Raw genomic sequence first — 458,609 nt, 5'->3', positions numbered from 1 at the left:
AAAGAGAAGCGTGCGCCTGGAAATTGACCTACGACGAACGTTAGCAATGGGAAGTGCCACAAAGGGTTTGTGGTAAATAGCGAGGAACCAGTTGTGCTCCAGAAGCCGGTTCCTAAGCTGCTTTCTTTGGTGACTTTCTTTGCAGCAGGAAAGAAAATTACCCCTCCGCCGGGAAGGCGGCTACTGAAACAAACCGCGAGACAACGGCTCAACTTCCCAGGAAGCTAAACAAAAACCCCTAAGCCGCCAAAGACTTCCTCAAAGCAGTCCTTGAAGAAGGAAACCGAACAACAAACGTACTTCCCTTCCCGACTTCACTTTTGACATCGAGCTCCGCATGATGCCGCTGCAGCACATGCTTGACGATAGCAAGCCCGAGCCCGGTGCCACCCGTATCCCGCGACCGACTCCGATCCACGCGATAAAACCGCTCGGTAAGCCGCGGAATATGCTCTGCGGGAATCCCATACCCGCTATCACGCACCGTGAAAACCGCCCGATCCGCCACACGTTGCCAAGAGACTTCAATCGCCCCGCCATCCGGCGTATAACGCACCGCATTGGTAACGAGATTCCCCAGCGCACTGACGACCTCGGTCTCCGCGCCTGCGATAGTCAACGAATCATCGATATGAAAGGCAATCCGATGACGCCCGCCAGAAAGATTCACCGCGTCGTCTTCGAGATGCCGCATCACCGCGCGCATATCCAGCAACTCGTCGCCAGGCGGACGCACATCGCCTTCCAGATTCGCAAGCACCAAAAGATCACGCACGATGTTCTGCATGCGCGAAGCCTGCTGTTCCATCATGTCCAGATAACGCATGCGGTCCGCCTCGCTGAGCGGCAACTCACGCATGGTCTCAAGAAAGCCCGATAACACCGTCAGCGGCGTCTTCAATTCATGCGAGACGTTGGCGACGAAATCGCGTCGCATCGAATCGGTACGCTCGAGTTCGGTAATGTCCTGCGTGAGTATCAGCTTGCGATGATCGCCATAAGGAAATACCTGCACCGATACCGTGTGCTGCCGGTTCACGCCCATTCCGCGCATCACGAGCATTTCCTCATAATGATGCGAGTTCAGATAGCGAATGAAGTCCGGGTGCCGCACGAGATGCGTGATGTGCTGGCGCAAATCGCGTTTGGCATCGAGCCCGAAATGCTTCTCGGCGATAGCGTTGCACCACTCGATCTGATCGTGATCGTCGAGCATCGCCACGCCATTGGGCGAAGCCTGGATCGCCTGAATGAAGCGCGAATGCTGTTGCTCGACCTGCCGCACTTGCGCATGCCAGCGCTTCGCCAGCTTGTGCAAGCGGTAATAGATTTCGCCCCAGATGCCGAGCGCGCTAGGCACTTCGCCATACACCGGCGCTTCGAGCAGACGCCAAAGACGCTGCGTGTGATAGGTGGCGAAAAAGCCCTGCAGAACCAGCATGACGACGGCGACAGCCAGCGCCACGCGCACGCCGGCAAACGCGCCGATCGCCGCACACAGCGCGGCGAGCAGTACGAGGGACACGACTGACCGCGTCCAGATGATATTCATGTTGTCGGCGAGTCCAAGCGACGAACGCGCGGTTCGTCATAAACATGCGGCAGAGACTAGAGCACGCTTATCAGGCGCTCTTCGCGAGCCGATATCCGCTGCCGCGCACCGTTTCGATCATAGCATCGCAGCCCGCGGGCTTGAGCGCGGCGCGCAGGCGCTTGATGTGAACATCGACCGTGCGCTCTTCGACGAATACGTGATCGCCCCACACCTGATCCAGCAACTGCGTGCGGCTATGCACGCGCTCCGGATGCGTCATGAAAAAATGCAGCAAGCGGAATTCGGTCGGGCCGAGATCGAGCTTGATGTCGTTGCCGGAATGGCTCGCCGCCACGCGATGCGTCGCCGGATCGAGCCGCAAACCATTGATGGCAACCACATCTTCCGTCAGCTGCGGGGCACGCCGGCGCAACACCGCCTTGATGCGCGCCATCAGTTCTTTCGGCGAAAACGGCTTGGTGACGTAGTCGTCCGCGCCGATCTCGAGCCCGAGCACCTTGTCCTGCTCGTCGCCGCGCGCGGTCAGCATGATGATCGGAATATGCTTCGTGCGCTCGTTGTTGCGCAAGTCGCGCGCGAACGCAATGCCGGACTTGCCGGGCAGCATCCAGTCGAGCAGCACGAGATCGGGCAGCACGTCGCTGATCAGGTTTTGCGCCTGCTCAGCGTTATACGCGCGAATCGGGCAATGTCCCGCGTGTTGCAGATTCACCGAGATCAGTTCGGAGATCGCGGGTTCGTCTTCGATGACGAGGATACTGCTGGGCATCGGCACCTCTTGACCTTTTGCTTTGAGAGAAGATTAACTGAGCGCTTCGCGTTCGAGCTGGTCGCGCGAGATATGCCGCACGTCCGTACCCTTCACGATGTAGATGATGAACTCGGCGATGTTCTTAGCGTGATCGCCGATACGCTCCACCGCCTTCGCAATGAACAGATAGTCGAGGCCGGCGGAAATGGTGCGCGGGTCTTCCATCATGTAGGTGACGAGCTTGCGCACGAAGGCGCGGAATTCGTCGTCGATGGCTTTGTCGTCGCGCACGATCTGCGCGGCGGCCACGGTGTCCAGACGCGCGAACGCGTCGAGCGCGCGGCGCAGAATCGACACGGCCATCTCGCCCGAGAGCTTGATCTCCGCGATATTCACCGCGCGGCCCGCGCCGTCTTCGTTGATGCGTTTCACGCGCTTCGCAATCTTTTCCGCTTCGTCGCCGGCGCGTTCGAGGTTCGTGATGGTCTTCGAGATCGCCATGAGCAGACGCAGGTCGCGCGCGGCCGGCTGGCGGCGCGCGATGATGTTGCTGCACTCTTCGTCGATCTCGACTTCCATCGTGTTCAGACGCACTTCGGCGGCAATCACCTGATCGGCGATCGCCATGTCGAATTCGTTGAGTGCCTGCATGGCCGCGATGATCTGCGACTCCACGAGACCGCCCATTTGCAGCACTTTCGACGACACCGCGTTGAGATCGGCGTCGAACTGGCTCGACAGGTGTTTATCGGACATATGTGCTCCTTAAGTCCTTTTATGTTTCAGTTCGCCTCATCTGGCCGGATCAGCCGAAACGGCCCGTGATGTAGTCTTCCGTTTCCTTGCGCGTGGGCTTGATGAAGATCTTCTCCGTATCGCCGAATTCGATCAGCTCGCCAAGGTACATGTATGCAGTGTAGTCCGAGCAACGGGCTGCCTGCTGCATGTTGTGCGTGACGATCACAACCGTATAGTCACTTTTCAGTTCCGCGATAAGTTCCTCGATACGGCCCGTGGAAATCGGGTCGAGCGCCGAGCAGGGCTCGTCGAGCAACAGCACTTCCGGACGAATGGCGATGCCGCGCGCAATGCAAAGGCGCTGCTGCTGGCCGCCCGACAATCCGTAGCCGCTTTGCTGCAGCTTGTCCTTCACTTCGTTCCAGAGCGCGGCCTTGGTAAGCGCCCATTCGACGCGGTCGTCCATCTCCGAGCGCGACAGTTGTTCGAACATCTTCACGCCGAACGCGATGTTGTCGTAGATCGACATGGGAAACGGCGTAGGCTTCTGGAACACCATGCCCACGCGCGCGCGTAAAAGCGAGATGTCGCGCGTCGTGTCGAGCAGGTTGACGCCGTCCATCAGAATCTCACCTTCGCCGCGCTGCTCGGGATAAAGCGCGTACATTTTGTTGAAGGTGCGCAGGAGCGTGGACTTGCCGCAGCCCGAAGGTCCGATGAACGCCGTCACCTTCTTCTCGGGAATGCGCAGGTTGATGTTCTTCAGCGCGTGATACTTGTTGTAGAAGAAATTGAGGTTCTTCACTTCGATCTTCGGCTTGATCGAATCGGCGGCTTGCGAGCCGTGCTTCGGACGCACGCTGCCAGGAATGGGACCACGCTCGACGGGCGCCGCATCCGCTTTCGAATCAAGGTGGTTGACACCACTTTCGACCATGTTCATGGAATCACTCCGCCTTTATTTCTTCGAGATAATCGTGCGCGCGAGGATATTCAAACCCAGCACGCCGAGCGTAATAAGGAACACACCGGCCCACGCGAGCGTCTGCCATTGCGGGAACGGGCTCATCGCGAACTTGTAGATCGTGACCGGAAGGTTCGCCACCGGCTGATTCATGTCCCACGAGAAAAACTGATTCGACAGCGACGTGAAGAGCAGCGGCGCGGTTTCGCCGGCAATCCGCGCGACCGCCAGCAACACGCCCGTGACGATGCCGCCAATCGACGCCTTCAGCGTGATCGACATCACCATCTTCCACTTGGGCGTGCCGAGCGCGAAAGCCGCTTCGCGCAGCGCGTTCGGCACGAGCTTCAGCATGTTTTCAGTGGTGCGGATGACGATCGGAATCTGCAGCAAGGCGAGCGCGATCACGCCGGCCCATCCCGAGAAGCGACCCATCTTCGCGACGACGAGCGCATACACGAACAAGCCCACGACGATGGAAGGCGCCGACAACAGAATGTCGTTGATGAAGCGCGTGACGCTCGCGAGCCAACGCTTCTGGCCATATTCCGCGAGATAGACGCCCGCCAGAATGCCGAGCGGCGTGCCGATGAACGTGGCGATGATGACGAGCATCAGACTGCCGACGATAGCGTTGGCAAGACCGCCGCCATCGGTGTTCGGCGGCGGCGTCGACTGCGTGAAGAGTTCGAGCGACAGGCCAGCGACGCCGAGCTTAAGCGTCGTGAAGAGAATCCACACGAGCCACAGAAGGCCGAAAGCCATCGCGGCCAGCGAGAGCGTCAGCGCGATCGCATTGGTGCCGCGTCGACGGCTCTGCAGCTTCTTGCGCGTGGCGTCCACGCGGTCGGGGTCCTGATTGAAGGTGGCGGGACGGCTCACTTGACTCCCTCCCCGCGTTCCATGCGCAGCAGCATCAGCTTGGACAACGCGAGCACGACGAACGTGATCACGAACAGGATGAGCCCGAGTTCCATCAGCGCCGACGTATGCAGGCCGGGGCTTGCTTCGGCGAATTCGTTGGCGAGCGCCGAGGTGATGCTGTTGCCCGGCGAAAACAGCGACACGTTGTCGAGCAGATTGGTGTTGCCGATCACGAACGTCACCGCCATGGTCTCGCCGAGCGCGCGGCCGAGGCCGAGCATCACGCCGCCGATCACACCGGCGCGCGTGTACGGCAACACGATCTTCCACATCACTTCCCAGGTCGTGCAGCCGATGCCGTATGCCGATTCCTTGAGAAGCACGGGCGTGACTTCGAAGACGTCGCGCATCACCGAGGCAATGTACGGAATGATCATGATGGCGAGGATCACGCCCGCGCACAGAATGCCGATGCCGATAGGCGCGCCCTTGAAGAACATGCCGATGACGGGCACGTCGCCGAGCAGATGGCCGAGCGGCTTTTCGAAGTATTCCGCGAAGATCGGCGCGAACACGAGCAGACCCCACATGCCATAGACGATCGAGGGAATCGCCGCGAGCAATTCGATGGCGACACCGAGCGGCCGGCGCAGCCACGCTGGCGAGAGTTCCGTGAGGAAGAGCGCGATGCCGAAGCTCACCGGCACGGCGATGATGAGCGCGATGATCGACGTGGCAATGGTGCCGTAGATCGGCACGAGCGCGCCGAAGCTATCGGTCTGTGGGTCCCACTCCGCGCGCCAGAGAAAGCTGAGTCCGAACTTTTCGATGGTCGGCATCGACGCAATGACGAGCGAAACGATGATGCCGCCAAGCAGAAGCAACGTCACCACGGCCGCGAGCCGCGTGATGCCGCCGAATATGATGTCGCCGAAACGGCTCGGCGCGCGCTGGGTATGCGCGGCCGGCGGCGCCGACGCTAAGTTGATGTCCGACATGGGAGCCTTGGTTGTGCTGCTTGTCAGAGCGCGCGGCACGTCATTCGACGTGCCGCGCGGCATTGCCTGCACTGCATTTCCGTCCTGACTTCAAGAGCTTAGGACAGTTTCAGACCATGGTACCGCTTACTGCGCAACCGCCTTGCCCGACGCGTCCTTGACCTTCGCCTTCCATTGCGTGCGGATTTCGGCGACGACCGAATCCGGCAGCGAGATATAGTCGAGATCGTTCGCGGCTTGGTTGCCGTTCTTGAACGCCCAGTCGAAGAACTTCAGCGTTTCCGTGCCTTGCGGCGCCTTGTCCTGCGTGGCGTGCAGCAGAACGAACGTTGCACCGACGATCGGCCATGCGTTCTGGCCCGACTCGTTCGTGAGGATCTGGTAGAACGACTTCGACCAGTCCGCGCCGGCAGCCGCCGCCTTGAAGGTCTCCGTCTTCGGCTCGACGACCGTGCCAGCCGCGTTCTTGAGACCCACGTAGGTCATCTTGTTCTGCTTGGCATACGCCCACTCCACGTAGCCGATCGCGCCCGGCAGACGCTGCACGAACGCCGCGACGCCGTCGTTACCCTTGCCGCCCGTGCCCGTCGGCCAGTTGACCGTCGAACCTTCGCCGACCTTCGACTTCCACTCGGAATTCACTTTCGACAGATAGTTCGTCCAGATGAAGCTCGTGCCCGATCCGTCGGCGCGGCGCACCACGGCGATGTCGGTATCCGGCAGCTTGACCTTCGGGTTCAGCGCGGCGATAGCCGGGTCGTTCCACTTCTTGATCTTGCCCAGGTAGATGTCGCCGAGCACTTCGCCCGACAGCGTCACTTCACCGGCCTTCACGCCCGGCACGTTGATGACCGGCACCACGCCGCCGACGACCGTCGGGAACTGGAACAGGCCTTCCTTCGTGAGTTCTTCATCTTTCAGCGGTGCGTCCGAGCCTGCGAAATCCACCGTCTTCGCGATGATCTGTTTGACGCCGCCCGACGAGCCGATGCCTTGATAGTTCACCTTGCCGCCGCCCGTTTTTTGGTAGGCGTCAGCCCACTTGGTGTAGATGGGAGCTGCGAAGGTGCTGCCCGCGCCGGTGATATCCGTGGCGAATGCGGAGACGGCGAACATTGCGCCGATGACGCCGGCCAGCGCGGATTGCATCAATTTCATGAGACCTCCAGAGTGTGTGAGCGTGTAGCGAGAGAACCGACACGGCGAAATATAGGCACTCTTCGTGACAGTACCGTGACGTTTGATGAACGCCGCGTGTCATTGCGCTTACGCACTGAAAGTCGAACGTGCGTTGGCTTGTAACCAAAGAAAAAGCGGACCGTAGTCCGCTTTTGGTGAGACGTGACGCGCTTTAGGGACCGTCTAGGAAGTCGCGTCCTTCACGACCTGAGCAATCGTTTCCGCGTGTCTAACCGCATCCTGATGTGCCGCCGCTTCCACCATGACCCGCAGTACCGGTTCGGTTCCCGAGGCGCGAATCAGTACCCGCCCGTGCGATTCGAGGGCCCGCTCGGCATCTTCGATCGCGCGGCGAATGGCCGCGTTATTTTTCCAGTCCGCGTTCGGACTCATGCGCACGTTGATCAGTTTCTGCGGAAACAGGCTGACGCCGTCGAGCATGTCCGCGAGGGATTTGCCACCGCGCTTGATGGCGGCGAGCACAAGCAGCGCGGACACGATGCCGTCGCCCGTGGAATGCCGGTCGAGCGAAAGAATGTGGCCCGAGCCTTCCGCACCGAGTTGCCAGCCGTTTTCGCGCAGCTTTTCGAGCACGTAACGGTCGCCGACGGCCGCGCGCACGAACTTCACGCCCGCCTCTTTCAACGCCACTTCCACGGCCATGTTGGTCATCAGCGTGCCGACCGCGCCATCCACCTTGCCGTCCGTCGCAATGCGGTCCTTGACCAGCACGTAGAGCAGTTCGTCGCCGTTGAAAAGCCGGCCGGTGGAATCGACGACTTGCAGGCGGTCAGCGTCGCCATCGAGCGCGATGCCGATATCCGCCTTGTGTTCGAGCACCGTGCGCACGAGCGCATCGGGCGCGGTGGCGCCGACTTTATCGTTGATATTGAAGCCGTTCGGCGACACGCCAATAGGCACGACTTCCGCGCCCAGTTCGTGGAACACGTGCGGCGCGACGTCATAGGCGGCGCCGTGCGCGCAATCGAGCACGATCTTGAGGCCGCGCAGATCGAAGCTCGCCGGGAAAGTGCTCTTGCAGAACTCGATATAGCGCCCGCCCGCGTCGTCAAGACGCTTCGCCTTGCCAAGACGCTCGGAGGGCGCGCAGGCCATCGGCTGGTCGAGCTGCGCTTCGATTTGCAGTTCGACTTCGTCCGGCAGCTTGTTGCCGTCGGCGGAGAAGAATTTGATGCCGTTGTCGTCGTACGGATTGTGCGATGCGCTGATCACCACGCCCGCCGAAAGCCGCAGCGCGCGCGTGAGATACGCGACGCCGGGCGTGGGCATCGGGCCGGCGAGCATCACGTCGACGCCCGCGGCGGAAAAGCCCGACTCCAGCGCGGCTTCGAGCATGTAGCCGGAAACCCGCGTGTCCTTGCCGATAAGCACCGTCGGACGGTTGCCCTTTTGCGGCGAACGGTCCGCTCCCGCGAGCACCTTGCCGGCCGCGTACCCCAGCCTGAGAACGAAATCCGGTGTGATCGGCGCCTCGCCGACGCGCCCGCGAATTCCATCAGTTCCAAAATATCGACGTGCCATTGTTGCTGACCCTCCTCGCGGACATATGGCGCCTGTTCTTGGCCCGCGACATGTGTTGATCGATTCGGCGCGTGCGCCTTCGCCGAAGTTCTTTCAATGCTTTTCGTGATGCGTGGCGTCTCTCGTGGCTCGCCAGACTTTCAGCGCATCCACGGTTTCCGCGACGTCGTGCACGCGGATGATCGCCGCACCGCGCTCCGCCGCGCAAACCGCCCCGCTCACGCTCGCCGCAAGCCGTTCGTTCGCCGCGCGCCCGGTGACTGCGCCGAGCATCGACTTGCGCGACATTCCCGCGAGCAGCGGATACCGCTTGCCTGCCGGCAGCGTCGCGGCGAGGTTCGCCAGCAGCGCGTAATTATGCTCGACGGTCTTGCCGAAGCCGAAGCCCGGATCGAGACTTACGCGCTCCAGCGCGATCCCCGCCTGCGCCAGCGCCGCGATTCGTTCGGCGAAAAACGCACGGACGTCCGCGATGACGTCGGCGTACACCGGCTCGCGAAGTTGCATCGTGCGCGGTTCGCCGAGCATATGCATCACGCACAAGCCGCAGTTACTGTCTTTAACGGCATCGAGCGCGCTTTCCTGACGTAAACCCCAAATGTCGTTGATCATGTCCGCGCCTGCATCGAGCGCGGCGCGCATCACGGCGGGCTTGTAGGTATCGACCGAAAGCGGGACGTTCATGTCCCGTAACGCTTCGACGATCGGCACCACGCGCTCCAGTTCTTCAGCCAGCGGAACCGGCGGCGCGCCCGGACGAGTCGATTCGCCGCCAATATCGATGATGTCCGCGCCGTCGGCAAGCATGCGCTCGGCGCGCGCCAGAGCGGCATCGCGCAGAAGGAAGCGGCCGCCATCGGAGAACGAGTCAGGCGTGACGTTGAGAATGCCCATCACGAGCGGACGTTCGAACGTCAGCGTGAACCGACCGCATTGCAGCGGCTGCGCTGAAAACTGGGAGGGAGATGGAGTGATCAAGCGTGTCGGAAAAAAGCTGGATTGCTGCAAGGGGCGTAACGCACGGGCGAAGTGTGATCCGATGTGTGCGCCGTCGTGAGCCATAAAGCAAAAATGGGCCGGAGTGCGATGCACACCGGCCCATGATCGGACTAGAAGAGCTTAGGCCGGCGCGGTTGCGCTGCCCGGCTTGACTTCCGTACCGCTGTTGCCGCCCGGAGGCGTATCACCCGAAGGCGGCGGCAGGTTCTTCGGCGGACGCGGCGGACGATCCTCCATGATGTCCGTGATCTGGTCTGCGTCTATGGTTTCCCATTCGAGCAGCGCCTTCGTCATGGCTTCCACGCGCGCGCGGTTGTCTTCCAGCAGCTTGCGGGCGAGCTGATACTGCTCGTCCAGGATGCGGCGGATTTCCGAATCGACCTTTTGCAGCGTGGCTTCCGAAACCGTCTTCGCGCCCAGCTTGCCGAACATGCCTTCAGGTTCGGTGTCGACGTAGACCATCGTACCAAGCGTGTCCGACATACCATAACGCGTCACCATGTCGCGGGCCATCTTGGTCGCGCGCTCAAAGTCGTTGGACGCGCCGGTGGACATGGAATTCAGGAACACTTCTTCCGCTGCACGGCCGCCAAACAGAATCGCGATTTCTTCCAGCATCTTGTCGCGATACAAATTCACGCGGTCGTGTTCAGGCAATTGCCAGGTGACACCCAATGCCCATCCGCGCGGCATGATCGTAACCTTGTGCACCGGATCGGCATGCGGCAACAACTTCGCCACGACGGCGTGACCGGACTCGTGGAAGGCCGTGTTGCGACGTTCTTCCTCGCGCATGACAGCCGACTTGCGCTCCGGACCCATGAAAATCTTGTCTTTCGCGTCTTCAAAGTCCTGCATCTCGACGATCCGCTTGCCGCGACGCGCCGCAAAAAGCGCAGCTTCATTGACGAGGTTTGCGAGATCGGCACCCGAGAAGCCCGGCGTACCACGCGCGATGACCGAAGCGTCGACGTCGTTCGCAATCGGCACCTTGCGCAGATGCACCTTCATGATGTGTTCGCGACCGCGAATGTCCGGCAGACCGACATATACCTGACGGTCGAAACGACCCGGACGCAGGAGCGCCTTGTCGAGCACGTCGGAACGGTTCGTCGCAGCGATCACGATAACGCCGGAATTCGCTTCGAAGCCGTCCATTTCCACGAGCATCTGATTGAGTGTCTGCTCGCGTTCGTCGTTACCGCCGCCCATGCCGGCGCCGCGATGACGACCGACCGCGTCGATTTCGTCGATGAACACGATGCAAGGCGCGTGCTTCTTTGCTTGCTCGAACATGTCGCGAACGCGAGCCGCGCCCACGCCGACGAACATTTCCACGAAGTCGGAACCCGAGATGCTGAAGAACGGCACCTTCGCTTCACCCGCGATAGCGCGAGCCAGCAGCGTCTTACCCGTGCCAGGAGGTCCGACCAGCAACACTCCTCGTGGAATGCGGCCGCCCAGCTTCTGGAATTTCTGCGGGTCGCGCAGGAAGTCGACGAGCTCGGACACTTCTTCTTTCGCTTCGTCGCAACCCGCGACATCGGTGAAATTGATAGCGTTATTGTTTTCGTCGATCAGCCGCGCTCGCGACTTGCCGAACGAGAAGGCCCCGCCTTTGCCGCCCCCCTGCATCTGCCGCATCATGTAGAACCAGAAACCGATGATGAGAATGGTCGGTCCAAGGTAGTACAGCGCGGAAACCAGCGCGTTGGGTTCATCGTCAGCCTTGCCGCTAACCTGAACGCCGTATTTCATCAGATCGCCGACCATCCAGATGTCGCCAGGCGACACGATTTGGTATTTCTGGCCGTCTGCCGGAGTGACCGTCAGATTCCGCCCTTGAACGGTGACATTCTTCACCTTGCCGTTCTTCGCGTCGTCCATGAACTGCGAATAGGACACACCTTCCTGGACGCGGGGCTTATCGAACTGCTTGAACACCGTAAACAGCACCAGTGCGATCACGAGCCACACTGCCGCTTTAGAGAACATATTGTTGTTCAAAGCACCACTCCTCACTCATAGACGGGCGCCTACATAAACCTTGCGGCGCCACCAAAGCATTCTAATCCAGACCGCAAACCCCTGCCATAAGGTTTATCTACCGCGCAAATAGCGGAAGACAGGGGTTTTTCGACATATTCGGCGAAAATATCGCTATTTTTCGCCGAAATGATTTACTCGTGTTCCACAGTCGGATGTTTGAGCCGCCGCCCGAGTACAAAAGTCTCCGACGATTTGTCGCGAGACGCCTTGGGCTTGCGCGGCGCCACCACTTTGAACTGGTGCTTAAACTTCTCGACGATTTGGCTGTAACCGCTGCCGTGAAAACATTTGACCAGCAACGCACCATCCGGTTTCAGATGGTTCTGCGAGAACTCCAGCGCCAGATCGCAAAGATGTTCGATACGCGCTGCATCCGCGCTCGCCACGCCAGACAGGTTTGGGGCCATGTCGGAAATAACAAGGTCTACCTGACGCTCGCCAACAATTTCCGCGAGTTGCGCAAGCACGGCGTCTTCGCGGAAGTCGCCCTGAATGAAGGTGACATCGGCAATGGGGTCCATCGGCAGAAGATCGAGCGCGATGATCGTGCCGTCTATACCGCCTTCGCGCTGCGCATCGCGCTTCGCGCCCTGAGCGAGTTTGTTACGCGCGTACTGACTCCACGAGCCGGGCGTCGAGCCGAGGTCGACGATCACCTGCCCTGGCTTGATGAGCTTGTCCTGCTCGTCGATCTCCTTGAGCTTGTACGCCGCGCGCGCGCGATAGCCCTCGCGCTGCGCCATCTTCACGTAAGGGTCGTTGATGTGGTCATGCAACCACGAATGATTAAACCGGTTCTTTGCCATTCAAACTGAGCCCATGCTGCGCGCCGGGGACTAACCTCTTGCGCGCGTGCTTATTCTTGCTGTATCGCGCAATGCTTTTAGCGGATAATACGCGTCTTGTCGGCCGGACCGGTTCCCGTGCGCTGCAAAGCGCTCGAAATTTGCGTTTCCGGCCTATTTGTTTATTCGGGCGGCTTGCCCAGCACTTCAGGTGCTTTTCATCTGATCGGTCCATGACGGCGCCGCGTGTCCATACCGCCCGCGCTTCGTGCGTCCGACAGCGCTGCAACGCCCAGCCGACGCCAAACCCGCCGCCCACATTTTAGTCGAGTCCCTTATTCCACATGCCAGCTCTTAAACTTTCCCCGGCCCAGCGCGCCGATCTGCGCTCCCAGGCTCACGCCCTCAATCCGGTCGTGCTCGTCGGCGCCGAAGGCCTGACCGAGGCCGTGCTGAAAGAAATCGGCGTGCACCTCGAAGCGCATCAGCTCATCAAGATTCGCGTGTTCGGCGACGAGCGTGAAGCACGCGTTGGCATCTACGACGAAATCTGCGATCGCCTGGATGCCGCACCTGTTCAGCATATCGGCAAGCTGCTCGTGATCTGGAGACCGGAAGGCGCCGCGCCCGCCAAGACCCGCACCGCCCGCACCCGCAGCACCATGCCGCCGAGCGCTGGTGAAATTGCCGAGGAGCGTTCGACCAAGGGTCGCGCGCCGCGCATCGTCAAGGCCGTCAAGATCACGCGCGATGCACCCGCCGTCAAGAAGCCGCGCAAACAAACGCTCAAAGTGCTAGGTAACGAACGCGTCACCGCGGGCGGCAACGTCAAGCGCGCGAAGAAGCGTCAGGCTGGCTCGAAGCGTCAACATCAGGCCGTCAAATGATGAAACGGCGCGGACGATGATTCAAAACGTCCGCGCCGTCTCTCGCAGCATCTTCTTCAGCTACGCGCGCGCTTGGCCGCGACCTTCGCGGACTTGCCCTTCGGCACGATCTTGACAGGCGCCGCACCGGGCAAACGCCACACGAGCGCAATACCGCACAGGCATTCGATCAAATAAATCGCGCTCGAAATGCCATGCAGAACGCCGAACTCCTTCGCATAAGGCGAATTCGCGAGTTCCATCCCTGCTTCCTGCGCCGAGATGCGCAGCGAATTCATGAACGGCTGCAACGCGAAGTATCCGACGAGCACGCACACCAGCATGACCGCGACAAGCCACCGCACGCGCTTGTAGTCGACGATGCCGCTCTTCACGAAGCGATTGCCGATCAGGATCAGAATCAGCGCGCTGACCACGCCGATATACGCTTCGATGCGAAAGAGCTGCGCCGCCACCGAACCCGCCGACGTACGGTCGAGCACCGAAAAGAGCACGGGCGCGGCGACGAGACCGAGGGTCAGCAAGCTGCCGACCCAAATCATCGTTACCGTGCGAAAGAGTCGATGCTCCATCAGACGTATCGAACAGCGATGATTTCGTACTCACGCGCGCCGCTCGGGGCCTGCACCGAGGCGACGTCGCCCTGCGTCTTGCCGATCAGCGCGCGCGCAATGGGCGAGCTGACGGAGATGAGACCGTGGTCGATGTCGGCTTCGTCGTCGCCGACGATCTGATACGTCACCTTATGACTCGACTCGAGATCTTCCAGTTCGACCGTCGCGCCGAACACCACGCGGCCTTCCGCTTCGACCGTTTTCGGGTCGATCACTTGCGCGGCGGCAAGCTTCGATTCGAGATCCGCAATGCGGCCCTCGATAAAGCCCTGCTTTTCTTTCGCGGCATCGTACTCCGCGTTTTCCGACAGATCGCCCTGCGCGCGTGCTTCCGCGATCGAGTTGATGACCGCGGGACGCTCGACAGCCTTCAGGCGTTGCAATTCGTCGCGCAGCAACTCCGCGCCGCGCTTCGTCAAGGGAATCGTGCTCATAGACAATCCACAAACAAAAACAGCCGTAAAAAAATTACCGCGGTTAAGCGCATCTCCCCAGAACGAGAAGACGCCGCTTAACCGCGGCTCGTGATACTTGGACCGGTAATCGAAGCCTTAGTTTAGGCGAGCGTGGAGGCCTTGTAAATCATAGACTTCCAAATCGCGCAGATAACGCAGACCTTCGACCGCCGCGCGCGCGCCGGACATCGTCGTGTAGTACGTGACCTTGTTGGCCTGCGCGCTCATACGGATGGAACGCGAATCGGCGATGGCCGCGCGCGTTTCATCGACGGTGGTGAAGACCAGCGCGATTTCGCCGTTCTTGATCATGTCGACGATATGCGGACGCCCGTCCTTCACCTTGTTCACGACCTTCACGGGCACACCCGCCGCCGCGATGGCCGCGGCCGTCCCCTTGGTCGCGACGATCGGGTAGCCGAGTTCGTGCAGCATGCGCGCGACTTCGACGGCCTTTGGCTTGTCGGCATCCATCACGGTGAGAAGCACGGTGCCGGATTCCGGCAGACGCGAACCCGCCGCGAGTTGCGACTTGAAAAGCGCTTCGCCGAAGGTACGGCCCACGCCCATCACCTCGCCCGTCGAACGCATCTCGGGCCCGAGCACGGGATCGACCGCCGGGAACTTGACGAACGGGAACACCGCTTCCTTCACGCTGAAGTACGGCGGAATCACTTCCTTCGTCACGCCTTGTTGCTTGAGCTTCTGCCCGACCATTGCGCGCGCCGCGATTTTCGCGAGCGGCAGGCCCGTCGCCTTCGACACATACGGCACCGTGCGCGATGCACGCGGGTTCACTTCCAGCACGTAGATGACATCCTTCTTCGAGCCATCTTCTTGCGGAACTTGCTGGATGGCGAACTGCACGTTCATCAGGCCGACCACGTTCAGCGCCTTCGCCATGGCGGCGGTTTGCCGCTTCAGTTCGTCGATGGTGTCTTGCGCGAGCGAATAAGGCGGCAGCGAGCAAGCCGAGTCGCCGGAATGCACGCCCGCCTGTTCGATATGCTCCATCACGCCGCCAATGAAGACGTCGTCGCCATCGGAGATACAGTCCACATCGCATTCGATCGCGTCGTTCAGGAAGCGGTCGAGCAACACCGGCGAGTCGTTCGATACCTTCACGGCCTCGCGCATGTAGCGTTCGAGATCGCGCGGCTCGTGGACGATCTCCATTGCGCGGCCACCCAGCACATAAGACGGACGCACGACCAGCGGGTAACCGATTTCTTCCGCGAGCCTGAGTGCTTCGTCTTCGGCGCGCGCGGTGCGATTCGGCGGCTGGCGCAGATTCAGATCTTTCAGCAATTGCTGGAACCGCTCGCGATCCTCGGCGGCATCGATCATGTCCGGCGACGTACCGATGATCGGCACGCCGTTCGCTTCGAGGTCGAGCGCGAGTTTGAGCGGCGTCTGGCCGCCATACTGCACGATCACGCCGACCGGCTTTTCCAGCTCGACGATTTCGAGCACGTCTTCGAGCGTCAGCGATTCGAAGTACAGACGATCCGACGTGTCGTAGTCGGTCGAAACCGTTTCAGGATTGCAGTTGACCATGATGGTTTCGTAACCATCTTCGCGCATGGCGAGCGCGGCGTGCACGCAGCAATAGTCGAATTCGATGCCCTGCCCGATCCGGTTCGGGCCGCCGCCGAGAACCATGATCTTCTTCTTGTCGGTCGGATTCGCTTCGCACTCGTCCTCATAGGTCGAATACATGTACGCCGTCTTGGTCGCGAACTCGGCCGCGCAAGTATCGACGCGCTTATAAACCGGCCGCACCTTCAACTCGTGACGACGGCGGCGCACGTCTTCCTGCTTCGAACCGGTGAGCTTCGCAAGCCGCCGGTCGGAAAAACCGCTCTTCTTCAGATACAGCAGTTCGTCCTTGCCGAGGCTTTCGATCGTGCGGCCTTCGAGCGCCTTCTCCTTCAGGATGATCTGCTCGATCTGCGCAAGGAACCACGGGTCGATCGACGTTTCCTCGAAGATTTCCCGAGCCGTCAGACCAAGGCGGAACGCGTCGCCGAGATACCAGATACGGTCCGGTCCCGGCTCGCCGATTTCGCGGATGGCTTCGTCGCGGCTCGTGGTCTTTTCGTCCAGACCGTCGACGCCCACTTCGAGACCGCGCAGCGCTTTCTGGAACGATTCCTGAAACGTGCGGCCCATTGCCATGACTTCGCCGACGGACTTCATCTGCGTGGTCAGGCGCGAGTCGGCTTCGCGGAATTTCTCGAACGCGAAACGCGGCACCTTCGTCACGACATAGTCGATGGTCGGCTCGAACGACGCCGGCGTCTGACCGCCTGTGATCTCGTTCTTCAACTCGTCGAGCGTATAGCCGCACGCGAGCTTGGCCGCGACCTTGGCGATAGGAAAGCCCGTTGCCTTCGATGCCAGCGCGGACGAGCGCGACACGCGCGGGTTCATCTCGATCACGACCATGCGGCCGTCGTCGGGGTTGATCGCGAACTGCACGTTCGAGCCGCCTGTGTCGACGCCGATTTCGCGCAACACGGCAAGCGACGCGTTACGCAGAACCTGATACTCCTTGTCGGTCAGCGTCTGCGCGGGCGCGACGGTGATCGAGTCGCCGGTATGCACGCCCATGGGATCGAGGTTTTCGATCGAACACACGATGATGCAGTTGTCCTTCTTGTCGCGGACAACTTCCATCTCGTACTCTTTCCAGCCGAGAAGCGATTCTTCGATCAGCAGTTCGCGCGTCGGCGAGAGATCGAGACCGCGCCGGCAAATTTCCTCGAACTCTTCCTTGTTATACGCGATGCCGCCGCCCGAACCGCCCAGCGTGAACGACGGGCGAATCACGGTCGGATAGCCGCCGCTGCCAGTGGCCTCGGCGATTTGCGCCTGCACGGTCAGCGCTTCTTCCATGGAATGCGCAATTCCAGACTTGGCTGAACCGAGACCGATCTTGGTCATCGCGTCCTTGAACTTCTGGCGGTCTTCGGCCTTGTCGATGGCTTCCGGCGATGCGCCGATCAGCTCGACGTCGTACTTTTCCAGCACGCCGTGATGGAAAAGATCGAGCGCGCAATTGAGCGCGGTCTGTCCGCCCATGGTCGGCAAGATCGCATCCGGCCGCTCCTTCGCGATGATGCGCTCGACCACTTCCCACGAGATCGGCTCGATGTAAGTGACGTCGGCCGTGTTCGGGTCGGTCATGATCGTCGCGGGATTGCTGTTGACGAGGATGACCTTGTAGCCTTCCTCACGCAACGCCTTGCAAGCCTGCGCGCCCGAATAATCGAACTCGCACGCCTGGCCGATGATGATCGGACCCGCGCCGATAATGAGGATGCTCTTGATGTCTGTGCGCTTCGGCATAACTGCTCTCGATGTTTTGTGTTGCGGTGTTCCGTTCTGTGCTCTCGACTGTCAGGCAGTGACCTTCTGCGTTTCCATCAGCTTGATGAAGCGGTCGAACAGATATGCAATGTCGTGCGGGCCGGGCGACGCTTCCGGATGACCCTGGAAGCAGAACGCGGGCTTGTCGGTGAGCGCGAAGCCCTGCAGCGTGCCGTCGAAAAGCGATACGTGCGTGACCTTTGCGTTGGCGGGCAGCGTGTCGGCATCGACCGCGAAACCGTGGTTCTGCGACGTGATGACCACGCGGCCGTCTTCCAGGTCTTTCACCGGATGATTCGCGCCGTGGTGGCCGGTCTTCATCTTCATGGTTTTCGCGCCGACCGCGAGGCCCATGATCTGGTGTCCTAGACAGATGCCGAAGGTCGGGATGCCGCGCGCGATGAATTCACGCGTGGCCGCGATGGCGTAGTCGCACGGTTCCGGGTCGCCGGGGCCGTTCGAGAGGAAGACGCCATCCGGATTGAGCGCGAGTGCGTCAGCCGCGCTCGCTTGCGCCGGCAGCACGGTGACCTGGCAACCGCGCTCGGCGAGCATGCGCAGAATGTTGTACTTCACGCCGTAATCGAACGCGACGACGCGAAACTTCGGGGCTTCCTGCGTGCCGTAGCCGCTGCCGAGGCGCCATTCGGTCTGCGTCCAATCATAGGACTTGTCGGTCGACACGACTTTTGCCAGATCCATGCCCGCGAGGCCGGGAAACGAGCGCGCGAGTTCGAGCGCCTTTGCTTCGTCGTCGCTGCCCGCGAGAATGCAGCCGTTCTGCGCACCCTTGTCGCGCAGAATTCGCGTGAGCTTGCGCGTGTCGATGTCCGAAATCGCGACGACGCCTTGCGCCTTCAAATAGTCGGAAAGCGACTGCTCAGAACGGAAGTTGGATGCGAGCACCGGCAGGTCGCGAATGATGAGACCGGCGGCATGGACTTTGGTGGCTTCGACATCTTCGGCGTTCACGCCGACGTTGCCGATGTGCGGATAGGTCAGCGTGACGATCTGGCGGGCGTAGCTCGGATCGGTCAGGATTTCCTGATAACCGGTGATGGCGGTGTTGAATACGACTTCGCCGATCGTCGAACCGGTTGCACCGATCGATTGACCACGAAAGACCGTGCCGTCGGCAAGTGCGAGTAGTGCTGGGGAGAATGACGGCAACACGGAAGGCTCCTTGGGGGACACCCTGTTACCGACCTGTCTGTCCGAAATTCAGGCTTGGTTCCCGGCGTTCATTGCGATGAACGGGGATATCCTTTGCGCTTTTGTCAGCGGCGGCTCGTCAGGCGCGCGTCGCGGCTTGGATCAACGCGCTGGGTGGACCCAACGGGATAACGAAGCAGGCGATCGGCGGCGTGCGGCGCGCACTGCAAGGCGCAGCGAACGACGGTGAATGGGGGTAGGCGCTAGGGTGCGGGTTGATATGCTCAAACCTTCGAATTATAGCTTGAAAGCGGTCTTTTAGCCAAATTTGGGAATGGTCTGCTTGTTGTCACGTGCCTTTCGCACGCCGCGGCGCGCCCGACTTCAGTGCACGGCCTGCTTGCCCTTATCGAGCGCGGCGCTCGGCCACGCATACCATACGGCGCTTGCCACCTGCAGCGCGATGAGCGAAATCCATACGGTGAGATGCGCCGACACGGGATAACGCCCGCCCACGGACGGCCAAAACGACAGCGCGGCGCCGACCCCGACCTGAAAACCAAAGATGAGCAAGAAAATGACGAGCGTGAGAGTCGTATTGGTGCGGCCAATCATGTGCGACGGGAAGTATTCCGCCATGATCGCGTAACTCAGAATGCCCGTGCCGCCGAAAATGCCATACGCCGCGAGCAGCACCGCCGGCGGCAGCGGCGCGCGCAGCACCATGAGGATTTGCGTGATGACGAACAACACCATGCCGCCGCCGCAGAACGCATAAACCGATATGCCGCGCCGCTCGATACCGCGCGCCGCCGCGCCGAAGCCGACGCTGCCGAACATCATCGCGAGGCCGAGCACCGAGACGAGCGCGGAGGCGTGGGCAGGCGTGAGGTCCATCACGTCGAGGAGATAGGGCTTGATCCACAGGGATTGCATCGCGTAAAACACGCCCTGCGTGACGACGGAAAACGACGCGATCTTCCAGAACGCGCCGCTCTTCAAGATGTGCCAGGTGCCTTTGAACTGCGTGACGATGTCGGCCTGATGGCGCGCGTCGCTCTTGCGCGGTGCAAACAGCAGGATGGTCGCGGACACGATCAGCGTGAACACGCCGAGTCCGACGCAAACTTGCCGCCAGTTGGCAACCTGCAGAAGCGATGCGAGCGGCGAGCCGACCGCGACGCCGCCGAGACCGCCAACGGCCATCGTGAAGCCATTGACGAGCGGCAGTCGCGCGACAGGGAAATGCTGCGCCGACGCCTTGAACGCTGCGCTCAGACAGACCGAAACACCGACGCCGATCAAAAGCCGCCCCACCATCAGCCCGGCCAATCCTTGCGACGCCCCGAAAACCCAGATTCCAACCGCCGCGAAAACCAGCATGCCGGCCGTCACCGTGCGCGGCCCGAAGTGATCGAGCAGCACGCCGACCGGAATCTGCGCGAGCGCAAAGCCTATGAAGTAAAGCGAAGTCAGCAGACCCAGGTCTGCCGCCGACAAACCGAGGTCGTGCGTGATCAGCGGCGCGAAGCCGAGATTCACGCCCCGGAATAAGTACGAGACGAAATAGCCGGCGGCGAACAGGAAAAAGACGCGAAGACGAACTGAGGACGACATGCGATGCGAGCGCTTCATTGTTTTTTTGAAATGCCAGTTTAACTGGCGCACCAAAAGAAAACGCCGTCACCTTGGTGACGGCGTGGAATAAACCAAGAAGCACGATGCTTAGTGTTTCGTGGTCTTCTTCGTGGTAGCCCGTTTGGCGGGTGTGGCCGTTTTGGCGACGGCCGGCTTCGCTGCGTAGGACTTGCTGGAACTCGAAACCTTCGTGTATTTCGTCGCCGAATGCGTCGTGGCCTTCGCCGATGCGCTCTTGGCAACCGGAGCGCGCGTACCGATCTTCGTTACGCCGCCCGACGAACGGCTCGACGCCGAAACGGTTTCCAGACGAACCGGACCCGGCTCGGCCGGCACTGCCTTGCCGTACGGCACGTGTAGAACAACGACTTGCCCCGGCATGAAGACTTCGCGATGCGTGCGGTTCCAGGCCCTGATCTGCCCGACCGACACGTTGTAGCGATCCGCCAGCGTCTCGATGGACTGTTTGCGGCGCACGCGGATGGCCATCTTGCGCGTGTCGGGCACGTCGCGTTCGACGGCCAGCATGGCGTTCGAGGCGACATCGGCGCTGATGTCCTCGTCGTCGTCATCATTACGCGGCACGACGATGGTCGAGCCCGGCTTCAGACGCATGCCAGCCGGAATATGGTTCACCGACATGAGCGTGTCCGCATCCACGCCGATCTTCTCGGCAATAGCGGCCGGACGCGCACGCTCGGACACCGTGTAGGTCGTCCAGGACGACAGCGCGCCCGTGTACGAACTCAGATTGCGCTGGAACGTCGCTGCGTTGTCGAACGGCAGCAAGATCTGCGGATTGGTCGCGCCGAGAATGACCGGCTTCGAGAACGACGGATTCAGCGAGCGGAATTCCTCGACACTCATGCTGGCCAACTTCGCGGCCATGGTCACGTCGATGTCGCGCGCGGTCGTGACCGTCACGAAATACGGGTGATTCGGAATGTCGGGCAGCGCAAGGCCATATTGCTGCGGGTTGCTGACGATATTCTTGACCGCCTGCAGCTTCGGCACGTAATTGCGCGTCTCGTTGGGCATGCGCAGGCTTTCGTAGTCCGTCGGTAAACCTGCGGCTTCGTTGCGCGCGATGGCGCGCTGCACATTGCCCTCACCCCAGTTGTATGCGGCGAGCGCGAGATGCCAGTCGCCGAACATGTCATGCAAACGCGAGAGATAGTCGAGCGCGGCGCTGGTCGATGCCAGCACGTCACGGCGCTCGTCCTGCCACATGTTTTGCTTGAGGTTGTAGTCGCGGCCAGTACCCGGCACGAACTGCCACATGCCAGCGGCCTTCGCGACCGACAGCGCCTGCGGGTTATACGCCGACTCGATGAACGGCAGAAGCGCCAGTTCCGTCGGCATATGACGTGCTTCGAGTTCTTCGACGATGTGATACAGGTACTTCTGCGAACGCGCAGTCATGCGCTCCACATACTCTGGGCGCTGCGCGTACCAGTTGACCTGCATGTCGACCAGGTCCGTTTGCAGATCCGGAATCTGGAAGCCCGCGCGAATGCGGTTCCACAGGTCCGACGACCCGACGAGCGAAGTGACAGGCGTCTTGTCGACGTCAATGGTTTCCTTGGCTGCGGCAGTGCGGCGAATGGTGTCCGCGACCTTTTGCTGCGAGGCTTCGGTGGGTGTTGCTGTGGTATTGGAGGTGAGCGCTGTCGGACCTTGACTGGCACACGCGGCCAGTGTCAGGACGGATAGCGCACTAAGTGTTAGTCGCATGAACGTTCCGGCTTCCAAAGAAGACGCTTGGAAATTTGAAGCCGATGGTACGGAACCGCACTTGCAACGTCAATAAGAATGCACGTAATTCCCCTGCAAAATCCTGCATCTATCGGCGTTTCCAAAGTTTCGGATTAAGTTCGCCCTAATTATGAGACATCAGCGGAACTTATCTTTCCAGCCGCGCATCACGCGAAATGCGTCGAGGCGGTCGGAAATCGGCTGTCCGAACTGAGTGGAAAGTGTTGCCTGAATGGCCTTGTCGTCCACGCGCAGAAAGGGGTTGACGCACTTCTCGTGGCCGATGGTCGTCGGCAGCGTGGGCTTGCCGGCCGCTCGCAACGCGACGGCGTCGTCATTCCAGCGCGCGAGCGCCGCGTTATCCGGTTCGCATGCGCGCGCAAAGCGGATGTTCGAAAGCGTGTATTCGTGGGCGCAGTGCACTAGCGTATCGTCAGGCAGCGAGGCGAGCGAATCGAGCGAGGCAAGCATCTGCTGCGGCGTGCCCTCGAAAAGCCGGCCACAGCCGCTTGCAAAAAGCGTGTCGCCGCAAAAGAGATGCGGTGTGCCGCGCGGGTCATGTGCCTGAAAGTACGCGATGTGACCGGCCGTATGGCCAGGTACATCGAGGACGCGAAACTCCAGGGCAGGCTGGTCCACGCGCACGATATCGCCTTCGGATAAGCGCGCAGTCAAATGCTCGATGCGCTCGCCGGCCGGTCCGTAGACCGGCACGCCACCCTCTGCCGTTCGGCTATCGAGCAGTGCTTTGACGCCGCCGACGTGGTCTTGATGATGGTGCGTGAGTAAAATAGCGGTCAGCCGCCAACCGCGTTCGGCGAGATACGCCTCGACGGGCGCGGCGTCGCCCGGATCGATCACGACCGCGTCGCGCGAGTCCGACACGAGCCAGATGTAGTTGTCCTCGAACGCCGGAACCGGAACGTATTCGAGCGAACCCTTAGCATGCGAATCCATAGCGATCATCTAGCGGCAACCCGAACATGTCAGACCGAGTGATTATAGACTGGCCCGCCTGGACAAGCTCCGCACCCGGACGCTATGTGCTCGAGTGGGAACAAGCGCAGCTCGATCGCGTGGTATCCGACATCTTCGGCTATCACGCGCTTCAGCTTGGCATGCCGCAACTCGACGCGCTGCGCGAAAATCGCATGACCGGCCGCGGGCTCGTGCTCGACGCGGAAAGCGGCGCGAGCGCGCCCTACACGATGCCGCAAGCGGCCTCGCGCAGCGTGAGTCCGTTGCCTGCCGCGAGCGCGCCGGAAGGCCGCGCCACGGTCTGGTGCGATTTGCTCGACTTGCCTTTCGAAGCGCAGAGCGTCGATTTGCTCGTGCTGCCGCATACGCTCGAATTTTCGCGCGATCCGCACAGGCTTCTGCGTGAAGCCGAGCGCGTGCTCGTGCCTGAAGGCCAGCTCATCATCCTTGGCTTCAACTCCTTGAGTCTGTGGGGCGCGCGCCAGTCGTTCGGCAAGGTCACGGGACGGCCGTTCGTGCCGGCGGCGCACGAGATGATCGCGTTCACGCGCATCAAGGACTGGATCAAATTGCTTGGATTCGACCTTGAACGCGGACGCTTCGGCTGCTATCGTCCCCCGCTCGTCACGGACAAGTGGCTGCAACGCTATCAATTCATGGAACCCGCCGGCGACCGCTGGTGGCCCATCTTCGGCGCGGCGTACATGATCACGGCGGTGAAACGCGTGCGCGGCATGCGGCTCATCGGCCCGCGCAAATTGAAGAAACCCGCGCTCGCGCCTGGCCTTGCACCAGTCGCCGCACCGCACACTCGCAACGAGCATTGATGACTGACGAATCCGCATCGACGAACGCATCGAACAAAATCATCGACATTTACACGGACGGCGCGTGCAAGGGCAATCCGGGCCCCGGCGGCTGGGGCGCCCTGCTCCGCTTCGGCTCGCTCGAAAAGGAACTGTTCGGCGGCGAAGCCGCGACCACCAACAACCGCATGGAACTGATGGCGGTGATCGCCGCGCTCGAAGCCTTGAAGCGGCCCTGTCAGGCCGTGATCCATACCGACTCGCAATACGTGCAGAAAGGCATCAGCGAATGGATTCACGGCTGGAAGAAGAAGAACTGGATGACGGCAGCGAAGACGCCCGTCAAGAACGCCGATTTGTGGAAGCGGCTGGATGCCCTCGTCGCGCAACATCAGATTGAATGGCGCTGGGTCAAGGGGCACGCCGGGCATCCCGAAAACGAACGCGCCGATGCGCTCGCCAATCGCGGCGTGAGCTCGCTCGCCGATAGCTGAAACATGCACGAACCAACGACACACATCTCATGCGCCAACTGATACTGGACACTGAAACCACCGGCCTGAACGCTCGCACAGGCGACCGGATCATCGAAATCGGCTGCGTCGAACTGGTCAATCGCAGGCTTACGGGTAACAACCTGCATTTGTACGTGAACCCCGAACGTGACAGCGACCCGGGCGCGCTCGCGGTGCACGGCCTGACGACGGAGTTCCTGCGCGACAAGCCGAAGTTCACTGAGATTGCCGCGCAGTTGCGCGACTTCATTAGCGGCGCGGAGTTGATCATTCATAACGCGCCGTTCGACGTCGGCTTTCTCGACATGGAGTTCGCGCTACTCGGCTTGCCAAAAGTGTCGACGATGTGCGCCGGCGTGATCGACTCGCTCGCGCAAGCAAAGCAGATGTTCCCCGGCAAACGGAACTCGCTCGATGCGCTCTGCGACCGCTTCGGCATCAGCAACGCGCACCGCACGCTGCATGGCGCGTTGCTCGACTCGGAGTTGCTCGCGGAAGTCTATTTAGCGATGACGCGCGGTCAGGAAAGCCTCGTCATCGACATGCTCGGCGACCAGCCCGCGCAAGGCACGACAGGCACACCGCGTATCGCGCTCGACGACCTCGATCTCACGGTCATCGCGGCAAGCGCGGACGAGCTCGCGGCGCATGAAGCCGTGCTCTCCGATCTCGACCGAGCGATCAAAGGCACGAGCGTGTGGCGCACGGAACCCGCGCCCGCGGTTAGCGATACGCTCGCCGCGTGACTTTTTCGAATTTGTTCAAAGAAGAGCTTTACGAATCGAGAACGTCCTGACATAATCTCAATCTCTTTGGGTGGTTAGCTCAGCGGTAGAGCACTGCCTTCACACGGCAGGGGTCACTGGTTCGATCCCAGTACTACCCACCAGCATCTAGGGTCCGTCGTCGTTGTCTTCGAGACGTTTTGGAGACACTGACGATGGGCACTATCCAAGTCCGACCCAACGGCGCATACACGGCCAAGGTCAGGCGCAAGGGCTACCCGGCCCAATCCCGAACGTTCATTACCAAGACCGACGCGCAACGGTGGATTACTGAAACCGAGGCGGCAATGTCGCGGTCCTGTTTCGTTGATACATCCGCCGCACGCCAGATGTTGCTTGGCGATGCGTTCGCCCGTTATGCCGCTGAGGTATCCCCGACGAAGCGCGGGGCAGCAGAGGAGCGCGTGCGGCTCGCAGCAATGCAGCGCGACCCACTGGCCGCGTACTCGCTCGCTACACTCAAGCCGTCCGTTATCTCGGCGTGGCGCGACCGGAGACTCCTGACTGTCTCAGGGTCCACGGTCAACCGGGAAATGAACCTCATCCACCATGTGATCGAGGTAGCGCGCAAGGATTGGGACGTTGCACTCCCCTCGAATCCTGTATCAGACGTGCGCCGCCCACGGTCAAACCCCGGTCGCACGCGGCGGCTATCGCCCGCCGAGCAATCGCTTCTGCTGCACGCATGCCGACAGGCCCGCTCATGGTGGCTCGCGCCCCTCGTGGAGTTAGCAATCCATACCGGGATGCGCCAGTCCGAAGTGCGTACGCTGATGTGGGAGAACATAGACCTGCAAAAGCGAGTAGCGATCCTACCCGCTGCGGCAACCAAGACATTAACGATGCGGGGCGTGCCGCTGTCGAGTCGATGCGTTGTCGTCTTCGAATCACTGAAAGGGGCGCGGATCGGGCCGCTGTCCGGGCCAGTGTTTCTCGGCGTGACTCGCGAAGCCGTCAAGCTGGCATTCAAGCGGGCGAGGAACCGGGCCGGGTTATCCGACTTCCGGTTCCACGATACGCGGCATGAGGCCACGTCACGTCTATTCGAACTCGGACTCAATCCTGTAGAGGTGGCGTCCGTGACCGGGCACAAAACGCAGGCCATGCTCGCACGATACACCCACCTACAAGCATCCGAACTGGCAAAGAAACTAGGCTGAGGCGAGGGCGCGGGCCTCGTCAATGTCGGCGTCCGCGCTCAACACCTGCAACGCACGAGCCAATGCCGAAATCCAGCGCGCCCGGTCACGATGCGGGGGCGCGCATACCAAGCGCAAGGTCCGCTCGATCCCGGCCCCATGCGCAAGCTCCGAGACTTCGGCGGAAATGCACCGAAAGCCGCGCTCTACAATCGTGGCAATCACATAGAGCGCGCCGTTATCAGGCTTGCCGTCGATGCGGGAAAGGGGAATAGTGAGGGCGATACGCTGCGTCATGGTGCGGTCCTTAGTGGTTCTGCTCTCGCCGACAATCGGCCAAGCTCGCGTCGCGGTTGTTTGCGCGACATGGGAAGTTTACGAGCGGCTGTATACGCGGGTCAACAAATTTCGCTGTACCCAAAACGGCAGTGATCGCACCTTAGCGGAGTTGATAGTCCGCGATCTTGCTGCTCGATCCCGTCGAGAAGAACCCGTTGGTGCCGCCGCCGAGGCCAGTGGTAAAGCCGTAGGTATTTCCGCCTCCGCTGTAGCCGGTCGGTGCCTTGTACTGGAAAGTGCTCGGGCCGAACAGCGTTGCAGCCGACGAGTAACCCGGCGTGTTGCCGATGCCGCCCGTGATCCCCGTGCCGGTATCCGACTTCGGGCCGGTATTCGATGCGAGGTTCAACTGCCCCATCGCACCGTTCGCAGCGCCGAGCCACGCCTGCGACATGACGCTGAGACTGAACTGCCCTGCACGCAGCGGCGACTGCACGAGCGGCGCGACGTTGATGTTGTAGTCGATGGGTGCGAAGGTCTGCCCTTCGTCCAGCGACATGATCTTGTTCGACACGAGACCCGCACGTTGCTGAAGCATGTCGTACGTCTGGTACTGCGTGTTCTGGTCCGTCGTCGTCTGCGCACGCGCCGCCGTGAGTTGCATGGCGTTTTGAAGCATCCGCGCCGTCGAGCCGCCCACGCCCGCCGCAGCGGCCTGTGCGCGCACTGCGCCAAGCTGCTCGGCAGAGCGAAGCTGGTTCTCCAACGTGCCGTGTACGGCCTGATCCTGAAGCCGCAGGATGTTCGTCGTGATCGCGTCCTCGGCCTTGCCACCCGCTTCCAGCTTCGACTGGTTGCTGATGCTGCGAGTGAGGTTCGACAACGACGCCTGCGCGACAGCAAAGCCGTTGTTGGCTGCGCGCACCGCATTGGCTGCGTCGGCGTTCGCTTGGTTGATCGTGTTCTGCGAATACGTGTTCGCGTTGTCGATCATCCCCTGCGCGTCGTCCGCAGCCTTCTGCGCATACGCAGACAGCCACGTATTCATGAAGCCAGCGATACCGCCAGCCAGTGCTGCCCAACCATTAGCACCCATCTTTCCTCCTTACCTCCTTGTGCTTCAGGGTCAACAGGTCAGCGGACACGGCCATCGCGTTCATCCGGCGCGGGGCTTCGTAGGCCATCGCCTCGGCCAGTGCGAGAATCGTCTCGCTCGGCGGCGTTTCAACCTGATGCCCCTCACGTTGCAGACACCATTCAAGCCGCAGCACGGGATCGACGCGCAGCGCGTGGATTGCGACCAATTTCCGCTGCCACGGCTCAAGCGGGCCGTCCCACGCCTCCATGACTCCCTCGCATGTCATACCCTTGATGGCGTCCGCGTATGCGATCCTGCTGCGCATGAGCGCGTCAGCGTCGCGCAGGTCAGCACGAAGCTCCCGCAGGGCGCGGGCCTTAGCTAGGCGATCCATCAAAGCACCTTGATAGCGGATGCGTCCGTGGACAGGAAGCCACGGCGGCGAGCGAGACACCACCTCTCGAATGCCGCCTGCGGCGTGTCGGCCAATGCGAGGATGTACGCGGGCAGTTTCTCCGGTGCGCGCAGGATAGCTTGCTCCAGCGAGCGGTCGCAATTGTCGAGGGGCTGGATAACCTCGCGGCTATCACGCCGATTCCATGCCGTCACCCGATGCGCCGCCGTCACCTTGCTTCCCTGCTCCCGTCCGCCGTGCGTCAGTCCGATGCTGCGCACTTCCCACTGGGCTATGGCGGCCTCGGCTGCTGCCGCCCCTGCCTGCGCAGCGGCAGCGGCGCGGGCCTGCTGCTCGATCTGCAATTCGGCCAGCCGGTTCTTTGCTGCCTTCAATCGCTCGTACACTGCCACATCCTGCTCCGCTTGTCGGATGGCGTCGCGCAGTTGATCTCCGTTCATGCTCTTTACGTTCGTGCTCATAGCTGTTCCTTTGAATTGGTGATGCCGCTGCGGCCTGCGTAGAGGCTCTACAGCGGTTTGCGTTGGTCGAGGCTAACGAGCCGTTATCGCTCGATTACGTTGCCCGTGGTGGCGTTCTCTGCTGCTCGCTCACGGCCCCATGCCTGCGCGGCGGCGTCACGCTGCTGTAATTCCGCCTTGGCCGCTGCCAGCCCGCCAAAGCCCCGCGACATGCCGGTAACGCCATAGCCCCGCCCCGCGTCGTGAATGTGGTCCTGCCCGTAGCCGAGGTGTACTGCGCCCGCATTGAACGCGTCACTGTTCCCCTGCCCGGTTGCGTCGATACCGACCCGCGCCCCGTCCGTCACGATGTCCGTGAAGCCGCCAAGCGGCGACAGGTCGCCCGTGGCGTTCGCGTACCGGATGGACGGGTCAATGTGGGTCATGGTGATTCGTACCGTACGAGAGGCGGGCGGCGCGTTCCCGTCCGTCACGCTGAATGACGACGCCGTGTTGTATTGCGCCGAGGGGCTGTTAGCCCGAGACATGGCCGAGATCATTTCATGCACGGCCAAGCGTGCCTGCTCAACGGTCACGGGACCGGATGCACGCAGACCGATGGTTGCGAGGTACGCGTTAGGATCGGCGTACAGGTTCACCACCGTCCCGTCCGTTTTGATTGCATACGGCGGCACGTCACGCGTTGCGCCACTGGCGACTCGGAAATTGCGATTCATAGTTTGTAGTCCTTTATTTATTGGTTGTGATTGCACCGGATCGGGTACTGCCTCAGTCAGTCCATCCCGCCCACCGCATAATCTCTAGCACCTCGGGGTACTGCTCGCACAGGCGGTATACCTGCGAGCCATCCAGACGGCTTAGGTCGGGTTGGTTGATGTGATGGGCTACCGAGACAAGGGCAAGCCTGCCCGAGGGGAACTGCGAGGCTGTGAACGCGCCGCAGGTATACGTCTCGCACTCGCCTGCCCGCTCCCGCTTCGCTCGCTCCAGCCGGTCGAGATAGCCAGCCCGCGAGTGTTTCGCAGGAGGGCCGATACCGGAGAGGATCAGGGACCAATCATTGCGATTGGTGGACAGCAGGCAGTCGTAACAATCGTTGCTGCGGACGCGCCGCCGCTGACTACCGCACCGGGCACAGACGCGGCCCATGTACCACGCCCGCCGAGCAATGAACGCTTCCCACCGGTCGGGGTTCGCGACACGCTGGCGAAGTGCCTCGGCAAAGGCTGGATCGCGCTCGCATAGGTCGCGCTGCTGTCGCGTCAGATACTTACCTCGGGGTTGCCTGCCGTGCAAGGTGAAACGGGGATCGTAGTGCGGACCGAGGTGCCGCTCAGTCATACTTGGTCCCCCACTCGCGCAGGTTCTCATCATGTACGGCCTCGGCTTCCCGCCGTCGCTTATACGCCGCCTCGGCATTCTTCTCCCATAGGTCGAGCGTAGCCCGAGTAACGCCAGCGCGCTCCAAAGCCTTAACGATGTTGACGAGCTTCCCACCAGCCTTGACGTACCGCGTCCCGCTTGCGCCCTTGCGTTGAATCGTTAGCTCGTTACCGAACCAGCACACCGTGCCGTCGCCATTGAAATGAAACCGGCCCATCGGGAGATCGTCCCCGGTTACAGCGTCGGCATTGCCTTTCGGCTTCCGGCCTGCTCGAATCAGGGCTCGCACCTTGGAAAGGCTGCTGCACTCGTCTGTAGCACCGTACTCGTCAAGTAGCTTGTTGATTCTCTTCTGTAGGGACGGGCTGAACTCGTTATACCAAGCACTATCCGGGATGTGTTCCTTATAGCCAGCACGTCGCGCAGCCTCGGGGAATAGTTCAGCTATCGTGCCCTTGACCGTCCTGTCGAGTAGGTACGAATCATTCTTCATGAGCGCCGCCGCCTCGAAGATCGCGTCGTAGTATGCCTTCGGCTTCTTCAACGCAACGAACACCTTGGACGGCTGGAGATCGGCACCGTACCGGTCCCGAAGGTACTGGCAGTGTTCCTTGGCAAAGGCATTGATGGCCTTCGCAGCCATGCGCCGACACTCCTCCGTCATTGCGGCTTTCGCTCGCGCTTCGCGCTCGGCGGCCGCTGCGGAAATTTTCTTTAGCTGCTCGGGGGACAGCAGAGAATTCTGGTTCGTATCGGTCAATGAAAAGTTCCCCTCGCTCGATTCCGCGAAACCCTTGTCAGTATTGGGTTCCAGCGATTTGTTATGGAAATTGTTCCCCTTTCCTTGCTTACTCTTTAGAGGAAGTAGAGTAAGCCGAATGTTCCCGAAAGGGTGCCTACGAGTGTGCCGTGCAGGGACGCAGGGCGAACGCGTGGGCATACGCTCGCCTGCAATCGCAGGCCGTTGCCAGAAGCTGACGGCTGTTACAGGTCGAGTGCTCCGGCCTCCAGCGCCGCGTCCTCGTTGAATCGCTTCTTGCGGCCCGCCCTGCTGCGCTTGGCCCATGTGGGAAGGTGGCCCGTGGTTGCCTCGACGGCACGGCGGTACGCCGCTGCGCCGTTGCTGCTCTGCCGCGCAAGGTATTCCGCCTCGGCTGTGTTGTGCTCCAGTGGGTGAACTGCGTTCCGCATGCGTCCTCCGTTCGATGGTTGTGTCGGTAAGGCAACCGAAATAGCTATGTGCCTCATCGGCTTACTCTCCGATAGCCAGACGGGCGCGGCTGAAATAGCTACATGGTTGTGTCAGCTAGTGTCTAAAAGGGCCAGCCGGATCGCTCCAGACTGGCCCCGCGTGCTGACGTGTTACCTGCGGACTACGCCGCCTGTGCCGCCTTCAAGATGGTTACGTGCGTGGTGCCGTACTCCTTGGCTAGACCCCGCGCCGTAGCCCCGGCCTCCAGCCGTGCCCGTATCTCCTGCTTTTGCGCGGGCGTGAATCGCTCGGGTCTGCCGCCGACCCGGCCCTCGGCGCGTGCCCGCTCCAGCCCCGCGTGCGTCCGCTCTACCAACAGATCACGCTCTAACTGCGAGACGGCTGCCAGCACGGTAAGCGTGAACTTCCCCGCAGGACTCGTCAGGTCGGTTCCCGGAATGGCGAGGCAATGCAAGCGCACACCTTTGGCATGCAGGCGCTCGACCGTCGCCAGCACGTCCGCCGTATTCCGGCCCAGACGGTCGAGCTTCGTCACCACCAGCGTGTCACCCTCCTCTAGCTTGTGCTCGACCAGCGCAGCGAAGCCTGCGCGCCCCATCGCGGGCACGGTGCCGCTCACGGTCTCCTCGACAATGCGTCCCTTGGCAATAGCGAACCCGGCCCGCTCTGCTTCTAGTACCTGATTCGTGGTGTCCTGATCCTGCGTGGATACTCGGCTGTAAAGGAAGATGCGTGACATGATCGCCCCGGATAGATAACGTGGTAAGAATAATGACATGGATAGAAACCCGATGCAAGGTGTTTCTTACCGCGTATGCGGCCCCGTTGAGCGTGGGTGTATAACGAACGTTTTCTATCCGCCTGCTAGATAGCCCTGCGGCTCGCGCACAGCTTTGCTGAGGGCCTTGTGCTGCTCGCCGCAACCAAGCGACCAGCAATGCACCCTGCCCGTCATAGCGCCTCTCAGCGCGCTCGCCTCCCACTCCCCGCACTTCCTGGTGAGCAATCGAAGGAGGGCCACACGGGGGAATCCGGGGCGGCACGCGGCGGCGCGCACCTCACGGATTAGCAGGGCAAAATTCGGTCCGGTCTGTTATCCTGCGGCTTCGCGGCGTCAAGCCGTAACCGTCCCGATTGGGGACACTCCGGAGACACGGAGACAGATTCAAGCTGGTTAGCTCAGCGGTAGAGCACTGGAAGGGACGCGCAGCAAAGCGAAGCGGCCCGCCAAGACCCCTTCACACGGCAGGGGTCACTGGTTCGATCCCAGTACTACCCACCACGACAGAGGCAAGCAGTTGCAGTCTGAACTGAATGCCATAAAAAACGGCGCCTTCGGGCGCCGTTTTTTCTTCGTCCACGCGCTTCTCCAGCCGAAGCTAAGACGCCCACACGCCGCGCGCCATTCCGCTTGCGGCAATCGCCATCACGATCACTAGCGCCGCTTCCAGATCGCTCATCCACGCAAAGCGCCGGGCGCGCGTGAGATCGATCGGTCCGCCCTGCGCGAGCGTCACGCGCCAGCGAATCAACGCGAGCATCGGTGAAACTTCGATCAGCAAGATCAGCACGAGCGCGGTCATCTTCAGATGAAAAAGCGGCTCGTGCAAATAGTACGAGCCGCCTTTCTCGAAGCCGCCAAACGCGCGCATCAGCCCGGTGACGATCAGCACAATTGCAGTGATGCCCCACACGGAATCGGAGCGGAACACATCGCGCAGACGCACATCGTTCGCCTGCACCGACTGCGCGACATCAAGCCGCCGCAAGGCGCGCGCACGCGCAAGCACGGCGCCCAAGGCGAAACCGAAACCAAGCAAGTGAAGCGCAGCGAGCAACCAGCGTATCAGCATCCTTCCCTCCATCGAAAACGAGAAGCAAATTCTGCGTTGCCGGCGACCTCGTCAGACTTGCCGCAAGGTCGTGTCGAGTGCGCGCGCCGCGTTGCGGTCGCCGACGCTCGCCAACGGCGCGCGAAATACCGTCTTGCGATTGTGCCCCGCCGCTGCCGGCGAATCCCACAACAGCTCGACCTTCGGACGGCGCGCGAACCAACCCTTCCTGAGTGCGCCATTGCGATGGATCGTCGATGCCGGCGCGGCCGGTTCCGTCGATGGCGCAAGAATCGAGATTTGCGCGGCTTCGTCGGCGACGGGCGCGGGCCACTTCACCGACAACTCCCGCGCATCGTACTGACCGAGCTTGCGGCTTTCCGCCCAGACCATTGCGGTGCGCGTGACGGGATCGAGTGAGATTGCAAAGCGGCCGATGGCAAAGCGCCGCGCCGCGATATTGGTACGCCAGAGCGCACGCGGACGGCATATCCACATCACGACTGCGTAGAGCGCCGGGCCGACCGCTAGCCAGCCGTTGGTCTCGGCGAGCGTGTGTACGAAACGGCGCCAGCCCGAAGCCCAGACGAACGCGCCCACGGAGAACATCGCGAAGGCAAACGCGAGGAGCGCAAGGAAGCGCAGCGCCTGCCGCAGCCATTGTGGCAGCGGATGCAGCGGCCGCTCGATGCGCGCCTTCGCACCCGGCAGCGCGATCAGCAAAAAGATCAGCACGAGATTCAGACACGCCCACGGCGACGATGTCATGGCGCGCAGCGAGGACAGATAGCCCATTTGCGACATCGACAACGCCCAGCGCGCCGCGAGTATGAGTCCGATGGCCCGCAGCGCGAATACCGTGCCGGCGCCGGGCGCCGGGCTCGCGCTGATTTGCTTGGGTATCGCCAAAAGTTGCGCTCCTGTCTTTCATTCGATGCACGCCGTCGCGCACTATCCACGCTAACGGCAATTTCGCTTCGCACTTGACGAAGCCCGGACATTATAGGGAGATTACGATTTTCCTCAGAGGTTTCGCGGACGAAAGCGGCTTAGCGCTCAGATGCGCCATTCAAGTGTGCCATTGCGACAACGCCCCGCGAGCTTGCGGCGCGCGGGGCGTTGTTCGATACGAAAACAGCGTGCGAAAACTTAGCCTGCGTTCACTTCGCGCAGCACCGTGCGACGCTTTTGACGCAGCAGTTCCTCGTAGTTTTCGACATAGCGCGCGGCCATGACCTTCGACGAGAAGCGCGTTTCGAACGCCTCACGCACCTTCGCGCGCGACAGCGTGTCGAGACGCTTCACTGCGGCGATCGCCGAGAGTTCGTCTTCGACAACGAAGCCCGACACACCGTTCTCGATCACTTCCGGCACCGAGCCGCGGTTGAACGCGATCACCGGCGTGCCACACGCCATGGCCTCGATCATGACGAGACCGAAGGGCTCCGGCCAGTCGATCGGGAACAGCAGCGCGTGCGCATTGCCGAGGAACTCGGTCTTTTCCGCTTCGCTGATTTCACCGATGTATTCGACATGCGGCAGCGCGAAGAGCGGCTTGATTTCTTCCTCGTAGTAAGCGCGGTCGGCCTTGTCCAGCTTCGCGGCGATCTTGATCTTCATGCCGGCGGCCTGTGCGATACGGATTGCACGGTCCACGCGCTTTTCCGGCGAGATGCGGCCGAGAAACGCCAGGTAGCCGGGCTTGACGTTCGGGATCGGCGTGAGCAGATTTTCCGGCAGGCCGTGATACACCGTCGACAGCCAGTTCGCTTGCGGCAGCGGCTGACGCTGATTGTCGGAAATCGAGACAACCGGCACGTCGTTGAACGTCGAGAAGATCGGCTGCAGTTCCGGCAGATCGAGTCGACCGTGCATGGTCGTCACGAACGGCACCGGCTGACGTGCGAACAGCGAGAACGGGTAATAATCGATATGGAAATGCAGCACGTCGAATTCGTCAGCGCGGCGGCGAACTTCTTCGAGCAGCAGCATGTGCGGCGCCATCGTGTCGCGAATGGTCGGGTCCAGACGCAGCGCTTGCGGCCAGAACGCTTCGAGCTTCGCGGACGTTTGCGAATCACCGCTCGCGAAGAGCGTGACGTCGTGTCCGGCCTCGACGAGAGCCTCGGTCAGATAAGACACCACGCGTTCCGTGCCACCGTAGAGCTTCGGCGGAACAGCCTCGTGGAGGGGCGCGATTTGAGCGATTCGCATGTCGGAAACTCCAAATAAAAAATCAGGCTAAGTACTTCAGTCGTGGACAAGGGGCGAATCGCTCGGCTCGGGCGGGAGCTGCTGCGGTGGATTCACCGCGTTGCAAAGCTGATGCACGAGAAAGAAAAGCGTGGTCGCCGGTCACTTGGGTTTTGCGCGAGACCTTCGAACGGATCGCATCAAAGCAAAAGCGATTCCATGTCTCAAAATAATCCGCACACCAGCAATAAACGCGTAACGGCTTTCGAGGTTGACGACATCCTACAAAAAGCTGTCAAAAAAACTTAGTGAAAACCCGGAGCGAATTATGGAGCTTTTTACAGAGCACGCAGGCAGGCATTTCAACTTATTTACCTTGTTACACGGGGGAAACATTTTGCAAACCCCTGTTTATTAAGGCTGTTCTACATTGGACCCACGCGCTTGAACGATGCACGGGCGACGCCACGCTCTCGATGCTGCGAAGTCGATTTCGACCACCCATCAACCTACGCTGGCGCGACACGTGCTTTGGCATGGCGGTGCCACCGGTCTGAAATCGAACCCGTATAGCGTGGCTGCGGCAGGCGAGCTTAATTTGAGCGCTTGCTCCATCGCAAAAAGTTTCGCAAAGTGCTTACAATGCGCGCCGATGCCGCAAGGCGCTCGGATCGCGGTGGCGCTCGGCCTAGGGTTCGGTCCACTGCGGACGATGTCGAGGCGGCAAAACTGCCGCGCAGCATTAAACGCCCGATTGACGCCTGAGGCTTGAGCGATAGTGGCTACAATTCAGGCAATGGAGACGGCGCCGCGTCGCCGAAACGCTTTTCGCCCGCAAATCCGAAAGCGCAACACACGCTCAACCGCTCTACGACGAAAAAAGACCATTGGACCAACTTACCGTCTCTCAACGTAACGCACACAACGCCAAGCTCGCGAGCTATGCACATCGCCCGCTGGCGTTCCTTCTGCGTTACATACGCCGGCATCCGGTAGCGCATGCCATCGTCCTCTTCAGCGTGTTTGCCGCAGTTGGCTGCGCGCTCGCTTCCCAGTACGCGATCAAACATCTGATCGATGTGCTCGGTCAGGGCCGGGGTCATCCCGGTCCGCTCTGGGGCGCGTTCATGATCCTGGTGGGACTGATCGCCGCCGACAACCTGCTTTGGCGGGTCGGCGGCTGGGCCGGCGCGCACGTGTTCGTGATCGTGACGGGCGACCTGCGCAAGGACTTGTTCTCGTACTTGAGCGGCCATTCGCCGACTTACTTCTCCGAGAAACAGCCCGGCATGCTCGCGAGCCGGATCACGGCGACCTCGAACGCGATCTACACCTCCGAAAACGTGATGGCCTGGAACGTCCTGCCGCCGTGCATCGCGGTGCTGGGCGCGATCATCATGATCGTCGCGGTGAATCCGTTGATGGCGTGCTGCCTCATGGGCGCGTCGCTGATCCTCGCGTTCATTTTGTATCGGCTGGCCAAGCGCGGTTCGGCGCGGCATCACAGCTTCGCGTCGAAGGCCGCTTCGGTGGATGGCGAACTGGTCGACGTGATCGGCAACATGGCGCTCGTGCGCGCGTTCGGCATGACCTTCAACGAGCAAAAGCGTTTCGGCTCGACGGTGAAGGCCGAGATGGTCGCGCGTCAGCAAAGCCTCTTGTACCTGGAAAAGCTGCGCCTCTTCCACGCGGTCGTGACGGCGATTCTCTCCGCCGGGCTGCTCGGCTGGGCACTATGGCTTTGGTCGAAAGGCCAGGCGACGTCGGGCGATATCGTGCTCGTCAGCTCGCTCGGTTTCACGATCCTGCACGGCACGCGCGACCTCGCCGTGGCGCTCGTGGATGTCACGCAGCACGTCGCGCGTCTGGCCGAAGCCGTGCAGACGCTGCTCGAACCGCATGGCATGCCCGACCGTTCCGACGCCACCGAACTCGTGCCACAGGGCGGCCGCGTCGATTTCGATGGCGTCACGTTCGCGTATCCGCGCCGTCGTCCGATTCTCGACAATTTCCATCTGCATATCGAACCGGGCCAGCGAGTCGGTCTGATCGGCAAGTCGGGCGCGGGCAAGTCAACCGTGCTCGCGCTTCTGCAGCGCTTCTACGAGACGCAGAAGGGCAGCATCAAGGTCGATGGCCAGGATATCAACGGCATCACGCAGGACAGCCTGCGACATTCGATTGCGCTCGTGCCGCAGGATATTTCGCTGTTCCATCGCACGGTGTTCGAGAACATTGCGTATGGCCGGCCCGAAGCGACGCGTGAGGAAGTCATGGCGGCCGCACGCGAAGCCCGCTGCACGGACTTCATCGAAGCGATGCCAGAAGGCTTCGATACCATCGTCGGCGATCGCGGCGTGAAGCTGTCGGGCGGTCAGCGTCAACGCATCGCGATCGCGCGCGCGATCCTTAAAAACGCGCCAATTCTCTTGCTCGATGAGGCGACGTCCGCGCTCGACAGTTCATCGGAAGAAGCCATTCAGCAGGCGCTCGACCGGTTGATGGTCGGCCGCACGGTGGTTGCCATTGCGCACCGTTTGTCGACGTTGCAGAACTTCGACCGCATCATCGTGATGAGCGCCGGCAAGGTGATCGACGATGGCTCGCCGCAAGAACTGCGCGACCGGCCGGGGTTGTATCGCGAGTTGCTGTCGAAGCAGCACGGCAAGTTGCCATCCATCGTTGCCACGCCGCATAAGCAGCCGGCCTAAGTTTCGACGACGACGTAAAAAAGCCGCGCTTCCCGGAAGGGAACGCGGCTTATTTCATCTGCTTTGCTTTGGCGTAATCGGTCGCCGCTCTACCCCGCCTTCAAATCCCGCAAAAAGTTATCCCGCCACACGGAAACGTTGTTGTCGCGCAGTTGCGCCATCATCTCCGTATAACGCGCCCGGCGCTCGTCGAGCGGCATTGCAAGCGCGGTGGCGAGTGAATCGGCCATATCGTCGATATCGAGCGGATTCACGATTAGCGCGGCAGTCAGCTCACGCGCAGCGCCAGCGAATTGCGACAACACAAGCACGCCGGGATCGTCCGGGTCTTGCGCCGATACATATTCCTTTGCCACCAGATTCATGCCGTCGCGCAATGGCGTGACGAGGCCGACATGCGCCTCGCGGAACAGCGCCGCGAGCACCGGCCGTTCGTATTGCCGATGGATATAGCGAATGGGCGTCCAGTCCAGCTCGGCGTAACGCCCGTTGATGCGCCCCGACTCCGCTTCGAGTTGCAGGCGAATGTCGCGATAAGCATCGACGTCCGAGCGCGTCGGCGGCGCGATCTGCAAAAACGAAACGTTGTTTCGCTGCTGCGGCCGATGCTCGATCAGACGCTCGAAAGCCCGAAATCGCTCGACCAGACCCTTCGAATAATCGAGCCGATCCACGCTCATCACGAGCTTGCGCTGATGCAGCGTCGCTTTGACGATCTGCACGTCGCGGCCGCTCTCGCCGTGTTTCGCGAGCGCCGCGACTTCGTCGGGATAGACGCCAATCGGATAAGCCGCCGCGCGCGCCGTCTTGCCAAACGCGCTGACCACGACCGGCTTCGCGCCGTCTTTCGCGAGCGTGCCGCCCGCCTCGGTTTCGATGTAATCGCAAAACGCGCGCAGATCGGGCTCAGTTTGGAAACCCAGCAGATCGAAGTCGCACAACGCTTCCACCAGGTTCCGATGACGCGGCACGCTCAATAGAATCTGCGACGCTGGAAACGGTATATGCAGAAAGAACCCGATGCGATTTCGAACGCCCTGCCCCCGCAACGCCTGCGCAAACGGAATGAGGTGATAGTCGTGCACCCAGATCACGTCGTCGGGCTTGAGCAGCGGCGCGAGTTGCGTGGCCAGCCAGCGATTGACGCGGCAATAGCCTTCGTATTCGTTGCGGTCGAACTCGATCAGATCCGGCCGATAGTGAAACGCCGGCCACAACGTCGCGTTGGAAAACCCGCGATAGTACTGATCGTAGTCTTGCCGCGAAAGTCCGATGGTCGCGAACGTCACCGGCCCGTGCTCTTCCAGCTTGATGCTTTCCGGCGGCGCGTCCAGCACGTCGCCGCTCCAGCCGAACCACATGCCGCCGGTTTCCTTGAGTGCGTCGTAGACGCCGACCGCGAGGCCACCCGCGGCCGGGCCGCCTTCGGAGATCGGCGCCACCCGGTTCGAAACGATGATCAGCCGGCTCACGCGTGCTTCCCCGCCGTGCCCGCGATCACTTGCAGCCAGTCGAGCAGCAGTTCGACGGATTCGATTCGCGCGCGCGCCACGGTGTCGCCGGGACCGACTTTGATCGACAGACCGTCGAATTCGTTAACGACCGCGAAGCCTTTCTCGTCCGTAAGATCGTCGCCGATGAAGACGGGCTTGCGTCCCGGGAACGGCGGCTCGCTCATGTACGCGCGCACGGCGCGGCCCTTGTCGACGTCCTTCGGCTTGATCTCGTAGACCATCTTGCCGGGCTGAAGCACGTAGGCATCGGCGTATTGTGCGACGAGCCGCTCGGTGGCCGCACGCGCGGCCGGTTCGCGATCCGGCGCATTGCGATAATGCAGCGCGAGCGCGGCGCCCTTGATTTCGAGCAGCATGCCGGGATTCGCGCTGACGACGCCTTCGAGCGCGTGCTCCATGCGCAAAAGCCGCTCGTCGTTGAAACCAATGCGCTGCACGTCGCCATTCGAATCGCGCCGCTCGGCGCCGTGCATGCCGGCGACGGGCAGATCGGGCATCTGCAAGAACGAATCGATGTTGTCGATACCGCGCCCCGACACAACCGCGACCGCGTTATTGGTGGCGCGTCGCAAGGCGGCGAGAATGTCGGGCACCGAACGCGGCACGAAAATACCATCCGGCGTGGAGGCGAGTTCGACCAGCGTGCCGTCGAAGTCGAAGAAGAAAGCGGTCTCGGCAAGAGACAGGGAATCGGGAAGAATTTGCATCGATCGTTGACCTGTGGTTTGCCTGTGATGGGCGCGTGCGTATCGCATGTTACTGCCGCAGGCTTTCCGTCTGGAAAGGAGCGGATTGACGATCGCATGGCGTCTTGCTTACGGAAGAGCAGGCGCGCGCGGCAAATTGTCTCAAAAATGTGCTTGAAGCTAAATCATGCGCCTCACGCCCATGAAAAGGCGTGTATTTTGCGGGCTTGATACAGCCGTTACAGTCCAAAGCAACCTTTCGATGCCCGCACCCTTCCGCCGCCTGCTTGTGTCCGTTCTGCTCACCGCGCTTGCTGCCTGCTCGCGTCCCGCCGAGCCGTGGCATCTGACCGATGTTTCCGGCCATCTGCCCGATCTCGATTTTTCACTCGTCGATGACAGCGGCGCGCATGTGTCGGGCCAATCGTTGAAAGGCCGCGCGACGCTCGTCTATTTCGGCTATACGCATTGTCCGGATGTGTGCCCGGAAACCATGGCGCGTCTCATGCAGGTTCTGGCGCGCGTGGGGCCTGACGCGGACCAGACGCGCATCGTATTCGTTTCGGTTGATCCCGCGCGCGACACGCCCGCGTTGCTGCGGACTTACGTGCGCGCTTTCGACGGCAAACACGCCGTGGGCATGACGGGCTCGGATCGGCAAATCGAAGCCATCGCGCAGCGGTACCGCGTGGCGTATCAGATGGAGAAGCGCGATCCGAGCGGCGCTTACGAGGTCACGCACAGCTCGGCCGTGTACATCTTCGATCGCGATGGTCACGCGCGCCTGCTTGCCACCGACCGCGATTCCATCGACGCCATTGCAGCCGATCTCAAGCGCGTGATCCACGGGAAGAGTACGTAGGAACGCGCTCGCAGGCGTTATGCGCCGAAGCCGGGACGGCGCATCCACACGTGCGGAATGCCGTCTTCGTCATGTACGCCCGACGACGCGACGAAACCGAACGCGCCATAAAACTTCTGCAGATGGGCTTGCGCGTGCAGACTGATCGGCTGATCCGGCCATTGCGCGATGATGTGATCGAGCGCGCGTTCGAGCATCGCGTTACCGAGTTTGAAGCCGCGAAATTTGACGGTCGTCAGCACGCGGCCAATGCGGACATCGGTTTCGCTTTCTTTCGGGAACCCTGGCAGCAACACACGGAGATAGCCTGCGAGTTGCTCGTCTTCGCCGTAGGCGAGCAAATGCCAGGCATCGACATCGTAGCCGTCGATATCGCCATAAACGCAGTTTTGCTCGACGACGAAGACCGCGCTGCGTGCCGCGAGCATGTCGTAGACCTCGGTCGTCGTGAGATCGTCGAAGCGCTTCCAGCGCCACTGAATGTCGGAGAGTCTGTCGGTCATGGATTTGGCATGCGGCGCGGCGGATGCCGCGCCAATGGAAAGTGCCGCAATTATGCCGCGCCGGCGCCACCCGGCGTATCGGGAGCTTCCTTGCGGCAATCGAGAATCGGCAGAAGCGCCGAAGATCCGACGTTGTAAAAAGAAAAAGCCCTGACGAATCAGGGCTTTTTTTTGGAGGCGCGAACCGGAGTCGAACCGGTCTAAACGGCTTTGCAGGCCGCTGCATAACCGCTTTGCTATCGCGCCATAAGCGGTGTGGTGGTCCCGGCCGAAACGCCGGCAAGTCCACCAAACAAAAAGGGAAGCGTTGCTTCCCCTTTGATTGGAGCGGGAGACGAGGCTCGAACTCGCGACCTCAACCTTGGCAAGGTTGCGCTCTACCAACTGAGCTACTCCCGCATTGATCTTTCCGTGCTGCGTTACTGCTTACACTTGCTTGCTGCTTTTTTCGTTGCCGCTTCGCTTGATACCGCTGCGCTGCATGCCTCGAAACTTGAATCTGGAGCGGGAGACGAGGCTCGAACTCGCGACCTCAACCTTGGCAAGGTTGCGCTCTACCAACTGAGCTACTCCCGCGTTGCTGATGCTTTCTGCCGTCTTCGCGGTGCCTTCAGCTCTTTACTTCCTTGCTGCTGGCGCTGCGTGTTCGACAGAAACGAGATTATGTAGAAGCGAAGAAAAGGTGTCAACTGTTTTTGCGCGCCCTTTTCGTGTTTCGACGCAATTTTTAGCAAACTGAGGAACGGCTGCAAGGAAGGCTCAACTCACAGCATGCCGCCCCGCTCACGAATCTGCGGCCACGCGAGTTTCATGTAGTACAGCATCGACCAAACGGTGAGGAACGCGGCGACATCGATGAGCCACAAGCCCCACACGCGCGTATCGATCACCCATTGCACGCCGGGGATGCGCAACTGCCCATAGAACAGCAGCATAGGAATGGCGACCATCTGACATACGGTCTTGAACTTGCCCAGCGAATTCACCGCGACGCTCTTCGATGCGCCGATCTGCGCCATCCATTCGCGCAGCGCCGAGATCGTGATCTCCCGCCCGACGATCACGAGCGCGATCACCGCGTTCAAGCGCATGAGCTGCACGAGCACGAGCAAAGCGGCCGTCACCATGAGTTTGTCCGCGACCGGGTCGAGAAACGCGCCGAACGCGGACGTCTGATTAAGCTTGCGCGCAAGAAAGCCGTCGAACCAGTCGGTGAGCGCGGCCAGAACGAAGATGACCATGGCGAGCAGATTGCGATGCTCGAGGCTCAACATCATGTCCGGCAAATAGAACACGCCCACGACGAGCGGAATCAGCACGATTCGCAGCCACGTCAGGAAAATTGGTAAGTTGAACGGCATGGACGAGAGCGAGAGCCACATGAAAGGGAGGTGCCATTGTGCCGCGTCGACCCGCCGCTCACAAGGCGGCGGGCCACGCGGCGCGGCCATTGCGAGCCGCGCCGCGCCATGCGTCCGGCTCAATGCAACTGTCGATAAATCTGCTGCGCGAGTGCCAGCGAAATGCCTTCGACGCTCGCCAGATCTTCCACGCTCGCCGCCTGCACGCCGCGCAAACCGCCGAAACGCGACAAGAGCCGCTGACGCCGTTTCGCGCCGACGCCTTCGAGTTCTTCCAGGCGCGACGTTTGCCGCGTCTTGGCCCGCTTGGCGCGCATGCCGGTGATCGCGAAGCGATGCGCTTCGTCGCGAATCTGCGCGACGAGCATCAGCGCGGCGCTTTCCTTGCCGAGTTCGAGCGCGGAACGGCCATCGGCGAAGATCAGCGTTTCGAGCCCGACCTTGCGCCCTTCGCCCTTCGCGACACCCACCAGCATGCCATGATCGAGCCCGAGCTCCGAAAACACCTGGCGCGCGATCTCGACTTGTCCCTTGCCGCCATCGATCAGCACGATATTCGGCAGCGTCCCGCCAGCGGATACGGGCGATGCGGCATCCGGCGTGACGTTGGGATCGGCGGCGTCTTCGGTTTGCAGCGTCGCGGCTTCGTCGCTGGCGTTGGCGGCGGCAAGCGCGACCATTTTCTCGTAGCGGCGCGTGAGCACTTGACGCATGGCGGCGTAATCGTCGCCGGGCGTGATGCCGGTGATGTTGTAGCGCCGATACTCGCCCGACTGCATCTTGTGATGGTGATACACCACGCACGATGCCTGCGTCGCCTCGCCCATGGTGTGACTGATGTCGAAGCACTCGATGCGCAGTTGCGCCAGGTCTTCCATGTCGAGGCTGAGCGTCTCGGCGAGCGAGCGCGTGCGCGCTTGCTGCGAACCTTGTTCCGATAGCAGACGCGCGAGCGCGAGCTTCGCGTTTTGCTCGGCCATGGAGAGCCACACGCGTTTCTGGCCTTGCGGCTGACGCAGTAGCGTGACTTTGTGTCCCGCCTGTTCGTTGAGCAGATCGATGAGCTCGCGGCTCGCGGGCGCGTGGCTCACGACCAGCACCGGCGGGATGCGATTGCCGATGTAGTGCTGTGCCATGAACGCTTCGAGCACTTCGGCTTCGAGGGCGCCTTCGCGGGATGTTGCGGTGGCTTCGATGGCGTCTTCCGAGTCGAGCTCTTCGTTGGCATCGAGTGCGTCGTTGGCTTGCGTTTCGTCGTTGGCCTCGGTTGCATCGGCGGCGGGCGTCATGTTGTCGGCTGTGCGCGCGTCGTTGGCTTCGAGCACACCGCCGCCGTCCATTGCATCGTCCGCTCCGGCGACACGCGCAAGCACCGCGACACTCGCACGAGCGGCACCCGATTCGCTCAATGCTTCCGTCGCTCCGACCGCGTCCGGCGCCTGCTCTTCCAGGTCATCCCCAAGCGCATCCTCATCGCCCAGCGCGATCGCGCTTTCGACATGCGCCGGAAAATACGCCTTGTCGCCGAGATGCCGGCCGCCGCGCACCATCGCCAGATTCACGCACACCTTGCCGCCGAGCGCCACGACCGCGAGGATATCGACGTCGCTCTCGCCGCCGACTTCGATCGCCTGCTGATGCAGCACCGTCGACAGCGAACTCATCTGATTGCGCACGGCCGCCGCCTGCTCGAAGCGCAGATCGGCGGCGAAGGCGTGCATCTTCTGCTCGAGTTCCTTCATCACTTCGCCCTGCCGGCCGAGCAAAAAACGCGACGCGTTCGATACATCGCGCGCGTAGTCCTCTTCGTTGATGAGTCCCGTGCACGGCGCCGTGCAGCGCCCGATCTGATGCAACAGACACGGCCGCGTGCGATTGCTGAAGACCGAGTCTTCGCACGTGCGCAGCTGAAAGACGCGCTGCAGAATCTGGATGCTCTCGCGCACGGCCCACGCGCTCGGGAACGGCCCGAAATACTGGTTCTTCTTGTCAACCGAGCCGCGGTAGTACGCCATGCGCGGAAACTTGTGCCCGGTCAGCTTGAGGAACGGATAGGACTTGTCGTCGCGAAAAAGAATGTTGTAGCGCGGCGCCAGCGCCTTGATCAGATTGTTTTCGAGCAGCAACGCTTCCGCTTCCGAGCGCGTCACGGTTGTCTCGATCTTGCGGATGCGCGTCACCATCATCGCGATGCGCGGCGAGTGCAGCGTCTTCGTGAAGTAGCTCGACACGCGCTTCTTCAGATTGCGCGCCTTGCCGACGTAGAGCACCTTGCCGTCGCCGTCGTAATAGCGGTAGACGCCCGGCAGATTCGGCAATTGCCTGAGCGTTTTCTTCGGGTCGAAATCAGGTGCGGGAGCGTCGTTGTCAGTCATGCAGCGAGTAAGCGTGGAGCGCGAGGAGGCATCGGCACGGCGCGAGGACGCTTTACGTCCGGGCGCGACCGGTATCTTAGAATCGCCAGTTTAGAACATTACGCCGCCGTCCCGCCGGCCGCCTTCAACGCCCATGTCAACGACACATCATCGGCAGCAAGCCGGCCACGAGCCCCACGGCCAGCTCGCTTGCGACATCTTCTGCGCGGTCGTCGACAATTTCGGCGACGTCGGCGTGTGCTGGCGGCTCGCGCGCCAGTTGCGCCGCGAGCACGGCTGGCGTGTGCGGCTGCTGGTCGATGATCTCAAGGTTTTCCACGCACTGTGCCCGGAAATCGATGTCGCGCTCGCGCGGCAGGAAGCGGCGGGCGTCGTCGTCGAACACTGGCGCGATCCGGCGCACGCGGGCGATACGCTTCAGATCGCCGATGTCGTGATCGAAGCGTTCGCCTGCGAAATCCCGCACGCGTATATCGCCGCGATGGCGCGTCGCGCGCGCAAACCCGTGTGGATCAACCTCGAATACCTGAGCGGCGAAGACTGGGTCGCGGACTTTCATATGCGGCCGTCGCCTCATCCGCGCTATCCGCTCGACAAGAGCTTCTTCTTTCCCGGACTCGGCGCGGGAACCGGCGGCGTCATCAAGGAACGCGATCTGGACCAAGCGCGCCAGCGTTTCGACGCGTCCGCCTGGTGGCGCGAGCGCGTGGGCATCGAAAAGCCCGCGCCCGATCGGACGGTCGTCTCGCTCTTCGCCTACGAAAATCCCGCCGTCGATACCCTCCTCGCTCAATGGCGCGACGGCGACGCGCCCGTCACCTTGCTCGTGCCCGAGGGCCGCATCTCCGGCGCGCTTGCGCGTTTTTTTGGACTGACGGGCTTTGCGGCGGGCGCATCGGCGCGGGCGGGCGCGCTGGAAGCACACGCGCTCGGCTTCGTCGAACAACCGCGCTTCGACGAGCTTTTATGGGCCGCGGACATCAACTTCGTGCGCGGCGAAGACTCGTTCGTGCGCGCGCAATGGGCGCAAAAGCCGTTCGTATGGCACATCTATCCGCAATCCGACGACGCCCATCTGCCCAAACTCGACGCGGCGCTCGACCATTACACGCAGCAGCTTTGCGCCGACGCGCGCGGCGCGGCGCATCGCTTCTGGCATGCCTGGAACGGCGTTGGCACGGTGGACTGGGCGGACTTCTGGGCGCATCGGCGCGAATTCGAGGCGCGCGCGCGGCAATGGGCGGCCGAACTCGCTCAAGTCGGCGATCTCGCCAGCAATCTCGTCGCGCACGCCACTGAGCGGATGGCGAAATAACGTCTACCGAAGGCGTCGCGCTGCCTCCAATCCAGTGGCCAAATCGGCAAAAACTCAGTTAAAATAAGCGGTTATCCGAGGGACGGCATTGTTCAGCCAAAAGATTTCGCACCCTACGCCTTACGCTTGGGTTCGGAAACCGAAGCCCTGAACGCCGATCAGAAAAAAGCCGGAACCTCGTAGCACAGAATTCTCGCGCGGTGGCCCGCGTTCGGACCTTACGGTCGAACACGCGACGCAACACAAAGACACCGCTGCCGATTTATTCATTCCGCAGCAATTCAAGCCAAACATTCGTACAGGACTAGTTTTTTATGAAGACCGCACAAGAACTCCGCGTCGGCAACGTCGTCATGATCGGCAGCGATGCCATGGTCGTTCAACGCGCCGAGTACAACAAATCGGGCCGTAACTCCGCGGTCGTGAAGATGAAGTTCAAGAACCTGCTGACGGCCGCAGGCATGGAAACCGTCTACAAGGCGGACGACAAGTTCGACGTCGTCGTGCTGGATCGCAAGGAAGTGACGTACTCGTACTTCGCTGATCCCATGTACGTTTTCATGGACGCCGACTACAACCAGTTCGAAGTCGAAGCCGAAATGATGGGCGACGCGCTCAACTACCTCGAAGACGGCATGACTTGCGAAGTCGTGTTCTACAACGAGAAGGCCATCTCGGTTGAACTGCCGACCACGCTGGTTCGTGAAATCATCTACACGGAACCGGCCGTCAAGGGCGACACGTCGTCGGGCAAGGTGCTCAAGACCGCCAAGCTCAACACCGGATTCGAACTGCAAGTGCCGCTCTTCTGCAACATCGGCGACAAGATCGAAATCGACACCCGCACCAATGAATACCGCAGCCGCGCGTAAGCCACGCCCGGAACTGCTCGCGGCAATGACGTTTTAAGCGTCGTTTTACACCGCACAAGAAAGCGCCCCTTCGCGGGCGCTTTTTCTTTTGCGTGAAGTTTTTGACAAATTCAGGCAAACTTTACCGGTCGCGACCTAATTAAGCGATTAGCGACCGGCCGCAGAGGCTCATCGGCGCTTGATTCGTAAGGATGTAGTCCAAAACTTACGTGGTGGCACGCTTTCTGCTCCGTCCGCTTAATACGGACTTAACAATAACGACATGCGTAAAAAGCCCATCATCAGCAGTCATCTGCTGCTCGCCGCGATGCTCGCGCTGCCCGTTTTCGCACTCACGGCGGGTTGCCAGTCGACATCGTCGCGCGAAGCGGCAGGCGACTATGCATCCGACGCTTCGGTGACGGCTCGCGTGAAGGCCGCATTGATCGCGGAGCCGGGGTTCAGATCGCTCGTGGTAAGCGTGGCGACGTATCGCGGCGTCGTGCTGTTGTCCGGGTATGTCAATTCGGAGGATCAGATCCAGAAGGCAATCTCGATCACCCGCAGCGTGTCGGGCGTGCAATCCGTCAATAACGATCTGCGCGTCAAGACGCAACAGTCGCAATAGCCGCAACAGTCGCAATAACGAGAACCAAGAAGAAAGCGCAGGACGAACAAACGCAGCGGGACCTGTACGCAGCACGCCGGAAAAGGGCGCGCATATCCCGCCCATGACGTGCCGGAGCCCTCGCATCGCTTCGAAGGCCATGCTTGCGGCGACGGCGAATCACAGTCCATTTAATACGTTGTGTCCGCCATGCCACACGCACTGATTGTCGAAGACGATCCCAATAGCTTGTCCGGCCTGTCCGCGATCCTGACGGCCGACGACTTCACCGTCGACACCGCGACGACGCTTGCAGAAGCGCGCGCTGCCTTGTCGCGTTCCATTCCCGATGTCGTGCTCATCGACTTGAATCTGCCGGACGGAAGCGGTCTCGACCTGCTGCCGAGCCTGCCTTCTCATGCGCCCGACGGCGCGCTGCCCGTGATCGTGATGACCGGCAACGCAACCGTCGAAAGCGCGATCGAAGGCCTGCGCCACGGCATCTGGGACTATCTGCTCAAGCCGGTCAACATTCCACGCTTGCGCAGCCTTCTCGCGCGCATTCCGCGTCCATACGAGCTGACCGAGGAAGTGCAGGCCCTGCGTTCGACACTGCGCGAACTCGGCCACTTCGGCGAGATGCTCGGGCGCAGCGCGGCCATGCAGCATGTCTACGATCTCATCGAACATACCGCGCCAACCGAAGCCGCCGTGCTGATTTGCGGCGAAGCGGGCACGGGCAAGAAGATCGCGGCGCGCACGATTCACGAACTGAGCCGCCGTCGCAAGGGGCCGTTCGTCACGTTCGATTGCTCGGCGGCGCGCGATGGCGCGCATCGTTCGATGGAAAGCGTGCTGTTCGGCCACGAGCGCAACGCGTTCGCGGGCGCGGAGAATCGCGAGCCGGGGCTGCTCGAGCAATCGGGTGGCGGCACGCTGTTCCTCGATCAGATCGATTCCCTTCCCGCCGCCCAACAAGAAGCGCTGTTACGCGCGCTCGACTCGCAGACCTTCATGCGCGTGGGCGGCAGCAACCGCATCATGACGGACTTCCGCTTGATCGCGGCGTCGCGCACGCCGATCCGCGATGCCGTTGCGAACGGCGCGTTGCGCGAAGATCTGTTCCAGCGTCTTGCGGGTTCGTCGATCAATCTGCCGCCGCTGCGCGAACGCGACGACGACATCGCGCTGGTCGCCGAGCAATTCGTCGACGAGCTGAATCGCGAGAACCATATCGCGGGCATCACGAGCGGGTCGCCTAAACGCATCAGCCCTGCGTTCCTGCGGGAATGTATCGCGAACGAATGGCCGGGCAACGTGCGCGAGTTGCGCGAACGCGTGCGCCGGGCATATCACGCGTCGGGCGAAACGATCGAAACCTTGCGCGCCGATGAACAAGGCGGCAGCGGTCGCGGTCTGAACGGCAGCAGCGTGCAGGTGACGGTTGGCACCGCGCTCGCCGATGTCGAAGACATGCTGATTCGCGCGACGCTCGAAGCGGTTGGTGGCACGCGGCATCGGGCAGCGACGCTGCTTGGCATCAGCCCGAAGACGCTTTACAACAAGTTGCAAAGGATGAAGCTGGAATCGTCCTAATGGTGGGCGCCGCCGGGCAACGCTCGGCGCGCTCCAATCACACAACCAAAAGGCCACGGTTTGTCTGCCGTGGCCTTTTGCTTGGCGCTCCGCCGTGGCGGACGTTCATCTTGCTTTCGCCGATCGCCTCAACCCAACGCGCTCTTCACCAACTCCCGTGCCGCCCGATATTCCGCCTGCCCCTGCAACTTGCTCCAGCGCGGCGCCTTGCCACGCGGACGCATCTGCTTGAGACGCTGCTCGGATGCTTTCGTAGGCGTATAGCGCAACTGGTTCAGCACCTTGCCCGCCTCTTTTGGCTGATTGCAGATGAGCACCATGTCGCAGCCCGCGGTGAGCGCGGCGCTCGCCGCTTCGGTGAGCGTGCCGCCCGCGCGCGCGGCTTCCATCGAAAGATCGTCGCTGAAGATCGCGCCATTGAAGCCCAGCTTGCCGCGCAAAATGTCCTGCAGCCAAATACGCGAGAAGCCCGCGGGTTTGTCGTCGACTTGCGTGTAGATCACGTGCGCCGGAATGACAGACGCCAGCGACAAGCCGAGCCAGTCGTAAGGACGGATATCGGCGGCAAGGATCTCTTCGAGCGAGCGATCGTCCGTGGGCAACGCGACGTGAGAATCCGCCGAGGCGAACCCGTGTCCAGGAAAGTGCTTGCCGCAATTGGCCATGCCGGCAAGCGCAAGCCCATGATTCAGGCTCTTGGCAAGCAGCGTCACCACACGCGGATCGCCATGCAACGCACGGTCGCCAATGACCTGCGACTGACCGTAGTTCAGGTCGAGCACCGGCGTAAAACTCATGTCGATGCCGCACGCGCGCAACTCCGAAGCGAGCACGTAGCCGAACGCCGTCGCCACCTTGGTGGCCGCGAGCACGTCCTTGTCCCACAGCGCGCCGAGCTTGCCAGGCGCGGGCAGCACCGTGAAGCCATCGGTGCGAAAGCGCTGCACGCGTCCGCCTTCGTGATCGACTGCGATAAGAATGTCTTCGCGTACCGCGCGAATCGCATCGGTCAATGCGACGAGTTGCGCGCGATCCTTGAAGTGCCGCGCAAACAGAATGATGCCGCCCGTCATCGGATTCGAGATGCGCTCGATATCCGCGTCGTTGAGCGTCGTGCCCTCGACATCGAGCATGACTGGGCCGGGAGTGCGTTTCATCGAATTCAATTGGATCGTTACCGTCGTTGTTGGAGTGATGCCCTGCCCTGAAGCGCGCATGTCCCCGCGCTATCACGCATCCGGCGTTTCGGCGATGACGAACGACACCGCGTAATCGCGCTCGTCGCTGACCGTCACCTGCGCCGTGATATTGCGCTCGGCAAGCCATGTGGCCAGTTCGCCCGATGCCTTGACGACCGGTTTGCCGCTCGCCTCGTTGAGCGTCTGAAGCGCGCGCCAGGTCATCGGCCAGCGCATGCCGAGGCCGATCGCCTTCGAGAATGCTTCCTTGGCGGAAAAGCGCGTCGCGAGAAACGCGAGGCCGCGCACTTCGGACCGCGCGCGCCGCGCATGATAGATGCGCAACTCGTCCGGCCCGAGCACTTTTTCGGCAAAGCGCCCCTTGGTGCGCTCCATCACCGCCGCCACGCGGCTCACCTGCACGATGTCCGTGCCGATTCCGTAGATCGCCATGATGTGCTCAGCGCTTCGTCTGCGCGGCGAGGCGCGACGCGACCATGATCGCTTTCATCTCGCGCACCGCGTTGTCCCAGCCCGCGAAGATCGCGTGCGCGACGATCGCGTGGCCGATGTTCAATTCGACGATGCCATCGAGCGCGGCGATTGGCTGGACGTTGGTGTAATGCAGACCGTGGCCCGCGTTCACCTTGAGCCCGAGCGAGTTGCCGAAATCGACGCTCGTCGCGACGCGCTCGAATTCGCGGCGCTGTGCGGCTTCATCGTGCGCTTCGGCATAGCTGCCCGTGTGCAGTTCGATGACTGGCGCGAGCGCTTCCTTGGCCGCGCGAATCTGCGTCTCGTCAGGATCGATGAATAGCGATACGCGGATGCCCGCATCGGCCAACTGCCTGCACGCGGCCTTCACGGCTTCGAACTGGCCGGCGACATCGAGACCGCCTTCGGTCGTCAGTTCCGAGCGCTTTTCGGGCACGAGGCAAACGTCTTGCGGCTTGATCTCGCACGCGATGTCGAGCATCTCGCGCGTCACGGCGCATTCGAGATTCATGCGCGTGCCGAGCAGCGGTCGAAGCGTGCGCACGTCGGCATCGACGATATGACGGCGATCTTCGCGCAGATGCAGCGTAATGCCGTCCGCGCCCGCTTCTTCGGCGGCGAGCGCGGCGCGGATAGGATCGGGATAGGTCGTGCCGCGCGCCTGGCGCAGCGTGGCCACGTGATCGATGTTCACGCCGAGATCGATCACGCTGGCAGGCGATGTGAGAAAGAAGCTCATAGATTTTGCAGGTCTAACAGGATCTGACGAGTGGCGAGCGGCGTGCCGCCCAGATAGACGTTGAGCAAAAAGCGCATCAGCGTCTTGCTTTGCGCGGCGGTTTGCGCGCTGGTGTAATCGTCGCGCTCCATGTCGATGAGTGTCTGACCGAAGATGACCGGCCATTGCGCGGGCAAGTCGTCGGAGGCTTCGCGTACGCCACGCTCGGGATCGAACATGTAGCGGCCTTCGGGCACGACGCTCTGACGCGTCACGGTGCGCGTGAGCGCCATGGCGTAGCCGGTTTCCTTGAGCAAGACGCGCTCGAAGGAACGCAGCACCTGCACGGCGGGTTCGTCGTGCGCGAGGCGCGAAAGCGTGAGCACATAATGATTGAAAAGCGCCGGATGCGCGTCTTCACGCGCGCAGAATTTGACCAGCAACTCGTTGACGTAGAAGCCGCAGAGAAGCGCGTCGCCGGTCAGGGGCAGCATGCCGCCGACCCATTCCGCCGTGGTCAGCGTGCGGACTTCGCCCTTGCCCGTCCATGAAAGACCAAGCGGCTGGAAGGTTTGCAGCACACCGCGCAGCGCGGAATGCGGACGCTTTGCGCCCTTCGCGACCAGCGCAATACGGCCATGATCGCGCGAGAAGACATCGATGATGAGACTGGTCTCGCGATACGGATAGCTATGCAGCACGAAGCCCGGCTGCTCACTGACGCGAAAGTCGGAACGCGGACGCGGCGACGGCTTGTCTTGCGAGGAGTTAGACGAAGAAGAAGCGGGCGCGCGTTTGCGTTTGGGCGCGGCGCGCGTCGGGCGTTCGGTTGCGTCGAAATCATCCTCGCGTGCCGGACGGCTGCTTGCTTCGGATTGGCTCGCGCGCGCGGGACGCTCGCTCGCCTCGAACTCGTCCCTGGCGGGATCATCGGCGGGCGCGGATATCCGGGCGTCGTTCGTGCCGTCGTCCATGGATCATTCGCAAAAGGTCATTCGTAGCCGTAAGCGCGCAGGCCCGCTTCGTTGTCGGCCCAGCCGCTCTTGACCTTGACGAAGGTTTCCAGATACACGGGTCCGTCGAAGAGCTTTTCCATGTCGAGCCGCGCCTCGGTGCTGATCGTTTTGAGCTTCGCGCCCTTCTGGCCGATGATCATTGCCTTGTGGCCGTCGCGATCGACGAGAATGGTCGCGAAGATACGGCGCAGGCGCCCTTCCGTCTCGAACTTGTCGATCAGCACCGTGCTCGTGTAGGGCAACTCGTCGCCGGTCCAGCGGAACACTTTCTCGCGCAGAATTTCCGCCGCAAGAAAGCGCTCGCTGCGATCCGTCAGATCGTCTTCGCCGTAGATAGGCTCGCCTTCAGGCAGATACGGCTTGATGACCGCCATGAGTCGCGTGATGTCGTCGGTATTCTTCGCCGACAACGGCACGATCTCGCGGAAGTCGCGCAGCGCGGACATCTGCTGCATGAACGGGAACAACGACGCCTTGTCGCCCACGCGGTCGAGCTTGTTCGCAATCAGAATGGTGGGCGTGCCGGTCGGGATCAGGTCGAGCACGCGCTGGTCGTCCGGGCCGAAGCGGCCTGCCTCGATCACGAAGAGAATGGCATCGACCGAGGAAAGGGTGGACGTCACCGCGCGATTCAGCGAGCGGTTGAGCGCGCCGCTATGGCGCGTCTGGAAGCCGGGGGTATCGACGAAAATATACTGCGCGTCGTCGAGCGTGTGAATGCCGGTGATTCGGTGCCGCGTCGTCTGCGCCTTGCGCGAGGTGATGCTCACCTTCTGGCCGACGAGCGCGTTCATCAGCGTGGATTTGCCGACGTTGGGGCGGCCGACGATCGCGACCATGCCGCAGCGGAAACCGGAAGATGTGGGAGCGTTCATAAGATGTGTTCGTTATGCGCAGATGCGCGTGGCGCCTGGTGATGCGCTTTAGTGACCGGCGTCGGCGGCGCGCACGACGCGGGGCGCGGGCGCTTCCGGGCTCGCGCTGCTACGGCTTTCGTTGCTGCTTTTGTCCGCGGGCGAATCTGCCTCGCTCGTGACCGCGTGACTGCCCTCGGCAACCGGCGGCGCTTCGCTCTTGCTCGAACGTTCCGGCCGATGGATCACCACGCGCTCCGGCTTGTCCGACGCCGCGAACGACGCCGCCGATGGCTCGACATGCGTTGCGCGGATCACGGCGAGTGGCGCGGTGGACGGCTTGTCTTCAGCGTGTGCATGCGAGCCGTGATGTACTCGGTCGCGATCCCGCTCGCGCCGGTCCGGCGAGCGCAGATCGAGCGCAGCCTGCACGCCTGTCACGCCCGGAACGACTTCGGCTTCCGCCAGCTTCGCGGCCCGCGCGCCCTTGCGTTTAGGCTTGACGGCGAGCGTCGGAGCGGCGGCCATGACGTCGTCGAGCGCTTTCTTCGCCGCGGCCTGCTCCGCCGCACGACGGCTCGCGCCCGAACCGGACACTTTCACGTCCAGTTTCGGCACCGAGCATTCCACTTCGAATTGCTGATTGTGGGCCGCGCCGTGCGTGGCGACGACGGTGTAAGTCGGCAGCGCGATCTTGTGGCCCTGAAGATATTCCTGCAGCAGCGTTTTTGCGTCCTTGCCGATGGTGCGCGGATCGATGTGATCCAGCACCGCCGTATAAAGCCGCTTGATGACGGTGTACGCGGCGTCGAAACCGCCGTCGAGAAAGATCGCCCCGAAGATGGCTTCGAGCGTATCCGCGAGAATCGACGGCCGGCGAAAACCGCCGCTGCGCAATTCGCCTTCGCCGAGACGAAGACATTCGGACACGTTCAGCGCCTGCGCGATTTCATACAACGACTGCTGTTTGACGAGATTCGCTCGCACGCGCGAAAGATCGCCTTCGTCGAGCTTGCCGAATCGCTGGAACAAAAGCGCGGCCACCACGCAATTTAGAACGGAATCGCCGAGAAATTCGAGCCGTTCATTGTGCGTGGCGCTGTGACTACGGTGTGTCATGGCCTGGCGCAGCAATTCCGCATTGCGAAATTCGTACCGCAACCGGCTTTCCAACGGAGAAGAGGGCATGGACAGAGTATAACGCGCCCGCGCGGACGGTCGATTCCGCCCGGCGGGCCAGGAAAACACGTGGCGAGACGGTGTTAGCCGCGCTTCTTCACGCCGTTTCGAAGCATTGTCGGGGCGCGTTGCGCGCGAACTCGCGCCCGATCAATCGAACGAACCGATACGCTTCAGATTGCTGAAGTTCATCCAGATGAAAAAGGCGCGACCGACGATATTCGCGTCTGGCACGAAGCCCCAGTAGCGGCTGTCGGCACTGTTGTCGCGGTTGTCGCCCATCATGAAGTAATGGCCCGGCGGCACCTTGCACGTCACGCCTTGCGCGTTGTAGTTGCAGTTGTCGCGAAACGGGTAGTCGTCTGCGCCCATGACGAACGGCGGCACTTGCGGATTGTTCAGGATGGCGTTCTTGCGGCCGTCGAGGTCTTCGACGAACTGCTTCGCGTAACCAACCCGCTCTTCGTCGAAGTAATCGGGCAGCGGCGTTTCGGGCACCGGTTTGCCGTTGATCGTGAGCTTCTTGTCTTCATACGCGATGGTGTCGCCCGGCAGGCCGATCACGCGCTTGATGTAGTCGACCGACTCGTCCTTCGGATAGCGGAACACGACCACATCGCCGCGCGACAGCGGCTTGCCGCTGGTCAGCTTGGTATTGCTGATCGGCAGACGCAGGCCGTATTCGTACTTGTTCACGAGGATGAAGTCGCCGACGAGCAAGGTTGGCACCATGGAGCCCGACGGAATCTTGAACGGCTCGACGACGAACGAGCGCACCACGAACACCGCAAGGATCACGGGGAAAAAGCTCGCCGTGTATTCGAGCCACCACGGCTGACGCAGCTTGTCGTCATGCAGACGGGCGCGCGTCTGCGCGGCATTTTCATCGGCGAAACGCTCGCCCACGCGTTCCTGTTGACGGTCGAACTTGGCGACCGCGGCATCCGCCGAACGGCGGCGCTGCGGCTGGAACACCAGCTTGTCCAGCACCCATGCAATGCCCGTCAACACGACGAGAATCAGGAGAATCAGTGCGAAATTCATTCAATCGCTTCCGGTTGTTATCTTCAGTTCTTGTTATTGGCGTTCAGGCGCACCAGGCGGGACTTAGTCGTCCACACGCAGGATCGCGAGGAAAGCCTCCTGCGGGATTTCGACCGAGCCGACCTGCTTCATGCGCTTCTTGCCCGCCTTCTGCTTTTCAAGCAGCTTCTTCTTACGTGAAATGTCGCCGCCGTAACACTTGGCGAGCACGTTCTTGCGCAAGGCCTTGATGTTCTCGCGCGCGATGATATTCGAGCCGATGGTCGCTTGAATTGCCACGTCGTACATCTGGCGCGGGATGAGTTCGCGCATCTTCGACGCCACTTCGCGCCCGCGATGCTGGCTTTGCGAACGATGCACGATGACCGAGAGCGCATCGACCTTGTCGCCGTTGATGAGCATGTCGACCTTCACGACATCCGCCGCGCGATATTCCTTGAACTCGTAATCCATCGACGCATAGCCGCGCGAAGTGGACTTCAGCCGGTCGAAAAAGTCGAGCACGATTTCGGCCATGGGAATTTCATAGGTGAGCTGCACCTGCCGGCCGTGATACTGCATGTTGGTTTGCTGGCCGCGCTTGTTCGTACAGAGCGTGATGACCGAGCCGACATATTCCTGCGGCATATAGAGGTTCACGGTGACGATAGGCTCGCGCACTTCCTCGATCTTCGGCGGCTCAGGCATCTTGGCCGGATTCTCGACCGAGATGGTGGTGCCGTCGCGTTGCAGAACCTGATAAATCACCGTGGGCGCGGTGGTGATGAGGTCCATGTCGAATTCGCGCTCGAGCCGCTCCTGCACGATTTCCATGTGCAGAAGGCCGAGAAAGCCGCAACGAAAACCGAAGCCCAGCGCTTGCGAGACTTCCGGCTCGTACTGCAACGACGCGTCGTTCAGCTTCAACTTTTCGAGCGATTCGCGCAGCGCGTCGTACTGGTTCGCTTCGACCGGATAAAGACCCGCGAACACCTGCGGCTTCACTTCCTTGAAGCCCGGCAGCGGCTCGGCGGCGGGACGGTTCGTGAGCGTGACGGTATCGCCCACTTTTGCCGCCGTCAGTTCCTTGATGCCCGCGATGACGAAGCCCACCTGCCCCGCCGACAACTGCGAGAGGTTGGTCGACTTCGGCGCGAACACGCCGAGATGCTCGACCGGATACTGCGCGCCGGTCGCCATCATCTTGATCTTGTCACGCGGACGCAGCGTGCCGTTGACGATACGCACCAGCATGACCACGCCGACGTAATTGTCGAACCACGAGTCGATGATGAGCGCCTGCAACGGTGCTTCCGTGTCGCCCTTCGGCGGCGGCACTTTGAGAATGAGCGATTCGAGCACGTCTTCCACGCCCAGACCGGTCTTCGCGCTGCAATGCACGGCGTCCGTCGCGTCGATACCGATCACGTCTTCGATCTCGGTGATTGCGTTCTCGGGGTTGGCGGCCGGCAAGTCGATCTTGTTCAGCACCGGCACGACTTCGACGCCGAGCTCGATGGCGGTGTAGCAGTTCGCGACTGTCTGCGCCTCGACGCCCTGGCTGGCATCGACGACGAGGAGCGCGCCTTCGCATGCGGAAAGCGAGCGGCTGACTTCATAGGAGAAGTCGACGTGTCCGGGGGTATCGATCAGATTGAGGTTGTAGACCTTACCGTCGCGCGCCTTGTAGGTCAGCGCGGCCGTCTGCGCCTTGATGGTAATGCCACGCTCGCGTTCCAGGTCCATTGAATCGAGCACCTGCGCTTCCATCTCCCGGTCGGACAGACCGCCGCACAACTGGATGATGCGGTCAGCGAGCGTGGACTTGCCGTGATCGATGTGCGCAATGATCGAAAAGTTACGAATATGATTCATTCAGTGCCGATCAAGCGAAAAAGGCGCGCCCTCGAATAACGCGGAGCACGCCTTGAAAATTTGGGGAAAACTTCAGCATTTTAGCCGAAATAGGGATGGGCCGGCGCTTTTCGCCTTTAGCCCTGATCGAGCGCCGCCCTGACCGCGTTTGCGTCGAGCCGATACTGGCATAGTTCGACGCCTGCCAGCATCAGCACCGGCACGCGCTCGTCGTAACGCGCTTCGAGCGCCGGATCCTCGTCGATATCGATCCAAAGAATTGCTCGGCCAAACTGCTCTGCGATGGGTTCGAGCTCGGCGCGCATGTCCTCGCAGAGATGACACCAGGCGCGACCATACAGGATAAATGGCGCGCCCGGTGACTGGCTCATGTCGATTACTTTTGCGCCGGCACGCGCGGGCGCAACGGCACGAACTGTGTGTTGTCGCCGCGCCGCACGAGCACCGCGATCATCTTGCTGGCGTCGAGATTCTGCGCCACGGCCTCGAACTGCTTGGAGCTCGTGATGTCGGTATCGCCGACGCGCAGGATGATGTCGCCCTTCTGGAAGCCCGCGCGCGCGGCCGGACCTTCCACTGCATCGACCTGCACGCCGCTCGTCAGCTTGAGCGACTTCTTCTGATCAGCCGTGAGGTCGCTGACCGCGAGTCCCAGGGAATTGCTGGCGCGTTCCTTCGGCTGCGTCGGCTTCTTCTGCTCGGTCTTCGCAACCTTGTCCGGCTGCATCTCGGCAATCGTAATAGGCAAATCGCGCGACTGGCCTTTGCGCCAGACCGTGATGGTGGCCTTGGCGCCCGGCTTCGTGTCGCCCACCATGCGCGGCAGATCGGTGGCCGTCTCCACGTTCACGCCATTGAACTTGAGAATGATGTCGCCCGGCTGCACGCCCGCCTTGTCCGCGGGACCGCCCGATTCCACGCTCGACACGAGCGCACCCTGCGCCTTCGGCAGACCGAGCGAGTCGGCGACGTCCTTCGTCACTTCGCCGATCGCCACCGCGATACGTCCGCGCGTGACCTTGCCCGTCGTCTTCAACTGGTCCGCGACGCGGATGGCTTCGTCGATCGGAATGGCGAACGAGATGCCCATGAAGCCGCCGGTGCGGCTGTAGATCTGCGAATTGATGCCGATCACCTCGCCCGCCATGTTGATGAGCGGACCGCCCGAGTTGCCCGGATTGACCGCCACATCGGTCTGGATGAACGGCAGATAGTCGCCGGTGTCGCGGCCCTTCGCGCTGACGATGCCCGCCGTCACCGTGTTGTCGAGGCCGAACGGCGAGCCGATGGCGAGTACCCATTCGCCTACGCGCACCTTGTTCGAGTCGCCGATGGTGATCGCCGGCAGATTCGCCGCGCTGATCTTCACGACGGCCACATCCGTGCGCTCGTCCACGCCCACGAGACGCGCCTTGAACTCGCGCTTGTCGGTGAGCGTGACGTAGATGGTGTCCGCGTCGTCCACGACGTGGGCATTGGTCATCACATAGCCGTCCGTGGACAGGATGAAGCCCGAGCCTACGCCGCTGCTTTGTTCCGAGTTGTCCTGGCTGTCGTCGGGGGTGCGGCTGCCGCCCTTGCCCTGATCGCCGCCGCTGCCGCCACCGCCTTGTCCGCCGCCACCCTGGCCACCGCCACCGCCGCCACCGTTTCCGCGCGGCGAGCCGGGCTGACCGGGCATCGGGATACCGAAAAAGCGCCGGAAGAATTCGGACATGTCGCCTTCATCGAGGCCAGGCGGCAAACCGCGCAGGTCGCTGCTCGACCCGACACGCGACGTCGTGCGGATATTGACGACCGAAGGCCCCACCTTGTCGACCAGCGTGGTGAAGTCGGGCAGATTCACCGTTGGCACTGCCGCTGCTGTCTGCGAGAGGAACGGCAGGCACACGGCGAGCGCCGCGGCCGCGAAGAACTTGCGCAGCGAGTAGTTGCTCATATGTCTAAGGCCGAGGGATTACTTGGAAGGCTTGTATTCTATGGCAGAAGCAAATTGCTGCAACGTGGATTGCGGCACCTCACCTAGCAAGGTAATCCAGAAATCGCCGCGGCGCTTGACGAGTACATGAGTCGCGCCGCTATTACCGGCGCCTTCCTTGCGCGCGCTTTTCTCCACCGGTTCGATAAAAACCGAGATGGCGGCGAGGCCGTCGGAGAACACGGCCTGATCGACCGGGATGGCCGGCTGGCCTGGCTGGCTCGACGCCATCGGACGGCGCAACTCGCGAATCTTGCGAAAGCCCGCGATATTCGGCGTGAGTTGCCAGCCTTGCGCTTCGATATCCACCGGCTGCACGGGAGGCCGCACCGTGGTCCAGCCCGCCGTGCTGCGCATGCCGCTTGCAATCGACGCCTTGTCGATCGCCCCGCCTATACGCACCTGAGAGAACGAAAGCTGTTCCAGCACCTGGCCGTCCGGATCGAGCGTCTGGGCGCGCAATAGCAAACCAGTCTTGGCATCTGCCCAAAGCTTGTACGCGAACCGGTAAGAATCTTTTGGATCGAGTTCGAGCACTTGGCTTTCGAGCCCCGCCACGCGGTCGGTGCCCAAGAGCTTGGGTTCGTAGACGGACAGAACCTGATCGCCGCTCGTCGATAACAAAGCGGGAAAAGAATCCTTGCTCTGCCGATGTTCGACCACGAGCAGATGGCGCTCCGGGACGAACGTGTACATGTCGTCGTCGTGACGAAGCATGCGGCGCGGGGCGCCGTCGAGACTTTCGAGCGATTCGTATTCGCCGTCGCCGCGCGTGGCGACATGCGTGATGCGCGACGACTGCACCGTCGCACCGCGCTGATAAACGAAAGTACCCTCGTAATTCTGCTGCTGGGCCGCTTCGTGAATGCGGTTGAGCAGAGTGGCGGCTGTCTTGCGCTGGGCGGCGGGGTTGTCCCCCTGAGCGAAACTGCTCGATGCCGCCGCGAACAACGCGGCTGCGCAAAGCATCAACGCCGGCAGCCGCCCCCAATATCTAGTTTTATTCAACCGCACACTCGCCATCAGGTTATTGGCCCTGCGTCGTCACCGCCGCGCGAATCAAAGGCATGGAGCCGGGCATGGCCGGCTGCTGAGAGAACTGTTGATGCGCTTCGAGGTATTGATCGAGGCTCGCGTCGCGGATGATGTTCGCCTCCACCACCGGCGCGCGCGTGCTGACCGCCGGCACGGACGCCATGGCGACGCGCTGAACCGAGTCGCCCTGCGTGCTTGCCACTGGCGCGCCCAGACGGCTGTCGACGCCCTGCAACTGCGGCACGACGATCCACGTGAGCGTGGCAGCCGCCGCGGCAACGGCGAAAGCCGGCACGACACGACGGCGCAACATGCCGCCACGCGCCTTCTGTGTCTGTGCCACCGCAGCTGGCGCCAGCACATGCGCCTCGGCCTCGAAACGCGCTGCAAACGCTGTCATGAACGCGCTGCTCTTCGCCGGGCTTTCTGCCAGATCGTCGGAACGCAGCGCGTCGCCGATCAGGTGATAGTCCGACCATGACGCGCGGTCACGGTTATTGAGTTCAGCAAGAAACTGGCTGATATTTCCGAGTTCGTCGAGCGACTCGCCGTCCACGAACGCGGAAAGGCGCTCACCGCGCGAACTGTTATTCGATTGCACCGGAACCGACCCCATGATGCTCCCCATCTCTGACACCACCCCGTAGTGACACCACCTAACCCAGATATTGCGTCCCTGCCCCGGGGCGACGCGCTGCCTACCAGCGCTTGCCTTCAGGAGTGTCCAACAACGGACGCAATTTTGCCGCAATGGCTTCGCGAGCACGGAAAATTCTTGATCTGACGGTGCCGATAGGGCATGCCATCATTTCGGCGATTTCTTCGTAACTTAAACCCTCGATTTCCCGGAGCGTGATGGCGGTGCGTAATTCCTCGGGCAGCAGCGCCATCGCAGCATTGACCGTCTGGGCAATCTGCTTGCTCATCAACATCGACTCGGGCGTGTTGATATCCCTTAGTTGGTCTGCATCGGAGAAAGTTTCCGCTTCTTCTGCATCGGCTTCGGTAGAAGTTGGAGCGCGGCGTCCTTGAGTGGCAAGGTAATTCTTTGCCGTGTTGACCGCAATCCGGTAGAGCCAGGTGTAGAACGCCGATTCGCCGCGAAACTGCGGCAGCGCACGATAAGCCTTGATGAAGGCGTCCTGGGCGACGTCCTCGACCTCGGCGGGGTCGCGCACGAGGCGCGAGATCAGTCGAATGATCTTGCGGTGGTATTTGGCGACCAGCAGTTCGAACGCGGCCTTGTCACCTTTTTGGACACGCTCGACCAGCAATTGGTCGATTTCTTTTTCGCTCACCTGGGAAATCCGTTTCACTTTGGGGAGTTGCGCGGACGGCTATTGTAGCCTCCCGGCCTTCGCGTTATCCCGGATGCTCATCGACCGTTACAGTCTTTACAGGAAAGAGCTGGCCGCGCGGCGGGCGCTGACTGAAAGCTGGCGGAAAGTATCGGCGTCGAGGGAATCGGCGGCGATGAGCAGTGCTTCGCGGCGTTTTTCTTCCGTCGACACGTCGAGCGCGAGCAAGCGCCCGCTCCACTGCGCGCAGCCGATGATGCGCCAGTAGCGCGCGTTCCCGGCACGGTCCCAGACGGTCAAGCCCTCCGCATGCAGACCGACGGCCGCCGGTTGCCGACGCGCCCAGCGCCGCGCAGTCAAACAGAGCGTAGCGACGCATACCGCAGAGGCGGCGAAGGCATCGAACACGCCGGCGTGCCCGTGTACGCACTGGAACACCGCGAAACCGGCGACGACGATGAACCCGAGCAGCGCGGCCTGCAGAAAACGCGACGGCCGCAGCGCGATGCGCGGCGGCGTGCCGGCATCCCGTTGCGGCCGATCGACAGACGCGTTCGTCATTCCGTTCCCGTCCCGACGAGCGCGCGTGCTCAGTGACGCTTGAAGACGAGCGAACCGTTCGTTCCGCCGAAGCCGAACGAATTCTTCACCGCGACGTCGATCTTCATTTCCCGCGCGGTGTTCGCACAGTAGTCCAGGTCGCACTGCGGGTCCTGGTTGGAGATGTTGATGGTCGGCGGCGAAATCTGGTTATGGATCGCGAGCACGGTGAAGACCGACTCCAGCCCGCCCGCGCCGCCCAGCAAGTGGCCGGTCATCGACTTAGTGGAATTGACGACGACGCTCTTCGCGTGATCGCCGAGCGCGCGCTTGATGCCCGTGGTTTCCGCGATATCGCCGAGCGGCGTGGACGTGCCGTGCGCGTTCACGTAGTTCACTTCGTCGACATTGACCTTCGCGTTCTTCAACGCGTTGACCATGGCGCGGCGGCCGCCGTCGCCGTCTTCGGGCGGCGCGGTCATGTGATAGGCGTCGCCGCTCATTCCGTAGCCGAGCACTTCCGCATAGATCTTCGCGCCGCGCGCCTTCGCGTGTTCGTACTCTTCGAGCACCATCACGCCCGCGCCTTCGCCAAGCACGAAGCCGTCGCGGTCGGTGTCCCACGGGCGGCTGGCCGTGGCGGGGTCGTCGTTACGCTGCGAGAGCGCGCGCGCCGCCGCAAAGCCGCCGATACCGAGCGGAGAAACCGTGGCTTCCGCGCCGCCCGCGATCATCACGTCCGCGTCGCCGTATTCGATCAAACGCGATGCTTCGCCGATGCAGTGCAAACCGGTCGTGCAAGCCGTGACGATGGCCAGATTCGGACCCTTGAGACCGAAGCGGATGGACAGATGACCGGAGATCATGTTGATGATCGACGCCGGCACGAAGAACGGCGAAATACGGCGCGGACCGCGGTTGAGCAGCTCGGTCTGGGTGACTTCGATCATCGGCAAGCCGCCGATGCCCGAACCCACCACCACGCCCACGCGCTCCGCGTTTTCCTCGGTGATTTCGAGGCCGCTGTCCTGCATGGCCTGCACGCCGGCCGCAAAGCCGTAATGGATGAAGGTATCCATGTGGCGCGCTTCCTTGGCGGGCATGTAGTCTTCGATGTTGAAGCCCTTCACTTCGCCCGCGAAACGCGTGGAGAAGTTCGTGGCATCGAACTTGGTGATGTTGGCGATGCCCGACTTGCCCGCGACCAGATTCGCCCAGCCGTCGGCAACGGTATTGCCGACAGGCGAAACGAGCCCAAGGCCTGTAACAACAACTCGACGACGGCTCACGATAACCCCTTATCCATAGAATGACGAAAAACAAAAGCCACAGCGGCCACAGGAAACCGCCCTGTGTGCCCTGTGGCTGTTAAATCGGTCTGAGCAGCGACAAAACATCTGGCTCGATGAGCGATGAGTCGCTGGCGCGTCCGGCCTTAGGCCTTGACGTTGGCGCGAGCGTAGTCGATTGCTTGCTGAACCGTGGTGATCTTTTCTGCCTCTTCATCGGGAATTTCCATGCCGAACTCGTCTTCCAGTGCCATCACCAGTTCGACGGTATCGAGCGAGTCAGCGCCGAGATCGTTGACGAACGAAGCTTCGTTCTTGATTTCAGCTTCGGCCACGCCAAGTTGTTCGGCGACGATCTTCTTCACGCGCTGTTCGATGTTGTCCATGCAGCCCTCCGAGGGATAAAAAGTTCAAAAATACGAGTGCGCGCATTTTATCAGGTTTGGACCCGCAAAATACGGCGCGTCAGTTCCATGCTGCGCTGCCCGACGCGCTCCTACAAGAGGGCTTGCCGGGCTTCACAGCGATTTTTTCTGCCACCGAGTCCGGCGGTGCGCGCCATGCCTTGAGCATTTTGCGCGCCCGTCTCGGCGCGGATATTAAGCGAAAAACGGCGAAATGCCTATTGCGCCCTTTCCTCGCCTTTACAGCTTCACATGTACATGCCGCCGTTCACGTGCAAGGTCGTGCCGGTGATGTATCCAGCGAACGGCGACGCCAGGAACGACACAGCATGCGCGATATCTTCCGGGCTGCCCAGTCGGCCAAGTGGTATCTGCGCGGTGAGCGCGGTGCGCTGCTCTTCGGGCAAAACCTTGGTCATGTCGGTATCGATGAAACCCGGCGCGATGCAGTTCACCGTAATGCCGCGGCTGCCGATCTCGCGTGCGAGCGCCCGCGTCATGCCCGCCACGCCCGCCTTCGCCGCCGCATAGTTGGCCTGGCCGGGATTGCCCGACGAGCCGACCACCGACGTGATGTTGATGATGCGCCCGCCACGCGCCTTCATCATCGGGCGCAGGACGGCGCGTGATAGACGAAACACGGCGCGCAGATTGGTGTCGATGACGGCGTCGAATTCGTCATCTTTCATGCGCATGGCGAGCTGATCTTTGGTGATGCCCGCGTTGTTCACGAGAATGTTCAGGCCACCGAACTCCTTGACCGTGGACTCGATGAACGAGTCCGCGGCGGCTGCGTCGTTGACGTCGAGCACCGCGCCGCGACCCTTGCCGCCCGCTTGCTGCAACGCTTCGCCGATGCCGGCCGCGCCGCTTTCGCTCGTCGCCGTGCCGATGACCGTCGCGCCCTGCCGCGCGAGTTCCAGCGCGATTGCCCGGCCAATGCCGCGCGACGCGCCCGTGACGATAGCTACCTGATTGTCCAGATTCATTGTTCCACTCCGACTATGCAGCGATCAGTTTGCGCGTTTCTTCGAGCGATGCCGGATCGAAAATCGATCCGCCGACGAGGTTGCCGTCGATCCGCTTCGTGAGACCCGCGAGCACCTTGCCCGGACCGCATTCAATCACGTGCGTGACGCCTTCGCGCGCAATCGCCTGCACGCATTCGACCCAGCGCACCGGGCCTGCTGCCTGACGCACGAGCGCGTCCTTGATAGCGGCGGGATCGGAGACGTTTGCCACGTCGATGTTATTGATCAGCGGAATCCGCGGCGCCTCGATGTCGACCTTCGCGAGGTAATCGCGCAACTGGTTCGAAGCGGGCTTGAGCAGCGACGAATGAAACGGCGCGGAAACCGGCAGCGGCAGCGCGCGCTTCGCGCCCTTCGCCTTCGCGACTTCGCATGCCTTTTCGACGGCCGCCTTGGAGCCCGCGATCACGACTTGCGCCGGCGCGTTGAAGTTGACGGCTTCGACCACGCCCGCCGACGACGCTTCGGCGCAGACGGCGCGCACGGTGTCGTCGTCGAGACCCAGGATCGCGGCCATGCCGCCGACGCCCACCGGAACCGCGCTCTGCATTGCTTGCGCGCGGAATCGCACGAGCGGCACGGCATCCGCGAAAGCCAGCGCGCCGGCCGCGACGAGCGCGGTGTATTCGCCGAGGCTATGGCCTGCAACGATCGCCGGCTTCAGACCGGTTTGTGCTTCCCACACGCGGTAAATGGCATAAGCCGCCGTCAGCATGACGGGCTGTGTGTTGGTCGTGAGATTCAGCTCTTCGGCCGGACCTTCGGCGATCAGCTTGCCTAGATCCTGGCCGAGCGCATCGGATGCCTGCTGCACGGTGTCGCGCACGACGGCGTGATCGGCGAATGCATTGAGCATGCCGATCGACTGCGAACCCTGGCCGGGGAAAACGAACGCAAATTTCATATCGTCCTCGTTGGATTGGAACGATCCGCCTCTCTGCGCCGGCTGGCAAATGGCCGACGCCGGCTGTGCTTGCGCCGCGCGCGCATGGTGTGGTCGCGGCGGCCTTTTCAGCGGATCGAATTCAGATTGATGGGATCGAGAAGATTGAGAAAGCAAGCGAGTGGCTTGAGCGATCAATGGCGGAAGACCGACGCGCCCCACGTGAAGCCGCCGCCCACGCCTTCGATCAGCACGTTCTGGCCACGCTTGATACGCCCGTCGCGCACGGCGACATCGAGCGCAAGCGGAATCGACGCCGCCGACGTATTGCCATGCTCGCCCACCGTCACGACCATGCGCTCCTGCGGCAGATGCAGCTTGCGGCAAGTGCTCTGCATGATGCGGATATTGGCTTGATGGGGGATCAGCCAGTCGATGTCGTTCGGCGTGAGCTTCGCTTTCTCCAGCGCTTCGATAGCCACTTTTTCGAGCACGTTGACGGCGAGCTTGAACACCGCCTGGCCATCCATGTGCAGGAACGCGCTGCCTGAAATCACGCCGCCGTTCACGTTGCCCGGCGTGCAGAGAATGTCGGAATAGCTGCCGTCCGCATGCAGCGCGCTCGACAGCACGCCCGCTTCCTCGGACGCCTGCAGCACGACCGCGCCCGCGCCGTCGCCGAACAGCACGCAGGTCGTGCGGTCCTTGAAGTCGAGAATGCGCGAGAACGTTTCCGCGCCGACGACGAGCGCCGTGCGATTCAGACCGCTGCGAATGAAACTGTCCGCCGTCGCGACGCCATAAGCGAAACCGGAACAGACGGCCTGCACGTCGAACGCCGCGCCGTTGTTTTTGATGCCGAGCTTGTTCTGCAAGAGACACGCCGTGCTCGGAAACACGAAGTCCGGCGTGGAGGTTGCCACGATGATGAGATCGATGGATTGCGGGTCGATGCCCGCCGCCTCGATGGCTCGTTGCGATGCGACCAGCGCGAGATCGCTCGTGGTTTGATCGGGAGCCGCAAAGTGCCGTGCGTGAATGCCGGTACGCGCGACGATCCATTCGTCGCTCGTCTCGACGCCTTCTTTAGCGAGACGGTCCGCCAATGCCTGATTCGTAACGCGCTCGGCCGGCAGATAGCTGCCTGTGCCGAGCACTCGAGCGTAAAGATTGGATTGAGCCATTATGCCTTCGAGTGTAGCGCAGTCCCCGAGGCGTCCGGCGGATTCGGACGCGAGTTCGGCTGCGGGTTCAGTTCCGTCGCGACGCCGCTTGCGGCATCGGTGGCGGAAGTGCTCGCGGCGCCTTCGCGCGCGGCAGGCGCATTCTCCTCCATTGCGCGCACGAGACGTTCGAGCACACCATTTTTGACGGCATCATACCCGCGTTTGATGGCCCACTCAAACCCGAAGGCTTCGGCCGATCCGTGGCTCTTGATCACGAGGCCGCGCAATCCCAGCAAGGCGGCGCCGTTATATTGCGCGGGATCGACGCGCTTCTTGAAACGCTTGAGAACGGGCAGCGCCACGAGCGCCATCAGCTTGCTCGGCAGGTTGCGGCTGAACTCTTCCTTGATGATGTCGGCGAGCATTTTCGCGAGACCTTCGGAAGTCTTCAACGCGACATTGCCGACGAAGCCGTCGCAGACCACGACATCGGTCGTGCCTTTATAGATGTCGTTGCCTTCCACGTTGCCGTAGAAGTTGAGCGTGCTCGCACGCAGCAGTTCGCCCGCGCGCTTGATCGTTTCGTTGCCCTTGATGACTTCTTCGCCGATATTGAGCAAGCCGATGGTCGGCCGCTCGCGCCCTTCGATCGCCGAAACGAGCGCATGGCCCATTTCCGCGAACTGCAGCAGATGCTCGGGTTCGCAGTCGACATTGGCGCCGAGATCGAGCACGGTGGTGTAGCCCTTCTGGCTCGGCATGGCGAACGCGATGGCCGGCCGCTCGATACCGGCGAGCGTTTTCAACACATAGCGGGAGACCGCCATGAGCGCGCCGGTGTTGCCGGCGGAGATGCAGGTTTGCGCCTCGCCCTCTTTGACGAGGTTGAGCGCGACGCGCATCGACGAATCTTTCTTCTTGCGCAGCGCGACTTCGACGGGGTCGTCCATGGCGACGACTTCGGTCGCGGGAACGACGGTCAGGCGTGGTTCGTCCAGCGCCTTCAATTTTTTCAATTGCGCGCGAATGGACTGCTCGATGCCGACGAGCATCAGATGCGCGTCGGGATGCGCGCGCACGAAATTGACGGCAGCGGGAACGGTCACGGCCGGACCGTGATCGCCTCCCATGCAGTCAATGGTTATCTTTACGGTCATGGGAAGCGACGAATTTCAGGCACAAAAAAGCGGCAGTGAAATGCCGCCTTCTTGTCGTACCGGGAAAGTGTCAAAAGCGTAGCAGGCGCGAGCGTCCGCTGTGCGGTGACGCATCAGGCCAAGCGCGAAACGCTTAGTCGTTCTTCGTCTTGACGACTTTCTTGCCACGATAGTAGCCATTCGGGCTCACGTGGTGACGCAGATGCACTTCACCCGTGCTCGGCTCAACTGCCAGCGGCGCTGCGTTGAGGAAGTCGTGGGAACGGTGCATGCCGCGCTTCGACGGCGACTTCTTGTTTTGCTGAACTGCCATGATTACTCCAGAAAAATTTTGCGAATTCTAACACAGCCCGAACCGCCGACAGCCCTCGACCTGCAGGCCATCGGGTTGATCGTGAGCGCTTCGCGCCACCAGTTTGTTGCGTGCTGCCGATGCTGCTAGAGCTTTGCCCCGGCTCATTGCCAACATTGCCAAGGCTCAAGCTTCGAGTCCGTTCAATGCTTCTTGTCGTCCTTGAGCTTCTGCAGAACGGCAAACGGATTGGGCTTGTCCGATTTTCCGGAAGCGCCCGGTTCGCCGTCCGCTTCGCCTGCTTCGTCACCGTCTTCGCCCTGGAGCAGACTTTCATGCACCTTCGGGCAGACGTTGTGCTTCGGCACGAGCGGCAAGGCCAACAACAACTCTTCTTCGATCAAGTCGATCAGATCGAACTGATGCGAGCCTACGATCACATCGACTTCATCGTCATCGAGCGGATACTCGTCCGCTTCTTCTTCCGTCGCCACGATCCGATCAGTCGCATCGACATCGAGATGCTGCGAATACGGCAAAAGACAGCGCTGGCACATTAGATAGACCGAGCCGTGCACCGCAAGGCGCAAATAAGGCTGCGGCGCTTCCGTGCCGTTGTCCTGCAATTCCGGCTGGGTCGATCCCTCGGCCTGCCAGGTGAACACCGTGTCGCGGTCTGGCGCATCTGCCGGCACTTCGGCTAACATGCGCGGCAGTTGCGAAACGCGGACCGCGCCCGCTGCCTGCCTGCCGCTCTTGGCAAAATCGTAAAGATCGAGCGCGCGCGGATTGGCGGGGCTCGCAGGTTTGCCAGGATTCTGAGTCATGTGCGCTCCTGCTATGTGCCGTGCGTTGTTCGTACGTGTTTCGTTCGGGTGCGGTCGGCGCTTCGGTTAGCGCTTGAGTCTGCACTAGGCTACGCGCCCGCTGCTACAGTCCGGTACTGCTACGAGTCAGTATGCACCGCCCGGTGCCAAAAGGCAGGCGTGGCTTGCCCGGATTTGCAGCACGACGTCAAACGTGCTTTGTTTGCGTCACCTTGGTTTGCGTCACCGCTGTTAATTCCGCGGTACTAGTTATCTCTTCCCTATTGACCGGCTAGAGCGCCCAAGCACCATACCGATGAAAAGCCCAAAACTATAACGGATTTGTTCTTTCGAGTCAAACACTTAAGGACTCGTTCGCAACCCGTCGTTTTTCACCCATTTTTGCTGATTTCCGTTTATGTCCGACGTTTTTGCTTCGTCTTCGCCCACGCGGCGCCTGGTTCTGGCGTCGGGTTCGCCATATCGGCGCGAGTTATTGGCGCGTTTGCGCATACCTTTCGATGTCATCGTGTCCGATGTCGATGAAACGCCGCTTGCCGGCGAATCGCCCGAGGCAACGGCCGTGCGTCTTTCCATCGCCAAGGCGCGCGCGGCGGCAGTCGAGGCGCCGGGCGCGCTCATAATCGGCTCCGATCAGGTCGCGACCTTCGACGGACGTCAGATCGGCAAGCCCGGCACGCACGACAACGCCGTCGCGCAACTGCGCGCGATGCGCGGCCGCGGCGTCGACTTCCACAGCGCGCTGTGCGTGTTCGACAGCACCACGGAAAACGTGCAATCGGCCGATATCGTCACCCGCGTGCAGTTTCGCGATTACACAAACGCCGAAATCGAAGCCTACCTTCGCGCCGAAACGCCCTACGACTGCGCGGGCAGCGCCAAGTCCGAAGGGCTCGGCATTGCATTGCTCGATGCGATCGACTCCGACGATCCCACCGCGCTCATCGGCCTGCCGCTCATCGCGCTGAGCAAGATGTTGCGCGCGGCCGGTTTCCCCCTTCTCGGAGCGGCAGCATGAGCGGCGTCCTTTATCTGATCCCCAATACGCTTGGCGAAGGCGATGCCGAAGCACTCGCGCAAGTGCTGCCCGAGCCGGTGCGCGCGCAGGCAGCCGCGCTGGGCTATTACATCGGCGAGAACGCCAAGACGACGCGCGCATTCCTCAAGAAAGTAGGCACGACGCGGCCGATTCAGGAAATCGAGGTTCGGGAGCTGAACGTCAATACGCCGCCCGGCGAAATCGACAAACTGCTCGCGCCGATTCTCGCCGGCGCCGACGCGGGACTCGTCTCGGAAGCCGGCTGCCCCGCCGTCGCCGATCCGGGCGCGCTGCTCGTGCGGCGCGCGCATCAGCGAGGCGTGAAGGTCGTGCCGTTCGTCGGACCGAGTTCAATTCTGCTCGCGCTCATGGCGTCGGGCATGAACGGCCAGAGCTTCGCGTTCAACGGCTATCTTCCCGTGGATGCCGCCGAGCGCGGCAAGCGCCTGCGCGAGCTGGAACAACTGTCGCGCAAGGCGAACCAGACGCAGATTTTCATTGAGACACCGTATCGCAATCGGGCGATGCTGGACACGCTCATCGCGACCTGCGCGCCATCGACGCTGATCTGCGTCGCGGTGGATTTGACGCTGCCGGGCGAAACCATCGTGACGCGCACGGCAGCGGACTGGAAGAAGCAAGCCGCGCCGGAATTGCACAAACGGCCGGCGATTTTTCTGTTGCTGGGGGCTTGAGGTCGGTGCGGTCAGGCGTGGGTTTGTGCGCTGCTCGCCCTCACGCCCTCACCGCACCTGCACCTTCCCGCCAAGCGTCAACGCCCGCACCGCCGCATCGCCGACAGAAGCGCCAAAGCGCTTCACCACCTTCTCGCCGATGCTTTCCTTCTGCGTGTAATCGACGATATCCGGCTGCTTGATGATCTCGCGCGCGACGTAGCTGGCGTCGCCGAAACCATCCGCGAGTCCAAGCTGGACGCTCTTCTCGCCTGTCCAGAACTCTCCCGAAAACAAGTCAGGATCGTCCTTCAGACGCGTGCCGCGCCCCTGTTTCACCGCGTCGATGAACTGCGCGTGGATCTGATCGAGCATGTCCTGGGCGTGCGCGGTCATCTGCGGCGTCTCGGGCGAAAACGGATCGAACGAACCCTTGTTCGCGCCCGCCGTATGCATGCGGCGCTGGATGCCGAGCTTGTCCATCAGCCCGGTGAAGCCGAAACCGTCCATCAGCACGCCAATCGAGCCGACGATGCTCGCCTTGTCCACGTAGATCTTGTCCGCCGCCGCCGCGACGTAATAGCCGCCCGACGCGCACATGTCATCGACGACGACGTAAAGCGGCGTCTTCGGATACTTCGCCCGCAAACGCTTGATTTCGCGATAAATAATGCCCGCCTGCACCGGCGAGCCGCCCGGACTGTTGATGCGCAAAATCACGCCCGCCGTGCCGTCGTCCTCGAACGCGCTTTCGAGCGCGCCGCCGATGTTGTCGGCGCTGGCATCGCCATTACTCGAAATCTCGCCCTGCAAGTCGATGAGCGCGGTATGGCGCGTACTCTTGGCGACGTGGTCGCCGGTCAGATCGAACACGCGCCAGGCGATCACGGCAATCACCGCGAGAAATACGAAGCGAAAGAAAATGCGCCAGCGCCGCGCCGCACGCTGCTCGCGAACGGATGCCAGCGCGATGCGTTCGAGCGCCTCGCGCTCCCAATTGTCATTGCCGCGATCGTTACCGCGCGGGTTTCGAGGAAAGTTGTCGGACATGCGTTTGCCTTCTGGTCGTCAAACCAGCTCAAGGAAAAATGGGGATTCAGGCCGGGCGCAGCGTGTCGTCGGGCAGCCAGAAGACCGCGCGGCCTTCGGGCGTGTCGCGTTCCTCGACGGCGAGTGCGCGCAGACGCGCCCCGCGGCACGGACCGCCGACGCACTTGCCCGTGTCGGGCTCGTAGATCGCGCCGTGCGTTGCGCACATCAAGTATAGGCCCGAGCTTTCGAAGAACTGGCCTTCGACCCAGTCCAGTTCCATCGGGACATGCGCGCAGCGGTTGAGGTAGCCGAAAGGTTTGCCGTCGTAGCGCACGAAGAACACCACCGCTTCGCCGCTCGCGTCCGCCGCGTTCAGGCGCCGGCCCGCGCCGCCGTCGACGAGTTCATCGGCGGCGCACACGCGCACGGCGTTCGCGGCTTGCGTCGGCTCGCTCATGCGTGCTCCCGCAGCCAGCCCGCCAGAGACGCGATGCTATCCGCGCAGAACTTCGGTTCCAGCTTCGTCAGCGAATCTGCCGGATGCGCGCCGTAGCCCACGCCGATGCCCGCCGCGCCCGCGTTGATCGCCATCTGCAGGTCGTGCGTGGTGTCGCCGATCATCACCGTGCGCGACAAATCCTGGCCGAGTTCGCGCGTGAGTTCGTGGAGCATGGCCGGATGCGGCTTCGAAAAGGTTTCGTCGGCGCAGCGCGTGGCGTCGAAATGGCTCGTGAGGCGCGACTCGTCGAGCGCGCGGTTCAGTCCGACACGGCTCTTGCCCGTCGCCACCGCGAGAAAATAGCCCTCTTCGCGCAGTTCCCGAAGCAACTCGCGCACGCCAGTGAAAAGTTCGGTCGTCTGGCCGGTCGTCAAAAAGTGATAGCGATAACGCTCGGCCAGACGCGGATACTCGGAAGGATCGAGCGTGGGCGCGCAAATCTGCAGCGCGTCCCTGAGGCCGAGGCCGATCACGTAGCTCGCGGATTCATCGGCCGGAACTGGCAGCCCGAGATCGCGGCATGCCGCCTGAATGCTGCGCGTGATGTCCGCGGTCGAATCCATCAAGGTGCCGTCCCAGTCGAAGACGATCAAATCGAATTGCTGCCGCGCCATGTAACGTGTCTCACTGTTGATCTTGGTTTAAGAGCTTGAGCTGGTCGATGCAGCGCCGGCATTCCGCCGGCAGCGGCGCTTCGAGCTGCAGCGGCTCGCCGGTCGCCGGATGCGTGATTTTCATTCGATAAGCGTGCAAAAACATGCGTTTGAGCGACGGTTTCGCGTTCGGACGCGCGAGCTCCTTGTTGAGCGCGAAATCGCCGTATTTGGCATCGCCCGCAATAGGCAGGCCGAGACTCGCCATATGCACGCGAATCTGGTGCGTGCGGCCCGTTTTAAGTTCGGCCTCGACCCAAGCGTAGTCGTCCCAGCGCTCGATCAGATTGAAAACCGTATGCGACGGCAGACCGTTCTCCTGAATCCGCACGCGCCGCTCGCCGTCCGCCGCCACGTACTTGTGCAGCGGCTCCTTGACGATACGCCGCCGTCCCCAGTCGCTTGGCCAGTCGCCATGTCCGAGCGCGTAGTAACGTTTGTCGACGCGATTCTCACGAATCTGCTCGTGCAGATTGACGAGCGCCGCACGCTTTTTGGCAAGCATGAGCACACCGGACGTCTCGCGATCCAGCCGATGCACGAGTTCGAGAAATTTCGCGTGCGGGCGCGCGTTGCGCAATTGTTCGATGACGCCGAACGCCACGCCGCTTCCGCCGTGTACCGCGACGCCCGACGGTTTGTCGATGACGATCAAATGGTCGTCCTCGAAAATGATGGGGAATTCAGCGGCCGGCGCGTTCGACGACAGCGGTTTTTCATCTGGCTGCGCGACACGAATGGGCGGCACGCGCACGAGATCGCCGATTTCGAGCCGGTACGCGGAATCGATTCGGCCTTTGTTCACGCGCACTTCGCCGCTGCGCAGAATTCGGTAAATATGGCTTTTGGGCACGCCCTTGCAGACGCGCAAGAGAAAATTGTCGATGCGCTGACCGGCAGCGGTTTCGTCGATTTCGATCATCGACACCTGCTCGCTTGCGACCTGTTTATGGGATGTTTTGCCTAACTCATTCATTCTGAATATAATTTGCGAGCAGTCTGAAAAACAGCGTGGCACGAAAACCGTGGCTGCGAACTATCAGACTGTACAGGTGCAAGCAATAAACCATCATTTTACTTGCGCCCAGGGCCGGTTGCTCGCCCGGAAAATCGAGCAACAAGTTGCACGCACGGCGATATCACCGGCAGGGACGGGGCCCACAGGCGCGTTCGGTCGAGTGATCGTCGATCGGTAACGGATTTTTGGTCAAAAAGAATTTTTATCGGCGAGAAGCGATGGCGCCCGGTCGTTGAAGCCGGTCGCCCGCCCAGATTTTCCCCTGCCATCGAGCAACGGGACGAACGGCAAATCGAAGCTCGCCGATTGCGAACAACTCGCGACGACATCGCGGCTGCGCTGATTCCGGCGAAGCGCGATAGCAGTTAAAAAACGTCGCAGTGAGGCGAGACATGCGGCACGCCAGCGGAGCTTTCGGGTCTGCGGCCGTGCCAGCGCGGTCAGGCAAGGGTCGAGGTCGGCGAAGAAGCATCGCGCGAAATTACGCGAGGCCGCCCTCCTGCATTGCCGCCGTCGGAGGAGAAGGCTCTGTTCGAAGAGCGCAGCGGGTTTGGCGCGTCTAATTTGAGACGCGAAACCCCCGGCGCCGCCGTTTTTCCTCGACGCGTTTTACCGCGCAGCGCACCGTATCGGCGCGCCTCCCAGTTGTCGCAAGGTGCCCCACGGCCCGGCCCGCTCATGCGCCCGTGCCCGCTTTCGGCAATTCTCCCGCCAGAAGTCCCGCTCCAGCGTGCTTTGTGACAACACACAAAAAGCGCGGCACGCTCGCCCTCCCGCTTCGCCCGCCGATGTTCGACCACGGGTTCGAACTCCGCGCCGATTCGCAAGATGAGGGACGGCAGAGCCGCTCTGGAGCCGTTCAATGAAACGCATGCTGTTTAATGCGACGCAGCAGGAAGAACTCCGCGTCGCCATCGTCGATGGGCAGAAGCTCATCGATATCGACATCGAAACCGCCGGGCGCGAACAGCGCAAAGGCAACATCTACAAGGGAGTCGTCACCCGCATCGAGCCGTCGCTCGAAGCCTGTTTCGTCAACTACGGCGAGGACCGCCACGGTTTTCTGCCGTTCAAGGAAGTCGCCCGCCAATATTTTCGCGACGGCATCGAGATGCGCTCCGCGCGCATTCAGGACGCGCTGCGCGAAGGCCAGGAACTGATCGTTCAGGTCGAAAAGGAAGAGCGCGGCAACAAGGGCGCGGCGCTGACCACGTTCATTTCGCTCGCCGGACGCTATCTCGTCCTGATGCCGAACAACCCGCGCGGCGGCGGCGTGTCGCGCCGGATCGAAGGCGACGAGCGGCAGGAACTGCGCGAAACCATGGCGCAGCTCGAACTGCCGGAAGGCATGAGCATCATCGCGCGCACAGCGGGGATCGGACGCTCGGCCGAAGAACTCCAGTGGGACCTGAATTACCTGATGCAACTGTGGCGGGCGATCGAAGCCGCGTCGCAGAGCGGCGTCGCCGGCCAGCCCATGCTGATTTATCTCGAATCGAGCCTCGTCATTCGCGCGATTCGCGACTATTTCCAGCCGGATATCGGCGAAATTCTCATCGACACGACCGAAATTCATGATCAGGCGCGCGCCTTCATGGACATCGTGATGCCCGACAACCTGCAAAAGGTGAAGCGCTATCACGACGACGTGCCGCTGTTCTCGCGTTTCCAGATCGAGCATCAGATTGAAACCGCGTACTCGCGCACGGTGCCGCTGCCTTCGGGCGGCGCGATCGTGATCGATCACACCGAGGCGCTCGTCGCCATCGACGTGAACTCGGCGCGCGCGACCAAGGGCGCCGACATCGAGGAAACCGCCACGCGCACCAATCTGGAAGCCGCCGACGAAGTCGCGCGCCAGTTGCGTCTGCGCGATCTGGGTGGGCTGATCGTGATCGACTTCATCGACATGGAGTCGGCAAAAAGCCAGCGCGAGGTCGAACAGCGCCTGAAAGACGCGCTCAAGCACGACCGTGCGCGCGTACAAATGGGCAAGATTTCGCGCTTCGGGTTGATGGAACTGTCGCGTCAGCGGCTGCGTCCGGCACTCTCCGAAGGCAGCCACGTCACCTGCCCGCGTTGTAACGGCACGGGCCATATCCGCGATACCGAGTCGTCCGCGCTGCAAGTGCTGCGGATCATTCAGGAAGAAGCGATGAAGGAAAACACCGCGGCGATTCATTGCCAGGTGCCGGTCGAAGTGACCGCTTTCTTGTTGAACGAAAAGCGCTCGGAAATCAACAAGATCGAGTCGCGCTTCAAGGTCAACGTCGTTCTGATTCCGAACAAGCATCTGGAGACGCCGCATTACAAGCTGGAGCGTCTGCGTCACGACGATGCCCGTCTCGACGAACCGCGCGCCTCGTGGAAGATGGCAGTGGAAGCGGCAACCGAGATGGAATCGGAAACCGGCTACAGCAAACGCACCGAGGAAGTAAAGCCGAAGCAGGAAGCGGCGGTCAAGGGCATCACGCCCGAGAAGCCCGCGCCGAGCGCGCCGGTCAAACCGGCGCCGGTCGAGGCCGCGCCCGTTGCAGCGACGCCGGAGCCGGCGAGCGGCGGGTTCATCGCGTGGATCAAGAACCTGTTCGGCATTCAGCCTGAAGTCAAACCGGCGCCCGCGCCGGTCGAAGCGCAACCCGCCACGCGCGCGCCACGCGAGCGCCCGGAGCGCGGCGAACGCACGGGCGGCGGCGATCGCAACCGTAATCGCCGTGGCGGTGCGAATCGCGATGGCGCGGCCGTGGGTGCCGCTGCCGGCGCAAACGGCGTGAATGGCGCGGTTGGCGGCGGCAATGGCACGGGCCGTCAAGGCGCGCGCCGTGAAGACCGCGAGGCGCGTCCGGGTCGCGAAGGCCGTGAATTGCGCGAAGTTCGCGAGCCGCGTGAAGCACGCGAAGGACGTGAAGGACGCGAACCCCGCGAGGCGCGCGAGCCCCGCGAGCCGCGTGAGGCACGTGAGCCGCGCGAACGCAATCAGGACCGAAACGCCGAACGCGCACCGCGCGCCGAGGCTGCGGAGCGTCCGGAACGACGCGAGCGTGCGGATCGCGGCGAGCGTGGTGAACGTGGCGATCGTCCGGAACGCACCGAGCGTCCGGAACGTGGCGAGCGTCGCAAGCCGCAGGTCGAAACCGTCGTCGAAGCACTGACGCCAAGCGAAGCGGTGCCGTCGGAGATCGTCGAAACGGCGCAAACCGACGACGACTTCGCGCAGCAAAACGGTCTCGACGCGGTGTCGGCGGAACAAGCCGCGCGTGATGGCGAAGAGCGTCGTCGCCGCCGTCGCGGTCGTCGTGGCGGTCGTCGCGAACGTGAAGATGACGGCACGACGGTGAATCACGCCGCCGATGTCGCCGAAGCGGAAGGCGCAGCCGAAAGCATGTCGGCGCAAGCTGGCGTATTCGATGCCGAAGCCGCGCAAGAAGCCGCCGCGCGTCGCGAACCGCGTCCGGCCGTTGCCGCGCCGCAGCCTGTCGCCGAACGCAGCGTGGAGAAGGCGCCCGAGCAAGCCGTCGCTGCACCGGTGCAAGCGCCTGTGCGCGTCGAGCAGCCGTCGCAGACCGAGGCTATCGAAGCGAACGCGCAGTTGAAGGCGACGACGCCCGAACCGGCGCCGGAGTTTTTCGCGAAGCCGGATGCGTCGCTCGCGGTCGATAACCCGTTCGGCCCGACGCCGAAACTCGCGGAAACGAAGCCCGCCGATCCTTTCGCGCCTGCCACGTCTGCTGCTCCCGCAGCCGTGGAAGAAGCGAAGCCTGTCGAAGTGGCCGCGCCTGTCGAAACCGCGAAGCCAGTCGAAACGGCCAAGCCGGCCGAAGCTCCGGCTGAGGCAATCGCGGAAACGCCGTCCGCCGAAGCCGCGCCGGTACGGGCCGAACCCGCCGAACCCGTCAAGGTCGCCGCGGTTGCAGCGACGCCTGAGGCGACTTCGGTTCCGCCCGTGCAGGTCCAGGCCGTGGAAACGGTGACGACTGAAAGCGTGATCGAAACGGCAGTGGCTTCGCAGCCCGTCGCAGTGGAAGCAGAGCCGGTGAAAGCCGCCGCGCCCGCGGCTGCACCGGCCGCGACGCCGGTATCGACGGAAGCGTTGCAGCCGATGCTCGAATCCGCCGGCCTCGTCTGGGTCAACACGGACGCCAGCAAGCTGCGCGACGCCAACGCCGCAGCCGAGCGCGAAGCCGCGCCGGCACGCGTGCCGCGCGAGCGCAAGCCGCTGCCGCCTGTGAGCGCCGCGCCGATGCAGCAAGTGGAAACCGGCAAAGACGCGCAGTAAGCGTAGTGCCGCCGCCGGGCGTTCCACGGAACGCCCGGTTGCGCAGGAAAAACGCCATCGGCTAACGTCGATGGCGTTTTTTTTTGACGCCTAGGTATGGAAAGCCTGTACCAAAGGGTAAGACGACTGGTTCGCCGCGTTCCGCTAAAATGACTGCGTGCTTCTACTATTCGAACAAGCCTCCGAGCCGAGCAAGACCGCCGCCATGTCCCGACGCATCATCCCCTTAGCCGATGTCAGCGCCATTCCGGATTTTTCCGGCGCGGTGGCATTGCCATCCGGGTTGCTGACGGACACGCTCGCGCGTCCGCTGCGCGATCTGCGCATCTCGGTCACGGATCGCTGCAACTTCCGCTGCGTCTACTGCATGCCGCGCGACGTGTTCGACAAGGACTACCCGTTTCTGCCGCATTCCGCCCTGCTCTCGTTCGAGGAAATCGAGCGGCTGGCGCGCGTCTTCGTGGCCCACGGCGTCGAAAAAATCCGTTTGACGGGCGGTGAGCCGCTACTGCGCAAGAACATCGAATTTCTGATCGAACGACTCGCGCTTCTGCGCACGCCCGAAGGCCGTCCGCTCGATCTCACGCTGACCACCAACGGATCGCTGCTCGCGCGCAAGGCACGTTCGCTCAAGGATGCGGGGCTGTCGCGCGTCACGGTCAGTCTGGATGCGCTCGACGACACGCTCTTTCGCCGCATGAACGACGCCGATTTCGCCGTGGCCGACGTGCTCGACGGCATCGAAGCCGCGCAGTCGGCGGGCCTTTTGCCGATCAAGGTCAACATGGTCGTCAAGCGCGGCACGAACGATCAGGAAGTCGTGCCGATGGCGCGTCACTTCAAGGGCAGCGGCGTGGTGCTGCGCTTCATCGAATACATGGATGTCGGTGCGTCGAACGGCTGGAACATGAGCGAGGTGTTGCCGTCCGCGCAAGTCGTCGAGCGGATCGCCGAGCACTTCGCGCTCGCGCCGCTCGAAGCGCATACGGCCGCCGAAACCGCGCAACGCTGGGGCTATCTCGACGGCAGCGGAGAGATCGGCGTGATTTCGAGCGTCACGCGCGCGTTCTGCGGCACTTGCACGCGCGCGCGGCTCTCGACCGAAGGCAAGCTGTACCTCTGCCTTTTCGCCACGTCCGGCCACGATCTGCGCGCGCTCATTCGCGGCGGCGCGAGCGATGCCGACGTCGCCAACGCCGTTGCGCACATCTGGCACGCGCGCGGCGATCGCTACTCGCAATTGCGCGGCAGCGCGGCGGGAAACGCGCGCCGTGAAGCGCCGCGCGTCGAGATGTCGTACATCGGCGGTTGATGCCCGTGGCTCCGGAAAATCAGACTACCGGACTCGTGCTCGCGGGCGGACGCGGCTCGCGCATGGGCGGCGTCGACAAGGGACTACAGCTCCTGCGCGACGAACCGCTCGCGTTGCATGTGCTGCGCCGCCTCGCGCCGCAGACGGACGCCATGCTCATCAGCGCGAATCGTTCGGGCGACGACTACGCTCGGCTCGCTATGCGTTTCGATGCACGCGTCATCGCCGATTCGCTCGCCGATTATCCCGGCCCGCTTGCCGGCATCGCCACTGCATTGCGCGCGGCGCACACCGAGTTCGTGCTGACCGCGCCTTGCGACGCGCCTTTCGTCGATCCGCAACTCGGCACCACGTTGCGACGCGCGCTCGACGAACATGGCGCGGACATCGCTTATGCCGCGACCGTCGATACGGACGAAACGCGCATCGCGCATCCGGTATTCGCGCTGATTCGAACCTCGCTCGCCGACGATCTCGACGCCTGGCTCGCCGCCGGCGAACGCAAGGTCCGTGCGTGGTACGCGCGCCACAAGGCGGTGCAAGTGCCATTTCACGATGATCGCGCGTTTTACAATATCAATGATTTGTATCAGCTAGCTGAACTGGCGCGTCGTTAGCCACGCGCATTCGTTCAGGTTCAGCCGGTTCCAGCATCGCTGTCCTTCCCGACTTCGGTCGCGACCATTCCGATTCATGACCACGTCCAGGCCCTTCTCCGCTTGCGTCACTTACTACGATCCGAACGCGCTGCCGGTTGCGGCCGCGCAGGAAATCGTTCGTCAGTGGGCCATGCCGCGTGGAAATGCCGGGCGTGTCGGACGCGTAAGTCTTTATGAAGCGCTCGGCCGCGTGCTCGCCGAAGACGTGATCTCGCCCATCGATGTCCCGGCATTCGACAACTCCGCAATGGACGGCTACGCGTTCAAAAGCGCCGCGCTCAATGCCGCGCGCGATGCCGTCGAACTGAACGTCGCGGGTATCGCGCTCGCCGGACGTCCTTTCAGCGCCGAACCCAACTCGGCTCAATGCGTGCGCATCATGACGGGCGCGCTGATTCCGCCGGGCTGCGACACCGTCGTGCCGCAAGAACTCGTCACGCGCGATGACGACGTCATTCGCTTCCCATCAACCGTCGTAAGCGAAGGCCAGAACCGGCGGCTCGCTGGCGAAGACTTGGCTCGCGGCAAGGCCGCTTTGCAAGCAGGCCGTATCGTGCGGGCGTCCGACCTCGGTTTGCTCGCGTCGCTCGGAATCGCCGAAGTCGCGGTGCGGAAGCGTCTCGTCGTCGCGTTCTTTTCCACGGGCGACGAATTGCGCTCCGTCGGCGAACCGCTTGCGCCCGGCAGCCTTTACGACAGCAACCGCTACACCCTTTTCGCGATGCTGCGCCGCCTCGACGTCGAGACGGTCGATCTGGGCATCGTGCGCGACGACCGGGCATCGCTGGAGAAGGCGTTGCGCGAAGCGGCGCAAGCAGCGGATGTCGTCATCAGCTCGGGAGGCGTTTCCGTTGGCGACGCCGATTTCACGCGCGAACTGATGAACTCGCTCGGCGACGTCGCGTTCTGGAAGATCGCCATGCGTCCCGGCCGCCCGCTCGCATTCGGCCGCTTGTGGTCGGGACCGCGCGCGGGCACGGGCGAATCGGCGCTCTTCTTCGGCTTGCCGGGGAACCCCGTTGCCGTGATGGCCACGTTCTACTTCATCGTCCGTGAAGCCTTGCTGGCCATGTCGGGCGCCGCACGTCAGCCGCTCATCGAGATTCGCGCGACCTGCGCCGAGCCGATCAAAAAGCGCGCGGGCCGCACGGAATTTCAGCGCGGCATTGCAAGCCGCCGCGCCGACGGACAATGGAGCGTCGTGACCACCGGGCCGCAAGGTTCAGGCGTGCTGAGTTCCATGAGCCGGGCCAATTGCTTCATCGTGCTCGAACACGATCGCGGCAATGTCGAAACGGGCGATTCCGTAAATATCGTGCCGTTCGACGGCCTCGTTTGAGCGCGCCAAAAAGCACGGCGACGCGATCACCACCATTTTTTATCGATAGACGGGTTTTTAGTCCATGAAAAAGCAGATCTCATCCATTGCACCCGGACAGACGGCCAAGGCCCTGATCCTCGTGTATCTGACTTTCAGCGTGCCGATCGTGCTGCTTGGCGTGGTGGTCGCGTTCGTGCGATACGGCTCGGTGGAAGTGAGCACGGTCACGAGCGCGCTGCTGCTCAACGCAATCCTTGGCTTCGTGCTGTTGTGGATTGCGTGCCATGCTTATAACTGGGTGGCGTCGCGTTTCGGCGGCATAGAAATCGTGTTGTCCGACGCACCGGAGGAAGCGTGAGCGGCGCGTCGATTCGCCCCGCCACGCCCGCCGATATCGGCGCGATCCACGCGCTGATGTACGAACTCGCGGAATTCGAGAAGCTCACGCATTTGTTTATCGCGACCGAAGACGGCGTGCGCGATGCGCTCTTCGGCGCGCGTCCGTCAGCCGAAGCGCTGGTCGCGGAACAGGCGGGCGAAGTGGTCGGCTATGCGCTCTTCTTCCATAACTTCTCCACGTTTCTCGGCAAGCGCGGGCTGTATCTGGAAGATCTCTACGTGCGCCCGACGTTGCGCGGCAGCGGCCTCGGCACGCAGATGCTCAAGCGGCTTGCGGCACTTGCGGTCGAGCGTCAGTGCGGCCGCTTCGAATGGTCGGTGCTGGACTGGAATCAGAACGCCATCGACTTCTATGAAAAGATGGGCGCAACCGTATTGCCGGACTGGCGCATCGTGCGTATCACCGGTGAGTCGCTGGAGCGGTTGGCTTCGTAGACGCGGTTGCATCGCTGACGCGCAGGCCGCTTTTCATCTGAAGCTCGTCAAAGCTCGTCGTCCCCATCTCGCGGCAGCGCGGCCTCGTCATCCCCGAGCAGACCGCGCGCTTCCTCACCCGGAAGCGCTTCCACGTCGCGCAGGCGCTTGCCCATTTGACGCGTGCGCGTCTGCGCCGCTTCAATCGAGCGCGTGACGGTTTCGAGCTGCGACTTCGTCTTCGCGAGTACATCGCCGAACTTGTTGAACTCGGTTTTCACCGCGCCGAGCACCTGCCACACCTCGCTCGACCGCTTTTCGATAGCGAGCGTCCTGAAGCCCATTTGCAGACTGTTGAGCAGCGCCGTGAGTGTAGTCGGACCGGCCACGCTCACGCGATGCTCGCGCTGTAGATAGTCGGTCAGACCCGGACGCCGCAGCACTTCGGCATACAAACCCTCGGTCGGCAAAAACAGCAACGCGAAGTCGGTCGTATGCGGCGGCGACACGTACTTCTGCGCGATGGAACGCGCCTCCGCGCGCAAGCGTCCTTCGAGCGCACGCGCGGCCTCTTCCACACCGACGGGATCTGCGCGATCTTGCGCATCGACGAGACGCTCGTAGTCCTCGCGCGGAAACTTGGCGTCGATAGGCAGCCACACCGGCGTCGCGGCATCGCCCGGCGCGCCCGGCGTGTCGTGACGGCCCGGCAATTTGACTGCAAACTCCACGCGTTCGTTGCTCTTGGGCACGGTCGCGACGTTCTTCGCGTATTGATCCGGCGTGAGCAACTGTTCAAGCAACGACTCCAGTTGCACTTCGCCCCAAATGCCGCGCGTCTTGACGTTGGTCAGCACCTTCTTCAGATCGCCGACGCCCGCCGCGAGCGTCTGCATCTCGCCCAAGCCCCGATGCACTTGTTCGAGCCGGTCCGACACCAGCTTGAACGATTCGCCGAGCCGCTGCTCCAGCGTGGAATGCAGCTTTTCATCGACGGTGCGGCGCATTTCATCGAGCTTCGCCGAGTTGTTCGCCTCGATGTCCTTGAGGCGCGCTTCGAGCGTCGCGCGCACTTCGCCGAGCCGCCGTTCGTTCGCTTCCGATAGCTGGCCGAGATGCAAAGTCATGGAGTCGGCGAAGCGCTTGAGCGCGTTGCCCTGATCGTCGCGCGCCTGCTGACTCTGCTGCGCGAGTTGCTGCGCAAGCGCGTCGAACTGCGCGTTCTGCACGCTCGACGTGCTCGCCAACTGCGTCGCGAGCGTCTGATGAAACTGCGTGAAGCCGCTTTGCGATTCCATGCGCGAGACGCGCGCGCTCTCCGCGATATCGCCACGCAAGCCGCGTTCGAGCCGCTCCTGCGCGCGCGCCTGCGCCTCGCCCATGTCGTTCACGCGGTCGGTGAGCGCGACGAATTCCTCTTCGATATCGACGCGGGACGTGCGCCGCATCGTCGCAAACAGGACGACGAGCGCAACCAGAAGCGCAATCGCCAGGAGCGCGATCGCGCCGTACAACAGTTCGATCATTTTTTCAGCACGTCCGGGTTGATCGGATTCGGCGGATTGCCGGCGCGCGGTCCCTCACCCAAACCGGCGATGAGATTGTCCGCGGCGAGATTCGCCATCGCGCGGCGCGTCGACTCGGTGGCGCTCGCGATATGCGGCGTCAACGCGACGTTGTCGAGCAACAGGAAATCGGGATTGAAGTCGGGTTCGCCTTCGAACACGTCGATCCCCGCAGCCGCGATACGCTTCTCGCGCAGCGCGGCGATCAACGCCGAATCGTCGACGATTCCGCCGCGCGCGATGTTGGTAAGCGTGGCCGTCGGCTTCATCAACGCGAGTTCGGCCGCGCCGATGGTGTGATGGTTCTCCTTGGTGTAAGGCAGCACGAGCACGACGTGATCCGCGCGCTTCAACAAGTCTTCCTTCGACGCGTACTCCGCGTTGAGTTGCGACTCGATCTCCGGCGCGACGCGCGAACGGTTGTGATAGATCACGCGCATGTCGAAGCCCACCGCGCGGCGCGCCAGCGCTTGCCCGATCCGGCCCATGCCGATCACGCCGAGCGTCGAGCCGTACACGTCGGTGCCGAGGAACGAATCGAAACTCCACTTCTGCCATTTGCCCGCGCGCAGAAAGTGCTCGGATTCGGTCACGCGCCGGGCCGCTGCCATCATGAGCGCCCAGCCGAAGTCGGCAGTGGTTTCGTTCAGCACGTTGGGCGTGTTGGTGCCGAGCACCTTGTGCGCGTCGAATGCGTGCATGTCGAAGTTGTTGTAGCCGACCGCCATGTTCGCGACGACTTTCAGGTTCGGCGAGCCCGCCAGTTCCGTTTCGCCGACCATCTCGCCGGCAGTGAACGCGCCGTCCTTGTCGGCCAGACGCGCGCGAAACTCCTCCTGGCCAAGCACGTCGCCCGGATTCAGATCGACTTCGAAATACTGTTTCAGACGTTCGACCACATCGGGAAAAGTGGGACGCGCAACAAGCACCTTCTTCATCGAATTGCTCCTAGAAAAATAGCCAGCCCAAGACGGCGAATAACGGCAACAGGACGATGCCAGACCATCCCATATAACCGAAGAAGCCCGGCATGCGAATGCCGCGCGATTCGGCGATTGCCTTCACCATGAAATTCGGCGCATTGCCGATATACGTGTTCGCGCCCATGAAGACCGCGCCCGCCGAGATTGCCGCGAGTGTGGACGCGCCCGTGGTCATGAGCGTGGGAGCGTCGCCGCCCGCGAGATTGAAGAACACGAGATACGTCGGCGCGTTATCGAGGAACGAAGACAGGATGCCCGTGGCCCAGAAATAGGCGAGATCGTGCGGCTTGCCTTGGTCGGACACCGCGTGCACGATGCCCGCGAACGCGCCCGACTCGCCCGCGCGCAGAATCGTGATGACCGGCGCGATGGTGATGAAAATGGCCGCGAAAAGCTTCGCCACTTCTTCGATAGGCGCCCAGCCGAACGCGTTGCCCTCGCGCGCGCTTTTCGGCGTGAGGACGAGCGATGCGAGCAGCACGATCACCAAAGCCGCGTCGCGCACGACGTTCTGCAAATGCAGATGCGTGCCGTACACATCGAACACGACGCCCGGCTTCCAGATGCCGCTCATCAGCACCAACGCGACGACCGCCGCGAGCAGCAAAAAGTTGATCCTGCCGTCGATGCGAACTGCAATCGTCCCGACCAAGCCGGGTTGCGTTTTTTCTTCCTTGCGCCAGAAATACGTATCCAGCGCGTAGAAGAGCGCGAGGAGAACGACGGAGACGAGGAGCATCGGCAGAAAGAGATGCGTGGTCGTCCAGAAGAAACCGACGCCGTTCAGAAAGCCGAGGAACAAAGGTGGATCGCCGAGCGGCGACAACGAGCCGCCCACGTTTGCCACGAGAAAGATGAAGAACACGACCACATGCACGACATGCCTGCGGTTTTCGTTGGCGCGCAAGAGCGGGCGGATCAGCAGCATGGCCGCGCCGGTCGTGCCCATGAGGCTTGCCAGCACGGTTCCCAGTGCGAGCAACGAGGCATTCAGACGCGGCGAGCCGCGAAGATCGCCGTGCACGCAAATGCCGCCCGCGACCGTGTACAAGGAAGCCAGCAAAACGATGAACGGTATGTACTCTTCGAGCATCGCGTGAACGAATACGCCGAGCGCCGTGCCGCCGCCGAACGCAGCCGCGAAGGGTACGAGAAACGCGAGCGCCCAGAGCAACGCGATCTTGCCGAAGTGGTGATGCCAGAGCTTCGCCGCGACGAGCGGAAACACCGCGATGGAAAGCAGCATGCCGAAGAACGGAACGCCCCACGCCGCCGACAAGCTCGCGCCATCGACCGTGGCCGCCGACGCGTTCGACATCGCGCCGAGCAATGCCATGCAGCCGAGGAGAAGAGACCGCACTGCGCTCACGCTTCGGTCACGACGATTACATGCACGCGATACGGCCCATGCGCGCCCAGCACGATGGTCTGCTCGATATCGCCGGTGCGCGACGGCCCGGAAACGAAGTTCACCGCACGCGGCAGTTCGCCCCGTTCGGCGCGAATCAGTGCGAAGGCGTCTTCATGCGCCGCGACGATGCGCGAAGCCGGCACGACCGCGATATGCGTCTGCGGCAAGAGCGCGCCGGACGCGGGCGTATCCGGGCCGGACAGCAACACGAGCGACCCGGTTTCAGCCGTCGCGCAAAAGCAGCCCGTGATGCCGACGAGATCCGCGTCTTCCGGCTTGCGTAACGACGCCTGAATGCCCGCCTGGGCCCACGGCAACTCAGCCAACGCAGGCCATGCGACGGCATCGGTGGCAAGATTCAACGAGCGGAGGTAGCGCGCGGCTTCGGCGGGAGCATCGCCGAGCGCGGCGACTTCGGCGACGGTGGTCGAGAGCCGTTCGGCTTCGAGCCGGAACCGCGCGATGAGCGCGTCGCGGGTGTCGGGCAACGGCGGGCGCGGACCTTCGGGATGACGCGTCAGATAGTCGTTCGCGGTGGCACGCTCGGCTTCGGTCGGCTCATCGCGTCTGCCCTGCGCGCTGCGTATGCGCGCGAGAATATTGCGGCGCGCCGCCGATGTGTCCATGGTGCCGTCCTTACGAGTGCGAGAGTGTTCCGGATGCGTGCGCACCACGAGTCCTGGCGGCACGATCGAATTATATCGAGCGGTCTTGAGCGCGCGCACCTCGGCCGAAAGGCATAGGCCGCGCGCGGGAACAAAGCACGAACCAAGCGTCAGTCGGTCTCGCCCGCTTGCTTCTCGATGCCGAACACTTGCCTCAGATAAGCCAGATAGGCCTTGTCGTCGCACATGTTCTTGCCGGGGGAATCGGAGAGTTTCGCCACCGGCTGACCATTGCAGCGAACCATCTTGATGACGATCTGCAACGGCTGATAGCCCAGGTCATTCGTGAGATTCGTGCCGACGCCGAACGCGAGCTGACAGCGCCCGCGGAAACGCTCATACAGTTGCAGCACCTTCGGAATATCCAGCGCGTCCGAGAACACGAGCACCTTGGTGCGCGGATCGCAGCGGTTTTCCTCGTAATGCCGGATGAGGCGTTCGCCCCAGTCGAAGGGATCGCCGGAATCGTGGCGCGCGCCGTCGAAGAGCTTGCAGAAGTACATGTCGAAGTCGCGCAGGAACGCCTTCATGCCGTAGACATCCGACAGCGCGATACCCAGGTCGCCGCGATATTCCTTCGCCCACATCTCGAAGCCGAAGATCTGCGAGTCGCGCAGACGCGGGCCGAGCGCCTGACACGCTTGCAGGTACTCATGCGCCATGGTGCCGAGCGGACGCAAACCATGCTTCATCGCGTAGAACACGTTGCTCGTGCCCGCGAACTGTTCGCCGAGCCGCTCCTTGAGCGTTAGCACGACTTCCTCGTGCCATTGGCCCGAAAAGCGGCGGCGCGTGCCGTAATCGGCAATCTTGCAGTCCGAATATTCGGGCGGTGTGGCGAGCAGTTTGATCTTGTCGCGCAGACGTTCGCGCCCGGTTTCGTACTCGGGCTTTTTCTGCGTATTGCGGAAATACACTTCGTTGACAATGGCCAGCACCGGAATCTCGAAGAGAATGGTGTGCAGCCAAGGCCCTTCTATTTCGATGTCGATCTCGCCGTTGCCCTTCTTCGACGGCGCGATGCGAATGGACTTCTCGTTCAGATGAAAGAGCGCGAGAAAGTCGATGAAGTCGCTCTTGATGAAGCGCATTCGCCGCAGATAGTCGAGCTCTTCTTCCTTGAAGCGCAGGTTGCAGAGTTGACGCACCTCGTCCCGAATCTCGTCGATGAACGGCACCAGATCCACTTCCGGCGTGCGGCAGCGAAAGCGATACTCGACGTGCGCCGCCGGGAAATGATGCAGGACCACCTGCATCATGGTGAATTTGTAGAGATCGGTATCGAGCAGCGAATTGATGATCATGGTTCTGGCTTGTACATCGATGCAAGGATGCCCGCGCGCTGTATCGGCCGCTACCGACCGCTATTGACGAGACGCGCCGCGCGCTGTCCGTTCATGTTACCCGAATGCGTGCACGGCATCCTGCCGCCCCGGCCCTTTTAGGAAAGCCGCATACATTAATCACGAATCGATATAAGGCGCATGGCGCGGCGCTCGCGTCGCCTTTTACCGTTACGCTACAATATGCGTTTTGGCGAGCGAGCCGCGCACGGCCCTGTGCCGCTGCCCATATGGTCATCTAAAAACGCCGCCCTCCCCCGAATTGCGCATGCAGGAGCCTGAATGACTCACGTTGTGACCGAAAGCTGCATCAAGTGCCGCTACACCGATTGTGTGGACGTGTGCCCGGTGGATTGCTTCCGCGAAGGTCCCAACTTTCTCGCGATCGATCCGGACGAATGCATCGACTGCGCCGTGTGCGTGGCCGAATGCCCGGTGAATGCAATCTATGCCGAAGAAGACGTTCCCGGCGACCAGCAGCACTTCACCGAACTGAACGCGGAACTCGCGCGCAACTGGCCGAGCATCACGAAGACCAAGGCGCCGCTGCCGGAAGCCGACGAATTCAAGGACGTGAAGGAAAAGCTGGATTTGCTGGAGCGCTAACCGGCTGTATTTGCCGCCCTGTCATTTGTCGGACGCGCAGGATCAATCAATTTCGATGCAAAAAACCGTTATTGAATGAAGATTGAGCGTTGACAGCGCAGAAAGCGCTCCCTATAATTTCGTTTCTCTGCAGTAGATGTTCCCCGATAGCTCAGTTGGTAGAGCGCCGGACTGTTAATCCGTAGGTCCCTGGTTCGAGCCCAGGTCGGGGAGCCACTCAGTATCGAGCAGGTTCCAGACAGAATCAAAGGAAAACCCAGCCGAGTTGTGAGCTGGGTTTTTTGTCTCATCAGAGACTCGTTTCAAGCGTAGTAGCTGTTCCCCGATAGCTCAGTCGGTAGAGCGCCGGACTGTTAATCCGTAGGTCCCTGGTTCGAGCCCAGGTCGGGGAGCCACCCAGTTTCATACAAAAAGCCCAGTCATTCGACTGGGCTTTTTTGCTTGCGCAAATAGCAGTAACGCTCTTCTAAAGCATCTAAGCAGCAAGCCAGACAACCGTCAGCGATCGCACGCCCTGTGCGCCGCGAATCAGCACGCCCTCGATATCCGCCGTGGCCGAAGGCCCCGTTACCAGCACCGCATAACGGGCCGACTGAAAATCGGGTCGTCGATAAACCTGCTGCAAGCCTTCGAGGAGTTGCGAAGGATCGAGCAGCACGACGAGATGCTGCACGATATAGCCGATTGAATTGACGACGTACTCCTTTTCGCTGAACCACACGGAGCCAGTCTCCGCCACGCCGAAGCGCCCTCTCACGACGCCCACATCGACATCCTGAAGCGACGACGGAACGGTATCGACCGTAATCGGCCGCGTGCCTTCGATTCCCGCCACCGCCGACGCCACTGCTGCGCCATCGCCGAAACGTTGCGCGATCATCGCGCCGACTTCGTCGAGGCTCTGCGCTTCCACGCATGTTCCACCCATGGCGATGAGCGCGGTTTCGAAGCGCGTGCGCAGATCGCCCTCGGGCGTCGCGAAAACGGGCACATCGGGAAGCGGGCGTGAAGCGGGCTGCGCCGCGCGGATCTTCGACAGAAAAGCTTCGCGAGTCGTCATTTGGCGATCTTCCGGTTTTTCTTGTACCACTCGTGGAAGGTCTCGGCGGGCGCTTCGGGCAAGTCACGCTGCCGGCCCCAGATGTTGAGCGGGTTGTACAGCACGAAGTTCGGCAGCCGCTTGAGCGCGCCGCCAAGCGATGCCACCGTCGCGCGATAAAGCGTCGGACTCGCGAGCAGCCGTCCCGCCATCTTCAGCACTTCCTGTTTCACGAACGGCACTTCGTGGCGTTCGGCGATTACCTCGCGCCACTTGTAAATCTGTTCATGAATATTCACCTTTACCGGGCAGACGTTGGTGCAACTGCCGTTCATCGTCGAGGCAAACGGCAGGCTGCTGTAGCGCTTGAGATCGTGCGTCGGATTGATGATCGCGCCGATCGGCCCCGAATACGTGCCGCCGTACGATAGCCCGCCGCTTCGCCGATACACCGGACACGTATTCATGCACGCGCCGCAGCGAATGCACTTGAGCGAGAACCAGAAGTCGTCGAGCGCGAGGCGTTCGGAACGGCCGTTATCGACGAGGATGTAATGCATCTCCGTGCCCGGCCGAGGCGCGCGAAAGTGCGACGTGTACTGCGTGATCGGCGAGCCGAGCGCGCTGCGCGAAAGCATGCGCACGAACACGCCGAGATCGGCAATACGCGGAATGATCTTCTCGATGCCGATGGACGCGATATGCAGCGGCGGCACGTTCGCCGAGAGATCCGCGTTGCCTTCGTTCGTGCAGACGACGACCGTGCCCGTTTCCGCCACCGCGAAATTGCAGCCCGTCATGCCGGCCGTCTTCTCGCGCACGAAGTACGGCCGCGTGTCCATGCGCTGGCTTTCGGCGAGATAGTGGATGTCGCTGTTGTCAGGATCGGTGCCGATCGTGCGTCCAAAAAGCTCCGCCACATCCGCGCGCAGCTTGTGCACGGCTGGTACGACCATATGGCTCGGGTCCTGGTGATCCAACTGCTGAATGCGTTCGCCAAGATCGGTTTCCATCACCGTGATGCCGCGCGGTTCGAGATAGTCGCGCATGTAGCATTCGTCGGTGAGCATGGATTTGCTCTTGACGAGCGTGGTCATGCCGCGTTCGCTCATCAGCTTGTGGACGAGCGCGTTGTGCTCTTCCGCGTTGGCCGCGAAGTGCACCACGACGCCGTTCTTCTCCGCCTGATCCGCGAACTGCGCGAGGTATTCGGAGAGATTGGACAGCGTATGTTCCTTGATGCCCGACGCGAGATTGCGCATCTCCTCCCATTCGGGAATACCGTGCGCCTGCGCGTCGCGCTTGCTGCGCAAGTCCCACAGCCGCTTGTCGTGGAACGCGACGTGATCCGACTTCTGCAGAAACGCGCCCGCCGCCTTCGCGTGATCGATTCTCACCGACTTGCCCGAGGTCTTGCTCATGCGCGCGCTCCGTTGAGAACCTGCGCGATATGGATGAAACGCGCATCGAGTTTGAGACGCTCGGCGCATCCCTGCTGATGCATGAGACACGACATGTCGCCCGACACGATGTACTGCGCGCCCGCGCCGACGTGATCGCGTACTTTGTCCTGACCCATGCGCACGGACACGGCTTCCTCGGTCACGGAGAACGTGCCGCCGAAGCCGCAGCATTCGTCGGGTCGCGCGGGCGTGACGAATTCGATGCCCTTCACGCCTTCGAGCAGCGCGCGCGGCTTGGAAAACGGCGCCGCCGCCACTTCCGAATTCGAGGTTTCGCGCAAGTGCCGCACCGCGCTGCAACTGTTGTGCAGCCCGACGCGATGCGGGAATTCGGCCCACGGAAACTCGCGCACCTGCAAGACGTCGTGCAGGAATTCGACGAGCTCGTAGGTGTTTTTTCTGACCTTCGATACCGCGCTCGTCTGTTCGATGGCCGTGAAGTGCTCGCGCACGTGATGCACGCAACTCGCCGACGGTCCGACGACGTAGTCGTAATCCGCGAAGTTGCGCGTAAACACGCGCTCGGCGCCTGCGGCTTCCTTGTGAGCGCCGCTATTGGCCATCGGCTGGCCGCAGCAGGTTTGATCCTGCGGGTAATCGACATCGAGTCCGAGGCGTTCGAGCAGTTCCAGCGTGGCGACGCCGATCTGCGGATAGAAGGCGTCGATGAAACAGGGCACAAACAGGGCGACTTTCATGGGATCCGAAACGGCGACTTGAGGATTGGGGGCCGGATTTTGGTAAGCTTGGTCTGACCAAGACTTTAAAGAGATGGCCCTTTCGTGTCAAACTCCGAAAGTCCCGATTTACCTCCACTGCTCGAACGATGCCTTTTCAGCCCGTCCACTCGCATTCCTACGCCCGCGTGCGCTTGTCGGACGTGGTGTCGGGGCAGATACGCGAGTTGATCTCGAACGGCACGCTCCTGCCTGGCCAGCGCCTCCCCGCCGAGCGCGATCTGGCGGAACAACTCAACGTTTCGCGGCCGTCGCTGCGCGAGGCGCTTATTCGGCTGGAGTCGGACGGCTTCATCCGCGCGGTGGCGCGCGGCGGCTTCGTCGTGTCGGATGTGACGGCGCCGCTCGTGTCGCATCCACTCGCCGCACTCCTCGAACAGCAACCCAACGCCAGCGCCGATGTCCTCGAATTGCGTCATGGCCTTGAAACGCTGTCCGCTGCCTACGCCGCCGAGCGCGCCTCCGAGGCGGATCTGACGCGCATCGCCGATGCATTCCAGGCGCTCGAAGCCGCGGTGGCCGACAAGAGCACGCGCATTGCCGAAAAAGACGCCGCGTTTCATCTGGCTATCGCCGACGCCACGCACAACGTCGCGCTGGCGCACGTCATGCACGGTCTCAACGAATTGGTGCGCGAGTCCATGCTGACATCGCACCGTCTGGTCGATTACGACGATGGAGTCGAAGCGAACCTGCTCGCCCAGCATCGCGCCATGTTCGATGCCATCGCCGCCCGCGACCCCGCCCGCGCCCGCGAATGCGCCGGAGCGCATCTCGATTACGTGCGCACGCTGTATCGGGATCAGCCAGCGCGCAGGATTCGCGTGATGGAATGACCAATCGTAACGTGCCGGTAAGAGAGCATAGGACTGCGCCTACACGTATTTAGGACACACGCGGCTAACGCCGCGCGCGCTTCCTCGCGATACTGGAATCGTCAAAAACAACACGCGAAGGAGGACGACATGCCTTACCTACTCGGATGGCTGCTCGGTGTGCCGGTCGTGGTTCTGGTGATCCTGTATTTGATCTTCCATTGAATCGCCGATTGGCCGAATGCTTGCGGGAAAACAGCAAGGGCGTCGATACAATACGACGCCCTTTCTCTTTTTCCGAAGGATCACGATGAACCGCACTCTCCTCACCGCTACCGCTGCGGCGCTCGTTACCTCGTTCGGCGCGGCCACAGCGCAGGCCGAGGAAATCGCGAGCGTCAACACCAATTTCCGTTTCACCGGTTCCGACCGCGTGACCGTCGAAGCCTATGACGATCCGCTCGTCGCGGGCGTCACCTGCTACGTGTCGCGGGCGCGCACGGGCGGCGTGAAAGGCACGCTCGGCATCGCGGAAGATCCGACGGAATCGTCTATCGCCTGCCGTCAGGTCGGGCCGATCAAATTCACTCAGCCGCTCAAGCAGAAGACCGATGTCTTCTCCGACCGCATGTCGTTCATCTTCAAGACGCTGCACGTGGTGCGCGTGGTCGACGCCAAACGCAATACGCTCGTCTACTTGACCTACAGCGACCGCATTGCGACCGGCAGCCCGAAGAACAGCGTGACGGCGGTGCCGGTTCCCGAAGGCACGACCATTCCCGTGAAGTGAAGGAAGTGAAGCGATGCGCGCGCCCCGCCGCGCCCACAATGAAGTTGTAAACTGTACGACTTGCCGGCAGGCTGGTTGAAACCATCACGCGAGCCACGAGCGCCGCACGATCGTACAAGCCCGATGCTTACTGCATGCCTTATCCTCCCGGCGACCGATATGAATGCCCAAGCGCTCATATTGGCTTATAACGGAGGCACGATTTGAAAGCAGTATCCAGCCCCGCGCTGCGGGAATTCGCCGCCGGCGCGCGCGACACCATTCCAATGATGGTCGGCGCCGCGCCCTTCGGCGTCATCTTCGGCACGCTCGTCACGGCGAGCCCGCTCACGCTCTGGCACGGCCAGCTGATGTCGCTCGCGGTGTTCGCGGGCTCGGCGCAGTTCATCGCCATCGGCATGATCGCGGGACACGCGAGCTTCATCGTGATCTGGGCGACGACCTTCGTCATCAACTTGCGGCACGTCCTTTATTCGGCGACGCTCGCGCCTTATGTCGCGCATCTGCCCGCGCGCTGGCGCTGGACGCTGTCGGGTCTGCTCACCGACGAAGTGTTCGCCGTCGCTTACGCGCATTACCAGAAGCGCGCGCCGGGCGAAATCGGCCCGCACTACTTCTTCGGCTCCGGCCTCTCGATGTATCTGAACTGGCAACTGTGGACGCTCGTCGGCTTGCTCTTCGGCGCCGCATTCCCAGGGCTCAAGTCGCTCGGGCTGGACTTCGCGATGGTCGCGACGTTCATCGCCATCATCGTGCCGCAACTGGTGGCCGTGCGCTTTGTCGCGGCGGCGATGGCATCGGGCGTGCTGTCGTTCGCGTGGCAGGACTGGCCGTACAAGCTCGGCCTGCTTGCGGCGGTGCTGGTGGGAATCGGAGTCGGCATGGCGATCACGCTGATGGAACGACGCGAGCGTGAATCGAACGGCGATAACCGCAAGGAGCGCGCACGATGACCACATCGAACTATGTGCTGCTGATTCTCGGCATGGCGCTCGTCACGTATCTGATCCGCGCGGCCGTCTTCGTGCTGGGCGAGCGGTTGCCGTTTCCGCCCATCGTGCGCACGGCGCTCGGCTTCGTGCCGGTGACGGTGCTGACCGCGATCATCGTGCCGATGACCGTCTCGCCGCATGGCAACGGCGCGGAAATCACGTGGCGCAACCCGCAACTCGTGGCCGCCGTGGTTGCGGTGGCCGTGTGCGCGTGGACCAGGCGGCCCTTACTTACCATCGGGGTGTCGCTCGCGGTTTTCTTCGTTTGGCAGTTCGTCGTCTTGCGTTAAAGGCTTCTTCGCGCAACGGCTTTCAGAACACCCTCAAGTTCCCGGCTGTAACGCCGTTATCAGAAACGAATGGACTCCGCCGTCGAAGCGGACGCCAAAGGCATTTCCCGCCATCGGGCCATCCGAGCGCGGAACCGGGAACCAACATGCGTCAAATAACCCTATCGTTTCGCGACGAGACCATCGCTTCATTGCATCGCGACTATGAGGCGTTCATGCGCCTGTCGCTCAAGCTCGACCCGCAGTTCGTCACGCCGACGTTCGAGGACTTTCTGCGCGCCAAGCTGCTCGACAATCCGACGCCGCTGACCGAGCAGGCGGTGCAGCGCATGCTGTCGCAAGGCCAGTACGCGTGGGCCAAGCGCGCGCTCGACAAGGAATTTCCGGATGTCGTCGAGATTTTGATCCGACAGGCGGCCGAACACGGTTTCGCGTTCGCGATCCGCTCGGACTGGAACGCCGAGGATCTCGTGAAGGCATCGCGCGAATGGGCGACGGCCATCGTCACCGAGGCGAAGGGCGATGCTTCGCAAGTCGATGTGCTCGCCTCGCAGATCAAGTCAGCCGCGATGGATATCCGCGAAGTCGAGGAGAAGATGCAGACGCCCGCATGGCGCCTCGCCGATTCGCTGCGTCAGCGCACCTATGAGACGAAGATCGCGGTGGAAAACAGCGTTGGCTCGAATGCGCGCGAGAAGCTCGGTGAATTGCGCTGTCTGCTGCGGCTCGGCATTTTTTATGGGTCGATTCAGAAGCAGGAAGCGCAGCAGGTACTCGAATACATTCGCTCGCTGCGGCCGGAGTTGTTTGTCGATGAACCTTATGATGGGTTCACGCGGTTTGCCGCATGGCTACGGAGCATCTTTGCGCCGGCGCCGCGCGTGCCGAAGACTTCGCGGGCGCAGCGTTAGGCGTGGACCGGGCGCCGCTTACCGCTAATCCCACATCCCCTTCAAGCGCGCCGCGATATCGATCTTCGCCTTAGCCGCGGCCGCGAGTCCCGCCGCCGTCGGCGCGGCGGCGACCGGAACCGGCGGCCACGCGGTGGCTTCGAAGTTCTGCATCAGATGCTGCGGAATGAAGCGCGTGCGTTGCGCCCACACGTGCCGGTCGCCCAGATGCGTCTGGTTGTGCACGTAAAAGCGCTGCGGCGTGACGATATGCAGATCTTCCTTCGCGCGCGTCATCGCTACATAAAGCAGCCGCCGCTCTTCGTCGATTTCCTCGTCGCTACCCGTGCCCAGATCGGATGGAATGCAGCCGTCCACGCCGTTCAGCACGAAAACATTGCGCCATTCCTGCCCCTTCGCCGAATGGATTGTCGAGAGAATCAAATAATCTTCGTCGATGAGAGGCACGCCGGACTCGTCGCTGGTCGCATCGGGCGGATCGAGCGTGAGTTCGGTGAGAAACCGCTCGCGCGTGGGATAGGTCGACGCGATGCTCTCCATCTGCAATACGTCGCCAATACGAATGGCCGCGTCTTCGTGATTGCGTTCGAGATGCGGCTCGTACCATCGGCGGATCATTTCGAACTCCGCCGGCCAGCCGCTCTCGCGGCCGCAGAGTTTCGCCATCAGGCCGACGAAACGCGGCCAGTCTTCGCTGGCGCGGGCGGGCGCATGGAAGGCGGCAATCGCATTCGATGAACGTTCGGCTTGCGCCACGCTGTCCAGCAGCCGCCCGGCGATGGCCGGCCCGACGCCCGGCAGCAATTGCGCCACGCGAAAGCCGGCGACACGATCGCGCGGATTTTCCGCCCAGCGCAATACGGCGAGCACGTCCTTGACGTGCACGGAGTCGAGAAACTTGAGCCCGCCGAACTTCACGAACGGAATGTTCTTGCGCGTGAGTTCGATTTCGAGCGTCGCGCTGTGATGCGCCGCGCGAAACAGCACGGCCTGCGACTTGAGCTTCATGCCGCCCTCGCGCGCCTCCAGCACTTGCTCGACGATATAGCGCGCCTGATCGGCTTCATCGGCGACACTCACCACGCGCGGTTTTTGCGCGGATGCCTTGTCGGTCCAGAGGTTCTTCGTATAGCGCTCGGTGGCCATGCCGATCACCGCGTTGGACGCTTCGAGAATGGGCTGCGTCGAACGATAGTTGCGATCGAGCGTGACGGTCGCGGCGGGCGGGTCGAAGTGCCGCGGAAAATCGAGGATATTGCGCACCGTCGCGCCGCGAAACGAGTAGATGGACTGCGCATCGTCGCCGACGACGGTAAGGCCGCGGCCGTCCGGTTTCATCGCCAGAAGAATGGTGGCCTGAAGGCGGTTGGTGTCCTGATATTCGTCGACGAGCACGTGATCGAAGCGGCTCGACAGATCGGCGGCGATCGTCGGCTCGGCCGCGAGATGCGACCAGTAAAGCAAGAGGTCGTCGTAATCGAGCACGCTTTGCGTCTGTTTGGCCGCGACGTAGGCGGCGAAGAGACGCTTCAAGTCCGCCTCCCACTCGCGGCACCACGGATACGACTGATCCAGCACGGCGGCAAGCGAGGCGCCCGTGTTGACCACCCGCGAATAAATGCTGAAGCACGTGGACTTGGCGGGAAAGCGCTTCTCTTTCGACGATAACCCGAGTTCGTGGCGCACGAGGTTCATGAGATCGGCGGAGTCTTCGCGGTCGTTGATGGTGAACGACGGCGCGAGCCCGACGAGATCGGCGTAATCGCGCAGCAAACGCGCGCCAACGCTATGGAACGTGCCCGACCACGTGAGACCTTGCGCGATGGCGGCCTTGGTGCCCAGCGCGTTCATGGCGATGCGCGTGACGCGACGCGTCATCTCGACGGCGGCGCGGCGCGAGAAAGTAAGCAAAAGGATGCGATGCGGGTCGGCGCCTTTCACCAGCAGATGCGCGACGCGGTGCGCCAGCGTGTTGGTCTTGCCAGACCCCGCGCCCGCGATGACGAGAAGCGGCCCGCCGCAGCGGTTGGGTTCATCGACGCCGAATTCGACGGCGTGGCGCTGCGCCTCGTTGAGCTTGGCGAGATAGGCGGCGACCTGGGCTTCGGCTGCGTCGGCGGTGGCGGTTTCTTCAGGGAGCGTCAGCACGGGAAGTGGCGCAAAAAAGTGTGACGTGTACTGTATATCCATACAGACTGGAGACGCAAGGGTTTGCGCTCACCGGTTGGTTGGGCAAAAAAAACGGCCCAGCGGGTTGCACCCGAATGGACCATTCGCACTACCCGAACAACCGTCCTGCTAATCCGCCTTCTTCGCGTTCTTGAGCTTCGCATCCGCAGCCGCTTCGTTCGCTTCCGACTGCGCTTCGGTTTTCTTCTTGTCGGCCTTGGCCTGAGCGACGGCCGCGTCCTTGTTGGCCTCGGCCTGCTTCTTCAATGCCTTCTTGTCCGCGCTGCTCGGCTGCTGATCGCTCGTCGTCTGCGCGAACGAAACCACTGAGACACTCGCAAGCGTCCCGGCAATCACGGCGGCCAACACTGCATTCTTCGATCGAGTCATGGTGTGTCCTCCCTTTCTCAAGCCTCATGAAGCGCGCGCCACGGCACTGCGGCGCGCGTCCAACGCATCGAAATCAATGCTGCAAGCCCGTGTCCTTCGGCGTGTTGGATTCCGTCGCGTTCAACTCATCCTTGGCGGCGTCCTTATCCGCCTTGCGATTGATCTTCGCGTTACGCACCTGCTCCTTGTACTGCGCCTTCGCCTGCTTGTTCGCGGCCTTCAGGTCGGCCTGCGAAGCCTTCTTCGATGCCTTGTACTCCGCGTTCGCCTCGGCGTTCGCGTTGCGGCGCTGGACCAGCGGATCGGTCGGCGCGGGCGCGACGAGATTTTGCGGCGCAGGTGTCGCCGGTTGTGCCGGCACGGCGTCCGTAGTTTGGGCGAAAGCGCCCGAAGCGGCGGTCAGGGCGGCGAATGCGGTGCCGATCATCAGATTTCGAGTCTTAATCATGAGCGAGGTCCTCTCTTGGTTTAAGCGTCGGCGGCCATGAACTGCGATGACGCACGACTTTTGTCGATTGGAAAGATGACCGAAGCTGTATCGATCAAACTATCGGACTCAGCGATGCGCGTCCAAGTTCGACGAACCGAGTCGTTGTTACCGACCGTTTCATCTGGCTACAATTGCCATCGCGCCTGCTTTCAATACGATGACAGCGCACGCCGAAGTCCGTCATGCACCAGCACGGCGCGTGCCCAGCTATTGAGGGCGGCCACTGGTTTATCATTGACGCCTTCGCCCCGAATCCATCTCGAATCCACCTCGAATCAACCCGAGTAATCTCCGCGCCCGTCATGCCACCGCTTCAATTCACCCTTACGGGCGACTACGTCGAACTTCATAACTTGCTCAAGCTGATGGGGCTCGCCGACAGCGGCGGCTCCGCGAAAGCGCGCGTTGCCATGGGCGATGTCCGCGTCGACGGCAAAGTCGAGATGCGCAAGACCTGCAAGATTCGCGCGGGTCAGGTCGTCGCGCTCGATGGTCAGAAGATCCAAGTCCGCGCGCCGGAATAAACCGTCGCCACGAATGGCCGCTCAAGACATGCAATCCCATTTCACGCGCGCGGCGGCGCATCCGCCGAGTTTTTCGCGCCATGCCGTCGATACGGCGCGGCTCGCGGCGCCGCTCGCCATCGCGCAACTCTCGCAAATGGCGATGGGCGTCACCGACACCATCCTGCTCGGCTCGTTAGGCCCCGATGCGCTCGCCGCCGGCGGCCTGGGCGCGAACGTGTTCTTCGTGATCGTGACGCTGCTGCAGGGCGTGCTTACGTCCGTCAGCGTATCGGTGGCGCATGCGCGTGGCGCGAACGCCGAACATCAAGTGCCGGGCATCTACTGGACGGGGCTCGTGTTGTCGGTGCTGCTTGCGGTGCCCGCGTTCGTGCTCCTGAGCTACGCCGAGCCGATTCTGCTCGCGTTCCATGAACCGGCTACGCTCGCCCGGAATGTCGGTGAGTATTGCGCCGTGCTGCGCTGGGGCACGCCGGGCAGCCTCATCGGCATTGGATTGATGCGCGCGTTTCTGCCTGCTATCGGCGCGGCGCGCAGGCTTTTGTGGGTGTCGATCGGCGGTGTGTTCGTCAACGGTTTCCTCAACTACGGGTTGATTCACGGCGCCTGGGGCCTGCCGCGCGAAGGGTTTCTCGGCTCGGCTGCGGCGACCACGATCACCATTTGGGGCATTGCGCTCGCGCTCGTCGCGCTGTTGCATCTGCGGCCGCGCTATCGACATTTCGTCGTCGCGGCGCGGCCGCGCATGCCGCTCATGGGCGAACTCTTCGGCATCGGCTGGCCGGTCGCCATCACGTATGGCGTCGAATCCACGCTGTTTCTCGCCACCGGCCTCATGGTCGGCTTGCTTGGCGAAGCACCGCTCGCCGCGCACCAAATCGCGATCAACGTGGCGTCGGTGGCCTTCATGGTGCCGCTTGCCATCGGACAGGCGGCGAATGTGCGCGTGAGCTATTGGGTCGGCGCGGGCGCGCCGCTCGCGGCGCGCCATGCGGGCTTCGTCGCGCTCGCCCTCGGCGTCGGCTTCATGGTGCTGTCGGGACTCGTGCTGATTACCGTGCCGCGCGCGATCGTCGGGCTGTATCTGCATCTCGGCGATCCGAAAAACGCGCAGACGGTTGCGCTCGCGGCCTCGCTGCTAGGTGTCGCCGCCGTGTTCCAGATCGTCGATGGCATGCAGACGGTCGGTTCCGGCTGCCTGCGCGGCCTCAAGGACACTCGCGTGCCGATGCTCGCCGCCGCGTTCGGTTACTGGGGCGTCGGTTTTCCGACGGGTTATGTGCTCGCGTTCCACTTCGAACTGGGCGCGAAGGGCTTGTGGTGGGGCCTCGCGGCGGGGCTCGCGAGCGTCGCCATGCTGATGACGCTGCGTTTTCATCGAATCAGCCGGCGGATGGTCGAGACGGGAAGCGTGAAGGTTGCGGATGGCGCGACCGCGCCGGTTCACGGCCCGACGTGAGCGCGTAGTTCGAGCAAATAAGCATCACAACCGCTTTCCCACATACAAAGCACGAATCCTTGGTTGGCCAGACCAGCAGGCATTGTTAGGATGAACCCGTCTCCTCCTTGAGACTCCAGTGACAGGGGTTCAAGCCCGCTCCACCCGAGCGGGCTTTTTTTCGTCCGCGCTCCGGCGCCGATACGCGGGTCGCGTACTGCCTTTTCGGGCGAATCGTCCAATTTCCCATAGAATATTTTCGAGACCAGCACCGGCGAGAACGGTAATTGCTACGTCGCGAAACCGAGCATCGGCATCGTCATGAATGCCGGGCCGTATCGAGACCACGAAAAAGAGGAATGACAGTGTCGCGAAACCGGGGAATGGATGAAGCTGCCATCGGTGCAAGTGCAAGTGCAAGTGCAAGTGCAAGAACGAGCAGCACGAGGAAGATTTCGAGTCGCACCGCGCGCCTCTTCGCAACGCTCGCGCTGACGGCACTTTGCGCCGCTTGCGCGACGCGCCCGCCCGCCACGGCGTTCGATCGCCCGGTGAGCCAGGCATTGCCGGCCAGCGAAAGCACGCCGCTCGGCGACGCGCTCGCGCCGCTCGAACGCAAGCACCCGGACCAGTCCGCCGTGCGTCTCCTGCCAAGCGGCACTGAAGCGCTGCAGGCGCGCATTGCGCTCGCGCGCGCGGCGACGAAAACGCTCGACATGCAGTACTACATCGCCGAGGAAGACAACACCGGCAAGCTGCTGCTCGCCGCCGCGCTCTACGTGGCGGACCACGGCGTGCGCGTGCGCATGCTCGTCGACGACCTGAACTTCAAGGACATCGACCGCATCATGGCGGCGCTGAACACGCATCAGAACATCGAGATTCGCGTGTTCAACCCATACGGCAGCGCGCGCGAGAGCTTCACCGAACGCACGCAGAACTTCTTCTCCAATGTCGATGGCTTCACGCGCCGCATGCATAACAAGGCGATGATCGCGGATAACCAGATCGCCATCGTCGGCGGCCGCAATCTCGGCGACGAATACTTCAGCGCGAGTCCGACGCTGCAGTTCCGCGATCTCGATGTCTTCACCGCCGGACCCATCGCGCAAAAAGTCTCCGCGAGTTTCGACGACTACTGGAACAGCGCGCTGTCGTATCCGCTGCGCGTGTTGAACAAGCAGAAATTCGACGCGTCCGAGCTAGACAAGACGCGCGACGATCTGCGCGCACACTGGCGCGCGCAAGCCGAACCGCTCAATGCCAAGCCGCTGAACGCGACGCCGCTCGCGCAGCAGATCGCGCAGGAAGATCTGGAACTCGTGTGGGCAGAGACCGAGTTCTGGGCCGATTCGCCGTCGAAGATCGAGAACCCGAGCGAGGACTACAAGAGTCCGCCGATGGCGCGTCTCGCCGATCTGCTGAAGAGCGCGCAAAGCGAATTCCTGATTCTGTCGCCCTACTTCGTGCCGCACGATGCAGGCGTGAAGGCGCTCGCCGATGTCACGCGGCGCCACGTGCGCGTCGCCGTGCTGACCAACTCCCTCGCCGCCACCGATGCCGTCGCGGTCCAGGCGGGCTACGCGCCGTATCGCATTCCTCTGCTGCAAAACGGCGTGGAACTGTACGAATTCAAGCCGATTCAGATCCAGGGCGAAGGCCGTCCGCGCGCCGGGCTCTTCGGCTCGCAATCGCGCGCGAGTCTGCATGCAAAGGCGTATGTCATCGATCGGAGTATCCTCGTGATCGGCTCGATGAATCTCGATCCGCGCTCGGCGCTGCTCAACACCGAACTCGCGCTCGTGATTCATAGCCAGCCTATCGCCGATCAGACCGCGAAGCTGTTCGATCGAGGCATCACGCCCGAGGTGAGCTATCGCGTGGAACTGGCGAGCGCGGCGGTCATTGCGAGTCTGCAGCGCACCGGTTCGCCGCAATCCGGCCTCGTCTGGACGACGAAGGGCAAGGACGGCATGGTCACCTATAACTTCGATCCCGAAGCGGGCTTGTATCGAAACGTGATGACGGGCCTCTTCATGCTGCTGCCAGTCGACAAGCAGTTGTGAAGCGGGCGGCTCGCATCGGCACCGAATCTGACTCTCGTAAGGAGCTTCAAGCAATGACACAGAACGCAAAGGGCGATGTACGCATGGAGAAGGACACGTTCGGCGAGATTGCCGTGCCGAACGACAAGCTTTGGGGCGCGCAAACGCAGCGCTCCTTGCAGAACTTCAAGATATCGACTGAAAAGCAGTCGCCCGAGCTGATCACGGCGCTCGCTATCGTCAAGCACGCAGCCGCCGACGTGAACGAAGAGCTGAAGGTGCTCGACGCCAAGAAAGCCAAGGCGATCAAGGAAGCCGCGCAGGAGATCATCGACGGCAAGCATCCGGACGAGTTTCCGCTCGCCGTGTGGCAGACGGGCTCCGGCACGCAGACCAACATGAATCTCAACGAGGTGATCGCGAATCGCGCAAGCGAGCTGCTCGGCGGTGAGCGCGGCGAAGAGCGCCTCGTGCATCCGAACGACGACGTGAATCGCGGACAGTCGTCCAACGACGTATTTCCGACGGCCATGCATGTCGCCGCCGCATTTGCCATCGTCAAGCATCTCGTGCCGGCGCTCAAGACGCTGCGGGACACGCTCGACAAAAAATCGAAGGCCTTCGCGGATATCGTGAAAATTGGCCGCACGCACTTGCAGGACGCAACGCCGCTCACGCTCGGCCAGGAATTCTCAGGCTATGTCGCGCAACTCGATCAGGGCATTCGTCACGTCGAGGCAACCCTGCCGCATCTGTATCAGCTCGCGCAAGGCGGCACGGCCGTCGGCACGGGGCTCAATGCGCATCCGCAGTTCGCGGTGAAAGTCGCGGCGGCCATCGGCAAGCTGACCGGCCTGCCGTTCGAAACCGCGCCCAACAAATTCGAAGTGATGGCCGCCGCCGACGCGCTCGTCGCCGCGCACGGTGCGTTGAAGACAGTCGCCGCCGGGCTCATGAAGATTGCCAACGACATCCGCTGGCTCGCGAGCGGTCCGCGCTGCGGCCTGGGCGAACTTTCGATTCCGGAAAACGAGCCGGGCAGTTCGATCATGCCGGGCAAGGTCAATCCCACGCAGTCCGAAGCCGTGACCATGCTCTGTTGTCAGGTTTTCGGCAACGACGTGGCGGTGAACTTCGGCGGCGCGAGCGGCAACTTCGAACTGAACGTGTTCCGGCCGATGATCGCGCATAACGTGCTGCAGTCCGTGCGTCTGCTCGCGGATGGCGCGCTCAGTTTCAACGACAACTGCGCGGTCGGTATCGAGCCGAACGAGAAGCGTATCGAGAGTCTCCTGAACGAATCGCTGATGCTCGTGACGGCGCTCAATCCGCATATCGGCTACGACAAAGCCGCGCAGATCGCAAAGAAGGCGCACAAGGAAGGCACGACGCTGAAGGAATCGGCGTTGGCGCTCGGACACGTGACCGAGCAGCAGTTCGATGAATGGGTCAAGCCGCAGGACATGGTCGGCAACAAGTAGCTTGTCGATCGATCACGAAGCCCGCGTGCGCATGCGCGGGCTTCACCGGTCAATGCGCTTCAAACCTTCCCCGCCGCGACCTCTTCCGGCTTCAGTTCGACGATAGCGTCGAGCGCATCTTTCACGTCCATCGCGTAGCGCGCGAGACGCTTCTCTTCGTCCGATTCCGGCACGAACGCGGGCACGGGCGTCGGTTGACCTTTTTCATCGACGGCGACGAAAACCATCAGGCAATCGGTGGTCTGTTCGAGCTCGCCGACTTTCGGATCGCCCGCGTGCACGGAGATGTGGATATGCATGCTGGTGCGCCCGGTCGCCACCACGCGCGCGCGTAGCTCCACGAGATTGCCGACGAGAATCGGCCTGCGAAAGCGGATATTGCCGACGCTCACCGTTACGGCATACCGCCCGGACCACATCGCCGCGCATGCGTACGCGGTTTCGTCGATCCACTTCATCAACGCGCCGCCGTGCACTTTGCCGCCGAAGTTCACCGAAGTCGGTTCGGCGAGAAAACGAAACGTGGTTTCGGCGCGGCCCGCGCGAAGGGCGCCGGGTTCGGCGGGAGCGAAAGTGGAAATGGGCGTATTCATGGGCGTTCCGTTTTATCGAAGTTGCACGCGCTCTTCAAGGCGCATACGCCCAATTATAGGGTCGGCAAAAAGCTCGGCTAATTGTGCACGGTCACGCCTTCATCGATGGTGCCGTACATCGTGATGCTGCCGCCGCCCGCGCCCGCCGAAGACGGCCCGCCCGCGCATCCGGCGACAAGCGCGATCAACCCGGCGACGACGGTGACTGTGATAAATCTGATCATGCGAACTCCTTGCTGCCGCGAATACCGATACGAAGGGCCATTCTAGCGCCGGCTGCGGATGCATCGACGTTTCACCGTGCAGTGAAACATCGCGTGCGATTGCGCGCTAGAGTATCTGAAACGGTTCCGGAGAAGCGCCATGAACTCAAGCCCCGAAGACTCTCGTTCCCGCCACTTTCCCGGCCTTTCGCGCATTGGGGCGTTGCTCGCCGATCCGGGCCGCGCGGCCATGCTCTGGTCGCTGATGGACGGCACCGCGCGCCCCGCCGGCGAACTCACGATGATCGCGGGACTCTCGCCTTCCGCGGCGAGCGGACATCTCGCGCGTCTGACCGAAGGCGGGTTGCTGGCGCTGGAAGTGAGCGGGCGGCATCGCTATTACCGGATCGCAACCGCTGATATCGCCGCCGCGATCGAAGCGCTCGCCAATCTCGCGCGCGCGAGCGCGCCGGAGCGCGAGCCGCAGCGGCCGCCGAGCGCGGTGCCACTCGACATGCGCTACGCGCGCACGTGCTACGACCATCTGGCGGGCGAACTGGCGGTGCGTGTCTTCGATACGATGATCGCTCGCGACTGGCTCGCCGCAGACGGCGCCACCGAACTCGAAGCCACGAAAGACGGCGCGCAGGCCTTCGCGCAGCTGGGTATCGACCTGACGGCACAGCGGGCGGGCCGCAGACGTTTTGCGTGTACGTGCATCGACTGGAGCGAGCGGCGGCCGCACTTAGGCGGCGCGCTTGGCGCGGCGTTTCTCGACACTTGCGAAGCGCATGGCTGGATCGAACCGACATCGAAACGCCGTGTGCTGCGCGTAACGCCCTCAGGACAGCAACACTTCCAGCAATTTCTGTCGATGCGCTGAGCCAAACAAAAACGCACGGTTTTGAGCCGTGCGTCTTTGCGTCCTGCATGAGAAAGCGATAATCAAACCGCCATCGGCGCCTTCAAAGCTTCATGGTGTTTATAACCTTCGAGCGCAAAGTCTTTCGGCTCGATTTGTTCCAGCCATTCCGGTTCATAGCGTTTCGTGACAGCGTAATCCGGCACGCGATCCGAAATGATGAGCTGGGGACTCGGAAAAGGCTCGCGCTTCAATTGCTCGTTCAGCATATCGAGTTGATTCTCGTAAATATGCGCGTCACCGATGAAATACGTGAACCAGCGCGGCTTGAAACCGGTCAGCCGTCCGACGAGATGCAGCAGCGCCGCGCCTTCGGTCAGATTGAACGGCGTGCCGAGCCCGACATCGTTACTGCGGATATAAAGACACAGCGAAATCTCGCGCGTCGTTACGTTCGGGATGAATTGATACAGCAGATGACACGCGGGCAAAGCAATCTCGTCGAGCTTGGCCGGATTCCACGCATGAAAAAGAATGCGCCGGTCGGTGGGACGCTCGATAATCGTATCGAGACATTGCCTCAACTGGTCGATCGCCTTATACAGCAGCACCTGCTCGCGGCCGTTTTCGACGAAGCTCGTCACCAATTGATAGCCGCGATTGGTGGCGTCGGCGATCTGGTCGCCCGCGCAGGCATCCACGAGCTTGTAGGCGGGCCATTTACGCCATTGCACGCCATACACGTCGCCGAGATCGTCCTCGCCCTGGCGATACGGATTCTCGAGCCACTGCGGATTTTCATTGGCGTTCGCGTCCCAGACCTTGCAACCGAGCGCGCGGAAGTCAGCGGCGCTCTTCGAGGCACGCAGAAAGCCGACCATTTCGCCGATCGCCGACTTGAACGCGAGCTTCTTCGTCGTAACGGCAGGGAAGCCTTGTTGCAAGTCGAAGCGCAACATCGCGCCCGGAATGCCGATGGTGCGGATGCCCGTGCGGTTTTCCTGCCACGTGCCGGTATCGAGAATCGTCTGGACGAGCTCGAGATACTGTTTCATTCGATGATCCTTGGAGGCGCGACGCGCCTGAGCGAATGCCGGCGCAAAGAAGCAATTTTACCAAGCGCAGCGCGCGGACGCTCTTCGTGACGCAAAAGAAACGGGCGCTTGAAGCGCCCGTTCGAATGTCCTGCCAAGCCTGAGCCTTAGCCGCGCGTGGCGTGCTCCGGCGGCGCATCCACCTCGATATGGCGCATGCCATGCGCACTCAGCAACCGATACAGCGTCACGCGCGAGATGCCGAGTTCGTGCGCGGCATCGCCAAGACGCCCGCGATGACGCAGCAATGCGAGTTCGATGGCCTGACGCTCCGCCGCCTCGCGCGCTTGCGCAAGCGACACCGGCGCCACTTCGACGTATTCGCCCAATTCGAGATCGCGCGCGGTGATCTGCCGCCCTTCCGACATGACGATGGCACGCCGCACGCGGTTGATGAGTTCGCGCACGTTGCCCGGCCAGCCGTAGTTGTGGATCGCGGCGATGGCGCACGGCGAAAAGCCGCGCAGACGCCGGCTTGCGTCCTTCTTGAAGCGATCGAGCATGTGCTTCGCGAGCAATTCGATATCTTTACCGCGCGCGCGCAGCGGCGGCTCGTCGATCTGCAACACGCACAGGCGGTGATACAAGTCGGCGCGAAAACGCCCTTCGATCATCGCGGTTTGCATATCGACGTGAGTCGCCGAGATGATGCGGACATCGACGGGCGTCGAACCGTGACCGCCCAGACGCTCCACCTTGCGCTCCTGCAGGAAGCGCAACAGGCTGGCCTGGCTTTCGAGCGGCAGATCGCCGATTTCATCGAGGAACAGCGTGCCGCCGTTGGCCGCTTCAACGCGCCCGATCTTGCGCTGATTTGCGCCCGTGAACGCACCGCGCTCGTAGCCGAACAGCTCCGATTGCAGGAGATGCGCCGGAATCGCGCCGCAGTTGATGGCCACAAACGGTTGATCGCGACGCGCGGAGCGCTCGTGAATGGCAACCGCCGTCAGTTCCTTGCCTGTGCCCGATTCGCCCGAGATGAACACGGGCGCGTCCGTCATGGCGACTTTGCGAATGGAGCGAAACAGCGCCAGCATGGCGTCGCACGATCCGACCATTTCGCCTTCGGCGCGGCCTTCGCTGCGCGAATCGTTCGTTGCCGCGTCATGCAGCGCGACCATGCCGTAGGCGTGTCCCACGGAATCGACGATGCGATCGTTCGAAGTCGGCATCGTGACGTAGTCGAAACAATAGTCGCGAATCAGCCGGCGCACGGCGGCGTCTTCCAGTTGTCCGGAAACGGTGGCGGCGACCCAGCCGACGTTCGTCATGGTCAACGACGACTCGAACGCCGCCAATTCGTGAGACTCGAAGTGACTCGACAAGTCCAGCAGACCACCGATTGCCATATCGCTACGCAGGGCTTTCTTCGTGTCGCGCGCGCTCGCCACGATTTCGATCTGCCAGCCGCGTTCTTCGAAGCGCGCGCATAGCATCTCGCTGGGATCGCGAGTCACATAGATAAGTTGCCGCCGAGCGACGTCCATTATTCAGATCCTTTCTTCAACATTCGTTGAAAAGGTCGCGTAGTTCAGGCTCTCGCTGCATGCAGAAATCAATGTCCTCGCGCTGTGTGGCGAGCGGACTCGCGTTTCGATTCGTTGCCTCCGGGAACGACGCATCTGGCGCCGTGAACCCTTCCACGAATCCCTATTGACCGATTCTGCGCCATTTTCGAGAGACTACTATAACCCATAAACCCCGCAAACAAATATCGTCAAGGCCCATTGGACTGGTCACAAAACCCTGACAGGACGGGGCTGGCAAGAATTTCTCAATGAATTATTAAAAGCAAATGAGACGTTTTAATAAGACAAAATCTTATACCTGATTCACAGGAAATTCATGTTTTTCTCCCTTCGCGTTTCACGTGTGAAACGTTTTCGTCCATTCGGCCACGATGATTTTCTGCCGTTTTCATCATGATCTTTGCACGGTAACGGATTGCGACTGTTGGCATGTATCTGGCTATATTCGACGCATGCGGACAGGTAAGAAATGCAAGCCGCATTTCGTTTCGTCAGCAGATTTTTAGCCTGGTCGCATCTCAACTCGATATACCAGCCGCCTGACTGTTTTATTCCCGAAACACTTCCGGGAATACTTACTCGGATATGTCGCCACGATGGCTTTCGATCATTCTTTACCGGATTGCGCGCCGACTTCCCGTTCGTCGGACGTCGAGGAGCGACGCGCCTTGTCGTGGACAAATGCGCGGGACGCAGCGAACACGAGCGACGCCGAATCGCACCAAGGGCAGTCTTCGAACTACGGCGTGAGCGTCACGCTATGGGACGAGTTCACGCCCGAGCGGCCGGGCTTCGATCGGACCAAAGGCTGAGTCGAGGCAAGACAGCGGCGGGCGTCGGTTAAAATCGCGGCACGGTCGCGCCTCCTGCGCGCCTCACTCCTGCACGACTTTCCGACTACATGACGACGCTGACCCTGATCGTCGCCCGCGCGCGCAATGGCGTGATCGGACGCGACAACGACCTGCCCTGGCGCCTCCCCGAGGATCTCGCTTTCTTCAAGCGCACGACGATGGGCGCGCCGATCATCATGGGACGCAAGACGCATGAATCGATTGGCCGACCGCTGCCCGGGCGGCGGAATATCGTCGTGTCGCGCGACGCCACGCGTCGCTATACCGGCTGCGATACCGTCACGAGCTTGGCCGATGCCCTCTCGCTCGCCATCGCCGACCACGCAAGCGAGGCCTTCGTGATCGGCGGCGCGCAGTTGTACGGCGACGCCATCGCGCAGGCGGACAAGCTGATCGTCACCGAGATCGATGCCGATTTCGAAGGCAACACGCATTTTCCGGCGCCGGACGCCGCGCACTGGCAGGAAGTCGCGCGCGATTCGCGCCGCGCCGCGCCGCCGAACGCGTTCGACTTCGCGTTCGTCACGTATCGACGCCGGGCGGACGCATGAACGAAGGCCCCGGATAGCTCGCGCCATCCGGGGCCTTTTTCTTGAACCACGTCTGAGTTTTACTGCCCCGCGATGGTCATCCGTTCGATCAGCACCGAGCCGATTTCCTTCGTGCCGCGCACGACCGTATCCGCGCCGATCGCCTCGATGTGGCGGAACATTTCCTGAAGCGTGCTCGCGACCGTGATTTCCTCGACCGCGTGCTGAATCTTGCCGTTCTCCACCCAAAAGCCCGACGCACCGCGCGAATAGTCGCCCGTCACGTAGTTCACGCCCTGCCCCATCAGTTCGGTAAGCAAAAGGCCGGTGTCGAGCTTCTTCAGCATGGCCTCGAAGTCGTCTTCCGGCTTCGTATTCGAGCTTGTCATCGTCAAATTATGCGAGCCGCCCGCGTTGCCGGTGGTCTTCATGCCGAGCTTGCGCGCCGAATACGTGGACAGGAAATAGCCCTGCACGACGCCGTCATCCACCACATTACGACGCTCGGTACGCACGCCTTCCTCGTCGAACGGCGCGCTGCCCATGCCGCCCTTCACGTGCGGATCTTCGACGATCTGAACGTGCGGCGCGAACACCGGCTTGCCGAGGCTGTCGACGAGAAACGTCGTCTTGCGATACAACGCCCCGCCACTCACCGCTTGCACGAACGAGCCGAGGATGCCAGCAGCCAGCGGCGCTTCGAACAACACGCGGCACTTGCGCGTGTCGAGGCTCTTCGCGTTCAGACGCGCGAGCGCGCGTTCGGCGGCGTAGCGTCCGACGGCTTCCGGCGCGGCGAGTTCGGTGGCATTGCGGCGCGATGTGTACCAGTCGTCGCGCTGCATGTCGCGTCCGCTCGCGGCAATGGGCGCGCACGCGATGTAATGCCGCGAGTACGGATAGCCCGCGAGGAAGCCGCGCGAGGTCGCGAGCACGAACTGCGAATGCTGCGCCGATACGCTCGCACCCTCGGAATTGGTCACGCGCTTATCCACCGCGAACGCGGCGGCTTCGGCGCGGCGTGCGAGCTCGGCGGCCTCTTCGGCGTCGATGACCCACGGATGATAAAGATCGAGGTCCTGAGGCGACTTCTCCAGCAAGTCTTCTTCCGCGAGCCCGGCGGCGCTGTCTTCCGCCGTGAAACGCGCGATGTTGTAGGCGGCCGCAACCGTATCGCGCAGTGCTTCGCGCGTGAAGTCCGCGGTGCTCGCATTGCCGCGCTTCTTGCCGATGAAGACGGTCACGCCCACCATCTTGTCCCGGTTGTGCTCGATGGTCTCCACTTCGCCGCGCCGCACGCTTACCGAAAGGCCATCGCCTTCGGAGATTTCGGTGGCGGCATCGGTCGCGCCGAGTTCCTTCGCGTGACGCAGGATGTCGGAGGCAATCTCCTTGAGTTCGTCTTGCGTATGCGGGAAAAAGCGTTGCTTGACGTCCATGTCTGCTGCCATTTTGTGTGTGCCTTAGGAGGTCGGGGGCGCCGCGCGCCCGCGCGTGTCGTTGCAAGAGGATTCCCGCTTTCGTCCGGCCTTTCGATGAAGCAGACGGCGGGGTCGATTCGATCGACGCATGCTGCGATCATAGCAAGGACCGCGCACCCGCACCGCATGCACGATGCATCGCTTGGCGGGCGCGAGCCGAGCGCTGCGACGCGCAAGCTACAATATCGCCATGAACCGTAAAACCCGCATTCAACCGATCGAAGCCGAGCCGGAAGTCGACGAAAACGGCTACGATCGCCCGAGCAAATCCCAGCTCAAGCGCGACATGCACGCGCTGCAGGAACTGGGCGAGGCGCTGATCGCGCTGCCGAAAGACGCGCTCAAGCGCATGCCCATGCCTGAGAAGCTGAACGACGCCGTGCGCGAAGCGCGTCGTATCACCGATCACGAAGGCAAGCGCCGTCAGGTGCAATACGTCGGGCGCGTCATGCGCACGCTGCTCGAAGACGAAGTCGCCGCGCTGCGCACCGCGCTCGACACGCATCGTGGCGTGAACAAGGCGGAGACCGCGCGCCTGCACTGGATCGAACGCTCGCGCGACAAGCTGCTCGCAAATGACGCCGCGCTGACCGATTTCATCCGCGAGCATCCAGGTGTGGACGCGCAGGAAGGCCGCACGCTGATCCGCAATACGCGCAAGGAGCGCGAGCTGCAAAAGCCGCCGCGCTATTACCGCGAATTGTTCCAGTGGATCAAGAACGCAGCGGGCGTGGAGCAGGAAGACGAGAGCGACAGCGACGAGGAAAACCGTGACGACGACGAAGCGTAATCATCCGGACGAGTTGCTCGTCGGACTCGTTTCGATCAGCGATCGCGCCTCGCAAGGCGTGTACGAGGACAAAGGCGTGCCGTCGCTCGAAGCATGGCTCGGAGAAGCGCTGAGCTCACCCTGGCGCGCGCAAACGCGGCTGATTCACGACGATGCCGCCACCATCTCGGCCACGCTCATCGAACTGGTCGACACACACGGTTGCGATCTCGTGCTGACCACGGGCGGCACCGGCCCCTCGCGCCGCGACGTGACGCCGGAAGCGACGCTCGCCGTCGCCACCAAGCCGATGCCAGGCTTTGGCGAACAGATGCGCCAGATCAGCCTGAACTTCGTGCCGACCGCCATTCTCTCGCGTCAGGTTGCCGTGATTCGTGAGACGGAGGATCACGCCGCGCTCATCATCAATTTGCCGGGGCAGCCGAAGTCGATCAGGGAAACGCTCGAAGGCCTGAAGGACGCCGACGGCAAGACGCGCGTGCCGGGTATCTTCGCGGCAGTGCCGTATTGCATCGATCTGATCGGCGGGCCTTACATCGAAACTAAACCGGAAGCGGTTGCCGCGTTCCGGCCTAAGAGCGCCATTCGAAAGTCAGGCGCTTCCAAACCTCAAACCTGAGCCGACGATGCCGACGCCGCGGGAATCAGGAAGTGCTCGCGGTAGTACTTGAGTTCGTCGATGGACTCGTGGATATCGGCGAGCGCCGTGTGCATCGCGCGCTTCTGAAAGCCCTTGTAGATGGCTGGCTGCCAGCGGCGGCACAGTTCCTTGAGCGTGCTCACGTCCAGATTGCGATAGTGAAAGAACGTCTCCAGTTCCGGCATCCAGCGCGCCATGAAGCGGCGGTCCTGGCAAATGGAATTGCCGCACATCGGCGACTTGCCGGGCGGCACGTACTGACCGAGGAATTCACGAATCTGACGGGTGGCTTCCGCTTCATCCACCGTCGATGCCTTCACGCGTTCCGTCAGCCCCGAGCGGCCATGCGTATTGCGATTCCACTCGTCCATGCGGCCAAGTGCTTCTTCCGACTGATGGATCGCGAACACCGGCCCCTCCACCAGCTTGTCGAGCGTCGAATTCGTCACGACCACCGCGATCTCGATGATGCGATCATTGTCGGGATCGAGCCCGGTCATCTCCATGTCGAGCCACACGAGATTCATGTCGCTGCGCGCGAGGACGGGTTCGGGTTGGTCGAGAGAATCGGTCATGGAAAGTACCTGGAAGAGGTTCGAGTAACGCTGATGTTAGTGTCTTGAGGCGCATGAAGCCCAGTCGCCGCGCGGGCTTTTCGGCAACCACGCGTTGTGGCAACGCGAGCACGGCCTGGAACCTATAATTCTCGCATAGTTCAATCGGAAGCCCTGCATGGCCAACCTCACACTCGCTTTTTCGACGATCTTCGTCGTCGCCCTCGTTGCGATGGTTTCAACGAAGCTCTGGCTGGCCTCGCGCCAGATTCGCTACGTCGCGGCGCATCGCAACGGCGTGCCGCCGCAGTTCACCGGCACGATCCCGTTGACGGCGCACCAGCGCGCGGCGGACTACACCGTTGAGCGCACGCGCCTCACGATGATCGAAGTCGTCACCAGCGCCATCGTGCTGGTCGCGCTGACCTTGCTCGGTGGCTTGCAGGCACTCGATATCGCCATTACGGAGTCGCTCGGGCGCGGCTATCTCGGACAGATCGCGCTGGTCGCGGCGGTCATCGCAATCACGAGTCTCATCGACCTGCCGTTCGACTATATCCGCCATTTCGTGATCGAGGAAAAGTTCGGCTTCAATCGTATGTCGAAGAAACTGTTTTTTCTCGATCTCGTGAAGGGCACGGTGCTGGGCGCGATCATCGGTGCGCCGCTTCTGCTGCTCGTGCTCTGGATGATGGATCGCGCCGGCACCTACTGGTGGCTCTACACGTGGATCGTCTGGGTTGCGTTCCAATTGCTCGCGATGATCATCTATCCCACTTTCATCGCGCCGCTTTTCAACAAGTTCGAGCCGCTCAAGGATGAGGCGCTGCGGGCTCGTATCGAGAATCTGATGTCGCGCACCGGCTTTGCGGCAAAGGGCTTGTTCGTCATGGACGGCAGCCGCCGTTCCGCGCACGGCAACGCGTATTTCACGGGCTTCGGCGCGGCGAAGCGCATCGTCTTCTTCGATACCCTGCTTGCGCGCCTTTCCGGCAGCGAGATCGAAGCCGTGCTTGCGCACGAACTCGGCCACTTCAAGCGCCGTCACGTGCTCAAGCTGTTGGTCGTGATGTTCGCCATCAGCCTCGCCATGCTCGCGCTCCTCGGCTGGCTCGTGCAGACCGTGTGGTTTTACGAAGGCCTCGGCGTGCATCCGTCGCTCGTCGGCGGCAACAACGGACTTGCGCTCGTCCTGTTCATGCTCGTGCTGCCGGTGTTCATGTTCTTCATCACGCCGCTCGGCAGCCTGAGCTCGCGCAAACACGAATTCGAGGCCGATGCCTTCGCGGCCAGCCAGACCGATCCGAAGGATCTCGTCAACGCGCTCGTCAAACTGTACGAAGACAACGCGTCCACGCTCACGCCCGATCCGCTCTACACCGCGTTTTATTACTCGCATCCGCCCGCTTCGCAGCGCATCGACCGCTTGATGCAACACGCCGCATGACGGCGCGTGGCGTGTCATCGGGCCGCGGCGCGCGTCAAGGCGGCGCGGCTTCCGCGGAGGCCCGACTGGAAGGCACCGTGATCGCCGCGCACGGCCGGCACTATCTCGTCGCGCCGCACGACGGCGGCGCGAAGCTGCAATGCTTCCCGCGCGGCAAAAAGAGCGAAGTCGCCGTTGGCGATCGCGTGATCTACGAGCAGTCTTCGGCGGATCAGGGCGTGATCGTCGAAATCGGCGAGCGGCGCAACCTGCTTTACCGGTCCGATCAGTTCAAGTCGAAGCTCTTCGCGGCGAACCTCGATCAACTGCTGATCGTGCTCGCCACCGAGCCGCATTTCAGCGAAGACCTGCTCGGGCGCGCGCTGATCGCCGCCGAGGCGCACGGGCTCGAAGCGCTCATCGTGCTCAACAAGATCGACGTGGAAAGCGCGTTGCCCCTGGCGCGCGAGCGACTTGCGCCCTATCGCGCGCTGGGCTACACGCTGATCGAACTGTCCGCGAAGATGGCGCCCGGCGAAGTGCATCCGCAACTGGATGAGCGCCTGAAAGATCGCTCGACGATCTTGCTCGGCCAGTCGGGCATGGGCAAATCGACGCTCGTGAATCTGCTCATCCCCGACGCCGACGCCGCCACGCGCGAGATTTCGTCGGCGCTCAACAGCGGCCGGCATACCACCACCTTCACGCGTCTGTACGAATTGCCAGGCGGCGGCTCGCTCATCGATTCGCCTGGCTTCCAGGAGTTCGGCCTGCATCACTTGTCCGAAGGTCAACTGGAACGCGCCTTCGCTGACTTTCGGCCGTATCTAGGGCATTGCCGCTTCTACAACTGCCATCACCTGCAGGAGCCGGGCTGCGCTGTACTCGAAGCGGTCGAAACCGGCAAAATTCGGCCGGCGCGGCATGCGCTTTATGCGCAGCTCGTCCACGAAGCAAGCCAGATCGTTCGATGAAACGGCTCACGCGCGCACCGAACCTCATCACGGCGCAACACTGGATGAACGTGCTCGCGACCGCAGGTGTGCCTTGCGAGTTACACAATCGGTATTTAAACGGCGCGCTGGGTGACATTCCGGCGGATCAATGCGCGCCGGAAATCTGGATCGTCGATGAACGCGACGAAGCGCTGGCCACTCGCCTTCTGGAGCGTGCAAAGCGCGGACCGGAAGCGAATGCCCGGCCCTGGCGATGCCGTCAGTGCGGCGAATGGCTCGAAGCGCAGTTCACCGTGTGCTGGCAGTGCCAGACGGACCGCGATCCGCTGGACGATTGATGCCTTGCTATGCCAGCCAGACGGCAATGGTCAGCATGAGCAGGATCAACATCCACAAGATCACCGCGCGCCACACCAAGCCAACCGCCGATTGGAGCGTGCGTGGCGTGCAGTCGTCACCGACGGGCAGCGGGCTTGCATCGCCCACGGCGAGCGCCTCGACGCTCAGCGGTTCGGCGAGCGGTCCTGCGAGACGCGCGCCCAACGCGCCGCTGCCGGCCGCGAGCAACACGCCTTCGTTCGGGTCCGGCCACTGACGCGCGTGATTGCGCCACGCGTAGATTGCATCCTCGAAATTGCCGACGATTGCGAAGCCGAGCGCGGTAAGCCGCGTAGGAATCCAGTCGATCACGAAAAACGCACGCTGCGCGAACGATGAGAACGCTGCGGTCCGCTCGGGATTCGGCTCCGTCCACGCACGCGCCAGATACTCAGCGATCCGATAAAACACCGCGCCAGCCGGCCCGATGGGAATCAGAAACCAGAAGAACACGCCGAACACATGCCGATGCGACGCGATCACCGCATGTACGAGCGTGTGGCGCACGATCTCGCTTACCGGCATGTCGACGGTATCGAGACCGGTCCACTCCGTGAGCACCTCGCGGGCGCGCGGCACGTCGTCGTTATTGAGCGCGAGATGGATATCGGTGAAATAGTGGCTGAACTGACGAAAGCCGAGCGTGAAGTACACGATCACCACGTTCCAGAAAAACGCCAGAACGAAGTTGATCCGATACAGCACGTAATAGATGAGCCCGACCACGAGCGTCCACGGCAACACAACCACCAGCCACGCGACGATGCCGTGCTTTTCCTTGCCCGCGTCGAAACCATGGGCGGTGCTTTCCGCATGATACTGAAGCAACGCCGAGATCGGATTGTGCGGCGATAACGCACGCACCTGCTCGAGGATAAGAGCCAGCAATACAGAGAAAAAAGTCATGCGGTGCGCCGAAACGGTCGGAGTAGTTCGAGTTTCGCGTAACGATAGCACAGCGTTCGATGCGTTTAGACGCGCTGACCAATCGCAAGGTCGCGTAACGTCGCACGTCGACGCGTCAGGCGGCGAGGAAGCGGTAGAAATTGCGCAACATGCCAGCCGTTGCACCCCAGATGAAATACGGAGCCGTCTTTTCATCGGGTTTGTAAGGCATGGCAAAAAAACGACGCTCGCCACCTTCCCATTGGAAAACGCGCACTTCGTGGTTTGCCGAGTCCATCAGAAACGCGAGCGGCACTTCGAAGATATCGGCGACTTCGCTCGTATCGGCTTTGAGCGCAAACGGCGGATAGACCAAGGCAACGACAGGCGTCACGCGAAATCCGGTTCCCGTTAGATAGTCCGGCAGCGCGCCGACCACTTCGCAATGCTCCGCGCCCAAGCCGACTTCCTCGCGTGCTTCGCGTAGCGCGGTGGCGGCGGCATCGGCGTCCTCGGGTTCCTGACGGCCGCCGGGAAAGCTGATTTGTCCCGCGTGGTCGGAAAGATGGTCGGCCCGCTGAGTCAGGAGCACGGTCAGACCGCCTTCACGCACGACGAGCGGCACGAGAACAGAAGCCACGCGCGGATCGCCGCCGATGGCCTTGATGCGCTGTTCGGGCGCTTCCTGCGTCCATTCGAGCGTCTGTGCGAAACGCGCTCGCAGTCCTTCGGGCGTGAGGCGCTCGGGTGGTATGGCGGGAAGCGCGGCGCCCGTCGAGAGGACGGGCATTCGTTCAGGTTCGAGAATGCGGGGAGTCGAGGTCTTGCCGGTGGACACGGGTCGAAAGCCAGGATGTCGAAGATTCAATTTGAACACACCAAAGAAAAAAGCACCCGCGAGGGTGCTTTTTCAGTACGGCGCCTGGACGCTGAGTCTTTACTCTGCAGCGGCTGCGGCGGTACGGTCCTTCGTAAACAGCTTTTCCTTGATACGTGCCGACTTCCCCGAGCGCTCGCGCAGGTAGTACAGCTTCGCACGACGGACGTCGCCGCGACGCTTCACGACGATGCTCGCCAGCAGCGGCGAGTAGGTCTGGAACGTACGCTCAACGCCTTCGCCCGAGGAAATCTTGCGGACGATGAAGTTCGAGTTCAGGCCACGATTACGCTTGGCGATCACGACGCCTTCGTAAGCCTGCACGCGCTTGCGCGTACCTTCGACGACGTTCACGTTGACGATGACCGTGTCGCCCGGACCGAAGTCGGGGATCGATTTCTCGCCCAAAACGCGCGCGATCTCTTCCTTCTCGAGTTGCTCAATCAGATTCATTACTGACTCCTTGTGCCATCTTGCCGGAGTTGTGTGCCTAGATTTCGCTTGCGCGATTTCGTTGATAAGGCCCCGGTAGAGGATGGGTTCACTTCTGGCGCCGAGGTTGAATTCAGCGCCCCCATTTGCCCCGCTCGTCGGCTCGAAGTCTATTCGGACTTCGACGCCGTCTTCGCGAGATCTGCGAGCCATGCCTCGTCGGCACGGCTCAACATCTTGCTTTTGCGCGCCCGGTGAATCAGATCGGGCCGCTTCGTGAATGTGTTGCGTAATGCTTCGCGCCTGCGCCAGGCGTCGATTTCCTTGTGATGGCCGCCGAGCAGCACATCGGGAACGCGCGCGCCTTCGTATTCTTCCGGACGCGTGTAATGCGGACAATCCAGAAGTACGTCGACGAAACTGTCTTGCACCGCCGATTGCGCGTCGTTCAGCACGCCGGGCAACTGGCGCACGACAGCGTCCATCAACGCCATGGCGGGCAATTCGCCGCCTGACAGCACGAAGTCGCCGAGGCTTATTTCTTCGTCTACTTCACGATCGATCAGACGCTGGTCGATTGCTTCGTAACGACCGCACAACAGCACGAGGCCCGGCTCGGCGGCCATGCGCATCACGCGTTCGTGATCGAGCTTGGCGCCTTGCGGCGACATCATCACGACGCGCGTCGTCGCGATGCCTTGCTCGCGCTGCGCGGTTTTCGCGGCCGCGATCGCGTCTTCTAGCGGACGTGCCAGCATGACCATGCCGGGGCCGCCGCCGTACGGGCGATCGTCGACGGTGCGGTAATTGTCCGTGGTGAAGTCGCGCGGATTCCACGTACGCAAATCGAACCGCTCCTGCTTCACTGCCCGGCTGGTAATGCCCCAGTCGGTCAGCGCGCGGAACATTTCGGGAAAGAGCGTTACGACATCGAACTGCATCGCTCTCTCCGTAACTTGCCGATGACGAGCACCGGGTTAATAGTCGGCGTCCCAGTCGACGATGATGCGTTTCGCCGCCCGATCCACCGTCTTCACATACACACCGACGAACGGAATGAGCCGCTCTTCGGTGACGGGCTTGCCATCCTTGTCGGTACTCGGATACTCGATCCGCAGAATGGAATGCGCGCCGTTGTCGATCATGTCGGCGACACGGCCAAGCGCCACGCCCGCTTCGTTTTCGACATCGAGGCCGATCAGATCGACCCAGTAGAACTCGTCTTCGTCGTCGAGCTTCGGGAAGTCGCTGCGAGCGATGTAGACCGCGTGACCCTTCAGCAACAACGCGGCGTCGCGATCGTCACAGCCCGACAGGCGCGCGACGATGGTATCCGCGTGCACTTTAGACTGAACACAACGTGCGGACTTGAGCTCGCGGCCTTTGACGAGCCACCAGTTCTTCGCACCGAGCAGCGCGTCGCCGCCCAGCTTGCCGTTGGCGTGCGGAACGATCTTTATCCAGCCCTTCAGACCGTAGGCATCGGCGATAAAACCGATTTCCACCGCGTCTTCCGGAAGACCATCTACCGACTCGACCCCCGCCGATGCTTCCTGCGCTTTGCCTTCGCCCGAAGCGTCCGCCGTCACGCGACGCGCGCCGGGTTTCCGGACGAACGCGCCAAACGTGCTGGCATTTTCTTCTTGCTTCGGCTTCGGCCGACTGACATTGCCAGCGACGTTGCCGGATTCGGAATTACGCGCGGGCATCAGCAGACCTTGAAGCGGAATACCTTGAACGACTGAACTTCAGTCGACAAACTAACCAGCACTTAAGCAGCCGGTTGAGCTTGCTGAGCTTGCTTGACCAGACGCTCGACGGTCGGCGACAGTTGCGCGCCAACGCCTTGCCAGTAGGTCAGACGATCTTGAGCGATACGCAGCGATTCGCCCTTGGTCGCGACCGGGTTGTAGAAACCAACGCGCTCGATGAAGCGGCCGTCACGGCGGCTACGCGAATCGGTTGCGACGATGTTGTAAAACGGGCGCTTCTTCGAGCCGCCACGAGCCAAGCGGATGATGACCATGCTGAAATCCTTGAAAACCGGGGTTCGGAACTACCAGAACACGCGATTATAGCGGAAACCGACGCTCCAACAAACACTTAACGTGATTATCGCGCGCAGTTCGGGTTTGGAACGCTTCAAACGGCGCGCCGCAAGGACAAAAGCCCCGCGGCGGCCAGTGCAGCATTGTGCCAGTGTGTGACCGCCGAAGCGAGCAGCGTAAGATGTCGGATTCTCGCCTGGCGCAATCAGAGCAATCCGCGATAAGACGGCGCGCGCGCCACTATTTTCACCACCGATATCACCGCTTTCGCTGATGACTTCTTCGTCCGTCGCTACCGAGACCGGCCCGAAACCGGCCGGCAACCAGAACTGCCCGTACTTCCGCTCGAAGACGCTCACGGCGGCGCTCGCGTTTTTCTTTGGCAGTATCGGACTGCACCGTTTCTATCTGTATGGAATGCGCGACAAATGGGGCTGGGCGCATATCGTCGGCATCGTGTTGGGCGCGGTGGGTTATCTGTTGCTCGCGGCGACGGAGCGGACTTCGATTCTAGGCTGGGTGCTGGCGTTTCCCGGCGCGGTGTCGCTGCTGGCGGCGTTTCTTTCCGCGATCGTCTATGGTCTTCGACCCGACGCCAAGTGGGACGCGCAATTCAACGCGCATACCAACCGGCAAAGCAATTCGGGCTGGACGGTCATCTTCATCGTCATTTTTTCATTGCTGTTCGGCGCGTTCTTGCTGATGACCGGCCTCGCGCTGACGTTCCAGACTTATTTCGAAAGCCAGGTGGAAGCTGCGAAGACACTGTCGCAGTAGGCGATAGACGACGATCGCAGGCGTTAGAACAAGTCGAGCTGGCCTTTGTCTGGCACCGGTTTGACGAACGCCGGCGGCTTGAAGTCCGACATGTCGAGAATGCCGCGCTGCCGGGCGTTCAATCCCAGACGCTTGGTTGCTTGTTGAAAGCGCTGCTTCAGCATGTCCGCCCATAATCCTTCGCCCTTCATGCGTTTGGCAAAGTCCGCGTCGTAGTCCTTGCCGCCGCGCATGTCGCGTACGCGGCTCATCACGCGGTCGGCACGATCGGGAAAATGCGCCGCGAGCCAATCCTTGAAAAGCGGCGCCACTTCCCATGGCAGGCGCAACACGATGTAGCTGGCGGTCTTCGCGCCCGCTTCCGCACACGCTTCGAGCACCCGCTCCAGATCCGGCTCCGTGACGAACGGAATTACCGGCGCGATACTCACACCCACCGGAATGCCCGCCTCGGCGAGCGTGCGGATCGTGCGCAGACGCCGCGCGGGGGTGGCCGCGCGCGGTTCGAGCGTGCGGGCGATGTCTGCATCGAGCGTAGTCACGGTGATGGCCGCCATGACCTGCCCGCGCTCCGCCATGGGCGCCAGCAAATCGATATCGCGTTCGATCAGCGACGACTTCGTGATCGCCGCGAACGGATGACCGCAATCGTGCAGCACCTGGATGACGCTGCGCGTGATCTTGAGATCGCGCTCGACGGGCTGATAGGCGTCCGTATTCACGCCGAGCGCAATGGATTCCGGCTCGTACTTCGGCTTGCCGATCTCGCGCCTGAGAAGTTCGGCGGCGTTGATCTTGGCGTAAATGCGGCTTTCGAAATCGAGTCCCGGCGACAGGCCAAGGTAACTATGCGTCGGACGTGCGAAGCAATAGATACAGCCGTGCTCGCACCCGCGATACGGATTGAGCGACACGCTAAACGGTATGTCGGGCGAATTGTTGTTCGTCAAAATGCTCTTTGCGCGTTCTTCGAACACTTGTGTGCGAAGCGGCGGCGCGCCCTCGTCGTCACCGTCCGTTTCGTGTAGCCAGCCGTCGTCCACGCGTTCGCGCGCGTCTTTCTCGTAGCGTCCCTGCATGTTCGTCACCGCGCCGCGCCCTTTCAGCGGCGCGGGCGGCGCGACAGGAAATTCACGGTCGGGTGTCGGCATTACGATGAGCGCAGCAGAAAATGTACTGTACAAATATACAGTATCGACACGTCATCGCAAGCAAAAAATCACACGTCCACCGGGATCATCAGCGTTTCCTTGATCTCCTCCATTACCACATAACTTTTCGACTGCACCGCGCCCGGCAGTTGTAGAAGGATGTCGCCAAGAAGCTTGCGGTAGTCGGCTATTTCGCCGATCCGCGCCTTGATCAGATAGTCGAAATCGCCGGAAACGAGGTGGCATTCGAGCACTTCCGGAATGCGCTGCACCTCGCGGCGAAACTGCTCGAACATATTGCCGCTCTTGTGATCCAGCGTGATCTCGACGAACACCAGCAGCGCCGCACCGAGCTGAGTCGGATTAACACGCGCGTAATAGCCCGTGATCACGGCGTCCCGTTCCATGCGCTTCACCCTTTCGATACAAGGCGTGACGGACAGCCCGACACGCTCCGCAAGGTCCTTCATCGCGATGCGGCCATCCGCTTGAAGAATATTCAGGATCTTGTGATCGAGCTTATCGAGCGCACGCACCGGATTTCGCTGTGTTCTCATGCGTTTTTCCTGAAAATCCGCCAAATACATTAACTAAAACTATATCGACATCAATAGTATAGGCGATAACACTACACAAACTTCCGTCCGCGGCTCAGTTCCACTTCTTGCGCGCAAACGGGCAGTTTCATCGAATCCTGATGGAGAACTCATGCGTATCGTTATTCTCGGAAGCGGCGTCGTCGGCGTGACCAGTGCTTATTATCTGGCGCGGGCGGGTCACGAAGTCACGGTCATCGACCGCGAAGCCGGCCCCGCGCTCGAAACGAGTTTCGCCAACGCCGGGCAAATTTCGCCGGGCTACGCGTCGCCGTGGGCCGCGCCGGGCGTGCCGCTCAAGGCCGTCAAATGGATGTTCGAAAAGCACGCGCCGCTTGCCATTCGTCTCGACGGCACGATGACTCAACTTCAATGGATGTGGCAAATGCTGCGTAACTGCACGCAAGATCGCTACATGGTCAACAAGGGCCGCATGGTGCGCCTTGCCGAATACAGCCGCGATTGCCTGCAAGCCTTGCGCGCGGATACAGGCATTCACTACGAAGGCCGCACCGGCGGCACGCTGCAACTCTTCCGCACGCAGGCGCAACTGGACGGCGCGGCGAAAGACATCGCGGTGTTGAAAGACGCGAACGTTCCGTTCGAATTGCTCTCGTCGGCCGAACTCGCGAAGGCAGAACCGGCGCTCGCAGCGGTATCGCACAAACTGACGGGCGGCTTGCGCCTGCCGAACGACGAAACCGGCGATTGCCAGATGTTCACCACGCGCCTCGCCGCCATGGCTGAAGCGTTGGGCGTCAAGTTCCGCTACAACACGCCAATCGACGCACTTGCAATGAGCCAGGGCCGGATTGCCGGCGTGCAATGCGGCAAGGAACTCGTGACAGGTGACTCCTACGTCGTCGCGCTCGGTTCATATTCGCCGAAGTTGCTCGGCGATCTCGTCAAGATTCCGGTTTATCCGCTCAAGGGTTATTCGCTCACCGCGCCTATCGTCGATGCGGCCCGCGCGCCCATTTCGACCGTGCTCGACGAGACGTACAAGATCGCGATCACGCGTTTCGACGACCGCATTCGCGTGGGCGGCATGGCGGAGATCGTCGGCTACGACAAGTCGTTGAAGCAGGCGCGCCGCGAGACGCTGGAAATGTGCGTGAACGACCTGTTCCCCGGCGGTGGCGATACGGCCAGCGCCAAGTTCTGGACTGGCCTGCGCCCGATGACGCCGGACGGCACGCCGATCGTTGGCCGCACGCCGGTGCCGAATTTGTATCTGAATACCGGACACGGCACGCTCGGCTGGACGATGTCGTGCGGTTCCGGCCAACTGCTCGCCGACCTGATGTCCGGCAAGCAACCCGCGATTCGGGCCGACGATTTGTCGGTGCATCGTTATATGGGCGAAGTCGGTGTGAAGACGCGTCCCGCTTATGCTTGAGAAGGCGCCCGCGCACGAAGAAAACCCCACGTTGCGAACGACGTGGGGTTTTTTCATGCGCGGGCGTCGGCTCGCGTTCGATGAGCTTCGTCGCTCACATCAAAACTGATCCTCGCTCAACGCGAGCACGCCTTCGCTCCCATTCGCGCTGACAATCGATGCCTCGATGCCCGGCGCCTGCGACAGAATGTGTTCCGCGAAAAACTGAGCCGTCGCGATTTTCGCCGCATAAAAGCGCTCGTCCTCGCCGCGCTTTTTTTGCGCGGTAAGCATTGCGCGCGCCATCTGCCAGCCGCACAGCACGATTCCCGCGAGCCGCAAATACGGCACGCTGCCCGCGAAAACCGCGTTCGGATCGCTTCTGAACTTCGCGACGATAAACTCGACCGAGCGCGCGAGCGACAAGCTCCCCGCGCTCAAGTGCCGATGCATCGACACGAACGCCTGGCCCTCCGTATCCGCAAGAGCAGCGATGGTCTGATCGATCTGCGCGAGCAACGCCTGCGCCGTCGCGCCGCCGTCGCGCACCGTCTTGCGGCCGATCAGGTCGTTGGCCTGAATGGCCGTCGTGCCTTCGTAAATCGGCAGAATGCGTGCATCGCGATAATGCTGCGCGGCGCCCGTTTCCTCGATGAATCCCATGCCGCCATGCACCTGCACGCCGAGGCTCGCCACGTCCACCGACATCTCCGTGCTGAATCCCTTGATGATCGGCACGAGATATTCGTAGATCGACTGATGGCTCTTGCGCGTTTTTTCATCGGGATGACCATGCGCGAGATCGCTGTGCGACGCGGCGACATACGCCAGCGCGCGGGCGCCTTCGGTATAAGCGCGCATGGTGGAGAGCATGCGGCGCACGTCGGGATGATGAATGATGGTCACTGGCTCTTTCGATGAGCCATCGACCGGACGGCTTTGCACGCGGTCCTTCGCATACGCGACCGCCTGCTGATACGCCCGCTCCGCAACCGCGATGCCCTGCATGCCAACGGCAAAGCGCGCGGCGTTCATCATGATGAACATGTATTCGAGCCCGCGATTCTCTTCGCCGATCAGATGCCCGACCGCGCCGCCGTGATCGCCGAATTGCAGCACGGCCGTGGGACTCGCCTTGATGCCGAGCTTGTGCTCGATCGACACGCAATGCACGTCGTTGCGCGCGCCCGTCGAGCCGTCCTCGTTGACGAGGAACTTCGGCACGATGAATAGCGAGATGCCCTTCACGCCTTCGGGCGCGTCAGGCGTGCGCGCCAACACGAGATGGACGATGTTCTTCGCCATGTCGTGCTCGCCGTAGGTGATGAAAATCTTCGTGCCGAACAGCTTGAAGGAACCGTCGCCCTGCGGCTCGGCGCGCGTGCGTACCAGCGCGAGATCGGAGCCGGCTTGCGGCTCGGTGAGGTTCATCGTGCCGGTCCATTCTCCGGAAATGAACTTCGGCAGATAGCGGGCTTTTTGTGCGTCGTTGCCTGCGGTGAGCAGCGCTTCGATTGCGCCATCGGTCAGCAAGGGACACAGCGCGAACGAAAGGCTCGCTGAGTTGAGCATCTCGATGCACGGCGTGGCGATGAGCTTCGGCAGGTTCTGTCCGCCGAACTCCTCGGGATGCACGACGCCTTGCCAGCCGCCCTCGCCGAATTGACGGAACGCTTCCTTGAAACCGGGCGTGGTCGTGACTTCGCCATTTGCCCACGCGCTCGGATTGCGGTCGCCTTCGACGTTGAGCGGCGCGACGACCTCGCCGCAAAAGCGCGCGGCTTCATCGACGACGGCTTGCGCGGTATCGAAGCTGCCGTCTTCGTGGCCTGGCAAAGCGGCGATGCCGTCGATACCGGCCAGTTCCTTGATGACGAACAGCATGTCCTTGACGGGGGCGTGATAGCTCATCGTTCTTGTCTCCTCATTCATCCGATACAAAAAGGGCGCAACAATTGTCGCGCCCTTTCGGTTCTAAGTCGGCGAGCGACGCGCGCTCAGCCGATTTCCTTCACCAGTTCCGGCACGAGCGAAAACAGGTCGCCGACGACGCCGTAATCCGCGACGCTGAAAATAGGCGCTTCCGGATCTTTGTTGATGGCGACGATGACCTTACTGTCCTTCATCCCGGCCAGATGCTGAATGGCGCCCGAAATACCAACGGCCACGTACAACTGCGGCGCGACGATCTTGCCCGTCTGACCCACTTGATAGTCGTTCGGCACGTAACCGGCATCCACCGCCGCGCGTGATGCGCCCATTGCCGCGCCAAGCTTGTCGGCCAACGGTTCGAGCACCTTCGTGTAGTTCTCGCCGCTGCCGAGACCACGTCCACCCGACACGATGATCGAAGCCGAAGTCAGTTCCGGCCGATCCAGCTTCGTGACTTCGCGGCTGACGAATGACGAGATGCCAGCGTCGGCTGCCGCTTCGATCTTCTCGATCGATGCACTGCCGCCTTCCACAGCCACCGGATCGAAGCCCGTTGCACGCACCGTGATGACCTTGATCGGATCGCTCGATTGCACCGTCGCGATGGCGTTGCCCGCGTAGATCGGACGCTCGAAGGTATCGGCGCTGTCGACGGCGGTGATGTCGCTGATCTGTGCGACATCCAGATGCGCTGCGATACGCGGGGCGATGTTCTTGCCGTAGGCAGTAGCAGGCGCGAGGATGTGCGAATAGTCCTTCGCGATATTCAGCACCGTGCCCTCGACATTCTCGGCCAGACCTTCGGCGAGTTGAGGCGCATCCGCAAGCAGCACTTTCGAAACGCCTGCGATCTTGGCTGCCGCATCGGCCGCGCCCTGCGCGTTCGCACCCGCGACCAGCACGTGGATATCGCCGCCGATTTTCGATGCCGCCGCTACCGTGTTCAACGTCGCGGCCTTGATGGACGCGTTGTCGTGTTCCGCAATTACCAGAATCGTCATTTCGTGCGTCTCCGTTACAGGACCTTGGCTTCGGTCTTGAGCTTCTCGACCAGCGTCTTCACGTCCGGCACCGTAATGCCTGCGCTGCGCTTAGGCGGCTCGACGACCTTCAGCGTCTTCAGTCGCGGCGCGACATCCACGCCAAGGTCGGCCGGCTTCACGACCGTCAGCGGCTTCTTCTTTGCCTTCATGATGTTGGGCAGCGTCACATAACGCGGCTCGTTCAGGCGCAGGTCGGTGGTGATGACAGCGGGCAGCTTCAACGACAGCGTTTCCGCGCCCCCATCGACTTCGCGCGACACGGTGGCTTTGCCGTCGGCCACGACGACCTTCGATGCAAACGTCGCTTGCGGCAAGCCTGCCAGCGCGGCGAGCATCTGTCCGGTCTGGTTCGAGTCGTCGTCGATTGCTTGTTTGCCGAGGATGACGAGTTCGGGCTTTTCCTGATCGACCAATGCCTTGAGCAGTTTGGCGACGGCAAGCGGCTGCAACTCATCCGCGGACTCGACGAGAATGGCGCGATCCGCGCCGATTGCAAGCGCCGTGCGTAGCGTTTCCTGGCATTGCGTGACGCCGCACGACACGGCGATCACTTCGGTTGCCACGCCCGCTTCCTTCAGACGCACCGCCTCTTCCACGGCGATCTCGTCGAACGGGTTCATGGACATCTTCACGTTGGCGATATCGACACCCGTGTTGTCCGACTTCACCCGGACCTTCACGTTGTAGTCGACCACGCGCTTGACTGGCACCAGAATTTTCATCCACACGCTCCAAAAGGGTCTCTCCGCGCTAACGGAGGAAGCTTGTTCTTCCGATTCCTTGCGGATTCGGCGATCGATTGAGTCAACCCAGTCTCACATTATACGAGCGCTGCGTGTGCGCTTCCCCCGCCGAAACGGGTGGGCGAGGCGACGCACGATCGGCATACGCCGAATAATATCGAACGACCGTTCTATTCACTATCCCAAAAAACCCGCAGTCCGCTTTTCGCTGGATTACCAGGCGGCAATCACCGCGCCCGAGTATTTGCCGGCGATGAACTGCTTCACTTCCGGCGAGTGATACGCGGCCACCAGCTTCGCGACCCAAGGCTTGTCCTTGTCCACCGCGCGAATGGCGATGATGTTGGCGTACGGACCATGCGGATCTTCGATCGCGATGGCATCCGCGTTCGGCTTGAGACCCGCTTCCATCGCGAAGTTCGTGTTGATCGCGGCGGCGTCCACGTCGGCGAGCGAGCGCGGAATCTGCGCGGCATCGAGTTCGACGATCTTCAGCTTCTTCGGATTTTCGACGATATCGATAGGCGTCGCCTTCAATCCGGCATCGGCGCGCAGCTTGAGCAAGCCTTGCTTTTGCAGCAGCAGCAATGCGCGGCCGCCGTTGGTAGGATCGTTCGGAACCGCAACGCGCGCGCCGTTCTGCAACTCGCCAAGCGACTTGATCTTCTTCGAATAGATGCCCATGGGGAACGTCACCGTGTCGGCGACCTTGATGAGCTTGTAGCCGCGATCCTTCACCTGTGCATCGAGATACGGCAAGTGTTGATAGCTGTTCGCGTCGAGGTCGCCCGCGGACAACGCGGCGTTCGGCTGCACATAGTCCGAGAATTCGATGACCGTGATCTTCAGGCCGTTCTTCGCCGCGACCTGCTTCACGACATCCAAGATCTGCGCGTGCGGCCCGCCCGTCACACCGACCTTGATCGCGTCTTCGGCATGCGCGACGCCGCTGACCAGCATGACCGCGGACAACGCGGCGGCGAACTTCAGAATGAATCGACGTTGCATGAACTGACCTTTCGTTATGAGGTTGATGCGAACTTCACTTGTGACTGAGACGGCGCACGAGCCAGTCGCCGAACGACTGCACGAGCTGCACGAACACGATGAGGATGATGACCACCGTGAGCATCACTTCGGGCAAGAAGCGCTGATAACCGTAGCGGATGCCGAGGTCGCCGAGCCCGCCGCCGCCGATTGCACCGGCCATCGCCGAATAACCGACAAGCGAAACGAACGTGATGGTCAGCCCCGCCACCACGCCCGGCAACGATTCCGGCAGCAGCACCTTGAAGACGATCTGTCGCGTGGTCGCGCCCATGGCCTGAGCGGCTTCGATGAGCCCGCGATCTACCTCGCGCAACGCGGTTTCGACGAGCCGCGCGATGAACGGCGCGGCCGCGATGGTCAGCGGCACGACAGCCGCCGCCGTACCGATGGACGAGCCCACGACGAGCCGCGTAAAGGGAATGACCGCGACGAGCAGAATGATGAACGGCGTCGAGCGCACGGCATTGACGAAGCCGCCGAGCACGCGATTCACGGCGAGATTGGGCAGCACGCCGTCGCGATCCGTCAGATACAGGAGCACGCCGAGCGGAAGCCCAAGCGCCGCGCCGATCAGCCCGGAGATGCCGACCATGATCAGCGTCTCCCAGAACGACTGCACGAACATGTCGAACATTTCACTCAACATGGGAAAGCTCCTCCACCACGACGCCTTGCGAGCGCAAATAAGTAATCGCCTCGGCGACCTTCACCGGCTGACCGCCCGCGAGCACCGCGAGCGAGCCGAACGCCTGGCCCTGAATCTCGTCGATCTGGCCATGCAGGATATTGAAGTCGAGCTCGTAGCGGCGGATGGTCTCGGAGAGAATCGGCTGATCGACGCCCGAGCCCGTGAACGCGAGCCGCAGCAAATGGCCGCTGCCGGTCTTGAGACGCTCGGCCACGCGCACCTTGAGCGCGGGCGGCAACTCGTGCGCGATGACATCGCCGATCAGCGCGCGCGTGACTTCGTGATGCGGTTGCATGAAGACATCGACCACCTTGCCCTCTTCGACCACGCGCCCGGCATCGAGCACGGCGACGCGATCGCACACTTGCTTGATGACGTCCATCTGATGCGTGATAAGCACGATCGTGAGCCCGAGCTCGCGATTGATTTTGCGCAGCAGGTCGAGAATGGAACGCGTGGTTTCGGGATCGAGCGCGGAGGTGGCTTCATCGGAGAGCAGCACTTTCGGCTTGCTCGCAAGCGCGCGCGCGATGCCCACGCGCTGCTTCTGCCCGCCGCTGATCTGCGCGGGATATTTGTCCTTGTGCGTGGTGAGGCCGACGAGTTCGAGCAGCGGCAACACCACGGCCTCGATCTCCGCGCGCTTGTTGCCCGCGAGTTCGAGCGGCAGCGCGACGTTGTCGAACACCGTGCGCGACGACAGCAGGTTGAAATGCTGAAAGATCATGCCGATGTCACGGCGCGCGGCGCGCAAGTCGTGCTTGCCGAGCGTCATGAGATCGCGGCCATCGACCACGACGCTGCCTTCGCTCGGTCGCGTCAGCAGGTTGATGGTGCGCACCAGCGTGCTCTTACCCGCGCCGCTGCGCCCGATGATGCCGAACACTTCGCCGGCGGGAATCGTCAGATTGACGTTGTGTAGCGCTTCGACCCAGCCTCGTGGGCTCGCGAAACGCTGTGAGAGATTGCGGATTTCGATCATTCGACCAGGACGTGATTCATGCGTGGTCCGGAAAATACAAACGGCGGGAGGCTTTCGCGGACACTGTAGCGTCCGCGCAGCCAGCCGCCGCTCGTTCTAACTTCGTTGCTGTTCAGCCGCAGGATTTTACCGGAGCATCAACATTCTGTTTAATAATGAATTTCGATGATTTAATTACTGAATCGAATTTGCTTGATGCCTGGCCGCAGCCGATCACTTCGAAGCTCACCGCATGCCAACCAACGTCTACTCGACCAGCACCGTCACCACACGCCAGGGCGTCGAACTCTTTCTGCACCGCTGGCAGCCGAAGCCTCCACTAGAGCCGACAGCGCGCATCGCGCTCGTGCATGGCCTTGCCGAACACGCCGGCCGCTACGACGCGCTGGCGCTAGCGCTCAACGCGGCGGGCATCGAACTGTTCGCAATCGATCTGCGAGGTCACGGCAAGTCGTCGGGCGAGCGTGCGTGGGTGCGCGTCTTCACCGACTATCTGCTCGATGCCCAAGTTCTTCTCGAAGCCTGCGCCACGACACCGCCCGCCGACACGCCGCTCTTTCTGATGGGCCACAGCATGGGCGGTGCGATTGCCGCGCTCCATGCCGCCGAGCGCGGGAGCGAGAAGAAGCTGGCTGGATTGATTTTGTCGAGCCCGGCATTGCGCATTGGCAGCGGCACGCCGCGCTGGAAGACGACGCTCAACCGCATCGTCGGCACGCTGATGCCGCGCTGGCCCGCGTTCTCGATCGATCCCGCGCTGCTCTCGCGCGCGCCCGGCGTCGTCGAGGCGAACCGGCGCGATCCGCTCGTGCATCACGGTCCGGTTCCAGCTCGCACGGGCGCGCAGATTCTCGCGGCGATGGAGCGCATCGCGGCAAAGCGCGATCTCATCAAGTTGCCGCTTCTGGTGTTTCATGGCACGGCGGATGTCATCTGCGATCCGGCCGGCAGCCGTGAATTCGAAGCCAATGCGGGCTCGACCGACAGCACGCTCGAAATGGTCGACGGCAGCTATCACGAGACGCTCAACGACCTGGACCGCGATCGCGTGATTCGCGCGCTCATCGACTGGACGCTCGTGCGCGCCGACTATGCGCGCACGCATCCGTGACAGGCTAGATTTCGGCCAGCGCTCGAAGATGCGCGACGACGCTGCGCCCGAGCGCCGAGAGGTTGTAGCCGCCTTCGAGACAACTGACGATGCGCCCTTGTGCATGACGCTCGGCCACCGCGCGAATCTTTTCGGTGATCCACGCGTAATCGTCCTCGACGAGTCCCATGTTGCCGAGATCGTCTTCGCGGTGCGCATCGAAGCCCGCCGAGACGAACAGCATCTGCGGCTTGAATTCCTCGAGGCGCGGCAGCCACATCAGGTCGACCACTTCGCGTACTGCCATGCCCTTGGTGCGCGCGGGCAGCGGCACGTTGACCATGTTCGACGCGTGATTGTCCGCGCCTGTGAACGGATAGAACGGATGCTGGAAGAAGCTGCACATCATGACGCGCGAGTCGCCCGTGAACGCAGCTTCGGTGCCGTTGCCGTGATGCACGTCGAAATCGATCACGGCGACGCGCTGCAGACCGTGCACTTCGAGCGCGTGCCGCGCCGCAATGGCCACGTTATTGAAGAGACAAAAGCCCATCGCGCGCGCGGGCTCGGCATGATGACCCGGCGGACGCACGCTGCAAAACGCGTTTTCGTATCGGCCCTCGATGACGGCATCGGTCGCCGCGATCGCCGCGCCCGCCGCACGCAAGGCCGCGCGATACGACTGCGGACACATCGACGTATCCGGGTCGAGTTCGCTTCTGCCATGCTCGGGCGTGCGGCTCTTGATGTAATCGATATGCGACTGCGTGTGCACGCGCGCTAGGTCGGCTTCCCCGGCGAGCGGTGCTTCCTCGCGCTCGACGAGCATGTCGATGCGGCTTGCGATCAGTTGATCTTCAATCGCCTGCAAACGCGCCGCGCATTCGGGATGCCACTCGCCGTTGTCATGCTTGAGGCAGTCGGGGTGGGAGTAAAAGCCGGTGGCCATGATGTCTCGCAGTGCCGTCGGGGTCGGCTCTCGTCTCGTGTTTTTTCGTCATACGCGTATCCCGCGCCGCGCATTTGACGTTAAGTTACCACACCGTTCGAAACGGCCGCCTTCTCGCTCTCCACGGCAGTCCGGGCTCCATGCGTCGGTTATACTGCCCCGAGCCGAAGGCAGCCTTGCATGCGTGCACGGCATGTCGCCGGCCGCTGCGTTCCGTTGAGAAACGTTGCGGATCGTTGCACCGTTCAGCAGGCGTCTGACCGTTCGAACATCCGGCTACGCCCCTTATCGCACAACCACGCAGACTATGACTTTTCAGTTCGCCCCGTTCGTCTCTCCTGTCTCGCTCAAGCGCGCCCTTCTCGCCTCGTTCGTTTGCGCGATCGCCACGTTTGGCGGCAACAGCGCGTGGGCGCAGTCGCAGCAACCGCAAACCGCAACGCCGCAAGGACAGGATTTCGAGGAAGAGATCGTTCCGCAGCGCTACGCGAACAACCCGAATGTCGATGCGTTCATCAACGACATGGTCGCGCGCTACGATTTCGACTCCGCCGCGCTGCACGACCTCTTCAATCACGTCAGTTATTCGGCGACGGCAGTCAAGCTAGTGCTGCCTTCGCCCACGCCGTCCGCCAAGAACTGGCGCGCGTATCAGGCGCGCTTCATCGAGCCGGTGCGCATCAACGCGGGCGTGAAATTCTGGCGCGCGAATCAGGCGACGCTGCAGCGCGCCTCCGAGCAGTTCGGAGTGCCGCCGGAAGTGATCGTCGGGATCATCGGCGTGGAGACGATCTACGGCAAATACATGGGCAACTTCCGCGCGCTGGACGCGCTGACCACGCTCACGTTCGACTACCCCAATGTGCCGAATCGCGTGGACCGTCAGGCGACCTTCCGCAAGAATCTCGAAGACCTGCTGGTCTGGACGCGCGACGCGCAAATCGACCCGACCACCGTGCTCGGCTCGTACACGGGCGCGATCGGCATTCCGCAGTTTCTGCCAAGCAGCATCGTGCAATATGCGGTGGATTACGACGGCAACAGCCGTATCGATCTGCGCACGAGTCCGGCGGATGCCATCGGCAGTGTCGCGAATTATCTGAAGCAGAACGGTTGGGAACCCGGGCGACCGGTGGTGTGGAAAATCGCGGGCGATGTCGGCAGTCAGGGTATCGCGGAAGCGGCCGCGAACGGTCAGCCGGAGCCGCGCTGGTCGCTCGCGCAACTGACGAAAGCGGGCATGATAATCGACCAGCCGGGCCTTAATGTCGATGCCGAAGCCGGCACGCCGCTTACGGTTGTCGATCTGCCCACGCCGGGCCGCGCCACCGAATACACGCTCGGGCTCAGGAACTTCTATGCATTGACGCGCTATAACCGCAGCTTCTTTTATGCGCTCGCGGTGTATCAGCTTGGCGAGGCCGTGAAGGCGCGCATGGCAACAGGCGCGCAGTAAGCGCTTCTTTGGCACCAAGCAAAAACCCCGGCGCGCCGGGGTTTTTTTCATTGCAGCCGCGGAAGGACTCACGCGGGAAACACGCCTGTAGACAAATAGCGGTCGCCGCGATCGCACACCACGAACACGATGGTCGCGTTCTCGACCTGACGCGCCACGCGCAGCGCAACTTCGCACGCGCCGCCCGACGAAATGCCCGCGAAGATGCCTTCGACCGATGCCAGCCGGCGCGCCATCGCTTCCGACGCTGCCTGACTCACGTTCTCGACGCGATCCACGCGGCTACGATCGAAAATTTTCGGCAGATACGCTTCCGGCCATTTGCGGATGCCCGGAATGCGCGAGCCTTCCTCCGGCTGCGCTCCGACGATCTCGATCTGCTCGTTCTTCTCTTTCAGAAACTGCGACACGCCCATGATCGTGCCCGTGGTGCCCATCGACGAGACGAAGTGCGTGATGCGTCCTTCCGTCTGCTTCCACAGTTCCGGCCCAGTGGTTTCGTAGTGCGCGAGCGGATTGTCCGGATTGGCGAATTGATCGAGGATGATGCCGCGGCCATCGCGCTGCATCTGGTCGGCCAAATCGCGTGCGTATTCCATGCCGCCCGTGACCGGCGTGAGGATGATCTGCGCGCCATACGCGCCCATGCTCTGCCGGCGCTCGATGGATAAGTCCTCCGGCATGATCAGCACCATCTTGTAGCCGCGCACTGCCGCAGCCATGGCAAGCGCGATACCAGTGTTGCCGCTCGTCGATTCGATCAGCGTGTCGCCGGGCTTGATGCGGCCGCGTTCCTCAGCTTTCCTGATCATCGACAGTGCCGGACGGTCTTTCACCGATCCCGCCGGGTTATTGCCTTCCAGCTTGCCGAGAACGACGTTGTTGCGGCTGCGGATTTCATCGTCCACGACGCGGACGAGTTGCACGAGCGGCGTGTTGCCGATCGTGTCTTCGATAGTCATGTAAGCCATAAGCGGACCGGATTCATATCCCGCCGAAAAGGTCACACCGCGTGCGATCTTCGTGGGGATTTGGTATGGGAATCCGTCGATTGTAGCCCAGCGGTCCTTTCCATGTTCTTCACCCCTCTTGCACGGATGGAATGCCGGGCGCATCGGCGTTCATGCAAAAACCCCGCGACGAGACAGACCGCGGGGAGCCCAAACCATCCGAGGCTGAAGGAGCTTTTTTGATGCGAGGAAAGAGCCGCCGGCTGATTTCTTGACGACCACGGGCTTCGCCGCCGTCGATGCCGAGACCGGCGTCGCGTTCACGGAATTGGGCGCTGCCGCTTTCGGCGCCGCGCCGATGCTCAGTCCTTCGGCCTCCAGGCGCGATACGGTCTTGCCGCCCATGCCCTTCACGCGCGAGCCGAGATCGGACGCGTCCTTGAAGGGGCCGTGCGCCTGACGTTCATCGAGGATGGCTTTCGCCATGGCCGGGCCGATGCCCTTGATGCCGCGCAGGGCGTCGGCGTTGGCGGTGTTGACATCGACCGCCGCGAGCGCGGAACCGATGGAAAAGGTGAGCGCGAGCGCGACGATCGTTGAGAATGCTTGCTTGAACATGACTGAGTCTCCAGAAGAACCGGCCGGCGAACAGTGCCGACCGCGAGACCCAGTGTAGAGAGACTTCGATTGCCTTTATAGCTGGCCGAATAGCCAACGCACGTAGCGATCGACACCCTCTTGCACCGTCAGAAACGGCGCGTCGTAACCGGCCGCGCGCAGATGCGACTGGTCCGCCTGCGTGAAGCATTGATACTTGCCGCGCAGCGCATCCGGGAACGGTACGTATTCGATCAAGCCGCGCTGCACGAGCTCCGCCAGCGAGAGCGCGGCCTCGCCATTCAGTGCGCGCAACGAGTTGACGACCGTCGAGGCGATGTCGTTGAACGGCTGCGCGCGGCCCGTGCCGAGATTGAAGATGCCCGACTTCTCCGGATGATCGAGAAAGTACAGATTCACCTTGACCACGTCCTCGACGGAGACGAAATCGCGCGTCTGCTCGCCTGCGGCATAACCGTTGTATTCGCCGAAGAGCTTGACCTTGCCTTCCGAGCGGAACTGATTGAAATTGTGGAACGCCACGGACGCCATGCGCCCCTTATGCGTTTCGCGCTGACCGTAGACGTTGAAGTAGCGAAAGCCGACGATCTGGCTGCCCGCCTTCGGCAACACCTGACGCACGATCTGGTCGAACAGCAGCTTCGAATAACCGTAGACGTTGAGCGGCTTTTCGTATTCGCGCTCTTCGACGAAGCGGCTCGAACCGCCATACGTCGCAGCCGAGGACGCGTAGAGAAACTGCGCGCCCTGTGCGAGACAGATATCCATCACGTCGCGGCTGTAACGGAAGTTGTTCTCCATCATGTAGCGGCCGTCGGTTTCCATCGTGTCCGAACAGGCGCCTTGATGAAACACCGCGCGCACCTGACCGAAGTCGCCGCGCCTGAAGCGCTCGACGAATTCGGTCTTGTCGAGGTAATCGTCTATCTCGCAATCGACGAGATTCTTGAACTTGTCGGCACGCGTGAGGTTGTCCACTGCGATCACGCGATGCTCGCCGCGCTCGTTGAGCGCCTTGACGATATTGCTGCCGATGAAGCCAGCCGCTCCGGTAACGATAAAGGTCATGATGGAGTTGCCCGAGTTGCCCGAAGAGTCAGGCGAAGAGTTCGTTGTAATCGACGGTCGCGGTGCCGAGCTTGCCAACCACGATACCCGCCGCGCGGTTCGCATAAGCCACGGAATCGACGAGCGGCACACCCGCGCCGAGCATGGTCGCGACGGTCGCGATGACGGTGTCGCCCGCGCCCGAGACATCATACACTTCGCGTGCTTCGGCCGAAGTGTGCAGCACCTGGTTCTCGGTGAAGAGTGTCATGCCCTCTTCCGAACGCGTGAGCAAGAGCGCGCTCAGGTCGAGTTCCGCGCGCAGCTTGCTCACGCGCTCGTGCAAATCTTCTTCCGACTTCCACTGCCCGATCACCTCGCGCAACTCCGCGCGATTCGGCGTGATGAGTGTCGCGCCGCGATAGCGGTCCCAGTCGTCGCCTTTTGGGTCGACCAGCACCGGCTTGCCTGCTTGCCGCGCTTCGCTGATCATCTGCGTGACGTGCGTGAGCCCGCCCTTCGCATAGTCCGACATGAGGATGACGTCGTGCTGCGGCAGCAGTTCCGCGAAGCGCGCGAGGCACGCGGCCAGCACTTCGTGATTCGGCGTGTTTTCGAAATCGACACGCAGCAGTTGCTGCTGCCGCGACAGCACGCGCAGCTTGATGGTCGTCAGCAGTTCGGGATCGCGTTCGAGATGGCCCGCGACCCGGCTCTCGCCCAGCAATTCGACGATGCGCTCGCCCGGTTCGTCATGCCCGACCACACACAAGAGGCCAGCCTGCGCGCCGAGCGCCGCCGCATTGCGCGCGACGTTGGCCGCGCCGCCCAAGCGGTCTTCCTTGCGCTGCACGTGCACGACAGGCACGGGCGCTTCCGGCGAGATGCGATTCACGTCGCCGAACCAGTAGCGGTCGAGCATCACGTCGCCCACTACGAGCACGCGCGCCGCCGAAATGCGCGCGCGCGGCACCACCGGAATGTCGGCGGAATCAGCTGCGCTTGCCGTTACTGTCGAGAGCGACATGAGGACGTCCTATTGCGTAGTAATCGATGCCCATCTCGGACATCGCTTCCGGTTCATACAGATTGCGGCCGTCGAAGATCACCGGCATTTTCAACGCGCTCTTCAGATGCGCGAAGTCCGGGCTCTTGAACTCCTTCCATTCGGTCACGATGACGAGCGCATCCGCATCCGTCAGCGCTTCCTGCTGCGAGCGCACGAAGTGCAGACGCTTGATGTCGTCGGGCCGCTCGGCCAGATCGAGCGCGAGTACGCGTTCGGCTTCCTGCAATGCGACGGGATCGTAAGCGCGCACGGTCGCGCCGCGCGAGAGCAGCGCCTCGACGATGCGCCGGCTCGACGCCTCGCGCATGTCGTCGGTATTGGGCTTGAACGCGAGCCCCCACACGGCGAACGTGCGCCCGCGCAGATCCTCGCCCATGCGCCTGACGATCTTGTTGACGAGCACTTCCTTTTGCGCGTCGTTGACTTCCTCGACCGCTTCGAGAATGCGCAGCCGATGGCCGTTTTCACGCGCGGTCTGAACGAGCGCCTGCACATCCTTCGGGAAACACGAGCCGCCGTAGCCGCAGCCCGCATACAAAAAGTGATAGCCGATGCGCGGGTCCGAACCGATCCCGCGTCGCACCGCTTCGATATCCGCGCCGACCATGTCCGCGAGATTCGACAGGTCGTTCATGAACGAGATGCGCGTGGCCAGCATGGCGTTGGCCGCGTACTTGGTGAACTCGGCGGAATGCACGTCCATGTAAAGCGTGCGCTCGTGATTCCGGTTGAACGGCGCGTAGAGCCGCTTCATCTTCTCGCGCGCAAGCTTGCCGTTCTCGTCGTCGTCGATCCCGATCACGATGCGATCCGGCCGCATGAAGTCGTCCACGGCGGCGCCTTCCTTGAGGAACTCCGGATTCGACACGACCGAGAAGCCGTGTTCGTCCGAACCTTCCAGTCCGCGCGCCTTTAGTTCGGCTTCGACCACGTTGCTGACCTGCAGCGCCGTGCCGACTGGCACCGTGGATTTATCGACGATCACCTTGAAGCCGTTCGAATAGCGGCCGATATTGCGCGCCGCCGCGAGCACGTACTGCAAGTCGGCGGAACCATCCTCGTCGGGCGGCGTGCCGACCGCGATGAACTGGATCTCGCCATGCTCGACGCTTGCCTGCACGTCGGTGGAGAACTGAATACGACCCGCCGCGCGCGTGCGCCGGAGCATTTCCTGCAAGCCCGGCTCGTGGATCGGCACGCCGCCGTTGTTGAGAATATCGATCTTGCGCGGATCGACATCCACGCAAAACACGTCATTGCCGATTTCGGCGAGACACGCGCCGGTAACCAGACCGACGTAACCCGTGCCGACGATGGTGATTTTCATACGCTTTTAACTGATTCCTGAAATGCCGGTGGCGGAGACGACGCCTCGCGCTCTCGAGCGCGTCCGCCCTCAGGCGGAACTGGTGATCGGCTCCACGCGGCGCGGCGCGTAGGTTTCCCAGCCGCTGCAGCCGGGGCATTGCCAATAGAATAGACGCGCGCGGAAGCCGCAGGTCTGACATGTATAGCGCGGCAGATTCTTCGTGCGCTGTTTGACGAGCGTGCGCATGAGTTCGAGCTCGCCGCGGCGCGGCTCCTCGGCGGTCGCTTCCTGCGCTTCGAGCAGACGCGTCATGCCCGCGAGGTTCGGCGCGCTTTCCATTTGCTTCCTCGCAAGCGCGTGCGCCGCGTCGAGTCCGCGCAACTCCTGGACGTGCTTGTACGCGACATCGAGCAAATCGTTCGATGGATAACGGCTCGCGTAATCGATCAACAAATCGACGCCCTCTTCCTTGCGGCCAAGCGTGCTGTACGCCTTCATCAGCTTCTCGGCGACGAGCGGCAGATACGCTTCGTTCTGCGCCTCCACGCGCTTCCAGCTTTCGATCGCCGTTTCGACATTGCCGGCGGCGGCTTCGACATCGCCCGAGAGAATGGTTGCGCGCACGTTATCCGGATTCGACGCCAGCGCGAGCTTCAACTCGTCGCGCGCGCCTTCCGGATTCTTGCGCTGCAAAGCCTCCTGCGCAAGCTCGCAATGGAAATGCGCGATCTCCATATGCAGCGACGGCGCGCCCATCTTTTCGATGCGCTCGGCGGTCGAGATCGACTTCGGCCAATCTTTTTCGATTTCGTAGATGGTCAGAAGCGCACGTTGCGCGCCGAGCGAGTATTCGCCGGCTTCGAGCGAGCGGAAAGTTTCCTCGGCGCGATCGAGCAGCCCAGCCTTCAGAAAGTCCTGACCGAGTTCATAGAGCGCGTGATCGCGCTCGGCTACGGGAAGATCGGCACGGCTCAAGAGGTTCTGATGCACGCGGATCGCGCGATCGGTTTCGCCGCGCCGCCGAAAAAGGTTGCCGAGCGCAAAGTGCAGTTCGATGGTTTCGGGATCGAGCTTGGCCACCTCGATGAACGCGTCGATCGCCTTGTCGTGTTGCTCGTTGAGCAGGAAATTCAGGCCGCGAAAATACGAGCGCGGCAGGTTCGCATTTTCGGATAGCAGCGTTTTCAGGTCATAGCGGGACGCCATCCAGCCGAGAGCGAAGGCAACGGGAATGACGAGCAGCCACCAGAAGTCTAGATCCATGCGCTTTTGTCGAAGAGTCGGTTAGGTGTCTGCTTTTTAACAACCCTCACGGCGCTCGCCGGGACAGTTGCGAATGATTTCTTTAGATGAGCGGCGGCATGGGCGGCTCTTCCTTCACCACCGGCGTCTCGCGTGCGACACGCAACTCGCGCTTGAGGCGCCCGTTTTCCATGCGCAAACGCAGCATCTTCGGCACAGCCGAAACCAGTCCCGCCAGCAAGCCCACGAGGAAGAATGCAAGGCCGATCAGGATCAACGGCGCTTGCCATTGAAATCCTCCGGGCGCGTTCAGCGTGACGGGGTCGCGATTCGCGAGCGCCAGCACGAGCAGAAGCACGAATACCAGGACACGGATCAGCCAGACGATGAATTTCATGTACGGTTTTCCAGGAGCGGTCGCGCGTGTCAGTGGTTGGCATGATGCCAAGCCCGCGCGGATGATAACCAGGTCAAAGTGACCGGTATTGTAATGGATGCCTTCGCGCGCCAGCACCTGCGGCGCGCCGACCTCAATTGGAACGCATCGGGCGCGAAAGGGCTATCACCAATCGTTGAAATTGATCAGCAGGCGATGGCTGAGCAAATGCCGCACCCGTAACGTGCCGCTTTAAGGCCGCGCAACTTGGGCCGGCAATAAAAAAAGCACCCCGCAGGGTGCTTTTCTGGTCGATTGCCTCGTGGCCGGACGCCGCGAACCTGAGATCAAGTTGATCACGGGGACGATGGGCGCCGATCAGAGATCGTCCGCATCGTCGTCATTCGACTCCTTCAGCGGCTCACCCGCACGACCATCCACGCGTTCACGCAACTCCTTGCCCGGCTTGAAGTGCGGCACGAATTTCTCCGGTACCAGCACTTTCTCACCCGACTTTGGATTGCGCCCGACGCGCGACGGACGGCGATTGAGCCCGAAGCTGCCGAAGCCGCGAATCTCGATACGATGACCGTTGGCCAAAGCCTCCGACATCGCATCGAGCATCGTCTTCACCGCGAAATCCGCATCCTTAAGGACAAGTTGCGGAAATCGCGACGCCAACTGGGCGACCAATTCCGATTTGGTCATACTGCAGCAGTACCGTTAAGGCTTAGCTGTTCTGGCCGTCAAGCTTGGCCTTGAGCAGCGCGCCGAGGTTGGTCGTGCCGGTGGCGGCGGCGTTCGAGTCCGAAGTCTGCAGACCACGAATGGCTTCCTGCTGTTCGGCCGAATCCTTCGCCTTGATCGACAGGTTGATGCCACGCGACTTGCGATCGATGTTGATGATCATCGCGTTGACCTTGTCGCCTTCCTTCAGCACGTTGCGAGCATCTTCCACGCGATCTTGCGCGATTTCCGAAGCACGCAAATAACCTTCGACGTCCGCCGTCAGGGTGATAACCGCACCCTTCGCGTCCACCGACTTCACCGTACCGTCGACGATAGCGCCCTTGTCGTTGATCGCGACGAAGTTGTTGAACGGATCGCCTTCGAGCTGCTTGATGCCGAGCGAAATGCGTTCCTTGTCCACGTCGATGCCCAGAACAACGGCTTCGACTTCGTCGCCCTTCTTGTACTTGCGCACGGCTTCTTCGCCGGTTTCGCTCCACGACAAGTCGGAGAGGTGAACCAGGCCGTCGATGCCGCCCGGCAAACCGATGAACACGCCGAAGTCGGTGATCGACTTGATGGCGCCGCTGATCTTGTCGCCCTTCTTGAAGTTGCGGCTGAAGTCATCCCACGGATTCGGCTTGCATTGCTTCATGCCGAGCGAGATACGGCGGCGGTCTTCGTCGATTTCCAGAACCATGACTTCGACTTCGTCGCCCAGCTGCACGACCTTCGACGGTGCAACGTTCTTGTTCGTCCAGTCCATTTCCGACACGTGAACCAGGCCTTCGATGCCCGATTCCACTTCGACGAATGCGCCGTAGTCGGTGATGTTGGTGACCTTGCCGAACAGGCGCGTGCCCGACGGGTAACGGCGCGAGATGCCTTCCCACGGATCGTCGCCCAGTTGCTTGATGCCGAGCGAAACGCGGTTCTTCTCTTGGTCGAACTTGAGGATCTTGGCGGTGACTTCCTGGCCAACCGACAGAACTTCGCTCGGGTGACGCACACGACGCCATGCGATGTCGGTGATGTGCAGCAGGCCGTCGATACCGCCGAGGTCAACGAACGCGCCGTAGTCGGTGATGTTCTTGACCACGCCTTCCACGATCGCGCCTTCCTTCAGCGTTTCGAGCAGCTTTGCGCGCTCTTCGCCTTGCGTCGCTTCGATGACAGCGCGGCGCGACAGCACGACGTTGTTACGCTTGCGGTCGAGCTTAATGACGCGGAATTCGAGCGTCTTGCCTTCGTACGGCGTCGTGTCCTTGACCGGACGCGTGTCGACCAGCGAACCCGGCAGGAATGCGCGGATGCCGTTGACCATCACGGTCATGCCGCCCTTGACCTTGCCCGTGATCGTGCCGGTCACGAGTTCGTTGTTGTCGAGGGCCTTTTCCAGCGACAGCCACGAAGCCAGACGCTTCGCCTTGTCGCGCGACAGGATGGTGTCGCCATAGCCGTTTTCCAGCGCGTCGATTGCGACGGAAACGAAGTCGCCCGCCTGCACTTCAACCTCGCCCGCGTCGTTCAGGAATTCTTCGAGCGGAATGTAGGCTTCGGACTTGAGACCAGCGTTCACGACCACGAAGTTGTGGTCGACGCGCACGACTTCGGCGGAGATCACTTCGCCGGCGCGCATGTCCTGCTTGGTCAGCGACTCTTCGAACAGAGCCGCGAAAGATTCGGTATTCGGGGTAGAGGTTTGCAGGTCGGACATAAAAATCGATATTTGCACGGCTTTTGCGCGATGGCCTTTGAAGTTTCCGAAGAGCCGGAATATGGCCGGGTAAGTGCGCGAGGCGATGCGGGGTTAAGGGGTTGAAACACGCTCCGCCACATGGAAGAGCACCTTGCGTCTACAACTGACTACTGTTCTTCACAACTCGCTAAAAACGAACCGCTATACACGAACCGCGCTGTACCAACCGATGATTTGTTCCACCGTCTGATCGACCGACAAACCGGAGGTGTCCAGCGTCTTCGCGTCCACCGCGGCTTTGAGCGGTGCGGTGGCCCGGTTGGAGTCCCGGGCGTCGCGCTCACGCAAATCTCGCAGCAAGTCATCCATATTAGCAGAAAAACCTTTTTGCATCAATTGCTTATGCCGGCGCGTCGCGCGTGCTTCGACGCTTGCGGTCAGAAACACTTTCAACGTGGCATCGGGAAAGATGACGGTGCCCATGTCGCGGCCATCGGCGACCAAACCCGGACGCTTGCGGAACGCCCGCTGCCGCGCGACGAGCGCCTGCCGCACTTGCGGATGCACGGCGATCGCCGACGCGCGGTTGCCGACTTCCTCGGCGCGAATCTCGCTCGATACATCCACGCCGTCGAGCTGCGCGCAGCCCTCGCGGAAGGTGATGTGAAGCGCGCCGATGAGCTTTGCGAGCGCGGCTGCGTCGTCCGTGTCGATGTCGTAGCTCAGGCTTGCCAAGGCCGTTAGCCGATAAAGCGCGCCGCTGTCGAGCAGGTGGAAGCCGAGCGTGGCCGCGACGAGCGCCGCGACCGTGCCCTTGCCCGAAGCGGTCGGCCCGTCGATGGTGATTACTGGTGTGGGGTCGAATGGACGGGTCGGTTTCATTGCTCTCGGCCTTTCTGGCCCGTTATTACTGCTTTCGTTGAAGTCGAAATGGTCGCGTTTCATGTTGCGGCGTTCGTTGGCGTTTGAGTCTTGAGCGTCTCTTTCAGGCGTGGGCGAGCGTCGCAAAGCGATCGAAATAATCGGGGAACGTCTTGTTCACGCACTTCGGATCGTTGATGCGCACCGGCACGCCGCCCAGACTCACGAGCGAAAAACACATGGCCATGCGGTGATCGTCGTAAGTATCGATCGCGGCGTTCGGCGTGAGTTCGGCGCGTGGCGTGACGACGAGATAATCCGCGCCCTCTTCCACCGTCGCGCCGACCTTGCGCAACTCGGTTGCCATCGCGGCGATGCGGTCCGTTTCCTTCACGCGCCAGCTAGCGATATTGCGCAGCGTGGTCGTGCCGTTGGCAAAGAGCGCGGCCACGGCGATGGTCATCGCCGCGTCGGGAATCAGGTTGAAGTCCATGTCGATGGGCGCGAGTTTGCCGTCGTCGGACTCGACGCCGCGCACTTCGATCCAGTCTTCGCCCATCATCACGTTCGCGCCCATGCGATTGAGCGCGTCGGCGAAACCGACATCGCCCTGGATGCTCGCCCGGCCCACGCCTTCCACGCGCACCGGACCGCCGCCGATCGCGCCCGCCGCTAGGAAATACGACGCGGACGATGCATCGCCTTCGACCATGATCGCGCCTGGCGACCGGTAGCCCGCGCCGGCCGGCACGGTAAAGCGCGCCCAGCCGTCGCGCTCGACCTGCACGCCGAAACGCTCCATCAGCCGGATGGTGATGTCGATGTACGGCTTCGAAATCAGCTCGCCTTCGACTTCGATGGTCACCGGCGCGTCACGCCCCTCGATCACCGGAAGGCTCATCAAAAGCGCGGTCAGAAACTGACTCGATACATCGCCGCGTACGCGGATGGGTTTGTCGATGGCGATTTTCGCCGCATGAATCTTGAGCGGCGGGAAGCCGTCGTTGAGCTCGTAGTCGATTTTCGCGCCGATCTGACGCAAGCCATCGACCAGATCGCCGATTGGCCGTTCGTGCATGCGCGGCACGCCATGCACGCGATATTCGCCGCCGTTGACCGCGAGCGCCGCCGTGAGCGGCCGCACCGCCGTGCCCGCGTTGCCGAGAAACAGCTCCGCCTTCTTCGACGGAAACGCGCCGCCCGTGCCGTTCACGATGACGCGTTCGCCGTCGTTTAGAAGCGTAACGCCGAGCGTTTGCAGCGCGGCGAGCATCACGCGTGTGTCGTCGGAATCGAGCAGATTCGTGATCTGCGTTTCGCCGCTCGCGAGCGCGGCGAGCAAAAGCACGCGGTTCGAGATGCTCTTCGAGCCGGGCAGCCGCACCGTGCCGGACGCGCGGGAGAAGGGTCCGAGATCGAGATGTTCCATGGTCTTTCCTTATTTCGCGGCGGGATCGCCGGACGTCTTGATGCTGCCGCGTTCCTGCCATTCTTTTCTGGCGACACGCGAACGCGCGAACGCCGCTTCGAGCGCCGCGCCGTCCGACGCATCGATGGCCGCGCGAAACCGTGCGAGCACGGCGGCGTAATCGTCGAGTTCGGCGAGCAGCGCGGCGCGATTCGCCACGCAGATGTCGCGCCACATTTCCGGACTCGATGCCGCGATGCGCGTGAAATCGCGAAATCCGCCCGCGGCGAAAGAAAACTTCAGCTCGGCGTCGGGCGCTTCCAAAATCTGCTCGACGAGCGCGAACGAGAGCACGTGCGGCAGATGGCTCACCGACGCGAACACGCGATCATGCTGCGTCTCGCTCATGCGATGCACCGCCGCGCCGGTCGCGCGCCACATCGCGGCGATGCGGTCGACATCGGCCGGCGCGTTTTCGGCGAGCGGACAAAGCACGACGTTGCGATCCACGTAAAGGTCGGGCAAGGCGGCATCGACGCCGCTCGATTCGCGCCCGGCGATCGGATGCCCGGGCACGAACTGCGCAAGCTTTACGCCGAGCGCCGCGCGCGCCGCCGCGACGACGTCGCTCTTGGTGCTGCCTGCGTCCGTAACGATGGTCCGCGCTTCGAGCAAGGGCGCGATGCGCGCGAGCAGCGGTTCGGTCTGCGCGACGGGCGCCGCGATCAAGACGAGATCCGCGCCGTGCAACGCGCGCGCGAGCGCCGCGTCGTCGTCGAGCGCGACGGCTTCGTCGATCACGCCGAGTTCGAGCGCGCGTTCGACCGAGCGCAGCGAGCGTCCGACGCCGACCACGCGCCCTTCGATTCCCGCGCGCTCGCGCAACGCGCGCGCAAGCGATCCGCCGATCAGGCCGACGCCGAAAATAATCAGTTTATTGAAAGAGAATGCGTCCACGGAACATCGATAAGTGCGCGCCGTTCGACGCTGGAAAAATCGGCCGCTGCCCGAATCGAGCGGCGGCCCGCGAAAACTCGGGTCAACGCGCGCGCGGATAGGACCCAAGAATCTTCAGAAACGCGGCCTTGCGCCCAAGTTCATCGAGCGCGGCGGCGACGAACGCATCGTCGCGATGCCCTTCGATATCGATATAGAAGTAATACTCCCACGTGCCGGCGCGCGCGGGCCGCGATTCGAAGCGCGTCATGGAAACGCCGTGCTTTGCGAGCGGCTCCAGGAGCTTGAACATTGCGCCCGATTCATTGGTCACCGTCACGATGAGCGAAGTTTGATCGTGACCGCTCGGCCCCGTCGGTTCGCGACCGATTATCACGAAGCGCGTGCGGTTGTGCGGGTCGTCCTGAATCTGCGAATAAACGACGCCCAAGCCGTAATGCGTGGCCGCGCGGTCGCCAGCGATGGCCGCGACGGCCGGGTCGCCCACCGCGATACGCGCCGCTTCCGCGTTGCTCGACACCGCCTGCCGTTCGAGCTGCGGCGCGTTCGCGGTCAGCCAGTGCTGGCACTGCGCGAGCGCTTGCGGATGCGCATAGACGCGCTTCACGCCTTCGAGCGTGCCGGACGCGGTCAAAAGATTGTGGTGAATCGGCAGCGCGAGTTCGCCGCCAATCAAGAGCGACGTTTCCAGCAGCAAGTCCAGCGTGCGCGACACCGCGCCTTCCGCCGAATTCTCGACCGGCACGACGCCATATTGCGCGGCGCCCGCTTCGACCGAGCGAAACACTTCGTCGATGGACGGACACGCGAGGCCCTCGATCGAATGACCGAAGTATTCGAACATCGCCTGTTCGCTATACGTGCCGACCGGGCCCAGGAACGCTGAACGGATAGTCTGTTCGAGCGCGCGGCTCGCGGCCATGATCTCGCGCCAGATCGCGGCGATGTGCGCGTCGGCGAGCGGGCCGTCGCTCATTTCCTGCAGACGCGCGATGACTTGCAGTTCGCGCTCCGGCCGAAACACGGGCGCGTTGAAATGCTTCTTCACTTCGCCGACTTCGAGCGCGACGGAAGCGCGCTGATTCAAAAGCGCGATGAGTTGCGCGTCGAGCGCGTCGATGCGTTCACGCAGCGGTTTGAGTCTTGAATTGAGATCGTCGTCCATGCGGTGCTTGGGGCAGAGGCAGTTAAAGGAGCGATGAGGCTTACGCGCTGGTCCGCTCGAATTCCTTCATGTACTCGACGAGCGCTTTCACGCCCTCGACCGGCACCGCGTTGTAGATCGATGCCCGCATGCCGCCGACGGACTTGTGGCCCTTCAGTTGCAACAGACCGCGCGCCTTGGCGCCGGTCAGGAAATCGGTATTGCGCGATTCGTCGGCGAGGAAGAACGGCACGTTCATGCGCGAGCGCGCGTTCCGGTCGACCTTGTTGACGTAGAAATCGCTGGAATCGATGGTGTCGTAAAGCAACGTCGCCTTTTCGAGATTGCGCGCTTCCATGGCTTCCAGGCCGCCCTGTTTCTTCAGCCACTTGAAGACGAGGCCAGCGACGTAAATCGCGTAAGTGGGCGGCGTGTTGTACATCGAATTGTTCTCCGCGACGATCTTCCACTCAAATGCGGATGGGCAGATAGACAGCGCGCGGTCGAGCAGATCCTCGCGCACGATCACGACCGTCACGCCCGCCATGCCGATGTTCTTCTGCGCGCCGCCGAAGAGCACGCCGTATTTGGCGACGTCCATGGGACGCGAAAGAATGTGCGACGACGCGTCCGCCACGAGCGGAATGTCGCCGAGATCGGGAATTTCGAAGGCCTCGACGCCGTCGATGGTTTCGTTCGTGCACAGATGCACGTAAGCGGGATCGTCCGAAAGCTGCCACTCGCTCAACGCAGGCACGCGCGTGAAGCCCTGCTCGGTCTTGCCAGTCGCCGCGAGATGCGGCGTGCAGTACTTCTGCGCTTCCTTGAACGACTTGGTCGACCATGAACCGGTGACGACGAAATCGGCGGTCTTCTTCGTACCGAGCATGTTCATCGGCACGATGGCGTTTTCGCCAATGCCACCGCCCTGCAGAAACAATATGCGATGCGACGCCGGCACCTTAAGCAATTCTCGCAGATCGGTCAGCGCCGCTTCATGGATCGACGTGAACTCCGCGCCGCGGTGACTCATCTCCATCACGCTCATGCCGCTGCCTTGCCAATCGAGCATTTCATCGGCGGCTTGCTTCAACACTTCTTCTGGCAAGGCGGCCGGGCCGGCGGAGAAATTGAACACGCGCATCTGGAGATCCCGATTTGTCTCGTTCGACAGACGCGGAGCCTGAAACGATGAGCTGAAAAGCTCGTTGTCCGCGCCTAAAAAAGAAATGGCTGCTTGCGCTTGCGCGCAAACAGCCATTATCGCACTGTCCTGAAAACCCGCCAATGCGCGAGCCTTCCAGACTATGCCACCGTGCTTACTTGCCCGGCTTGACGCTTGCCACTTCCTGGTCGGCTTGCGTGCGCGTTGCCTTGATGGCTTGCGGCATGTACTTCTGCATCAAACCATTGACCACGTCGCGACCAACTTGGTCTTGAACCTGAATGAACTTGCGGCCCGTCGTGCTCTTGTAGAACGAGGTCAGGTCCTTGATTTCATCGGTCGTGTAGTACTTCGCGTATGCGTCGTACTGAGCTTTCATTGCGTCCTGACGGAAGCTGTCAGTTGCGAACACCTGACCTGCCGAGTCAACCAGCTTCGGCACTGCATTCTTTTGCAGCGTCGGAACGGCAGCTTGCTTCTGCTTGTCGTTCAGCGACTTGTTTTCCGACAGCGCGTCCGACAGGATTGCCGGGACGAGTTGCTTCGACTGCATTTGCGCGCTGTTGCCGATCGCGCCGACCAGCTTCTGCGCGTCGATCGCGTCGAGCAGGTCCTTGATCGCGGCTTGCTTGGCCGGATCAACCGGGGCTGCTGCGGCCGGTGCCGGAGCTGCCGCCTGGTTCGGCGCCTGGTTCTGAAGCGACTGAGCCATCGCGAAAGTCGGCACGAAAGCGGCCAGCAACATCCACTGCTTGAAACGTCCTTGCATCATTACTCCCTGTAAAAAATATCCAGTTCTGCACCGGCGACGAGCCTTCAGATTTTCGACGCTGGCTTCGCACATAACGAAGCACAGCGCCGACAACAGGCCCGAGTCGCGCAGCTTAACCAATTCAGGCTTTCAAAAGCGAATACGAGAAGCTTGCGTCACAAAAAATATCAGGCGTCTTCGCCGTTTTCATCATTTTCTGAGTCGCCCGGCGCGGCGGCGAAGCCGTTCGTGCCGGTGTCGCCCTCGTCGAGTGCTTCAGCTTCTGCTTCCACTTCGGCTTCCGCCTCCGCGATATGCTGCAGTCCCGACAACTTGGTGCCCTCGTCAAGGCTGATGAGTGTAACACCTTGAGTTGCACGCCCCATTTCGCGGATTTCGGACACGCGCGTGCGGATGAGCACGCCCGATGTCGTAATGAGCATGATCTCGCTTTCCGGCTCGACGAGCGTCGCGGCGACCACGCGGCCGTTGCGCTCGGAAGTCTGGATCGCGATCATGCCCTTCGTGCCGCGGCCATGGCGTGTGTATTCGTTGATCGGCGTGCGCTTGCCGTAGCCGTTTTCCGTCGCGGTGAGCACCGACTGGATTTCGTCGCCGGCCACGAGCATGGCGATGACCTGCTGACCGTCTTCCAGTTGCATGCCACGCACGCCGCGCGCTTCGCGGCCCATGGCGCGCACGTCGTTCTCGTCGAAACGTACCGCCTTGCCTGAATCGGAGAACAGCATGACGTCATGCGCGCCGTCGGTAATGGCCGCGCCGATGAGAAAGTCGCCGTCATCCAGACCGACCGCGATGATGCCCTTCTTGAGCGGACGGCTGAACGCTTCGAGCGGCGTCTTCTTGACGGTGCCGAGCGAAGTGGCCATGAAGACGAACTTGTCGGCCGAGAAGTCCTTGATAGGCAGCACGACGTTGATCTTCTCGCCTTCCTGCAGCGGGAACATGTTGACGATTGGCCGGCCGCGCGAATTGCGCGAGCCTTGCGGCACTTCGTAGACCTTGATCCAGTACACGCGACCGCGGTTCGAGAAGCACAGCATGTGATCGTGCGTGTTCGCGATGAAAAGCGTGTCGATCCAGTCGTCTTCCTTCATTTGCGTGGCCTGCTTGCCACGCCCGCCACGCTTTTGCGCGCGGTACTCGGAAAGCGGCTGCGACTTCACGTAGCCGGTATGCGACATGGTCACGACCATTTCCTGCGGCGTGATCAGGTCTTCGGTGTTCAGCTCGGTTGCATTCAACTCGATACGCGAACGACGCTCGTCACCGAACTCGGCGCGTACCTGGCCCAGTTCTTCGACGATGATCTGACGGATACGGTCCGGCCGCGCAAGGATGTCGAGCAAGTCGGCGATCTGCGCCATCACGTCACGATACTCGGCGACGATCTTGTCTTGTTCGAGACCCGTCAGGCGTTGCAGGCGCATCTGCAGAATTTCCTGCGCCTGAACGTCCGACAGCTTGTAGAGCCCATCTTCCTGCAGCCCGTAGGCCGGATTCAGTCCTTCCGGACGATACGCAATACGCCCGCCCGTCGCCTCAGTCTCGGTGCGCGTGAGCATTTCGCGCACGAGCGACGAATCCCACGGACGGTTCATCAACTCTTGCTTCGCCACAGGCGGAGTCGGCGCGGCCTTGATGATCGCGATGAATTCGTCGATATTCGCGAGCGCCACCGCGAGGCCTTCGAGCACGTGTCCGCGATCGCGCGCCTTGCGCAGTTCGTAGACCGTGCGCCGCGTGAGCACTTCCCGCCGATGCGACAGGAAGCATTCCAGCATTTCCTTCAGGTTCAGCAGCTTGGGCTGGCCGTCGACGAGCGCGACCAGATTCATGCCGAAAGTGTCCTGAAGCTGCGTCTGCTTATACAGATTGTTCAGAATGACTTCCGGCACTTCTCCGCGCTTGAGTTCGATCACGACACGCATGCCGCTCTTGTCGGACTCGTCGCGAATGTCGGAGATGCCCTCGATCTTTTTCTCGTTGACGAGTTCGGCGATGCGCTCGAGCAGCGTGCGCTTGTTCACCTGATACGGAATCTCGTCGACGATGATGGCCATGCGCTGGCCGCGATCGATCTCTTCGAAGTGCGTGGTCGCACGCATGACGACGCGACCGCGCCCCGTGCGATAACCGTCGCGCACGCCCGCGACGCCGTAGATGATGCCGGCCGTCGGGAAATCCGGCGCCGGCACGATCTCGATGAGTTCGTCGACCGTCGCCTCAGGCGTGGTGAGCAGATGCAGACAGGCGTCGACGATTTCGCGCAAATTGTGCGGCGGAATGTTCGTCGCCATGCCGACCGCGATACCGGCCGAGCCGTTGATCAGCAGATTCGGGATGCGCGCCGGAAGTACGAGCGGCTCGCTTTCGCTGCCGTCGTAGTTCGGGCCAAAGTCGACGGTTTCCTTGTCGATGTCGGCCAGCAGTTCGTGACCGATCTTCGCCATGCGGATTTCGGTGTAACGCATGGCGGCGGCGTTGTCGCCGTCGACCGAACCGAAGTTGCCCTGGCCGTCCACCAGCATGTAGCGCAGCGAAAACGGCTGAGCCATGCGAACGATCGTCTCGTACACCGATGCGTCGCCGTGCGGATGGTACTTACCGATCACGTCGCCGACGATACGCGCCGACTTTTTATACGCGCGATTCCAGTCGTTGTTCAGCTCGTGCATGGAATACAGCGCGCGACGGTGTACGGGCTTCAGTCCATCGCGGACATCGGGAAGCGCTCGCCCGACGATCACGCTCATCGCGTAATCGAGATATGAGCGGCGCATTTCCTCCTCTAGGGAGATTGGCAGAGTCTCTTTGGCGAATTGATCCATTATCCGTGTCTTGAACTGTGCAGCAGCGACACAGCAGCGCGATCCGACGATTCGAAAACATTACCTCGAGTTTCGCCCTCGCCCGCCGGCCGCGCGACCCGCGCCGGCCAGGCGCGTAAGCCATACGCTGCGGCGCTGCGAACGCAGCGCATCCAAAGATTCTAACATGCGCGACATCCGCGTCCGGAGGCTCGGCGTATACATAGTGTATGGGACGCTCAACCGCCGTTCCCGACCTTGAGGAACGAGGGATAGATGCACTTGTTCCAATTACTTACAAAAACCAGGGAACGTTTCACTGATTTCGTCACTTAGGCGGGCTATGATGCCGCCTCGTCGTTTTGCCAAAGCAGTACAAACCCGACGATAAAGATACGCAGATATTGGCTCGCGGGCACATAAAGTGCGCACGTTTCGCGCCTTCCGCGGCCAAGACCGGCTCCTGTCCCTTTCTTGTTGCGCATGCACCACATAAGGTTGCGGGCGCAGAGGGTGCGGGGATATTTTTATCGTTGCAAGGGAACGATATGGCAAAATGCCAACGCACAAAGTTAGACACTGCTCGAAGTCTACACAGCCGCGTTTTGTTCCGTAGGGAATGTTATACTCCGAGCAATGTATGACTTGTCTTTGTCTACAGGCTCGCAGTAAACCTGCGGTAATCTCAATTTCGAGAGGAGAAATATGAATAAACTTTCAAAGCTCGCGTTCATTGCAGCTACCGCAGTTATGGCTGCATCGGCCTCGGCGCAATCGGTGCCGGCCTCGCGACAAGCCGTGAACGACAACTGGGTGAACGGCACGGGCGAGTATGTGTGGATGAACGGCACGAACGAACTCTGCTGGCGCGACGCATTCTGGACCCCGGCCACGGCCAACGCGAAGTGCGATGGCGCTCTGGTCGCAGTCGCGCCGACGCCGCCCGCACCGGTCGCTCCGCCGCCCCCGGTTATCCAAAGCCAGAAGGTCACCTATCAAGCTGACGCTCTGTTCGACTTCGACAAGGCAGTTTTGAAGCCGGCTGGCAAGACCGCGCTTGACGATCTCGCATCGAAGATCGGCGCGCTGAACCTGGAAGTCGTGGTCGCTACCGGCTACACCGACCGCATTGGTTCGGACAAGTACAACGACCGTCTGTCGCTGCGCCGTGCGCAAGCTGTCAAGGCTTACCTGGTCAGCAAGGGCATCGAAGCCAACCGTATCTATACGGAAGGCAAGGGCAAGCGCAACCCGGTCACCACGGGCTGCAACCAGAAGAACCGCAAGCAACTCATCGCCTGCCTCGCACCGGATCGTCGCGTGGAAGTCGAAGTTGTCGGCACGACGCGTCAGCCGCAGTAATTGCGCTGATTGCCGCAGGATCGAACCCCCGCTTCGGCGGGGGTTTTTTTATGCCTGCGATTTTCGTGAATCTCCGTGAGATGCGCGCATCGAATAAAGCGCAATGACCGTGGCCCCGGCGCAGGCGGCCTCGAAGGCTGTGGCACGGAACGAGCGAGTTGTCGGCGACGCGTCACTTCAGCTTTTTGCCGCCCTTTTCCCGCGCCTATATACTCGATCCTTAACGATTCACGACTTAGAAGGGCAATTGAGAATATGACCAACGTCGATCCCCACGAACTGCAGAAATTTAGCGAGCTTGCGCATCGCTGGTGGGACCCGAACGCCGAGTTCAAACCGCTTCACGAATTGAACCCGGTGCGGCTCGACTGGATCGATGCGCACGCGCATCTGATGAGCAAGCAGGTGCTCGACATCGGCTGCGGCGGCGGCATTTTGTCGGAATCGATGGCGGCGCGTGGCGCGAAGGTCAAGGGCATCGACTTGTCGTCGAGTGCGCTTGGCGTCGCGGATCTGCATAGTCTGGAAAGCGGCGTGGAGGTGGCGTACGAGGAGATCGCAGCCGAAGCGCTGGCCGCGCGCGAACCCGCTTCCTACGACGTCGTGACCTGCATGGAAATGCTCGAGCACGTGCCGAATCCGGCGGGCACCGTTGCCGCGTGCGCCGCGCTGGTCAAGCCAGGCGGCTGGGTCTTCTTCTCTACGCTGAATCGCAACGCGAAGGCGTATATGTTCGCCGTGATCGGCGCGGAGTACATCGCGCGCATGTTGCCACGCGGCACGCATGACTACGCGCGCTTCATCAAGCCGTCCGAACTCGCTACCTTCGCGCGCACGGCGTCGCTCTTGCCGGTCGACATCAAAGGCATCACCTACCGTCCGTTCTCGCGCCACTTCGGGCTGTCTACTGACACGAGCATCAACTACATGATGGCCTGCCGCCGGGAAGCCTGACGCCATGACCCAAGAAGACCAGAACGGTGTTGTCCAGACGACGCCCCTGCCTGACGATCCCACCCCGCTGCCCCAGCGCGCCGCCGAGGGCGATTCGCTCGGGCTTTGCCAGGCCGTACTGTTCGATCTCGACGGCACCATCGCCGATACTGCGCCCGATCTCGTCGCGGCCGTCAACAAGATGCGGCACGATCGCGGACTCGAAATGCGCCCCCTCGAAACCCTGCGGCCTTACGCATCGGCGGGTGCGCGCGGGTTGTTGGGCGGCGCGTTCGAGATCAGCCCCGAGCATCCCGATTTCGCGGCGATGCGCGATGAGTTTCTCGCCAACTACGAAGCGGATTTGTGTATCGAAACGACGCTGTTTCCCGGCATCACCGAGTTGCTCGATCAGCTCGATGCACGCGGCGTGCGCTGGGGCATCGTGACAAACAAGGTGACGCGCTTCGCCGAACCGCTCGTCGCCCTGCTCGGACTGGATAAGCGGGCCGGTTGTCTCGTTTGTGGCGATACGACGGCGCATTCGAAGCCGCATCCCGCGCCGCTTCTGCACGCGGCCGAATTACTGGATGTGGCGCCGGAGCGAATCGTCTATGTCGGCGACGACTTGCGCGACGTTCAGGCAGGCTTTGCAGCCGGCATGATCACCGTGGCGGCGGCCTATGGCTATTGCGGCGACGACATTCCGCCGCACCGCTGGCACGCGACTCACGTAGTGGACACGCCAGAAGAACTGCAGCAATTGCTGCGCGATATCGCTTGAAAGTGGCCGCGGTTCGCCTCACATGGCTTTTCATGGGATAATCCCCGTTCTGCTTGGGGGCGACCTGGTTTCGACAGGGGTTGCGAAGCGGTCAGGGCATACCGAGGACCCGTCACCTCGTTAATCAATGGGAAAAACGTAACTGCAAACGACGAAACGTTCGCACTGGCAGCCTAAGGGCCGCCGTCCTCTCACTAACTTACTGACGGGTTAGGGTAGCAATACCACGAGAGGTCATATACGTCAGTTAAGCTTTGTCGGCGTCACGACGCCAAAGTCGAAAATTTAGTGAATCGCTGTAGCGAAGCGTGTTCGTCCGCGTTGCTACGGTTAAATCAAAAGATAGAACTAAGTATGTAGAACTGTTCGTAGAGTGCTTCTGGACGCGGGTTCGATTCCCGCCGCCTCCACCACCCCATTTGAAACCCGCGCATGCGAAAGCACCGCGGGTTTTTTCTTGCCACGGCTCGCCAACCCGCGCGAATAAGCGCATCCGCGAAACCAGTAGCCAAAAAAAAGCCCCGCGCGGGGCGGGGCAAACATCCTTGAGAGACGTAGCTCTGGCAGAGACAACCTCGGCTACGGACGAGAGAATAGTCGGCGGCCAGTACTGTTCGAATCAGAGCGGTCCTAAAACGCTGCCTTACGGCAGTTATCTTGATGCACGTAAGCCCGGCGCAAGGCGATGCCCTTCTGTGCCGCGAGATTGGACGCGTCAGCCCCATTCATGTTCGCTCGGCCACTGACCGATTTCTCGTTCGCACGGCAATCTTCTGCTTTATTCTGTCGACGATCGGCGCGTCGATAAGCGCTTACGGGGAAAGCATGCGCAGAAGCATAGCGAGACGGTGGATCGGCAATCTGATTCTTTCTTTGATGTGGGCGCTATGCGGCGCGCTCCTCCCGGCTGGCGCCCGCGCGGCCCCGCCCGTCGCCGATTGCCACGCGGGCACTCTCATTACGGTAGTCGCCCACCTGGACGACGATCTCCTCTTCGTGAATCCCGGCATCAGCGACAAGCTCGACGCCGGCTGGTGCGTGACGACGGTTCACCTGATCGGCGGCGCAAACGGTGCGAAGTTCGATTACGTCGTGCTTCGCGAGACCGGCACGAAGCTCGCCTATGCGCGCATGGCAGGCGTGCCGGACAAATGGCAAGAATCGACAGTGATGCTCGCGGGGAAGCCCGTGCATCAGCTCGTGCTTACGCAGCAGCCGCGCGTGAAGCTGCTCGAATTGCGGTTGCCCGGCGGCGGTGTGCGCGGCGGCAAGGTGCCGCTCGGTCTGCTGTGGGATCGCGGGCAGACGCTCAATACCTATCCGCTGCAAGCGGACGGCACCGGTTCGACCACTTACGACCGCGCCGCCCTTTCCGCGACGTTGCGCGCGATCCTCTCGCAAGCTACGGAAATCTACACGCTCAATCCGGATACGGTCGCCTTCATGGAGCATCCGGATCACATTCTCGCGGCGCGCATCACGCGTGTGGTTGCGCAGAGCCTGAAGCGCGATGTGCCGATCGGCTATCACGTCACCTATCCGACGGGCGGCTTGCCGAAGAATCTCGACGCCGCGCAGACGCTGCGAAAGCGCGATGTCGTCGGCAGCTATTTCGCGATCGATGGCAACGACGCCGGTCACGTCTTCGGCGAGTACATGTGGGACGGCAACTGGGTCGCGCGCCGCTACTGGAGCATGGCCCATGCGAACGACGCCGGTCCGGAGTTCCAGTTGCGCCCGTTCCAGCTCGTCAACGAATACTCGAGCCGCTGCCTGACATCGGCCGGTGCGGGTAAGGCACCGACGCTCGCCGCATGCACAGGCGCCGCGACGCAAAACTGGTTCTGGCAACAGTTGCCCGCCGCGCCGGGCGCTAAAAACGATGCGCTCTTCGTGAGCGCGGCGACGCGCGGGTGTATCGCGGAACGGGAAAACGGGCTTGTCGAGGAAAGCTGCAAGCCGGAAAGCGCGGTACAGCACTGGACGCCGTGGGACTTCGGCTTCGTGTACACACCGCTCGATCACTGTCTCGGCGAGAAAAACGACTTACTGACGGCAAGCCGCTGTTCGATGCTGACGGCGCAGTATCGTTGGTCGCCGTCATCGCAAACGGTGTGGACGGACACGCGGCAGGAAGGCGCCCTCTTCGGCGACGTTCGTGGCGAAGGCCGCGACAGCACCGTGTATGTGCAGCGGCGCAAGGACGGGCCCGGCTTCAACGTCTGGGTGGCGGAAATGTCGCGCTTCGACCGGGCGTCGCCGTGGTTTCTGAACGCCGTGCCGTTCGACCCGCAAGCCACCGCGCCGACCTGCAATGCCGATTCGCTTTGCTTCGACAGCGCGCGCTTTCTGTTGGGCGATTTCGATGGCGACGGCCGCGCCGATCTGATGGCGATCACGCCGCGCAACGGCGGCACCGCGTTCTGGCTTTTAAAAAGCGCCGGCACGCATTTCGAGGCGCCCCGTTTGTGGTTTCAGACGAGCGCGGCATGGACGCCCGAAATCGCGCAGCAATACGTGGCAGGCGATTTCAACGGCGACGGCCGCGCCGACGTGATGATCGCGCAGAAAAGCAAGGACGCGGGGCTCGACCTCTGGGTGCTGACGTCGGGCGGCGCGACGGCGAACGCGCCTGCGCTGTGGTTAAAGGCGAGCCAGTTGAGTCAGAGCGCGCGTTTCATGCCGGCTCGCGTCGCGCAATCGAAGCACGTGGGGCTTCTCGCGATCGAGAATATCGACGGCGCGCTCGCGCTCTCGCAATTCGCGAGTGACGGAAGCGCCTTCGCGCCGAGCTATCGCACGAACGTCTATGCGCAGTTGCGCGCGCCGTTCGCCAAGGTCGTGGCGGGCGATATCGATGGCGACGGCATCGACGATCTGGCCGTGCTCGAACCGCGTGGGGACAGCGCGAGCACGCGCGTCTTCACGATGAAAGGCGGCAAGGCGTTCGGCCCGGCCATCGAGACGACGACGCTCGCCGATACGTCCTACGCGGATTCAATGCCCGCAATCGCGCGCGTCGCCGAACACGACGATCACGCCACGCTGGTGCTGTTCAAGCGCGCGAACGCGTTGCTCGGCGAGTTCTATTACACGGGCGGCGCGCCGAGTCTCTACGGCTACGAATTCGATACGGCGTTCAAGCTCGGGCCGGTGAAAATTTGGGGCGAATTGCCAGGGCTGTTTTCCGAGTCGCTGTGGCTCAAGACGCTGGCTTACTGGGGGCAGTGAAAGCGCGTTCGTCGTCACCAAATCAAACGCGCCGACCGGGCAACCGATGCGGCGCGTACTTGTTCAACAAGCCGACGCTCAACTAAGGCCCACGCGCAAGTTCAGAACGTCCCGCGCGATCGCCAGATACTTGTCCGCCGTGCTCTGCAGGGTCAGGCCGTTGAGCGGGCGCGTCGCGCGCGGCTGATTGAGCGCATCGAGCAAGGCGTGGCCGTAGGCGTCGCTGTCGGCGGTATCGAGTAATTGCACGCCGGGAAAACCACCCGCGAAGGCGAACGATGCAATCGCGCTCGCGACCACCGGAATGCCCGACGCCAGCGCCTCCAGAAAGCCGATGCTATGCGCCTCGAAGCTCGAGGGCATGGCGAACACGCTCGACGCCTTCAGAATCTGCGCGACGTTCATCTGCGGCCCTTCGATCTTCACGCGATCGCCAAGCCCGAGTTTCGCGACCAGATCGACGACCGCCTTGTGATAGTCGAGATTTTCGATGACACCGCACAGCAGCAGTCGCGCATCCGGCTCGGCGCGCGCGACGCGCGCGAACGCTTCGACCGTCTGCAACTGATTCTTCTCGGGAATGTAGCGGCCCACCTGCACGATCTGCTTGGCGGCCACGGGAATGGACGGTTGCGCGTCGTCGGCGAAACGGGAGACATCGACGCCGTTGGGCACGACGATCATCGAAGGATGCAGCCCGATTTCTTGCACGTAGTTGTCGATATTCTTCTGCGACACGCCAATCACCGCCTTCGCCCGGCTCGACAGCAATCGCTCGGCGCGCAAAAGCGCCCGGTTCGCGAAATCGTTCGCGCCGGAGTGCATGACCCAGACGATCGGCACCCGCGTCGGCAAGGCGCGAACGTAGAGCGCGGGAATGGTGGCGTGCGCGAAGATGATGTCGGGCTTGAACTGACGGATCGCGCGATGCAAGAACAGCAAGCGTCCGAGCTTGCCGGGGTTTTTCGTCGGGAAAAGGCAGATCACGCCGTGCGAACCGAGTTCCGCGCTGATGTGTTTGAAGTCGTCGTGTTCCGGCATCAGCGATGCGATGCAGACGTCGTGGCCCGATCGCTGATGCCCGATCGCGACGCCTTTGGCAAGCACTTCGGCCCCGGATAGTCGGGGCGCCAGTATGACCTGGAGAATACGCATTTTGCAGTCCCTCGGCTGATCCGAAGTGCGCTCAGTGGCCACACGCTTTGCCCAAAGTATCGTGGTCCCCGTCGCCGCCCGCCGGTTCGCATCATCCGGCGGCCAGCGCACTTCCTGTTTTTTGTGTTTTATGACTAATGAGCCATGCCCACGCAAAACAGCACACGGGAGCACGCCGTCATAAGGTACTCCGGAGGTCATACCAAACGCCCGCCATCACATAGCGTTTTTCAGTCGATGCGTAAGACGTTGAAAGTGCATGTGTGACTGCGCGCACACGTCCTGCCGCGTCGCGTCAGTGCAAAGCGGTTATGGCACGAAGGTAAGGGGAAGATTTTGCTGCAACCGCACACGCTGTCCGGCATTCGGCAATGCGGTCGCAGAAGTGAGAATGGCGATCAGTTGGTGCCGTCCTTCGGGCACTTCAGATTGCAGCCGTCCGGGTCGCCGAGGTCGCCGCGACGGCGCATGGGCGAGCTGCCCTTTTGATACTTATCGGTTGGCGCGGAAGCCGCAAACTGCATTTGCGGATGCTCGTTGAGGCGGAATTGGTCTTGCAGCACGCCGCCCGGCACGCCAGGCGAATTCTGGGCAAACGCAACGGGAATCAGATAGAACGCACCGGCGACGAGCGCAGCGGTGGTGGAAGCGAGCAACGTAAGTTTCATGGCGGAATTTCGCGCGGGACAGCCGCGTCTGGAACAGGGTTGAGTCGACAGCAAAGCGTTAGGTTAACCCAATTCACCGCCGCCAGCAGTTTCTTCCGAGCCGGCTTCTTCTTACCGTTCGTTTCTCCCGCGCGCGGCGGCGAGTGTCTCAGCCGCGCAAACCTTCTTCGATATCGACGAGCGAGCCGCAACGCGCCGGGTCGTAACCTTCCAGATGCGCCACGCTGTCGTTGAACGCGTCGCTGCGTAGCACGCGCAATACGGTGGCAAGCCGCGCCTCGTTGAGCCGCGCGCGTTCGCATGCGAAGAAGTAGTCCTCGTCGATGATCGGAATGAAGTCGAGCGCGAAGTGCTGCGCGGCGGGCTGCACGCCAAAGCCCAAGTCGGCCATGCCGCTTGCGACGAACGCGGCGATGGCCGAATGCGTGAGTTCGGTGGTCGCGTAACCGTTGATCTGATCGGGATCGACACCGACGCCGCGCAAGGACAAATCGAGCAGCATGCGCGTGCCCGAGCCCGGCTGACGATTCACGAAGCGCACGTCGCTGCGCGCGAGATCGCGCAGTCCCGTCACCCGCTTTGGGTTGCCCTTCGGCACGAAGAGGCCCTGCGTGCGCCGCGTGAGCCGAATGAGTTGATGCTTGCCCGCATCGAGATAAGGACGATAGCTCTCCGCACACGTCGCGCGAAACGGGCCGATCGGCAGATGAAATCCCGCCAGTTCGCACTCGCCGCGAGCCAGCGCACTCACGGCTTCGTAACTTTCGCGGTATTTGATGTCCACCGGCACGCGCTGTTCGCCGAGCGCGTGCACGAGCGTCGCGACCGCGTAGCCGTGCGATGCATGAATGCGCACTTGCGCGAGACCACTGGCGAGTTTGCGATTGAGTTCATTGGCGACATCGCTTGCGACGGACTGCAACGGCGTTTCGAGCCGGTCGCCGCAAACGCGCTGCGCACGCAACACGGACTCGCCAAGTTCCGACAAGACCGACCCGCGTCCGCGCGATTTTTGGATCAGCGCGCCGCCCAGCCGCGCCTCGATTTCGCGCAACAAACCCCACGCATGCCGATAGGACAAACCCTTAGCGCTCGCGGCATTCGCGATGCTGCCAGTCTGAGAGACGAGCTTCAAAAGCGGCACAACCGCGCTCAGGCTGGTCTCCCGGCCATCGGCGTCGCGGAGGATGAGTTCGGCGCGGCATTCGACATCGACCATATGCATTGCCCCTTCCTATTGCCAAGATATATCACGACGCCTATTGTTCTTTTACCTGCTCGGTGCTTACGATTATATGATCGAAATATGCACTAATAAAACATATACCGAGCGTTGGAGGAGCCCCATGACACACACGCAGCCGTTGTCCGCCGCTGCCGCTGAAGACCTCGTGCGCCGCCATGCGGTACACGACGCCACCTTGATGACCATCCTGCATGCCATCCAGGACGAAACCGGCTTCGTGCCGGAAGAAGTCGTCGCGCCGCTGGCGCGCGTCCTGTCGCTGTCGCGTGCGGAGGTTCACGGCACGATCACGTACTACCATCACTTTCGAAGCGCGCCGCCCGCGCGCGTGACCGTGCAGTTGTGCCGCGCGGAAGCCTGCCGCAGCATGGGCACCGAAGCGCTGAAGGATCACATCGAAGGGCATACCGGATGCCGCTTCGACAGCGGTCATGCCGAAGGCACCGAGCTCGAATCGGTGTATTGCCTCGGCCAATGCGCGCTGTCGCCGTCGATGATGATCAACGGCGAGATTCACGCGCGCGTCACGCCGCAGAAGTTCGACCGCCTATACAAGGCCGCGAGCGAACAAAGCCAGAAGACAGAGGTGACGGCATGACGCGCATCTACGTTCCCTGCGATTCCGCCGCGCTGGCATTGGGCGCGGAAGGTATTGCGAAGGCCATCGAAAGCGAAGCGGACAAGCGCGGCATCGACGTGCAGATCGTGCGCAACGGTTCGCGCGGCCTCTTCTATCTCGAACCGCTCGTCGAAGTGGAAACGCCGCAAGGGCGCATCGGTTATTCGAATGTCGAAGAAGACGGTATCGCCGCCCTCTTCGATGCCTCTTTCCACGAAGGCGGCGTCCACGCGAAGAACGTCGGCCTGGTCGACGACATTCCGTACCTCAAGAAGCAGCAGCGGCTGACGTTCGCGCGCATCGGTATCACGGACCCGCTTTCCATCGACGATTACACCGCGCTCGGCGGACTTGCGGGCCTGCGCCAAGTGCTCGACATGAACGGCGACGCGGTGTGCGAAGCGCTCGTCGATTCCGGCCTGCGCGGACGCGGCGGCGCGGCATTCCCCGCCGGCATCAAATGGAAAACCGTGCGCGGCGCGTATGCGGACCAGAAGTACATCGTCTGCAATGCGGATGAAGGCGACTCCGGCACCTTCTCCGACCGCCTCGTCATGGAGAGCGATCCGTTCATGCTGATCGAAGGCATGATCATCGCGGGCGTGGCGACGGGCGCGACCAAGGGCTACATCTACGTGCGCAGCGAGTATCCGCATGCCATCGCCACCCTGAATCGGGCGATCGAGCGCGCGCGCGATGCCGGCTGGCTGAGGCGCGAGCGTGCTCGGCACCTCGCATGCGTTCGACCTGTACGTGGCGAAAGGCGCGGGCGCGTATGTCTGCGGCGAGGAAACGGCGTTGCTCGAATCGCTCGAAGGCAAGCGCGGCATCGTGCGCGCGAAGCCGCCGGTGCCCGCGCTCGTCGGTTTGTACGGCAGGCCAACTGTCATCAACAACGTCATCACGCTCGCCACCGTGCCGATCATCTTTGCGAAAGGCGCGGCGTTTTATCGCGACTTCGGCATGGGACGCTCGCGCGGCACGCTACCCTTCCAGCTCGCGGGCAACGTCAAGCAAGGCGGACTCGTCGAACTCGCGTTCGGTGTGAGCCTGCGCGAACTGATACATGAATACGGCGGCGGCACGGCGAGCGGCCGTCCGGCGCGCGCGGTGCAGGTGGGCGGTCCGCTCGGCACGTATCTGCCGGAAAGCCAGTGGGATATTCCGCTCGACTACGAGGAATACGCAAAGGTCGGCGCAGTGGTTGGCCACGGCGGTCTCGTGATCCACGACGACACCTCGAACCTCGCCGAACTGGCGCAATACGCGATGCACTTCTGCGCGCTCGAATCGTGCGGCAAGTGCACGCCGTGCCGCATCGGCTCGACGCGCGGTGAAGAGGTCATCGGCAAGATTCGCGACGGCGATACGTCGGTGAAACAGATCACGCTGCTGCGCGAACTGTGCGACACCATGGTCGCCGGGCTCGCTCTGCGCAATGGGCGGCATGACGCCGTTCCCGGTGCTGTCCGCGCTCGATCACTTTCCCGAAGATTTCGGGCTGCCCCGCACGCCCGCCCGAAAAGCGGCCTAAAGCAAGGGAGACAAGAACATGTCCAACACCATCAACGGCTGCGGCTCGGGCAATTGCGCATGCAAGAGCGCGGCCTCGGTTCAGCGCCGCGACCCGTTCGACGAAACCGATTACGGCACGCCGCTGCGTCACGCGGATATCGACGTGACGCTGGAAATCGATGGCCAGGCGGTCACGGTGCCGGCGGGAACGTCGGTGATGCGCGCGTCCATCGAAGCGGGCATCAACGTGCCCAAGCTCTGCGCCACGGATTCGCTCGAACCGTGGGGTTCGTGCCGCCTGTGTCTCGTCGAGATCGAGGGCAAGCGAGGCTATCCGGCTTCGTGCACGACGCCCGTGGAAGCGGGCATGAAGGTCCGCACGCAGACCGACCGGCTACAGTCGCTGCGCCGCAACGTGATGGAACTCTACATTTCCGATCACCCGCTCGATTGCCTCACCTGTCCCGCCAACGGCGATTGCGAACTGCAGGACATGGCGGGCGTGGTCGGCTTGCGCGAAGTGCGTTATGGCTACGAAGGCGCGAACCATCTGAAGGACAAGAAGGACGAATCGAATCCGTACTTCACTTACGATCCGTCGAAGTGCATTGTCTGCAATCGCTGCGTGCGCGCGTGCGAGGAAACGCAAGGGACGTTCGCGCTGACCATCGCCGGGCGCGGTTTCGAATCGCGCGTGGCGGCAAGCGAAAACGTGCCGTTCATGGAGTCGGAGTGCGTGTCGTGCGGCGCATGCGTCGCCGCGTGCCCGACCGCGACCTTGCAGGAAAAGACCGTCGTCATGCTCGGTCAGGCGGAGCATTCGGCCATCACGACGTGTGCGTATTGCGGCGTCGGCTGCTCGCTCAAGGCCGAGATGAAAGGCAACACCGTCGTGCGCATGACGCCGAATAAGAACGGCCAGGCCAACGAAGGCCACGCGTGCGTGAAGGGCCGCTTCGCGTGGGGTTACGCCACGCACAAGGATCGCATCAAGAAGCCGATGATCCGCGCGAAGATCACCGACCCGTGGCGTGAAGTGTCGTGGGACGAAGCGATCAACTACGCGGCAAGCGAATTCCGCCGCATTCAGGACAAGTACGGGCGCGATTCCATCGGCGGCATCACCTCGTCGCGCTGTACCAACGAGGAAACCTATCTCGTGCAGAAGCTCGTGCGCGCGGCGTTCGGCAACAACAACGTCGATACCTGCGCGCGCGTCTGCCATTCGCCGACCGGCTACGGCCTCAAGTCCACGCTCGGCGAATCGGCGGGTACGCAGACGTTCGCGTCGGTCGAGAAATCCGATGTCATCATCGTGATCGGCGCGAATCCCACGGACGGCCATCCGGTCTTCGGCTCGCGGCTGAAGCGGCGCGTGCGTGAAGGCGCGCAACTCATCGTGATCGACCCGCGCCGCATCGATATCGTCGATACGCCGCACGTGAAGGCATCGCATCATCTGCAATTGCGGCCGGGCACCAACGTCGCGATGGTCAACTCGCTCGCACATACCATCGTGACCGAAGGACTGGTCGATGAACCCTTCGTCGCCGCACGCTGCGAAACGCGCGCGTTCCAGCAATGGCGCGATTTCGTCTCGCTCGAAGAGAACTCGCCCGAAGCGATGGAAGCCGTCACGGGCGTGCCCGCGAAGCTCGTGCGCGAAGCCGCGCGCGCCTACGCGAACTGCGGCAACGGCGCGATCTATTACGGTCTCGGCGTGACCGAACACGCGCAAGGCTCGACCACGGTCATGGGCATCGCCAACTTGGCGATGGTCACGGGCAACGTGGGCCGCGAAGGCGTCGGCGTGAATCCGTTGCGCGGACAGAACAACGTGCAGGGTTCGTGCGACATGGGCTCGTTCCCGCACGAGTTGCCGGGCTATCGGCATATCAGCGATGCCGCGACGCGCGCCCTCTTCGAGGAAGCCTGGGATGTGAAGCTGCAGCCGGAACCGGGTCTGCGCATTCCGAACATGTTCGATGCCGCCGCGCACGGCACCTTCATGGGCCTCTATTGTCAGGGCGAGGATATCGTCCAGTCGGACCCGAACACGCAGCACGTCGCCGACGCGCTCTCGGCGATGGAATGCATCGTCGTGCAGGACATCTTCCTGAACGAAACCGCGAAGTACGCGCACGTTCTGCTGCCAGGCTCGACCTTCCTCGAAAAGGACGGCACGTTCACCAACGCCGAACGCCGCATCTCGCGCGTGCGCAAGGTCATGCCGCCGTTGCCCGGCCTTGGCGATTGGGAAGTGACCATCAAGCTCGCGCGCGCACTTGGCTACGAGATGAACTACACGCATCCGTCCGAGATCATGGACGAGATCGCGCGACTCACGCCCACGTTTCACGGCGTGTCCTACGAGAAGCTCGACGAGCTCGGCAGCATTCAGTGGCCGTGCAACGAGCGTGCGCCGGAAGGCACGCCGACCATGCATATCGACGAATTCGTGCGCGGCAAGGGACGCTTCGTCATCACCAAGTTCGTGGCGACGCCGGAAAAGGTCACGCGCAGATATCCGTTGCTGCTGACGACCGGGCGCATTTTGTCGCAGTACAACGTCGGCGCGCAGACGCGTCGCACCGAAAACTCGCAGTGGCACGACGAGGACCGTCTGGAGATTCATCCGGTCGATGCGGAAGATCGCGGCATCAAGACGGGCGACTGGGTTGGTATCGAGTCGCGTGCGGGACAAACCGTGCTGCGCGCGAAGATCACCGAGCGCATGCAGCCGGGCGTCGTCTACACGACCTTCCACTTCCCGGAATCCGGCGCGAACGTGATCACCACGGACTCGTCGGACTGGGCCACCAACTGTCCTGAATACAAGGTCACGGCGGTGCAGGTCATGCCGGTGGAACAACCGTCGCAATGGCAAAAGGAATATTCGCGCTTCAACACGCAGCAGCTCGAACTGCTCAACATGCGCGATGTCGCGGCGACTACGGGGAAATGACGCATGGACGTGGATAACCTGATCGACATGGCGAACCGCATCGGCGAGTTTTTCGATTCGATGCCGGATCGCCCCGAGGCCGTCGATGGCGTGGCGGATCACATACGCCGCTTCTGGGAACCGCGCATGCGGCTCGCGATTCTTGCCGCACTCGACAATCCGGAGGCGAGCGCGTCGATGCTGCCAATTTTGCGCGAGGCATTGACCGCGCATAAGGACGATCTTCAGCCGAAGGTGGCGGCTTAACCTTAGCGATGGCGTCGGGCCGACGCCCTGCCCGCTTTCACGAGCGGCAGGGCGTTTTTCGTTTTACTCGCGTTACTCGTGCGCGGGCGGCTCGTTGTTATCCGCGCCCTGTGCGCTGAACCACGTCTCGCAGTGGCGCAGCAACGAGTGGACGTCCGAAGGCGCCCGCCCGCGCGCCGCGATATAACCATCCGGCCGCACGAGATAGAACGCGGGACGCGTGCGCCCGTAATTGTCGGTGAGCGAAGTCGCACCTTCGCCTTGCGTATCGGTGATACGCCATACGCGCACGGCATTCGGCATGAGCGCTTCGATGGAGCGCACGAGGCCGTCGAGGTCGGGATCGCGCATCGCGTGCGCCACGGTGATGGTCGCCGGCGCCAGCGCGATGTCGTCCTCGCCCGACGGGTTCAGCAGCAGGAACAGCGAGAAGCAGCCCGGATCGTGCAGGTCGTAGAGACAGCCGACGGCCGGCAAGCGGCCGAGCGGGCCATCGACGACATGCACGCGTGCATCGGGCGCGCGTTCGCCGGCGCGCGGACCGCCATCGAGTAGACGTTCCAGCGTGAGCGGGCTCTTGCGATAGTTGATCGAAAGCTCGCTCACCGTGCGCCGCATGGCATCGCGCAACGGGCCGATAGCGGCGAGCATCGGCATGACGTGATCGCGCATGAGCTTCATCGGGCCGTGTTCCGCGCCCGCCATCTGCAACAGCATGTTCGACTGACGCAGCACGTCGCGCTCGATCGGATGCCGTTCCGCGTGATAGCTGTCAAGCAGGCGTTCGGGTGCACCGCCCGCGAGCATGCGCGCGAGTTTCCAGCCGAGATTGAACGCTTCCTGAATGCCCGTGTTCATGCCTTGCGCGCCTGCGGGGCTATGAGCGTGAGCGGCGTCGCCCGCGAGGAAAATGCGCTCCACGCGCAGACGATCCACCATGCGGCTATTGACATGAAAGTACGCCGACCACGTGAGATCCGACAGCGTGACGCGATGATGCACGCGCCGCTCGACGATCGCGCGGCATTCCTCGATGGTGGGCCCTGCCTTCTCCTTGTCGTCGACGGGCGCGGGCAAGTCGGCGATGAGACGCGCGCGGCCATCGCTCATCGGAAAGAGCGCGGCGAGGCCTTCGCCCGACGCGAAGATATGGAGTTCGTCGTCGGGCCAGTCGGAATCGGCCTGCAGGTCGGCGAGCAGGAAGGTCTGGTCGAACGTCTTGCCGTCGAAACCGATATCCAGCCGATGCCTCACGAAGCTATGCGAGCCATCGGCAGCGATCATGTAGGACGGGCGCAGGATCTCATCGCGGCCATTGGCGTGTCGCAAGGTGGCTTGCACGCCCGCCGCGCCCTGATTGAAATCGACGAGTTCGACGCCGCGCTCGATCGTCACGCCCTGGCTTTCGAGATGCCCGGCAAGCAGGCGTTCGGTTTCGGATTGATCGAGAAACAGCAGATAGGGATAGCGCGTCTGCAGCGGATCGAAGTCGAGCCGCGCGAGGCGCTGACCGTTCGAATAGAGGTTCGCCACCCGCGAGCGGTGCCCGAGTTCGAGAAACGGCTCGACGACGCGATGCTGTTCCAGCAGTTCGAGCGTGCGCGCCTGAATGCCGATGGCGCGTGAATACGGCGAGCGCTCGTGCGCGCGGTCGATGAGCCGCACGGGGATATGCGCGCGCGAAAGGCTCATGGCGGCGGCGAGTCCCGTGGGACCGGCGCCGACGATCAGAACGGGCGCGACATCCAGCTTGTCGTTCGGATTCAGCTTTGGCGCAAACATGCGGTCCTCCCTGAAACGTCACGTTGTCGAGTGTACGCCGTGGCCGCGCCTCGGTGGACCTGGGCGCCGACCTCGGCGCACGCGCGCGGCCGTGCCTTCAATGCGCGTGCGCGCGTTCCTGCTGCAGTACGCACTCGTGGCAGCTCATGCCGAGTTCCACTTGCAAGGTCGAATGATGCATCGAGTAGTCGCTTCGCAAGGTGGTCACGACGCCCTGCACGAAGGCATCGCCGGGATGGCCTTGCGGCATCACGAGATGCACGGTGAGCGCGTTCTCCGTGGTGGACAGCGCCCACACGTGCAGGTCGTGCACGTTACGCACGCCGGGCAAGCGCGTCAGATAGCCTTCGATACGCGCCAGATCCACGCTCGGCGGCACGGCTGCCATGGCAAGGCGCATCGCGTCGCGCCCGAGGCCCCACGTGCCATAGACGATCACCGCGACCACGACGATGCTCATCACCGGATCGAGCCAGCTCATGCCCGTGAAGAGGATGACGAGGCCGCTCACGGCGACGGCGGCGGAGATCGCGGCATCGGCGGCCATGTGCAGGAAGGCGCCGCGCACGTTGAGGTCCTCCTTGCTGCCGCGCATGAAGAGCCACGCCGAGAAGCCGTTGACGACCATGCCGAGCGTCGCGACGATGAATACGTCGAGTCCCGCGACGGGCGCCGGATTCAACAGACGCTGGACGGCTTCGAGCACGATCGCGCCGCACGCGAAAAGCAGAAGCGCGGCATTGGCAAGCGAGGCAAGTATCGACGAACTTCCGAGGCCGAAGGTATAGCGCGCGCTCGGCCGGCGCGTGCCGAGCCATACCGCGCCCCACGCAAGCAAGAGACCGAGCACGTCGGAGAGATTGTGACCGGCGTCGGCGAGCAGCGCGGTGGAATGCGCGAGAAAGCCGTAGACGGCCTGCACGATCACGATCAGCACGTTCAGGCCGACTGCCAGCGCGAACGTGCGCCCTTGTCCGGCCTGCGGCGCGTGATGGTGATGATGTCCTCCCGCGCCGTGGTCGTGACCTTTGTGGTCGTGACCTTTGTGGTCGTGACCGGCGTGGTCGTCGCCGGCATGCTCGTGACCGGCGTGGTCATGTCCCGCGTGATCGTGGTCTTCGTGGTCGTGCTGCATTTGCTTGTTCATCGTGGTGCCCGTGATTCGTTCGATCAGTCGATATCCGTCGCGTCCTGCGGCTGCGGCTCGGCAATGTGTTCCAGCAATTCGCCGAGCATCCCGCTGATATGGCGATCCGCCGCCACGTAAAAAACCTGCTTGCCCTGCCGCTCGGCCCGCACGATCCGCGCCGCGCGCAGGAGCCGCAAGTGATGGCTCACGAGCGAACCCGACAACCCGAGCCCCTCCGCGATCGCGCCCACCGCGCGCCTTTCAGCGACACACGCGAGCACGATGCGCAAGCGCGTCGGGTCGCCAAGCAAGCGAAACAGGTCGGCAAGCGGTACGACGCGGTCATCCGAAGTGATGCCGCCAGCAGGATTCAGTGGAGTCGAAGCCACGACTTGATCGTCAACATATGAATAGGTGTTCACATGTTAAGGACCATCGACGCGACATGTCAACCGTACAGGCGGAAATCGCTCGGGCCAGTGTGGGAAAATACGTGTGTTTTGCACAAACTTCCCGTCATGGACACCGTATTTGCCCGCGGCTTCGCGGCCCATCGTGACGGCCGCCTGACCGAGGCGGAGCGCGACTATCAGGCCGCGCTCGCCGCCGAACCCCTTCACGTCGACGCGCTCCACTACCTCGGCGTGCTGCGCCATCAACAAGGCCAGCACGAGGAAGCGGCTTCTCTCGTGCGCCGCGCGGTAGACCTGCGTCCGACCGATGCCGGTCTGCAACTCAACTTGGGCAACGCGCTCAAGGCGCTCGGCCGTATCGACGACGCCATCGAGCGTTTTCGTAACGCGCTCACGCTCGAACCGGGCTTTCCACTCGCGCAGTACAACCTCGGCAACGCGTACACGGCGGTCGGCCGCCATGAAGACGCCGCCGATGCCTTCGAGAAAGCGCTGCGTCTGCAGCCACGAGACGCCGCCGCGTGGAACAACTTCGGCAACGCGCTGGCGTCGCTTGATCGTCATGCGGATGCCGCGCGCGCGTTTCGCCGCGCGCTCGATTTACGGCCGCGCCACGCGGGCGCGCACAACAATCTCGGCATGGCGCTCAACGCACTCGGCGACTCGGTCGGCGCGGTCGCGCATTTTCGCGCGGCCATCGACGCGGAGCCGAATTATGTCGCCGCGCATTTCAACCTGGGCAATCTGCTCGACAAGACCGGGCACCCAGAAGAAGCGCTTCCCGCGCTGCACAAGACGCTCAGCTTGCAGCCGCGCTTTGCCCCGGCGCACTTCGGACTTGGCCACGTGCTTGCCAAGCTCAATCGCCACCACGAAGCGGTCGTGAGCTATGAGCGCGCGGTCGGGCTGGACCCGAAGTACGGCGTGGCGTGGCTGTGTCTCGGTAATTCGCAGCTCGCGCTCGCATCGCCCGCCGCGGCGATCCGCGCATTCGATCAGGCGTTGCGGCTCGACCCGCACATGCCCGCCGCGCATCTGAACCGTGGTCTCGCGCTACTCGCGCTCGGCGATTACGAGCGCGGCCTGCCCGCTTACGAATGGCGGCTCAAGACGCCGGGCGCCGACGACGCCCCGCCGCTGCCGCGCTGGAACGGCGAGCCGCTGCCGCAGCAGACCCTGCTCGTGCGCTCCGAACAAGGCTTCGGCGACACCCTGCAATTCGTGCGCCTCGCGGCGTTTGCGGCCAAGCGCGTCGGCAAGCTCGTGCTCGAAGTACAAGCGTCGCTGGTGCCGCTGATCGCGCCGGCGGCACACGCGGCGCGCATCGAGCTCGTCGGCAGGACGGAAGGCGTGCGCATCGTCGCCGATGCATTCTGTCCGCTCCTCAGCCTGCCGCTCGCGCTCGGCATGACGACGCCCGAGGCGATCCCGGCGCGCACGCCCTATCTCGTGATTCCGGCCGACTATCGCCGGAAGTGGCGCGGGTCGATCGGCGGGCAGGCGAAGCGCAAGATCGGCATCGCGTGGTCGGGACGGCTGCAGCCGGGCGAAACGCGCTCCATGCCGGTCGAAGCGCTCGCGCCGCTGTTGGCGCTCGAAGGCATCGACTGGGTCGTGCTGCAGCCGTTTCTCACCGAACACGAGCGCGACACATTGCAAAAGCATCCGAACGCAAAGTCGGCGCATCGCTTCGAAGGCAAGCTGGAAAATTTCGCGGATACCGCCGCCATCGTCGACCGACTCGACGCCGTGGTGTCGATCGATACCTCGATCGCGCATCTGGCCGGCGCACTGGGCAAACCGGTCATCGTCATGCTGCCGTTCGCGGCCGACTGGCGCTGGGGTATCAGCGGCGCGACATGCGTGTGGTATCCGCGCGCGCGGCTCGTGCGGCAGCACGTGCCCGGCGACTGGCACGGCGTGGTCGAAAAGGTCGTGGCGGCACTGCGCGAGTGATGCCCGCAGGTATCGTCGATGCAAAAAAATCCCTCGCCGCGACGAGGGATTTTTATTTCAGCCAGCTACGGACGTCAGGCTGTCTTGTACTGATTGCGCGCTTCCGGCGAGCGATACAGCACGAGCGTGGCGATCAGACCGCAGATGGCCGCGAGACCCATCCACAAGCCCGGCGCGGCCTTGTTGCCGGTCGAGTGAATCAGATAGGTCGAGATGGCAGGCGTAAAGCCGCCGATGGTCGTCGCGAGACTGTAGGCCATCGAGAAGCCGGTGGTGCGCACGTCGACCGGCATGACTTCCGTGAGCGCCACGACCATCGCGCCGTTGTAGCTACCGTAGAGGAACGACAACCACAGTTCGACGATCAGAAGCCGCCCGAACGATGGATCGGCGACGAGCCATTGCACGGCCGGATACGACGTGAGAATGGTCAGAATGGTGAAGAACAGCAACACCGGACGACGCCCGATGCGGTCCGACAACGCGCCCATGACAGGCAGCCAGACGAGGTTGGAGAGCCCGACGCATACGGTGACGACGAGTGCATCGATGGAAGACAGCTTCAGCACTTCCTTGCCGAAGGTCGGCGTGTAGGCGGTGATCATGTAAAACGACACGGTCGTCATGATGACCATGCCCATGCCCGCGAGCACGATCGGCCAGCTTGTTGCGATCGAGCGCGCGATCTCGGCCATGCCGGGACGATGCTTGCGCGCCAGGAACTCGTCCGTCTCACGCAGCGAACGGCGGATGATGAAGAGGAACGGCACGATCAGGCAGCCGATCAAAAACGGCACGCGCCAGCCCCACGCGGTCATCTGGTCGGCCGGCAGCAACTGGTTCATGACCACGCCGATGAGCGCGGCGAACACGACGGCCACTTGCTGGCTGCCCGACTGCCATGAACAATAGAAGCCCTTGTTGCCCTTGGTCGCGATCTCGGACAGATACACCGACACGCCGCCGAGCTCGACGCCCGCCGAGAAGCCCTGCAGAAGCCGCCCGAGAAGCACGATGATCGGTGCGATCGCGCCGATGGTGGCGTAGCCCGGCACGAGCGCGACGCAGGCGGTGCCGATAGCCATCAGCATCAGCGTGAGGATGAGGCCCTTGCGCCGCCCGTGATGGTCGATGTACGCGCCGAGTACGATCGCCCCGACCGGACGCATGAGGAAGCCTGCGCCGAATACGGACAGCGCGAGCATCAGCGAGGCGAGCTCGTTGCCGCTCGGGAAGTAGGTTTTGGCGATGGCGGAGGCGTAATAGCCGTAAACCATGAAGTCGTACATTTCAAGGAAGTTGCCGCTGACGACGCGGAAAACCGTCTTGAACTTCGATTCATTGGCGGGTGCAACGTGAGTCGTGGACATGGACTTTCTCGAATCAGGCTGAACGACGCATCGCGGTTCGCGAACCGCTTCTGGCCGGTGGCGAAGGGTTTTCGCTTGATTAGGGTTTACCCGTAATTCTTTTGTAAATTCACGAGTGCCTCAATCTTAACGCCTGCGGACGTTTCTCTGCACGCAACTTCGGTCAACATCACTCAAAAGAAGATTAACAATAGCTTACATATGCCTATCTCCAAGCCTACAAATTCAGCTATCGTTTTCAGGACCGCAACGCCGGCCGACACCGCTCTGATCGTGTCGATGCACACGCGCAGTTGGGTGGCCACCTATCGCGGCATCGTGCCGGATGTCTATCTCGATCGGGATATTCACGCCGAGCGCGCCGCGCACTGGCAAACCCGTATGCGGGAAATCGAGGCCGGCGCGGGTCGCGTGCTGATCGCCGAACATGCGGGTGAGCCGGTGGGTTTCGTATGTCTCGTCGAACCGGACGACACGGGCAGCGTGCTCGTCGACAATCTGCATGCGCTGCCGGGGCACAAAGGCCTTGGCGCCGGGACCGCGATGCTCGCCGAAGCCGCACGCTGGGCGCGCACACGTGGCGCGCGCGAACTGCATCTTTACGTGCTGGAAGACAACGCGGCGGCTATCGGCTTTTACGAGTCGCGCGGATGGAGGCTCACTTCGCGTCAAGCCGACAACATGGCGGGCCTCGATTTGTTCTCGTTGCGCTACACGCTCTCTCTAGATTAAATGCGGCTCGCAAGCAATGCTTCCGACATAGAAGCGGCCTTCTGTCAATAAGCATTCCTTTTAAGATCGAATCATTAGGATAAGTCTGGTCGTTTAGTTCAGTGCTGTTTCGTATGATCGCGAGTCAATCTAGCTGACCTCGGGCCGATGCCCGCACGTCCCAATCGTGCGCGCATCGGCGCATCCACCTGGAACACTCATGAACGAGCCTCTGATCGTCGTGGAAGGCAATCTACGCCTGCCAACGGTGCGCCCGCTCGCCGATCCATCGCTGAAATTCGGCCGCGAGTGGTCGCCCGCGCGCGCTCGGCCGAGTACGTCGCGCTCCGAGATTCCGCTCTACGGCGCACGGTTCAATACCAAGTACTCGCGCATGTCCGACTCGTCGGACTCGTTGCATGCGCGTTCTCCGTATCAAGCAACGAGTATCTGGGGAAAGCTCGCCAAGGGCGCCACGCGTCCTTCTACGTCGCGTATGAAAGAGCCTGCCGCACCGGTCGATGCGGCTGCGGAAAGAAAGCCCATGCGTATCGATCTGCGCAGTCCGTCGCCGTTACGCAAGCGGCCTTACCGCATCGGCAGCTTTGAAAAATCCGCTATTGCCATCGCGGTTTCGGCGTTGTTCGTCTGGGTGCTGTTCGCGCATGAACAGTGGCTGGAACGAAGCGGGTCGAAGCCTGCGGTTGATGACGCAGAACAGATGCAGATTGGACAAGCGGTGTCGCGCGACAGACCGGCGGATGCGACACGCGTGCCCACGGTAAGTCAACCGGCGGACCCGCGTCCGGTCGACCCAACGCAGCCTGTCGCGGCGCGCGTTCTCATGGCAAGTCGGCCCGCGCATGCGCGTGAGACAAAACCAGCGCCAGTTTCCGTACATGCCGAAGCGTCCCACACACGAACTCCTCGATACGTGAACGCGGGCGCACATCGCGCGAAGCGGGCAGCCACGAAACCGGTTATTCGATACGCGGCATCGACACATCGCGGCGCGAGCACGAAGCCCACGCAACTCACTGCGGCGCCGCGCACCACTGAGCCGCTGAACGTCGCCGCCCTCTACTCCATGCTCCAGCATTCGCCCACGCTCGACAGCAATGTCGCTTCACGTCCCGACAATGCATCGGCCAATCAGGCCCGGTGATGAATCGCTTAACTTTATCGGCATGAAGCCAACATGATGCACTTACGTTTCATTCGTCACGCAGTACTTGTCCTCGCTTTGTTCTTCTCCGGATTGCTAGCTTTTTTCGCCGATGCATCGGCTGTCACGAGCCCGGCTCCGGCTTCAAAAGCCGATCGAACAAACAGCGCACCGGCGCTATCGCCTGAAGACCTCTCCGATCTTCAGAGCGATGGCGCGTCGCCCTCCGCGAGCAACCTCGCCGAACTGCAGGACATGGTGCAGGCGGGCCGACTGACCGAGCTGCGCGTCACGCGCAATGGCAGCTACGGCGCGAGGCTCTATTTTCTGCCGCAAGAGATGCTCTATTACGTGGCGTTGTCGCAGGACTCGCATTCGTGGCGCGTCGTGAAGACGCAAGAGGAGAATCGCGCCGAATCGGTCTACGCGCAGTTCGCGCGCAAGACACATGATCTTGCCGATGGCGAGATTCGCCGTGTGCAGTTGCAGGCGCAAAAAGCGCTGCTCGACCGCGTGATCGCCGTGTCGGCGAATCGCGCGAACCGGTTATCCGCCGATCTCGCGCTCGCGCAGCAGCAGGACACGCAGGTGTCGGAACGTCAGCAGCAATTGCAGGCGGAATCGGCGGCGCTGCAGAGCGACAAGCTCGAATCGGAACGCAAGCTGCGCGCATTGCAGATGCAGGTCGATCAGTTGCAGCGTGCGAGCGAAGCCGGGCTGGCTCCGGTGGGTTCGGCGCGGTGACTTTTGATTCGGTGAGTTTGCGCGCGTGAGCGTATTTCACGGCCGCGGTACATCATCCCGACGTGCATTCTCGGTTTCGCTTAGAACCAAAGCCGGCTCGTCGACGACTATCACCCAAATCCGCGCTTCAACCCCAATCATGCAAAACAAAAAGGCCCGCTCATTACGAAGCGGGCCTCGATGCCAACGCACGTCCAAACCAACGCCCTAGAACCGCGTTTCCCGCGCCACGCGCAAAAACGTATCGAGCAGCGGCGTGCAATCGAGCAATTCCGATCCGCCCGCGCGATGAAACTCCGGGTGCCACTGCACGCCCACCACGAACGGCGCCTTGCGATACCGCACCGCTTCGATGATCCCATCCTGCGCCGAGACCGCCTCGACGTTGAGATCCCGCCCAAGCGACTTCACCGCTTGATGGTGAATCGAGTTGACGATTGCATCGCGCTGATTCGGAAACATGTTGGCGAGCGTCGAGCCATCGGGAAAGCGCAGCGAGTGCCGATGCTGATCGTAGTGCTCGTTCACGTGGATGCCCGCAGTCGGCACTTCGGTGGCGATATCGCCGTAGAGCGTGCCGCCGAATGCCACGTTGATGAGCTGACAGCCGCGACACACGCCGAGCACCGGCTTGCCTGACTCGATGAATTCGTGCAGCAGTTCCAACTCATACATGTCGCGCACGCGATCGCCCGGCCACTCGGGGCGCGTCACGACCTCCTCGTAAGATTGCGGCGACACGTCCGCGCCACCCTGAAGCAGCAGCCCGTCGAGATTCTTCGCATAGTCGCGCAGGCGGATATTGCTTGGATGCAGCATGCCTTGCGTGCCGACCGTCGGAATCATGAACACGAGCACATCGCGCGACATGACCCAATGCGCGATGGATTCCTCCAGATATTGCAGCGTCTTGCCACGCAAACCCTTCGCGCCCGGCTCCGGATGAAAAATGCGCGCCGACACGCCGATCCTCAACGTGCGCTGCGTGATGCGCTGCCCTGCCCGGTCGAAAATTTGTCGCGCACGCGCGGCGATCACGCGCCCGAACACGGACCACGCCGAATCCGATTGCTTGAGATACGCAGGCGGCGCTTGCGTCGCGCTCGCTGTCTGCTGAGCGGGCGGCGGCAAGGGCGGCGGATTGAGCGTGCCGAAATCCGGCGCGGCGGTGAACTCGGGCGGCAGAACGCTGGCCTTCACCGGTTGAGGTTCGGGTTCGGGTTCGGCTTCCGTGCCCGCGATGATGCTTTCGATATCGCTGCCCGCTTGCGCCTCGGTCGCGGCTTCGAGACTCTCGGCCAAGTTCGCTTTTGCATCAAGAGGCTTCGCGCGCACGACTGGTTCCGGCGCGACCTTGGCGTTTGCTTCGAGTGCCTCGGCCCGTCGCGCCGCTGCCTTATCGACGGGCTCAACGGTCGAAGCGCTCGAAGGCGCATCCGTCGATGCCCGCTCGGTCGCGCTCGGGTCCGAACCCGGCGTGGTTGACGTTTGAGGTGCCTGAGGTGCCTGAGGTGCCTGAGGTGCTTGCGGTGCGTGAGGTGCGCCATCTCGCGCCACGCCCGCCGCCGATGCATCCGCCCCACTTCGGCGGGCGTCGGGCGCCGCGCCGTTTGCGATGGAGCCTGAGTCGTTCGAGGTTTTGTTTTCGCTCATTCCGTTGTCCGGCGCGCGAACGCCAGGGAAAGAATCAACACGTTTCGATTATCCGCCTCTCGAACAGACGGGGCAAACCAGCACACATTTGCTCACATTATCGCGGCAATCGTAATGAATGGATGATTCCTTCAGTGATCGCGCGGCTCCTCGAAGGTTTCGCGCAACGCGATCTGCATGGTCGCGTGAATCTTCACGCACCAGCGCCAGAGTACCGTCAAGAGCAACGCCGCGCAGACGAGCACGGCCACCATCAATCCGAAAGGCGGCAAGATGCCGCCCGAAAGCGCGGCCACGAGCAGAAAGACGCCGAACATGGCGACGATGGGAATCAGCCCCGAGATGGCCGAACGAATCGCGCTCGTGAAGCGTCCGGCCTTCGCGGGTTGCACGCTGACTTCGGCGAGCAGGAGCGCAAGCGAATCCAGCTTGCGATACACCGCCACCAGAAACGGCAGCGCGATCAACAACGCCGCGCTCCACAACACGACGCGCTGCGCATTGTCCGATTCGAGCCAGCGCGCGAGGTAGCCGGAAGCGAACGGCGCCGAATAAGACGCGCCCAGAAAAATCGCAGCCACGAGCGCCAGGTTCACCGCGATCTGCAGAACGATGCGCCGGGTCATCGAAAAGAGCGTCGGGCCGCCGGTCGCGGGCGTGAGACTCGCGAGCCACTGCGAGTAGAGGCCGAAGGTGTTGGCGAGCGGCGCGGGCATCGCGCGGGCAAGACGCATGGTGATGGGATCGGCGGCGCGAATCAGATACGGCGTGAAGAGCGTGGTGAGCGCGGAGACGGCGACCGCGATCGGATAGAGAAACGCGCTCGTCACCTTGAGCGACAACCCGAGCGACGCGATGATGAACGAGAACTCGCCGATCTGCGCGACGCTCATGCCGACGCGCATCGCCGTGCGCCCGTCCTTACCGGCGAGAAAAGTGCCGAGCCCGCACGATACGATCTTGCCGAACACGACCGCCACGGTGATGACCGCGATCGGCCACGCGTAATCGACGAGCACGGACGGATTCAGCAGCAAGCCGATGGTCACGAAGAAGATGGCCGAAAACATGTCGCGTACCGGCGCGATGAGATGCTCGATGCGCGCGAGATTCTTCGACTCCGCCATGATCGCGCCGATCAGAAAGGCACCGAGCGCGATGCTGTAATCGAGCTTCACGACCAGCAGACAAAAGCCGAAGCAGAAGCCGAGCACGGTGACGAGCAGCATCTCGTCGCTTTTCGCGCGCGCCACGTAATCCAGCGCGCGCGGCACGATGAGAATGCCGACCACGAGCGACACAGTCATGAAAAGCAGCAACTTGCCGAGCGTGATGGCCGCGACGCCCGCCGTGACGGAACCTGTCTGCGCGATGCCGGAAAGCAGCACGAGCATTGCGATGGCGAGAATGTCCTCGACAATCAAGATGCCGAACACGAGTTGCGCGAACGGCTCGCCTTTCATCTTGAGCTCGGACAGCGCCTTCACGATGATCGTCGTCGACGAAATCGCCAGCACCGCGCCGAGAAAGAGCGAATCCATCGAATTCCAGCCGAACCAGCGGCCTATCTCGTAGCCGATCCAGATCATCAGCACGATCTCGGACAGCGCCGCGACGAACGCCGTCGCGCCCACCTTGAAGAGTTTGCGCAGACTGAATTCGAGGCCGAGCGAGAACATCAGGAAGACCACGCCTAGTTCGCCGAGCGTCTGGATGGTGGCTTCGTCGTGAATCAGCTGAAACGGCGGCGTGTATGGCCCGATGATGACGCCCGCAACGATATAACCGAGCACGACCGGCTGACGCATGCGATGAAACAACACCGTCACGACGCCCGCGATGGCCATGATTACCGCGAGATCCTGAATAAAGCCGATCGCGTGATGCATCCAAAAAATCCTTACAAATTGGTAAGCGGGATTCGATGTTACCGCACGGCAACGAAATCGCGCCGAGTTCGGCACTCAGTCAGGCGGATTGGAGATCAAGCAGGAGTCAAGCGGACGAGCGACGCGCATCGTGCTGGTGCATGCGATGCGGAAAAGACGAGCCCGCGTGAGAAACGCAGGCTCGATGGGACAGGGAAAACCTCGAAGCGCTCAGACCGCCGCTTCGTTTTCCTCGCCGGTACGAATGCGGATGACGCGCTCGACTTCGGCCACGAAGATTTTTCCGTCGCCGATCTTGCCGGTGCGCGCCGCACCGATGATCGCGTCGATGACCTGATCGGTTTGATCGTTGGCGACGACTACTTCGATCTTCACCTTCGGCAGAAAATCGACGACGTACTCTGCACCACGATAGAGCTCGGTATGTCCTTTCTGACGGCCGAAGCCTTTGACTTCAGTAACCGTCAGCCCGGTCAGGCCTACTTCGGCGAGCGCCTCACGGACTTCATCGAGCTTGAACGGTTTGATGATGGCGGTGATACGTTTCATGGCGTGCCTCGCTTGAGTTCAAGAATCTTCGGAATGGGTCGTGTCCGCGAAGGACAGATGCTTTTGATTCTAGCAGGCTGCCGGTTATCGATTCAGCGCTTATGCGGCTGTTTTTCAGGCGTTTTTGGTGCATTCAACGCGAAGGGCTGCGTCGTGGCCGATACGTTGGCGATATCGCAAGTCCGCATTGCAGGCGCGCCGGTTGATTTTATGATGTGGATCTACCCGACGGCGCTTCGGAACGCGAGCAACGTCGAACAAAAACCAAGGAGGAGGCACAGCATGACCCGAACTCGAATCGCCGTGGCCGGAGCCGGATATATCGGACAGGCGCATATCGGCGTCCTGGAGAACAGCGCGACGTGCATGCTGTCGGCCATTGTCGATCCGTCGCCGGCTGCGCGCGCCATCGCGGAACGGGCGGACGTGCCGATCTACGCGACGCTCGACGAGCTCTTCGCACAGGACAAACCGGACGGCGTGGTGCTCGCAACGCCGAATCAGCTACATGTGCCGCAAGCACTGCAATGCCTCGACGCGCGCGTACCGACGCTGCTCGAAAAGCCGATTGCGCCGACCGTCGCCGAAGCCGAAGCGCTCGTGCGCTCAGCGGATGAAGCGGGCGTGCCGATTCTCATCGGCCATCATCGCGCGCATAGTCCGATCATGGCGAAGGCCCGTGAGGTAATCGAATCCGGCGTGCTGGGGCGCCTTGTCGCCGTGACCGGCAGCGCGATGTTTCTGAAGCCCGATCATTACTTCACGGATGCGCCCTGGCGTCGCGAGCCTGGCGGCGGCCCGATCCTGCTCAACATGATCCACGAGGTTCACAACCTGCGCATGCTTTGCGGCGAGATCGTCGCGGTGCAGGCGTTTCTATCGCATGCGGCGCGCGGCTTTGCCGTCGAGGATACGGTCGCGATTAATCTGCGCTTCGAAAGCGGCGCGCTCGGCACGTTCCTGCTTTCGGATTCGGCGGCGAGCGCGCGCAGTTGGGAGCAGACCTCCGAAGAGAACAAGGCTTACGCGAGTTACGCCGACGAGGATTGCTATCTCGTCGCGGGAACGAACGGCAGCCTCGCCATTCCGACCATGCGTCTGAAAACCTATCCGCGCGATGAAGACCGTTCGTGGTGGAAGCCGTTCGAAGCGGGTGTCGTCGGCATGGTGCGGGACGACCCCATCAAGCATCAGATGGAGCACTTCGGCGCGGTTGCGCGCGGCGAGGCGGCGCCGCTGGTATCGGCCCGCGACGGGCTCAGGAACCTGCGCGTGACGGAAGCTATCGTGGCCGCGGCGAAGTCGGGCGCGGTGATCGAGTTGCCACAGGATTGAAGGTTTCGAAGGCGTCGTGTGCATTCATCGCGCATACGACGCCCTTTCTGCGTGCAACGAACGTCACGACGCGTCCGGAATATTCTCCAGATCATCGAGCCAGACCGTAGCTTCCGAATCGCTCGGCGCGCGCCAGTCTCCACGCGGCGAGAGCGAACCGCCCGTTCCCACCTTCGGCGCATTCGGAATACACGACCGCTTGAACTGACTCAGCTTGAAGAAGCGATACAGGAAGATGCGCAGGTTCTTCTTGATCTGCGTGAGGTCGTATTCGTGATGAACGAGGTCGACATCGGCAGGCCACGCGCCCGCGTCCTTGTCGCCCCACGCCGTCGATGAAAGAAATGCCACCTTCGACGGCCGGAAACCGAAGCGAAGAATGTAGTAAAGGTTGAAGTCCTGAAGCTCGTACGGCCCGATCACGCTCTCGGTTTTCTGTTCGAGCGCGCCCTTCACCTTGCCCGGAATGAGTTCGGGGCTGATCTCGGTGGCGAGAATATCGTTGAGCACATCGGCGCCGTCGTTGCCGATCTGCGCCGTCTCGGCCACCCATCGCACGAGATGCGTGATGAGCGTCTTCGGCACGCTGGCGTTCACGCTGTAGTGCGACATGTGATCGCCGACGCCGTAGGTGCACCAGCCGAGTGCCAGTTCGCTCAAGTCGCCCGTGCCGATCACAATGCCATTGCTGTAGTTCGCGAGCCTGAACAGATGGTTCGTGCGCTCGCCCGCCTGCACGTTCTCGAAGGTGATGTCGTACTGTTCTTCGCCCGTCGAATACGGATGACCGAGGTCCTTCAGCATCTGGATGCAGCTCGGCCGGATATCCACTTCGGATGCCGAACAACCAACCACGTCCATCAGCCGGCGCGCCTGGGTGAGCGTGCGCTCGCTAGTCGCAAAACCGGGCATGGTCACGCCGAGAATATTGGTGCGCGGCAGGCCGAGCCGGTCCATGGCCTTGGCGCAGACGAGCAAGGCATGAGTCGAATCGAGCCCCCCGGAGACGCCGATCACGACCTTCGAAATATTGCTCGAAGCGAGCCGTTGCACCAGCGCCTGAACCTGAATGTTGTGGACCTCCATGCAGCGCTCGTCGCGTCTGCTTGCGTCGATCGGCACGTAAGGGAAGCGCGGCACCGCACGTTGCAAGGGCAACACGGACGCCGCGGGCACGGCCACTTCACATCGCACGATACGGAACTTGCGCGCCTCTTCCTGATGTCTGCGCGCCGACTGAGCGAAGGTCGTCTGATGCATGCGTTCGCGCGACAGCCGCTCGACATCGACATCGCCGAAAATGACGTGCGATGCGTCGCTGAAGCGCTCCGACTCGGCGAGCTGCTCGCCGTTCTCGTAGATGAGCGCCTGCCCGTCCCACGCGAGATCCGTCGTGGATTCGCCCTTGCCCGCCGACGAATAGAGATACGCCGCGATGCATCGCGCCGATTGCTGCCCGACCAGTTGATGCCGGTACGACGATTTCCCGACGACGATATTCGATGCCGACAGATTGATGAGCACCGTCGCACCCGCGAGCGCGGCGAACGACGATGGCGGAATGGGCACCCAGACGTCCTCGCAGATTTCCACGTGAAAGCGGAAATACGGAATCGACGGGATATCGAACAGCAGCGCTGAACCGAAGGGAACCTCCGCGCCGAGCAAATGGATCTCGTCGACCAACGCGCAATCGGCGGCACTGAATTGGCGCGCTTCGTAAAACTCCGCGTAATTCGGCAGGAAGCTCTTGGGAACCACGCCCTGCACGCGCCCGGACGACACCACGGCCGCGCAGTTGTACAACGCGTGATCGACGCGCAACGGCAAGCCAACCACCATGACGATATCGAGCGAGCGGGATTCTTCGACCAGCGCGGCCAGCGCGCGCTCGCACGCGACGAGCAACGCGTCCTGATGGAACAGGTCTTCGCACGAATAAGCGGACAACCCCAGCTCGGGAAACGCGACCAGCACGGCGCCGTTTTGCGCGGCCTGCCGGGCGAGCGCGATGGTCTCTCCGGCATTGAACGATGGATCGGCCACCTTGCATTCCGGCACCGCGACGGCAACCCGCGCGAAACCATGGCTGTAGAGGTTCAGGAATTCGGTTTTCATTGTTTGCGTATCCTTTGGATACTCGTCATCATGCCGCACGCTTCAATCCGTCGCCATCTTCCTGAATGGCGTATGCGCTTCGAGTTCCTCGATATGCTGCGTCATCGCGGCGGTTTCTTCATCGAGAAACTCGCTGATCGCATGAGCAAAGCGCTGGTCGGCGATCCAGTGCGCGGACCATGTCGGCGTGGGCAACATGCCGCGCGACATCTTGTGCACGCCCTGCGCGCCGCCTTCGAAGCGCGCCAGCCCGTGCTCGATGCAATACGCGATGCCCTGCATGTAGCAGGTTTCGAAATGCAGCCCCGAAACGAACTCGCGCGTGCCCCAGTAGCGGCCATACATGGTGTCGCCGCCGATCATGTTGAGCGCGCAGGCGAGCCGCTCGCCGTCCGCTTCGGCGATGACGAGCAGCATGTTGTCGGGCGCATCGGCGTGAATTTGACCGAAGAACTCGCGCGTCAGATACGGCGCGTTCCAGTGCTCCTTGTACGTGTTCTCGTAGCAGCCATAGAAGAAATCGAGCGCGCTTTTGTCGATCTGACGGCCGCGCAGCCACTTGTAAGTCACGCCCGCTTCGGTCACGCGGCGGCGATCCTGCTTCACCTTCTTGCGCTTGTCGTGGCTCATGGTGGCGAGAAACGCGTCGAAGTGCTCGTAGCCCGCGCCCGGCAGATTCTCCCAATGAAACTGCACGCCTTCTCTCAACATGTAGCCCGCGTCCTTCAGCGCCTCGATGTCCTGTGCGTGCGGAAACAGCACGTGCAGCGACGAGATGTCGAGTTGCCGCGTAAGCTCGATCGCACCGCGCGCGAGCAGCACGCGATCCGCGTGTTCGGCCGCGATGAGACGCGGACCCGTCACCGGCGAGAACGGCACGGCCGAGAGCGCCTTGGGGTAATAGCGCACGCCGTGGCGTTCGAAGGCATCGGCCCAGGCGTGGTCGAAGACATATTCGCCGCGCGAGTGCGACTTGAGATAAAGCGGCATGGCGCCGGCGAAGACGCCGTTGCGCTTCAGAATGAGGTGATGCGCCCGCCAGCCGGTGCGCTTGACCGCGCAATGCGTGTCCTGCAACGCCGACAGGAAGCCGTGACTGACGAAGGGATTCGCGCCCGCGAGGCGGTTCCACTCCTCGGGCGAAATGTCCTCTAGCGTGTCGACTACCTGGATTTCGACTTCGCGATTCAACGGAAGACCTCGAATGATGAGTTTTGCCCTTGCGGGCATGAACGGCTATTCTCGCGCAAGTTTTAATTCGTCGTTTAGTCGGGCGTGGCCGCTCTCGAAGGTTGCGCCGATTCGGCGATAATCCCGGCCATGCCCTGGTTCCTCTATCTCATCGAATGCGCCGATGGCAGCCTGTACACGGGCATCGCCACGGATGTGGAAGCGCGCTTCGTCGCGCATGCCGCCGGCAAGGGCGCGCGCTATACCCGCGCGCGCAAGCCGCTGCGCGTCGTGGCGTCGTTCGAACTGCAGGGAAGATCGGAGGCGTTGCGCGCCGAATATTGGGTGAAGCAGCTCACCGCGCGGCAAAAGCGCGCGTTGATCGCGGGCGAGCGCACGCTCGATTCCGTGCTGCCGCCGCCCGCTGTCGCCGTCGTGGATGACAACCTGGACGAAGCCCACGACGCGCCCGCAAATTGAAACGGCCGCGCATCGAGCGCGGCCGTGCGGACCACTCGCATCTCGTCTACGCAACGCGACGCGCGAAAGCCAGGCTTACTTCTTGAAGTTAGCCGCGCCTTCCGAGATTTCCTTGTGCGCGGCTTCGATGCCGTCCCAGCCTTCGACCTTCACCCACTTGCCCTTCTCCAGCGCCTTGTATTGCTCGAAGAAATGCTTGATCTGGTCTTTGAGGTATTCGGGCACGTCGTCGATCGACTTGAGATTTGCCGTCATCGGGCAGATCTTGTCGTGTGCAACGGCGATCAGCTTCGCGTCGACGCCGGATTCGTCGGTCATCTTCAGCATGCCGAGCGCGCGCGAGCGGACTACCGAGCCTGCGAGCAGCGGGAACGGCGTGATGACCAGCACGTCGACCGGGTCGCCGTCGCCCGACAGCGTCTGCGGGATGAAGCCGTAATTGGCCGGATAGCGCATGCCGGTGCCGATGAAGCGGTCGACGACGAGCAGGCCCATGTCCTTGTCCGCTTCGTATTTCACCGGATCGCTCTGCGCGGGAATCTCGATGATGACGTTGAAGTCTTGCGGAAGATCCTTGCCGGAAGGTACGTTGTTGAAGCTCATGAGCGCTCTCTGATGAAGTTGAGTTCGGAAATCTGTCAGCGCCGCGCGCGCGAGGCATTCTCTTCGGCGCGGTGGCCGCGTTTCTGCGCATTCGCGCGGTCGCGCGAGGCGGCGTGGATGCAGCGAAGTGCAACCCGGGCATTATAGCCAAACGCGCCTGCGCGCCCTTTCGCTTGCCTTGGCGGGAGGATCGCCGGACGTTGCACGCCACACGTTCATCCGTGTTTTCCCCGATCCGAAACCCTCGCCTCGGCTTGCCGCCTGGCAGCTAGAATCCTTACGCGTCTGTAATCATCGAACGAACCCGAACGCGCAAGAGAAAGAGGAGACGACATGGCCCGCACCGCCGATTCAGTGCAAAGCCCCGCCACGGGCACGCCTTCCGCATTCGAGGAGGCAACCTACAAGAAGGTCGCATGGCGGCTCTCGCCGCTTCTGCTCATTTGTTATGTGGTCGCGTATCTCGACCGCGTGAACGTCGGCTTCGCCAAGTTGCAGATGGCCGCCGATTTGAACCTCTCCGATGCCGTCTATGGCTTCGGCGCGGGCATTTTCTTTTTCGGCTATTTCATCTTCGAGATACCGAGCAACGTGATTCTTCATCGCGTCGGCGCGCGCGTGTGGATCGCGCGGATCATGATCTCGTGGGGCGTCATTTCCGCGCTCACCATGTTCATCACCACGCCGACCATGTTCTACGTCATGCGCTTTCTGCTGGGCGTGGCCGAAGCGGGCTTCTTTCCCGGCATCATTCTTTATTTGACGTACTGGTTTCCGGCGCAACGGCGCGGGCGCATGACGACGCTGTTCATGACGGCGATCGCGCTGTCGGGGTTGATCGGCGGGCCGGTGTCGGGCTGGATCATGAAGCGTTTCGATGGCACGAACGACTGGCATGGCTGGCAGTGGCTGCTATTGCTGGAAGGCATTCCGTCGATCGTCGTCGGACTCGTCGTGTTCTTCAAACTCGACGACCGCATCTCGAAAGCGAAGTGGCTCACGGCCGACGAGCGAGCGTTGCTCGAACGCAATATCGCCGCCGATAACGTCGCGAAAGAGGACATGCCCATCGGCAAGATTCTGTCGAGCCCGAAAGTCTGGCTGATGAGCCTGATCTACTTTTGCTTCGTGATGGGTCTTTATGGCGTGAGCTTCTGGCTGCCGACGATCATCAAGGCCACCGGCGTCTCCGATGCGCTCACGGTCGGCCTCCTCTCCGCGATTCCCTACGGCGCGGCGGTGATCGGCATGCTGCTGGTCGCGCGCAGCGCGGACAAGCGCGGCGAGCGGCGCTGGCATATCGCCATTCCGGCGTTCATCGGCGCATTGGGGCTGGTGCTCTCGGTCGTGTGGTCGGCGAACACGCCGCTTGCCATGCTCGGACTCACGCTTGCGACCATGGGCATTCTCACGACCTTGCCGTTGTTCTGGAGTCTGCCGACTGCGTTCCTTGCAGGCACGGGCGCGGCCGCCGGCATCGCGATGATCAATTCGCTAGGCAATCTCGCGGGCTTTCTAAGCCCGTATCTCGTGGGATGGCTCAAGCAAGCCACGGCATCGAACGCAAGCGGCATGTATATGCTGGCCGGCTGTCTGATCGTGGGCGCGCTGCTCGTGCTGAGCGTGCCTGCGCGAATGGTCAATCGGTGAATCGAAGGAGAGCCGCCGTGGAAACGAGGCGGCGGCTTTATCCGCACACCAATCCGTCTGAAGCACCCGCGCACCACGACGACGCACACCTCGCCACCATGCACCAAAAGCAACCGCGCTAGACGCCTCCGCCACGCTGTAATTCCTTCCCAAAAACTCCGCAAACCCATAGCCATCGGTCAAAAGCCCCCGATTGGCATAGCACTTGCAGAACCCCCTTGCTGGTCGCGGGCGTCGACGCTCACACCACGTCAAGCAAATACACATCGGCAAGGGGAACACACAAATGAAACGACGCAGTCTGCTGAAGTTCGGCTCCATGTCGGGCGCGCTCGCCCTCGCGGGTCAGCTTCCGATCACCAAGGCGCAAGCCGCCGATACGGGTCCGATCAAAGTCGGCATCCTGCATTCGCTGTCGGGCACCATGGCCATCTCCGAGACGTCGCTCAAAGACACGGCGCTCATGACCATTGCCGATATCAACAAGAGCGGCGGTGTGAACGGCCGCCAGCTCGAACCGGTGGTCGTGGACCCGGCATCCAACTGGCCGCTCTTCGCCGAAAAAGCCCGTCAGCTTCTGACGCAGGACAAGGTCGCCGTCGTGTTCGGCTGCTGGACGTCCGTGTCGCGCAAGTCGGTGCTGCCGGTCTTCGAGGAACTCAACGGCCTGCTCTTCTACCCCGTGCAGTACGAAGGCGAAGAGATGTCGCGCAACGTGTTCTACACGGGCGCGGCGCCGAACCAGCAAGCAATTCCCGCCGTCGAATATCTGATGGGCGCGGAAGGCGGCAGTGCCAAGCGCTTCTTCCTGCTCGGCACGGACTATGTGTATCCGCGCACGACCAACAAGATCCTGCGCGCCTTCCTTCATTCGAAAGGAGTCAAGGATGAGGACATTCAAGAGGTCTACACACCGTTCGGACATAGCGACTATCAAACCATCGTCGCGAACATCAAGACCTTTTCCCAAGGGGGAAAGACAACTGTCGTCTCTACGATCAACGGCGACTCGAACGTACCGTTCTACAAGGAACTCGGCAATCAAGGCCTGAAGGCGACGGACGTGCCCGTGGTCGCGTTCTCGGTCGGTGAAGAAGAACTGCGCGGTATCGATACGAAGCCGCTCGTCGGCCACCTCGCCGCATGGAACTACTTCATGTCGGTGAAGAACCCGAACAACACGAAGTTCGAGAAGGAGTTCTTCGCGTACGCCAAGGCGCAGAATCTGCCGGGCGGCGACAAGCGCGTGACCAACGATCCGATGGAAGCGACCTTCGTCGGCATCCACATGTGGAAGCAGGCGGTCGAGAAAGCGAAGAGCGCCGATGTGGACAAGGTGCGCGTCGCGATGATCGGTCAGAGCTTCGCCGCGCCCTCGGGCTTCACCTTGACGATGGATGGCAACCACCATCTGCACAAGCCCGTGATGATCGGCGAAATTCGCGGCGACGGTCAGTTCAACGTCGTGTGGAAGACGAAGACCGCCATCCGCGCGCAGCCGTGGAGTCCGTATATCGCCGGCAATCAGGGCAAGCCGGACGTGGTCAGCTCGATTCCCTCGTTCCTGCGCCGCGCGCGCACGCGCACGGCCTGACGTATCGAGTCGAGGAAAGGGCCGCGCGTGTCATCGCGCGCGGCCAGTCACCATCAGAAAGGCCACCATGACCGGTTCGTTCGCCCGCCTCTTCCCGCGTATGCTGCTTGCGCTTTTCATCGCGCTCGCGCCGTTCTCCGCGCATGCGCTCACCAGCGACGATCTCGCGCCGCTCGCCGCCGACGACTTCGAGGCGAAGTCCGCGGCCATCGACAAGCTGATCGCCAACGCGGATGCGCCTTCGGTCGCCGTGCTCTCCGCGCTCGCGGACGGCTCGCTCGTCGCCACCGACAATGGCCACGTTTATCTGCAGACCGACGACGGCAACAAGGACCCGCTTACCGGCAAGGTCGTCGAAGCGCCCGACGCGCAGGCGATCACGCTCAACAACATCCTGCGCACGAAAGTGAACGGCGCATTGTCGGGCTTGCAGCTCGCTTCGCCGGATATCGCCAAGCGTCGCGATGCTGTGGCCGCGCTCCTGAAGAATCCCGATCCGTCGATGAAGCCGCTGATCGACCGCGCGCGCGCCGGCGAAACCGATCCCGAGCTCAAGAAGCGTCTCGACACGCTCTGGGCGATGACCGCCCTGCACGACGCCGACGTCGTCAAGCGACTGGACGCGGTCAAGCTCGTCGCCGCGCGGCACGATCTCGACATGTACGAATTGCTGCGTCCGCTCGTCGCGAAGAAAGCGGACGGCACCTTCAACGAACCCGACGACCGCGTGCGGGCCGCGGCGCAAGCGGGCATCGAAGACCTCGATTCGATTCAGCATCGCGGCGAAATCTTCGGCACGCTGTTCGCGGGCCTTTCGCTCGGCAGCGTGCTGTTGCTCGCGGCGCTCGGTCTTGCCATCACGTACGGTCTGATCGGCGTCATCAACATGGCGCACGGCGAGTTTTTGATGATCGGCGCCTACGCGACATATGTCGTGCAGAACCTCGTGCAGCATTACGCGCCTGCCGCGTTCAACTGGTATCCGCTCTTTGCCGTACCCTCGTCGTTTGCCGCGGCGGCGCTCGTCGGCATCGTGCTGGAGCGCCTCGTATTGAAGCATCTCTATGGACGTCCGCTCGAAACGCTGCTGACGACCTTTGGTATCAGCCTCATCCTCATTCAGGCGACGCGCACGCTCTTCGGTGCGCAGAACGTGCAGGTGACCAATCCTTCGTGGATGAGCGGCGGGATTGCCGTCATGCCGAATCTGATCCTGCCGTATAACCGGCTCACCATTCTCGCCTTCTCGCTCGCCGTCGTGGCGATTGCATGGGGCGTGCTCACGCGCACGCGGCTCGGGCTTTTCGTGCGCGCGGTCACGCAGAACCGCCGCATGGCCGCGTGCGTCGGCGTGAAGACTTCGCGTGTCGATTCGTATGCGTTCGCGTTCGGCGCGGGCATCGCGGGACTCGGCGGCTGCGCGCTTTCGCAGATCGGCAACGTCGGACCGGATCTCGGGCAGAGCTACATCATCGATTCCTTCATGGCCGTGGTGCTCGGCGGCGTTGGTCAACTTGCAGGCACGGTGATCGGCGGCTTCGGACTGGGTCTCGTCAACAAGGCGATCGAGCCGTTCTGGGGCGCGGTGCTCGCGAAGATCGCGGTGCTCGTGCTGATCGTGCTGTTCATTCAGAAGCGTCCTCAAGGCATGTTCGCCCTGAAGGGCCGCAGCGCGGAGGCCTGATCCCATGACTGCCTCGACCAATCTCTCAGCCAATCTCGACGTCGCGCCGCAACCCGACGAGAACGCCGCGCGCGCGGGCTTCGCGCTCGGCCTGCCGCCGCGCGCCGCGCTCTTGCCGCGCAACGGCTGGATCGCGCTGATCGCGCTCATCATCGCGATGGGCATCGTCGTGCCGGTCTCCGCGCTCGTGCTGCCGGAAACGAGCACGTTCCATCTGTCCGCGTATGCGATGACGCTCATCGGCAAGCTGATGTGCTATGCCATCGGCGCGCTCGCGCTCGATCTCGTGTGGGGCTACTGCGGCATTCTGAGCCTGGGTCACGCGCTGTTCTTCGCGCTCGGCGGCTACGCAATGGGCATGTACCTGATGCGCTCGATCGGTCGCGAAGGCACGTATCAGAGTGACCTGCCCGACTTCATGGTGTTTCTCGACTGGCACAAGCTGCCGTGGTTTTGGGAAGGCACGGAGCATCTCTGGTATGCGCTTTTGCTCGTCGTGCTCGTGCCGGGCGTGCTCGCGTGGGTGTTCGGCTTCTTCACGTTCCGTTCGCGCGTGAAGGGCGTGTATCTGTCGATCATCACGCAAGCCATGACCTTCGCCGCGATGCTGCTTTTCTATCGCAATGAAACGGGCTTCGGCGGCAATAACGGCTTCACCGACTTCAAGCGCATCGCGGGCTTTCCGATCACGCATCCGGGCACACGCACCGGCCTCTTTCTCATCACGTTCGCGGTGCTGGTGCTCGCGTTTCTCGCGGCGCGCTGGATCGTCACCTCGAAGCTCGGACGTGTGGTGACCGGCGTGCGCGACGGCGAGACGCGGCTCATGTTCCTGGGCTACAGCCCGCTCGCATACAAGCTCTTCATCTGGACCGTGTCGGCGGTGCTGTGCGGCATTGCCGGCGCGCTCTATGTGCCGCAAGTCGGCATCATCAATCCGAGCGAGATGTCGCCCGCCAATTCCATTGAAATGGCGATCTGGGTTGCGGTAGGCGGACGCGGAACGCTCATCGGCCCGATCATCGGCGCGTTCGCCGTGAATGGCGCGAAGAGCTTCTTCACCGCTTATTTCGCGGAATACTGGCTGTTCTTCCTCGGCCTCATCTTCACGCTCGTGCCGCTGCTTCTGCCGAACGGCATCATGGGACTCATCGACATGGCGCGCCGCAAGAAGGCTCACGCAGGAGACGCCGCAGAATGACCGCACATAACGCACTGATCGTCGATCTGCCGCCGTTGCCGCAATCGGAGGAATCGAACGAACGCAACATGAACGGCATCACCGGGCTCGGCCATGTGCTCGCGCCCGGCGAGATCGACGTATCGCACGGCACCATTCTCTACCTCGAAGACGTGACCAAAAGTTTCGACGGTTTTAGGGCGCTCAACAAACTGACCTTGTCGATCGACGTGGGCGAACTGCGCTGCGTCATCGGCCCGAATGGCGCGGGCAAGACCACGATGATGGATGTCGTCACCGGCAAGACGCGTCCCGATACGGGCAAGGTCTTTCTCGGACAGACACTCGACCTCACGCGCATGTCGGAGCCGGTGATCGCGCGTACTGGAATCGGCCGGAAGTTTCAGAAGCCCACGGTGTTCGAGAATCATCCCGTGTGGGAGAACCTCGAACTCGCGATGAAAACGGACAAGCGCTGGTTCGCGTCGCTGCGTTCGCGGCTCGACCGCGCGGCGCAGGCACGTATCGAAGAGACGCTGGAGCTGATTCGCCTTCATCATCAGGCCACGCGGCTCGCGGGCGAGTTGTCGCACGGGCAAAAGCAGCGGCTCGAAATCGGCATGTTGCTGATGCAGCAGCCTGCCCTCTTGCTGCTCGACGAACCCGCTGCCGGCATGACCGATCACGAGACCATGGAACTTGCCGAGCTGCTCAACAAACTGCGCGGCTCCTGTTCGATGATGGTCGTCGAACACGACATGGAGTTCGTCGCCGCGCTCGCGGGCGCCGATGGCAAGGTCACGGTCATGGCCGAAGGCAGCGTGCTCGCCGAGGGCACGCTGGAAGACGTTCAGCGCGATGAAGCGGTGATCGAGTCCTACCTCGGACGCTGATCTCACCGCCCGCACAGATCACCAGAGCGAAGCCCAAGGCACCCATGCTAGAAGTCGAATCCCTGAATCAGTACTACGGCGGCAGCCACATTCTTCGCGATGTGAAGATGACCGTCCCCGATGGCAAGCTGACCGTGCTGCTCGGCCGCAACGGCGTCGGCAAGACGACGCTCCTGCGCTGTTTGATGGGCGTCGTGCCGACGCGCAGCGGCACCATCACCTGGCGCGACAAGAAGATTTCGTCGATGCCCACGCATGCGCGCGTGACGAGTGGCCTCGCCTATGTTCCGCAAGGCCGAGACATCTTCGGCCGCCTCACCGTGGAAGAGAACCTGCTGGTCGGCGCGGCGAGCCGCAAGTCGCCATCGAAGATTCCCGATCACATCTATCAGCTCTTTCCGGTGCTGAAGGACATGAAAAACCGGCGCGGCGGCGACCTTTCGGGCGGTCAGCAACAGCAACTGGCTATTGGCCGCGCGCTGATGAGCGAACCGCAGCTGCTGATTCTCGACGAACCGACCGAAGGCATCCAGCCGTCCATCATTCGCGACATCGGCAGGACGCTGCGCCAACTCGTCGATGAAATGGGCATGACGGTCTTGCTCGTCGAACAGTACTACGACTTCGCGCGCGAACTCGCCGACCGCTACTGGGTGATGAGCCGCGGCGAGATCATCGCGGGCGGCGCGGGCTCCGAGATGGATGAACAAGGTGTGCGAGAGTTGATCGCCGTCTGACTTTTCGGCTTAACATGGCGGCTCACCTCGTCTGCTCAGTTCACTAGTCACTGCTCGCTCATGCATCATGAATCGCACGCGGCGCTCGCTGCCGCGCAAATCGACGCCGATCCGAACGTCTGGCGCGGCCGGGCTCGAACTCGGTTTTGAGCAGAAGCATGGGCGCACGGTCTTTTCGCATCGCAAACACGAAGGGCCGCTCAGGCTGCAACGTCCGCTCTATCCGGAAGACGGCATCTGCCACGCGGTGATCGTGCATCCGCCGGGCGGCGTCGCGGGCGGCGACCGGCTCTCCATCGACGTGAAGCTCGGCGAAGACACGCATGCCGTCGTCACGACGCCCGGTTCGACCAAGTGGTACAAGGCCAACGGCAAGCTCGCGACGCAGCGTATAGATATCGCGCTCGCCGCGCATGCGAAGCTCGACTGGCTGCCGCAGAACAACATCGTGTTCGAATCGTCGAACGTGAAGCTCGACTTCAGTCTGACGCTCGCCGAAGGCGCGAGCGCCATTGGCTGGGACGCAATGCTGCTCGGCCGCGCGGCGGCGGGCGAGCGCTGGACGCATGGACATATCGAAGCGGTATCGCGCATTGCGCATGCCGATGGCAAGCCGCTCTGGTTCGAACGCAGCCTGCTCGATGCGACCGATCCTCTTTGCGATGCGGCGCAAGGACTCGCGCGCTTTCCCGCTTACGGCACGCTATGGGCGATAGGCCCGGCTTGCGACGATGCGCTCGCCGAAGCCCTCACCGCCGAACTGCCCTTCGACGATACGTTACGCGCGGCTGCATCGTGCATTACGCCCGGCGTGTTGATCGTGCGCGCCATCAGCCACTCGATGGAGCCGCTGCAACGCGCGATGACCGAATGCTGGTTGCGGCTGCGGCCTCTCGTGCATGGCGTGAAGGCGCAGCCGTTGCGGCTCTGGACGACGTGAGGACGCAAGCGGCCGCTTCGTTGAAACACTGACTTAGCGCACTCGACGCCGAGCTCTTACGATCAGCACGACGGCAAATAGCGCGGCGAGAATCAATACGCCAAGCCCGATACGCGCAGCGCTCGCCATGGGCGAGACCGGACCACCGGCACGCAACGTCGCCACATCCTGCGCCGTCACCTGCACATTCTGGCGCCCGAACTGCTGCATCAGATAGCTCGATAACGTGGCGATCTGCGTATCGGACAGCCGGTCTGCAAAGGCGGGCATGTCGACGCTATCAGACGCGCGGTTTGCGGACTCCGGATGCGACACGCCCTGCAGAATCGACATCACGACATTGTTCGGCTGGCCGTTGCGAAACACAGAGTTATGCGACAACGGCGGCAGCTGGCCATCGGCCGTACCTTGACCGCTCGCCTGATGGCAACTCGCGCAATTCGAATCGTAGAGTTGCGGGCCGTTCAACCGTTCGGGGTCGGCGGGCCACGGCGTCTGACGCACAGCATCCGGATCTTCGATAAGGCCGGACGACACGTCGAGCGCGAGCGTATCGGCGTCGTCGTGGACGGCGGGAACCGTCTTCAGGTACGTGGCGATCGCTCCGAGGTCCGCATCGGTCAGATACTGCAGGCTGTGATTCACGGCCTCCGCCATCGGGCCGGCTGCCTGCGCCTTGCCCCGCACGACGCCCGTTTTCAGGTACGCGACGATATCCTGCTCGCTCCATCCGCCGATACCGCTCGTCGTGTCGGACGTGATATTGGGCGCGTACCACGCGCCGACCGCACCGCCCGCCAAGCCACGCGAGGTCTGCTCCGCCATCAGCAGATTGCGTGGCGTGTGACAGACGCTGCAATGCGCAAGGCCTTCGACGAGATAAGCGCCGCGATTCCACTCCACGCTCTTTTGCGGGTCGGGCTTGAAGCGATCCTTGTCGACGAAGAGCAGATTCCACGGAATGAGCGATGCCCGAATGCTGAACGGGAACGGCAGATCGGTGTGCGGCACGGCGCTATCCACAGCGGGCACGGCCTTCATGAAGTACGTGTAAAGCGCGTGTACGTCGGGATCGGTGAGCTTCGCGAACGAGGTGTACGGCATCGCCGGATAAAGCTGCGCGCCGTCGGCACGCTTGCCGGCGCGCAGGGCATCGGCGAACTGCGCCTCGGTGTAGGAACCGATACCGTGCGTCTTCGATGCCGTGATGTTGGTCGACCAGATGGTGCCCATGGGAGAGGCAATCGCCAGTCCGCCCGCGAACGGCTTGCCGCCGGTCGCCGTGTGGCAGGCCACGCAATCGCCCGCGCGCGCGAGATACTCGCCACGCTGAATCAACGCGGATTCATCGACGGCGGCTTCCGCGTGAGCGCTCGCCGGCATCCACCCGATGGCAAGCGAGGCGACAGCCACGCCAGCCGCCATTGCACGCTTGATGAAACTTCCGATGACGAACGCATGGCGTTCGACTGCGCTTGTTCGCGACATGATGTGTTCGTGCTTCATCGCGCTTCCTTCACGATGTGAGCGACAGTGCGCAGCGCGAGCGCGGCACCCGTGAGCGTCGAGTTGACGGTGGCGGCAGTCGGCATGACGCCGGTACTCGCGAGGAAGAGGTTTTCGTGATCGTGCGTGCGGCCCCAGGCGTCGCACACGGAATCGGCCGGGTCCGCGCCCATCGAGAGCGTGCCGGTGATGTGCTGATTGTTGCTGTAGACGCCATCGGGACTGTGACGCAGGTTGGTGCCGCTCATGAGGTCGGCGACCTTCAGGTAGAAGGCTTTCGACGCCTGCATGCCCTTCTCGACGTAATCGCTCATGCGATATTCGACCGCCGGACGCGGCAGCCCGAGCGCGTCTTTCTGATCACTGAGATAGATCCTGTTGCGCCGGTCGGGCAAGATTTCGAGCACGTTCTTCAGGCTGACCTGATGCGCCGCGCGCTCGCGCAATTGCTTCTCGAGTTCCGGACCATAGACACCCTTGCCAATCAGGTCCTGCGTAATGGACAACACCTGCGACGAATTGCCGATGTCGACGCGAAACGCCGCGTGTTCACTGCGGAACGCGCCATCGCGCATCAACTGGATCGACGACGGGCTCATCGGCCCGCGACCGGCCCAGACCTCGTCTTGCGCGTCGAAGGTCAACGAGTTGCTCGGATGATCCATCAGGTTCTGGCCCAAGGTGCCCGAACTGTTCGCGAGACCATTCTTGAACTTGTCGCTTGCCGACATCAGCAAGAGGCGCGGACTTTCAACGCCGTTCGCCGCCAGAATGAAGGTCTTCGCCGTCACTCGAACCGATGCCTTCTCGGGCGTGTAGTAATGCACGGCGACGATCTTGCCGCTGGCATCGTGCTCGATCTTGTAGACCACCGCGTTCGGCAGCAGCTTCACGCCCGAGGCTTCGGCGGCATCGGCTGCAAGGCCACCGTGGTATTGCGCATCGATCGGGCAAATCGGCATGCAGTTGTTGTTGCCGCAGCAGGCTGGCCGGCCATCGTATGTGCGGCTGTTGCGTGCAGTCGTGTTCGTGATGACCGCGATGCCCGCCGGTGCAAGCCGCTCGCGAAAGCGCTGCTCCAGATACGATTCGGTCACGGGTTGCATCGGGAACGGCTTGCTGCGCGGCGAACCGTTGTCGGGTGCGCCGGAGACGCCCATCTTCACTTCCGCTTCGAAATAGAACGGCTCCAGGTCTTCATAGGCAATCGGCCAGTCGCGGCCCACGCCATACAGCGTCTTCAGACGCATGTCGTTGGGCAGGACGCGCCAAGCCTGGGCCGCCCAGTGCCACGTCGTGCCGCCCACGGCGCGGATATATTCCGGCTCGTACGGATACGGACCGTTCTGCACGATGTAGTTGTTCTTGGTCGGCTTGTAGACCGGATGCGGCGACCACGACGAGAACGGATACGGCGACATGAAGTCGTTCTTGCGAGGCGAGTTGCGAAAGCCCGCCACGATCTGTTCGCGCGTGATGCGTGGACCCGACTCGAGGATCAAGACGGATACGCCGTGCTGCGCCATTTTTTGCGCGGCAAGCGAACCGATGATCCCCGAACCGATCACGACGACATCGGCGCTGTTCGGCACGTTGGTTTGAGAGGACATGTTCGAGGCAATGAAAAGTGCCGGCGCGCGTGCGCTGCGGGCCGGGGCATGGATGGGAAACGTTTGGAGTGTGTTTGGCGCCGGAAAACCGGCAGTGCGGGTTCTGCTGGCTATACGCGCGCGGCAGCGGGAGCCACGAGCGGCGGCAGGCTCACCGTGCGGGGATCGACTCGCCAAGCGCCATAACCGCCGTAGGCATAACTCGGCGGACGCAGGCGGTCTTCGACGACGCGGTTCATCAGGCTGGTCGTGTAGGTGATGGCGCGCGCACGTTCGCCATCGCCGACCACGCCGACATACCAGGCCGTCACGATACGACGCGGCAAGGAGGCATAAGAAGCCTTGGCCGCGTCCAGGTCCGCTTGCAGATGCAGCGGGTCGGGCTTGTTTGCCGTGAGATACGCCGCCAGTTGCTGGCACGCGGCGCCGAAGCCGGCATCGTCGTCGAGCAGCGCTTGCAGGAGTCGAGATGTCTGCGTCGGGTCGAGCGAGCGCTCGCCGATCAGATAGCGCGAGACATCGGCGAATGCACGAGTGGTCGCGGCGTCCGCACCCGAGCTTGCGCCCGCGGCAAAGACAGGGCGCATGAACGTGACCGCGGGAACCAGGGTCAATGAAGCGACGACACCACCGACGATCAACCTGCGCAACGGGTTTGGCGTATCGGGAAAGAGCGAGGCGGAAGTGTGCGGGAAGGATACGACGCTAGAGTCGTGCAGCGACTCCAGGCGTTTTTTATCGGCAGACATAGAGGTCAAACATGAGGCTTCGTTGAGCGGACACATGGCCGGCATTCGGCCTGTGGCGATACATTGAACGAGGCGCTTTGCGGCCATGACAGGCGAAGCTTCAAGCGCGGGTCGGCACGTTCGACGGGTGGCTCATTTTGCCAGACAGGTACTTACGATTAGTGCATCGAGGCGTCGGCACGACGTAAATTCACATTTTCAGCAAGCGGACACGTCCGAGTTTACGATCCAGCCGCATGAGTCATTTCGCGCGACTTTCACCTGGATGGCATGGCAGCGGAAACGAATCCGCATGTCGTTCAATAAGACAGTGCCGCCGCCCGAACTTTGCGCACCAAGAACAGGCACCCGCACGCCCCGTAATTGTGCAAGCACATACAGCCGCCACGCCGGATCCTCCTGCCCACAAGCCGCGGGCCGTAATGGCATGACTTTCGCTTGAGACATCCTTCAGAAGCCGCGCTCTCCAACGCGGTCGATTCAAGAACGAAGGATCTTCGATGCACATCAAGCTTGCTCTCGCCCGCCGCCGCACGGCGCTCGCCGCGCTTCTCGCCGCCCCGCTCCTCGCACTGACACCGCTCGCCGCACATGCCGATGCACTCGACAACATCGCGAAGAGCGGCACGCTGCGCGTCGCGGTGCCCGAGGACTATCCGCCTTTCGGTTTCGTGGGTGCCGACATGAAGCCGCAAGGCTACGACGTCGATACCGCCGCGCTGCTCGCCAAGGCGTTGAACGTGAAGCTCGAACTCGTGCCGGTGAACAGCGCGAACCGCATCCCTTATCTCACCACCAACAAGGTCGATCTCGTGATCTCGTCGCTCGGCAAGACGCCGGAGCGCGAGAAGGTCCTCGATTTTTCCGCGCCTTATGCGCCGTACTACCAGGGCGTGTTCGGCCCCGCCGACATCAAGGTGACCGGTCCCGCCGATCTCACCGGCAAGACCGTCGGCGCCACGCGCGGCGCGCTGGAAGAAATCGCGCTCTCGCAGATGGCGCCCAACGCCACCATCAAGCGCTTCGAGGACAACAACGCCACCATCTCCGCATTCCTCTCGGGTCAAGTGCAGTTGATCGCCGCGGGCAACATCGTGGCTGCCGCGATCATCGCGAAGAATCCGCCGCGCCGTCCGGAACCGAAGTTCGTCATTAAGGACTCGCCGTGCTTCGTCGGCCTGAACAAGAACGAGCCGAAGCTGCTCGCAAAGGTCAACGACGCCATCGCGCAGGCGAAGAAGGACGGCACGCTCGGCGCGATGTCGAAGAAATGGTTCGGCCAGCCGCTGCCCGCAAGCCTCTGATCGAGGACTGCCCAAGCGATGGCCTATGAACTCCAATTCGGCGATCTCACGAACTATGCGGGCATGTTCGCGAGCGGCGCGGCGACGACGCTTGCGCTCACGGCCGTCTCGACGGTGCTCGGCGTAACCGTCGGCGTGCTCGGCGCGGCCGGTCGCAACAGCACGCGTGCGTGGTTGCGCGCATCCGTCGGCGGCTATGTCGAAGCCATCCGCAACACGCCGTTCATCGTGCAACTGTTCTTCGTGTTCTTCGGCTTGCCGGCGCTCGGCATCCACTTGAGCGAATACGTCGCCGCGATTCTCGCGATGACCCTCAATCTCGGCGCGTACAGCATCGAGATCATTCGGTCGGGGATTGCCGCCGTGCCGAAGGGTCATCACGAAGCGGCCGCTTCGCTTGCCATGTCGCGCGGCGAGATCTTTCGTCACGTCGTGCTGCCGCAAGCGATCGCCAAGGTGTTCCCGGCGCTCACGAGTCAGATCGTCATAACCATGCTCGGCTCGGCGGTGGTGTCGCAAATCTCCGTGCCGGATTTGACCTACGCGGCGAGCTATATCCAGTCGCGCAACTTCCGCGCGTTCGAGACGTGCTTCCTGATCACGGCGGCTTATCTCGCGCTCGCGCTGATACTGCGCGCGGCGTTGAACGCGGCAGGCAAGCGCTTTTTCGTCAACAGCCGGAGTCCCGCGCGATGATCGAATTCACTTTCGCTCAGATCGTCGAGAACCTGTTGCTGGCCGCGCGCTGGACTATCGTGCTGTCGATCGTCTCGTTCGTGCTCGGCGGTGTCGTCGGCTTCGCGCTGCTCGTGATGCGCGTGTCGAAGTCGGAGTTTTTGCGCACCATCGTGAAGGGCTACATCCAGATTTTCCAGGGCACGCCCTTGCTGATGCAGCTTTTTCTCGTGTTCTTCGGCTTGCCGCTGATTGGTGTGGAAGTCTCGCCGTGGCTCGCGGCGACCGTGGGTCTCACGTTCTTCACGAGCGCCTATCTCGCGGAGATCTGGCGCGGCGCGGTGGAAGCCGTGCCGAAAGGTCAGTGGGAAGCGTCGTCCAGCCTGGCGATGAACTACTTCGAGCAATTGCGTCATGTGATCCTGCCGCAGGCGCTGCGTATCGCCATTGGACCGACGGTCGGCTTCGCGGTGCAGGCGGTGAAGGATACGGCGCTCGTTTCGATCATCGGCTTCACCGAACTCACGAAAGCCGGCACGATGATCTCGAACGCGACGTTCCGGCCGTTCCTCGTGTACGGCCTCGTTGCGATCATCTACTTCGTGCTTTGCTATCCGCTCACGCGCTATGCGCGGACGCTCGAAAGGAAATGGAATGCCGCTCGTTGAAACCCGCAATCTGCAAAAACAGTTCGGCTCGAATCAGGTTCTGAAGGGCATCGACTTTTCGGTCGAGCAAGGGCAAGTGGTGGCCATCATCGGGCGAAGCGGCTCGGGCAAGAGCACGCTCTTGCGGACCTTGAACGGACTGGAAAGTATCGACGAAGGTTCGATCGAGATCGATGGCGAACATATCGATGCGCGCCGCGCCGACCTCCGCGCGTTGCGTCTGAAGGTCGGCATGGTGTTTCAGCAGTACAACCTCTTTCCGCATCTGACGGCGGGACAAAACGTGATGCTCGCGCAGACGGTCGTCAAAAAGATCCACAAGGCGAAGGCGCGCGCCACGGCCCATAGCGTGCTCGAACGCGTGGGACTCGGCGACAAGTTCGACGCCTATCCCGAGCAGCTATCCGGAGGACAACAGCAGCGCGTGGCCATTGCACGCGCGCTTGCCATGAAGCCGACCGTGCTGCTGTGCGACGAAATCACCTCGGCGCTCGACCCCGAACTCGTCGGCGAAGTGCTGGCGGTCGTCGAAAGCCTGGCTCGCGACGGGATGACGCTCATCATGGTCACGCATGAGATGCGCTTCGCGCGCAAGGTTTCCGACAAGGTCGTCTTCATGCATCAGGGGCGAGTCTGGGAATCGGGCGCGCCCGAAGAGATTTTCGAGCGGCCTTCGACGGTGGAGCTGCAAAGGTTCATTCAGTGAGGCTCGTTTGCCGCGATGCATGGGCTCGATTTCCCATTCCACCCTTGAACCAGTGCTAGCATAGATCACCCGCCCCCAAGCGAAGTCAACGTCCCTGACCGATGAAACTCACCCCTCGCGAAAAAGACAAACTGCTGATTTTCACCGCGGCGCTCTTAGCCGAACGCCGCCGCGCTCGCGGCCTCAAGCTGAACTATCCGGAAGCCATCGCCTTCATTTCGGCGGCGCTCATGGAAGCGGCGCGCGACGGTCAGACCGTCGCCGAGGTCATGCATTACGGCACCACGCTGCTGAGCCGTGACGACGTCATGGAAGGCGTGCCCGAAATGATCCCCGACATCCAGATCGAAGCCACCTTCCCCGATGGCACGAAGCTGGTCACGGTCCACCATCCGATCCCCTAAGCACATGATTCCCGGCGAATACTTTATCGACGACGGCGAGCACGAACTCAACGTGGGCCGCGAAACCGTTACGGTCACCGTCGCGAATCACGGCGACCGCCCCGTGCAGGTCGGCTCGCATTATCACTTCTACGAAGTCAACACGGCACTCAAGTTCGAACGGGAGAAGGCGCGCGGCTTTCGTCTCAACATCGCGGCCGGCACCGCCGTACGCTTCGAACCGGGACAGGAGCGCACCGTCGAACTCGTCGCGCTCGCGGGCGATCGCCATGTCTATGGCTTCAATGGCCTCGTGATGGGCCCTCTCTGACCAGGATACCTACGATATGACGTTACGCATCGGCCGCCGCGCTTACGCGGAAATGTTCGGCCCGACCACCGGCGACCGTGTGCGGCTCGCCGACACCGACCTCATCATCGAAGTCGAACGCGACTTCACCACGTACGGCGAGGAAGTGAAGTTCGGCGGCGGCAAGGTCATTCGCGACGGCATGGGCCAGTCGCAGCGCCCATCCGCCGAAGTGGTCGATACCGTCGTCACCAACGCGCTGATCCTCGATCACTGGGGCATCGTGAAAGCCGACATCGGCATCAAGGGCGGACGCGTCTTCGCTATCGGCAAGGCGGGCAATCCCGACATTCAGCCGAACGTGAACATCGCGATCGGCGCGGCCACCGAAGTCATTGCGGGCGAAGGCATGATCGTGACCGCGGGCGGCATCGACTCGCATATCCACTTCATCAGCCCGCAGCAGATCGACGAAGCGCTCGCAAGCGGCGTGACCACCATGCTCGGCGGCGGCACCGGTCCCGCGACCGGCACCAACGCCACGACCTGCACGCCCGGCCCGTGGCATCTCGAACGCATGCTGCAAGCCGCCGATGGCTGGCCGGTCAACCTGGGCTTTCTCGGCAAGGGCAACACGAGCTTGGCGGAACCGCTCGTCGAACAGATCAAGGCGGGCGCGATCGGCCTCAAGCTGCACGAAGACTGGGGCACGACGCCCGCGGCTATCGACAATTGCCTTTCCGTCGCCGACGACACCGACACGCAAGTCGCCATCCACACGGACACGCTGAACGAAGCCGGCTTCGTCGAAACCACCGTCGCCGCGTTCAAGGGCCGCACGATTCATACGTATCACACCGAAGGCGCGGGCGGCGGTCACGCACCCGACATCATCAAGGTGTGCGGCGAGTCCAACGTGCTGCCCTCTTCCACCAATCCCACGCGCCCTTACACCATCAACACGCTCGACGAGCATCTCGACATGCTGATGGTGTGCCATCACCTCGACCCGTCGATTGCGGAAGACATTGCATTCGCCGAATCGCGCATTCGCCGCGAGACCATTGCCGCCGAGGATATCCTCCACGATCTGGGCGCGCTTTCCATGCTTTCGTCGGATTCACAAGCGATGGGCCGTGTCGGCGAAGTGATCATTCGCACCTGGCAGACGGCGCACAAGATGAAGGTGCAACGCGGCGCGCTGCCCGAGGACACCGGACGCAACGACAACTTCCGCGCGAAGCGTTATGTCGCGAAGTACACGATCAACCCGGCGATCACGCATGGCATCGCGCATGAAGTGGGCTCCATCGAGCCGGGCAAGTGGGCCGACCTCGTCTTCTGGGAACCGGCGTTCTTCGGCGTGAAGCCCGCGATGATCGTCAAGGGCGGGATGATCGCGGTGGCGCAGATGGGCGATCCGAACGCATCGATTCCTACGCCGCAACCGGTACATTATCGCGAGATGTTCGCCACGCGCGGCGGCGCGCTCGGCAAGACGTCGCTGACGTTCGTCTCGCAGATGGCGGCGGAAGCGCGCATTGCGGATCGCTACGGTTTGAAGAAGCAGGTCGTCGCCGTGAAAAACTGCCGCAATGTCACGAAGGCCGACATGATTCACAATGCATGGCAACCGTCCATCAGCGTCGATCCGCAGACCTATCAGGTGATCGCCGACGGACAACTGCTCACTTGCGACCCCGCCACCGTTCTGCCGATGGCGCAACGCTACTTCCTGTTCTGACGCACGCCATGCGCACTATCGATAAACGCCTTACCGCCAAGCTCGCACCTGTACTCGTCAAACGCGCGCCCACGCTCACGCTCGCCTTCGATGCGCGCTGCAAGAGCCGCCTTGCCGCCACGCTGGACCACGGCGAGGAAGTCGCGCTCGTGATGCCGCGCGGCACGTCGCTCGCGGACGGCGACATGCTCGTCGCGGACGATGGCGGTTTCGTGCGCGTGGTGGCCGCGCCGGAGGACGTGCTGATCGTGCGGGCGCCGAGCGTGCGTCTCTTGACACGCGCGGCTTATCACCTTGGCAACCGGCATACGCCGGTCGAAGTCGGCGCGGAGTATTTGAAGCTCGAAGCCGATCCGGTGCTCGAAGACATGCTCAGGCGTCTCGGTTGTATCGTCGGGCATGAGTCGCAGCCGTTTCAGCCTGAGACCGGCGCTTATGGCGGCGGGCACAAGCACGGCCACGATGAAACCTTCGGCGAGGACTATGCGCTCGCGCAGAAGGTTTATAGCGAGCATCACGGGCATTCGCACGACCATGACCATGACCACGAACACGAGCACGCTCACGATGCCCATGATCACGATCACTCCCAATGCGGCCACGATCACTCGCATGATCATGGCCACGACCACAAGCACAAGCACGATCACTGATGCAAACCGCTGAGCTCACCGCGCTGCTGCATCTGGCGTCGCCTGCGCTGCCTATCGGCGCGTTCAGCTATTCGCAAGGACTCGAAGCGGCCATCGAACACGGTTTCATCCACGATGCCGACAGTGCCCGCGACTGGATTGCAAGCGGGCTCGTCAACGTGCTCGCACGCGGCGAACTGCCGTTTCTCGCGCATCAGCTGCAACGCTGGCACGCGCACGACGAAGCCGCCTTGACCGCAGCGAACGACGAATACATCGCGAGCCGCGAGTCGTCGGAGTTGCGCCGCGAGACCGAACAAATGGGCTGGTCGCTTGCGCAGTTGTGCGCGTCGCTCGAATGGGGCGATGCCGCGCGCCGCGCCACGCTTGCCGCGATCAAGCCGATTGCGCAACCGACGGCGTTTGCCTTTGCCGCCTTCGCGCACGATGCCGCGCCCGACGCGATGCTCGCCGCCTACGCGTTCAGTTGGGTCGAGAATCAGGCGGCCGCGGCGCTCAAGGCCGTGCCGCTCGGGCAACTTGCGGGGCAGCGCATCATCGTGGCGTTACGCGCGCCGATAGACGACGCCGTGCGCCGCGCGCTGGCGACATCGCCGAACCAGGTCAATACTTTCGCGCCGCAACTCGGCATTTTGTCGGCGCGGCACGAGTCGCAATATTCGCGGCTTTTCCGCTCCTGATCGCAGAAACCGAAGCACTTCAAACAACGCCCATGAACGCCCCTGCTTATTCTTCCGCCGCCCGTCGAACCAAGAAGCTGCCGCCGTTGCGCGTCGGCGTGGGCGGGCCGGTCGGCTCCGGCAAGACCACGCTGCTCGAAATGCTCTGCAAGGCGATGCGCGAGAAATACGATCTCGTCGCCATCACCAATGACATCTACACGAAGGAAGATCAGCGCCTCCTGACCGTTGCGGGCGCGCTGCCCGCCGAGCGCATCATGGGCGTGGAGACGGGCGGTTGCCCGCACACGGCCATTCGCGAGGATGCGTCGATCAACCTCGAAGCCGTCGATCGCATGGTGTCGCGCTTTCCTGATGCGGACATCGTCTTCATCGAATCGGGCGGCGACAATCTCGCGGCGACCTTCAGCCCCGAGCTGTCGGACCTGACCATCTATGTGATCGATGTCGCGGGCGGCGAGAAGATCCCGCGTAAAGGCGGACCGGGCATCACGAAGTCGGATCTGCTCGTCATCAATAAAACGGATCTCGCGCCTTATGTCGGCGCGAATCTCGACGTGATGGCAAGCGACGCAAAGAAGATGCGCGGTGAACGTCCGTTCGTGATGTGCAACCTCAAGGCGCTCGATGGCGTGGATACGGTAATCGGCTTCATCGAGAAGAAGGGCTTGCTGGTTTAGGCGCTTCGAGCGCCGTCAATGACGGTGCCGATGATGAATATCCGGAAAATGTGCATGCGTGTGCGTGATCGGCAGATGCCGATGCTCATGCACATGCGGCTCGACGCCATCCCATTCGAAATCGTGTTCATGCCGATGATGCTCGTCATGTCGATGCCGGTGCGTATGCGCGAGCGGCTCGTGGGTATGGACATGCTCGTGACGTTCCCGCAGATGCAGCCATACGCCGAGCGTCATTAGGGCGGCGGCGCACCAGAAGAGCATCGAGGGCGATTCCGGCCATAGAAGCAGCGACAGTGCGACGCCGAAAACCGGCGCAACCGAAAAATACGCGCCGGTGCGCGCCGTGCCCAGATTGCGCAGCGCGACCACGAAGAGAACGAGGCTCACACCGTATCCGGCAAATCCCGTAAGCATGGCCATGAGCATATGCGACGCATCGGGAAGCCGCGCGCCGAGCATGCAGGCTATGCCGAGATTGACCGTCCCCGCGACGAGCCCTTCCCGCACGCGATGACGAAGGCATCGTTCGTCGATACCTTGCGCGTCAGATTGTTGTCGATGGCCCAGCAAAAGCACGCGCCCGCGACCAACAGTGCACCGGACGTCATGCCGCCCGCGCCCGGCTGCCACGAAAGCACCGCGCCTCCGGCGACGATCGCGACCATGCCGAGGAACACCTGAAGGTCGACGTTTTCCCGAAAGACGACCCACGCGATGACGGCGGTGAACACGCCTTCGAGATTCAACAGCAGCGAACTGGTCGCGGCAGGCGTGGCGGCGAGTCCCAGCATGAGCAGCGCGGGGCCCGCGACGCCGCCGGCCGCGATGGCGCCGACGAGCCAAGGCGTTTCGTTTCGCGGGATGCGGATGTCGCCACGCTCGACGCGTGTGGCGGAAAGCGTCTGCCGCACGACCAACACGATGGCAAGCCCGATGCCGCTGCCGAGATAGAACAATCCGGCAACCATGAAGGGTGCAAGCGTGCCTAGGAGCGCCTTGGCTATGGGGGTGGTCGCGCCGAATAACGCGGCGGCGAGCAAGGCGGTGAAGGCGGCGTTCGGGCGAGTGGTCATCGATTTCTTGGTCCGGCAACATGTTTCCAAACCGCCCGTATCCGCCGCCCGCGATCCTCGAACAAATACCACCCGACGAGCGCCAGCACACCGGAAGTCAGCCCCGTCATCAAAGGTTCGAGAAACGGAACACCGTAGTGATTCGCATGCGAATATGCGTCGCCGATCATGGTGAGAACACCAACGACGAGCGCATTGCCATATCGATTCAAAAACAGCCTGCGCGCCGGCGTGAACGTGATCAGCACAGCGAGAATGCCCGTGGCGAGCCCTGTCTTGAAAGCCAGCGTCCAGTGCGCGAGGCTCATGACGTTCATCCAGCTTCCCGGCATGCAGGTCATGCACGCGCTCGTCGGTTGCCAGAAGCGTTTCACGAACACGATGATGCGCCGCTTCCATTCGCTCGCCATGACGTGCCTTCTTCGTCCGATGATGATCTTCAACGACGCGCGGCCAGTAACTTTGCCGCATTTTCCGGCGGCTTTCTGCATCGCCACACCCCGTGCGGTAGCATACCGGCTTCCTCGATCCTCACGTTCGCCTGCGCCGAAATTGCGAGCGTGATACATGATGCCCACTGCTGCTTTGTCCGAACAACCGTCCACGAACCCTTTTCCAGGCCAAACCGGAATCGATTCCACGCCCGTCCCCGTCCTCTTCCACATCGTGGACTTCGGCGATGGCGGTATCGAGTCCTCGCTGATTCAATGGCTGCGCGTCTTCGACCGCACGCGCTTCGCCGTCACGTTGTCCGTCATGCACCCGTCGCCCGCGTTCGAAAACCGCTTTCGCGCGCTGGTGCCGCCGGACGTGAAGATCGAAATCCTCGCGGAAAAGCCGTGGCTCAACACCTTTCAGGCGCGGCGCTACGCGAAGCGCCTGGGCAAGCTCGGGCGCATCGGCCGCGATGTCTTCAATACGCTCGTCGTGCGGCCCTATGTGAAGCGTCGTGTAGAAACGCTCGCGCGCCAGCATGCGCTGATCGTCGATTACGACATGTCGCTGCGCCGGCTTGCGGGTCAGTTCGACATAGCGTGGCTCGGCGTGAATCATTTCAGCTTCGACGCGAGGCTTGCCAGCCGTCCGCGCCGACAACGCCGGCTTGCCGAGCAGTTCGCGCGCTACGACGGCGTCGCGGCGCTCAACGATCACATGGCGGCGGAAGCGCGCGCCATGTTCGGCAGCGGGCTGAAGCGGATCTTCGTGTTGCCGAACGCCATCGATATCGAGCGCATCCGGCAGAACGGACAGATCAGCGAAGCAGCGCCGTGCGACGCGCCGTATATCGTCTCCGTCGCGCGGCTCGACGAAATTCAAAAGGACCATCGCACGCTGTTGCGCGCTTATGCCGAACTCGTGCGCGACGGGCAGATCGTCGAACATCTCGTGATCGTCGGCGACGGCGCGTTTCGCCGCGAACTCGAAGGTCTAGCCAACGAACTGGGAATCGCGGCGCGCGTGCATTTCATGGGGTATCGAAACAATCCGCATGCGCTCGTCGCCCGCGCGCGCCTGCAGGTGCTGAGTTCGCGCTACGAAGGCATGCCGATGGTGCTGCTCGAAGCGCTCGCGCTCGGTAAGCCAGTGGTCGCGAGCGATTGCCCGACCGGCCCGCGCGAGATTCTCGGCGATGGGCGCTTCGGTCTGCTGGTTCCGGTGGAATCCGTGGATGAATTGGCCAATGCGCTGCGCCGCGTCTTGACCGACGACACGTTATGCGCCGACATGCAGGCGCGCGCGCTGGAACGCGCGGAGGAATACGGCATCGCGGCGAGCAACGAACGCTTCGCGCGATGCGTTGCGGCCTTGCTGGCGCGCTGAGTCGTCGCCGCTGGCTCAACGCTCCGCGTCGCTCTCCTCGTCCAGCAACGCACCCAGAATAGACACCGTGCGCTCCGTCGCCCCGCGATGCCGCGCCGCGAACGCCGCGGCCGCCGCGCTCATCGCGAGACGCTGCGGCTTGTCGGTGAACAACTCGCGCAGGCCGCGCGCGAGTTCCTGCGGGTCTTGCACGCGCAACGCCGCGCCCGCCGCGATGGCATCGTTGGTCGCCTGCGTGAAGTTGAAGGTATGCGGTCCGATCAGCACCGGCACGCCCGCCGCGCACGCCTCGATCAGATTCTGCCCGCCAAGCGGCAACAAACTCCCACCGATAAACGCCAGATCCGACGCCGCGTAGTACGCGCCGAGTTCGCCCATGGAATCGCCGAGCAGAACCTGCACATTCGATGGCAACGGCTCTGGCACGTCCGCGCCCGATCCCGCCGCCACGGCCTTCGGCGCCCACACCGAACGGCGCGCGCTCTTCATGCCGGCGGCCGCGATCATCGCCGATACTTCATCGAACCGTTGCGGATGGCGCGGCACGAGAATCAGCAACGCATCGTGCACGTTCAGCGCGGCGAACGCGCGCAGCACCAAAGTTTCCTCGCCTTCGCGCGTGCTTGCCGCCACCCACACCGGCCGATTGCCGATGGCCGCGCGCCAAGCCTGTCCGCGTGCGACGAGTTCAGGCGGCGCGCTCATGTCGAACTTCAGGTTGCCGAGCACCGCGACATTGCGCGCGCCGAGCGCGATGAGCCGCTCGGCATCCGAAGGCGTCTGCGCCAGCACGCGAGAAAAGCCGCCGAACACTTCGCGCACCGCGCGGCCGAAACGCGCCGCGCGCTTGAACGAACGCTCCGACATGCGCGCGTTCGTCAGCACGAGCGGCACGTCCGCGTGCTTGCATTCGTCGATGAGCGTCGGCCACACTTCCGTCTCCATCACGATGCCGAGCGACGGCCGCCAAGCACGCAGAAAACGCCGCACGAAACGCGGCGAGTCGTAGGGAAGATAAGCGCGCATGACGCGATCGCCATAAAGCTGCTCGCCGGTCGCGCGGCCGCTCGGCGTCATGTGCGTAATGAGCAGCCGCGCTTCGGGATGCGTCTTGAGCAACGCTTCGATGAGCGGTTGCGCCGCGCGCGTCTCGCCCACGGACACCGCATGCACCCAGACGAGCGGCGCGAGATCGTCGGCGCGGCGCGCGGGACCGCGACCGAAGCGCTCGGCAATATGCTCGCGATAACCGCGCTCCTTGCGCGAACGAATCAACAGGCGCAGCACGGCAAGCGGCGCGACGAGCCACCACGCCGCGCGATACACGAGCCTCATCAGCACCGCCGAGGCAGGCGGCGCGCCGGCTCCGATAGCTGCGCCGTTCAAACGAGCGCCCTGCCCTTGAGACGTTCGAGAATGCCGAGCGGCGCGCGCTCAGGCCGCGCCATCGACTTGACGGGCAAAAAGAACGTCTGCTCCATCATGAACTGACCGGACATCACCGCGTGCGACGTCTGGTCGGAGAAACAGACCCATACCGAGCCGGGCGGAAACGGCATCGTCACTTGCGGCGAAACCTTTTGATAATCGAGATCGGCTTTCATCGCGTCGTGCAGATGCAGCATCAGGTGGTCGTATTCGCTGCGCTTCGACTTCGTGATGTGCAGCAGCTTCATGAGCCACGCCGCGCCCGGCGTCTGCGCCTTGATGTTCGGCAGGAAGCGCTTCGCCATGTCCTCGAACGGCTCGCCCACGCGCCACACACGCGGCGCGCCTTGCGGGTTCACGTTGGTGAAGACGCGCAGAATGCGTTCGCCGTAATTCGGCCGCGACGGAAAGGCATCGACGTGAAGACGGCTGTCGTCCTTGCGCCAGGAAGTCTCGCGCGTTTCCACCTGATGCAGCCGCAAGCTGGTTGGCGCGACGCGCAACTTGCCGTCGTATTCGGGGAAGAGGCCATCCACCAGGGAGCGCGCGTTCGTCTGATAGCGCGCGATGAGCGAGCGGACCGCCGACTGCATCACGTTGTCGCCGAGCACGCCAGCAAGCGCGCCGCCGTTGGGCGCGAGGCTGATGTTCTTGCGCTTCGGGTCTGCAATGCGCGGGTCGAGCAGCGCCTGTTCGCCGCCCGCAATCTCGAACCGCAGATTGGGAAAATAGAGGACTTTGCCGTTTTCGACGCCGGCGAGCAGCGTTTCGCGCGGTACGCAAAGATTTTTGCCGTGCCAATCGCACGAAGCGACTTCGATGATTTGAGATTCCGTCATGTGCCTTCGACCTTGAGTTGCTTGGCGCCTGGAAACGTAATGCGCGACGGGCACGCTATCACGGCACGCTACAAGAGACCGAAGCCCGCGAGCGCTGCCTTGACTTCGGACAACGTGGGATGCCGGCTCGCGTCGCCAAGATTGACGACCTTCGGCGACCAGTAGCCGCCGGTGCGCCAGGCGGTCGAGAAATTGTACAACTCGACGGTCGGACGCTTCAGCGCCGCCGCGATATGAACCAGCCCGGTATCGACGCCAACGGTCGCGGCCGCGCCATCGATCAGTCCGACGACCGCGGGCAGCGAGAGCTTCGGCGGCACGATGGCAGCCGCGCCGAATTCCTTCGCGAGTTTCTCGCTCGTCGCGCGTTCGGCTTCGTTGCCCCACGGCAGCACGATCGATGCACCGCGCGTGACGAGCGCCTGTCCGAGCTCGATCCACGCGGCTTCGGGCCATTGTTTGTCGGCGCGCGAGGTGGCGTGCACGAACACGACATAAGGCACCGGCAGATTCAGCCCGAGCTCTGAAATGGCGAGCGTTGCACGGCGCGTATCGATGCCGAAGTCGATATCGTCGGTGGGCTGCGGGCGCGGCAGATCGAGCGCGGCGGCCACGAGCTGGCGCGTGCGTTCGACCACATGCGTGCGCGGCTCGATCGGCACGCGGCGGTCATAGAAAAAGCGCACGGGCCATTCGAAGCCCGCGCCTTCCGTGCGATTCGCCAGGCCGACGAGCGGCCCGCGCGCCCAGCTCGCGACCCACGCGGTCTTGATGAGCCCTTGACAGTCGATCACGAGATCGTACTTCTCGGCGGCGAGCTGGCGCTTGAACTTGCCGATCTCGCGCCAGTTCGCGGGCGACGCGAAACTCTTGCGCCAGCGCCGCAGCGAAAACGGGATCGCGCGATGCACGCCATCGACGAGTTCGACGAGACTCGCGAAACTTTCCTCGACGAGCCAGTCGATCCGCGCATCGGGATAACGGCGGCGAATGTCGGCGACGACCGGCATGTTGTGAACGACGTCGCCAAGCGACGACACGCGAACGATCAGGATCTTTTGCACGCTGATTGGGACAGGCGCGGATTCGCGTTCAGGCGATTCTCGCGGTGAATTGGAGATGGGAAACGGGATTTTAGCGCGGGTTGCGCGCGCGGCGGCGCTCGCTGTCTCCTGAAGCGATTTAAGGGCGCAAAAAAGCCGGTAGCATGACGATCACCGGGCAAGCCGTACCGGATATCCGACCACAAAGGGAGTTGCGATGGGAACGCGTTACGAACAGGACGTGGTGGCGTGGGCGCGGGAACAAGCCGAGCTGCTGCGGGCTGGTAAGTTCTCGGCCATCGATGTGGAACCTATCGCGGAGGAAATCGAGGACGTCGGCAAGAGCGAACAACGCGAGCTTTCCAGCCGTATGGCCGTGCTGCTTGCGCATCTTCTCAAGTGGCAATACCAACCGGGACGTCGTGGCTCGAGTTGGCAGCGTACGATCAAGGAACAGCGCCGCGCCGTCGGCGTCGGCGTCGCGCTGCAAAAAACGCCGAGTCTGAACACTTCGTTGCGCGACTCGGGCTGGCTCACCGGAACGTGGGCCGATGCCGTTTCGAAAGCCGCCGAAGAACAAGGACTAGATGCGTTCCCGGAAGAACTGCCCTGGTCGACCGAGCAAATTATTTCGGCAGAGTTTTATCCCCAATGAAAAAACGGCGCGGTTTGCCCAACCGCGCCGCTTCCCAACCATCTAGACTCACTCCGTCCAAATCAGAACGGCAGCTTCGCGTCCGGCTTTTCCGCCAGGATCACGCGGCGGAAATCTTCCTGAATGCGCTTCAACGCCTCTTCGGTGTCCGCCTCGAAACGCATCACCACGACCGGCGTCGTGTTCGACGAACGCGCGAGACCGAAACCATCCGGATATTCGACACGCAATCCGTCGATGGTCAGCACATCGTCCGCGCCTTCGAACTTCGCCGACTTCTGCAAGCGTCCGATCAGTTCGAAGTTTTCGCCTTCTTCCAGTTTGATCTGCAATTCAGGCGTCGACAGCGAGTTCGGCAGGTCGTTGAGCAGCTTGCTCGGGTCGTCCACGCGCGAAAGGATTTCGAGGAGTCGCGCGCCCGTGTAAAGGCCGTCGTCGAAGCCGTACCAGCGGTCCTTGAAGAACACGTGACCGCTCATTTCGCCCGCAAGCGGCGCGCCAGTTTCGCGCAGCTTCGCCTTCACGAGCGAGTGGCCCGTCTTCCACATGACCGGCTCGCCGCCCTGCTCGCGCACCCATTTTGCGAGATTGCGCGTGCACTTCACGTCATAAATGATCTGGCCGCCCTTGTTGCGCGACAGCACTTCCTGCGCAAACAACATCAGCTGGCGATCCGGATAGATCATCTGGCCGTCCTTCGTCACCACGCCGAGACGGTCGCCGTCGCCATCGAATGCGAAGCCGATCTCGGCGTCCGTTTCCTTCAGCGCCTTCATGACGTCCTGCAGATTCTCGGCATGCGCCGGGTCCGGGTGATGGTTCGGGAAGTTGCCGTCGATGTCCGTAAAGAGTTCGACCAGCTCGCAACCGAGCGCCTTGAACAGACGCGGCGCGAGACCGCCCGCGACGCCGTTGCCTGCATCGATGACGATCTTCATGCCGCGCACCGGCTTCGCATCGGACAGGATTCGGTCGAGGTAGATCTGCTGGACGTCGAACTCGGTGTAGCTGCCTTCGCCCGTTTCGAAGTCGTCGTTGACGATCCGCTGATACAGGCTCTGAATCTGCTCGCCGTAGATGGCCGCGCCGCGCAGCACCATCTTGAAGCCGTTGTAGTCGGGCGGATTGTGGCTGCCCGTCACGACGATGCACGAATCCACGCGCCGCTCGCCCTCGGGCAAGGGCAGCGGCACGCTCGCGGCGAAGTAGCCGACGGGCGTCGGCACCATGCCGATATCGATGACATCGACGCCCGCCGCGCGCAGGCCGTCCGCGAGCGCGCCGACGAGTTCCGGGCCGGACAGACGGCCATCGCGCGCAACGACGACGGAATCGCCGCCCTGCTTGCGGATCTCGCTGCCGAACGCTTGGCCGATGTTCTTCGCCACGTCCTTGTCGACCGTCTTGCCGACGATGCCGCGGATGTCGTAGGCCTTGAAAATGGATTGGGATACCTGGGTCATAAGATGGCTACCTCTTCTCGTTTGATTGATGGATTCTCGGCGATGCAGCCATGAGGGCGTGCAGGTCGAAACGTGATCGATGTAAAACGCGCCGGCATGCAAGCGCATGCCAGATGACGGTTCGAATTTTGCCTGCAAGTGTGCTTGCGCATCGCGACCGCGGCTTCGAGGATCGAGCTTCGGTTCGCACTTATAATCGCTGTCTTTCAGCGCTTTCCACGTTTTCATGCTGCGCGTCGCGGTAAAGCCTCGCGCGCTCATTCTAATCCAATGCCTAATCGCTCTTTCGCCTCGATGCCCGGGAATGAGGCGCCTTCGCGCGCCACCACACAAAACTATTTTCCGTTGCGGCGAACGTTTGTCACGAAGCTGGCGAAAATCGCGAAAGCGTCGGACCGTCAGGTTTTGCTAGCACACGGCATGCCCGACCACACCTCGGTACGCGCGGCATGAAGGCGTTGACGCGCTCGGGCAATCCGGACGTCGCGCGGGCGCTCGCCAACATCGTTTGGCTCGGGCTCGAAAGGCTGACGCAGATTGCGGTGGCCATCGTCATTTCGGGGCTGCTCGCGCGCTATCTCGGCCCGGACGCGTTCGGCAAATGGCAGTACGCGAATACGCTCTTGCTCGTCATCGCGCCGATCACGTGGGTCTGCGGCGCGGAAATTCTGGTGCCGACCATCGTGAAGGAACCGCCCGCGCGCACGGGCGTCGTGCTCGGCAGCGCCTTCGTGCTGCGCATCGCGGTATCGGCGATTGCGCTCGTCATGACCTGGACATGGATCGCGGCGGGCTTCACCGACCCGCTCGTCGGCGCCATGCTCGCCGGTCTTGCGTTCACCATGTTGTTTCGCGAGCCGTTCATCGGCGTGATCAACGCGTGGCTGCAGAGCATGACCTACAGCAAGCCGCAATTGATTGCGAGCATGTTCACGGCCATCGTCAAGGCGGCGCTCGTCTATGCCTTCGTGCGCATGGCGATGAGCGCGGCGAGTTTCGGCTGGCTGTGGGCGCTGGAAGCGGCGGCAATAGGCGGCGTGCTCGTCGTGTATTACATGCGGCGGCACGGCGGCAGGCTCGGCTGGCACTTCGACCGCGCACTTTTCAGGCACTTCGCGAGCGCGGGTACGGTGTTCTGGATCGGCCTCATCTGCATGTATCTGTTCCTTAAACTCGACCGGCTGATGCTCGCGCATCGCGTATCGTTCGCGGAACTCGGGCTTTATTCCGCCGCGCAGCAATTGAACGAGAACTGGATCGCGCTTGCGCTGATGCTGGCGCAGACCATCGCGCCGGCGTTCGTTTATCGCGTGACGGACACCGCGCAACTAAAGCGCAATCTGTGGCGCCTCTTCGCGCTGACCGCCGTTTTGATGGTCGCCGGCGCCGCCGTGCTCGACGCCCTCGCGGGCTTCATCATCACGCGAGTCTTCGGGCCGAACTATGCGGGCGCCACGGAAATTTTCCGCTGGGCGGTGTGGCTTTCGGTGCCGGCGGGCATCGAGGCGATCGGCAATCTCGTGGTCCTGAAATATCAGGCGAAGTACGTGCTGCTCGCGAAATGGCTGCTCGCGCTCGGCGTCGCGTTCGCGGTGAATGCGTTCGCCATTCCGCGCTTCGAAGGCTACGGCGCGTTGATCGGACTGGCTGCGGGTTATCTGGCGGCGGCGTCGGTGAATTTCTATTACATACGCTTGCGCCTGTCAGCATGAACGCTCTCTCCGATGTTGCCGTCCTCATTCCCGCGTACAACGGTCAGGCCGACCTGGAACGCACGCTCGCCTCGTTCGATGAAACGTCGCCCGTGCAAGTGCTGATCGTCGATGACGGCAGCACGCCACCCATCGTCGCGCCGATCATCGACGGCATGCGGATCGCGATTCTGCGACTGCCCGAAAACGGCGGGATCGAGCGCGCGTTGCAGGCCGGCATCGAAGCGCTTGCCGCGCGCGGTTTGCGCTACGCGGCGCGTATCGACAGCGGCGATCTCGCGACGCCCGGGCGGCTCGCGATGCAGCGTGCGTATCTCGAGGCGCATCCGCGTGTAGCCGCGCTCGGCATGTGGACGCACGTGGTAGCCACCGGCGGCGCGCCGCTCTTCGATCTCACGCCGCCGACCGAACCGGACACGATCCGCCGCATGATGCTCGCCCGCTCGTGCTTCGCGCATCCCTCGCTGATGCTGCGTGTCGAGGCGGTGCGCGAGGTCGGCAACTATCGCGCGGACTATCGCGCGGCGGAAGACCTGGATCTGCTGCTGCGTCTGCTTGCACGCTACGACGGCGCGAATCTGCCGGCGTTCGGTCTTTACTACGAGTTGAACGAGAACGGCATCAGCGCCACGAAACGCCGCACGCAGACGCTGTCAACGCTGCGCCTGCAATGGCGTTACTTGCGGGCGGGCAACGTGTTCGACTGGGCGGGCATCGGCAAGAGCATTGCGCATCTGCTGCTGCCGTATCGCGCGCTCAAGGCGTTGAAGGCGAAACTGCTGCGGCCTTCCACGCCCACGAAATAGTTGCACCCTGAACTTATTGTCGAATTGCTTTCGATTGATTTTGCGCTACGGTTGGCCGTGCACAAGCGCAAGCGCGCGGCGTGTTCCGCCTCGCACGGCGAACCGTAAAAAAACGACTCCCGGATGACGAAACCACCGCAGCGCCTTCGCATCGCCCTCGTGTGCAACACGGCATGGGCCATTTATACCTACCGGCGCGGCGTGCTGCGCATGCTGACGGACAACGGAGCCGAAGTGACGATCATCGCGCCGCGCGACCGCACGTTCGAGCCGCTGGAGGCAATGGGCTGCCGCTGCGTCGAATTGCCGGTGGCGTCCAAAGGCACGGACCCGCGTCAGGACCTGAAGACGCTCGTCGCGCTGTATCGCGAATATCGCGCGACGCGTCCGCATCTCGTTTTCCACTACACGATCAAGCCGAATATCTACGGCTCGCTTGCGGCCATGCTGGCGCGCGTGCCTTCGATTGCGGTGACGACGGGACTCGGCTACGTGTTCATCCAGAAAAGCCGCACGGCGCAGATCGCCAAGCGGCTTTATCGCTTTGCGTTTCGTTTTCCGCGCGAGATCTGGTTTCTGAATCAGGACGATCTCGCCGCCTTCAACGATGAAAAACTGCTTGTGCACCCGGATCGCGCGCGCCGTCTGCATGGCGAAGGCGTCGATCTCGACGAGTTCGCCTTCGAGCCGTTGCCCGAACGCGAAGACTTCGTGTTCATCCTGATCGGGCGGCTCTTGTGGGACAAGGGCGTGGCCGAATACGTGGAAGCGGCGCGACGGCTCAAGCGCCGCTATCCGCATGCGCGTTTCCAGTTGCTGGGGCCCGTTGGCGTCGATAATCCCAGCGCGATCGGCCGCACGGACGTAGAAGCGTGGGAGCGTGAGAATATCGTCGAATATCTGGGCGAAGCGAACGACGTTCGGCCGCTCGTCGCGGCGGCGGATTGCGTCGTGCTGCCTTCGTATCGCGAAGGCGTGCCGCGCACCTTGATGGAAGCCTCCGCGATGGGCCGTCCGATCGTCGCGACCGACGTGCCCGGCTGCCGCGAAGTGGTCGCGCACGGCGAAAACGGCCTGCTTTGCGAAGTCAAGAGCGCGGACAGCCTCACCGCGCAACTCGAAAGCATGCTGACGCTGCCACGTAGCGCGCGCGAAGCAATGGCGCAACGCGGCCGCGAGAAAGTCACCCGCGAATTCGACGAAAAAAATGTCGTCGAACGATACAAGGGCACAATACACGCCATAACCGGCATTTCACTCTGAATTTCGATTTCTGGGGAGCACACGATGAATGGCAACGGGGCGCATGAGAACGCGGCGCAGGACACGGCACAAACCACCTCGCGAGGCACGATTCTGGTGACAGGCGGCGCGGGCTTCATCGGCTCGCATACCTGCGTCGAACTGCTCGGCGCGGGCTACGGCGTGGTGGTCATCGACAATCTCGTCAACAGCCGCGCGGAGTCGCTCAAGCGCGTGGAGCGCATTGCGGGCAAGCCGGTGGCGTTTTATCAGGAAGACGCGCGCGACGAAGCCGCGCTTCGCCGGATTTTCGATGCGCACGAGATCACCGGCGCGATCCACTTCGCCGCGTTGAAGGCGGTGGGCGAATCGGTCGCGAAGCCGATCGAGTACTACAGCAACAACATCGGCAGCCTGCTTGCCGTGCTCAACGTGATGCGCGAGCGCAACGTGCGCAACTTCGTGTTCAGTTCGTCGGCAACGGTGTACGGCGTGCCGCAAAGCGTGCCGATCGACGAGAGTTTTCCGCTGTCCGCGACCAATCCGTACGGGCAATCGAAGCTCATCGCCGAGCAAATTTTGCGCGATCTCGAAGTGTCCGATCCGTCGTGGCGTATCGCGACGCTGCGCTATTTCAACCCGGTCGGCGCGCATGAAAGCGGGCTCATCGGCGAAGATCCGGCGGGCGTGCCGAACAATCTGATGCCTTACGTGGCGCAAGTGGCGGTCGGCAAGCTGGAACGCCTGCGCGTGTTCGGCAGCGACTACGAGACGCCCGACGGCACCGGCGTGCGCGATTACATTCACGTGGTCGATCTGGCGCGCGGGCATATTGCCGCAATCGATGCGCTGAAGTCGCTCGACCGAAGTTTCGTCGTCAATCTCGGCACGGGACAAGGCTATAGCGTGCTGGATGTGGTCAAGGCATTCGAAACGGCGTCGGGCAAGCCCGTGCCTTACGAACTCGTGCCGCGCCGTCCGGGCGACGTCGCCGCTTGCTACGCCGACCCGGCCGCGGCGCTCGCGCTGATCGGCTGGCGCGCGGAACATGGCATCGAGCGCATGTGCGCGGATCACTGGCGCTGGCAGTCGCAAAATCCGCGAGGCTTTGCCTGAGGCGTCGCGGCGCCTTGCTTCACTCGTATCAACCGGTCCTATTTCATGCTTAGTTTCGCGCTTGCTTTTCTGGTGTCGCTGCTGGTGACGTTGTTGATCGTGCGGTTCGCGCACCTGCATGAAGGCGTGCTGGGCGACACCGATCTTGCCGGCGTGCAGAAGTTTCATGCGCGACCGGTGCCGCGCATCGGCGGCGTCGGCATTTTGTGCGGACTGACGGTATCGGCCGTGCAATTGCGATGGAGTTACCCGCTCGTTTCGGGCGGGATACTCGGCATCATCGCGTGCGGCATGCCGGCGTTTCTCTCCGGCTTGATCGAAGACATGACCAAGCGCGTGACGCCGCTCATCCGGCTTGTCTGTACCATGGCGGCGGCCGGGCTCGCGTATGCGGTTCTGAATATCGCGGTGACGCGCATCAGCGTGCCGCCGCTCGACTTTCTGCTTTCCTACGCGGTCATTTCCTGCGCGGTCACGGTGATCGCGGTGGCGGCGCTCGCCAACGCGGTGAATATCATCGACGGCTTCAACGGCCTCGCTTCGATGGTCACGTTCATGATGTTCGCCTCGCTCGCCTACGTGGCGTTTCAGGTGCACGATCCGGTCGTGCTGTCGGGCTCGCTCATCATGATGGGCGCGGTGATGGGCTTCTTCATCTGGAATTTTCCGGCGGGACTGATCTTTCTCGGCGATGGCGGCGCGTACTTCGTCGGTTTCATGCTCGGCGAACTGTCAATCCTGCTCGTGATGCGCAACCGCGATGTTTCGGCATGGTATCCCGTGCTGCTTTTCATGTACCCGATCTTCGAGACGTGTTTCTCGATCTACCGCAAGAAGTTCATTCGCGGCATGTCGCCGGGCATTCCGGATGGCGTGCATCTGCATATGCTGGTTTACAAACGGCTGATGCGCTGGGCGGTCGGCGTGCAGAATGCGCGTGAACTCACGCGACGCAATTCGCTGACTTCGCCCTATCTCTGGCTGCTATGCCTGATTGCGGTGATTCCCGCGACGTTGTTCTGGCGGCACACGCTGCATTTGTTCTGTTTCGTGATGGTGTTTGCGGCGACTTACGTGTGGCTGTACATCAGCATCGTGCGATTCAAGGTTCCGCGATGGATGGTGTTTCGACGGCCGCACGTGGTGCGCAAGTGAATCATGTTTTCTAAACCGCCCGTGTCTTGCCCGGGCGGTTTTGGTTTCAGGCGGGGGATTTGGGGCTGCGACCCAGATACTCCTTTAGAGCATCGCCGATTTCGCTGATGACCGTTTGCCAAATGGTGACGCTGCTCTTGTTGTCGTCTTTGTCTCCGAGTTGCCGGAATACCAGGCGGACGATGGGCAGCATGGACACGGCGACCAGTGAAGCCAGCACCACAAGCGGCGCCAGCAACAACTCGACATGCGATGAATAGTTTCGGGCTGAAGAACCGAAAATGCGCCAGCCGAACGTGATAATCCACGCGGCTAGCATGACGAGAAGAACTGCGATCAATCCGGCCATACCGATGAATGTGTAATGCCTGAACCTTCGATATTGCCGTCGGTCGGCAACCTGCTCTCTCAGTAAATACGGATGCACTATCGTTGTCACTAATAGCTCCTCAGCGTCGGTATCCAGATAGACCCGTTCGTCTCGCACTTTCGCCGACCCAGCTTCTGCGTTCATGAAACCCATCCCATTTGCCCCAACTTGATCGTCATTGCGCCTTGGCCGACATGAAACTGTTCGCTCAATTTTTTTATGCTCGTGATATTCCTTTTGTCGATAAGAATGTCGACCGCAAAACCCGGGATGAGCAGCTCCAGCGCGAAAGTATTGGCTTGTAACTCGACCAATCTTCGCGGCACTTCCACGAACTGCTTCGCCGTATCGACGAAGGAATTGCCATGTCTGAGAGCGAAGTGCCCAAGTTCATGCGCAATTGAAAATCGCTGCCGCCGTTTCCCCTCGCGCGAATTGATGTAGATATGCGGTTTGCCGTCCACTCTCTCGAAGCGCCCGAAAACCTCGCCCATATCAGGATCGAAGTTGACCGTTACGCCTGCCGCCCGCGCGATGGCCTCCGGATCGACCGGCAACCGACCATCCCAGTACTTCGAATATAGATACTCCGCCGTTCTTATCGGCATAATTCCTGCCCTCCATCAACAAAATAACCCTCGCGTCAATTACTTCGTCATCCTTCGCGATCCTGTCGTCTGGAGTCTATCATCCACGATACATCTATCCTGCGCACCTCATCCGAATGGCCAACGCGTAACGCGTGACTCGCCTGCAAGAACGAGTCACGCAAAGCCTGTTTAACTCTCGATGAAAGCCAGCAAGTCCGCATTCACCTTATCCGCCTCGACCGTGCACATGCCGTGCGCGCCGCCCGGATACACCTTCAACGTCGCATTCTTCACGATCTTCGACGCCTTCTCCGCCGCCGCGCCGATGGGCACGATCTGGTCGTCGTCGCCATGCAGAAAGAGCGTGGGCACGTCGAACTTTTCGAGGTCGGCCGTGTAGTCCACTTCCGAGAACTGCTTGATGCACTCGTAATGCCCCTTGATGCCGCCGCGCATACCCTGCAGCCAGAACAGGTCGCGCACGCCCTGCGAAATCTTCGCGCCCTCGCGGTTATAGCCGTAGAACGGCATCGTCAGATCCTGATAGAACTGCGAGCGATCCGCCGCCACACCCTGGCGTATGCCGTCGAAAACGTCGATCGGCAAGCCGTCCGGATTTGCCTCGGTCTTGAGCATGAGCGGCGGCACCGCACCGATCAGCACGGCCTTGGCCACGCGCTTCGTGCCATGTCGGCCGATGTAATGCGCGACCTCCCCGCCGCCCGTCGAGTGGCCGACGAGCGTGGCGCCCGTGATATCGAGCGTGTCGAGCAGCGCGGCGAGATCGTCGGCATAAGTGTCCATGTCGTTGCCTTCCGACGGTTGATCCGAACGACCGTGTCCACGACGGTCGTGCGCGATCACGCGGTATCCCTTGCCCGCGAGGAAAAGCATTTGAGCGTCCCAGGCATCGGCGTCGAGCGGCCAGCCGTGCGAGAACACCACCGGCTTGCCGCTGCCCCAGTCCTTGTAATAGATGGAGGTGCCGTCTTTCGTCTTGATCGTGCTCATCGTGTGGAACTCCTCGAAAATCCAACAATTGGGAGAAGCGCGGTTTCCGCGCTGCAGCCTGCGCCAATGGCGATGCCTATCACGCACGCGCGCGATGTCTGCAGTGAAGTGTGAAGCGATTGTGTGACCGGCGAACGTGATGCGAACGGCAAAGCGCCGCATCCGAAGCGCGTGCTTGCCGAAGCCTGGAAAGGAATCGAGGCGATGGCGGTCCGGACAGCGACCGTGGCGCAAGCCCTCAATTGATACGCGAAAAATTATGAGTGCGCCAGTGTTGAATCGACGGGAGTGGATATGAACCGGCTTTACGCCATCGCGCGCGCCCACAAGCCGCGCGCGATCGAAGACGCGGCGCAGGCGTTCGGTTCGAGCTTAAACGGCAAGCGGTCGCGTCTTCCGGATTCGGGAGGGAAGGACAGCGGCGCAATGGCCGCTTGCACGCAGAAGATGTGAAAAAACCTCGGCGCGGCGCCAGGTCGAACATCACGCCGGCGCAAAGCCTCGACGAACGCCCGCTGCGTCAAGCCATCAACGATGAAACCTCAAGCCGGCGCGGCCCCACGCGGCAGCGCCTGCGTGACCTGACGCGCCACCGCGAGATATCGCGCGGCGGTATCGGCGAGCGTGAGCCCACCAAGCGGACGATGCGAGCGAGGCTCGGTCAGCGCACGCACGAGCGCGTCCGCATAAGCGTCGATATCGTCGGGATCGCAGAGATGCACGCCCGGAAAATCCGCCGCGAAGCTGAACGGCCGAATGGTGCTCGCCACCACCGGCACGCCGGACGCGAGCGCCTCCAGAAACGCGATGCTATGCCCTTCCGAACGCGACGGCATGGCGAACACGTTCGACGAGAACAGCAGTTCCGCGACATCCGAACGCGGACCTTGCAGACTCACGCGATCCGACAATCCGAGCTTGGCGATGAGATCGCCGACCGCCGCGTGATACGCCGGATCTTCGATCACGCCGCACAACAAGAGCCGCGCGGACGGCACTTTCTCGACGACGCGCTGAAACGCATGCACCGTGGAAAGCTGGTTCTTCACCGACGTATAGCGGCCGATCTGCACGATCTGCGCTTCCTTCGTCACGCTGCCGGCCGGGCGCTTGCCGAAGCGCGCCATGTCGACGCCATTCGGAATCAGCGTCATCGAAGGATGACGGCCCACCGCGTCCACATAATCGTCGATATTGGTCGGCGACACCGCGATCACCGCGCGCGCCCGCCGCGACAACAGACGTTCGACGCGCCTGAAGGCTTCGCTCTCGAAGTCGTTGGTGGCCGAGTGCATCACATAGACGATCGGCACGTTGAGCGGCAGCATGCGCGCGTAGAACGCGGGAATGGTTGCGTGCGCGAAGAGCACGTCGGCGCGCGCGTCCTTGATCGTGCGATACAGATTCCATAGCTTGCCGAAGCGCCCGTACATGCGCTCCGGGAACAGACACTCCACGCCATTCGCGACGAGTTCCGCCTTGAGCGCCGTGAAATCGTCGTGCGCCGGCACGAGTGAGGCCACCGCCACCGACTCGCCGCCCTTCTGCTGATGAATCGCCAGATCTTTCGCGAGCACTTCGGCGCCGGACAGACGCGGTGCAAGTACGAGGTGAACTATGCGCATTCAAGCCTCCCTGACGATACGAAACAGCATCCATGACGCCGCGGCGCCGAGACCGAGCGTCATGGCCCAGGCGATGCCCGTCACGCCCCACAGGTGCGTCGCGATGGGCACGGTCACGCACAGCACGATGGCCTGCACGATCGACGCGTGCGTCGCCACCTTGGGCATGCCGACCGCGCGCAGCCACGACACCAGCACCGCGATGATCGCGCCGATCGCCATGTTGATCACGAAAATACGGAAGAGCGGCACGGCCGAAAGCCATGCCGGTCCGAGCACGAGATTGAAGAGCGGCTCGGCGGCCAAACGCAGCACGATCACGAGCACCGTGAGCCCGACGCCCGCGATCAGCAGATAACGCGTGAAGAGCTTGCGCGCGCCTTGCGTATCGCGCCGGTGATGCTCGGAGAATGTCGGAAACAGATACTGCGACATGGCGATGGCGGCATCGGCGAGGAGCATCTGCGCGAGCTTCGACGACATCTGATACGCGCCCAGTTGCATCGGCCCGAGCAGCTTGGCGACGACCACCTTGTCGAACTGATTGAGCAGCAGATTGACCACGCTGCCCGCCCAGATCCAGCGGCTGAAACCCACGTAATGCGAGATGCCCGCAACCGAGAAACGCAGCGGCGGACGCGGCGACATGCTGCTCCAGGTGAGCGTGGTCTTGAGTATCTCGCCGGAGACGAGGCCGATCAGCACCGAGTAGGCGCCCGCGCCCGAGAGCGCGCAAATGAGGCCGACGGCGCAATCCGTGAAACTCGCGGAACACTCGACGCCCGCGAGCTTCTGGAAGCCGCGCTGCCGCGTCACGATGAAATACGCGGGCGATGCCACGCCACGCACGATCGGCAACACGGCTGCAAGCAGGATCAACCCGATCGAGCCGCTCATATGAAACTGGCTGCTCATGAACGGCGCGAGCACCGCGAGCAAGAGACCGATGAGCACGCCGCGCATCGCGAGCGTGGACCACACCGCGCCGAGTTCGTTATGCGTGGGCGCATCGCGGCCTTGCACGACGGCTTGCGCGAGCCCGGTATCGGACAAGGATTCGGCGATAGCCACCGCGAGCAGCGCGATGCTGACCGCGCCGATCGCCTCGGGTCCGAGAATCCGGCCGATGGCGAGAAACTTGACGGCGACGAAGCCGCGCACGACCACTTGCTGCAGAAGCACCCAGAATGCGGCGTCCTGCTGGAAACGCCCGCGCGCCGGTATGAAAGGTAGCCGGACAGATCTCACTCGAATTCCCCGCGCTGCTGTTATTTCGTTGGCGTGGCGTTCGCGCTTGAGGCCTGGCGCGCTCGACCACCTTGCGCGTCGCGCAACGCTCCCATTCCGGACGACGGGTGCGCGCGTGACGCCGCTTCTTCTTCAGGCGACTGTGCCAAAAGTATCGTGGCAGCGGTTGCGGCGGACGACAACGCGTAGTCGAAATCGGCCCGAAATGGGTGTCAATGCGGGTTGACGAATTTCAAAGCGTGTCCCCGCACACAGGGCGTACGCGGAAAAACGCTGAAATTTGGCCGTTGCGTACGCAGTGGCGATGCTAACGTCGGTTTCGTCGGCGTTATGGCGTGGCGCGAGCCATTTCGCGCTAAATGTGCGTTCACATCTGCCGGATGCAACGGTGAAATCAATGGCGAAAGATCAAGTCCTCATCATCGAGCCCAATTTCAGCGGGCATCGCTGGCGTTATGCCGAATGGGCCGCGAACGCTTACATGGAAGCGGGGTATCGCTGCATCATCGTGACCGAGCCTGGCAACGCGGCGCATCCGCTCGTGAAGAAGATTCAGGAGCAAGGCGGCGACGCGCTCGAAGTCATGATGGTCGCGCCGCCCGTGCGTCATGGGCGCGGCCTGCACTCGGTCAGCTACGTGCGCGCGCATCAGGACTTCAAGCATTTCTTCGATACCGCGAGCCGTGGGCGTTCCATCGCGCTCGTCGTGGTGCCTTACGTCGATTACTTCCTGCTCGCTTTGCCGTTCCTGCGCTCGCCGTTCGCAAAGACGCCGTGGGTCGGCATCACGATGCGTTCGAATTTTCATCATCATCTCGTGGGTGTGCGCGCGCCGCGCCGGCCGCTCGTGAATGCGGTGAAGGGAAGACTCTTTGCGCGCGCCATTCGCGTGGGCGGCATGAAGACGCTGCTGACCATCGACCCGACCTTGCCGGACTGGTGGAAGCGCAACGTATCCGCCGCTCGCGACACGACCTCGATCGAATATCTCGCCGATCCGTTTCCCGACGCACGCGCCGCCGAGCCTTCAGCGGCTCGCGAGCGCCTCGGCTTGTCCGATGGGCTGCATGTGCTCGTCTACGGTGCGATCAACGAACGCAAGGGCCTTTTCGAACTCATCGAAGCGCTCGCGCAACGCCCGAGTGCGCAGTCGCCGACGCTCGTCATTGCCGGCGCTCAGGACGAAGACGTGCGCGCTCGGCTCGCAACGGCAATCGCAAAGTTGAAGGCGCCCGTGCCCGTGGTGTTCGACCGCTTCATTCCCGCCGAGATGGAGCTTGATCTCTTCTCGGCCTGCGATGCCGTCTGGCTCGGATACAAAGGGCACTACGGCATGAGCGGCGTGCTCGTGCAGGCGTTCCGCTTCGGCAAGCCGGTGATTGCCACGGCGGATGGCTTGATCGGATGGTTCTGCCGCACGGGAGAGCTTGGGCCTGTGGTCGACGAGCTTTCGCCCGCTGCGATCAATCAGGCGCTCGACGATGTGCTCGCACGACGCGTGGCGCCGTTCGCTTCGGGGCATCTGCTGGAGCGCAATACGCTTCTGCAATTCAAGGAGACGTTGCGGCAGGCGGTTTGATGGCGTTTTGCGGTGCATCAACGAGAGAAGCCGCCTTTCCTCACGAAAGGCGGCTTCTTTTTTCTTGCTCCCGTAAGCCAATCAAGCCTGCGGCTCAACCGCCGAAACCGGCACCTCCGCCTTCCGCTTCGCCGGAAAGAGCGCGTCCCGAATCTTCAAGAACGGAAACTCGACAGCGCGCGTGGTCACGTATCCCACGACGATGGCAATAGCGAACTGCGCGCCCATGATTGCGAACCAAGCGGGAATGGCCGGCACATGCAGCGCCGCGGCCCGGCGAATGAGCATGTCGCCCGGAGCCAGCGCCAGCGAATGCCAAAGATAGATGCCGTACGAATACACCCCGATCCATCCGATCACGCGATAAATCTTGCTCTGCCTGGTCGACTTCGAATATTCGAGCGTCAGCACGATGAGCGCGCAGAATCCGATCGCCTGGAACGTATAGCCGATGCTCTGATCGAGCGCCACGTTGCGCGTTCCGAAGACGAGCCACAACACGACGCCGACGACCATCGCGATCAGCAAGTGCTTTTGCGCCGCAATCGAACGATAGATATTCGGCTTGAGCCAACGAACGGTCGCGAGCATCACGCCAAACAGCAAGCTGTCGATGCGGTACTGCGTATAGAAGAAGGTCTCCTCGAGATGCCCGTTATAAACCGCGATACTTCGTGCAACCAACACCACCACGCAGATCGATCCCAGTACGGCAAGAATCGTCTTGAAATCCGCACGCCACCGCGCCAGCACGATCAGAAGCAACGGCAGGAATAGATAGAAATGCTCTTCGACGGCAAGACTCCAGGTCTGTGCAATCGACGAACCAAAGAAGTTCTGCATGTGCGTGAGATTCTGCACGAGGAAGGTATCGGTCGGATGCCGTCCCGCCACCACATGAAACAGAATCAGCGCGTAATAAGCAGGCCAGATCTTGAAGATCCGACGCACGATGAAGCGCCCCGCATCGATACGTTCCTCTTGCGCGTATTGCCTGAGCAGCAATCCGCCGACGAGATAGCCGCTCAGCGTGAAGAACAAATTCACGCCTTCGTGCCCGAAGCTCTTGAGCGGATACTCGATCGCCGCGATAAACGCGCTACCCGTGGGATACGAATGGAAGTGATATCCCATCACCGCGATGATCGCGAGACCCCGGATGAAGTCGAGCTCGATCGAGCGACTCGCTCCCTGAATGCGCGGCACGCCGAACAGGCTCATGTCTTCCCCCTTCTGCGAAGGTCTTTCTGTTGTAGTTGACGCCGCATTTGACTGTCCCGTCGACGGCGCGCGCACGCACGCTCGTGCACGAAGAACGAGCATCGCGGCTTTCCAATAATCGGTCCAGACTATCGTTGCGATCCGCCAGAATCGCGCAGTTAGCCGACATCGGCGAATCTCGTATGCGCGCTCGGCAACAATGTCTTTAAGCGCTCACGGCGAGCGTGGTGCGGCGCACATGGGTGTCCGTCGTTTCGCGCCTAACGCTAGTCGCAAAACGCCGCCGCGACGGCATGCTCGAAAACCCGCTGATATATTCGACCCACAAATACGGGGCTCCCGGAACCGTCGCATCCATCAACAGCATCACGAAACGAAACGCGACTCAGGCTTTCCGGGTATGCAGCGGCAGACGCCGCGAGGATATGAAGCTCGAAGAGCTTTGCGATCTAAAGAGAACGCCATGCGCAACAAGTTCGCCGTCGTCTGGATCTGGCTCTTCCTGCTGCCGCTCGCTTTCGACTTCAAGGCCGCCGAGACAGCCAGCAAGGCCATCCAGATTCTGCTCACCGTGCCTTCCATCGGCGCCGCCATCGCGCTTATGCTGATCGGACCGCGCTTTGCTTATCGCTCGCGGCTGCGCACGGTCATCACGTCGCTCTTCATGCTCACCATGGTCGGCAGTATCGCCACGCAGGTGTTGCAGGGCAACGACTCCGGCAACTACATGCGCGTGATTCTGCCGTTCCTCCTGATGCTGCTCGGCTATTTCGTCGCATGCCGTCCGTGGGACTCTCAGCGTCTCGAACAGATCGAACGCGCAATGTACTGGTCGATGATCGCCTCGCTCGTCTTCAGCTTCGCCTACGGCATGGCAACCGGCGGCGGCCTCGACAGCGTGCGCTTTCGCATCGTCTCCGTGACGTTCCTCTGCTTGCAAGGACTGTTGCTGCATGAGTTCGTCATCGCGCGGCGCGTCACCAAGTTCACCGCGCTGCTGTTTCTCGGCACCGTGGTGATCGAACTGCTCAGCGTGACGCGCAGTCTGCTCGTCGGCACCATCCTGCTGTTCATTTATGCGACCTGGCTTGCCGCGCCGTCCATCCGCCATCTCTTCACGGCCGGCTTGCGCGCGGTCATGATCGCGGCGCTTCTCGGCGCGATGGTGGCCGCGTCTGCCGCGTTCTTCCCGAGTGTTGCCGAGCACTGGGCGCAGCGCATGTCGTTCTCGAAAGACACGGAGTCCGGCCGCGATCCGACCACCATCACGCGCCTTGCCGAGATGAAGGATCAATACGATCAGACGATGGCCTCGCCACTCTCCGTCGCGGTCGGTCTCGGTTACGGTCACGACTATCGCTATTCGCCGACGTATCTGCCGGACCTCGCCGGTCAAATGACCAAGAAGGATTTCTACGCGATCAAGGAATGGGCGGCCGGCCACAACTTCTGGGTCTATCAGTTCTTCGCGGGCGGCATCATGTTCGGCATTGCGTTGCCGATCGCGTTGCTGTGGGCGCTCTATCGCGGCTCCATGGCGTATCGCGCATGGAAGCATCGCGCGCCGGATGTGATGTATCTGCCGGTGCTCGGACGCGCGTTGCTCGTGGTCGCCTCGCTGCCCGCGACGTCGGTGGGTGGCAATCCACTCGGCAACCGTTTCTCGGGCATCGTGTTCGGCGTCGCGCTCGGTCTGCTGGTCGCCGCCTATGCGCGCATCGCTCATGCATTGCGCACGCGTGCGGCTGAGACGGCGGCGCCGCGGCCATCGTTCAGAAGTCCCTTCGGTCCCGTGCATCCCGACATGCAGCCGTTTTTCGAGCCCACGCCCGATGCCTTGCCGACGCACGCATCGCACGCACCGGGCCTCACGCATGGTCATCATGACGACGGCCGGCGCGATTCGCCGCCGGGCGCGAGCACCTTCGCGCCGTCCGCCTGACACGAGCCAGTTCATACGCCATGAAGATTCTGCATCTGCTTTCCACTGTAGATCCACGCGCGGGCGGTCCCATCGAAGGCGTGCTGCAAAGCGGCATCAGCATGCAGACGATGGGCCATGAGATCGAAGTGGTCTCACTCGACGCACCCGATGCACCGTGGCTCGCGAGTTTTCCCCTGCGTCTTCATGCGTTGGGGCCGGCGCGCGGCTTCTACGGACTCACGCCGAAGCTCGTGCCGTGGCTCAAGGAACACGCAACGCGCTTCGATGCCGTGATCGTCAACGGTCTCTGGCAGTATCACGGCTACGGCACGTGGAAGGCTCTGCGCGACAGCAGCGTGCCCTATTACGTGTTTCCGCACGGCATGCTCGATCCGTGGTTCAAGCGCACGTATCCGCTCAAGCATCTGAAGAAAAGCCTCTATTGGCCGTGGGCCGAATATCGCGTCCTGCGCGATGCGCGCCGCGTGCTGTTCACGACGCAGGAAGAGCGACTGCTTGCACGCGAGTCGTTCAAACTGTATCGCGCGAATGAGGAAGTGGTCGCGTTCGGCACGCGTCCGCCGCCCGCCGATTCCACCGCGTTGCGCGAAGCGTTCCTGGCGAAGTTTCCGCAACTCGCGGGCAAGCGCACCATTCTGTTTCTCGGCCGTATTCACGAGAAAAAAGGCTGCGACGTGCTGCTGAAGGCGTTCGCCAACGTGCGTGATATCGACACGAACGCGCATCTCGTGATGGCCGGTCCCGACGACGGCGAGTTCGCCGCGAATCTGCGTACGCTCGCCAAGGAACTCGGCATCGAGACTCGCATGACGTGGACCGGCATGCTAAGTGGTGATTTGAAGTGGGGTGCGTTTCGCACGAGCGATGTCTTCGCGCTGCCTTCGCATCAGGAGAACTTCGGCATTGCGGTTGCGGAAGCGCTGGGTTCGCGCTTGCCGGTGCTGATCTCCGACAAGGTCAACATCTGGCGCGAAGTGAAGGAAGACGGCGCGGGAATCGTGACGACCGATACCGTCGAGGGCGCCGCCGATGCGTTATCGACCTGGCTGCGCATGGATACCCCCAAGGTCGAAGCCATGCGCGAGCAAGCGCTCAAGACCTTCATGCAACGCTTTCATGTCGACGCCATGTCGAAGGATCTCGTCCGCGTGCTGCGCGAAACGGCGGGACCGCGCGGCGGCAGGACCGATGCCTTGCGTTTGAAGCGGCAAGCCGGTTGATGCGTGCTTATTTCGCGACCAGATTGGCCTTCAGGTAATCGACGAAGCCGTTCTGCGTGGCGATGATCTTTTCCGCGCAGCCGTTGTAGTCCGAGCCGACGGTGCGCTCTTCGCCGTACATGTCGCGGCATTGTGCATATAGCACGATGGTTGCGCCACTGCCCTTCGCCGTGCGCGTCGCCGAATAGACCGGCTTGCCTGAGCCTGAAGGCATGTCGGTGTCGATCGCGACATCGTCCGCGCGCAACAGACGTTCCTTCGAACTTTTTTCCACATACGTCTTCGTCAGCTTCCAGGCCGCGTCGCATTGCGCGGCGTCGTTGCATTCGACGGTCGCGTTGCGCTGCGCCTCTTCGAGCGATTGCTCGGTGCGCGTGAAGCGGCCAGCCTTCTGCGCCTCGGTTTCGGAGAACGAGCAGGCTACGAGCAAGAGCTGGGCAAGTGTCAGGGCGATAAGCAGTTTCACGAGCGATATACCTAAAAAGCCGGGTGTGGACGGCGATTATAGCGATGCCCGCTCGCACGCATCAAAACGAAACGCCGCCGGTCCTCGACGACCGGCGGCGTTTTGCGCTTCAGGTGCTGCTGCCCTGCCTCACGCCTTGCTCAGATCACCCGGCATATGCATGGCCGATGCGGCCATCGGCATTTCCTCGGTGACGATACCCTTGAGCGGCGTGCCGGACGAAGAGACGAGCGTCGCTGCCGGCGTGCTTTCATCGTTCTTCAGCATGCGGCCGAGATGGCTACCGAGACGCAGGGTCATCGCGGCGATCGTGATGGTCGGGAAGTTTGCGCCAACCGTCGGGAACACCGAGCTGCCCGCCACATACAGGTTGCTCATGCCGTGAATCTTCAGGTTGCGATCGACCACGCCTTCCTTCTCCGAGTCGTGCATGCGCGTCGTGCCCATGTGATGCCATGTGCCTTCGAGCTGCGCGGGCCACGGCTTGCCTTCGAGCGGCTCGTCGAGCTCCACGTCGGCCACGCCGCCGCGCTTCAGTTCCTCGGCAAGAAGCGTCACCGTGCGATCGAAGGTGCGCTTCACGAGCTCGGTCACTTGCCAGTCCACCGACACGCGATTCATTCCGAGCGCGTCTTTCTGCGCCGAGAGCGTCACGCGGCTGTCGCGATTCGGCTCCGCTTCCACGATCGTCTGAATCTTCACTTCGGTGATGAGCGAACGCGGTTGCAACAGACGCGCAAGACCGAAGCACGCGGTATCGACGGGATGCGCCATCATGGTCATGAGGTCGCCCGCCATGCTGTAGCCCGGCTGATCCTTCTTGAGCATGGCCTGTTTCGCGCGGATCAACGCTTCGGAACCCTCGGTGTTCTCACCACGAAACACCGAATAGAACCACGAGCGCGCGTTCAGGAGCTTCTCGCGTTCCAGCACGGACTGCGTGAGCGCGAATTGCGAAGAGATGAACGTACCGTGCGCCGAGACCGCCTTGTTCTGATAGTGATACTTGATGTCGTAGAGCTTGTTGCGCGCCCATTCCTTCTTGAAGTTCACCTTCGCCGACATGATGCGCGGATGGTCCATGAAGTAACGGCCCACCAGATCGTTGCCGTTGCCGAGACCCGCCTTCTGCACCTTGTTCGACGACAACAACAGACGCGCGTTTTCGATACCGCCTGTCGCGAGCACGAAGACCTTCGCGCGAATCGCAAAGCGCCGGCCGCTGATGGTGCCGATATCGATCTTCGTGACGGTGCGTGCGTCGGTGTCGGTGTCGATGTTCATTGCGTTCGCGTACAGCATCACGCGCACGTTCTTCGCATCGAGCAGATGCTTGCGATACACCTTGCCGAAGCGCACCGGCGGGCTGAACTGCGAGATCGTGTCGCGCACCTTGCCCGTCGGGAATGGATGACGCTTGACATCCGAACGATGAATCGCCGCTTCCCAGTAGGCCGGATCGAAATTATTCTCGCCGAGCTGCAGCAGTTGATGCGTGCGCGCATAGTAAGGGCGCAACTCGTCCAGGCCGAAAGGCCAGCCGCTGTCTTTCACCCAGTCGCGCTTTTCGAAATCCCACGGATCGAGCGGACGGCACCAGCCGCCCCAGCAATTGCTGCTGCCGCCGAGAAAGCGGCTGCGGCAACCGTCGGCGAACTCGTACGGCACGCCGACGTTCTCGCCGCGATACAGATCGCGCGTTTCGTCGTCCGCTTTGTACCCGCCGCTTTCCAGGAGGCACGCGTCGATGCCCTGCCTTTCGAGTTCGAGCGCCAGCGTGATGCCGGCCACCCCCGCCCCGACGATGCAGACCGTGGTATCGATTACCGCGCCTTGCTCTACGCTTCGGCTGTCAATGAACATGCCCCGTGCTCCTTCTTACTCGTGCTTAAGCGGTGTGCCATGTTGCCGGCAATGCACCGCGCCCCTGACCCGTTGTCCAAACGCCGCATCCGGTTGCGAGTCGTCGCTCGTCTTGGCGACGCATCTTCTTGCCGGATTCGAACGATCCCGACGGCGCCCTGTACGCCATATACGCGCTATTCGCGCTTGTTCGCGTGTGCTGCCGCAGGGCTCCGCATGAGCTTGCAAGTCTCCTTCGCTGTCGGTTCACGAAAGCCCGCCGTGATACGCGGCATCGAATGCCCGCATCACGCCGCGCGCGCTTTGTCTCCGTGCCTCAGATGTCTTGTGCTTTCAAAAACGACCGGGCCGCGTCGATCACGAAGCGCGCGACCGCGATAAAACTCATGCAGGGAAGCGTTTTTTGATGAAGCGCACTGGGTTGCCGCCATACACGCCTTCCGCATCGAGCGAACGATGCACGACGGAAAGCGGTGTGACGACTGCCGAGCGCCCGATGGTCACGCCCATCTGCACCACGCATTTCGAAGTGATCCAGACGCCGTCTTCGATCACGATCGGTGCGACCTGCAAGTCCATGTTGCCGCCCACGTCGTGCGAGCCGGTAGTCAGAAACGCGCCCTGCGAGATGCAGACGTTGGAGCCGATGCGAATCGTGGTCTGGTTGTAGATCCAGGCATCGACGCCGAACCAGCAGTTGTCGCCGACCTCGAGATTCCACGGCGCCTTCACGCGAATGGGATGCGGCATGCGGCAGTTGCTGCCGATACGCGCGCCGAATGCGCGCAGAAGCGCCACGCGCACACACGAGACCGGGATGAGCTTGTTATTGATGAAGCATGCTTCGATGAAGAACCACACGAGCTCGGTCAGAAAGCCGCGCTTCGCAACGAAGTTGCCGGGACCCGCGAGCGACAGGTCGATGACCTTGCCCGACGCCGTCGCGCGCCGTGTGGCAGTCTCGCCAGCGTTGCCATTTCTGGCCGCGCCGATGCCACGCTCTTCGATCGCTCTGTCCATTAGGAACCCCCGCCCCAGTCACTCCGCTTCACTACTCGCCCAGCTGCCCGCATACTGCCGATTCATTGCTGTGCAGCGCTTGTCGCACGGTGCCTGTCATCGAGCGCGCTTTTGTTTTCTGGCGACTCGTGTTTGGCCTTGTCCTTAAGTACGCTTCAAGGCGTACTCGTCTTACCTTTTCTGATACGCATGATCGCTTGAGATGCCTTGCATGCCGCCCGCCCGTTGCCAGGGAAAGCATGCCTATGCAGCGCGGCTCAGGCGCATACGGTAGGTTGATTATCGGCGAAGGGTGCACGAGCCCGCGTGCGCTAATACACGAATGGCCGCATCTGCAGGGCTTTTGGCGGTAGTGATCGGTTCCGCGCCATATCCTGTTTTAATGTCCGATTTATTCGTTGCATGCGTTGTATCCGGGTTCACCGAATCGATGCAGGAAGCGCACCGAATGAGGTCTTGCGACCAGACAATCACCTGCCGACTTGCGGAAACTTCGCACTACCGTTTTGGAGATTTCGATGAAAAACGCGCTACGTGTAGTGCTTTTACCGCTCATCGCCGCGACCGCGTTCGCCGCGGCGCCCTTTGCGCATGCAGGCAATTTCGCCGATGCCGCCATGAGCAACGGTCAGGCCGCGGGCGGCGCGGGTGAGATGGACTTGCTAGGAAGTCCATCGACGTATTCGGACCCGTATGGCGCGCCGACCAACGGCAAAGGTGGTAAGCGCGGACCCATCACGAACGGGCAGACCACTGAGGGCATCTCGCCCACCGACAAGTTGCTGGCCCAGCAGAACGGCTATGTCGGCAATCCCGGTGCCGGTGCGCAGTTGCGGGCAACGGGTCGAAGAAACGATGCAGCCACCGCCAAGGCCATGTTGATGCCGCAAGGCGCGGCGGCCACGCTCTATCCCACGCCGGCGGGACTCAAGCCTCCGGCCAATGCCGCGCGCGCCAGAGACATCTACAAGTCGCCCTACTAAAAACACAAGGGTTCGTCTTCGATGAAAGACGAACCCTTGCAAGTCACGTGAAACAGCCGGCGCGATGCTCTGCTATTCGATCTTCTCGACGACAGGCGCACGCTCGATAAACATATCCGTCTCCGCCGGCCGCGCAGCCGCTTCCTTGATCCGCACCGGCGCCGCATGCGGAACCGGCTTGCCGATGAGCGATATCAAGCGGTCTTCGAGGCGTGCAAACACGGAAGCCGGCGACAGACGTTCTTGTGCGAAGAGCCGTCCTTGCTCGCCATGCGAAGCCCGCAACTCCGGGTCGCCGATCAGCATTTCTATCGCATCGGTCAGGTCCTTCGCGCTCTCCGGCTTGATCACGACACCACGTCCATTGACGGCTTCGTAGAGTTCCGTGCCGCCATGCGCCATGGCAATCACGGCGCGTGAACTGGCGAACATGCCGGTGAGCTTCGAAGGCATCACCAGATCGGCGACATCGCCGCGTTGCGGAAGCACGTGGACATCGGCGAGATTGAGCAGTTCGTTCAGACGCTCAACCGGCTGAAGGCACATGAAGCGCGTGTTCTTGAGACCTGCGCAACGCTTCTGCAATTCCGCCTTGGTCGCGCCGTTACCGCAAAACACGAAGACGATGTCATCGCGCGATGCGAGTGCGGCGGCGGCATCGGCCAATACTTCGAGGCCTTGCTTCGCGCCCATGTTGCCCGAATAGAGCACGACGCCCGTATGTTCTCCGATCCCGAGTTCACGACGAAACTCGCTCGGACGATCGAGCGGAAAGATCGCGCCGGTATCGACCCAGTTGGGCAGATGGAACACGCGCGTCAGCTCCACGCCCTTCTTCACCGCGCGATCGACCATCTTGTCGGAAATCGACGAGACCACGTCGAAGTGCTTCATCAGCCAGCGTTCGAAGCCGAGCGCCATGCGGCTGGCGCGCGCGTTCTTGAGCAGGCCGAGATCGAAGGCGGCATCGACCTCGAAATCCTGAATATGCAGCCATGAACGCGCGCCGGTCAGACGTGCCAACGCAAGTGCGCCAGGCGCGTTGGCGAGGCTCGGTGCAATGCTCATCACGATATGCGGACGCCACGCCACATGCGCCGCGAGCGCGGGCATGGACGCCAGCGCGAACGACGCAAGATGCAACATGCGCTTTGCGCCGCTCGGCTTCTTAGGCACCCATAGCGGCGCGCGCCATACACGCACGCCCTTGCGCGACTCGATACGATGAAGCCAGCTTCGATACCCCTCGCCGACCTTCCACTCCGGGTAGTATGGCGGCGCGCAGACGACGCGCACTTCGTGGCCGCCCGCGGCCAGTGCTTCTGCCATCTCTGCCGTGTACTTGCCGGTTCCCGTCAGCTCGGGCGCGTAATTCAGCCCGTAGATCAGTATTCTCATTTGGTCCCTCGCCCGACTAACGCGCCTTTCGCTCCGAACGGCTTTCGCGTCCGGCAAGGCGCCAGCTACCAGGCGCGCAGGACCGCGCGTCTGGCAGCGTCTCTTCACTACCTGTGTGCGTCTTCCTCCATCTACCGTCCCGCCTTCGCCACCCGTTTAGTTGGTCAGCAAGAGCGCGCAGCCTCGCGCGATATTGGCAGCCGCCGTGGGCGGATCGAAGCGCTGAATCACATCGGTGCAACGGCTCGCCGTGCCCGCCGTATCGGCGAACGCTTCCAACGACTTGAGCATCGTGCGATGCAAGGCCGCCACATCGCCCGCAGGGAAGGAGTAACCCGATACCCCTTCCACCACGAGTTCCGGAACGCAGCCGCAGCTTTCGCTGACGATGACCGGACAACCATGACTCAATGCTTCGTTCGTGACGAGACCCCACGGTTCACGCCGGCTCGGCAACACCATGCACGTCGCGCTGAAATACTCGCGCGACAGGGGCGCGTCTTGCAGACTGCCGAGAAACTGCACGGATTCCTCGAGACCAGCCTCTTTCACTTGCTGCTTCAACGCGTCGCCGAGCGGGCCCGTACCTACGATACGCAGCTGGGCATCCGGCACGCTCTTCTTCAGCGTACTGAACGCTTCGACCAACGTATCAATACCCTTCTCGGCGGACAGACGTCCGACATACAGGAACACCGGCTTGTTGCCTTGCCGATGTAGAAGCCGGTCATCACCCACCGTCTTCGGTGAAAACGAACGCGGCAGCGCGGCAGCCTGACAAGGGATGAAGATGTTCTCCTGCTTCGCACCGAGCGACATCAGATACTCGCGGCTGCGCGTACCGAAAGCGAAGTAACCATCGCACAGCGCGAAGAACACGCGCTTCGGAATGGAGGTCAACATGCGGCGCGGATTGTCACGTGCAGTTGAATCGCAGAACACAGCGCGGCGCTTTCCGGTGAGAATGCACGCGGCCATCATCGCCCAATATTCCGGACGGTGATACCCCGGCAAAACCACGAGATCGGACTTCGCCTTGAGCACTTCCCAAGTGAGACGCATGGTCATGCGCCAGGTCGGCACGTCTTCATAGCAGCCGCTGTATAGCTTTCTCATCGGGTAGCGGTGGAACGAATAGTCGACATCGGAAAAGCCGATGCGATCGTGCTCCGTATCCGCGATCTGCACCATTGAATAACGAATAGAGCCGGACCCCGAGATGTTATGCAACGCGGACAAAACTTCGCCTTTATGCCGCGACCACACGACGTTATGAAAAATGGTCACTGATGCTGACATTTCTTTTGCGTCCTTTGGAAAGGATTCGATATGTTCGCGGCTGGCTATGCGGCGACCGGCGTTTGCATCGATTCGTCACGCGAGAGGAAGTCCCCGTACGTCGCGCGGATGCCTTCTTCCAGTGCGATCGACGCCTTCCATCCCATGCCTTCGAGCTTTGAAACATCGAGCAGCTTGCGCGGCGTGCCGTCGGGCTTGCTGGCATCGAACTCGAGTTGACCGTCGAAGCCGACCACTCGACAAATCATATGCGCGAGTTCGCGGATGGTCAGGTCTTCACCTGTCCCGACGTTAAATACGCCTTCGCTGATGTCGCTTTCCATGAGGAAGGTCGCGGCATCGGCGAGATCGTCGACATGCAGGAACTCGCGACGCGGCGTGCCCGATCCCCAGACCGGCAATGTCGCATCCCCTCGTTGCTTCGCTTCGTGCGCCTTGCGAATCAGCGCGGGCAGCACGTGACTGCTCTTCAGGTCGTAGTTGTCGTTCGGGCCGTAGAGATTCGTCGGCATGACCGAGACGAACTTCGTGCCGTACTGACGGTTGTACGCCTCGCACATCTTGAGGCCCGCGATCTTCGCAATCGCATAGGCTTCGTTGGTCGGCTCAAGCGCCGATTGCAGGAGATATTCTTCCTTGATCGGCTGCGGGCAGGCCTTCGGGTAGATGCACGACGAACCGAAGAACACGAGCTTGCTCACGTTCCAGCGGCAGGCCGCGTGGATCACGTTGGTCTGGATCGCTAGGTTCTCGTAGATGAACGAGGCGGGCATCGTCGAATTCGCGAGGATGCCCCCTACGCGCGCCGCCGCGAGAAACACCACGTCGATATGCTCTTCCTCGAAGAACAGGTTCACCGCGCCCTGGTCGGTGAGATCGAGATGCGCCTTCGTGCGCGTCACGATGTTGCGGTAGCCGGCCTTATTGAGCCGGCGCACCAGCGCCGAGCCCACCATGCCGCGATGTCCCGCCACGAAAATGCGTGCGTGCTTGTCCATGCGCTTTACTCGTGATGTTCCAGGGCCTTGAAACCGGCGAGCGTGACGAGTGCGTCGCGTCGGGCAATCTGATAGTCCGCGCGCACCATCTCCTTGACGAGCGTCTGGAAGGTGGTCTGCGGACGCCAGCCGAGCTTGGCATGCGCCTTCGACGGATCGCCGAGCAGCGTTTCAACTTCGGTCGGACGGAAGTAGCGCGGATCGACGCGCACGATCACCTGACCCGGCTTCAGCTTCGTCTCGCGGCCTTCCACTCGATCGACGATACCCACTTCATCCACGCCCTCGCCTTCGAAGCGCACGTGTACGCCGAGTTCGGCCGCTGCCTGTTGCACGAATTCACGCACGCTGTATTGCACGCCCGTTGCAATCACGAAGTCTTCCGGCTGCTCTTGCTGCAGCATCATCCATTGCATCTCGACGTAGTCGCGCGCATGGCCCCAGTCGCGCAGCGCGGACATGTTGCCGAGGTACAGATCGTCCTGCATGCCGACCGCGATACGCGCGATGGCGCGCGTGATCTTGCGCGTGACGAAAGTCTCGCCGCGCACCGGCGATTCGTGGTTGAACAGAATGCCGTTGCATGCATACATGCCATACGCTTCGCGGTAGTTCACCGTGATCCAGTAGGCGTAGAGCTTCGCGACCGCATAGGGGCTGCGCGGATAGAAAGGCGTGGTTTCGCGCTGGGGAATTTCCTGCACGAGACCATAGAGTTCGGAGGTCGATGCCTGATAGAAACGCGTCTTCTTTTCGAGGCCGAGAATGCGGATCGCTTCGAGAATACGCAGCGCCCCGAGACCGTCGGCGTTGGCCGTGTATTCCGGTTCCTCGAACGACACCGCAACGTGGCTTTGTGCCGCGAGGTTATAGATTTCGTCGGGCATCACGCGCTGGATGATACGCACGAGGCTCGTCGAATCCGTAAGGTCGCCGTGATGCAGAAACAGACGCTGGTCCGGATCGTGCGGATCACGATACAGGTGATCGATGCGGTCAGTGTTGAAGAGCGAACTACGGCGCTTGATGCCGTGCACCTCATAGCCTTTTTCGAGCAGCAATTCGGCCAGGTACGACCCGTCTTGCCCCGTGATGCCCGTGATCAAAGCGACTTTGCGGTCCATGCTTAACCTCTCGTATGCGGTCTGAGTGTTGGCGCGCCCATGCACATGGTGCGCGCCGGTCATTGTTCTTACAGGCGGCGTCCGGTTTTTATTCTGCGATGCTTTCGTAGCCGTAATAGCCAGCGTAGGTGCTGCTCATCAACATCTTCGATTGCGGTACATCCGTGAGCAGTACGCCCTTCATGTTCACGCCGCCGTGATGCAGGCGCTTCATCGTTTCCCCGATTTCCTGCACCTGATTCTTGCCATGCCGCACGACGAGAAGACTCGTGCCCGCATGCTTGCCGATCACCGTTGCGTCGGTCACCGCCAGCACCGGCGGGGTATCGACGATCACGAGGTCATACAGTTGCTTCAAATGCTCGAGCACTTCGCCCAGGCGATCGCTTGCCAGCAGTTCCGACGGATGCGAAGGCAGCGAGCCCTTGGTGATCAGGTCCACGCCCGGCAGGACATCGTGCAGAATCGCGCTCGTCACGTCCGCGCCCATCAGCACATCCGACAGACCCGGCGAATGACGCACGCCGAAATGCGAGTGAATGTCGCCACGGCGCATGTCGCCGTCGATCAGAAGCACGCGCTTTCTCGTCGATGCAACCAGCGTCGCCAGATTCACCGAAAGGAACGACTTACCCGCTTCAGGACGCGAACCGGTGAGCATCACCACGTTGTTGCGCGCATCGGCCAGTTGCAGGTTGAGCGACGTGCGCAGGCCGCGAATGCCTTCGACAGCGGCATCTTCCGGCGCTTGCGCGGCAAGCACGTGCAGTCCTTCGCGGCGCATGCCCACCTTGCGTTGCAGACGCAGTTGCTGCGTGCTGCGCGGCACGATGGCGAACACACGCACGCCGAGTTGCTTTTCGATCTCTTCCGGACGTTCGACACCGCCGTACAGGGACTTGCGCACGAAGGCGATCAGGATGCCGAGCACGAGGCCGATACCGGCTGCGATCAGGATCACGATCACGCGCTTCGGACGGACAGGATCATCCGGCGCTTGCGCATAGTCGACCACGCGCACGTTGCCAATCTGCCCGGCCTTCGCAATGCGCAGTTGCTGCGCGCTGTTCAAGAGGTTCGTGTAGAGCTCGGTGTTGACACGCACGTCACGCAGATAACGCAGCGCGGTCTGCTCGGTATCCGGCAGCGTCGAGACGTTCTTGCCGAGACGCGTTTGCGCGCCGGTGAGCGATGCGATCTGCGCATCGAGCGCCTGCACCGACGGATGGTTGGCCGTAAAGCGCAGCGACAGTTCGGCGCGTTGCTGTTGCAGGTCCGTGAGCTTGGTCTTGTTATCGACGATCTGTTGCAGCAGCAGGCGGCTTTCCTCGGAAAGGTCGACCGTGCCTTGCTTGTTGCGGAACGTGTTGTACTTCTGCTCGGCTTCGTCCAGTTGCTTCTTCAGAATGGGCAACTGCTGATCGAGGAACGACAGCGTGTTCTCGGCTTCGGCGGAACGCTTGTTGGCGTCCTGCGCGACGTAGCGATTAGCGATGTTGTTGACGATCTGCGCGATTTCCTTCGGGTTGCCGCCTTCGAGGCTCAAACCGATGATGCCCGATTGCAGCGCCGTTTCCGCCACCGTCAGACGCTTCTGGAGATTGTCGATGGTCGTGAGCGTCGAGAAGCGTTGCAGTTCAAACTGCACGCCTGCCGGGCTTTCGAGCTTGTCCACCTTGAGCTTGACCGGACCGAACGCGGTCACGCCCGCGGCTTCCTGGCCGACCTTGCCCGTGAGAATGGAAACGCCGTCCGGGTCGTTCAGCACGTAGGTGCCGTTTTCTCCGGCGACCAGCGTGAACTTCTTTTCGTAGAGTTCCTTCGGCGTGTCGAAGAGCGGCACGTCGATCTGTTCATTGCCCCACGCAAAGCGCGAGAGGTAGCCCGAGGGAATGGGCATGTTGAACATGTTGAACACGCTGCCAACCACACCGCCCACGAAGGGCATGGTGTGCGGAAGCGCGCTGATGTCGAGGTGCAGACGGCGCACCGTGTCGTCGACGACGAGGCGCGAGCGCAGCAGTTCGATCTGCGCGGCCGTGGTCGACTTCGCGTCGAACATCTGCGAGACGGCCTGCAATGCGTTGGGGTTCGCCTGAGCGTTGCCCGCGTTATTCGACTCTTCCACCTGGATCAGCGCGTCGGCCTTGTAGGTCGGCGGCGCGATGAAAGCGTACGCGGCACCCAGTGCGACCACCGCGAGCATCACGGTCATCACGAGCTTCCAGTTGCCCAGTACAGCGGCCAGGTAGTCGGATAATCGCAACTCGTCGCCGGTCGAGACGTCCGAGTATCGTGTATCAAAGTTCATGGCCATGGTCTCGCTCGCTCTTTCTTTAAGTCGCACAAGGTGGACCGGCGCGCCCCTGCGCACCGGTCTTGACGCTTACTTTGTAATCACGGCCGCGGTCAGGCCTGCATTGATCGCCGGCAGCAACAGGTTAAGCACGCGGCTGAAACGGACGAGTCCGTTGTTATCCACGTAGACGACATCCTTCGGTTGCAATTCGAAACTGTTCGCAAGCAGCATGGACACAGGCGAACGCGCGTCCAGCTTGTAGACTTCAGGCGTATCGGTCTGGCCATTGCGGATCACATACAGCTCCTTCGGATCCGAAGTCTCGGCGTTGAAGCTGCCGGCTTGCGAGATCGCGTCGGACAAGGTCAGCTTGCCGTTGCGCATCGGGATCACGGTGGCGGGCTTGGTCACTTCGCCCATCACGTAGACGCCGTTCTCGTCGCGCGAATCGATACGCAGCGCATCGCCCGGCTTGAGCATGATGTCCGACGGGCTGCGGCCCTTCGAGGTCATGCTGGCCATGTTGATGTGATACGTGACGCCATCGCGGATCAACGTGACGCGGCTCTGGTCCGCCGTCGTCGCGAAACCGCCCGCGCGTCCGATCGCCTCGGTCAACGTCATCGGAATGTCGTTGATCTGTTGCGAGCCGGGCGTACGCACGTCGCCGTCGATATACACCTGCGAAGCGCGGAACGAAGCCACGCGCACCGTCACCTGCGGCTTCACGAAAACCTTCGACAACTCCGAGTACAGCTCGCGCTGCACTTGCGATTCCGTCTTGCCCGCGACGTGCAGCGTGCGGTTCACATACGGGAACTGCAAGTTGCCGTCCGCATCGACGATAAAGCCGGGAGCGGCATCCGCGATACGCGTCTGCTGGGCCGGCTGGCCGAGCGCCGCCACGAGTTCCGGGTGATCCCATACCGTGATCTGCAGCACGTCGCCCACGCCGAGCTTGTACGGCGTCGCCTTGCCGTAGAGGCTCGCATTCGGATCGTCGGTGGCCGACGGTTGCGCGGCCTTCAACTTGCGCACGAGCGAGAGATCGATCGGCGTGATCGGAATGTTGACCGTGGTTGCCGGGTCGCCCTGGTCCGTCGAAGTTTCGACGAGAGCCGCGGGCTTCTCCATCTTCATACCCGGTGCGAGACCGCAGCCTGCCATCACGACGCAAAGCGTGGCTGCCGCCGCAAGGCTGCTGAGCCGGAAGCCCGACGACTTCGACATTTGGATATTGGCGGCCATGGAGATGCTGCCTGGTTGTTGTTGGTTGTGCATGTAGGTCGTCCCCTGCATCAGTAAGCGTTGGTGTGGCGTAGTCCCTTGAAGATCGTAGCGGCGATGATTCTCATATCGAGTCCGAACGACCAATTACCGAGGTAGTACAAGTCATGAGCGACGCGTCCTTCCATTTTTTCGATGCGGTCGGTTTCCCCGCGAAAGCCGTTGACCTGAGCCCAGCCGGTGATGCCCGGCTTGATCCGGTAACGATGGATGTACCCCGACACGACCTTTTGATAAAGGTCGTCATGTTCGAGTGCGTGCGGACGCGGGCCCACGACCGACATGTCGCCGCGCAGAACGTTGAAGAACTGCGGCAGCTCATCGAGGCTGGTACGGCGCAGGAACGCTCCGACACGAGTCACGCGCGGATCATTGCGCGTGGCCTGACGAAGCACTCCGGCCTGTTCCGTGTGCATGCGCATCGAACGGAACTTGTAGATGTTGAAGACGCGGCCATCCGCGCCTTTACGGCGTTGCGTGAAGAGCACCGGACCGCGCGAAGACAGCTTCACGGCGATGGCGCAGGCAATCAGCAAGGGAGCGACGGCGATGATCGCGGCAAGCGCGAAGGCGCGGTCGAAGAGTTCTTTCTGCAGAAGCGCGCTGGGCGACAACGGCGAGGCGACGAGATTGATGGCGGGTTCGCCGAGCAGATCCGTCACACCGCTTTCGAAGAGCGCGAGGCTGCGCACGTCGGGAATGAAACGCACGTTGACGAGGTCGTTGCGGAACTCGTTCACGAAACGAAGGATGGTGCGTTCTTCCGAGAGCGGCAAGGCGAGCCAGACTTCATGCACGTTCTGGGTACGCACGTAGTCGACGAACGCGTCGAAGTCTTCGTACACCGGAACGCGCGTGTTGAGACGGCCCTGACCGGGCGTTGCGTTGAACGCGGCGCTGGCGCGAAAGCCGGCGTCGGTCGTGCGGTCGATCTTTCTAACGATGGAATCGCAATGCTTGCCGCAACCGACGATCGCCACCTGGTGCAGGTTGAGACCGGCGTTGCGTACATTGGCGAGGACCGCATGGGTGAGCAGACGGCCGGCGATCAGAAGCGCGCCGGACATCGCGGTCCAGTAGGCGAACCAGAGGCGCGAGACGTAGTCGAGGCGATGCAGCGAGAACATCAGCGCAAGTGCGCAGCCCTGCACGACGAGCCAGCCCAGTGAGACCTGGCACGCGAGCATGAGCTTGCTGCGGCCGCGCCACGATTCGTAGACGCCGAAGCCGGGAAACAGCGCGAGCGAGAAAGCCGCCGCAAAGGCGACGAACGCCACCGAATAGGCGTGTGCCTCTATGTACTCGAACCGGATCTGCGACGCCACAGCGGCGCCGCCGACGATCATGGCCACGTCAAAAAGACGCGCCAGCAATCCTTGTAAATCGCGCATGTCATTCCCCCGAACGCAATCGCTTGTTGCCTGACACCACCTGCCTCTTTTGTCCTCCCTTCGCGTAACGGTCTTTATGTCGTTGGTTACCGCTGCAAAGAAGACTGCCTTGTTCGTATGCGCCGTCGATCAGCTGCGGCCATACGTATCGTCGAAGCGCACGATGTCGTCTTCGCCGAGATAACTGCCGGACTGCACTTCGATCATTTCGAGCGGTACCTTGCCCGGGTTTTCCAGACGGTGACGCACGCCGAGCGGAATGAAGGTCGATTCGTTTTCCGAGAGCAGGAACTGCTCTTCGCCACGCGTGACGAGCGCCGTGCCGCTCACGACGATCCAGTGCTCCGCGCGATGGTGATGCATCTGCAACGAGAGCTGTGCGCCCGGCGTCACGACGATGCGCTTCACCTGGAACCGCTCGCCATGTTCGATGGAGTCGTAGAAGCCCCACGGACGGCGCACCTTGCGATGGGTGTCGGCTTCCGGCGCATGCTGCTCGCGGATACGCGCGACGAGACCCTTGATGTCCTGCACGCGGGAACGGTCGGCCACGAGCACGGCGTCATCCGTTTCCACGACGATGATGTTGGTCGTGCCGACGCAGGCCACGAGACGGCCGCCCTCGGAGCGCGCGTAGCTCGAGGTCGCGCCTTCGAACACCACGCGGCCGCTTGCCACGTTGCCCGAGTCGTCCTTGTCCATCGCGTCCCACACGGCGTCCCACGAACCGAGATCCGACCAGCCCGCGACGAGCGGCACCACCACGCCTTCGCACGGCGCGCTCGGCGTGCCGATGTGTTCCATGACCGCGTAGTCGATCGAATCGGACGGCGCGCGGCCGAATTGCGCGGCCTGCGGACGGATGAACTTGCCGTCGTCCTTGCCTTCCGAAATCGCGGCGCAGCAGGCCGAGTGCATGTCGATGTTGAGCTTCTCGAGCGCGGCGAGCCAGACGCTGGCGCGCACGACGAAGATGCCGCTGTTCCACCAGTACGTGCCCGCGGCGACGTATTGCGCGGCGAGTTCGGCGGCGGGCTTTTCGACGAAGCGGTCGATCTGATGCGCGCCGTCTTCGAGCGCCTGACCGATACGGATATAACCGAAGCCCGTATCCGGGCGCGTCGGCGGAATACCGAGCGTGGCGATCACGCCGCGCTCAGCGTGTTCGGCGGCAATCGCGATTGCGCGATGCAGCGCCGGCAAATCGGCGATGGAGTGATCGGCGGGCATCGCCACCATGATCGCGTCCTGACCGCCCTTCACGGCTTGCAGCGCGGCGAGCGTGAGCGCGGGCGCCGTGTCGCGGCGTGCCGGTTCGACGATGATGCGTGCGTTCACGCCGCTTTCGCGGGTCTGCTCTTCCGTCGTGAAGCGATGCTCTTCACCGCACACGATGATCGGATCGGTTTCGACCTTGAAGTTGCCGGAGAAGCCCTTGAGGCGTCCGACCGTGGCTTGCAAAAGCGAATCGCGGCCAACGATGCCGATCAGTTGCTTCGGGAATTGCTCGCGGGACATCGGCCACAGGCGCGTGCCCGAGCCGCCGGCGAGAATGACGGGCACCAGGCGCCGGCATGCCTCGGCCGTCGTGGCCGAAGACGCTTCTGCGTTCGCTGCGTTCACCGTCACTTCGCTTTCCGTGCGTGCATCATTGCTCATATCAGGACTCCTGCCTGCAAGTTCGAACGCGCAGCATCTGCCGCCCGAGAATGATTGAGTCCCGGACCAATCTGGTCCGGCCAAATGTTCGACGCTAAACGCCATCCTTGTCCGCTACCCGCAGAAGGCGGGGTCTGTCGAACCGGCGTCCAGTCCGAGTGGATCAACCGTTAGCTTCGCGCCGGCTCTGCATCCGATATTCGGTCGGAGAGATCAGAAGGCGCTTGCGAAAAATCTTGGCGAGCCGGTCGCCGTTGCCCATGCCGCTTCTGCGCGCGATCTTGTCCACCGGCAGTTCCGAGTCGGTGAGCAGCGCGCAGGTCACGGCGAGGCGTGCCTGCAACAGATAATCGGACGGCGTGATGCCCATCTCGATCTTGAAGCGGCGCAGAAAGTTGCGCTCGCTCATGGCGGCGACCTGAGCCGCATCGACGACGGAGATCGGCCGCTCGCAGTTGTCCTGGAGCCAGCGCGCCGCCGCGCGAATCTTGTCGCCCGCGGATGCCGCGCCGCTGTCGCCCAGGATGGACACGAGCTTGGCGGCGGACCCCGGCATCAGGCGTTCGGCCACGTTGCGCGAGATGTCCAGCCCGAGGTCGCGCTTGACGAGCAGGAGCGCGCCCTTCATCGATTCGTAGCGATCGCCGCCATCGGCGGACGGTTCGTCGCGCACGAGGTGGATCATGCTGTTGCCGTAGCGCGCCTGCGGGTCGTTGAGGCCCGGATGCACGCTGCCGATACCCGCGGCTTCCAGCACCTTGCGGCCTTCGGAGATCGCCTTGACGACAGTGGTCTTCGAATTCACGCGGCGCACCCATTCGATGATGCGGTCGTCGCGGGCCGCTTCATCCGCGCCGCGACCGCCGGCCACGAAGAGCGCATCGAAACCGCCGTAGTGACGAGCATCGAGACCGTCGGTCCAGACGCGCACCGACGACGAGCACGCGACGTTGCCGCCCTCCACCGAGAGAAAGCGCACGTCGTACTTGCAGTCGGCCTTCGCTTTCACCGACGACAGTTCGTTCGCCATGTGAAAAACTTCCGCGACGATTCCCGCGCCGAGGAGCGAAAATCCGTCGAACAGCAAAATCGCGATGCGTTTCACCTCGGTCTGAGACGGTCTCGTCGCGGGCGGCATCCAACCCATCACTGCGGGTTCGAGAGTGGCGTAAGGCATGGTCATCCTCTGCTGCTTTTTTGTTCCAGGAGTACGGCTTGCGTTCTCGGCCATTGCATTGCATCAAGGACTTTCCCGAACTGCGCCGGGTTGTCGTGACCGATGGGAACGAGAGGTTGGCGGAATCGATCCGTTGGTGTGAATAATAAGCAGACAAAGTTTTTTGTGGTGCGGATTTTCGCTCTTAAACCACAAAATCTGTTCGGTTGTGAGGGTGACCGCACATTGATATCTATCCCCAAATTCTTTTAGCGCAATCGTCCAAAGACTGATGAAACAAATACCGCGATTCATCATACAAACTTTATGCAAAGCGCCGGCTTGAAAAGAATTCGCGTTTCGTAGAAACCGCTTTAGAAACTCCCGCCAAGCCCTAGCGCACGGCCCTGTGCGGCTCACAGACGATTGCGCCCTCGTGGGGGAAGCGTCGAAACTGATTCATCCGTGCAACATCGCATGCTTGGCGACTGTTCAGACGTTTCATCGGAATCGGAAATTTTTGGTTAATCCTCGATCCGGCGCCTACCCTCCAATTGATTAATTAGCTGTCTCGAATTAGATAAGTTTTGGAACGCTAATAATATTTCCTGGATTATATGAGCGCGCCAATCCGGATTATCAAAAACGTTTTGGACGTGGGAATCAAAAGCCGAATTTAATTAATTTTTGAAAGATTTCCTAAGACCTATCCTGCTGCATTGCAAGGCTGCGTTTCGCCGCAAACCACCGTGCACGTTAGACGTGCGCAGCGTGCTTATCCGCCAATGATTAGTCATTTGCGGCGGTTTCTGTTCTGAGCCCCTTTTTTGAATGACCGATTGAAAGAATCTGTAATCTGCAATCTTCGATTCACGATTAATAGGCCTAATCGCGTATTTGACTGATCAGCGAATTCTTCGCACCGAGTCCCGCGCCGGCGGTCAACTTTTCCGCGCCCGCCGAGACCTTCGTTACGATTTGGAACGCCTTGGGTGTTTCACTCCTGATAAGCGCGCGGTCGTGCTCGAAGATCGGTCTTTTCGACACGATGAAGCTGCTATCGCACGCCGGCGGCCTGTATTCATCGGACGAAGCAGGCTTTCACGTGCGCACGCGCACGCAGCGGATGAAGAAGTGGACGGCATCATCGCTTGCGAGCGGCACCACGCGCGCGCAAGAAACGTTTCAGTTTCGTAGCATCGGCGGCGCTTGGCGTCACGGCTTGCTCCTCATATCTCCCATACGGCCAAGGTCACGCGAACGATGAACGGATTACTCGCACCCCGCTTCACCGCCCTTCGCGTTGGCTGCCTCGCGTTTGCGCTCGCCTTCCTTGCTTCGATGACCGGCTGCGACGACGCCGCGTCCGAGGAAGCGGCGCCTGCCGCCAGCGCGGTGATCATCGACGGCGCCGCGTGGATTCCCTGCGCCGCCGAATACGGCGTCTGCACATTCGAAGGCGCCACGCGCGTGCTGTACGGCACGCCCGCGCAACACGCGATCAAGACCTTCACGGGCAGCGCACGCTGCGACAACAGCGCCTTCGACGACCCCGCTCCCGGCGTCGAAAAACATTGCTGGTATGCGAGCACGACCAAGACGGCAGCGCCCCGCGCGCAGTCCGCCGCGGCCGAACAACAAACCGCTCTTGCCGATACCCCGCCGCTTCGCTGCAGCGCGCCGACACCGCCCGTAACGGCGTCAGTGAGCGGCGATAAGCTCGAAGCGGACACGCCCGGCAGCGACGGCACGCGCATGTTCGCGCTGAAGACGCCGGTGCGCGTGGCCATCACCACGCGCGCCAAGGGCGCCGATACCGTCACATGGCAGATCCGCGACGCATGGAACACGGTCAAGGCGAGCGGCCAGTTTGCCGTCGATGCGCGCCCCGCGACTATTACGATCGTCTGCACGTCGGAGGCGGCGGGTTACTTCGCGGTGAGCGCATCGCTCAAGTCGGGCAAGAGCGCGTTGCCAACGCGCGGCACGCGGCCCACCGGCATCGCCACGTTCGGTGTGCTGCCGGTGGTGGCTCCGGCCTTGCCGCCCGTGGCGTTCGAGCATCCGGATCAGCATCGCTTCGGCGGACAAGGCGCGGCGTATCTCAAGCCGGGTCAAAGCTGCTGTTCCGGCGACGGTTATCGTCCGCTCTATCCCGAGCTAGGTCTCACCTGGGTCAACGACAACCGCAACTGGTACATGACCGAGGAAAAAGGCCCGAACACCTTCAACGCGGCAGCGGACAACCTCGCGCCCTACTTCAAGCCGGGCGATCTGCTGCGCCTCATCCAGCTCGATGGCATTCCCGCATGGGCGAGCCCCACGCACGAGCGCACGCACAGCTACGCGCCTTCCTCGCTCGATGCATACAGCGCCTACATGAAACGTGTCGGCGTGGAATCGAATGCGGTGAGAAAGCGCTGGTTCCCGCAGCAAGCGCACAACTACTACCAGGTCACTTGGGAACCGGACTACGAAGGCGGCCTGCCCTGGCGCGACACGGACGCCAATCTCGTCGCGATGTACAAGGCCACCGCCGAGGCCATTCACGCGGGCGACCCCAACGCCGTCGTAATGGGCCTGACGCTGTCGAATCTGGCTTCAAACACGACGTGGCTCAAGCGTCTGGCGCCGCTTGGCATCGGCAAGTATCTGGATGGCGTGAGCGCGCATGGTTATTACGACGTGGGCACGTCGCCGTCGCACCCGCCGGAACGTTTCGATGCCGACGCTTCCACCGCATCGAAAGCGATGCCCGCCGCGATGCGCGAACTGCGCCGCACGATGACCGAAGTCGTGAAGCCGGGCGCGAAGCTCTTCGTCACCGAGACAGGTATCAGCTACGACCTGAACACGAAGTACGGCCCGGCGACGCCGAACTGGAACGTGCTCTATGCACAAGGCGCGGTGACGGCGCGCGCGCATCTGATATTGCTTGGCGAAGGCGCGGACGTGAGCTTCGTGTTCTATTCCGCCGATCCGCCCGAGGTGGGCTATGGCGTGTTCTTCGATCTCGTGAATGCGCAAGGCGGCTACGGGCAGACGCAGATCAGCCCGAAGCCCGCCGCGATGGCCGTGGCCGCCATGACGCGTCTGATCGACGGCACGACCACGCTCGGCTATGTGAACGGCACGCCCAAAGGCGTCTATGCCTACGCGTTCCAGCGGCTGAACGGCGGCAAGGTGGTCACCGCGCTCTGGACCCATAGCAATGCGGTATGGCCGGGACCGAAGGGCTTCGATGCGTCGCATGGAGCGAACTACAGCCTCATCGTCGATGCGCCCGCGAAGTCCGGCACTGTGACGGTATTCGACATGATGGGCAATGCATCGGCCATGAAGTACAGCGACGGGCGCCTGCCGCTCGTGCTGACCGAGGCGCCCATATACGTCGTCTCCGATAACGCCGATGCCATGCGCGCCAACGTCACGAAGCCCGCCGGATACACGGGTCAATGAGCCCTTGGCGAGCGAAAAAACGCGTGGCACACGTGGACGATCTTTCGGCGCTTTTCGCCAGTGTCGTGCATGCCTGTCGCGAGAATTCGCGCGCTACACTGAACGCGCGCCGTGCATATCGCGCGAGCAGCATCCATAACGATTAAAAGCAAAGACCAATGGAGCAGCAATGCTGAACGTGGACGATTTCATGACGGTGGTCCGGCTCACGCCGCTCATTTCGATCGACCTGATCGTGACCGACGGCAACCGCCGGGTTCTGGTCGGTCATCGCCGCAATCGACCCGCACAGGGCACGTGGTTCGTGCCGGGCGGGCGCGTGGACAAGGACGAATCGCTCGATGCCGCGTTCAAGCGCGTCGTCAATAACGAACTGGGCGTGGCGAGCGTCGAGCGTTCGTCCTCGCGCTTTTATGGCGTGTTCGAGCATCGCTACGACGATAACTTCGCCGGCGAGCCCGGCTTCGGCACGCACTACATCGTGCTTGCCTACGCGATGAACCTGAGCGGCACGGTGCCCATCGGCCGCTTCGATCAGCACAGCGATTATCGATGGCTGCTGCCCGATGAACTGCTCGCACGCGAAGACGTGCACGAGAACACGAAGGCTTACTTCCGCTAAGCCGTGCAACAATAAAAACGGCGCGCATTGCTGCGCGCCGTTCTCATCGAACCGAAACAGATGATGCTTCAGGCGATGACCGTGGAGTCTTCGCTCGTGTCGTCGACATCCACATCGGTGCGGACTTCTTCTGCTTGCGCCGCTTCCAGCTTGCCGAAATGCGCGTTCAGGTAAGCGGCGAACTCATCGCGCACTTCCGGATGACGCAGGGCGAATTCGACCGTCGCCTTCAGATAGCCGAGCTTGCTGCCGCAGTCGAAACGCTTGCCGTGATAGCGATACGCGAGCACCTGTTCCTGTTCGAGCAACGCGGCAATGGCGTCCGTCAGTTGAATCTCGCCGCCTGCGCCCGGCTTCTGCTGACGCAGGAAGTCGAACACGCGCGGCATCAGCACATAGCGGCCGACCACGCCGAAGTTCGAAGGCGCGAGCGCCGGTTCCGGCTTTTCGACCACGCGCGAGAGCTTGAAGAGACCGTCGTCCCAGGGCTTGCCCTCGATCACGCCATACGAGCGCGAATCCTTGCGGTCGATCTCCTCGACGCCGATCACCGACGAATGATAGTGGTCGAACACATCGACCATTTGCGAGAGCACGGGCGGCTTGCCGTCGAGCAGGTCGTCCGCGAGCACGACCGCGAACGGTTCGCCGCCGACGAGCTTTTCCGCGCACAACACGGCGTGACCGAGACCGAGCGCTTCGGCCTGACGCACGTACATGCAGGTGACATGGCTCGGCAAGATGCCGCGCACGAGTTCGAGCAGCTTGTCCTTGCCGCGCGCTTCGAGTTCGGCTTCGACTTCATAGGACTTGTCGAAGTGGTCTTCGATTGCGCGCTTGCTGCGCCCGGTCACGAAGATCATCTCCGTGATGCCAGCGGCCATCGCTTCTTCGACCGCGTACTGAATCAGCGGCTTGTCCACGACGGGCAGCATTTCCTTCGGACTCGCCTTCGTTGCGGGCAGGAAGCGCGTGCCGAGACCGGCTACTGGGAATACCGCCTTGCGTACCTTGAGCATCGGCTCACCTCGGTTGTCGGTTGCACGAGGCGTTGCGACGCGTCTTGGAGCGTTCGCGGCCGCCTCTTGTTGTGGGATATATAGTGGAATCAATCGCCGGATTTCATCAGACGACATGAGTGATGCCAGCTTATCGTCCGAATATCGAAATCATCTGCCAACAGTTCGCCATTATCCGACGATGGCGACGGCGTTTGCTGCCTGCCGCGTATAGTGCCACGCATATAGCTTGGTTTTCCCTCTGCTTTTCGCTCCACCAGGGAGATTACGACACAGGGGATGAACAGGAGAAAGTCGATGGTATATGCCAACGGTATGGGCCGGCTGCAGGTCGTGCGCTCGCCCGAAACCGACGCGCCGCCCGCCGATGTGGCCAGCATGGCGAAGCGAATCGGCATTCTGATCTTCGAGGACTTCTCGCTCGTCGAAGTCAGTTCTATTTCCGAAGTCTTTTCGCTTGCCAACCAGGTTCGCCTGCCCGCTCATGCGGGCTCGAACGCTGCGGCGCCGAACTATTCGCTGATGTTCGTGTCCAGTGAAGGCGGGAGCGTGGCGAGCAGTTGTTCCATGCGCATCTGGAGCGAAAGCCTCGAAAACCGCTGGATGAACGAGTGCGATGCCCTTTTCATCGCGGGCGGCGAAGGCGCGCGGCACGCGCGGCACGACGTCATGTTGCGCAAACGCCTTGGGCGTATCGCACCGAAGATCCCGTTCATCAAGGCTATCGGCGAAGGCGCGCACATTCTGGCGGCGGCGAATCTCACGCTGCAGAACCGTTCGCTCGATTTCGGCGATGAACCCGCGCAGGACGCGTTGTCCTCGGCCTTGTCGCCTGCGTTGTCGAACGCACTTTTCATCGCGGAACAAACGCTTACGCTGGACGATCCTAAAGGCCCGATCGCGGCGGCGTTGTCCATCATCAAGCGCGATCACGGCGCGGCGGTGGCGCGCGAAGTGTCGGAGCGCACGCTGCCGGGCGCGTGGCACAAGCTTGCAACCGTGCTGGAAGACACCGACAGCGGCGGCGTGCGCCAGAAGATCGACGCAGCCGCGCGCTGGATGCGCGAGAACTACGTGAAGCCGATTTCGATCACCGATGCGGCGCGCGTCGCGGCCATGAGCGAACGCAACTTCCTGCGCCGCTTCAAGGCGCAAATCGGGCTCACGCCTTCGGTATATCTCTTGCGCGCGCGACTGGACGCGAGTTGCATGCTTCTTGCGGGAACGGACTTACCGGTGGACAAGATTGCGCGCCGATGCGGCGCGGGCAGTGGCGACGGCCTCGCCAAGATCTTCCGCAAGCGGCTGTCGATCTCGCCGACGGAATACCGCATGGCGGGACGGCGCAAGCAAGCGGCCGACACGACATAGACTTTATGGCGACATAAGCTTAAACAGCGCATGGACCGATGCGCGCCAGGACGGGGTAACGAAAAAAGCATGGAAACGAAAATACTCTGGATTTTTTCCAATCTCGGCGACGCGGCGCTTCTTTTGCCGCTCGCACTCGTTTGCGCACTGTGGTTGCGCTCGGTGGACATGCGGCTCGCCATTCGCTGGGCCGTGCTGCTGACGGCCGGCATGGGATTGGTCGGCCTTTCGAAGATTCTCTATGCAGGCTGCGGCCTCGAAGTGCCGGCCATCGAATTTCGTATGATCAGCGGGCACACCATGCTCGCGGCATCGATCTATACGGTCGCCGCAGGCTTGCTCGCGGGCGGGCTCGGAAGAGCGTGGTATCTGCTGGGCGCGGCAGCGGGACTCGTGCTCGCGGCGCTGATCGGCGCAAGTCGTATTCTGCAGGACGCGCACACGCCCGCCGAAGTCGTGGCTGGCTGGCTGCTCGGCGGCCTCATCGCCTTCCTGTTGTTGCGCCATGTGTTTGCCGTGCCGCGCAAGATGCCGCGCGCGCTCGTGGCGGGCCTCGGGCTGCTCGCCGTCTCTTCGATCGCTTACGGTCATCACGCGCCGTTCCAGCGGATGATCGAACATTACTCGTGGTGGCTGTGCCGCGGACTCGGACTGTCGTGATCGTGCGCGCTGGCCACGGTTGCTGCGCGGCTGGCGGGTTCCAAAGTATGATCCCCGCTTGATCAACAGTTCGACCGCCGTGCATGCCTGCATCTTTGCGCGCGCGGCCGTGATTGCAGACGAGTATGGATCGCTTTCTCGCCATGAAGGTCTTTGCGCGCGTCGTCGAGGCGGGCAGCTTCTCCAAGGCCGCCGATGCGCTGCGCCTGCCGCCCGCGAGCGTATCGCGCACGCTGCAAGCGCTCGAAGCGCATCTCGGCGCACGCCTCATCAATCGCACCACACGCAGCATCAGCATCACCGAAGACGGCGAGGCTTACTACGATCGCTGCGTGCGCGTGCTGGGCGAGATCGACGACATGGAAGCGTCGCTCTCGCATTCGAAGCTCAGTCCCAAGGGCAACGTCAAGGTCAGCCTGCCGCAGGTCATGGCGAAAAGCACCATCATTCCCGCCTTGCCGGAATTCTTCGCGGCTTATCCGGATATCGGCGTCGAATTGCTTTTGACGGACCGCTCGGTCGATCTCGTCGAGGAAGCCGTGGATTGCGTGGTGCGCGTGGGCGCGGTCGGCGACGTCGGCCTCGTGGCCAAGCGCATCGGCGCGTATTCGCAGATCACGTGCGCGTCGCCCGGCTATCTCGAGAAGTACGGCACGCCGCGCACGCTCGACGATCTCGAACAGCATCTCGCGGTCGGCTACGTGCTCAACAAGTCGGGGCGCGTGCGCAACTGGGAATTCGTCGTCGATAACGAAACGCGCACCATCGCGATGAAGCACAAGATCGCGGTGAACGACGGCGATTCGTACATTGCGTGCGGCGTCTCGGGCCTCGGACTCATCCAGAGTTCGAGCTACACGCTCGACCCTTATGTGAAAAGCGGCGCGCTCGTGGAAGTGCTGAACGAGTATCCGTCGTATGCGCGCGTGGTGTCGGTGCTGTATGCGGCGAACCGGCATCAGCCACGGCGCGTGCGCGTATTCATCGACTGGGTGGCGGAGCTCTATGGACGCTTGCCCGCGTTTCAGGCGAGCGGCAAAACGGTCTCGCCGTCGTGACGATCGGCATGGTGCGCCAGTCGTAGGCGCCATACACACGTTCGAGCGCGCGAAGGTCCTGCGCTCGGGCACTCGCGTGAATCCCTTGCAGCTCGCTCAGTTCGAACTCCACTGCATGACAGTTGGCGTAGTCGCGCGAGCGTAACGCTGCGCCGATGGTCGTGAAGAAAGCCGTCGTCGGCACGTCGAAGCCCGCTGCGATATGCAGCGCGGCGGTATCGGGCGTTGCCAGATAACAGGCGTGTCCGATCCACGCGATGAATTCCGCCGTATCCCTGGAACGCGCCGCGATGTCGCGATAGTGCGGATGATCGATCGCGCCGAAGCCATACACGGGCAAGCCGAATTCGTCCCACAGACGCGCGACGATGCGCCCACGCGCCGCCTGCGGCACGCTGCGCACTGGCGTGCTCGCGTTGGGACAGAACAGCACATACGCCGCGTCGTCTGCGTGAAGCGCGGGCAAGGGCAAGGCCAGATCACGCAGCCAGCGATTGCGCTTGTCTTCCGGCGCTACGCTTAGCGGATTTACGCCTAACGCGCGGATGAAGAAATCGATCATCGGCATCGAGGCGAAGCTCGGCCAGAAGAGATGATTACCGAGGTCGATCTTCGGTTCATCGGCGGGCAGGCTTGCGAGCGGCACCGGCAGATCGATCACATCGCCACCGACGAGCGGCGCGGCCAGTTCATACAAGCGCTTCACGTAGCCTGGCGCATGAGCCGGCCGATAAATCGTAAACCTGAGATGCGGCCAGCGTCGCTTGATCGCGAAGAGCGCGGACAGGCCGATGATCGAATCGCCCAGCGTCACACCGAACGCGTTGAGGAGATGAACGCGGCGCGCGGCTGCATAGTTCGCCGTGAAGGGCGTGGAGACGGCGCAGAGAATGTCGCGCCGCGCGTCATGTAATGACGTGAAGCCGGAGGCATCGCTACCGGTGGCTTCGAGATCGTAGGACGCGACGATCTCGCCGTGCCTCGATAACAACGAACCCGCATGGGTCAGCGCATGGACTTCGTCGAAAGTCGTCATGCGCTGTTGGCTCCGTCAGAGCGACGCGCCGCGCTCGTTGGCCACTTTCGCCACTTTCGCAACCGGCACGCTCTGCAGCGTGGGGTTGATCACCGTCTGATACTCCGGCACCCAGCGACGCAGATCGCGCCGCACTTCGTCATCCGCGAGCACGCGATGCTGCATGAGCCACGGCAACAACTCGTCGATGAAGTTTTCTGGCACACCTCGCGCCTGCGCGATCCGCAGTTTGGGATGCGGCGTGCGCGTGGTGGTTTCGTCGTCGGCGAGTAGTTCCTCGTAAAGCTTCTCGCCCGGTCGCAAGCCGGTGAACACGATGCGAATCTGTTCTTCGCTGTAACCGTAGAGCCGGATCAGATCGCGCGCCAGATCGACGATCTTCACGGGCTGACCCATATCCAGAATAAAAATCTCGCCGCCACGTCCCATGCTCGATGCCTGCAACACGAGTTGCGCGGCTTCGGGAATGGTCATGAAGAAGCGCGTGATTTCCGGATGCGTCACCGTGACCGGGCCGCCCTTCGCAATCTGCTGCTGGAACTTGGGGATCACGCTGCCCGCGCTGCCGAGCACATTGCCGAAGCGCACCGTCTCGAACTGCGTGTGCGGCGCGGCCTGTTGCAAGGCCTGACACGCCATCTCGGCGAGCCGCTTGCTGGCGCCCATCACGTTGGTCGGGTTGACGGCCTTGTCGGTGGAAATCAAAACGAAGTGGCGCACGTCATGGCGAATCGCCGCGCGCGCGACGCGCAGCGTGCCGAGCACGTTATTGCGCACGGCTTGCCAGGCGTTCTGCTCTTCCATCAGCGGCACGTGCTTGTAGGCGGCCGCATGAAACACGATATGCGGCGCAAAGCGCGCCATGGTCTGATCGAGCAGCAGCGAATCCTTGGCGTCGCCGACGACCGGAATCACCGAGCAATCCGTGAATTTCTCGTGCAACTCCTCTATCAGGCGATACATCGCGTATTCGCTCAGATCGTAGGCGACGAGTTGCGCCGGCGAGAAACGCAGAATCTGCCGGCAGAGTTCGGAGCCGATGGAACCGCCCGCGCCCGTCACCATCACCACACGACCGTGCAGCAACTGTTCAACGTGCGGCATGTCGATTTTGACGGGCTCGCGGCCGAGCAAATCCTCGAGATCGATCTGCCGCACGCGCGACAGGAAACCGCCCTCGCCTTGCGTCAATTGACTGAGCGCGGGCAGCACCATGACCTTCACGCCCGCGCGCACGCACAGCGTGGCGACGCGACGCTGCTCTTCCGCCGATGCCGAGGGAATCGCGATGATGGCGTAATCGGTCTTGTATTGCTCCGCGACCTGCTGCAAGTCGCCGAAACTTCCGAGCACCTTGTGGCCGAGCACTTCGCGGCCTTGCTTCGAGCGATCGTCATCGAGCAGGCCGACCAGACGCCATTCGCTCGAACGCGCAAGTTCACGCGCCAGCATGGCGCCCGCAGTGCCCGCGCCGAGTACGATCACAGGCTTGCCCTGCCCGACGAGCCCGCCATAGAGATAGAACTCCTTGGTCGCACGATAGAGCGCGCGCGCGCCGCCCATTGCGAGAAACAGCAACAGCGGCTCGACGATCAGCACCGAGCGAGGAATGACCGGCGTTGGTTGCGCCATGACCGCGCCGATCATGACGACGAGCGCGCCGACGGCGACCGACTTCGAGATGCGCATCAGATCGGGCAGACTCGCGAACACCCACATGCCGCGATAGAGACCGAAGACGCGGAACATGACGCCGTAGACAGGCAGCACCCAGATGAGCGCCATGAATGCGCCGTGCTGAAACTCGGGTGGCACCGCGCCGTTGAAGCGGATCATGTAGGCGACGAGCCATGTCGCGGCAACCGCGCACAGATCGAACGCGAAGGCTCCGGCGGAAAGCCAAGGAGCTTTGTATCGAATCATCCGCGTGTACCTCTAGGTTGTCCGGAGTGAAGCGCTTGATGACGGCGCCAGCAAACATCGACGATTGAGCCTGCCGCCACGACAACGACCACCCATACTGCGACCGCCAGCCACTGGCTCGCGGGAGACCACGCGAGCGCCGAGATGGCGAGCACGACGCCCGCGAGCATCAGCACATACCACGCAAGCGCCGTCCGCGCGTGGCCGGCGCCGGCTTGAACCATGCGTTGATAGTAATGCTCCCGGTGTGCCTGCCAAAACCTTTCTCCGCGCGCGAGACGCTTGAGCAGCGTCACCGACGCGTCGCCGATGAACGGAGAAAACACCAGCGCCGGAAACCAAACGGGCCACGTGCCCTTGAGCCAGCCCCAATATCCGAGTGCTCCAGCCAAGAATCCTAAGGGAATCGACCCCGAATCTCCCAGAAAAATCCTAGCCGGATGAAAATTGAATAGCAAGAAGCCCGCTGCGGCGCCGGCGAGCGCCGCGCTCGCGACGCCTAGATCGATCTGCGGCACGGGCCCGGAGAGCGCCGCGACGGCGTAACCGCCGAAACCGAATAGCGCCATGCCGCCTGCAAGGCCGTCGGAGCCATCCATGAAGTTGTAGAGGTTGACGAGCCAGACCATGAGGAAGCCGACGGCAACCAGCGCCCACCAAGGCACCGGCGTGGGATTCAGCGCGATGAGCAGCGCAACGGCGGCCACGTGCGCGCCGAAGCGCACGCGGGCGGGCAAGCCGCGACGATCGTCGATTTGCGATACAGCCGCGAGCACTACGGTCAAGAGCGCGGCAAGCCACAGCGTGGGCGTGGCGACCAGCATGGCGATGACGGCAACCGGAACGATTCCCCATCCGCCGACACGCGGCGTCGGACGGCTATGAAGCGAACGTTCGTTCGGAATATCGGTGGCGAGGCGCCAGGCCAAGCCCGTGCGAAGCAAGGCTGAGAGGATCGCGGCGCATGCTGCGAGCGATCCCGCTGCGACTAAAGCAGCGGCAATCCATGGAGAACTGACGACAAAAGGTGACAGCGGCTGGGTCATTTCCCGGAAGTTGCAAGGTGAGGTTCTTTCGACTGTGACAAATCATGCCCTCTGCGACGCGGCGCGCGTGTTACCGGGGCTTATCCGTTGTTACCGGACGTTAACTCGACATAATTAGCTCGGAATTATGTTTTCCGCAGACGATACGCGCGATACCAGTCCGCCGTTGCGGCGAGGCCTTCGTCGAGCGTGTACGGCGGGCGCCAGCCTAGCACATCGCGGATGTGAGTCGAGTCGATCTGGAGGCTGCCGGTCAGGCGAGCGATTTGAGGAGATTTGCCGGTGAGTCTGCCTGCCAGTTTCAAGGCGCCGACCGGCACGGACACCAGCCGCGCGGGCTTATGCAGATGATGCCCTAGACGCCGGGCGAGGTCTGCGACACCGGGATCTTCGCCATCCGTGACATGGAATAGCTGATTCGCGGCGCGCGGATGCGTGGCGCAGGTGACGAGCGCATCGGCGAGATTCATCACGTAGCAAAGGCTTCTGCGTGCTTCCACCGCGCCGATAGGCAACGGCATGCCCTTGGCGATGGCGTCCATCAGGCTCAGGAAATTGGCGCGCACATCGGGTCCATAGACCAGCGGCGGGCGCGCGATCACGATTTCCAGGCCGGTGCGCGCGCCGAACTCCTTCAGCCTGATCTCCGCTTCGAGCTTGGAGACGCCGTATGGATCGGGTGGATGCGGCGTATCGGTTTCCTTGAGCGGACGGCCATCGTCCAGTTCGGCGAGCGCCTTGATGCTGCTCACGAAGACGAAGCGCCGCGCGCCTGCACGATGTGCCGCGTCGGCGACGCTGAGGGTGCCATCGACGTTGATTGCGCGAAAGGCGGCGAGCGGGTCGGTGGCCGCGTCGCTCATGACGTGGACGCGCGCGGCCAGATGAATCACCGACGCGCACTTTTCGAAGGCTACGGGCGTGATTGCATCGAGCGAGCCGATGTGCACGGGCGTGACGCCCGGCTCGACCGCTGCACCCTCGCGCACGATTCCTACAGGCTCTTTGCCCGCATCGAGCAGCAAGCGCGACACGGCCCGCCCGACGAACCCGTTTGCTCCGGTCACGCCGATGCGCGCGCTCATAGCCATTTCCAGCCGAAGCGGTTGAAGAACCTGCACGCCGATGTGACGAAGAGCTTGATGTGTTTGAAGCCCTTGCGCGCCGCGTCGCCGCCATGATGCAGCACGCGTACCGAGGGCACGTAGGCCACGCGGGCGATTTCGTGGGTACGCAGGCTCAGGTCGTAGTCTTCGAAGTAGAGGAAATAGCGCGGGTCGAAGCCGCCGAGTTTTTTGAGAACCTCGGTGCGGAATAGCATGAAGCAGCCGCTGACGATGGGCGGGTCCCAGAGGATGTTTTCGTCGTTGATGACGTCGCGCATTTCGTAACGGGCCAGGCGGTTTTCAAAGGGCGCGCGAAGGCGTGCTGGGAGAAAGCCGCGCACGAAAAGATCGAGGACGGTTGGGAAGCGGCGGCAAAGGAATTGTTGGTGGCCGGTGTCGTCGATGATGAACGGGGAAAGCAGGCCGACTTCCGGATGCGCGTCCATGAAGTCGATGGCGTGGATGAGCGCGCTACTTTCCAGTTCGATGTCTGGGTTCAAAATTAGATGGTAACGGCTCGCAGTTAGCTCGATCACAAGGTTGTGGCCGCGGCCGTAGCCGACGTTGCCGTGTCCTTCGACGACGTTCGTTTGCAACTGGGCTCCGTTGGTAAGCTGCGCCCAATCGATGCGCTCATCCGTTCCGTTGTTTATGAGGTACAGCGGCGCGGACTTGGCCTGACTCTGCTTCAGGAAGCAATCTAGCGCAGTGTCGAGTGTTTGCAAGGTACGCTCTAGCATTGCACGATGCGGCCGGTAGACGACGAGAGATACGCTTATTGGTTGGGGCGAGCTTGCGTTGGCGGGATTGGGGTTCAACTGCTTCCTTGGAGACGGGATATCTAAAGTTGCCGCGGTTGTAGTTTGGATAACGTGAGGCGATATTTTCGCTGAAATGAACCACTCGTAGCAAATAATCAAAGGATTCATGCTGCCGGAATACTTCGACGCTGCAAAAGACACCGTGAGAATCGGCGTGATCTTCCATTTTGCGCCTCTGCTCAGTCGTTTAATAAGATAGTTGTGTGGCTGTGGTAAACAACCGCCACGCGCCACCATCACGTCGTTAGGATTACTACAATCATAGACTGCGGATGGACTGTTCGGCATCGTGAAAAGCGCCGAAAGGATGATGAGCAGAGCACAATAACAATCCTCGCCTTCGCCTGCCGATATGGAGCTATAACAGCAGGCATTGAGCGGGGATGCGACGAATTGTCAGGCGACACACCGATCCCGCCAACGATTCGAACGCAATCCAAGATGGACGAACATTCGAGACTGAACGCCTGCCAGCCATACCTGTCGCGTGCCGAGGCAGCCCTTGCTGCGGTTATCATGCTCTTCATTCTGTCCCTCGGCCTTCGCTGGCATGACTTCCGTCAGGAAATCGGCACGGAAAATCTCGACGCCGCTTATCACTCGCTGTTGACTGTGACGGCGTTGACGCATGTGCCCCTCGCCGAAAGCAGGCTGCTGCCGCTCGTGACGCTCGCGAATCCGCGCGACAAGCGCATCCGCTGGGGAGCGACCGTGCCTAATAAGGATGGCGACTACTACATCTATACGTCGTTTCCGCCGCTGGCTTCTTCGTTCCGGCACTGCCGTCCAAGACGCAGCTTCTGCTGACGGGGCAGCCGACGACGCTCGCGTCGATGATCGTGTTCAACTGCATGCTCGGCCTGATCGCCGCCTTACTGCTGTTTCGGCTAACGTGCCGCGTCGCTCTTGCAAGCGGCGTCGATGCGAAGGGACTCACCATCGCCGGGACGGCCGCCGTCTCCGTTTGCTGTTTTCGCGCCAGGGCTTGCTCTCGTTCGGCCTTGTGTACTGGAATCAGCCGCTCGATGAACTGCTTCTGATCGCGCAGTTGCTCGTCATGTTCGACTTGCTCCGGGCCGACGGCGAACCGCGACGCAAACTGCTCGCCACGCCGTGCGCGATGTCGTTCCTCACCGCGTTCGTCGAGTGGACGGGCTTTGTCGTCAATGCGTTGTTCGTCGTGTGTCTGGTGTGCGCGCGCCGCGTGCGTCCGGAGTTCGGACGGCATGCACTCAGCATCGCGCTCGCCACGGCGCTCGCGGGCGCCTTGATCGTCGCGCACTTCGCGTTGTCGCTTGATATGCTCGATACTGCAAAGGTGATGGTCGCGCGCATCAAGGTGCGCAGTTTTCAGGACTCGGTGTCGTAGACAGATCTGTTTAGAGGGTACGCGACATCGTTCGGCGCGCTCTTGCCGATGGCGCTGGCGGGCGGTTTCATCGCGCTCGCCGCGCTTCGGTCGCTCGGTCCGACCGGTTCGCAGCGCGTGCCGGCAGCCGCCTCCGGCGTGCGTCTGACGCTAATCGTGCTGGCGCTGTCCGCCGTGCCGTTCGCAGAAAACTTGCTGTTCATGCCGCACGCGGTCAAGTATTCGTTCGACCGCCTGAAGTTCACCGTGCCGCTCAGCCTCTGTCTCACCTTCGTCTGGACTCGCTTCGAGCCGCCGGCCGCCGTACGCTCGCGGCGGTCTGGTTACTCCTCGCCGTGGCGGCCGCATGGCAGAACGTGCAGGCGTATCGCGGGGCCAACGCGCAATACGGCGACTGGAGCGGATCAACGCGCAAAATCGGGCGCTCGTCGCGCAGGCAACGGCGCGGGTCGACCTGCGATGCGCGCTTCTCGGCAGCGAAGGCCCCGTGCGCGACTACACCGAGATTGCGTTCGGCCGCTCGGTGTTCGAGAGTGCGGAGAAGGCGGCGTACGTCGGCGCGGCGCGTGCGGCGAACGCTTGCGCGACCGTCTTCGTGAATCAGGAGGCCTTGTTCCACGACAGCCCCCGCTTCGGGCAAATTACGATCGTCCGCGACGGTGCACCCAAGGTCGTTATGCGTCTGTGACGCGCCGGGCCGTCCGCGCTCGTGCGACCTCCGCCACGCTTTGACGACGCGGTGGCCCGGAGGAGACGCGTCGCTTACAATACGTTTTTTTGCGAACATTGCCCGATAATGGTGCCCTTTCCCATTTTGCTGTCGGTGGTCTTGCTCGTCCGCAATCGCGGCCCGGAACTCGGGGCTATCGTCGACGAAGTCGCGAAAACGGTCAGCGGCCTCGTCAGCGACTACGAACTGATCATTGTCGATAACGCTTCCGAAGACGACAGCGTCGCCGTGCTGCGTAAGCTCACCGCCGAATCGGGACAGCCGAATCTTCAAGTGTATGCGCTAACCAAGGAAGTCGATGCGGACACCGCGTTCTGGGCCGGCCTCGAGAATGGTCTGGGCGACTTCGTCGCCGTGCTCGATCCGATGCTCGACGACATCTCCATGCTCGCAGTCATGCTGGGAAAGGCTACCGACGGCACCGACATTGTGCTCGCGAATAATCAGCGCAAACCCGCGCAAAGTGCGCCGTATCGGTTCGCGCACGGCGCATTTAATTTGCTCTACCGCTACTTCAGCGGGGCGAGTCTCGCAAGCGATGCACCGCAGTTCCGCGTTATCAGCAAGCGAATCGTCAACTTCATCCTGCAGCATCCGCAGCCGGCCATCACGTACCGGCATCTGCCGATCACCGGCGGTTTCTCGCGCCAGACGCTGCAATACAGCGCGCCACCAAAGACGCACGGCACCAAGCGGCTCGGCGAAAGCATCGACCGGGGCGTGCGGCTGCTCGTCTCCACGACGCGCGCGCCCATGCGTATGGTCACCACGCTGTCGCTGTTCGGCGCGGGCGCGAACCTGCTGTATTCGGTCTATGTGGTGTTTATCGCGCTGTTCAAGCCGCATGTCGCGGAGGGCTGGGTCAGCCTGTCGCTGCAACAGTCGGGCATGTTCTTCCTGCTGTCGCTCGTACTGCTTGTGCTTGCCGAATACATCCTACACATGGCAAGCCTCTCGACCGACGGTCCGCTTTATCATGTCGGCCAGGAATTCACAAGCGCGCGGATGACGCGGCGCGAAAAGCTGAATATCGAGGACGTGTCGCTTGCGCCCGAACATCGGCCGAAGTCCAGCGCGGCCCGAATCTCCTGATGGCGAACGCTTCGCAGCCGCTGGATGCGGTCATCATCGGCGGCGGTTTCTACGGTTCGGCCATCGCCGTCTATCTGGCTCGGCAACGCGGGCTCCGGCGCATCTGTCTCGTCGAACGGGGCGACGACCTGCTGCAACGCGCGTCCTACAACAATCAGGCCCGCGTCCATAACGGCTATCACTATCCGCGCAGCTTCACCACCGCGTACCGTAGCCGCATCAATCTGCCGAAGTTCGTGCGCGACTGGCCGCAGGCCGTCAAGGCGGATTTCGTGAAGCTGTACGCCATTGCGCGCCGCAATTCGAAAGTCACTGCAAAGCAGTTCCAGCGCTTTTGCCGCGAAACCGGCGCGCGACTGGAACCGGCGGATGCGTCGCTGAAGGCGCTGTTCGAGCCGCGGCTGATTGAAAACGTGTTCGTCGTCCAAGAATACGCGTTCGACTCACGCGAACTCGCCTGCTGGGCGCGACGCGAATTGTTCGAAGCGGCGGTCGACGTCCGGCTGAACATGCGCGCCGAATCCGTCACGCGCACCGGCGACAGCGGCCTGAATGTCGTCGTGCGCGACGCGAACGGCGACGCCGCGACGCTCACCGGGCACTACGTCTTCAACTGCACGTACAGCGGACTGAATCAGTTGACCGGCGAATTTCCGGGCACACGCACGCGGCTCAAGCAGGAAATCACCGAGATGGCGCTCGTGCAGGCGCCGCCGAAGCTCGTGGATATCGGCGTGACGGTCATGGACGGTCCGTTTTTCTCGATGATGCCGTTCCCATCGCGTGGACTGCACACGCTGTCGCACGTGCGTTACACGCCGCATCTGCACTGGGACGACGCCCCTGGCGTCGATCCATACGCGCGTCTCGCGGACTATCCGCGCGAGTCCCGCGTGGACCGCATGATTCGTGACGTCGCGCGCTACATGCCGGCGGTCCGCGACGCGAAGTACGTAGAATCGCTGTTCGAAGTCAAGACCGTGCTCGGCAAGAACGAGGTGGACGACGGTCGCCCCATTCTCTTCGAAAAACACGCCGATCTTCCCGGCTGCTATTCGATTCTCGGCGGGAAGATCGACAACATTTACGATGTGCTCGAAAAGCTGGACGCCGAGTCGTTCGCCGCGGCACCAGTTCAAACCACTTGCTCGTGAAAGGCACCATGACCAACGCGCTTATTGGATTCTCCGGCTTCGTCGGACAGACGTTGCTCAAACAGGGCACTTTCGATTCGCTCTACCGCTCCACTAACATCGGCACGATCGACGGCCAGCGCTTCGACAGCGTCATATGCACCGCCGCGCCGGCGCAGAAATGGATCGCCAATCGCGAACCGGAAGCCGACCTTGGCAACATCGAGGCGCTGATTGCACATCTGAAGACCATCGAGTGCAGGCGTTTCACGCTCATCAGCACGGTGGACGTGTTCAAGACGCCGGTGGGCGTCGATGAAGACACCTTCGTCGACGAAACCGATCTGCACGCTTACGGCAAGAACCGCCGTCATCTTGAGAAGTTCGTCGAGGCGCATTTTCCGGAGCATCTGATCGTGCGGCTGCCGGGTCTCGTCGGGCCGGGTTTGCGCAAGAACGTGATCTTCGACTTCCTGAACGACAACAACGTCGGCATGATCGACAGCCGCGGCGTGTTCCAGTTCTATCCGATGGTCAACCTGGCCTACGACATCGCCATTGCGCGCGACGCGGGACTGAAGCTCGTGCATCTGACGGCCGAACCGATCCGTGTCGCCGACGTGTCGAAGGAAGGCTTCGGCAAGCCGTTCGAACAGGCGATTGGCAACGCTCCGGCCACTTACGACCTGCGCACGAAGCACGGCGCGGTCTTCGGCACGGCGGGCCCGTGGCAATATCAGCCGGCGCGAAACGGTTCAGGCGGTGCGCGCCTACGCGCAGTCCGAGCCGCTGACAATCAAAGCGGGAGCATGACCGGCAATGCGAATTTCTGTATCGAATATCGCCTGGGACGTCGCTGAAGACGAAACGCTGGCCGCGCTCTACGCGCGTCACGGCGTGGACGCCATCGACATTGCGCCGGGCAAATACTTTCCCGAGCCGGCGAAGGCCACCGCCGACGACATGGCGCGCGTCAAGGACTGGTGGGCGAGGCGCGGTGTCGAACTTGTCGGCATGCAGTCGCTCTTGTTTGGCACCTCGGGACTCAATCTTTTCGGCAATACCGCCAGCCAGGAAGCGATGCTCGCGCATCTCGCCGCAGTGTGCCGGATTGGCAGCGGCGTCGGGGCCACGCGCCTCGTGTTCGGCTCGCCGAAGAATCGTGACCGCGCGGGTATCGACGATGCGGAAGTGCTCGACATCGCCGTGCCCTTTTTTCGTCGTCTTGGCGACATTGCTGCCGATCAGGGCGTCATCGTCTGTCTTGAGCCGAATCCGCCGCGTTACGGCGCAAACTTCATGACGACGAGCCTGGAGACGCTGGGCGTTGTGAAACAGGTCGCGCATCCGGCCATCGGGATGCAGCTCGACACCGGCGCGATCACGATCAACGGGGAAGACCCGGAGACGATTGTGCGCGAGTGCGCCCCGGCGATCGGCCATGTACACGTGAGCGAGCCGGATCTGGTTCCCGTCGGCGACGGCGAAGGCGACCACGACGCCTTCGCGCGCGCCGTTCGTGACCATTTGCCAGATCACATTGTCACCATCGAAATGGTCGCGACGAAAAACGAGCCGCACGACATTTCGATCGAGCGCGCGCTCAGAACGACGATTTCGCATTACCGCGGCATACGAGCCGGAGCGCGCTGATGAAGTGGATCATTCTTGCGTTGGGCATCGGTTCCAACGCGGCGGCCAGCGTGCTCGTCAAGTTCGCTATGCTTCCGCCGCGGAAATTTCCGTCGCCGGCCGACCCGATGGCCGCGTTGACCAATTGGCCGTTCTGGCTTGGCCTCGGGCTCTATGGCGCGGCGTTTCTGCTGTACGCGGCGGCGCTTGCGCGGCTGCCGCTGAACGTCGCTCACCCGGTTCTGACCTCGGGCGCGATTGCCACCGTCGCACTGAGTTCGGTGCTGGTTTTCCGCGAGCCGTTTCACTGGACGACCGGCGCAGGCATTTGCTTCATCGTAACTGGCGTTGTCCTGCTGACCTTGCGCGTATCTTGAGTACATCATGAACACAACTTCCCATTCGCCCTTGCGCGACGACCGCTCCGTCTGGCAGGTTCCGGCCTCCAATACACTCATGTGGCTCGGACGCCGCTACAAGGCGTGCGTCGTCATTCCGGTGATCAATGAGGGCGAACGCATTCGCAACCTGCTGGTGCGCATGCATGCGCTGAAGATTGCCGACCGCGCCGATATTATCATCGTCGACGGCGGCAGCACGGACGGCTCGCTGGCCGAAGATTTCCTGCGCAGCCAGGACGTGCGGGGGCTGCTGTTGAAGACCGCGCCCGGCAAACTGAGCGCGCAGTTGCGCTGCGCGTATGCCTTCGTGCTCGATCAGGGTTACGAGGATATCGTCACGATCGACGGAAACGATAAGGACGATCCTGAAGCGATTCCGCGCTTCATCGACGCGCTGGGGAAAGGCTACGACTTCGTGCAGGCGTCGCGTTTTCTGGCGGGCGGCATCGCCGAGAACACGCCGAAGTCGCGCGACTTCGCCATTCGCTTCATTCACGCGCCGATGCTGAGTGTTTTTTCGGGCTTTAAATGGACGGACACGACACAAGGCTTTCGCGGCTACAGCCGGCGCATGTTGCTGGACCCGAAGATGGCGATTTTCCGCGACGTCTTCACGACCTACGAGTTGCTCGTGTATCTGTCATATCGCGCGCCGAAACTCGGTTACCGATGCATCGAACTGGCGACGACCCGACGCTACCCGAAGGGCGAAGTGCCGACGAAGATTAGCGCGGTGAGAGGCAATTTCTCGGTGTTGAAGGTCTTGTTCAAGGCTTGTTTCGGCGCGTATAACGCGTGATCGCCGCGGGCAAAACGGTGCACTGCGGCCCATTTCGCTTCCTTGCCGTGTGTACAGTGCGCCACGGAGCGTTGCAGCGAAGTGACGGGTGGCTCACCAACGTGATGATTGAAACAGGAACTCCTCGCGAATGATCTCGTCGACAAGAAGATACGGCACCGAATGGCTTGCTTTCGGCCTTGTCTTCATGGCTGTCTTTTCTGAACTGCGATTTGCAACCACTTCAGGTTCAACGGGCAACGTGGAGCAGTGGGTAAATCTGACAAACTCGGTCTTCTACGGAACGCAGGATTTCCTGTTTAGTTACGGCCCCCTTTACTGGCTAGTGGGCGGTGCGACGTCGATGCACGACGTCTATTCGTACTGGGCGAGCATCGCATTCAGCTGCTTGGTTCAAGCCTTCTTTTGGGCAGTGTTGTTCGCACTTTGCTTTAAGGCACGCAATTACATATTGTTTGGGATCGCGTACATTTTATTCTTCAACGGTCTGGTTTTCTCGTCGGCATTCTTTCTTTGGCCGCTAACTGTGGTCGCGTTCCTTGAGTACTCACAGAATGCGCCTCTGAAGCTAAAAGGAAGGTGGCTCTTTAGCTTGGGAGTTGTCGCGGGATTTTTTTTCTACGTTCGCTTTTTCTATGGCACGTTCGCGGTTGTGACCTTCGGGACGTACTTCGCGACGCGTGCTTGGTTAGATCGCCAAATCCGGGATTTATTGTTTCTATTCGCTGGCGGCGTAATCGCTTACGTCGCGGTTGGAACGTCGATTTTCCACCAAAGCGCGAGTCTGGTTGATTATCTGTTGATCAACAATCAGTTGAACTTCGGCAACTCGGTGGACATGACCATCGATGTTGATAACGTTTGGCGCACGTATGTTGCCGCAGCACTCGTATTCCTGTGTCTGAACGTTTACGCTCTTTGGCGGCGTCCTCGGCTGCTCCTCACCGTCAATGCGTTGTTCGTGGTACTGTTTAAAATCGGGTTCAGCAGGACAGATCATTACCTCTCCTACTTCGTGGCCCCTGGCGCCGTCGTAATCTGCGTCATGCTTTTCGATTCCAGCCGGCAAGGCAGACTGCTGTTCGTGGTGGCTGCGAGTGCGCTGTATTACATTGGAGTCTATCCGAGCTTCCCGGGCGCACCGACCCGGAATGCATTGAAAGCCGGAATTGACTTTTCCGTGCCGTATGACATGCGCATGGCGCAAGCCTATGCGCAATACAAGCTTCCGGACCCGTTTCTGCAGAAGATAGGTCGCTCGCCCATTGATGTTTATCCCTACAACAACGAATACATATACGCGAACAGGCTGAACTACAGTCACCGGCCATTGTTTCAGAGTTACATGACGCTAACGCCGCGCCTCGACGCCATGAATCAGCAGTTCTTTGAGTCTCCCCAACGCCCAAAGTACGTTCTTTGGACTGCAGGGATCATGTGTCCGGGCCCCGAATGCAACCCGTTCGAGGCCTTCGACGCGAAACTTGCGTTGAATGAAGATCCCCTCACGTCGGCAACCCTGTTACTCAACTATCGTATCGTCGATCGGTTTAACGTACACGACGGCAAGCCCGCGGCATTGTTCGAGGCGAATACTTCCACGACGCGTTATTCCGAGCGCCTCATTGCCTCCAACACGATGCAACTCGGTGTCTGGTATGCCGTGCCCCGGGCAACGGGCGGCGTCATCAGGTTGAAGCCGGCGCTTAAGTTCACCTTCCTCGGAAGACTGCGAAATCTCCTGTTCCGAGGCGCACCCCTGAAGATCAAATACAAACTGACATCGGGGAAAGTGCTTGAATTCCGTACAAATGTACTGAACGCGCCGAGTGGGATCTGGATCACGCCCTTGCCCACCAGTTTCAGTCTTGAAGGCCAGACGGTCGAAGCAGTCATGCTGGAAACTCGCGCATCGAACTATCTTCAGCCTTCGTGGAATGCGGATTGGGTTCTTGTGCCAATCACGGCAGTGCAGGCAACGCCTTCGAGGCCCAACGCAAATTAAAGCCGGCTGCTTGCAAGGAACAGTCGAATGCAAATGGGGCGATGACTTCTTCGCCGCCCTATTTGCCCTTTCGAAAGACCGGCCGTCGCTTAGCTGGCAACTTTCGCGCCGTCCGCTGGCCTAGACCTGATCCGCGGCAACAGTATGGACAGGCAAGTCCCAACGCAGATGAGCCCGAGCGGAACTGTTGGCAAATCCCAGAGTACGGGGTTCAGAAAGTAGTGAACAAAGGAGTGCCCCTTCGCCAGAACGAACCATGACATCGGCGCAGCGGTACTAAAGAAGAAACAGATGCCCAGTGCCCTATGACGGAGATTCTTCGAAAGTACAAGGCAAGCAGCTGCGGCGCACAGCGCGACGAGCACGACATAGAAAGACACGTCAATGCCCACAAGTATCGGCTGCAGGAGTTCGCCGAAATATTTCGACAGAACATCCAGGAGGGGCGCATTCGTGCCTAACGCCGGATCGGTTCCTGCCGAATACGTGCGGCGCGCCATGTCTTCATGAATACCCGTCAGTCCGCCCGCCACCGTACCGCCTAGAATTTTCGCGTGCACGAGCAGGACCCCGAAAAACGCGATCATGCCCGCGCCTCCAAGCTTGCATATGGAGATGAAAATCTGCCGGATGGATGCCGAATCCCTGAATCCGACATAAACGACGGGGACCATCGACGAGAGCATCACTGTCGACAAGTATTCGTACCCACAGGCGGCCTTGATTGCGATGCAGATGGCGTAGCCCAGACATGCCGTAAAGCCAGACCGTCGGTCAAACGGTTTGGACGCTCCCATGACCAGACAAGTGAAGGCCAAAGGCAAAAACCATGTCCACTCCATCCAGTACATATTGCCCGCAAAACCCATGAACCACGGTGAAAGTATCAATCCCGCACCAGCAAAGAGCGCTGGAAGAAAGCCGAACTCGACGAATGCACACACGACGATGATAGCCGCCAGCGCAGCCAACGCCGTGGTATTGAGTGCGCGATAGGCATTTAAATCACGACTTCTGAAATGCTCATAAAGGTTCGAGAATAAAAATCCCGCAATTCCGATCTGGCTTCCATATCCGTGAAACGGCGCATCAATTTTTTGTAGCGGAGTGTAGGCGGCTGGCGAAAACATCGCATCCGTGAGAATCGGCCCGTCGAGCCGCACGTTTATGTAAAGCGGATTGACGCTTAAATCCAGAATGTTGACAAGCGTGCCATTAGGCAAACGAATCTTGGAGCCGGGAGCGTAATGGGTGAAGTTGACCACATTGCGCTTAACCATGAATCCGCTGAAGGCGCGCGCGATGCCCGCATCCCAGTTCGGATCGGAGTAATTGAAGGGCTCGTGACGAGTCAATATCTTGAACGAGCTATCGTCGAACTGTTTATAGCAACTCGGCTTGTCCGGATAGACACCGAGCCCGAGCCGCGGCCGCTTAGGGTCCGGATCCGTGGCGTCGCGGACGATCGTGCATACGACGTAGCCTTCAGAGTAGCGGTCGAAGAGCGCCTGATTGACTATCGAAAGTGGGTCTTTGTGGAACACCAAAGCAAAGACAATAAACACGAGTGCCGTAGCGATGACGGTCGACAGTTTGAATCGATGCAAGATGTTCCTCTCTACGGGCTTGTAATCTGCAGCTTTGGAGCAAGGTGGCACAACGTCAGCGCCGACCTGTTTCTCATCAGGATGTAAATATCGTAGATCCCGTCGGGGACGGCCGACAACGCGAGATCGCCGTCATATCCAGAGCCGACCAACGTCGGAATTCCAAAGTACTTCGCAACGTCTGGCCGCGGTGTTTGCCTGATAACAGGCGCTCGGTACTGCGTTTTAGACGATGCAAGAACGAACATTGTCTCGTCCGGCATCTGCACATCGTTGAAGGCCCAGCCGGATACCGCAAGGCGCTCGCGTCGACTAACGACTAGCGTATTAGGGGAGACGGGCCTACCGTTCAAGATATCTAACGAACAGTGGCCGCCCCATCTGTAAGGGTCCGCCATGCGAAACGGTACGCTCGCAGGCAACGTGAGCCTGCCCACGTTGAAAGCTGCCTGTGGCTGGCAAGCCGGGGCGTTCGCATCGGGACAAGCAAATACGCCCGCAACTGTTTCACCGACTGTGACAGCCGGAGTTATTGCGGTAAAAGCCGCTGAGGGCAAAGATTGCGCCGCACTAAGCCCGCAGCACAACGAGGCGGCGACCAAGACGATAATCGACGACCGGTTCACTGACCTAAGCCTCGACCGGTCGAATGCTCGGACGCTTGCCGAGGATCAATCGACGCATCGGCGTTTCCACGAGAACGAAAAGCAGCGAAGCGAGGATAAGGCATGCGGCCCAATACAAGTATGGCCCTATAGGCGCGTTAGCGATGGCAGGACGCGCCTGGAACCATAGAAGTACTGTCGTATGAGTTAGATAGAGAGAGAAGCTCGCCTCGCCCAGAAACACCAACGCACGCGAGGTAAGTGCCCTGGAAACGGCGCCGCGACCGAGCGCGAACACCACGATTGCAGCGGCAAAAACGATTGCTGACCCGCTTTTGACGGAATAATACTGGAACGCTGCCGCCCAATTCCCCGGGAGCACCTGAACCCAGGGCAAGCGTGGCGTGATATGCATTGAAATAGCAATGACCGCGAGCATCACGAACTCGTCAATTGTCGCGCCCTCGGTGCTGATGGCGCGCTGCTTTTCGCTGATTCTCTTGTATGCAGCGCAGGCTGTCATACCGAGAACGAATTCGAAGAGACGCGCGAGCGGGTTGACATATAAGAGGCCCATCGAGTTAATGCCGGTGTCGGTCTCACTAATTGGGATCTGAAAATGGACAACCATCCAGATGAAGAAGAGTGTCACTACAGCCGCCACCCCGAGTACTAATACGTAAGATCGTCGTAGCCCGAGAACCGCCAGGGGAAACGCAAGGTAGAAGAAGGCTTCGGTGGAGATGCTCCATGCAACGCCATTTAGCGTCAAATAGACGTTGCGGAAAGGTATCCAGGATTGAACGAGAAAGAGGTTTGCGACGAAGACGCAAAATGCTCTTGGCGAAGAAAGATCTGCCGTATTCCACGTATGCGCGATCAATGGAAGCAACAGGATGGCAACAATGTGGAGAGGCCACAGACGGGCGAACCGGGCACGATAGAACCGCCGCAGTTCGTTTTCGACATGGGGATAGTTGTAGGCGAGGATGAAGCCGGACAAGACGAAGAAAAACGAGACGCCCTGTGCCAACGAGAAATTAGTTGCAATGCCGAACGATCCCCACAGACCATGGGCATGTCCGAGAACGATCATTCCGGCCGCGAAAAAACGCAAGGACGTTAACGCGTCGAGATGTCTACCTCGTGCGTCGGCCGGCGCACCACTTCTGACCATGTTCTTCGAACTCCTAGAAAATGAAGATGTTACCGACGATTCTCATTGAATAAAAATCGTCGATGTCATGCAAGCGCAAGGGTGTACCGCAGCACGAAGAAATGCGTCAGTCAATTTGCGGGCCTTTGCCGAATGCTTGAACCAACAGCTTCCAAGACGGCCTGCTACGCTTGTCAAACGACGGTTCCATAGACGCGAAGCGTATCGTCCACCATGTCGCTCACAGTACGCGGATACGCGGTCTTTGCGATCATCGCACTGAGCAGATCACGGTCATCGACCAGCCGCTGCATTGCGACCGCCAGCGCGTCCACCGAACCTCGCTCGAACGACAACCCCGTCTCACCTTCGCTGATGAATTCGGTCAGACCCTCGACGTTAGAGACGATCACCGGCGTATTCGTCGCCAACGCATCGAGCAGCACCAAGGGACTGTTCTCGTACCACACCGACGGAATCACCAGCACGTCCATGCCCGATAGCACACGCGCCATGCCGGTCGAAGGGAACGTTCCGCGGAATTGCACGCCTTCGCCCGCAATCTTCTCAAGCTCCGCGAAGTAACGCGGATCCTGTTGCGCAGGCCCGTAGATATCCAGCGTCGCGCGCCCTTTCGGCAACCGGTTGAACGCATTGATCAGCAGGTCCGTTCCCTTATGCGGAGCGATTTGCCCGATAAAGCCGAACCGGACCGGGCCATTTGCAGGTCGTGTATCGGACAACTGATTACGATCGATATCCGTTCCGAACCAGATGGCATGCATCGGGTTCTTGAATCCGTTGTCTTTATAAGCGTGCTGCAGGAAAGCCGTGGGCGTGATGAGCGCCGCATATTGGGCGTAAAGATTTCTGAGAGCATCCGGGCGCAGACGAAGATCTTCGATCACCGGGCCAATCGAACTTTGTCTGATGCGGTCCAGTCCACGTGCGCGCATGATCAGCGAAGCCGCAGGTTCTGCGAACTTCTCCTTCGCGAAAATCCTATATCGGGGGCTTGCACCCGGCTGTGCCGAGACGGCCTTTCCGTAACACGCCAGACAATTGGAACGTGACGCGTTGGGGCCGGCACATAGGTCGCCCGCAGCATTCTCAAGCTTGTTGTTGAAGCACACGCCATAGAAATCCGTAAGCGTGCCGACAGTGGGAATGCCCTTCGCGCACAACACTTCGAGCAGCACTGCAGTGTGATTGACGAGATGCGTCACATGCACCAGATCAGGATGAATCTCGTCGAGGATGCCTTCCAGCACCTCACGAACTTCGGGCTGGTGATAGGTATCCCGCACCCGCCTGTTTGGCATGTAATTCTTGTCGAAGCACACCACCGGAATGCCTCGATACTCGTATCTAGTCACAACGGCGGCCTGCCGCTCTTCACCTGGAAAAATCGCCGTCACCACTACGGGGTCGTGCCCCAGCTCTTTGAGCCGAAGCGCCAAATTCAACGTGTATGTTTCTGTCCCGTAGAAATGTCCCGGAAAGAAGCAGTGAACAAAAAACGCGATTTTCATGAAAAAGCTGAACTTGAGTTCCGTGAGACGACCGTTGCATGCACGTTGTCGTAAAGCGCGCAATAGGCCGACACCATTGCCTGAAGCGAAAAGTGCTGTTGCGCTCGGTTCTTGTGGGCGAGCGCCAATCTAGAACGTTCCGGAATATCCTGCAACAACTGGTTAACTATTTTTGCGAGTTCCTCTGCATCACCGGCCGGCGCAAGGTAATTTTCGTCATCTACAATTTCTCCGATCGCGCCGACGTCGTATCCGACCACCGGGACTTGCATGTTCATTGCAAACGGACTTACCTGTCCGAAGCTTTCCTTCCAGACCGGCGCGACGAACACCGCCATCTGACGGTAAAGGTTCGGAAGTTCGTCGTAGCCGACATATCCAGTGAAGTCAAACTGCTCGCTGACACCCGCTTGAGCAACCGAAGCCTTGAAAGGCTCGAGAAGGCTTCCTCCGCCTACGATCAGGATCCGGGCCTTCGAATTCATCTGCGCCACGCGAATAAATGGAACGATGGCGCTTTCGTTCAGCTTGTCGCGTTCGAGGCGATACACCATCCCGACGCGCGTCCCGCTCGGCTTTTCGTTCTCTCTCAGCGAAAACAACGAAAAGTCGGAGCCGGGATAGATCACGCAACTCGGAGCGTCCTGCACGCCGAATTCGTGCTCGACATATTGACTCACATAGACATTGCGCACGATGGAAGGCGAAAGAAACGGCGCTACCGGCGTATTAATGTTCTGCACGACGGGAATGTTAAGCGCCTCTGCGGCGGCGAAGGCTTTCGCGTACCAAGGCTCATCGCAGTCGCCCCAATAGTGAACGTGAATGAAGTCGGGAGCCTGCGCCTTGAAGAATGCAAGAAACTCGGCTGCTTCGCCTGGCTGGCGAATTTCGTGGATATCGACACCCGTGTAAGCCTCGGGCGTGGGAATGAAGCTCGTGAGAATCGTTTGCTGATAACGATGCCCGATACCCTCGATCAGATCGACCACGAGCTTCGAAGAACCGCCCGTCATGAAATTGGCGATGACATGCAGCACGCGAGGCCGCTGCGCCAGGTCCGGTTTGTTCTGTCGCACGATGTAGCTGTTGGCGCTGGAACCTCTGCGCGCAACCGGTACAGCCGGCAATTGCGGCACAACGGGATCGGGAGGCGGCGAGATTAGTGCCCGCGCTTGCGACACGAAACGTGACAGCGGACGCTTTGCGAGCCGGGGAGTCGACATGGCCCCGATCAGATAAGCCGCGCGTGCGAACTGCCTTGCCGAGAGCGGCCGGCGCGTCAGCGCATCGCGCAGCCGGAACCACTTTGTGCGCGCCAGCGCGTCCCGTGCCTCGTATGAACGATCGAGTTGGGCCCGAAGGTGTTCGCTCTCGGCCGAAACTTGCTCGAGTAGTGCATCCGACCGTGCTGCCTGCTCCAGTTCGCGTATGCGGTTGCCCTGCATCTCCAGGAGATTTCTCGACGCCTCGAGATCTCTGGAAGCCGTGGCAAGCGCCTCTTCGCTGCTCGCCATAAGTTCGCTGTGCCGCGCAACCTCCGCATCTTTCTGCTCGATACGCGCGCGCAGTTGCGCCAACTCGCCGTTGATGCCTTCGCTTGTTTGCATGGCGATCTGACTATCCTTCGCTTGCAAGACTCCGTTGAGGCGACGAATCTCTTCACTCAGTTGAACGATAATTCGGTCCTTCTCGCCCACCTCATCGATGATGCGTTCGTTCAGTTGCCGGATCTGCGAACTCATTTCCTCGAAAATCGGCGCTTTCTCTTCCCGAAGCCGATTCAGCCGATGAATTTCTGTGCGCTGGACTTTCAGCGCATCGTCCTTGAGAAGAATTTGCTCGTTCAGATGCGTCATTTCGGTCGCGGTGGTCGGCGCGACGATCAGTTCAGCATGAAAAACTTTATCGCGGTCAACGCTCGACCTGCCAGCAGTGCTTTGCTGGAAATCGCGCTCCGTGCGAGCGAAACGTTCCAGCGCGTCGTCGCCGACCGTAACCGATGTGCGCGCGAGTGCCGCCTCGAACAATGCCCGGAAATGCAGCGACGTTCCCTCCGCCGGTGCGGCGACGGACCGCAGCTCCCAGAGCGAGCAATATGCGCCCCGAAACAGCAGATAGCCGAGCTCAATCGACTCGCCCAGCTTCCATTCGAGATCGAAGAAACGCGCCTGTTCACCACTGACGATCAGATTGCGCGGCAGTCCGTCGACGAGACGGCCGTCGATCGGCGTGTCGAGGGCGGGCAGCGGGTCCTTCGCACCCAGTCCGAGTTCAATCTTCAGCGCCTGCAGCCACCGTTCGTACCATTCAGTGAACGTTTCCACCGACCACCCCGGCACAGATAACAATTGCGAGAGCCGATGCTGCCAATGCTCGCCCGCGAAGAACGGCGCATCGTCGACCGGAAGCGCCTGGACATTGGATGGTGGGAAGGGCCGGTCGGGAAACACTCGCGAGTGACGAACGACTAGCCTGCCCTCATCGGCCTGGCGAATCTGAAGCGCCTTCGCGAATTCCGGGAGCCGCTCCACGGAGTAATGACAAGCCACCACCGCTGGGTCAGAAACGGCGACTTGTTTTCGCGAGGCAATCACCAGAAACGAGTTCGCGAGCGCCGATGCCAGGCCGTTGCGGAAAACCGGCATCCACGCGCGTTCAGGAGAAAATACCTGATAGAAAGGTCGCTGAGGATCGGCAGACGAAGCGCTCGCGATCATCGGTCCGAAGTCCGCGCCCAGCCGGCCCGAAGCGGCGTCTTCGTTGAACAGGGAAAGCGGCAGCTTGTAGTCCGGGAACGGATACCACCACTGCTGAGAGTCGAGACCGACAGCGGCGATATGCCGGCCAAGTTCTTCTTGCCCGAATGTCGCCACGCCTACCGGCGAATAACGTTCCTCAATGCCAAGCATTGGTACGCCGGTGTGATCTTCCGCGGCGCCAGCGAAATATTTGAGGCCAAGCTGATTCTCGATCGCGACGAAGAGATTGCCGCCCTCGCCCAGCCGCGCCGCGCAGTCAGCCAGCAGCCGGCGCGTTCCGTCCTCGCCCAGAAATTTGCGCGCGTACTCGAGCACGCCGATCAACATGACCCCGTCGAACTCGCCCAGCAGATCGATTTTCTCGCTTGTCGCGCAAATGATCTCGACGTTGTCCAGATCGCGGCAACGCTCCCGCGCAATGGTCGCGCGCATCAGGCTGCCTTCCACCGAGACGACAGTCGCGCCGGCCTCACCGAGAAAGCGTGTCATCGCGCCGCAACCGCAGCCAATTTCGAGAATGCGCTTACCCGCAAACCACGACTTGAACGGACGCAGCAGATTCCCCCTGCGCGGCGTCAGATGATACGTTGAAGGCCAGTCCACCATGCGGCCGAACAGTTCGACCGAACTGGTACTGACATCGGCGCTGCCGCGAAGCGCGTCGAGAATGTACTTCTCCTGCTCTTCGCCGTCAGAGTAGTCGAACGGTTGGTGCGCCTTCTCGACCCAGACGCGGATCGATTCATCAAATTGAAAGAAACGGGATAAGTCCATGTTATGGGACAACTCTGCCTAACTGTATCGGGTCCGCCAAAGCGGCATTAGCTGACGCGGCGATGTATCGCGGCGCATCAGGACGGAGAAACGGGAGTCACGGCCATGGTCATGTCGAGATCGGTCAGCCCATAGAAATGCAAGGCCGGCGCAACCGAGAAATGGACCGCGTCATATCGGCGGTCATGCGGCACCACTGCTTCCTCCGCGCGAGAAGCGACACCGATGGAGATAAAGTAATCGCCCGTCGCGAGCAGGCACTTGAAGTCCATCTTCACGACGACCCCTGTTCCCGCGACGCCAAGTCCATGTGTATGCACTTCGGATGACAACAGTTCGCTATTCGTTCCGGCAACCGTCACTCCTTCCTTCGTCTTGATCGTGACACCGAAGATGGGCCGCACCACATTGCGATTGAAACGGACCGAGACGGCCAGCCGCATCAATTGGCCGGAGGTCACGAAACGCGGATCGAGATGCCCGTCTGCTTCCAGAGAGAAATCGAGGATGGACGCGGCGCCGTCGCCCCAGCGGTACTCGTGATGGTTGTACGCTGATTTCTCGGAAAACACGTCTTTCGAGAGGCTGAGCGGATTGAGGTCCGTGCCGTGATCGGTAGTGCCGGAAACGATGAGTTCGGGGGAGCTCTTCTCGGCCGCTTCGCGATCACGGCCGAACAACAGATCCATGTACCGGTTCACGACGGCACGCGGTTCGTCTTCGAGTACGAGTCTGCCCGAGTCGAGAAGAATCGCACGCGAGCAGTGATTCACGATCTGATCACTCGAGTGTGTGACCAGCAGGATGCTCGTCCCGTTTTCTTTCAGCCGCTTGAGCCGGTCAAAACATTTGGCCTGGAAGCGCGCGTCCCCGACGGCGAGCGCTTCGTCCACGATCAAAATATCCGGGTCGATCTGTGACTGGACGGCGAACGCCAGCCTTACGGCCATGCCGCTGGAATATGTCTTGACAGGCTGATCGATGAAGTTCGCGAGATCCGCGAACGCGACGATGTCGTCGAACCGGTGCTCCGTCTCCTCGCGCGACAAACCGAGAATCGCCGCGCTCAGGAAGACGTTCTCGCGCCCGGTGAACTCCGGATTGAATCCCGAGCCGAGTTCGAGCAGCGCGCCCACGCGTCCCTTGACCTGGATGTTGCCGGATGTCACCGCGAGCGTGCCGCAGATCATCTGCAGCAAGGTGGACTTGCCGGAGCCGTTGCGTCCGACAATACCGACCGTCTCGCCCGGCGCGACGCGGAAAGAAATGTCGCGCAACGCCCAAAATTCCCGTGAGAAACTGCGCCGGCGATAGATCATTTGCTTCAGCCGGTCGCCCGGCCTGTCGAAGATATGAAAGCACTTGCTGACGTCCTCGACGACGATAGAAGAATCAGAGAACGTCACTGAAGCCTCCCCGAGTCTTCTGGAAACAGGCGAAACCGAGCCATGCCACGGCCACGCTGCTGGCGATGAGATAGCTACACATGAACGGATCGGGCGACTTGCCCCAGATGAGCGCGTTGCGCGCAAGTTCGATGATCGAAGCTAACGGATTGATCAGAAAAAGTATTTGAAACTGCTCCGGCACCGCCGAGGCGGGAAAGAATATCGGTGTGAGAAACATGAGCGTGGTCGTGATGACGCCCGTTATCTGCGCGACATCCCGCAGATAGACGCCGAGCGCCGCGAGAAACCACGTGACGCCCAAAGTGATCAGCACGAGCGGCAGCGCGATGAGCGGCAACCACAGCGCCGTGACCGGCGGAACGCCGAACACGGCAACGTAAAACACTAGCCAGACGACGAGACTGACGAGCATTTGAAAGATCGATGCCGCCACGGCGACGACGGACAGGATCTCGAGTGGGAACACCACTTTCTTGACGAGATTCACGTTCGAGACGATCTGCAGAGGCGCGCGATTAACGCAGTCCGCGAACATGTTGAACAGCATCAGTCCGGCGAAGAGCACGAGGGCGAACTCGGTCTTGGAATCGTTGCCAACGCGCCATCTGGCCTTGAACACGAAGCTGAAGACGAACGTGTAGATGGCGAGCATCAGCACAGGAATGAAAAACGACCAGACGATCCCGAGAGCCGAGCCGCGGTAACGCGACGCGATCTCCCGCACGACCATCTGTCGCACGAGATGCCGGTTGCCGATCATCGATCGGAAAAAACTTGCCGGCGCAATGGAGTTTCTTTGCATTGGATTTCTGACGCGCTCAAGCGCGATTTCGACGACAACTAAGCTTTGAACGATTCCCAGAACATGCGGCAGCCCTGTTCGAGATCGATAGTCGGCCGCCAGCTCGTTTCACTGGTGATCCGGGTGATGTCGAGATAGGTCGCCTTCACATCGAATGAACGTGGCGGATGGAACACGACGTCCGGATCCATTCCGGAAACGTTTTTTATCGTGTTCAGGATGTCGAGGAGCGAATGCCCTGCTCCGCTGCCGACATTATAGAGACGGAACCCCGGCCACTCCGACGCAAGCACTAGCGCCTTCACTGCGTCGTCCACGTGTAGATAATCGCGCACTACAGTGCCGTCTCCCCAGACTTCGATGGGTTCACGCGCGAGCGTCTTCGTGAAGAAAGTGGGAATGACGCCATGCACGCCAATGCGCGTCTCGCCGAGTCCATAAGGATTGGAGAGCCGCAACACGGCCGCATCGAACTGGTGAAGGGTTGCATGGAGGCGAAGGTACTGTTCGATCGCGACCTTCACGATACCGTAAGAAGAGATCGGTTCAAGCGGCGCGTCTTCCGGCACCGGAACCTGACGCGGATTGCCGTAGACGGTGCCGCCCGATGACGTGAACACGATCTTCCGGACACCTGCGGCTTTCATCTTGTCGAGCAGGCCCAGCGTGCCCAGCAAATTGCTCTCGACATCGAACGCCGGGTTGGCGTTCGATGTGCTCGGAATCGTCGTGCTAATCAGATGGTAGACGACATCGACGCCCTCCAACGCTTCGTCGAGCCCCTGGCCAGATGCGAGATCGCCTTGGCAATAAACGATATTGCCGCTTGCGTGCTGTTGAAGCCCGCGGTCGAAAACGCGTACGTCGGCGCCGCGCATGCACAACGCCCGCACGAGGTGACGTCCGAGAAAGCCGTTTCCGCCCAGAACGAGCACGCGAGGCGCTGAGCCTCCGCGTTGAACCTCTTGTGGTACCAACTTCGTATCTCCTATTGGCCGACGCCACGGCTCGCTACGCAAGTCGCATCGGCAAATCTGTCAATCAGTCCTCAGCGCGCCACAGCAGGCCGACCAGCGCTGCCACGTACGACTGCATGTCGAACATCTGGCGCGCCAGACGTCGGTTCGCTTCACGGACCTGTTCGCCCTTTTCACTTTCCTGGAGAACGGCTCGGATACGAGCCGCCGCTTCCGAGATGTTCGCGAACACTACGACGTTCGACTCTTGCGGCAAGACCTCCCGCTGAATTTCTGCCATCCCGCCCGCGCCGTCGAAGCAGATGACGGGCAAGCCCGCCGTCATGGCATCAATGGCGACGTTGGGCAGTGGATCCATCCTCGACGACAGGAAGAACACGTCCGCGAGTCCATAGAGTTCCTCGAGACGGTCCGTCGGTTGCATCAGGAAGGCCTGTCCGCCTTGCCGCCGGGTGCGGTCGAGCAACATGTCGAGGCAGGCCGTGTATGAAAGATCGCTTTCATCGTCAGCCCCGATCCAGACGAACACTAAATCCTGCTCCGGCATTGTGCGCGCGTACTCCGCTGCGGTAGCAAAGAACAGATCGACGCCCTTGCGAAACTGCACTGTTCCTGCACCAAGCACGAGTCGCCGACCAGGGTTCGCGTCGCCGAGTAGCGCTTTTACGGCATCGGCCGTATCAGGCTTGGCTACGCCCGTTTCGTAGCGATCAGGTTGCCCGATTGCAGGGTCCACGCTGTGGGGCAATCGCAGCGGAATCACCGACTTGCCCTGCCGCAACACCACCGAGGACGCGAGTGCATCGCGCGTATCGGCGTCCATCGCGTCGTCGCGCACGGATTCCGCCGAGAACACGACTTTCGTCGCGCGATTGATCGCGTCGACCGTCGCGGAGCGCGAATGCATATAACTCACATACTCGTGAATGAGAAACACAACGCGGTAACCGTGAGCCGCCAGCGGCTCGACAATCATTCGCGATTCGCTGCTATTGACGATGGCGTGCCGCACCGCCACCCGAGCGTCAATGTCCCGCACCAGTTTGTCCATGACGAGCGGATGACGCAACGCCGGCTCGTCCACCACCAGCGTCTGGCTGCTCACACGCTGGAAGTGCTCGACGAGCTGGCCGCCCGCGAGCAGCACGGTAATCACATTCAGACGCTTCGCGAGTTCCTCGCAGACGTTGAGGGTGAGAATCGGCGCGCCCGTCCGGGACGCGTCGTGAGCCACGACAAGCACACTTTCGCGTTCAGGATCGCATCCATTCGGACGCCACTGCGCAGCGACATCCAGTGCGTGGGTGACGCGGTGTTCGTATCGCCCATACTTGAGAAAGTGATCGAGCGCGGTCATGCCGCTAGCCGCGATGTCCGGAAAAGCCTCGAAGTAGAAAGCGGCGTCGAAATCCGGATAGCCGGCCTCGGCAGCCAGCCGGCGCGCCGCCTCCACATCACGCGGAGACGCCACATTCTCAGGGCGTGTGGCCCGACGCCCCTCGGCCTTGCCGAACTGCACATAGTGCTCGTACGGGTTGACGGCTGCGGCTGCGACATCAGGATTCGCCTCCAGGTAGTACGCCGCGTCGAACGGCTCGGTTCGCGCGAAGTGCAGCTCCGCCGCGTTCGCAGCACGGCCTTCGCCGCGGCCGCATCGGATGTAGTGCTCGCGGGCATCGACTCCGCTCGCAGCCACGTCTGCGTAGGTCGCGAGATAGAAAGCGGCGTCGAAACCACCGCCCAGCTCTTTTTTCAATTCCATCGTCATAGTTATCGGAACCCCTCGCCCACTCCGCAAACCCAAATCCCGCCCGAGTGTCACTGCAAAATCGCTGGTACCGCGACTCATTCTAGACTGCGTCCATCCCGAATCGCGTGCAAACGGCCGTCCTCACGCCCGATCGCTGCGCCCGCCGCCAGTCACACGAGATAACTCTCAACCAAGATATTCAGTCAAGCTGACATCCCGGTTCCGGCTACTGGCCCAGGCATCGAAATTCGAAACCGACTGAAGCAGACGCATCGCCTGCGCCGGCATATTTTCAACGAATGCGAGCAACGGCTTCACTACCTCCTCCGGCGCGGGATCGACGTGAACACGCCGGAACAGTTCGCTCGCGTAAGCGCCATACTCCTCGACGCCGCGGGAAATGGCGTCCGAAATGTCGCTCAATTCGTGCGTCGCGCCGCGGCCCTGGTCTTCCACTGCCAGCACCCGGCCTTCGGCATCGAACTTGTAGCCGATCACCGCGTGATGAGGCGCGGAAAAAAATAGCTCCACCGCGACGCGGTTCGCGTAAACACGCTCGAGCAGGCGATGGCCGATGGAGCGCGCCGTCAGCAGCGCGTCCATGCGCAATTTCTTCCTGCGCCGGACGCATTCCGGATGCTCGGTCAGACACAGGTAGTAGCCATATAACTCGATGTCAAACATGCCCTGCAGCGCGCAGTGAAATGCTTCCTGCGTGGTGCCGTTCCATCCGACATCGACCATGGCGATACGCATGCCCGGCTTTACGCCCAATTCGATGAGGTAGTTGAAGAGTGCGGCGCGCGTCTCACGGCACGTCTTTAGGATTTCCCACCGGATTGCCCAAAGGAAAGACTTGAAAAGCTCTATGGTCGTCGGATCGAGCCGTATCTCAGGGCCGAGTCCGAGGTCGCGCATGACGTTGTCTGCCGGAGCGACCACGCCGATGCGCTCCAGCAACTCAAACGGCGACAGTTCTTCGGCGCCTGACAGGAGAAGCGGAATGTGCTGCTCAAAATTGGTTTCGTCGATGGCGGCAAGCGTAAGGGCAGTACGCGAGCTTTTGAAGTACTCACAGCGTCCGAATTGCCCGCCGTGGCCGCGCTTCTCCATTCGGTCCAGCACGTAGCCGTCGCGTGCTGTGAACAGGATCAGCTCGATGTCATCCTGCACGGCTTTTCGGTTGATCCAGTGCAAGAAGGCCAGAGCCGCCGGACCGCCGACCGCGAACCCGAGCGCGCCGAACGAGTCAGGGTTCAGTTTGCCCGGATAGGCGCGGAACATGCCAGCGGCGAGCGAGGCAGCGGGCGTCGAGACGGCAGGCAGGGAACTGCGCCGTGCATCCACGTAGTGAAACGCGGCCAGCCGCTTCTCTCGCGCCCGGCGTACGTCCGACAGTTCATTGTCGCCGATGTGCAAAACGCGCTCGGGCGCCACGCCACACTCCGCCGCAACGATATCGAACAACTCGCCGAAATCGCGCTTCGTGGCGTTGCGGTGAGACGAGATGAACAGTGGCACGCGCGGCAGCCCATACTTATGGAACAGCGCCTCGAAGAAGTCGAGCTGAAGATACATGTCGGATGTAATGACCACGCGACGAGCGTTCGCCAGTTCAAGGAAAAGGTCGATCAGCTCCGGATTCGGGCGCGTGAGCTCGAGTTCCAGATCCAATTCGATCTTGCGGACTTCGTCGCGCGCCACCGGCAATCCATCGAACACTGCATAGATGCCATCGAGTGTGATTTCCTTTAAACCGTTGGCGTGCATGACCTGAAAAGCCTTGGACTGCGCGGCGCGACGGCGCTCACGAAAATCACGCATGCCGATACGGTCGCCGACAATATCGAAAAGATCCTCGGGATCGCACAAAGGGCGCACGAAGAGCGTGTCGAATATATCGAACGAAATGACCTCGGCGGCCGCCGTGGCTTTCAGGATGTCAAGTTGGACCTTGTCTTTCGTGTTCATATGATCGAGTGCTGGGACGAGCCGGCCGAAGTCGGCGCTCGCCTGGCCGTCGGCGGTGGCTCAGCCGGCGGGAATACGGAACTGGACGTCGCTGGGAGACAGATTCGGGTTGTGAAACGGATCTCGCATATAGAATCGCGGATGCTTGGCATATAAGCGCTGGCGCTCGCGTACGAGCCGCGCGAGCTTTTCCGGGTCGAGACTGTCGTCGCCGCGCGTCAGCGACTCGTGATGAATCAATTCGACCGATGGACACAGCACGTTGTAGAAGCCCGCATCAACGAGAGCGAAGCCGAGGTCTACGTCGTTGTAGGCAATGGGAAACGTCTCATCGAAACCGCCGACGACATCGAACTTGCTTCGCTGGATCAGCAGGCACGCGCCGGTTATTGCAATCCAGTCGTATTCGAGCATGTTGCGGGCAAACGCGACCGGCGTGTCCGCGTCGGCAGCGAAAAAGGCGTGGCCTGGTCCAGCCGCGAGATTGACGATTCCGCAGTGCTGCATCGATCGCGTGCCGGGGAAAATCAGTTTCGCCCCGACGGCTCCGACGTGCGGAAGCTGCGCGTAACCGAGCATCCGCTCCATCCAGTCGGGCGAGATCACCTCGGTGTCGTCGTTGAGAAAGAGTAGGAACTCGCCGCGCGCGCGCAGTGCCCCTACGTTATTAATCTCGGAATAATTAAACGGGAAGTCGTGCCGGACGACAGTGACGCGTTCCATTGCAGCCAGCGCGTCGAGTTGCGCCAGCGTCTGTGGCTTGCGCGAACCGTTATCCATCACGATGATTTCAAACTCGCGCCACGTCGTGCGCGCGAAAATAGACTCGACGCATCGCGTGAGCACCGTCCCGTTGTCGCGGCTCGGAATGACGATCGAGACGAGCGGCAAACCCGATACTTCGTATTTGACGCGAGCATGTCCCGGCAGAAACGGCAAAGGCTCGACGACACCCTTCAAACCGCGACGTTCGAGCGCCGCCTCGCGAGCGCGCACGCTCGCATCGACCGCATAGGGTTTCTCGGCGAGATCCGCGGCGACCGAACCGGGGATGACGCGCCAGTGATAAAGCACTTTCGGAATATGCGCGATGCGCGACGTCCGTTCGGCGATCCGCAGCACAAAATCCCAGTCCTGCGCGCCGTCGTATTCGGAACGCAGGCCGCCCAGTTCACTTACGAGCGCACGCTTCGCTGCGCTGACGTGACAGGTGAACATGGTGCTCATGACGGTGTCAGGCGACCAGTCCGGCTTGAAGAACGGCTCGGAAAACTCTCCTGTAGAAAGAATTTTGTCTTCGTCGCTATAGATGAAATCGGCATCCGTGGCATTAGCGGCGATCGCAAGTTCCCACAGGCAATCGGGCGTCAGTTCATCGTCATGATCGAGGAAGACAACGTAGTCGCCCCGCGCTTCGCGAATCCCCGCGTTCGTCGCTTCCGAGATGCCGGCGTTCCGCTCCAATCGAAGGACCTTCACCCGATTTCCCGCCGCCGCGTGCAGCGCCTCACGCGCCGTCTCGCTGGGACTGTGGTCGTCGACGATGATCAGTTCATAATCGCCGTACCATTGCGCTTCTACCGACGCGAGCAGCTTCTGTAGCAGATCGACCGGCGTGTTGTACGCGGGCGTCACGATGCTGAAGAACGGACGGCTCTTCAGCGCGGCAATCCGTCGCGCAATGTCGTCGGGGCGGCGCGGGGGCAGATAGGCGTAGCGATATTGCTTCCAGTCCGTGTCGAGCGAGTAGCGGCCGGCCTCATGTACCGGAGCCCAGACGCCCGTCGACGAACGCGTTTTCTGCGGAGCGAAAGAGAAGTACGATGGCGTGATCGACACCGAGGCCGCCGTCACGTTGACCGCCGCCACGCCACCGAGCTGTCTACGCATCCGCAGAAACTTCAGCCGCTGCGGCAGCAAATGCGGAGTCGCCATCCAGTAAGTCGCTTTGAGCGCGCGCCTCAGCGCATGGCGCGACCGGGTCGGCAGGCGCTGCAGCGTGGCGCGCACGGCACGCGACGTGGCAATCCTCTTGAACTTCTCTTTCATAGAACTCTCTACATGCGCACGATGCGCGACCGCGGGTATGTTTGTTACCGTTCTTGCCGCTCGGTGAAACCTTGGCGCAACGGACCCAACCTGTTTCTGATGCCATCGAACACCCCCCGCGCGATCATTCGGATCTGCTCGCCCGGCCGCTTTGAAGCTATCGGGTAGATCACTAGACGCACGGGCAGCTTCTTGAGTTCGGACAGCTTCCAGCCCAACGGCATGTTGCGGCGATAAAGAATCAATGCGAGCGCATTCCGAAACAAAAAGTAATGCCGGAAGGCAGAATGCATTGCGAATCGGCGCCCGAGAACGACCGCCGGTTCCTCGCCGAGTCTGTGACGCATGACGAGCCACGGCAGACCGAACACACCGAACCCTGCTCGCTTGGCCCGCACGCACCACTCCAGATCGACGAAGTCAATGAACAGCGCGGCGTCCATCGGGCCGATGGCCCGCCAGGCCGACAAGTCGATGCACGAGCCCGACGCGATCAAAAAATCGACTTCCAGCGGCGTTTGCCCTTCAGCAAGCACGCGCTCGATCCCGAACGCACCGAACCTGACGAACGGCGTGATGCCGCCGAGACGCGGGTCGTCGTACGCAGGACCGACAACAGCGACCTTGCAGATCTGCCTCAACCGCTTAAGCGTCCCGACCAGCCCTTCGACAAGCTCGAGCGACACATCGCTGTCTTGATCGAACAGCAGCGCGCAGTCGAAGCCTCGTCGCAACAGATCGTCGACACCCCGGTTCTGCGCCGCGGCAATGCCGACATTGGCGGCATTGGCGAGATACACAACGGCGGCGTGGAGCCCCGCCGGAGCATTGAACGCAATTTGGCCCGCGCTCGCTGGCGTATTGTCGACCACCACCACAGGCAGGATGCCAGACAGCCGGTTCGCCCTCGCAACGGCTTCACTGTCCGGATAAAAGAAGACGACGACCGCACCGGCTCGCGAATGGGCGTCGCTGCGCTCGCCTATGGTGGGTCTCATCCCCGGCGAGCCGGAGCTTCGCGAGCCGCCAGGCAGAGCGCCAGCGCCTCTCGCCAATGAGGTTGCCGAACACCAAAGCGCCTCGCCAGCGCCTCATTCGACAGTTGCGAATTCAGCGGCAGGCGCGCGGGTGTCGGATATTCCTTCGCTTCAATGGGAACGACGCGCGGCGCCGCGTCGCCCATCGCGATTTCGAACGTGGCACGCGCCAGGTCATACCACGACGCCGCGCCCGACGCTGTCAGGTGATAGACGCCGGAACGCTCGGCCCAGTAGTCCGTTCCCGAAGCGTTTAGGCCCGAGGCCACTACGTGGGCCGTCGACGTTGCGATGGTGTTCGACCAAGTTGGCGCGCCGATCTGGTCGGCGACCACGCGAAGTTCGTCGCGCTCGGCCCCGAGGCGCAGCATGGTCTGTACGAAGTTCGTGCCGCGTGCTCCGTACACCCAACTCGTACGAAAAATGAGATGCGCGCCGCCTGAAGCGATAACCGCTTTCTCCCCGGCCAGCTTGCTCGCGCCGTACACGTTCTGCGGATCCGTCGCGTCGCTTTCCTGGTACGGACCCGCTTTTTTGCCGTCGAAAACGTAATCCGTCGAGTAGTGAATGAAGAGTGCGTCCAGCTTTGCGCACGCGTCGGCGAGCACTCCAGGCGCTTCCGCGTTGAGACGAAACGCCGCGTCCCGGTCGGACTCGGCCCGATCGACCGCAGTATAAGCCGCCGCGTTGATGACGATCGCCGGCTTCATGTCGCGCACTGTAGCACGTAATGCGTCGAGATTCGCCAGATCGAGCGCCGCGCGGTCCAGCGCAACGACGCGCCCAAGACCCTGCATGGTTCGGGCGAGTTCGTAACCGACCTGGCCGTTGGCGCCTGTGATCAGAATCGTGCGCTCGCTCATGCAAACACCTCGGCTTCCGCCAACCGCTTGCCCGCCGCATCCTTCGCCGCGAGCATCGGCTCGAAGTCGATCGGCCATTCGATGCCAACATCAGCATCGTTCCAAAGCAAGCTCCGCTCGAACTCCGGATACCAATAATCCGTAGTCTTATAAAGAAATTGCGCCGTCTCCGACAACACGACAAAGCCATGCGCAAACCCCGGCGGCACCCACAACTGCCGATGATTTTCTTCCGACAGATTCACGCCCACCCACTTGCCGAAGTTCGGCGAACTCTTGCGAATGTCCACCGCCACATCGAACACTTCGCCTTCTACCACGCGCACGAGTTTGCCTTGCGGGTGCTGAATCTGATAATGCAAGCCCCGCAGCACGCCCTTTGCCGAACGCGAATGATTGTCCTGCACGAACTCGACGCCCGCTTCGACTTGTTCCGCGAACTCACGGCCATTGAAGCTTTCGTAGAAGAAGCCACGTGCATCGCCGAATACCTTCGGTTCAATGATCTTGACTTCGGGCAGCGCCGTAGCAGTTACTTGGATGGCCATGCGACTTGGTCCTTCGGAAGATTGAGCAGATATTGACCGTAAGCGTTTTTCGAGAGCGGCTTGGCAAGCGCCAGCAACTGCTCTTCGCCAATCCATTCCTTGCGATATGCGATCTCTTCAGGACAAGCCACCACGAGTCCCTGCCGCTTTTGCAGCGTCGCGATGAACGTGGCAGCTTCGATCAGCGAATCGTGCGTTCCGGTGTCGAGCCACGCATAGCCACGTCCCATGATCTCGACATCGAGCTTTTTGTCCGCGAGATAACGCGAATTTACGTCTGTGATTTCGTACTCGCCACGCGGCGACGGCTTGATGTCGGCTGCAATATCGCACACCGTGTTGTCGTAGAAGTAAAGACCCGTCACCGCGTAATTCGAACGCGGCTTCGCGGGCTTTTCCTCGATCGACAGCGCGCGGAACTTTTGGTCGAACTCAACCACGCCATAACGCTCGGGATCATGCACGTGATAGGCAAACACAGTCGCGCCCTCGGTGCGCGCGTCCGCACTTTCGAGCTGCTTCGCGAGATCGTGACCGTAGAAAATGTTGTCGCCGAGAATAAGCGCGGACGGATCGTTGCCAACAAAGTCGCGGCCTATGACGAACGCCTGCGCGAGGCCATCCGGCGACGGTTGCACCGCGTACTGGATATTCATGCCCCACTGACTGCCGTCGCCGAGCATTGACTCGAAACGCGGCGTATCTTGCGGCGTCGAGATCACGAGCACGTCACGAATGCCTGCGATCATGAGCGTGGACAGCGGATAGTAGATCATCGGCTTGTCGTACACGGGCAGGAGCTGCTTCGACACCGCATGCGTAATCGGATAAAGCCGCGTGCCGGAGCCGCCAGCGAGAATGATGCCCTTGCGCGCCATTGTCAGTTCCTCACGCGCGCTGCGCGTAGTTCGTCTCGACCCACTTCCGATACTCACCGGAAGCCACTTCGTCAGCCCACGCCTGATTGTCCAGATACCACTGAACCGTCTTCTCGAGCCCCGTTTCGAACGTCTCCGCAGGCTTCCAGCCGAGCTCGCGCTCGAGCTTGCGCGCGTCGATAGCATAGCGGCGGTCATGGCCCGGACGATCCTTCACATACGTTATCTGATCGCGATACGAACCGCTCGCCTTAGGCTTCAACTTGTCGAGCAAATCGCACAGCGTATGCACGACTTCGAGGTTCTTTTTCTCGTTCCAGCCGCCGACGTTATACGTCTCGCCAAGCGCACCGCGCGCCAGCACTTCGCGAATAGCCGAGCAATGGTCGCCCACGTAGAGCCAGTCGCGCACGTTCTGACCATCGCCATAAACGGGCAGCGGCTTGCCGCCGAGCGCATTCGCGATCATCAGCGGGATCAGCTTTTCCGGGAACTGGTACGGGCCGTAGTTGTTCGAGCAGTTGGTCGTGACAACCGGCAAGCCGTATGTGTGATGATATGCGCGCACCAGATGATCCGAACCGGCCTTCGTAGCCGAGTACGGGCTGTTCGGTGCGTACGGCGTGGTCTCGGAGAACTGCGGATCAGTTGCAGACAGCGAGCCGAACACTTCGTCGGTCGAAACATGCAGGAAGCGGAAGGCTTGCTTCTCGGCTTCAGGCAGCGCGCTCCAGTACTGGCGCGTGGCTTCGAGCAGAACGAAAGTACCGACCACATTGGTCTGAACAAAATCTGCCGGGCCGTGGATGGAGCGGTCTACGTGACTCTCGGCGGCGAAGTGCAAAATGGCGCGGGGCTTGTGCTTCGCGAGCAGTTCGTCCATGGCCGCGCGGTCGCAAATGTCGGCACGCGCAAACACATGACGGGCGTCGCCCTTGAGCGACTGAAGCGTTCCGAGGTTCCCCGCATACGTCAGCTTATCGACGTTCAAAACGGGTTCGTCAGAGCCATTGAGCCAATCCAACACAAAGTTGGCGCCGATAAAACCAGCACCGCCCGTCACGAGAATCATAGAAGCCCTCTTCACCGCTCACAGCTTTGCTCGACTGAAAGCGCGCTCGAATTATGGAAAAAATTGCGCATTTCGCGCGATGTGCGCCTTCCAGCGAAAACATTGACCGATTGTCACCGATCTCGATTCGCCGGATGCCCCACTTTGGTAAGCCGTCAATTATAAGGCCACCAAGTGCAAAAACTACACGGCTAACAACTTGATACAGCTAGCGATTATCGATTACAAGCCTATCCCGCCGCGTCGTCACGCGCTTAGTAGAAGGTTCGCGGAATGCTTAATGAAGCGGCAGCCAAGTCGTTATCGCGTGTTTCATAATGCTCGCTATCCGACGCCGCGCGTCCACCGTCTCACTTTTTTCCATCGATGACCGACGTCACCAACGCCACCGTAATTCACGCTAGCTCCGCCCCGCTCGTCTTCGGCGACCTGCAAGGTTGCTGCGATCCCTACCATCGACTGCTGAAAAAAGCCGCGCCCGATGCCGATACGCCTCTCTGGTTCGCAGGCGACCTCATCAATCGCGGACCGAAGTCGCTGGAAACGCTGCGCGAAATCATCGCGCTCGGTTCGCGCGCCACCGTCGTGCTCGGCAATCACGATCTGAATCTGCTGTCGGTCGCGGCCGGCCTGCGCAAGCCGAAGAAAGGCGACACGCTCGACGACATCCTCAACGCACCCGACGTGGCTGACCTGATCGAATGGGTACGCCACAAGCCCGTCGCGCACTTCGAGGACGGTGCGCTCATGGTTCACGCCGGCGTGCTGCCGCAATGGGACGCGACGATGACGCTCGAACTCGCGCACGAACTCGAAAAAGCGTTGCGCGCGCCCGACTGGAAAGCGACGCTCGCCACGCTGTATGGCAACGAGCCGCATCGATGGGATGAGTCGCTCACCGGCGCCGACCGCCTGCGCGTGACTTATAACGCACTGACACGCATCCGTTTCTGCACCGCCGACGGCGCGATGGAATTCGCCAACAATGGCGGCCCGGATGCCGCGCCGCCCGGCTATCTGCCGTGGTTCGACGTGCCCGGCCGCAAGACGCAGGACGTGACGGTGGTGTTCGGACACTGGGCCGCGCTCGGTCTGATGGTCCGCAACGACGTGCTGTGTCTCGATTCAGGCTGCGTCTGGGGCAACAAGCTCTCAGCGGTGCGGCTGACCAAAGACCCGGCTCAGCGCGTGATCACGCAGGTGAGTTGCGCGATGAAGCCGAAACAGCGTTGAGCGATTCGGCGAGCGGCATGGGATCAGCCGCCGTTGCCGCGCCGCTACGCATGGTGTCGAGCGCGGTGAGAATCGCGGCTTGGGCTTCGCTCGCAAGCAGACGGCGGTCAGCGCCCGGCGCGAGCGGATTGCACACATAGAGATGCGCCGTGAGCGGCGTCGCGTTCAGAAGCGCGTCGAGGGAGTCGCTCAGCGTCATGTCGCCGATATACGCCGGCGCGAGCGACTGCTTGCCGTGCGCATCCTCGTACATGATGCACACCGGCTGCACCGGACACGATGCCGATACCGCCGCCTGGAACATGTTCGCGTGGAACGGCAGGAGCGCCTGACCATCGCTGGTGGTGCCTTCGGGGAACACGCACATCATCTCGCCCGCGAGCAGGCGGTTCGAGAGTTCATGCATGATGCGCTTTGCGTCGCTACGCTTCTCGCGCTGTACGAACACCGTGCCCAACTGATGCGCAAGCCATCCAACAACCGGCCAGTTGCGAATCTCCGCCTTCGAGACGAACGGCGTCGGCCGCCATGCATTGATGACATAAATGTCCATCCACGAAACGTGATTGCCGACCACCAGCACGCCGCGATCGAGCCGCGCTTCGTCGTTGTGCACGACGAGTTTCATGCCGGACAGACGCAGCATCTCAAGCGACCACGCGCGGTACATCGCGCTCCGCTCATCCACCGATGCGCGCGGAAAACGCCGCGCGACGACCCACATGCCATACAGCAGATGGACCAGAAGCCGCAGCTTGCGTAATGCCTGGTTCATGCGCGACTCGTGTGCTTAACGGCTTTCGTAAGCCAGATGACCGCCGACGATCGTCGCGCGCACACGCGCCGGCAACTCGTAGCCGAGGAACGGCGAGTTGTGGCCCTGGCTCTTGAGCTTCTTCGGATCGACGCGCCACTCGGCGGCGGCATCGAACACGCACAGGTCGGCGAGTGCGCCCACGGTAATGCGTCCGGCCGGCAGCTTCAGCACGTCGGCGGGCGCGGACGTGATGCGCGCCAGCGCCTTCGCGAGCGGCAAGTTGGCTTCGTGCGCCCACTTCACCGTCAGCGAGAGCAGCAGTTCGAGGCCGGTCGCGCCCGGCGTGGCTTCGGCGAAAGGCAGGAGCTTTTCGTCGTCGTCGAGCGGCGTGTGATCGGAACAGATCGCGTCGACGGTGCCGTCCGCGAGACCCGCGCGTATTGCTTCGCGGTCGCGTTGCTGACGCAGCGGCGGATCGAGGCGGAACTGGGAATCGAAGTAGCCGATATCCACGTCCGTCAGATGCACATGGTTGATCGTGACATCGCACGAGACCGCGATGCCTTCGGCCTTCGCCGCGCGCACGAGCGCGACGCCCGCCGCCGACGACAGATGCGACAGATGCACGCGCGCGCCCGTCACGCGCATGAGTTCGAAGATGGTATGCAGCGCGATGGTCTCCGCCGACACCGGCACGCCCGACAGCCCGAGCCGCGACGCCACCGCGCCGCTTGCCGCCACGCCGCCCTTCGCCATGAACGCGTCTTGCGGACGCAGCCACACGGTATAGCCGTAAGTGGTCGCGTATTGCAACGCGCGCAGCATCGTGCGCGTATCGACGATAGGGTTATCCGCCTGCGAAAAGCCGATGCAACCCGCCTCGGTCAACTCGACCATCTCGGTAATCGCCTCGCCCTTCAAGCCGACAGTCAGCGCGCCCAGCGGATAGACATGCGCCTGATGCAGCTTCTGCGCGCGAAACTTGAGCATTTCGACGAGCCCGGGTTCGTCGAGCGTGGGATCGGTGTCGGGCGGGCAGACGAGGCTCGTCACGCCGCCCGCCATTGCCGCGGCCATTTCGGATTCGAGCGTTGCCTTGTGCTCGAAGCCCGGTTCGCGCAGACGCGCCGCGAGATCGACGAAACCCGGCGCGATATGCAACCCGTTGGCCGCGATGACCTTGGCCGCGTGAAAGTCGGCCGGCGCGTCGCCAATCGAAACGATGCGGCCCGCCGCGATGAACACGTCCTTGCGCGCTTCCGTGCCCGCAACCGGGTCGATGATCGTGCCGCCTTGAATCTGGATCTTCATGTCGCGTTCTTAGTCACTGTTGCCGGCCACGATGCCCATGACCGCCATGCGCACGGCGATGCCGAAGGTCACCTGATTGAGAATCACCGACTGCGGGCCGTCGGCCACTTGCGAGTCGATTTCCACGCCGCGATTCATCGGCCCCGGATGCATCACGATGGCATCGGGCGCGGCGAGCGCCAGACGCTCGGGCGTCAGTCCCCAGCTCTTGAAATACTCCTGCGCGGAAGGCAAGAGCGCGCCGCTCATGCGCTCGTTCTGCAGGCGCAGCATGATGATGACGTCGACGCCCTTCAAGCCTTCGTCGAGGTTGTGGTAGACGTGCACGCCCATCTGGTCGAGATTGCCGGGCAAAAGCGTGCGCGGCCCGATGGCCCGCACTTCCGGCACGCCGAGCGTGGTCAGCGCGTGAATGTCCGAACGCGCGACGCGCGAATGCAGAATGTCGCCGACGATCGCCACGCGCAGCTTGGTGAAGTCGCGCTTGTAGTGGCGAATGGTGTACATGTCGAGCAGGCCTTGCGTCGGATGCGCGTGACGGCCATCGCCCGCATTGATCACGTGCACGTGCGGCGCGCAATGCTCGGCGATCAGATACGGCGCGCCGCTCGACGCATGACGCACGACGAACATGTCGGCATGCATGGCGGAGAGATTGTTGATGGTGTCGAGCAGGGATTCGCCCTTGCTCGTCGACGACGCGTTGATGTTCAGGTTCAGCACGTCCGCCGACAAGCGCTTGGCCGCGATCTCGAAGGTCGTGCGGGTACGCGTCGAGTTCTCGAAGAAGAGGTTGAACACCGACTTGCCGCGCAAAAGCGGCACCTTCTTCACTTCGCGATCCGTGACGCTCACGAACTGCTCGGCGGTATCGAGAATATGCGTGACGACGGCGCGCGGCAGTCCTTCGATGGTCAGCAAGTGCTTCAGCTCGCCATTCTTCGTGAGCTGCGGATTGCCGCGTAGAAAGCCGTAGCGGAATTTGTCGGCGGCAGCGGGCGCGCCTGCATCGGCGGAACCCTGAGTGGCGGTGTTCATGATGATCCCGGTGTTGCCTTGAATGGGTTACTGAGCGCGCGATTCAGTGGTGAAGTCGAAGCCGCCGTCCGCGCGTCGCGCGAGCACGAGGCCTTCGTTCGCGGGTACGTCCACCGTGCCGCCGACGAAGCGCGCCGCAATGGGCAACTCGCGTCCGCCGCGATCGGCGAGCACGGCGAGATCGACCGAAGCGGGACGCCCGTAATCGTAGAGTTCGTTGATGGCCGCGCGCACCGTGCGTCCCGTGGACAGCACGTCGTCGATCAGCACGATACGGCGGCCGTCGACCGCGAACGGCAACGAAGTCGGGCTTGCCTGGCTATGCAGGCCCTTCTTCGCGTAGTCGTCGCGATGCAGCGCCACGTTCACCACGCCGAAGTGCGGCGCGTTGAACTCCTTGGCGAGACGCTCGGCAAGCCACACGCCGCCGCTATAGATGCCGACGAGCGCGACACCCTCTTCTTCGGCGAGCGCGTTTTCATACGCGGCATGAATCGATTCGACGAGCGCGCGATACAGCGCTTCGGCGTCAATGGAACTCATGATCGTCGGGAAGTCCGTCGAGGTATTGTTGAAGAATGACGCGGGCGGCTTCGGCGTCGATGTCGTCGAAACGGCCGCGCGCGTTCGGACGCACGCCGCGCGCACGAAGGTCGGCTTTGGCATCGACGGAACTGTAACGTTCGTCGACCCATTGCACGGGCACGTTGAAACGCCCGTTCACCTGATTGCCGAAGCGCTTGGCCTGCGCGCTCATTTCGTGCGGCGTGCCGTCCGGGTGCAGCGGCATGCCGACGACCACCGTTTGCGGCTTCCACTCGTCGAGCAGTTTGCCGACTTCATCGAAACGATAGTCGCGGTTGCGGTTTTCGAGCACGGCGAGCGCGCGTGCCTGCTTCGTCAATGTATTGCCAACGGCGACACCAATACGCTTCTCGCCGTAATCGAATGCCAGCAGCGTGGCTGCCCCGCTCATGCGTGCCCTGCTTCGCCGGAAAGCATGGAACGCGATACGCCGAGCAGCGAGAGCGCCGCTTCGAGGCGATCTTCGGCGGGCACGTCGAAGATGATGCGCGAGTCCGCTTCCACCGTGAGCCAGCCGTTCTTGGAGATTTCTTCTTCGAGCTGACCGGCGCCCCAGCCTGCGTGACCGAGCGTGAGCAAGAAGCGCTCTGGGCCCTTGCCGCTAGCGACTGCTTCGAGTACATCTTTCGAAGTGGTCATGGCGAGGCCGCCGGGTACACTCATGGACGAGCTATACGGTTCGCCGTCGCGTTCTTCGTGCAGCACGAAGCCGCGCTCAGTCTGAACGGGACCGCCGAAGTACACGGGCAAGTGAACGAGAGGTTCGATCTCGAGTTTGAGATCGATACGATTGAACAGCGACTGGAGGTCGATATCGGTCGGCCTGTTGATGACGAGACCCAGCGCACCGCGATCGGTGTGATCGCAAAGGTAGACCACGGTTCCTGAAAACGTCGGATCGGCCATGGACGGCATGGCGATCAGGAACTGATTCGTCAAATTGATGCGATCGGAAGTCTTGGACATAATTCAGGATTTTAACAAAGGCGCTGACAGATGGCCGACTTTGATGTGGGTCTGGTGTGGATTCGGCGGGACCTGCGCGCAGCCGACAATGCTGCACTCTATCACGCGCTTACAAGGTGCCGTCGGGTGCTGTGCGCGTTCGTTTTCGACCGCGACATCCTCTCGCCGCTTGCGCGAAACGACCGGCGCGTGCCGTTCATTCATGCGAGCGTGGTGGAACTGGATCGCACGTTGCGCGACGCTGGCGGGACGCTGATGGTTCGACATGGCGTGCCTTTGCATGAGATATCCGAGCTTGCGGTCGAATGCGGCGCGAACGCGGTGTTTGCAAATCGCGATTACGAACCGAGTGCGAAGGCGCGTGACGAGGCAGTGGCGCAGAAACTGGCGAGCAAGGACATCGCGTTTTTCACGTTCAAGGATCAGTCGATCTTCGATCATGACGATGTGCTCACAGGCAGCAGCAAACCCTATACCGTCTTCACGCCGTACAAGCGCAAGTGGCTCGCGACACTCACGCCGGACGCGCTCAAGCCGTACGCATCCGAAGATCATTTGAACGTGCTCGCGAAGCCGCCGGGTAACGTCAGGCACGCCATTCCCTCGCTTGACGCGCTCGGTTTCGGCGCGGAGCACGCGCCCGCCTTCCCCGCTGGCACGAGCGGCGCGTATGAGCTCTTCGATGACTTCATCGACCGCATGGCCGACTACGATCACGCCCGCGACTTCCCCGCGCTGAAGGGCCCGAGCTATCTCGGCGTTCATCTGCGACACGGCACGGTTTCGATTCGCGCACTCGCTCGCACCGCGCACGATGCGCAGCGTCACGGCAACAAGGGCGCGGAAACCTGGTTGTCGGAGCTTATCTGGCGAGACTTTTATTTCTCCGTGCTGCACCATTTTCCGCATGTCGGCGTGCCGGGCGATCATCGTGCATTCAAGCCGGAATACGACCGCATCCAGTGGGAGACGGACGACGCCGCCGACGCGAACTTCGCCGCATGGTGCGCGGGACAAACAGGTTATCCGCTCGTCGATGCCGCGATGCGGCAAATCAACCAGTCAGGCTATATGCACAACCGCCTGCGCATGGTCGTGGCGAGTTTTCTGACCAAGGACCTCGGCCTTGACTGGCGGCGCGGCGAAGCCTATTTCGAAGCGCTGCTGAACGATTTCGAACTGTCGTCGAATAACGGCGGATGGCAATGGGCATCATCGAGCGGCTGCGATGCCCAGCCGTATTTCCGCATCTTCAATCCGACGACGCAGTCGAAGAAATTCGACGCGGCGGGCAAGTTCATCCGCCACTACGTGCCGGAAATCGCGGGCTTGTCGGACCGGGACATTCACGCGCCGTGGCTCGCCAAGCCCGACGCACTCTCGAAGGCGGGGATTTCGCTTGGCGCGGACTATCCGCAGCCGGTAGTCGATCACGACGCCGCGCGCAAACGCACGCTCGCGCGATACGACGTGGTGCGCGGACCCGCGAAACGCGCCGACGATTCACGCAGCAGCAGCGCGGACGCTGCCGACGAACCGCACGCCGAAGCTAGCGATTGACCGCGGCGGGCCGCTCGATCATGGCGGTGAGCGCGGCAATCGACGCGCGGCCTTCCGACGGCGCAATGCCGGCCGCGGCCTGGTGCAGCATGGACCGCAGCATCTGAGCCGCGCGTTCGGGAACGGTGGCATCGAGTTCGCGCGCGACGCCATCCGCCGATTCATGCGCGCCCTGATGCGCGACGCGCCGCCATGCGAGACCGAGTGTATCGGCGAGCAACGCGACATGGCCCAAGCCGAGCGCGCAAGCCGCCGCGCCCAGCCGGTGCGACGCGTTCGCCGAGTGCAGCGCCGCGTCCGCGTCCACCGTGCCTGTTTCGCTTGCTTGCGAACCGCGCTCGACCAGTCCCTCGATGGAGGCTTCCGCGCTCTGGAGAAAGTCTTCGTAAGCCGTGGCGTTCACGCGCAGCGCACCCAGATCGCGCGATGAACCGTCGCGGGCGTTTTCCTCGATCGCCTGCGCCGCGCCCTGCTCCCACGCGGCCTCCGACGCGGGATTCGCCGCGACATGCCACGCCACCGTCAAACCGTAGTCCCGCAAGACGTCGACCCGTTCCGCGTCTTCCGGCATCGCGCCGTAGAGTGCGAAGTCGCGCCAGAGGAGCGCAAGCGTCGCGCGCACGAGCGAGCGCGGCGCATAGGTCGAAGCGTGCGCCTGATCCGCCAACACGAGATTGAAGCGCGCGTAAAGGCGCTTGGCGTCGGCGTTTGCGGCGAAATCGGCGTCGCCGCGACGCTCCGCGCGCTCGCGCAGCGCCCAAATAGTGTTGAGCGCGAGCCGCCAGAAGTCGTAAGGATCGGGGCCGCCGAGCTCGCCCAGGCACTCGTCGAGGCGCGCGAAGGCATCGGCGGATTCCTGCTCGGGCCCGCGCAAGAGCTTGAGCAGGGCCTGTTCGTAGTGCGCCCGAACGCGCGCAAGCCGCTCGGGCGCGATGCCGCGCAACGTCGCGGGCGCGATGGCGCGGCCCGCGAGCGCGAGGTCATCGTAGGAAACCGGCGCGACGCGCGTATGCATGGCGAGCAACGCATGCAGCCCGCGATAGTGATCGAACAACACGGTCGAGCACGACAACTCGCGCAGATTGTGGCGCTCCACCGCCGCGCCGAAGTCCGCGAGCGCAGCCGCGATGCGTGCACGCGTCGGCTCCGATTCCTCGCCGAGCGGCGCGACGAGCGCGAGCGCTTCCGCGAAACGCTGCGCAGGCAGCCAACCCGCCGAATGCAGCGCGGAGATCGCGCGCTTCAACGCGGGCGCGGTTTCGCCCTGCCGCTGGAACGCGTGATGGGCGTCGGTCAGCGCCATTTCGGCGAGCCGCACCGAGCCGCCGCGCGGATTGGGCAGAGCTTCGAACGTAACTGGAAGATCGGGACGAGATGTCATATCTGGCGCTCACAAACCGGTTCGCAGGCGCCGTGAGTCGAACATGGGCGCGCGCGGTGAAATAGCATCATCGATGAAAGCGTCGGTACTTGACCGCGCTCACGATTTTCTCGACCGACGGACCGCTTACTGCCTGCGCCCGTCTCGCCGAACCACGGACCAGCCTCAAGCGTATGCCTTCAGGCGCCGGTTCGCATTGGCATCGGCACGCGTCGTGGCGCCCATGCAGCTTGCAGCGGCCAAACATGCGACCGGCTCGCGCATCGATTTCGATGCACGACGCAACACCGGCAGCGCTGCCGGACAAAAACAGCAACGAAAGCAGCGAACGAAAGCAGCGAACAAAAAAGCGGTCCGCAAAAAACGCGCGCCGCATGACGCGAGTCATGCGGCGCGGTAGAGCGTGCGGATCAGATCTGGACCATCTCAAAATCTTCCTTGCGGGCTCCGCATTCGGGACAAGTCCAGTTGATTGGAACGTCCTCCCAGCGCGTACCCGGCGCGATGCCCTCTTCGGGCAATCCCGCCTCCTCGTCATAGATCCAGCCGCAGATCAGGCACATCCAGCTTCTATATTCCATACTTATGCCGCGTCGAAATGGTCGATTGAAATTAGGACATGATGGTACCGTGTTGGCGTGTCAATGCCTAGCGAGATGCCCGTTCACGCGTGGCCAAGCCTTTGACCGCCGTACTGGCTCTCTCAAGCGCCGCCGTACCGGAAAAAAGTGCGCAAAGACTGTAGCCTGACGGCGTTAGGCCGCATAATCGAAACATTGAACCATAGTCGAACCACGGTCGAACCATGACCGAGCTGGCCGCCGCCAGTGCACTTCGAGGCGCGGGCGTTCGCGGCCCTTCCGTTCCATTCGTGCAATCAAGAAAACAATGTCCGCTTTTACCATGACCGGCGACTCCCCACCGATCGTTCTCACCTTCGGCCTGACGGACCCCACAGGCGGTTCGGGGCTTCAAGCCGACGTGCTGACGCTCGCAAGCATGGGCTGCCACGGCGTGACGGTGCTGACGGGCTACGCGGTGCGCGACTCCGCGAGCTGCGACGAAGTTACCGGCATCGACCCCGACGTCGTCGCCACGCAGGCGCGCATGTTGCTGGAGGACATGCCGATCGCCGCGTTCAAGATCGGCGCGGCAACGCGCGCGGAAGTAGTTTCCGCTATCGCCGAAGTGGTGTCCGACTACGACGACGTACCGCTGATCCTCGCGCCGGACTTCACACTAGACGATGAACATGTTTTGTCCGCCGACGAGCTGCGTGAGTCGCTTGCCGACCTGCTCGTGCCGCAATCGACCATGTTGATCGCCGATCACGCCACGTTGTTGCAGCTCGCGCAACCCGACAGCGACGCCGAGGCGCCAACGCTGGATGCCGCGATCTCGCATATCCTGGCGCAAGGTTGCGAATATGTGCTCGCAATGGAAACCGGCACGCATCGGCATGTGAATACGCTGTACAGCGAAGAAGGCCAGGTGCGGCAAGATACGTGGGATCGCGGTGTGCATCGCATCATGGGGCTGACGGATACGCTCGGCGCCGCGGTCGCGGCCTTGCTTGCCAACGGACAGGAACCCGCCGAGGCCGCACGCGAGGCTCAAGAGTATGTGTTCCAGGCGGCGCGCGCCGCGTTCCGTCCGGGCATGGGCGCCTATTTGCCGGACCGGTTTTTCTGGGCGCGCTCGAACGATGCAGACGAAGAAGGCGAGACGTCGTCCCTCCCCGACGAGTCGGCGGGACTGCCTGGGGAAGTACGCCATTAGCCCAAAACACTGACCAATCGAGTCGCCGGGAGAACGCATGCCGTACCGACTGCCCCATCTGCACAAGCCCGGCCCGCAAGGCGCGATCCGTATCGGCTGCGCGGGTTGGGGTTTGTCGAGCGCCGTGTCGTCGAGCTTTCCGCATGAAGGCACGCATCTCGAACGCTACGCACACGTGCTGACTTGCGTCGAGATCAATTCGAGCTTCTACAAACCGCATCGCGAATCGACTTACGCGAACTGGGCGCAGAGCGTGCCCGAGTCGTTTCGCTTCTCGGTGAAATTGCCCAAGTCCATTACGCACGACGCGCGGCTCGTCGGCACCGAGGCGCTCCTTGACGAATTCTTGCAAAGCGCGGGGCAACTCGGCGACAAGCTCGGTTGCTGGCTCGTGCAACTGCCGCCCAGTCTGCCCTTCGATCAGGCCACGGCCGAAGCCTTCATCAAGGCGTTGCGTGAGCGCACTAAGTTGCCGATTGCAATCGAGGCGCGGCATCCGTCCTGGTTCACCACCTACACGGCCGCGCTCCTGAAGGCGCATCACATGGCTTATGTCGATGCGGACCCGATCCCCGACGAGTGCGAGATCAAGCATCGTGCGGACACTTCGCTCGTGTATGTGCGGCTGCATGGCTCGCCCGAGCTCTACAAGTCTTCCTACAACTACACCTATCTCGACGACCTCGCGCGCACGCTGCACACGCGCGCGAAGAAAACGCCCGAGGTCTGGTGCATCTTCGACAACACCGCCGAAGGCAATGCGCAACCCAACGCGCTGCATATGATCGAGCGTCTGCGCACCCACCATCGTTAAACCGATTCGTTCACGAGGAGCATTCCCGATGCATCGATCAGCAAGACGAATTGCACGCCTTTTTCAAGCCACGATGTTCGCCTCGCTGATTCACATCGCCCTGCCCGCAAACGCGCAGCAAAGCACGGCGCCGCCCGTCACACCGGCTGGCGACGGCACCTTCCTGCTGACCATCTTCCTCAAGCACGATCAAAGCAAACCGCTTCCGAAGATCAACGAGCAGTTGAAGGAGCAAGGCTTCTTCAAGACGTTTCCGCCGCCGGGAATCGAAGTGGTGTCATGGTACGTGATGATGGGCGTCGGGCAGGTCGTGACGCTACGCGTGCCGGCCGATCGCCTGCGCGAAGTGAATCGCGCAATCGAAACCACCGCGTGGGGCGGCTATACGACGGAGTTTTATCCGACCTACGACTACAAGGCCGCCGCGCAAAACTTGCGCGATCAGATGAACAAGTAACGGTCCGCGTTTGCCACGGACGAAAAAAAACCCGCATTGCTGCGGGTTTTTCTTTGCGGCGTGAGCTTCTTTCGGAACCCACGCCCTGAGGATGAAGCAAGTAACCGGTCGAAACCGAATTACATGTCCATGCCCATGCCGCCCATGCCGCCGGGCATGCCACCAGGCATGGCCGAGTCTTCCTTCGGCAGTTCCGCGACGGCTGCGTCGGTCGTCAGCAGCAGGCCTGCCACCGATGCCGCGTTTTGCAATGCCGTGCGCGTCACCTTGGTCGGGTCGACGACACCGGCTTCCACCAGGTCACCGTACTCGCCCGTTGCCGCGTTGTAGCCGTAGTTGCCCGTGCCCGCAGCAACAGCCGCCACCACGACGGAAGCTTCTTCGCCGCCGTTCGTGACGATCTGGCGCAGCGGCTCTTCCATCGCACGCAGAACGATGCGGATGCCCGCGTCCTGGTCCGAGTTCAGGCCCTTCACGCCTTCGACAGCCTTGCGAGCGCGGATCAGCGCGACGCCACCGCCGGCCACGATGCCTTCTTCCACAGCCGCACGAGTTGCGTGCAGTGCGTCTTCGACACGTGCCTTCTTTTCCTTCATTTCGACTTCGGTCGCAGCGCCGACCTTGATCACTGCCACGCCGCCAGCCAGCTTGGCCACGCGCTCTTGCAGCTTTTCACGGTCGTAGTCCGACGTTGCTTCCTCGATCTGCGTGCGCACTTGCTTCACGCGCGCTTCGATGCTTGCTGCTTCGCCAGCGCCGTCGATGATCGTCGTGTTTTCCTTGCCCACTTCGATGCGCTTTGCTTGACCCAGTTCAGCCAGCGTAGCCTTTTCGAGCGTCAGGCCGGTTTCTTCCGCGATCACTTGACCACCGGTCAGGATAGCGATGTCTTCCAGCATGGCCTTGCGACGGTCGCCAAAGCCCGGAGCCTTGACGGCAACGGTCTTCAGAATGCCGCGGATGTTGTTCACGACCAGCGTAGCCAGCGCTTCGCCTTCGACGTCTTCAGCGATGATCAGCAGCGGACGGCCAGCCTTCGCGACTTGTTCCAGTACCGGCAGCAGATCGCGGATGTTCGAAACCTTCTTGTCGTGCAGCAGCACGAACGGGTTTTCGAGCAGGGCGACTTGCTTGTCCGGGTTGTTGATGAAGTACGGCGACAGGTAGCCGCGGTCGAACTGCATGCCTTCCACGACGTCCAGCTCGTCTTCCAGCGACTTGCCGTCTTCAACCGTGATCACGCCTTCCTTACCGACCTTGTCCATTGCTTCAGCGATACGGTCGCCAATGGACGTGTCGCTGTTCGCCGAAATCGCGCCGACTTGAGCGATTTCCTTGTTCGTCGTGCAGGGCTTGCTGATCTTGCGCAGTTCTTCGATAGCTGCAGCCACTGCCTTGTCGATACCACGCTTCAGGTCCATCGGGTTCATGCCCGATGCAACGTACTTCATGCCTTCGCGAACGATGGATTGCGCCAGAACCGTAGCGGTCGTGGTGCCGTCACCGGCGTTGTCGCTGGTCCGGGAAGCCACTTCCTTGACCATTTGCGCGCCCATGTTCTGGAGCTTGTCCTTCAGTTCGATTTCCTTCGCGACCGAGACACCGTCCTTGGTGACCGTCGGGCCGCCGAAGCTGCGCTCGAGCACGACATTGCGGCCCTTCGGACCCAGCGTGACCTTGACCGCGTTGGCCAGAATGTTCACGCCTTCGACCATCTTGGCGCGTGCGGTATCGCCAAAAGTGACTTCTTTAGCTGCCATATTCAAACTCCTTGAGTCGATTCAGTTTGGAGGCTTCGGGCGGCAGGCTCCAATGGAGCGGCTCTGCGGCGAAGCCGAAGTGCAGGAAGGTGCTTACTTGACCAGAACGGCCATGATGTCTTCTTCGCGCATCACGAGCAGTTCTTGCCCGTCGACCTTGACGGTCTGGCCGGCGTACTTGCCGAACAACACGCGGTCGCCCACCTTCACGTCGAGGGCGTTCTGCACACCCTTGTCATCGCGCTTACCCGGGCCGACGGCCAGGATTTCGCCTTGATCCGGCTTTTCGGCTGCAGCTTCGGGGATGATGAGGCCCGAGGCAGTCTTGGTTTCCTGATCCAGACGTTTAACGATGACGCGATCGTGCAAAGGACGAAGATTCATACACACTCCTCTCTTGATTGAGACTGAAAACGCGGGGGAAACCCGCCCGGTAAGCAAAGCTGCCCGAGCGGCAATTTGTTAGCACTCTCGTGCAGTGAGTGCTAATTATATGGACCGAGTTTGACAATTTCAAGGACGGGGACAGACGGGCATTCCCTATTTCGCGTACTTTTGTCTAAACACGGGGAAATTTATGGATTTCGTAAGGTCGATTGGCTAGATTAATGTCAATTCGTCAATTCTGATTTTGCTTAATTAGGGTTTCTACTAGGGCCGGCGAGGCCTAGACTGCATTTCAACGACGAAGCAGTGAAGAGACAAACTCTCCACCCGCAACGTTCCCGAGATCAGTACATAGGAGGTTCATCATGTTCAAGTCGATCATCCCTGCAATCGCCGTTGCTGCCGTCCTTGCAGTCCCCGCTTTCGCCCAGGCGCAAGAAAACGCGCCGGTGACGCGTGCTGAAGTGAAGGCTCAACTGGTTCAACTGGAACGCGCAGGCTACAACCCGGCCAGCGATCAAACCCAATACCCCGCCAACATTCAGGCCGCGCAAGCACGCCTGAACGCGCAACAGGGCACGGCTGCATCGTCGTTTGGCGGTGTCGGCGAAGGCGCTGCCGCTTCGGGTGCTACCCGTCGCGCGGCTATCGACCCGAATCCGGTCGACTTCAATCGTCCGTAATCGTCAATTCGCCTAACGAAGCCCGGCACGCACGCCGGGCTTTTGCTTTTTGCGCATCCTGAAGGAAAAGTTTCTGTAAGCCACGGATTCGACGATGTTTTTGGACTACGTTTTTTTCTCGCGCAGTCGGAGGGCACTACAATTTGTGTTTGTTGCATCACAAATTTCGTCTTCGCTGCCTCTCATGCCTATGTCGTCGTCGCTGCGCCTTGCCTTTCTCTCCCTCGGAATTCTCGCCCTTGCCGCCTGTGGCGGACGCGCGGCGACCACGCCGAGCTATCAGCAGGAACTTTTCGACTCCGGTGCAAGCCCGTTCGCGCGCAACTTTGACGCCACCGTGAACGAAACCTGCGAGGCGGCCCGCCGCGCGCTGCTCTCGCAAGGCTTTCTCACGACGATGGCGCAAGCCGATACCGTCGACGCCACCAAGAACTTCCAGCCGTCCACCGAAACGCACGTGGTCGTCTCATTCCATGTGGTCTGCACGCCCGGCGAAAACACGACTAATACGAGCATCGCTTATGTGAACGCGGTGCAGGACGGCTATGCGCTCAAGAAGAGCGATACCTCCGCAAGCGTGGGCTTGAGCGTCTTGGGCTCGCTTTCGCTGCCGATCCGTTCGAACAGCGATGCAATGGTCAAGATTTCCAGTGAAACCGTGCCCGCCGGCAAGTTCTATGACCGATTCTTCGGGCTGATGGGGCACTATCTGAGCACGGTGCCGCGCAGTTCGCCCATCGCATCGGATGAGGTCAAGAGCAAGCCGCTCGCACCGTCGCTGATCGTGAGTTCACCGGATCTCACGCCAACGCCTATCGTCGTACAGGCGCCCGCCGCGGCGGCGACGGCCATCCAGTCATCCGACGCGAAACACGCCGCGTCCGAGGGCGTCGCGGCATCGGCGCCGGTTCAGTGAGATCGAGCGCACGCGTCGTTCCGGGAAACGCTTCGTCGATGCAAGCATCAAGCACGCGGGCAACGGCGGCTGCAGCTGCGTGATCAGCTCACCGCAAATCTCATTCAGCACCCGTCGCCGTTCGCAAAATGTACCCGCGTGACCTGTGACGCCCCGCTCATCGCGCAGCTAGCCCACCCGGACGCATCGAGGCGGCGCGCTCATCACGCGCCGCCTAAAGCTGAAGCTCCGCCTGCCGCCGACGGCGACGCCAATCCGCACGCCACTCCCATCACCCCTCAATTCGGCACATTCACCACGCCGCCATTCACCGAAATCGCATTCGCGCCGGGGCTCGCCGCGATCGCCGGGAGATTCGCCACCGTCAATTGAGGCGCCGCGCCCGGCGTGCCGCCGCGCGCCACCGTATGCACGACTTGCGACGGCGGCAACGGCGCGTTGTTCTTCAGGTGAGCCCACATCAAATTGAGCGCCTGAAGGTTGTAGTAGTGCACGGGCACGAAGCGCGTATCGAAGCCAGCCACGCTCAGGAACGCATCGAAGTGCTGACCGTTCGTGATTTCGTACAGTGAGAGCTGGCTATTGTTGCCTTCCACCACCTTGTTCGCGCCGAGATACGGCCGCGAGGCATGGTTGATCGGCACGAGCGCATCCGACCTTCCCTGCACGATGATCGCCGGCTTGCCACGCAGATTCGCGTTGACGCGAATCGCGTTCACGCTCGCCGTCATCGTCGGATTGCCGTTCGCCCAGAGCGCGCGCAGGCAGGCCGCGCCCGCGAAGCTCGCATCGGGCGTCGCAAGCCGATGATCCGCCGCGCCCGACGTCCCCGCGTTATAGACGAGGTTGATGCCGTTGGTCGGCGGCACGCCATTGCCGTTGCCGAAGACCGTGGGCATCGGCGAAACGAGCGGGTTCACGCCCGCCGCGCCGGTCAGCGCGTTGGTCGTGCCGAAGCTGAAGTTGCACAGGTTGTCAGCGACGCTCGCCAGCATGTAGGCATCGGCGTAAGTCACGGCGACGGCCGGCACGGCCTGCGAGTCCCACATCGGCGCATGTAGCGTGTCGGAGTCGGCTTCGTAGCCCGCCTGATGCAGCTTCGCGAGCGCGTCGTTGGCTTGCGAGAGCGTATCGCCGCCGGCAATCGCGCCGCTCGCCGCGAGCGTGGTGCAGCGTGCGGTGCGAATCGCCACGGTGGTCGCGAGCGGCAGTGCCGTCAGATACGGCGCGCCGACCGCCGCCGTCGCTAGCGCCGCGCACGGCTGAAGCAGGTTCGCGTAGGTCATGTAATCGGCAAGCGGACGCCCGAACGAACCGACGGCCTGGCCGCCTTCGCGCACCGCAACCTGCGCCGGCAGATTCATGTTGATCTGCGGTTCGCCGACGACGACCGCGCTTATCCAGCCATCGGTGTCCTGTTCGGCGGCTGCAAGCGCCGCGCCGCCGCCATTGCTCACCGAAGCCGCGATCGTCGTAATGCTGCCCTTCGAGTAGCGCGCGGAATGCGTCGAGCCGTTGACCACGCCATAGGTATCGTTGAGCGCCCAGTACGCGAACTGAATCGCCTGTAACGTATTCTTGCCCCAGTCCCTTTCGGGATTCTGCTGCGAGTGCGCGTGTTTGAAAGCGTAGCGATTCGGATACGCCGAGTTGTAAGCCGAAAGCGCCGATTGGCTCAGGTTCGCCTTGAAGATTGCCGAATTGCCCGCGAAGGTCGCATTGGAAAGCGTGCCGTCGATCAGCGTGACGAGATTGGTCGACAACTCGTGCGCGCCGTTGCCGCTGCCTTTGTCCGTGTACGCAACCGCGCAGCCGCGCTTCAAGCCCCACTCGCCCGCTGCCGAAATCGCGCCATATATGCCGCGCGATCCCGACGATGTCGCCGTCACGATGCAAGGCTGGTCCGGATTGAAACTCGTCGGAATCTGCACGAGCAGGCTGACGTTCTTCGTGCCCGAACCGTCGTCCGAGAAGGCCAGATACTCCTTGCCCGCGATCTTGCCTTCGCCGAGCGTGTCGCCGCCGTTCAGATCGACATTCGGGCCCCAGAAGCGCCCGTAGCCGCCGTTCGCCGACATATCGACGAGCGCACGATAGTTCGAATAGATAGCCAGGCGCCGCAGTTCCGCCGCTGTCGGCGCGGCCGCATTGGCAATTGAAGGCGGCGTCGCCGACGCAAGTCCTGTCTTGCCGAGTCCGGCGGTCAGCAGGTCGTCGGTATTGCCGTCGTAAGTCTGCGTCTTCACCGTTCCCGAGACGAAACTCGGCAAGGTGTTGGACGGGAACTGCGGGCCGTCGTCATCGCCGCCGTGACACGCGACGAGCGTGGTCGCCGCAAATGCCGCCAGCACGGCGAGCGTCGCCGCGCGTGACAACCCGTGGACTCGTGCGAATCTTTTCATTGTGTGTCTCCGCCATCCGGTCGCTTGTTGTTGATCGACTTCTGCACCGTGCCGCACGCACGGCCTTGCCGACAACAAGTATTACGCGCAAACAGCCATCGCGTAATTGCTGAACTTCCCTTAGAGCAAAGAGAAGTCAGAGGATGTCAGAACGACAACGGGCCCCGGCGTGATGCCGGAGCCCGTCGAGTGACCCGCATGAAGCGCCGCCGATGACAGCGCTAAACCGCGCCGCCAAAAACGGCGCAAACGGCCTGCTTAGCCTCCGCCGTTCTGAACGCCGAGCGAAATCTTGTTGGAAACCGACTTCACGCCCGGAACGCCCTTGGCCACTTCTTCTGCCTGGGCGATCTGGCCGCCCTCCGGCACGGTGCCCGAGAGCACGACAGCGCCGGAGCGCGCGCGTACGAATACGTTGGACACGTCGAAGCCTTGCGCCTTCGACAACGCACGGCGCACGTCGTAGCCGAGCTTGCGGTCGGTCTTCTTGGTCGCCGATTTCTGAGCCTTGGTCGGCGCGGCCGACGTGGCGTCCGCATCGCTCGCTTGAGCATAAGCGCTCGACGCCACGGCCACGCACACCACCACGCCCAGCGCCTTCAACAGATCGACAGCTTTCATGATTTCTCCTTTTGTTTCGCTTATTGACTTCGCACAGTTACTACTTCACTCGTTGGCACATCAAACAAACCGAACCGCTTTCGTGCAACAGCCCGGCGGCGGCCCCGAAGGACACGCCGCAGCCTCGAATGCGCCTTCCACCGAGGATGGCTCGATGACAAGACGCTCGATGCGGCCTGCTGCTGCAATGCGGTGCTGCGAGAGACTGGCGAAATTAACAAACTGACTACGGCCGGTTACTTGGGGCAAGTGCCCGTCGGCTCGAATATGTGGCCTGCCGTATGGCGGATGCGGAACAGGAAACCGTCGCGCGACACTCCGAAGAGCATGGCGTTCGCCCAATTTACCCACATGCCGGGAAACTGTCCGGCGCATGAGCGGGCTACGACGCGCATGGTTCCCGCCAACTGGCGGCGAACGTCAATTTAGCCCAGCGCGGCCTTAAGCGCAAAACATTTAACGTTGCAAGGAACTGGATGCGGCGTGGCGCAACATCGGCGGCACGAGTGCTGCGGCGTGCACACACGCGTGTCACACTCGTGGTTTGCACGGCCGCCGAGCTAACGACTCGCACGCGTGGCATGGCGCAACTCAACGGCATCTTGAATGCGGATGGCTTCAGGTAAGCTCGCGGAAACCTCGAAACTTCCATGCTTATTCAAGTTTGCCGCCGCGATGATTCAACCTCCAGGACACCAACCCGAAGACCCCGCTCACAAAGCCACGGGACGCAAGCCGCAGAGGATCGTCGCGCGCTTCGTCGCGATCTCCTGGCGCGATCTCGCGCTGACCTTCGGTCCGATTCTGCTCGTCAGTATCGCGGCGCTCTATCTTGCTGTGCGGCTGATCCAGCCGGCGCCGCCAAGCACGCTGACGATAGCGGCAGGCCCCAAGGGCAGCTCGTTCTGGAACAGCGCGCAGAAGTACAAGGCAATCCTCGCGCGCAACCGCGTCACGCTCAACGTGCTGGAAACGCAAGGCTCGCTCGACAACCTCACGCGTCTCGAAGATCCGAAATCCGACGTGGATGTCGGTTTCGTGCAAGGCGGCATGACGCCGGACGCGGCGAGCGATCAGCACGCGAACCTGGAATCGCTCGGCAGCGTGTCGTATGTGCCGCTCGCCGTGTTTTATCGTGGCGCGACTGTCACGCGCTTGTCCGAACTGAATGGCAAGCGGCTCGCCATCGGCGCGGAAGGCAGCGGCACGCGCGCGCTTGCGCTCACGCTTCTGAAGGCGAATGGCATCGAGCCGGGCGGCGATACCGAACTGTTGCCGCTCGCCGGCGACAAGGCCGCGGCCGCGCTCGAAGACGGCACGATCGACGCCGTGTTCCTGACGGGCGATTCCGCGCAACCGCCGACGATGGCCAAGCTCCTGCGCACATCCGGCATCCGTTTCATGGACTTTACTCAAGCCGATGCCTATGCGCGCCGCTTCCCCTATCTCACCGAAATCGAACTGCCGATGGGTGCATTCGATTTCGCCCGCAATCTGCCGCCGCGCGCCGTCCACACCATCGCGCCGACGGCCGAACTGGTGGCGCGCGACAGTCTGCATCCCGCGCTCTCGGATCTTTTGATCGAAGCGGCGCGCGAAGTGCACAGCCGCGCCAACCTGCTGCAGCGCGCAAACGAATTTCCCGCGCCGCTCGTCCACGAATTTCGCATCAGCGACAACGCCGAGCGCTATTACAAGTCGGGCAAGAGCTTTATCTACCGGACGCTGCCGTTCTGGATGGCGAGTCTCGCGGATCGCGTGCTAGTCGTGCTGGTGCCGTTGATCGTCGTGCTCATTCCGGGCTTGCGGCTGGTGCCGGGGCTTTATCGCTGGCGCGTGAAATCGCGTATCTACAAGTGGTATGGCGCGCTCATTGCAATCGAACGGGAAGCGATCAGCGGCCCGGACACCGCGCAGCGCGACGCCCTGATCGACCGGATAGACGCGATCGAATCGGCGGTCAATCGCATGAAAATGCCGCTTGCCTTCGCCGATCAGTTCTACGTGCTGCGCGAACATATCGGCTTCGTGCGCGAACGGCTCGCGCATGCGCCCGTCGCCGAAACGGAACCGCGCCGTGAACCGGCGCAGGCAGACAGCGAGCCGAGCAGCACGTAATATCGCCAGGTAGGATCGAAAGATGCGAGCGGAATAAAGGCGCGGGTCCACGTACCAGCCTGCGCGACGCGGTCGGACAACGAATAAGCCCGAAAAGCCGGGCGCGGCAGGATCAAGGGAGAAATCTAGATGAGCGCAGCGCATGCCAACGGCCCTGGCCAGCCGTACTTTTTCTTCGATTTCATATCGCCGTTCTCGTATCTGCTGCTGGAGCAACACGAAAAGTGGCCCGACATGCCGTTCGAGTTCGTGCCGGTGCAGTTGTTGAAGCTGCTCGACCGCTGGGGACAGCCGCACGCGGCGACCATTCCGTCGAAACGCGTGTTTACGTATCGGCATGCGCTCTTTCGCGCCGAGCAGCTTGGCATTCCGTTCAAAATGCCGCCCGCGCATCCGTTCGATCCGCTCAAGGCGCTGCGGCTCGCGGTAATCGCAAAGGGCGATCTCGTCTGCGTGCGCGAAATCTTCCGCTATATCTGGCGCGAAGGACGCGATCCGTCGACGCCAGAAGGCTTTCGCGGCTTGTGCGAGCGGGTCGGCATGCCCGAAGCGGAAACGCGCGTCGAAGACGAAGACATCAAGGCGAAGCTGCGCGAGAACACCGACCGCGCCGTCGCGATGGGCGTCTTTGGCGTGCCGACGTTCGTCGTCAACGACCAGCTCTTCTGGGGCGAAGACACCTTGCCGATGGTGCTTTATGTCGCGCGCTCGCCGAACTGGCTCGATGGCGCCGAAGTGAAACGCATCAGCGCGCTGCCGGTCGCGCCGCGAGACGCGGACTTCAGCTGACGCTTCGCGGCTCGGCGGCTGATGCCACGCATAGCGCATGCGCTATGGCGTTAAAAAGCGGAAAGCGTTTAACCTCGGGTTAAGCTGCGTGACTACTTTGTGAACGGTGATGCATCGGGGCGCGCAAACGCACGCTTCGGCATTCCGCGTTCGTTGCGATCAGCCGCCGTGTCCGTCTTCAAACCGCAGCTTCGCCCATGAACGATCCCGCCGACTCACTCGATATCTGGCTCATCCGCGTCTTGCGCACGCTGCTTCTGGAGCGCAGCGTGACGCAGACCGCGCAGCGGCTGAACCAGACGCAGCCGGCCATCAGCACCGCGCTGCGGCGGCTCCGCGAGATCCTCAACGACCCTATTCTCGTGCGCGGGAAGCAGGGCATGGTGCCGACCGAGTACGGCGAATCGCTGCTTGCGCCGGCGCAGCGCGCTTTGCGCGAAGTCGAATTCGTCGCGACACCGCACGGCGAATTCGATCCCGCGAGTTCGCGTCGCACTTTTCGCCTTGCCGCGCCGGATTATCTGAACGATTTCTTCATGCCGACGCTCGTCGCCGCCTTCCGCGATGCAGCGCCCAACGCGCGGCTCGAAATCGAATCGCTCAATCCGATGCGCGATCACGAACGCGCGCTCGACGAAGGCGAGATCGACGTGATGATGGCCAACTGGACCAAGCCCGAGCCGCGCTTCGAAAAGCAGGACCTTTTCGCCGACGTATTCGTCTGCCTGATGCGCGCGAACCATCCGCTCGCGCGCGAGCCGCTCACAGTCGAGCGCTACGCACTCGCCGCGCATCTCGCGCCGACGCCTTATAGCGGAGCGAAGCGGCATCCGATCGATATCGGCCTGGCGCGCGCGGGCGTGAAGCGGCGCATCGTCGCGACCATTCCGTACTTCGGACTCGTGCCGCAAGTGCTGCTGCAATCCGATCTGATCTTTACCGCACCGCGCCGTTTCGCGCAGCATTACGCGTCCATGCTGCCGCTTGCGGTGCTCGATTCGCCGGTGCCGTTTCCGCGCATCAAGTGCTATCAGCTCTCGCTGCCGCAACCCGATCAGCCGACAGACGTCGCATGGCTGCGCGAAATGATCGCGAGCGTCTCCGAGACGCTTACCGGGCGCAAGAAAAATGCAAGCATCGACGAACTGCTGAGCCTCGCCGCCAAGTAGTGACGGCGCGGGCGCATCTCCGCTACCATCGGCGAAACAAGAACTATTCTTTCGCGCATGGACGCCCTCGATCGACTCATTCAGCTTGCGCGCCTTTCCGGTGCGCTCGATCTCCGCTGCCTGCTTGCCGGGCCGCTCGAACTCGACCACGCGCCGGGTGCGCCCGGCGAGGCGCTCTATCACGTCGTGCTGGAAGGCGCGTGCACGGTAGAGCGCAAGGGGCATGCGAGCGTCGCGTTGAACGCGGGCGATATCTTCATGCTGCCGCGCGCCGATGCACACGTGGTGAGCGTCGGTCCCGTCGATGCCAGCGAGAAAATCGGCGCCATGACTTCGCGCGATAACGGCGCCATCACGGTGCGGACCAATGTGGACGGTCGGGAAGCGGCGCTGGATTTGTTGTGCGGACGCTTTCTGTATGCGCCGCGCGCCCTTCTCATCGACGTGTTGCCCGACTTCGTGCACGTGTCGTTCACGAATGCATCGGCGCCCTATCTCGGGCCGCTCGTCGCGGCCATGCGGCGCGAGGCGGAGGAAGCGCAGCCCGGTGCGCCGTCGATCGTCACGGCGCTCTCCACCGCGCTTTTCACGATGGTGCTGCGTGCATGGCTCACCGAGCAGCCGTCACTCGCGGGCGTGCTGGGCTTGTTGGCGAACCGGCGTCTGGGCGCGGCGGTGATCGCCATGCTCGAACGGCCTGCCGATCCGTGGACGCTCGAAATGCTGGCGAAGGAAGCGGCGATGTCGCGCGCCACCTTCATGCGCGCGTTCTCGGCGCATTCGGACAGTTCGCCGCTCGCGTTGCTGAGCCACGTTCGCATGCAGCTTGCGAGCACCATGCTCATGCACACGAGGAAAAGCGTCGCGGATGTCGCCGCGGACGTGGGCTATCAGTCCGAGGCGGCTTTCTCGAAGCGATTCAAGGAGTTGTACGGCGTGGCGCCGGGTCGTTTCCGGCAGACGAACGGCCTGAGCTGAATCCGCGTTTCAGGCGGCCAACCGCGCCGCCTTGAGCGCCGACAAACCGAGCCGCGCCGTCATTTCCCTCACGCGCAGCAACTGCGCCGCCACCGCCAGCGCGATCGAACCCGGCGCTTTATCGACGATTCCCTCGACGCCGATCGGACACGTGATTTCCGGCAGACGCTCCGCCAAAAGCCCGCGCTCCATCAGGCGCCGCTCGAACTTCACGCGCTTGGTCTTCGAGCCGATGAGACCGAAGTACGCAAAGTCCTCGCGGCGCATGATCCGCTGCGTCAACGAAAAGTCGAGCGAGTGATCGTGCGTCATCACGATGAAATACGCGCCCGCCGGCGCTTCATCGACGATGGCGTCGGGCAGATCCGTGGCTTCGACCTGTACGTTCGCGGGAACTTCGTCGGGGAAAAGTTCGTCGCGCGCGTCGACCCATTGGACGACGCACGGCAGCGTGCCGAGCACTTTCACGAGCGCGTGGCCGACGTGACCCGCGCCGAACAGAACGATATGCATCATGTCCGTGCGCTCCTCACCGCGTTCACTGCCTTAAGAATTTCTTCGGCGGTCGCGGGCGCGTTCAGCGGCGGATTCACCTTGTGATCGCCCACGGCGGATACGGCGTCGCGAATCGCGAAGAACACCGAAAACGGCAGCAGCAACGGCGGCTCGCCCACCGCCTTCGAGCGATGGATGCTGTCTTCCGCGTTGCGGTTCTTGAAGAGCGACACGCGAAAATCAGGCGGCATGTCGTTGATCGTCGGAATCTTGTAGGTGGACGGCGCGTGCGTCATCAGCTTGCCGTTCTGATTCCACCAGAGTTCCTCGGTCGTGAGCCAGCCCATGCCCTGCACGAACGCGCCTTCGACCTGGCCAATATCGAGCGCCGGATTCAGCGATGCGCCCACGTCGTGCAAGGCATCCGCGCGCAGCACGCGCATTTCGCCCGTGAGCGTGTCGATCACCACTTCCGCGACCGCCGCGCCATACGAGTAGTAGAAGAACGGACGGCCCTGCATGGTCGCCTGATCCCAGTAGAGCTTGGGCGTGGCGTAAAAGCCGTCGGACCACAACTGCACGCGCGCGAGGTAGGCCTTCTGCACGATCTCGCCGAACGGAATGACGTCTTCCCCGACGATCACGCGGTCGTTCGCAAAGCGCACTTGCGACGCTTCCACCTTGCCGCCGCCGAACTTCTCCGCCGCGAATTTCGCGAGCCGCTCGCGCAGTTGACGCGCGGCGTCCTGCGCGGCCTTGCCGTTCAGATCGGTGCCGGTGGAAGCCGCCGTCGCCGATGTATTCGCCACCTTGCTCGTGTCGGTCGCCGTCACGCGCACGCGGCCGAAATCCACGCCGAGTTCATGCGCGACCACCTGCGCGACTTTCGTGTTCAAACCTTGGCCCATCTCGGTGCCGCCGTGGTTCACGAGCATCGAGCCATCGGTATAGATATGAACCAGCGCGCCGGCCTGATTGAAGTGCGTCACGTTGAACGCGATGCCGAACTTCACCGGCGTCAGCGCCAGCCCTTTCTTCAGGATCTCGTTGTTCGCATTGAACTCGCGCACGGCTTCGCGGCGACGCCGATACTCGCTCGACTCGGCCAGTTCACCAATCAACTCCTGCAGCACGTTGTCTTCCACGGTTTGTCCGTAAGGCGTCTTGTTGTTTTCCGTTTTGCCGTACAGATTGTCGAAGCGCACATCCAGCGAATCACGACCGACCGACCGTGCGATGTTGTCCATGATGTACTCGATGGCGAACGCGCCCTGCGGCCCGCCGAAGCCGCGAAACGCGGTGTTCGACTGCGTGTTGGTCTTGCCGCAATAGCCTTCGATCTTCACATCCGCGAGCCAGTACGCATTGTCGAAGTGGCAGACCGCGCGCGTCATCACCGGGCCGGAAAGGTCCGCCGAGAAACCGCAACGCGATGTCATGTCGAGCGCGACGCCGTCGATCACGCCGCGATCGTCGTAGCCGACTTCGAAGTCGTACTGGAAGTCATGGCGCTTGCCGGTGATCATCATGTCGTCGTCGCGGTCCGGACGCAGCTTCACCGGGCACAAGAGCTTCCACGCGGCAAGCGAGGCGCAGCACGCGAAAATGCCCGACTGCGATTCCTTGCCGCCGAAGCCGCCGCCCATGCGCCGGCATTCGACCAGCACGTTGTGCGAATGCACGCCGAGCACGTGCGCCACCAGATGCTGCATTTCGGTCGGATGCTGCGTCGAGCAGTACACGTGCATGCCGTCGTCGTCCTTCGGCACGGCATACGCGATCTGTCCTTCGAGATAGAACTGTTCCTGACCGCCGAGCTTCATCGCGCCGCGTTCGTGATGCGCGGCCTTTTGCAGACGGCTCGCTGCATCGCCGCGCGAGAGCTTGAGCGGATTCAGCACGTAGGATTCGGCTTTGCGCGCGTCTTCGGCGGTCAGCACGGCCGGCAATTCCTCGTACTCGATGTTCGCGCGACGCGCCGCGAGCCGCGCCGTATCGTGCGACGTCGCGACGACGATGAACATCGGCTGCCCGACGTATTGCACGATACCCGGCGCGAGCACCGGATCGTCGTGGATGATCGGGCCGCAGTCGTTCACGCCCGGGATGTCCTCGGCGGTGAAGACGGCGACGACGCCGGGCGTGGCGCGCACGGCGTCGAAGTTCATCGACACGATCTTCGCGTGCGCCTTCGGACTCATGCCGAGCGCGGCGTGCAGCGTGCCCGCGACGACGGGGATGTCGTCCGTATAGCTCGCGCGCCCGCTCACATGCAGATGCGCCGACTCGTGCGGACGCGAAACGTGGACCTGCTTGAAATCGTCGGCTTCGTTGGCGAGCGACTGGGCTTCGGCGAGAAAGGCTTCGGCTTGTTGGTTCATGTTCTTATCGGCTCCTTACTTCACTTCGACGAGTTCGATTGCACGCACATCCAGCTTCGACTTGGGCATCGGATTGTGCGGGCGCGTCTCCAGCCAGAATCGATACAGCACGCTCTTCGCGGTATCCAGCCGATAGTCGCTGCTCGCGCGCATGTCGGTGAGCGGCGCGTAGTCCTTGCCGAGCGCTAGCATCGCGGCCTGCGCGGTGGCTTCGTGCCAGTGCGCGTCGGCGAGCACGCTTTCGGCGTGCGTGGCGCGCTTGGGCGTCGCGGCCATGCCGCCGAAGACGAGACGCGGCTCGCGGATCGTGTCGCCATCCGCGATAAACGAGAACGCGGCGTACACGGCGGAAATGTCCGAATCGAAGCGCTTCGAGAGCTTATAGGCGCGAAATTGCAGCTTCGCGCGCTGGCCGCCGCGCGTCGGCACGCGGATGGCGGCGACGAACTCGTTCTCCGCCATGTCCTTCTTTTGATATGCAATGTAGAGATCTTCGAGCGGCATCTCGCGCGGGCCATCGACGCTCATCAACACGACGCGTGCGTTCAACGCGATGAGACCGGGCATCGAATCGCCGATGGGCGAGCCGTTGGCGACGTTGCCGCCGAGCGTGCCCGCATTGCGGATCGGCAGCGAGGCGAAGCGCTGACGCGTCTCTTCGAGTTCGGGATATGTCTTCACGAGTTCGGCATACGCGCGCTCGACCGACACACCCGCGCCGATCTCGATCCACTCCTCGGTCGTCTCGACATGCTTGAGCGCCTCGATCTGTCCGACATAGACGATGTCGCCGAGATCGCGCAACTGCTTCGTCACCCACAAGCCGACGTCCGTGCTGCCCGCGAGAATGCGCGCCGTTGGCTTTTCGGCTCTGAGTTGCGCGAGCGCGTCGACGGTGCGCGGGGCGTCGAACTGGCGGCCCGCGTGCTCGTAGTGGAAAGTGTCGTCACGCGCGATGCCGTCGAGCGAACGCGCCAGCGCCTCGACGTTCAACGGCGCGAGCGGCGCGTGATCGAACATCTGCTCGGCAGCCTCGATGATCGGCCGATACCCCGTGCAGCGGCACAGATTGCCGGTCAGCGCGTTGCTGATCTCCTGGCGCGACGGCCGCGTTTTGTCGCAAGCCTGCGCACAGCCTTGCGTTGCATGACCATGCTTTTCGTAGAGCGCGAACATCGACATGGCAAAGCCGGGCGTGCAGAACCCGCACTGCGAACCGTGACAATCGACGAGCGCCTGCTGCACCGGATGCAGCGAACCATCCGGCTGGCGCAGGTCTTCGACAGTGAAGAGCGCGCGGCCGTCGAGCGTCGGCAGAAACTGCACGCACGCGTTGACCGCCTTGAACGCGACGCCGCCCGCGCCGTCCGGCTCACCGATGACGACCGTGCACGCGCCGCAATCCCCTTCGGCGCAACCTTCCTTGGTGCCGGTGCAGCGCGCGTCTTCGCGCAGGTATTGCAGGACGGTGCGCGTGGTCGACGCGCCGCTTACTTCGCGGATCGCATTGCGATGGTAAAAGCGGATCGGCTGGGTCATGAAATTCTGTCTCGCGGGGCTTCGATGATTCTTTTTGCTGGTTGCGCGGAGTGCGCAGCCGGTGGCTTCGGATGGTTCCGGCGCTTTCTCGGATTACTCCTAGCGCTTCGATGATTCGAAAGCTATCACCGCCAAAATCCGGAACCCATAGGCGACATTGCATGTACGACATACTCCCATCGCGATAAGTCGTGAAACCCTTAAGCAGCGCGGCTTCCCGACATGCCGCCCGACCGTTCGGACAGGCAATTTGGACCACGTGGTTACAAAACTGGCGCGACATCGGGTCGCAAGCTATGTGACAATCACGCTTTAGCGTCGAAATCAACCCCGTAGTAACCCGCGCCTTTCTATGTCCACCCAACCCGCCACCGCGCCGCAAGGCGACTTCGCCGTCACGCTTCGAATCGTGTCGGTCGTCGTGTACACGTTCCTTTGCTATCTGACCATCGGCATCCCGCTGGCGGTCTTGCCCGGCTTCGTGCATACGGATCTCGGCTACGGCTCGGTGATGGCGGGCGCCGCGATCAGCGTTCAGTACTTCGCCACCCTATTGTCGCGGCCGCTCGCCGGTCGTTCAGCCGATACCGCCGGCCCCAAGCAAACCGTGCTCTACGGTCTCGTGGCCTGCGCGATCAGCGGCGCAATGCTCCTGACCTCCGCGCTCGCGACGCAGTGGCATGCGGTGAGTCTCGTGCTGCTGGTGATCGCGCGGCTCGTGCTCGGAGTCGGCGAAAGTCTCGTCGGCACGGGATCGATCACGTGGGGAATCGGCCGCGTGGGCGTCTCGCACAACGCAAAAGTGATTTCGTGGAACGGTATTGCGACATACGGCGCGCTGGCTATCGGCGCGCCGCTCGGCGTGGCGATCGACAATTCGCTGGGCTTTTCCGCGCTTGCGCTCATCGTGATCGCGCTGGGCGGCCTCGGTTACTGGCTCGCGAAGCGCATGGAAAGCGTGCCGGTGGTGCATGGCGAGCGCATGTCGTACCGCAGCGTGTTCTTCCGCGTGCTGCCGCACGGGATCGGGCTTGCGCTGGGTTCGGCGGGCTTCGGTTCCATTGCGACTTTCATAACCCTCTTCTATGCCGCGCACAACTGGCCGCACGCGGCGCTGTCGCTCACGGTGTTCGGCACGACGTTCGTCGGCGCGAGGCTTTTGTTCGCCAACACGATCAAGGTGTATGGCGGCTTCCGCGTGGCGATTGTCTCGTTCTGTTTCGAATGCGCGGGCTTGCTGATGCTATGGCTCGCAGCCGAGCCGACATTCGCGCTGGCAGGCGCTGCGTTGACCGGCTTCGGCTTCGCGCTCGTGTTTCCGGCGCTGGGCGTCGAGGCGGTGGGACTCGTGCCGCCGGCTTCGCGCGGCGCGGCGTTGTCGGCCTACTCGGTGTTTCTGGACTTGTCGCTGGGATTGACCGGGCCGTTGGCGGGTTATGTCGCTGGCGAGTTTGGATACGGGTCGGTGTTCTTGTTTGCCGCGCTGGCTGCGGCGTTGGCGGTGGGCTTGTCGGTGGCGCTTTATATGCGTGGCGGGCGCGGTCTAGGTGGGCCCGCAACGGCGTGAGTTGATCAGGCGCCGGCTTTCGAGCCATGCAATTGCAGGCCGAGGGCTTTGACTACTTTGAGGATGGTTGCGAAGCTGGGGTTGCCGTCTTCCGAGAGCGCTTTGTAAAGCCCTTCGCGGCTGATGCCTGTATCGCGCGCCACCTGCGCCATGCCGCGCGCTCGCGCAATCACGCCAAGCGCGTGTGCGATAAACGCGGAATCGTCGCCGCCTTCTTGAAGACATGCATCGAAATACTCAGCAAGGTCCTCCTCGGTCTTAAGGTGCTCGACCGAGTCCCAGGGACGAGTTTTGATCTTGGTTGGGGTCATTGATTACTCCATGTCAAGGTGAGGCAGCATGGCGTGTGCGGACTTGATGTCTCTGTCTTGAGTCGACTTATCGCCCCCACATAGCAGGATCACCAACACGTCTCCACGATTAACGTAATAAACACGATAGCCTGGTCCATGATCGATCCGCATTTCAATCACCGGTGAGCCGGCCGAGTTAGTGTCGCCTGGATTGCCCGACGCGAGTCGGTCGATACGAGCTTGAATTCGGCGTTTTGCGATGCGGTCCTTCAATGCAACGAACCAGTCGTCAAAAAGCTCCGTGGTCCGAATGTTAAGCCTGGAAGTCATCGTAATCCATGGTTCACAAACCGTCAACCACAGTTGACAGGTCAGTCTATCTAATAAGAAGTTCACGGCAAGGATTTGCCTCTGTCTATTTTTCGCAGGGACACCGTAAAAGTCGCCACCCGCGTCAGGGAGTAAGTCTCGAATCGATCGCCGCTAGAGGCCAGCCGCCGAGCCATCGCGCCGCTCATCAAAAACCCCCGAACGATCCGCACACCTTTGCCTTAAAATCACCGCTCGGCCCACAAGCGTCCGCTTTATGAACCAGACCTCGGAAGACCGCTGGCGTGACCTGCGCCCGGACCCGGACAGCGACACTCCGCTCTATCTGCAACTCGCACGCAAGCTCGCCAACGCCATCCACGACAATCGCTGGAACGCAGGCGAAGCCCTGCCCTCCGAGCGTGTGCTGTCCGAAGCGCTGGGTGTCTCGCGGATCACATCGAGGAAAGCCATCGCGTTGCTCGTCGAACAAGGGCTGATTCGCCGTGAACAAGGCGCGGGCAGCTTCATCACGCCGCGCTACGAAGACCCGCTCTCGCGTCTGTCGAGCTTCTCGGAGATGCTACGCCGCCGAGGTTTTACGCCGAGCTCGCAATGGCTCTCGCGCAAGATCGAGCCCGCCAATCGCGACGAAGTCATTCAACTCGGCCTCTCGCCCGCCGCCGCCGTCACGCGCCTGAAGCGCCTGCGTCTCGCCGACGACATCGTCATGGCGGTCGAAAACTCCACGTTTCCCGCCTCGCTCATTCCCGATCCGTTGGTCATCGGCGACTCGCTCTACAGTTATCTCGACACGCGCGGCCTCTCGATCGTGCGCGCGTTGCAGCACTTTCGCGCGGTGAACGCGAGCGCGGAGATCGCGCAGCAAATGGGCATCGCGCCGCACGACGCGCTTTTGCTCATCACGCGCGTAGGCTATACCGCCGATCAACGCGCGATCGAACTCACCGATACCTACTGCCGCAACGACTACTACGACTTCGTCGCCGAGTTGCGCAAGTGACTCACGCGCCGACGCGCCCATGACCGACATCGCCGCCACGCCGCCTTCGGAACGCTCACTCACCGTCATGCTGTGGCTCGTCGCCACGGGCTTCTTCATGCAGACGCTCGACTCGACCATCGTCAACACGGCCTTGCCCGCGATGGCGAAAAGTCTCGGCGAAGCGCCGCTGCGCATGCAAGGCGTCGTGATCGGCTATTCGCTCACGATGGCGATGATGATCCCCGTGTCCGGCTGGCTCGCCGACAAGCTCGGCACGAAGCGCGTGTTCTTCAGCGCGATTCTCGTGTTCACCATCGGCTCGCTCTTGTGCGCCAACGCGCAGTCGCTGACGGCGCTGGTCGCGTTCCGCGTCGTGCAAGGCATCGGCGGCGCGATGCTGTTGCCAGTCGGACGTCTGGCCGTGTTGCGCGTGTTTCCCGCCGAACGCTACTTGTCGGCGCTCGCGTTCGTCGCCATTCCAGGGCTTATCGGGCCACTCATCGGGCCAACGCTCGGCGGCTGGCTCGTGCAGATCGCGTCGTGGCACTGGATTTTCCTCATCAACGTGCCGGTGGGTGTGGTGGGCTGCATCGCGACCAAGATGTTTTTGCCCGATAGCCGCAATCCCGCCACCGCGCCCTTCGATCTTGCCGGCTATCTGCTGCTCGCAGTCGGCATGGTCGCGCTGACGATCTCGCTCGATGGCCTGGCCGATCTCGGTCTGCCGCATGCCATCGTCATCGTGTTGCTGGTGTTGAGCCTCGGATGCTTCGTCGCCTATGGTTTGCATGCAACGCGCGCCGCGCAACCCATCTTCTCGCTCGATCTATTCAAGATCCACACGTTCAGCGTCGGCCTGCTCGGCAATCTCTTCGCGCGCATCGGCAGCGGCGCGATGCCTTATCTGATCCCGCTGCTCTTGCAGGTGAGCCTCGGCTACACGCCGTTTCAGGCGGGCATGATGATGCTGCCGGTCGCCGCGGCCGGCATGCTGTGCAAGCGGCTCGTGACGCGGCTGATCGAAAAGCATGGTTATCGGCGCGTGCTGGTCGTGAACACCGTGCTCGTCGGGCTGATGATGGCGAGCTTCGGACTCACGAGCGAACATCAGCCGCTTTGGCTGCGTCTCGTGCAACTGGCGATCTTCGGCGGCGTCAACTCGATGCAGTTCACCGCCATGAACACGCTCACGCTGAAAGACCTCGGCACCGGCGGCGCGAGCAGCGGCAATAGTCTGTTTTCGCTCGTGCAGATGCTGTCGATGAGCCTTGGCGTGACCATCGCCGGCGCGATCCTCGCCACCTTCACCGGCATCCTCACGCGCGTGACGGAAACCAATTCGCTGCCCGCGTTCCACGCAACCTTCCTTTGCGTGGGCATCATCACGGCGGCAACGGCGTGGATTTTCGGACAGCTTGCGCCGGAAGTGCGCTCGACGAAGCGAAAGACAGATCCTTCTGAGGCGAACTAAAGCGGGGTTTCGTCGGCTCGGCCGAAAATTTCCGCCGCGCCATCCGATTGTGCGTTTCGCACCGACAGAGTGCGGACAGCACCGCTACACAACCTTCAAGCGGCATGCCGCCGCATCGTGCATTACCGTCCGGCCGTGCGCCGAGCCAATGTACACACAAAAGCGCGCCGATTAATCGCGCTCCCCCGCTTGCACATTGAATTCGCACGCTTTTTGCTCGAACGTGATGTGCCCGATCTTGTAAACTGTCTCATTAAGTAAATTGCCCGGCCCTCGACACCATGAGCATGGTTGACATCGATCCACCCCGCTTCCAGTCTCCGCGTCCCGTCGCGGGCGATGACGGCTCGCGTCGCACCGTGCTGTACGGCGAGTACACCGTGTTCAGCGTGTTTCAGCCGGTGTTCTCGGTGTCGCATCGGCGTGCGATCGGCTATCACGCGTCCTTGCGTGCACGGGACGAGACACATCGTCATGTACCGTCACACGAAGTGTTCACCCAGGCGGCACGGCGCGGCGATCTTCTGGAACTGGGACGATTGGCCGAGTCCCTTCATCTGGGCAACTTCAACGCGTTCGACAGCCACGACGAATGGCTCTTTCTGAGCCTCCACCCCGCCGCGCTGATGGACACGAGCTACGGCGACGCGCTCCTCGCCGCGTTGAAGGACATCGGCTTGCCGCCGCAACGCGTGGTGCTGGAAGTGCCCGAACAGGCGGGCGGCGAGACGACGCGCTTCACCGAAATCATCGACTCCATGCGCAAGTCGGGGTTTCTGATCGCGCTGGATGGCTTCGGCGTGAAGCATTCGAATATCGATCGCGTGTGGCAGTTGCGGCCTGACATCGTGACGCTCGACCGCTGCATTCTCCAGCAGGCGACCGAGCATTCGCATATCGAGCGTGTGTTGCCCCGGCTCGTATCGCTGCTGCATGAATCCGGGCAACTCGTGTTGATGGGCGGCCTCGCGACCGAGCGCGACGCGCTGATCGCGCTCGAATGCAATGTCGATTTCGTGCAGGGCGCGTACTTCGCGCAGCCGAGCGTCGATGCCGTGCATCCGCAAGTCGCCGCGGGCGTGATGGATGCGTTGTCGGCTGCGTCGCGCGAACGCGTGGGCGCGCGCGACCGGGCGCAAGCCGCGCGTCTCGAACCCTACGTGAGCGGCCTCGAACGCGCGGCAGTCAAGCTCATGGAAGGCGAAACGCTGGCCGCCGCGACGAGCGAGCTGCTGCAACTGGTCGATACGGCGCGCTGTTTTCTGCTCGATCAGGAAGGCCGGCAGATCGGCGATAACGTCGTGCCGGTCGTGCGTACATCGCAGCGCGCGAAGCGTTTCAGTCCGCTGCTGCATTCGGAAGGCGCGAGCTGGGAGCGTCGGCCGTATTTCATCGAGGCGTTGCGCGCGCCAGGACGCGTGCAGTTGACCGCGCCGTATCTGTCCATCAACGAGGCGCATCTTTGCGTGACGGCATCCATCGCCGCGCAGACGCCGTATGGCTTGCAGGTGCTATGCGTCGATATCAACTGGGAAGCGGTGCCGCGGCGGCGCTGAATCGCGGGATTACGACCGGCGCTCGGCGTCGGGCTTGACGATATCGAACCCTGCAAGCGCGAGCACGCCGGACAGCACGATCAACGCGGTGGAATGGCGTCCGAAATATAAAAGCGCCGCAGCGGACCATGCGGCGAGACAGAGGGCGAGAAAGCGTTTCATCGTGATATCACGCGTGAGGGCCGACCCAAGCGATGCGGCACGGCCGATCAAAGCGACATTCTAGATTTCCCGGCGGCAAGACGCAGAAACCGCCGACGCGCGAACGTTCCTCGCCATGCAAAAAGCCCTCCGTAGAGGGCTTTTCGTTCGATCCGACATCGCGAACGACGATGCGGGATTGGCGCAAACCGTAAGCCTTAAGCCTTAAGCCCCGAAATTCTTCGAAGCGAAGTCCCAATTCACGATGTTCCAATACGCTTCGATGAACTTCGGACGCGCGTTGCGGTAATCGATGTAATAAGCATGTTCCCACACGTCGATGGTCACGAGCGGCTTGGCATCCGTCGTGAGCGGCGTGGCGGCGTTGCTGGTGGAGACGATATCGAGCGAGCCGTCCGTCTTCTTCACGAGCCACGTCCAGCCCGAACCGAACGTGCCGGTCGCGACCTTGGCGAACTCTTCCTTGAACTTGTCGAACGAGCCGTACTTGGCGTTGATCGCATCAGCCAGCGCGCCCGTCGGTGCGCCGCCGCCGTTCGGCGACAGGCTGTTCCAGAAGAACGTGTGATTCCAGACTTGCGCCGAGTTGTTGAACACGCCGCCCGACGACTTCTTCACGATCTCTTCGAGCGGAAGGTTCTCGAATTCGGTGCCCGGAATCAGCTTGTTGAGGTTCGTCACATAGGTCTGGTGATGCTTGCCATAGTGATACTCGAGCGTTTCTTCCGACATGTGCGGAGCAAGCGCGTTCTTGTCGAACGGCAACGGCGGGAGGGTATGTTCCATGATTGCAGCTTCCTTTTCTATGTGATTTGTAGGGACTGTGGGGAGTGAAGCGCTGGAGCAATGGATTGTAGGCGACTTGGGATAACCCCGCAAACCGCCTGCCTTTATGAGCAAGATTGCTTTCCAAAGCTTGAATGCAGCGTCAAAAGTGCTCCTGCGGCACTTGGCGGCTTCGTCAAAAGGCCGGTGTCGAGGCCATCAGAATTCGTCGGACAAACGCGGCTGGACATCGGCGAGAAGGACATCGGCAGAGCCTTCCGCGAGATGCACGGTCATCGGACGCTTCGGTTTGAGTGCGTTCGGCGCGCGCAGCGCACGGCCGGTTTGGGTATCGATCAGGGCGGCGTAACCGCGCTCGAACGTGCGCTGCGGACTCAGCACCTGCAAGCGCGCCGCAAGCTCGGACACACGCGCGTTCGCACGCTCATGACGACGCTCGCGCGCACGCTGCATGCGCTCGGCCAAACGGCCGAGATGCTCGATCTGCGTCGCGACATCCGGCCTTCTGCGTTGCCATCGATACTGCACCAGCGCGAAATGCGCGCGTGCATCGCGAACCGGGCGGGCGCCCGCCGCGGCGAGCCGGCTCGCCAGTTGCCGCAGATGCACGTGTTGCCTTGCCAGACGCTCGGCGGGACTCACGAGGCGGCGCGCGAGCCAGTCGAGTTCTTGGGCGCGACGCTCCATCGTCCGGCCAAAACTTCGTGCGAGCGCCGCGTGACGCTGATCCAATTCCTGCAGCAACACCACGCGCTGCGGACTGACGAGTTCGGCAGCGGCGGTCGGCGTCGGCGCGCGCATGTCGGCGGCGAAATCGGCGATCGTGAAGTCGGTCTCATGGCCGACGCCGCTCACCACCGGCACGCTGCTCGCCGCGATCGCGCGCGCGAGCACTTCCTCGTTGAACGCCCATAAATCTTCGATGGACCCGCCGCCCCGGCACACGATCAGCACATCGACTTCGCGCCGCGCGCTCGCCGCTTCGACCATGGCCGCGAGCTTCGCGCCGACGCCCGTTCCTTGCACCGGCGCGGGATAAACGACGACCGGCACATGTGGCGCGCGGCGCGCGAGTGTCGTCAACACGTCGCGCAACGCCGCCGCCTGCAGCGACGTCACGATGCCTATGCCACGCGGATGCGTCGGCAGCGCGCGCTTGCGTTCCGCCGCGAACAAGCCTTCGCTTTCGAGCTGCGCCTTCAGCCGCAGAAATGCCTCGAAAAGCCGCCCCTGCCCCGTGCGCCGCACCGCTTCCACGTTGAGTTGCAGTTCGCCGCGCGGCTCGTACATGGTGACGAGCGCGCGCACCTCGATCTTGTCGCCTTCGCGCGGCGTGAATTCGGCGTATTGCGCGCGGCCGCGAAACATCACGCAGCGCATCTGCGCGCCCGCATCCTTGATCGAGAAGTACCAGTGTCCGCTCGCGGCGCGCGTGAAGTTCGAGACTTCGCCCGATACCCACACGAGCGGAAACGACCGTTCGAGCATCGTGTTGATCGCACGATTGAGCACGGAAACGGGGATGACGGCATCGCTGCCTTGCGGCATCAAAGAATCGGGAGTCATGGGCGAGAAAGCGAGAGATCGGGCCGGAAGAACCATCTGACTGATGGACAAAATCCGCCGGATAAGGTACGCCAGTGTAGCAAGTGTCCACACAGAAAGACTTACCGCTTGCTGATCGCAAGCACCCGGCGAGCCTTTGAGTACGTTGCAACTCGTTGATTTAACTCGCTTATATTCGTCTTATGTCTGCATTATCCGAAGCAACTCTTTCCTGACGCGGAATCGCTGCTCTTCGGCCGCGAGTTTTTCACAGAGTTATCCACAGGCGCGTGCCCTCGGCCGTTTGGCTAACCGGCTGGCGTCGAGGCCGTCCGCGCGATAGAGTCCGGGGTTCGAGCACCGGCCTGACCCTGCGTAGCAAACATCGCCGGCCATGCATTCCGTTCAACGCTGACCGTATAGAAGGAGTTGCCGTTGCGCGCCAAGCTTCACCCGTTGACCGGCTCAAACGCCATCGTCGCGAAGGCGGACCATGTCTGACTTCAAACCGCCCATCGAAAACTTTTTCGCACGCGAATGGCGCAAGCGCGGTCCCGTTGCGTGGGCGCTCACGCCCTTCGCCTGCATCTTCGGCGCGATTGCCGCGGCGCGCCGAGCGTTCTTCGAACTCGGCTGGATCAAGCGCGTCGATGTCGGCGTGCCGGTGGTCGTCGTCGGCAACGTGACGGTCGGTGGCACGGGCAAGACGCCGACAGTCATCGCGCTCGTCGAGGCTCTGCGCGCGGCAGGGCATCAGCCGGGCGTCGTTTCGCGCGGATACGGCGCGAAGATCGCGAAGCCGACGAGCGTCGCGCCGACCTCGGCCGCCGCGCAAGTCGGCGACGAGCCGCTGCTGATCGCGCGCCGCACTCACGCGCCGGTCTTCGTATGCCCGGATCGCGTGGCGGCGGCGCGTGCGCTGGTCGAGGCGCATCCCGAAGTCGATGTCATCGTGTCCGACGACGGCCTGCAGCACTATCGGCTCGCGCGTGTGTTCGAGCTCGTCGTATTCGACGACCGCCTCGGCGGCAACGGCTTCCTGCTGCCCGCCGGCCCGTTGCGCGAACCGATGTCGCGCCATCGCGACGCGACGCTCATCAACAGCCCCTACGACCGCACCTTGCCGCCGTGGCCCAACACCTTTGCGCTCGAACTCGAATCGGGCGATGCCTGGCTGCTCGACGATCCATCGGTGCGCCGTCCGCTCGCGCAGTTCGCAGGCGAGAAAGTGGTCGCCGCCGCGGGCATCGGTTCGCCCGAGCGTTTCTTCGCGACCTTGCGCGCCGCCGGCATCACGCCAGGCACGCGCGCGTTCCCCGATCACTATTCGTATCGCGAGAATCCTTTCGAGGACGTGAAAGCCGACGCCATCCTGATCACCGAGAAGGATGCAGTAAAATTTGGGGCCTGGCGTGATGCGCGCATCTGGGTCGTTCCCGTGCAAGCCGTGCTCAGGCCTCGCCTCATCGCTCTAGTTGTGGAGAAACTCCGTGGACGCACGTCTGCTTGAAATCCTCGTCTGCCCGATCTGCAAGGGTCCGCTCACCTATGACCGCGCGGCGCAGGAACTCGTCTGCAGCGCGGACAAACTTGCTTATCCCATTCGCGACGGCATTCCCGTGATGCTCGTCGACGAAGCGCGTCAAACGGTGGAAGGCACGCCGGTCGAGCCGTTGAAGCCGGTTGGCGGCGCGTAAGGTCCGATCATGTCCGTGCCGTTCATCGCCGTCGTTCCGGCGCGTCTTGCTTCCACGCGGCTGCCGAACAAACCACTCGCCGATATCGGCGGCAAGCCGATGGTCGTGCGCGTCGCCGAACGCGCGCGCGAGTCCGGCGCGAGCCAGGTGATCGTCGCAACCGACTCCGACCGCGTGGTCGAGGCTTCACGCGATCACGGCATCGAAGTGATGCTCACGCGCTCGGATCACCCCACCGGCACCGACCGTCTCGCCGAAGTGGCGACGCGTCTGAACTGGCCCGACGACGCCATCGTCGTGAACGTTCAGGGCGACGAGCCGCTCATCGACCCGCAACTCGTGCGCGATGTCGCCGCGCATCTCGCGGCGCATCCCGAATGCGCAATCGCCACGGCCGCGCATCCCATTCACGATGCCGCCGACGTGTTCAATCCGAATGTCGTGAAAGTCGTGCTCGATGCGAAGAGCGTCGCGCTCTACTTCTCGCGTGCGCCCATTCCCTGGACGCGCGACGCGTGGCAATCGCATTGGCCGGACGTCGCCGCGCTTTCGGCGCTGCCCGCGGTGCCCGAAAACGTGCTGCGGCATATTGGCCTGTATGCGTATCGCGCGAAGTTTCTGCGCGAGTTTCCAAACCTCGCGCAAGCGCCCATCGAAGCCGCCGAGGCGCTCGAACAACTGCGCGCGTTGTGGCATGGCGAGCGCATCGCGGTGCGCGTCACGCATGAAACACCTGCACCGGGCGTCGATACACCCGCCGATCTCGCGCGCGTCCAGGCGCTCTTTTCCAGCGCCGGCTGAAAGCTCGCACAACCCGTGTATACCCCCGCCAAACGCTTGCGCGGCGGGAATCACAGCGATTTCTATCGCCGTTATTACGGCCGCGTTCGTAATGAGCCGTGGCATAATCAAGCGATTGCGCGAGCCTTCCGGTCAGCGCCACGCTCAACGTTGCGCCGCTGTCCGCGGGTGCCGCGCCGACTTTCGAATCGGCTGCGCGCTCTGTCGTCGACGCCGCGCGAGCCTGGCCACCGGATGCAGATTCAGACTCGCCGCGCGGTTTCTAGACGATTCGGAGATATCACCATGCGTTTGATCCTGTTGGGCGCACCCGGCGCGGGCAAGGGCACCCAGGCAAACTTCATCAAGGAAAAGTTCGGCATTCCGCAGATCTCGACCGGCGACATGTTGCGCGCGGCCGTGAAGGCGGGCTCGCCGCTCGGCGTCGAGGCCAAGGGCTATATGGACGCGGGCGAGCTCGTGCCGGACACGCTCATCATCAATCTCGTAAAGGAGCGGCTGCTCGCGGACGACTGCAAGAACGGCTATCTGTTCGACGGTTTCCCGCGCACCATTCCGCAAGCGGAAGCCATGAAGAACGCGGCTGTCGTAATCGACTACGTGCTGGAAATCGACGTGCCGTTCGACGAGATCATCACGCGTATGAGCGGGCGTCGCGTCCACGCGGCGTCGGGCCGCACGTATCACGTCAAGTTCAATCCGCCGAAGAACGACATGACGGACGACGTCACCGGCGAGCCGCTGATCCAGCGCGACGACGACAAGGAAGAAACCGTGAAGAAGCGGCTCGACGTGTATGAAGCGCAGACCAAGCCGCTCATCGCGTACTACAACGACTGGGCGAAGCGCGGTGAAACGAACGGGCTGAAGGCGCCGGAGTATCGCAAGATTTCCGGGCTCGGCGCGGTCGATGAAATTCGCACGCGCGTGTTCGATGCTTTGAAGTAACTTGCCCGCGTCACGGAAAACCCGCTCTTCGCCGAGCGGGTTTTTTTACGCCTTCAAACTTTCTCGCCAAGCTAAAACGGCGAGCCATAAAATCGAGCGGCCTCACGAGGGCCGCGAATGCAGCACTTCCTCATATCAAGGAGAAGAGACATGGAGATACAAGGCAACGTTTTTCTGATCACCGGCGGCGCGTCCGGCCTGGGTGAGGCCACCGCGCGGCTCGTCGCCGGGTTAGGCGGAACGGTCGTCATCGCGGACATGAACGAAGCGGCGGGCGCCGCGCTCGCGAAGGAGCTATCCGGCGAGTTCGTCAAATGCGATGTCAGTCAGGAGAGCGACGGCCAGCGCGCCATCGAAGCCGCCACGCAACGCGGCACTCTGCGTGGACTGGTGAACTGCGCGGGCATCGCGCCGGCATCGAAGACGGTGGGCCGCGACGGGCCGCATCCGCTCGATCTGTTCAGCAAGGTCATCGCGGTTAATCTCATCGGCACGTTCAACATGGTCCGGCTCGCGGCCGAGGTCATGTCGAAGAACGCGCCCAACGAAACGGGCGAACGCGGGGTGATCGTGAATACGGCGTCGGTCGCGGCGTTCGACGGGCAAATGGGTCAGGCGGCCTATGCCGCGTCCAAGAGCGGCGTGGCCGGCATGACGTTGCCCATCGCGCGCGATTTGTCGAGAAACGGTATCCGCGTGATGACCATCGCGCCTGGTCTCTTCGAAACGCCGATGCTGCTCGGCATGCCGCAAGACGTACAGGACGCGCTCGGCGCCATGGTTCCGTTCCCGCCGCGTCTTGGCAAGCCGAACGAATACGCGCTGCTCGTCAAACAGATTTTCGATAACCCGATGCTCAACGGCGAAGTCATCCGTCTCGACGGCGCAATTCGCATGCAGCCGAAGTAAGCAAAAAAACGGCGGATCGCTCCGCCGTTCTTAGTCGCCGTCGTGCTGCGTGCGCTGCCTCAGTTCATGCAGCTCGGTTTCGACGACGGTTGCATCTTCCGCATCGGGACGATCTTCCAGATAACGCTGCAGATCTTCGAGCGCCGGACGCAGATAATCGAGCCGCGCGTAGGCAAAACCACGGTCGCGCACTTCCTCGATACTTCCCGGCAACACGATGACGAGCCGCTGCTGCACGGCGAGCAAGCGCTGCCAGCGCTCCGTCTGCAAGTAGATGCTTTTCAGATTGCGCAGCATGCGCGCGACGATCTCGCGGCGCGTCGCAGGCTGCAACAACACGCGCAACGCGCTGCCAATGGATTCGCCCACGCGCTGCACGTACGGCTCCAGCATTTCGACCATCTGCGCTTCGGAAAGCGTCTGGCCGGTGGTCGGATCGAGCATGAGATCGTGATCGGGCGTCGAGACACGCAGCAGGAAATGCCCGGGAAACGACACGCCGCGCACGGGCAGACCGAGCTGATCGGCCATTTCCAGATAGATCACCGCAAGCGAAATCGGAATGCCGCGACGCCGGCGCAACACCACGTTCAGATGGCTGTTGTCCGGATCGTAGTAATCGTTGAGGTTGCTCGAGAAACCCAGCTCGCGGAAGAAATAACGATTGAGCGCCTCGACCTTTTGCTTCATGTCCGCGTCGTCGGGCATGCGGCGGCGCGCCCGCACGACGAGTTCGTCGATCTCCGCGAGCACCGCTTGCATGTCGAGATCGGGATACGCGTCCTGCGCAAGCGACAAAGCCGCTTCCGTGAGCGGAAGACTCTCGTCGTCCGCCACGAGCGAAGTGAAGTAATCGAGGATACGCGTTGTCGTCATCAAAGCGTTCGTCTCTTGAAATAGGCGTATTTGAAGCCCATCGCCGCCAGAATACCGAAATATAACGCGGCGAACACGACAAGGCTCGCACCCAGCAACGCGATCCGGGTGAACGGCGTTGCGCGCATGGCGATCCAGTCGAAGTTGCCAGCGACCCAGTGCATGGTTCCAGCCAGCACGAGGCATGCCCCGATCATCTGCACGAAGAATAGCAGCCAGCCGGGCGACGGCTTATAGATCTGCCGGCGCCGCAAGCCGATGAACAACAGCAGTGCGTTCGCGAGCGCGCCGAGGCCGATAGAGAGCGTAAGACCCGCGTGCGAGAAGATCGGCACGAAGATGTAGTTGCTCACCTGCGTCATGATGAGCACGCCAATGGCGATCTTCACCGGCGTCTTGATGTCCTGCTTCGCGTAGAAGCCCGGCGCCAGAATCTTGATGAGGATCAGCCCGATCAGCCCAATGCCATACGCCGACAACGCGCGGCCGACCATCACGACGGAATGGCTGTCGAACTTGCCGTAGTGAAAGAGCGTCGCGGTGAGCGGTTCGGCGAAGAAGAACAATGCGACCGCGCTCGGCGCCGCGAGCAGAAAGGTGATGCGCAAACCCCAGTCGAGCAGCGCGGAATACTCGTCGTTGTTGGCATCGACGTGGGCTTTCGAGAGACTCGGCAGCAGGATCGTGCCGAGCGCCGCGCCGAGGAGCGCGGTGGGAAACTCCATCAGCCGGTCGGCGTAGTTGATCCATGACACCGCGCCCTGCCCGATATTCGACGCGATATTCGTGTTGATGATGAGGCTCAGTTGTCCGACCGACACCGCGAACGTGGCGGGCACCATCTTCAGCAGCACGCGCTTCACGCCCGGATGCCGCAGCGCCTGCAAGAAGTTGAGTCCGATGCGGGGCGCCATGTCGATCTTCCGCAGCCCCGGAAACTGCACGAGGAACTGCAACGCGCCACCCGCGATCACCGCGTAGGCCAGCGCGTACACCGGCACTTTCAAATGCGGCGCGACGAACACCGCCGCGAAAATGAACGACACGTTCAGGAGCACCGGCGCGAACGCGGGCAACGAAAACTGCTTGTACGTATTGAGCACGCCCGAGGCGAGCGTCGTCAGCGAGATAAAGATGATGTACGGGAACATGATCCGCGTCATCTCAACGGCAAGGACGTACGCCTGGCCATCGTGCTTCAGGCCGGACGCGACCGCGAAGACGACCCAGCTCGCGCCGGCCATGCCGACGAGCGACAGCACGACGAGGCCCCAGGTGAGCACGGTGGACATGGCATCGACGAGCGCCTTGGTCGGATCGTGACCTTGACTGTTCTTGAACTCGGCGAGGATAGGAACGAACGCCTGCGCGAACGCGCCTTCCGCGGACAGACGCCGCAGCAGGTTCGGTATGCGGAACGCGACATAGAACGCGTCGGTGTAGAGACTGGCGCCGAAGGCACGGGCGATCAGCGTTTCGCGGATCAGGCCGGTCACGCGCGACAAAAGCGTGAAGCCGCTGACCGTCAGGAGGGCTCGGAATAGATTCATGGGGCGCTTATTATACGGGGCGTGCGCGATGCGCTTCGGATCGCGGCGGCGGCATCGGCGTTCGCGCACGTCACTTTGACGCATTGCATCGAATTTGCGGCGCAATGGCGTCAGAGCGAGGCTTTTCTTGTCACATCTCGTATTTGCTTGCTATAATCGCGGGTTTCGAAGCTCGGCTTTCGCGCACTGCTACAATCCACGCAGTCGTGACACACTTACAGTTCGCACAGTTCGGCGCTTCATGTCATTTCTTGCCTAACAGGCAAGGGAGACAAGGGAGACACGTGGAAATGGCATAGAGTCGACAGCAAGATTCACGCTGTCAGGCCAAGTTTCAAGGCTCTCGGGCAATCGTTCCCGGGAATTCCGATCATAGGCAGTGCGTTAAGAATCGCCCTCTCGTGCTCATTTCGGGCGCTCCTGGCAAGACGCCGGAGTCATCGAGACAAGGGTAACGCGCTCCAGACAAGTAACAGCAGAAACAGGATAAGGAACCGTCATGGCAAATACCGCACAAGCTCGCAAGCGCGCCCGTCAGGGTGCCAAAGCCAACTCGCACAACTCGGCGCTGCGCTCGAAGTTCCGCACGGCCATCAAGGCAGTTCGCAAGGCGATCGACGCCGGCGACCAAGCCAAGGCAGCCGAATTGTTCAAGTCGTCGGTCAAGACGATCGACATCATCGCGGACAAGAAGATCGTCCACAAGAACAAGGCTGCTCGTCATAAGAGCCGCCTGGCCGCAGCCATCAAGGGCTTGCAGGCCCCCGCTGCCCAGTAATTCCGGCTTGCTTCCGGAAAACGCGCGCATGCAATGCATTGCCGCAGTTGACTGGAGGCAGCTTCCTGTTTCCGCTGCGCAGTAAAGAAAAAGCCCGCAAACGCGGGCTTTTTTTCGTCGGTCCACAAGCGCTGATTAACGCTTCTGCTGCGTCTGCGTGCCGTGATGCGGCGGCAGTTCGCACGCCTCGGTCACGACCAGATCGTTGTCCTTCGCGAAGTTCAGCACGAAGTCGAAAGCCATTGGCTCGATGTCGCGCAGGCGCGAGTCGAGAATGACGACCTTGATGTCCCCGATGATGGTCGGCCGCACATAGATGGAATATTGCAGGCGCGCGTTCGGCCCTTTCTTCCCCGGCCCAAAAGCCGACATCACTCCGCACAGGCGCTCGGACCAGTCGCTTGGCCGAAACGTGCGCCCGCTCTTGGTGATGCCTTGTATGAAGTACTCGGTAGGGGATGATTCAGCCATGTAGCATTACCTTTTGACAGCCGGTGATGCACACCGGCGAACGCGCCGACCGGACGCGGAAACCACGAGCCCTGCATTGGCAGGCACTAGCGGCTCTGAACGCGGCAGTCACAGAAAATTTCCGACTTGGCCACGCCCGCACCCTGAAGACGGACTCGACTGCACTGTTGAATCCAGACACGCAAGGGGTAACACGAGCGGCTCTTGCGAGCCTTCGTACACATACGCGTGAAACGGTGCTGAATGTTGCAGAGCGGTTGAAACGAGCGAGCGCAATTATACAGCAGCGACCCTTCTTCCGCAGCGCACCAATGCTTGCAAGCGCCCTGCAAGGCCGTCCAGAAGCCTTCTGGAGAAAGCGATCAGCTCCTCGGTAGCCTCGTCAAACATCGCAAAATCCTTTATGCTCGAACGCGATACCACTCCCGACGGCGGCGCCGTCCGGTCTTTTCGATGCCGCTTCGCGCATCGGCGGGCACCGGGTCGAAGCCGCCGCTTGCGTTTCATGACCGCCAAAAAAATTCGCCACTATCTTCAGTTCAAGGATTTTTCACTCGACGACTACGAGTACGTGCTCGAACGCGCGCGCATTCTGAAGCGCAAATTCAAGAACTACGAGACTTATCATCCGCTGCACGACCGCACGCTCGCGATGATCTTCGAGAAGAATTCGACGCGCACTCGCCTTTCCTTCGAGGCGGGCATCTTCCAGCTAGGCGGCCACGCGGTGTTCCTCAATACGCGCGACACGCAGCTCGGGCGCGGCGAACCGGTCGAGGACGCGGCGCAGGTCATCTCGCGCATGGTGGACATCATCATGATCCGCACGTTCGGGCAGGAGATCATCGAGCGCTTTGCGGAAAATTCGCGCGTGCCGGTCATCAACGGGCTGACCAACGAGTATCACCCGTGTCAGGTGCTCGCGGACATTTTCACGTACTACGAACAACGCGGGCCGATTCACGGCAAGACGGTCGCGTGGGTCGGCGACGCGAACAACATGCTCTACACGTGGATAGAAGCCGCGCAGATTCTGGGCTTCAAATTGCGCCTCTCGACGCCGCCCGGCTACACGCTCGATCACGCACTGGTTTCTGAAGACAGCAAGCCGTTCTACGAAGCATTCGAAGACCCTAACGAAGCGTGCGCGGGCGCCGATCTCGTCACCACCGATGTCTGGACCAGCATGGGCTTCGAGGCGGAAAACGAAGCGCGCAAGGCGGCCTTCGCGGACTGGTGCGTCGATAGCGAGATGATGTCGCGCGCCAACCCGGATGCGCTCTTCATGCACTGCTTGCCGGCGCATCGCGGTGAGGAAGTGAGCGCCGAAGTGATCGACGGCCCGCAAAGCGTCGTGTGGGACGAAGCGGAAAACCGTCTGCATGTGCAGAAAGCGTTGATGGAGTTTTTGCTGCTGGGCAAGCTCAATCACTGAGTTGCTGTCCGGAAGGGCGGGGTTCGAATCGAAGTGCCGCCCTTCTTTGCGGCGTTTGTCAGGGTCTGGTCACGCGCGCGTGGCTGACCTCATCGCGGTCAACGCGACCGCATGCCGCCAACGTCGGCCCTCGACGCACGAACCCGCGCTCATCGGTTTCACAAGCAAACCGGCTCCATCTCCAGTTCGACGTCGAAGCGCGCGAGCACGTCGCGCTTGATCGCTTCGGCGAGTTCGAGCACTTGCGCGCCGGTCGCATCGCCACGATTCACGAGCACGAGCGCCTGCCGGTCATGCACCGCCGCGCCACCGACGCCACGCCCCTTCCACCCGCACTGGTCGATCAGCCAACCCGCGGCCAGCTTCACCGCTCCGTCCGGCTGACGATACGACACGACGCCGGGTTCGCGCACGTGCAATGCATCGAACGCTTCCGCGCTCACCACCGGATTCTTGAAAAAGCTGCCCGCGTTGCCGAGCACGGTCCAGTCCGGCAATTTGGCGCGGCGCACGGCGACGACGGCATCGAAGATGGCTCGTGCATCGTGGCTGGATGCGCCTTCCAGCGCCCGCGCGACATCCGCGTAGTCTGCGCGCGGCTGCCACGCCTTCGGCAGCCGGAACACCACCGACGTGATCAGAAAACGCCCGCGCCCTGCCCGCTTGAAGAAACTGTCGCGATAGCCGAACGCGCATTCAGCCCGGTCGAAACGGGCGTGCGCGCCAGTCGCGAGTTCCACCGCGTGCAGCCGTTCGAAGCGCTCGCCCATTTCCAGGCCATACGCGCCGATGTTCTGGATAGGCGCCGCGCCGACCGTTCCGGGAATGAGCGCGAGGTTTTCAAGGCCCGGCATGCCTTGCGCAAGCGTCCACGCGACGAACTCGTGCCAGCTCTCGCCCGCGCCCGCTTCGACGAGCCAGGCGTCGTCATCTTCGTGGATCACGCGCTTGCCACGAATGCCGACGATCAGCGCGACGCCATCGAATTCACGCGTCAGCACGACATTGCTGCCGCCGCCGAGCACGAACTGCTGCATGTTGGCGATGCGCGCATCGGCGGCGAGCGAGATCGCGGCATCGACGCTATCGACGTGCATGGCGTGACGCGCTCGCACGTCGAAGCCGAACGTGTTGTGCGCTCGCAGCGAATAGTCGTCGAGCAGCGGTGGCGGCGTGAAGGAAGCGTGGGACATGACAGGGAAAAACCGCGTGGCGAACCGGGAGAATCGGCGCAACCTTGGGGAACCGCAGGCGCGTCGGTAGAATGACGTCAGGTCTGTGATTATAGCGATTGCGCGAGCCGCGCCCGCTGCGCGCTCGCCTCATTGAAGGGGAAAACAAGATGCCATCGTTTGACGTTGTCAGCGAAGCAAACATGATCGAAGTGAAGAACGCGATCGAACAATCGAACAAGGAAATCTCGACGCGTTTCGACTTCAAGGGTTCGGATTCACGCGTCGAACAGAAGGAGCGCGACCTCACGCTCTACGCCGACGACGATTTCAAGCTCGGCCAGGTCAAGGACGTGCTGGTCGGCAAGCTGGCCAAGCGCGGCGTCGACGTGCGTTTTCTCGACTACGGCAAGCAGGAAAAGATCGGCGGCGACAAACTCAAGCAGGTCGTGACCATCAAGAAAGGCGTGTCGGGCGATCTGGCGAAAAAGGTCGTGAAAATCGTGAAGGACAGCAAGATCAAGGTGCAGGCGAGCATTCAGGGCGACGCGGTGCGCATACAAGGCACGAAGCGCGACGACCTGCAAAGCACCATCGCGCTGCTCAAAAAGGAAGTCACGGACACGCCGCTCGACTTCAACAACTTCCGCGACTGAGGTTTTCACCTTTAGCAAGCGGGCCAACGGCGCACTGCAGGACTTTCCCGCAGCGCCATGCAGCGCACGCAAAAACGCCGTTCCGCATGCCTGTGGAACGGCGTTTTGTTTGGTAGGCCGAGCGTTGCGCCGGTCCGCGCTCAGTCCGCCTCGCTCGCCGCCTGCGCCGCTTTTTTCTTGTCGCCGATACGGCTCTCCTGCCCCGCCAGCAACTTCGAAATATTGGCCCGATGCCGCCAGATGAGCAGCGCGCTCATTGCCAGCACGGCGAGCGAGATGCGGCTCGGCCCGAACAGGAACACCTGAAAAAACGGTGCGAAGACCGCCGCGACGAGCGCCGCGAGCGACGAATAGCGAAAGAAGAACGCGATGATCAGCCAGGTCAGCAAGGTAGCCGCCCCGAGCGCCGGATGAATGGCGAGCAGCACGCCCGCCGCCGTCGCGACGCCCTTGCCGCCCTGAAACTTGAAGAAGATCGGGTACAAATGCCCGAGAAAAACCGCGATGGCCGACAGCGCGATCGCGCTCGCGAGCCCGGCCGGATCGAGCCCCCAGCCCGCGCCGAAGTGCACGACGACCCACACGGGCAGCCAGCCTTTGAACGCATCGCCGATCAGCGTGAGGATGGCCGCTTTCTTGTTGCCGGTGCGCAGCACGTTGGTCGCGCCGGGATTGCCCGAGCCGTACGAACGGGGATCGGCGAGTCCCATCGACTTGCTGACGACGACGGCGAATGAAATCGAGCCGATCAGATAGGACACGACGGCGACGATCAGAGGAATCATGTTGGCTCTTTCTTTGACGTGGCGAATGCGGTCAGCATTCTAATCGACGCTCGCGCACTGCACGGGCTTCGCGTTGAGCAAGCCGGTGAGCACCGCCGGATCGAGACTGACGAGATAGCCGCGCCGGCCGCCGTTCAGATAGATGATGTCCAGTTCGAGAATGCTCGATTCGACAAACACGGGCATTGCCTTCTTCGTGCCGAACGGCGACGTGCCGCCCACGAGATAGCCCGAATGCCGGTTCGCCACTTCGGGCTTGCATGGCTCGATGCGCTTCGCGCCCGTCTGCCGCGCGAGGTTCTTGGTCGACACCGTGCGGTCGCCATGCATGAGCACGATGAGCGGCTTCGCGTTCTCGTCTTCCATCACGAGTGTCTTGACGACGCGATGCTCGTCCACGCCGAGTTGCCGCGCGGACTCCTCCGTGCCGCCGTGCTCGACATAATCGTAGGGATGCTCGCCGAACTCGACCTTGTTACGGCGCAGAAACTGCGTCGCCGGGGTTTCGGAGACATGTTTGGTTTTCGACATGGAGGCATTGTAGCGGCGCGGCTTCATGCTCACCATCGGCTGAACGGCCAATGCAGCGGCACGATCGTTCTGGCGAACAAGTCAACCGCGCGGATGATGCTCCCGATGCAGCTTTTGCAAGCGCTCGCGCGCGACATGCGTATAAATCTGCGTGGTCGAGATATCGGAGTGACCGAGCAGAAGCTGCACGACGCGCAAATCCGCGCCGTGATTGAGCAGATGCGTCGCGAACGCGTGACGCAGCGTGTGCGGCGAAAGCGGCGCCTGCACGCCGCCGTTCAGCGCATGACGCTTGATGATGTTCCAGAACTGCTGCCGCGTCATGCCCTCGCCGCGCGAGGTGACGAAGAGCGCATCCGCGGCGCGCGCGCCTAGCAACGCGGGACGCGATTCACGCAGATAACGCATCAGCCACTCATGCGCTTGTTCGCCGAAGGGCACGAGGCGTTCCTTCGAGCCCTTGCCCATCACGCGCACCACGCCTTCGTTCAGGCCGACGGCCACCGTCTTCAAGGTGACGAGTTCGGTGACGCGCAGGCCGCTCGCATACATCAGTTCGAGCATGGTGCGGTCGCGCAGACCGAGTGGCGTTTCGATGTCCGGCGCGCCGAGCAGCGCTTCGACTTGCGCTTCGTTGAGCGTCGATGGAAAGCGCGGCGGCTGCTTCGCCGAGCGCAGCTTCAAGGTTGGATCGACCGTCGCGCGATGCTCGCGCAACGCCCAGCCGTAATATCGGCGGAACACGGACAGACGCCGGTTCGCGGAGGTCGCCTTGTCGCCACGGCGCGCAGCCATGTAGCCGTTCAGGTCGCTTTCACTCGCCGTGTCGATGGACCCGCCGCGCGTCTTCGCGAGCCATTCGGCGAAGAGCTTCAGGTCGCGGCGATACGCTTCGAGCGAATTCTTGGCGAGCCCGTGTTCGAGCCAGAGCGCGTCGCAAAAGAGATCGATCGAGTCCGAACTCGCGATCAGTTCCGGCGTCGGCAGTTCCTCGGCGATTGCGCTCATGCGATCGATACACCCTCATGCGCCAGCAACCAGCGCTTCACGTCACGAAAAAAGCCATCACCGGGCGTATGCGCGAAGCCGCCTATCCCGCTCGATGAAACCACCCGGTGGCACGGTATCACGATCGGCAGCGGATTGGAGCCGCACGCTTGCCCGACCGCGCGCGGCACGCTGCCGACTTCGCGCGCGAGCTGGCCGTAGGTCCACACTTGTCCCGCCGCGATGCCAGAAATGCCCTTCCACACGCGCTCTTGAAACGCCGTGCCGCCGGTGCCGAGCGGCAGATCGAAACGCATGGCGGGTTGCTCGAAATATTGGCGAATCTGTGCGATGGCTTGTTGCACGAGCGGCTTGTCCGACTCGATGCTTTCGACCTCGGCCGAAAGATAGACGATCTCGCGCACGGCGCGCTCGTCGGCGCGAATGCCGACTTTGCCGAAGGGCGCGTCGATCACTGCATCGAAATGCTTCATGCCGGCCTCGCTATTTCGTCTGGCGCCGCGCGCTGCGCGAGCGCCCATTGCACATGCTCGCGAACCAGCGCGGAAGGATCGTCCATGCGCGCCTGCAACGCTTGCACGATACGCTCGCGCTCCACGCTTTCGAGCGACGCGCGCAGTGCATTGCCCATCGCCACCGCGATATTGCGTAGCCATCGCTCGTGTCCGATACGCCGGATCGCGCTGCCCTGCATGCGCGTGTCGAAGTCCTCGGCGCTCCACGCAAACAACTCGACGAGCGTGGAACGATCGAGCCCATGCCGCACATCGAAGTCCACGACCGGCGTGGCCTGCGCGAACTTGTTCCAAGGACACACGAGCTGACAATCGTCGCACCCGTACACGCGGTTGCCGATCAAAGGCCGCATCTCCTCGGGAATACTGCCTTGAAGTTCTATCGTCAGATACGAGATGCAGCGCCGCGCATCCACGCGATACGGCGCCACGATCGCGCCAGTCGGACATGCGCCGATACAGCGCGTGCACTGCCCGCAATGCGCGCCGTCCGTCTCGGGATGCGGGTCGACGGGCAATGCAATATCGACGTAAATCTCGCCGATGAAAAAGAGTGAACCGGCATCGCGATCGAGCAGCAACGTATGCTTGCCACGCCAGCCGACGCTTGCTTTTTGCGCCAGCGCGACTTCGAGAACCGGCGCGGAGTCCGTGAACGCGCGATGCCCGAACGGCCCGATGGCAGCTTCGATGCGCTCGGCCAGTTGCTGCAGCCGGTTGCGCATGACCTTGTGATAATCGCGGCCACGCGCGTAGATCGAGACCATCGCCTGCGATGGATCGCTCAAGCGCGACCATTCGACGGCGCGCCAGTCGTTCTTCTGACCATCGGCTGTCGCGACACTTTCAGCGCCCTTGTGCTCGAGCGTCGCGCCAGGCAGATAAGCCATGCGCGCCGTGATGACCCGTCGCGTGCCGGCCACAAGCTCGGTGGGCCTTGCGCGTTTCATCCCATGTTTGGCCATATAATCCATCTCGCCGTGATAGCCTGCTTCAAGCCAACTGGCAAGGCCTTCCTCGGCATCCGTCAGGTCGGTATCGCCGATACCAACCGCACCGAATCCCAACTCGCGCCCCCACGTCTTGATGCGTAGCGCGAGTTCCGCCAGCGCGGCCTCATCGCCTAGTTCGACGTGATGCAAGGCGCGCGACTCATCGGCGGCGTCGCTGGACGCGGTCGTGATTTCAACGGAATGTTCCGGCAATCGGTTCATCACGACATTTTACGAGCAATGCCCGAAAGCCCTGTACGAACGACGCCTGATTTTCCTTCCGCGCTCCTCGAACGCCGCTTCGATCTGCGCGACGAAGCGGCAACGCTCGCCTTCGGGGAACGCTTTGCACGCGCCATCGACGAGACGCGCAAGCAAACTTCGGCCGAACGTTTTTCGGGCTTGCAGGTCCAGTTGATCGGTGACTTGGGCGCGGGCAAGACCACGCTCGTGCGCGCGACCTTGCGCGCGCTCGGTCATGCGGGCCGCGTGAAGAGTCCGACTTACACGCTCGTCGAGCCCTATTCGCTCGACACGCCAGGCGGGCCGCTCGATGTCTATCACTTCGATCTCTACCGATTCGCCGATCCCGCCGAATGGGCCGATGCCGGCTTTCGCGAGTATTTCGATCGCGGCGCGGTGTGCCTCATCGAATGGCCGCAGCAAGCAGGCGGACTGCTCGGCGTGCCGGACCTCGTGTTCGAACTTGCCTTGCCCGACGAGAGCCGTGAAGTCGAAGAAGGCCGCGTGCTGAATGCGCGGGCGTTTAGCGAAACAGGAAAGACATGTCTCGAAAGATGCTGATCAAGCCGTTTCATTCGATCGAATCGGGTGCGAGCGCGCCGCACAACTGGCGGCGGCGTCAGGTGCTGCGCGCGGGCGCATCGACGCTTGCGCTTGCGCTCGTCGCACCGAAGCTCGCGCACGCGAGTTCCGTGCTCGGCGTGCGCGTTTGGCCCGCGCGCGATTACACGCGCGTGACCATCGAATCCGACCAGCCGCTCACGAACAGCAATCAGACGCTGCAAGGCCCGGACAGACTCGTCGTGGATCTGAACGGCATCGATCTGGATCAGTCGCTGCGCGATCTCGTCTCGAAGATCACGCCGAACGATCCGCAGATTCAATCGGTGCGCGTCGGTCAGTACCAGCCGCATGTCGTGCGCATGGTGTTCGACCTCAAGGGTTCGGTGAAGCCGCAGGTCTTCACGCTAGGGCCAATTGGCAGCTACAAGTATCGGCTCGTGTTCGATCTTTACCCGGCCGTCGCGCCCGATCCGCTGATGGAACTGCTCGCGCAGTCCGAGCACAAGCAGGAGGCCTTCGACCGCGCCAATCCGAATCCTTCCGCGCCGCCGCCCGCCACGCTTTCGGGGCAGGCCACGCCGCAGAAATCGCTCTCGCAGGATTCGACCGACGAGTTTTTCCAGAAGTACGCTCAGGGCGATGCCCCGGACAACACTGCGTCGGTGGCGCCGAAGCCCGTGCCTATGCCTGCGCCATCCGTGCCGAAGCCGTCGCGCGTCGTGCCGCCCGTGATCGCGAAGAAGGATGACGACGACAGCGACCAATACACGTTCTCGCAGCCCAAGCAGGATCGCTCGGGGACGACGCGCCTTCTGACTGTGGCCATCGATCCGGGTCACGGTGGCGAAGATCCCGGCGCTATCGGCGGCGCGGGGACGTATGAGAAGCACATTGCGCTCGATATCGCGAAGAAGCTGCGCGCGAAGATCGACGCGCAACCCAACATGCGCGCCATGATGACGCGTGATGCCGATTTCTTCGTGCCACTCAATGTGCGTGTGCAGAAGGCGCAGCGTGTCGGCGCCGATCTATTCGTGTCGATTCATGCGGACGCGTTTACCGAGTCTTCGGCGCGTGGTTCTTCCGTTTTCGCGTTGTCGGAACATGGTGCGTCGAGCGCGGCGGCGCGGTGGATGGCCGCCAAGGAGAATTCGTCGGATCAGGTCGGTGGCATCAACGTGAAATCGCAAGACGCTAGCGTGAATCGCGCGCTTTTCGACATGTCCACTACGGCGCAGATTCGCGATTCCATGCGGTATGGGAGTTTCGTGCTGAATGAAATCGGGGGCATTAACAAACTGCACAAGGGGTCGGTCGAACAAGCAGGGTTTGCCGTGCTCAAGGCACCGGATATTCCCTCGATTCTCGTCGAAACCGCGTTTATCAGTAACCCGGATGAGGAGACTCGCCTCAACGATGATGCCTATCGGGACAAGATGGCTAGCGCCATTATGAAAGGCATCAGGCGGTATTTTGCTGCTAATCCGCCTTTGGCTAAGAGTCGCATGACTTGAAGACGTTGGTTTGCGGTTCTTTTGCGGTTCTCGGGCAGTCTCGTTCAGTAGCCGCCTCCCCGGCGGGGGGGTCCCTTTCTTTGCTGCTGCAAAGAAAGGAACCAAAGAAAGCAGCTTTGGAACCGGCATCTGAAGCACAACTGGTTCCCCGCTATTTACCACAAACCCCTTGTGCACTCCCCCTCCACTCACGCTCTCGGTAAAACTCACAAGATCAAAGCTTTTTTCGGAGTCGCTGTTCGATTTTTTTCGCTGGCACTTTCAAGGAAGTCGGCCGTTGTATTGCTTTTTTCTTTAGCGTCTTCCCTTTAAGGGTCCGTTTTTTTGCGGTTTTTTTTATCGCGGGACGGGGAATAGTCTCTGTTTCAAGCGTGCGCCGAATACATTGACCGCCAATCCCGCCATTACCAGCGCCGCACCCGCTACTTCCGCCGGTGTCAGCGCCTCGCCCAGAAACACCGCCGCCGATGCAATACCTATCACCGGCACTAATAACGAGAACGGTGCGACCTGCGCCGCCGGATAGCGCGCAAGCAATTTGCCCCACAAGCTGTAGCCAATGATGGTCGCGATGAACGAGAGATAAACGATCGCGAAAATCGATATCGACGGGATCGCCGCAAGGCTCGCTTCAATGCGCGCCGGGCCCTCGAAAATCAACGACAACGCAAGAAACGGCAGCGGCGGTATCAGGCTCGCCCACACTACGAGCGACAGCAAGTCGACCTTGCCCATGCGCTTCGTGACGACATTGCCAAGCGCCCACATCGACGCCGCGCCAAGCGTGAACAAGAACCCTGTGAGGGTCATCGCGTGGCCGCCCTGCATGCCGATCAGCGCTAGCCCGGCCGCCGCGATCAAGAGTCCAGCTATGTTCATCGCGCGTATGCGCTCGCCAAGCATGAAGGCGGCGAAGATCAAGGTGAAGAACGCCTGCGCCTGCAAGACGAGCGAAGCAAGTCCCGCCGGCATGCCGACCGACATGCCATAGAACAACAACGCAAACTGACCGAACGAAATGGAAAGGCCATAAGCGAAAAGCCAGCGCAGCGGAATTCGCGGGCGCTTGACGAAGAAGACCGGCACCGCGGCCAGCGCGAATCGCAAGGCGCCCAGCAAGAACGGCGGCACGCCGTGCAAACCCAGTTTGATGACGACGAAATTCACGCCCCACGCGAGAATCACCACCGACGCAATCAACAAGTCCCTTGGCGACATCGCCGCTCCTTCGTGCACTTCGATTGAAAGTCACACGAGTTTAGCGGGGCGCACTCTGCGGTGGCTTGTGAAAAACTGCGCTCACAACGCCTTGCCGTCTTGGCGCATGCAGACAAAAAAACGCCCGCGCCTCCCAAGGGAAGCGCGGGCGCTTCACAGCAATCCGGACCGCTTACTTGCTTTGGCCGGATTCCGCTGCCGCATTGTTGCCGGTTTCGACGTCAGGCGTCTTCTTGCCTGCCGACGGATGCGCACTGTGCTTGCGCATCTTGTGCTTGGTCGTGCCCGACGACGACGTGCCATCGGTCGACGCGCCAGTGTCGGTCTGGCCCATGGCCGCCGACGAGTTGCCCGACGAGGTCTGGGCCATTGCGCCGGTTGCAGCCGTGGCGCTCAAAAGACCTGCGGTAATGGCGATCAACAGTTTATTCTTGCTCATGGTTTCCTCTCCTATCAATTGACGTTTGCGCAAATTCTGCACGCATGCTGCAAAAAGCGCGGTCCCTTCGTAAAAAACACGTGAAGCACGCGTAATTCCGCACGAAGTCGATGAAGCGTTTTCCACATCCCCGATGAGAGCGCATCGCCGCAGCGGCCGGTAGAATCGGCGGTTCCAGGCGCGCAACCGGCGCGTCAGCTACCGGAACCGCCAATGTCCACGTCGATCCGCGTCCTGCTCAAACCACATCAACACGATGTCGGCGGCCTCACGGTGAGGCGCGTGCTCCCCGCACTGGCGGCACGCACTGTCGGACCCTTCATCTTCTTCGACCACATCGGTCCCGCAACCCTCGTGCCCGGACAGGGACTGGATGTACGGCCGCATCCGCATATCGGGCTCGCAACGGTTACCTATCTCTTCGAAGGCGCGATCATTCATCGCGACAGCGTCGGCTCCGTGCAGAAGATCGTGCCCGGCGACGTCAACTGGATGACCGCCGGGCGCGGCATCGTCCATTCGGAACGTACACCCGACGAGGAACGCGAGCGAGGCCAGACGATGCACGGCATCCAGACCTGGGTCGCGCTGCCGGTGGCAAGCGAGGAAGTCGAGCCTTCGTTCGAGCATCATGCGGCGTCCGCCTTGCCGCAAATCGAGCGCGACGGCGTGACTTTGCGCGTAATCGCGGGCACCGCGTTCGGCGCCCAAGCGCCCACGCGCACGTTCTCGCCAACGCTTTACGTCGCCGCCGATTTCGCTCGCGGCAGCTCGCTCACGGTCGATACCGAACACGAGGAACGCGGCGTGTATCTCGTCGAAGGCGATCTGTCCATCGACGGCCAAGCGCTGCCCGAACAGCAAATGGCCGTGCTCGAACCGGGCGCGCCGGTGCGTTTCGAGAGCACGAACGGCGCGCGCGTGATGATTCTCGGTGGCGCGCCGCTCGACGGCGCACGCATCATCGAATGGAATTTCGTCGCCAGTTCGCGCGACAAGATCGAGGCCGCGAAACAGGCATGGAGCGAGCAGCGCATGGGGCACGTTCCCGGCGAGACGGAGTTCATTCCGCTGCCGCCCGCGCGCCGCGAGAATCGCGCGCCCGAGGCATGAGACGTGCATCGGCGTGAATCAACGCCGTGGCCGTTGAGAGTTATGCAAGCGTCCCCATCTAATTTCAAGACACATTGCAGGCATTAGGAGAGAACGCATGGAAACGACCCTCGCTACGTTTGAAAACGACGTCATTAACGCGTCGATGCTCGCGCCCGTTCTCGTCGATTTCTGGGCTCCGTGGTGCGGCCCGTGCAAGACGCTCGGTCCGATGTTGGAACGGCTCGAAGCCGAAGCCGCCGGTAACTGGAAGCTCGTCAAGGTGAATGTCGACGAGAATCAGGAACTCGCGCAGCACTTCCAGGTGCGCAGCATTCCGCACGTGATCGCGTTCGCGGAAGGCCGGCCAGTGGACCAGTTCATCGGCGTGTTGCCGGAGGGCCAATTGCGCGAGTTTCTCGACCGGCTCGTGCCTGCTGGCGCCGAGGCCGAGCGCCGCGCCGCGCACGACGCGTGGGCGAGCGGTAACCGCAAGGACGCGATCGATCGCATCAAGGCCACGATCGCGCTCGATCCGAGTTATGAAGATGCGCGCCTCGATTTGATCGAATGGCTGATCGCGGAACGGCGGATCGACGAAGCGAAGGAAGAAGACAAGCTGCTTTCGCCTAAGACGACGCAGGGCATCGACGCGCGCTACAACGCGCTCAAGACCGAACTCGACGCCGCCGATGCAGCCGCCGGACTGCCGCCCGCCGACGATCTCATCGCGGCGGTGAACGCGAAACCGGACGATCTCGAAGCGCGCTTTGCGCTTGCGAACCGTTTGATCGCCGGCCGCGATTACGGTGGTGCGCTGGAACATCTGCTCGAAATCGTCGTGCGCGATCGCGCGTTCATGGACGACGTCGGCCGCAAGACGATGCTATCGGTGTTCGAACTCGCGGCGAATCAGCCGGATGTCGTGGCGTACTGGCGGCGCAGGCTGAGTGCCGCGATGAATTGAGCATGCATGATCGGCTCGTGGATGCAGAAACGGCCAGCTCGTGGAAGCTGGCCGTTTTTTTGTTGGCTGCGGTTGGCCGCGTGACGTCAAACAGCGCATGTTCGCCGTGCGGCCACGTCGACTCGCGTGCATGCAAGCAACTGGCGGATTTGCCGCGACGCCCGCTCGTCATATTCGTGCGAAAACCGACCTGCCATCGACGCAAGCCACCACCATTCATGCTTCTGTGACTATATGGCACGCCGTTGTTACGTCCTCGTAAGAACCTGCCGCCCTAAGCCGCCTTCTTCGCCAACGCCCGAAGCACGAACGCCGCCGCCGCGAACCCAAAGCTCGCCGTTACACACACGCTGGACCCGAAACCCGCGCAATTCAGCCCGACCGGGCCCGCGTATCCCGCGCCGGTTTCCAGATGCTCCGCGCCCTCGCTGATATCGCAAGCGGCCGCTTCCGGGTAAATGAGCGGCTCGTCCGAATATACCGCGCTGACCTTGAAACGCGCCTTCGGTCCGCGCGGAAAGCCATGCAATTTGCGCAACTGGCCGCGCACTTTCGAAAGCAGCGGGTCCTGAATGGTCAGCGCCAGGTCGTCGATGCGAATACGCGTCGGATCGAGCTGCCCGCCCGCGCCGCCCACCGTGATCAGCGGCTGCTTGTTTGCAACACACCACGCAATGAGCGCGGTTTTCGTGCGCACGCTGTCGATGGCATCGACGATGAAGTCGAAACCGCCGCCGAGCATCGCATCGAAATTACCCGGCTCCACGAAGTCCTCGATCTGCCGCACGTCGCAGGCGGGATCGATCAAACGGATGCGCTCGGCCATCGCCGTGACCTTGGCCTTGCCGTAGTTGCCGTCGAGCGCGTGAATCTGCCGGTTGGTGTTGCTTTCGGCGACGTTGTCGAGATCGATCAACGTGAGCTTGCCGATTGCGCTGCGCGCCAGCGCTTCAGCCACCCACGATCCCACGCCGCCTATGCCGATCACCGCGACATGCGCGCCTTCGAACGCCGCGAGCGCAGGCGCGCCATACAGACGCGCGATGCCGCCGAAGCGTCGGTCGCGGTCGGCGATCTCGTCGGCGGAAGGTGACTCGTTGGGAGCGATGGTGGCAGTCATAGGTGGAAGCAGAAACCGAAAAAGCGCGGGAGGGCTTCGCGGAGCATGGGCAAAAACAAGCCAAACGCCGCTGCGGCCCGTCAGGCATAGCTTACAAGCGCCTGTCTAATTGACAAAGTTGGTAGACCATTCATGCAGAAAGCGCGCGAATTGCGTATTCTGCCTTATCGAAACCCAAGGGGTGATAGCCGGACCGGATTCACCACGGCAAGGGCAAGAAAGAACCACCTTGGCTATACTGACGCCGACTGTAGCGTTTGCATAAAAATGACCACCCTCGCAGACCTTCGCAAAAATTATTCTCGCGGCTCACTCGACGCCGCCGACGTCGCGCCGGACCCGGTGCGCCAGTTCGACACCTGGTTCGCCCAGGCGCTCGACGCGAAACTGCCCGAACCCAACGCCATGACCCTGGCCACCGTCGACGAGAACGGCCGGCCCTCCGCGCGCATCGTGCTGATCAAGGGGTTCGACGAACGTGGCTTCGTTTTTTTTACCAATTACGATAGCCGCAAAGGCCGCGAAATCGCCGCCAATCCCGCGGCAAGTCTGCTGTTCCACTGGATCGAGCTCGAACGTCAGGTGCGTGTCGAAGGCGTGATCGTCAAGACGAGCGCCGAGGAAAGCGATGCCTATTTTCAGTCCCGGCCGCTCGGATCGCGCATTGGCGCGTGGGCGTCGGAACAGAGTCAGCCGCTCGAAAGCCGCGAGGCGCTCGAAGCGCGCGAGCGCGAAATGATCGAAAAATTCGGCGACGCACCGCCGCGCCCGCCACATTGGGGCGGCTACCGGCTCGTGCCGGACACCATCGAATTCTGGCAGGGACGTCCGTCGCGGCTGCATGACCGCATCGTCTATGAGCGCGAGCGCGCGGACGGCCCGTGGGATATCAAGAGGCTCGCACCCTAAGACGGGTCCGGTAGCAGGCAGTACGTCGTCATAAAACGCAGCACCACGGCAACGAACATGAAGGCGCGTCGATGCACGGGCATCCAGAACCGGCACGGCGGGCCTTCCCCTTGATTTTCTTTAGCGCGGAGAAGCAAGCATGTTCTGGGAGAAGAAGCTGACGCAATGGGTCGAGGAAGTGCGGGCCAGGGCCAACCTGCCTGCGCGCCTCGTGCTTTGGGATGGACAGCAGCACGACTTCGGGCAGTTCGCCGCGCCGCAAGTCACGTTGCATGTAAAGAGCGCGACGGCGCTGCCTTATCTGCTGGAACCGAGTCTCGACAATCTCGGTGAAGCGTACGTGAAAGGCAAGATCGATATCGAGGGCAAGCTCTCGGACATCATCAACGTCGGTTATTCGCTCGCGAAGAACACCGTCACGAGCGCGGGCAAGCTGGCTCGTGTGCGGCGCTACTTCAATCATTCGAAGGCGTCGGACAAGAAGGCCATTCAGTACCACTACGATGTGTCGAACGAGTTCTATCAGCTCTGGCTCGACAAGAACATGGTGTACTCGTGCGCGTACTTCGAAAACGGCGACGAAGATTTGGCCACCGCGCAGATCAAGAAGATCGATCACATCCTGACCAAGATTCAAGTGCAGCCGGGCCATCGTTTGCTCGACATTGGCTGCGGCTGGGGCGCGCTCGTGATCCGCGCCGCGCAGAAGTTCGGCGCGAAGTGCGTGGGCGTGACGCTCTCGGAAAACCAGTTCAAGCTCGCGACGCAGCGCGTGAAAGATGCCGGCCTCGAAGATCAGATCGAAATTCGTCTGCAAGATTATCGCGACGTGCCGGGGCAATTCGACCGCATCACGAGCGTGGGCATGTTCGAGCACGTCGGACGCAAGAATCTGCCGGGCTACTTTGCGAAGATTCGCGATCTGCTGGTCGATGACGGCGTCGCGATGAATCACGGCATCACGTCATCCGACGCCGACAGCGGCGAGACCGCGCTCGGCGGCGGCGAGTTTATCGACCGCTACGTGTTTCCGGATGGCGAGTTGCCGCATATCGGTCTCGCGCTCGAAAGCATGCAGCGCGGCGGGCTGGAAGCGATCGACATCGAAAGCTTGCGCCGGCATTACGCACGCACGCTCGACATCTGGGCAGAGAGCTTCGAGGCAAATGCCGAGCAAGCCAAGAAGCTCGTCGATGACGAAAAATTCCGCATCTGGCGCGTGTATCTCGCGGGTTGCGCGTACGCGTTCGAGAACGACGACGTGTCGATCTATCAAGTGGTGTGCCGCAAGGCGGGCCGCAGCGCGACGACCTTGCCGTGGTCGCGGAAATATATCTACGAGAAAGCGCTCTGAAGCAGGGATCGAAGTTTTCGGAAGAGGACGCTGCGCGTGACGGCGACGCGCAGGGCTCCCTGCTCGACGACACGGCGCCGAGTGAGATTGCGCCAGCCGGTGAGCCAGAGTGCCTGCCGGCGTCGGCGGAAAACGGGCAAGCAACAGAACCCGGCCTGTTCGACGAACCCGCGCCGCGCAAGCCCGCGAGCCAGCCGAAGGCACGCGGCGTCCTGCCCGCGCCATTGAACGCCGATCTCGACGCGCTCGCGAAACAACTGCCCGAAGCCATTCATCTCGGCACATCGACGTGGTCGTTTCCGGGCTGGCGCGGAATTGTCTACGGCGACGCGTATTCGAACACGAAGCTCTCGCGCGACGGCCTCACCGCCTACAGCGCGCATCCGTTGTTGCGCTGCGTGTCCATCGACCGCTCGTTCTACGCACCGCTTTCGCTCGCCGACTACGCGCGGTATGCGAGCCAGGTGCCGGAGCACTTTCGCTTCATCGTGAAGGCGCCTGCCGCCGTCACCGACGCCTTCATCCGCGGCCAGCGCGGCGCGCCCGATGCGGAGAACCCCGCGTTTCTGAACGCGCGGATTGCCATCGACGAATTCGTGACGCCGTGCATCGGCGGGCTTGGGACGAAAGCCGGCGCGCTCGTGTTCCAGTTCTCGCCGCTGCCGGATGCGATGATCGTCGAGCCATCGCGCTTCATCGACCGGTTGGCGGCGTTTCTCGGCGCGCTTCCGCCGCTCGAAGGCGAGACGCGTTACGCCGTCGAATTGCGCGACGCCGTCATGCTGACACCGCGCTTCATACGCGCGCTGCGGGACGCGAACGTGCGCTATTGCATCGGCGTGCACGCGCGCATGCCGGACGTGCGTCGCCAGGCGAAGGCGCTCGAGTTGCTGGACGAAGAAACGCTAGGGCCGCTCGTCGTGCGCTGGAGTTTGCACAGCGGCTTTCGCTACGAACAGGCAAAGGCGAAGTACGAGCCGTTCGACCAAATAGTCGATGAAGACCGCGACACGCGCGAGGCGCTGGCCGAACTGGCCGCGCGATATGCGATCGCGGGCCAGCCGGTGGTCATCGCGGCGAACAACAAGGCGGAGGGTTCCGCGCCGCTTACGTGCTTCGAGCTTGCGCGTGGGATTGCGCGGGAATGCGAGCGCGTACAACGCGGCTAGCGGTTGGGTTATAACGTGCGACGGCTGAACTCGACCGGGCTCCCCGGCGTACTGGCTGAACGCTTTGTCCATCGCTATCAAGCCGCACTTCAGGCACCGCTCGCATGCCGTCACGTCTTTTCTTCAAGCGTGACTTGCACGCTAAGATGCCTTGCCTTATGGCATGGACTGAACGCGGCGACTTCTAGGCTCCGACACGGTATGCAGACCGCCCTCGAGCGCGGCCTCCACACCGCCCCGCCCTTCACTTCTTCAACCGATGCGCAAACTTCTTGCGGAACTTCGCGACCTTCGGGCCGACAACCGCCGCGCAATACCCCTGGTTCGGATGCTGCTCGAAGTAGTTCTGGTGATACGCTTCGGCCGGATAGTAGTCGTTGTCGAGCGCGGTGACCTGCGTGACGATCTTGCCGCCGAAGACATCCTCGCGCTGCAGTTCATCGATCACTTCGAGCGCGACCTTGCGTTGCTCGTCCGAATGCGTGAACACCGCCGAGCGATACTGTGTGCCCACGTCATTACCCTGGCGATTGAGCTGCGTCGGATCGTGCGTCGCGAAGAAAATCTCAAGCACTTCGCGGTAGCTGATGATCGCCGGATCGAACACGACCTTCACCACTTCCGCGTGGCCAGTTTCGCCATCGCAGACCTGTTCGTACGACGGATCGACCACCTTGCCGCCCGCATAGCCGGATTCGACCGACACCACGCCTTCGACCGCCAGAAACACCGCTTCCGTGCACCAGAAGCAACCGCCGCCGAGCGTCGCGGTTTCGGTTCTCGCCTGCTCATTCTGCTGGGTCATGCGCAACTCCTCGTCAAGTGCATGCGGCCATGCCGCGGATCACCCATATGGATGCGCCTCGCCGCTTCTTCAACATTCCCCACGGTTTCTTCGATGTTTCGATGCGCGCAAAGGGCTTGCTCCGAGCTTACCGGCTTTTACAAAGCGGCGTTGGCCACACTGCCGACGCTGGCTTATGGCGGTTCCGGACGGCTGATTCCGCTAGAATCGAGCCAATCTCCAGCTTTTAGACAACACGAGAACAGGCCCTTCCGATTCGAATGCAACACGTATCCGGTTCGGCAAGACGAGATTCCACCACCTGATGACAAGCCCTTTCGCCCCGAGGAAACGCGCGTCCGGATCGGCATAAAACAAGACACTTCTAACCGATGACAAGTCCTCTCGCTCCAAGCGAAACTCGTCAGGTCGGCGAAAAAACAAGACGACTTTGCCCGATGACAAGCGCCAAAACCCCGAACTTCGATCCGAAAGAATTCCGCGCCGCGCTCGGCCAGTTTGCGACGGGTGTGACCGTCATCACCACGCGCACCGAATCCGGGCAGTTGATCGGCATCACGGCCAGTTCGTTTAACTCGGTATCGCTCGACCCGCCGCTCGTGCTGTGGAGTCTCGCCACCAAGTCGGCTTCGATGCCGGTGTTTCGCGCCAATAGTCACTACGTGGTGAACGTGCTCGCGGCATCGCAACTGGAGCTTTGCCGGCGCTTCGCCACGGTCAAGGGCGACCGCTTCGCGGGCGTCTCGCACGCGGCGGGCGACACCGGCATGCCAGTGCTCGACGGCGCGATTGCCTGGTTCGAATGCCACAATCGCAGCCGCTACGACGAAGGCGACCACGTGATCTTTGTCGGCGAAGTGGAGCGCTGTGGCGTGCGCGCGAAAGACGACAGCGCGCCTCCGCTGGTGTTTCACGCCGGCGGATTCCACACGTTGGGATCGATCGAATAAGCGCCTCGACGCTTGAGTATCAACGCCTGAGACTCAAGGCGGGCTGCTTGGCCGCGCCGGTTGTTCGATCAGCGCGACGGGCACGCCTGCATCGTCCTTCATGGTTTGCAAGACGATATTCGAGCGAATGTCGATAACGCCCGGCGCCTTATACAGCTTGCTCAGAATGAAATCCGAGTAGTGCTTGAGGTTGTGCGCGAGCACGCGCAACACGTAATGCGTGTCGCCCGTGACGACGAACGCGCCCACCACTTCCGGCCATTCGCGCACGGCCGCCGCGAATTTCTCGTGCCAGTTTTCCTGGTCGTTGCGCATGGAGACGTGCACGAAGGCTTCGAGCTCGATGCCCAGCCGCTCACGGTCCAGACACGCGCGATAGCTCGCAATCACGCCCTCTTCTTCGAGCAGGCGCATGCGGCGCAAACACGCCGAAGGCGAGAGCGCGATGCGCTCCGCAAGGTCCAGGTTACTGATCCGTCCATCTTCCTGCAGTACCGCCAGAATTCGGCAATCTGTTGCATCGAGCGTGAATCCGGTCATTTTTTAGTCCCCTAGCCCGTTTCATCGAATTATGTTCTAGCCACAACGTTTTTGGGTAGTTTTTTTGCAATCACATTTCGAGATAGCACGGCTATGATTTGACGCATCCCAGCGCTTTCTGTTAGCCGACATGACGCTTCTCGATATTTCTCCGCCGATTTCCACCGACACGCCGGTCTGGCCGGGCGATACGCCCGTTGGTATCGAACGCGTCTGGCGCATGGAAGCGGGCTCGCCCGTGAACGTGGCGCGTCTCACGCTTTCGCCGCACACCGGCGCTCATGCCGATGCCCCGCTGCATTACGACGAACACGGCGCGGCTATTGGCGAGGTGCCGCTCGACACGTATCTCGGCGCTTGCCGGGTCGTGCATTGCATTGGCGCGGCGCCGCTCGTTTTGCCAGAACATATCGCCGATTTTCTCGACGATGACAACGCCCCGCCGCGCATCCTCCTGCGTACCTACGCGAGTGCGCCGCTCGACACTTGGGACAGCGCATTTTGTGCCGTCGCGCCCGCGACCATCGATCTATTGGCGGCGCGTGGCGTGAAGCTCATCGGTATCGACACGCCATCGCTCGATCCGCAGGAATCGAAGACGATGGACGCGCATCGCCGGATTCGCGCGCACGGCATGGCGATTCTCGAAGGCCTCGTGCTCGATGCCGTCGCGCCCGGCGACTACGAACTCATCGCGCTGCCGCTCAAATTTTCGACGCTCGATGCGAGCCCGGTGCGCGCCGTCCTGCGCCCGCTTTCCTGATCGCCCGATCTTCCCTGAACAATTGGACTTTTCGATGAAAAACCGTGACGACGCCGCCGCACTCGACCGCGACGACCCGCTGAATGCCCTGCGCGATCAATTCGTGCTTGCGAACGACGTGATCTATCTGGATGGCAACTCGCTCGGCGTGCCGCCCAAAGCGGCTGCCGCGCGCGCGGCCGGCGTGATCGCCGAAGAATGGGGCGAAGGGCTGATCCGCAGTTGGAACACCGCCGGCTGGTACGCGCTGCCGCGACGGCTCGGCAACAAGCTGGCTCCGCTCATCGGCGCGGGCGAGGATGAAGTCGTCGTGAACGACACGATCTCGGCCAATCTCTTCAAGATCCTCTCCGCGGCGCTCAAGCTCGCGAACGAGCGCGATCCGAAACGTCGCGTGATCGTCTCCGAACGTTCGAACTTTCCGAGCGACCTGTATATCGCGCAGGGTTTGATCGAGCAGCTCGATCGCGGCTATGAACTGCGTCTCGTCGATGACGCGTCCGAACTGCCTGCCGCCATCGACGAACACACCGCCATCGCGATGATCACGCACGTGAACTACCGCACCGGCTACATGCACGACATGGCCGCGCTCACCGAGACGATTCAACGCGCGGGCGCAATCGCGGTCTGGGACCTGGCGCATTCGGCAGGCGCGGTGCCGGTCGATCTGAACGGCGTCGGCGCGGACTATGCCGTCGGCTGCACGTATAAGTACCTGAACGGCGGACCGGGTTCGCCTGCGTTCGTGTGGGTGCCCAAGCGCCATCAGAACACATTCTCGCAGCCGCTCTCGGGCTGGTGGGGGCACAAGAAACCGTTCGCGATGGACCCGGTGTATCGCCCGGACGATGGTATCGGTCGATATCTGTGCGGCACGCAGCCTATCGTCTCGATGTCGCTCGTCGAGTGCGGGCTCGATGTATTCCTGCAAACGGATATGCAGACCTTGCGGCGCAAGTCGCTTGCGCTTGGCGATCTGTTCATCGAGCTGGTGGAAGCGCGTTGCGGCGAGTTTCCGCTGACGCTCGCGACGCCGCGCGAACATGCGCGACGCGGCTCGCAAGTGAGCTTCGAGCATCCGAACGGCTATGAGGTGATGCAGGCGCTGATCGCGCGTGGCGTGATCGGCGATTATCGCGAGCCGCGTATTTTGCGCTTCGGCTTCACGCCGCTTTACACGCGTTTCGTCGATGTCTGGGACGCGGTTGAAACCTTGCGCGATGTGCTCGCGGCCGAAAGCTGGCGTGCGCCGGAGTTTGGCGAACGCGCTTCGGTGACTTGAGAGGTGACGGCCATGAATGAGGTTAAAGGCGGCGGATGTCCGTTCGGCCACGGCGCCGCCGATGCCGCACGGGCGGTGCATCCGGCAGAATCAGGCTGGCACGAAGCCAAGCTCGATTTCTCCGATTCGATGAGCTACGGCGACTATCTCGGCCTCGATTCGATTCTGACCGCGCAGCATCCGCGCTCGCCGGACCACAACGAGATGCTGTTCATCGTGCAGCACCAGACGAGCGAACTCTGGATGAAGCTCGCGCTCTACGAACTGCATGCTGCCCTCGAAGCGGTTCATACCGACGCCCTGCCATCCGCCTTCAAGATGCTCGCGCGCGTGTCGCGCATCTTCGAGCAACTGGTGCAGGCGTGGAACGTCCTCGCGACCATGACGCCTTCCGAATACACCGCGATGCGGCCGTATCTCGGTGCGTCATCCGGGTTTCAGTCGCATCAGTATCGGCAGATCGAGTTCATGCTCGGCAACAAGAATGAGCAGATGCTGAAGCCGCATGCGCATCGGCCGGAGATTCTCGCGCAGGTGCGACAGACGCTCGAAACGCCTTCGTTCTACGACGAAGTGATCCGACTGCTCGCGCGACGTGGCTTCCAGATCGCGCCCGAAAGACTGCAGCGCGACTGGACCCAGCCCACGACGCACGACGCGTCGGTCGAAGCGGCGTGGCTCGCGGTGTATCGCGATCCGTCACGCTACTGGGAGCTCTATGAGATGGCGGAGGAACTCGTCGATCTGGAAGACGCCTTCCGGCAATGGCGCTTCCGGCATGTGACGACGGTGGAGCGCATCATCGGCTTCAAGCAGGGAACGGGCGGCACGGCGGGCGCTTCGTATCTGCGCAAGATGCTGGATGTGGTGCTGTTTCCGGAGCTTTGGCATGTGCGCACGATGCTCTGAGGTTGCGTGCGGTCGATGAACTCAAGCTGCGGCGACTGCGCAATCGCGCGCGACGCTCGCCGCCCGGCGACGCTTCGAGCACGGCTGCTTCACGATGCCGCGAGCAGCCCAATCGAGCGGTCCTTCAGGCGAGCCGTCCCGCCAACGTCCTTAATTTCGGCGCAATCGACTCGCGGAAATAACCCTCATCCATCGACGACGCCGGCCCGCTGCTGCTCAACACCAGCCAGCGCCCATTGCGCACGTCGCGAAACGGCGCGGCAATCGCGTTGACGTCGTCGTGCCATTCACGGAATGAATAGCAGCAGCCGTCGCGCGCGAAATCTTCGATCGCGCGCTGCGCCGAAGCCACTCGTTCGGCGCCTTCCCGTTCCCGCAATTCTTCTAGCAAGGCCGCGCGCTCATCGGCGTCGAGCACGGCGAGATAGGCGCGTCCCATGGAACTCGTGAGCATCGACAGACGCGATCCGGGCGCGAGGCCGAGCGTGAGCGCGGTTTCGCTACGAATGGTTTCCAGATAGATCATGTCGAGGCCATCGCGACAGCCGAGCGATACCGCCGCGCCGATCTCACGCGCCAGCGCGCGCATATGTGGCCGGGCGAGTTCCAGTGTGTCCGCGCCCGCCAATAGCGAGAAGCCGAGCGAGAGCACGCCCGTGTCGAGCGCGTACTTGCTGGCGGCATCGTCGAAACGCAGGTAACCGAGCGTGGTCAGCGTATAGGCCAGACGATTGACCGTCGCCTTGGGCAATCCCGTGCGCACGACGAAATCGCGATTGCCGAGAAGCGTCTCGCCAGGGCGAAATGCGCGCAACATATCGAGACCGCGTGCGAGGGCGACGACGAACTTGCGATCGTCGGATGCGTTGGGCGACAGATGAGAGTGGCGGCCGGACTCGTGATCTGAAGCGCGGTCGGACGCGTGTCCGGGATTACGCTCATGCACACGCCCGAATTCGTGGATGGATTCACGGCCGGACTCGCGGCTCGATTCACGGCCTGAAGCGCGGACAGATTCGCGGCTAGAAGCGCCTTTGGAGTCGCCGGCTAATGCGTCTTCGGTTCTGCCATAAGGTGCACGTTCGGCTTTCCGGCGAGATCCGCCGTCGGTTTCACGCCCAGAACCACGTTTGAAAGCAGCAGACATCGGGTGCTAAACTCGAAGGTAATTTGCAAAACATTGTTCCGCTAAGCGGAACGTAAGTCAAGCGCCGGAGCGAGGCGCTTTTCAATCGACACTGCATGGGAGGAGACGCATATGGCCGACGCCGCTCGCTTCAACTGGGAAGACCCGCTCTTGCTGGATCAGCAACTCAACGAAGAAGAACGCATGGTCCGCGACGCCGCGCGCGCCTACGCGCAGGACAAGCTGCTGCCGCGCGTGACGCAGGCGTTTCGCGAGGAAACGACCGATCCGTCGATCTTTTGCGAAATGGGCGAGCTCGGTCTGCTCGGCCCGACCATCCCCGAACAATACGGCGGACCGGGCCTCAATTACGTGAGCTACGGCCTGATCGCGCGCGAAGTGGAACGCGTGGATTCCGGCTATCGCTCGATGATGTCGGTGCAATCGTCGCTCGTAATGGTGCCGATTCACGCTTTCGGCAGCGACGCGCAAAAGGAAAAGTATCTGCCGAAGCTCGCGCGCGGCGAGTGGATCGGCTGCTTCGGGCTCACCGAGCCGAACGCCGGTTCCGATCCTGCCAGCATGACGACGCGTGCGAAGAAAGTGCAGAACGGCTACTCGCTTTCGGGCTCGAAGATGTGGATCTCGAACTCGCCTATCGCGGATGTGTTCGTCGTCTGGGCGAAGCTGGAGGAAAACGGACGCGATGAGATTCGCGGCTTCGTCCTCGAAAAGGGCTGGAAAGGACTGTCCGCGCCAGCCATTCACGGCAAGGTTGGATTGCGCGCGTCGATCACCGGCGAGATCGTGATGGACGAAGTGTTCGTGCCGGAAGAAAACCTGTTTCCGGAAGTTCGCGGTCTCAAAGGGCCGTTCACCTGTCTGAACTCGGCGCGCTACGGCATCTCGTGGGGCGCGCTCGGCGCCGCCGAAGCCTGCTGGCATATGGCGCGGCAATACGCGCTGGATCGCAAGCAGTTCGGTCGTCCGCTTGCGGCAAACCAGTTGATCCAAAAGAAACTTGCCGATATGCAGACAGAAATCACGCTAGGTCTGCAAGGCGTGCTGCGACTCGGGCGCATGAAGGACGAAGGCACGGCAGCGGTCGAGATCACCTCGATCATGAAGCGCAACTCGTGCGGCAAGGCGCTCGACATCGCCCGGCTCGCGCGCGACATGCTGGGCGGCAACGGCATTTCGGACGAATTCGGCGTGGCGCGTCACCTCGTCAATCTCGAAGTGGTGAATACCTACGAAGGCACCCACGATATCCACGCGCTTATTCTCGGACGCGCGCAAACCGGGATTCAGGCTTTTTTCTGAAAGGCGTATGGTGCGACTCGAACTGATCGATCCTCTTTGTAACTTTCGATCAGTTTGCTGAAACTTTTACGGGTCAGATCGGCTCCCACCGTCAGTGATGTCGAGAGTTTGACAAGGCTGCGGCGATTTCCTTTGATTAGCATCGAGTGGAATGAAACCTGCAAGGAGTCTGTGTTGCAGGTTCCAGCCTGCTCGTCAGCAATCGCATCTCTGGCTGCGAATCAGGTAGCCTCACCGATTGGAGCCTTTAATGTCAGAAATCAATAAGGAGCGATTCATGTCGGACATCAAAACCGTTCTCGCTGACGCCGAAGATCTTCTCAAGCAAGCCGCCAGCGCCACGGGCGAACGCGCTTCCGAACTGCGCGAGAGCGCGCTCGCTCGACTGAAGCAAGCGAAGGAGAAAGCCGCCGATGCACAAGTCGTCGTGATCGAACGAGGCAGAAAAGCCGCGCGCGCCACGGACGATTACGTCCACGAACACCCGTGGGCATCCATTGGTATTGCGGCAGGCCTCGGCACGGTGATCGGGCTTCTCATCAACCGCAAATAAGCAGCACTTCCTCACGCTCCTCGACAATGGCCCGGTGATTGCTACGTTCGTAACAGTCACGGTCCATCATCAAGAAAGGACCGAACCGCCAACGCCCGCTCGGGGCGCGCGGATCGACTCTCGCGCCGGAACGCCGCCTCGTGCGGCGACCGGGACAATATCAAAGCGGCACCCAACGCGCTTCTCGCACCCAAGCCATGACGACCGAACGGCCACCGCAGCAATCGTCCCCCGGACCGTTGCGACGAATCATCAGTTCTGCCTTCGCCATCTTCGAGACGCGCCTTGAACTCATCGGTATCGAGCTTCAGGAAGAGAAGGAGCGGCTTATCGGCGTACTGTTTCTTGGTCTCGCCGCCATGATGCTGGCAATGATGGCGCTGATCTCCCTCACCGTGCTCATCGCCATATTCTTCTGGGACACGTATCGCTGGCAGGCGCTTGGCGGCATCACGCTCGTTTATGCGCTGATTGCAATCGCCTGCGGACTGCGTGCTCGCAGCACGCTGCTCGACGCGCCGAACATGTTTGACGACACGCTCGCCGAATTCCGCAAGGACCGCGACACGTTCCACTGAACTCACACGGGCAGTCCGACCATGAGCAAAAAAGACGATACCTTCAAGCCGCCCAAGCGTGACAACGCCAAGGCGCTGCGCACGCCGCACATGCGCGCGCTGCGCAAGGAACTGCTGATTGCGCGCGCCGATGTCGAACGCATGGAGCTTCAACAGGCCACGCACGATCTGCGCACGTCGATCACGCACTTCAGTTTCCTGCGTTTTCTGATGCCTGGCGGCGGCACCCGGCGCACGCCGAAGCGCGGTGCATCGGGTGGCGGCATCGGCGGCATTCTGGCATCGGTCAGCTCGATGCTTGGCGGCAAGGGCAGCAATCTCGGCCTGCTCTTCAAGCAGTATCCGATCATCGGCTCGGTGGCGTCGCTCGTGCTGACCAAGCCTGTGCGGACCGCCGTGGTGCGTGGTGCCAAGCCCGCGCTGAAGTGGGGCGGTCTTGGTTTGGTCGCCTGGGAAGGCTGGCGCATCTGGCAACAGATGAAAGCCCCGCATGCCGAAGCCACCACCGAAGCCGTCGATCCGACGGTCTTCTGAACGTTTAATTTTTCCCTCCCCAGCAAGCGGTGGACTGCGCGTTATTCAGTGCAGTCGCCGCTGATCCCGTCGTGCGGTTCGACCGCACGCCCGTCGCGTCGACGATGAATACGCCGCAAGAATCGTCCTGCATCGGACCATTTGCGACTGGCGTCGCCTCGATGCTGTATCCGCCATTCGTCGCCGATTCCGGCAGCACCGCAAGCCGATAAACCGGCGCACCGCTCGACGGCGCCTGATCCATGCCGGCGGAAAGCGTCATTGCATCCGTCGCCGCCTGCGCGAGCCGCGTACTTTCGAGGAATTGCACGGCGCGCATCGACGCCGCCGCCGCATCGAGCCGATGCGCCTTCGCCACGTGCTGCCGATACGCAGGCACCGCGAACGTCGCGATGATCGCCACGATGCAGAGCGCGATGATCAATTCCAGCAGCGTAAAGCCCTTGTCCTTCATGGTTCGTCCTCAAAACGGCTTCGCCACGACGCGCCGCCAATGTCGGGTCGCGCCATCGATTCTTGATTGCAGCCACGCCTCTGTCTCGGGCGATGCTCCGAAACCACGCGCCGTCACGAGATACGACGTCACCGCCACCGCCTGGTCGGTATGCGACCAAGCCTCGATCAGACATTGCGGCGCGCGGCGCGCATACGGCCAGTCGCCAAACGGCTCGATGGCGACGGCCGACGCTCCTTCGAACGACGCCTTGCTGCGCCAGCCCACGGGCTCCTGCGCGCCCGAACTCGTCACGACGGGCGCATCGGCAATCATGCGAACGCAGCGGACCAACGCGCTGTCGGCCGCATGGAACGCCTGCATCCGCTCGCGCGCCGACACGGCCGTGCGCGTCGCGACGAGCGAGGCTTGCAGCCAGGCGCTGGCGGTCACGAGCATCATCGCGGCGAGCGAGAGGACGATAGGCAGCACCGTGCCGCGCGAACGCGCGCGCCGCCTCACGAGGCGCCTCGCGCGTTGCGTATGCCAACCGTGCGCCAGAAGGCCATGCGTGTGCGTCCGTCATCGCTGACGGCTGGTGCGCCATCGCAATCGACATAGTTCGCCCGACGTTTCGCCTGAATCGCCGCGCCACGCACGAGCACGCAAACCTCGGCGGCGTAGACATCCGGCCAGCGTTCGCGCGCGATGGCCGACGCGTCGATCGCGGCCGGCGCACCCGCGATCCAGTAGACGACGCGCATCCGTTCGACGCCCTCCACCAGCGGTTGCGCCTGACGACCCCCGCCCTCGCAATAAAGCTCCGGCTCGCCGCTCGACGTGCTGGGCTTTGCGTAATAGCGGTTGAAGACGAACGCATCCGAAACCGTCTGGCCGATGCAGTCGGTAGGCGTGCCGCTCGTCGATGGCCACGTCGAAACCGTGTCGGCCGCGTAGCGGACCTGCAGACCGTCCGAGTGACTCGCGAGCGACTCGCACGACGCCGACGTCTCCGCGCCAGTCACACGCCCCTGCGAACAGCCGAAGAGCGGCGCGTCGGTCGCGCCCGCGGCCGAAAATCCGGCCATCTGCACTTGTTGAGCGACGAGATCGAGCGCGCCGACGCCGGCATCGTGAATGTGCGCGGCATCGGCGGCACGTTCGAAGCCCGCACGCTGAGCGCGATAAACCGACAGCGACGCGGCCAGGATCAACAGCCCGAGCGCAAGCGCAATCGAAAGTTCGAGCAGCGTGTGGCCGCGTGAATGAATGAGCCGCGTGTTCATCGTGCAAAGGACATCGCGATGCATGACGTGTGCGGTCGCGCCTGCGGTTCGGGACAAGGCTCCGCGCCTTCCGCGACATGCCAACTGACGGTTGCGACCTGCACGCCGTTGCCGCGATCCGAGATGGCGATGTCTCCATCGGGCAGCAACGCAGCCGCCCTCGCCCGCCACCTCGACAACATGGCCGAGCTATCCGCGCTGCCACGCGTTGCCTCGCCGATGGAGTCGGCAATCAGTGCCGCGCGTTCGCTCAACAGCGCCGTTCGTTCGGCTTTTGCCAGCGCGCTTTGCATGGCGACGAGTCCGAGCGTCGTGACCGCCGCGATCGACAGGGCGATCATCACCTCGATCAGCGAATCGCCGCGCGGGCGAACGGAACGAGTGCGCCCGCCGCGCCTGATGCTCGGCATGACCGATCGCGCGTTCATGCCGATGCTCCGCAAGCGCCTTGAGTCATGCGCGCACGCCCGCCCGCAGCCAATCGAATGCAGCGCCGCGACGACGCATTCGCGTTGGCATCCGCGCTGCGCGGGCCGAAATCGAAGCTACGGAAGCCGCCGATCACTTGGCCCATCGGCGGCGTGAACGAAAGATCCGTCGATGCGCCCGCAATGGCGACCGATGTCATCGCCGGCTGCAAGCGCAAGAGCGTCAGCGCGCCGTCTTTATCGACGAACAGACCCCAGCCGCACGACCAGTCCGCGATACCCGCGTCGCAAGCCTTGCCCGCCGCGAGGCAATGCCGGCTCGCATCGACGCGGCATAGCGTGACGCGCGCGCCGCGTTTGAGCGATTCGGCCCGCGCGAGCGAAAGCGTCGAGAAAAGCGAGCGCGCGCGGGCATCGATCTGATCGCGTGCCTGCCAGGAGAGAAACGAAGGCGTGGCGAAAGTCGCGAGGATCGCCATCACGGCAAGCACCACGCAAAGTTCGACGAGTGTGAAACCGGAATTCGAGAAGCGGCTCATCTGCATGCCTTATTGACGAGTTGAACGAATGCTCAATCTAGCGATAAGGAACGCGCGCCGCCATTAGCCGAATGGACGAGTGTTCACGCGCGTTCGCACGGGGCACACTGCCCGAGGGCAAAAGATCGACTGGGGGAAAGATGCTCGGTACAGACGCGCGATCAGCGCTTGCGGGAAGTGGTCTTTTTGGGCGCGGCGCGGCGGAATTCCTCGAGCACGTCCTCGAACTCGGACACGTCTTCGAAACGCTTGTAGACCGACGCGAACCGTACATAAGCGATGGTGTCGAGCTGCCGCAACTCGTTCATCACGAGTTCGCCGAGACGTTCGCTCTGCACTTCGCGCTCGCCGCTGCCAAGCAATTGATATTCGATACGCGCGACGGCTGCCTCGATGGCGTCCGCCGCAACCGGCCGCTTGCGCAGCGCCAGCTTCATGCTCGCGACGATCTTGCGGCGATCGAACTCGGTGCGGCTGCCGTCTTTCTTCACGACCGACGGCAGCGCCAGTTCGACGCGCTCATACGTGGTGAAACGCTTGTCGCAGGATGGACAGCGTCGCCGCCGCCGGATGGCTGCGCCGTCCTCCGACACGCGAGAATCCACGACCTGGGTGTCTTCGTGTCGGCAGAAGGGGCAGCGCATCGGGGCTTGGTTCCTGGCTCGGTTCGAATATCAGCGATAGACCGGGAAACGCTTGGTCAGCTCGGTCACTTGAGCGCGCACGCGCTCGAGGTTCGCCTGGTCTTCCGGTGCGTCGAGCACGTCCGCAATCAAATTGCCAACCTGCTCCGCTTCCTTCACGCCGAAACCGCGCGTGGTCATGGCGGGCGAACCGAGACGCACGCCGCTCGTGACGAACGGCTTCTCCGGATCGTTCGGAATGGCGTTCTTGTTGACTGTGATGTGCGCGGCGCCGAGCGCGGCTTCGGCCGCCTTGCCGGTGATCTTCTTCGCGCGCAGATCGACCAGCATGACGTGGCTTTCCGTGCGGCCCGAGACGATACGCAGACCGCGCTTGACGAGCGTTTCGGCCAGCACGCGCGCGTTATCGACCACTTGCTGCTGGTACGTCTTGAACTCCGGCGTCAGCGCTTCCTTGAACGCGACGGCCTTCGCCGCGATCACGTGCATGAGCGGACCGCCCTGAATGCCCGGGAAAATGGCCGAGTTGATCTGCTTCTCGAATTCGGCCTTCATGAGGATCACGCCGCCGCGCGGGCCGCGCAGGCTCTTGTGCGTGGTCGTGGTCACGAAGTCCGCGTGCGGAACGGGATTCGGATAGACGCCTGCCGCGACGAGACCCGCGTAATGCGCCGTGTCGACCATGAAGTAAGCGCCGACACTCTTGGCGATTTGCGACAGGCGCTCGAAGTCGATACGCAGCGCGAACGCCGACGCGCCCGCGACGATCAGCTTCGGCTTGTGCTCCTTGGCGAGCGCTTCGGTCTTTTCGTAGTCGATGTCTTCGGCTTCGTTCAGGCCGTAGCTCACGACGTTGAACCACTTGCCCGACATGTTGACGGGCGAACCGTGCGTCAGGTGGCCGCCTTCGGCGAGGCTCATGCCCATGATCGTGTCGCCCGGCTTCAGCACGGCGAAGAACACGCCCTGGTTGGCCTGCGAACCGGAGTTCGGCTGCACGTTCGCGGCTTCGGCGCCGAACAGTTGCTTGACGCGGTCGATTGCGAGTTGCTCGACGATATCCACGTATTCGCAACCGCCGTAGTAGCGCTTGCCGGGATAGCCTTCGGCGTATTTGTTGGTGAGTTGCGAGCCTTGCGCGGCCATGACGGCCGGGCTCGTGTAGTTTTCCGAGGCGATCAGCTCGATGTGATCTTCCTGACGGCGATTTTCCTGCTCGATCGCTTTGAGCAGTTCGGGATCGACCTTGGCGAGGGTACTTTCGGCTCTGTCAAACATACGTTTTCCGTGAGATCAAAACAGGTTGACCGGATCGCGCGTGACGATGCGTTCGAAGCACGAACGCAAAACGCAAGGAAGACGCAGGACGCCAGACGGGTCCACACGCGACGGATGAGGGAAGAATCCGGGTTCGCGGAACGGACAGCCACCGGCAACGCAGCGACGGCGCGCGGATCTCAGCTGCCCAGGCGAACGGCAAAACGACACTCCGCGCTTCCTAGTGGTCGTTCCACCTTGAATCCGAAGATTCTATCGCCAGTCACGCGGGGTTTGAGCGTTGTAGTGTAATGGTGCGGCCGGGTTTAGGCAACTTGGCGAGCGTCTGCGAAACGCTTGAAACGCACGATCGTTCTGGTTTGCAGTTGCTTGCCGCATCGCATCATTGGAAGTACTCTGTGCGCCGTTGCCGGTCGTGTGTCCGCGCGCGCTCCGGCATAGCCCAACCCCCACTTTCCGGAGCCCGCTCATGATCGTATTCGTCACCGGCGCCTCTGCCGGCTTCGGCGCAGCCATTGCCCGCACTTTCGTCAAGGGCGGCCATCGCGTCGTCGCGGCCGCGCGCCGTAAAGACCGGCTCGCCGCGCTATCGAAGGAACTCGGCGACTCGCTCTTGCCAGTCGAACTCGACGTGCGCGACAGCAACGCCATCAAGAGCGCCATCGCCTCGCTGCCCGAATCGTTCGCCCAGATCGACGTGCTGGTCAATAACGCGGGCCTCGCGCTCGGTCTCGAACCGGCACAACGCGCGAATCTCGACGACTGGAAGAACATGATCGACACCAACTGCATGGGACTCGTCGATGTCACGCATGCCGTCCTCCCCGGCATGGTTGCGCGCAATCGCGGTCACGTGTTCAACCTGGGTTCGGTCGCGGCGTCGTACCCGTATCCGGGCGGCAACGTGTACGGCGCGACCAAGGCGTTCGTGCGGCAGTTCAGCCTGAACCTGCGCGCCGACCTCGCCGGAACCGCGTTGCGCGTGACGGATATCGAGCCGGGCCTGTGCGGCGGCACCGAGTTCTCCAACGTGCGCTTCAAGGGCGACGACGACAAGGCCAGCGCCGTCTACAAGGACGTGCAGCCGCTCACCGCCGAGGATATCGCCGACGCCATCTACTGGATTGCGACGCGCCCCGCGCACGTGAATATCAACGCGATCGAACTCATGCCCGTGGCCCAAACCTTCGGACCGTTGCAAATACACCGCGGCTCGTAAGAGGAATCGACTGTATTTGGTGGCCCAACTTCCGCTTCCGGTAAAATGCCGCGGATGTTTATTTGTCAAAAAGCGAGCCGGAGCGGGTCCAAAAGCCTCCGCGCGAGCGGGGCGGCGCAAAGGTGAGTGATTCGTTGAATTTCGAATGGCCGATTCGGGTGTACTACGAGGACACCGACGCGGGCGGCATTGTCTTCTACGCGAACTACCTGAAGTTCTTCGAGCGTGCGCGCACCGAATGGCTGCGCGCGTGCGGTATCGACCAGCAGCGGCTGGCCGAATCGGCCGGCATCGTGTTCGTCGTGAGAAGAACATCCGTCGATTATTCGGCTCCCGCGCGCCTGGACGACTCCATTCGCATTGTGAGCCGTATCGCGCGGCTCGGGCGCGCATCGGTGGATTTTCATCAGGAAGCGTGGCGTGACGCGGTTCTTCTTGCAAGCGGCGATATTCGCGTCGCTTCGGTGGATCGCGCAACGATTCGCCCCGCCGGTATTCCCGAACGAGTTCTCGAAGGATTGAGGCGCGGGCCTCATGCCGGGCAGGTCGTGCTTGCCGCGGACGAGCATCGCGCGCACCCGGTTTGAACGCTTCACGAGCAAGAGCCGGCCACGAGGCGGCTTTCGTTTTATTAATGTCGCGGTCACGAAAGCCTGACGCGCCTTTGACCGGAAGCCCCTTTTCCGGACGTAAATAGCAGCTAATAGCGGGTGGAAGCAGCGGACTTTTATGAACAACACACAAGACTTGTCGATCGTATCTCTCGTCATTCATGCGAGCCTGCTCGCGCAGGCCGTCATGGCCCTGCTGCTTCTGCTCTCGCTGCTGTCGTGGACTTTCATCTTCCGCAAGTGGTTCGCCATTCGGCGCGCGCGCGCGCAAACCGAGCGTTTCGAACGCGATTTCTGGTCCGGCGGCGACCTGCAGGCGCTGTATCAAAGCGCGGCGAACAACCGTCACACCATCGGCGCGCTCGAGCGTATCTTCGAATCGGGCATGCGCGAGTTCTTGAAGGGCAAGGAGCGCCGCATCACCGATCCGGGCGCGATTCTCGACGGTTCGCGCCGCGCCATGCGGGCTGCCTTTCAGCGTGAAATGGACGTGCTCGAAGCGAATCTCGCGTTTCTCGCATCGGTCGGCTCGGTCAGTCCGTATATCGGTTTGTTCGGCACGGTCTGGGGCATCATGAATTCGTTCCGCGGCCTCGCAAACGTACAGCAGGCAACGCTCGCCAACGTGGCGCCCGGCATTGCCGAAGCGCTCGTCGCGACCGCGATCGGCCTCTTCGCCGCGATTCCCGCCGTGGTCGCTTACAACCGCTACGCTCACGATATCGACCGTCTGGCGATCCGCTTCGAGACCTTCATCGAAGAGTTCTCGAACATCTTGCAGCGTCAGGCGCACTAAGGAGTCACGATGGCAGGCTCGTCCCGTTCCAGCATGCGCGGCAGTTCGCGCCGCGCCATGGCCGACATCAATGTCGTGCCGTATATCGACGTGATGCTCGTGTTGCTCGTCATCTTCATGGTGACGGCGCCGCTCGTGTCGCCTTCGATCATCAACTTGCCGACCGTCGGCAACGCGCAGCCGCAGGAACAGCAGCCGCCGCTCGTCATCAATATTAAAGCCGACGGCAGCATGAACGTGCGCTACAAGGAAGAAGGCGGCGCGACGCAAGAGCAGAGAATGACCAAGGACGACCTGAACACGTTCGTGCTCAATCGTCAGGAGTCGCATCCGGATCAACCCGTCGTCATCGCGGCGGACAAGACCGTGAAGTATGAAGTCGTCATGAACGTGATGTCCGATATGAAGGCGCGCGGCGTGAAGCGCGTCGGATTGCTCGTCAAATCGCAATGACCCTTTTGCAGAACCGGCAGACGCGCGGCTCATCAGCGCGACCCATCCGCCCGCCGCGCGAACGCGGTACGGGCCGCGCTTTCGCACTCGCCGCCGTCATGCACTTGCTGCTTGGCTGGCTGCTGTATCACGGCATCAACTGGCAGAACAACACTCCCGCCGGAGCCGAGGCGGAACTGTGGACCGAGATTCCCGACACGCCTGCTCCCGCGCCGCGCGTCGCGCCCCCGCCGCCCGTGGCCGTGAAGCCGCAGCCTGCGCCGCCGCCCGCGAAGGACGAGGACGCGGACATCGCGCTGCAGGAAAAGAAGCGTAAGCAGGAAGCCGCCGCACGCGATGCACAATTGGCCGAGCAGCGCCGCCAGCAGGAATTGGCGCAGCAGGAAGCCGAAGCGAAGCGCCAGCAGCAAGTCGCCGCTCAAGCCGCCGCGGCAGCCGCCGCGCAGAAGGCCATGCAGGACAAGCAGAAGCAGATCGAACAGCAACGTCAGGCCGACCTGCAAAAGCAACAGCAGGCGAAGCTGCAACAGGACAAGGCGCGTCAGCAGCAACAAGCCGAAGCGCAAAAGGCCGAGCAGCTTCAGGAACAGAAGGAAGCCAAGGCGAAAACCGATGCCGAAGCCAAGGCAAAAGCCGATGCGCAAGCCAAGGCCAAGGCCGCGGCGCAGGCAAAAGCCAAGGCGGATGCGGAAGCGAAGGCGAAGGTCGATGCCGAACGCAAGTCGCGCCTCGCGCAGCTGCAAGGGCAGCTCGGCGGCGGCACGAATTCGAGCGGCGAAGGGCTGGCCAAGGGTGGCACCGGCAAGGGCGCGGGCGGCAACGCGGCGTCGGCGGGTTATGCCGAGAAGGTGCAGCGTCGCGTGCGGCCGAATATCATCTGGTCGGGCGAAACGTCCGGGCTGGAAACGGTCGTGTCGGTGCGCTGCGCGCCTTCGGGCACGCTGCTTTCGGCGACCATTACGCGGTCGAGCGGCAACGAGCAGTGGGACGCTGCCGCGTTGCGCGCGGTGCAGCGCTCCGATCCCATGCCGAAGGACATTAACGACCAGGCGCCGGGGTCATTTACGATCACGCTGCGCCCGGCTGGCAGTTGATTGCGCGGGATCACTGCAAAGCGCAAGACCGTTGCCGCACGGGAACGAATCGTGCAATCGGGGGTCTGTTTGTGCAGTCTCGGGTCACTTGAAAACGCATTTTTCTGGAACGAATACAGCATGAGTTTGATGAAGAAGCTTGGCTTGAAAACGCTGGTCGCATCCTGTCTGATCGCCGCCGGTACCGCCGCACATGCCCAGTTGAACGTGCTCGTGACTGGCGTCGGTTCTACCCAGTTTCCGATCGCCACGGCCAACTTCGCCAATGAGGGCAGCTCACCGCAACAGGTCAGCGCGATCATTCGTCAGGACCTGCAGAGAAGCGGCAAATTCACGAACATCGACGCGGGCGGCACGCCGGTTTCCGAGACTGATTCCGTCGATCTCGGCGCATGGAAAGCCAAGGGCGCGGACGCGTTCGTATCGGGTAGCGTGAACAAGCTGCCGAACGGCCAGTACGAAGTGCGCTTCCGTCTCTACGACACGGTCAAGCAGCAGAATCTCGGCGGTTTGTCGCTCGTTTCCGCCGAAAGCGGCCTGCGCATGAGCGCACACAAGATCGCGGACTACATCTACGCCAAGTTGCTCGGTGGCCGCGGCGTGTTCGCAACCCGTCTGTCGTACGTCATTCAGACGGGCGGACGCTACCAATTGCAGATTTCGGACTCGGACGGTCAGGACGCGAAGATCGCCCTTTCCAGCCCGGAGCCAATCATTTCGCCGGCATGGTCGCCGGACGGCACGAAGGTCGCCTACGTGTCGTTCGAAAAGAAGAAGCCGGTGGTCTACATCCACGATCTGCCGACCGGGCGGCGCGTGGTCGTATCGAATCAGAAGGGCAACAACAGTGCGCCGGCGTGGTCGCCTGACGGCAGCAAGCTGGCCGTGGCTTTGTCGCGCACCGGCAATACGCAGGTTTTCGAAGTCAACGCGGACGGCTCTGGCCTGCGTCGTCTGACACAAGGCAGTTCCATCGATACCGAGCCGGCCTTCTCGCCCGATGGCAACTCCATTTACTTTACGAGCGATCGCGGTGGCCAACCGCAGATCTACAAGATGCCGGCGGCGGGTGAAAACGCCGGCGCGGCCCAGCGGGTCACGTTTACGGGCAGCTACAACACAAGCCCGCGCGTGAGTCCGGACGGCAAGCAACTCGCGTACATTTCGCGCACCGGTGGCGGCTTCAAGCTGTATTTGCAGGACCTCGGGTCCGGCACGGCGACGGGGCTGACCGACACGACGCATGACGAATCGCCGAGCTTCGCGGCGAATGGTCAGTACATCCTCTACGCCACCCAAGTGAACGGACGTGGCGTGTTGGCAGCCGTATCGACCGATGGTCGTACGCGGCAAGTCTTGTCCGTACAGGGCGGTGTGGTGCGCGAGCCGTCCTGGGGTCCGTTCATGCAGTAAGTTCAGCAAACACGTTCAAATACAACGTTCAGCTACAACACAAGGAGAGGTACCATGATGTCGAAACTTCGTATCGGCCTGGCAGTTGCGATGGTCGGCGCATTGGCAGCTTGTCACTCGGGCGTGAAGCTCGATGAAGGCGCGAACAAGGGCTCGGTCGGCACGCAGCCGAACCCGACGGACGTCAAGCAGGTCAACATCGACCCGCTGAACGACCCGAACAGCCCGCTCGCCAAGCGCAGCATCTTCTTCGACTTCGACAGCTACGCCGTGAAGGACGACTATCAGCCGCTGCTGCAACAACACTCGACGTACCTGAAGAGCCACCCGGAACGTCACGTCCTGATTCAAGGCAACACCGACGAGCGCGGCACGAGCGAGTACAACCTGGCGCTTGGTCAGAAGCGTGCGGAAGCCGTGCGTCGCGCCATGTCGTTGATGGGCGTTGCCGATTCGCAAATGGAAGCCGTGAGCCTCGGTAAGGAAAAGCCGATGGCGACGGGTCACGACGATTCGTCGTACGCCCAGAACCGCCGTGCGGATCTCGCCTACCAGCAATAACAGCAGCAATAGCAGTAGTCCACGTAACGTAACTTAGTCACGGGTGAGTTGCCCTATGTTGTATCGCTTTTCCTTGCTGCGCCTTGCCGCAGCCGCGTGCGTCGCAGGTTCGACGATGCTTGCCGTGCCCGCGCACGCTGGCGTCTTCGACGACAACGAAGCGCGCAAGGCCGTACTCGATCTGCGCACGAAAACGGACAGTCTGGGCAACCAGTTGTCCGCCGCGCAGCGCACGATCCTCGATCAGTCGAATCGTATCGATCAGCTTAATCAGCAGGTCGCGACGCTTCGAGGGCAGAACGAGGATCTGGGCAATCAGGTTGCCACGCTGCAGAAGCAGCAGAAAGACTATTACGCCGACCTCGATACGCGCTTGAAGAAGTTCGAGCCGCAGCAGCAGACTATCGACGGCGTATCGGGCGCCGTGCAACCTGGCGAGACGGAAGCGTTCAACGCGGCATCGACCGAGTTCCGCAACGGTGACTACAAGAATGCCGCGACTTCGTTCAAGGCATTCGTCTCGAAGTATCCGCAGAGCCCGTATCAGCCGACCGCGCAGTACTGGCTCGGCAACGCGCTGTATGCGCAGCGCGACTACAAGGGATCGACTGCGGTCTGGCAGAATCTGGTGAAGACGTACCCAACGCATCCGCGAGCGCCTGAGGCGTTGCTCGCAATCGCGAATAACCAGATCGAACAGGGTCAGAAAGCGGCTGCTAAACAGACGCTGCAGCAGATCATCTCGCAGTATTCCGGCACTGAAGTCGCACAGTCGGCGCAGAGCAAGATGTCGCAGGTGAAGTGACAAGAAGCATCGAAGCATCGAGCGAAGCTTTCGGGTTTCGCGCCTCTCGAGACGAATGCCCGCGGGCCGTTGCGCCGCGGGCGTTTTTCTTTGTTTCGTCGATGCGCGCGCAGCCCGCGCTGCCTTGACAGAATCCGAAACGGCCGATTATAATTTCGCCTCTTTGGGTCGTTAGCTCAGCTGGTAGAGCAGCGGACTTTTAATCCGTTGGTCACAGGTTCGAATCCCGTACGGCCTACCAAAGAAATCGAAGGGCCGCGCTTAGCGCGGCCCTTTCCTTTTTCTTCGCTGGCTTCGCACCAGCACCAGTCTTCATCGTTCGAGCAATTCGACCCTTGGCGTCAACTCAAGCGCCGCTACCGATTCAAAGTTCGCGTTGGCCTCGCTCACAGCGCGATCCGCGTCTGCACGGCGCCGCTTGTACTTCAAGTGCTTGCCAAGTCCGGCGCCGAACACGATCAGTCCGGCGAGCGCGAATGGCCACTCGATGTAAGCCATCGTCAGCAATAACAGGCCCCACGCCGCATGAGGCCAGAGCTTTGGCTGGGCTGGCACCGAACGCATGGCCACATCGAGTCGCGCGAGCGCCGCATCCAATCCGTCGACGGCGCCGTGCCGCTCTTGCAACCGCGCTTCGATCTCGTACACCGCGCGCATCGACTTTTCCTTCGACGGAAGCGACAACGATCCGATATCGCCCAGCAAACCGATCGCTTCGTTGACCTGCGCAAACGAAGGTCTCAGCGCGAGAAAAGTCGGTTCGTGTTCCGGCAGCCGCATCGCGCGATGAATGTCCAACCGGCTCACGCACACGCCGTGCGAGAAGAAATACCGCTGGATGGCATGTGTTGTCCGGCCCTTGAGCTTCTGTAAAAGCTCCTCGTTGGCTTGCTCTCGTTTGCTCATGCTTCTGAATGCTCCTCGACGCTCGTTTAACCGTGGGCATTCTTTCCGCTCGCCGCGCGAAACGTCACTAGAACAATCCTAAACAGCGCTCGACCGTTCGAGACATCCTCTGTCCCAATGCTGCCTATAATCAAACCTCTCCGCTTCCAACCCAACGCACCGTCATGACCTCGAGCCTCGACGAAGCCATTCTCCGCGTGCTGCCAACCGAACGCGACGCGCTCGCGTGGCTCTCCACACCCGAAATTCGCCGTCGTCTCGAAGAGCGCGGGCATCGCGTTGGATACACGAAAAAAGTGCAGCGGCATCTCACCGCGCTCGAAGCCGAATCGCGCGTCATGTCGATGCAAAACGGCCGTGAACTGCTCTGGCAACGCAAACCGTGGCTGCATGGTCTGCAGGAAGGCGTCGGCTTGATGAGCGCATCGGAAGCGGTGGCGTTTCACATCCTGCAGCGCTTTGCCGGCAACAAGCTACCGAACGCGGTCACGCGCGACATCGACCCGCTCTTCAAGGCAGCCGAAGCGCGGCTCTCGCAGGAAAAGGCGGACAGCCGCATCTACCGCGCGTGGGCGGACAAGATCGATTCCGTCGATGGCGCCTTCACGCTGATTCGTCCAAAGCTGCGTCCGGACATCTTTCAGGCCGTGGCGACAGCGACTTTCTTCGAGCGCGAACTGCTCGTGCAGTACCGCGCCGCGTACAAAGGCGAGCAAGGCGACGCGCCAAAAACCAGGACGCTCTGGCCGCTCGCGCTCGTCGAATCCGCTGGCGTGATGTACATGGTCGCGCAGGACCCGGGCCGTGCGCCGCGCCCGGAAAAAGGCGAAAAGGAATGGGTGCGCGCGCTGTACAGGCTGGACCGCATTCGTTCGGTGTCCGAGTCGGGCGAGTCCTTCACGTATCCCGAAGACTTCAAGCTGCGCAAGTACATCGAGACGCAGCAGGTCTTCGACTTTCTGCCCGAGCCCCCCGTGCGCCTCGAACTCGCGTTCGAAGGCAGTTCGGGCAACCAGCTACGCGAGTCGCCGATGTCGAAAGATCAGCACATCGACATGCTGCCCGACGGCCGCATGAAGGTGACCGGCACGGTGACGCCGAGCCTCAAGCTGCGCTGGTGGCTGCGCGCGCTCGGCGCGGGCGTCGAGATTCTCGCGCCGCAAACGCTGCGCGACGAATTCGCGGACGACTTCCGCAAGCTCGCGGCTCGGTATGCACGTGCGAGTGAAACCGCCTAGCGCATGAAGTGCACGTTGACCTTCGGTCCGAACACTTCGCGCACCATGTCCACGAGATGATCGTGATGGCTCAAAAAAATCACCTGCGTGTGCATCGCGATTGCGCTCAAGACGCGCAGGCCGGCGCGCGCGCGGCCGTCGTCGAAATTGATGAAGAGATCGTCGGCCACGAACGGTAGCGGCGACGCCTTCTCGGCATGCTCCTCCAACGCAGCCAGACGCAGCGCGAGATAAAGCTGATCGCGCGTGCCTTCGCTCATGCCGGTGATCTCGACGTGTTCGCCGCTCTCGCGAATGGCGGCGAGCGCCATCGGCTGGCGGTCGTAATCCACGGCGAGCCGCGAGAACGCGCCGAGCGTGAGCTCCGAGAAAATCGTGCTTGCGCGCGTGAGCATCGGGCCTTGACGGCGTTCGCGGTATCGGTCGATCGCCCACTTCAGGAGCGTAGATGCCGTCTCCACCTTGACGAAGCGCTCGGCGGCATCGGCCATGACGGATAGCGCTTCCTGCCGCTTCGCTTCGGCGCGCGCGGCGTTGCCTTCGCCCGAGATCGCGTTGAGTTCGCGGCGCGCGGCATCGAGCTCCGTCGCCAGTTCGCTCGATGCCTTCACGGAATCGCCGAGCGCCGCGCCGATCAGCGACAGTTCGCCGTGCAGACCGGACAGGTCCGCGCCCTCCACTTCCGCGATCAGAACGTCGAGCGCGAGGCCGTCGCCACCTTTGATCAGCGCATCGCGCGCGGCATCGATCGCGGCGAGCAACGCGCGCTTCTTCTGCGACTTGCCGATGAGCGGCGCGAGCAACTCCGCGCTGTCCACGCGGGCCCGCTCGTAAAGCGGACGCAGCGCCGACTTCGCTTCCTCGACGCCCGCCTCGGCCCGGCTCACCTGCTCGCTCGCCGATGCCAGTTCCTTCTTCAGACGCTCGGCATCGGCACGCGCCGCGCACGCGGTATCGAGCCGCGCCGAGAGTTCGGCCGCGATTGCGCCGGGCTCACGCACATGGTTCGTGCCATCGAGTTCAAGCGCGAGCTGCCTTGCATCGGACTCGAACGAGGCGAGCGCCGCGCGCATGGCGTCGATCTGTCCGTGGCGAATGGCGTCGATCTGCACGAGCTGTTCGCCGATCTTGTGGACGATACCAATGGCCAATTCGGCCGCCGCCTGCGAGTCCACCGCAGCCGCCACGCCCGCTTTCGCCGCGGCTTGCGACCATTCGGCTTGCCATCGCTCGAAGGCAAGCGCAGCGGCCTTGGCCGTGTTCTGCCGCGTGACCAGTTCCGCTTGCGCTTCGTCGAGTTGCCCGACGATATGACGCCGCTCGATCACCGCTTCGTCGATGGCGCCGATATGCGCTTCGGCGGCGTCGCAGAGCGCGTCAAAGTCGGCGGTGGCTTCCGCCAACGGCAAATGCCGCGCGAGGTCTTCATGGCGCGTGGCCGCTTCGGCGCTTTCGCGCTCGAACTCTTCCGCGCGCCGGGCAAGCGTGCGCGCCGCCTCGATTACGTGCTCGCGACGCGTGAGCCATGAAGGGACGTCGTCGAGCGCCATCTCCGCGATCTGACTTTGTGATGCGAGCGCGTGCCACGCCGCATCGACGTCCGCGAGCGCTTTTGCGGCTTCGTCCGCGCTGCGTTGCCTTCGTGCGAGCGTTTCCTGATCGACCGCCACGCGCCGCTGCAACGCGCTGAACTGCGTGGCTTGTCCGATGGAATCGAGTCTGCGGTCCGCAAGGTCATCGGCGGTGTGCATCGCCGTCTCGAAAAGCGGCGCGCCCGAATCGAGCGGCGTCGCGCCACTCTTGAGCGCGTGCCACGCGGTATCGCGCGTCTTGCGAGCACCGCGAACCTGATCGCCCGTGACGACATCATGCGTCTGCGTGAAATCGGCGAGTTCGGCTTGCGTGGCGTGCAGCGCGTCGTGCGCTTCGTTCATGCGATCGGCGGCGCGCGTCAGCCGAAGCGCGAACTCCTGCCGCTCGTTGCGCAAGATGGCGATACGCTCGATCGACGGCAAGTTCATCGCTTGCAGTTCGGCAATTGGCCGCGACCATTGGCCAAGCGATGCAAGGCCCGCTTCGAGCGCATGCGCGGCTTCGCGGCGCGCGTCGCCGAGACGGTCTTGCGCCGCGCCCGTTTCGCGATACTTCTGCGCCTGCCGCAGCGCGCGACGCAACTCCTGCGAGACCTCGCCCTCGGCGATGCCGCCAAGTCGCGCCTTCAATGTCCCGATCTGGGCGAGCGTTTCATCGACCGAGCGCGCCGCATTGCGCGCCGCCGTCTCCAACGTGCCGCGTTCGCGCATCAGGCTCGTGACCGTCTGCAACGCAAGCTGTCCGGGCAGCGCCTGACGCGCGCCCGCTTCGTTTTGCGGCCAGCCGAGTTCCGCGCAATCCTGCGCGACTTGGCGCAGACGCGCGGCGACATCGTGTTCGAGTCGCGCGATGTCGGTCGCGTGATGCGCGCACCGATGACGCGTGGTGTCGAGCGCGCGTATCCGGGTTTCCAGCGCGAGCAACGCGTGGTCGATACGGATTTCGTTCAGCTCCGCCTGACGTTGCGCCGTCGCCTTCGCGTGCAGCTCGTGCGCGGTTTGCGCCGATGCAAGCCGTGTCAGCGCGCTTTGCAAGACAGCTTCGGCGTCGGCGGGAAGCTCGGTGACTTCGCCGAGTTCCGCAAGCTCGGCCGCCTTCTCGCGCCACACGTTCAAATACGGGGCGACGCGGCGAATCCGCTCCAGCTTGCCGCGTTTCGCTTCGAGTTCCGCGCGACGCGTTTCGAGCGCGCGGCCGCGCTCCTCGGCTTCGTCGACCGCCGTATATGTCTTGCGCCATTGCGTCGTGCGCACGCTTGCCATCTTTAGTTCGCTCGTGGCTTCCTCGAATTGCTTGAGGCCGATGTAATACGCGCGGTCGCCTGACTTGCGCTTGGCCCAGAGCGCGTCCGCTTCCTCGGCCAGGCGTTGCCGCACGGCGCCAAGACTCGCAATGCCCGCAGCCGATTGAAACAGCACCTGCCCGACATCGCTCGATGCATCGAGAATGCTTCGTCCGCCCGCAATCAATCCTTCGTGGCCGAGACAGTACATCTGCTCGAAGAAGCTCTTGTCCGCCGTGCCGATGAAGGGCGCGAGCGCATCGGCGGCGAGCGCGTCGCCATTGGGTTTGGCAAGCGACGCCTTGCGGCTCTTGGTGCGATGAAACGCGAGCGTCTCGTCGTTCAGTTGCAGCGTTGCGCCGAGTTGCAGATCGCTCTGCGGATGCACGAACGCGAGCGGCGAGCGCTGCGGAATGCCGAACAGCAATTCGGCAATCGCCGTCTTGATGGTCGACTTGCCCGCCTCGTTCGGTCCGACGATGAAGTGAAAATCCTGGGGCGCCGCCGGAAATTCGATGACGCGATCCGTGAACTTGCCAAAGCGAATCAGTTCTAGCTTGCCGATGCGCATGAGCCTATTCCGCATCCGCGAGTTGGGCGATCAGACCGGAGCGCACTTCGGCGACGATCCGCGCGAGATCGTCGTTGCGCACGTATTCGAGTTCAGGCACCGACTTTTGTAATTCGCTCGGCGCCTGCGACGCCAGACCGATCAAACGCTCTTTCAACATGCTTAGAAATTCCGGGTCGGACTCGGCTTCGACCAACAAGGCGTGCAGGTCGGCGAGCGCATCGGCGCCGCCGGCGAACGGTTCGCCCGCCGCGCTCGAATGCACGATCGGCTGCGTCGCGATCTTCACTTTTTCCAGCCACAGACGGTCGTGGCTGATCGCCGCGATCTGCGCCAGCACTTCGGCGCGCAGTTGCGCTTCGAGACCGAATAGCGCGCCATGCGCTTCGGTCGCGCCGGTGATCGTCACCCGCACCGCGAGCGGCACGGGTTGCGCGGCGGATTCGACGAGCGCATCGAGCGCGCGTCCGACCGCGAGCGCGACGTCATCGAGCGTGACGGCTTCGCTGGCATCGACGATAACGGACTCCCAGCGCAAGACATCGATGAAAAGCCGCTCGACGCTCACCTCTTCCGTCTCCGAAACGTGGACGATCACCGCACCGCGCCGGCCCGTTTCGCGGATATTGCGGCCCTGCAAGTTGCCAGGAAACACGATCGTGGAGGCCTCTTGCCAGATGGCGAAATCGTGCACGTGGCCAAGCGCCCAGTAGTGATATTGCCGCGCGTGCAACTCGGCGATCGAGCACGGCGCGTAACTCGCGTGCGCCGCGCTGCCTTCGAGCGCGGTATGCAACACGCCAATGTTGAAGTAGCCCTCGACCGGCTGCGGATACGCGGTGACGAGATTCGTCGTGACCGCTTTTTCCTTGAAGCTGTGGCCGTGCAGCGCCACCTTCAGGGCGTCGAGTCGAAAGGTCTGCGGCTTTCTGCTCGAAAACGTGTGCACGTTGTCGGGCAGCTGCAACTGGCTCGTCATCTCGCTCTCGGCGTCGTGATTGCCGAAGAGCACATAAACCGGAATGCCCGCGCGTCGCAAGCGCCCCATCTCGCGGCAAAAGAAGATGCCCGTGTTGTAGTCGCGCCAGGTGCCGTCGTAGAGATCGCCCGCGATGACCATGAAGTCCACCGCCTCTTCGAGCGCGACATCGACGAGTTTCGTGAATGCGTCGCGCGTGGCGTTGCGCAAGAGATCGGCGGGCGCGTCCGCATAAGCGGCGAGACCGTGCAACGGGCTGTCCAGATGGATATCCGCCGCGTGAACGAACCGCATGGCGTTGCCTCCTTTTTGATGTACTCGATGACCGCGCGGAGCGACGATGATAGCAGCCGCAATGAACGAATCGCGTCGCGTTGGAACGTGTTTCTTCGGGACGCGATGTGTCCCTGCGGGCTTGCACAATGACTCACTCGCATCCGCCGAAGAACGAACAGAACGAGGAGAACAAGTGAGCGCAACGAGCCCTTACACCACGCAGACAGTCGATGCCGCCATCGTGCATCTGGAACGCGTCCTGTCGAAGGAAGGCGCGAATTCGCTGTTCGGCCAGACGTACTGGCGCAGTCGCGTGCAGCAGGTCAGCGCGACGCGCGGCCTGCATCGCGACCAGCGCATGCGGCTCGAACGTCTCATGCGGCTGCTTTCGGACGTTTCGAGCGCCGCGCTATGTCTATGACACTCAAGCCCGCACGAGCGCTTGTGCCAGCGCAACGAACTCCGCCACCGGCACTTCTTCGGCGCGACGCGCGAGATCGAAGCCGAGCGCGTCGAAGTCGATTCGGTCGCGATACGCGCCGAGATTGTTGCGCAGGACCTTGCGACGCTGCGCGAAAGCAGCCTTGACGACTTCACTCAAGGTCGCCTCATCCACCACGGGCAGTTCGTGCGGCGCGAACGGAATCATCCGCACGATCGCGGAATTCACTTTCGGCGGCGGCTGGAAAGATTCGGGCGGCACGTCGATCAGCTTGTCCATCACGTAGCGGTATTGCAGCATCACGGACAGGCGGCCGTAGTCCTTGCTGGCGGGCTCGGCAATCATGCGATCGACCACTTCGTCCTGCAGCATGAAGTGCTGGTCGATCACCTTGGGCGCGAAGCTCGTCAGGTGAAACAAGAGCGGACTCGAAATGTTGTACGGCAGATTCCCGACGATACGCAGCGTCGGCTTGTCGCCTTCCAGCGCGAGCGAGCCGAAGTCGAATTCGAGCGCATCGGCGGAATGCACGACGAGACGCTCGCCAAAGCGCTTTTCCAACCGGCCGATCAGATCGCGGTCGAGTTCCACTGCGTGCAGCGGCGACTCGGGCGTGGCCACCCGTTCGATCAGCGGCTCGGTCAGCGCGGCAAGACCCGGTCCAATTTCGACCATGCGTTCGCCGCGTTTCGGCGCGATCGTATCGACGATCGAATCGATCACGCCCTGATCGACGAGAAAGTTCTGCCCGAAGCGCTTGCGCGCGAAATGGCCCTGGTGTCTGGTGGACATCGGTCTGACGCCTTTGAAACTGATGTGGATGAAGAACCGCGCGACGCTCAGACGCCGCGCTTGTCTCGGTGCTTGTGGCGCGCCATCGTGACGGCGGCGTCGATGGCCGCGATCATGCTGCCCGCATCGGCGCGGCCCGTGCCCGCGAGATCGAGCGCCGTGCCGTGATCGACGGAAGTGCGGATGATCGGCAAACCCAGCGTGACATTGATGCCTTCGCCAAAGGTTGCGAATTTCAGTACCGGCAAGCCCTGGTCGTGGAACATCGCGAGCACGCAATCGGCGTCTTTCAGATAGCGCGGCTGAAACAGAGTATCCGCCGGATACGGACCCGGCGCGTCGATACCGAGCGCGCGAGCACATTCGAGCGCGGGCGCGATGACATCGATTTCCTCGCGGCCGAGATAACCGTTCTCGCCCGCATGCGGGTTCAGCCCGGTCACGAGAATACGCGGCGCGGCGAGGCCGAAATGCGCGCGCAGATCGTGATCGATGATGCGCAGCGTCTCGACCAATCCGTCGATGGTCAGTGCCGCGGACACGTCCTTCAGCGGCAGATGCGTGGTGGCAAGCGCAACGCGCAATGGCCGCTCGCCCGTGCCCGCCAGCATCATCACGACTTGCGGCGTATGCGTGCGCTCGGCGAGATATTCGGTGTGGCCGGTGAAAGGCACGCCGGCGTCGTTGATCGTGCTCTTTTGCAGCGGTGCGGTAACGATGGCGTCGAACCGGCCTGCGAGCGCGCCGTCGATGGCTGCATCGAGCAGATTCAGCACGTAACGGCCGTTGGCCGCGTTCAGCTTGCCGGCCTCGGCGGGCGCGGCAAGCGCATGATGCTCGATCTCGATTCCACCATGCGCGGCAGGCCAGGACGCGGCGCGTGCCTTGAGCAACTCGCGGTCGCCCAGCACGACGAAGCGTGCTAACGGCCAGCGCGCGTGCGCTTCCTGCAAGGCGGCCGCCGTCAATTCCGGACCGACGCCCGCCGGTTCGCCCGTGGTGATCGCGATGGTGATCGCCGGGGCGAGCGGATGGGTGTCGGCGTTCATGCTTTTTTACTGCTGGGCTTGCGCCGCAATGCCCTTGTACTGCACGTAGGCGGTGTCACGCAGTTCGCGCAGCCAGTCGGAGTACGCCTGTTCCGCCTTGCGCTGACCAATGGCCTGACGCGCGATATCGAGCTGCTGCGTGGCCGACCCTTCCGCGTCGCGCCGACCCAGCACCTGGATCAGGTGATAGCCGTATTCGCTGCGCACCGGGTCGCTCACGGCGTCGTCCTGCAGACTGTTCATCGCGCGTTCGAACTCGGGCACGGTTTCGCCCGGGCTGATCCAGCCGAGATCGCCGCCTTGCGAGGCCGAACCGTCTTGCGAATACGTGCGCGCGAAGTTCGCGAAATCGCCGCCCGAGAGCACTTGCTGCTTGATGTCGAGCAGCTTCTGGCGCGCCGACTGTTCCGACATGCCATCCGACACGCGCAGCAGAATGTGACGCACGTGCGTCTGCACGAGCTTCGGCGCATCGGCCGCGGTGCCCTGGCTCGCGCGGCGTTCGACCAGCTTGACGATCTCGAAGCCGCCGTCGGTGCGCAGAAGCGTCGGCACGACCTGACCGGGACGCAACGTGGCCACCGCCGACACGATGCCCGCCGGCAACGTGCCCGGCGTGCGAAAGCCGAGGTCGCCGCCCTTGCCTGCGTCCGTGTCCTGCGAATTCTGCTTGGCAAGTTTGGCGAAGTCGTCGCCGTTTTGCGCTTGCTTAAGCACCGCGTCGGCTTGCGCCTGCACCTTCGCGACATCGGCGGAAGATGCGTCGGAAGGCAGCTTGAACATGATGTGCTGCAGGTGCAGATCGCTCGAGTTGCGCGCGCCGGGACCGCGCTGGCTGGCGATGTAGTTCGCCACTTCGCCGTCGGACACGGTGATCTTGCTGTCCACTTCCTTTTCGCGCAGCTTGGAGAGCGTGAGTTCGGTGCGGGCGTCGCGCGTGAAGGTGGCCCAGGGCACGCCTTGCGCCTCGATGCGCGAGCGGTAGACGTCGAGCGTCATCTGGTTTTGCTGCGCAAGACGCTCGAGCGTGCGGTTCACGGTGGCGTCGTCGACGACGATGTTGTCTTCCTTCGCGCGCTGCAACTGAATGCGCTCGAGCACCATCTGATCGAGCACCTGCTGCTGCAATTGTTCAGCGGGCGGCACCGGCGCGTTCTGTTGTTGCAGACGCTGCGCGATGAGGCGCGAGCGGTCTTCGAGTTCGCGCCGCGTAATGACGCCGTCGTTGACGATCGCGACGACCGAATCGGTGACTTGGGCACTGCTGCCATTCGACAACGCCTGCGCACGGGCCGGCGAACTCAGGATCAGAGCGGCAGCGATCACGCTTGTTGCAACTACCGTCGATCGAAACATATTCACGTTTGCCACAGATACTCCATCAAATACGGGTCGTGCCCGTTCGTATGCTGCTTCTCGTGCGGTTCTGGCGAGCCGCCTTACTGCTTCTTAGCTGCGTGTTAGAGGATGCCTTGTCCGCCTGCGTTCCCCGAGGCTTACTCGTAGTTGCTGTAGCGGGCGAGCGGCGGCGCTGCTGGCGGCGGAGGCTGGTAGCCCTGGACGCTCGCGCGGAACGCGCTGACGAGGCCGTTGTCGACGTTCGACAGGCCCTTGAACGTAAGCTGCGCGAGCACGCGCGTGCCGGACGAGGGCTGACCGCTGGTGTTGACGCCATTAGCATAACGTTGCGCGCCGAAACCAAGCGCCCAGCAGTCGGCATCGTACTGGAAGCCCACGAGGCCGTCGACGAGCCGATGACTCGCAAGATCATAATTGACACGAGCGACCGCATAGAGACGATTCGTGAGCGGCCACTCGCCGGACACCAGGATCTGGTTGATCGGCTCGTTCACGAGCGTGGTCTGGTTGGAACGCGTGTAGCGGTAGCCGACGTTGATCACCTTGCGGTCGGCCGGGCTGAACGCGAAGCCGATGCTCGAGCGCACGAGCTGATTGTTGTCGACATTATATTGGAACGCGGTTTCCGAGGCGAAACCAGCTCCCAGCTTGATCGCCGCGCCCGCGATGAGGTCCGAGTGCTTGGCCTCGTTGATCGGCTGATCCTCGGAGATCGTGACGCGCTGGCTCGTGAAATAGTACTGCTGCGCGATGACGAAACGCGCACGTTCATCGCCCGTCGCCGGGTTGATGAAGCGCGTCGTGAGGCCCGCCGTGATGCGGTTTGCGTCCGCGATCCGGTCGTTGCCGACGAACGTGTTCGGCGTGTAGATCTCGGCGAGACCGAAGTCGGCTTCGGCGGTATCGAAGATCGGCGCGAAATTCTGGTTGTGATACGGCGTGTAGACGTAGTAAAGCCGCGGTTCCAGCGTCTGGATGTAGTCCTGGCCGAAAAGCCGCACCGAGCGGTCGAACACGAGACCCGAGTCGAAACTGAGCGTCGGGATCGATTCGGTGAAGTTCTTCGGCTGACCTGCCGGCGTCAGCGGTTGACCCACTACCGGCCCGGTCGCGATATGGCTCAGGTCGTAAGACGCGAAGTGCCACTGAATCTTCGGCGTGACAAAGTAGCCCGGCGCGTTGACCCCGTAACTCACGTACGGGTTGAAGTACATGCGCTGACCGTCGGTCGCGCCTTCCTCGGTGATCGTGAAGCGCGTGAAATCCGCTTCGGCGCCGTAATCGAAACCGCCGACGTTGAACTTGCTGTACTGCACGTTCAACTGCGGTTCGCGCGCATACGGCGGGACCGACGGCTGCAACGTCTGCCAGCGCTGTTCGCGCGCAAGCACGGACCACGGTCCGTTGCTGTATGTCAGACCCGCTTCCTGCTGGTAGAGCAACTGCGTGCCGTTCAGGAACTGGTTCGACGCGTTGCCCAGGTCTTCCGGATACTGATCGTCGGAAACCTTGTTGTAATTGACGTAACCCGCAAGGCCGCCGCCGAAGTTCTGAAAGTGTTTCCAGAAGATGGCATAACGGTTCGTGTGCGTTTCGCGGTCGTTTGGCAGAAAATCGCCAGTGAATGAGCCCGAATATGTAGGCGACAGATAGCGGTACGTCGCTTCCATCAGAACGCCACGCTGAGTCATGATGCGCGGCGTCAGTGTCAAATCGCGATCGGGCGCGATGTTGAAATAGTACGGCGCCGTCAGTTCGAAGCCCGTGTTCGAACTCACCGAAAAAGTCGGCGGCAGAAAGCCACTGCGGCGGTCGCCCGTCAACGGAAACGACAGCCACGGACTTGCGAATACCGGCACGCCCTGGAAGAACAGCACGCCGTTATGCGCGACGCCGTCTTCGGCGCCGGTATCGAAATCGAACGAACTGCCCTTGATGTACCAGGCCGGATTGGTTTCGCACGCGCAGGCCGTGTAGGTGCCGTGATCGACACGCGCCCGCTCGTTATCGATGATATCGATGCGCTCCGCGCTGCCCGAGCCGCCCGTCAGCAGGAAGTGGTACTTCGGGTTCGTCATGAACCCTTCGTTCGCCTCCACCTTCAAATGCGCTTCGGGACCCACGAACGACACGCCGTTGTTGATGAGCCTGACATTGCCGAAAGCATCGGCCATGTCGGTGTCCTGGTCGTAATGGAGCGCATCGCCCTTGATGACCGTCACCGTGCGCCGGATTTCCGCCGAACCTTTCGCCGCCATGTCCTCGTCGGACGTGCCAGTGGTCTTGTCGCCGAGAAGAAAGCTCGTTGGCTGCTGGCCGCTCTTCAGCGGGCGCTCTTCCAGTTGGGGCGCGAGACGCAGGCTGCCGGGACCGTCGATTGGCTGCGGTTCGGCTGCGGGTCCTGCAAGCTGAGCGTGCGCGAAAGCGGGCATCAGGCCCGGAACGGATAAAAGCGCGGCGACGAGCCGCCGCCGGCGTGGCTGAGCGTCGCCTGGAATCTTCGATGCGGGAAACTGTCGTGGCGGCATGTATGGGTGGCGGTTCGATCCCGTTCGCGTCCTGAGCGCGATGCCGACAAGTCTGCGGCCGCGCTTTTGGCCGCGCTGTGACCGCACATGCGTCGAGGTCGAAACTGGACGGTCCGTTGCCAGGCAGGGACGACACTCGATCGAACGGTGACGCGGACAGTCGTCGGGCCTGGCGCCAGGCTTGAAACGGATCGCTTAAAAAAGTCGTGGGGTATTATATGGCAAGATGTTTTGCCTCTCGAATTTATGACGCACATTCCCCCCGATTCCCGCTTCGAACAACTTCGTTCGTGGCTGCAAACCCTCACCGATCGTTACCGGCTCGATGTCGCGACGCTCGCGCCCGCGTCGGCCGACGCCAGCTTTCGCCGCTACTTCAGGCTGGAGAGCGCATCGGAGCATGGCAGCACGCTCATCGCCGTCGATGCCCCGCCGCCCGAGAAATGCCGCGAGTTCGTGCAAATGGCAGGCTTGCTCGAAACCGCCAACGTGCATGTGCCGAAGATTCTCGAAGCCGACTTCGAGGCCGGCTTCATGCTCGTGACCGATCTCGGCACGACCACCTACATCTCCGTCCTCGACGAAAAGAACGCGCGCGGGCTCATGCGCGACGCCATCGACGCGCTGATCCGCTTTCAGCAGACTTCGCGCGAAGGCGTGCTCCCGCCGTTCGACGAAGCGTTCCTGCGTCGCGAGATGGAGTTGATGCCCGAGTGGTTCATCGGCCGTCACCTTGGCCGCGAGGTCACACAAGCCGAGCGCAAGACGCTCGACAAGACCTTCGATCTGCTCGTCAAAAGCGCGCTCGCGCAACCGCGGACTTTCATGCTGCGCGACTTCATGCCGCGCAATCTGATGGTCGCGGAGCCGAACCCCGGCGTGCTGGATTTTCAGGACGCGGTGTACGGGCCGATTGCGTACGACATCGCATCGCTCATGCGCGACGCGTTCATCAGCTGGGACGAAGAGTTTCAGCTCGATTGTATCGTGTACTACTGGGAACGCGCGCGAAAGGCCGGCCTTCCGGTCGATGCGGACTTCGGCGAGTTCTATCGTCAGGTCGAGTGGATGGGCCTGCAGCGGCACATCAAGGTGCTCGGGCTGTTCGCGCGCGTTCATTATCGCGATGGCAAGTCGCACTATCTGGCGGACTTGCCGCGCTTCATCGGCTACGCGCGCAAGGTGGCCGAACGCTACGCGCCGCTCTTCCCCTTCGCGCGGCTGCTCGATCAGTGGGAAGGCCGCGCGATCGAAGTCGGCTATACGTTCTGAGCAGCCATGAGTCAAACCCTCAACACGGCGATGATCTTCGCCGCCGGCCGCGGCGAACGCATGCGCCCGCTCACCGATTCCTGCCCGAAGCCGCTGCTTGAAGTTGGCGGCAAGCCGTTGATCGTCTGGCAGATCGAGCGGCTCGCGGCGGCGGGCATCCAAACCATCGTCATCAATCACGCGTGGCTCGGCGAGCAGATCGAAGACGCGCTCGGCGACGGTTCGCGCTGGGGCGTCGAGTTGCGCTATTCCGCCGAGACCGACGCGCTGGAAACGGCGGGCGGAATCGCGCAGGCGCTGCATCTGATCGGGCGCGGCGTTTTTATCGCGGTGAGCGGCGATGTGTTCTGCGAGTTCGACTATGCGTCGCTCGGCGAACGCGCCGACAAGCTCGCATCGCGCGATACGCCCGGCATGCATCTCGTGATGGTGCCCAATCCGCCCTTCCATCCAAACGGCGACTTTGCGTTGCGCGAAGACGGACTGCTCGCCATCGACGGCGCGCCGCGCCATACGTTCGGCAACATCGGTCTCTACGACACGCGCATGTTCCATGACCTGACTCCGGGTACGCGCCGCGCGCTGACGCCGTATTACCGCGAGACCATCGTGGGCAGACGCGCCACCGGCGAGTTGTACGTAGGCCGCTGGGAGAACGTCGGCACGCCCGCGCAACTCGACGCGCTAGACCGGGAATTGCGCGCCCAAGGCTGAGGCGCGCCGGGATTGGGACGCATCCGATGGTAAAATGCGCAGTTCTGCCGTCTTTTCCTTCCAGCCGCAAGCAGAAGCTGACACGCCAAGCCATCATGTCCGATACTCGTCCCGATACCCTCTTCGCGCTCACCGCGCTTTCGCCGCTCGACGGTCGCTACGCCTCCAAGACCGAAGCCCTGCGCGAATGGCTCTCCGAGGCCGCATTCATGCGTCACCGCGTGACGGTCGAAATTCATTGGCTGATCGCGCTGTCGCGTGCGGGCTTCGCCGAAGTGCCGCGCTTTTCCGAGGCATCCGAGCAATTTCTGCTGAGCTTGGCCGAGCGCTTCACGGCGCACGACGCGGCGCGCATCAAGGACATCGAGCGCGTCACGAATCATGATGTGAAGGCAGTCGAATACTGGCTGAAGGAATCGGTCAAGGGTCAGCCGGAACTGGAACGCGCGAGCGAGTTCATTCACTTCGCGTGTACGTCGGAAGATATCAACAACACGTCGCACGGGCTCATGCTCGCCGGCGCGCGCGAACATGTGATCGTGCCCGCGCTGCGCTCGGTGCACGAGCGCCTGGTGAAGCTCGCGCACGCACACGCCGAACAGCCAATGCTCTCGCGCACGCACGGCCAGCCCGCGAGCCCGACGACGCTCGGCAAGGAAATCGCCAACGTGGCGGCGCGTCTGTCGCGCGCCATCGAACGTATCGTCGAGGTGCCGCTGCTTGGCAAGATGAACGGCGCGGTCGGCAATTACAACGCGCATCTGTCGGCGTATCCGGAGTTCGACTGGGAAGCGTTTTCGAAGGATGTCGTCGAAAACCGTTTGAAGCTCACGTTCAATCCGTACACGATCCAGATCGAGCCGCACGACTACATGGCCGAACTGTTCGATGCCGTCGCGCGCGCGAACACGATTCTGCTCGACCTCGATCGCGACGTGTGGGGATACATCTCGATTGGCTACTTCAAGCAGCGCACGAAAGCAGGCGAGATTGGTTCATCGACGATGCCGCACAAGGTCAACCCAATCGACTTCGAAAACTCGGAAGGCAATCTCGGCCTCGCGAACGCGACGCTGCGCCATCTTTCCGACAAGCTGCCGATTTCGCGCTGGCAGCGCGACCTCACCGATTCGACGGTGCTGCGCAATATCGGCGTGGCATTCGGCTACTCGCTGCTCTCCTACGACGCGCTGATCCGCGGTCTGGACAAGCTCGAGGTGAACGCGGCGCGCCTGAACGAAGATCTCGACAATTGCTGGGAAGTGCTCGCCGAGCCCGTGCAAACGGTGATGCGCCGTTTCGGCATCGAGAATCCGTATGAGCAACTGAAGGAACTGACGCGCGGCAAAGGCATCACGCGCGAAGGCTTGCAGACGTTCATCAATGGTCTCGCGATTCCCGCGGATGCGAAGCAGTTGCTGCTCGACATGACGCCGGGTTCGTATATCGGCAAGGCGGTCGAGCTGGCGAAGCGAATCGCTTGACGTTCGATCGGGCCGCTTGAGCCGGCCCTTCCGCACTTGCTCGCTTCATAAAAGAAGGCCCCGCGCTTGAACACGCGGGGCCTTTTTTGATGCCTATCGCTCCAGACTCAGCGCGTCTTGAGCTTCTCGATCACGTTATCCACGATCTGCTCAGGCGTGAGTTCAATACTCTCGATGATCGCCTCGTCTTCGCCCGGCTCTTCGAGCGTATCAAGCTGGCTTTGCAACAGCGACGGCTCGAAGAAGTGGCCTGTACGCGTCTGCAGGCGCTCCTTCAACACGTCGAACGTGCCTTGCAGATAGACGAAAACGACGTCCTTGTCGCCATCGCGCAAGATGTCGCGATACGAGCGCTTCAACGACGAGCACGTGAACACCGCCGTTTCGCCCGCGCGCTTTTTCTCTTCGATCGCCGCGCGGATCGTCTTGAGCCACGGCCAGCGGTCGTCGTCCGTCAGCGGGATGCCCTTGTGCATCTTTTCCTTGTTGGCGGCGCTGTGGAACGCGTCGCCGTCAGTGAACGGGCACTGCAGGCGTTCCGCCAGCATTTCGCCGATGCGGGTTTTGCCGGCGCCCGAGACGCCCATCGCGATGAGAATCATCAAAATCTCCTTACACGACCGCCGCGAGCGCGAAGGTCAAACCTAAACCCATCAGGGAAATCAGCGTTTCGAGCAACGACCAGGTCTTGAACGTCTGTCCGACCGTCATCCCGAAATACTCTTTGATCAGCCAGAAGCCGCCATCGTTCACGTGCGAGAAGATCAGCGAGCCAGAGCCGGTAGCAAGTACCAGCAACTCGGGACTGACGTGACCGCCTGCCGCCGCTGCAATCGGCGCCACGATACCGCATGCGGTCGTCATGGCGACAGTCGCCGAGCCGGTGGCCAGGCGAATCAGCGCGGCGACGAACCAGCCGAGCAGCAAGGGCGAGAGATTCGCTTGCGAAGCGGTGGCGACGATCTGCTGAGAAATGCCGCTCTCACGCAGGATATTGCCGAAACCGCCGCCCGCGCCCACGATCAGCGTGATGCCCGCGATCGGCGCAAGACATTCGCCGCAGAACTTCTGGATCTGATCGCGATTGAAGCCGCGCGCCGCACCGAAAGTCCAGAAACTGACCAGCACGGCAATCAGAAGCGCCATGTCGGACTGACCGACGAAGCGTAGCAGGTCGTTGGGCAGCGTCTTCGGCGTGAAGACCAAGTCAGCCCAACTGCCGACGAGCATGAGAATCACCGGCAACAGAATGGTGAAGAGCGTAATGCCGAAGCTCGGCAGATCGCGCTTTTTTTCCGTGTCGCCATGCTTGCTGATGAACTGGTCGGCCAGCGCGTTGGCATCCGGCAGCTTGATGTACTTGTGGATCATGAGCGCGAAAAGCGGCCCGGCAACAATTGCGGTCGGAATCCCGACGATCAGACCATATGCAATCGTCCTGCCGATATCTGCGTGATACGCCTGCACCGCGAGCAACGCGGCCGGGTGCGGCGGAATCAGACCGTGCACGACCGAAAGGCCGGCGACCATCGGCAGACCGATCAGCAGCAAGGATTTGCCCGTGCGTTTGGCGACATTGAACGCGATCGGAATCAGCAGCACGAAACCCACCTCGAAGAACACCGGCAAGCCCACGATGATCGCCACGACCATCATCGCCCAGTGAATGTTCTTTTCGCCGAAGACATTGATCAGCGTATTGGCGACGCGCTCGGCGCCGCCGGATTCCGCCATCATTTTGCCGAGCATCGTACCGAGACCCACGACGATGGCGATATGCCCGAGCGTATTGCCGTTGCCGGTCTCGAACGCCTTGACGATCTTGTCCATCGGCATGCCGACCGCAAGCGCGAGCAGCACGGACACGATGATCAGAACGAGAAACGGGTAAACCTTAAAACGCGCGATCATCAGGATCAGAACCGCGATCGCGATTACCGCATAGAGCAGGAGCATGCTCCCGTGGACGGCCGGCATGACGCCTCCTTTGATTTTGTTGAGGTTTTTGGCGCTATGCGTGCGTTTGCCGTCGCTGCAAAGAAGCAACAGGCAAGCGCGTGCACCGCGCCGAAGAATCGGGATTTTACTGGTAAGCGGGAAAGTCGTCCGTAAAGCGGTCGAAGGACAACATAAAGCTGAATTTGGATGCGCGCGCCGTCGCTTGAATGTGAAAAAAGCCGACTCTTGTTGAGAGTCGGCTCTTTCGTGCAAATTGCTTCGCGCTGATTCGAACAGCTTGAATCAGGACGCCGGATTCGCGGTCGATGCGGCAGAACCGCAGGTGAAGGTGATCTCGCGCGGATTGTTACGGCCTTGATTGCCTTGCAGACCGTCGACTGCCTGCACCAAAACCACTTGGCGATCCTGGCAAATCTTTGTCGCCGCGCTCATGCACGACTTCTGCGACTCGAACAGACCGGAGCATGTGGCACGATAGGCTTCGCCCTGATTTGCGATGTTCACCTTTCGAGCCGTATAGGCCATGCCTGTGTCGGTGGTGCATGCAGACAACATTGCCGCTGCGGAGATGATGGAAATAAGATACTTGAACATCTTTCAACTGCCGGGTAATTGATGGTTGCTTGAATCGAGCGCCTGGGCAAACGCGCGACTACGCGAATGCCCAGGCTTTGCTTCCTGACTGTCACGTCAGGAAGCTTGCTTTACCACCGGTACGAAGCGTTGGCGCTGTACACGGTGCCATTGCGGCTCGTACCCGCACCCGCCTGCAACACGAGGTTCTGCGTGACACGCAGGTTCATCGCGACGGCAGCCGCCGCATAACCCTGATACGCGGCGCCGCCCACACCGACGGACATATCCTTGTCCTGATCGATGTGCGGGACCATGGCCAGAGCCGTAGCCGCTGCAATACCCGAGTAGGCAGTGCGACCGATGTTAGTGACCTGGCTTTGCATCCCGGCAACCGCACCGTCCGTGTAGCCGTTGGATTGCGCGACCGCGTCGTTCAACTGGTTCACGTTGACCATATCCGTGTCTTGCGTACCAGCCGCGACGTTGGTGATCTGACGCTCACTTCCTACCGCACCAACCGACACCGTCTGAGCACGATCCGCCACGGAACTTGCACCCAAGGCAACGGAGTTGTCCGCCGTAGCCTGGCTGCCTGCGCCGATCGCCGTTGCGTAGTTCCCGCTCGCAAGGGCATTCGTGCCCATTGCGGTGGTGCTCATGCCCGTGGCTTGTGCGTTCGCGCCGCTTGCTACAGCGTGCGGACCGCTAGCCACGGCCGCTTCGGTCGTGCGGTCGCCATCAGCCGCAAAGAGCGGATTCGCACTCGCGGTGACGTTCTGGATGGAACTGGCCAGCGCGTCGAGCTGCGCCTTATTGGCCAAGTCGGTCGGAGCGACACCTGCTTGAACGCCATGGATCTGCGTGCCTTGGGCGCCGCTCAGCGTGATGTTGCTGTAGTCGGTGTTGCCGTTGGCATCCGTGTCGAACGTTGCGGCCGTCTTCGCGGTTTGATTGCCGTAGAGGCCAGAATCCTTCAACTGACCAACCGTTGCGACGTCACTGTCAGCAATACCGTTCGCGATGTTGGTAATACGCAGCTTGTCCGTGCTGTTGCCGAACGACACGGTGTTCGCCTGGTCGGCGACAGCGTTGGTAGCCAAAGCCACCGCGTTGTCGGCCGTCGCCACGGCGTTGCCGCCGATTGCGATCGAGTTCTTGCCCGTTGCCGACGAGTCGATCAGGACGGAGTTGGCATGGAAGTACTTGATGCCACCCCCGTTCGCGGCAGTGCTCATGGCCGTCGAGATGCTCGTGACGTCGGTCATCGCAGTGCTCACGGTCGTCGACATCGAGTCGATGCCCGTCGACAGTGAGTTCACAGTGGTCGACATCGAGTTGACGGTCGTCGAGATCGACGTGGAGAGCGAACTGAAGCCCGTCGAGAGCGAGGACACACCTGTCGAGAGCGAGGACATGCCCGTCGACAAGGAATCCACGCCCGTGGACATCGAATTGATCGTCGTTGAAGACGACGTCGACAGCGAATTGACACCCGTCGAGAGCGAGTCAACACCGGTCGACAGCGAGGTGATGGCCGTTGACGAAGACGTCGAAATGGAGTCGATACCCGTGGACAACGAACTCATCGCCGTCGAAGACGACGTGGACAACGAGCTGACGCCTGTTGAGAGCGAATCAACACCCGTGGACAGCGAGCTGACCGCCGTCGAAGACGACGTGGACATCGAGCTGATGCCTGTGGACAGCGAGCTAACACCGGTCGAGAGCGAACTGATCGCCGTCGAAGACGACGTCGACAGCGAGCTGATACCTGTGGACAGCGAGCTGATGCCCGTGGACAGCGAACTCACTCCCGTGGACAGCGAGCTGACGGCCGTCGAAGACGACGTGGACAGTGAGCTCACACCCGTGGACAGCGAATCCACACCGGTGGACAGCGAGCTGATCGCCGTCGAGGACGACGTGGACAGCGAACTGATACCGGTCGACAACGAATCCACACCGGTCGACAGCGAACTGATCGCCGTCGAGGACGACGTGGACAGCGAGCTCACACCCGTGGACAGCGAACTGATACCCGTCGAGGTCGACGTGGACAGCGAGCTGACACCCGTGGACAGCGAATCCACACCCGTGGACAGCGAACTGATGGCCGTCGAGGTCGAAGTGGACAGCGAGCTGATACCCGTGGACAACGAACTGACACCCGTCGAGAGCGAATCAACACCCGTGGACAGCGAACTGATCGCGGTCGAAGTCGAGGTGGACAGCGAGCTGACGCCCGTCGAAAGCGAACTCACACCCGTGGACAGCGAATCGATGCCCGTCGAGAGCGAATCCACACCCGTGGACAGCGAACTGATCGCCGTCGAGGTCGAGGTGGACAGCGAACTGACACCCGTCGAGAGCGAACTCACACCCGTGGACAGCGAACTGATGCCCGTGGAGAGCGAATCCACACCCGTTGACAGCGAGCTGATCGCCGTCGAGGTCGAGGTGGACAGCGAGCTGATACCCGTGGACAGCGAACTCACGCCTGTGGACAGCGAGCTGATCGCCGTCGAGGTCGACGTGGACAGGGAACTCACGCCCGTGGACAGGGAGTTCACCGCCGTCGAGCTCGAGGTGGACAGCGAGCTGATACCCGTGGACAGCGAGTTGATCGCGGCCGAGTTCGAGCTCGACAGCGAGCTCAACTGACCGAAGTTCACCGCGTCGGACTGGTTCGTGCCGTCAGCCACGTTCGTGAGCGTCGCCGCCGTGCCACCCTTGTTCAGCGTGACCTTCGTGTGCGTCGAGTCATCGTACTGCACCGAGTTGGCCACACCCGTGGACAACGAGTTGATCGCCGTCGAGGTCGACGTGGACAGCGAGCTCACACCGGTCGACAACGAGTTGACTGCCGTGGAGGTCGAGCTCGACAGCGTGCTCATGCCCGTGGACAACGAGCTAATACCGGTAGACAGCGAGTTGATGCCCGTCGAGGTCGACGAGGACAGCGAGTTGATCGCCGTCGAGGTCGAGCTCGACAGCGAGCTCATGCCCGTGGACAGCGAGTTGATGCCCGTCGAAGTCGAAGCCGACAGCGAGTTCATGCCCGTCGACAACGAGCTGATGCCCGTGGAGGTCGAAGCCGACAACGAGCTCATGCCCGTGGAGAGCGAGCTGAGGCCCGTGGAGGTGGACGTCGACAGCGAGTTCACACCCGTGGACAGCGAACTGATGCCCGTGGAGGTGGATGCCGACAGCGAGTTCACGCCCGTGGACAGCGAACTGATGCCCGTGGAGGTGGAGGTCGACGACGACAGCGAATTCATGCCCGTGGACAGCGAACTCACGCCGGTGGACAACGAGCTCACGCCCGAGGACAGCGAACTCACGCCCGAGGACAAGGAACTGACACCCGTCGACAGCGAACTGATACCCGTGGACAGCGAGTTGATGCCTGTGGACAGCGAGCTCACGCCTGTGGACAGCGAGCTCACGCCGGCGGACAGCGAACTCACGCCCGTGGACAGCGAGCTGACACCCGTGGACAGCGAACTCACGCCCGTGGACAGCGAACTCACGCCGGTAGACAGCGAATTAATGGAGCTCGAGGTCGAGGACGACAGCGAGTTCAAGCCCGTTGACAGTGAGCTCATGCCCGTGGAGAGCGAGCTGATACCCGTCGAGAGCGAGCTCACGCCGGTGGACAGCGAGTTGATCGCGGTCGAAGTCGAGGCCGACAGCGAGCTCATGCCCGTCGAGATCGAACTCACGCCGGTGGACAGCGAGTTGATTGCAGTCGAGGTCGACGACGACAGCGAGTTCATCCCCGTCGAGAGCGAACTGACGCCCGTGGACAGCGAGTTGATTGCAGTCGAGGTCGACGACGACAGCGAGTTCATCCCCGTCGAGAGCGAGCTCACGCCGGTGGACAGCGAGTTGATCGACGTCGAGGTCGACGACGACAGCGAATTCATGCCCGTCGAGAGCGAGCTCACGCGGCTGCCCGTCGTACTGACTCCGCTAGATAGCGAATTTACAGCGATGGACAATGAAGACGCCGATGTCGAAATCGAACTCACGCTGGTCGAAGTGCTCGACGAAACAGACGACCAAGCGCTCGAGATTGAACTCATTCCCGTGGACAAACTCGTGGAAGCGGAGGTCCACGCCGTAGAAACCGAGCTCATGCCGGTAGACAGACTGGTCGAAGCACTGCCCCATGCTGTCGACAGCGCGCTCATCCCCGTCGACATGGAGCTAATGTTAGTAGAGAGCGAGAGGGACGTGGAGCTGACAGCGGTAGAGAGCGAATTGGAAATCGTAAACAGCTGCCCGCCGTTCACTGCATCCATGCTGGAGCTGGTTATCGCACCATTTGCCAAATTGCCAATGCTGTGCGCGGTCATATCCAGGTATTGATTCATCTGAATCTTCGTGGCCGCACCCAAGGTCACGACGCCAGCTCCGGCTGCCACAAAAGCCGACGTGTTGGCGTTATCGTCCTCCATGATTGCGCCGCTCCATGCGCTGCCCAAGTTCATGAAAGTATTATTGCCACAGCTGTTGCCACTAATGTTACCGACAGTGTTGACCCACATTCCATAGCCCGTGCCATTCACACACGTGCCCACAACGGCAACGGCCCAAGCGGCAGAGTTTCCAAATAGGAAAGCGGTCGCAATGCCAATTCCCGAGGCGACTCTCAAAATATTAGAAGGACCTCGCTCTCGCGGAGAAATTAGCACCTCCCCACCGGTTTCCGGACCGCATACCGCGCCGGAGCTTTTCTTGCCACGCGCCGCCGCAGTCTCTGCGACCGCGACGAAAGTACCCACTTTTTCATTCCAAATACTGCGGTATGACTTGTTCATAAACCGTATTGATCCACAAAAAACGACCGTCTTTCACAAAAAACCTAAGAAGGAAAACCTTCTAACTACGACACAGAATATTCATGTGTTCGCCGTGCTAGAAGCGGACACGTCCTAAAATCGATAAAATCCAAATCAACGGGCGACACTCAACGCTGCGCTTTGCGTATTTAGGAAAATTCGCATTGAATACAGCAGAACACAGCTGATGGAAGCTAGGCGGAAAGCGCACTAGCCCAGCTAAAAGCTTTTGTGATAATCCGTTGATTACTGAACAACCTCGGAGACCGGCGCACGGCCCAATTTACTGAAGGGAAGGGATTCGATATCAATAAAAAAGGTTTCCTAAGCCTCAGGAAACCATGGCGCTCTAGCCAAGCGGTTTTGAGACCGCTGGCGGATTACAGTTGCGACTTAAGTAACGCTGAACCTCAACGTGCAGGTCTTTCCATTAACGAATCTAACAACTGTGTGTATGTTTTTGACAGTGCTTCATTTTCAGGCATGAAACGATTGATCGCTGATCTCTGAGCGTCTCGGTAAGCCATGTATTGGGCGTCGTGCACCTCGATGGCCTTAATTACTTGTTTTGCCCCCTCTTGCACGTTGTTGGCGTGGTAGTAGTAACCAATATCTGTGCACAGAGTGGCGTTGTGAACGAGCGGATATCCCTGCCAGCACACTTCGAGATAAAAATAATTCAGAGGGTTTTCCCACTGATGAGAGATTACGATATCCGTGCGCTCGGCAAGAAACGTAGGAGTTTCGAAACGGCCCAGGAACACAGCCTTGGACTGTCTTACGATGTCGAGCTGATTCATCAACGAGATAAATTCTTTGCAATTTACTGCAAGATGCTGGGCGTTCGTGACCTGCAGCAGTTCAATACGGTCTGGCTGTTCGCGATAGGCAAGCTCACCAATCATCGTTGGATAGAGACAGAATTTGACAACGTTGATGTTCGGTTCCATCACGCTAAGTCGGCGCGGTCCGGTGCGAGGCCGGTATTCACCCGAGTTCGGCACTTTAGCGGTCCGCTCATTCAAAAAAATCGGACTCCATATAAACGGCACGACCTGAGCGCTTTGTCTTCGCAAAACTTCGAAATACGCCTGACTGATATTGGCAACCTGCGGAATCATCCAGATATCGTCGTAGCGCTGATTGACGAACAGATTTTCACCAAAGCTCGGCTTGCCAAATATGACGGACTCCATTGCGTGGACGTATTCAAAGCCGCAGCAATACGAGACCAGCCGTGCACCGCGCCGCTTGAGATAGTCCGTTGCGGCCGGATCGATTTGGCCGCCGAGTTCTATCAATACGTCGACGTTGTCTTTCGCATCGTTGAAGGTGACAGTAGGCCAGCGTTTTAAATCCCAAGGCAATCTGTCCGTGATCGCCACATGCGTCGTATTGACCAGCACGACGCTTTCAACGTTCGGACAATTTTTCAGCGCTTCCGCGAGGAAAACAGCATTCTGTTTAATGCCGTTATTCCACAGCGTCTCGGCTTCATGATGCAATCCGATCGTGATTCCAATACGCAACTTCTTCATCGCTCACTACTCCGCATCACAGTCACAGGCTTGCAGCCCGTAGTTGTCAGGTCCTTGCATAAACTGCTTCTATAGCTTGGGTATAAAGCCGTACGTTTTCTTCGTTTTCCGGATCTAGCGTCTTCAAAAACGTTTTCGCGCTAGCCTGGTAGCTGGCGAGGTTTTCGTCATGTACGGCGAACGCGCGACGCAATGCCCTGCCGCCTTCTTCGCAGTCGAAGTCTTGATAGCGATAACCGCAATCACCGATCAAATGCGAGTTATGAATTAGCGGATACCCACCGTACAAAGCTTCGTAATAGACATAGTTCTGTGGGTTCTCCCACTGGTGGCTGACAACTGCATCAACCGATACTGGTACGATCTGCGCGAACGGATAACGCCCCTCAAAGAAGCCGAGCCCATGTTTGACAATGTTCAGGCTCTGCGCGAATCCTGCGAATCCTGGATGATCTTTGAGTTTGAACGTGTTGTATGCGTACATACGTTCAATCATGTCCGGATTCTCCCGATGCGCCATTTCACAGCAGAGCATGGGGATATAACTCGTTTTCACCATGCAGACATTCGGCTCAAAGATTCCGATACGCCAGCGGCCACGGCCACGCTGATATCCAAACGTCTGGCCTTCCGGCAATTTCGCAACCTCGCGGTCGAGAACCACAGGACTCCAAAGGTGCGGCATCAGCTTCACGGGCGCACGGAAGAGCGTCTCGAAGTATGGCGCACAACTGCGCTCGTATTCCGGGAGCGTCCAAACCTCGTCATACGGTGCACCCGAAATAAGCAGCGCGTGTTGCAGGTTGAAGACCATTCGCTCGATGTCAATGACGTAGTCATTACCCACGCGCATCGTAATGATCTTTCCGCCGCCGTCTCGAAACTTGATCGACCATTCCTTATTGAGCTGGGCGCTCATCTCAATCATTACGTCGAGCTTCGTCATGGCTGTTTCCATGTCGATGAGCGGTGCCGGCGAATCGACCAAGAAACGCTTGGCGTCCTCCGGGCCACCATCGCCGCCGCCCGTCACCAAATAAGTGGCTTTTACGCGCGGAGAACGCTTAAGCAGCATGACGAGATACAGGCAGTTCTGGAAAATGCCGTTCTCCCAGAGCGATTGCTCGCCTTTTCGGATAAAAATGGAAACGCCGACATTCAACCGCTCCGGCATGCGGGGTTTTGTTTGCTTGTTCATACGCCGAGCTTCACAGTGCTGTGGTTGCAGAGGTGCAGCAACCGATTGGCAAAACTATCGAGATTTGCTTGTTGAAACGGATTGACCGAGTCGATTACACGCTGGGCTCGTGCGCGATAGTCAGCTAGCGATGCGTCGTGTTCGCGAGCAGCCAATAAGAGTTGCCGGCCGCCCTCTTGCGCGTTGAAATCCGGGTAGTAGTAGCCCGCGTCGAGCCAAGGCGAGTTGTGCACCAGCGGATAGCCGCCATACAAGACGTCAAGATAAAGATAATTCTGGTCGTTTCCCCATTGATGAGAGACGACGGCATCTGCGTACTGCGCCATGAAGCCTGCAATGTCATTTCGACCGTGAAATGTTGCCTTGCTGTCTTTCACAATGTTGAGCGAATTCGCCATTTGCACGAGCGTCGGATGATCCTTCATGTGCAGCGAGTTGAGCACATGCATGTGCGACACGCTCGAAGGTATGGCTCGATAAGCTTCTTCGCATACCAACATCGGAATGCTCGACGTCTTCACAACTGAAATGTTCGGCTCGAACATTGCGACACGAAAGCCCTGCGCATGTGGTGGATCTTCCAATGAAGTTCCGCTCCGACGCTGATATCCGAAATGGAGTCCGTGTTCGCTTACTTCGGCAATGCGTTGTTCGAGAAACTGCGGATGCCAGATGAATGGCACGAGATGAACGTCGCAACGGTGGAGCGTACGCATCATGGGGATTGACAACCGATCTTTCGGCATCAACCAGATTTCGTCATAGCGGTCCGGCCGCATGACGTGAACCGGTTTATCGAAAACAGGCGCCTCGATCAGACCAACGTAGGGCTGCCCGCAGCAGTAATAAACCACCTTCTTGCCGCGTGCGCGCATTAGATCAAGCCACTGGGTATCCAGCGCACCACCCATCTCGAAAATCACATCGACATGATTGGTTGCGTCCGCTGCGCGCATGATGCGCACCTTTCTAGACGACAGATCGACTTGCGGCGGCATCGCGTTTTGATCGCCAACATCAATCAATGAAACGCTTTCTACGAACGGTAACCGTTGGAGAGCTTCCGCCAAGAAGATGACATTTTGCCCAAGCCCGTTCTGCCAGATGTTCTGTCCTTGATGCGTTACGACAGAAATTCCGATTCGGATTGTCATTAGTTGTTATCCCAGAAAAGACGAAGCGCATTTTCAGAAATTGAAACGCTGCGCTGTTGGCTTTGCGTTTGAGAGACTGCTGTGCCCAAAGACGCACGCGTTGCCATTTGCCAAACGCTGATGGGAAGCAGGAGAGACCGTAATCAAGCGTTTTTGCCGGGGGACAAAAAGCGGATTCCTTGGTCAAATATATAGAAGAACACCTGAAATTCCCAGTGAACCTGACGGTTTATGAGAGTCGTCCTATGACGGTGCCAGGGTTCTAATCTGCCAACGCTGAAAGGCAGTCCGGCAGGCTAAAACGTCCGACCGCTTTCGGTGGAAAAGCTAAAAAGTGTCGGGCCGATTAGCTCGAAAGAGCGTGCGGGAGATCGGCGCAAGAAAGCGTCGCCACAGTTCGTAACGATGTCTCGCTTTGTATCACCGAGGCTCGTCTTGACGGCACGATCCCATGCCACGCCGCACTGCCTCGATGTCCGTGTCCACCATGTCGGCACGATTCGCCAACTCGCTCATGAACAAGATACGCGTCGCAAGCATTGCATTAGCAGCGTTTTGGTTGCGACGAATGAAAATGCACGAATGCGCGCACCGACGCCAGCACAGTGCAATTCGGTGGCCTCTGTTACTCTGCTATAGCGTCGAGGTACGGTTCGAACCAATACATCGAGCCATGTGTACTTGTTCCACTTAGGAAGAAGCGAAGGCGCACTAAGTGTCGAATCGGGCCTATTTCGCTTCGCGTCGCACGTCGCTTGTTGCTTGCTGATCGCTGCTCGCTCGCAAGCGTCAGCAAATGTCGAGTCTTTCAGAAGCAGTTACTTCTGGTTCAGCATTCCGCGGTCAAGTTCGTTTCTCTGTCACCTGCTTTCAGCCATCCCAGTGCGGATACCAATGATTATCTTCGTCTTAGCTCGCTCTTTTCATACTACTAAAATCGTTCGTGTCCGTGGATCACGAACTCAATTATCCGACGGCGTATAGCGGAGAAAAATTCGCAGAATCTGTTTATTCAAAATCCACACCTGTCTCAGCCTGTTTTAATAAATTGGCGAACAGTATTGGTTCGAACCAAATCGCTCAACAAACGAAACCATCGGGGCGTTTCGCACGTTGAGTAGATTTCAATTTTTAAGATGCTCAAATTCAACTTAGAAGCATCGATTGAATTGTAATTCACACATCGTCTGCATCTTGCCGTGATGCAGCCAGTGGTGCGGAGCCACTCAGCGACGGCTTGCTCGAGCCGTTGGTCTGACGGATAAGACTAAAAACGTCGACGACCAAGTGCTGAACTCTTACTCAACACGACACAACGCTTAACTCGTCAGTGTCAGCCGAAATTTGTTGAAGAACCCCCAAGCATTTTGAAGGATGAGCTCTTGGGTCCTACGTCACCGCCATCAAGGGTGTGTGCAGCGCGGGCGTGACGCACAAAAAGCAGAAGTCGATATTTCAAGCGTCACGTCGAAGATGCGGGCCAACAAGAACCGGCTAGATCGAAAGAGGGCTCGATAAGCGAGTTCCACCACGAAACGCGAGCTCGGCTCAGGGCACGTCACCTTCGTACAAAGGACGCGCCTCCAAGGACAAGCTCATGCGCGAGAGAAATCACACCTCTTTAGCCCAGCAACTCACCCCTGCGCCGCCAACTCCGTAGCCGCCCGCGCCAGCCTCGTAACCTCCTCCCAATTCTGCGCAGCCAGCGCAGCCTTCGGCGTCAACCAAGACCCGCCCACGCAAACCACATTCGGCTGCGCCAAGAAGCTCGTCGCCGTCTCGGCAGTAATCCCGCCCGTCGGACAGAACTTCAAGTTGGGAAACGGCCCATGGAAAGCCTGCAGCATCGGAATTCCACCCGCCTGCTGCGCCGGGAAAAACTTCACGATTTCATATCCAAGTTCCATCGCCGTAATGATGTCGCTCGGGGTCATCACGCCAGGCAGCAATGGCAAGCCCGCATCTTGCGCAGCCTTATGCATGTCTTTCGTCAAGCCGGGTGACACACCAAATTGCGCACCCGCCTTCTTTGCCTGTGCGCAATGCTCGGGTTTCGTGATCGTGCCGACGCCCACGACGATATCGTCCGCAAGCTGACTCGCGCGTTCGATTGCCGCGATACCCGCGGCCGTGCGCAACGTAATCTCCAACACCTTCACGCCGCCAGCGTGCAGCGCGCGCGAGACGTGCTCGCCCTGCTCGACCGAATCGAAGGCAAGAACAGGAATGACAGGACCCAGACGGACGATTTCGCTTACCGTTTTCATGTGATACGACTCCTGGTGTTTGATGCGGCGCCGTTGTCTAACGGCCAAGCCGCGAGGTTTGTTTCAGGCAGCAACGGCCTATGACTCAATGTGTCGCATGCGCCTTCACGACATCGGGCGAGCGGTGCGACGGAGCAGACGCGGCGTCAAGCAGCGCGCCAAACACCGACGCGCCCTCTTCCGCCGGCAACGCCGCGTGACGGAACACGCCGAACAGCTCACGCCCGAAGCCCGCCTGGTTTTGCGCCTGATGCAGCGGCGCCTCCACTTCGCGCGCCGCCCATTCATCGGCATCGATATCGACGTCTAGCACACCCGACGGCGCATCGATCACGATCATATCGCCCGTGCGCACCTTGCCGATCGGACCATGCAACAACGCTTCAGGCGATATGTGGATTACCGCGGGCACCTTGCCCGATGCGCCCGACATGCGCCCATCGGTCACGAGCGCCACATGGAAGCCCTGATCCTGCAACACGCCGAGCAACGGCGTCAATCGATGCAACTCCGGCATGCCATTCGCACGCGCGCCCTGAAAGCGCACGACCGCCACGAAATCGCGCTTGAGCTCGCCCCTGTCGAACGCCTCCTGCACTTCTTCCTGCGAATTGAACACGATAGCCGGCGCCTTCACCACGCGATGTTCAGGCGCAACCGCCGAGATCTTGATCACGCCCCGCCCGAGTTTGCCTTGCATGAGCCGCAAACCGCCATCCGGCTGAAACGGCTCGCCAATGCTACGCAGCACCTTGCTGTCATGACTTTCTTTCGCGCCGTCGACCCATTGGAGCCTGCCGTCGATGAGCTTCGGCTCCTTCGTGTAATGCGACAGCCCATGACCGACGACCGTCTGCACGTCCTCATGCAGCAAGCCGCCTTCGAGCAGATTGCGCACGAGGAACGCAACGCCGCCCGCCGCGTGAAAATGGTTCACATCGGCCTTGCCGTTCGGATAGATCTTCGCGAGCAGCGGCACGACCTGCGACAGTTGATCGAAGTCGTTCCAGTCGATGATGATCCCCGCCGCGCGCGCGATCGCCACCAGATGCAGCGTGTGATTCGTGGAGCCGCCCGTCGCCAGCAACGCGACGATGCCGTTGATGATCGCTTTCTCATCGACGACGTGGCCAATCGGCGTGTAGTGGCCGCGTTCGAGCGTGATATCCAGTACGCGACGCGCGGCCTCGGCGGTAAGTGCATCGCGCAACGGCGTATGCGGATGCACGAACGCAGCGCTCGGCAGATGCAGGCCCATCACTTCCATCAGCATCTGATTGCTGTTCGCCGTGCCGTAAAACGTGCATGTGCCGTGACCGTGATAAGCCGCCGCTTCCGCTTCGAGCAATGCGTCGCGGTTGCATTTGCCCGTCGCGAACTCCTGACGAACCTTCGCTTTGTCGTCGTTGGTGAGGCCGCTCGTCATCGGACCGGCGGGCACGAAGATGGTCGGCAGATGTCCGAACTGCAGCGCGCCGATGGCGAGACCCGGCACGATCTTGTCGCATACGCCGAGGCACAAGGCGGCATCGAACATGTTGTGCGTGAGCGCCACGGCCGTGCTCATGGCGATGACTTCGCGCGAGAACAGCGACAACTCCATGCCAGCGTTGCCCTGCGTGATGCCGTCGCACATGGCCGGCACGCCGCCCGCGAATTGCGCAATACCGCCGTGCTGCTGCGCCGCCTGCTTGATGATGTCGGGGAAGCTCTTGTACGGCGCATGCGCCGACAGCATTTCGTTATAAGAAGACACGATGCCGATGTTCGGCTCGCGCACCGCCTTGATCGCGAACTTTTCCTGCCCTTCGAGACCCGCGAAGCCGTGCGCGAGATTGGCGCACGACAACGCGCCGCGCGCCGGAAACTTGCCGCGCGCGGCGTCGATGCGCGTCAGATAAGCCGAACGGGTGGACTTGCTGCGTTCGATCACGCGGTCGGTGACCTTCTTGAGTTGCGAATGCGGGGAAACCATCGGAGCTCCTTTGTCTCACTCCCGGCGTGCTTGCCGTCGAGGTATTGGGTTGGACGTCGCGAGGACTGGCAGCTATCTGATTATTTTGCGTCGTGCCGTGAAACGAAATGTTAGTAGAAAAACTACAAGCAGACAACTTGCGATCCGCCCTTTATTTGTTAAGCGTTCGCGTATCTGGAGCTTTTACTGGCAGCGAACTCAGGGAAATCCCCTAAATCTACACATCAGATCGCGTAGTAAATGTACAAAGCAGCGATCAGCTATAGTCGCAGGCAATTTTCCAGCATAGGCGAGATTCCCGATGTTGCTGTCCCAAGTCGAGGCGATGCGAGAACAATTGCGCCCTTCGGAGCGCAAGCTGGCCGACTACGTGCTCGAAGCGCCGCGCGAGGTACTCGACTTGTCGATGACCGATTTTGCGGCGCGGGCAGGCGTCAGTCAGCCGACGATCGCGCGCTTCTGTCAGGCGTTGGGCTTTTCCGGCTTTCGCGAGTTCAAGATTCGTCTTGCTCAAAGCGTGGCAGGGGACGTTCCCACGGTTTATCGCGATGTCCGCAGCGACGAGCCGCCTGCGGGCGTTGCCGCGAAGGTTCTGGACCGCACCATCGGCGCGCTGATCCAGGTGCGCAACAGCTTGTCATCGGACAGCGTCGCCGCCGCGATTGGCGTGCTGGCCAACGCGCGTCGCATCGAGTTCTATGGCGCGGGCGGATCGGGCATCGCGGCGCTGGATATGCAGCACAAGTTCTTCCGCCTCGGCGTGCCGTCGGTTGCGTATTCGGACCCGCACACCTATACGACTTCGGCGGCGCTGCTCGGACCCGGCGATGTCGTCGTCGCCATTTCCAATACTGGCCGCACAAAAGACATTCTCGACGCGTGCAAATCGGCAATGGATCGCGGCGCGAGCGTGATCGCTATCACGCATGGCAATTCGCCGCTCGCGCGCATGGCGAATATCGGGCTTTTCGCGAATGTCGACGAAGACACGGATATTTTCTCGCCGATGACTTCCCGCGTATCGCACTTGGCCATCGGCGATATTCTCGCGGTCGGCATGGCGTTGGCACGTGGCCCTGAGTTGGCTGCGCGTCTTGCCGAGGCCAAGGATGTGCTGGAACGAAGACGCGTCGACCTTTGATCGACGCAGCACACCGGCCGCGAATGTGATAGTTGGTTCAATCGGCTTACTTTGCCAGTACGATCATTTAGTATGAGCTTCAGCGATTAAGTGATCAGTAGAGCAAATGGAAACCAGCGGCGTATTTTCACTTGAACGTTTCGAGTCCTGTATCAATGGCGAAGACTTCGATGAAGCTCTCGCCCTGTTCGGCAAGTTCTCGGAACGGTTGGCAAGATTTCCGTATATGAATCTGGCCGACCTCATGTCCCACGGCGACGCCCGAGCGTTCGCCAATAGATCCGAGTCGGACGAGCATTTCGCCAGCCGCGTTTGTCATGCTTTAGGAAGCATGCTCGTGAATCCGCAATTCACCTGGACCGACGTTCGTTTGCAATCGTTGCAAGCGCAGCGTTCGCTCATCTGGAGCATCGCGGCTGCCACGTCGCCCGGTCATACCGACCATTTCGTGCGTGAGTTGCTTGCTCGTCGTCAAAGCAACGCCGACGCATCCACTCTTTCTGCCGACACCGCTCGACGCCTGAGCATTCTATACAGCCCGGAATCACGCATCGACCTCGATATCGCGCAACTTTGGAACGCCGACCGCGCTTCGGCGTTGAGTCTTGCCATCGGTATCGGAGGAGAACAATTCGGCGGCAGCGCGGTTGCGTGTGCACGACGCATCCGCTTGCTCGACTGGCTGACCGGCTCCATCGACAAACTGAATGAGTCGCCGCCGCTCGATCTGACGAGTCTCTGGGCGCTGTATATGCATTGCACTTATACCGAGGGAAACCGCCATGCCGTGAAACAAGGCATCAACGGTCTCGTGCGCCTGGGTCTTGCGAATTTCGGACTGACCGATCTCGATACGACCAAGCCACCACCCGAGCGCGAACGGAACGCACGTCCGCTCATGCTGGTTGTCGCGGAAAGTTTCAACAGCGGGCATTCGATCGTGCGAACGCATTCCGCAACGCTCGCTGCGGCAAGACGTTGCTTCGAAACCGTCGCGTTCTGCGCACCTCGCTCTATCGACGATGCGGGTCGTCGGGTCTTCGATCGAACTATCGATCTCCCGGAAGGCGCCAACGTGCTCGACCAAGTCCGCCTCATTCGCGACTTCGCGCAAACGGAGCACCCAAGCGTGCTGTACATGCCGAGCGTGGGCATGTCGGTTCTGACCATATTCTTGTCGAACATTCGCGTCGCGCCGCTGCAAATTGCGGCGCTCGGGCACCCGGCGACGACGCATTCGGACCGCATCGACTACGTCAGTGTCGAAGATGATTATGTCGGCGACCCGGCTTGCTTCAGCGAAAAACTCATGCGGCTGCCGAAGGACGGACAGCCTTATATCGCATCGAGTTTATTGAGCGCGGTTCCGGCCCGCACGCCGGTTGGCAAGAACCACACTGACATTGCCATCGCCGCGACGCCGATGAAGCTCAATCCGTCCTTCTTCACTGCCTGCAGGGCAATCGTGCAGCGGGCAGAGCCGCAAGTGCATCTGCATTTCATTGCGAGCGGCAGCAACGTGTTCACCTTGATGCACCTGAATCGCGTGCTGAGCGAGTATCTTCCTTCCGGCTCATTCACGATTCACGGATTCTTGCCCTACGAGGAATACGCCGAACAGCTCGCCAACATGGACATGTTTCTGAGCCCCTTTCCCTTCGGCAATACAAACGGAATCGTGGATGCCTTCACCGTCGGCTTGCCCGGTATCTGCAAAACGGGACCGGAAGTGTTCGAGCATATCGACGGCGCGATGTTCGCACGCGCGTCGATGCCGGAATGGATGGTCGCAACGACTGTGGACGACTACGTTGAGGCTGCTGTCCGGTTGGCGAATAACCGGGATGAGAGAGAAGCGCTACGCGCGTGGATGCTTGAAACGAAAGTCGTGCAACGCTTCTTCGAGGGACGGCCGGAAGTATTCGGCGAAATGGCGCTAGCGCTACTTGAACAGCGCGACGCGTGAAAAAGGCAAGCTAAAAAGGCTTGACCACGACAAGCAACGTCGCGCCTAAAAGACCCAGCACCGGCAATTCATTGAACATCCGATACCACTTATCCGACCGCTTATTCTCGCCACGTTGAAACGTGTGCAGCAAGCGCCCGCAATAAGCGTGATAAACGATGATCAGCGCAACGACGGTGAGCTTCGCATGCAGCCAGCCCTGCCCCGCGCCAATGCCTACCACGAGCCACAACCAAAGCCCGCACGCCAGGGCGGGCACCGCGATGAACGTCATGAAGCGAAACAGCTTGCGCGCCATGAGCAGCAAGCGAGCGGTTGCAGCCGCGTCCTTTTCCATCGCGAGATTCACGAAAATGCGCGGCAGATAGAAAAGCCCGGCGAACCACGACGCGACCAGCACGATATGCAGTGATTTGATCCAGAGCATCGCGTGACCTTACTGACGCACTTCGCCGCGCCCGAGCACGACGTATTTCAGTGAGGTCAGCCCTTCCAGCCCGACAGGTCCGCGCGCGTGCAGCTTGTCGTTCGAGATGCCGATTTCCGCGCCGAGACCGAATTCGAAGCCATCGGCGAAACGGGTCGATGCGTTGACCATCACGCTCGCCGAATCGACCTCGCGCAAAAAGCGCATGGCGCGATCGTGGTCTTCGGTGACGATGGCATCCGTATGATGCGAGCCATAGATGTTGATGTGCTCGATCGCTTCATCGAGGTCCTCGACGACCTTGATCGCCAGAACCGGCGCGAGGTATTCGGTGGTCCAGTCGACCTCGGTGGCATCGACGAGCGAACCCACATTCGCCGCTTCGAGCACGGCGCGCGCAAGTCCGTCCACACGCAGTTCGACATCCTTTGCCTGAAACGCGCGCGCGAGCGCTGGCAGTGCCTCATGCGCGATGCCTCGCGCAACAAGCAGCGTTTCCATCGTGTTGCAGGTGCCGTAGCGATGCGTCTTCGCGTTGTCGCAGATCACCGCGGCCTTGGCGAGATCCGCGCGGTCGTCGACATAAACGTGGCAGATGCCGTCGAGATGCTTGATCATGGGCACGCGCGCTTCTTCCATGAGCCGCGCGATCAGGCTCTTGCCGCCGCGCGGCACGATCACGTCGACGAACTCCGTCATGGTGATGAGCTTGCCGACCGCCGCGCGATCCGCCGTCTCGACGACCTGCACCGCATCTTGCGGTAAGCCGGCCGTTTCGAGGCCTTTGGCGATGAGCTTTGCAAGCGCCGTGTTGCATTCCAGCGCCTCGGAACCGCCGCGCAAAATGGTGGCGTTGCCCGACTTGAGGCACAGCGCGGCCGCGTCGATCGTCACGTTCGGCCGCGATTCATAAATGATGCCGATCACGCCAAGCGGCACGCGCATCTGCCCGACCTGAATGCCGCTCGGCCGATACTTGAGCCCGCTGATTTCACCGATGGGATCGGCCAGCGCCGCGACCTGTCGCAAGCCTTCGACCATCGTGTCGAGCGCCTTGTCCGACAGCGTCAGACGGTCGATGAACGCCGCGTCGTGACCCTTCTCGCGCGCGCGGGCGAGATCGCGGGCATTCGCCGCTTTGAGTGCTTCGCGTTCCTCGGCAATAGCGAGCGCCACCGCATGCAGCGCCGCGTTTCTGGCCGCCGTCGATGCCCGCGCCATGGCACGCGACGCCTTGCGCGCGCGCCGGCCAAGGTCGGCCATGTAGTGATCGATGTTCATCATGTGTCTCTTTGCGGGCCGCAGGCGTCCGCAATGTCTGAATATCGCGCTCCGCCCGAACAACGGCGAGCACTCAAAAAATCATTCTAAGCGGTTAAGCGTATTGCAACAGCGCCGGCTCAAGCGTCTAGCGACGAACTCGCGCCGGTGGCACAACGGCGGCGGCATGCGCGGCCTTGCTGGACTGCGCGACAGCCATGGCTAGCTCGAACATGCCGGCCCAGGGATCGGGCGGCGGTTCGCTGCCGCGCTTGCCCGTGCTCCCGGACAGTCCCTTCACCTGCCGATCCAGCCGCGCCGCCAGCGAAAGCGCCTTCTCCAGCGCTTCCTCGGTCACGCGCGAGAGCGCCGGGCCGATCAACCGTTCGCGCGGACCCCAGACGCGGTTCTCGCGCATGAGCGTGGCGAGCGGTTTGCCCGATGCCACGCCGCGCTTGATACGCAGCAGCGTACGCACCTCTTCGACCAGCGCCCACAGCACGAGCACGGCGGCTTCGCCTTCGCCCTTCAGACCGTCGAGCATGCGCGCGAGCCGGCCGATATCGCCGGTCAACATGGCCTCGTTGAGCTTGAAGACGTCGTAGCGCGCGACGTTCAGCACGGCATCGTGAATCTGCTCGAAACTCAATACGCCTTGCGGATACAACAGCCCGAGCTTCTGGATTTCCTGATGCGCCGCGAGCAGATTGCCCTCCACGCGTTCGGCGATGAACAGAAGCGCTCGCCGCCCTTCTTCGCCTGGCGCCACACGCTGGCCTTGCAACGAAAGCCGCTGACCGACCCACATGGGCAATTGCGCGCGTTCCACTGGATCGATTTTCAGCGCGACGCCCGCGCCGATCAGCGCCGTGAACCACGCGGACTTCTGCGTCGCGCCATCGAGACGCGGCAAGGTGACGAGCGCGAGGATGTCGGGGTTATTGGCGGCGGCGAGCGTCTTCAACGCTTCCGCGCCTTCCTTGCCCGGCTTGCCCGTGGGAATGCGCAACTCGATCAGTTGCCGGTCGCCGAAGAGCGACATCGACTGCGTCGCGCCGATCAACCCGCTCCAGTCGAAACCGCGCTCGACGGTAAACACCGTTCGGTCCGTGAAACCCGCCGCGCGCGCCGCGGCTCGGATGCGGTCGCACGCTTCCTGCGCGAGCAGGTGCTCGTCGCCATAAACGACGTACAGACCCTTCGGACCTTTCGCGAGGTGCGCTTCGAGCGCGTCGAGCTTCAACTGCATGATGGTCGATGAGCGCGCGCGATCAAAGCGGCGGCGTCGGCAACGGCGCGCGTGGCGCGATGCCCGGCGTCTGCTCGCTCGGCGCCGGATGCAGCGAACGCACGACGGCAAGCCGGCGCGTCAACTGATCGACGGCGTCGTTACGCATGTCGTTGTAGAGCAGCGTCGCTTCCTGCGATTTCGCGAGCGTGTACTGGTCGCTGTAGGTCATTGCGCGATTCAGCGCGATGACGCTAGGCGGAATCAACAACGTGCCGTCGGCGCCGAGCAGCGAATACGTCAGCCGGAAATCGAGCTCGTATTCCTGCACCACGCCCTGCGAATTCAGACTCAGCGTGCCCATGCCCGTGCCCTCGGACAGCGACAAAGTGGCGTCCGGCTTCTCGCCCGCCTTGACGATGACCGTATCGCTGCCGCCCTGCACCATGCGTTCGAGCCGCGCGACCATTTGCGGCGTGCCGCCCGAAATGGAGAGCCGCTTGAACGCGTAGTCCTGCTGTCCGCGCAATTGGAAGCCGCACGCGGATACGGCGAGCGCGCCGCCAAGCAGCGCCAGAAACGAACGCCTGCCCATGCCGGTTGCCTCGACTCGTTTTCCGGTCACATCCACTCCCTTGGCGCTCATCATCAGACGACCACGTTGACGAGGCGTCCCGGCACCACGACGACCTTCTTCGGCGCACGCCCTTCGGCAAACTTCTCGAACATCTCGTGCGCAATCGCGGCCTTTTCGATGTCTTCGCGCGATGCGTCCTTCGCGACCGTCAGCGCGCCACGCACCTTGCCGTTGACTTGCAACACGAGTTCAATCTCCGATTGTTCGAGCGCGGCTTCGTCGACCTTCGGCCACGGCGCATCGAGCAGCGGACCGAAGCTATCGGCGTAACCGAGTTCCGACCACAACTGAAACGTGACGTGCGGCACGACCGGATACAGCACGCGCAACAGCACGCTGAAGGTTTCGTTGAGCACGCCTTCGCTCGACTGCTTCGCGCCTTCGAGCGCGTTAAGCATCTTCATCGCGGCCGAAACGACCGTGTTGTACTGCAGGCGGCCGTAGTCGAAGTCGGCTTGCTTGAGCACCGTATAGATTTCGCGGCGCAGCGCGCGATCGGCATCGTTGAGTTTCGATGCATCGAGCTTCGCGTGCTGACGCAGTGCTTCAGCATTGTCGTGTCCGAAATGCCACACGCGGCGCAGGAACCGGCTCGCGCCTTCCACGCCCGCGCCCGACCATTCGAGCGATTGCTCCGGCGGCGCGGCGAACATAACGAAAAGACGCGCCGTATCCGCACCGTATTGGTCGATGAGCGTCTGCGGGTCCACGCCGTTGTTCTTCGACTTCGACATCTTCTCGACGCCGCCGAGCACGACCGGCTGACCGTCCGCGTTCGAGGTCGCGCCCGTGGGACGGCCCTTGTCGTCGTGCGTGACGGTGACATCCAGCGGGTTGTACCAGGTCTTCTTGCCCGCCGCGTCTTCGCGATAGAACGTCTCGTTGAGCACCATGCCCTGCGTGAGCAGATTCTTCGCGGGTTCGCCGAACTTCACGAGGCCCATGTCGCGCATGACCTTGGTCCAGAAGCGCGAGTACAACAAGTGCAGAATGGCGTGCTCGATACCGCCGATGTACTGGTCCATCGGCATCCAGTAATCGGTGCGTTCGTCGACCATGGTCTTGGCGTCCGGCGCGCTGTAGCGCGAGAAGTACCAGGAAGAATCGACGAAGGTGTCCATCGTGTCGGTTTCGCGCTTCGCCGCCGCGCCGCATTTCGGGCACGCGCAGTTCAGGAACGCTTCGGACTTCGCGAGCGGATTGCCCGTGCCGTCCGGCACGAGGTCTTCCGGCAGCACGACCGGCAAGTCTTTTTCCGGCACCGGCACGTCGCCGCAACTCGGGCAATGGATGATCGGAATCGGCGTGCCCCAGTAGCGCTGACGCGAAATGCCCCAGTCGCGCAGACGCCAGGTGATCTGCTTGTCGCCGAAGTCTTTCGCTTTCAAGTCGGCGGCGATCGCGTTGATGGCTTCCTCGGTCGTTATGCCGTCGTACTTGCCGCTGTCGACGAGACGCCCGGCGGTTTTGTCGCCGTACCATTCCTGCCAGGCATCGGTCGAATACGTCTTGCCTTCGACGGCGATGACCTGCTTGATCGGCAAGCCGTATTTCTTCGCGAACGCGAAATCGCGCTCGTCGTGCGAGGGCACGCCCATGACCGCGCCTTCGCCGTAGGACATCAGCACGTAGTTGCCGATCCACACTTCGACCTGTTCGCCCGTCAGCGGATGCGTGACGAAGAAACCGGTGGGCATGCCCTTCTTTTCCATGGTGGCGACATCGGCTTCCGCCACGCCGCCGCGCTTGCATTCCTCGATGAACGCCTGCAAGTCCGCGTTGTCGCGCGCAAGGCGCGTGGCGAGCGGATGCTCCGCCGCGATCGCCGCGAAGGTGACGCCCATGATGGTGTCGGCGCGCGTGGTGAACACGCGCAGCAGCTTCGCCTCGCCATCGATCTCATACGGGAAACCGAAGTTCACGCCGAAGCTCTTGCCGATCCAGTTCTGCTGCATGATCTTGACGCGCTCGGGCCAGCCGAGGCCTTCGAGATCGTCGAGCAACTGGTCCGCATAGTCGGTGATGCGCAGGTAGTACATCGGAATTTCGCGCTTCTCGACGAGCGCGCCCGAGCGCCAGCCGCGCCCGTCGATGACTTGCTCGTTCGCGAGCACGGTTTGATCGACCGGGTCCCAGTTCACCGTGCCGGTTTTCTTGTACGCGATGCCCTTTTCCAGCATCTTGAGAAACAGCCACTGGTTCCACTTGTAGTACTCGGGCGAGCAGGTGGCGACTTCGCGCGACCAGTCGATGGCGAGACCCATCGACTGCATCTGCTTCTTCATGTACGCGATGTTTTCGTAGGTCCACTTTGCCGGCGGCACGTTGTTGGCCATGGCCGCGTTTTCGGCGGGCATGCCGAACGCGTCCCAGCCCATCGGCATGAGCGTGTTGTGACCGTTCATGCGCAGATAACGGTACATCACGTCGTTGATGGTGTAGTTGCGCACGTGCCCCATGTGCAGCTTGCCCGACGGATACGGCAGCATCGAGACGCAATAGAACTTGGGCTTGGCCGACGTCTCGGTCGTCCGGTAGACGTCGTTCGCGCGCCAGTTGCTCTGCGCGGCGGATTCGACGTCGGCGGGTACGTATTTATCGTGCATGGTGTGGTGGCTTTACGCAAATGCTGGGAACGGACCTCGGACGCGCTTTGCGGCGTGTCGGTCTGGATTGGCGCTGCGCCCGGTGTTTCGTCCTGCTGCTGACGAGCAACGCAAAGCACGGGCAAAGGGCGATTATACCGTCGTGTCAACTTGCTCAGGCGATGGCGGCAGGCTTCGAGATGCGTGTGCAGGGCTTTCTGGCGGAGGCGGCGAGGTGCTTGGCGCCGATGCAAAGCTTCGAGCGCCCGCTAGTGAGAAGTCAAACGCCGCCAAGTAAGCCGATCGAGCGACATACGCGCAATGCAAGCTTGATCGACGAGCGCATTGGGATTGTGCCGCGCTTCGCGTCTCCCGTCGCTGCAAAGCTCAAGTGTACGAAGCGGGAAGATACATTTGACCGGCATGCTGAAGTTGCATCCCGCCCGGCGCCCCCGACCGCCGCAAAACTAAAAAGACGCGCCTACCGCGCCGGTTGCCCGACCGCTTGCGTAACGAACCCAATCCGCTCCAACCCCGCCTGCTGCGCCGCGCCCATCACCTGCGCGATGACCTCGTAGCGCGTCGCGCTCGACGCCCGCAAATGCACTTCGGGCTTTTGCGCGGCCTTGGCGGCATCCGCAAAACGCGCGCGCATGTCGTTCATGCTGATGGGCGCGTCGTTCCAGTAGAGCTTGCCCGCATCGTCGATGGAAAGCGTGATGGTCTGCGGCGTCTCGCGCGCCGGCTGCGACGCGACTTTCGGCAGATCGAGCCGGATCGCATGCGTGAAAAGCGGCGCGGTGATGATAAAGATGACGAGCAGAACGAGCATGACGTCGATGAGCGGCGTCATGTTGATGTCCGCCATTGGCGCGTTATTGGGCTTTTTGTCGAGTCCGCCGAACGCCATCGCCTCGCGCTCCCCTACTTGCCTTCACCGCACACGAACGCGTGCAGATCGTGCGCGAAGCCGTCGAGTTCCTCGGAAATCTGCCGCACGTAGCGCCCGAGCACGTTGTAGGCGAGCACCGCCGGAATGGCCACGACGAGCCCGAAAGCCGTCATTATGAGCGCCTCGCCAACCGGACCGGCGACGGTTTCGATCATTGCCTGTCCGCTCGCCGCAATGCTGGTCAGCGCGTGATAAATGCCCCACACGGTCCCGAGCAGCCCGACGAACGGCGCCGTGCTGCCCACCGACGCCAGCAGAACCTGCCCGAACTCCAGCCGCCGCTGTGAATTCAGCAACGCTTGCCGCAACGCGCGCAGCACGCGTTCGCTGCGTTCCACGCGCGCGAGCAACGCGCCCGGCATCTCGGCTTCCGACGCACGCCACGCAGCCTCGGCGAGCGGCAGATATACGCGCTCGCGATCGACTGCACGCAAGGCGCCGATGCCATCCTTGAGCGTCGCCGCCTGCCAGAACCGCTGCACCCCGCGCGGCCCCTGACGCTTCGCGCGCGTGAGCACCCACGCCTTTACCAGCAGAAAACACCAGCTCGCGAACGACATGGCGAGCAGCACGCCCGCAATCGCATGCGTGACCGCATCGCCGCTTTGAAGATAATGAATGACGCCTGTGGCCGCCATGAATCTCAGCGCAGCCCGAGGACATCCTGCATGTCGAAGAAGCCTTTGTCGTGGCTCGCGAGAAACCTCACCGCGCGCAGCGCGCCCTGCGCGTAAGACAGACGGCTCGCCGATTTATGCGTGATCTCGACGCGCTCGCCGATGCCCGCGAACATGACCGTGTGATCCCCGACGATATCGCCGCCGCGAATGGTCGCGAAACCGATAGTCGATGGGTCGCGTTCGCCGGTCACGCCTTCGCGCGCGTAGACGGCGCAGTCCTTGAGGTCGCGGCCGAGCGCCTTGGCCACTGCCTCGCCCATGGCAAGCGCGGTGCCAGAAGGCGCATCCACCTTGTGGCGGTGATGCGCCTCGATCACTTCGATGTCGTAGCCTTCCGCGAAGTGCTTCGCCGCGAATTCGAGCAACTTGAGCGTGACGTTCACGCCAACGCTCATGTTCGGCGCGAACACGACGCCGATCTTCGCGCCCGCGGCTCGCAATTGCGCCTTCTGTTCATCGGAGAAACCGGTCGTGCCGATCACCATCTTCACGTTGTGACGCAGCGCGGCTTCGAGATGCGCGAGCGTGCCCTCGGGGCGCGTGAAGTCGATCAGATAATCGGCGGCGGCGAACACGCGTTCGATGTCGTCGGTGAGCAGGACGCCCGTGGTCTTGCCGAGAAACGCGCCCGCGTCCTGGCCGAGCTGCGGCACGCCGGGCCGGTCGAGGGCGCCGACGAGTTCCGCGTCGGGATCGTTGAGAACGGTTTCGATCAACATCCGGCCCATGCGGCCCGATGCCCCGGCGATGGCGATCTTCATGGCTGTCTCGTGTCGAAGCGCGCAACGGTCACGCGCTGGATGATGCAGATTGGAAGCAACGGGAACCGCGCGAGGAGCGCGCCGGTTCCCGTCGGCGCCGCGTTACTGCGGCATGGAGAACTGCGTCTGACTACCGGCGTTGGAAGGCGTGGGCGACGTGCTCGCCGGGCCTACCGCGCTGCTATCCGGAATGTTGATTTGCTGCGGCTTGCGCTGCAACTGGATTTGCGAGTTGCTGCCGCCCGCGCCCGCCGAACCCGGCGCACCGCCCGCGCTTTGCGGCGCGCTGCTGTAGGCCGAAGAGCGCTGACGGCCCGTTGGCGTATCCACCTGAGCGGTCGCGCGATTCGCGGCCTGCGCCGCTTGCTGGTTCGCGTCGCCCGAAAAAGCCGCCGCTGCGTTTGGCTGCGTGGAAGGCTCGCCCGCCGGAGCGGTCACGGCCACGGTGGATGCCGCGACCGGCGCGGAAGCGGGAGGCACCGCGGCCTTCGCGACCTTCACGCCCTTGTCGCCGTCGATTTCCGCGAGCAGTTCGAGGTTCGAAGGCAGATTCTCGCCGCCCGACCAGCTCACCACGCGCTCGCTCGCGAAGTTCACGACGAAGTCGCGCTGCTGCACGACCGACGTGGAACCGCGCTTGAAGTAGAAGACGTAGTCCCAGCGATCCGCGTGGAACATGTCGGTGAGAAGCGGCGTGCCGAGAATTTGCTTGACCTGATCGCGCGACATGCCGACCTGCATCTGGCTTGCTGCTTCTTGCGAAACGAAATTGCCTTGCACGACCGTGATCCGATACGGCGTGATGCTCTGCGCGATCTTCTGCGTGATGCTGTCGTAAGTCGAGCAACCGGCCAGCAATGCGGCCACGGTTGCAGCGATCATGGTTCCCCGCATGCGACGGCTCTCCCTGCAATTCGATAAAATTTTTGAGAACATTTCAACCTTTCGCGCGAGGCGTTTTCGAAGGCCGCGCCAATCCAAGCCAATCCAAGCCAATACGTGAGCCAATACGCGACAGTCACGTGCTCATGCGGACCGATCCGTGTCATTTCTGTTCATGATGTCGGGAACGGTCAAAACGCATTACTATGAGAACCTCAAATTGTACTCTAGGGATGCCTAGCCATGACCAATCCCGCCGATCTCAAAAATATCGGGCTCAAGGCGACCCTGCCCCGCCTCAAGATTCTCGAAATCTTCCAGCACAGTCCGGTGCGCCATCTGACCGCTGAAGACGTGTATCGAAACCTGCTCACCGAAGAGCTGGATATCGGTCTCGCCACGGTTTATCGCGTGCTCACGCAGTTCGAGCAAGCCGGACTTTTGTCGCGGAGCAATTTCGAATCGGGCAAGGCCGTCTTCGAACTCAACGAAGGTTCGCATCACGATCACCTCGTGTGCATCGACTGCGGCCGCGTGGAAGAGTTCTTCGACGCCGAGATCGAACGCCGTCAGCAGTCCATCGCGAAAGAGCGCGGCTTCAAGCTCCACGAGCATGCGCTGGCTTTGTACGGCGCCTGCACGAAAGAAAACTGCCCGCACCGCAAGCATTGAGCGGATGCGCCGGGTGCCCGGCGCGCAATAGGCCAAACCGCCGCCCATCGGCAACGATGGACGGCGGTTTCATTTCGCCTGTACGGTTTGCGAGATGCGTATGCGCACGATTCGCAATTACGTTCACGCACCTTGATCGATGAACGCGAACGCTCGGCGCGCGAGCAAGACAAGCATCGGCGTCTTCATTGAATTTCGCCGAAGACGCGCAGCCGCGACACGCCGCCATCCGGAAAAATATTGAAGCGCACGTGCGTCACGGGCCCGAGCTTCGCGAGCTCCTTCTCGAAGCGATGCACGTTGTCCATAGCGAGTTTTTGCTCGTCGAGCAGCACAGGCCAGAACATGGCTTGCGTCACGAGCGATTCATCCGTGCAGCCTTCGACACGCGCCGCCTGCAGCAAGCAGCGATCCGGGAAATTGCCTTTGAAATGCGCGGTATCGACTTCGATCGCGCGGATCACGCCGGGCGCGGCCAGCGCCACGATCGCCCAGTCGTTGCCCGGCTCGCGACGGCGACGCGTTTCCCAGCCATCGCCCATATTCACGCCGCGTCCCGGCATCAGCATTTGCGATGCTGGCCCGAAGTGCTGATTGTTCGCCGCGACCAGATACGCGCCGTTCTCGACAGCCGCGAGGTCCAGCAGCGTGCCGCGCTCGATGCGCGAAAAATCCGTCTTCGGCTGACCATACACACGTAGCCGCGCGATCCCGCCATCGGGGTAAATGTTCACGCGCAAGTGCGTGTAAGCGCGCGTATCGGCGATCTCGACATAGTGATGACGATTGCCCTGCAAGGTCGTCGCCGGCACGATCTCGCGCCAGTCGCCGTCTTCGGGCGCGCTCGCCGGATCGGCGTTCGGGCTGTAGCACGCCTCGACCGACGCGGCCGGCGGAAAGTTGCCCGTGAAATGACTCGTATCGATATCGATGCCGTGAATCGTGCCCGCGCGCGCGAGCTTGACGACGCAGAAGTCATAGCCCGTCGTGCGCTTGCGGCGCGTTTCCCAGCCGTCCATCCACTTGCCGTGTTGGTCGTATTTGCCGGGAATGAACACCGCCGGCTGCGGCTCCAGCATGCGTTCCTTCGGCGCGAAGAATTCGTCCGTGGCGAAGAGCGCCTGCGCGCCGAGACGCGGGTCCGCGAGGTTCATATAGCGGCGCGTGAAGGCGGGCGCATCGGGATCGAGAATCGGGTTTGCCATTCGTATGTCCTTTTATTTGAAGATCGAGCGCAGCTTCGGCATCAGATCGCGTGCGCATTCTCATGCCCATGCGAGGTTTCGGGCGCGGCCGGCACGAAGCGATAATCCGCGTCCTGGTCGAGCACACGCCTGGCGCGCGCCCGGTCGATGTCGTTCTCCCACACGGCCACGACCACGGTCGCCACGCAATTGCCGATGAGATTCGTCACCGCCCGCGCAATGCCGACGAACCAGTCGACCGGCAGAATCAGCACGAGACCGAGCACGGGAATCGCGGGAATGGCCGACAGCGTGGCCGCAAGGATCACGATGGCCGAGCCGGGAATGCCGTGCGCGCCCTTCGAAGTCACGAGCGACACGAGCACCACGACGATCAGGTCATGCAGCGAAAGCGGCGTGTTGGTCGCCTGCGCAATGAAGATCACCGCGAGCGTGAGGTAGATCGAGAAGCCGTCGAGGTTGAACGAATAGCCGGTCGGAATCACGAGGCCGACGGTCGAGTCCTTGATGCCCATCCATTCGAGCTTGCGCATGATCTGCGGCAGCACGGCATCGGACGATGCAGTGCCGAGCACGATCGACAATTCTTCGCGCAGATAGCGCACGAGCTTGAAGATGGAGAAGCCCGCGAGGCGCATCACCACTGCGAGCACGACGAACACGAAGAGGAAGCAGCTTGCATAGAACACGGCCACGAGCAGGCCGAGTTGCTTCAACGATTCGACGCCGTACTGCCCGGTCGTGAACGCAATCGCGCCGAGCACGCCGAGCGGCGCCAGCTTGATGATGAACGCCATGATGCGAAAGAACACGTGCGAGAGTTCGTCGATCAGACCGGTCACGCGTTTCGCCTTGTCGCCGAGCAACGAGAGCGCCGAGCCAAATAGCACGGAAAACACCAGCACTTGCAGGATGTCGCCCTTGGCGAAGGCGTCGATGGCGGTATCGGGAATGATCTTCAGCAGAAAACCCGCCGTGTCCTTGAGGCTCTTCGCGTGTTCCGTATAGGTCGTGAGCGACGACGCGTCGAGCGTATGCAGGTCGATATTCATGCCGACGCCCGGACGCGTCACCCACGCGAGGATCGCGCCGATCACGAGCGCCAGCGTAGTCATGATCTCGAAGTAGACCACCGCTTTCAGACCGACGCGCCCGACCTTCTTCAGATCGCCCGCGCTCGCCATGCCGCTCACGACGACGCAGAACACGATCGGCCCGATCACCATCTTGATGAGCTTGAGAAAGCCATCGCCGAGCGGCCGTAGCGACTGGCCGAAGTGGGGAAAAAGCGCGCCGACCACGATACCGATGACCAGCGCAATCATCACCCTGCCGAACAGCGAATTCAGGAATCTCGACACGACCTTCTCCTTGTCGTTGAAGGGTTTCATTTTCAGGCAACTGTTCCGACTGGTCGGACCAGTGATGTGATGAGGCATATTAGAAAGCCGATATAACCGCGTCAAGCAACGCGTGCTAACGGTTTACCCTGTTGCCTTCTGGCATGGAATCGCTTGATTCGAACCGGAGCACACGCTTACGAAAGGCGCGCATACAATGGCGGTCAGACCGGCCATTCCCAATTCTTCCTATGAAAAACGTTCCGCATACCGTGACCGATGCCGCCATCGCGACCATTCGCGAGCGTATCGAGTCAAGCATGTATCCCGTGGGCAGTTTGCTGCCCGCGCAGCGGCAACTATCGGAGGAACTGGCGATCAGCCGTGCTTCGTTGCGCGAGGCGCTGACCACGCTCGAAGCGCTCGGCATGCTGCACATCCGTCCCGGCAAGGGTGTGTATGTGAGCAGCGCGCAGGCGTCGAGCGCGCATGGCTGGCGGTTTGCCGATCAGGCGTCGTTGCCCGATACGTATCAGATGCGCTTCGCGCTCGAGGGATTCGTCGCGCGGCTGGCGGCGCATTCCATCGGCGACGCCGACATCGACTGGCTCGATGACAATCTGAACGCGCTGCAAGGCGCGCTCATGGCGGCGGAACTCGAGGAGGCCGCGCAACTCGACTTCGCATTCCATATGCGTATCGTGAGTCTCGCGGGCAATGCGGCCATCGAGTCCATCTTGCGTGGCAGCGCCGACATCATGAAAGAGAGCCAGCGCTTGCCGTTCTATCGGCGCGAGCTCGTGCTTTCGACTTATAACGAACACATGGTGATCGTCGAAGCACTCAAGGCGCGTGACGGCGAGAAAGCCGGCATTGCAATAGAGCGGCACATCGTCAACGCGGCGCAACGCGCGGGCGTGCATTTTCCGGTGCCACACCGAGCGTAGGTCCGGCCTTTCCAGCGATGCGCTGTCGAATCGATCTCAGGGGCACGGCATCGGCGAACGCGGCTGCGGCGGCTGCGGCTTACATCGTGTCGCATTGCCGGCAGAAATTTCGCGTAAGCCTGAACCCGCGCGGGAAAAGAAAAGCCGCTCCGAAGAGCGGCTTTTTTACGTCGGTCAGTGCAGCAAGCTTACTTCGCGTTCGCGAGCGCTACAGCTGTGTCCAGCATGCGGTTCGAGAAGCCCCACTCGTTGTCGTACCAGCTCGACACCTTCACGAGACGGCCCGACACCTTGGTGAGCGTTGCATCGAACGTCGACGAAGCCGGGTTGTGGTTGAAGTCGATCGACACGAGCGGCGCCTCGTTATAGCCGAGAATGCCCTTGAGCGAACCTTCCGCTGCTTCCTTCATGATCTTGTTGACTTCCTCGACCGTCGTATCGCGAGCGGCGATGAACGACAGATCGACCACCGACACGTTGATGGTCGGCACGCGAATGGCATAGCCGTCCAGCTTGCCGTTCAGTTCTGGCAGCACGAGACCGACCGCCGAAGCCGCGCCCGTCTTCGTCGGGATCTGGCTATGCGTGGCCGAGCGCGCGCGACGCAGGTCTTCGTGATACACGTCGGTCAAAACCTGATCGTTCGTGTAAGCGTGGATGGTGGTCATCAGACCGTTCACGAGACCGATCTTGTCGTTTAGCGGCTTGACGAGCGGTGCGAGACAGTTCGTCGTGCACGACGCGTTCGAGATGACCGTGTCGGATGCCTTCAGCACGTGGTGGTTCACGCCATACACGATGGTCGCGTCCACGTCCTTGCCGCCCGGCGCCGAGATGATGACCTTCTTCGCGCCACCCTTGATATGCGCGCTCGCTTTTTCCTTCGTCGTGAAAAAGCCCGTGCATTCCAGCACGACGTCGACGTTCAACTCGCCCCACGGCAGCTCGGCCGGGTTGCGGTTGGCCAGCACGCGAATCTTGTCGCCGTTGACGACGAGGTAATCGCCGTCCACCGACACTTCGCCCGGGAACTTGCCGTGCGCCGTGTCGTACTGCGTCAAATGCGCGTTCGTCTTGGCATCGCCGAGATCGTTGATGGCGACGATCTCGATGTCGTGTTTCTTGCCGTTTTCGTAGAAAGCTCGCAGCGTATTGCGGCCGATCCGGCCGTAGCCGTTGATTGCAACGCGAATCGTCATGGTCAATCTCCTGATGGCTAAAAAAACCGTTGACTGCCGGGTTCAGGCCGCGAGCACGGACTTCGCCGTCTCGACGACATGTTCCACCGTGAAGCCGAAATGCTTGAACAGCTCGCCCGCCGGTGCGGATTCGCCGAACGTGTCGATGCCGACCACGCCGCCCTCGAGGCCCACGTACTTGCGCCAGAAATCCGTCACGCCCGCCTCGATCGCCACGCGCGCCACGCCCTTGGGCAGCACGCGCTCGCGGTATTCGGCGTCTTGCTTGTCGAACACGTTGGTGCAGGGCATCGAGACGACGCGCGCGCCAATGCCGTCCTTCGCCAGCGCCTCGACCGCCTGCATCGCGAGCTGCACTTCCGAGCCGGTCGCGATGAGGATGATCTTGCGCGCCGGAATGTCGTCGTTCCAGTCGCGCAGCACGTAGCCGCCCTTCGCGATGTTCGCGATCTGCACGTCGTTGCGCGGCGAGAATTGCAGATTCTGCCGGCTGAAGATCAACGTGGACGGACCTTGATGTTCGATTGCATGCGTCCAGGCCACCGCCGTTTCCACGGTGTCGGCCGGGCGCCACGTCTGCAGTTGCGGAATCAGACGCAGGCTCGACACGTGTTCGATCGACTGATGCGTCGGGCCATCTTCGCCGAGACCGATGGAATCGTGCGTGAACACGAAGATGGAGCGCGACTTCATCAGCGCCGCGACGCGCAGCGCGTTGCGGCTGTAATCCGAAAACGTCAGAAACGTGCCGCCGAACGGGCGGAAGCCGCCATGCAGCGCGAGACCGTTGATGGCCGTGCTCATGCCGAATTCGCGCACACCGTAATTGATGTGGTTGCCCCACTGGATGCCCGCGTGACCGGGGTTCGCGTTTTCTGCGTCGCCGGCGGCGCGTACGGGCTTCGACGCTTTCCAGTTCGTGAGGTTCGATCCCGTGAGATCCGCTGAACCGCCCAGCAGTTCCGGCAACGCAGCGGCCAGACCTTCGATGGTCTGTTGCGATGCCTTGCGCGAAGCGACCGTTTCGGCGCGCTGGTTCGCATCTTCGATGATCTTCGCCGCGCTCGCCTTCCAGTCAGCCGGCAATTCGCCCTTCATGCGGCGCGTGAATTCGACCGCTTCGCTGCCGTACTTCGCGCGGTAGGCCTCGAACGCCTTGTTCCACTCGGCTTCGGCGTGCGTGCCTTGTTCCTTCGCGTCCCACGCCGCATAGACTTCCTGCGGAATCACGAACGGCTCGTAATTCCAGCCGAGGCCCGCGCGCGTCGCGGCGATTTCCTTGTCGCCGAGCGGCGCGCCGTGCGCGTCGTGACCGCCCGCCTTCGTCGGCGCACCTTTGCCGATGACCGTGCGGCAGCAGATCAGCGTGGGCTTGTCCGAGTTCTTCGCCGTGGCGATGGCGGCATCGACCGCTTCGACGTCATGGCCGTCTACCGCGCGGACCACGTTCCAGCCGTAGGCTTCGAAACGCTTCGGGGTGTCGTCGTGGAACCAGTGTTCGACGTGACCGTCGATGGAGATGCCGTTGTCGTCGTACAGCGCGATCAGCTTGTTCAGCTTGAGCGTGCCCGCGAGCGATGCGGCTTCGTGCGAGATGCCTTCCATCAGGCAACCGTCGCCGAGGAAAACATACGTATGGTGATCGACGATCTTCGCGTCGGCCTTGTTGAACTCGGCCGCCAGCAACGCTTCGGCGAGCGCCATGCCGACCGCGTTGCCGACGCCCTGACCGAGCGGCCCGGTGGTGGTCTCGACGCCCGGCGTCATGCCCACTTCCGGATGGCCCGGCGTCTTCGAATGCAGTTGGCGGAAGTTCTTCAGTTCACCGATCGGCAGATCATAGCCGGTCAGGTGCAGCAGCGAATACAGCAGCATGGAGCCGTGACCATTCGACAAAACGAAACGGTCGCGGTCGAACCAGTGCGGATTCGTGGGGTTGTGCTTCAGATGGCGCGACCACAGCGCGACGCCGATTTCGGCCATGCCCATGGGCATGCCGGGGTGACCGGAGTTGGCTTGTTGAACGGCATCCATGGCAAGCGCGCGGATCGCGTTGGCCATGAGGGCGGTCTGACTGGAGGGCTGGGTCGTCATGTCGTGTCGAGTGCTTGGAAAGCTCGGGAGCTTCCGGCTGGTCCTGAAATAATCCGCAGTGATTCTGCTACGCGCCGGACCCGCGGCACACAACGTTTTCAGGACCGGAACGACGAGAAACGACGAGGATCGGGAGGCCGTCATTCTAACAGACCGGTCCGATTGACAGGCCGCGAGCAAGCGCCAAAGCATCGCCGTTCGACGCGCATCGCTGACCATCGCGGCGGGCACGTTCCGTGCAGCGGCTGCTTCGCTTCGAGCGCCGGCGCCTGCGGATGGCATGCCGGGCTTCGTGGCAGAATGTCCCTCACCGTATTCGTGCAGCAAGGCTTGAAGGAGCGCTTTCGATGACAGACCCACGCCCGGCCGACGTGCCCTGGTTGACGCCCTATCTCACCGTGCGCGATGCGCGCGTGAGCATCGGGTTCTACGAGAAGGCGCTCGGCTTCGCGGTGCGCGACAGCGTGAACGACGATGGCAGCATCATCCACGTCGAGATGACGTATCGCGGCCAGTTGATCGTGATGTTCGCGCCGGAGGGCGCTTACGGCTCGCAGGCGCGCACGCCGAAGAGCTCCGGCATCATGGCGCCGCAGTCGTTCTATCTTTATGTGGACGACGTGGATGCCACCTTCGCGCAGGCCATCGCCGTGGGCGCGAAAGCGCTCATCGAGCCACAGGATCAGTTCTGGGGCGACCGCTTTGCGCAGATCGAAGATCCGGATGGCTATCGCTGGGCGATTGCGCGGCATCTGAACTAAGCGCTGTTTCATTCCCTCAAGGCAACTTCACTATCCGCGGGTTCTGCATCCGCGATCGTTACCTATGCCACGCTTTTACGTTGACGGCCCGCTCGCGGTGGGCCAAACCTTGCCCCTCCCCGACGATGTCGTGCGCCACGTGCACGTCCTGCGCCTCCAGACCGGCGATGTCATCACGCTCTTCGATGGCGAAGGCGGCGAGTATCGCGCGGAGCTGACCGAGATCGCGAAACGTGCGGCCAGCGCGCGGATCGACGAACACGACGAACGTGACGCGGAGCCGCCGTATCGCGTGATACTCGCGCAAGGCGTCGCGGGCGGCGACAAGATGGACTGGCTGATCGAGAAGACGGTGGAGCTGGGCGTCGCGGATATCGTGCCGCTGACGACCGAGCGCGGCGTCGTGCGGCTTGCGGGCGAGCGCGCGCTCAAGCGTCAGGCGCACTGGCAAGCGCTCGTTCGCGCCGCCTGCGAGCAATGCGGACGCAATCGCGTACCGCACGTCGCGCCGCCGCGCGATCTCGACGCCTGGCTCGCCGACTTGCCGCCCGCCTCCGATGGTGAGCTGCGCTTGCTGCTTTCGCCGCGCGCGGAACTCACGTTCGCGACGCTGCCCGCAAAAGCGCCGCGCGAACCGGTGACTTTGCTGATTGGACCGGAGGCGGGATTTTCGCCATCGGAAGAAAGTGAGATCGTGGCGGCGGGTTTCTCCGCGCTCGGTCTCGGACCGCGCGTGTTGCGCACTGAGACGGCGGGAATCGCGGTGCTGGCCGCGCTCGCCGCGCGTTGGGGCGGCTGGTGAACGGGACGACACACCGCAAACAAAATCAGCCCGATGAGCAAGACCCATCGGGCTGATTCATTTCAAACGTCGCGCGAGCAGCGCTTGCTTCAGCGCGTCACACGAACGAATAGAACACGCGGAACGCCACGCGCCGTTCGGCCCAGAACTCGGCCGCGTCGCGGAACACGTCGAGCAGCGTCTCGCGCCCTTCCTTGTCGAATTTCTGCGCAATCGGCAATTGCTCCAGCACGATCACGAAGCCCGGTTGCGAGCCCGCCTTGTGGACGAGATCGGTCAGCGAGTCGTACAGCGCGTCGTAGTTCTTGCCGAAGTGCTTGGGAAACAGGAACGACGTCGCAATGGTCTCCAGGATTTCCTGCTTGCTTTGCGCCTGCCCGAGATACGCGTAAAGAAAATGCTGTTCGAGTCGATTCGCTTCGTCGGCGAGTTCCTGAACACGGAACGCGCGGATGGATTGCACGATATTCGGCCGCACCGTCGCGAAAAGAGACTCGGATTCCTCCGCCGGTTCCTGAGGATGCGCCTGCACCGGATTCGGCTCGTCATCGGGTCTGTTGTCGTGTTCTGTCATGCGTAGCCGCAATACTCGCTGGAACAGGTTGCCATCGCCGGTTGCGAAAAGATCACTCGCGACGCCGTTGTCGTGCGCGTAGATGTTGTCGCTCATGCCGTTAATCCCTAGTTAGTCCGCAATGCGTTTGAAACTGGCGTAATGGTCGTCCGTGTAGTAGCAGTCGCCAGTCTGCCGCTTCGACCCGCCACACACGATTCGCCGGGCGCCCCGGTCACGCGAACGCGGCGTGGGCACCGTGTACTCGTGGTAATAACCACGCGGATGCCGCGGCAGCACACGCTCGCGATTGCCGAACACGACTCCGTCCTTTGGATAAGGGAAAGGGCCGCCCGCTTCGATCAGCCGCAATGTCGCCACTGCCTGCTTCGGCAACTGCGCAATGCCGATGGTGGCGAGCCCGTCACGCTCAGGCCGGCCGGATTCGGCAGACCGTTGCGTGGGTTCCCGCACCGGTCCCCGACCAAGAGACCCTGCCGATTCGGCGGGCGTTCCCGGCGCCTCGCTTGCCTGAATGGCAGCGGGACCCGCGGATGCCGCGTCTGGTGCGCCGCCACGGGATTCGTCCTTGCCACACCCGCCAAGAATGAGACTCAAGGCGACGATGGTTGAAACCCATGCACGCATCACGAAACGGTTGTCCCCGCGTTATCAGAATTCGACGACCATGAAAGATGCAAGGGTATCGCTAATGACAAGGGGAAGCAACGTTCCGCGAGAAATCGGCAATTCTTCCTTAAAATTGCCAAAAAGCATGGAGATTGGCAAAAAATCAAGTCAATATTTAGCCCAAATCTGAGAGATTTTTATCCTGAACGAGATAATAATTTGTCCCGCAGAGCCGCGAAGCCATATGACGAGTCGCCTCACTTGTCGGCTTCACGGCAGGCGCTCCGCCGAGGCTCTGTTTTTGACCCTTGGAGGGCGAGTGAAGCCCCTTTGCTCTTGCCTCGAAGCGTGCCAACGACCCACGGCACGCTTTTTTTTCGCCCGCGTTTTTTGCTGCCAAAAAAAAAGCGGCGGAAAATTCCGCCGCGTTCAATTGGCACGTCGTCGTACGGCAGACGCTCAGTTCATTCGTTCACCGTGCAGCGGTCGCGTCGGCCACGAGCAGCGCCGTCATGTTGACGATACGCCGCACCGTCGCCGATGCCGTCAGCACATGCACCGGTTTTGCCGCGCCGAGGAGCATCGGACCGATGGCAATGTTGTTGCCCGCCGCAGTCTTCAGCAGGTTGTACGAGATGTTCGCGGCGTCGATGTTCGGCAGGATCAGCAAATTGGCGTCGCCTTCGAGCGTCGATTCCGGCAGCACTTCCTTGCGCAAACGTGAGTCGAGCGCGACGTCGCCGTGCATTTCGCCGTCGACGTCGAGATCGGGCGCGCGTTGCTTGAGGATAGCCAGCACGTCGCGCATCTTCTGCGCGGTCGGCGCGTTGCTCGTGCCGAAGTTCGAATGCGACAGCAGCGCGATCTTCGGCACGATGCCGAAACGCTTCACCTCTTCCGCCGCCATGATGGTGATTTCCGCGAGCTGCTCGGGCGTCGGGTCGACGTTGACGTGCGTGTCGGCCAGGAAAATCTGGCGGCCCGGCAACACGAGGCCGTTCATGGCCGCGTAGACCTTCGCGCCTTCCTTCTTGCCGATCACCTGATCGATGAAGTGCAGATGCCGATGCGTCGTGCTTACCGTACCGCAGATCATGCCGTCGGCTTCGCCCTTTTCCACCAGCATCGCGCCGATGAGCGTGGTGCGGCGGCGCATCTCGAGCTTGGCCATCTGCTCGCTGATACCCTTGCGCGCCATCATCTTGTAGTACGTCTGCCAGAAGTCGCGGTAGCGCTCGTCGTGATCGGTGTCGACCATCGTGAAGTCGACATCCGGCGTGAGCCGCAGACCGAACTTCGTGATGCGCTGTCTGATGACCGCCGGCGCCGATGAGAATTGGCTTGGCGATTTTTTCGTCGACGGCGATCTGCACGGCGCGCAGCACGCGCTCTTCCTCGCCTTCCGCGAACACGATGCGCTTCTTCTCCGGCTCCACGCTGCGCGCGAGCTGGAACACGGGCTTCATGGTCGTGCCGCTGTGGTAGACGAACTGCTGCAAGTGCTGTTCGTAGGCGTCCATGTCCTCGATAGGACGCGTCGCCACGCCGCTGTCCATCGCGGCCTTGGCCACTGCTGGCGCAATCTTCACGATGAGACGCGGATCGAAAGGCTTCGGAATCAGATACTCGGGGCCGAACGACAAGTCCTGAATGCCGTACGCGGTCGCGACGATATCGCTTTGTTCCTGACGCGCCAGTTCCGCGATTGCGTTCACCGCCGCGATTTCCATTTCCTTCGTGATGGTGGTCGCGCCCGCATCGAGCGCGCCACGGAAGATGAACGGAAAGCACAGAACGTTGTTGACCTGATTCGGGTAGTCCGTGCGGCCGGTGGCGAGCACGGCATCGGGGCGCACTTCGAGCGCGAGTTCCGGCAGGATTTCCGGCGTCGGATTGGCAAGCGCGAGAATGAGCGGCTTCGCGGCCATGCCCTTGACCATTTCCTGCTTGAGCACGCCGCCTGCCGACAAGCCGAGGAACACGTCCGCGCCTTCCATCACTTCGGCGAGCGTGCGCGCGCTGGTCTCGCGAGCAAAGCGTTCCTTGTCCGGGTCCATGAGTTCCGTGCGGCCTTTATAGACCACGCCGGCCAAGTCCGTGACGAAGATGTTCTCGATCTTCATGCCGAGATCGACGAGCAAAGTGAGACAGGCCAGCGCCGCCGCGCCCGCGCCGGACGCCACGAGCTTCACTTCGGCGATGTCCTTGCCGACCACCTTCAGGCCGTTGGTGATGGCTGCCGCGACCACGATAGCCGTGCCGTGCTGATCGTCGTGGAAGACGGGAATCTTCATGCGCTTGCGGCACTCGCGCTCGACGATGAAGCAATCCGGCGCCTTGATATCTTCCAGATTGATGCCGCCGAACGTCGGTTCGAGCGCGGCGACCACTTCGACGAGCTTGTGCGGATCGCTTTCGTTGAGCTCGATGTCGAACACGTCGATGCCCGCGAACTTCTTGAAGAGCACGGCCTTGCCTTCCATCACCGGCTTGGAAGCGAGCGGACCGATGTTGCCGAGACCCAGTACCGCCGTGCCGTTCGACACGACGCCCACGAGGTTGCTGCGCGCGGTGAAGCGTGCGGCGTTGAGCGGATTTTCGACGATCGCCTCGCACGCGAACGCGACGCCCGGCGAGTAAGCCAGCGCGAGATCGCGCTGGTTGATCATCTGCTTGGTCGGCGCAATTGCGATCTTTCCGGGGACCGGAAACTCGTGATAGTCGAGCGCGGCTTCGCGAAGCTTGGTATTGGCGTCAGTCGTCATAAGGCGGGCTAGCAGTGCGGGAATTAGAATGGAAGTTCGAACGCATTGTAGCGCCATTCGTGTAGCGCTTTAGCCCGCAGTCCATGCAATTCAGCTACAAGTGCCGTGACTTTAAAAGGTCTGATCCTGAAGCGCAGTAAGGCTTTCAGCGCATCGGCCGGTTTTTTCGAGACACGATGCGGGTACGTTCACCGCTCGCCGATGCATTTTGCCGTCCAATACGTTTCTATCTTGCAGCGCAACAATCAGCCTTGACGCCCACGATGCTCTCCGAGTTTTCACTGATCGATCGATACTTCGCCCGCCGCGCGAGCCCGCCATCGTCACGACACGACAACGCGGCCGCCATGCCGCTTGGCATCGGTGACGATTGCGCGCTGATCGCGCCGCCTGCCGGACATCAACTGGCTATTTCCACGGACATGCTGGTCGAAGGCCGTCACTTCTTTCCCGATGTCGATCCGAACGCGCTCGGCCACAAGGCGCTCGCCGTGAACCTTTCCGATCTCGCCGCGATGGGCGCGAAGCCGCACGCGTTCACACTTGCGCTCGCCTTGCCGCGCGCCGACGAAGCGTGGCTCGCCGCATTCAGCGACGGCCTCTTCGCGCTCGCGCAGCGCTTCGACTGCGCGCTGATCGGTGGCGACACCACGAGCGGTCCGCTCAACATCTGCATCACCGTTTTCGGCGACGTGCCGCATGGCGCGGCATTGCGTCGCGATGCCGCGAAGCCCGACGACGACATCTACGTTTCCGGCACCTTGGGCGATGCCCGCGCGGGACTCGGCGCAATACGCGGCGAATGGCCGGCGGCGTCGTCCGCATGGAACGTGGCGCTCGAACGCCCCGAGCCGCGCGTGGCGCTCGGTCTCGCGCTGCGCGGCGTGGCGCACGCGGCGCTCGATATCTCCGATGGCCTGGCCGGCGATCTCATGCATATCCTCAGGCGGTCGAACGTGCGCGCCATCGTCGATGCCGACGCCGTGCCGTGCTCCGATGCCGTTCGCGCGTTGCCCGAAGCCGCGCGCCGCCAATGCGCGCTCGCGGGCGGCGACGACTACGAACTCTGCTTCACCGCGCCGCGCGAGCGGCGTGACGCCGTGGCTCGCATTGCAGAACGCGTGGGCGTGGCGTTGACGCGCATCGGTACAATCGAAGCGATGAGCGCGCCGTGCACGACGAGTACGCCCGCTATCGACTGGCGCGACAACACGGGCGCGCCGCTTTCACTGACGTTGCAAGGCTTCGACCACTTTCATGCAGACTGACCCGACCCCGGCGCTCCCGGGCGATCCCCCAACTGCGCGCGGCGCGCCGCGCAAGCCGAGCGCGCGCTTCATGCTCACGCATCCGCTGCATATTCTTTCGCTCGGTTTCGGCAGCGGGCTTTCGCCGATCATGCCCGGCACCGTCGGTACGCTCTTCGCGTGGGTTTCGTTCGTCGTGTTCAATCAGTATCTGACGGTGGCCGAATGGGGCGCGCTGATCGTCATCGGCTTTGTTGCCGGATGCTGGTTCTGCGGCTTCACCGCGAAGAAGATGAATGTCGCGGACCCGTCGGCGGTCGTGTGGGACGAGATCATTGCGTTCTGGCTCGTGCTGCTGCTCGTCACGCCCGCGACGTTCACCGGACAGTTGTGGGCGTTCGTGGTGTTTCGCTTTTTCGATATGGTCAAGCCACCGCCCATTCGCTATTTCGACCGCCATTTGAAAGGCGGCTTCGGCATCATGTTCGACGACCTGGTCGCGGCGTTCTTCTCGCTGCTCGTGATCGCGCTCTGGCGCATGACCGTCTGACGGTCGTTCTTCTCACCTTCAACCCTTCGGAACATCGTCATGGCAACCGATACCGTCGTTCACCAACTCGCGATTCGCGTCGGCAACAAGCTCCGCGACGAACGGCTGACGCTCGCGACCGCCGAGTCGTGCACGGGCGGCATGGTCGCGGCGGCGATCACGGATATTTCCGGCAGCAGTGCGTGGTTCGAGCGCGGCTTCGTCACGTATTCGAACCTCGCGAAGACCGAGATGATCGGCGTGCCGGCTGCGTTGATCGAACAGCATGGCGCGGTGAGCGAGCCGGTGGCGAAAGCAATGGCCGAAGGCGCCTTGCGCAACAGCCGCGCGCAGGTGGCGGTGTCGATCACGGGCGTGGCGGGGCCAGGGGGCGGCAGCGAGGCGAAGCCGGTGGGAACGGTGTCGTTTGCGTGGAGCAATCGGCTGCATACGGCTGTCGAGACGCAGTTGTTCAAGGGCGACCGCGAACAAGTACGCACGCAGGCGGCGGCGCATGCGTTGAGGGGCTTGCTGGAGTTGCTGGAGCGCAGGGAGAAGTAAGCGGCGATGTGGCTTCGATCGCATCGCGTTCTGACTTCGCGGTATTGGTCGTGAGTTGGCGTAGCGTTGAAAACGCCGCGAATTCATCGGTACCCGCTGATCCACGTTTCAGCGCGGCTTTAATGCATCGTCGCATTGCCGAAGCCGCGCATCGTTCTTATCGATACGCGTTGATCGAATCGCGCGTTTTCTTCGCCGCGTCCGCAGCGGCTTGAGCGTAATCCTCGCCCTTGCTCGCGTAGATGATCGCGCGCGACGAATTGATCAGCATGCCCGTGCCGTTGCCAGTGCGGCCCGCGCGCACGGTTCTTTCGACATCGCCGCCTTGCGCGCCGATACCTGGAATTAACAACGGCATCTCGCCGACGATACAACGCACCGCTTCGATTTCCCTCGGAAACGTCGCGCCAACCACGAGTCCGAGCTGACCGTTCTTATTCCACCTTTCGGCCGCGAGCGTCGCGACCACGTGATAAAGCGGCCTGCCGCCTGTATCGAGAAACTGCAGATCGGAGCCGCCCGCGTTCGAGGTCCGGCACAACACGATCACGCCCTTGCCTTTATGCGCGAGATACGGCTCGATGGAATCGAAACCCATGTACGGGTTGACCGTGACCGCATCCGCACGATAGCGCTCGAACGCCTCGCGCGCATATTGCTCCGCCGTGCTGCCGATGTCGCCGCGCTTGGCATCCAGGATCACGGGAATGCCGGGATGCTTCTCGTGGATATGCGCGATCAGCGCTTCGAGTTGATCTTCCGCGCGATTCGACGCGAAGTACGCGATCTGCGGTTTGAACGATGACGCGTAAGGCGCGGTGGCATCGACGATATCGCGGCAGAACTCGAAGATCGCGTCCGAACGGCCCTTGAGCGCGGCCGGGAACTTCGACGGCTCGGGATCGAGACCGACGCACAGCAGCGATTGCGTGCGCGACCACGCGGCGTTGAGCGATTGAATGAAGGACATGGCGGGAGGCTTCTCGAAGAACGTCGATGGCACGCATTTTAACGTGCCGGCGTTTCCACCCTACTCGTCCGAATCGTCCGGCAAGCCGCCGCTTTTATCGCTTGCTCTCAGGCGTCTGTCATCTGGCTTTCCTTCAGCCATCCACGCGTGCATGCGTTGCGCGTGCCTTCGCCTTCGCGCCCGAACCCGCGCGGGCGCGCGTGCGTGGACTGGCCCGCCGCGACGCATCGCCCGTTCGCTCGACCGTGAAGCGAAACGTACGCGCGAGCCGCTCGCCCGGTTCGAGCACCGTCATGCCGTGCGCCTCGCCTCCACCGGGCAGGTTCACCGCGTTGATCGGATGATCCACCGGCTCGAAGCAAAAGAAGTTCTCGCCGGGCGGCGCGTAGAGCACGTAGTAGTCGGTATCGGCGGCGATGATGAGCGACAGCCGACGCCTGGGCCACAGCACGCTCGTGCGTCCGCTCCAGCCGGTGAAGGCGTTGTTCACCATCTCGGACGGCATCGGGTATGCCACGCCGAACTGCCACGCGGGCGGCGCGGGAACGTGACGCACCGGCAGCCAGTCGTCGCCGCAAAGCCAGAGACCGCCCGCCGCCGCGGATAACTCCGTATCCGCTTCGCGCATTAGAAACGGATGCAGCCCGAGACCGAACGGCAGCGCCTGATCGCCCGTGTTCTGAACGTCGAGTGTCACGACGAGCGTCGCGTCGTCCAAGGCATAAGTCTGCGTTGCGCGATACGAATACGGCTTGCCGTCGCGCCGGTCGAGCGTCATGCGCACATGGGCCGCGTCCGCGTCTTCGTCTTCCACTTGCCACGCGCCGAGCCAGCCGTCGCCGTGAATGGGCAGCGGTTCGCCCGCGCGGTTGCACGGCACGTCGATGGCGCGGCCGGAAAACTCGAACTGCCCATTGCCGATGCGATTCGAATACGGCAGCAGCGGATAGCAGGCGAGTTGATTCGGATCGGTGTCCGGGCCCGGTTCGATGCAAGGTCGGAAGATCGGCACGAGCGCGCCTTCATGACGCCAGTCGAATCGGGTGATGCCGCCGCCGAGCGAAGGCGCGACATCGAGCCGCAAATGCGCGTTTGCAAGCGTGATGCAGCCAGCGACGCCCGCGCTGCCGATAGCGACCGCCGCGGTGCCCGGGCCGGGGCGTATCGGCGGCTCCTTGGCGGCGGCGAGACGAGAACGGCGGGCGTTCGCCTGCGCCGTGGATGCGGATACCGCGTTCGATCCTGTTTCTGTGCGCGCAGCAGTCATGGCTCGTACTCCAGCGAGAGGCGAAACTGCCCGGCGTGGCCGGGCTTGGGCGCGCTTGAACGCAGAGCGCGGCGCCTTGGTTTTATGGCTTGCCCTGAAATACCGCTTCTTCGATTCCGCGCACACCCGGTGTGGCGATGAACACGCCGCCTGCATGCGGATCGGTCTGCAAGGCACGCTCGTTCAGTCCGACGCGCGCGCTCGTCACATACATCGAGGCGAAGTCCGCGCCGCCGAACGCGACGCAACTCGGTTGCGCGCTCGGCACATCGACACGCGCGCTTTCGCGGCCATCGGGTGCATAACGCACCACGCGATAACCGCCCCATTGCGCGTTCCAGAGACCGCCATCGGCATCGACGATGGAACCGTCGGGAACGCCCGTCGCATCGCTCAATTCGACGAACACGCGGTCGTTCGCGAAGCTCGGGTAATCGCACGCGCGAATCTGGCGCGTCGGGGAATCGCAGTAGTACATCGTCGCGCCATCTGGGCTGAAGCCGATGCTGTTCGAGATCGCGCAGTCGGGAAGCGGCAACCGTTCGAGCGACAAATCGTGATTCAGCCGATAGAACCCGCCGACCGCCTGCGCATCCTCCACGTCGTGCTTGGTGCCGAACACGAAGCGCCCTTCGCGGTCGCAGCGGCCATCGTTCAGACGCGTCGGCAAGTCGGCTTCGACGAGCATGATGGTCTCGATCTCGCGCGTCGTCAGGTCGAAGAACGCGAGCCGCGATGCAAGGCCGAGCAGCAAGCGTCCCGCATCGGCGCACGGCGTGAAGCACGCGAGCCGCTCGGGCATTTCGAAGGATTCGCTTTTGCCATCGCGCGGATCGTAACGCCACAGACGCTTGCCTTCGATATCGGTCCAGTAGAAGCGGCCGCTTCGCGCGCACCACGTCGCGCCTTCGCCGAGCGCGCACTGGCTGTCGACGAGAAGGCGCGCTTTCACGCCCATCCTCCGTCGACGACGATATCCTGCGCGGTCAACATGCTGCTGTCGTCCGACGCCAGGAACAGCGCCGCGCGCGCGAGATGTTCCGGCATCAGTTCGGCGTCGATGCACTGGCCGAGCTTGATGGCTTCGCGGCCTGCGTCGTCGAGCCACAGCGTCTTTTGCTTTTCGGTCATCACCCAGCCCGGCACGAGCGTATTCACGCGAATGCCGAACTTGCCGAGATCGCGCGCGAGGCCGCGCGTCATGCCCTGCACGCCCGACTTCGACGTGACGTAGACCGGGAAATTGCCTTGCTTGAGCATCCAGCTGATGGAGCCGAGATTGATGATCGAGCCGCCGCCGAGCTGCTTCATGTCTTCGATGACCGCCTGCGCCGCGAAGAACTGATGGCGAATGTTCACCGCGATGCCGGCATCGTACGATTCGGGCGTCACCGATTCGATCGAATGACGCTTGTCGTTCGCCGCGTTGTTGACGAGCACGCTGATGGGCCCGAGCGCCGAGCGCACATCGACGATGCCTTTACGCAAGGCGTCGATGTCGGTCAGATCGATACGCAGGAAGAGCGGCTTGAAACGGCCTTCGGGCAGCGACGCGCCGAGCCGGTCGGCGAGCGCTTCGCCCGCGGCCGTATCGATATCGAAGAACGCGACCTTCGCGCCCTGACCGGCGAAGTTTTCCACGAAGGACGCGCCGATACCGGTGGCGCCGCCCGTGATGAGCACGGTCTTGCCCGCGAGGCTGGGATAAACGGCGAGCTTCTTTTCAGTGGCTGACATGGGCTTGTTCACAAGAGTTTGGCTTCGCGAAAGCCGTATGGCTCTCGCGGCGATGCAAACGACACGACCGGAGGCTTAGTCCCGCGACCCGCGATTCTTCAGCTGATCGAGCAGCACGGCGGCCAGCAGGATCGCGCCGCGCACGAGGTACTGATAGAACGCGTCGATGTTCAAAAGGTTCATCACGTTTTCGACCGTGCCCATGATGAGCACGCCGATCACGACGCCCGAGATCGTCGCGCGTCCGCCGAGCAGCGACACGCCGCCCAGCACGCACGCGGAAATCACGTTCAATTCGAAACCTTCAGCGGCATTCGGCTGACCCGACGTGATCCGCGAAGCGAGAATGACGCCCGCGAGCGCGGTGACCGCGCCCTGGATCAGGAAGATCCACACGCGCGTGCGCTCCACGTTGATGCCCGCGAGCCGCGAGGCTTCCGGATTGCCGCCAATTGCGAGCGTATTGCGGCCGTACACAGTCTGGTTGAGCAATACGCCAAAAACGATGAAACATGCAAGCGTGACCCAGATAGGCAGGGAAATCCCCAGCATCGACAGTCCGCCGAGTTCGATGAAGGTGTCCGACGACACGCCCACCGCCTGACCGTGCGACACGATGAAGCCCAGGCCGCGCACGATTTCCATCGTGGCGAGCGTGGTGATCAGCGCGTTGATGCGCAGATAGGCGATCACCGCGCCGTTCACGAATCCGATCACCGAACCCGCCGCCACCGCCGCGATGATCGCGATGAACGTATTGCCCGTCGCGTTCAACACCATCGCGCAAAGCACGCCGGCGAAGGCGATCGTCGAGCCGACCGAAAGGTCGAAGTCGCGCGAGGCGAGGCAGAACATCATCGTGCAGGCCACCATGCCGATCTGCGAGATCGACAAGGCCAGTCCGAGCATGTTCTCGATCGAAAAGAAGTGATCGACCGTCAGCGACATCGTGGCGAACATCACCACGAAGATCACGATCAGACTGTATTCCGTCAGTTGCTGATACCACTTTTGCTTGTCGTTCTTCTGCGGAATCAGCGCGTTCGCCACCGCCTCACCCGCTTGCCCGACGATGTTTTCTCTTGCTTCCATGATGTGCTCCCCTGTCTTCTCTCTTTAAGCCGCTTCCGCGACCGTGTCCGATTGCGGCAGCGCCAGACTCAATACCGACTGCTCGTTCGCCTTCCCGCGCGGCAATTCGCCCGCTATACGCCCTTGCCGCATCACGACGATCCGGTCGGACACGCCCAGCACTTCGGGCAGTTCCGAAGAAATCATCACGATGGCGCAGCCGCGCTCCGCCAGTTGATAGATCACGTTGTAGATCTCGTGCTTGGCGCCGACGTCGATACCGCGCGTCGGTTCATCGAGGATCACGACCTTGAGATCCGGCTCCGCGAGCCAGCGCGACAGAATGGCTTTCTGCTGATTGCCGCCCGACAGAAAGCGGATGCGCTGTCTGCGGCTCGGCGTCTTGATCTTCAAGAGCTGGATGAAGCGATCCGCCGTCTGCGCTTCCTTCTTGCGATCGAGGAACAAACCCGCGCGCAGATAATGCCGGCGGCACGAGATGTTGATGTTCTCCGCGACCGTCGCCATCGCGACAATGCCCTCTTCCTTGCGATCTTCCGGACACAGCACGATGCCGTGTCGAATCGCTTCGCCCGTGCTGCGCACCTTGATCGGCTGACCGTCGAGTTCGATCGCGCCTTCCTTCTTCTTGTCCGCACCGTAGACGAGGTGCATCAATTCGCTGCGCCCCGCGCCCACCAGCCCGAAGAAACCGACGATCTCGCCGCGCCGCACTTCGAAATTCGCCGGCGCGCTCAGGGCGGCGCCTTGCAGGTTCTCGACCGAGAAGCGCACGTCGCCGAGCGGCCGCGCGCGATAGTTATAGATATCGCTGATCTCGCGGCCGACCATCTCCTGAACCAGCGTGTCGCGCGGCAAGTCTTTCAGTGAAAGATGCGACGCGATCTTGCGGCCGTCGCGGAAGATGGTGCAGGCATTGCACAGCTCGTAAATCTCGTCCATGCGATGCGAGATGTAGATAAGCGCGCGGTTGTCCGCCTTCAGATCGCGCACGAGCTTGAACAGCACTTCCGTCTCGCGATGCGACAACGAACTCGTCGGTTCGTCGAGCGCGATCACGCGCGCGTTGCGCAACAGCGCCTTGCAGATTTCCACCATCTGCCGCTGCGCGATCGAGAGCTTGCGCAGCTTGGCGTTGGGATCGAGATCGACGCCCATTGCCGTCAGCCGGTCGCGCACGTGCTTCTTCGCCTCGCGCTTGTTGACCCAGCCGAGCCGGTTCGGCAGCGCGCCGAGCAGCAGGTTCTCGGCCACGGTCAAGTCCGGCACGTACTGCAACTCCTGATGGATCACCGCGATGCCCGAAGCAATCGAAGCCGCGGCGCTTCCGAAATGCACTTCCTTTTCGTCGATGAGCACGCGCCCCGAATCGGGCTGATACTCGCCGCCGAGAATCTTGAGCAAGGTCGATTTACCCGCGCCGTTCTCGCCCATCAAACCGTGAACTTCGCCGGCGTTGACGTCGAACGACACGCCGTCGAGCGCGCGCACGCCTGGAAAAACCTTGCCGATATTGTCAAAACGCAGCGTCGCTGACACATCGCCTCCTTATGCTTCGAGCGAGCCACGCCACGCGCGGCCCGCTCTCGTCCAATGACTTAGTTCGATGCCAAGCCCATCTGCTGACGCACCGACGCCACGTTTTCACGCGTTGCCAGCATGCCGGTCGTGAGCGTGAGTGCCGGCGGCGCCTTGCCGTCCTTGATCCACGCGTACATCAGGTCCGAGGTTTCCTCGCCGTGACGCTTCGGGCTGATGATGACCGTGCCGTAGAAGCCCGTCGGGTTCGGTTTCTTGAACTCGTTGATCGCCGAATCCGAGCCGCCGATGCCGATGCCGATCATGTTGTCAGCCTTGAAGCCACGGCCTTCCGCCGCGCGCACCGCGCCGAGCACGCCTTCGTCGTTGAGCGCGTAGGCCACCCAGTGCTTGAACTGCGGGTTCTTCGTGAGCGCGATGTTCGCGGCGTTGAACGCGTTTTCGGTGTCGGTCTTCGCTTGCGGCGCCATGATGATGTTCGCCTTCGGAAAGCCCGATGCCACGAGCGCGTCGGTGGCGCCGGCCGTGCGGTCATGCGCGGTCGGCAGCTGTTCGTAAGTCACGTCGATGGCGCCGACTTCCTTCACGTCCCAGCCGCGCTTCTTGATCTCGGCCGCAATGCCGTCGCCGACTTGCTTGCCGATGTTGTAAGCCGAAATGCCCATGTGCGGCACGGCTTCGATCGGCTTGCCGGAACCGTCGACGAGACGGTCGTCCACCGTCATCATCTTGAGCTTGTCCGCCTTCGCCTTGGCCACGATGCCCGGTCCGAGCTTGACGTCAGGCGTGCAGATGATGAACCCCTGAGCCTTTTGCGCGGCGAGGTTGTCGATCGCGCTCATGACCTTTTCGCCCGACGGCGCGCCGATCTTCACGAGGGTGAAGCCCTTCGCTTTCGCGGCCATTTCGGCGAACTTCCATTCGTCCTGGAACCACGGTTCTTCGGGTTGCTTCACCAGGAAGCCGATCTTGACGTCGTCGGCGGCTTGCGCAACCGGCGCGGCGATCATGGTGGCGCTCGTGGCCGTCGCAGCGGCGAGAAGCGTAAGGAACAGTCTGCGTTTCATCGTTTTGTCTCCCGACTTTTTGCTCGAATCATGCCCGCGCACGGGCGCTCAGTTGGTTGGCGGCCGCGTTTTTGTAGTGATGCCGCACCACGGCCAGTGCGTCATTCGTGACTTCAGTCGTGGTAGAGCGCAGAGCGCCCGCCATCGATCGTGATGCAACTCGCGTTGATGAACGGCGCCTCGTCGGACGCGAGGAACACCGCCGTCATCGCCACTTCTTGCGGCTGGCCGATACGCTTCATCGGCTGCAAATCCAGTGTGGCCTGACGCGCGGCCTTTGGATCGGGCTGGCCGTTCCACCAGTCGAGCGTCAGTTGCGTTTCGATATAACCCGGCGCGATGGCATTCACGCGCACGTTGTTCGGCGCGTATTCGATGCCGAGCGCGCGCGTCAGTCCGATCACGCCGTGCTTGGCCACCGGATATGGAAAGCAGCCGGGGATGATCTTGAACGAATGCGTCGAGGCAATATTCACGATGCTGCCCGCGCCGCGCTCGACCATGCCGGGCAGCGCCGCGCGGCAGCCGTTCCAGACGCCGTCGAGATCGACGGCGAAGCAGCGCCGCCAGTCTTCGTCGGTCATCGTGAGCGGGTCGCAGAACACGTTGATGCCCGCGTTGTTCACGAGCACGTCGAGCGGGCCGAACGCGCTTTCGGTTTGCGCGACCGCTTCCTTCACCGATGCGCTCTGCGTCACGTCCGTGCCGATCGCGACGACGCGCGTCGAATTCGCTTCCTTCGCGATGCGTTCAGCCGTCGCTTGCGCCGTCTCGATATCGAGTTCCGCGAGCGCGACCGCAGCGCCCTCGCGCGCGAAAGCCAGCGCGATCGCCGCACCGATGCCGCGCCCGGCGCCCGTGATCATCGCGACCTTGCCGGCGAGGCGGTTCATTGCTTCTCGCCCCGTGTGGAACGCGCGACCGCGAGTCCGTCGATGAACGCCTTCGCATGCGATGCCGTCGCAGTTTCGCTCTGCCCCGGCTTGTACAGCGCCGAGCCGAGACCGAAGCCGTTCGCGCCCGCGCTGAGAAACGGCCCCATGTTGTCCGGCGCGACGCCACCCACCGGCACCAGCGGCACTTCCTTCGCGATCACCGCGCGCCACGCCTTCACGACATGCGCGCCGAGTTGTTCGGCGGGGAACATCTTCAATACGTCCGCGCCGTTCTTGAGCGCGAGAAACGCTTCGTTCGGCGTTGCCACGCCCGGCGCGCAGGCGAGCCCCTGCGCTTTCGCCGCGCGCACGACATCGGCGTCGCTGTGCGGCATCACGATCAGTTCGCCGCCTGCCGCGCGCACGCTGTCGACGTAACTCGCATGCAGCACCGTGCCCGCGCCGACGATGGCATCGGCGGGCAGCGCCTGGCGGATCGCCGCGATGCTGTCGAACGGCTGCGGCGAATTGAGCGGCACTTCGATGATGCGAAAGCCCGCTTCATACAGCGCGCGGCCGTGCGCCTCGGCTTCCTCGGGCGTGATGCCCCGCAGGATCGCGATCAGCGGACACGCGGCGAACGCTTTCGCGAGGCCGCCGTGCATGCCGTAAGGCGCGGGTAGATTGATGGGCGGTTGCATTCGTTTCTCCTTTCCGTGTCACATGCGCGCGGGCTTGGCGATCAACCCGGCCTGCAATGCGATTCGATAAAGCCCGGATTCGGTCGCTTGCGCCACCGTCTGCGCGTCGTTGCATCCGTATTGCGCGAGAGCCGCGCGATAGCGGTCGCACAGCGCATCGTTGCCAATCAGACGCAACGTCTTGCCGGCGAGCGTCGCGTTCTCGCGCGCCAGCACTTCGTTCAGGCCGCGCAGTTCATGGCCGATCAAAAGTCCCGACAGATAATCCGGCTGCTCGGCCGCCGTGAGCTGACCGGTCAGTCCGAGTGTGCGCGTGCTGAAGATCGTCGCCAGAAGGCCGGCATGACCGGCATCGCGCGCGGTATCGACGCCTCTCAGAAACGCCGCGCTATCCGGCTTCGCGTCCTGCTCCATCGTGCGGCCGAGGATGGTGTGATCGCGCAGTGCGCCGAAGGTCTCGCCCGTCATGAACGTATAGAAGCGTTCGATCCGTCCCGCTTGCACGAATGCCCACTTGGCATGCGTGCCCGGCAGACCGATGAGCGCGCCACTCGCCGTGTTCAGCGACGCATCGCTCGCGAGTGCGCCGAAAATCTGCGTCTCCTCGCCGCGCATCACGTTCGGCAGCGTGCCGCGTTCGAGCACGCCCGGCACGACATGAACGGTCGCGCCCCGCGCCGCCTTTACCGTGACGATGCCCGCGACGAGCGCGTCGGCATCGGCGGGCGTTTCGACGTAAGGCGCCTCCATCCAACCCTGCGCGCTGCCGACCATGCCCGCCGCGATGACGGGTAGTTGCGCATTTGCGCTCAGCCAAGCGCCGCAGGTTTCCTCGAAAGCCTGATCGAAGCCGCCAGCGGGCAGCTTCATGATTCCTGCCGACGAAGCGCGCGTGTCGAGCGCAGCGCCCGCGGCATCGAGCAGATAAGCGCGCAGGGACGTCGTGCCCCAGTCGAGCGCGATCAGAACGGGCGCGCTCATCGTTTGATCCTGCGGTTGGCTTGCGGCGCGCGCCAGCCGAGTTCCTCGGAGATTGCGCGCGCTTCGCGCTGCACGACCGGAATCAGTTCTTCCATGCGTTCGTGGGGCATATAGGGAATCGTGCTCGCCACCGAAAGCGCCGCGACGATCGCACCCGACGCATCGCGCACGGGCGCCGCCACGCAGCGGATCGACGCCTCGTTCTCTTCGAGATCGAAGGTAAAGCCACCTTGCGAATAGCGTGTCATGCGCTGCAAAAACGTGTCCATGTCCGGCCGGTTCTCCGGCTTGAAACTCGTGCGGGCGAGCGCGCGCAGCGACGCGTCGAGCAGCTTCTTCCAGACGTTGGCTTCGAGGTCGAGCATCATTGCCTTGCCGATTCCCGTCGATGCCAGCGGCATGCGATGCCCCACGCGCGAGCGCATTTCCAACCCGCGCGTGCCCGGAATCTTGTCGATGTAGAGCACGTCGTCGCCGTCGCGCACGCCGAGGTGAATGGTGTCGTGCGTGTGTTCCGCGAGCGACTGCAAATGCGGACGCGCGACCGCCGTGAGCGGCATCTGTTCGAGCGCGATGGTGCCGAGTTCGATCAGTTTCGGTCCGAGCAGATAACCGCCCTGCACTTGCCGGAGATAACGCGCCTGCACGAGCGAACTCACGAGCCGATGCGTCGTGCTGCGCGTGGTGCCGAGCGCCGCGCCGAACGAGCGCAGATCGCGCGCGCCGTTGGCGGCGGCTTCGAGAATCGCGAGGCCGCGCAAGAGCGTTTGCGTGCCTGCCTGCTGCGGCGTGATGTCGACGAGCGCGCTCGGCAGCGCGAAGGCGTCCGGATCGCGCCGATGATGGCCGTTGCTTTTCTTGTCGGCGCCGTCGTTCATGGCGTTGGCCGACATATCGCGCACGTTCGGCGCGGATTCGGTTTGTTCGATTTTGGTCATGCCGCTCGTTCCTCGATGAACACGACGCGCGTCATGCGAAGCGTGCAAGCTGGACGGCGCGCGCGGCACAAGCCCAAGCGCCCGCCGAAGCGATGACGAATCCGAAAGATGAGGCGCGTGACGCGACCCGCGAACGCGGGCAGGCGATCGATTGCATGACTTGTCTCCGTTGTTCTGGATATTCTTCGTCGCGCCCGTCTCGGATGACTGGCGCGTGTGCTTTTTATGCTGTGGTCGGATTGTAGTTCCGCCTATCTCGATAATTCAATATGTGATCGCACTGTTCACATAATGGGAGTAAAGCTGACGGCCGACAGCCTTTTGCAAACAAAAAAGCCCTGAAAAATCAGGGCTTTAACTTGTTTAGCGCTGCCAGCTAAATTTCACTCGGGCAACTCGGCTGCGCCCATTCGCCGCGCGATTACGTTGGCGCGCCTGGTCAGATACGGCGTCGCGCGGTGATCGTCGAAGTATTTCGGACGCGGCAGCATGACGGCAAGCCGTGCGCTTTGCGACGCGGACAGCTTTGCCGCTGTCGTCTTGTAGTAATACTGAGCCGCCGCCTGCGCGCCGTAGACGCCATTACCCCACTCAACCGAATTGAGATAAATCTCGAAGATGCGCTGCTTGTCCATCAAAAGCTCGAGCATCGACGTGATGACGAGTTCCTCGGCCTTGCGGATATAACTTTTCTCGCGCGACAAGAACAGATTCCGCGCGAGTTGCTGCGAAATGGTCGAACCGCCCGCGACGATCTTTCCGCGCGCCTTGTTCTTTTCCCAGGCTTGCAAGATGGCGTCGGTTTCGTAGCCGTTGTTATTGACGAAGTTGGAGTCTTCCGACGCGATGATCGCGCGCTTCAGATTGCGCGAAATCTGGTCGTACGGAACCCACGTGCGTTGCAGTTCGATGCCAGGACGCTCTTTCGCGAGGGTCCAGGCGTCGGCGCGCATGAAGGCCGTCGCGCCGGGATTCACCACGGTCCAGACCGCGATCTGCGCGAAGAAGTAGAGCTGCGTCGCGAGCGCGGCGATAACCAGTACCGACACGCCATAACCGATCCAGCGCGCGGGACCGAGCCGCACCCCGCGCCGCTGCCGCGTGCGCGTGTGCTCGGACATGGGTGCGGTCGTCATCAGACTTTGGCTGCGAGCACCTGGCGCAGCTCGCGCAATACCGCGCCGCCGTCCGGGCGCACGCCGCGCCAGATGAAGAACGATTCGGCCGCCTGTTCGACGAGCATGCCGAGGCCATCCGCCGCGCGCGCCTGAAGGCGTTCGGCGTGCTGCATGAACACGGTTGGCTTCGCGCTGTACATCATGTCGTAGGCGAGCGTGCCGGCGCCGAACGCGGCGGCGTCGCAGTCGGGCAAGGCGGCGTCGAGACTGCCCGCGGTCGCGTTGACGATGACGTCGTAGCGCCCTTCTTCCGCGCTCTTCGCGCTGCCGCCCGCAAACCGCACGTTCGACGCGAGCGCGGCTTCCGCGAACTGATCGACCAGTTGCAGCGCCTTCTCAGCCGTGCGATTCACGATGGTGAGCACCGCCGGCGAGCGATCGAAGATAGGCAGCACGACGCCGCGCGCCGCGCCGCCCGCGCCAAGCAGCAGCACGCGCTTGCCCGTGAGGCTCACGCCGAGATTCACTTCGATGTCGCGCACGAGGCCGACGCCGTCCGTGTTGTCACCGCGCACGCCATCCGCACCGAACGACAGCGTATTGACCGCGCCCGCAGCGGCTGCGCGCGGCGAGAGTGTATTGGCGAAAGCGTGGGCGTCGAGTTTGAAGGGCACGGTCACGTTCATGCCGCGTCCGCCCGACGCCATGAACGTTCTGGCTTGCTCCTCGAAGCCGCCGAGCGGCCCGAGGATGCGTCCGTACTCGATAGGCTCGCCGGTCTGGATAGCGAATTTCGCGTGAATCCACGGCGATTTGCTGTGCTCGATCGGATTGCCGATCACCACGTATTGATCGCGTTGCGTCATCGCGCGCGTCCCGTGAGTTGGCGCGCGGCGTGCGCGCTCTGGATCATGCCGGCGCGCGGCTTCATTCCGCCCGCCCCGAAGACGCTTGCGATTCGCCTGCACCCTCGACTCCGCCGGCACTTTCGGCACCTTCGGCACCTTCGGCCGACGGCTCCGTCGCGGAGACTTCCGCCTGCGCTTCGGCTTCGCTTTCGGCGCTGAGATCGACGGTTTCGACGATCTCTTCCTCGGCTTCGTCTTCTTCCACCGGCGCGCTTTGCGTCGGCGCGTCGATCACGTGCAGCAGGCGGCACGACGCCTCGACGGTCAGTTCATCGATGGATACGACTTCGAGCATCAAACGCGTGCCGCGCGCATGCACGCCGAGTCCGGGCACATGCAGGATCAGCGGAATTTCTTCGAGACGCACCAGATCGTCCTTGATGACCGATGCTGGAACTTGCCGCTTGTTCTCCTGCTTGAGCCAGCGCAGACACCAGAAATACTCCATGCGGCGCTGATGATCGGCATAAGCGGTGTAGGTATCGTCGAAACCTTGCACCACGGCGAAGAGATCCGCGTCCTTCGGCTTGAACGGCGCGGCGAGCTTGGCCGTCACGCCATGCTGCACGCACGCGAGCAATTGCCACTGATTCACGAGATCGACATAACGGCGCAGCGGCGAGGTGCTCCACGCATATTGTGCGACGCCCAAGCCTTCGTGCGGCGCGGGTGTGGTCTGCATGCGCGTGCGCTTTGGACCGGGACCGCCGAAACCGCGCTGCGAACGGTAAATGCCCGGTACGCCGTGATCGTTGAGAAACGCGCCCCACGACGAATTCGCGAGAATCGCCAGTTCGGCGACGATCAGATCGAGCGGCGAGCCACGGCGGCGCGGCGTAATGGTGATGTGCTCGCCTTCGACATAGAAATTGAAGTCGTTGTTACGCTGCACTTCGCGCTTCAGACCGTAAGTAGCGCGCGCCTGCTGTCGCTTTTCGAAGAGCGCTTGAGCCAGCGGCCAGAGCACGGCAATGTCCGCCTTGTGCGGATAATCGCCGCTGCCGTCCGCGAGCGTCTCTTCGGTGACGTGTTCGTCGAGATGGTTGTGGCGCAGATTCGACTTCACGAATACACGTTCGGCGCGCGTTTCGGTGGCGACGATCTCCTGCGTCTCGCGATTCACGATGATGTAAAGCGACAGCGCCGGGCGCAAGCCGCCTTCACCGAGCGTGAAAACATTGACGACGTCGTCGGGCAACATGGTGATCTTGTCGCCCGGCATGTAGACCGTGGACAGCCCGGCCACGCGCAATGGCGTCGATCGCATCGCCCCGCGCGATGCCAAGCGCCGGCGCCGCGATGTGAATACCCACGCGCACGCGGCCATCGGAGAGATGCTGGACGGAAAAGGCGTCGTCGATTTCGGTCGTCGTGACGTCGTCGATGGAGAATGCTTCGACATCCGCTTCGGGCAAGTCTTCCGGGAAAGGCGCGGGTTGCAGCGACGGAAAACCGACGCCGTGCGGAAAGAACTCCGACAGGAACTTCGCTTCGTGCAAGGCGCGCGCCGAGGCAATTCCGCCGCATTCCAGCATGAGCCGCGCTTGCGAAATTCCGCGCGCGGCCGCCGCCGCTTCGAGCGCCTTGTACTCGATGGAGTTCTTGTCGGGCTTCGTGAGCAAACCGATTGCCTTGCCCGCGAGCGCCTCGGGCAACTTGCCCGCCTTCAGTTCCTCTTCGTAGCCCGCTTGCACGAGCGCCTGCTGACGCTTGCGTTCGAGCCCGGCAAGCGCCATCTGCAATTGCTCTTGCGGCGCTCGCTGATACTGCCCGCGCCCCTTGCGGCGAAAGTACACCGGCGCGCCATGCATGCGCAGCACGAGGGCCGCGCGTTCGGCCGCGCCGAATTTGTCGCCGAAGTAATCCGCGCCGAGCGTGGCGAACGGAAATTCGTCGTCGGGCGCGCATTCCCACAGAAAGTCGAGATCGATCTCCTGCGCGATGGCGTCGGCTTCCTGCATCAGCTCGCCCGCAGCGGGTTTATCGAATTCGATCAGCACGTCTTTCGCGCGCACTTTCGCACGCCGTCCGCCCGGCAATTCGACCTGGAAGGCATCGCCCTGTTTGGACAGCACCGATCCGGCCTTGAAACTACCCGATTCCTCGAAGAAAACGTTCACTCAATACTCTCGTAAAACGGTGGACCGGGTCGCGGCAAGCGCGCCGGCGGTTGAATGGGCTATGTCCTCGCGCCGCGCGCGTGTCACGCGGCCGCGGATGCGACGGCGGGCGGCGGTTCGCGTCCGCAGAACGCGAGCACGTCGTCCAGATAGTCGGGGAAGTCGCTGATGGCGTGATCACCGCCTTCGATCAGCGTGGTGCGCACGCCGGGGTAGTGGGCGAGCATGGTGCGGTAATCGAGCACTTCGTCGCCGGTGGCCGCAATCAGATAGTAACGCTCGGCCTGCGTGATCTTATCGACGGCGAGCGCGCGCAGTTCGTCCAGATGGCGCGGCAACACGGTGATGCTGCCGCCGCCATGCCACAGCGGCTGTTCGCCGAGATAGTGGCTCAGATCGCGCTGCGGCACCACGGCGGGATTGAGCAGCACGGCGCGCCAGCCGTGCTTTTCGGCGAGATACGTGGCGTAGAAACCGCCGAGCGAACTGCCGACCACGGTGATTTCAGCAGCGGACGTATTCGCGACGAGCGATTCCGCCAGTTCGATCGCTTCTTTCGGCGAGACGGGCAATACCGGACACTGCCATTCGCTCAGCCGCCCGAGGTCCGCCAGACGCGCACGCATGACGCGCGCCTTGAAAGATTGGGGCGAGGAGCGAAAGCCGTGCAGGTAGAGAATCACGCGTTTCCTCCGGACGGACGCGCCGAAAGTGCGTCGAGCAGCTTTTGATGCACGCCGCCGAAGCCGCCGTTGCTCATCACGAGCACGTGGTCGCCGGGGCGCGCGGCGGCCGCGACCGCCTTCACCAACGGTTCGATCTCGTTGAATGCCTGTGCCTTGTCGCCGAGCGGTGCGAGCGCTTCCGCCAGATCCCAGCCGAGTTTGTCGCGGCCATCACGCGCGCCATAGCCGAACACGAGATTCGCGTCGGCGAGACTGCCGGGCAACTGCGCTTTCATCGTGCCGAGTTTCATGGTGTTGGAGCGCGGCTCCAGCACGGCCAGAATGCGCGCGTCGCCAATACGCGTGCGCAGGCCGGCAACCGTGGTTTCGATGGCGGTTGGATGGTGCGCGAAGTCGTCGTAGACGGTGACGCCATCCACGCTGCCCTTCACTTCCATGCGCCGCTTGACGTTGCGAAAGCTCGCCAGCGACTTGACCGCTTGCGACGCCGGCACGCCGACCGAGCGCGCCGCTGCGATCGCCGCGAGCGCGTTCATGCGATTGTGTTCGCCCTGCACTTGCCACTCGACCACGCCTTGACGCTCGCCTTCCCAATACACCGCGAATTGCTCGTCGACGCGCGCGCCCTCGGTCGCGGGTAGCGCTTGCCAGCCGCCATCCACACCGAAGCGTTCGACGCTCGACCAGCAGCCGCGCGTCAGCACGCGTTCGAGCGCGCCTTCGCGCCCGTTCGTGACGATGCGTCCGATGCCCGGCACCGTGCGCACGAGATGATGAAATTGTGTTTCGATGGCGGCGAGATCGGGGAAGATATCGGCGTGATCGAATTCGAGATTGTTGAGCACCGCCGTGCGCGGCCGATAGTGGACGAACTTCGACCGCTTGTCGAAGAACGCGGTGTCGTATTCGTCGGCTTCGATGACGAAGAAGCTCGAGTCGGTCAGTCGCGCGGAAATGCCGAAGTTGAGCGGCACGCCGCCAATGAGAAAGCCCGGATTCAAACCCGAATCTTCCAGTAACCACGCAAGCATGGAGCTCGTCGTGGTCTTGCCGTGCGTGCCCGCAACCGCCAGAACCCACTTGCCCGCAAGCACGTGCTCGCCGAGCCACTGCGGACCCGACGTGTAAGGCAGGCCGCGGTCGAGAATGGCCTCCATCAGCGGATTGCCTCGCGACACCACGTTGCCGATCACGAACAGGTCGGGTTCGAGCGCGAGTTGCTCGACGCCGTAACCTTCGATCAGTTCGATGCCTTGCGCTTCGAGTTGCGTGCTCATCGGCGGGTAGACGCCGGCGTCGCAGCCGGTGACCTTGTGGCCCGCTTCGCGCGCCAGCACGGCGAGTCCGCCCATGAAGGTGCCGCAGATGCCGAGGATGTGGATGTGCATAAACCGTGTCGCGCCGCGTGGGCGAAGAAGTGCGGGAAACATGAAACGGCGCCGCGTGCACGCCGTGCGCGAAGACGCCTGGAGGCGCATATTGTAACCGACGCACTCCGCCACCTTACGCCCGCCGGCAGCCGATGCAAACCGGCGCGATCGAGGGCCGATCAACGCTCGATCGAGACCCGATCGAAGCCGTTCAACGATATCTAGTATTATTTCGCCATGGTTCGCAAATCACATTTCGATCCGCAGCGCGTGCGCGAGGAAATCGCCATCGCGGCCGCGAGAATGATCGCCGAAGACGGCCTCGACTACTCCACAGCCAAGCGCAAGGCGGCGCGGCAGGTGGTCGGCGAGGCGAAGATCGGCGGCGAGTTTTTGCCCGACAACGATCAGATCGAAGAGGAGATCCGCGAGTATCAGGCGATCTTCCAGAGCGACAGTCAGCCTGTCGTCCTGCGCCGCATGCGCGAGTTCGCGCTCGAATGGATGGAACGGTTGAAGCCCTTCGATCCGTATTTGACCGGCGCGGTACTCAACGGCACGGCGGGCGAGCATTCCGACGTCCACTTGCAATGCTTCTGCGACAACCCGAAGGAAGTCGCCATCTACTTGCTGAATGCGAACATTCAGTACGACGTGTCAGAGACGCGACATTTCGCCGGGCGCGGTTACGTGGAAACGCTGAGTTTTTTGCAGCGCATACCCGGCGAGGAACCAATGGGCCTGCACATCGCGCTCTATGATCCTGACGACTTGCGCGGCGCCGTGCGCGCCGATGGCCGCGGACGTCTCGCGCGTGCGAACGCCGCGACGGTACGCACGCTGCTCGATCATCCCGATACCCCGTCGCTCGAAATCAGCGGCTGACTCTATTTTTTCCTATGAACAGCAAACGGATTCTGGCGCTTCTAGTCGTCGCGGTCGCGGCGACGGTCGGCGGCTTCTACGCGGGGCATGTCTTCACCGGCGGCGAAACCGTGGCCGCGACACAGAATAATGGCAACGCCGTCGAACAATTATGGAAGGCCGCGCCGCCGGGAGCCTCGGGCACTGCGCAACCGCTTGCATCCTTCAAAGGAAAACCGGTCGTCGTGAACTTCTGGGCTTCGTGGTGCGGACCGTGCGTCAAGGAAATGCCGGAGTTGTCGGCGCTACATCGCGAATATGAGAAAAAAGGCATCACATTCATCGGTTTAGGAGTGGACAGCGAGAAGAACGTCAACGATTTTCTCGGCAAGGTGAAGGTGGACTATCCCGTCTATGTGACGGGCTTCGGCGGCGCCGACCTCGCGCGCAGCTTCGGCAATAACGCGGGCGGTTTGCCGTTCACCGTCGTGATCGACGCAGAAGGCGTGGTCCGGTCGACCAAGCTTGGTGAAGTCAACGTCGCCGAACTTAAGCGTACACTGGACGCGCTGTAAAAATTCGCTGCGTTTTTAACCGAAGTGTCGTTCAATAAGCAGCAAGTTAGCAGGTTGAACGCCGATCTTGCCGGAACTTCGCTCTTTCGCTACGACTTGTCCGAACTTCTGCCCTACTGATCGGACCCTGTCAGAACGGTAAAACTAGACAAAATTCTCTAAAGAGCGCTAAAGTGCGCCGAATTCCGCACAACCCGAAGCGACCATGAACACTCAACTGGTGCCGCAAGGCGACATTGCTGTCGAAACCGACACGCGTTTGGTGTGCGTCGACCAGCCTTTTCGCAGGCCATCGGGGAGCGCGCTTCAAAACCATCACGATGACGCATTCGACATGAACGCGCCTTGCGTGCCGATCGATTCTGCCGCCGCAACTTCGGCTCACGTTTGGTCCAGCGCACGGCGCTTGCAACAAACGCGTGCCGAAGCGCTGGCCCTGCCGGTCCGCGGCTGACAGTCAGAACACCACAAAGTCAAGTCAAGCACCGGGGGCAGTCCCGGTCTCCAAGCATTGAAAGGGGAATTTTCGATGGACCTTCGTAAACTTAAAACGCTGATCGACCTCGTCTCGGAATCCGGCATCTCGGAACTCGAAGTGACGGAAGGCGAAGGCAAGGTTCGCATCGTCAAGAATGCGGCGCCGGTCTACATGCAGGCGCCTCAGCAATACGCGCCGCAAATGCAGGCCGCACCCGCGCCGTTCGCCGGCGGCGCAGGCGAAGGTTCGGCGGCGCCCGCCGCGAGCCCCGCTGCCGTCGCGCCGCAAGGACACATCGTCACTTCGCCGATGGTCGGCTCGTTCTACCGCGCGCCTTCGCCGGGCGCGGACCCGTTCGTCCAGGTCGGCGATACGGTCAAGGAAGGCCAGACCATCTGCATCATCGAAGCCATGAAGCTCCTGAACGAGATCGAAGCCGACAAGTCCGGCGTCGTAAAGGAGATCCTCGTCGAGAACGGTCAGGCGGTCGAATACGGCCAGCCGCTCTTCGTGATCGGCGACTGACGCGTTACGCCGGACGACGCCGGATGCACCTCATCACGATGGCTCGCACCGTGTTTTCGATCTCCGGCTGCCCGCCGTGTCCGCGCGCTTCGCATCGGTTTTCCCCGATGCCCGAACCGCGCGCCGCCGATTCGATTCCCGAGGGCGCGCCCGTCGCGCCCGTTGATGAGCCGACCCACAGCCATGTTTGAAAAAATCCTCATTGCGAACCGCGGCGAGATCGCGCTTCGCATCCAGCGCGCGTGCCGCGAACTGGGCGTCAAGACCGTTGTCGTCTACTCGGAAGCCGACAAGGAAGCAAAGTACGTGAAGTTGGCCGACGAAGCCGTGTGTATCGGTCCGGCGCCGTCGAACCTCAGCTATCTGAACATGCCCGCGCTCATCAGCGCGGCCGAAGTCACGGACGCCGAAGCCATCCACCCCGGCTACGGCTTCCTTTCCGAGAACGCCGATTTCGCCGAACGCGTCGAGCAATCGGGCTTCACGTTCATCGGGCCGCGTCCCGAAACCATACGCATGATGGGCGACAAGGTCACGGCCAAGCAGACCATGATCAAGACCGGCGTGCCGTGCGTGCCGGGCTCGGAAGGCGCGTTGCCGGACGATCCAAAAGAGATCGTGAAGATTGCGCGCACGGTCGGCTATCC

421 protein-coding genes, 7 tRNA genes, 1 other RNA gene, 11 pseudogenes and 1 riboswitch (1 of these 441 running past the window's edge) are annotated in these 458,609 nt (G+C 62.0%); of the genes and pseudogenes, 173 read left to right on the top strand and 267 right to left on the bottom strand.

Annotated features, from left to right (window positions below; all coding sequences use genetic code 11):
• Positions 1-238: 238 nt before the first annotated feature.
• From phoR to P9292_RS30990, 11 genes are all read right to left on the bottom strand, one after another.
• A complete protein-coding gene (gene phoR / locus P9292_RS31040; protein ID WP_244825736.1) occupies positions 239-1,552 on the bottom strand; it encodes a phosphate regulon sensor histidine kinase PhoR in 1,314 nt (437 codons plus the stop codon).
• A 70-nt stretch (positions 1,553-1,622) separates the two neighbouring features.
• Positions 1,623-2,324: a phosphate regulon transcriptional regulator PhoB gene (gene phoB, locus P9292_RS31035; RefSeq protein WP_244825738.1), complete on the bottom strand. Its 702-nt coding sequence runs from the start codon at positions 2,322-2,324 to the stop codon at positions 1,623-1,625.
• Between the two features lie 33 nt (positions 2,325-2,357).
• Positions 2,358-3,062, bottom strand: a complete 705-nt coding sequence (phoU, locus tag P9292_RS31030; protein WP_244825740.1) for a phosphate signaling complex protein PhoU — start codon at positions 3,060-3,062, stop codon at positions 2,358-2,360.
• A 49-nt stretch (positions 3,063-3,111) separates the two neighbouring features.
• A complete protein-coding gene (gene pstB, locus P9292_RS31025; RefSeq protein ID WP_409015218.1) occupies positions 3,112-3,987 on the bottom strand; it encodes a phosphate ABC transporter ATP-binding protein PstB in 876 nt (291 codons plus the stop codon).
• 15 nt (positions 3,988-4,002) lie between these two features.
• Positions 4,003-4,890, bottom strand: a complete 888-nt coding sequence (gene pstA / locus P9292_RS31020) for a phosphate ABC transporter permease PstA (RefSeq protein WP_244825742.1) — start codon at positions 4,888-4,890, stop codon at positions 4,003-4,005.
• Positions 4,887-5,870 carry a phosphate ABC transporter permease PstC gene (pstC, locus tag P9292_RS31015; RefSeq protein ID WP_244825744.1) on the bottom strand — a complete coding sequence of 328 codons (984 nt, stop codon included), beginning with the start codon at positions 5,868-5,870 and terminating at the stop codon, positions 4,887-4,889. The genes pstA and pstC overlap by 4 nt, the downstream gene beginning before the upstream one ends.
• Before the next feature lie 126 nt (positions 5,871-5,996).
• Positions 5,997-7,028: a phosphate ABC transporter substrate-binding protein PstS gene (pstS, locus tag P9292_RS31010; protein WP_309843851.1), complete on the bottom strand. Its 1,032-nt coding sequence runs from the start codon at positions 7,026-7,028 to the stop codon at positions 5,997-5,999.
• 204 nt (positions 7,029-7,232) lie between these two features.
• Positions 7,233-8,591, bottom strand: a complete 1,359-nt coding sequence (gene glmM / locus P9292_RS31005; RefSeq protein ID WP_244825746.1) for a phosphoglucosamine mutase — start codon at positions 8,589-8,591, stop codon at positions 7,233-7,235.
• A gap of 93 nt (positions 8,592-8,684) precedes the next feature.
• Positions 8,685-9,485 (bottom strand): dihydropteroate synthase, encoded by an 801-nt coding sequence (gene folP, locus P9292_RS31000; RefSeq protein WP_309964237.1) that lies wholly within the window; start codon positions 9,483-9,485, stop codon positions 8,685-8,687.
• Between the two features lie 225 nt (positions 9,486-9,710).
• Positions 9,711-11,597: an ATP-dependent zinc metalloprotease FtsH gene (gene ftsH / locus P9292_RS30995; RefSeq protein WP_244825747.1), complete on the bottom strand. Its 1,887-nt coding sequence runs from the start codon at positions 11,595-11,597 to the stop codon at positions 9,711-9,713.
• 173 nt (positions 11,598-11,770) lie between these two features.
• Positions 11,771-12,445: an RlmE family RNA methyltransferase gene (locus P9292_RS30990; RefSeq protein WP_244825748.1), complete on the bottom strand. Its 675-nt coding sequence runs from the start codon at positions 12,443-12,445 to the stop codon at positions 11,771-11,773.
• A 323-nt stretch (positions 12,446-12,768) separates the two neighbouring features.
• On the opposite strand from P9292_RS30990, the gene P9292_RS30985 reads away from it, so the two are divergent.
• Positions 12,769-13,311, top strand: a complete 543-nt coding sequence (locus P9292_RS30985; protein WP_244825750.1) for a YhbY family RNA-binding protein — start codon at positions 12,769-12,771, stop codon at positions 13,309-13,311.
• A gap of 56 nt (positions 13,312-13,367) precedes the next feature.
• On the opposite strand, the gene P9292_RS30980 is transcribed toward P9292_RS30985, so the two are convergent.
• The 7 genes from P9292_RS30980 to gloB all read right to left on the bottom strand — a co-directional run bounded on the left by P9292_RS30980 (position 13,368) and on the right by gloB (position 23,263).
• A complete protein-coding gene (locus tag P9292_RS30980) occupies positions 13,368-13,883 on the bottom strand; it encodes a DUF4149 domain-containing protein (protein ID WP_244825752.1) in 516 nt (171 codons plus the stop codon).
• Entirely contained in the window at positions 13,883-14,359 is a 477-nt protein-coding gene (greA, locus tag P9292_RS30975) for a transcription elongation factor GreA (RefSeq protein WP_309962795.1), read from the bottom strand. The genes P9292_RS30980 and greA overlap by 1 nt, the downstream gene beginning before the upstream one ends.
• Positions 14,360-14,476: 117 nt before the next feature.
• Positions 14,477-17,731: a carbamoyl-phosphate synthase large subunit gene (gene carB / locus P9292_RS30970; protein ID WP_250465242.1), complete on the bottom strand. Its 3,255-nt coding sequence runs from the start codon at positions 17,729-17,731 to the stop codon at positions 14,477-14,479.
• A 51-nt stretch (positions 17,732-17,782) separates the two neighbouring features.
• Complete coding sequence (carA, locus tag P9292_RS30965) at positions 17,783-18,925, bottom strand: glutamine-hydrolyzing carbamoyl-phosphate synthase small subunit (protein ID WP_244825757.1); 1,143 nt, start codon at positions 18,923-18,925, stop codon at positions 17,783-17,785.
• 363 nt (positions 18,926-19,288) lie between these two features.
• Complete coding sequence (locus P9292_RS30960) at positions 19,289-20,521, bottom strand: MFS transporter (protein WP_309962793.1); 1,233 nt, start codon at positions 20,519-20,521, stop codon at positions 19,289-19,291.
• Between the two features lie 108 nt (positions 20,522-20,629).
• Positions 20,630-22,276 (bottom strand): transglycosylase SLT domain-containing protein, encoded by a 1,647-nt coding sequence (locus P9292_RS30955; RefSeq protein ID WP_250526050.1) that lies wholly within the window; start codon positions 22,274-22,276, stop codon positions 20,630-20,632.
• Positions 22,277-22,435: 159 nt separating this feature from the next.
• On the bottom strand, positions 22,436-23,263 hold the full coding sequence (gene gloB, locus P9292_RS30950) for a hydroxyacylglutathione hydrolase (RefSeq protein WP_309962790.1): 828 nt from the start codon (positions 23,261-23,263) through the stop codon (positions 22,436-22,438).
• Positions 23,264-23,280: 17 nt separating this feature from the next.
• On the opposite strand from gloB, the gene P9292_RS30945 reads away from it, so the two are divergent.
• The 5 genes from P9292_RS30945 to P9292_RS30925 all read left to right on the top strand — a co-directional run bounded on the left by P9292_RS30945 (position 23,281) and on the right by P9292_RS30925 (position 26,541).
• Positions 23,281-24,102: a class I SAM-dependent methyltransferase gene (locus tag P9292_RS30945; protein WP_244825765.1), complete on the top strand. Its 822-nt coding sequence runs from the start codon at positions 23,281-23,283 to the stop codon at positions 24,100-24,102.
• A complete protein-coding gene (gene rnhA / locus P9292_RS30940) occupies positions 24,102-24,575 on the top strand; it encodes a ribonuclease HI (protein WP_244825767.1) in 474 nt (157 codons plus the stop codon). The genes P9292_RS30945 and rnhA overlap by 1 nt, the downstream gene beginning before the upstream one ends.
• Before the next feature lie 29 nt (positions 24,576-24,604).
• Positions 24,605-25,342, top strand: coding sequence for a DNA polymerase III subunit epsilon (dnaQ, locus tag P9292_RS30935; RefSeq protein WP_250509291.1), 738 nt, complete (start codon positions 24,605-24,607; stop codon positions 25,340-25,342).
• A gap of 68 nt (positions 25,343-25,410) precedes the next feature.
• A tRNA-Val gene (locus P9292_RS30930) sits at positions 25,411-25,485 on the top strand.
• A gap of 51 nt (positions 25,486-25,536) precedes the next feature.
• Entirely contained in the window at positions 25,537-26,541 is a 1,005-nt protein-coding gene (locus tag P9292_RS30925; protein ID WP_309843871.1) for a site-specific integrase, read from the top strand.
• On the opposite strand, the gene P9292_RS30920 is transcribed toward P9292_RS30925, so the two are convergent.
• The 12 genes from P9292_RS30920 to P9292_RS30865 all read right to left on the bottom strand — a co-directional run bounded on the left by P9292_RS30920 (position 26,533) and on the right by P9292_RS30865 (position 35,395).
• Positions 26,533-26,817, bottom strand: a complete 285-nt coding sequence (locus P9292_RS30920; protein ID WP_309843874.1) for a hypothetical protein — start codon at positions 26,815-26,817, stop codon at positions 26,533-26,535. The genes P9292_RS30925 and P9292_RS30920 overlap by 9 nt on opposite strands.
• A gap of 142 nt (positions 26,818-26,959) precedes the next feature.
• Positions 26,960-27,895 carry a hypothetical protein gene (locus tag P9292_RS30915; RefSeq protein ID WP_309843875.1) on the bottom strand — a complete coding sequence of 312 codons (936 nt, stop codon included), beginning with the start codon at positions 27,893-27,895 and terminating at the stop codon, positions 26,960-26,962.
• Positions 27,885-28,271 carry a hypothetical protein gene (locus P9292_RS30910; protein ID WP_309843877.1) on the bottom strand — a complete coding sequence of 129 codons (387 nt, stop codon included), beginning with the start codon at positions 28,269-28,271 and terminating at the stop codon, positions 27,885-27,887. The genes P9292_RS30915 and P9292_RS30910 overlap by 11 nt, the downstream gene beginning before the upstream one ends.
• The gene (locus P9292_RS30905) at positions 28,271-28,753 is read right to left on the bottom strand and encodes a hypothetical protein (protein ID WP_309843880.1); all 483 of its coding nucleotides are present in this window, start codon (positions 28,751-28,753) and stop codon (positions 28,271-28,273) included. The genes P9292_RS30910 and P9292_RS30905 overlap by 1 nt, the downstream gene beginning before the upstream one ends.
• A gap of 83 nt (positions 28,754-28,836) precedes the next feature.
• Positions 28,837-29,469, bottom strand: a complete 633-nt coding sequence (locus P9292_RS30900) for a hypothetical protein (protein ID WP_309843883.1) — start codon at positions 29,467-29,469, stop codon at positions 28,837-28,839.
• Between the two features lie 617 nt (positions 29,470-30,086).
• The gene (locus tag P9292_RS30895; RefSeq protein ID WP_309843885.1) at positions 30,087-30,896 is read right to left on the bottom strand and encodes a hypothetical protein; all 810 of its coding nucleotides are present in this window, start codon (positions 30,894-30,896) and stop codon (positions 30,087-30,089) included.
• A 224-nt stretch (positions 30,897-31,120) separates the two neighbouring features.
• Positions 31,121-31,327 (bottom strand): hypothetical protein, encoded by a 207-nt coding sequence (locus P9292_RS30890; protein WP_309843887.1) that lies wholly within the window; start codon positions 31,325-31,327, stop codon positions 31,121-31,123.
• Positions 31,328-31,509: 182 nt separating this feature from the next.
• The gene (locus tag P9292_RS30885; protein ID WP_309843890.1) at positions 31,510-32,088 is read right to left on the bottom strand and encodes a recombinase family protein; all 579 of its coding nucleotides are present in this window, start codon (positions 32,086-32,088) and stop codon (positions 31,510-31,512) included.
• Positions 32,089-32,587: 499 nt separating this feature from the next.
• Positions 32,588-32,710: a hypothetical protein gene (locus tag P9292_RS30880; RefSeq protein WP_309962788.1), complete on the bottom strand. Its 123-nt coding sequence runs from the start codon at positions 32,708-32,710 to the stop codon at positions 32,588-32,590.
• An 18-nt stretch (positions 32,711-32,728) separates the two neighbouring features.
• Positions 32,729-33,202 (bottom strand): DUF2214 family protein, encoded by a 474-nt coding sequence (locus P9292_RS30875; RefSeq protein WP_309962786.1) that lies wholly within the window; start codon positions 33,200-33,202, stop codon positions 32,729-32,731.
• Positions 33,203-33,253: 51 nt separating this feature from the next.
• A complete protein-coding gene (locus tag P9292_RS30870; RefSeq protein WP_309962785.1) occupies positions 33,254-34,090 on the bottom strand; it encodes a hypothetical protein in 837 nt (278 codons plus the stop codon).
• 240 nt (positions 34,091-34,330) lie between these two features.
• On the bottom strand, positions 34,331-35,395 hold the full coding sequence (locus P9292_RS30865) for a glycosyltransferase family 4 protein (protein ID WP_244825773.1): 1,065 nt from the start codon (positions 35,393-35,395) through the stop codon (positions 34,331-34,333).
• 866 nt (positions 35,396-36,261) lie between these two features.
• On the opposite strand from P9292_RS30865, the gene P9292_RS30860 reads away from it, so the two are divergent.
• Positions 36,262-38,085, top strand: a complete 1,824-nt coding sequence (locus P9292_RS30860) for an ABC transporter ATP-binding protein (protein WP_309962783.1) — start codon at positions 36,262-36,264, stop codon at positions 38,083-38,085.
• 89 nt (positions 38,086-38,174) lie between these two features.
• On the opposite strand, the gene otsA is transcribed toward P9292_RS30860, so the two are convergent.
• Positions 38,175-39,557 carry an alpha,alpha-trehalose-phosphate synthase (UDP-forming) gene (gene otsA, locus P9292_RS30855; RefSeq protein WP_250509294.1) on the bottom strand — a complete coding sequence of 461 codons (1,383 nt, stop codon included), beginning with the start codon at positions 39,555-39,557 and terminating at the stop codon, positions 38,175-38,177.
• Complete coding sequence (otsB, locus tag P9292_RS30850; RefSeq protein ID WP_309962780.1) at positions 39,554-40,306, bottom strand: trehalose-phosphatase; 753 nt, start codon at positions 40,304-40,306, stop codon at positions 39,554-39,556. The genes otsA and otsB overlap by 4 nt, the downstream gene beginning before the upstream one ends.
• Before the next feature lie 241 nt (positions 40,307-40,547).
• On the opposite strand from otsB, the gene P9292_RS30845 reads away from it, so the two are divergent.
• Positions 40,548-41,147, top strand: coding sequence for an SCO family protein (locus tag P9292_RS30845; protein WP_309962777.1), 600 nt, complete (start codon positions 40,548-40,550; stop codon positions 41,145-41,147).
• A gap of 17 nt (positions 41,148-41,164) precedes the next feature.
• On the opposite strand, the gene P9292_RS30840 is transcribed toward P9292_RS30845, so the two are convergent.
• The 6 genes from P9292_RS30840 to uvrC all read right to left on the bottom strand — a co-directional run bounded on the left by P9292_RS30840 (position 41,165) and on the right by uvrC (position 45,386).
• Positions 41,165-41,650 carry a GNAT family N-acetyltransferase gene (locus P9292_RS30840; protein WP_244825782.1) on the bottom strand — a complete coding sequence of 162 codons (486 nt, stop codon included), beginning with the start codon at positions 41,648-41,650 and terminating at the stop codon, positions 41,165-41,167.
• Positions 41,651-41,822: 172 nt separating this feature from the next.
• Positions 41,823-41,896 (bottom strand) — tRNA-Cys (locus P9292_RS30835).
• Positions 41,897-41,973: 77 nt separating this feature from the next.
• Positions 41,974-42,049: transfer RNA gene (locus P9292_RS30830), tRNA-Gly, on the bottom strand.
• A gap of 101 nt (positions 42,050-42,150) precedes the next feature.
• Positions 42,151-42,226: transfer RNA gene (locus P9292_RS30825), tRNA-Gly, on the bottom strand.
• 188 nt (positions 42,227-42,414) lie between these two features.
• Positions 42,415-43,011 carry a CDP-diacylglycerol--glycerol-3-phosphate 3-phosphatidyltransferase gene (gene pgsA, locus P9292_RS30820; protein ID WP_244828086.1) on the bottom strand — a complete coding sequence of 199 codons (597 nt, stop codon included), beginning with the start codon at positions 43,009-43,011 and terminating at the stop codon, positions 42,415-42,417.
• Between the two features lie 119 nt (positions 43,012-43,130).
• Positions 43,131-45,386, bottom strand: coding sequence for an excinuclease ABC subunit UvrC (gene uvrC, locus P9292_RS30815; RefSeq protein ID WP_309962775.1), 2,256 nt, complete (start codon positions 45,384-45,386; stop codon positions 43,131-43,133).
• A gap of 133 nt (positions 45,387-45,519) precedes the next feature.
• Between uvrC and earP the strand changes: the two genes are divergently transcribed.
• The 4 genes from earP (at position 45,520) to P9292_RS30795 (ending at position 49,755) form a co-directional block, all read left to right on the top strand.
• Positions 45,520-46,701: an elongation factor P maturation arginine rhamnosyltransferase EarP gene (earP, locus tag P9292_RS30810; RefSeq protein ID WP_309962772.1), complete on the top strand. Its 1,182-nt coding sequence runs from the start codon at positions 45,520-45,522 to the stop codon at positions 46,699-46,701.
• Between the two features lie 314 nt (positions 46,702-47,015).
• Positions 47,016-47,573 (top strand): elongation factor P, encoded by a 558-nt coding sequence (gene efp, locus P9292_RS30805; RefSeq protein ID WP_086966248.1) that lies wholly within the window; start codon positions 47,016-47,018, stop codon positions 47,571-47,573.
• 262 nt (positions 47,574-47,835) lie between these two features.
• Positions 47,836-48,180, top strand: coding sequence for a BON domain-containing protein (locus tag P9292_RS30800; protein WP_309962770.1), 345 nt, complete (start codon positions 47,836-47,838; stop codon positions 48,178-48,180).
• Between the two features lie 189 nt (positions 48,181-48,369).
• Positions 48,370-49,755 (top strand): sigma-54 dependent transcriptional regulator, encoded by a 1,386-nt coding sequence (locus P9292_RS30795; RefSeq protein WP_244825790.1) that lies wholly within the window; start codon positions 48,370-48,372, stop codon positions 49,753-49,755.
• Between the two features lie 128 nt (positions 49,756-49,883).
• On the opposite strand, the gene nagZ is transcribed toward P9292_RS30795, so the two are convergent.
• The 22 genes from nagZ to P9292_RS30685 form a co-directional block, all read right to left on the bottom strand.
• A complete protein-coding gene (gene nagZ / locus P9292_RS30790; protein ID WP_244825792.1) occupies positions 49,884-50,912 on the bottom strand; it encodes a beta-N-acetylhexosaminidase in 1,029 nt (342 codons plus the stop codon).
• A 72-nt stretch (positions 50,913-50,984) separates the two neighbouring features.
• Entirely contained in the window at positions 50,985-51,386 is a 402-nt protein-coding gene (gene acpS / locus P9292_RS30785; protein ID WP_250465258.1) for a holo-ACP synthase, read from the bottom strand.
• 7 nt (positions 51,387-51,393) lie between these two features.
• Entirely contained in the window at positions 51,394-52,167 is a 774-nt protein-coding gene (gene pdxJ, locus P9292_RS30780) for a pyridoxine 5'-phosphate synthase (RefSeq protein ID WP_250465259.1), read from the bottom strand.
• Positions 52,164-53,120 carry a DNA repair protein RecO gene (gene recO / locus P9292_RS30775; protein ID WP_244825799.1) on the bottom strand — a complete coding sequence of 319 codons (957 nt, stop codon included), beginning with the start codon at positions 53,118-53,120 and terminating at the stop codon, positions 52,164-52,166. Before recO ends, pdxJ begins: the two co-directional genes overlap by 4 nt.
• A gap of 17 nt (positions 53,121-53,137) precedes the next feature.
• Entirely contained in the window at positions 53,138-54,037 is a 900-nt protein-coding gene (era, locus tag P9292_RS30770; protein ID WP_244825801.1) for a GTPase Era, read from the bottom strand.
• A gap of 48 nt (positions 54,038-54,085) precedes the next feature.
• Positions 54,086-55,204: a ribonuclease III gene (rnc, locus tag P9292_RS30765; protein ID WP_250465261.1), complete on the bottom strand. Its 1,119-nt coding sequence runs from the start codon at positions 55,202-55,204 to the stop codon at positions 54,086-54,088.
• 141 nt (positions 55,205-55,345) lie between these two features.
• Positions 55,346-56,239, bottom strand: coding sequence for a signal peptidase I (gene lepB / locus P9292_RS30760; protein WP_309962767.1), 894 nt, complete (start codon positions 56,237-56,239; stop codon positions 55,346-55,348).
• Positions 56,240-56,302: 63 nt separating this feature from the next.
• The gene (gene lepA, locus P9292_RS30755) at positions 56,303-58,093 is read right to left on the bottom strand and encodes a translation elongation factor 4 (RefSeq protein ID WP_244825804.1); all 1,791 of its coding nucleotides are present in this window, start codon (positions 58,091-58,093) and stop codon (positions 56,303-56,305) included.
• Positions 58,094-58,209: 116 nt separating this feature from the next.
• Positions 58,210-58,464 carry a glutaredoxin family protein gene (locus P9292_RS30750; protein ID WP_250465262.1) on the bottom strand — a complete coding sequence of 85 codons (255 nt, stop codon included), beginning with the start codon at positions 58,462-58,464 and terminating at the stop codon, positions 58,210-58,212.
• Between the two features lie 5 nt (positions 58,465-58,469).
• On the bottom strand, positions 58,470-60,032 hold the full coding sequence (locus P9292_RS30745; protein ID WP_309962765.1) for a DegQ family serine endoprotease: 1,563 nt from the start codon (positions 60,030-60,032) through the stop codon (positions 58,470-58,472).
• A gap of 18 nt (positions 60,033-60,050) precedes the next feature.
• Positions 60,051-61,094 (bottom strand): MucB/RseB C-terminal domain-containing protein, encoded by a 1,044-nt coding sequence (locus P9292_RS30740; RefSeq protein ID WP_250509302.1) that lies wholly within the window; start codon positions 61,092-61,094, stop codon positions 60,051-60,053.
• A gap of 4 nt (positions 61,095-61,098) precedes the next feature.
• The gene (locus P9292_RS30735) at positions 61,099-61,722 is read right to left on the bottom strand and encodes a sigma-E factor negative regulatory protein (RefSeq protein WP_250492615.1); all 624 of its coding nucleotides are present in this window, start codon (positions 61,720-61,722) and stop codon (positions 61,099-61,101) included.
• 82 nt (positions 61,723-61,804) lie between these two features.
• The gene (rpoE, locus tag P9292_RS30730) at positions 61,805-62,404 is read right to left on the bottom strand and encodes an RNA polymerase sigma factor RpoE (protein WP_244825810.1); all 600 of its coding nucleotides are present in this window, start codon (positions 62,402-62,404) and stop codon (positions 61,805-61,807) included.
• A 96-nt stretch (positions 62,405-62,500) separates the two neighbouring features.
• Positions 62,501-62,965 carry a protein YgfX gene (locus P9292_RS30725; protein WP_309962762.1) on the bottom strand — a complete coding sequence of 155 codons (465 nt, stop codon included), beginning with the start codon at positions 62,963-62,965 and terminating at the stop codon, positions 62,501-62,503.
• Positions 62,966-62,994: 29 nt separating this feature from the next.
• Positions 62,995-64,233: a beta-ketoacyl-ACP synthase II gene (gene fabF / locus P9292_RS30720; protein WP_309962760.1), complete on the bottom strand. Its 1,239-nt coding sequence runs from the start codon at positions 64,231-64,233 to the stop codon at positions 62,995-62,997.
• Positions 64,234-64,379: 146 nt separating this feature from the next.
• Positions 64,380-64,619, bottom strand: coding sequence for an acyl carrier protein (gene acpP / locus P9292_RS30715; RefSeq protein ID WP_004197638.1), 240 nt, complete (start codon positions 64,617-64,619; stop codon positions 64,380-64,382).
• Positions 64,620-64,885: 266 nt separating this feature from the next.
• Positions 64,886-65,626 (bottom strand): 3-oxoacyl-ACP reductase FabG, encoded by a 741-nt coding sequence (gene fabG / locus P9292_RS30710; protein ID WP_244825814.1) that lies wholly within the window; start codon positions 65,624-65,626, stop codon positions 64,886-64,888.
• A gap of 13 nt (positions 65,627-65,639) precedes the next feature.
• The gene (gene fabD / locus P9292_RS30705) at positions 65,640-66,572 is read right to left on the bottom strand and encodes an ACP S-malonyltransferase (RefSeq protein ID WP_309962757.1); all 933 of its coding nucleotides are present in this window, start codon (positions 66,570-66,572) and stop codon (positions 65,640-65,642) included.
• A gap of 173 nt (positions 66,573-66,745) precedes the next feature.
• Positions 66,746-67,735: a beta-ketoacyl-ACP synthase III gene (locus P9292_RS30700; protein ID WP_309962754.1), complete on the bottom strand. Its 990-nt coding sequence runs from the start codon at positions 67,733-67,735 to the stop codon at positions 66,746-66,748.
• The gene (plsX, locus tag P9292_RS30695) at positions 67,735-68,874 is read right to left on the bottom strand and encodes a phosphate acyltransferase PlsX (RefSeq protein ID WP_244825820.1); all 1,140 of its coding nucleotides are present in this window, start codon (positions 68,872-68,874) and stop codon (positions 67,735-67,737) included. The genes P9292_RS30700 and plsX overlap by 1 nt, the downstream gene beginning before the upstream one ends.
• A 133-nt stretch (positions 68,875-69,007) precedes the next feature.
• Complete coding sequence (gene rpmF / locus P9292_RS30690) at positions 69,008-69,187, bottom strand: 50S ribosomal protein L32 (RefSeq protein ID WP_007741736.1); 180 nt, start codon at positions 69,185-69,187, stop codon at positions 69,008-69,010.
• Positions 69,188-69,369: 182 nt separating this feature from the next.
• Positions 69,370-69,993 (bottom strand): DUF177 domain-containing protein, encoded by a 624-nt coding sequence (locus P9292_RS30685; RefSeq protein ID WP_244825822.1) that lies wholly within the window; start codon positions 69,991-69,993, stop codon positions 69,370-69,372.
• 397 nt (positions 69,994-70,390) lie between these two features.
• On the opposite strand from P9292_RS30685, the gene P9292_RS30680 reads away from it, so the two are divergent.
• Positions 70,391-71,011, top strand: a complete 621-nt coding sequence (locus P9292_RS30680; protein WP_309962751.1) for a Maf-like protein — start codon at positions 70,391-70,393, stop codon at positions 71,009-71,011.
• Complete coding sequence (locus tag P9292_RS30675) at positions 71,008-71,727, top strand: SAM-dependent methyltransferase (protein ID WP_250509308.1); 720 nt, start codon at positions 71,008-71,010, stop codon at positions 71,725-71,727. Before P9292_RS30680 ends, P9292_RS30675 begins: the two co-directional genes overlap by 4 nt.
• A 48-nt stretch (positions 71,728-71,775) precedes the next feature.
• Here the strand turns inward: P9292_RS30675 and P9292_RS30670 are convergent, their stop codons facing one another.
• The 4 genes from P9292_RS30670 to P9292_RS30655 are packed head-to-tail and all read right to left on the bottom strand — an operon-like array spanning position 71,776 to position 74,866.
• Positions 71,776-72,756: a S49 family peptidase gene (locus P9292_RS30670; RefSeq protein ID WP_309962749.1), complete on the bottom strand. Its 981-nt coding sequence runs from the start codon at positions 72,754-72,756 to the stop codon at positions 71,776-71,778.
• Between the two features lie 46 nt (positions 72,757-72,802).
• A complete protein-coding gene (locus P9292_RS30665) occupies positions 72,803-73,195 on the bottom strand; it encodes a Rieske 2Fe-2S domain-containing protein (protein ID WP_244825828.1) in 393 nt (130 codons plus the stop codon).
• Positions 73,192-73,851 carry an HAD-IA family hydrolase gene (locus P9292_RS30660; protein ID WP_309962746.1) on the bottom strand — a complete coding sequence of 220 codons (660 nt, stop codon included), beginning with the start codon at positions 73,849-73,851 and terminating at the stop codon, positions 73,192-73,194. The genes P9292_RS30665 and P9292_RS30660 overlap by 4 nt, the downstream gene beginning before the upstream one ends.
• 10 nt (positions 73,852-73,861) lie before the next feature.
• Positions 73,862-74,866, bottom strand: coding sequence for an RluA family pseudouridine synthase (locus P9292_RS30655; protein ID WP_309962744.1), 1,005 nt, complete (start codon positions 74,864-74,866; stop codon positions 73,862-73,864).
• 904 nt (positions 74,867-75,770) lie between these two features.
• Here P9292_RS30655 and P9292_RS30650 point away from each other — a divergent pair.
• The 6 genes from P9292_RS30650 (at position 75,771) to P9292_RS30625 (ending at position 83,310) form a co-directional block, all read left to right on the top strand.
• Entirely contained in the window at positions 75,771-79,184 is a 3,414-nt protein-coding gene (locus tag P9292_RS30650; protein ID WP_309962742.1) for an Rne/Rng family ribonuclease, read from the top strand.
• A 205-nt stretch (positions 79,185-79,389) separates the two neighbouring features.
• Positions 79,390-80,496: a GTP 3',8-cyclase MoaA gene (moaA, locus tag P9292_RS30645; protein WP_250465275.1), complete on the top strand. Its 1,107-nt coding sequence runs from the start codon at positions 79,390-79,392 to the stop codon at positions 80,494-80,496.
• A complete protein-coding gene (gene mobA / locus P9292_RS30640; RefSeq protein WP_250526072.1) occupies positions 80,496-81,113 on the top strand; it encodes a molybdenum cofactor guanylyltransferase MobA in 618 nt (205 codons plus the stop codon). The genes moaA and mobA overlap by 1 nt, the downstream gene beginning before the upstream one ends.
• A gap of 76 nt (positions 81,114-81,189) precedes the next feature.
• Positions 81,190-82,494 (top strand): gephyrin-like molybdotransferase Glp, encoded by a 1,305-nt coding sequence (glp, locus tag P9292_RS30635; RefSeq protein WP_309962739.1) that lies wholly within the window; start codon positions 81,190-81,192, stop codon positions 82,492-82,494.
• A 64-nt stretch (positions 82,495-82,558) separates the two neighbouring features.
• Complete coding sequence (locus tag P9292_RS30630) at positions 82,559-82,834, top strand: hypothetical protein (protein ID WP_049655276.1); 276 nt, start codon at positions 82,559-82,561, stop codon at positions 82,832-82,834.
• A complete protein-coding gene (locus P9292_RS30625; RefSeq protein WP_309962737.1) occupies positions 82,831-83,310 on the top strand; it encodes a GNAT family N-acetyltransferase in 480 nt (159 codons plus the stop codon). Before P9292_RS30630 ends, P9292_RS30625 begins: the two co-directional genes overlap by 4 nt.
• Before the next feature lie 47 nt (positions 83,311-83,357).
• Here P9292_RS30625 and P9292_RS30620 read toward each other — a convergent pair whose 3' ends face one another.
• The 5 genes from P9292_RS30620 to pncB form a co-directional block, all read right to left on the bottom strand.
• Positions 83,358-84,815 (bottom strand): DNA recombination protein RmuC, encoded by a 1,458-nt coding sequence (locus P9292_RS30620; RefSeq protein WP_309962735.1) that lies wholly within the window; start codon positions 84,813-84,815, stop codon positions 83,358-83,360.
• The gene (locus P9292_RS30615; RefSeq protein ID WP_244825841.1) at positions 84,812-85,792 is read right to left on the bottom strand and encodes a D-glycerate dehydrogenase; all 981 of its coding nucleotides are present in this window, start codon (positions 85,790-85,792) and stop codon (positions 84,812-84,814) included. Before P9292_RS30615 ends, P9292_RS30620 begins: the two co-directional genes overlap by 4 nt.
• A gap of 10 nt (positions 85,793-85,802) precedes the next feature.
• Positions 85,803-87,173, bottom strand: coding sequence for a sodium:proton antiporter (locus P9292_RS30610; RefSeq protein WP_309964235.1), 1,371 nt, complete (start codon positions 87,171-87,173; stop codon positions 85,803-85,805).
• Positions 87,174-87,202: 29 nt separating this feature from the next.
• The gene (locus P9292_RS30605; protein ID WP_309962732.1) at positions 87,203-87,874 is read right to left on the bottom strand and encodes a lactate utilization protein C; all 672 of its coding nucleotides are present in this window, start codon (positions 87,872-87,874) and stop codon (positions 87,203-87,205) included.
• A 149-nt stretch (positions 87,875-88,023) separates the two neighbouring features.
• Positions 88,024-89,217 carry a nicotinate phosphoribosyltransferase gene (pncB, locus tag P9292_RS30600; RefSeq protein ID WP_250509316.1) on the bottom strand — a complete coding sequence of 398 codons (1,194 nt, stop codon included), beginning with the start codon at positions 89,215-89,217 and terminating at the stop codon, positions 88,024-88,026.
• Positions 89,218-89,538: 321 nt separating this feature from the next.
• Between pncB and fdxA the strand changes: the two genes are divergently transcribed.
• From fdxA to P9292_RS30585, 3 genes are all read left to right on the top strand, one after another.
• The gene (fdxA, locus tag P9292_RS30595; RefSeq protein WP_062633607.1) at positions 89,539-89,862 is read left to right on the top strand and encodes a ferredoxin FdxA; all 324 of its coding nucleotides are present in this window, start codon (positions 89,539-89,541) and stop codon (positions 89,860-89,862) included.
• 140 nt (positions 89,863-90,002) lie between these two features.
• Positions 90,003-90,078 (top strand) — tRNA-Asn (locus P9292_RS30590).
• A 103-nt stretch (positions 90,079-90,181) separates the two neighbouring features.
• Positions 90,182-90,257 (top strand) — tRNA-Asn (locus P9292_RS30585).
• Positions 90,258-90,337: 80 nt separating this feature from the next.
• Here P9292_RS30585 and P9292_RS30580 read toward each other — a convergent pair.
• The 3 genes from P9292_RS30580 to P9292_RS30570 are packed head-to-tail and all read right to left on the bottom strand — an operon-like array spanning position 90,338 to position 93,062.
• Positions 90,338-90,922 carry an LUD domain-containing protein gene (locus P9292_RS30580; RefSeq protein WP_309962730.1) on the bottom strand — a complete coding sequence of 195 codons (585 nt, stop codon included), beginning with the start codon at positions 90,920-90,922 and terminating at the stop codon, positions 90,338-90,340.
• Complete coding sequence (locus P9292_RS30575) at positions 90,919-92,322, bottom strand: lactate utilization protein B (RefSeq protein WP_309962728.1); 1,404 nt, start codon at positions 92,320-92,322, stop codon at positions 90,919-90,921. The genes P9292_RS30580 and P9292_RS30575 overlap by 4 nt, the downstream gene beginning before the upstream one ends.
• Positions 92,319-93,062, bottom strand: a complete 744-nt coding sequence (locus tag P9292_RS30570) for a (Fe-S)-binding protein (RefSeq protein ID WP_309843961.1) — start codon at positions 93,060-93,062, stop codon at positions 92,319-92,321. Before P9292_RS30570 ends, P9292_RS30575 begins: the two co-directional genes overlap by 4 nt.
• A 128-nt stretch (positions 93,063-93,190) precedes the next feature.
• Between P9292_RS30570 and P9292_RS30565 the strand changes: the two genes are divergently transcribed.
• The 5 genes from P9292_RS30565 (at position 93,191) to P9292_RS30545 (ending at position 96,899) form a co-directional block, all read left to right on the top strand.
• Complete coding sequence (locus P9292_RS30565) at positions 93,191-93,937, top strand: FCD domain-containing protein (protein ID WP_309962726.1); 747 nt, start codon at positions 93,191-93,193, stop codon at positions 93,935-93,937.
• A gap of 289 nt (positions 93,938-94,226) precedes the next feature.
• On the top strand, positions 94,227-94,706 hold the full coding sequence (locus P9292_RS30560; RefSeq protein ID WP_250465281.1) for a CreA family protein: 480 nt from the start codon (positions 94,227-94,229) through the stop codon (positions 94,704-94,706).
• A 266-nt stretch (positions 94,707-94,972) separates the two neighbouring features.
• On the top strand, positions 94,973-95,659 hold the full coding sequence (locus P9292_RS30555) for an AzlC family ABC transporter permease (protein ID WP_250509347.1): 687 nt from the start codon (positions 94,973-94,975) through the stop codon (positions 95,657-95,659).
• Positions 95,656-95,988 (top strand): AzlD domain-containing protein, encoded by a 333-nt coding sequence (locus P9292_RS30550; protein ID WP_250465282.1) that lies wholly within the window; start codon positions 95,656-95,658, stop codon positions 95,986-95,988. Before P9292_RS30555 ends, P9292_RS30550 begins: the two co-directional genes overlap by 4 nt.
• Positions 95,989-96,134: 146 nt before the next feature.
• On the top strand, positions 96,135-96,899 hold the full coding sequence (locus P9292_RS30545; protein ID WP_244825852.1) for a DUF4088 family protein: 765 nt from the start codon (positions 96,135-96,137) through the stop codon (positions 96,897-96,899).
• Between the two features lie 24 nt (positions 96,900-96,923).
• Here P9292_RS30545 and P9292_RS30540 read toward each other — a convergent pair whose 3' ends face one another.
• From P9292_RS30540 to P9292_RS30530, 3 genes are all read right to left on the bottom strand, one after another.
• On the bottom strand, positions 96,924-99,089 hold the full coding sequence (locus P9292_RS30540) for an ATP-dependent helicase (RefSeq protein ID WP_284503805.1): 2,166 nt from the start codon (positions 99,087-99,089) through the stop codon (positions 96,924-96,926).
• Between the two features lie 108 nt (positions 99,090-99,197).
• On the bottom strand, positions 99,198-99,458 hold the full coding sequence (locus tag P9292_RS30535) for a hypothetical protein (RefSeq protein ID WP_309962723.1): 261 nt from the start codon (positions 99,456-99,458) through the stop codon (positions 99,198-99,200).
• Positions 99,459-99,531: 73 nt separating this feature from the next.
• A complete protein-coding gene (locus P9292_RS30530; protein ID WP_244825857.1) occupies positions 99,532-99,906 on the bottom strand; it encodes a hypothetical protein in 375 nt (124 codons plus the stop codon).
• A 344-nt stretch (positions 99,907-100,250) separates the two neighbouring features.
• On the opposite strand from P9292_RS30530, the gene P9292_RS30525 reads away from it, so the two are divergent.
• The 4 genes from P9292_RS30525 (at position 100,251) to fumC (ending at position 105,436) form a co-directional block, all read left to right on the top strand.
• On the top strand, positions 100,251-100,472 hold the full coding sequence (locus P9292_RS30525; RefSeq protein ID WP_244825859.1) for an RNA-binding S4 domain-containing protein: 222 nt from the start codon (positions 100,251-100,253) through the stop codon (positions 100,470-100,472).
• Between the two features lie 28 nt (positions 100,473-100,500).
• Positions 100,501-101,931 (top strand): MATE family efflux transporter, encoded by a 1,431-nt coding sequence (locus P9292_RS30520; RefSeq protein ID WP_309843972.1) that lies wholly within the window; start codon positions 100,501-100,503, stop codon positions 101,929-101,931.
• Positions 101,932-102,293: 362 nt separating this feature from the next.
• A complete protein-coding gene (locus P9292_RS30515) occupies positions 102,294-103,976 on the top strand; it encodes a phospholipase D family protein (RefSeq protein WP_309843975.1) in 1,683 nt (560 codons plus the stop codon).
• Positions 103,977-104,029: 53 nt separating this feature from the next.
• Entirely contained in the window at positions 104,030-105,436 is a 1,407-nt protein-coding gene (gene fumC, locus P9292_RS30510; RefSeq protein WP_250492618.1) for a class II fumarate hydratase, read from the top strand.
• Positions 105,437-105,495: 59 nt separating this feature from the next.
• On the opposite strand, the gene P9292_RS30505 is transcribed toward fumC, so the two are convergent.
• Together P9292_RS30505 and P9292_RS30500 are read right to left on the bottom strand one after the other, a co-directional pair.
• On the bottom strand, positions 105,496-106,029 hold the full coding sequence (locus P9292_RS30505; protein WP_250465286.1) for an acyl-CoA thioesterase: 534 nt from the start codon (positions 106,027-106,029) through the stop codon (positions 105,496-105,498).
• A gap of 77 nt (positions 106,030-106,106) precedes the next feature.
• On the bottom strand, positions 106,107-106,253 hold the full coding sequence (locus tag P9292_RS30500; protein WP_244825866.1) for a hypothetical protein: 147 nt from the start codon (positions 106,251-106,253) through the stop codon (positions 106,107-106,109).
• A 139-nt stretch (positions 106,254-106,392) separates the two neighbouring features.
• On the opposite strand from P9292_RS30500, the gene P9292_RS30495 reads away from it, so the two are divergent.
• On the top strand, positions 106,393-107,115 hold the full coding sequence (locus tag P9292_RS30495) for a helix-turn-helix transcriptional regulator (protein WP_309962720.1): 723 nt from the start codon (positions 106,393-106,395) through the stop codon (positions 107,113-107,115).
• A gap of 62 nt (positions 107,116-107,177) precedes the next feature.
• Here the strand turns inward: P9292_RS30495 and P9292_RS30490 are convergent, their stop codons facing one another.
• Entirely contained in the window at positions 107,178-108,149 is a 972-nt protein-coding gene (locus P9292_RS30490; protein WP_244825868.1) for a thymidylate synthase, read from the bottom strand.
• Between the two features lie 146 nt (positions 108,150-108,295).
• Positions 108,296-109,675 (bottom strand): sigma-54 dependent transcriptional regulator, encoded by a 1,380-nt coding sequence (locus P9292_RS30485; protein ID WP_309962718.1) that lies wholly within the window; start codon positions 109,673-109,675, stop codon positions 108,296-108,298.
• 710 nt (positions 109,676-110,385) lie between these two features.
• Between P9292_RS30485 and P9292_RS30480 the strand changes: the two genes are divergently transcribed.
• A complete protein-coding gene (locus P9292_RS30480; RefSeq protein WP_250509324.1) occupies positions 110,386-110,529 on the top strand; it encodes a hypothetical protein in 144 nt (47 codons plus the stop codon).
• An 89-nt stretch (positions 110,530-110,618) separates the two neighbouring features.
• Complete coding sequence (locus P9292_RS30475; RefSeq protein ID WP_309962715.1) at positions 110,619-111,122, top strand: dihydrofolate reductase; 504 nt, start codon at positions 110,619-110,621, stop codon at positions 111,120-111,122.
• A 59-nt stretch (positions 111,123-111,181) separates the two neighbouring features.
• On the opposite strand, the gene pmbA is transcribed toward P9292_RS30475, so the two are convergent.
• On the bottom strand, positions 111,182-112,552 hold the full coding sequence (gene pmbA, locus P9292_RS30470; protein ID WP_250465288.1) for a metalloprotease PmbA: 1,371 nt from the start codon (positions 112,550-112,552) through the stop codon (positions 111,182-111,184).
• 220 nt (positions 112,553-112,772) lie between these two features.
• On the opposite strand from pmbA, the gene yjgA reads away from it, so the two are divergent.
• Together yjgA and mog are read left to right on the top strand one after the other, a co-directional pair.
• Positions 112,773-113,372 carry a ribosome biogenesis factor YjgA gene (gene yjgA, locus P9292_RS30465; RefSeq protein ID WP_250509327.1) on the top strand — a complete coding sequence of 200 codons (600 nt, stop codon included), beginning with the start codon at positions 112,773-112,775 and terminating at the stop codon, positions 113,370-113,372.
• A complete protein-coding gene (gene mog, locus P9292_RS30460) occupies positions 113,353-113,991 on the top strand; it encodes a molybdopterin adenylyltransferase (protein ID WP_309962712.1) in 639 nt (212 codons plus the stop codon). Before yjgA ends, mog begins: the two co-directional genes overlap by 20 nt.
• On the opposite strand, the gene orn is transcribed toward mog, so the two are convergent.
• Positions 113,982-114,587: an oligoribonuclease gene (gene orn, locus P9292_RS30455; protein WP_309962710.1), complete on the bottom strand. Its 606-nt coding sequence runs from the start codon at positions 114,585-114,587 to the stop codon at positions 113,982-113,984. The genes mog and orn overlap by 10 nt on opposite strands.
• Positions 114,588-114,744: 157 nt before the next feature.
• Between orn and P9292_RS30450 the strand changes: the two genes are divergently transcribed.
• The 3 genes from P9292_RS30450 to P9292_RS30440 are packed head-to-tail and all read left to right on the top strand — an operon-like array spanning position 114,745 to position 117,286.
• On the top strand, positions 114,745-116,013 hold the full coding sequence (locus P9292_RS30450) for a M48 family metallopeptidase (protein WP_250526085.1): 1,269 nt from the start codon (positions 114,745-114,747) through the stop codon (positions 116,011-116,013).
• Entirely contained in the window at positions 116,010-116,966 is a 957-nt protein-coding gene (gene rsgA / locus P9292_RS30445) for a ribosome small subunit-dependent GTPase A (RefSeq protein ID WP_409015207.1), read from the top strand. Before P9292_RS30450 ends, rsgA begins: the two co-directional genes overlap by 4 nt.
• Complete coding sequence (locus P9292_RS30440; RefSeq protein ID WP_244825881.1) at positions 116,963-117,286, top strand: DUF2007 domain-containing protein; 324 nt, start codon at positions 116,963-116,965, stop codon at positions 117,284-117,286. The genes rsgA and P9292_RS30440 overlap by 4 nt, the downstream gene beginning before the upstream one ends.
• A gap of 7 nt (positions 117,287-117,293) precedes the next feature.
• On the opposite strand, the gene P9292_RS30435 is transcribed toward P9292_RS30440, so the two are convergent.
• The 6 genes from P9292_RS30435 to rpsP all read right to left on the bottom strand — a co-directional run bounded on the left by P9292_RS30435 (position 117,294) and on the right by rpsP (position 121,546).
• Positions 117,294-118,232, bottom strand: a complete 939-nt coding sequence (locus tag P9292_RS30435; RefSeq protein ID WP_244825882.1) for a CobD/CbiB family protein — start codon at positions 118,230-118,232, stop codon at positions 117,294-117,296.
• 115 nt (positions 118,233-118,347) lie between these two features.
• On the bottom strand, positions 118,348-119,001 hold the full coding sequence (locus tag P9292_RS30430; RefSeq protein ID WP_309843997.1) for a CoA pyrophosphatase: 654 nt from the start codon (positions 118,999-119,001) through the stop codon (positions 118,348-118,350).
• Between the two features lie 147 nt (positions 119,002-119,148).
• A complete protein-coding gene (gene rplS, locus P9292_RS30425; RefSeq protein WP_250465293.1) occupies positions 119,149-119,541 on the bottom strand; it encodes a 50S ribosomal protein L19 in 393 nt (130 codons plus the stop codon).
• Positions 119,542-119,690: 149 nt separating this feature from the next.
• Positions 119,691-120,461, bottom strand: a complete 771-nt coding sequence (gene trmD / locus P9292_RS30420) for a tRNA (guanosine(37)-N1)-methyltransferase TrmD (protein WP_309844001.1) — start codon at positions 120,459-120,461, stop codon at positions 119,691-119,693.
• Positions 120,462-120,497: 36 nt separating this feature from the next.
• A complete protein-coding gene (gene rimM, locus P9292_RS30415) occupies positions 120,498-121,229 on the bottom strand; it encodes a ribosome maturation factor RimM (RefSeq protein WP_309962706.1) in 732 nt (243 codons plus the stop codon).
• A gap of 62 nt (positions 121,230-121,291) precedes the next feature.
• A complete protein-coding gene (gene rpsP, locus P9292_RS30410) occupies positions 121,292-121,546 on the bottom strand; it encodes a 30S ribosomal protein S16 (RefSeq protein WP_008342343.1) in 255 nt (84 codons plus the stop codon).
• Between the two features lie 295 nt (positions 121,547-121,841).
• On the opposite strand from rpsP, the gene P9292_RS30405 reads away from it, so the two are divergent.
• Complete coding sequence (locus P9292_RS30405) at positions 121,842-122,345, top strand: TM2 domain-containing protein (RefSeq protein WP_250526089.1); 504 nt, start codon at positions 121,842-121,844, stop codon at positions 122,343-122,345.
• A 23-nt stretch (positions 122,346-122,368) separates the two neighbouring features.
• Here P9292_RS30405 and P9292_RS30400 read toward each other — a convergent pair whose 3' ends face one another.
• Positions 122,369-123,496, bottom strand: coding sequence for a PA0069 family radical SAM protein (locus tag P9292_RS30400; RefSeq protein WP_309962704.1), 1,128 nt, complete (start codon positions 123,494-123,496; stop codon positions 122,369-122,371).
• A gap of 68 nt (positions 123,497-123,564) precedes the next feature.
• On the bottom strand, positions 123,565-124,053 hold the full coding sequence (locus P9292_RS30395) for an Lrp/AsnC ligand binding domain-containing protein (protein WP_309962702.1): 489 nt from the start codon (positions 124,051-124,053) through the stop codon (positions 123,565-123,567).
• A 151-nt stretch (positions 124,054-124,204) separates the two neighbouring features.
• Here P9292_RS30395 and P9292_RS30390 point away from each other — a divergent pair, with 151 nt between their 5' ends.
• Positions 124,205-125,491 carry a D-amino acid dehydrogenase gene (locus P9292_RS30390; protein ID WP_309962699.1) on the top strand — a complete coding sequence of 429 codons (1,287 nt, stop codon included), beginning with the start codon at positions 124,205-124,207 and terminating at the stop codon, positions 125,489-125,491.
• 99 nt (positions 125,492-125,590) lie between these two features.
• Here P9292_RS30390 and P9292_RS30385 read toward each other — a convergent pair whose 3' ends face one another.
• The 6 genes from P9292_RS30385 to P9292_RS30360 form a co-directional block, all read right to left on the bottom strand.
• Positions 125,591-127,381 carry an acyl-CoA dehydrogenase gene (locus P9292_RS30385; RefSeq protein ID WP_309962697.1) on the bottom strand — a complete coding sequence of 597 codons (1,791 nt, stop codon included), beginning with the start codon at positions 127,379-127,381 and terminating at the stop codon, positions 125,591-125,593.
• 86 nt (positions 127,382-127,467) lie between these two features.
• Positions 127,468-128,403, bottom strand: coding sequence for an FAD-binding protein (locus P9292_RS30380; protein WP_309962695.1), 936 nt, complete (start codon positions 128,401-128,403; stop codon positions 127,468-127,470).
• A gap of 14 nt (positions 128,404-128,417) precedes the next feature.
• Entirely contained in the window at positions 128,418-129,167 is a 750-nt protein-coding gene (locus P9292_RS30375; RefSeq protein WP_309962693.1) for an electron transfer flavoprotein subunit beta/FixA family protein, read from the bottom strand.
• 234 nt (positions 129,168-129,401) lie between these two features.
• Positions 129,402-130,196 (bottom strand): MetQ/NlpA family ABC transporter substrate-binding protein, encoded by a 795-nt coding sequence (locus tag P9292_RS30370; protein WP_250526108.1) that lies wholly within the window; start codon positions 130,194-130,196, stop codon positions 129,402-129,404.
• Between the two features lie 34 nt (positions 130,197-130,230).
• Positions 130,231-130,884 (bottom strand): methionine ABC transporter permease, encoded by a 654-nt coding sequence (locus tag P9292_RS30365; RefSeq protein WP_309962690.1) that lies wholly within the window; start codon positions 130,882-130,884, stop codon positions 130,231-130,233.
• The gene (locus P9292_RS30360; protein WP_250465313.1) at positions 130,874-131,908 is read right to left on the bottom strand and encodes a methionine ABC transporter ATP-binding protein; all 1,035 of its coding nucleotides are present in this window, start codon (positions 131,906-131,908) and stop codon (positions 130,874-130,876) included. The genes P9292_RS30365 and P9292_RS30360 overlap by 11 nt, the downstream gene beginning before the upstream one ends.
• Before the next feature lie 232 nt (positions 131,909-132,140).
• Here P9292_RS30360 and P9292_RS30355 point away from each other — a divergent pair, with 232 nt between their 5' ends.
• Complete coding sequence (locus tag P9292_RS30355; protein WP_309844020.1) at positions 132,141-133,019, top strand: alpha/beta hydrolase; 879 nt, start codon at positions 132,141-132,143, stop codon at positions 133,017-133,019.
• 4 nt (positions 133,020-133,023) lie between these two features.
• On the opposite strand, the gene P9292_RS30350 is transcribed toward P9292_RS30355, so the two are convergent.
• Positions 133,024-133,947, bottom strand: coding sequence for a histone deacetylase family protein (locus tag P9292_RS30350; protein WP_309962688.1), 924 nt, complete (start codon positions 133,945-133,947; stop codon positions 133,024-133,026).
• A 307-nt stretch (positions 133,948-134,254) separates the two neighbouring features.
• On the opposite strand from P9292_RS30350, the gene mltB reads away from it, so the two are divergent.
• Positions 134,255-135,403 carry a lytic murein transglycosylase B gene (gene mltB, locus P9292_RS30345; RefSeq protein ID WP_244825905.1) on the top strand — a complete coding sequence of 383 codons (1,149 nt, stop codon included), beginning with the start codon at positions 134,255-134,257 and terminating at the stop codon, positions 135,401-135,403.
• A gap of 68 nt (positions 135,404-135,471) precedes the next feature.
• Here mltB and cysM read toward each other — a convergent pair whose 3' ends face one another.
• The 7 genes and pseudogenes from cysM to P9292_RS30310 all read right to left on the bottom strand — a co-directional run bounded on the left by cysM (position 135,472) and on the right by P9292_RS30310 (position 142,035).
• The gene (gene cysM / locus P9292_RS30340) at positions 135,472-136,374 is read right to left on the bottom strand and encodes a cysteine synthase CysM (RefSeq protein WP_250465316.1); all 903 of its coding nucleotides are present in this window, start codon (positions 136,372-136,374) and stop codon (positions 135,472-135,474) included.
• Positions 136,375-136,614: 240 nt separating this feature from the next.
• A pseudogene (locus tag P9292_RS30335) lies at positions 136,615-136,971 on the bottom strand (ComEA family DNA-binding protein); the annotation flags it as partial.
• Positions 136,972-137,046: 75 nt separating this feature from the next.
• Complete coding sequence (rfaD, locus tag P9292_RS30330) at positions 137,047-138,039, bottom strand: ADP-glyceromanno-heptose 6-epimerase (RefSeq protein ID WP_309844029.1); 993 nt, start codon at positions 138,037-138,039, stop codon at positions 137,047-137,049.
• Between the two features lie 28 nt (positions 138,040-138,067).
• Complete coding sequence (gene rfaE1, locus P9292_RS30325) at positions 138,068-139,045, bottom strand: D-glycero-beta-D-manno-heptose-7-phosphate kinase (RefSeq protein WP_244825909.1); 978 nt, start codon at positions 139,043-139,045, stop codon at positions 138,068-138,070.
• Positions 139,011-140,414, bottom strand: a complete 1,404-nt coding sequence (locus P9292_RS30320; RefSeq protein ID WP_250509354.1) for a UDP-glucose/GDP-mannose dehydrogenase family protein — start codon at positions 140,412-140,414, stop codon at positions 139,011-139,013. Before P9292_RS30320 ends, rfaE1 begins: the two co-directional genes overlap by 35 nt.
• Before the next feature lie 69 nt (positions 140,415-140,483).
• The gene (gene lapB, locus P9292_RS30315) at positions 140,484-141,659 is read right to left on the bottom strand and encodes a lipopolysaccharide assembly protein LapB (RefSeq protein WP_309962684.1); all 1,176 of its coding nucleotides are present in this window, start codon (positions 141,657-141,659) and stop codon (positions 140,484-140,486) included.
• Between the two features lie 82 nt (positions 141,660-141,741).
• A complete protein-coding gene (locus P9292_RS30310; protein ID WP_244825914.1) occupies positions 141,742-142,035 on the bottom strand; it encodes a lipopolysaccharide assembly LapA domain-containing protein in 294 nt (97 codons plus the stop codon).
• A gap of 78 nt (positions 142,036-142,113) precedes the next feature.
• Between P9292_RS30310 and P9292_RS30305 the strand changes: the two genes are divergently transcribed.
• A complete protein-coding gene (locus tag P9292_RS30305; protein ID WP_250526113.1) occupies positions 142,114-142,257 on the top strand; it encodes a hypothetical protein in 144 nt (47 codons plus the stop codon).
• A 135-nt stretch (positions 142,258-142,392) separates the two neighbouring features.
• Here P9292_RS30305 and P9292_RS30300 read toward each other — a convergent pair whose 3' ends face one another.
• The 9 genes from P9292_RS30300 to gyrA all read right to left on the bottom strand — a co-directional run bounded on the left by P9292_RS30300 (position 142,393) and on the right by gyrA (position 153,580).
• Positions 142,393-142,722, bottom strand: a complete 330-nt coding sequence (locus tag P9292_RS30300; protein ID WP_244825916.1) for an integration host factor subunit beta — start codon at positions 142,720-142,722, stop codon at positions 142,393-142,395.
• Between the two features lie 22 nt (positions 142,723-142,744).
• A complete protein-coding gene (rpsA, locus tag P9292_RS30295) occupies positions 142,745-144,478 on the bottom strand; it encodes a 30S ribosomal protein S1 (protein ID WP_244825917.1) in 1,734 nt (577 codons plus the stop codon).
• Between the two features lie 165 nt (positions 144,479-144,643).
• Positions 144,644-145,324, bottom strand: coding sequence for a (d)CMP kinase (gene cmk, locus P9292_RS30290; protein WP_309962681.1), 681 nt, complete (start codon positions 145,322-145,324; stop codon positions 144,644-144,646).
• Between the two features lie 103 nt (positions 145,325-145,427).
• Positions 145,428-146,732: a 3-phosphoshikimate 1-carboxyvinyltransferase gene (aroA, locus tag P9292_RS30285; protein WP_309962679.1), complete on the bottom strand. Its 1,305-nt coding sequence runs from the start codon at positions 146,730-146,732 to the stop codon at positions 145,428-145,430.
• A 9-nt stretch (positions 146,733-146,741) separates the two neighbouring features.
• Positions 146,742-147,668, bottom strand: a complete 927-nt coding sequence (locus P9292_RS30280) for a prephenate dehydrogenase/arogenate dehydrogenase family protein (RefSeq protein WP_309962676.1) — start codon at positions 147,666-147,668, stop codon at positions 146,742-146,744.
• A gap of 82 nt (positions 147,669-147,750) precedes the next feature.
• Positions 147,751-148,833: a prephenate dehydratase gene (gene pheA, locus P9292_RS30275; protein WP_244825924.1), complete on the bottom strand. Its 1,083-nt coding sequence runs from the start codon at positions 148,831-148,833 to the stop codon at positions 147,751-147,753.
• 40 nt (positions 148,834-148,873) lie between these two features.
• Positions 148,874-149,956 (bottom strand): 3-phosphoserine/phosphohydroxythreonine transaminase, encoded by a 1,083-nt coding sequence (serC, locus tag P9292_RS30270; protein WP_309844035.1) that lies wholly within the window; start codon positions 149,954-149,956, stop codon positions 148,874-148,876.
• Positions 149,957-150,131: 175 nt separating this feature from the next.
• Positions 150,132-150,746 carry a DUF2059 domain-containing protein gene (locus P9292_RS30265; protein ID WP_244828095.1) on the bottom strand — a complete coding sequence of 205 codons (615 nt, stop codon included), beginning with the start codon at positions 150,744-150,746 and terminating at the stop codon, positions 150,132-150,134.
• A gap of 170 nt (positions 150,747-150,916) precedes the next feature.
• Entirely contained in the window at positions 150,917-153,580 is a 2,664-nt protein-coding gene (gyrA, locus tag P9292_RS30260; RefSeq protein ID WP_309962673.1) for a DNA gyrase subunit A, read from the bottom strand.
• Between the two features lie 684 nt (positions 153,581-154,264).
• Between gyrA and ompA the strand changes: the two genes are divergently transcribed.
• From ompA to P9292_RS30235, 5 genes are all read left to right on the top strand, one after another.
• Complete coding sequence (gene ompA, locus P9292_RS30255; RefSeq protein ID WP_244825927.1) at positions 154,265-154,921, top strand: outer membrane protein OmpA; 657 nt, start codon at positions 154,265-154,267, stop codon at positions 154,919-154,921.
• A 255-nt stretch (positions 154,922-155,176) separates the two neighbouring features.
• A complete protein-coding gene (gene ubiG, locus P9292_RS30250) occupies positions 155,177-155,875 on the top strand; it encodes a bifunctional 2-polyprenyl-6-hydroxyphenol methylase/3-demethylubiquinol 3-O-methyltransferase UbiG (protein ID WP_244825928.1) in 699 nt (232 codons plus the stop codon).
• Between the two features lie 4 nt (positions 155,876-155,879).
• Entirely contained in the window at positions 155,880-156,638 is a 759-nt protein-coding gene (gph, locus tag P9292_RS30245; RefSeq protein ID WP_244825929.1) for a phosphoglycolate phosphatase, read from the top strand.
• A gap of 55 nt (positions 156,639-156,693) precedes the next feature.
• Positions 156,694-157,051: a transfer-messenger RNA gene (gene ssrA / locus P9292_RS30240) on the top strand.
• Between the two features lie 412 nt (positions 157,052-157,463).
• Positions 157,464-159,869, top strand: coding sequence for a VCBS repeat-containing protein (locus P9292_RS30235; protein ID WP_309962670.1), 2,406 nt, complete (start codon positions 157,464-157,466; stop codon positions 159,867-159,869).
• Between the two features lie 78 nt (positions 159,870-159,947).
• Here the strand turns inward: P9292_RS30235 and P9292_RS30230 are convergent, their stop codons facing one another.
• The 3 genes from P9292_RS30230 to P9292_RS30220 form a co-directional block, all read right to left on the bottom strand.
• Complete coding sequence (locus P9292_RS30230) at positions 159,948-161,024, bottom strand: glycosyltransferase family 4 protein (RefSeq protein ID WP_244825931.1); 1,077 nt, start codon at positions 161,022-161,024, stop codon at positions 159,948-159,950.
• A 398-nt stretch (positions 161,025-161,422) separates the two neighbouring features.
• Positions 161,423-161,692, bottom strand: coding sequence for a hypothetical protein (locus P9292_RS30225; RefSeq protein ID WP_244825932.1), 270 nt, complete (start codon positions 161,690-161,692; stop codon positions 161,423-161,425).
• A 148-nt stretch (positions 161,693-161,840) separates the two neighbouring features.
• Positions 161,841-162,911, bottom strand: a complete 1,071-nt coding sequence (locus P9292_RS30220) for a substrate-binding domain-containing protein (RefSeq protein WP_250509442.1) — start codon at positions 162,909-162,911, stop codon at positions 161,841-161,843.
• A 127-nt stretch (positions 162,912-163,038) separates the two neighbouring features.
• On the opposite strand from P9292_RS30220, the gene P9292_RS30215 reads away from it, so the two are divergent.
• The 4 genes and pseudogenes from P9292_RS30215 to P9292_RS30200 all read left to right on the top strand — a co-directional run bounded on the left by P9292_RS30215 (position 163,039) and on the right by P9292_RS30200 (position 168,283).
• Positions 163,039-163,536, top strand: a complete 498-nt coding sequence (locus tag P9292_RS30215; RefSeq protein ID WP_309962669.1) for an NAD(P)H-dependent oxidoreductase subunit E — start codon at positions 163,039-163,041, stop codon at positions 163,534-163,536.
• Positions 163,533-165,091: pseudogene (locus tag P9292_RS30210) on the top strand (formate dehydrogenase beta subunit). The gene P9292_RS30215 and the pseudogene P9292_RS30210 overlap by 4 nt, the downstream one beginning before the upstream one ends.
• Positions 165,092-165,109: 18 nt before the next feature.
• Entirely contained in the window at positions 165,110-168,037 is a 2,928-nt protein-coding gene (gene fdhF, locus P9292_RS30205; RefSeq protein ID WP_309962667.1) for a formate dehydrogenase subunit alpha, read from the top strand.
• A 3-nt stretch (positions 168,038-168,040) separates the two neighbouring features.
• Entirely contained in the window at positions 168,041-168,283 is a 243-nt protein-coding gene (locus P9292_RS30200) for a formate dehydrogenase subunit delta (RefSeq protein WP_244825940.1), read from the top strand.
• A 72-nt stretch (positions 168,284-168,355) separates the two neighbouring features.
• On the opposite strand, the gene P9292_RS30195 is transcribed toward P9292_RS30200, so the two are convergent.
• The 3 genes from P9292_RS30195 to P9292_RS30185 all read right to left on the bottom strand — a co-directional run bounded on the left by P9292_RS30195 (position 168,356) and on the right by P9292_RS30185 (position 171,583).
• Positions 168,356-170,065: an FAD-dependent monooxygenase gene (locus P9292_RS30195; protein ID WP_309962665.1), complete on the bottom strand. Its 1,710-nt coding sequence runs from the start codon at positions 170,063-170,065 to the stop codon at positions 168,356-168,358.
• A gap of 97 nt (positions 170,066-170,162) precedes the next feature.
• Positions 170,163-171,212, bottom strand: coding sequence for a cation diffusion facilitator family transporter (locus P9292_RS30190; protein ID WP_250509363.1), 1,050 nt, complete (start codon positions 171,210-171,212; stop codon positions 170,163-170,165).
• 23 nt (positions 171,213-171,235) lie between these two features.
• Positions 171,236-171,583, bottom strand: a complete 348-nt coding sequence (locus tag P9292_RS30185) for a helix-turn-helix transcriptional regulator (RefSeq protein ID WP_244825944.1) — start codon at positions 171,581-171,583, stop codon at positions 171,236-171,238.
• Positions 171,584-171,712: 129 nt separating this feature from the next.
• Between P9292_RS30185 and P9292_RS30180 the strand changes: the two genes are divergently transcribed.
• Complete coding sequence (locus P9292_RS30180) at positions 171,713-173,563, top strand: tetratricopeptide repeat protein (RefSeq protein ID WP_309962662.1); 1,851 nt, start codon at positions 171,713-171,715, stop codon at positions 173,561-173,563.
• A 74-nt stretch (positions 173,564-173,637) separates the two neighbouring features.
• On the opposite strand, the gene P9292_RS30175 is transcribed toward P9292_RS30180, so the two are convergent.
• The gene (locus tag P9292_RS30175; protein WP_309962660.1) at positions 173,638-174,933 is read right to left on the bottom strand and encodes an MFS transporter; all 1,296 of its coding nucleotides are present in this window, start codon (positions 174,931-174,933) and stop codon (positions 173,638-173,640) included.
• A 201-nt stretch (positions 174,934-175,134) separates the two neighbouring features.
• On the opposite strand from P9292_RS30175, the gene P9292_RS30170 reads away from it, so the two are divergent.
• The 3 genes from P9292_RS30170 to P9292_RS30160 all read left to right on the top strand — a co-directional run bounded on the left by P9292_RS30170 (position 175,135) and on the right by P9292_RS30160 (position 177,553).
• Positions 175,135-175,665 (top strand): GNAT family N-acetyltransferase, encoded by a 531-nt coding sequence (locus P9292_RS30170; protein WP_309962658.1) that lies wholly within the window; start codon positions 175,135-175,137, stop codon positions 175,663-175,665.
• A gap of 199 nt (positions 175,666-175,864) precedes the next feature.
• Positions 175,865-176,809 (top strand): hypothetical protein, encoded by a 945-nt coding sequence (locus P9292_RS30165; RefSeq protein ID WP_309962655.1) that lies wholly within the window; start codon positions 175,865-175,867, stop codon positions 176,807-176,809.
• Between the two features lie 33 nt (positions 176,810-176,842).
• Positions 176,843-177,553 (top strand): DUF2968 domain-containing protein, encoded by a 711-nt coding sequence (locus P9292_RS30160; protein ID WP_309962652.1) that lies wholly within the window; start codon positions 176,843-176,845, stop codon positions 177,551-177,553.
• A 207-nt stretch (positions 177,554-177,760) separates the two neighbouring features.
• Here the strand turns inward: P9292_RS30160 and P9292_RS30155 are convergent, their stop codons facing one another.
• The 3 genes from P9292_RS30155 to glnK form a co-directional block, all read right to left on the bottom strand.
• Complete coding sequence (locus P9292_RS30155) at positions 177,761-179,206, bottom strand: type 1 glutamine amidotransferase (RefSeq protein WP_309962651.1); 1,446 nt, start codon at positions 179,204-179,206, stop codon at positions 177,761-177,763.
• Between the two features lie 131 nt (positions 179,207-179,337).
• Positions 179,338-181,095: a cation:proton antiporter gene (locus tag P9292_RS30150; RefSeq protein WP_250465342.1), complete on the bottom strand. Its 1,758-nt coding sequence runs from the start codon at positions 181,093-181,095 to the stop codon at positions 179,338-179,340.
• Positions 181,096-181,305: 210 nt separating this feature from the next.
• Positions 181,306-181,644: a P-II family nitrogen regulator gene (gene glnK, locus P9292_RS30145; RefSeq protein WP_086969848.1), complete on the bottom strand. Its 339-nt coding sequence runs from the start codon at positions 181,642-181,644 to the stop codon at positions 181,306-181,308.
• A gap of 282 nt (positions 181,645-181,926) precedes the next feature.
• Here glnK and P9292_RS30140 point away from each other — a divergent pair, with 282 nt between their 5' ends.
• Positions 181,927-182,979, top strand: coding sequence for a Gfo/Idh/MocA family oxidoreductase (locus P9292_RS30140; protein WP_309962648.1), 1,053 nt, complete (start codon positions 181,927-181,929; stop codon positions 182,977-182,979).
• A gap of 63 nt (positions 182,980-183,042) precedes the next feature.
• Here the strand turns inward: P9292_RS30140 and P9292_RS30135 are convergent, their stop codons facing one another.
• Together P9292_RS30135 and P9292_RS30130 are read right to left on the bottom strand one after the other, a co-directional pair.
• On the bottom strand, positions 183,043-185,097 hold the full coding sequence (locus P9292_RS30135; RefSeq protein ID WP_309962646.1) for an NAD(+) synthase: 2,055 nt from the start codon (positions 185,095-185,097) through the stop codon (positions 183,043-183,045).
• Positions 185,098-185,139: 42 nt separating this feature from the next.
• The gene (locus P9292_RS30130; RefSeq protein WP_309962644.1) at positions 185,140-186,288 is read right to left on the bottom strand and encodes a GNAT family N-acetyltransferase; all 1,149 of its coding nucleotides are present in this window, start codon (positions 186,286-186,288) and stop codon (positions 185,140-185,142) included.
• 129 nt (positions 186,289-186,417) lie between these two features.
• Between P9292_RS30130 and P9292_RS30125 the strand changes: the two genes are divergently transcribed.
• Positions 186,418-186,747, top strand: coding sequence for a GIY-YIG nuclease family protein (locus P9292_RS30125; protein ID WP_244825961.1), 330 nt, complete (start codon positions 186,418-186,420; stop codon positions 186,745-186,747).
• Positions 186,748-186,822: 75 nt separating this feature from the next.
• Here P9292_RS30125 and ppa read toward each other — a convergent pair whose 3' ends face one another.
• Positions 186,823-187,350, bottom strand: coding sequence for an inorganic diphosphatase (ppa, locus tag P9292_RS30120; protein WP_244825962.1), 528 nt, complete (start codon positions 187,348-187,350; stop codon positions 186,823-186,825).
• 333 nt (positions 187,351-187,683) lie between these two features.
• Between ppa and P9292_RS30115 the strand changes: the two genes are divergently transcribed.
• The 7 genes and pseudogenes from P9292_RS30115 to P9292_RS30085 all read left to right on the top strand — a co-directional run bounded on the left by P9292_RS30115 (position 187,684) and on the right by P9292_RS30085 (position 196,028).
• Positions 187,684-189,000, top strand: a complete 1,317-nt coding sequence (locus tag P9292_RS30115) for an MFS transporter (protein ID WP_309962641.1) — start codon at positions 187,684-187,686, stop codon at positions 188,998-189,000.
• A gap of 286 nt (positions 189,001-189,286) precedes the next feature.
• Positions 189,287-190,594 (top strand): urea ABC transporter substrate-binding protein, encoded by a 1,308-nt coding sequence (gene urtA, locus P9292_RS30110; protein ID WP_244825971.1) that lies wholly within the window; start codon positions 189,287-189,289, stop codon positions 190,592-190,594.
• 67 nt (positions 190,595-190,661) lie between these two features.
• Positions 190,662-192,278 carry an urea ABC transporter permease subunit UrtB gene (gene urtB / locus P9292_RS30105; RefSeq protein ID WP_309962639.1) on the top strand — a complete coding sequence of 539 codons (1,617 nt, stop codon included), beginning with the start codon at positions 190,662-190,664 and terminating at the stop codon, positions 192,276-192,278.
• 4 nt (positions 192,279-192,282) lie between these two features.
• Positions 192,283-193,479 (top strand): urea ABC transporter permease subunit UrtC, encoded by a 1,197-nt coding sequence (gene urtC, locus P9292_RS30100; protein WP_250465351.1) that lies wholly within the window; start codon positions 192,283-192,285, stop codon positions 193,477-193,479.
• Between the two features lie 68 nt (positions 193,480-193,547).
• Positions 193,548-194,351 (top strand): urea ABC transporter ATP-binding protein UrtD, encoded by an 804-nt coding sequence (urtD, locus tag P9292_RS30095; RefSeq protein WP_244828098.1) that lies wholly within the window; start codon positions 193,548-193,550, stop codon positions 194,349-194,351.
• A 44-nt stretch (positions 194,352-194,395) separates the two neighbouring features.
• The gene (urtE, locus tag P9292_RS30090) at positions 194,396-195,088 is read left to right on the top strand and encodes an urea ABC transporter ATP-binding subunit UrtE (protein ID WP_309962637.1); all 693 of its coding nucleotides are present in this window, start codon (positions 194,396-194,398) and stop codon (positions 195,086-195,088) included.
• A gap of 60 nt (positions 195,089-195,148) precedes the next feature.
• Positions 195,149-196,028: pseudogene (locus P9292_RS30085) on the top strand (urease accessory protein UreD).
• A gap of 33 nt (positions 196,029-196,061) precedes the next feature.
• Here P9292_RS30085 and P9292_RS30080 read toward each other — a convergent pair.
• The 3 genes from P9292_RS30080 to P9292_RS30070 all read right to left on the bottom strand — a co-directional run bounded on the left by P9292_RS30080 (position 196,062) and on the right by P9292_RS30070 (position 199,893).
• Positions 196,062-197,534: a cytochrome c gene (locus tag P9292_RS30080; protein WP_309962635.1), complete on the bottom strand. Its 1,473-nt coding sequence runs from the start codon at positions 197,532-197,534 to the stop codon at positions 196,062-196,064.
• The gene (locus P9292_RS30075; protein ID WP_309962633.1) at positions 197,531-199,144 is read right to left on the bottom strand and encodes a GMC family oxidoreductase; all 1,614 of its coding nucleotides are present in this window, start codon (positions 199,142-199,144) and stop codon (positions 197,531-197,533) included. The genes P9292_RS30080 and P9292_RS30075 overlap by 4 nt, the downstream gene beginning before the upstream one ends.
• 110 nt (positions 199,145-199,254) lie before the next feature.
• Positions 199,255-199,893, bottom strand: a complete 639-nt coding sequence (locus P9292_RS30070; RefSeq protein WP_284503169.1) for a sugar dehydrogenase complex small subunit — start codon at positions 199,891-199,893, stop codon at positions 199,255-199,257.
• A gap of 500 nt (positions 199,894-200,393) precedes the next feature.
• Here P9292_RS30070 and P9292_RS30065 point away from each other — a divergent pair, with 500 nt between their 5' ends.
• The 10 genes from P9292_RS30065 (at position 200,394) to ureG (ending at position 207,696) form a co-directional block, all read left to right on the top strand.
• Positions 200,394-201,197, top strand: a complete 804-nt coding sequence (locus P9292_RS30065; RefSeq protein WP_250509379.1) for a transporter substrate-binding domain-containing protein — start codon at positions 200,394-200,396, stop codon at positions 201,195-201,197.
• An 18-nt stretch (positions 201,198-201,215) separates the two neighbouring features.
• Positions 201,216-201,893, top strand: coding sequence for an amino acid ABC transporter permease (locus tag P9292_RS30060; protein WP_244825988.1), 678 nt, complete (start codon positions 201,216-201,218; stop codon positions 201,891-201,893).
• Positions 201,890-202,540 carry an amino acid ABC transporter permease gene (locus P9292_RS30055; RefSeq protein WP_244825990.1) on the top strand — a complete coding sequence of 217 codons (651 nt, stop codon included), beginning with the start codon at positions 201,890-201,892 and terminating at the stop codon, positions 202,538-202,540. The genes P9292_RS30060 and P9292_RS30055 overlap by 4 nt, the downstream gene beginning before the upstream one ends.
• Positions 202,527-203,246, top strand: a complete 720-nt coding sequence (locus P9292_RS30050) for an amino acid ABC transporter ATP-binding protein (protein ID WP_244825991.1) — start codon at positions 202,527-202,529, stop codon at positions 203,244-203,246. Before P9292_RS30055 ends, P9292_RS30050 begins: the two co-directional genes overlap by 14 nt.
• Positions 203,247-203,347: 101 nt before the next feature.
• Positions 203,348-203,650 carry an urease subunit gamma gene (gene ureA / locus P9292_RS30045; RefSeq protein WP_244825992.1) on the top strand — a complete coding sequence of 101 codons (303 nt, stop codon included), beginning with the start codon at positions 203,348-203,350 and terminating at the stop codon, positions 203,648-203,650.
• A gap of 4 nt (positions 203,651-203,654) precedes the next feature.
• Positions 203,655-203,960, top strand: coding sequence for an urease subunit beta (locus P9292_RS30040; RefSeq protein WP_250509380.1), 306 nt, complete (start codon positions 203,655-203,657; stop codon positions 203,958-203,960).
• A gap of 16 nt (positions 203,961-203,976) precedes the next feature.
• The gene (gene ureC, locus P9292_RS30035; protein WP_309844096.1) at positions 203,977-205,683 is read left to right on the top strand and encodes an urease subunit alpha; all 1,707 of its coding nucleotides are present in this window, start codon (positions 203,977-203,979) and stop codon (positions 205,681-205,683) included.
• 8 nt (positions 205,684-205,691) lie between these two features.
• Positions 205,692-206,336, top strand: coding sequence for an urease accessory protein UreE (gene ureE, locus P9292_RS30030; RefSeq protein ID WP_309962631.1), 645 nt, complete (start codon positions 205,692-205,694; stop codon positions 206,334-206,336).
• On the top strand, positions 206,336-207,016 hold the full coding sequence (locus P9292_RS30025; RefSeq protein WP_250465363.1) for an urease accessory protein UreF: 681 nt from the start codon (positions 206,336-206,338) through the stop codon (positions 207,014-207,016). The genes ureE and P9292_RS30025 overlap by 1 nt, the downstream gene beginning before the upstream one ends.
• A 32-nt stretch (positions 207,017-207,048) precedes the next feature.
• Positions 207,049-207,696: an urease accessory protein UreG gene (gene ureG / locus P9292_RS30020; protein WP_244826002.1), complete on the top strand. Its 648-nt coding sequence runs from the start codon at positions 207,049-207,051 to the stop codon at positions 207,694-207,696.
• Positions 207,697-207,711: 15 nt separating this feature from the next.
• Here the strand turns inward: ureG and P9292_RS30015 are convergent.
• Both P9292_RS30015 and P9292_RS30010 read right to left on the bottom strand, forming a co-directional pair.
• Positions 207,712-208,772: pseudogene (locus P9292_RS30015) on the bottom strand (DMT family transporter).
• Positions 208,769-209,182: a hypothetical protein gene (locus tag P9292_RS30010; protein WP_244826006.1), complete on the bottom strand. Its 414-nt coding sequence runs from the start codon at positions 209,180-209,182 to the stop codon at positions 208,769-208,771. Before P9292_RS30010 ends, P9292_RS30015 begins: the two are co-directional and overlap by 4 nt.
• 160 nt (positions 209,183-209,342) lie before the next feature.
• Here P9292_RS30010 and P9292_RS30005 point away from each other — a divergent pair, with 160 nt between their 5' ends.
• On the top strand, positions 209,343-210,593 hold the full coding sequence (locus P9292_RS30005) for a glycosyltransferase (protein ID WP_409015427.1): 1,251 nt from the start codon (positions 209,343-209,345) through the stop codon (positions 210,591-210,593).
• A 15-nt stretch (positions 210,594-210,608) separates the two neighbouring features.
• On the opposite strand, the gene waaA is transcribed toward P9292_RS30005, so the two are convergent.
• The 3 genes from waaA to waaC all read right to left on the bottom strand — a co-directional run bounded on the left by waaA (position 210,609) and on the right by waaC (position 213,924).
• On the bottom strand, positions 210,609-211,931 hold the full coding sequence (gene waaA / locus P9292_RS30000) for a lipid IV(A) 3-deoxy-D-manno-octulosonic acid transferase (protein ID WP_250526196.1): 1,323 nt from the start codon (positions 211,929-211,931) through the stop codon (positions 210,609-210,611).
• A 44-nt stretch (positions 211,932-211,975) separates the two neighbouring features.
• Positions 211,976-212,860, bottom strand: coding sequence for a Kdo hydroxylase family protein (locus P9292_RS29995; protein ID WP_309962627.1), 885 nt, complete (start codon positions 212,858-212,860; stop codon positions 211,976-211,978).
• A gap of 68 nt (positions 212,861-212,928) precedes the next feature.
• Positions 212,929-213,924, bottom strand: a complete 996-nt coding sequence (gene waaC / locus P9292_RS29990; RefSeq protein ID WP_250465375.1) for a lipopolysaccharide heptosyltransferase I — start codon at positions 213,922-213,924, stop codon at positions 212,929-212,931.
• Between the two features lie 196 nt (positions 213,925-214,120).
• Here waaC and P9292_RS29985 point away from each other — a divergent pair, with 196 nt between their 5' ends.
• Positions 214,121-214,558: a DUF29 domain-containing protein gene (locus tag P9292_RS29985; protein ID WP_309962623.1), complete on the top strand. Its 438-nt coding sequence runs from the start codon at positions 214,121-214,123 to the stop codon at positions 214,556-214,558.
• A gap of 62 nt (positions 214,559-214,620) precedes the next feature.
• On the opposite strand, the gene P9292_RS29980 is transcribed toward P9292_RS29985, so the two are convergent.
• Positions 214,621-216,021, bottom strand: coding sequence for a phosphomannomutase/phosphoglucomutase (locus P9292_RS29980; protein WP_309962621.1), 1,401 nt, complete (start codon positions 216,019-216,021; stop codon positions 214,621-214,623).
• A gap of 449 nt (positions 216,022-216,470) precedes the next feature.
• On the opposite strand from P9292_RS29980, the gene P9292_RS29975 reads away from it, so the two are divergent.
• The 5 genes from P9292_RS29975 to P9292_RS29955 all read left to right on the top strand — a co-directional run bounded on the left by P9292_RS29975 (position 216,471) and on the right by P9292_RS29955 (position 222,052).
• The gene (locus P9292_RS29975; protein WP_309962618.1) at positions 216,471-217,733 is read left to right on the top strand and encodes an oligosaccharide flippase family protein; all 1,263 of its coding nucleotides are present in this window, start codon (positions 216,471-216,473) and stop codon (positions 217,731-217,733) included.
• Positions 217,730-218,539 carry a glycosyltransferase gene (locus P9292_RS29970; RefSeq protein ID WP_250509389.1) on the top strand — a complete coding sequence of 270 codons (810 nt, stop codon included), beginning with the start codon at positions 217,730-217,732 and terminating at the stop codon, positions 218,537-218,539. Before P9292_RS29975 ends, P9292_RS29970 begins: the two co-directional genes overlap by 4 nt.
• A gap of 123 nt (positions 218,540-218,662) precedes the next feature.
• The gene (locus P9292_RS29965) at positions 218,663-219,802 is read left to right on the top strand and encodes a glycosyltransferase family 4 protein (RefSeq protein ID WP_250465381.1); all 1,140 of its coding nucleotides are present in this window, start codon (positions 218,663-218,665) and stop codon (positions 219,800-219,802) included.
• A gap of 24 nt (positions 219,803-219,826) precedes the next feature.
• A complete protein-coding gene (gene galE / locus P9292_RS29960; RefSeq protein WP_244826017.1) occupies positions 219,827-220,897 on the top strand; it encodes a UDP-glucose 4-epimerase GalE in 1,071 nt (356 codons plus the stop codon).
• Positions 220,898-220,942: 45 nt separating this feature from the next.
• Complete coding sequence (locus P9292_RS29955; RefSeq protein WP_244826018.1) at positions 220,943-222,052, top strand: glycosyltransferase; 1,110 nt, start codon at positions 220,943-220,945, stop codon at positions 222,050-222,052.
• A 46-nt stretch (positions 222,053-222,098) separates the two neighbouring features.
• Here the strand turns inward: P9292_RS29955 and P9292_RS29950 are convergent, their stop codons facing one another.
• From P9292_RS29950 to P9292_RS29940, 3 genes are all read right to left on the bottom strand, one after another.
• Positions 222,099-222,566 (bottom strand): hypothetical protein, encoded by a 468-nt coding sequence (locus tag P9292_RS29950; protein WP_309962616.1) that lies wholly within the window; start codon positions 222,564-222,566, stop codon positions 222,099-222,101.
• Positions 222,563-223,030 (bottom strand): ImmA/IrrE family metallo-endopeptidase, encoded by a 468-nt coding sequence (locus tag P9292_RS29945; protein WP_309962614.1) that lies wholly within the window; start codon positions 223,028-223,030, stop codon positions 222,563-222,565. Before P9292_RS29945 ends, P9292_RS29950 begins: the two co-directional genes overlap by 4 nt.
• A gap of 171 nt (positions 223,031-223,201) precedes the next feature.
• On the bottom strand, positions 223,202-224,023 hold the full coding sequence (locus P9292_RS29940) for an alpha/beta fold hydrolase (RefSeq protein WP_244826023.1): 822 nt from the start codon (positions 224,021-224,023) through the stop codon (positions 223,202-223,204).
• A 123-nt stretch (positions 224,024-224,146) separates the two neighbouring features.
• Here P9292_RS29940 and P9292_RS29935 point away from each other — a divergent pair, with 123 nt between their 5' ends.
• Both P9292_RS29935 and P9292_RS43295 read left to right on the top strand, forming a co-directional pair.
• A complete protein-coding gene (locus P9292_RS29935; RefSeq protein ID WP_309962611.1) occupies positions 224,147-224,269 on the top strand; it encodes a hypothetical protein in 123 nt (40 codons plus the stop codon).
• A gap of 42 nt (positions 224,270-224,311) precedes the next feature.
• Positions 224,312-224,410, top strand: a pseudogene (locus P9292_RS43295) (DegT/DnrJ/EryC1/StrS family aminotransferase); the annotation flags it as partial.
• Between the two features lie 155 nt (positions 224,411-224,565).
• On the opposite strand, the gene P9292_RS29925 reads toward P9292_RS43295, so the two are convergent.
• Both P9292_RS29925 and P9292_RS29920 read right to left on the bottom strand, forming a co-directional pair.
• The gene (locus tag P9292_RS29925; protein WP_244826025.1) at positions 224,566-225,648 is read right to left on the bottom strand and encodes a glycosyltransferase family 4 protein; all 1,083 of its coding nucleotides are present in this window, start codon (positions 225,646-225,648) and stop codon (positions 224,566-224,568) included.
• A complete protein-coding gene (locus tag P9292_RS29920) occupies positions 225,649-226,896 on the bottom strand; it encodes an oligosaccharide flippase family protein (RefSeq protein WP_309962608.1) in 1,248 nt (415 codons plus the stop codon).
• A gap of 397 nt (positions 226,897-227,293) precedes the next feature.
• Here P9292_RS29920 and P9292_RS29915 point away from each other — a divergent pair, with 397 nt between their 5' ends.
• Positions 227,294-228,475 carry a glycosyltransferase gene (locus P9292_RS29915; protein ID WP_309962606.1) on the top strand — a complete coding sequence of 394 codons (1,182 nt, stop codon included), beginning with the start codon at positions 227,294-227,296 and terminating at the stop codon, positions 228,473-228,475.
• A gap of 81 nt (positions 228,476-228,556) precedes the next feature.
• Here the strand turns inward: P9292_RS29915 and P9292_RS29910 are convergent, their stop codons facing one another.
• A complete protein-coding gene (locus tag P9292_RS29910) occupies positions 228,557-229,696 on the bottom strand; it encodes an acyltransferase (RefSeq protein WP_309962603.1) in 1,140 nt (379 codons plus the stop codon).
• Positions 229,697-230,159: 463 nt separating this feature from the next.
• Between P9292_RS29910 and P9292_RS29905 the strand changes: the two genes are divergently transcribed.
• Together P9292_RS29905 and P9292_RS29900 are read left to right on the top strand one after the other, a co-directional pair.
• A complete protein-coding gene (locus P9292_RS29905) occupies positions 230,160-231,638 on the top strand; it encodes a hypothetical protein (protein ID WP_250465396.1) in 1,479 nt (492 codons plus the stop codon).
• Between the two features lie 20 nt (positions 231,639-231,658).
• Positions 231,659-232,861: a glycosyltransferase gene (locus P9292_RS29900; RefSeq protein ID WP_309962602.1), complete on the top strand. Its 1,203-nt coding sequence runs from the start codon at positions 231,659-231,661 to the stop codon at positions 232,859-232,861.
• Between the two features lie 7 nt (positions 232,862-232,868).
• Here P9292_RS29900 and P9292_RS29895 read toward each other — a convergent pair whose 3' ends face one another.
• From P9292_RS29895 to P9292_RS29885, 3 genes are all read right to left on the bottom strand, one after another.
• Positions 232,869-233,327: a hypothetical protein gene (locus tag P9292_RS29895; protein ID WP_244826034.1), complete on the bottom strand. Its 459-nt coding sequence runs from the start codon at positions 233,325-233,327 to the stop codon at positions 232,869-232,871.
• 129 nt (positions 233,328-233,456) lie between these two features.
• Positions 233,457-235,190: a GMC family oxidoreductase gene (locus P9292_RS29890; RefSeq protein WP_309962600.1), complete on the bottom strand. Its 1,734-nt coding sequence runs from the start codon at positions 235,188-235,190 to the stop codon at positions 233,457-233,459.
• Positions 235,191-235,574: 384 nt separating this feature from the next.
• Positions 235,575-236,210: a DapH/DapD/GlmU-related protein gene (locus tag P9292_RS29885; protein WP_309962598.1), complete on the bottom strand. Its 636-nt coding sequence runs from the start codon at positions 236,208-236,210 to the stop codon at positions 235,575-235,577.
• 518 nt (positions 236,211-236,728) lie between these two features.
• On the opposite strand from P9292_RS29885, the gene P9292_RS29880 reads away from it, so the two are divergent.
• Positions 236,729-237,193 carry a hypothetical protein gene (locus P9292_RS29880; protein ID WP_244826037.1) on the top strand — a complete coding sequence of 155 codons (465 nt, stop codon included), beginning with the start codon at positions 236,729-236,731 and terminating at the stop codon, positions 237,191-237,193.
• A 72-nt stretch (positions 237,194-237,265) separates the two neighbouring features.
• Here the strand turns inward: P9292_RS29880 and P9292_RS29875 are convergent, their stop codons facing one another.
• The 9 genes from P9292_RS29875 to P9292_RS29835 all read right to left on the bottom strand — a co-directional run bounded on the left by P9292_RS29875 (position 237,266) and on the right by P9292_RS29835 (position 249,825).
• Positions 237,266-238,591: a glycosyltransferase WbuB gene (locus P9292_RS29875; protein WP_309962595.1), complete on the bottom strand. Its 1,326-nt coding sequence runs from the start codon at positions 238,589-238,591 to the stop codon at positions 237,266-237,268.
• A 156-nt stretch (positions 238,592-238,747) separates the two neighbouring features.
• Positions 238,748-239,890, bottom strand: a complete 1,143-nt coding sequence (locus tag P9292_RS29870; RefSeq protein WP_250465405.1) for a glycosyltransferase family 4 protein — start codon at positions 239,888-239,890, stop codon at positions 238,748-238,750.
• 44 nt (positions 239,891-239,934) lie between these two features.
• A complete protein-coding gene (locus tag P9292_RS29865; protein ID WP_309962594.1) occupies positions 239,935-240,888 on the bottom strand; it encodes a GDP-L-fucose synthase in 954 nt (317 codons plus the stop codon).
• Between the two features lie 5 nt (positions 240,889-240,893).
• Positions 240,894-242,012 (bottom strand): GDP-mannose 4,6-dehydratase, encoded by a 1,119-nt coding sequence (gene gmd / locus P9292_RS29860; protein ID WP_244826041.1) that lies wholly within the window; start codon positions 242,010-242,012, stop codon positions 240,894-240,896.
• Positions 242,013-242,100: 88 nt separating this feature from the next.
• Positions 242,101-244,329, bottom strand: a complete 2,229-nt coding sequence (locus P9292_RS29855; protein WP_309962592.1) for a polysaccharide biosynthesis tyrosine autokinase — start codon at positions 244,327-244,329, stop codon at positions 242,101-242,103.
• Positions 244,330-244,398: 69 nt separating this feature from the next.
• Positions 244,399-245,559 carry a polysaccharide biosynthesis/export family protein gene (locus P9292_RS29850; RefSeq protein WP_244826045.1) on the bottom strand — a complete coding sequence of 387 codons (1,161 nt, stop codon included), beginning with the start codon at positions 245,557-245,559 and terminating at the stop codon, positions 244,399-244,401.
• A gap of 50 nt (positions 245,560-245,609) precedes the next feature.
• The gene (locus P9292_RS29845; protein ID WP_250465406.1) at positions 245,610-246,989 is read right to left on the bottom strand and encodes an undecaprenyl-phosphate glucose phosphotransferase; all 1,380 of its coding nucleotides are present in this window, start codon (positions 246,987-246,989) and stop codon (positions 245,610-245,612) included.
• Between the two features lie 129 nt (positions 246,990-247,118).
• Positions 247,119-248,648 (bottom strand): mannose-1-phosphate guanylyltransferase/mannose-6-phosphate isomerase, encoded by a 1,530-nt coding sequence (locus P9292_RS29840; protein WP_309962590.1) that lies wholly within the window; start codon positions 248,646-248,648, stop codon positions 247,119-247,121.
• Between the two features lie 163 nt (positions 248,649-248,811).
• On the bottom strand, positions 248,812-249,825 hold the full coding sequence (locus tag P9292_RS29835; RefSeq protein ID WP_244826049.1) for a GlxA family transcriptional regulator: 1,014 nt from the start codon (positions 249,823-249,825) through the stop codon (positions 248,812-248,814).
• 1,242 nt (positions 249,826-251,067) lie between these two features.
• On the opposite strand from P9292_RS29835, the gene P9292_RS29830 reads away from it, so the two are divergent.
• Positions 251,068-253,263: a hypothetical protein gene (locus tag P9292_RS29830; RefSeq protein ID WP_309962588.1), complete on the top strand. Its 2,196-nt coding sequence runs from the start codon at positions 251,068-251,070 to the stop codon at positions 253,261-253,263.
• A 169-nt stretch (positions 253,264-253,432) separates the two neighbouring features.
• A complete protein-coding gene (locus P9292_RS29825) occupies positions 253,433-253,885 on the top strand; it encodes a GDP-mannose mannosyl hydrolase (RefSeq protein WP_309962586.1) in 453 nt (150 codons plus the stop codon).
• Positions 253,886-253,953: 68 nt separating this feature from the next.
• Here the strand turns inward: P9292_RS29825 and galU are convergent, their stop codons facing one another.
• Complete coding sequence (galU, locus tag P9292_RS29820; protein WP_244826053.1) at positions 253,954-254,904, bottom strand: UTP--glucose-1-phosphate uridylyltransferase GalU; 951 nt, start codon at positions 254,902-254,904, stop codon at positions 253,954-253,956.
• A 297-nt stretch (positions 254,905-255,201) separates the two neighbouring features.
• Between galU and P9292_RS29815 the strand changes: the two genes are divergently transcribed.
• The 3 genes from P9292_RS29815 to P9292_RS29805 all read left to right on the top strand — a co-directional run bounded on the left by P9292_RS29815 (position 255,202) and on the right by P9292_RS29805 (position 257,993).
• On the top strand, positions 255,202-256,275 hold the full coding sequence (locus tag P9292_RS29815) for a helix-turn-helix domain-containing protein (RefSeq protein WP_309962584.1): 1,074 nt from the start codon (positions 255,202-255,204) through the stop codon (positions 256,273-256,275).
• Positions 256,276-256,344: 69 nt separating this feature from the next.
• Complete coding sequence (locus P9292_RS29810) at positions 256,345-256,935, top strand: phosphatase PAP2 family protein (protein WP_244826057.1); 591 nt, start codon at positions 256,345-256,347, stop codon at positions 256,933-256,935.
• Positions 256,936-257,060: 125 nt separating this feature from the next.
• Entirely contained in the window at positions 257,061-257,993 is a 933-nt protein-coding gene (locus P9292_RS29805; RefSeq protein ID WP_250465414.1) for a LysR family transcriptional regulator, read from the top strand.
• On the opposite strand, the gene P9292_RS29800 is transcribed toward P9292_RS29805, so the two are convergent.
• The 5 genes from P9292_RS29800 to P9292_RS29780 form a co-directional block, all read right to left on the bottom strand.
• Positions 257,917-259,029 (bottom strand): ADP-heptose--LPS heptosyltransferase, encoded by a 1,113-nt coding sequence (locus tag P9292_RS29800; protein ID WP_309962582.1) that lies wholly within the window; start codon positions 259,027-259,029, stop codon positions 257,917-257,919. The two genes, P9292_RS29805 and P9292_RS29800, sit on opposite strands and share 77 nt — an antisense overlap.
• Before the next feature lie 15 nt (positions 259,030-259,044).
• Positions 259,045-260,952 carry a nucleoside-diphosphate sugar epimerase/dehydratase gene (locus P9292_RS29795; protein ID WP_309962580.1) on the bottom strand — a complete coding sequence of 636 codons (1,908 nt, stop codon included), beginning with the start codon at positions 260,950-260,952 and terminating at the stop codon, positions 259,045-259,047.
• Positions 260,949-261,998: a glycosyltransferase family 4 protein gene (locus tag P9292_RS29790; protein ID WP_309962578.1), complete on the bottom strand. Its 1,050-nt coding sequence runs from the start codon at positions 261,996-261,998 to the stop codon at positions 260,949-260,951. The genes P9292_RS29795 and P9292_RS29790 overlap by 4 nt, the downstream gene beginning before the upstream one ends.
• A gap of 125 nt (positions 261,999-262,123) precedes the next feature.
• On the bottom strand, positions 262,124-263,083 hold the full coding sequence (locus P9292_RS29785; protein WP_309962576.1) for an SDR family oxidoreductase: 960 nt from the start codon (positions 263,081-263,083) through the stop codon (positions 262,124-262,126).
• Entirely contained in the window at positions 263,080-263,829 is a 750-nt protein-coding gene (locus tag P9292_RS29780) for a glycosyltransferase family 2 protein (protein WP_309962574.1), read from the bottom strand. The genes P9292_RS29785 and P9292_RS29780 overlap by 4 nt, the downstream gene beginning before the upstream one ends.
• Positions 263,830-264,366: 537 nt before the next feature.
• Between P9292_RS29780 and P9292_RS29775 the strand changes: the two genes are divergently transcribed.
• Both P9292_RS29775 and P9292_RS29770 read left to right on the top strand, forming a co-directional pair.
• Positions 264,367-264,732, top strand: coding sequence for a hypothetical protein (locus P9292_RS29775; protein ID WP_309962570.1), 366 nt, complete (start codon positions 264,367-264,369; stop codon positions 264,730-264,732).
• A gap of 157 nt (positions 264,733-264,889) precedes the next feature.
• Positions 264,890-265,294, top strand: coding sequence for a hypothetical protein (locus P9292_RS29770; protein ID WP_250509409.1), 405 nt, complete (start codon positions 264,890-264,892; stop codon positions 265,292-265,294).
• Here P9292_RS29770 and P9292_RS29765 read toward each other — a convergent pair.
• A complete protein-coding gene (locus P9292_RS29765; RefSeq protein ID WP_250509410.1) occupies positions 265,276-265,497 on the bottom strand; it encodes a hypothetical protein in 222 nt (73 codons plus the stop codon). The genes P9292_RS29770 and P9292_RS29765 overlap by 19 nt on opposite strands.
• A 143-nt stretch (positions 265,498-265,640) precedes the next feature.
• Here P9292_RS29765 and P9292_RS29760 point away from each other — a divergent pair, with 143 nt between their 5' ends.
• The 8 genes from P9292_RS29760 (at position 265,641) to P9292_RS29725 (ending at position 273,086) form a co-directional block, all read left to right on the top strand.
• On the top strand, positions 265,641-265,982 hold the full coding sequence (locus P9292_RS29760) for a hypothetical protein (RefSeq protein WP_309962568.1): 342 nt from the start codon (positions 265,641-265,643) through the stop codon (positions 265,980-265,982).
• A gap of 108 nt (positions 265,983-266,090) precedes the next feature.
• On the top strand, positions 266,091-267,116 hold the full coding sequence (locus P9292_RS29755) for a glycosyltransferase (RefSeq protein WP_309962564.1): 1,026 nt from the start codon (positions 266,091-266,093) through the stop codon (positions 267,114-267,116).
• Positions 267,116-268,270, top strand: a complete 1,155-nt coding sequence (locus P9292_RS29750; protein WP_250509413.1) for an FAD-binding oxidoreductase — start codon at positions 267,116-267,118, stop codon at positions 268,268-268,270. Before P9292_RS29755 ends, P9292_RS29750 begins: the two co-directional genes overlap by 1 nt.
• Before the next feature lie 8 nt (positions 268,271-268,278).
• Positions 268,279-269,109 carry a pyridine nucleotide transhydrogenase gene (locus P9292_RS29745; protein ID WP_309962562.1) on the top strand — a complete coding sequence of 277 codons (831 nt, stop codon included), beginning with the start codon at positions 268,279-268,281 and terminating at the stop codon, positions 269,107-269,109.
• Positions 269,069-269,902, top strand: coding sequence for a sugar phosphate isomerase/epimerase family protein (locus P9292_RS29740; protein ID WP_309962559.1), 834 nt, complete (start codon positions 269,069-269,071; stop codon positions 269,900-269,902). Before P9292_RS29745 ends, P9292_RS29740 begins: the two co-directional genes overlap by 41 nt.
• Complete coding sequence (locus P9292_RS29735; protein WP_250509416.1) at positions 269,902-270,258, top strand: EamA family transporter; 357 nt, start codon at positions 269,902-269,904, stop codon at positions 270,256-270,258. Before P9292_RS29740 ends, P9292_RS29735 begins: the two co-directional genes overlap by 1 nt.
• Positions 270,259-270,265: 7 nt before the next feature.
• Entirely contained in the window at positions 270,266-271,081 is an 816-nt protein-coding gene (locus P9292_RS29730; RefSeq protein ID WP_309962555.1) for a glycosyltransferase family 2 protein, read from the top strand.
• 130 nt (positions 271,082-271,211) lie between these two features.
• Positions 271,212-273,086, top strand: coding sequence for a hypothetical protein (locus P9292_RS29725; protein WP_309962553.1), 1,875 nt, complete (start codon positions 271,212-271,214; stop codon positions 273,084-273,086).
• Positions 273,087-273,175: 89 nt separating this feature from the next.
• Here P9292_RS29725 and P9292_RS29720 read toward each other — a convergent pair whose 3' ends face one another.
• The 15 genes from P9292_RS29720 to rfbB form a co-directional block, all read right to left on the bottom strand.
• A complete protein-coding gene (locus tag P9292_RS29720) occupies positions 273,176-274,693 on the bottom strand; it encodes a hypothetical protein (RefSeq protein WP_309962550.1) in 1,518 nt (505 codons plus the stop codon).
• Positions 274,694-275,323: 630 nt separating this feature from the next.
• A complete protein-coding gene (locus tag P9292_RS29715) occupies positions 275,324-276,475 on the bottom strand; it encodes an acyltransferase (protein ID WP_309962548.1) in 1,152 nt (383 codons plus the stop codon).
• Between the two features lie 173 nt (positions 276,476-276,648).
• Positions 276,649-277,986, bottom strand: a complete 1,338-nt coding sequence (locus P9292_RS29710; RefSeq protein ID WP_309962546.1) for a glycosyltransferase family 4 protein — start codon at positions 277,984-277,986, stop codon at positions 276,649-276,651.
• Entirely contained in the window at positions 277,983-281,522 is a 3,540-nt protein-coding gene (locus tag P9292_RS29705; RefSeq protein WP_309962544.1) for a glycosyltransferase, read from the bottom strand. Before P9292_RS29705 ends, P9292_RS29710 begins: the two co-directional genes overlap by 4 nt.
• A 77-nt stretch (positions 281,523-281,599) precedes the next feature.
• Positions 281,600-282,928 carry an ABC transporter ATP-binding protein gene (locus P9292_RS29700; RefSeq protein ID WP_250509422.1) on the bottom strand — a complete coding sequence of 443 codons (1,329 nt, stop codon included), beginning with the start codon at positions 282,926-282,928 and terminating at the stop codon, positions 281,600-281,602.
• The gene (locus tag P9292_RS29695) at positions 282,915-283,733 is read right to left on the bottom strand and encodes an ABC transporter permease (RefSeq protein WP_250509423.1); all 819 of its coding nucleotides are present in this window, start codon (positions 283,731-283,733) and stop codon (positions 282,915-282,917) included. Before P9292_RS29695 ends, P9292_RS29700 begins: the two co-directional genes overlap by 14 nt.
• A gap of 38 nt (positions 283,734-283,771) precedes the next feature.
• The gene (locus P9292_RS29690) at positions 283,772-284,668 is read right to left on the bottom strand and encodes an NAD-dependent epimerase/dehydratase family protein (RefSeq protein ID WP_309962539.1); all 897 of its coding nucleotides are present in this window, start codon (positions 284,666-284,668) and stop codon (positions 283,772-283,774) included.
• 106 nt (positions 284,669-284,774) lie between these two features.
• The gene (locus P9292_RS29685) at positions 284,775-286,559 is read right to left on the bottom strand and encodes a glycosyltransferase family 4 protein (RefSeq protein ID WP_309962537.1); all 1,785 of its coding nucleotides are present in this window, start codon (positions 286,557-286,559) and stop codon (positions 284,775-284,777) included.
• A gap of 87 nt (positions 286,560-286,646) precedes the next feature.
• Positions 286,647-288,431: an HAD-IA family hydrolase gene (locus P9292_RS29680; RefSeq protein ID WP_309962535.1), complete on the bottom strand. Its 1,785-nt coding sequence runs from the start codon at positions 288,429-288,431 to the stop codon at positions 286,647-286,649.
• Positions 288,432-288,491: 60 nt separating this feature from the next.
• Entirely contained in the window at positions 288,492-290,480 is a 1,989-nt protein-coding gene (locus tag P9292_RS29675) for a glycosyltransferase family 2 protein (protein WP_309962533.1), read from the bottom strand.
• Positions 290,481-290,524: 44 nt separating this feature from the next.
• Positions 290,525-291,478: a glycosyltransferase family 2 protein gene (locus P9292_RS29670; protein WP_250509427.1), complete on the bottom strand. Its 954-nt coding sequence runs from the start codon at positions 291,476-291,478 to the stop codon at positions 290,525-290,527.
• Positions 291,475-292,380, bottom strand: coding sequence for a dTDP-4-dehydrorhamnose reductase (gene rfbD / locus P9292_RS29665; protein WP_309962530.1), 906 nt, complete (start codon positions 292,378-292,380; stop codon positions 291,475-291,477). The genes P9292_RS29670 and rfbD overlap by 4 nt, the downstream gene beginning before the upstream one ends.
• Positions 292,377-292,928, bottom strand: coding sequence for a dTDP-4-dehydrorhamnose 3,5-epimerase (rfbC, locus tag P9292_RS29660; RefSeq protein WP_309962528.1), 552 nt, complete (start codon positions 292,926-292,928; stop codon positions 292,377-292,379). The genes rfbD and rfbC overlap by 4 nt, the downstream gene beginning before the upstream one ends.
• A complete protein-coding gene (gene rfbA, locus P9292_RS29655) occupies positions 292,913-293,806 on the bottom strand; it encodes a glucose-1-phosphate thymidylyltransferase RfbA (RefSeq protein ID WP_309962525.1) in 894 nt (297 codons plus the stop codon). The genes rfbC and rfbA overlap by 16 nt, the downstream gene beginning before the upstream one ends.
• 10 nt (positions 293,807-293,816) lie before the next feature.
• Positions 293,817-294,878, bottom strand: coding sequence for a dTDP-glucose 4,6-dehydratase (gene rfbB, locus P9292_RS29650; protein WP_250465467.1), 1,062 nt, complete (start codon positions 294,876-294,878; stop codon positions 293,817-293,819).
• 366 nt (positions 294,879-295,244) lie between these two features.
• Between rfbB and P9292_RS29645 the strand changes: the two genes are divergently transcribed.
• Positions 295,245-296,111, top strand: a complete 867-nt coding sequence (locus P9292_RS29645) for a symmetrical bis(5'-nucleosyl)-tetraphosphatase (RefSeq protein ID WP_244826099.1) — start codon at positions 295,245-295,247, stop codon at positions 296,109-296,111.
• Here P9292_RS29645 and P9292_RS29640 read toward each other — a convergent pair.
• The 6 genes from P9292_RS29640 to P9292_RS29615 are packed head-to-tail and all read right to left on the bottom strand — an operon-like array spanning position 296,071 to position 300,768.
• Positions 296,071-296,886, bottom strand: a complete 816-nt coding sequence (locus P9292_RS29640) for a lysophospholipid acyltransferase family protein (RefSeq protein ID WP_309962523.1) — start codon at positions 296,884-296,886, stop codon at positions 296,071-296,073. The two genes, P9292_RS29645 and P9292_RS29640, sit on opposite strands and share 41 nt — an antisense overlap.
• A gap of 15 nt (positions 296,887-296,901) precedes the next feature.
• A complete protein-coding gene (locus tag P9292_RS29635) occupies positions 296,902-298,179 on the bottom strand; it encodes a dihydroorotase (RefSeq protein WP_309844199.1) in 1,278 nt (425 codons plus the stop codon).
• A gap of 9 nt (positions 298,180-298,188) precedes the next feature.
• Positions 298,189-299,217, bottom strand: a complete 1,029-nt coding sequence (locus P9292_RS29630; protein WP_244826104.1) for an aspartate carbamoyltransferase catalytic subunit — start codon at positions 299,215-299,217, stop codon at positions 298,189-298,191.
• Positions 299,218-299,244: 27 nt separating this feature from the next.
• Positions 299,245-299,760, bottom strand: a complete 516-nt coding sequence (pyrR, locus tag P9292_RS29625) for a bifunctional pyr operon transcriptional regulator/uracil phosphoribosyltransferase PyrR (protein WP_244826106.1) — start codon at positions 299,758-299,760, stop codon at positions 299,245-299,247.
• Positions 299,747-300,193, bottom strand: a complete 447-nt coding sequence (gene ruvX, locus P9292_RS29620; RefSeq protein ID WP_250465470.1) for a Holliday junction resolvase RuvX — start codon at positions 300,191-300,193, stop codon at positions 299,747-299,749. The genes pyrR and ruvX overlap by 14 nt, the downstream gene beginning before the upstream one ends.
• Entirely contained in the window at positions 300,190-300,768 is a 579-nt protein-coding gene (locus tag P9292_RS29615; RefSeq protein WP_244826109.1) for a YqgE/AlgH family protein, read from the bottom strand. Before P9292_RS29615 ends, ruvX begins: the two co-directional genes overlap by 4 nt.
• 30 nt (positions 300,769-300,798) lie before the next feature.
• On the opposite strand from P9292_RS29615, the gene P9292_RS29610 reads away from it, so the two are divergent.
• Complete coding sequence (locus P9292_RS29610) at positions 300,799-302,328, top strand: deoxyribodipyrimidine photo-lyase (protein WP_309962521.1); 1,530 nt, start codon at positions 300,799-300,801, stop codon at positions 302,326-302,328.
• Here the strand turns inward: P9292_RS29610 and P9292_RS29605 are convergent.
• Positions 302,318-303,709 (bottom strand): hypothetical protein, encoded by a 1,392-nt coding sequence (locus P9292_RS29605; RefSeq protein ID WP_244826113.1) that lies wholly within the window; start codon positions 303,707-303,709, stop codon positions 302,318-302,320. The genes P9292_RS29610 and P9292_RS29605 overlap by 11 nt on opposite strands.
• Before the next feature lie 223 nt (positions 303,710-303,932).
• Here P9292_RS29605 and P9292_RS29600 point away from each other — a divergent pair, with 223 nt between their 5' ends.
• The gene (locus P9292_RS29600; protein WP_309844205.1) at positions 303,933-304,109 is read left to right on the top strand and encodes a hypothetical protein; all 177 of its coding nucleotides are present in this window, start codon (positions 303,933-303,935) and stop codon (positions 304,107-304,109) included.
• A gap of 10 nt (positions 304,110-304,119) precedes the next feature.
• Here P9292_RS29600 and P9292_RS29595 read toward each other — a convergent pair whose 3' ends face one another.
• Complete coding sequence (locus tag P9292_RS29595; RefSeq protein ID WP_025527884.1) at positions 304,120-304,290, bottom strand: rubredoxin; 171 nt, start codon at positions 304,288-304,290, stop codon at positions 304,120-304,122.
• Between the two features lie 322 nt (positions 304,291-304,612).
• Here P9292_RS29595 and P9292_RS29590 point away from each other — a divergent pair, with 322 nt between their 5' ends.
• The 3 genes from P9292_RS29590 (at position 304,613) to P9292_RS29580 (ending at position 306,759) form a co-directional block, all read left to right on the top strand.
• Complete coding sequence (locus P9292_RS29590; RefSeq protein ID WP_309964230.1) at positions 304,613-305,488, top strand: hydroxymethylpyrimidine/phosphomethylpyrimidine kinase; 876 nt, start codon at positions 304,613-304,615, stop codon at positions 305,486-305,488.
• A gap of 37 nt (positions 305,489-305,525) precedes the next feature.
• A complete protein-coding gene (locus tag P9292_RS29585; RefSeq protein ID WP_250465475.1) occupies positions 305,526-306,302 on the top strand; it encodes a DUF72 domain-containing protein in 777 nt (258 codons plus the stop codon).
• Positions 306,303-306,375: 73 nt separating this feature from the next.
• A complete protein-coding gene (locus P9292_RS29580) occupies positions 306,376-306,759 on the top strand; it encodes a hypothetical protein (RefSeq protein WP_409015425.1) in 384 nt (127 codons plus the stop codon).
• A gap of 119 nt (positions 306,760-306,878) precedes the next feature.
• On the opposite strand, the gene groL is transcribed toward P9292_RS29580, so the two are convergent.
• Both groL and P9292_RS29570 read right to left on the bottom strand, forming a co-directional pair.
• The gene (groL, locus tag P9292_RS29575) at positions 306,879-308,519 is read right to left on the bottom strand and encodes a chaperonin GroEL (RefSeq protein ID WP_244826118.1); all 1,641 of its coding nucleotides are present in this window, start codon (positions 308,517-308,519) and stop codon (positions 306,879-306,881) included.
• A gap of 93 nt (positions 308,520-308,612) precedes the next feature.
• Positions 308,613-308,903: a co-chaperone GroES gene (locus tag P9292_RS29570; RefSeq protein WP_244826120.1), complete on the bottom strand. Its 291-nt coding sequence runs from the start codon at positions 308,901-308,903 to the stop codon at positions 308,613-308,615.
• 368 nt (positions 308,904-309,271) lie between these two features.
• Here P9292_RS29570 and P9292_RS29565 point away from each other — a divergent pair, with 368 nt between their 5' ends.
• Positions 309,272-309,589, top strand: coding sequence for a DUF4148 domain-containing protein (locus P9292_RS29565; RefSeq protein WP_309962516.1), 318 nt, complete (start codon positions 309,272-309,274; stop codon positions 309,587-309,589).
• 184 nt (positions 309,590-309,773) lie between these two features.
• Positions 309,774-310,505 (top strand): DUF2242 domain-containing protein, encoded by a 732-nt coding sequence (locus P9292_RS29560; RefSeq protein WP_244826122.1) that lies wholly within the window; start codon positions 309,774-309,776, stop codon positions 310,503-310,505.
• Between the two features lie 278 nt (positions 310,506-310,783).
• On the opposite strand, the gene P9292_RS29555 is transcribed toward P9292_RS29560, so the two are convergent.
• A complete protein-coding gene (locus P9292_RS29555; protein ID WP_309962514.1) occupies positions 310,784-312,907 on the bottom strand; it encodes a D-(-)-3-hydroxybutyrate oligomer hydrolase in 2,124 nt (707 codons plus the stop codon).
• Between the two features lie 258 nt (positions 312,908-313,165).
• Positions 313,166-313,528 carry a BON domain-containing protein gene (locus tag P9292_RS29550; RefSeq protein ID WP_244826125.1) on the bottom strand — a complete coding sequence of 121 codons (363 nt, stop codon included), beginning with the start codon at positions 313,526-313,528 and terminating at the stop codon, positions 313,166-313,168.
• A 675-nt stretch (positions 313,529-314,203) separates the two neighbouring features.
• Here P9292_RS29550 and P9292_RS29545 point away from each other — a divergent pair.
• The 4 genes from P9292_RS29545 (at position 314,204) to P9292_RS29530 (ending at position 318,582) form a co-directional block, all read left to right on the top strand.
• Positions 314,204-315,646, top strand: a complete 1,443-nt coding sequence (locus P9292_RS29545; protein ID WP_309962511.1) for a TAXI family TRAP transporter solute-binding subunit — start codon at positions 314,204-314,206, stop codon at positions 315,644-315,646.
• Between the two features lie 129 nt (positions 315,647-315,775).
• Positions 315,776-316,435, top strand: a complete 660-nt coding sequence (locus tag P9292_RS29540) for a 2-hydroxychromene-2-carboxylate isomerase (RefSeq protein ID WP_244826128.1) — start codon at positions 315,776-315,778, stop codon at positions 316,433-316,435.
• A gap of 197 nt (positions 316,436-316,632) precedes the next feature.
• Positions 316,633-317,604 carry a LysR family transcriptional regulator gene (locus P9292_RS29535; protein WP_309962508.1) on the top strand — a complete coding sequence of 324 codons (972 nt, stop codon included), beginning with the start codon at positions 316,633-316,635 and terminating at the stop codon, positions 317,602-317,604.
• Between the two features lie 57 nt (positions 317,605-317,661).
• Positions 317,662-318,582 carry an AraC family transcriptional regulator gene (locus P9292_RS29530; protein ID WP_244826132.1) on the top strand — a complete coding sequence of 307 codons (921 nt, stop codon included), beginning with the start codon at positions 317,662-317,664 and terminating at the stop codon, positions 318,580-318,582.
• A 9-nt stretch (positions 318,583-318,591) separates the two neighbouring features.
• Here the strand turns inward: P9292_RS29530 and xdhC are convergent, their stop codons facing one another.
• The 3 genes from xdhC to xdhA are packed head-to-tail and all read right to left on the bottom strand — an operon-like array spanning position 318,592 to position 322,997.
• Entirely contained in the window at positions 318,592-319,098 is a 507-nt protein-coding gene (xdhC, locus tag P9292_RS29525; protein ID WP_309962506.1) for a xanthine dehydrogenase accessory protein XdhC, read from the bottom strand.
• Complete coding sequence (gene xdhB / locus P9292_RS29520) at positions 319,095-321,458, bottom strand: xanthine dehydrogenase molybdopterin binding subunit (RefSeq protein WP_244826134.1); 2,364 nt, start codon at positions 321,456-321,458, stop codon at positions 319,095-319,097. Before xdhB ends, xdhC begins: the two co-directional genes overlap by 4 nt.
• Before the next feature lie 15 nt (positions 321,459-321,473).
• Positions 321,474-322,997, bottom strand: coding sequence for a xanthine dehydrogenase small subunit (gene xdhA, locus P9292_RS29515; protein ID WP_250509438.1), 1,524 nt, complete (start codon positions 322,995-322,997; stop codon positions 321,474-321,476).
• A 352-nt stretch (positions 322,998-323,349) separates the two neighbouring features.
• Between xdhA and P9292_RS29510 the strand changes: the two genes are divergently transcribed.
• Positions 323,350-324,564: an MFS transporter gene (locus tag P9292_RS29510; protein ID WP_244826137.1), complete on the top strand. Its 1,215-nt coding sequence runs from the start codon at positions 323,350-323,352 to the stop codon at positions 324,562-324,564.
• A 5-nt stretch (positions 324,565-324,569) separates the two neighbouring features.
• Here the strand turns inward: P9292_RS29510 and P9292_RS29505 are convergent, their stop codons facing one another.
• Both P9292_RS29505 and P9292_RS29500 read right to left on the bottom strand, forming a co-directional pair.
• Complete coding sequence (locus P9292_RS29505; protein ID WP_250465486.1) at positions 324,570-324,875, bottom strand: addiction module antidote protein; 306 nt, start codon at positions 324,873-324,875, stop codon at positions 324,570-324,572.
• A 3-nt stretch (positions 324,876-324,878) separates the two neighbouring features.
• Positions 324,879-325,187: a type II toxin-antitoxin system RelE/ParE family toxin gene (locus tag P9292_RS29500; RefSeq protein WP_250492673.1), complete on the bottom strand. Its 309-nt coding sequence runs from the start codon at positions 325,185-325,187 to the stop codon at positions 324,879-324,881.
• Positions 325,188-325,443: 256 nt separating this feature from the next.
• Here P9292_RS29500 and P9292_RS29495 point away from each other — a divergent pair, with 256 nt between their 5' ends.
• The 3 genes from P9292_RS29495 to P9292_RS29485 all read left to right on the top strand — a co-directional run bounded on the left by P9292_RS29495 (position 325,444) and on the right by P9292_RS29485 (position 329,199).
• Positions 325,444-326,190: a GntR family transcriptional regulator gene (locus P9292_RS29495; RefSeq protein ID WP_244826142.1), complete on the top strand. Its 747-nt coding sequence runs from the start codon at positions 325,444-325,446 to the stop codon at positions 326,188-326,190.
• 19 nt (positions 326,191-326,209) lie between these two features.
• Positions 326,210-327,643, top strand: a complete 1,434-nt coding sequence (gene mdtD, locus P9292_RS29490) for a multidrug transporter subunit MdtD (RefSeq protein WP_250509439.1) — start codon at positions 326,210-326,212, stop codon at positions 327,641-327,643.
• Between the two features lie 281 nt (positions 327,644-327,924).
• A complete protein-coding gene (locus P9292_RS29485) occupies positions 327,925-329,199 on the top strand; it encodes an EAL domain-containing protein (protein WP_244826144.1) in 1,275 nt (424 codons plus the stop codon).
• Between the two features lie 9 nt (positions 329,200-329,208).
• Here P9292_RS29485 and P9292_RS29480 read toward each other — a convergent pair whose 3' ends face one another.
• The 3 genes from P9292_RS29480 to xseA form a co-directional block, all read right to left on the bottom strand.
• Entirely contained in the window at positions 329,209-329,361 is a 153-nt protein-coding gene (locus P9292_RS29480) for a hypothetical protein (protein WP_244826145.1), read from the bottom strand.
• Between the two features lie 204 nt (positions 329,362-329,565).
• Positions 329,566-330,147, bottom strand: a complete 582-nt coding sequence (locus P9292_RS29475) for a superoxide dismutase (RefSeq protein ID WP_250465492.1) — start codon at positions 330,145-330,147, stop codon at positions 329,566-329,568.
• A 198-nt stretch (positions 330,148-330,345) separates the two neighbouring features.
• Positions 330,346-331,713 (bottom strand): exodeoxyribonuclease VII large subunit, encoded by a 1,368-nt coding sequence (gene xseA / locus P9292_RS29470; RefSeq protein ID WP_309962504.1) that lies wholly within the window; start codon positions 331,711-331,713, stop codon positions 330,346-330,348.
• A 472-nt stretch (positions 331,714-332,185) separates the two neighbouring features.
• Here xseA and lpxK point away from each other — a divergent pair, with 472 nt between their 5' ends.
• The 5 genes from lpxK to P9292_RS29445 all read left to right on the top strand — a co-directional run bounded on the left by lpxK (position 332,186) and on the right by P9292_RS29445 (position 336,047).
• Complete coding sequence (gene lpxK / locus P9292_RS29465) at positions 332,186-333,202, top strand: tetraacyldisaccharide 4'-kinase (RefSeq protein WP_250509448.1); 1,017 nt, start codon at positions 332,186-332,188, stop codon at positions 333,200-333,202.
• Positions 333,183-333,389 (top strand): Trm112 family protein, encoded by a 207-nt coding sequence (locus tag P9292_RS29460; RefSeq protein WP_244826149.1) that lies wholly within the window; start codon positions 333,183-333,185, stop codon positions 333,387-333,389. Before lpxK ends, P9292_RS29460 begins: the two co-directional genes overlap by 20 nt.
• A gap of 9 nt (positions 333,390-333,398) precedes the next feature.
• Positions 333,399-334,190, top strand: coding sequence for a 3-deoxy-manno-octulosonate cytidylyltransferase (gene kdsB, locus P9292_RS29455; protein WP_250509449.1), 792 nt, complete (start codon positions 333,399-333,401; stop codon positions 334,188-334,190).
• Positions 334,191-334,475: 285 nt separating this feature from the next.
• Complete coding sequence (adk, locus tag P9292_RS29450) at positions 334,476-335,138, top strand: adenylate kinase (RefSeq protein ID WP_244826151.1); 663 nt, start codon at positions 334,476-334,478, stop codon at positions 335,136-335,138.
• A 150-nt stretch (positions 335,139-335,288) separates the two neighbouring features.
• Complete coding sequence (locus tag P9292_RS29445) at positions 335,289-336,047, top strand: 3-hydroxyacyl-CoA dehydrogenase (protein WP_309962501.1); 759 nt, start codon at positions 335,289-335,291, stop codon at positions 336,045-336,047.
• A 30-nt stretch (positions 336,048-336,077) separates the two neighbouring features.
• On the opposite strand, the gene P9292_RS29440 is transcribed toward P9292_RS29445, so the two are convergent.
• The gene (locus P9292_RS29440; protein WP_244826153.1) at positions 336,078-336,923 is read right to left on the bottom strand and encodes a SirB1 family protein; all 846 of its coding nucleotides are present in this window, start codon (positions 336,921-336,923) and stop codon (positions 336,078-336,080) included.
• Positions 336,923-338,473: a murein biosynthesis integral membrane protein MurJ gene (murJ, locus tag P9292_RS29435; protein ID WP_309844240.1), complete on the bottom strand. Its 1,551-nt coding sequence runs from the start codon at positions 338,471-338,473 to the stop codon at positions 336,923-336,925. Before murJ ends, P9292_RS29440 begins: the two co-directional genes overlap by 1 nt.
• 499 nt (positions 338,474-338,972) lie before the next feature.
• Here murJ and rpsT point away from each other — a divergent pair, with 499 nt between their 5' ends.
• Positions 338,973-339,251: a 30S ribosomal protein S20 gene (rpsT, locus tag P9292_RS29430; RefSeq protein ID WP_244826155.1), complete on the top strand. Its 279-nt coding sequence runs from the start codon at positions 338,973-338,975 to the stop codon at positions 339,249-339,251.
• A 135-nt stretch (positions 339,252-339,386) separates the two neighbouring features.
• On the opposite strand, the gene P9292_RS29425 is transcribed toward rpsT, so the two are convergent.
• Complete coding sequence (locus P9292_RS29425) at positions 339,387-339,722, bottom strand: DUF3579 domain-containing protein (protein WP_244826156.1); 336 nt, start codon at positions 339,720-339,722, stop codon at positions 339,387-339,389.
• Positions 339,723-340,227: 505 nt separating this feature from the next.
• Between P9292_RS29425 and argF the strand changes: the two genes are divergently transcribed.
• A complete protein-coding gene (gene argF / locus P9292_RS29420; RefSeq protein ID WP_250465558.1) occupies positions 340,228-341,157 on the top strand; it encodes an ornithine carbamoyltransferase in 930 nt (309 codons plus the stop codon).
• Between the two features lie 158 nt (positions 341,158-341,315).
• Here argF and murB read toward each other — a convergent pair whose 3' ends face one another.
• Positions 341,316-342,350: a UDP-N-acetylmuramate dehydrogenase gene (gene murB, locus P9292_RS29415; RefSeq protein WP_309962498.1), complete on the bottom strand. Its 1,035-nt coding sequence runs from the start codon at positions 342,348-342,350 to the stop codon at positions 341,316-341,318.
• Between the two features lie 149 nt (positions 342,351-342,499).
• On the opposite strand from murB, the gene P9292_RS29410 reads away from it, so the two are divergent.
• Complete coding sequence (locus tag P9292_RS29410; protein ID WP_244826159.1) at positions 342,500-342,985, top strand: YajQ family cyclic di-GMP-binding protein; 486 nt, start codon at positions 342,500-342,502, stop codon at positions 342,983-342,985.
• A 140-nt stretch (positions 342,986-343,125) separates the two neighbouring features.
• Here P9292_RS29410 and plsY read toward each other — a convergent pair whose 3' ends face one another.
• The 5 genes from plsY to queG all read right to left on the bottom strand — a co-directional run bounded on the left by plsY (position 343,126) and on the right by queG (position 347,038).
• Positions 343,126-343,770 (bottom strand): glycerol-3-phosphate 1-O-acyltransferase PlsY, encoded by a 645-nt coding sequence (gene plsY, locus P9292_RS29405; protein WP_244826160.1) that lies wholly within the window; start codon positions 343,768-343,770, stop codon positions 343,126-343,128.
• A 39-nt stretch (positions 343,771-343,809) separates the two neighbouring features.
• Positions 343,810-344,301, bottom strand: a complete 492-nt coding sequence (gene ybaK, locus P9292_RS29400; protein ID WP_244826161.1) for a Cys-tRNA(Pro) deacylase — start codon at positions 344,299-344,301, stop codon at positions 343,810-343,812.
• Positions 344,302-344,382: 81 nt separating this feature from the next.
• A complete protein-coding gene (xerD, locus tag P9292_RS29395; protein WP_244826162.1) occupies positions 344,383-345,309 on the bottom strand; it encodes a site-specific tyrosine recombinase XerD in 927 nt (308 codons plus the stop codon).
• Positions 345,306-345,782 carry a methylated-DNA--[protein]-cysteine S-methyltransferase gene (locus P9292_RS29390; protein WP_250465565.1) on the bottom strand — a complete coding sequence of 159 codons (477 nt, stop codon included), beginning with the start codon at positions 345,780-345,782 and terminating at the stop codon, positions 345,306-345,308. The genes xerD and P9292_RS29390 overlap by 4 nt, the downstream gene beginning before the upstream one ends.
• Positions 345,779-347,038: a tRNA epoxyqueuosine(34) reductase QueG gene (gene queG, locus P9292_RS29385; RefSeq protein ID WP_309962495.1), complete on the bottom strand. Its 1,260-nt coding sequence runs from the start codon at positions 347,036-347,038 to the stop codon at positions 345,779-345,781. Before queG ends, P9292_RS29390 begins: the two co-directional genes overlap by 4 nt.
• Positions 347,039-347,056: 18 nt before the next feature.
• Here queG and tsaE point away from each other — a divergent pair, with 18 nt between their 5' ends.
• Positions 347,057-347,620, top strand: coding sequence for a tRNA (adenosine(37)-N6)-threonylcarbamoyltransferase complex ATPase subunit type 1 TsaE (gene tsaE / locus P9292_RS29380; protein ID WP_244826165.1), 564 nt, complete (start codon positions 347,057-347,059; stop codon positions 347,618-347,620).
• A complete protein-coding gene (locus P9292_RS29375; RefSeq protein WP_309962493.1) occupies positions 347,602-349,137 on the top strand; it encodes an N-acetylmuramoyl-L-alanine amidase in 1,536 nt (511 codons plus the stop codon). The genes tsaE and P9292_RS29375 overlap by 19 nt, the downstream gene beginning before the upstream one ends.
• Before the next feature lie 336 nt (positions 349,138-349,473).
• Here the strand turns inward: P9292_RS29375 and P9292_RS29370 are convergent, their stop codons facing one another.
• Positions 349,474-350,355, bottom strand: coding sequence for an EamA family transporter (locus P9292_RS29370; protein ID WP_250492687.1), 882 nt, complete (start codon positions 350,353-350,355; stop codon positions 349,474-349,476).
• 172 nt (positions 350,356-350,527) lie between these two features.
• Entirely contained in the window at positions 350,528-350,794 is a 267-nt protein-coding gene (locus tag P9292_RS29365) for a hypothetical protein (RefSeq protein ID WP_244826168.1), read from the bottom strand.
• Positions 350,795-351,007: 213 nt separating this feature from the next.
• Between P9292_RS29365 and P9292_RS29360 the strand changes: the two genes are divergently transcribed.
• A complete protein-coding gene (locus tag P9292_RS29360; RefSeq protein ID WP_309962491.1) occupies positions 351,008-351,907 on the top strand; it encodes a pirin family protein in 900 nt (299 codons plus the stop codon).
• 97 nt (positions 351,908-352,004) lie between these two features.
• The gene (gene trxA / locus P9292_RS29355; protein ID WP_244826170.1) at positions 352,005-352,853 is read left to right on the top strand and encodes a thioredoxin; all 849 of its coding nucleotides are present in this window, start codon (positions 352,005-352,007) and stop codon (positions 352,851-352,853) included.
• Between the two features lie 274 nt (positions 352,854-353,127).
• On the opposite strand, the gene P9292_RS29350 is transcribed toward trxA, so the two are convergent.
• Positions 353,128-353,973 (bottom strand): tRNA threonylcarbamoyladenosine dehydratase, encoded by an 846-nt coding sequence (locus P9292_RS29350; protein WP_309844257.1) that lies wholly within the window; start codon positions 353,971-353,973, stop codon positions 353,128-353,130.
• Positions 353,974-354,240: 267 nt separating this feature from the next.
• Between P9292_RS29350 and pdxH the strand changes: the two genes are divergently transcribed.
• The 3 genes from pdxH (at position 354,241) to P9292_RS29335 (ending at position 357,405) form a co-directional block, all read left to right on the top strand.
• On the top strand, positions 354,241-354,882 hold the full coding sequence (gene pdxH, locus P9292_RS29345; protein WP_250465577.1) for a pyridoxamine 5'-phosphate oxidase: 642 nt from the start codon (positions 354,241-354,243) through the stop codon (positions 354,880-354,882).
• 139 nt (positions 354,883-355,021) lie between these two features.
• Positions 355,022-356,236: a cyclopropane-fatty-acyl-phospholipid synthase family protein gene (locus tag P9292_RS29340; RefSeq protein WP_244826172.1), complete on the top strand. Its 1,215-nt coding sequence runs from the start codon at positions 355,022-355,024 to the stop codon at positions 356,234-356,236.
• A 155-nt stretch (positions 356,237-356,391) separates the two neighbouring features.
• Positions 356,392-357,405, top strand: a complete 1,014-nt coding sequence (locus P9292_RS29335) for a DUF72 domain-containing protein (protein ID WP_309964228.1) — start codon at positions 356,392-356,394, stop codon at positions 357,403-357,405.
• Positions 357,406-357,649: 244 nt separating this feature from the next.
• Here the strand turns inward: P9292_RS29335 and msrA are convergent, their stop codons facing one another.
• The gene (msrA, locus tag P9292_RS29330; RefSeq protein ID WP_244826174.1) at positions 357,650-358,210 is read right to left on the bottom strand and encodes a peptide-methionine (S)-S-oxide reductase MsrA; all 561 of its coding nucleotides are present in this window, start codon (positions 358,208-358,210) and stop codon (positions 357,650-357,652) included.
• 437 nt (positions 358,211-358,647) lie between these two features.
• On the opposite strand from msrA, the gene P9292_RS29325 reads away from it, so the two are divergent.
• Positions 358,648-359,160, top strand: coding sequence for a flavin reductase family protein (locus P9292_RS29325; RefSeq protein WP_250465581.1), 513 nt, complete (start codon positions 358,648-358,650; stop codon positions 359,158-359,160).
• 33 nt (positions 359,161-359,193) lie between these two features.
• Here P9292_RS29325 and P9292_RS29320 read toward each other — a convergent pair whose 3' ends face one another.
• The gene (locus P9292_RS29320) at positions 359,194-359,700 is read right to left on the bottom strand and encodes an Lrp/AsnC family transcriptional regulator (RefSeq protein WP_244826176.1); all 507 of its coding nucleotides are present in this window, start codon (positions 359,698-359,700) and stop codon (positions 359,194-359,196) included.
• A gap of 130 nt (positions 359,701-359,830) precedes the next feature.
• Between P9292_RS29320 and kynB the strand changes: the two genes are divergently transcribed.
• From kynB to kynA, 3 genes are read left to right on the top strand one after another with little or no spacing between them, the layout of a single operon-like run.
• Positions 359,831-360,463 (top strand): arylformamidase, encoded by a 633-nt coding sequence (kynB, locus tag P9292_RS29315; RefSeq protein WP_309844259.1) that lies wholly within the window; start codon positions 359,831-359,833, stop codon positions 360,461-360,463.
• A gap of 34 nt (positions 360,464-360,497) precedes the next feature.
• A complete protein-coding gene (gene kynU / locus P9292_RS29310) occupies positions 360,498-361,748 on the top strand; it encodes a kynureninase (RefSeq protein WP_309962489.1) in 1,251 nt (416 codons plus the stop codon).
• Between the two features lie 12 nt (positions 361,749-361,760).
• Positions 361,761-362,657: a tryptophan 2,3-dioxygenase gene (kynA, locus tag P9292_RS29305; protein ID WP_309962486.1), complete on the top strand. Its 897-nt coding sequence runs from the start codon at positions 361,761-361,763 to the stop codon at positions 362,655-362,657.
• A gap of 124 nt (positions 362,658-362,781) precedes the next feature.
• Here the strand turns inward: kynA and P9292_RS29300 are convergent, their stop codons facing one another.
• Entirely contained in the window at positions 362,782-363,534 is a 753-nt protein-coding gene (locus tag P9292_RS29300) for an IclR family transcriptional regulator (protein ID WP_309964226.1), read from the bottom strand.
• A 381-nt stretch (positions 363,535-363,915) separates the two neighbouring features.
• Between P9292_RS29300 and P9292_RS29295 the strand changes: the two genes are divergently transcribed.
• The 4 genes from P9292_RS29295 to P9292_RS29280 all read left to right on the top strand — a co-directional run bounded on the left by P9292_RS29295 (position 363,916) and on the right by P9292_RS29280 (position 366,771).
• Entirely contained in the window at positions 363,916-365,106 is a 1,191-nt protein-coding gene (locus P9292_RS29295; RefSeq protein ID WP_309962484.1) for an acyl-CoA dehydrogenase, read from the top strand.
• Between the two features lie 250 nt (positions 365,107-365,356).
• Positions 365,357-365,659: a YqjD family protein gene (locus P9292_RS29290; protein ID WP_244826181.1), complete on the top strand. Its 303-nt coding sequence runs from the start codon at positions 365,357-365,359 to the stop codon at positions 365,657-365,659.
• A 197-nt stretch (positions 365,660-365,856) separates the two neighbouring features.
• Positions 365,857-366,237, top strand: coding sequence for a phage holin family protein (locus P9292_RS29285; RefSeq protein ID WP_244826182.1), 381 nt, complete (start codon positions 365,857-365,859; stop codon positions 366,235-366,237).
• Positions 366,238-366,258: 21 nt separating this feature from the next.
• Positions 366,259-366,771: a DUF3318 domain-containing protein gene (locus tag P9292_RS29280; protein WP_250492696.1), complete on the top strand. Its 513-nt coding sequence runs from the start codon at positions 366,259-366,261 to the stop codon at positions 366,769-366,771.
• 4 nt (positions 366,772-366,775) lie between these two features.
• Here the strand turns inward: P9292_RS29280 and P9292_RS29275 are convergent, their stop codons facing one another.
• From P9292_RS29275 to glyA, 7 genes are all read right to left on the bottom strand, one after another.
• Complete coding sequence (locus P9292_RS29275; protein ID WP_309962480.1) at positions 366,776-367,225, bottom strand: type IV pilin protein; 450 nt, start codon at positions 367,223-367,225, stop codon at positions 366,776-366,778.
• A gap of 9 nt (positions 367,226-367,234) precedes the next feature.
• Entirely contained in the window at positions 367,235-367,726 is a 492-nt protein-coding gene (locus tag P9292_RS29270) for a hypothetical protein (protein ID WP_309962477.1), read from the bottom strand.
• Positions 367,723-368,490 (bottom strand): PilW family protein, encoded by a 768-nt coding sequence (locus P9292_RS29265; protein WP_309845295.1) that lies wholly within the window; start codon positions 368,488-368,490, stop codon positions 367,723-367,725. The genes P9292_RS29270 and P9292_RS29265 overlap by 4 nt, the downstream gene beginning before the upstream one ends.
• The gene (locus P9292_RS29260; RefSeq protein ID WP_309844271.1) at positions 368,487-368,918 is read right to left on the bottom strand and encodes a prepilin-type cleavage/methylation domain-containing protein; all 432 of its coding nucleotides are present in this window, start codon (positions 368,916-368,918) and stop codon (positions 368,487-368,489) included. The genes P9292_RS29265 and P9292_RS29260 overlap by 4 nt, the downstream gene beginning before the upstream one ends.
• Positions 368,915-369,463 (bottom strand): GspH/FimT family pseudopilin, encoded by a 549-nt coding sequence (locus P9292_RS29255; protein ID WP_244826187.1) that lies wholly within the window; start codon positions 369,461-369,463, stop codon positions 368,915-368,917. The genes P9292_RS29260 and P9292_RS29255 overlap by 4 nt, the downstream gene beginning before the upstream one ends.
• Positions 369,464-369,618: 155 nt before the next feature.
• On the bottom strand, positions 369,619-370,101 hold the full coding sequence (gene nrdR / locus P9292_RS29250; RefSeq protein ID WP_250465595.1) for a transcriptional regulator NrdR: 483 nt from the start codon (positions 370,099-370,101) through the stop codon (positions 369,619-369,621).
• Between the two features lie 30 nt (positions 370,102-370,131).
• Complete coding sequence (glyA, locus tag P9292_RS29245; RefSeq protein ID WP_309962474.1) at positions 370,132-371,379, bottom strand: serine hydroxymethyltransferase; 1,248 nt, start codon at positions 371,377-371,379, stop codon at positions 370,132-370,134.
• 178 nt (positions 371,380-371,557) lie between these two features.
• A riboswitch (ZMP/ZTP riboswitch) is annotated at positions 371,558-371,655 on the bottom strand.
• Positions 371,656-371,848: 193 nt separating this feature from the next.
• Here glyA and P9292_RS29240 point away from each other — a divergent pair.
• The 9 genes from P9292_RS29240 to P9292_RS29200 all read left to right on the top strand — a co-directional run bounded on the left by P9292_RS29240 (position 371,849) and on the right by P9292_RS29200 (position 378,572).
• Entirely contained in the window at positions 371,849-372,598 is a 750-nt protein-coding gene (locus P9292_RS29240) for an SDR family NAD(P)-dependent oxidoreductase (RefSeq protein WP_250465598.1), read from the top strand.
• 122 nt (positions 372,599-372,720) lie between these two features.
• On the top strand, positions 372,721-373,185 hold the full coding sequence (gene ybgC / locus P9292_RS29235; RefSeq protein ID WP_250526217.1) for a tol-pal system-associated acyl-CoA thioesterase: 465 nt from the start codon (positions 372,721-372,723) through the stop codon (positions 373,183-373,185).
• Positions 373,186-373,327: 142 nt separating this feature from the next.
• Positions 373,328-374,005, top strand: coding sequence for a protein TolQ (tolQ, locus tag P9292_RS29230; protein ID WP_016346195.1), 678 nt, complete (start codon positions 373,328-373,330; stop codon positions 374,003-374,005).
• Positions 374,006-374,014: 9 nt separating this feature from the next.
• A complete protein-coding gene (gene tolR / locus P9292_RS29225; RefSeq protein WP_244826192.1) occupies positions 374,015-374,458 on the top strand; it encodes a protein TolR in 444 nt (147 codons plus the stop codon).
• Positions 374,455-375,552, top strand: a complete 1,098-nt coding sequence (tolA, locus tag P9292_RS29220; protein WP_309962469.1) for a cell envelope integrity protein TolA — start codon at positions 374,455-374,457, stop codon at positions 375,550-375,552. Before tolR ends, tolA begins: the two co-directional genes overlap by 4 nt.
• 120 nt (positions 375,553-375,672) lie before the next feature.
• Positions 375,673-376,965: a Tol-Pal system beta propeller repeat protein TolB gene (tolB, locus tag P9292_RS29215; protein WP_244826194.1), complete on the top strand. Its 1,293-nt coding sequence runs from the start codon at positions 375,673-375,675 to the stop codon at positions 376,963-376,965.
• A gap of 54 nt (positions 376,966-377,019) precedes the next feature.
• Positions 377,020-377,526 (top strand): peptidoglycan-associated lipoprotein Pal, encoded by a 507-nt coding sequence (gene pal / locus P9292_RS29210; RefSeq protein WP_244826195.1) that lies wholly within the window; start codon positions 377,020-377,022, stop codon positions 377,524-377,526.
• Positions 377,527-377,581: 55 nt separating this feature from the next.
• Positions 377,582-378,331 carry a tol-pal system protein YbgF gene (gene ybgF / locus P9292_RS29205; RefSeq protein ID WP_244826196.1) on the top strand — a complete coding sequence of 250 codons (750 nt, stop codon included), beginning with the start codon at positions 377,582-377,584 and terminating at the stop codon, positions 378,329-378,331.
• Between the two features lie 165 nt (positions 378,332-378,496).
• Positions 378,497-378,572, top strand: a tRNA-Lys gene (locus P9292_RS29200).
• A 71-nt stretch (positions 378,573-378,643) separates the two neighbouring features.
• On the opposite strand, the gene P9292_RS29195 is transcribed toward P9292_RS29200, so the two are convergent.
• Complete coding sequence (locus P9292_RS29195) at positions 378,644-379,237, bottom strand: hypothetical protein (RefSeq protein ID WP_250509467.1); 594 nt, start codon at positions 379,235-379,237, stop codon at positions 378,644-378,646.
• Positions 379,238-379,401: 164 nt separating this feature from the next.
• Here P9292_RS29195 and P9292_RS29190 point away from each other — a divergent pair, with 164 nt between their 5' ends.
• Positions 379,402-380,475, top strand: coding sequence for a YafY family protein (locus P9292_RS29190; protein WP_244826198.1), 1,074 nt, complete (start codon positions 379,402-379,404; stop codon positions 380,473-380,475).
• Here P9292_RS29190 and P9292_RS29185 read toward each other — a convergent pair.
• On the bottom strand, positions 380,472-383,921 hold the full coding sequence (locus tag P9292_RS29185; RefSeq protein ID WP_309962464.1) for an AAA family ATPase: 3,450 nt from the start codon (positions 383,919-383,921) through the stop codon (positions 380,472-380,474). The two genes, P9292_RS29190 and P9292_RS29185, sit on opposite strands and share 4 nt — an antisense overlap.
• Before the next feature lie 4 nt (positions 383,922-383,925).
• Positions 383,926-385,194 (bottom strand): DNA repair exonuclease, encoded by a 1,269-nt coding sequence (locus P9292_RS29180; RefSeq protein ID WP_250526220.1) that lies wholly within the window; start codon positions 385,192-385,194, stop codon positions 383,926-383,928.
• A 175-nt stretch (positions 385,195-385,369) separates the two neighbouring features.
• Here P9292_RS29180 and P9292_RS29175 point away from each other — a divergent pair, with 175 nt between their 5' ends.
• A complete protein-coding gene (locus P9292_RS29175) occupies positions 385,370-385,597 on the top strand; it encodes a hypothetical protein (protein ID WP_244826201.1) in 228 nt (75 codons plus the stop codon).
• A gap of 3 nt (positions 385,598-385,600) precedes the next feature.
• Here P9292_RS29175 and rsmA read toward each other — a convergent pair whose 3' ends face one another.
• From rsmA to P9292_RS29155, 4 genes are all read right to left on the bottom strand, one after another.
• A complete protein-coding gene (rsmA, locus tag P9292_RS29170; RefSeq protein WP_250465607.1) occupies positions 385,601-386,410 on the bottom strand; it encodes a 16S rRNA (adenine(1518)-N(6)/adenine(1519)-N(6))-dimethyltransferase RsmA in 810 nt (269 codons plus the stop codon).
• Between the two features lie 47 nt (positions 386,411-386,457).
• On the bottom strand, positions 386,458-387,459 hold the full coding sequence (gene pdxA / locus P9292_RS29165) for a 4-hydroxythreonine-4-phosphate dehydrogenase PdxA (protein WP_250465609.1): 1,002 nt from the start codon (positions 387,457-387,459) through the stop codon (positions 386,458-386,460).
• A 6-nt stretch (positions 387,460-387,465) separates the two neighbouring features.
• Entirely contained in the window at positions 387,466-388,830 is a 1,365-nt protein-coding gene (locus tag P9292_RS29160; protein WP_409015204.1) for a peptidylprolyl isomerase, read from the bottom strand.
• 125 nt (positions 388,831-388,955) lie between these two features.
• Positions 388,956-391,346, bottom strand: a complete 2,391-nt coding sequence (locus tag P9292_RS29155; RefSeq protein ID WP_309962459.1) for an LPS-assembly protein LptD — start codon at positions 391,344-391,346, stop codon at positions 388,956-388,958.
• A 246-nt stretch (positions 391,347-391,592) separates the two neighbouring features.
• Here P9292_RS29155 and P9292_RS29150 point away from each other — a divergent pair, with 246 nt between their 5' ends.
• The 3 genes from P9292_RS29150 (at position 391,593) to purB (ending at position 394,816) form a co-directional block, all read left to right on the top strand.
• A complete protein-coding gene (locus P9292_RS29150; protein ID WP_309962456.1) occupies positions 391,593-392,618 on the top strand; it encodes a phosphotransferase in 1,026 nt (341 codons plus the stop codon).
• Positions 392,619-392,624: 6 nt separating this feature from the next.
• On the top strand, positions 392,625-393,332 hold the full coding sequence (gene murU / locus P9292_RS29145; protein WP_309962453.1) for an N-acetylmuramate alpha-1-phosphate uridylyltransferase MurU: 708 nt from the start codon (positions 392,625-392,627) through the stop codon (positions 393,330-393,332).
• 95 nt (positions 393,333-393,427) lie between these two features.
• Positions 393,428-394,816: an adenylosuccinate lyase gene (purB, locus tag P9292_RS29140; protein WP_309962449.1), complete on the top strand. Its 1,389-nt coding sequence runs from the start codon at positions 393,428-393,430 to the stop codon at positions 394,814-394,816.
• A gap of 107 nt (positions 394,817-394,923) precedes the next feature.
• Here the strand turns inward: purB and P9292_RS29135 are convergent, their stop codons facing one another.
• The 4 genes from P9292_RS29135 to P9292_RS29120 form a co-directional block, all read right to left on the bottom strand.
• Positions 394,924-395,418, bottom strand: coding sequence for a gluconokinase (locus P9292_RS29135; RefSeq protein ID WP_244826208.1), 495 nt, complete (start codon positions 395,416-395,418; stop codon positions 394,924-394,926).
• Between the two features lie 10 nt (positions 395,419-395,428).
• Positions 395,429-396,793 (bottom strand): GntP family permease, encoded by a 1,365-nt coding sequence (locus P9292_RS29130; RefSeq protein ID WP_250465615.1) that lies wholly within the window; start codon positions 396,791-396,793, stop codon positions 395,429-395,431.
• A 264-nt stretch (positions 396,794-397,057) separates the two neighbouring features.
• Positions 397,058-397,369 carry a hypothetical protein gene (locus tag P9292_RS29125; protein ID WP_250492712.1) on the bottom strand — a complete coding sequence of 104 codons (312 nt, stop codon included), beginning with the start codon at positions 397,367-397,369 and terminating at the stop codon, positions 397,058-397,060.
• 110 nt (positions 397,370-397,479) lie between these two features.
• Entirely contained in the window at positions 397,480-398,586 is a 1,107-nt protein-coding gene (locus P9292_RS29120) for a YadA-like family protein (RefSeq protein ID WP_309962441.1), read from the bottom strand.
• Here P9292_RS29120 and P9292_RS29115 point away from each other — a divergent pair.
• Entirely contained in the window at positions 398,558-400,012 is a 1,455-nt protein-coding gene (locus P9292_RS29115) for a hypothetical protein (protein WP_309962439.1), read from the top strand. The two genes, P9292_RS29120 and P9292_RS29115, sit on opposite strands and share 29 nt — an antisense overlap.
• On the opposite strand, the pseudogene P9292_RS43290 reads toward P9292_RS29115, so the two are convergent.
• From P9292_RS43290 to edd, 7 genes and pseudogenes are all read right to left on the bottom strand, one after another.
• Positions 400,000-402,174 (bottom strand): annotated as a pseudogene (locus P9292_RS43290) (ESPR-type extended signal peptide-containing protein); the annotation flags it as partial. The gene P9292_RS29115 and the pseudogene P9292_RS43290 overlap by 13 nt on opposite strands.
• Before the next feature lie 431 nt (positions 402,175-402,605).
• Positions 402,606-403,733, bottom strand: a complete 1,128-nt coding sequence (locus P9292_RS29105; RefSeq protein WP_309962433.1) for a DUF2827 domain-containing protein — start codon at positions 403,731-403,733, stop codon at positions 402,606-402,608.
• Positions 403,734-403,779: 46 nt separating this feature from the next.
• Positions 403,780-404,931, bottom strand: coding sequence for a DUF2827 domain-containing protein (locus P9292_RS29100; RefSeq protein WP_244826220.1), 1,152 nt, complete (start codon positions 404,929-404,931; stop codon positions 403,780-403,782).
• The gene (locus tag P9292_RS29095; RefSeq protein ID WP_309962431.1) at positions 404,928-406,085 is read right to left on the bottom strand and encodes a DUF2827 domain-containing protein; all 1,158 of its coding nucleotides are present in this window, start codon (positions 406,083-406,085) and stop codon (positions 404,928-404,930) included. The genes P9292_RS29100 and P9292_RS29095 overlap by 4 nt, the downstream gene beginning before the upstream one ends.
• 444 nt (positions 406,086-406,529) lie before the next feature.
• Positions 406,530-406,637, bottom strand: a pseudogene (locus tag P9292_RS29090) (hypothetical protein); the annotation flags it as partial.
• Positions 406,638-407,719: 1,082 nt separating this feature from the next.
• On the bottom strand, positions 407,720-408,352 hold the full coding sequence (gene eda / locus P9292_RS29085; protein ID WP_309962429.1) for a bifunctional 4-hydroxy-2-oxoglutarate aldolase/2-dehydro-3-deoxy-phosphogluconate aldolase: 633 nt from the start codon (positions 408,350-408,352) through the stop codon (positions 407,720-407,722).
• Between the two features lie 85 nt (positions 408,353-408,437).
• On the bottom strand, positions 408,438-410,327 hold the full coding sequence (gene edd, locus P9292_RS29080) for a phosphogluconate dehydratase (RefSeq protein ID WP_309962426.1): 1,890 nt from the start codon (positions 410,325-410,327) through the stop codon (positions 408,438-408,440).
• A 301-nt stretch (positions 410,328-410,628) separates the two neighbouring features.
• Between edd and P9292_RS29075 the strand changes: the two genes are divergently transcribed.
• Positions 410,629-411,468: a MurR/RpiR family transcriptional regulator gene (locus P9292_RS29075; RefSeq protein ID WP_244826223.1), complete on the top strand. Its 840-nt coding sequence runs from the start codon at positions 410,629-410,631 to the stop codon at positions 411,466-411,468.
• Positions 411,469-411,574: 106 nt separating this feature from the next.
• Positions 411,575-413,434, top strand: a complete 1,860-nt coding sequence (locus tag P9292_RS29070) for a hypothetical protein (RefSeq protein ID WP_309962424.1) — start codon at positions 411,575-411,577, stop codon at positions 413,432-413,434.
• Positions 413,435-413,444: 10 nt separating this feature from the next.
• Here P9292_RS29070 and P9292_RS29065 read toward each other — a convergent pair whose 3' ends face one another.
• The 9 genes from P9292_RS29065 to P9292_RS29025 all read right to left on the bottom strand — a co-directional run bounded on the left by P9292_RS29065 (position 413,445) and on the right by P9292_RS29025 (position 422,858).
• Positions 413,445-413,861, bottom strand: a complete 417-nt coding sequence (locus P9292_RS29065; protein WP_244826225.1) for a CopD family protein — start codon at positions 413,859-413,861, stop codon at positions 413,445-413,447.
• A 9-nt stretch (positions 413,862-413,870) separates the two neighbouring features.
• The gene (locus P9292_RS29060; RefSeq protein ID WP_309964222.1) at positions 413,871-415,142 is read right to left on the bottom strand and encodes a glutamate-5-semialdehyde dehydrogenase; all 1,272 of its coding nucleotides are present in this window, start codon (positions 415,140-415,142) and stop codon (positions 413,871-413,873) included.
• 127 nt (positions 415,143-415,269) lie between these two features.
• Positions 415,270-416,370 (bottom strand): DNA polymerase III subunit delta, encoded by a 1,101-nt coding sequence (gene holA, locus P9292_RS29055; RefSeq protein WP_309962423.1) that lies wholly within the window; start codon positions 416,368-416,370, stop codon positions 415,270-415,272.
• A 22-nt stretch (positions 416,371-416,392) separates the two neighbouring features.
• Positions 416,393-416,944, bottom strand: a complete 552-nt coding sequence (gene lptE / locus P9292_RS29050; RefSeq protein ID WP_244828112.1) for an LPS assembly lipoprotein LptE — start codon at positions 416,942-416,944, stop codon at positions 416,393-416,395.
• 53 nt (positions 416,945-416,997) lie between these two features.
• Positions 416,998-419,592: a leucine--tRNA ligase gene (gene leuS, locus P9292_RS29045; protein ID WP_309962422.1), complete on the bottom strand. Its 2,595-nt coding sequence runs from the start codon at positions 419,590-419,592 to the stop codon at positions 416,998-417,000.
• A gap of 460 nt (positions 419,593-420,052) precedes the next feature.
• On the bottom strand, positions 420,053-420,481 hold the full coding sequence (locus P9292_RS29040) for a biopolymer transporter ExbD (RefSeq protein ID WP_244826228.1): 429 nt from the start codon (positions 420,479-420,481) through the stop codon (positions 420,053-420,055).
• A gap of 14 nt (positions 420,482-420,495) precedes the next feature.
• Complete coding sequence (locus P9292_RS29035; RefSeq protein WP_250526243.1) at positions 420,496-421,161, bottom strand: MotA/TolQ/ExbB proton channel family protein; 666 nt, start codon at positions 421,159-421,161, stop codon at positions 420,496-420,498.
• Between the two features lie 5 nt (positions 421,162-421,166).
• Positions 421,167-421,964, bottom strand: a complete 798-nt coding sequence (gene dapB, locus P9292_RS29030; RefSeq protein WP_250509475.1) for a 4-hydroxy-tetrahydrodipicolinate reductase — start codon at positions 421,962-421,964, stop codon at positions 421,167-421,169.
• A 102-nt stretch (positions 421,965-422,066) separates the two neighbouring features.
• The gene (locus P9292_RS29025; RefSeq protein ID WP_244826231.1) at positions 422,067-422,858 is read right to left on the bottom strand and encodes an outer membrane protein assembly factor BamE; all 792 of its coding nucleotides are present in this window, start codon (positions 422,856-422,858) and stop codon (positions 422,067-422,069) included.
• A 231-nt stretch (positions 422,859-423,089) separates the two neighbouring features.
• Between P9292_RS29025 and fur the strand changes: the two genes are divergently transcribed.
• Positions 423,090-423,518 (top strand): ferric iron uptake transcriptional regulator, encoded by a 429-nt coding sequence (gene fur, locus P9292_RS29020; RefSeq protein WP_244826232.1) that lies wholly within the window; start codon positions 423,090-423,092, stop codon positions 423,516-423,518.
• A 185-nt stretch (positions 423,519-423,703) separates the two neighbouring features.
• Here fur and alc read toward each other — a convergent pair whose 3' ends face one another.
• Positions 423,704-424,723: an allantoicase gene (gene alc / locus P9292_RS29015; protein ID WP_309962421.1), complete on the bottom strand. Its 1,020-nt coding sequence runs from the start codon at positions 424,721-424,723 to the stop codon at positions 423,704-423,706.
• A 41-nt stretch (positions 424,724-424,764) separates the two neighbouring features.
• On the bottom strand, positions 424,765-426,084 hold the full coding sequence (locus P9292_RS29010; protein WP_244828113.1) for a C4-dicarboxylate transporter DctA: 1,320 nt from the start codon (positions 426,082-426,084) through the stop codon (positions 424,765-424,767).
• A gap of 230 nt (positions 426,085-426,314) precedes the next feature.
• Between P9292_RS29010 and P9292_RS29005 the strand changes: the two genes are divergently transcribed.
• A complete protein-coding gene (locus P9292_RS29005; RefSeq protein ID WP_244826234.1) occupies positions 426,315-427,010 on the top strand; it encodes a FadR/GntR family transcriptional regulator in 696 nt (231 codons plus the stop codon).
• Between the two features lie 188 nt (positions 427,011-427,198).
• Here the strand turns inward: P9292_RS29005 and gap are convergent, their stop codons facing one another.
• Complete coding sequence (gene gap, locus P9292_RS29000) at positions 427,199-428,209, bottom strand: type I glyceraldehyde-3-phosphate dehydrogenase (RefSeq protein ID WP_244826235.1); 1,011 nt, start codon at positions 428,207-428,209, stop codon at positions 427,199-427,201.
• A gap of 42 nt (positions 428,210-428,251) precedes the next feature.
• Positions 428,252-430,303: a transketolase gene (tkt, locus tag P9292_RS28995; RefSeq protein ID WP_309962419.1), complete on the bottom strand. Its 2,052-nt coding sequence runs from the start codon at positions 430,301-430,303 to the stop codon at positions 428,252-428,254.
• Between the two features lie 347 nt (positions 430,304-430,650).
• On the opposite strand from tkt, the gene P9292_RS28990 reads away from it, so the two are divergent.
• Together P9292_RS28990 and P9292_RS28985 are read left to right on the top strand one after the other, a co-directional pair.
• A complete protein-coding gene (locus P9292_RS28990; RefSeq protein ID WP_244826237.1) occupies positions 430,651-431,064 on the top strand; it encodes a glyoxalase/bleomycin resistance/extradiol dioxygenase family protein in 414 nt (137 codons plus the stop codon).
• A gap of 64 nt (positions 431,065-431,128) precedes the next feature.
• The gene (locus P9292_RS28985; RefSeq protein WP_250465647.1) at positions 431,129-431,866 is read left to right on the top strand and encodes a 16S rRNA (uracil(1498)-N(3))-methyltransferase; all 738 of its coding nucleotides are present in this window, start codon (positions 431,129-431,131) and stop codon (positions 431,864-431,866) included.
• A gap of 97 nt (positions 431,867-431,963) precedes the next feature.
• Here the strand turns inward: P9292_RS28985 and P9292_RS28980 are convergent.
• From P9292_RS28980 to P9292_RS28970, 4 genes and pseudogenes are all read right to left on the bottom strand, one after another.
• Positions 431,964-432,359: pseudogene (locus tag P9292_RS28980) on the bottom strand (barstar family protein); the annotation flags it as partial.
• Between the two features lie 69 nt (positions 432,360-432,428).
• Positions 432,429-432,536 (bottom strand): annotated as a pseudogene (locus tag P9292_RS43285) (barnase inhibitor); the annotation flags it as partial.
• A gap of 15 nt (positions 432,537-432,551) precedes the next feature.
• Positions 432,552-433,070, bottom strand: a complete 519-nt coding sequence (locus P9292_RS28975; protein ID WP_250509480.1) for a ribonuclease — start codon at positions 433,068-433,070, stop codon at positions 432,552-432,554.
• A gap of 451 nt (positions 433,071-433,521) precedes the next feature.
• Positions 433,522-435,860 (bottom strand): annotated as a pseudogene (locus P9292_RS28970) (NADP-dependent malic enzyme).
• A gap of 217 nt (positions 435,861-436,077) precedes the next feature.
• Between P9292_RS28970 and thiL the strand changes: the two are divergent.
• From thiL to P9292_RS28955, 3 genes are read left to right on the top strand one after another with little or no spacing between them, the layout of a single operon-like run.
• A complete protein-coding gene (gene thiL, locus P9292_RS28965; RefSeq protein WP_250465738.1) occupies positions 436,078-437,082 on the top strand; it encodes a thiamine-phosphate kinase in 1,005 nt (334 codons plus the stop codon).
• Entirely contained in the window at positions 437,072-437,611 is a 540-nt protein-coding gene (locus P9292_RS28960; protein ID WP_244826242.1) for a phosphatidylglycerophosphatase A, read from the top strand. The genes thiL and P9292_RS28960 overlap by 11 nt, the downstream gene beginning before the upstream one ends.
• A gap of 39 nt (positions 437,612-437,650) precedes the next feature.
• Positions 437,651-438,151, top strand: a complete 501-nt coding sequence (locus P9292_RS28955) for a CinA family protein (protein ID WP_244826243.1) — start codon at positions 437,651-437,653, stop codon at positions 438,149-438,151.
• Between the two features lie 157 nt (positions 438,152-438,308).
• On the opposite strand, the gene pyrF is transcribed toward P9292_RS28955, so the two are convergent.
• The 16 genes and pseudogenes from pyrF to mpl all read right to left on the bottom strand — a co-directional run bounded on the left by pyrF (position 438,309) and on the right by mpl (position 455,538).
• The gene (gene pyrF / locus P9292_RS28950) at positions 438,309-439,121 is read right to left on the bottom strand and encodes an orotidine-5'-phosphate decarboxylase (protein ID WP_250465655.1); all 813 of its coding nucleotides are present in this window, start codon (positions 439,119-439,121) and stop codon (positions 438,309-438,311) included.
• Between the two features lie 133 nt (positions 439,122-439,254).
• Positions 439,255-440,388: an aldose 1-epimerase gene (locus P9292_RS28945; protein WP_250465656.1), complete on the bottom strand. Its 1,134-nt coding sequence runs from the start codon at positions 440,386-440,388 to the stop codon at positions 439,255-439,257.
• 82 nt (positions 440,389-440,470) lie between these two features.
• The gene (locus P9292_RS28940) at positions 440,471-441,346 is read right to left on the bottom strand and encodes an SMP-30/gluconolactonase/LRE family protein (protein ID WP_244826246.1); all 876 of its coding nucleotides are present in this window, start codon (positions 441,344-441,346) and stop codon (positions 440,471-440,473) included.
• A complete protein-coding gene (locus P9292_RS28935; RefSeq protein WP_244826247.1) occupies positions 441,337-442,125 on the bottom strand; it encodes an SDR family NAD(P)-dependent oxidoreductase in 789 nt (262 codons plus the stop codon). Before P9292_RS28935 ends, P9292_RS28940 begins: the two co-directional genes overlap by 10 nt.
• A gap of 75 nt (positions 442,126-442,200) precedes the next feature.
• Entirely contained in the window at positions 442,201-443,217 is a 1,017-nt protein-coding gene (araH, locus tag P9292_RS28930; RefSeq protein ID WP_244826248.1) for an L-arabinose ABC transporter permease AraH, read from the bottom strand.
• A 24-nt stretch (positions 443,218-443,241) separates the two neighbouring features.
• Positions 443,242-444,756 (bottom strand): L-arabinose ABC transporter ATP-binding protein AraG, encoded by a 1,515-nt coding sequence (gene araG, locus P9292_RS28925; RefSeq protein WP_244826249.1) that lies wholly within the window; start codon positions 444,754-444,756, stop codon positions 443,242-443,244.
• Between the two features lie 59 nt (positions 444,757-444,815).
• Positions 444,816-445,823 (bottom strand): arabinose ABC transporter substrate-binding protein, encoded by a 1,008-nt coding sequence (locus P9292_RS28920; protein WP_244826250.1) that lies wholly within the window; start codon positions 445,821-445,823, stop codon positions 444,816-444,818.
• 113 nt (positions 445,824-445,936) lie between these two features.
• A complete protein-coding gene (locus tag P9292_RS28915; protein ID WP_309962416.1) occupies positions 445,937-446,716 on the bottom strand; it encodes an SDR family oxidoreductase in 780 nt (259 codons plus the stop codon).
• Positions 446,713-447,399, bottom strand: a complete 687-nt coding sequence (locus P9292_RS28910) for a 2-dehydro-3-deoxy-6-phosphogalactonate aldolase (protein ID WP_250465664.1) — start codon at positions 447,397-447,399, stop codon at positions 446,713-446,715. The genes P9292_RS28915 and P9292_RS28910 overlap by 4 nt, the downstream gene beginning before the upstream one ends.
• Positions 447,400-447,417: 18 nt before the next feature.
• Positions 447,418-448,380, bottom strand: a complete 963-nt coding sequence (locus P9292_RS28905; protein WP_244826253.1) for a 2-dehydro-3-deoxygalactonokinase — start codon at positions 448,378-448,380, stop codon at positions 447,418-447,420.
• A complete protein-coding gene (locus P9292_RS28900; protein WP_244828117.1) occupies positions 448,377-449,258 on the bottom strand; it encodes an IclR family transcriptional regulator in 882 nt (293 codons plus the stop codon). The genes P9292_RS28905 and P9292_RS28900 overlap by 4 nt, the downstream gene beginning before the upstream one ends.
• 443 nt (positions 449,259-449,701) lie before the next feature.
• Entirely contained in the window at positions 449,702-450,439 is a 738-nt protein-coding gene (gene mtgA, locus P9292_RS28895; protein ID WP_309844404.1) for a monofunctional biosynthetic peptidoglycan transglycosylase, read from the bottom strand.
• A gap of 14 nt (positions 450,440-450,453) precedes the next feature.
• Positions 450,454-451,302: a shikimate dehydrogenase gene (aroE, locus tag P9292_RS28890; RefSeq protein WP_250465667.1), complete on the bottom strand. Its 849-nt coding sequence runs from the start codon at positions 451,300-451,302 to the stop codon at positions 450,454-450,456.
• Positions 451,303-451,363: 61 nt separating this feature from the next.
• Positions 451,364-453,464, bottom strand: a pseudogene (locus tag P9292_RS28885) (ribonuclease catalytic domain-containing protein).
• Between the two features lie 83 nt (positions 453,465-453,547).
• A complete protein-coding gene (locus P9292_RS28880; RefSeq protein ID WP_309962414.1) occupies positions 453,548-454,147 on the bottom strand; it encodes a YqiA/YcfP family alpha/beta fold hydrolase in 600 nt (199 codons plus the stop codon).
• Positions 454,144-455,538 carry a UDP-N-acetylmuramate:L-alanyl-gamma-D-glutamyl-meso-diaminopimelate ligase gene (gene mpl / locus P9292_RS28875; protein ID WP_244826258.1) on the bottom strand — a complete coding sequence of 465 codons (1,395 nt, stop codon included), beginning with the start codon at positions 455,536-455,538 and terminating at the stop codon, positions 454,144-454,146. The genes P9292_RS28880 and mpl overlap by 4 nt, the downstream gene beginning before the upstream one ends.
• Before the next feature lie 219 nt (positions 455,539-455,757).
• Here mpl and P9292_RS28870 point away from each other — a divergent pair, with 219 nt between their 5' ends.
• From P9292_RS28870 to accC, 5 genes are all read left to right on the top strand, one after another.
• Positions 455,758-456,405, top strand: coding sequence for a UDP-N-acetylmuramate--alanine ligase (locus tag P9292_RS28870; RefSeq protein WP_244826259.1), 648 nt, complete (start codon positions 455,758-455,760; stop codon positions 456,403-456,405).
• Between the two features lie 14 nt (positions 456,406-456,419).
• Positions 456,420-456,959 (top strand): TlpA disulfide reductase family protein, encoded by a 540-nt coding sequence (locus P9292_RS28865; protein WP_309962412.1) that lies wholly within the window; start codon positions 456,420-456,422, stop codon positions 456,957-456,959.
• A gap of 205 nt (positions 456,960-457,164) precedes the next feature.
• Entirely contained in the window at positions 457,165-457,413 is a 249-nt protein-coding gene (locus P9292_RS28860) for a hypothetical protein (RefSeq protein ID WP_309962409.1), read from the top strand.
• A gap of 75 nt (positions 457,414-457,488) precedes the next feature.
• Positions 457,489-457,962: an acetyl-CoA carboxylase biotin carboxyl carrier protein gene (gene accB, locus P9292_RS28855; protein ID WP_244826261.1), complete on the top strand. Its 474-nt coding sequence runs from the start codon at positions 457,489-457,491 to the stop codon at positions 457,960-457,962.
• Positions 457,963-458,145: 183 nt separating this feature from the next.
• Positions 458,146-458,609, top strand: partial view of an acetyl-CoA carboxylase biotin carboxylase subunit gene (gene accC / locus P9292_RS28850; protein WP_244826262.1) — the start only. 910 nt of this gene lie beyond the right edge of the window; only the first 464 of its 1,374 coding nucleotides appear in the window; it begins with the start codon at positions 458,146-458,148; its stop codon lies off the right edge, out of view.

The sequence above is a fragment of the Caballeronia sp. LZ001 genome (assembly GCF_031450875.1).
Lineage (GTDB): Bacteria > Pseudomonadota > Gammaproteobacteria > Burkholderiales > Burkholderiaceae > Caballeronia.
This window is presented reverse-complemented; position numbering and strand designations above follow the sequence as displayed.

Bases quoted from the DNA above. Each gene is read 5' to 3' on its own strand.
- phoR (WP_244825736.1), bottom strand. From the start codon at position 1,552: ATGAATATCATCTGGACGCGGTCAGTCGTGTCCCTCGTACTGCTCGCC.
- phoB (WP_244825738.1), bottom strand. From the start codon at position 2,324: ATGCCCAGCAGTATCCTCGTCATCGAAGACGAACCCGCGATCTCCGAA.
- phoU (WP_244825740.1), bottom strand. From the start codon at position 3,062: ATGTCCGATAAACACCTGTCGAGCCAGTTCGACGCCGATCTCAACGCG.
- pstB (WP_409015218.1), bottom strand. From the start codon at position 3,987: ATGAACATGGTCGAAAGTGGTGTCAACCACCTTGATTCGAAAGCGGAT.
- pstC (WP_244825744.1), bottom strand. From the start codon at position 5,870: ATGTCGGACATCAACTTAGCGTCGGCGCCGCCGGCCGCGCATACCCAG.
- pstS (WP_309843851.1), bottom strand. From the start codon at position 7,028: ATGAAATTGATGCAATCCGCGCTGGCCGGCGTCATCGGCGCAATGTTC.
- glmM (WP_244825746.1), bottom strand. From the start codon at position 8,591: ATGGCACGTCGATATTTTGGAACTGATGGAATTCGCGGGCGCGTCGGC.
- folP (WP_309964237.1), bottom strand. From the start codon at position 9,485: ATGGGCATTCTCAACGTCACGCCTGACTCGTTCTCCGATGGCGGCCGC.
- P9292_RS30990 (WP_244825748.1), bottom strand. From the start codon at position 12,445: ATGGCAAAGAACCGGTTTAATCATTCGTGGTTGCATGACCACATCAAC.
- P9292_RS30985 (WP_244825750.1), top strand. From the start codon at position 12,769: ATGCCAGCTCTTAAACTTTCCCCGGCCCAGCGCGCCGATCTGCGCTCC.
- P9292_RS30980 (WP_244825752.1), bottom strand. From the start codon at position 13,883: ATGGAGCATCGACTCTTTCGCACGGTAACGATGATTTGGGTCGGCAGC.
- greA (WP_309962795.1), bottom strand. From the start codon at position 14,359: ATGAGCACGATTCCCTTGACGAAGCGCGGCGCGGAGTTGCTGCGCGAC.
- carB (WP_250465242.1), bottom strand. From the start codon at position 17,731: ATGCCGAAGCGCACAGACATCAAGAGCATCCTCATTATCGGCGCGGGT.
- P9292_RS30960 (WP_309962793.1), bottom strand. From the start codon at position 20,521: ATGTCGTCCTCAGTTCGTCTTCGCGTCTTTTTCCTGTTCGCCGCCGGC.
- P9292_RS30955 (WP_250526050.1), bottom strand. From the start codon at position 22,276: ATGCGACTAACACTTAGTGCGCTATCCGTCCTGACACTGGCCGCGTGT.
- gloB (WP_309962790.1), bottom strand. From the start codon at position 23,263: ATGATCGCTATGGATTCGCATGCTAAGGGTTCGCTCGAATACGTTCCG.
- P9292_RS30945 (WP_244825765.1), top strand. From the start codon at position 23,281: ATGTCAGACCGAGTGATTATAGACTGGCCCGCCTGGACAAGCTCCGCA.
- rnhA (WP_244825767.1), top strand. From the start codon at position 24,102: ATGACTGACGAATCCGCATCGACGAACGCATCGAACAAAATCATCGAC.
- dnaQ (WP_250509291.1), top strand. From the start codon at position 24,605: ATGCGCCAACTGATACTGGACACTGAAACCACCGGCCTGAACGCTCGC.
- P9292_RS30925 (WP_309843871.1), top strand. From the start codon at position 25,537: ATGGGCACTATCCAAGTCCGACCCAACGGCGCATACACGGCCAAGGTC.
- P9292_RS30920 (WP_309843874.1), bottom strand. From the start codon at position 26,817: ATGACGCAGCGTATCGCCCTCACTATTCCCCTTTCCCGCATCGACGGC.
- P9292_RS30915 (WP_309843875.1), bottom strand. From the start codon at position 27,895: ATGGGTGCTAATGGTTGGGCAGCACTGGCTGGCGGTATCGCTGGCTTC.
- P9292_RS30910 (WP_309843877.1), bottom strand. From the start codon at position 28,271: ATGGATCGCCTAGCTAAGGCCCGCGCCCTGCGGGAGCTTCGTGCTGAC.
- P9292_RS30905 (WP_309843880.1), bottom strand. From the start codon at position 28,753: ATGAGCACGAACGTAAAGAGCATGAACGGAGATCAACTGCGCGACGCC.
- P9292_RS30900 (WP_309843883.1), bottom strand. From the start codon at position 29,469: ATGAATCGCAATTTCCGAGTCGCCAGTGGCGCAACGCGTGACGTGCCG.
- P9292_RS30890 (WP_309843887.1), bottom strand. From the start codon at position 31,327: ATGCGGAACGCAGTTCACCCACTGGAGCACAACACAGCCGAGGCGGAA.
- P9292_RS30885 (WP_309843890.1), bottom strand. From the start codon at position 32,088: ATGTCACGCATCTTCCTTTACAGCCGAGTATCCACGCAGGATCAGGAC.
- P9292_RS30875 (WP_309962786.1), bottom strand. From the start codon at position 33,202: ATGCTGATACGCTGGTTGCTCGCTGCGCTTCACTTGCTTGGTTTCGGT.
- P9292_RS30865 (WP_244825773.1), bottom strand. From the start codon at position 35,395: ATGCGAATCGCTCAAATCGCGCCCCTCCACGAGGCTGTTCCGCCGAAG.
- otsB (WP_309962780.1), bottom strand. From the start codon at position 40,306: ATGCAAATTCTTCCCGATTCCCTGTCTCTTGCCGAGACCGCTTTCTTC.
- P9292_RS30845 (WP_309962777.1), top strand. From the start codon at position 40,548: ATGCCCGCACCCTTCCGCCGCCTGCTTGTGTCCGTTCTGCTCACCGCG.
- P9292_RS30840 (WP_244825782.1), bottom strand. From the start codon at position 41,650: ATGACCGACAGACTCTCCGACATTCAGTGGCGCTGGAAGCGCTTCGAC.
- pgsA (WP_244828086.1), bottom strand. From the start codon at position 43,011: ATGCCGTTCAACTTACCAATTTTCCTGACGTGGCTGCGAATCGTGCTG.
- uvrC (WP_309962775.1), bottom strand. From the start codon at position 45,386: ATGACTGACAACGACGCTCCCGCACCTGATTTCGACCCGAAGAAAACG.
- earP (WP_309962772.1), top strand. From the start codon at position 45,520: ATGTCAACGACACATCATCGGCAGCAAGCCGGCCACGAGCCCCACGGC.
- efp (WP_086966248.1), top strand. From the start codon at position 47,016: ATGAAGACCGCACAAGAACTCCGCGTCGGCAACGTCGTCATGATCGGC.
- P9292_RS30800 (WP_309962770.1), top strand. From the start codon at position 47,836: ATGCGTAAAAAGCCCATCATCAGCAGTCATCTGCTGCTCGCCGCGATG.
- P9292_RS30795 (WP_244825790.1), top strand. From the start codon at position 48,370: ATGCCACACGCACTGATTGTCGAAGACGATCCCAATAGCTTGTCCGGC.
- nagZ (WP_244825792.1), bottom strand. From the start codon at position 50,912: ATGAAACGCACTCCCGGCCCAGTCATGCTCGATGTCGAGGGCACGACG.
- acpS (WP_250465258.1), bottom strand. From the start codon at position 51,386: ATGGCGATCTACGGAATCGGCACGGACATCGTGCAGGTGAGCCGCGTG.
- pdxJ (WP_250465259.1), bottom strand. From the start codon at position 52,167: ATGAGCTTCTTTCTCACATCGCCTGCCAGCGTGATCGATCTCGGCGTG.
- recO (WP_244825799.1), bottom strand. From the start codon at position 53,120: ATGGACGACGGCACGAACGACGCCCGGATATCCGCGCCCGCCGATGAT.
- era (WP_244825801.1), bottom strand. From the start codon at position 54,037: ATGAACGCTCCCACATCTTCCGGTTTCCGCTGCGGCATGGTCGCGATC.
- rnc (WP_250465261.1), bottom strand. From the start codon at position 55,204: ATGCCCTCTTCTCCGTTGGAAAGCCGGTTGCGGTACGAATTTCGCAAT.
- lepB (WP_309962767.1), bottom strand. From the start codon at position 56,239: ATGAATTTCGCACTGATTCTCCTGATTCTCGTCGTGTTGACGGGCATT.
- lepA (WP_244825804.1), bottom strand. From the start codon at position 58,093: ATGAATCATATTCGTAACTTTTCGATCATTGCGCACATCGATCACGGC.
- P9292_RS30750 (WP_250465262.1), bottom strand. From the start codon at position 58,464: ATGAGCCAGTCACCGGGCGCGCCATTTATCCTGTATGGTCGCGCCTGG.
- P9292_RS30745 (WP_309962765.1), bottom strand. From the start codon at position 60,032: ATGAGCAACTACTCGCTGCGCAAGTTCTTCGCGGCCGCGGCGCTCGCC.
- P9292_RS30740 (WP_250509302.1), bottom strand. From the start codon at position 61,094: ATGGCGAGTGTGCGGTTGAATAAAACTAGATATTGGGGGCGGCTGCCG.
- P9292_RS30735 (WP_250492615.1), bottom strand. From the start codon at position 61,722: ATGGGGTCGGTTCCGGTGCAATCGAATAACAGTTCGCGCGGTGAGCGC.
- P9292_RS30725 (WP_309962762.1), bottom strand. From the start codon at position 62,965: ATGACGAACGCGTCTGTCGATCGGCCGCAACGGGATGCCGGCACGCCG.
- acpP (WP_004197638.1), bottom strand. From the start codon at position 64,619: ATGGACAACATCGAACAGCGCGTGAAGAAGATCGTCGCCGAACAACTT.
- fabG (WP_244825814.1), bottom strand. From the start codon at position 65,626: ATGAATCTGGACAATCAGGTAGCTATCGTCACGGGCGCGTCGCGCGGC.
- fabD (WP_309962757.1), bottom strand. From the start codon at position 66,572: ATGAAATTTGCGTTCGTTTTCCCCGGCCAGGGTTCGCAGTCGATCGGC.
- P9292_RS30700 (WP_309962754.1), bottom strand. From the start codon at position 67,735: ATGGCTCAATCCAATCTTTACGCTCGAGTGCTCGGCACAGGCAGCTAT.
- plsX (WP_244825820.1), bottom strand. From the start codon at position 68,874: ATGACCGTAAAGATAACCATTGACTGCATGGGAGGCGATCACGGTCCG.
- rpmF (WP_007741736.1), bottom strand. From the start codon at position 69,187: ATGGCAGTTCAGCAAAACAAGAAGTCGCCGTCGAAGCGCGGCATGCAC.
- P9292_RS30685 (WP_244825822.1), bottom strand. From the start codon at position 69,993: ATGACTCAGAATCCTGGCAAACCTGCGAGCCCCGCCAATCCGCGCGCG.
- P9292_RS30680 (WP_309962751.1), top strand. From the start codon at position 70,391: ATGTCCGACGTTTTTGCTTCGTCTTCGCCCACGCGGCGCCTGGTTCTG.
- P9292_RS30675 (WP_250509308.1), top strand. From the start codon at position 71,008: ATGAGCGGCGTCCTTTATCTGATCCCCAATACGCTTGGCGAAGGCGAT.
- P9292_RS30670 (WP_309962749.1), bottom strand. From the start codon at position 72,756: ATGTCCGACAACTTTCCTCGAAACCCGCGCGGTAACGATCGCGGCAAT.
- P9292_RS30665 (WP_244825828.1), bottom strand. From the start codon at position 73,195: ATGAGCGAGCCGACGCAAGCCGCGAACGCCGTGCGCGTGTGCGCCGCC.
- P9292_RS30660 (WP_309962746.1), bottom strand. From the start codon at position 73,851: ATGGCGCGGCAGCAATTCGATTTGATCGTCTTCGACTGGGACGGCACC.
- P9292_RS30655 (WP_309962744.1), bottom strand. From the start codon at position 74,866: ATGAATGAGTTAGGCAAAACATCCCATAAACAGGTCGCAAGCGAGCAG.
- P9292_RS30650 (WP_309962742.1), top strand. From the start codon at position 75,771: ATGAAACGCATGCTGTTTAATGCGACGCAGCAGGAAGAACTCCGCGTC.
- moaA (WP_250465275.1), top strand. From the start codon at position 79,390: ATGTCCCGACGCATCATCCCCTTAGCCGATGTCAGCGCCATTCCGGAT.
- mobA (WP_250526072.1), top strand. From the start codon at position 80,496: ATGCCCGTGGCTCCGGAAAATCAGACTACCGGACTCGTGCTCGCGGGC.
- glp (WP_309962739.1), top strand. From the start codon at position 81,190: ATGACCACGTCCAGGCCCTTCTCCGCTTGCGTCACTTACTACGATCCG.
- P9292_RS30630 (WP_049655276.1), top strand. From the start codon at position 82,559: ATGAAAAAGCAGATCTCATCCATTGCACCCGGACAGACGGCCAAGGCC.
- P9292_RS30620 (WP_309962735.1), bottom strand. From the start codon at position 84,815: ATGATCGAACTGTTGTACGGCGCGATCGCGCTCCTGGCGATTGCGCTT.
- P9292_RS30615 (WP_244825841.1), bottom strand. From the start codon at position 85,792: ATGAAGAAGGTGCTTGTTGCGCGTCCCACTTTTCCCGATGTGGTCGAA.
- P9292_RS30610 (WP_309964235.1), bottom strand. From the start codon at position 87,173: ATGGCATTGCTCGGCGCGATGTCGAACGCGTCGGCGGCCACGGTCGAT.
- P9292_RS30605 (WP_309962732.1), bottom strand. From the start codon at position 87,874: ATGGACACATCGGCGGCGCGCCGCAATATTCTCGCGCGCATACGCAGC.
- pncB (WP_250509316.1), bottom strand. From the start codon at position 89,217: ATGATCATCAATTCGCTGCTCGATACCGATCTCTACAAATTCACCATG.
- fdxA (WP_062633607.1), top strand. From the start codon at position 89,539: ATGACTCACGTTGTGACCGAAAGCTGCATCAAGTGCCGCTACACCGAT.
- P9292_RS30580 (WP_309962730.1), bottom strand. From the start codon at position 90,922: ATGACGACTCGCGAAGCTTTTCTGTCGAAGATCCGCGCGGCGCAGCCC.
- P9292_RS30575 (WP_309962728.1), bottom strand. From the start codon at position 92,322: ATGAGCAAGACCTCGGGCAAGTCGGTGAGAATCGATCACGCGAAGGCG.
- P9292_RS30570 (WP_309843961.1), bottom strand. From the start codon at position 93,062: ATGAAAGTCGCCCTGTTTGTGCCCTGTTTCATCGACGCCTTCTATCCG.
- P9292_RS30565 (WP_309962726.1), top strand. From the start codon at position 93,191: ATGCCTTTTCAGCCCGTCCACTCGCATTCCTACGCCCGCGTGCGCTTG.
- P9292_RS30560 (WP_250465281.1), top strand. From the start codon at position 94,227: ATGAACCGCACTCTCCTCACCGCTACCGCTGCGGCGCTCGTTACCTCG.
- P9292_RS30555 (WP_250509347.1), top strand. From the start codon at position 94,973: ATGATGGTCGGCGCCGCGCCCTTCGGCGTCATCTTCGGCACGCTCGTC.
- P9292_RS30550 (WP_250465282.1), top strand. From the start codon at position 95,656: ATGACCACATCGAACTATGTGCTGCTGATTCTCGGCATGGCGCTCGTC.
- P9292_RS30545 (WP_244825852.1), top strand. From the start codon at position 96,135: ATGCGTCAAATAACCCTATCGTTTCGCGACGAGACCATCGCTTCATTG.
- P9292_RS30540 (WP_284503805.1), bottom strand. From the start codon at position 99,089: ATGGATATACAGTACACGTCACACTTTTTTGCGCCACTTCCCGTGCTG.
- P9292_RS30535 (WP_309962723.1), bottom strand. From the start codon at position 99,458: ATGACTCGATCGAAGAATGCAGTGTTGGCCGCCGTGATTGCCGGGACG.
- P9292_RS30530 (WP_244825857.1), bottom strand. From the start codon at position 99,906: ATGATTAAGACTCGAAATCTGATGATCGGCACCGCATTCGCCGCCCTG.
- P9292_RS30525 (WP_244825859.1), top strand. From the start codon at position 100,251: ATGCCACCGCTTCAATTCACCCTTACGGGCGACTACGTCGAACTTCAT.
- P9292_RS30520 (WP_309843972.1), top strand. From the start codon at position 100,501: ATGCAATCCCATTTCACGCGCGCGGCGGCGCATCCGCCGAGTTTTTCG.
- P9292_RS30515 (WP_309843975.1), top strand. From the start codon at position 102,294: ATGGATGAAGCTGCCATCGGTGCAAGTGCAAGTGCAAGTGCAAGTGCA.
- fumC (WP_250492618.1), top strand. From the start codon at position 104,030: ATGACACAGAACGCAAAGGGCGATGTACGCATGGAGAAGGACACGTTC.
- P9292_RS30505 (WP_250465286.1), bottom strand. From the start codon at position 106,029: ATGAATACGCCCATTTCCACTTTCGCTCCCGCCGAACCCGGCGCCCTT.
- P9292_RS30500 (WP_244825866.1), bottom strand. From the start codon at position 106,253: ATGATCAGATTTATCACAGTCACCGTCGTCGCCGGGTTGATCGCGCTT.
- P9292_RS30495 (WP_309962720.1), top strand. From the start codon at position 106,393: ATGAACTCAAGCCCCGAAGACTCTCGTTCCCGCCACTTTCCCGGCCTT.
- P9292_RS30490 (WP_244825868.1), bottom strand. From the start codon at position 108,149: ATGAAACAGTATCTCGAGCTCGTCCAGACGATTCTCGATACCGGCACG.
- P9292_RS30485 (WP_309962718.1), bottom strand. From the start codon at position 109,675: ATGGACGTCGCTCGGCGGCAACTTATCTATGTGACTCGCGATCCCAGC.
- P9292_RS30475 (WP_309962715.1), top strand. From the start codon at position 110,619: ATGACGACGCTGACCCTGATCGTCGCCCGCGCGCGCAATGGCGTGATC.
- pmbA (WP_250465288.1), bottom strand. From the start codon at position 112,552: ATGGCAGCAGACATGGACGTCAAGCAACGCTTTTTCCCGCATACGCAA.
- yjgA (WP_250509327.1), top strand. From the start codon at position 112,773: ATGAACCGTAAAACCCGCATTCAACCGATCGAAGCCGAGCCGGAAGTC.
- orn (WP_309962710.1), bottom strand. From the start codon at position 114,587: ATGACCGATTCTCTCGACCAACCCGAACCCGTCCTCGCGCGCAGCGAC.
- P9292_RS30450 (WP_250526085.1), top strand. From the start codon at position 114,745: ATGGCCAACCTCACACTCGCTTTTTCGACGATCTTCGTCGTCGCCCTC.
- rsgA (WP_409015207.1), top strand. From the start codon at position 116,010: ATGACGGCGCGTGGCGTGTCATCGGGCCGCGGCGCGCGTCAAGGCGGC.
- P9292_RS30440 (WP_244825881.1), top strand. From the start codon at position 116,963: ATGAAACGGCTCACGCGCGCACCGAACCTCATCACGGCGCAACACTGG.
- P9292_RS30435 (WP_244825882.1), bottom strand. From the start codon at position 118,232: ATGACTTTTTTCTCTGTATTGCTGGCTCTTATCCTCGAGCAGGTGCGT.
- P9292_RS30430 (WP_309843997.1), bottom strand. From the start codon at position 119,001: ATGCCCGTCCTCTCGACGGGCGCCGCGCTTCCCGCCATACCACCCGAG.
- rplS (WP_250465293.1), bottom strand. From the start codon at position 119,541: ATGAATCTGATTGAGCAACTCGAGAAGGAAGAGATCGCGCGCGTTTTG.
- trmD (WP_309844001.1), bottom strand. From the start codon at position 120,461: ATGCAGTTCGATGTCGTAACGCTCTTTCCCGAAATGTTCCGCGCGCTG.
- rimM (WP_309962706.1), bottom strand. From the start codon at position 121,229: ATGCCCGCGCGTAATTCCGAATCCGGCAACGTCGCTGGCAATGTCAGT.
- rpsP (WP_008342343.1), bottom strand. From the start codon at position 121,546: ATGGTCATCATCCGCTTGGCTCGTGGCGGCTCGAAGAAGCGCCCGTTT.
- P9292_RS30405 (WP_250526089.1), top strand. From the start codon at position 121,842: ATGACTTCTTCGTCCGTCGCTACCGAGACCGGCCCGAAACCGGCCGGC.
- P9292_RS30400 (WP_309962704.1), bottom strand. From the start codon at position 123,496: ATGCCGACACCCGACCGTGAATTTCCTGTCGCGCCGCCCGCGCCGCTG.
- P9292_RS30395 (WP_309962702.1), bottom strand. From the start codon at position 124,053: ATGAGAACACAGCGAAATCCGGTGCGTGCGCTCGATAAGCTCGATCAC.
- P9292_RS30390 (WP_309962699.1), top strand. From the start codon at position 124,205: ATGCGTATCGTTATTCTCGGAAGCGGCGTCGTCGGCGTGACCAGTGCT.
- P9292_RS30385 (WP_309962697.1), bottom strand. From the start codon at position 127,381: ATGAGCTATCACGCCCCCGTCAAGGACATGCTGTTCGTCATCAAGGAA.
- P9292_RS30380 (WP_309962695.1), bottom strand. From the start codon at position 128,403: ATGACGATTCTGGTAATTGCGGAACACGACAACGCGTCCATCAAGGCC.
- P9292_RS30375 (WP_309962693.1), bottom strand. From the start codon at position 129,167: ATGAAAATTCTGGTGCCAGTCAAGCGCGTGGTCGACTACAACGTGAAG.
- P9292_RS30370 (WP_250526108.1), bottom strand. From the start codon at position 130,196: ATGCAACGTCGATTCATTCTGAAGTTCGCCGCCGCGTTGTCCGCGGTC.
- P9292_RS30365 (WP_309962690.1), bottom strand. From the start codon at position 130,884: ATGTTGAGTGAAATGTTCGACATGTTCGTGCAGTCGTTCTGGGAGACG.
- P9292_RS30360 (WP_250465313.1), bottom strand. From the start codon at position 131,908: ATGATCGAAATCCGCAATCTCTCACAGCGTTTCGCGAGCCCACGAGGC.
- P9292_RS30355 (WP_309844020.1), top strand. From the start codon at position 132,141: ATGCCAACCAACGTCTACTCGACCAGCACCGTCACCACACGCCAGGGC.
- P9292_RS30350 (WP_309962688.1), bottom strand. From the start codon at position 133,947: ATGGCCACCGGCTTTTACTCCCACCCCGACTGCCTCAAGCATGACAAC.
- mltB (WP_244825905.1), top strand. From the start codon at position 134,255: ATGACTTTTCAGTTCGCCCCGTTCGTCTCTCCTGTCTCGCTCAAGCGC.
- cysM (WP_250465316.1), bottom strand. From the start codon at position 136,374: ATGGCTTACATGACTATCGAAGACACGATCGGCAACACGCCGCTCGTG.
- rfaD (WP_309844029.1), bottom strand. From the start codon at position 138,039: ATGACCTTTATCGTTACCGGAGCGGCTGGCTTCATCGGCAGCAATATC.
- rfaE1 (WP_244825909.1), bottom strand. From the start codon at position 139,045: ATGTCGCTCTCGACAGTAACGGCAAGCGCAGCTGATTCCGCCGACATT.
- P9292_RS30320 (WP_250509354.1), bottom strand. From the start codon at position 140,414: ATGAAAATCACCATCGTCGGCACGGGTTACGTCGGTCTGGTTACCGGC.
- lapB (WP_309962684.1), bottom strand. From the start codon at position 141,659: ATGGATCTAGACTTCTGGTGGCTGCTCGTCATTCCCGTTGCCTTCGCT.
- P9292_RS30310 (WP_244825914.1), bottom strand. From the start codon at position 142,035: ATGAAATTCATCGTCTGGCTGATCCGTGTCCTGGTATTCGTGCTTCTG.
- P9292_RS30300 (WP_244825916.1), bottom strand. From the start codon at position 142,722: ATGACCAAATCGGAATTGGTCGCCCAGTTGGCGTCGCGATTTCCGCAA.
- cmk (WP_309962681.1), bottom strand. From the start codon at position 145,324: ATGAAACCGACCCGTCCATTCGACCCCACACCAGTAATCACCATCGAC.
- aroA (WP_309962679.1), bottom strand. From the start codon at position 146,732: ATGGAACATCTCGATCTCGGACCCTTCTCCCGCGCGTCCGGCACGGTG.
- pheA (WP_244825924.1), bottom strand. From the start codon at position 148,833: ATGGACGACGATCTCAATTCAAGACTCAAACCGCTGCGTGAACGCATC.
- serC (WP_309844035.1), bottom strand. From the start codon at position 149,956: ATGCGCGTGTTCAATTTCTCCGCCGGCCCGGCCGCCTTGCCAGAAGAA.
- P9292_RS30265 (WP_244828095.1), bottom strand. From the start codon at position 150,746: ATGCAAGGACGTTTCAAGCAGTGGATGTTGCTGGCCGCTTTCGTGCCG.
- gyrA (WP_309962673.1), bottom strand. From the start codon at position 153,580: ATGGATCAATTCGCCAAAGAGACTCTGCCAATCTCCCTAGAGGAGGAA.
- ompA (WP_244825927.1), top strand. From the start codon at position 154,265: ATGAATAAACTTTCAAAGCTCGCGTTCATTGCAGCTACCGCAGTTATG.
- ubiG (WP_244825928.1), top strand. From the start codon at position 155,177: ATGACCAACGTCGATCCCCACGAACTGCAGAAATTTAGCGAGCTTGCG.
- gph (WP_244825929.1), top strand. From the start codon at position 155,880: ATGACCCAAGAAGACCAGAACGGTGTTGTCCAGACGACGCCCCTGCCT.
- P9292_RS30235 (WP_309962670.1), top strand. From the start codon at position 157,464: ATGCGCAGAAGCATAGCGAGACGGTGGATCGGCAATCTGATTCTTTCT.
- P9292_RS30230 (WP_244825931.1), bottom strand. From the start codon at position 161,024: ATGCGTATTCTCCAGGTCATACTGGCGCCCCGACTATCCGGGGCCGAA.
- P9292_RS30225 (WP_244825932.1), bottom strand. From the start codon at position 161,692: ATGAAACTTACGTTGCTCGCTTCCACCACCGCTGCGCTCGTCGCCGGT.
- P9292_RS30220 (WP_250509442.1), bottom strand. From the start codon at position 162,911: ATGGTCGATGTCGAATGCCGCGCCGAACTCATCCTCCGCGACGCCGAT.
- P9292_RS30215 (WP_309962669.1), top strand. From the start codon at position 163,039: ATGACACACACGCAGCCGTTGTCCGCCGCTGCCGCTGAAGACCTCGTG.
- fdhF (WP_309962667.1), top strand. From the start codon at position 165,110: ATGTCCAACACCATCAACGGCTGCGGCTCGGGCAATTGCGCATGCAAG.
- P9292_RS30200 (WP_244825940.1), top strand. From the start codon at position 168,041: ATGGACGTGGATAACCTGATCGACATGGCGAACCGCATCGGCGAGTTT.
- P9292_RS30195 (WP_309962665.1), bottom strand. From the start codon at position 170,065: ATGTTTGCGCCAAAGCTGAATCCGAACGACAAGCTGGATGTCGCGCCC.
- P9292_RS30190 (WP_250509363.1), bottom strand. From the start codon at position 171,212: ATGAACAAGCAAATGCAGCACGACCACGAAGACCACGATCACGCGGGA.
- P9292_RS30180 (WP_309962662.1), top strand. From the start codon at position 171,713: ATGGACACCGTATTTGCCCGCGGCTTCGCGGCCCATCGTGACGGCCGC.
- P9292_RS30175 (WP_309962660.1), bottom strand. From the start codon at position 174,933: ATGTCCACGACTCACGTTGCACCCGCCAATGAATCGAAGTTCAAGACG.
- P9292_RS30170 (WP_309962658.1), top strand. From the start codon at position 175,135: ATGCCTATCTCCAAGCCTACAAATTCAGCTATCGTTTTCAGGACCGCA.
- P9292_RS30165 (WP_309962655.1), top strand. From the start codon at position 175,865: ATGAACGAGCCTCTGATCGTCGTGGAAGGCAATCTACGCCTGCCAACG.
- P9292_RS30160 (WP_309962652.1), top strand. From the start codon at position 176,843: ATGATGCACTTACGTTTCATTCGTCACGCAGTACTTGTCCTCGCTTTG.
- P9292_RS30155 (WP_309962651.1), bottom strand. From the start codon at position 179,206: ATGAGCGAAAACAAAACCTCGAACGACTCAGGCTCCATCGCAAACGGC.
- P9292_RS30150 (WP_250465342.1), bottom strand. From the start codon at position 181,095: ATGCATCACGCGATCGGCTTTATTCAGGATCTCGCGGTAATCATGGCC.
- glnK (WP_086969848.1), bottom strand. From the start codon at position 181,644: ATGAAACGTATCACCGCCATCATCAAACCGTTCAAGCTCGATGAAGTC.
- P9292_RS30140 (WP_309962648.1), top strand. From the start codon at position 181,927: ATGACCCGAACTCGAATCGCCGTGGCCGGAGCCGGATATATCGGACAG.
- P9292_RS30135 (WP_309962646.1), bottom strand. From the start codon at position 185,097: ATGAAAACCGAATTCCTGAACCTCTACAGCCATGGTTTCGCGCGGGTT.
- P9292_RS30125 (WP_244825961.1), top strand. From the start codon at position 186,418: ATGCCCTGGTTCCTCTATCTCATCGAATGCGCCGATGGCAGCCTGTAC.
- ppa (WP_244825962.1), bottom strand. From the start codon at position 187,350: ATGAGCTTCAACAACGTACCTTCCGGCAAGGATCTTCCGCAAGACTTC.
- P9292_RS30115 (WP_309962641.1), top strand. From the start codon at position 187,684: ATGGCCCGCACCGCCGATTCAGTGCAAAGCCCCGCCACGGGCACGCCT.
- urtA (WP_244825971.1), top strand. From the start codon at position 189,287: ATGAAACGACGCAGTCTGCTGAAGTTCGGCTCCATGTCGGGCGCGCTC.
- urtB (WP_309962639.1), top strand. From the start codon at position 190,662: ATGACCGGTTCGTTCGCCCGCCTCTTCCCGCGTATGCTGCTTGCGCTT.
- urtC (WP_250465351.1), top strand. From the start codon at position 192,283: ATGACTGCCTCGACCAATCTCTCAGCCAATCTCGACGTCGCGCCGCAA.
- urtD (WP_244828098.1), top strand. From the start codon at position 193,548: ATGAACGGCATCACCGGGCTCGGCCATGTGCTCGCGCCCGGCGAGATC.
- urtE (WP_309962637.1), top strand. From the start codon at position 194,396: ATGCTAGAAGTCGAATCCCTGAATCAGTACTACGGCGGCAGCCACATT.
- P9292_RS30080 (WP_309962635.1), bottom strand. From the start codon at position 197,534: ATGAAGCACGAACACATCATGTCGCGAACAAGCGCAGTCGAACGCCAT.
- P9292_RS30075 (WP_309962633.1), bottom strand. From the start codon at position 199,144: ATGTCCTCTCAAACCAACGTGCCGAACAGCGCCGATGTCGTCGTGATC.
- P9292_RS30070 (WP_284503169.1), bottom strand. From the start codon at position 199,893: ATGTCTGCCGATAAAAAACGCCTGGAGTCGCTGCACGACTCTAGCGTC.
- P9292_RS30065 (WP_250509379.1), top strand. From the start codon at position 200,394: ATGCACATCAAGCTTGCTCTCGCCCGCCGCCGCACGGCGCTCGCCGCG.
- P9292_RS30060 (WP_244825988.1), top strand. From the start codon at position 201,216: ATGGCCTATGAACTCCAATTCGGCGATCTCACGAACTATGCGGGCATG.
- P9292_RS30055 (WP_244825990.1), top strand. From the start codon at position 201,890: ATGATCGAATTCACTTTCGCTCAGATCGTCGAGAACCTGTTGCTGGCC.
- P9292_RS30050 (WP_244825991.1), top strand. From the start codon at position 202,527: ATGCCGCTCGTTGAAACCCGCAATCTGCAAAAACAGTTCGGCTCGAAT.
- ureA (WP_244825992.1), top strand. From the start codon at position 203,348: ATGAAACTCACCCCTCGCGAAAAAGACAAACTGCTGATTTTCACCGCG.
- P9292_RS30040 (WP_250509380.1), top strand. From the start codon at position 203,655: ATGATTCCCGGCGAATACTTTATCGACGACGGCGAGCACGAACTCAAC.
- ureC (WP_309844096.1), top strand. From the start codon at position 203,977: ATGACGTTACGCATCGGCCGCCGCGCTTACGCGGAAATGTTCGGCCCG.
- ureE (WP_309962631.1), top strand. From the start codon at position 205,692: ATGCGCACTATCGATAAACGCCTTACCGCCAAGCTCGCACCTGTACTC.
- P9292_RS30025 (WP_250465363.1), top strand. From the start codon at position 206,336: ATGCAAACCGCTGAGCTCACCGCGCTGCTGCATCTGGCGTCGCCTGCG.
- ureG (WP_244826002.1), top strand. From the start codon at position 207,049: ATGAACGCCCCTGCTTATTCTTCCGCCGCCCGTCGAACCAAGAAGCTG.
- P9292_RS30010 (WP_244826006.1), bottom strand. From the start codon at position 209,182: ATGGCGAGCGAATGGAAGCGGCGCATCATCGTGTTCGTGAAACGCTTC.
- P9292_RS30005 (WP_409015427.1), top strand. From the start codon at position 209,343: ATGCCCACTGCTGCTTTGTCCGAACAACCGTCCACGAACCCTTTTCCA.
- P9292_RS29995 (WP_309962627.1), bottom strand. From the start codon at position 212,860: ATGACGGAATCTCAAATCATCGAAGTCGCTTCGTGCGATTGGCACGGC.
- P9292_RS29985 (WP_309962623.1), top strand. From the start codon at position 214,121: ATGGGAACGCGTTACGAACAGGACGTGGTGGCGTGGGCGCGGGAACAA.
- P9292_RS29980 (WP_309962621.1), bottom strand. From the start codon at position 216,021: ATGACCCAGGTATCCCAATCCATTTTCAAGGCCTACGACATCCGCGGC.
- P9292_RS29975 (WP_309962618.1), top strand. From the start codon at position 216,471: ATGAAGGCGTTGACGCGCTCGGGCAATCCGGACGTCGCGCGGGCGCTC.
- P9292_RS29970 (WP_250509389.1), top strand. From the start codon at position 217,730: ATGAACGCTCTCTCCGATGTTGCCGTCCTCATTCCCGCGTACAACGGT.
- P9292_RS29965 (WP_250465381.1), top strand. From the start codon at position 218,663: ATGACGAAACCACCGCAGCGCCTTCGCATCGCCCTCGTGTGCAACACG.
- galE (WP_244826017.1), top strand. From the start codon at position 219,827: ATGAATGGCAACGGGGCGCATGAGAACGCGGCGCAGGACACGGCACAA.
- P9292_RS29955 (WP_244826018.1), top strand. From the start codon at position 220,943: ATGCTTAGTTTCGCGCTTGCTTTTCTGGTGTCGCTGCTGGTGACGTTG.
- P9292_RS29950 (WP_309962616.1), bottom strand. From the start codon at position 222,566: ATGAACGCAGAAGCTGGGTCGGCGAAAGTGCGAGACGAACGGGTCTAT.
- P9292_RS29945 (WP_309962614.1), bottom strand. From the start codon at position 223,030: ATGCCGATAAGAACGGCGGAGTATCTATATTCGAAGTACTGGGATGGT.
- P9292_RS29940 (WP_244826023.1), bottom strand. From the start codon at position 224,023: ATGAGCACGATCAAGACGAAAGACGGCACCTCCATCTATTACAAGGAC.
- P9292_RS29925 (WP_244826025.1), bottom strand. From the start codon at position 225,648: ATGCGCATAGTTCACCTCGTACTTGCACCGCGTCTGTCCGGCGCCGAA.
- P9292_RS29915 (WP_309962606.1), top strand. From the start codon at position 227,294: ATGGCGAAAGATCAAGTCCTCATCATCGAGCCCAATTTCAGCGGGCAT.
- P9292_RS29910 (WP_309962603.1), bottom strand. From the start codon at position 229,696: ATGAGCCTGTTCGGCGTGCCGCGCATTCAGGGAGCGAGTCGCTCGATC.
- P9292_RS29905 (WP_250465396.1), top strand. From the start codon at position 230,160: ATGCGCAACAAGTTCGCCGTCGTCTGGATCTGGCTCTTCCTGCTGCCG.
- P9292_RS29900 (WP_309962602.1), top strand. From the start codon at position 231,659: ATGAAGATTCTGCATCTGCTTTCCACTGTAGATCCACGCGCGGGCGGT.
- P9292_RS29890 (WP_309962600.1), bottom strand. From the start codon at position 235,190: ATGTTCATTGACAGCCGAAGCGTAGAGCAAGGCGCGGTAATCGATACC.
- P9292_RS29885 (WP_309962598.1), bottom strand. From the start codon at position 236,210: ATGGACAGAGCGATCGAAGAGCGTGGCATCGGCGCGGCCAGAAATGGC.
- P9292_RS29880 (WP_244826037.1), top strand. From the start codon at position 236,729: ATGAAAAACGCGCTACGTGTAGTGCTTTTACCGCTCATCGCCGCGACC.
- P9292_RS29875 (WP_309962595.1), bottom strand. From the start codon at position 238,591: ATGAGAATACTGATCTACGGGCTGAATTACGCGCCCGAGCTGACGGGA.
- P9292_RS29870 (WP_250465405.1), bottom strand. From the start codon at position 239,890: ATGTCAGCATCAGTGACCATTTTTCATAACGTCGTGTGGTCGCGGCAT.
- P9292_RS29865 (WP_309962594.1), bottom strand. From the start codon at position 240,888: ATGGACAAGCACGCACGCATTTTCGTGGCGGGACATCGCGGCATGGTG.
- gmd (WP_244826041.1), bottom strand. From the start codon at position 242,012: ATGGACCGCAAAGTCGCTTTGATCACGGGCATCACGGGGCAAGACGGG.
- P9292_RS29855 (WP_309962592.1), bottom strand. From the start codon at position 244,329: ATGGCCATGAACTTTGATACACGATACTCGGACGTCTCGACCGGCGAC.
- P9292_RS29850 (WP_244826045.1), bottom strand. From the start codon at position 245,559: ATGGCCGCCAATATCCAAATGTCGAAGTCGTCGGGCTTCCGGCTCAGC.
- P9292_RS29845 (WP_250465406.1), bottom strand. From the start codon at position 246,989: ATGCGCGATTTACAAGGATTGCTGGCGCGTCTTTTTGACGTGGCCATG.
- P9292_RS29840 (WP_309962590.1), bottom strand. From the start codon at position 248,648: ATGAGCAATGATGCACGCACGGAAAGCGAAGTGACGGTGAACGCAGCG.
- P9292_RS29835 (WP_244826049.1), bottom strand. From the start codon at position 249,825: ATGCCTTACGCCACTCTCGAACCCGCAGTGATGGGTTGGATGCCGCCC.
- P9292_RS29830 (WP_309962588.1), top strand. From the start codon at position 251,068: ATGAACGGATTACTCGCACCCCGCTTCACCGCCCTTCGCGTTGGCTGC.
- P9292_RS29825 (WP_309962586.1), top strand. From the start codon at position 253,433: ATGCTGAACGTGGACGATTTCATGACGGTGGTCCGGCTCACGCCGCTC.
- galU (WP_244826053.1), bottom strand. From the start codon at position 254,904: ATGCTCAAGGTACGCAAGGCGGTATTCCCAGTAGCCGGTCTCGGCACG.
- P9292_RS29815 (WP_309962584.1), top strand. From the start codon at position 255,202: ATGGTATATGCCAACGGTATGGGCCGGCTGCAGGTCGTGCGCTCGCCC.
- P9292_RS29810 (WP_244826057.1), top strand. From the start codon at position 256,345: ATGGAAACGAAAATACTCTGGATTTTTTCCAATCTCGGCGACGCGGCG.
- P9292_RS29805 (WP_250465414.1), top strand. From the start codon at position 257,061: ATGGATCGCTTTCTCGCCATGAAGGTCTTTGCGCGCGTCGTCGAGGCG.
- P9292_RS29800 (WP_309962582.1), bottom strand. From the start codon at position 259,029: ATGACGACTTTCGACGAAGTCCATGCGCTGACCCATGCGGGTTCGTTG.
- P9292_RS29795 (WP_309962580.1), bottom strand. From the start codon at position 260,952: ATGATTCGATACAAAGCTCCTTGGCTTTCCGCCGGAGCCTTCGCGTTC.
- P9292_RS29790 (WP_309962578.1), bottom strand. From the start codon at position 261,998: ATGACCCAGCCGCTGTCACCTTTTGTCGTCAGTTCTCCATGGATTGCC.
- P9292_RS29785 (WP_309962576.1), bottom strand. From the start codon at position 263,083: ATGAGCGCGCGCATCGGCGTGACCGGAGCAAACGGGTTCGTCGGGCGG.
- P9292_RS29775 (WP_309962570.1), top strand. From the start codon at position 264,367: ATGGACGAACATTCGAGACTGAACGCCTGCCAGCCATACCTGTCGCGT.
- P9292_RS29765 (WP_250509410.1), bottom strand. From the start codon at position 265,497: ATGAACAGCAAGTTTTCTGCGAACGGCACGGCGGACAGCGCCAGCACG.
- P9292_RS29760 (WP_309962568.1), top strand. From the start codon at position 265,641: ATGGCAGAACGTGCAGGCGTATCGCGGGGCCAACGCGCAATACGGCGA.
- P9292_RS29755 (WP_309962564.1), top strand. From the start codon at position 266,091: ATGGTGCCCTTTCCCATTTTGCTGTCGGTGGTCTTGCTCGTCCGCAAT.
- P9292_RS29750 (WP_250509413.1), top strand. From the start codon at position 267,116: ATGGCGAACGCTTCGCAGCCGCTGGATGCGGTCATCATCGGCGGCGGT.
- P9292_RS29745 (WP_309962562.1), top strand. From the start codon at position 268,279: ATGACCAACGCGCTTATTGGATTCTCCGGCTTCGTCGGACAGACGTTG.
- P9292_RS29740 (WP_309962559.1), top strand. From the start codon at position 269,069: ATGCGAATTTCTGTATCGAATATCGCCTGGGACGTCGCTGAAGACGAA.
- P9292_RS29735 (WP_250509416.1), top strand. From the start codon at position 269,902: ATGAAGTGGATCATTCTTGCGTTGGGCATCGGTTCCAACGCGGCGGCC.
- P9292_RS29730 (WP_309962555.1), top strand. From the start codon at position 270,266: ATGAACACAACTTCCCATTCGCCCTTGCGCGACGACCGCTCCGTCTGG.
- P9292_RS29725 (WP_309962553.1), top strand. From the start codon at position 271,212: ATGATCTCGTCGACAAGAAGATACGGCACCGAATGGCTTGCTTTCGGC.
- P9292_RS29715 (WP_309962548.1), bottom strand. From the start codon at position 276,475: ATGGTCAGAAGTGGTGCGCCGGCCGACGCACGAGGTAGACATCTCGAC.
- P9292_RS29710 (WP_309962546.1), bottom strand. From the start codon at position 277,986: ATGAAAATCGCGTTTTTTGTTCACTGCTTCTTTCCGGGACATTTCTAC.
- P9292_RS29705 (WP_309962544.1), bottom strand. From the start codon at position 281,522: ATGGACTTATCCCGTTTCTTTCAATTTGATGAATCGATCCGCGTCTGG.
- P9292_RS29695 (WP_250509423.1), bottom strand. From the start codon at position 283,733: ATGCAAAGAAACTCCATTGCGCCGGCAAGTTTTTTCCGATCGATGATC.
- P9292_RS29685 (WP_309962537.1), bottom strand. From the start codon at position 286,559: ATGAGTCGCGGTACCAGCGATTTTGCAGTGACACTCGGGCGGGATTTG.
- P9292_RS29680 (WP_309962535.1), bottom strand. From the start codon at position 288,431: ATGAACACGAAAGACAAGGTCCAACTTGACATCCTGAAAGCCACGGCG.
- P9292_RS29675 (WP_309962533.1), bottom strand. From the start codon at position 290,480: ATGAAAGAGAAGTTCAAGAGGATTGCCACGTCGCGTGCCGTGCGCGCC.
- P9292_RS29670 (WP_250509427.1), bottom strand. From the start codon at position 291,478: ATGAGACCCACCATAGGCGAGCGCAGCGACGCCCATTCGCGAGCCGGT.
- rfbD (WP_309962530.1), bottom strand. From the start codon at position 292,380: ATGAGCGAGCGCACGATTCTGATCACAGGCGCCAACGGCCAGGTCGGT.
- rfbC (WP_309962528.1), bottom strand. From the start codon at position 292,928: ATGGCCATCCAAGTAACTGCTACGGCGCTGCCCGAAGTCAAGATCATT.
- rfbA (WP_309962525.1), bottom strand. From the start codon at position 293,806: ATGGCGCGCAAGGGCATCATTCTCGCTGGCGGCTCCGGCACGCGGCTT.
- rfbB (WP_250465467.1), bottom strand. From the start codon at position 294,878: ATGATTCTCGTGACGGGCGGTGCTGGTTTTATCGGCGCCAACTTTGTG.
- P9292_RS29645 (WP_244826099.1), top strand. From the start codon at position 295,245: ATGACCGACGTCACCAACGCCACCGTAATTCACGCTAGCTCCGCCCCG.
- P9292_RS29640 (WP_309962523.1), bottom strand. From the start codon at position 296,886: ATGAACCAGGCATTACGCAAGCTGCGGCTTCTGGTCCATCTGCTGTAT.
- P9292_RS29635 (WP_309844199.1), bottom strand. From the start codon at position 298,179: ATGAAGATCCAGATTCAAGGCGGCACGATCATCGACCCGGTTGCGGGC.
- P9292_RS29630 (WP_244826104.1), bottom strand. From the start codon at position 299,217: ATGAACACCGCCACTCAGGGTTCCGCCGATGCAGGCGCGCCCGCTGCC.
- pyrR (WP_244826106.1), bottom strand. From the start codon at position 299,760: ATGAGTTCCATTGACGCCGAAGCGCTGTATCGCGCGCTCGTCGAATCG.
- ruvX (WP_250465470.1), bottom strand. From the start codon at position 300,193: ATGAGCGGGGCAGCCACGCTGCTGGCATTCGATTACGGCGAGAAGCGT.
- P9292_RS29615 (WP_244826109.1), bottom strand. From the start codon at position 300,768: ATGTCCAAGACTTCCGATCGCATCAATTTGACGAATCAGTTCCTGATC.
- P9292_RS29610 (WP_309962521.1), top strand. From the start codon at position 300,799: ATGGCCGACTTTGATGTGGGTCTGGTGTGGATTCGGCGGGACCTGCGC.
- P9292_RS29605 (WP_244826113.1), bottom strand. From the start codon at position 303,709: ATGACATCTCGTCCCGATCTTCCAGTTACGTTCGAAGCTCTGCCCAAT.
- P9292_RS29600 (WP_309844205.1), top strand. From the start codon at position 303,933: ATGCAGCTTGCAGCGGCCAAACATGCGACCGGCTCGCGCATCGATTTC.
- P9292_RS29595 (WP_025527884.1), bottom strand. From the start codon at position 304,290: ATGGAATATAGAAGCTGGATGTGCCTGATCTGCGGCTGGATCTATGAC.
- P9292_RS29590 (WP_309964230.1), top strand. From the start codon at position 304,613: ATGACCGGCGACTCCCCACCGATCGTTCTCACCTTCGGCCTGACGGAC.
- P9292_RS29585 (WP_250465475.1), top strand. From the start codon at position 305,526: ATGCCGTACCGACTGCCCCATCTGCACAAGCCCGGCCCGCAAGGCGCG.
- P9292_RS29580 (WP_409015425.1), top strand. From the start codon at position 306,376: ATGTTCGCCTCGCTGATTCACATCGCCCTGCCCGCAAACGCGCAGCAA.
- groL (WP_244826118.1), bottom strand. From the start codon at position 308,519: ATGGCAGCTAAAGAAGTCACTTTTGGCGATACCGCACGCGCCAAGATG.
- P9292_RS29570 (WP_244826120.1), bottom strand. From the start codon at position 308,903: ATGAATCTTCGTCCTTTGCACGATCGCGTCATCGTTAAACGTCTGGAT.
- P9292_RS29565 (WP_309962516.1), top strand. From the start codon at position 309,272: ATGTTCAAGTCGATCATCCCTGCAATCGCCGTTGCTGCCGTCCTTGCA.
- P9292_RS29560 (WP_244826122.1), top strand. From the start codon at position 309,774: ATGCCTATGTCGTCGTCGCTGCGCCTTGCCTTTCTCTCCCTCGGAATT.
- P9292_RS29555 (WP_309962514.1), bottom strand. From the start codon at position 312,907: ATGAAAAGATTCGCACGAGTCCACGGGTTGTCACGCGCGGCGACGCTC.
- P9292_RS29550 (WP_244826125.1), bottom strand. From the start codon at position 313,528: ATGAAAGCTGTCGATCTGTTGAAGGCGCTGGGCGTGGTGGTGTGCGTG.
- P9292_RS29545 (WP_309962511.1), top strand. From the start codon at position 314,204: ATGATTCAACCTCCAGGACACCAACCCGAAGACCCCGCTCACAAAGCC.
- P9292_RS29540 (WP_244826128.1), top strand. From the start codon at position 315,776: ATGAGCGCAGCGCATGCCAACGGCCCTGGCCAGCCGTACTTTTTCTTC.
- P9292_RS29535 (WP_309962508.1), top strand. From the start codon at position 316,633: ATGAACGATCCCGCCGACTCACTCGATATCTGGCTCATCCGCGTCTTG.
- P9292_RS29530 (WP_244826132.1), top strand. From the start codon at position 317,662: ATGGACGCCCTCGATCGACTCATTCAGCTTGCGCGCCTTTCCGGTGCG.
- xdhC (WP_309962506.1), bottom strand. From the start codon at position 319,098: ATGATGCATATCGTTCTGTTCGGCGCGGGTCACGTCGGCCACGCGCTC.
- xdhB (WP_244826134.1), bottom strand. From the start codon at position 321,458: ATGAACCAACAAGCCGAAGCCTTTCTCGCCGAAGCCCAGTCGCTCGCC.
- xdhA (WP_250509438.1), bottom strand. From the start codon at position 322,997: ATGACCCAGCCGATCCGCTTTTACCATCGCAATGCGATCCGCGAAGTA.
- P9292_RS29510 (WP_244826137.1), top strand. From the start codon at position 323,350: ATGTCCACCCAACCCGCCACCGCGCCGCAAGGCGACTTCGCCGTCACG.
- P9292_RS29505 (WP_250465486.1), bottom strand. From the start codon at position 324,875: ATGACCCCAACCAAGATCAAAACTCGTCCCTGGGACTCGGTCGAGCAC.
- P9292_RS29500 (WP_250492673.1), bottom strand. From the start codon at position 325,187: ATGACTTCCAGGCTTAACATTCGGACCACGGAGCTTTTTGACGACTGG.
- P9292_RS29495 (WP_244826142.1), top strand. From the start codon at position 325,444: ATGAACCAGACCTCGGAAGACCGCTGGCGTGACCTGCGCCCGGACCCG.
- mdtD (WP_250509439.1), top strand. From the start codon at position 326,210: ATGACCGACATCGCCGCCACGCCGCCTTCGGAACGCTCACTCACCGTC.
- P9292_RS29485 (WP_244826144.1), top strand. From the start codon at position 327,925: ATGAGCATGGTTGACATCGATCCACCCCGCTTCCAGTCTCCGCGTCCC.
- P9292_RS29480 (WP_244826145.1), bottom strand. From the start codon at position 329,361: ATGAAACGCTTTCTCGCCCTCTGTCTCGCCGCATGGTCCGCTGCGGCG.
- P9292_RS29475 (WP_250465492.1), bottom strand. From the start codon at position 330,147: ATGGAACATACCCTCCCGCCGTTGCCGTTCGACAAGAACGCGCTTGCT.
- xseA (WP_309962504.1), bottom strand. From the start codon at position 331,713: ATGACTCCCGATTCTTTGATGCCGCAAGGCAGCGATGCCGTCATCCCC.
- lpxK (WP_250509448.1), top strand. From the start codon at position 332,186: ATGTCTGACTTCAAACCGCCCATCGAAAACTTTTTCGCACGCGAATGG.
- kdsB (WP_250509449.1), top strand. From the start codon at position 333,399: ATGTCCGTGCCGTTCATCGCCGTCGTTCCGGCGCGTCTTGCTTCCACG.
- adk (WP_244826151.1), top strand. From the start codon at position 334,476: ATGCGTTTGATCCTGTTGGGCGCACCCGGCGCGGGCAAGGGCACCCAG.
- P9292_RS29445 (WP_309962501.1), top strand. From the start codon at position 335,289: ATGGAGATACAAGGCAACGTTTTTCTGATCACCGGCGGCGCGTCCGGC.
- P9292_RS29440 (WP_244826153.1), bottom strand. From the start codon at position 336,923: ATGACGACAACGCGTATCCTCGATTACTTCACTTCGCTCGTGGCGGAC.
- murJ (WP_309844240.1), bottom strand. From the start codon at position 338,473: ATGAATCTATTCCGAGCCCTCCTGACGGTCAGCGGCTTCACGCTTTTG.
- rpsT (WP_244826155.1), top strand. From the start codon at position 338,973: ATGGCAAATACCGCACAAGCTCGCAAGCGCGCCCGTCAGGGTGCCAAA.
- P9292_RS29425 (WP_244826156.1), bottom strand. From the start codon at position 339,722: ATGGCTGAATCATCCCCTACCGAGTACTTCATACAAGGCATCACCAAG.
- argF (WP_250465558.1), top strand. From the start codon at position 340,228: ATGACCGCCAAAAAAATTCGCCACTATCTTCAGTTCAAGGATTTTTCA.
- murB (WP_309962498.1), bottom strand. From the start codon at position 342,350: ATGTCCCACGCTTCCTTCACGCCGCCACCGCTGCTCGACGACTATTCG.
- P9292_RS29410 (WP_244826159.1), top strand. From the start codon at position 342,500: ATGCCATCGTTTGACGTTGTCAGCGAAGCAAACATGATCGAAGTGAAG.
- plsY (WP_244826160.1), bottom strand. From the start codon at position 343,770: ATGATTCCTCTGATCGTCGCCGTCGTGTCCTATCTGATCGGCTCGATT.
- ybaK (WP_244826161.1), bottom strand. From the start codon at position 344,301: ATGTCGAAAACCAAACATGTCTCCGAAACCCCGGCGACGCAGTTTCTG.
- xerD (WP_244826162.1), bottom strand. From the start codon at position 345,309: ATGAGCGCAATCGCCGAGGAACTGCCGACGCCGGAACTGATCGCGAGT.
- P9292_RS29390 (WP_250465565.1), bottom strand. From the start codon at position 345,782: ATGAAGCATTTCGATGCAGTGATCGACGCGCCCTTCGGCAAAGTCGGC.
- queG (WP_309962495.1), bottom strand. From the start codon at position 347,038: ATGAACCGATTGCCGGAACATTCCGTTGAAATCACGACCGCGTCCAGC.
- tsaE (WP_244826165.1), top strand. From the start codon at position 347,057: ATGCCCGAAAGCCCTGTACGAACGACGCCTGATTTTCCTTCCGCGCTC.
- P9292_RS29375 (WP_309962493.1), top strand. From the start codon at position 347,602: ATGTCTCGAAAGATGCTGATCAAGCCGTTTCATTCGATCGAATCGGGT.
- P9292_RS29370 (WP_250492687.1), bottom strand. From the start codon at position 350,355: ATGTCGCCAAGGGACTTGTTGATTGCGTCGGTGGTGATTCTCGCGTGG.
- P9292_RS29365 (WP_244826168.1), bottom strand. From the start codon at position 350,794: ATGAGCAAGAATAAACTGTTGATCGCCATTACCGCAGGTCTTTTGAGC.
- P9292_RS29360 (WP_309962491.1), top strand. From the start codon at position 351,008: ATGTCCACGTCGATCCGCGTCCTGCTCAAACCACATCAACACGATGTC.
- trxA (WP_244826170.1), top strand. From the start codon at position 352,005: ATGGAAACGACCCTCGCTACGTTTGAAAACGACGTCATTAACGCGTCG.
- P9292_RS29350 (WP_309844257.1), bottom strand. From the start codon at position 353,973: ATGACTGCCACCATCGCTCCCAACGAGTCACCTTCCGCCGACGAGATC.
- pdxH (WP_250465577.1), top strand. From the start codon at position 354,241: ATGACCACCCTCGCAGACCTTCGCAAAAATTATTCTCGCGGCTCACTC.
- P9292_RS29340 (WP_244826172.1), top strand. From the start codon at position 355,022: ATGTTCTGGGAGAAGAAGCTGACGCAATGGGTCGAGGAAGTGCGGGCC.
- msrA (WP_244826174.1), bottom strand. From the start codon at position 358,210: ATGACCCAGCAGAATGAGCAGGCGAGAACCGAAACCGCGACGCTCGGC.
- P9292_RS29325 (WP_250465581.1), top strand. From the start codon at position 358,648: ATGACAAGCGCCAAAACCCCGAACTTCGATCCGAAAGAATTCCGCGCC.
- P9292_RS29320 (WP_244826176.1), bottom strand. From the start codon at position 359,700: ATGACCGGATTCACGCTCGATGCAACAGATTGCCGAATTCTGGCGGTA.
- kynB (WP_309844259.1), top strand. From the start codon at position 359,831: ATGACGCTTCTCGATATTTCTCCGCCGATTTCCACCGACACGCCGGTC.
- kynU (WP_309962489.1), top strand. From the start codon at position 360,498: ATGAAAAACCGTGACGACGCCGCCGCACTCGACCGCGACGACCCGCTG.
- kynA (WP_309962486.1), top strand. From the start codon at position 361,761: ATGAATGAGGTTAAAGGCGGCGGATGTCCGTTCGGCCACGGCGCCGCC.
- P9292_RS29295 (WP_309962484.1), top strand. From the start codon at position 363,916: ATGGCCGACGCCGCTCGCTTCAACTGGGAAGACCCGCTCTTGCTGGAT.
- P9292_RS29290 (WP_244826181.1), top strand. From the start codon at position 365,357: ATGTCAGAAATCAATAAGGAGCGATTCATGTCGGACATCAAAACCGTT.
- P9292_RS29285 (WP_244826182.1), top strand. From the start codon at position 365,857: ATGACGACCGAACGGCCACCGCAGCAATCGTCCCCCGGACCGTTGCGA.
- P9292_RS29280 (WP_250492696.1), top strand. From the start codon at position 366,259: ATGAGCAAAAAAGACGATACCTTCAAGCCGCCCAAGCGTGACAACGCC.
- P9292_RS29275 (WP_309962480.1), bottom strand. From the start codon at position 367,225: ATGAAGGACAAGGGCTTTACGCTGCTGGAATTGATCATCGCGCTCTGC.
- P9292_RS29265 (WP_309845295.1), bottom strand. From the start codon at position 368,490: ATGAACACGCGGCTCATTCATTCACGCGGCCACACGCTGCTCGAACTT.
- P9292_RS29260 (WP_309844271.1), bottom strand. From the start codon at position 368,918: ATGAACGCGCGATCGGTCATGCCGAGCATCAGGCGCGGCGGGCGCACT.
- P9292_RS29255 (WP_244826187.1), bottom strand. From the start codon at position 369,463: ATGCAGATGAGCCGCTTCTCGAATTCCGGTTTCACACTCGTCGAACTT.
- nrdR (WP_250465595.1), bottom strand. From the start codon at position 370,101: ATGCGCTGCCCCTTCTGCCGACACGAAGACACCCAGGTCGTGGATTCT.
- glyA (WP_309962474.1), bottom strand. From the start codon at position 371,379: ATGTTTGACAGAGCCGAAAGTACCCTCGCCAAGGTCGATCCCGAACTG.
- P9292_RS29240 (WP_250465598.1), top strand. From the start codon at position 371,849: ATGATCGTATTCGTCACCGGCGCCTCTGCCGGCTTCGGCGCAGCCATT.
- tolQ (WP_016346195.1), top strand. From the start codon at position 373,328: ATGAACAACACACAAGACTTGTCGATCGTATCTCTCGTCATTCATGCG.
- tolR (WP_244826192.1), top strand. From the start codon at position 374,015: ATGGCAGGCTCGTCCCGTTCCAGCATGCGCGGCAGTTCGCGCCGCGCC.
- tolA (WP_309962469.1), top strand. From the start codon at position 374,455: ATGACCCTTTTGCAGAACCGGCAGACGCGCGGCTCATCAGCGCGACCC.
- tolB (WP_244826194.1), top strand. From the start codon at position 375,673: ATGAGTTTGATGAAGAAGCTTGGCTTGAAAACGCTGGTCGCATCCTGT.
- pal (WP_244826195.1), top strand. From the start codon at position 377,020: ATGATGTCGAAACTTCGTATCGGCCTGGCAGTTGCGATGGTCGGCGCA.
- ybgF (WP_244826196.1), top strand. From the start codon at position 377,582: ATGTTGTATCGCTTTTCCTTGCTGCGCCTTGCCGCAGCCGCGTGCGTC.
- P9292_RS29195 (WP_250509467.1), bottom strand. From the start codon at position 379,237: ATGAGCAAACGAGAGCAAGCCAACGAGGAGCTTTTACAGAAGCTCAAG.
- P9292_RS29190 (WP_244826198.1), top strand. From the start codon at position 379,402: ATGACCTCGAGCCTCGACGAAGCCATTCTCCGCGTGCTGCCAACCGAA.
- P9292_RS29185 (WP_309962464.1), bottom strand. From the start codon at position 383,921: ATGCGCATCGGCAAGCTAGAACTGATTCGCTTTGGCAAGTTCACGGAT.
- P9292_RS29180 (WP_250526220.1), bottom strand. From the start codon at position 385,194: ATGCGGTTCGTTCACGCGGCGGATATCCATCTGGACAGCCCGTTGCAC.
- rsmA (WP_250465607.1), bottom strand. From the start codon at position 386,410: ATGTCCACCAGACACCAGGGCCATTTCGCGCGCAAGCGCTTCGGGCAG.
- pdxA (WP_250465609.1), bottom strand. From the start codon at position 387,459: ATGAACGCCGACACCCATCCGCTCGCCCCGGCGATCACCATCGCGATC.
- P9292_RS29155 (WP_309962459.1), bottom strand. From the start codon at position 391,346: ATGCCGCCACGACAGTTTCCCGCATCGAAGATTCCAGGCGACGCTCAG.
- P9292_RS29150 (WP_309962456.1), top strand. From the start codon at position 391,593: ATGACGCACATTCCCCCCGATTCCCGCTTCGAACAACTTCGTTCGTGG.
- murU (WP_309962453.1), top strand. From the start codon at position 392,625: ATGAGTCAAACCCTCAACACGGCGATGATCTTCGCCGCCGGCCGCGGC.
- purB (WP_309962449.1), top strand. From the start codon at position 393,428: ATGTCCGATACTCGTCCCGATACCCTCTTCGCGCTCACCGCGCTTTCG.
- P9292_RS29135 (WP_244826208.1), bottom strand. From the start codon at position 395,418: ATGATTCTCATCGCGATGGGCGTCTCGGGCGCCGGCAAAACCCGCATC.
- P9292_RS29130 (WP_250465615.1), bottom strand. From the start codon at position 396,793: ATGCCGGCCGTCCACGGGAGCATGCTCCTGCTCTATGCGGTAATCGCG.
- P9292_RS29125 (WP_250492712.1), bottom strand. From the start codon at position 397,369: ATGTTCAAGTATCTTATTTCCATCATCTCCGCAGCGGCAATGTTGTCT.
- P9292_RS29115 (WP_309962439.1), top strand. From the start codon at position 398,558: ATGCCACCCCCGTTCGCGGCAGTGCTCATGGCCGTCGAGATGCTCGTG.
- P9292_RS29120 (WP_309962441.1), bottom strand. From the start codon at position 398,586: ATGAGCACTGCCGCGAACGGGGGTGGCATCAAGTACTTCCATGCCAAC.
- P9292_RS29105 (WP_309962433.1), bottom strand. From the start codon at position 403,733: ATGAAGAAGTTGCGTATTGGAATCACGATCGGATTGCATCATGAAGCC.
- P9292_RS29100 (WP_244826220.1), bottom strand. From the start codon at position 404,931: ATGAACAAGCAAACAAAACCCCGCATGCCGGAGCGGTTGAATGTCGGC.
- P9292_RS29095 (WP_309962431.1), bottom strand. From the start codon at position 406,085: ATGACAATCCGAATCGGAATTTCTGTCGTAACGCATCAAGGACAGAAC.
- eda (WP_309962429.1), bottom strand. From the start codon at position 408,352: ATGAAAACGGTAAGCGAAATCGTCCGTCTGGGTCCTGTCATTCCTGTT.
- edd (WP_309962426.1), bottom strand. From the start codon at position 410,327: ATGGTTTCCCCGCATTCGCAACTCAAGAAGGTCACCGACCGCGTGATC.
- P9292_RS29075 (WP_244826223.1), top strand. From the start codon at position 410,629: ATGTTGCTGTCCCAAGTCGAGGCGATGCGAGAACAATTGCGCCCTTCG.
- P9292_RS29070 (WP_309962424.1), top strand. From the start codon at position 411,575: ATGGAAACCAGCGGCGTATTTTCACTTGAACGTTTCGAGTCCTGTATC.
- P9292_RS29065 (WP_244826225.1), bottom strand. From the start codon at position 413,861: ATGCTCTGGATCAAATCACTGCATATCGTGCTGGTCGCGTCGTGGTTC.
- P9292_RS29060 (WP_309964222.1), bottom strand. From the start codon at position 415,142: ATGAACATCGATCACTACATGGCCGACCTTGGCCGGCGCGCGCGCAAG.
- holA (WP_309962423.1), bottom strand. From the start codon at position 416,370: ATGCAGTTGAAGCTCGACGCGCTCGAAGCGCACCTCGCGAAAGGTCCG.
- lptE (WP_244828112.1), bottom strand. From the start codon at position 416,944: ATGGGCAGGCGTTCGTTTCTGGCGCTGCTTGGCGGCGCGCTCGCCGTA.
- leuS (WP_309962422.1), bottom strand. From the start codon at position 419,592: ATGCACGATAAATACGTACCCGCCGACGTCGAATCCGCCGCGCAGAGC.
- P9292_RS29040 (WP_244826228.1), bottom strand. From the start codon at position 420,481: ATGGCGTTCGGCGGACTCGACAAAAAGCCCAATAACGCGCCAATGGCG.
- P9292_RS29035 (WP_250526243.1), bottom strand. From the start codon at position 421,161: ATGGCGGCCACAGGCGTCATTCATTATCTTCAAAGCGGCGATGCGGTC.
- dapB (WP_250509475.1), bottom strand. From the start codon at position 421,964: ATGAAGATCGCCATCGCCGGGGCATCGGGCCGCATGGGCCGGATGTTG.
- P9292_RS29025 (WP_244826231.1), bottom strand. From the start codon at position 422,858: ATGCGGGGAACCATGATCGCTGCAACCGTGGCCGCATTGCTGGCCGGT.
- fur (WP_244826232.1), top strand. From the start codon at position 423,090: ATGACCAATCCCGCCGATCTCAAAAATATCGGGCTCAAGGCGACCCTG.
- alc (WP_309962421.1), bottom strand. From the start codon at position 424,723: ATGGCAAACCCGATTCTCGATCCCGATGCGCCCGCCTTCACGCGCCGC.
- P9292_RS29005 (WP_244826234.1), top strand. From the start codon at position 426,315: ATGAAAAACGTTCCGCATACCGTGACCGATGCCGCCATCGCGACCATT.
- gap (WP_244826235.1), bottom strand. From the start codon at position 428,209: ATGACGATTCGCGTTGCAATCAACGGCTACGGCCGGATCGGCCGCAAT.
- tkt (WP_309962419.1), bottom strand. From the start codon at position 430,303: ATGACGACCCAGCCCTCCAGTCAGACCGCCCTCATGGCCAACGCGATC.
- P9292_RS28990 (WP_244826237.1), top strand. From the start codon at position 430,651: ATGACAGACCCACGCCCGGCCGACGTGCCCTGGTTGACGCCCTATCTC.
- P9292_RS28985 (WP_250465647.1), top strand. From the start codon at position 431,129: ATGCCACGCTTTTACGTTGACGGCCCGCTCGCGGTGGGCCAAACCTTG.
- thiL (WP_250465738.1), top strand. From the start codon at position 436,078: ATGCTCTCCGAGTTTTCACTGATCGATCGATACTTCGCCCGCCGCGCG.
- P9292_RS28960 (WP_244826242.1), top strand. From the start codon at position 437,072: ATGCAGACTGACCCGACCCCGGCGCTCCCGGGCGATCCCCCAACTGCG.
- P9292_RS28955 (WP_244826243.1), top strand. From the start codon at position 437,651: ATGGCAACCGATACCGTCGTTCACCAACTCGCGATTCGCGTCGGCAAC.
- pyrF (WP_250465655.1), bottom strand. From the start codon at position 439,121: ATGTCCTTCATTCAATCGCTCAACGCCGCGTGGTCGCGCACGCAATCG.
- P9292_RS28945 (WP_250465656.1), bottom strand. From the start codon at position 440,388: ATGACTGCTGCGCGCACAGAAACAGGATCGAACGCGGTATCCGCATCC.
- P9292_RS28940 (WP_244826246.1), bottom strand. From the start codon at position 441,346: ATGGGCGTGAAAGCGCGCCTTCTCGTCGACAGCCAGTGCGCGCTCGGC.
- P9292_RS28935 (WP_244826247.1), bottom strand. From the start codon at position 442,125: ATGTCAGCCACTGAAAAGAAGCTCGCCGTTTATCCCAGCCTCGCGGGC.
- araH (WP_244826248.1), bottom strand. From the start codon at position 443,217: ATGGAAGCAAGAGAAAACATCGTCGGGCAAGCGGGTGAGGCGGTGGCG.
- P9292_RS28920 (WP_244826250.1), bottom strand. From the start codon at position 445,823: ATGAAACGCAGACTGTTCCTTACGCTTCTCGCCGCTGCGACGGCCACG.
- P9292_RS28915 (WP_309962416.1), bottom strand. From the start codon at position 446,716: ATGAACCGCCTCGCCGGCAAGGTCGCGATGATCACGGGCGCCGGGCGC.
- P9292_RS28910 (WP_250465664.1), bottom strand. From the start codon at position 447,399: ATGCAACCGCCCATCAATCTACCCGCGCCTTACGGCATGCACGGCGGC.
- P9292_RS28905 (WP_244826253.1), bottom strand. From the start codon at position 448,380: ATGAGCGCGCCCGTTCTGATCGCGCTCGACTGGGGCACGACGTCCCTG.
- P9292_RS28900 (WP_244828117.1), bottom strand. From the start codon at position 449,258: ATGAACGACGGCGCCGACAAGAAAAGCAACGGCCATCATCGGCGCGAT.
- mtgA (WP_309844404.1), bottom strand. From the start codon at position 450,439: ATGTCCGAGCACACGCGCACGCGGCAGCGGCGCGGGGTGCGGCTCGGT.
- aroE (WP_250465667.1), bottom strand. From the start codon at position 451,302: ATGACGCAACGCGATCAATACGTGGTGATCGGCAATCCGATCGAGCAC.
- mpl (WP_244826258.1), bottom strand. From the start codon at position 455,538: ATGCACATCCACATCCTCGGCATCTGCGGCACCTTCATGGGCGGACTC.
- P9292_RS28870 (WP_244826259.1), top strand. From the start codon at position 455,758: ATGGTTCGCAAATCACATTTCGATCCGCAGCGCGTGCGCGAGGAAATC.
- P9292_RS28865 (WP_309962412.1), top strand. From the start codon at position 456,420: ATGAACAGCAAACGGATTCTGGCGCTTCTAGTCGTCGCGGTCGCGGCG.
- P9292_RS28860 (WP_309962409.1), top strand. From the start codon at position 457,165: ATGAACACTCAACTGGTGCCGCAAGGCGACATTGCTGTCGAAACCGAC.
- accB (WP_244826261.1), top strand. From the start codon at position 457,489: ATGGACCTTCGTAAACTTAAAACGCTGATCGACCTCGTCTCGGAATCC.